Source organism: Ruegeria sp. AF1, from assembly GCF_056542125.1.
The window spans coordinates 511,752-913,653 of record NZ_JBQFZG010000001.1; the positions used below are offsets into that span (position 1 = coordinate 511,752).

Below are 401,902 nucleotides of genomic sequence, written 5' to 3' on the forward strand. Positions count from 1 at the left end.
GGCCACGACGGATATGTCGTTGATGGAGAAATCGTGAACGACCAGACCGTCGAGGCGCTGGTAAAGATGACGCTGGCACAGGCAGACGCCGGTGCGGATATCATCGGCCCGTCGGACATGATGGACGGCCGGATCGGGGAAATGCGTCGCGCGCTGGAACGTGCGGGCCATCACAACGTGATGATCCTCAGCTATGCTGCCAAATATGCCAGTGCGTTCTACGGACCCTTCCGCGACGCGGTCGGTGCATCGGGGGCCCTGACGGGCGACAAAAAGACCTACCAGATGGACCCCGCGAACTCGGACGAGGCCCTGCGCCTGATCGAACGCGATCTGACTGAAGGCGCCGATATGGTGATGATCAAGCCGGGCATGCCTTATCTGGATATCTGCCGCCGCGTGAAAGACAGTTTCGGTGCGCCGACATATGCCTATCAGGTATCGGGCGAATACGCGATGGTTCAGGCCGCAGCCCAGAACGGCTGGATCGATGGCGAGAAGGTGATGCTGGAAAGCCTTCTGGCCTTCAAACGCGCCGGATGCGATGGAATTCTGACCTATTTCTCTCCTCAGGTTGCGCGCATCCTGCAGGGATAAAGCCCGCAAGTTTCGCGATATTTCGCCGATAAGATTTCCCGATCGGGCAGCTTTCCCGTGACACATCGCCCTGATCGGCGTATCCTTGCCGCCAAGACCGGGATCACCCGGCATTTCAGGCACAGTTACAGAGATAAAAAACCATGAGCAGTTCCAATTCCCCCCGACTGAATCGTCGCGGCTTTGCCTTGGGCATGGCAGGTCTGAGCTTGACCGCCGCCTGTGGCAACGGCGTCGGCAATTCCAACGCAGCAACAATCGATGCCCGTGTCGACGCCACGCTGACCGAGATGTACAGCCGCTATCCCAACACGGTTGAAATTGCGAACAAGGCCAACGGCATGCTGGTCATGCCGCTGATTACCGAAGCCGGTTTCGTGTTCGGTGGCGGTTACGGCCGCGGCGCGCTGCGCATCAGCGGTGCAACAGTTGACTTCTACTCGGCGGTCAAGGGCACGGCCGGGCTACAGATCGGCGCGCAGCAATATGCGCATGTCCTGTTTTTCATGACCGAAGACGCCCTGAACGATTTCCGTCGTTCCAGTGGTTGGACAGCCGGAGCAGATATTGGCTATGTGGTCAGCGATCAGGGCGATTCCGTGTCGACAGACACAACGACATTGCGATCGCCCGTTCTGGCTGCCATCTTCGGACAGGCTGGGCTTCAGATCGGTGCGACCGTGGAAGGCACGAAATATACCCGAATTATCCCATAATTCGGGCTTCCCACTTCTTCTGACAAACCCCATCACAGCGGAATGCTGCGGTGGGGTGTTTGTTTTCATCCTTTCCGCGCAGGTTCTCGCCGCGTTCCTCTTTCGGTTGGACCCGCCATCCACTAATCTCCGCGCAACCTTCATGTACTAGAATTTGGGGCAGTAATGGGTCTTGTTTTCCGCTGGCTGGTGCGCATCGTGTCGGGTCTGATCATGCTGATCCTCGCCGCAATGGGCCTCGTCTATTTTCTGGCCAGTCAATCCCTGCCGGATTATGACCAGACGCTTGAAGTCAACGGGTTGACCGCTCCGGTTGAGATCGTGCGCGACACCGCCAATGTGCCGCACATTCTGGCCCAAAATGACCCGGATGTGTTTTTCGGTCTTGGATATGCCCACGCGCAGGATCGGTTGTGGCAGATGACAGTCATGCGCCGCACCGCGCAGGGCCGCTTGTCCGAGATCTTTGGCCCGCGCACCCTGCGCGTTGACAAGCTGTTGCGCCGGCTGGATCTGTACGGCCTTGCCCATCGCTCGGTCGAGGTACAGGACGATTATACCAAGGCTGCCCTTCGTGCTTATGCTGCCGGGGTCAACGCACGCCTAGCCGAGATCAACGACGAGGCATTGGGGCGCGGCGCGCCAGAGATGTTCCTGTTCAATGCCCCCGTCTCGCCTTGGCAACCGGGCGACAGTATTGCCGTGATCAAGCTCATGGCGCTGCAATTGTCCGGTCACCTGACCGACGAGGTTCTGCGGGCGCGGACGTCTTTGATGCTGAGCAATCCGGACAGACTGGCAGATATTCTGCCCGATGTTCCCGGCCCCGGCATCGCCGCGCTGCCTGAATATGCTTCGCTGTTTCCCAACCTTCCACGCTATGCCGCTGGTACGAGTTTTCCCGAAACACCTCTGTCACCCATTCCCAAACGCGGGTTGGCGGGCGCATCAAACGCGTGGACTGCTGCGCCTTCGCGCTCGGCAAGCGGTGGGACGTTGCTGGCCAACGACCCACATCTGGGCTTCACAGCCCCCGGTGTGTGGTATCTGGCACATCTTGGTCTGGCAAAGGGAAGCGTCATTGGGGCCTCGATCCCTGGTATTCCCGCAATCATGACCGGCCGTAGTGACCGGTTGGGTTGGGGGGTGACGTCATCTTATCTTGACGATCAGGACATTCACATTGAGCAGCTGAACCCGGACAACCCCGAAGAATACCTGACCCCGGACGGTTATCAGGAATTCAAGACCCGTCCTTCGATAATTGAAATCAAAGGGGAAGCTCCGGTTACACTGACGTTGCGCTGGACTGAAAACGGGCCGGTTTTGCCCGGTACGGATTACAAGCTGGAAACTATCACACCGCCAGGCCATGTTGCGTCTTTGTCCTGGACTGCGCTCAGCCCGCAAGACACTTCGATGTCGGCGTCCATGGCCCTGATGAACGCGGACAACGTGCAGGACGCCATAACCGTGGCGCGGCAATTCATTGCGCCTTCGCAGAACCTGTCACTGGTCGACAAAACGACGATAGGGATGAAACTGATTGGCGCCATGCCCCGGCGTGATCTGCAAAACCAGAGCCGCGGACGCATTCCGACACCCGGCTGGATTGAAGCAAACCGCTGGCAAGGTCGCCTACCCTACACCAAAAACCCGGAATTTGTGGCCCCTGCTGGCGGCGTTCTAGGCAACACGAATAACAAGATCATCAACCGCCCGTTCCCGGATCATGTGTCCTACGAATGGGGAGACACTCAGCGCGTGCATCGCTGGGAACGCCTGATGCAATCGCGTGAGGTGCATACCCGCGACAGTTTCATCGAAGCGCAACTGGATACCGTCAGTTTCACCGCGCGCTCTCTACTGCCACTGATCGGTGCTGACCTTTGGTATACCGGTGCCTCGGCCCCCGAAGGGACGCCCGAGCGCCAGCGCCAGATTGCGCTGTCGCTGCTGGCGGACTGGAATGGCGAGATGAACGAGCATCTGCCCGAACCGCTGATCTACGCAGCCTGGGTGCGGGCCCTTCAGATCCGCCTGATCTCGGACGAGCTGGGGCCGCTGGCCAGCGAATTCAAACATGTCGAGCCTTTGTTCATCGAGCGGGTCTATCGTGACATTGATGGCGCCGGTGTCTGGTGCGATGTACGACAAAGCGCGCCGATTGAAACCTGTACCGAAATGGCTCGACTTGCATTGGATGATGCGCTGATCTGGATCACCGAACGCTATGGTAGCACACTTGAATCCCTACGCTGGGGTGATGCGCATCAGGCAACCCACGATCACCCCGTTCTGGGAAACGTGCCAATACTTCGGTATTTTGTGAACATTCGACAATCGACCAGTGGCGGCGACAACACCTTGCTGCGCGGGCGCACGTCGGGCGAAGGGCTCGACCCGTTTCAGAACGTGCACGGAGCCGGGTATCGCGGTGTGTATGACTTTGCCGATCCCAACAGCTCGGTCTTTATCACGGCTACCGGCCAATCGGGCCATTTCCTGTCGCGTTATTACGACGATCAGGCGCAGCTGTGGCGGCGTGGCGAATATATTCCCATGTCGCTGGACCTTGACCTTGCCCGCGCCGCTGCTGTCGGAGTGACCAATCTGATCCCACGCTAAGCAACGGGGTTTCGGCGAGTCCCCGCCCCTTTTTGTCCGGACCGTGGACGCCACGCGGCAGTTTCGCCTACCATCACCGGGCGAACTGTTTCGGACCAGGGGGAAACTATGGCCAGCATTCGGGATACTCTGAACAACCTTGCCCGAGATTACGCGATCGCCTGGAGTTCAGGTGACGCCGATGCCGTTGCCAGTTTTTTCACGCAGGACGGTCGGATAACAACCAACCGGGGTGAGCCTGTCGAAGGGCGTGCCGCGATTGCCGAAATGGCCCGAGAGGTCTATGCCGATTTTCCGGACCTGGAAGTGCGGTGCGACATGATGCGATGGGCTGGCTCTCACGCCCTGTTTGTCTGGACACGTGAAGGGCATCATGCCCAGACCGGCAACTATGTTATCGCGCGCGGATGGGATGAATGGGAACTTGCACCTGACCATCTTGTACAATCGTCAGTCGGCTGGTTCGACACCGATGATATACAGCGGCAACTTTACGGCACATGACTTAGGTCGTCTTTTTACCCGCGGTTTCAATCGCATAAATCCGCGGTATTCCCTGTGTAATCAGAAACCACTCGGATGCCTTCGTCCGCTGCTGATGCGCATCAAAAGCCTGCTGATTCACAAAAACCTCTGATACAGTGAACCGTCCGGGTGTGATCTGATCCTCGACAACATCGAACGACAGGCAACCCTCTTCCGCCTTTGTGAGGGCGATATGCGTGGGCAGAGCGGCGCGCACATATTCAAGGCGATCCGCTGGGACATCAATAAATCCGGTCAGAAATACTCTTTGATCCAATGTGTCAGACAAGTTCCGCCACTTCGCCGTTTCTATAGTGTTTCGAATTGAGCAGCCTGTTTATCCGTCCAAAGGACAGTAATACAGAACCCTTTTTCGGTCTGCTCTTCGGATTGTACAACATCCTGCCGGAACAACCACGCCCGCTTGTTACCTTCAGCGAAGCTCAGGTTCAGAACATCCTCGTGCCGGGCCCCTTGCAGGATTGCTGCAATCTCGGAAAGCAAAGGGGTCACGCCTTCGCCGGTAACTGCCGAGATGGCAAATATGGCCGGATCGCGATCCGCCCTTGCCAATGCAGCGTCTTTTTCTTCGGCACTCAGTAAGTCAGTCTTGTTCCAAACCTCAAGCCGGGGGCGTTCTTCGTCGACACCAAGCGAGGTCAGGATTGCTTCGACATCCTGCGCCTGCGCTTCGGTTTCCTCATGGCTGATATCACGCACGTGAACAATCAGATCAGCGCCCAATACTTCTTCAAGCGTGGCCCGAAAAGACGCCACAAGCTCGGTCGGCAGGTTCGAGATAAAACCCACCGTATCCGACAGGATCACTTCCGGGCCATCGGGCAGTTGCACGCGGCGCATAGTTGGATCCAGCGTGGCAAACAGCATGTCCTTGGCCAACACTTCGGCCCCGGTCAGCCGATTGAACAGAGTAGATTTCCCGGCATTGGTATATCCAACCAATGCAACGATCGGATATGGCACCTTGGCCCGCGCAGCACGGTGCAACGTGCGGGTCTTGACTACTTTCTGCAACTGGCGACGCAGACGCACAAGTTGTTCGTCAATGGCGCGACGGTCGGCTTCGATCTGGGTCTCGCCAGGTCCGCCGACAAATCCCAAGCCGCCACGCTGACGTTCAAGGTGGGTCCAGGCCCGCACCAGCCGCGTCCGCTGATAGCTGAGCGCAGCCATTTCGACCTGCAACACCCCTTCGCGGGTACGCGCACGGTCGCTGAAAATCTCAAGGATTAGCCCGGTCCGGTCGAGGATCTTGACCTTCCATGCCTTTTCCAGATTGCGCTGCTGAACCGGGGTCACCGGCCCATCGATCAGAACCAGTTCAACCTCGTTTTCACGAAGCCGCTCGCCCAGTTCCTCGATCTTGCCACTGCCAAACAAATAGCCGGGCTGGGCGCGTTGCAGGCGAACGATTTCAGACCCGATCACGTCCAGATCGGGCAAAGCGGCGGCCAGCGCAACCGCCTCGGCCAGCGCCGGTTCGGGAACGCGGCGCTGTTCATCTGATTTGATTTCGGGATGCAGCACCCAGGCCCGGGTGCGCGTCCGGTCATGTTCCATCAAGAGGCGTCTTCGCCCTCATACAGGTTGATCGGCTGTGATGGCATGATGGTTGAAATCGCGTGCTTGTACACCAGCTGCGACTGTCCGTCGCGGCGCAACAATACACAGAAATTGTCGAACCAGGTGATCACACCCTGCAATTTCACGCCATTGATCAGGAAAATTGTAACCGGAACCTTAGCTTTCCGTACATTGTTCAGGAAGGCATCCTGAAGATTCTGTCTGTCCGAAGCCATATTTATATAATCTCGCCATTGTTCTTGCCACGCGTTGCGGACCAACACGCTCCCTCCGGTTCAGTATGGAGCGCCGCGTAAAGATATTCCAGACGAAAAATTAAGCAGAAAAAACGGCCGGACCCAACCGCTTCAATCCCGCCACAGCGAAGGAGTGATCAGGGCGATGATCGCAAGTGTCTCGAGCCGGCCAATGACCATCGCCGCGCACAGCGTCAGCTTGGCCCCTGCGGACAGGTCTATCAACCGGATCGGAACATCAGTGGCCAGTTCAATCAGCGGACCCGTCGTGCTGAGCGTTGCGACGCTGAGCACCATGGCCTGTTCGAACCCGGCCCCCATAGCGGCCAGCAAAAGGTTGAACACTGCCAATGTCAGCGCAAAGAGCATTAGAAAAATCCAGGCGATAAACGCGCCGTCCCTTTGAATGCGTCGGTTACCGCCTCCAACCCCGCTGACTGACGAGGGATAGATCAACCGGTCGATCTCGCGCGCACCATTCAGGTACAGGGCAAAAACGCGCAGCAGTTTGACACCGCCAGCCGTAGTGGCGACCCCGCCACCGATCAGCGCCAGCCCCATCAGCAACAATCCGGGCGTTCCCAGACCAGACAATTGCTGCGCATCATCCCAGTTTGCGCTTTCAAACCCGGCGGTTGTCAGAAAGGCCAGAACAGTGAACAGCATACCCCAGATGACCTGCAATGCCTGCAAAGGTTCGATTTGCCCGCCGATTTCCGTAACGCCTGCAATAACGCGAAAGAACAGTAACGCAGCAACGGCCAGCACAATCATCAGGCCAATGCGAAACTCCGGGTCCGTATCCAGTCGGGAATAACCGGATGTTGCCGTGTCGGTCGAAAATGTCAGGCGCGAAAGGGCGAAGAACAGGAACAGAAACAGGATCGCCTCGCCCGTGAATCCCGCTTGCGCGCCTTCCATACCACCCACCGGAGAAATTCCCGACGTCGCCATGACCGACATTGCGTGGCAAACGGCCGTCAGACCATTTTCGCCAGCGATCAGAAGAAGGATCCAGATCACTGCCGTCAGCCCGGCATAGACCGGGGTCAGTCCCTTTGCCACACGGAGCAGCCGGCCACGTGGATCAACGCGTTCGCTTTGCGCAACACCCGATACCGGGCGACCCGGCTGACCGCGTGCCGTGACCTCGAACCCACCTAGCGACAAAGGCGCAAGGATTGCCGCGGCGGCAATCCACATCAGCAAACCGCCCATCCATCCAACCAAGGCACGCCACAGGTGCAGCGGGGCCGTCAGGCGGTCTGGATCCGGAAACAGATCCGCCCCTGTGGTCGTAAGGGCACTTACCATGTCAAAGTAAGCGTTCAGGAATGTGGTCGTTCCCAGCGCGTCGTGAAATGGAATTGCAAGAAAGACGGGAAGAATGGTGAAACATGCGAGCATCACCGCCAATTGTCCCAAAGTCCCACGCCGTGGCACGCGATTGGACGAGGCCAATGCGATACTGGCGACCAGAAACAACCCTATGATACCGGAATACAGAAACGATCGGGATGTGTCGTGATCATCCAGCGCCAGCGCGTAAACTGCCGGAACCCACATTGCCAGTGACGCAATAGCCCAGATCAGAAGAAACAGCGGCAACCGCCGCAATAGCCCGATCTGTTGTATCCCCGCATGCGCCATCAGAAGAAATCGATTGAAACCTGCATCAGGCGTTCGACCTCAGGCACGTCCTTGGCCATGGCAAAAATCGCGACGACATCCTTTTCATCGATCCTGAGGCTGCCCGTCGGTCGCATCACCTCATCCCCTTTGCGCACGGCCCCAACCAGTACGCCCTCGGGAAAATCGATATCGCGCAGCTTTTGCCCCGCCATGGGAGAGGTTGACAGAACCTCGGCCTCGATCACTTCGGCCTCAGCATCTCCGATCGAGTAGACCTGTCGCACCCGGCCATGACGGATGTGGCGCAGGATAGAACTGACGGTGGTTGCCCGCGGATTGATATACGCGTCGATCCCCAAAGGTCCCATCAACGCCACCATGCTGGGATCATTGATCAAAGCAATCGCCAACGTGCAACCCTCGGCCTTGGCCCGCACAGCGGCCAGCATGTTGGTGCGGTCATCATCCGTAACCGCCAGCATTGCATCTGCCCTGTCGATACCGGCCTCGCTCAACAAACTGGCATCCAGACCATCACCGTGCAGCACAATCGTTCGTTCCAGCGCCTCGGCGGCGATCTCGGCGCATCGGCGATCCCGCTCGACGATTTTGGCGCGCACGCGGCTTTTTTGTTCTTCCAGAGTTCGCGCCACTTCAAGCCCGACATTGCCGCCGCCCACGATCACCACGCGATCCTGACGCTTTTGGGTCTTGCCAAACACCTCCATGGTGCGATCCACGTCTTTTACATTGGTAAAGACGTAGCATTCGTCGCCGACAAACAGCTGATCCTCGGATTCTGGTGCAAACAGCGTTCCATCGCGACGCACCCCCACTACGATCGAACTGAGCGTCGAGAACAAATCGGTCAGTTGCCGCAAGGGCGTGTTCACGATCGGGCACTCCTCATCAACGCGAATTCCCAAAAGCTGCGCCTTGCCGTCCATGAAAATCTCGGTGTCAAAGGCGGACGGGGCCGACAGGCGGCGCATCGCGGCTGCGGCCACTTCGCGTTCGGGGCTGATCACCACATCAATCGGCAGATGATCGCGCCGGTAAAGGTCCGAATGGATCGCTTCAAGATAGGATTTCGACCGCAGTCGCGCGATCTTGCGCTGGATCGAAAAGACCGAATGCGCCATTTGGCAAGTGACCATGTTCACCTCGTCCGAATGGGTCGCAGCGATGATCATGTCCGCATCGCGCGCGCCTGCCCTTTCAAGCACATCGGGGTAACTTGCAAACCCGGCGATCCCCTGCACATCCAGTGTTTCGGTCGCCCGCCGTACCAGATCGGGATTGTTGTCGACAACGGTGACATCGTTCAATTCGCCCGAAAGGTGCCGCGCAATCTGCCAGCCGACCTGACCCGCGCCGCAAATAATGACCTTCATGTTTCTGGCCCTTCTGCCTGAAAGGATTGAATGACAGATGCCCCCAAAGCGGTCAATTGAATTGTCATCGCTGATCAGCTGCGGCAAGATAAGCATATGAAAACGCTGTTTCCTATGCTCGTGCCCCTGATGGTGCTGTCCTCGTGTGGGCCACTCTCGCTTTACTATCGTGAGGGTGAAACCGTGTCACGTCTGCAAAAAGAGACCACCCAGTGCCAGCTTAGGGCGGTAAAAGAGGTGCCGGTTGCCAATCAGATCCGTCAAAGCCCGCCGACTTATTGGCCTGGGCGTACGTATTGTGATGGCATGGGTCGTTGCTATCAATCCCCAGGCTGGTGGCAACCCGGCAGGGTTTATACCGTCGATGTCAACCAGGGACTGCGAAACACGGTCGAGGCGCAATGCATGGCCGAGAAGGGATTTCGTCCGGTCAGCTTACCGCCCTGCAAGCAAAACGTGAAATCACGGGTGCCACTGGCGCGAACAACGACATTGCCGCCCCTCAACAGTGCCTCATGCTTTGTGAAATTCGATGACGGGTCGTTTCAGATCATCACACCGGGGCAATCCGGATAAGAAAAACCACTGTTCCGCATGTTTGATCAATCCAGCTCGGTCGAAGCGCGTTTGCGCCGCGCGGCTAGCCACAGATGCAGCGCCATGGCAACAGCATAGAACCCGACCACGGCAATCAACATGCCTGCTTCACTGGTCCGCCACAGAATTGCAAGCAAAACAGGTGTGCCCAAAAGGTTACCCGCATTCCCCATCTGCGCCATCGCACCATAGCTAAGCGCCTGGTTTTCGGGTGTCGAGTTCAACTGCGGTACCGCTGCAAAGCTGCCGCCCTGAACAAGCCCCAGCACCGCAAAAAGCGCAACGCAGACAACGGGCAACGGGGCACCAAGAAACAGGGCGCCTATCGTCAGGATAGACAGCCCGAAACCAAGGGTAACAACGAATACGCCAGAACAAACGTTCAGCAACACTGGGACGGTAAGCCAGGAAATCACGATCCCGGCCAACGGCATCAAACCTGCGATCATCGCACTGACATCTTCCGGCAATCTTCCCGGAAGAATGGCCAGCAGCGAGACAAAGGTCAGCGTGTAAAAGAACCATCCGAGCGCCGGAGCCGACACAAATGCAGAGCGATAGGTCTGTACGTGTATGTCAATCAGTGTTCGAACGCTCCAAAAAGGATTGTTCACCAAAGCCGATGCACTGTTGGGACGGAAAGATACGATCAGGACGGCGATCAGAAACATCAGAACGCCATGGGTAGCAAAATAAACCGGCAGCCCGACCTGAGCGATCAATGGAAGCCCAAGCCATGCGTTCAGGGCAAAGGCGACACCAAAGAAACTGCTCCACAAAACCATTGCCGCGTTGCGCCATTTTCCAATCGTGATTTGCGCAATCAGAGTCGGCGCGGCGACAACGATGGCCAGATGAGAGACCCCTTCGACAACGCGACTGACCAGCATCAGGCCTAAACCGGGGATACTGGCCTGAAACAGGGACACCGCCCCGCCAAGGATCAAGCCAAACATCAGCAACCGGACAGGCCCCACCCGCCCCGCTATCGCGCCGGACAATGCACCAAGAATTGCGCCAATCAGGCTGATGACTGACAAAAGCCAGCCAATCTTATCCGCGTGCGCAGGATAGAGGGCCGCGACCTGAACAAAAGGAACCGCTATCTTGGCGAATTGGGTCGCCGCACCTAGCCCGGCAAGCCAAAGCAACAAAACCTGTAACAAGATGCGTAATGGATGGGGCATAGCCCGGTTCTACTGCACCCGACCGCACAGGAATACGCATAAATTATGCGCGTCCCGACCGTGCCCCACTGACCAGCCTAACCGGCGTTCCATCCGACAGGTACAACCGTTCCCAGGTGATCTGTCCGGCGCTGATCCGGATACGGTCGTGCCGCGCTTCGGAAGTTACAAACGACTTGGGGTTGGGCGCTTGCAAATCCCACCACCCCTCGTCCTGTAGCTCGGCCTCAGCCTGCCGGATCTCTTCCGTTGCAAATTGCCAGAGGGACACGCCAAGCAGTGCCCGTTGGGTGGTTTTCCAGTCCCGCGCCCGCCGGCGGGAATAGGCCAGGCACATATGGCTGGCCTCCTCAACCAGATGGATGCAGTCGGCCGAGTTCACGACAAGCCGTCTTAACGCGTTGTCATCCGCCCTGAAAGGAGCCAGCGCAGCAAACACCGAGTGTTGCAGATCAGTTGTCGGAATCTGAATCCCGTTTTCCCATCTGGAAACCGTGGTCTGATCGACCTCCAGAACCTCTGCCAGCGCGGATTGTTTCAATCCGATCGACCGTCGAAGTCGCTTTAACCGCCTGCCAAAAGCCGGGTAGCCTTCGACGAACCGGCCAGACCGATCAGAGTTCACCGTTCTCGCCATCCCTTCCACACATCCATCTGCCCGTGAACTATGACCCCAGACTCATTCTGCTGGTTCGGGCTCGTCGATTTGCGCGACCCGCGCACCGGATTTGTTTGAGGTCACAACACCCAGCGACTTTAGCTTGCGATGCAGCGCACTGCGTTCCATCCCGACAAAGCTGGCGGTGCGGCTGATATTGCCGCCAAAGCGGTTGATCTGGGTCAGCAGATACTCACGCTCGAACGCTTCGCGGGCCTCGCGCAGCGGCAAAGTGGCCAGCGCCCCCGACAAGACAACGCGGCCCGACTCTTCGGCCTTGTCTTCTTCGCTTGGCAGCTCGCGCGCCTCAATTGGGCCGGTGCCGTCACCCAGAATCAAAACACGTTCGATCAAGTTTTTCAGCTGGCGCACGTTACCCGGCCACGTCATTGTCTGAAGCAAAGCGACCGCCTCGTCCGACAGCTCCCGCATAGGCAACCCTTGGGTTTCGTTGCACATTTCGATGAAATGCTGGGCCAGAACCGGAATATCCTCGCGCCGGTCCTCGAGTGATGGAACGGTGATCGGAACCACATTCAGACGGTGATACAGCTCTTCCCGGAACCGCTCGGCCGCGATTTCATCATCAAGATCTTTGTTGGTCGATGAGATCACCCGAAGATCCACGCGCACTTTGTCCGAGCCACCCACGCGCTGGAATTGCTGATCCACCAGCACACGCAGGATTTTGGACTGTGTACCCAAAGGCATGTCGGACACTTCATCAAAATAGACCACGCCGCCGTGGGCTTCTTCCAGCAATCCGGATTCCACACCACGTTCGGCCGATTCCCGGCCAAACAGAACTTCTTCCACACGCTCAGGCTCAATCCCGGCACAGTTGACGGTCACGAAGGGAGCGTTTGCGCGGTTGGAGTGGGCATGGATATAGCGCGCGGCAATTTCCTTTCCAGAACCCGCAGGCCCGCGCAGCATGACGCGACCGTTTGACTTGGTAACCTTGTCCAACTGCCCCTGCATCGCCCGGAACGACGCGGATTTGCCGATCATGTCGGAGTTGTTGACCTCTTTCCGCTTCAGCGACGCGTTCTCGCGCCGTAGACGAGACGTCTCCATCGCGCGGCGGATCACCACCATCAACTGGTCAATGTTAAAGGGCTTCTCGATAAAGTCGTAAGCACCCTGTTTGATAGCAGCAACAGCGATTTCGATGTTGCCGTGGCCCGAAATAATCACCACCGGCACATCCGGGTTATCGCGTTTTACCGACTTGAGGATATCAATCCCGTCCATACGGCTGTCCTTCAGCCAGATATCTAGGATCAACAGCCCCGGCGGTTCGGAATTGATCGACGCCATGCACTCGTCCGAGTTGGCTGCCAGCCGGGTTGAATAGCCTTCGTCCTCCAGAATGTCGGACACCAGCTCGCGAATATCGCGCTCGTCATCTACGATCAGAATGTCGCTCATCTTTGGCCTGCTTTCAGTTTGTTGGTTCTAATTGCCTGCTTCTGCGGCGCAACGGTTGGGGACATACCTGCCCCAGGCAAACGGATCACAGCCATTGCGCCAAAATGGTCCTGCCCGTCAAATACGGGCGCGTCCTCAAGGGTCAGCGCGCCGCCATGCTCTTCTATAATTTTCTTGACGATCGGAAGGCCCAGCCCGGTCCCTTCGTCGCGTGTCGTAACATAAGGTTCAAACAAACGCGCCCGGTCCTCCGGCAGACCGATTCCATTGTCTGCAATGGTAATGACCGTACCCGCACTGTCGCTTAATACCGCCACCTTGATCTGTGGCACCAGGTTGCTCGGGGCGCCCTTTTCTTGCAAGGTAACAATAGCTTCCCCAGCGTTCTTAATCAGGTTGGTCAATGCCTGGTTGAGCATGGTCGCATCTACATCCGCCATGATCGGCTGCTGCGGCAGATCGGCGTCAATCTGTACGTCCGGCTGTCCCGCCTGCTGCAAAAGAACGGCTTCGCGCACCAGTTCAACCAAGTCTTCCTCTCGTCGAACGGGTTCGGGCATCCGTGCGAACTTGGAAAACTCATCCACGATACGCCGCAGGTCGTTAGTCTGCCGCACGATGACGCCGGTCATCGACTCAAGGCTGCCGCTGTCTTCCTCATCCAGTTTGCGGGCGAACTTGCGCTTGATGCGCTCTGCGCTGAGCTGGATCGGCGTCAATGGGTTCTTGATTTCATGTGCAATGCGGCGGGCCACGTCCCCCCACGCCGCCATTCGCTGTGCGCTGACCAGATCGGTTACATCGTCAAAGGCAACCACATAGCCTTCCAGCCCGCCATCCTCTCCGCGACGGATGGCCATGCGAACCAGCAGGTTTTCCAGCCGCCCCTTGCGTGTGACCTTAACCTCACCCTGAACAGCCTCCTGCCCGCTGTCCTTGAGGCTTTCAAACAAGGGCAGAAACTCGGGAACTGCAATGCCGATAGCCAGGTGTTCTTCGCCTCGTGACCAGTCCAGCAAGCGCTCGGCCGAACGGTTGACGAAGGTAACGCATCCATCCGGGTCCACGCCGACAACACCGGATGTGACCGAACTGAGCACGGAATCAAACAGGCGACGCCTTCTTTCGATTTGCTGGGTGTTTTCCAGCAGCGTGTCCCGCTGTCCTTTTAGTTGTCGGGTCATCTGGTTGAAATATCGGCCCAACATCGCGATCTCGTCGTCGCTGGCCTCTTCGATGACCTGAACGCTCAAGTCTCCAGCACCGACCCGCTGTGCTGCCGTGGTCAATCGTCCGACCGGGCGCGACAGCCGTTCGGCAAACCACATCCCCAGTGACATCGCAGCCAGGATCAGGATCAGCGCAAAGCCGAGATAGAGCAGGCCGAATTCGAACAACACCCTGCCCCGTTCACTTTCCAGCTGCTGATAGAACTGCGCCGTTTCCTTGGTGTCATCCAGCAGCGTCAACAACTGCCCGTCCACTTCGCGGCTGACATACAGGTAACGGTCCAGATAGGCGGTAAGCGGGACCAGCGCGCGGAATTCACTGTTTGGCCAGTCAGCAATGATCAGCAGCCCCTTTTCTGCCGCTTCCGTCATTTGCTCGGCTGTTGGCGCCTCATAGTTGAACAGATAGGACCGATCCCCGCGCGACCGGATTTCGCCCGTGCCGTCGATGACATAGGCCTCGCGCAACCCGCGCTGAATCCGGGCCTGCCCCTGCGCCAGAACCTCGCGGAGTTCGGCATCAGAGATGTAAAAGTCCACCGAACGTGCGTTGTTCAGGAACCGCGCCAGAACGGTTGCGTCCTGCGTCAGACCACTGCGATGTTCCTGCTCATAAGCCTCTGCCGCCGTCAGGGAGGACCCGACAACCTGCCGTACGCGATCCGAAAACCAGCCTTCCAGACCGATATTCACGGTAAGGCCGGCAAAAATGGCGACCGTAACGGTCGGAACCAGCGCGAGCAGCGTAAACGCCCCGATGAGGCGCAAATGTAGGCGCGAGCCCGCCGACTTGGCCCGCCTGGCCGCAATCAGGCTACCCAACTGACTGAGCACCAAAGCCGCAACGACCAGAACATAGACTAGATCGGCTAGCAGAATCAGCCGCAATGTCGGCGCGGTCGCACCAAGATCAAAGGGACCAATGACAAGATATGTGGCAAGCGCCAGAACTGGCCCCAAGAGGACCAGCCCAAAGGTGCCGAAATTGCGCAGTTTCCGTGATTTACGCCATCGACCAATCGATAGGATCATCCCGCTCTGTGCTCGGGTTGCCACCGTCTGCCCTCATCCTGATGTGCCGCTTGTGCGGCTTACCGCCATATATCGTGATCTTTTCCTGACAGGTGCCAGGATGCCACGGTTTGTGTGGCGATATTACATCAGTTTGCGACGCCGTGTCACCTGAATATCGAGGTCAGTAATCTTTTTTCGCAGCGTATTTCGGTTAATCCCCAGTAAATCAGCACATTTTGCCTGATTCCCACCAGTTGCATCCAGTGCGATTTCGATTAGCGGAGCCTCAACCTCACGCAAAATCCGCTGATAAAGGCCCGGTGGCGGCAAAATGTTGCCGTGCAGATCGAAATACCGTCGCAGATGACGCTCGACCGAAGTTGAAAGCTTTTCACGTTCGCCACCGCTCAGAACCGGTGCGGCTTCGGGCTGGCTGCCCAACACCATTTCCACCTCGGCCTTTGAAATCTCATCTGCCCGGCTGGTCAGCCCCAAACGGCGAACAGCGTTTTCCAGTTGTCGCACATTCCCCGGCCATGAATAGCGCCGCACCAGTTCCACCGCATCAGAGCTGAGCCACCGCTTGTTTCCGTTTTCCTTCTCTTCCCGGGCCAGAAAATGTTCGGCCAGCAGCGGAATATCGTCGACCCTTTCGCGCAACGATGGCACGTGGATCGTCGCCCCGCACAAACGATAATACAGGTCCTGACGGATACGGCCGTTTTCCATCCCATCGGTCAAGTTTGTCTGGCTGGTAGCCATGAAACGCGGAGCATGATCGCCGGGCGTATCCATCATACGCACCACGCGGGCTTGAATTTCATCGCCGATATCTGCGATTTCATCTATCAGCAGCGTACCTCCACGCACCCGCGCCATCACGCGGGCCGGGCCCTCCAAATCGCTTAGGTCGGCTGCGGTGACTGTGACAAAGGGTAATGTACGCCGATCCGAAAAGTCGTGAATTGCCCGGGCAATCAGCGATTTACCCGTTCCGCTTTCACCCGAGATCATTACCGGCAGGTCGGTGTTCATCACGCGTGCGACCAACCGATACAAGGCCTGCATGACTGGCGTGCGGCCGACCAGAGGCAGCTCATCCGGACGCTCACCGCCTGCCTGTTTGGGTTCTGGCTGTGCGCGCTGCTTCTGATCCAGTGCCCGCGCCGTGCGTTTCATCAAATCCGGCAGGTCAAACGGTTTGGGCAGATAGTCATATGCGTCTGCCTCAGCCGCCTGAATCGCGGTCATGATCGTGTTTTGTGCGGAAATCACGATAACCGGCAATCCAGGGCGATCCTTTGCGATCTTCGGCAGCATCTCCAGACCATTGCCATCAGGCATGACAACGTCCGAGATCACCACGTCGCCTTTACCTTCGCCGACCCAACGCATCAGGGTGGTTAGCGAAGACGTTGCGTGCACCTTGCATCCGGCCCGCGTCAGCGCCTGAGTCAGAACGGTGCGGATTGTGCGGTCGTCATCCGCAACCAGTACGGTGCCATCCATCAGGTGCTCTCCTTCTTGTGTTCTGTTGCATCTCGCGGCGCGCGGCGCAGCGACAGTTTGAAAACGGTGCGGCCAGGCACGGAATCGGCGGAAATCCAGCCGTCATGGTCGGAAACGATCTTGCTGACCAGCGCCAGCCCGAGACCGGTGCCGTTTTCCTTGCCCGACACAAACGGGTCAAAAATGTCACCGCGGATATCCTCGGGCAGCCCTGGACCGTCATCGATGATCTCGATCTGCAACGGCAGCGAGTGACCCGACCCATCACTTCTGCGCAGCCGGAAGGAATGTTCGAAATACGTGCGCAGACGGATTGTTCCGCCCTGAGGCCCTGCGGCCTCGGATGCGTTTTTCAGCAGGTTCAGAACCACCTGAAGAAACTGGTCCGGATCGCCATAGGCCAGCGGCAATGACGGATCGTAATCCTCGATGATTGTCATATCCGCGCCAAATCCCAGCAGCGCGGACCGCCTTGCACGGTCCAGTACATCGTGGATATTGACCGGCCTGAGGTCCGGTTTCTGCAAGTTGCCGAATTGCTCGACCTGTTCCAGAAGCTTCACGATCCTTCGGCTTTCGGCCACAATAAGGTCTGTAAGTTCAAGATCCTGTGGCGAAATATTCATGCTCAGCAGTTGCGCTGCACCGGTAATCCCGGCCAGTGGGTTCTTAATTTCGTGCGCCAGCATCTCGGCCATGCCAATCGCCGACTGCGCCGCTGACTTGACCGTGTTGCCCAAGGTCATCCGGCCCGCCAGTTCACGAGGTGATATGATCATGATCATCGACCCCGGATGCCCAACCAGAGGCGCGATCTGCAACGCACATTGCAACGGCGCACGGTTCCCCGAACCAGCATCCACATCGTTTACGAACAGTGGCGTGCCTTGAGAACGGGCGCGCAGGAATGCTTCCTCCAGCGGTGCGTCAACGGCGATCTGGTCCCATACCGGATGCCCGATTACCGACCGGCGCGAGGCATTCAAAAACCCCTCGCCCGCCGAATTCACATCTGCGATGCGATCTTCTTCATCGATTATGAAGGCCGGAACCGGCAATGAGTTCCAGATGTTGGCGTTGGAATTCATGCCGCCACCTCGCCCGTATCGGCAAGTGCGTCCCCAAGCAGACGCAGGACTTCATCCGTGCTTCGCGACGTCAAAACTGCCCGGCGCAGCGGCGCAGGGGTTGCGGCCTGATCCATGTACCATCCCAGATGCTTGCGGGCGACACGCAGGCCCAGATCGGCACCGTAAAATCCCAGCATCGCCTGATAATGCGCGCGCACCATGTCGATCAGGACATTCCCGACCGGAATATCCGGCGCATCCTCCCCGTAGAGGTCGTGACTGATCTGCGCCAAAAGCCACGGTTTACCCTGCGCGCCACGCCCGACCATGACCCCATCTGCACCAGACTGAGTCAGCGACGTTCGCGCGGCGGCAGTATCCGTGATATCTCCGTTCGCAATGACCGGAATCGACACGGCTTGTTTCACGGCCCGGATCGCGCTCCAGTCAGCGCGCCCCTTGTAGAACTGGCATCGCGTGCGTCCGTGGATCGTAACCATCTGAACGCCTGCGTCTTGTGCACGGCGCGCGACCTCAGGGGCATTCAGCAGGGTGTCATCCCACCCCAGACGGGTTTTCAATGTCACCGGAACGTCAACTGCACTGACTACGGCCTCGATCAGCGTCAGCGCATGGTCTGGTGTTTTCAGCAGGGCCGAGCCGGAATACCCATTTGTAACCTTCTTGGCGGGACACCCCATGTTGATGTCGACCACCCGCGCCCCACGATCAGCAACCTGACGCGCCGCCTCGGCCATCCAGTGCGCCTCGCGCCCTGCCAGTTGCACAGCTGTATTTTCCACATCGGCAGACAATTCGGCGCGCTCCCGCACTCCGGGTTTGGCCTGCACCATTTCCTGACTGGCGACCATTTCACTGACGACCATGCCGGCGCCGAAGCGCATAACCAGATCCCGAAATGGGCGATCGGTGATTCCGGCCATCGGGGCCAGCAAAACCGGCGGTGTTACGAGTTTGTCAGCGAAGCGCAAAGTCAACGTGCTTAATCCTTGGGCAATTGCAGTTCTGATATCGAATTCTACGCATATGAACAACAAAACGACGCGCAACAAGCCTGTAGAACCATCAACTGCCTATTTTTTAATCACATGACCATAGGTGATTGCCTCTGCAATCACCGCCGCCTAAACAAACGCAACAAAATGGAGGGCGCGCGGCATGACCACAGCTGCCATCATAGTCGCCGCAGGCCGCGGCCTACGCGCCGGGGGCGATGTCCCAAAACAGTGGCGCAGCCTTGCAGGACGCCGCGTGGTAGACTGGACAATCGATCGGTTCCGTGGACAGGTTGCCCACATCGTTCTGGTCTTATCCGACGAAGACACTCTGGCCTGGGAGGAGTTTCGTGATACCGACCTTATCCTCGCCACAGGCGGTGCAGATCGCGCGGGTTCTGTGCGCAACGGTTTAAAGGCGTTGACACATCTCGACGTGAAGCGCGTCTTGATTCATGACGTTGCCAGACCTTGCGTTTCGTCTCGCACCATTCAGGACGTTTTGAACGCATTGGATGCACATCAGGCCGCCGCCCCCGGACTGGCGGTAACCGATGCCTTGTGGATAGGACAAGACGAGGCCGTGACGGGCACGCAAGACCGCAGCAACTTGTTTGCGGCACAGACACCGCAAGGCTTTCACTATGACACCATCACCGCCGCCCATGCGGCGCATGCAGGCGGTGCTGCCGATGATGTTGAGGTTGCACGCGGTGCGGGGGTCGATGTCTGCATCGTACCGGGCGATGCGGACAACCTGAAGATCACCCGCCCCGAGGATTTTGCCCGGGCGGAACGTATCATGGGAATGGATATGGATGTAAGACTTGGCAACGGCTATGACGTGCACCGATTTGGCGACGGGGATCATGTTGTCCTTTGCGGTGTAAAGGTTCCCCATGATCGCGGGTTGCAGGGGCACTCGGATGCAGATGTCGGGATGCATGCTGTAACCGACGCGATTTATGGCGCATTGGCGCAAGGCGATATCGGGCAGCACTTCCCGCCCTCGGATCCACAATGGAAAGGTGCCGCCAGCAAGATCTTTCTGCGTCACGCGGTCGAATTGGCCGGACAGATGGGATATCGCATCTCGAACGTGGATTGCACGCTGGTCTGTGAATATCCGAAGATTGGCCCTCACGCCGCTGCCATGCGAGAAGAAATGTCCAAAATCATGGGCTTGTGCGTCGATCAGATCTCGGTCAAGGCCACCACGTCCGAGCGTCTGGGCTTCACCGGTCGCAGTGAAGGCATCGCATCGCTTGCGACGGCCTGTCTGGTGAAATCATGAACGCGGCGCAGTTGATTGGCACCGTTGGCGGCGTCGGATATATACGCCCTGCCCCCGGCACCTGGGGTTCGCTGGCCGCGCTGCCTATGGCTTGGGTCCTGCACACGCTGGGCGGATTCCCATTGCTGGCAATCGCAACGCTCGTGGTGTTCGCAGGCGGCCTGTGGGCCACGCGCGTGATGACCGACGGTCAGGACGATCACGACCCGTCGGAAATCGTCATTGATGAGGTTGCGGGCCAGTTCATTGCACTCTGGGCGATCTCATATCCGTCCTGGGCGCATGGGATCGACATTACCGCCCTCTGGCCCGGCTGGGTTGCCGGGTTCGCCCTGTTTCGCCTGTTCGACATCACCAAACCCGGCCCCGTCGGTTGGGCAGATCGTCGCGGCGATCCTATTGGAGTGATGCTGGACGACGTGATTGCGGGTATTTTCGCAGCCGTTGGCGTGATGGTTCTGGCAGGCATCGCGCACGGGGTTCTGGGCCTATGAACGTGCCCGACCTGCTGAACCGCGCCAAGGCGCAGGGCGTTGTGATCGCGACAGCGGAAAGCTGCACCGGCGGTATGGTCGCTGCGGCCCTGACGGATATACCCGGTAGTTCGGCCGTCGTGGATCGGGGTTTTGTTACCTATACCAACAGGGCCAAACAGGACATGCTGGGTGTGCTGGCAGAAACCCTGCAGGCTTTCGGCGCAGTGTCCGAGCAGGTCGCTCGCGAAATGGCCGAAGGCGCATTGCGCAACTCACAAGCGCAGCTTGCCGTCGCGATTACCGGCATTGCCGGGCCGGGCGGGTCTGAGTTCAAACCCGAAGGGCGCGTATGTTTCGGACTGGCAAGAGAAGGCCGGGAAACCCAAACCGAAACGATTGAGTTTGGCGCGCAAGGGCGGGATGCGGTGCGCCGCGCCGCGCGGGATCATGCGCTGGCGTTGCTTCTGACTGGCCTTTCATAACGCGCACGATTTTTGGGCATTATCTGCCCATAGCCGCCAAAACTGTCATCACTTGAACAAAAGGCGACAAAATAGGCGACCAATTTGGGTGTTGCCTCTTTTTTCCTCACCTGCCCTCCGCTTCAAGGCTCTGCACATACACTCACTCGACCCCGGAGCGTTGTCAGATGACCTGCCCGGGAAACCATGCAGGGAAAAGGAGAGCGGCCCATGAATGGAGCCGATACAGCCTGGATCATAGTTGCTACAGCACTGGTCCTTTTCATGACATTGCCGGGGCTGGCCTTGTTTTATGGCGGGCTCGTACGTGCCCGAAACGTGCTCAGCGTTTTTATGCATTGCTTTGCCATTGCCTGTTTGATGAGCATTCTGTGGCTGGTGGCCGGGTACTCCATCGCCTTTGGGCCCGGTGAAAGTGGGCTTTGGGGTGGTTTGGGCAAGGCTTTCCTCAACGGTGTTGATGTGGACAGCCTTGCTGGCACTCTACCGGAAATCCTGTTCTTTGCCTTTCAGATGACCTTTGCCATCATCACCCCGGCCCTGATCGTGGGCGCATATGTCGAACGGGTAGGCTTTGGCTTTGTACTGACCTTCTCGGCGCTATGGATGCTGCTGTGCTATGCGCCGGTGGTTCACTGGATCTGGGGCGGTGGAATGCTGGCCGATGGTGGTATTTTGGGCGACATTGGCGTGCGTGATTTCGCAGGTGGTATCGTGGTGCACGAAACCGCTGGTCTGGCAGCCCTGATCATCGCCGTCATCCTTGGCCCGCGCCGCAACCGCACGACCCCGCCGCATAATCCCGGCTATGTCATGGTGGGCGCCGCGATGCTGTGGGTCGGCTGGTTCGGCTTTAATGGCGGCTCGCAACTGGCCGCGGACGGAGGTGCTGCGATGGCGATGACCGTTACCCACCTGTCCGCCGCTACTGCCTCGTTGACATGGGCGCTTTGGGAACGCATCCGATTTGGCAAAGCCTCGATGGTGGGTCTTGTTACCGGAACAATTGCAGGTCTGGCCTCGATCACGCCCGCTTCGGGTTTTGTGGGTCCGGTTCAGGCCCTCATCATCGGTGCTGTTGCGGGCATTCTGTGTCAGGAAGCCGTCAGTCTGGTGCGCAACAAGCTGAATATCGACGACACGCTGGACGTGTTCGCGGTACATGGCGTCGGAGGCATCTTCGGCACCATCATGATCGCCCTGTTTGGCCTTGGCACATGGACTGCCCAGTTGGGTGGGCTGGTTATCGTGGGTGCCTTCACGGCAGTTGTCACGTTTGTGTTGGTCAAACTGGTTGCACAGATCACACCACTTCGCGTAAACGCCGAGACCGAGACAAATGGCCTCGACCTCTCGGTACATGGTGAACGGGCCTACGACATGAGCAGCTAAGCCCACCTTGGCTGCCTGTCGCCCGCAAGGGCAAAAGCGGACCTGTCATGGGTCCGCTTTTCTTGTTTTCGCGTCTTGTCCACTTACGACACACCCAAACCACCCTGAACCTTCAGTGCAAAAAATCAGCCTGACGCAGAATGCGCGTTGGTTCCTTTTGGTATAACGATCCGGCATTCCAAACCGCCTAGAAAACCGGATGCCCCCAGTTCAATCCGGCAGTCATAAGCCTTCAGCAGATCAACCGCTATAGCCAGCCCAAGGCCGCTGCCCGAGACAGAAGTATCCAGCCTTCCCCCGGAACGTAGCGCCTCGCGGTGAGCGTCCTGAGGAATTCCCGGGCCATCGTCGTCAATCACAACTTCGATCCCGTTCTGGGTCCTCTTAGCCGTCAAACGGACCTTGTGTTTGCACCATTTGACAGCGTTATCCAGCAGGTTGCCCAAAACTTCTTCGATATCCTGCGCGTCCATACGCACCCAAAGACCCGGGTCGCGCTCAATTTTCAATGACTTTCCATCGCGCTCGGCCATGGTCGTGAACAGCCGCGCCAGTCGATCAATCGAATGAGACAGATCAGTACGAGAATGGGTCAAGTCTGCAGTGTTCAGCGCCCGCATTCTGGCCAAAGACCGGCCCAGTTGCGCGTCAATGCGGTCGAGAGCTTCCACAGCAGTATCCGTAGAACCTCCCGCTTCGGACAACAGCACCAGTTCATTGCGCATGATCGCAGTAGGTGTTTTCAGGGCATGAGCCAAATCTGCCGCCTGACGACGTGATCCTGATACGATTTCCCGATTTCGGCGCAAGAGCTGGTTCAAATCCTCGACCAGAGGAGACACCTCTTCTGGATAATCGCCTGGTCTAAGGTCTTCGTCCCGTTCCCAACGGTGCGCCACATCCGACCGCAGCTTTCTGAGTGGCGTCAGGATGATTGACGTCAGCAGTAGCGATCCAACGACACCGATCAGACCGACCAGCGCAAAAACCGGAAGCAGGTTTTGTTGTGCAGCGCGACGTTCCGCGACAAGCTGGGCCTGACTTTCGGCAACGCTTACCCCCCAGACCGTACCATCCTCATAAGTAATTTTCTGAAAGGCTCCTCGTAAAGCTTCGCTTTCCGGACCGGGCGTGTTCCAAAGCGTCGTTACATCAGGGTTACCGGGGGGTTCGGCAATGACTTCGTCGAACAGGGAAGCCGACGTAAAGATCTCGCCTTCGCTGTTGCTGACTTGCCAGTATCTGCCGGAATACGGTGTGCCATAGGCTGGATCGAACATCAGATCCCGCAGCGCATCCGGATCATGGGTCGTAACGCTCAACCCAACGACCAGTTGCGTGTGACGATCAAGTAGTGCGGTATCAAACCTGTCTGAAACGCGAGCATTAATGAACGAGAACACGGCCAGCGTACCGACACCCACTGAAAGGGCACCCGACGCGATCCCCCCCAGTAGAGCCCGTTGACGCAGGGATAACATCAGGCAGAGTCGATCATATATCCGCGGCCCCTAATCGTTGTGATCAGATCAGGGCCAAGTTTTTTGCGCAGACGGGTTATGAAGACGGCGATGGTGTTCGAGTCCCTGTCTCCATCGTATTCGTAGATATGCTCTGACAGTTCGGTCCTTGAGATCATACGCCCAATATTATGGGCCAGATACGTGAGAACAGCCAGCTCCTGGGCGGTCAGGTCGATGGGCACGCCATCCGCCGTCACACGCCCGTTGCGGGTATCCAGCACAACATTTCCCATTTCAACGACGGGATTCAACTGGCCGCTCTGCCGCCGCAGGATGGCACGGACCCGCGCTGCCAGTTCGGGCATATGGAACGGCTTGGTCATGTAGTCGTCCGCGCCTGCGTCCAACCCGTCGACCCTTTCGCTCCAGCCATCGCGGGCCGTGAGGATCAGCACAGGTGTCTTGATACCCGCACTGCGCCATTCCCGTAGAACTGAAATGCCATCACGTTCCGGCAATCCAATATCGAGGATGATCATGTCATAAGGTTCTGTTGCGCCCAGATGCAAAGCTTCCAGGCCGCTGTTCACAATGTCTACGACCCGACCTTCAGCGTTCAACAGTTTCTTGATCTGCTCGCAAAGGTGCGGTTCGTCTTCTGCCAGTAAGACTCTCATACTTAGGAATTATAGGCGTGCGTATGGCAGTTTAACCATTACTTTTTACCACCACCGTTTCCGCCAGAATTGCCGCCGCCATTTCCACCAGAGTTGCCACCACCGTTGCCTCCGGAATTGCCGCCACCGTTACCTCCGGAATTGCCTCCACCATTGCCGCCAGAATTGCCGTGACCGCCACCGCTGTTCCCACGGTTGCCGCTTTGACCCCCGTTTGCGTTGGCAGAAGACTTGCCTTGAGATTTCGCATTGGCCGAGTTTCCGGGCGCAGATTTCGCCGCTTCTGTGATTTGTTTGCCGATCGTGGACCTGTTGGAAACGACGACGCCGGTTTTTGCGTTAACAATAACACTAACAATCTTCCCGTTCGGTTTTTTGACCAGCACGCGGTAGTAAACTTTGTCGGCCTGAAAAGCACGCGCATCAATGGGCGTTCCGCCAAAGACCTGCTCGACGCCTTTGATGACGTCCTGAAGACGGATAGCGTTGCCAGTGGTTGTCGCTTTGCGCAGCTCCGCCTGCTTCAGCTCACGAACGGCTGCATCGCCTTCTCCGGGCTGGAGAACGGCAACAAGAAACAAGATGGTCAAGAGCTTCTTCATCTTCGGCACTCTTTACTGCGCAACCACCTTAACAATCTACCGATTTCAACATGAACTGGCGATGAACGACCAGTTTGGCGTGGGTTCAATGATGATCGGTTTAGATAGCACCTGTCAGATATTGATTCCGGCTAGCGGTTTTTCGTGTGTGCTGACCGCGAAATACTCTGCCGGCCCAAATGAAACTCGCGTTCGACCTACGAGGATCGCTATGAAAACCAATTTGACCGGCGTGCTGAAGGCCTCCGCTCTCGCAATCGCAATGTTGGGCTCCACTGCTATCGTGGCGGCAGTTGCCCTTCCAGATGTGGCCTACGCCAAAGACGGCAATGGCAACGGTGGAGGCAATGGTGGCGGTAAAGGAAACGGCGGCGGTAATGGAAACAGCGACAACGCCGGAAATGGCAAAGGCAACGGCGGTGGTAATGGGGCGACCAAAAGTGGTGGTTCAAAATCCGCCGGTAAGTCGGGGCGCACAACCTCTGGCGCAAAGGGTTCGAAGTCAAAATCCTCGAAGGGAAAATCGTTCTCTTTGAAAGAGCTGTTTACCGGTAAGAAGTCCAAGAAAACTCAGACCAAGACCGCACCGGCCGCGCACGCGACAAAATCCAAGGTTCAGGTCGAGGAAACGGACCTGACCGATTCCCATAAGAAGGGGAATAAACTGGCTGCCGTACTGGGTGTCCACCCTTCAGAACTGGGTGCACTGAACGCAGCCAACGCAAGTGAGAAGGCCCTTCAGAACGCTGCACCGAATTCGCGCGTCGGTCGCATTGCAACCTATCGCGATACGGTTCTGGCTGGCGACAGCATCCGAGCTGAACTTGCCGAAAAACAAGACCTTCTGGATGATATGACCCCGCCGGATCGCTCCAGCGCCGAAATCAATGACGACCTTGAGGAAGCGCTGGCCGATGTTCAGGAAAAGCAGGACATCGTCGATGATCTCGAACAGCAGCTGGCAGACGCGGGAGGCACCGATCCTGATATCGAGGACGCTCTTCAGGACGCAAACGATGATCTGCAGGCTTCCAAAGATACCGCTGACAGCCTGAATGCCGAAAAACAGGCAGCCTTGGAATATGAGGAAGCCGTGCAAGACGTCGAAGACCTGACTGACGCCGTTGAGCAGCAGTCACTCGATGAGCGCGCGGCATTGGAAGACGCTGCGAACAAACCCGTCACCGACGAGGTCGAGGCTGCTGTAAAGGCAATGCTCGGACTGGATAGCTAACAGCTTTTGCCTTCATTCTTATGAAGTGGGCAAAAGACCGGGCCAGCTAAGTGATTACCAGCCGTTTGGCTGGCCCGACTTTCTCGTAAAGATCCTGACCGCCAGGTTGTATTGCGCGCATGCCCTACGCAAGTTGGCAAAGGTTACTGAGAAAAAATATAGCCCGCTCCAATTCGGAGCGGGCTTTATCGTTCCCTGATCATGTTGATCTGGAAATCTATCGGACGTTCTGATCTTCAGAAGTCCCGGTTCGCCTCTTCAAGTCGCTTGTTATTTACGATTTCTGTCAGTGCATTTTCGATAGGAGGGAAGCGACTGCTGCTCGAATTTGTATTGCTTGAAACTTCGCCATTCATGACGGGATTATGGGGTTGCATTGTCGCACATGCATACGGCGCAACCTCAATAGCAGTCTTGATCATGCTGTTCCCCTTCCATTCAACCGGACGTGGTTTGCCCGGCCTGTGCGATTAGTATGCCCCGAACCAGTTGAACACTCAGAGAATACATTGTTCACATTATGTTAATGTTGTCGCGAAATCATGAACAAAGACTAAGCCGTTAACAAAAAAGAATAATTCCTTCTATTGTATCTGCGATCAAGTGGGACGAACAGAAAAATCAGGCGAACTCCCCCTACTCCGTAGGGTTGTTTCCCCGCACGAAAGTGGCAGATCGTCAAAGCGAACGAGTCAGATTCCCTACACCGCAATAGAGGGCAAAATTGCGGCCGAAAAAAAGAAACTTACAAAACAGCCGACGAAATTACGACACAGTTCAGCAGTTATTCGACCGGCGTGGCACGACAAAAGGCGAGACCATGACGGCGGATAGATCCAAAAAAGATCAAGGAAAGGTCTTCAGACCGTCCTGGTAGCAATCCATTCGGTTCGCTAACCCGCAATCTGAGCAAAACCCCTGTCAGCATCAACGCTTCGGTTTAACAGATGCAAAAGCTCGATCTGGCTCGTTGCCCCTGTCTTGGAAAATATGGAACTTAAGTGCGAACGAACCGTCGTCGGGCCAATGGACAAAGTCTCCGAGATTGTCTTCACTGTCATTCCCTCTTTCATCATCGCACATACCCGAAACTCGCATCTGCTGAGTTCGGCTGGGTTATTTGGATCAAGGATTGGAACGAAGCGATTGTTGCTGTCGTATCTGGACCGGTGACCCCGAAGAACTTCGGAATTGGCAGCAACCGTTCCGGGTAAGCGTTTACTCCAGCCAGATGAAAGTGTTGGAGCCAGCGCACTTATCAGATCAAGTTCGAAGGTCTGCGGGCGAATACTGTAATGAAGCTCGATGTAATCGACCTGCGCCCCGGCTACGTCCAGCGGAATCAGGATAACCTCCACCAGCCCTTCAGGCTTTTGAGGCCGATAATGGGACATTGGTGATGCGTCGGAAAACACCAGGTCTGATAGTTTCCAGACTGAACCCGCTCTTGCAGTTGATATACACTCCCCAATAACCAGTTCGGCCTGCGTTTGCGGCTGTGAAGGCCAGATTTTTCCCAGCTGAACACAACAGCGCGCAATGTGCTTTGCCTTCCAACCTTTTTTCTGCGTTCTGACTATTAGAACCGCATCAGCATTTACCAGGCGCATTAAACAATTTACGGATCGAGACAAGGAGCCATTACCGCACAGGGCCTGAGTCCACTCCACTACAAAGTCCAGACTCTCCCTCGCCTGAGCGCTCTTTAAAAAACTAACACTCATAACAATTAACCATTCAACCAAACAGACCGACCAAACAAACAGGTTCGGATTACAACAACTAACTTGTGCCCCTTACGCAGCCACAGCAACCGGAATTATCTGGCTTGTCTGCGCGGAAAGTATTCAAACAAATACTACTACAAAACTTTATCTATCTGTTTTTAATGTGTTTTTATGAACCATATCACCATCAATCGGCACGGGACCAATCCGCGATTGCCTGACCGTTCAGTAAAAATCAACAACCATCCTGCTCACAATTGCAACCCGACTCAATTCATTGTTTCGAAAAAAGGCGATTCGCCGTATGTTAATAGGTTGTTAATTCAGGGTTAAAAGTAATCTCCCATAGAAGTTATTACTTTAAAATCTTTCAATCTTTGATTGTATTTCAGTTACCTTTGAAGGAGGTCACGCATCTCCTGCGATTCTATTCTGATTCCCGAGCTAATGCATTTTCGCCTGGCTTGCGCTCAAGAATATGGAGCGCTGAAAACGTCTAACCTATTTGGGGGAAATAATGACTAAATTCATGAAGAAGTTTGTTAAGAATGAAAGCGGTGCAGCAATTGTCGAATATGGCCTGGCTCTTTTGGTCGTGGCGTCGATTGCAGTTGGCGCATTCTCGTACCTGGGCACCACCACCAACACAAACGTGACTGGTGCATGCGCTGCTCTGGGTAGCGCGACCTGCTGACCCAAACACACTTACCAAAATACTGAACTCTGCGCCGCCGTGCCACTGTTGCGGCGCAGAGTTCACCGCCAGGAATTTCGCGAAAGCAAGACGACCGAAGTTCCATATTTCAGAACGTAATTGTTGGAGAGAGTGATGCGTATCAGGCCAATCATTTCTACACTGTTTGGAATTGCGATAGCGTCCGGTTCCGTTTACCTGGCGAAAGATCACATTCAGTTTAAGACAAGCACTGCCGGTGTCTCGCCAGATGCCGATCTGGTTGAGATCTATGTGGCCCGATCAGAAATTGCTTTTGGTCAAACGATCGAAGCGCACGACGTCACAATTCATCCCTGGCCGCGCGAGGCGCTCCCGGCCGGAGTTTTCACGGATATTGATGTACTTGTTCCAAACAATCGCCGTCAGCTGCGGCGCGCCAAGGGCCGGTTCTATCCCGGCGAAGTAATGCTTCTTTCCAAGGTTTCGAACTTTGGTGAAAAAGTCACCCTAGTTCAAAAGTTGGGGGAAAACACACGCGCCATGGCAATCGAGGTCGATGCTGTAACGGCCGTGGGCGGTTTTGTTACCCCGGGCGATCACGTTGATATCGTCTTGACCCAAGGTGCCAAGCATGACCTGCGCGCGGTCACCATCTTGCAGAATATTCGCGTCATTGGCGTAGACCAGCAGTCGGAAGAATTAAGCGATCAGCCTGAGGTCGCCCGCACGATCACAGTGGAAGTGACCCCGCAGCAAGGTCAACGTCTGGCCCTGGCTCAAAAGGCCGGAACCCTGAGCCTTACACTGCGCACCCTGGACAGCGTCGAGGATGAGCCCATGGAGATGGTTCGCCTGCGCGATCTGCTGCAGGAGGAAGGACCTGCAGAAAAGGTTGATATTCAACCCACTGTAAAGCTGCGCCGGGGAACCGAGACCGAGGTTGTGACCATCCAGCGGCAACAGGAAGAAGCGGAACAGGAAACAGAAGCCGCGCCCGCCGCCAAATTGCAACCTGATACCCCAAAAGATGCGCACCTTGCGCCGGCGTCCGCGATGCCGCGCGTCAAACCCCGCATTCGCCCAATCACAGTCAGTCAGACACCTGGTCAATAAGTTCAGCCATGCGAGCACATGCAATCATATCCGCATTCGCCCAAGAGGAGAACGGCACCGTCGCGATCCTGTGGGGCACAGCTTTGGTCGCATTCCTCGGGTTCTTTGCGATCACGCTGGACGTTGGCCGGTTGAATTCGACACATGCAGAGCTGCAGTCATTTGCCGACAACGTGGCTTTGGCCGCAGCGGGAGAGTTGGACGGCCAACCAGACGCGATTACACGCGCCACAAATGCAGCAGCAAATCTTGTCAGCGACAGCCAGACCTTCGCGAACGGGGCAACCACGCTTTCAGGATCGTCGGATTATACCCTCTTGTTTCACTCGGCGCTTCCGGCATCGGATCTGACCCCGCTTGGCGCAGATATTACAACTGATCCACGGAAGGCCAGGTTCGCGCAAGTCGTGTTGACACCCAAATCCCTGACGATGAGCCTGGCTTCGGCGCTGGACAAAATGCTTGGTGGGGCTGGGTTTTCTGCTGCCAGCGTTTCAGCCGAGGCAGTGGCCGGATACTCGAAAGCGGCGTGCGATATCTCACCCCTGATGTTCTGCCTGCCCCCGAATTGGGAATCCACTTTGACTGTGGGCGACCAGATCCTGTTGCGCAGCGGCGGCAACGGAACGGCCTGGGGACCGGGTAACTTCGGCTTTATTGATCTGGCGAATTTCCAAGACAGCTCGGGTGTGTGTGCCGACGAAGGGGGCAATAAACTGGCCTGTCTGATCGCGGCGCAAAGCCAGATCACCCAATGTGTTCTGACCAATGGTCTGAACACCGAACCCGGCCAGAAAAACGGCATTACCAATGCTGCATTCAACGTCCGCTTTGACATCTACCGCTCGGTTCTCAACGGTGAGAAAAACAACATCGATTTCGCGCCCGCACCAAATGTGATCAAGGGGATTGAAAGCAACGGTGGCGGCGCTTGCATTCAGGGAAATGAACAGACGACCCCTGATACAACTGGTCTGGGGCGCGACCTGTGCATGACTGCGGGCACATGCGGCGGAAACAACCGTTTCGGCGACGGCAACTGGGATCGAACCGGATACCTTAATCGAAACCACGATCTGGCAGATGGGATTGCCGACGGCATAGGCAGCGACTCGCATCTGCCCGCGCTGTCCGGGTCGGATACCGTTTTCGCCGGGACGCGGTACGGAATGTATCTGAGGGAAATAGCCTACGGAAATACAAACCCTCACGCGCCGCCGAACGCAAACTCCATTCTGGACCCTTCGCTTGCTGAAACCGGACGCCCGATGTGTTCCAGCCAGATGTCCGAAGACCCGGCGCGGCGCGTTGTTACGGCTGCTGGTGTTGATTGCGCGCAAAACCCGGTTTCCGGTTCGACTACCGGAGTTCCAGTCACAAAATTTGTTGCCGTGTTCCTGACTGAACCGGTGGGTGATGACGGCGGCTCGCCCCCCAGTTTCGACATCCACGGAGAGGTCGTCGGTTTCCCCGATGTGACCGGTGTTGGCAGCGGCGGCAACGGGTTCGGCGGCATCTTTCGCGACGTCGTACAGTTGTATCGATAGGGGCAGAGTGTTCATGTGTATTCGCCTCAGATCCCCTTTCAAACGCTTCGCCAAAAACGAAGATGGTGCGATCCTTGTCGAGTTTGGCCTTGTCATGCCGATTATGCTGCTGCTGTTGGCAGTAACCCTGGAATCCGCACGCCTTATGTGGTCGTACCAGTCGGTCATTGCCGGGGTCCGGGATGCCAGCCGATACATGTCGCGCGTCACGCCCTCGGATATCTGTTCGTCTGGCGGAACAGTCGCGGGGCTCAGCACAACTCTGAAAGGGATTGTCGAGCGTGACATTCACGGCAACAGCCTGTTTCCGCCCAGCATAACCGTCAACTCGGTAACGCCCAGCCTGACCTGCGTGTCCGGTACGTATCGTATGAACCCGGCGCCTGTCGGTCAGGTAAGCGCCAATATCACCGTTCAGTTTCCGCTAGGGGGCATTCTGAAGCTTTTCGGCAGCGGTGCGTCATCGATAACCACCGACGTCGCTGACACATCGCGGATATTTGGCCAATGACATGGTTGCGGAATAATCGCGCCACCTGGCGCCAGGTCGCGGACAAGGTGCTGCGCGACCAAAATGGTGGGGTTCTTGTTGAATTTGCCGTGGTGGTGTCCCTGTTTTCCTTCCTGTTCCTGGCATTGCTGGACTTTGGTCGGCTATCATACAGCGGAGTGAACGCGCAGAAGGCGGCACAGCTGGCGGCGCGCATCGCTGTGGTGCGCCCTGCGGCGTGTCCGGGTGTGCCACAAACCCACACGCGGGGAACATCCGCGTTGTCCCCTCGCTTTGGCACCCCATGCAGTGCGTCGGCTGGCGTATGTGCCGACCCGGTAACGCCACCTTGTGTGGGTGACGCCGCCAACACCACAGCATCTGAAATCTGGGGGCGCATCAACCCGTTGCTGCCCCCCGGCACGACGATTGACGCCTTGCAGTTTTCCTATGATTTCAATTCTAATCTGGGCTTCCTGGGTGGTCCTTACACACCCATGGTCACGGTTGAGCTGAACCTGAATGATTTTCAGTTCGTGTCGCCGCTGGCCGCGCTTGCAAACGCCGCAGGCGCGACCAGCAGCACAATTCCTTCAACAGCCGGGTTTTCCAATTTCAGCGTTTCGCTGCCTGCCGAAGACCTAGCATCAGGAGAGTCAGGTTAATGGTTAAGAACGTTTCTAGTCTCAATTCACATTCCGTCATGCTTGTATCTGAAAGCGAAACCGTCGCTCAGGTGGTCGCCAATGCCTTTCCCGCCGGTCAAAACAACGAAATCTCCGAGAATGCGGGTTCGTTCAAAGCGTTGAACGGTACGGCGCGCAATCTGGCATTCAAGCATGACCTGGTTATTTTCGAAATCGACCCCTGCGACGCGGGCGAGGTTCTGGCCGTCAAAGACCTCCTGACCCATCGGCAAGATGACACCTTATTTGTCGCGCTGACGCAGAATGACGTTTCGATCTCGGTCGCCCGCGAGTTGCGGAAAATCGGCATCGACGAAGTTCTGCCCCTGTCCATTGATGAGGATGGGCTGAAAGCTGCGGTAGCAGAAAAAATCTCCTCCCGATCACTTCCGCAGGGATTCATTCAAAATGGTCCCTCTGCCCTTGGCACCGTCATTCCGGTTGCAAAATCCCGCGGTGGGATCGGAGCGTCAACGGTCGCGGTAAACCTTGCCTGCTCGCTGGTGGGCGGGAAAGGATCCTTCCTGAGGAAAAAGGCGAAAAACCGCGTCGCGCTTCTGGATTTTGATCTGCAATTCGGAAACGCGAACGTGTTTCTCGATCTTGAAGATAACGGGGGATGCCTCCAACTCATCGAAAATCAGGAAGAGCCGGATGATCATTTCCTGACGTCGATCCTTCAGAACCACGCGCTCGGTATTGATGTGTTGTGCGCGCCCGCGCCGTTGGTTCCGCTTCAGTCCATACGACCGGGCCTGATCGAAGGGATGCTCGACCTGCTTCAGCGCCGGTACGATTATGTTGTCATCGACCTGCCCTGTGCCGTTGTGGAATGGGTCGAACCCATTTTCAAACGCGCGAACCAACTGGCGCTGGTAACTGACACCACGGTTCCATGCGTTCGCCAGACCCGGCGCCTGATCGATTTCTATCGCGAGGCGAACGTGGCCCTGCCGGTCGAGGTTGTCGTGAACCGCGAGCGGAAGACGTTGATCAAACCTGCACATGTTCGCGAGGCTGAAAAGGTGCTGGAAACGAAACTGAAGCACTGGCTGCCGGACAATCCCAAGATTGCGCGAAACGCGGTCGATCTGGGACGACCGATTGTAGACATGAAGCCGCATTCGGACCTTGGCAAGGCCCTGACGAAACTGGCTGCGTCCATGTCCGAAGGCACCCGGCCAGCCGCACAAAAAACTGTATAATGGGAGATCGCCGTGTTTAACGAGTACAAATCACGCCGGGCCGCGTCCAAGTCGAATGTGTTGGTTCTGGAACGGCCAATCGAGGTACCAAAATCCAAGGCAACACCAGAACCGGTGGACGTTGACCTGCAAGCGCATCTGGAGCTTAAAAGTCGCCTGCACAGCGAGCTTCTCGACCGTCTGAACCTGTCCGTGATCGACAAGGTCGAACGATCCGAACTGAAACGTCAGATCGCTGCGCTGGTTACCGGGCTGATCGAGGCCGAACGCCTTCATTTACGGTCCGAGGCATTTACAGCCCTTGTTGATGAACTCATTCACGAAGTGATGGGTCTGGGCCCTCTGGAACCTCTTCTGGAAGACCCGACCATCAACGACATTCTCGTCAACTCTTATGATCAGGTCTACGTGGAACGCTTTGGCCTGCTCGAGCAATCGTCCGTGCGCTTTCGCGACGAGCGCCATCTGCTTCGGATCATTGACAAAATCGTCAGCCGGGTCGGCCGTCGTATCGATGAATCCCAGCCATGGGTCGATGCGCGTCTGGAGGACGGAAGCCGGGTCAACGCGATTATTCGCCCGTGTTCAGTTGATGGACCGGCGTTGTCGATCCGCAAATTCTCGCGCAATCCCCTGACCATCGACAAGCTGGTCCAACGGGACAGCATGAACGAACAGGCAGCCAAGCTACTGGCGGCACTGGTCGAAGCCAGGCTGAACATTCTGATTTCGGGCGGTACCGGTTCCGGCAAGACAACAATGCTGAACGCCGTTTCATCCTTTATCGACGGCAAGCAGCGTATCGTGACAATCGAAGATGCGGCCGAACTTCAGTTACAGCAAAGCCATGTCGTTCGCTTGGAAACCCGTCCCCCCAACTCGGAAGGTCAAGGGGTGATTACGCAGCGGGATCTGGTGCGCAACGCACTCAGGATGCGGCCTGACCGAATTATTGTCGGCGAAGTCCGTGGTGCCGAATGCTTTGACATGCTTCAGGCCATGAATACAGGACATGACGGCTCCATGACGACCGTACATGCGAACTCGGCCCGCGATGCACTCAGCCGGGTCGAACAGATGGTGACGATGCTGGGGGCGGATTTGCCCGTCAGAACCATCCGGTCTCAAATCGCCTCGGCCATTCAGATCGTCCTGCAACTCAGCCGTCTGAGCGACGGGACACGCAGGGTCGTCAGTATTTCCGAAATCACGGGCATGGAAGACGACACGATCACGATGCAGGACATCTTTGTCTTCAAACGCCGTGGCAAGTCTGAGAATGGCGACGTTCTGGGAGAATTCCTGCCAACCGGAATACGGCCAAAATGCTTCGACCAGCTGGTAGCGGCTGGTGTTGATGTGGACACCAACATGTTTATTCACGGGGCAACGGCATCATGATTGACTTTCAGCCCAATACACTGAACATCCTGATCTATATTTCGATTTTTCTGGGAATTCTGCTCGCCTACGAAGGCGTTCACCAGCTTCTGGCGCGCAAGGAAACGCATGGCGAGGCCAGAAACCGCCGTATGAAACTGATCCAGAACGGGGCTTCGACGGATCAGGTGTTGCAGCTGCTCCGCGATCCGGCGATGCTGGCTGCTGGTGAAAAAGCCGGGCTGATTACGCGGTTTCGCCGTCTGCTTGTGCAAGCTGGTGTGGCGGTCAACCCAATTTGGGTGGTTCTCGCCGTCTCCCTTCTGGTTTTGATGATCTTTTTCGGGGCCTCCCGGTTCCTTGCCCTGGAACTGGCGGTCATTCTGAGCGCAGTTTTCGGCCTCATCAGCCCGATCATCCTGCTGGTCGCCGTGAAAGACGCCCGCGCGAAGAAACTGACGAAACAACTGCCTGACGCGTTAGACCTGATGGCCCGGGGGCTGAAAGTGGGCCACCCCGTCGCGGTGACGGTTGGAAACGTTGCCTCTGATCTACCGGATCCGATCGGGTCAGAGTTTGGCATCATCAAAGACCAGATCAACTATGGTGATGACGTCGCGACCGCCTTTCACGACTTTGCGCAACGGGTCGGAACAGAGGATGCAAAATACCTTGCCGTAAGTATCGGCATTCAGCATGGAACCGGCGGCAACCTGTCTCGCGTTCTAAGCATTCTGTCCCAGACCATCCGGGACCGGCACACGATGCAAAAGAAGATCAAGGCAATCTCTGCCGAAGGTCGCCTGAGCAGCCTTATCCTCACGATTTTGCCGGTCATCATTTATCTTTCGATCGAGGTCTCCTCGCCAACATTTTACGGCGACGTACGCAGCGATCCGCTGTTTCCGTATTTCGCCCAGGTGATCATTGGCCTGACAGTTGCCCAGGGTTTCATCCTGAAGCGACTGGTTAAATTCAGATTCTAAAAGGAATTGGGATATGGATATTCTTCAGGACATTCTAAACGATCCGCGCGTCACACCGCAGTTGATCCTGTTGGTCGGAATCGCCCTTAGTGTTTTTTTTGTCGTCATGGGCCTTTCCGGATTTACCGCAAGTGAAAACACGGCAGCACGCCGCATGCGCGTTGGGACGGTATCACAAGGGCATGGGCAGGATTTTGACCTTATCCAGGGTGACAACAGCGACCCGCACGGGTTGCTGAAGGCCTTTGTCCCGTCGTCAAAACGCGAACGCTCCAAGATCGGCAAGCTTTTGAAACAAGCCGGAATTCGGCAGAAGCACGCCATTCGCACGTATTATACCTTTCGGGTCGTCCTGGGGTTTGTGTTGCCTGCCGCGTTCGTGGCAACCATGGCTTTGCCAATCGAAACGCAAGTTCAGTTAGGGATCGCCGACCTTTTGCAGGGTGTTACGTGGGTTAACACAATGCAGGTCGTGACGGCACTGATGGTCATGGGCTTTTATGGCCCGGCACTGTGGTTGCGACGTCGAATAAAGAAACGCCGCCGGGCCATCGAACACAGCCTGCCAAACGCGCTCGACCTGTTGCAAGTCGCTATCGAGGCCGGGCTGGGCTTTGACGCGGCGATGATCCGGGTCTCGCATGAATTGGCCAAAGCAGCTCCGGAAATCTCGCAGGAGTTTTCGGTTCTTCAACTGGAGTTGCAGGCAGGCAAAGAACGTCAGGCCGCCTTTCTGGATATGGCGAACCGGGTCGGTATCGACGAGATGAATTCGTTCGCGAACGCCTTTTTGCAATCCAACCAGTACGGAACCAGCATATCCGCGTCATTACGCCGGTTCGCCACTGACATGCGGCTTGACCGAGAGCTTCGCGCCCAGGAGAAGGCAAACCGTCTGCCTGTGCAGATGTCTGCCGTGATGGCCATATGCATGATGCCTGTCCTATTGCTGATTTGTCTGGCGCCAATGCTGATCCGGTGGGTCAACATGTTCGGGCAAGGGTAACGCAGCGACAATGGTGTTCGCATAGCTGAATGCCCGGGAAACAGCGGACCTTAGGGGGGTCCGCTTTTCTTTTGTTCCAACAGCTCTCGACTCCGGGCCAAGGGTCGGGCTATCAGCCCGAAACATCATTTCATCGCCGAGGTCCTGCCATGATCCCCAGTTCTTTTCCCGATAGCACTGAAATCGCTCGCCTGACGGCCCGGATGCTGCTGGAGATCAAGGCTGTCCACTTCAACGCGCGCGAGCCGTTCACGCTGGCGAGTGGCCTTCCCAGCCCGACCTATATCGATTGCCGCAAGCTGATCTCCTACCCGCGCATTCGTTCCACGCTGATGGATTTTCTGACCGTCACGGTAATGCGGGACGCGGGTTTTGAAGCCTTTGACAACATAGCGGGCGGCGAAACTGCGGGCATCCCCTTTGCCGCGATGGTGGCCGAACGTATGGCGCTGCCGATGACCTATGTGCGCAAGAAGCCCAAAGGTTATGGGCGCAACGCGCGTATTGAAGGCGCAATGAGCGAAGGCGAACGCGTGTTGCTGGTCGAGGACCTGACCACCGATGGTGGTTCGAAACTGTCCTTCGTCGATGCAATCCGCGAGACCGGTGCCACCTGCGGGCATACGGCTGTGATCTTTTACTACGGTATCTTCCCCGAAACCGAGAAGACGCTGAGCGACCATGGTGTGAAGCTGCATCACCTTTGCACGTGGTGGGATGTTCTGGCCGAGGCTAAGGCGCAAAAAGCCTTTGATCAGGAAACACTTGACGGGGTCGAGGCGTTTTTGAACGACCCGCGTGGCTGGCAGGACGCGAACAAAGACTGACGTTGCGCAAACCGTTTCTCATTCAGAAACATTACGAGTAAGCCCAACGCTCCATCCACAACATGTTGACGAGACCCTGCCCCATCCTGCAATATGATGGGGCGGGAAGATATGCACAGGCTATCCCCAGAAAACATACAATTTGCGCCGACTCAGGGCGCTGCGTTATGGCCTCTGTCCAAGGGGCAAGAGAACAGCAATGAACGAGATCAGCAGTATCGAGCAGGCAGCGGCAAAGATCCAGAACGCTGAAACCATGCCGCATTCCATTGAGGCTGAACAGCAGCTTCTGGGTGCCATTCTGACGAACAACGACCTTTACGACCGGGTCGCTTCGATCATTGGGTCCGAGCATTTCTATGACCCGGTTCATGCCCGCATTTATGAGGTCGCCGCTGCACGCATTGCAAAGAACACGCTGGCCTCGCCTGTGACGTTGAAATCCTTCATGGCTGAGGATGAGGGCCTGAAGGAACTGGGCGGACCCGCCTATCTTGTCAAACTGGCCGGCGCGTCGATCAGTGCCTTTGCGGTACATGATTACGCCCAGATGATCTATGACCTCGCCATCCGGCGCGAGTTGATCCGCTTGGGCCGCGACATCTCCGACAAGGCCGCGCGGGTTGATGTAGCCAGCGAACCGAAAGAACAAATCGTCGAGGCCGAGCAACAGCTTTATCAGCTTTCCGAGCAGGGCCAGACCGAACAGGGGTTCCAGTCCTTCCTCAAGGCGGTCACAGAAGCCGTCAATGTTACCAACGAAGCCTACCAGCGCGGTGGCGGCATGGCTGGAATCTCGACCGGTCTGGTCGATCTCGACAAACAACTGGGTGGTCTTCACCCCTCGGACCTGATCATTCTCGCGGGTCGTCCGTCGATGGGGAAAACCTCGCTGGCGACCAACGTGGCCTTCAACGTGGCTAAAGCATACAAACGCGGTCTGAAACCGGATGGTTCCGAAGGCGCGATTGACGGCGGGGTCGTCGGCTTTTTCTCACTTGAGATGAGCGCCGAACAGCTGGCCGGGCGCGTTCTGGCTGAGGCGTCCGAAATCTCCAGCCACAAAATCCGTCAGGGCGACATGACCGAGGCCGAATTCCGCCGTTTCGTGGATGCGGCCAAAGAACTTGAAGCCTGCCCGCTTTTTATCGACGACACGCCCGCCCTTCCGATTTCTCAGCTTGCCGCCCGCGCGCGCCGGTTGAAACGCACGCATGGGCTGGACCTGCTGGTGATCGACTATCTGCAACTGTGCCGCGGCATGTCCGACAATCGGGTTAACGAGATTGCCGAGATTTCGATGGGCATGAAAGCAATCGCCAAAGAACTGAACATTCCGGTGATTGCCCTGTCGCAGCTTTCCCGCCAAGTCGAAAACCGCGACGACAAACGTCCACAGCTGTCTGACCTGCGTGAATCAGGCTCGATCGAACAGGACGCCGATGTAGTGATGTTCGTGTTCCGCGAAGAATACTACAAAGAACGTGAAAAACCCGGCGATCACGAGCTTGAGAAGATGGAAGAATGGAAGCAGGCCATGGAACGCCTGCACGGCAAGGCCGAGATTATCGTTGGCAAACAGCGCCACGGTCCAATCGGCACGGTCGAGCTGTCATTCGAGGCGCAATTCACCCGGTTTGGCAATCTGGTCAAGCCCTGGCAGCAGGGTGGCGAGATCGAAGGTTATTGATCGCGAAATGACAGCCTTGCCTGGGTTTTCCTGACCTTCATTTGATTGCTGGCAAAGCAAAAAAGGTTCTCTGAACCTTTCGCGCCATTCAGGATCTGGTGCGCGAGCCGAGAATGGGTCCGCCCGCCTGTTTTCTGACAGATTGAACCCCGCACTCACCAAAGCGTCGGATTGTTCAACGCAGACACGCATTGCGACGGGCCGCCAAATGGCGCAAGGGCCTGACCATCCAGCGACTGCCCCAGCCAGCCATGCGGATGGCTCAGCTTCAGCGGCGGTTGTGCAGTGGCCTCAGAAATCTGTTCAAAACCTGTTTTTCGATAGTAAGCGGGATCACCGTAGGTGAGCGCCACGTTCACGCCTGTTGTCCGCAGGCAATCCAGACCAAACGCGATCAAAGCCTGTCCAATCCCGGCTTTTTGCTTGTCTGTTCTGACAGCCATTGGCGACAGGATAAAAACCCGGCGCGCATCCTGTGGAAACAGCATTCGGGAAAAGATGGCACAGCCGAGCAACACCTGATCGCGTCGCGCGGTGCACACCATCAGATCCTGTGGTGGGGTGGTATCGATCAACTCTTGCACGAAAGCTTCGATAACAGCCCCCTCGTCCGGGCTTTCCGACGCCGAAAAAACTTCTGAGAAAAACCGGGCTGTTTCGGACGGGTCCGGCGTTTGATCGGTATAAAAATCCATGATTTCCTCGGCATATGCCGCAGCACCGTTTATTGCCGCGATGGGACGATCTTGTTCACAAGATCACTTTAACACCTATGTGAAGACAATCCTGAAAACGGCTTAACACAGCAGTAAGTCGCCAAAATGTCTGCTTTTTTGGGTGTTTTCCGCCGTATCTGTCGCTTGGTGGGCGCAATCTGTCGCGGAAAAAGCCCTTTCCCTCTTGACCTTGGACGGCGCAATGTCATGAACAGTCCCATGAGTACTGCACGTTTGACGATCAATCTTCAGGCCCTCGCCAGAAACTGGCGGGCACTCGACGCGAAAACCGGGGTTGAAACCGGCGCCGTTGTCAAGGCGGATGCCTATGGGCTGGGCGCAGGACCTGTCAGCGACACGTTGGCAGAAGAAGGCGTTCGCAAGTTTTTCGTGGCTGCCGCAGAAGAAGGCACAACCGTTCGCGAGGCAGTTGGCCCCGGCCCGATGATTTTCGTTTTTTCTGGACATATGGAGGGCGATGCCGATCTGCTGCGCGGCAACGACCTGATACCGCTGATCAACTCGCCAGAACAGTTTCAACGCCACACAGAAGCCCTGCCCGACCATCCGTTTGGTATCCAACTGGACAGCGGCATGAACCGGCTTGGTCTTGAACCTGCCGACTGGGCAGAGTTGCGCTCCAAAGCCGAAGCCTTGAACCCAGCGCTCATCATGTCCCATCTGGCCTGCTCGGACGAGCCGGACCATCCGATGAACCAGCAACAACTGAAAACCTTTCGTGAGATGACTGATGGGGTCGCCGCGCCGCGCTCTCTGGCAGCGACGGGCGGGATGCTTTTGGGGCCTGAGTTTCATTTCGATTTCTGTCGCCCAGGCATCGGCCTTTACGGTGGCATGCCCTTTGCCGGTGCAAAACCGGTCGTAACCGTTGACCTTCCCGTCATTCAAGTGCGTAGGTTGGCCGAGGGCGAGACCGTGGGTTACGGAAACACCTGGGTGGCGCGACGGCCGTCCCGGATCGCCACTGTTGCTGCCGGCTATGCAGATGGCCTGCATCGCGCCATTGGCGGCGGAATCGACACATTTGCGGGCGACCAACCCTGCCCGGTTGTTGGACGTATCTCGATGGACCTGATCACCGTGGACGTCACAGACCTGCCAAAAGACCCGGAGCGTCTGCGCATTCTCAACGGTCATCAAACCGTTGATGATCTGGCCGAGGCCGCTGGTACGATCGGCTATGAAATCCTGACATCAATGGGCAATCGCTATTCGCGGGGCTACGTCGAATGAACCCAATCAGCGCGCTGGGGGGGCTGGGCCGCACCGTGCTGGGCCTGCTTGCGGCCTTTGGCCGGGTGGCCCTGTTCGCGCTTGATGCAGTGTCGCACATCTTGCGCCCGCCTTTCTATCCGCGTGAATTCGGGATGGCCCTGCTGAATATCGGCTGGTTGTCCCTGCCCGTCGTCGGCCTGACCGCCATTTTCACCGGCGGCGCGCTGGCCTTGCAAATCTATGCGGGCGGTGCGCGGTTCAACGCCGAAGCCGTCGTGCCCCAGATTGTCGCCATCGGCATGGTGCGAGAGCTTGGCCCGGTGCTGGTCGGCCTGATGATCGCCGCGCGCGTGACCTCGTCCATCGCGGCCGAGATCGCCACGATGAAAGTGACCGAACAGATTGACGCTCTGGTCACGCTCTCCACTCATCCGATGAAATACCTTACTTCTCCGCGTGTACTGGCCGCCCTGATCACCGTGCCTGCGCTGGTCGCCGTAGGTGACGTTATCGGGATTGCGGGCGGGTACACTGTCGCCACGCAGAACCTGGGCTTCAACCCGGCGGCGTATCTGAAAAACACCGTCGATTTCCTTGAGATGCGCGACATTGTATCGTCTCTGGTCAAAGGCGCGGCCTTTGGCGTGATCGCGGCTATCATGGGTTGCTATTACGGCATGAACTCGGGCCGCGGCGCACAGGGTGTCGGTCGCGCAACCAAAGGGTCGGTCGAGGCCGCAGCCGTGTTGATCCTCGCCGCAAACTTTGTTCTCACAGGGGTGTTTTTCTCACTATGATCCGGATGGAGAACGTAGAAAAAGCCTTTGGTGACAACCACGTATTGCGTGGAATGAATCTTGAGATTCCCAAAGGAACCTCGATGGTCATCATCGGCGGCTCGGGCACCGGAAAATCTGTTGCCCTGAAATGTATCCTGGGTCTGATCAAACCCGACAACGGCATGATCTATGTCGACGGCAAAGACGCGTCCAAAGGCGACCGCGACGCGTTTCTGGCGCGGTTTGGCATGCTGTTTCAGGGCGGTGCGCTGTTCGACTCGCTGACCGTCTGGCAGAACGTCGCCTTCCGCCTGCTGCGTGGATCCCTGAAACGCCCCACCGAAGAAGCGCGCGAGATCGCCATCGAAAAACTGCGTCGCGTGGGCCTGAAATCGGACGTGGCGGACCGCTTTCCGGCAGAACTGTCAGGTGGCATGCAAAAACGCGTGGGCCTTGCCCGCGCCATCGCCGCCGAGCCCGAGATCATCTTTTTTGATGAACCCACCACGGGCCTCGACCCGATTATGTCCGGCGTCATCAACGACCTGATCCGCGAAATCGTGACAGAGATGGGCGCCACCGCGATGACCATCACCCACGACATGAGTTCCGTCCGCGCCATTGCCGACAACGTGGCGATGCTGCACGGAGGCGTCATTCAGTGGACTGGACCAGTCGGTCAAATGGATGCCTCGGGTGATCCTTATGTGGAACAGTTTATCAGCGGGAGTGCCGAGGGGCCGATTGAGGCGGTGCGGTGATGGCAGTGATGCTGGACAAATAAATCAAAAAAACCATCGACGGAAATCTGACAGTTTCGCGTTAAACCAGAGCAACGTTATAGTTTGTCGGAGCTTCCCCATGCCCACTTCGTATTCTCGCGCGCAAATCGCCCTTCACTGGGTCATTTTCGTTCTGATCGCAATTCAGTTTCTCTTTCACGAGCCGATGTCTGATGCCTGGGATCAATTCGAACGCGGATTGCCTATCTCTATTCAAGCACCAGTTGCTCTCCATGTGCTCGGAGGGTTGCTTGTCCTTGCACTCGCGATTTGGCGGATTGCATTGCGCCTGACCCGCGGCGCGCCACCGCTTCCGGATAAAGAAACAGCCGCGATGAAGCTCGCCGCGCATGCCACGCACTTCTCACTCTATGCGTTGATGGTATTGGTGCCCGCCTCAGGTGCCCTGGCCTGGTTTGGTGGGATAGCAGCGTCCGCCGAAGTGCATGAGATCCTGAAAACGCTAATGCTCGTTCTGATTGTCTTGCATTTCCTGGCCGCCTTGTTCCATCAGTTCATTCTCAAAACCAATCTGATGGCTCGTATGAAGCGCGCAAGATAAACTACTGAACAAGCATCCTTGAACCCACGATCCAACACCGTAATGTCAGGCGGTCAAACATAATAGCGTTGGCCGCCATGATATTGCGTTTCGCAACCCTGTCACTTTTGGTTTTCTACCCCATCGCGTGGTTCGCCCCGCTGATGCGCGCAGGGTTTCTGCCGATCTTTGGTCTCAGCGAAATCAGCGTCATCACCGGCCTCCAGTCCCTGTGGAAATCTGACGTTTTCCTCGCGCTGATCGTCACCATCTTCGCCCTTTTCGCGCCCTACATCAAAACCATCGGCACCGCCCTGATCCAATGGAACCTGCTGGATGCCCGGGTGCAGCCTGCGCTCAACATCCTTGGCAAGCTGGCGATGGCGGATATCTTCCTGATCGCGCTATACATCACGCTGGCCAAAGGCATTTCTTACGCCACTGTTGAGACCGCATGGGGTCTTTACCTGTTCACCGCCTGCATCCTTGCCTCCATCGCTTTGGGCATTCTCACCGAACGCCAATGCAAAACCATCGCCCAGACATAGGGCGCTGACGACGAGGAAAGCCCTGCAAGGGCTTGAAGAACCGCCCGTCCTCGGGCACCAAGACGTCATGGCAAAACCAACCTTCTCCTGCTCCGCCTGCGGCGCATCCCATTCCCGCTGGTCGGGCCGCTGCGACGGGTGCGGCGAGTGGAACTCGATCATACAGGATGTACCCCTGTCGGCAGGCCCAGCCAAGAAATCGCTGGGCTCGAAACGCGGGCGGTCGATGACGCTCACCGACCTGTCGACCGAGGAAACCCCGCCGCCCCGCACGCTCTGCGGAGTGGAAGAGCTGGACCGAGTGCTTGGTGGCGGGCTTGTTCCTGCATCTGCCCTGTTGGTGGGCGGCGACCCCGGCATCGGTAAATCCACCCTGTTGCTGCAAGCTGCTGCCCGATTTGCCCGTGCCGGCGTCAAGACGATCTATATCTCGGGCGAAGAAGCCAGTGCTCAGGTTCGCATGCGGGCGCGCCGCCTTGGGCTGGAGAACGCGCCGGTGCAACTTGCAGCCGAAACCAACCTACGCGACATTCTCACCACGCTTGAAGCCGAAAAACCCGGTCTGGCGATCATCGACTCGATCCAGACCATGTGGGCCGACAATGTCGACAGCGCGCCGGGGTCCGTGTCGCAAGTCCGGGCGGCTGCTCATGAATTGACCGCCTTTGCGAAACGGCACGGCGTGTCGATCATCATGGTCGGACACGTGACCAAGGATGGCCAGATTGCGGGCCCCCGTGTTGTCGAACACATGGTCGATACGGTTCTGTATTTCGAGGGCGAGCGCGGCCATCAGTTTCGTATTTTGCGGGCGGTCAAGAACCGCTTTGGTCCCGCCGACGAAATTGGCGTGTTCGAGATGACGGGCAAAGGGCTCGCGCAGGTCACCAACCCCTCGGCCTTGTTCCTGTCGGAACGCGGTACGCCCAGCCCAGGCTCTGCCGTCTTTGCCGGGATTGAGGGCACACGGCCCGTTCTGGTCGAATTGCAGGCCCTTGTCGCCCCGTCCCCCCATTCACAGCCGCGCCGGACAGTGGTGGGATGGGACAGCGGGCGGTTGGCGATGATCCTTGCCGTTCTTGAAGCGCGTTGCGGCATTCCTTTTGCGGGTCTCGACGTCTATCTGAACGTGGCCGGTGGGTTGAAAGTCAGTGAACCCGCCGCCGATCTGGCCGTGGCTGCTGCATTGCTGAGCGCACGCGAAGACACAGCCCTGCCCGCAGACACCGTCGTTTTCGGGGAAATCTCGCTGTCAGGGGCACTTAGACCGGCTCCGCAGACAGAAAACAGGTTGAAAGAAGCACAAAAACTTGGTTTCACAGCGGCAATAGCTCCGGCAGGTGGCAAAACCGGTACTGTGGCAGGTCTGACACTCACCCGACCCTCTGATTTGGTGGGGTTTGTTGGCGAAACCTTCGGAGCAGGTTAAAGTCGCGCCTTGAGGGGCAGAAAAAGAACAGGCGAGGGCCATGGAAGGTTTTACAATAATCGACGGGGTAGTTGCCCTGATCATCGTGCTGTCAGGCTTGCTGGCCTACTCGCGTGGTTTCATGCGCGAAGTTCTGGCCATCGCGGGTTGGGTTGCGGCGGCCGTTCTGGCGTTCATCTTCGCCCCGCAGGCTGTACCTCTGGTCAAGGAAATCCCGGTCGTCGGAGATTTCTTGCGTGACAGTTGTGAATTGTCTGTGATCACCGGGTTTGCAGCGGTCTTTGCGGTGGCGCTGATCGTGGTCAGTATCTTCACACCGCTGTTTTCATCGCTGGTTCAGCGTTCGGCCCTTGGCGGCCTGGATCAGGCTTTGGGGCTGTTCTTCGGCATCGCTCGTGGCATCCTTCTGGTTGCGATTGCATTCTTCGTTTACGACACCGTCATGACCGGCCAGTCTTACACAATTGTTGATGAAAGCCGGTCGGCCAAGGTGTTTGAACAGTTCAGCGGCCAGATTGAGGAACAAAACCCCGAGGCGGCTTTGGGCTGGGTTACGACTCAGTATGAACAGCTGGTCGCCAGTTGCACGGCAGGAAACGCTGAACCGGCAACAACTGCGCCTTCCAACGGCTGATAGGCAGTTCACCAATTCATGAAAGCCCGGCGCTGCCGGGCTTTTTTGTTGCAGATCAGACAAACCCCTCTCCACCGCACACGGTGCAGCGGATTGTTTTCAAGCCAAAGCATCCGTCACATCGACTGAAAACCGGTTTTCCAAAGATATCTCTGCTTTTGGCGACCTCGCCTGCTCCGTTACAGATCTGGCACGACGCGCGCCCCAATCCCCTGCACCGATGGCACCGCTGCCTGATCCGTTCCTGGTTCTTGTGAGGAGGTTTATGTTGCCACATTCAGGTCCCCCCGAGGTGCTGAGATTTAGCAGTTATGTATGCAATCAAATGCATGACAGCACATATGTTTGCGCATGTCACCATCTTCGTTTTTCTACATCGACATGCGCAAACTTGGCCTGCGGCATTTGGCTATTGTGATCCTTTGATGACAGCCACGCCAATAGGCATTATGTGGGGGCCAACCCGCCACGGAATCGGAGCCACCGATCTTGTACTTTCTGTATGAATGCGCGCTGATCGCAGTGATGGTCGCCCTAACGGCGTCTTGTTCCTGCGTAGCGAACATTTCCGCGCTGAAGATGCAGAAAGTCCGGTGCCGAACTGCGGTCAATCCTCGAATGAAATCGTCATAGAAGTTGGAGCCCCTTAAATGTGTGGGATTTTAGGAATCGCAAGCCGGACACATGATGTCTTTGCTGAGATCTATGACGGGTTGCTGATGTTGCAGCACCGGGGTCAGGATGCCTCCGGGATCGTGACCTACAACGGCGAATTCTTCCGGGAAAAGAAAGCCAATGGGTTGGTCAAGGACGTGTTCAACGCCCAGGATGCTGAAACCCTTCTGGGTCATATCGGCATGGGTCATGTTCGTTATCCCACGGCCGGATCACTCAGCGCGGCCGAAGCGCAACCTTTCTTCGTGAACGCACCCTACGGTATCTATCTTGTTCACAACGGCAACATCACCAACACAGCGGAACAGCGCGAGAAAGTGACCGGGAAATATAGTCGCCACCTGCGCACCACATCGGATTCGGAAATCCTGCTGAACGTGCTGGCCGACAAAGTGGCTGACGCCATCAAGGTGAACGGCAATTCGGATCCGATCCGAAACATCTTTGCCGGTGTGAAGATGACGATGGAGCGGGTTCAAGGTGCCTACTCGGTAATCTGTCTGGTGGCTGGTGTTGGCATGCTGGCGTTCCGCGACCCATATGGCATTCGGCCCCTGTCGGTCGCAAAGCGCAATGTCGACGGTCAGGGGGACGATTATGCCTTTGCTTCGGAAGACGTGGCCTTTGGCATCAACAGTTTTGAGAAGCTGCGCGATCTGCGCCCGGGCGAGGCCATCCTGATCGACCTGAAAGGCAACATGCACGAGTTTCAGGCGGTCGAAGGCAAGCTGACGCCCTGTATCTTCGAGTATGTGTATCTGGCACGTCCGGATTCACTGCTGGACGGAGTCTCGGTTTATAAAACCCAGATGCGCATGGGACAGACGCTGGCGAAACAAATTCAGGACTCGGGCCTGGAAATCGACCGGATCATTCCCGTACCCGACAGCGCCCGCCCCGTGGCACTGGAAGCGGCTAAAATCACCGGCATCCCCTATCGCGAGGGGTTGGTGAAGAACCGCTATGTCGGGCGTACCTTCATCATGCCGGGTCAGGCCGAGCGACAGAAATCCGTGCGCCGCAAGCTGAATGCCGTTCCGCTGGAATTCGAAGGTCACAGCGTTCTGTTGATCGACGATTCCATCGTGCGGGGCAACACCATCAAAAAGATCGTTCAGATGTGCCGCGACGCTGGGGCAAAGAAGGTTTATGTGGCCAGCGCTTCGCCGCCGGTCAAATACCCCAATGTGTATGGCATCGACATGCCGACCAAGGCCGAGCTGATCGCAAATGGCAAAGAGATCGAAGAGATCCGTGAAGAGCTGGGCGCCGATGCGCTGTTCTATCAGCATTTGGAGGACCTGATCTGGGCCGCCCAGGAAGGCAACCCGGACATCCAAGGATTTGATTGTTCCTGCTTTGACGGCAATTACATTACCGGCAGCGTCAGCGCGGATTACCTGGACAGTCTGGAAAACAGCAGCCGTGTCAGCCAGAAACGCGCGGATATGCAGGTTCCGGGCGGGTCCTGGAATGCGGCCAAACTCGCCTCAGGCTGAAAGACCCCACCCATTTATGGCACGCCTGGATTCTGTTCAAACAGCGAATCAAACCGTTCGACATACAGATAGGACAGCCCTGTTAAGTATGGCTCGCATCTAAACTATTCCGCCGATGAGTGGAAATCTGCCACAACCCGGCGGTGAATCTTGCACGATCACAAGGGCTAACAAAAGGGTCGCTACGTCGTGAAGCGTCGTGTCTGTGAGGGTCTTTTGCTTACCTGATCGTTTTGTTATCGGACGGCAACCACTCACACAAATAAGGGGTTCGGAACTCACGCCGGGCCACGGACCATGTCAAACACCAATGTCAAAAGCGCGGCCACGCAGCAGGGCGCGTTAAACAAGAACTCTGTTTCTGTCCTGGGTGTGTTCGGGCCCAAAACCGATCTGCACGCCTTGGTACGCCTGTCATCGGGCCGCGTGAAAGAGGTTGAACCCGGAAGCCGTGTCGCCTCGGGCATGGTAGTTGCAATTGATGAACAGGGAATCATGCTGCGACAAAGCGGCCAGACCAAGCGGATCGCCATTCCCGGCAGCTAATCGCGACTTGACGCCCCTCGCGCAGGGGTTCAAACCGCAGCCATGACCGATCAGACAAAAATCGCCCTTATCACCGGGGCCTCTCGCGGGTTGGGCGCTGCGCTGGCCGAAGCGTTGGCACCTGAATACCATATCGTCGCCGTCGCCCGAACCACCGGCGGGCTGGAAGAGCTGGACGACCGAATCAAGGCGAAGGGCGGGTCAGCCACTCTGGCCCCCATGGACATCACCGATCCAAACGCCATGGCGACCCTGTGTCGTGGCATCCATGACCGTTGGGGTAAGGTCGACCTGTGGATGCACACAGCCATCCACACATCAGCACTGACACCGGTGCATTTTGTTGACCCCAAGGAATGGGCCAAGGCGATCAACACAAATGCAAACGCGACCTCGGTTCTGATTCCCTATGTCTCACCCCTTCTGGGCGAGAATGGCCATGCGGTGTTTTTTGACGATCCGAAGGCTGGCGAGAAATTTTATGGCATCTACGGTGCCACCAAGGCCGCGCAGATGGCTCTGGCCCGCAGCTGGGCCGTCGAGACTGAACGCACCGGTCCGCGGGTTTCGGTTGTCGAACCCGCGCCGATGCCCACGGCCGTCCGCGCGCGGTTTCATCCCGGGGAAGACCGGAGCGTTCTGAACAGCACCAAGGATGAAGCTGCGCGGATTCTGGCACTGCTTTAGGAAATGGCCCTGGCGGGCCATGCCTCTGGCGGGGATATTTGCAGCCAGGTGAAGCCGGGATCAGGCGATATGCACGCCGTTGCGCCCGGCCAGATCGACGAAGAATTGCCAGGCGACACGGCCAGAGCGCGACCCGCGCGTGGCTTGCCACTCAATTGCCTCGGCGCGCAGGGTCTGTGCATCAACGGAAACGCCATAGGCGGCGCAATAGCGGTCGATCATCGCCAGATACTCGTCCTGATCGCAGGGATGGAACCCAAGCCACAGGCCGAAGCGATCCGACAGCGAGACTTTTTCTTCGACCGCCTCGGAAGGATTGATGGCGCTGGACCGTTCGTTTTCGATCATATCCCGCGGCATCAGATGGCGGCGGTTCGAAGTGGCGTAGAAGACCACATTTTCCGGCCTGCCTTCAATGCCGCCATCCAGAACAGCCTTGAGAGATTTATAATGCTGGTCATCGTGGCTGAACGACAGGTCATCGCAAAACAGTATGAACCTGTAGGGTGCTGCGCGCAGATGGTTCAGCAACCGTGCGACCGTTCCCATATCCTCGCGCTGCAATTCGACCAGCTTTAGATCGGCGTAATCAGCGCTCAGTGAGCCGTGCACGGCCTTTACAAGGCTCGACTTTCCCATCCCCCGCGCCCCCCAGAGCAGCGCATTATTTGCCTTGTACCCTGCTGCAAACCGGCGCGTATTGTCCATCAACGTGTCGCGAGAGCGATTGATGCCGACCAGAAGATCCAGATCGACCCGGTTGACTTGCGTAACAGGTTCCAGTCGTTCCGGTTCGACATGCCACACAAATGCTGGAGCAACGGCAAAATCAGGCGCCACCAAAGGAGCCGGTGCCATGCGTTCCAACGCCTCGGCGATACGGTTCAGGGCTTGGTCATCCATGTGGGCCTCCGGTTTTGTCTTGAGGGGTTCAAAGCACGTTCCAATTGGCACAACAAGAGTTTCCAATGAAAAAGGCGCGCCATTGGATGGCGCGCCCTTTTGGTTTCGTCGGCAGACTTACTTGTCGTCTTCGAACTCCTGCATCAGGTCATCATCCGCTTCCGCTTCATCATCGTAGTAACCGTCAGCGCGTAACTGATCCTCGCGTTTCTTTTCAACTCGCGCGACCAGGAAGATCGAAATCTCGTACAGACCGTACACCACCACAAACAGAATGATCTGCGTAATGACATCCGGTGGTGTGACGACTGCGGCCAGAACCAGAATGCCGACCACCGCATATTTCCGAACAGCGCCCAGCCCCTCGGCACTGACCAGTCCTGCCTTCCCCATAAGAGTCAGGAGAACCGGCAACTGGAAACATAATCCAAAGGCCACGATGAACTTGATCGTCAGGTTCAGATATTCCTGGGCTGAGCCCTGAAACACCACACTCAGCGGTGCCGCGCTGACCCCATCGGCCACGGCTTCACCCTCAGCCCCGAATTGCTGGAACCCGAGGAAAAAGTCATAGGCCAGAGGCGTGACAACGTAGAAGGCAAAGCTTGCGCCCAGGAGGAACATAAAGGGCGAAGCAAGCATGAATGGCAGGAACGCGTTTTTCTCGGACTTGTAGAGGCCCGGTGCCACAAAGCGCCACATCTGCATCCCGATATAGGGAAATGCCAGAATGAACCCGCCCAAGAGGGAAACCTTGATTGCAACAAAAAACCCTTCCTGTGGCGAGATGAAGATCAGGCCACAATCCTGCCCGCGCTCGGCCAGAACGTCACACAGGGGATTGGTCAGGAAATTGAAGATCGGCGTCGCCACTGAAAAACAGATGATCATACCGATCAGAAACGCCACAACGCTGTGGATCAGCCGTGTGCGCAGTTCGGCCAGATGTTCGATCAACGGGGCCGAAGAATCGTCAATCTCGTCGGTTTTGCTCATGTCTTGCTTTCAGTATTCAGCGCGGCTTCGGCCTCTTCTGCCTTGGCCAGCGCATCGGCTGCATCCTTGGCTTTGCGCTCGGCGGTGGCACGGGCGGCTGACGCCTGAACCTTTTTGGCCTGCTCGGCCCGCTCGGCCGCCAGTTTACCCGTTTCGCTTTCAGGGTCGAACTTTGTGGGATCGATGCTTTTCGCCATCTCCTGCGCGGCTTGCTTGACACCGTCCATGGCCGATCCCACAGGGTTCACGGCAGCGTTGAGACCTTTCTTGATCTCGTTCACCCCAGCCTGATCGGCGGCCTCGTTCATGGCGCTGCTGAACTCGCGCGCCATTCCGCGCGCCTTGCCGACAAAACGTCCGACATTGCGGAACAGCACCGGCAGGTCCTTTGGCCCCACAACGATCAGGGCAACGATGCCGATGACTAGAAGCTCGGTCCAGCCCAGATCAAACATCCGCGCTTACGCCTTGTCTTTCTCGGTTTCAGGTGTGACGTCCTTGGCCAGCTCAGAAGCGTCCTTTTCCAGCTCTTCCGAACCGTCCTTTACGCCCTTCTTGAACGCGGTGATGCCTTTGCCAACTTCGCCCATGAGCGAACTGATCTTGCCGCGCCCGAACAGAACCAGAACCACAACGGCGATAAGCAGCAGGCCAGGAAGGCCGATATTGTTGAGCATGTCTTTTCTCCTTTTTCGTCGGCACGTTTGCGCGCCGGGAACATGATCTGACTCAGTCTTTACGCCTCGATCGCTGGTCTCAAAAGGGATCTGCTCCGATTTGCCGGCGAAAATTGTATCAATCGCGTGAAATCTAAGGGGTCGCAATTCTCAACTGACAGGTTTATGTCAGTTGCTATCCGTTAGGGATTTGGCATCGAAACAAGGTCAATGGAGAATTAAATGACCCACGTTGCTGAAATCGTCACCTTCACCCTGGCCAATGGCACCACGCCGGAAGAGTTCGTGAAACTCAGTCAGGCCTCTGAGGCCTTTGTGCGCAGCGCGCCGGGATTTGCCCATCGGCAGCTTAGCCAGGGCGAAGATGGTCGCTGGACCGATTATGTTGTCTGGACCGATTTGAAGGCGGCACAGGACGCAGCCGCACAGTTTCCTCAACAGGAATGTGCAGCAGGCATGATGGCGGTCATCAATCCGGATAGCATCCAGATGCGACACGAGAAAGTACTATGGAACATGACTGCCTAAACGCGGTCAGAACGGCGTGTCATGCGCCGCACTGACCGCCTGTTCGATATCATCCAGATCCTGCGCGACGGAAAACTGCACCGCGCGCAGGACATTGCGGACCGGCTTGAGGTGTCGGTTCGCACCATCTATCGCGACATGGATACGCTTGTTGCCTCGGGCGTTCCGGTCGAGGGCGAGCGCGGTGTCGGCTACATGGTGCGCGAGCAGATCACCCTGCCCCCGTTGAACCTGACTACAGCCGAGCTTGAGGCGCTGAATCTTGGCATGGCCATCGTGGCCGAGGCCGCGGATACTGACCTGAAGGCTGCCGCACAATCGCTTGCCGACAAGATCGACGCTGTTTTACCAACGCAGGTCCTGGCCGAGGCGGATAGCTGGAAATTCGCGGTCTACCCATTTGCCGATGCCGCAAGGGGCCTTGCCCATATGGCCCCGATCCGTGCAGCCATCAAATCACGTCAGAAACTTCACCTGTCCTATCGCCGCATTGACGGCGTTTTGACCGAACGCACCATCCGCCCGCTCCATATGGAATACTGGGGGCGGGTCTGGACCCTTACCGCCTGGTGCGAGCTGCGCAATGGATTTCGTGTCTTTCGCATCGACCTGATCGAAGCAGTTTCACCCCTTCCGGAAATCTTCGCCGACGAACCCGGAAAACGCCTGAGCGACTATGACCCATACGCCTGACAGGCTTCATCTTTTCAGAAATACTCTCGCCGAAGGCAGGCCCGGTACGGGCCATCCAGCCTCACTTCAGATAGGGTTCCGGGTCCACGGACTCGAACCCTTTGCGGACTTCGAAATGCACATAGGCATCGTCGCCGCCCCGCAATTGCGCCAGCTTCTGGCCACGGCGTACCTTATCGCCTTTCTTGACAGTGATCTTGTCGACATTTGCGTAGACAGTCAGAAGATCGTTGTTGTGCTTGACCACAATGATCGGCACCTGATCCGCGTCCGCGGTGATCGCCGCGACCGTACCGGCTTCGGCAGCTGTGACCGACGTACCCGGAGCGGCAGCGATGTCGATGCCCTCATTCTTGCCCTTGTCATAACCGCGAATGATAGTGCCGCCAACCGGCAGGGACAGCGCGGATGTGCGCGTATTGGTTGGCGCTTCGGCGGTCACGTCGGGGGCCTCGGCCAACGGCTCAACTTTCTCGTCCGGCAAGGGCTGCGTGGCGCTGGGTGGCGTCGGCGTCGGTGATCCCTGTCCCGGTTCCGTCACCTCCGTGGCGGGAACGGGCGCGGCACTAGCCGCATTTTGCCGGGGCGCGGGCTGGTTCTTGACCGGAATCAACAAGTATTGACCTTCACGCACGGTAAAATCTGATCCCAACCCGTTCCATTCCGCCAGAGATTCAACCGGCACCTGGTAGAGGCGCGAGATTGTATAGGCCGTCTCACCCCGCTTGACCTTGTGCCTGACCGGCTCCGGCCCAGTTGAAATCGGCGCAGGCGTTGATGCCGGTTTCGCGGGTTCCAGGGTTGTGGTCTGAACCGAACCCGACGCCGGCACTTGGTCAATTGCAGACCCGGCGACCGACGCGATGTCCACGCTGCTTCCAGCACCGACAGTGCGTGGCAGGGCAAGAACCTCACCCTCTCTCAGCGTGTCCGTTGTCTGAAGGCCGTTGAAACGCGAAAGCTCGCCCTCGGGCAGGCCAACCCGCGCGGCCACGTCCCGCACCGTATCGCCGCGGCGCGCCACGACCACCTGATAATTCGGATAGGTAATGACGCCCCGGCTGTCCGGTGTCGGGCGGGATGCCGTCGCGGATTGCGCTGCATTGGTGGTCGAAAATCCACCGATCTGCCCACGAAGGTCATAATCCAGAGGTCCCTCGCACCCGGCCAAAATGGCCAGAGCGGCCACCCCGGTCGCACAGCGGCGCATTGCTGATTTGGATACTGCTCTCATAATTCTGTCCTCAACGCCTGCCCCTGTTGCCCGGAGTTCCGGCGACCAATTCTTTAAGCCTATTACGCCTCATCCTTTCCAAGCCCCTCCAGAAGGGGAACGAAACGGACCGACGTTAATTCGTCATAATCCAGACCATTTTCGGTGCGCGTCACTTTGATCAACTGCTGCACCGCGTCCGACTGGCCCACGGGTAGAACCATAATACCCCCGATTTTCAGCTGCGCCAAGAGCGGGCCCGGAGGATCCTCGGCTGCGGCTGTGACAATGATCCGGTCAAAAGGGGCTTGTTCCGGCAGGCCAAATGACCCGTCAGACAACATAGAAGTGATATTCGTCAGGCCCAGATCGGCAAACAGCTTGCTTGTTTCGCTCACCAACCGCCTGTGGCGTTCCACTGTATAGACCCGGCGGGCCAGTTTGGACAGGATCGCCGCTTGATAACCTGAACCTGTCCCAATCTCGAGCACCGTGTCCCGTGGTCCAACGTTCAGGGCCTGCGTCATCAGACCTACGACCGACGGTTGACTGATCGTCTGACCGCAGGAAATCGGCAACGGCATGTCCTCGTAAGCGCGCCCTGCGAACAGGCCGGTGACAAAGCGACCGCGGTCCACCTGCTCCATCGCAGCCAGCACGCGCGCATCCGTGACCCCCCGTTTGCGCAGGGCAAACAGGAATTGCATTACGGTTTCAGGGTCCAGTCCGCTCATTCGACCGCCTTCAATGCCTCCAGCATGTCATGCGCAGTCAGGTCAGCGCGCATCGGCGTGACCGAGATATAGCCTTCCAGATTGACGGCCGCATCCGTTCCGGGTGCGGTCGGATTGTGTTGATAGCCACCCTTGATCCACAGGAACCGTCGCCCCGAAGGCGAACTGTGCGGTTCGACCGAAAAACGCGTGTCGCGCCGAAACCCCTGCGCCGCAATCCGCGTGCCCAGAACATCGTCTGCCGGAACCGGTGGGAAATTCACGTTGTAGAACAGCCGGTAATCATCTTGTTCTGCCGGAGTTGCGTCCAGAATCCGGCGCACCAGATCTGCACCATACCGGGCGGCTGCCTCAAACGGGTCGTCAAGGCCCAGGTTGCGGGGGCCAAAATATTGCGACAGGGCAATCGCTGGGACGCCCTGCAATGCCGCTTCCATCGCGCCGCCGATCGTACCGGAATACAACGTGTTTTCAGCCGAGTTATTGCCCCTGTTCACGCCCGATAGAACCAGATCGGGAGGGGTATCCAACATAACGTCGTGAAGCCCTGCCAAAACACAATCCGCAGGTGAACCTTCGGCTGCAAAGCGCCGCTCGCCCAGCTTGGCGACCATCATCGGGTGGGTATAGCTGATGCAATGTCCGACCCCGGACTGTTCAAACGCGGGTGCGACCACCCAGACCTCTCCATCCGGTCCGGCCAGTTCAGCTGCAATCGCCTCAAGCGTGATCAAGCCCGGGGCATTGATCCCGTCGTCATTGGTCAGAAGAATTCGCATGTGCCCGATTTACCCCCGCGTTTGGCTCTTGATAGACCCGGGCCTGCGTTGCGGCAAGCGACGCGGCCCCGCAATCTGAGGTTTTCGCGCACCACTCGGGTGGAAATCGATGGATCAGCGCCTTGTTTCGGGGAAAACGAAGCACTTGTCGCGGCGGATGGTCAGCCACATCACCCGGCCCGGACTGGGCACAAACACGTTTGGAACCGTAGCCCTGAGGATCGAGCCATCATAGTCCATGCGAAACTCTACCAGGCTTTCATTTCCCAGAAATCGCGCGCGTTCGACGACACCACGGGCCGCAACACCGTCTGTTGGTGTCGGCAATGGCCCCCTGCCGTTGCGGTCAAAGTCCAGCTTGATGTGCTGAGGGCGAAAGACGATCTCGACATCCGTACCATTCGGAATGCCCGGTGCCAGGAACTGACCAAAGGGCGTATCCGCCAATGCGCCATTCACTTGCGCCCGCAAAACGTTGACATCACTGAAAAATGCCACCGCCGCCTTATCCGCGGGACGCGTATAGACGTTATAGGGCGCGCCCTGTTGCACGATCTTGCCACGCCGCATCAGGGCGATCTCGTCGGCCATGCGCATCGCTTCTTCCGGCTCGTGCGTGACCAGCAGTACAGCGGCATCTTCTTCCTTGAGAATGGCCAGCGTTTCGTCACGGATACCATCACGTAAACGGTTATCGAGGCCCGAAAAGGGCTCGTCCATCAGCATGATGCGCGGGCGCGGCGCCAGGGCACGCGCCAACGCCACGCGTTGTTGCTCGCCACCCGATAGTTGATGCGGAAAACCATCGATGAATCGCATCAGGTCGACCTTCTGCAACAACTCCTCGACCCGGGCGCGTTTTTCGTCCTTGCTGCCCTTCAGACCAAAGGCCACATTTTTAGCCACACTCAGATGCGGGAACAGCGCAAAGTCCTGAAACATCAGACCGATCTCGCGCCGTTCCGGAGGCACCCGGAAGACGGTGTCGCAGATCAGCTTGCCATCAACATAAATCTCACCCGAGTCCTGCATTTCGACCCCGGCGATCATGCGCAACGTGGTGGATTTCCCGCAGCCCGACGGCCCCAGCAGACAGGTCACCTTGCCTGCCTGAACGGTCAGTGAAACATCATCCACAACAACCCGGCCTTCAAACCGACGGATAATGTTGCGAATTTCCAGACGCGGTGGAATTGCGTTACCTGTCACCGATGGACCCCGTTACCTTTCCCGATCAAATCCATCGGGCTTGAGCGGGGATAGCAACCCCGCCCCTCAGGTGCAAGGGATCAGCAACACCCGCCAGAAGCGACAGATGCACCCATGGCTTCAAACGGGCTTTCGCCACCACAGCCTTCGAAAATACCATAATGGGTCGAAAAATCGCCGATAAAGTCAAAATGACGGGCAAATCGCGTTTCTTTCAGCATCATCCAGGTATTGCCGCAAACCGGAAACACCTTGCCGGCTTCTATAACGTGGTGGTCATCCAGACCAAATTCATGCGGTGCGTTTGGCACGGTTCCCTTATAGATCACGGCTTGCCCATAATCTTCACAAGCCGGTTCCAATGCAGGTAGTTTGAACAGACGGTATGTCGCGGACAGGAACTTCAACGGCGCAACACGCTCTTCCAGTACGGGATTTTCGATCGTCAGCGGACGATGTGTCACGCGGCGCGGGTCGCCGAAACCGGCCGTTCGAGCCATTGACAGGAAATCATTCCAATAAAGCGCGCCGGACAGGCACTCGCCATAAAGAACTTCGTCTTCGGCCATCGCCTGCGGAATACGGCGGTCTGCATAGACATCCGAGAAATACATCTCGCCGCCCTCTTTCAACAACCTATGTGCTCCGCGCAGAACCGCATTCTTATCCGTGGCCAGGTTGATGACACAGTTCGAGACGATGATATCGAACGATCCGGGTTCCAGATCAAGCTCATCCAGTTTTTCTATATAGCCGTGATGGAATTCCACATTGCTGCGGGCATATCCAAATGCCTCGGCGTGATAATCCTGATGAGCGCGGGCGACGTCCAGTTGTTCGGGCGTCATGTCGACACCCACTACCCGGCCCGTCTTACCGACCATGACGGACAAGGCATATACATCCCGCCCGGCCCCACACCCCAGATCTAGGATCGACGTGCCTTCAAGGTCAAGTGGGGCAATCAGACCGCAGCCATAGTAGCGAGTCAGAACGTCGTCATGAATCTTTGAAAGGATCTTTTTGACATGGTCGGGCATGTCGTCAGGCGTGCAGCACGCATTGGTCTGCAAGTCAGCACTGCTTTGCAGGACTTCACCATAATAGTTCTGCACCGATTCATGTTTCATCGCGCTTTTCCCTCGCAAATGGTCATGTACGAGCTAATGCAGCCACCGGGGGTTCGCAATCCGGGGAAGGCGTTTTTGACGAAAGCGTGAGCGGTCCCGCGCGGTTTTACCCAAGCAGGTCGAAGTCCACGCCTGCACGAATTTTGCCATTTACCTGAACCTCCAGCCGGTGCGCGCCGGGAACCAACTTGAACGTTGTGGCATCACCCTTCAACTTGTGGCGTTTTTCCAGCGTCAGTTTCCCGTTCTTCAAAGCCGCCTGCTTCAACTTGTGCACCTTGGCTGAGATTTTCCCGCCAGGTCTTTGAAAATGAATGATATAGTCAACCAGAACTGGCAGCTCTCCGACCCCTTTCAAAGCGACGGAAAAGGCCAGAGCGTCACCAATCTGAGCTTCCGAATTAAGGTTGACCGCGACCTCGATGTCCGCGTCCGGGTCATAGCCTAACATCTTCATTGCTTCGGGATGCCCCGCTTTCACAAGCCCGCGCAGGGTGTGTGACGTCATCCAGTCCAGTTCGTCCTGAGTCTGATGACCCTGGTTGCGCCACGCCTTCAGACGATCCAATACCAGATCCGGGTCTTTCTTGGTGATGTCATTCAGGTGATTGGATACGGACCGGGTGACATATCGCGTCGCATCTATGTGCAAATTGTCCAGCAACGGCAGCGGGTCCTGCAAACCCAATCCAACCGCCTGCCCCCATGGCAATCGGGGGCGCGTGCCTTCGCTGACCAACCTGCGCACATGGTAACTGTCATGAGAACACCAGTCCTGCATCCGCCGCAATACCCGGTCCGGGTCGTGGTTAAGGAACGGTCGGATTGCCCATTCCATGGAAAACCTCTGTGTCAGTTCCTCCATCACGTCCAATGCCAGATCGGTATGCTCAAGTCCTATGGTCGCCACCCACTCACCGACCGGCGCAAAGATGAAATCGCCAAAGTCGTCATCCGTCTTCGTCGGGTCCAAAGGTGCAGGCAAGGCACGCAGGATCGTCGGGGCAACAGCAGGCAAATCACCGGGTACCGCCTGTTGCAGGCATGTGGCGATCCAGATGATCCGATCCTTCAGCTCTAACTCCAGCAATCGCGACATGACCGCAGATCGGAATGCCGGGGCATCAAATTCTGCATGAGAATCGGAAAACAAACCGCTGAGATAATTTACTTTCTCAGCGTTGAACATCTGATCTTTCAACGAAAACCCTTGTGCCATGGTCACATCGTCAAATTGGTTGCGCCACCATCCAGTAGAATGTTCTGACCAACGATGAACCCCGCATGATGAGAGCACAGGAACGCGCAGGCAGCCCCGAATTCCTGCCGTGTTCCATAGCGTCGCGCGGGAATGGTTGCCGAACGGTTTGCGCGTGCGTCTTCGATCGAGATGCCTTGCTGGGAAGCCACGCCGCTGTCCAGCGCATCCGCACGATCCGTAGCGTGAATGCCGGGCAGCAGGTTGTTGATGGTCACGCCATGCGGTGCAACCTGGCGTGAAGTTCCTGCGACATATCCGGTCAAACCCGTGCGGGCTGCATTCGAAAGCCCCAGCACCGCAATTGGCGCGCGCACGGATTGTGAGGTGACGTTCACCACCCGCCCCCAACCTTTGTCCATCATTCCGGGAAGCAGCGCTTTCATGAACGCAATGGGGGTCAACATATTGGCATCCAGCGCCTTGATGAAATCATCACGCTCCCAATCCGCCCATAACCCCGGCGGCGGTCCACCGGCATTTGTCACAAGAATATCAACGCCCTGCGCCGCTTCGATCACCTTCGCCTGCCCTTCCGCAGTCGTCACGTCACAAGCGACTGTTTGTGCCTCGACGCCATGCTCTGACCTGAGGCGTGCCGCCTCGCTCTCCAAAGCGTCCGAACCACGCGCATTCATCACAAGATTTACGCCAGCCTCAGCCAAAGCCTCGGCACAGCCCAAACCCAGCCCTTTGCTACTGGCACAGACCAGCGCGCGCTTTCCTTTTATACCAAGATCCATCGGATCCTCCCTGTCAGTCATTGCCGCATGTCTAGCATCGGCCAGACAGGGAAGACCAGAAATGGCTTGGGATCAGTAGAAGAACTCTTCCCGCACGATCTTACCATCTGCGACGTGATAGACACCCACTTCACGCATATCGAAGGATTCGCCGGTTTCCTTTACCTTGCCCTGCACTTCAAAAATCACCGCAAAACGGTCTTCGCCGTGTACAAACGGATCGCTGACCGAAGCGCCCGAAACCTCGTGGGCGCCTTCCCACCATTCATGTTTGCCTCGGATCGCATCACGCCCCTGTATTTCGCGCCCCATGCCTGAGTAATCGACCGCTTCAACAGAAACTGCGTCTGACGCATACAATTTCTCAAGATTTTCCTTGGCGCGGTCCTCGCGGCAGCCGGCCACCAACTCGTTGGCAATCTCTTTCAAATCCATTGGTCTTCTCCACAATTTGTTCACTATATGTTCTTATTGCCATAAGCCTGTGATTCGAACCAGCCCCTTTGTCTTGCTTCGGCAGGATTCCCCGCCTATACGCGCGGTCATGCTTGATACCTCGAACCAACCTACCCTGCCGCCCGAGATTGCCCGTCGCCGGACATTCGCCATCATCTCGCACCCGGATGCGGGCAAGACGACGCTGACGGAAAAGTTCCTGCTTTACGGGGGAGCCATTCAGATGGCTGGTCAGGTGCGCGCCAAGGGCGAGGCACGGCGGACACGCTCGGACTTCATGCAGATGGAGAAGGATCGCGGCATCTCGGTCTCGGCCTCGGCAATGTCCTTCGATTACGGGAATTTCCGGTTCAATCTGGTGGACACGCCCGGCCACAGCGATTTCTCGGAAGATACCTACCGCACACTGACGGCCGTGGATGCGGCCGTGATGGTGATCGACGGCGCGAAGGGTGTCGAAAGCCAGACGCAAAAATTGTTCGAGGTCTGCCGCCTGCGCGATCTGCCGATTCTGACCTTTTGCAACAAGATGGACCGAGAAAGCCGCGATACGTTCGAGATCATCGACGAAATTCAAGAGATGCTGGCCATCGACGTCACCCCCGCCGCGTGGCCGATTGGCGTGGGTCGCGATTTTATCGGCTGTTACGACATGCTGCGTGACCGGCTGGAGCTGATGGACCGCGCCGACCGCAACAAGGTGGCCGAGAGCATCGAAATTAACGGGCTTGATGACCCGAAACTGTCGGAACATGTTCCTGCACACCTGCTGGAAAAGCTGCTGGAAGAGGTTGAGATGGCGCGCGAGTTGCTGCCCGCGCTGAACCCGCAGGCGGTGCTTGAAGGGCATATGACCCCGATCTGGTTCGGCTCGGCCATCAACTCGTTCGGCGTCAAGGAACTGATGGAAGGCATCGGCGCATATGGACCACAGCCGCAGGTGCAATCAGCCGAACCCCGCCAGATCTCTCCGGATGAAAAGAAGGTCGCGGGCTTTGTTTTCAAAGTTCAGGCCAATATGGACCCCAAGCATCGCGACCGGGTGGCATTTGTCCGCATGGCATCAGGCCATTTCAAACGCGGTATGAAACTGACCCATGTGCGGTCGAAAAAACCGATGGCGATTTCAAACCCGGTGCTGTTTCTGGCATCTGACCGGGAACTGGCTGAAGAGGCCTGGGCCGGAGACATCATCGGCATTCCCAACCACGGCCAGCTGCGCATCGGTGACACGCTGACCGAAGGTGAGGCGCTGCGCGTCACCGGCATCCCCTCTTTCGCGCCGGAACTGCTGCAAGGCGTCCGTGCGGGTGATCCGATGAAGGCCAAGCATCTGGAAAAGGCCCTAATGCAGTTTGCCGAAGAAGGCGCGGCAAAGGTGTTCAAACCTTCAATTGGGTCAGGCTTTATCGTGGGTGTCGTCGGCGCGCTGCAATTCGAGGTGCTCGCCAGCCGGATCGAGATGGAATACGGCTTGCCTGTGCGTTTCGAGGCGTCTCAGTTCACCTCGGCCCGCTGGGTCAGCGGTGACAAGGCTGAGGTCGAAAAGTTTGTGAATGCAAATAAGCAGCACATCGCGCACGACCATGACGGCGACATTGTCTATCTGACCCGGCTGCAATGGGACATCGACCGGGTGGTTCGGGACTATCCCGCCCTGAATCTGACCGCCACCAAAGAGATGATGGTGTGATCCAACTGACTGATTGCACAGCCGAGTCAGCCTGTGCAATTCTGCGCGCATGAACAAGGATGAACTGACTTTCCCCGGCGGTCTTCCAGACATGCTGGACAGGTATGAAAACCGGCGCAGCCCGTTTCAGTTCGGCACCACCTCTTTGCCTGACCTTGACATTGACCTTATTGAACTGGCCGGTCGAACATTGCCCGAAAGTGCGACTGTGCCCCCGCCGAAGCCCAGTACAAGTTGGGATCGCAAGCGTGCTCAGATTGCGCGGGAATTTGTCGGAAACTCGGAACTTGCCTTCCTGAATGCCCAGTTGATCTCGAACCTGCGAAAGCGGTCCTTCCCGCGTCACGCCCCGCTTCTGTTTTGCCGCCTTTGGGACGAACAGTCTGACCACCTTCTGTCCACGCTTGATTTGCGATGGCTGGTCTCGTCGGTTCAGACCTTTGCGGACCACGGTCAAACTGCAACTCAGCGCGAGGTTGGTCACGCTTTGCGCATGTTGTTCGGCATGATGAAGCTATATGAGTTCGAAAGGCGCTTTTCGGGGCTGACCCCGGAAACACCGTTTCAACACCAGAATTTGAAAAGTGTCCCGCTGCCCTATCAGATGAAAGGGTTTTCCCTTGGAAGTGGCGGACTGGATGTCAATCTGATTGCTCCGGTCTGGACCAAGGCCCTAAGCGATACCACCATCGCGCCGCTGGTCGATCACTTGATGACCGAGCTCAACAGAGATCCCGGCGGTATCTTTCGGCGCCTGAAACGCATGCGCGAAGTGCGCGCGCAGCGCACATGACCACATGGGGTGTCGTGTCGATGGTCAGGGGCCCGACCGAAGATGTCCTTCGGTTCGTGGCCCATCACCTCGATCTGGGCGCCGAGACCATCTATATCTATCTGGATGAACCGAACCAGCGCACGTTCGAGGCGCTGAAGGCACATCCCGGTGTTTGCGTAAAGGTTTGCGATGACGCCTATTGGCAAAAGCTAAAACGCACGCGACCGGAAAAGCACCAAGTTCGCCAATCGGTCAACGCAACATACACCTATCGCGACACGCACCTGGATTGGCTGGCCCATATCGATGTTGACGAGTTCCTGTGGTCGCCGACCCCAATCTCGGATGTGTTGCGCGATATCCCGGCCAAGGTTCACGCCGCCCGTGTCCGCCCAATCGAGGCGCTGGCAGGCGGTGAAGACCTGTACAAGGCTCATGTGCCACAAAGCCCGGCCCGTACAGAGTTGATTGAGATGCTTTATCCCAACTATGGGGCTTTCGTCCTTGGCGGGTTCCTCAGCCATGTACAGGGCAAGTTGTTTGTGCGCACGGGATTGAAACGTCTGAGTTTTCGTATCCACAACCTGTTTCAGAACGGGAAATTGCGGCCGTGCAATTACGAGCTTGCACAGGTCGATCTATGCCACCGCCACGCGCCGGACTGGGATCACTGGATCGCACACTATCCGTTCCGCATGGATCGCGGCTCGTATCAGGCTGGTATGGCTCCGAATGCCCCTCGCGAGATGGGCGGGCTGAACAAGAATGAATTGCTCAGCTGGATTGAAAGCGAACACGGCGAGGATGGGCTGCGCGCGTTCTTCAACGAGATGAGCGGCGCTGACCCAGAAGTCCGCGCCCGGCTGGAGCAGAATGGGCTGATCCGCCACCGCGCATTGAATCTGGACGGGAAACTGGCGAAACACTTTCCCGGAAGCTGCTGAATTGTTGCGCAAAACTCGAACCTGTTTCAATCAAACCAAGATTCTGCGGTCTTCATTTGACCCCGACCCACGTATTTGTTATGTCCGCGTCCAAGCCGATATGCCGCATCACGGGCATGGCCATCCGGGCCCGGCACATCTTATACGCGCGGGCCAGGTCAAGTGTCCGCATTAAACCGGACTTACATGACAAAATTTAACGAACTGAACCTGAACCCGAAGGTCCTCAAAGCCATTGAGGAAGCCGGATACGAAACCCCAACTCCGATCCAGGCAGGTGCGATTCCACCCGCATTGGAAGGGCGCGATGTTTTGGGCATTGCCCAGACTGGTACTGGCAAAACCGCCAGCTTTGTTCTGCCGATGATCACACTGTTGGCCCGCGGTCGCGCACGTGCACGCATGCCACGTTCGTTGGTCTTATGCCCCACGCGTGAGCTGGCAGCGCAGGTAGCGGAGAACTTCGACACCTACACCAAGCACCTGAAACTGACCAAAGCACTGTTGATCGGCGGCGTCAGCTTCAAGGAACAGGATGCCCTGATCGACCGGGGCGTCGACGTTCTGATCGCCACGCCGGGCCGTCTTCTGGATCATTTCGAGCGCGGCAAACTGTTGCTGACCGGTGTTCAGATCATGGTGGTGGATGAGGCGGACCGGATGCTGGATATGGGGTTCATCCCCGATATCGAGCGCATCTTCTCACTGACACCATTCACCCGGCAGACCCTGTTCTTCTCGGCGACAATGGCATCCGAGATCGAGCGGATCACCGATACGTTCCTGTCGGCCCCTGCCCGGATCGAAGTGGCCCGGCAGGCCACCGCATCCGAAACCATTGAACAGAGCGTCGTCATGTTCAAAGGTGGGCGCCGTGACCGCGAGGCCAGCAACAAGCGCGGCCTTCTGCGCGCGCTGATCGATGCCGAAGGTGACAAATGCACCAACGCGATCATCTTCTGCAACCGCAAGACAGATGTCGACATCTGCGCCAAGTCGCTGAAGAAATACGGTTACGACGCCGCCGCCATCCATGGCGATCTGGACCAGTCGCAGCGGATGAAAACATTGGATGGATTCCGTGACGGGTCCTTGCGCCTGCTGGTCGCCTCAGACGTGGCGGCACGCGGTCTGGATGTTCCGGCTGTCAGCCATGTGTTCAACTTCGACGTCCCCAGCCACCCCGAGGATTATGTGCACCGCATTGGCCGCACCGGTCGCGCCGGGCGCGAAGGCAAGGCCATCACAATCTGCTCGGGACGCGACGAAAAAGCACTGGTTGCGATCGAAAAGCTGATCCAGAAAGACATCCCGCGCATAGACAACCCGGTTCAGGAAGAGCCCAAGCCCGAACAGCCGAAGCCCGAGAAAAAGGCTAAGGCCCCCGAAAGCATGAAAGAAGGTAAAAAATATCGCGAGCCGAAGGGGCACAGTCGTGGGCGCAAGGAAGGCACCGGCCAGACCGTCGTGGGCATGGGAGATCACCTGCCCAGCTTCATCGCGCTTAGCTTTGACGAGCGTCGCGCCAGCTAGATTGCCAGCACAAGCGCTAAAATCGAGAACCCAAGCAACATCATCCCGGCGATCTCGCGCCGGGTGATCGTTTCTCGGAAGAATAGGATCGAAGCCATGAGGCTAAAGATCAGCTCTACCTGCCCCAGAGCTTTGACGTAAGCCGCATTCTGCAAGGTGAAGGCCCAGAACCAGCAAAACGAGCCACCGAGGCTGGTCAGGCCGACGAACACTCCGGTATTCCGCGTCTGCCAGACTGCGTGCAGTTCTGCGCGGTCGCGCCACAGCAGCCATATCCCCATGCTGGTAAACTGGAATGTCACCACCACTGCCAGTGTTACCAGCGCCCGGAACCACGCATCGATATCGCCCAGTTGCAGTGAAGCCCCACGATAGCTGACGGCGGAAAACGCAAACAAAACACCTGATCCAAGCCCCAATTGCGAAGCCCGATTGGTCAGATGGCGCCACCAGGGTCCGTCCCCTCCGGGTGTTTTTGACAACAAAAGCACAGCCATCAACCCCAACAGGATCGCGATCAATGCGCCGCGCGATACACTGTCCCCCAAGACCAAAAAGCCAACAATCGCGGTCTGGATCACTTCGGTTTTCTTGAAGGTAATTCCAACGGCAAAATTGCGTTGTTTGAACAGCGCCACCACGCAGATCGTAGCAAGGATTTGCGCTGTCCCGCCGATAACCGCGTAAAGCCAGAACAAACTGCTGAGCTGGGGCATACTCGCCCCAGTTAACTGCAACGCAACACATAGCCCGATAACGGCCAACGGCATAGAATAGGCAAACCGCGCAAAAGTTGCACCTGCAGCAGACAGCTTCACGCTGGCCAGGGACTTTTGCAGCATGAAACGCACAGTCTGAAAACTGGCGGCGGCTATGGTGACAGGAATCCAGAGACTCATGCCACCCGTTGTGTCGATAAATCAAGGCTTTGGCCAGAGAGGATGTGGCACAGGGTCTTTTGCGCGAACGAAATACTGCCGGAAGATCTGTGTATAGGACCGGTAAACATAAGCCTCATTGCAAGCCAAGTACCTGTCCTTTCCGTCCCGGTACAATGCAGGTAGGCGATACCAAGGAGCGGCCGGATTCATATGATGAACGACGTGCAGGTTATTGTTCAGAAAAAGAAAAGCCAAAGGTCCGCGATCTTCGATGATTACCGTGCGGGCGCGGGATTTTTCATGTGCACGATGTTCAAGAAACGTGCGGATCTTCAAAAGCGACAACCCCAGATAGGCTGCGATCAGATAGGCCCAGGCCGGCATGGCCGATTGCGCAACCACCCACAGCACCGCCGCCGCACCGGGCAAATGCAAAGCCCATCCTAGCAGGATCGCCTTGTCCCCGCGCATAAATCCACGCCATTCGTCCCGCATAAACAGAACCTGACCAAGAGCAGGACCCAACACCATCCGCCCCAACAGCGTGTTGTTCAGGCTCAAGATCATCTGCGCCAGCCGCGGCAATCCCGACCAGATATGCGGATCCAGATAATTCGATTCCGGGTCGTCATAAGGGTCCGTCAGGGTGGCATCCTGATGATGCGCCAGATGCAGGTCCCGAAAGCGGCTATACGGAATGGCCAATGTCAACGGCAGTGCCATCAACGTCTCGTTCAGCCATTTGGCACGAAAGGGGTGCCCATGCAGGGCTTCATGCGTCAGTGACGAATGCAGAGCCGCAACGACACCCAGAGCCGGGACTGCCAACCACAAGGATGCAAGCGCCAACCAAAACAAACCGGCAAGCCATGCCGCATAACACAAGACAATCAGGAATAACGTGCCCCATTCGGGTGATTTGGGTGCAGTGGGATCAGCCATTTCGTCCCCACGAAATGTTCGCCCAGATTCTTTCGTAAATCACGTACATCGTCAGGCCGATGGCCGTGTTCACCAACGCCAGCGCCCCTCCTACAGCGGCCGAGCCTGTTGCCAACAAGCCCACCATTGTCATGATCGCCAACCCCATCGCATTCCAAACGATTGCTTTCACGACTGATCTTCGCCGCGTTTCCATTCCGAACCCCGTTCCTTTTTCTTACTCAAAAGCGTTACATCCGGACCCCAGTATTGGAAATTCTGAATATGATTAACAAAATTCAACAACAGTGATAAAAATCATGACATGCAGGTAAATATCGACAAGCGCGATCGCGCCTCCCAGTTTCGTCTCCGCCTAGCCCGCGCGATGGAAGAGCGCCATGTCAGCCAAAGTGCCCTTGCGCGCTATATTGGCGTTGACCGCTCGACCGTTTCCCAATTGCTGACAGATAATGGTGCTCGGTTGCCCAACGCACATGTTGTTGGCGGATGCGCAGCGGCGCTTGGTGTATCGGCCGACTGGTTGCTGAGCCTTTCCGACAGGCCGGAAAGCGCGGCTGAGCTTCTGGCAAGCTCGCTGACCTTTACCGAGGCCCCCCGCGCCCTTGTCGATGAACGTATCTTCGAGTGGCATCAGGAGGCCGCCGGGTACAAAATCCGCTATGTCCCGGCCACCTTGCCCGACATGCTCAAGACGCGTGCGATACTGGAATGGGAATACGCCCCGCATCTGGGCCGGACCGCTGATCAAGCCATCGGCGCGTCGGCGGATCGTCTGACTTGGATGCGCAGCGCCCAGTCGGACTATGAGATCGCCATGCCGTTATTCGAAATCGAAAGCTTTGCAAACGGCACCGGGTATTATCAAGATCTCAGCCCAGAGGTTCGGCTGGAACAGATCGATCACCTGTTGGCGCTGTGCGAACAGCTCTATCCGCGGATGCGCATCTATCTGTTTGACGCAAAACGGCTTTATTCGGCACCGGTAACGATTTTCGGCCCGCTACTCTGTGTATTCTACGCGGGAAGTCACTATATGGCCTTCCGCGACCGGGATCGGATCGAGACATTCTCACGCCATTTCGACACGCTGGTACGTGAGGCCGAAGTGGTCGCCCGGGATTTTCCAAACCACCTGCGTTGCCTCAGAACGGCGGTTTCCCGCGACGGGTGATGCAGCAGCGCTCAACCTGTGCTATTTTACTATGGCGCGAACCATAAGGCATTCCGAACACAGACGGAGGAGCACAGGAATGGACGCAATTCAAACCGCTCAATACGCACGTGCACTTTTTGCCGCCCATGGAGACCAAGCCGAGGCCGAAGCCGCGAAAAAAATGCGCGACTGCGAAGCTGCCGGGAATCGGCAAGAGGCCCAGGACTGGCAAGCGGTCCGTCGGACCATCCGCCAGATCCGTGGTCCAAACCAAGGCTGAGTTACAGTTTCGGGTCCGGGTTGACCGTGTGACCATCCACCGCGATCACCTGACCTGAAACCAGACGTGCCGCATCCGAGGCAAGGAATACTGCCATATTGGCGACATCCTGCGCTTCGATGAAGCGCCCCATTGAGGTGCCAGAGGCATAGCCCTGATAGACCTCGTCACGGGTCATGCCCTTGGCTGCGGCTTCACGGGTCAGGACGCCTTCCATCCGAGGGCCTTCAACTGCGCCCGGACAAATGGCATTGGCACGAATGCCATAGGGCCCCAACTCCATGGCCAGCGTCTTCATCAACCCAATGACGGCCCATTTTGCCGACGCATAGGGCGCACGGAACGGGTAGCCATACTGCCCGGCTGTCGACGAGGTCAGAATTATACTGCCCGCCCGCGCCGATTTCATCAGCGGCGCTGCATATTTTGCCGCCAGAAAAGCACCGTCCAGATTGACCGCGACACAAGCACGCCACGCGTCCAGATCAATTTCCTCAATAGCATTTGTCGGGCCGGCAATACCGGCATTGGCGCAGAGCACATCCAACCCGCCCGTCGACCTGATGGCGTTAAATACCGCGCGCATGTCAGCCTCGTCCGCAACATCCGCTCGGTGCCTGGTCCAATGTTCGGGCAAAGAATCCAACGCCGCCTGATCGATATCCGTGACCCGGACGTCATAGCCAACAGCGTCAAACGCCTCGGCCATGGCCCGGCCGACGCCTGACGCGCCAGCCGTCACCAGAACCCGGCGCGTCATGAAGGCTTCCTGATCGCCGCGCCTGCGCCTTCGGGGTAAGGCAACCCGGCCTGAGCCTCGGCAACCCGCGTCATAGCTACCTCAATTTCAGCAGATGGCGGGCTGGGGCGACGGGTTTCCAGACTGACATGCAGCAGAAAACTTTCGCCCGTGGCCAGCAGCTTGTCGCCCTCGTACATGCTGTGGAACACGTGCAGCTTCTTCCCCTGCCCCAACAGCATCTGCGTGCGCACGTCGATTTTGGCACCAGCATGAGCTTCATCCACATAACGGATATGGTTCTCCGCCGTGAAATAGCTGCCACCCGAGGCGATGTAATCCGCATCGCATCCAATGATTTCCATGAACCGATCGGTGGCGGCGGCAAAGGCTTCCAGATATTTCGCTTCGTTCATGTGGCCGTTGTAATCCGTCCAGTCCAGAGGAACAGCCCGCGACAGGGTCAGGATGGGCTGGCTCAGGTCCGCTTGATCCAGCGTCGGCAGCGCTCCGGGTTTCAACCGTGCATCATGTTGGTTCAGCACCGCACCCGCGCCGTAATTCTGCGCCTTGAGGGCCCGCATCATACCGACAAGGTTGTTATCGCGAATGCGCTCCAGCTCTCGGATCGAATGCATCCCGGATTGTGCGTCAGATTGATTGGCGATCAAATCGACCAGTTCGTCAGTGAACTCGGGAACATCCATCAACTTGGTCCAAGGCCATTTCAAGGCAGGCCCGAACTGCGCCATGAAATGCCGCATCCCCGCCTCGCCCCCGGCCACGCGGTAGGTTTCGAACAGACCCATCTGCGCCCAGCGGATGCCGAAACCCATACGGATGGCCTCGTCAATTTCTTCGGTTGTCGCGATGCCATCCTTGACCAGCCAAAGCGCCTCGCGCCAGACAGCTTCCAGGAACCGGTCGGCGATATGCGCATCGATCTCTTTTCGGACATGCAACGGGAAGAACCCAAGCGATTTCAACAGGTCCTGGGCCTGTTTGATCATCTCGGGCGGGTTCTTGTCCGTTGGTACAAGCTCGATCAAAGGTAGCAGGTAAACCGGGTTGAAGGGGTGCGTCACCACGATCTGCTCGGGGCGCAGCGCTCCGTCCTGAAGTTCGGACGGCTTGAACCCGCTTGTCGAGGATCCAATGATCGCGCCCGGATCGCAAGCCTCCTGCAAGCCTTTGTAAACCTTCAGTTTCAGATCCAGACGCTCCGGCACGCTCTCCTGTATCCAACGCGCACCCTTAACCGCTTCGGCCATGTCGCTGTGAAAGCTCAGCGCACCCTCGGCTGGCAACGGAACGTCACTCAGCCCCGGCAAGGACCGTCTTGCGTTGTCCAACACCTCGCCAATCTTGCGTTCCGCCTCGGGATCAGGGTCAAACACCCGCACATCCCAGCCATTGAGCAGGAACCGCGCAGCCCATCCGCCGCCGATAACTCCGCCCCCAATAATTGCCGCCGTTTTCATGATTCCCCACCTACTGGCTGCTCATGTTTCATCTTTTTAGAAATACTCCGGGGGCTTGGGGGCTGGCCCCCAAAAACCTGCGTGTCCATTATTTTGCAACAGGTGCCTGCTTGGTCAGCCCCAGCTTCGCACGGACTTCGTCAGGGCCGATCACGCGCGCGCCCATATTCTCGATGATGGATCCTGCACGTTCCACCAGTTGCCAGTTCTCGGCCATTACGCCCTTATCCAGCCACAGGTTGTCCTCAAGCCCAACGCGCACATTGCCGCCCGCCAGAACCGAAGCCGCGACAAACGGCATCTCGTTCCGTCCCAGCGAAAACGCGCTGAAGGTCCAGTCATCCGGCACGTTGTTCACCATCGCCATAAAGGTATTCAGATCATCCGGCGCGCCCCACGGTACCCCCATGCACAGCTGGACCAGAGCGTTGGGTGCCAGAATCCCTTCCTTCACCAGTTGCTTTGCAAACCACAGGTGGCCAGTGTCAAAGGCTTCGATCTCGGGCTTGACACCCAGATCGGTCATCATCTTGCCCATGGCGCGCAATGCTCCGGGCGTATTCGTCATAACATAATCTGCCTCGGCAAAGTTCATTGTGCCGCAGTCCAGGGTGCAAATTTCGGGCAAACATTCTGCAATATGCGCCACGCGTTCCGATGCTCCGACCATGTCCGTGCCCGCGGCCACTGGAAACGGGTTTTCAACACCGCCGAACACGATATCGCCGCCCATCCCGGCCGTCAGATTCAATACGACGTCCACATCAGCGTCGCGGATGCGGTCCGTTACCTCGCGATACAGATCCAGCCGGCGGCTTGGCACGCCGGTCTCAGGGTCACGCACGTGGCAGTGAACCACTGCCGCCCCGGCCTTGGCGGCGGCAATCGCGCTGTCGGCGATCTGCCGCGGTGACCGCGGCACATGCGGACTGCGGTCCTGCGTTCCGCCCGAGCCGGTTACGGCACAGGTAATGAAGACTTCGCGGTTCATTTCCAGAGGCATGGTGTTTTCCCCAAGTTATACCCGGTTCTGCCTTGGGTTTTCCCCAGGCTTTTCCCCGGATTCCGATTTGCGTTCTGACCCGACTCTGGCGCAGCTTTGGGAAACCCACTTGGCAATATGCGAATCAAACTTGATGAAATCCGCAAAAAACATACTGCAACCGGAACACCGCGCCCTAAAAACTGCGGTGCTTGTACTGGACGAATGCAACACGCTCAGCTTTGCCTCTGCGGTGGACCCGATGCGGGCCGCGAACCGTCTGGCGGACCGCCCGGCCTTTGACTGGGACTATGTGACCGCGACGCCAGAACCCGCGGTGCTTACCAGTGCGTTGCAAGTGCCCGGTATCCCACTGGCCCGGTTGCAATCCTGCGACCTGATGATCGTGGTCGCCGGTTTCCAACTGGCCCGCCACGCCACCCCCAGCCTGCTGGCTGGTCTGCGGCGCATCGCGGGCACAGGCGCAACGATGGCAGGCATTGATGGCGGCCCGTGGCTCCTGGCCGAGGCCGGGCTACTGGATGGCCATCTGGCAACAACCCATTGGGAAGACCTCGAAAATTTTGCCACCCGGTTTCCCGAAGTTGATGTGCGCACTGATCGCTTCACCGTTTCCGGCAACCGCCTGACTTCGGGTGGCGCAATTCCGGCTGTAGAAATGATGCTGCACATCATCGCCGCCCGTCACGGCGCAAGTTTCGCCGCGCGCGTTGCAGGCCTGTTCCTTTACGATGGCGCTCCGGACCCCGGAAAACCGCAAAGCCGCACAGGCGCGCCACATCGCCACACAGCGCTGACGGCCAAGGCCAACTCGATGATGCAGGCGTCACTGGATGATCCCCTGCCGCTGGCCTTTATCGCAGACCGCCTGGGCACCAGCCCACGGACGCTGCAACAACAGTTCCGCCTGCGCCTGAACACCACGCCGCAGGACCACTATCTGCAACTGCGCCTGGCCGAGGCCCGCCGTCTGGTCACCGACACCGACATGCCATTGATGGATGTGGCACTCGCCACCGGCTTCGCCTCACAATCCAGCTTTGCCCGCGCTTTCCGCACCGCCCACGGTCAATCGGCCCGCGACCTGAGACACGAACGCGCGCATCCCACCCATCACTGACCGGATCCCCCTTCATCTGGCCAAAAATATCCCGGGGGCGTCGCCAAAGGCGACGGGGCCAGAGCCCCTAAAACGGCATCGGGTGCGCCCGATGCGCCCTGCCGATCTCGGCCAACACATCCTTGGATAATTCTAGATCCACGCCCGCCAGAAGATGATCCAGCTGCGCGACGGTCGTGGCCCCGAAGATTGCCGACATCATGAAAGGGCGCGTCCGGCACCACGCCAGCGCCATATGCACCGGATCCAGACCATGCCGCGCGGCGATGTCCAGATAAGCTGCAACCGCCTCGAAAACACGACCGGATTTCCGGCCGCCCATCTCTGGCACAAATGACATACGCGATCCGTCGGGCACGCAGTCGTTTTGGTACTTTCCGGTCAAAAATCCTGCTGCCAAAGGGGAAAACGCCATCAGCCCAACATCTTCATGCACACTCAACTCACCCAGGTCGGTGTCGAAATGGCGGCACAGCAATGAATATTCGTTCTGCACAGATGCCACACGCGGCGCCCCCATCTGTTCGGCCAGCCGCAGCCATTGCGCGGTTCCCCAAGCACTTTCATTCGACAGGCCAAAGGCACGGATATTGCCCTTGTCCACCTGAGCCTGCAGTGCCTCAAGGCATTCCTGCATGTTGCTCAGCACTTCGTCTGTGTATTCGCCAGACGGCGCATAATCCCAATTCTGCCGAAACATATAGCTGCCCCGATTGGGCCAGTGGAACTGGTAGAGGTCGATGTACCCGGTCTGCAATCGTCGCAAAGACCCCTCAATCGCTTCGGGTATGGTGCGGGCGGTGATCGGCGCACCATCACGGACAAAGGACAGCCCCGCGCCGGAATGCTTGGTCGCCAGAACATAATCACCCCGGCGGGTAGGATTGGCGGCATTCCAGTTTCCCAAAATCTCTTCGGTGCGCCCGATCGTTTCCTTCGCGACAGGGTTCACCGGGTACATTTCGGCCGCGTCGACAAAGTTGATCCCCGCGTCCAGCGCCATATCCATCTGCCGGTGCGCATCCGTTTCAGATGTTTGAGAGCCAAATGTCATCGTGCCAAGGCACAGATCGCTCACCATAATTCCGGTACGGCCCAAAGGCTTCTTCTGCATCGTCGTATCTCCTGAAAATTGCGGGCCGGTCAGGCTTCGGCCTTTTTCTCCCACCGCCCGGACTCCTCCGACCAGTATTGTGCGGAACATCCGGCATCCGTCAGCGCTTTCCACTGCCCGCGCGCGTGTTGTACAGCCATGTCGTCATTGCCATCGAACAGGATACAAACCCGTTCCAGCGCGGCGACTTCTTCCGCCTCGACCGGCGCTCCATCCACGGCCATGATGCAGGTCGCGCCATTTCCCGCCACGGCGCTGGTGGTCAGCAGGATCGGCTGGTCCGCGTCATGCGGACCGCCTGCGCGACCATGGGGCAGGAACCCGTCCTCGGGTCCCAGCCAAAGTTTTTCATCCAGCCAGTCCATCCGTGCAGGGTCAGTACCCCGCACGGCTATCCGCCACCCGGATTGCCGCGCCTTGTCCAGCAGCGCAGGCAAGGTGTGCTCCAGCGGCTGGCGGGTCAGGTGGTAGAAATAGACAGCGCCCATATGCCTACTCGAAATTGTCCTGCACAAACCGGCTCAGTGCGCGTACGCCCCAGCCGGTGGCGCCTTTGGGCGCATAAGATGTCTCGTCGGCAACCGAGGCGACCCCCGCAATATCCAGGTGAATCCACGGCGTTTCCTCTTTCACGAAACGCTGCAGGAATTGCGCGGCGGTGACTGAACCCGCGGGACGACCGCCCACGTTTTTCATGTCGGCAATGCGCGATTTCAGCAATTTGTCATAGGCATCGCCCAATGGCATCCGCCAGGCGCCTTCATCCTCGGCCTTGGCTGATTTCAGAAAGGCATCGCAGAATGTGTCATTGTTCGAAAAGACACCAGCATTCTCATGGCCCAACCCGATAATGATCGCACCGGTCAAAGTTGCCAAGTCGATCATGCCGACCGGCTTGAACCGTTCCTGCGCGTACCACATCACGTCACACAGAACCAGGCGGCCCTCGGCGTCAGTGTTGATAATCTCGACCGTATCACCTTTCATAGACCTGACCACATCACCCGGACGGGTGGCGTTACCCGAGGGCATATTTTCGACCAGACCAACCAGCCCCACGACATTGGCTTTTGCCTTGCGCTTGGCCAGCGCGCGCATGGCGCCCGCAACAACTCCGGCTCCGCCCATGTCCATGGTCATCTCTTCCATGCCAGCAGCTGGTTTGAGCGAGATACCACCCGTGTCGAACACTACGCCTTTTCCGACCAAAGCCAGAGGCGCGTCGTCCTTGGCCCCGCCATTCCACTGCATCACCACCACTTTCGAAGGGCTGTCCGAGCCCTGCCCGACGCTTAGCAATGTGCGCATTCCCAACTCGGCCAGCTTGTCTTCGTCCAGCACTTCGACCTCAAGACCCAGCTCCTGCATCTCAACCAGACGGTCCGCGAATTCGGTAGTGGTCAAAACATTTGCCGGTTCATTGGTCAGATCGCGCGTCATCCGAACGCCATCAGCAATTGCATAGAGAGGTGCAAAATCTGCCTCGATCTCTGCAGGCTTTGCGTGGCTGATTGTCACTGTACCGGCCTTCTGGCTTTCCTTGGTTTTATGCGCGTCGAATTCATAGCTGCGCAGAACAATCCCCAGTGCCAGATCCTCGGCCCGCGCCTGATTGCCCACCATCACCAGCATGTCCTTGCCGCCTGCCAGCTTAGCCAGCGCCGCACCTGCCTTGCGGGCTTCGGCGGCCTCGGGGCGACGTGGCAGAACCAGAACATCCAGCGCCTCAGCCGCCATTCCGGCGGGCCATGCCATCGAGATGACATCACCTGTCTTGGACTTTCTGAAACTCTCGCTTTCAACAAGCCGCGCCAACCCGCCCTTTGTCAGACGGTTCGCCTTGCGGGCTGCCGGGCCCATCTTACCGTCATCCGGAATGATGATGGCGACGCGCCCTCCGGCCTGCGCCATAGCCTCCAGGTCAAACTCCTGAAAACGGATCGGTATCAGACTGCTCATTGTACACTCCTCGAATTCTGTTCCCCAAGACCTAGCCCGCAGGGCACGCGTTGACCAGATAGCAGTTTTCCCTGCCTTTCAATTGCATTAAGGTCCCGAAAAAATGACCGGCAGGCTCGGGGGAGAAAGACGTGGTACGAGAGGGCAGGCATACGCCATCGCGCACAGCATTGCGCAGGCGCGATATCGGCCCGAAGCCTCGCACTACAGGCACTGCGGGGTCGTGCCTATGATCCTGGACCGTTATTTCGCTCGCCGGTTCCTGCAAAGCTTCATGGTCATCGGAGGTATTTTCCTGACCTTGATGATTCTCATCGATCTGATCGAACAGATTCGCCGCTTTGACGATTTCGACCTGTCATTTGCCCAGTTGCTGCACCTTACGCTCCTGAATACACCAGCCGCCATCAGCGAAATGCTGCCTCTGCTGGTTATCCTGTCCACCATCGCCTTGTTCGTCGGGCTGGCACGCACATCAGAACTTGTGGTGACCCGTGCAACTGGCCGCTCGGGCATCCGCGCTTTGGTCGCCCCTGTCCTGTTGTCGCTAATCATTGGCGCGCTGGCCGTTGCATTGTTGAACCCCATCGCAGCGGCCACATCCGAAGAGTTCCGCCGCCTGTCGGATTCATACCGAAACAACGGCAGTTCGGCCCTTTCGATCAGCAGCGAGGGCCTGTGGCTGCGCCAGTCCGCCGAAAACGGACAGGCCGTTATCCACGCCCGGTCAACGTCGAACCAAGACAAGCTGCGGCTGGACGGTGTAACCGTCATCACCTTTGGGCGGGATGGCAAACCGACCCAGCAGATCGTTGCAAACCGGGCCGAGTTGGAAGATGGGAACTGGGTTCTGTATCAGGCAAAAACCTGGGCCTTGCAGGATGGGCAAAACCCCGAATCCAATTCAGTTGTACACGAGCGTCTGGAGCTGCCGACCTCGCTGACCCGACAGCGGATCATGGACACATTGGGACAACAGGATTCGGTTTCGGTTTATGACCTTCCCCAGTTGATCAGCGACCTGCGCGAGGCGGGATTTTCGACCAAACAATATGAGGTCTGGCTGCAAGTTCAGCTTGCCCGGCCTTTGTTTCTGATCTCGATGGTTCTGATCGGGGCCGCCTTCACCATGCGCCACGTTCGGTTCGGCGGCACAGGGATCGCCGTCCTGACAGCCGTCCTGCTTGGATTTGCCATCTATTTCGTGCGCAATTTTGCGCAAATCCTCGGGGAAAACGGACAATTGCCCATCTATATCGCTGCCTGGGCACCGCCCTTTGCCGCAATTCTGTTGTCTCTTGGTCTGCTTCTGCATGCGGAGGACGGCTGATGCGGCATATTATTCATGTGTTGCTTACCAGTGCGCTCGCTTTGTCCGTCCCGGCGGGACTTGCAGCACAGACCTCTCAAGGTCAACCACAGCCACAGGGCACACAAGCGCAGCAAGAGCCCGCCTTGCTGGTGGCCGACAAGGTTTTCATCACGCCTGAACATAAACTTGTGGCAGAAGGCAATGTCGAAGCCTTTCAGGGCGACACCAAATTGTCCGCTCATCGCATCACTTATGACCGCGAGACCGGCGAGCTGATACTGGAAGGCCCCATTCGTATCGATCAGGGTGGCCAGACCACGCTACTGGCGGATTCAGGGCAACTGGACAGCGGAATTCAGAACGGACTGCTGATCGGCGCACGCATGGTGTTCGAACAGCAGGTACAAATCGCCTCGGTTCAGGCGAAACGGACCGCAGGTCGCTATACGCAATTCAGCAAGGTTTCGGCCACATCTTGTCATGTCTGCACCGACGGCAGGCCGCCTCTGTGGCAGATCAGGGCGCGCAAAGTCACGCATGATCAACTGGAACGGCAACTATATTTCGAAGGCGCGCAGCTTCGGGTGCTGGATTATCCGGTATTCTACTTTCCCTATCTGCGCTTGCCCGACCCAACGCTAGAGAGGGCAACCGGATTTCTGGTTCCTTCGATCCGCAGCACGTCGCAATTGGGCACTGGAGTTCAGGTCCCTTATTTCTTTAAACTTGGCGATCACAAGGACCTGACACTTACTCCTTACGTCTCAGCCAAGACGACAACGCTGGGATACCGCTATCGTCAAGCCTTTGTGAACGGACGCATTCAGGTGGAAGGCGCTTATACACGGGATGATGTGCAACCCGATCAGGATCGCGGCTACCTTTTTGCCACCGGCTGGTTCAATCTGAAGAACGATTTTCGTCTGACCTTCAATCTGGAAACCACATCCGACGATGCGTACCTGGCCGACTATGGCTTGCCGGATCTGGACCGTTTGCGCAGTGAAATCGCGCTGGAGAGGATCAATCGCGACAGCGCGTTCAAAACCAGCCTGATCTATTACAAAACACTGCGGGACAGCGAAAATCAGGACGAGATCCCGTCCCGCGTCTTCGATCTCAACTATGAAAAACGCTATTTTCCCAACACACTGGGCGGCGAGGTTCGGCTGGCTTTCATCGGCCACGCGCACGAACGTACCAGCAACACAGATGTTGTTGGCCGGGATATTGCACGGGCCACCTTCGACGCCGAATGGTTACGCAGCTGGACGTTCGCGTCGGGGCTGCGGGTCGATACGACGCTGGGGGCGTCGGTTGACACTTTCAACGTCCGCCACGACAGCAACTATCCAGACAACGTGACCCGATCTACACCGCGTGCGGCTTTGACACTCCGTTATCCAATGACACGGCGCGAGGAGTCGGGGGCAGTTCAGTTCCTCGAACCGATCGCACAGTTTGGATGGACACATGTGTCGGACACCGATGTTCCGAATGATGAAAGTACCTTTCAGGAATTCGATCAGGGCAACCTTCTATCCCTGTCGCGTTTCCCGGCTGAAGATCAGCGCGAGAACAGCGCCACCGGCGTGGTTGGCCTGAACTGGGCTCGGTATAGCGCGGGTGGCTGGCAGGCCCAGGCGACCGTGGGTCAGGTGTTTCGTGCTGACGCCGATCCGAATTTCACGCTGACATCGGGGTTGCAGGGCACATCGTCGGATTTGCTGGTGGCCGGGCAGATCAGCACGGCCAATGGCTGGTCACTTGCCGGGCGCGGTTTGATCGACGGTGATTTCAGCTTTGTCAAAGCCGAGCTGCGCGGCGCATGGGCATCCAAATATGCCGGCCTGTCTGGCAGCTATATCTGGCAGGAACCGGACCCGGCGGAAAACATCACCGAAGAAATCTCGGAAATTCTGCTGCTCGGGCGTTACCAGGTCGATCAGAACTGGCTGACAAATGCCCTGGCGCGCTACGATCTGGCCGAGTCGGAACCGATCCGGCTGGGTCTGGGCGTGACCTACCAGAACGAATGTGTTCAGGTTAACATGTCCGTAAGTCGGCGCTTTACTTCAACATCCACTATTGAGCCTTCGACAGAATTCGGCTTTACCCTTTCTCTGACAGGGTACGCCCTTGAAGGCGGTGGCAAGACATACAAGAGAACATGCAGTTGATATTAGGTTTCTCCAGGTTTCTCGGTTCCGGTTGGCTTAAGCCGGTCACACCGGCACTAGTTGCCGCAGTTTTTGCAATCGCGCCTCTTCAGGGCGGCGCGCAAAGCCTGTTCTCACCCGCGATCCGCGTCAATCAGGACATTGTCACCTGGTATGAGCTTGAACAGCGCTTGCAATTCCTGAATGTTCTGGGCCTGCCCGGTGGTAGCGAAGCTGACGTCAGGGATGCCTTGATTGATGAAAAACTGCGCAGGCAGGTCATGCGTGACGCCGGCGTGCAAGCAACGCCCGAGGCCGTTCAACTGGGCATCGACGAATTCGCCTCGCGCGGACAATTGTCATCCGAACAATTCCTAAAACTTCTCGGCGACGCGGGCGTCGACCCGGAAACGGTCCGGGATTATGTCGCCGATCAACTGGCATGGCGCGACTATATCAGTTCGCGCTATCTGTCGCAGGCCCGCCCGACCGAGGATGAGATCGATCGCGCTCTGGGCCAGACGGGCGGTGGCGGATTGCAGGTCCTGCTGTCCGAAATCATCATCCCGGTAAACCCGCAAACGGTTGCCCAGACCGAGCTGTTGGCCGAAGAAATCTCGCGGCTGGAAGGGCAAGACGCTTTTTCTGCCGCCGCGGCTCAGTATTCCGCAGCCGCAACACGGGGTCAGGGTGGACGTCTGGACTGGTTGAATATCTCGAACCTGCCCCCGGCGCTTCAACCTGTCATCCTGGGGCTTCAGACCGGTGAGATTACCGACCCGATCACCTTGCCGAACGCTGTTGCCCTGTTTCAGATGCGTGGCTTGCGCGAAGTCGCAACCGGCGCTCCGCGCATTTCAAAGTTGGATTATGCCGCCTATTACCTGCCAGGCGGGCGCAGCGCCGAAACCCTTTCGCGGGCCGCGAAGCTGAAAGAAGAAATCGACACTTGTGATGATCTCTATGGCATTGCCAAGGATCAGCCCGCCGAAGTTCTGGACCGGGTCGAAGCCGCGCCTTCCGAGGTGCCCGGTGATATTGCCGTAGAATTGGCCAAGCTGGACCGGAACGAAGCATCGGCGAATCTGACTCGCAACAATGGTCAGACGCTTGTGTTCCTGATGCTGTGCAACCGCACGCGGGATCTGGGCGAAGACACCTCTCGGGGCGATGTCGCCAATGCGCTGGCGCAGCAACGTCTTCAGGCCTTTGCGGCCAGTCTGGTGGAACAGCTGCGGGCTGACGCTGTCATTACTCAGGAATGATACGCCCCGTCGCGCTCAGCTGCGGCGAACCGGCCGGTATCGGCCCGGAAATCACGGCCAAGGCGTGGGCTGAACTGCGCGATGCCTGCCCGTTTTTCTATATCGGGGACGCCAGCCACCTGCCCGCAGGCACTCCGGTTGCCAAAATCGAACATCCCAGTCAGGTCGCTGAAATCTGTGATCGGGCCCTGCCCGTTCTTCAGATGGACTTTCCCGCCCCTAACGTATTCGGCCAGCCAAACCCGGCCAACGCGCCGTCGGTGGTTGATGCCATCGAAACCGGCGCCGAACTGGTACAGACCGGTGAGGCCGCAGCGCTTTGCACTGCACCGATCAACAAGAAAGCCCTGATCGACGGCGCAGGCTTCACCTTTCCTGGCCATACCGAGTTTCTGGCAGCCCTTTCCGGAACCCGTCGGGTTGTCATGATGCTGGCCAGCGAGAGGTTGCGCGTCGTTCCCGCGACAATTCACATTCCATTGTCACAGGTTCCCGCGGCACTTACCCCTGATCTTCTGCGCGAGACGATTGAAATCACTGTACGCGGTTTGCGTGATCAGTTCGGGCTCACACATCCCCGCATCGCAGTTGCAGGTCTGAACCCACATGCAGGTGAAGGCGGCAAGATGGGCACAGAGGAACTCGACTGGATTGCTCCGATGCTGGCTGATCTGAACCCAGAGGGCGCAACCATCACCGGCCCCCATCCTGCGGATACTCTGTTTCACGCCGCTGCCCGCACCCGCTATGACGCCGCCATCGCCATGTATCATGATCAGGCTCTGATCCCGATCAAGACGCTGGATTTCGACCGGGGCGTGAATGTCACCCTTGGCTTGCCTTTCATCCGCACCTCACCCGACCACGGAACAGCACTGGACATCGCGGGGAAAGGCATCGCCACCCCCTCCAGCCTGATCGAAGCCCTGAAACTTGCCCGGCGCATGGTAAAAAGCTCTTGATCCTTCACCTGGCTGAAAATATCCCCGCCGGAGGCACAAAAATCTCGGGCGCAGCCCCTTTCACAGGCGCCAAGGTATTCCGATCATGAGCGCTATAGACACGCTTCCCCCTCTGCGCGAGGTCATCGCAACCCACCAGCTTTCAGCGCGCAAATCGCTGGGGCAGAACTTTCTGCTGGATCTGAACCTGACCGCTAAGATCGCCCGACAGGCTGGCGATTTGTCAGAATGCGATGTGCTTGAAATCGGCCCCGGTCCCGGTGGGTTGACGCGGGGCCTGCTGTCCGAAGGCGCGCGCAAGGTCGTGGCCGTTGAAAAAGACACCCGGTGCATTGCCGCCCTGAACGACATCGCGGCTGCGTATCCGGGGCGGCTCGAGGTGATCAACGGCGACGCCCTGGAAATAAACCCGCTTGAATACCTGTCACCGCCAATCCGCGTCGCAGCCAACCTGCCCTACAATGTCGGCACCGAGCTGCTGGTGCGTTGGCTGACACCGCCCGAATGGCCCCCATTCTGGCAGAGCCTGACGCTGATGTTCCAACGCGAAGTGGCCGAGCGTATCGTCGCCCAACCCGGCAGCAAGGCCTATGGACGCCTTGCCATCCTCGCTCAATGGCGGGCAGAGGCTCGTATCGCCATGTCGCTTCCCCCCGGGGCCTTCACCCCGCCGCCCAAGGTTTCAAGCGCCGTGGTCCACCTGACCGCCCTGCCCGAACCACGCTTTCCCGCCGATGCCGCCACCCTGTCACGTATCGTGGCCGCCGCCTTCAACCAACGTCGCAAGATGCTGCGCGCCTCACTCAAAGGCATTGCCTCGGATATCGAAGACCGTCTGCTGGCTGCTGGTATCAAGCCCACGGACCGTGCCGAACAAATCCCGCTTGAAGCGTTCTGCGCTTTGGCGCGCGAAGTTAAGAAAACCTGATCAAACAAAAAAGCCCCGAGTTTGACCTCGGGGCTTGGTTCATTGGGCGTCAGCTTTACTCAGCCGCCTCTGGAGCATCCCCGGTGTTGGCGGGTGCTTCCTCTTTTGCCTCGGGTGCAGCTTTGGGCTTCCGCGTGCGCGGCTTACGCGCGGGTTTTTCTTTGAGCGGTGCCTCTTCCGGTGCCTCAGCTACCGGGGTTTCTTTGTTTTCTGGTGTTTCTACCAAGCCGCTATCGGGCTCTGAAACTTGCTGAGACAGGTCCATCAAATCAGGCTGCGGTGCTTCGGCCGGATCAGCCTGACGGGTCGCTTCGCGTTCCTGACGTTCGGCACGTTCACGATCGCGCTCAGCCTGGCGTTCGCGGTTCTGGCGCTCCTGCTCTTCACGGCGCGCATCCATTTCGCGCTGCGCTTCGCTCAGCATCCGCAGATAATGTTCCGCGTGTTGCTGGAAGTTTTCTGCCGCCACGCGGTCATTCGACAGCTGAGCGTCACGAGCCAACTGGTTGTACTTGTCAATAATCTGCTGCGGCGTGCCACGTACCTTGCCTTCGGGACCCGAGCTGTCAAAAACCCGGTTTACGACGTTGCCGCCAGAAGGACGATTGCGGTTATTCTTGGCCCGCGAACGGGGTTTGGAAGATCTCATCTTACTTTACGTCAGCCTTATCAATGCGCTGTCGCTCAACCCGTGTTTTGCACTGCTCTAAGGCGTTTGCCGTGACGGGAAGTCGACTTTTTGGGCTTGGCGTCAGGGGTGCGCTGCAACAGCGTCAACCTCGCCGACTAATCCTGAGTAAACATGTCCTGACGGCGCAGACAAGAGGAATCTCGGGTTTTCACAAGCTTTTTTGTTCGGGTTGGCGTTTTTTGCCGCAAACCCGCCACTCAACCCGGCATTCTTGCGCCGACAACGCGGTCGCGACCGTCCAGATCAGGGATGATCCGAACATCCACCAACCCGGCAGCGTCGAACAGGGCTGATACTTTTGCCGCCTGCGTCGGACCGATTTCGACAAGAATTCGCCCGCCCGGCAACAGAAAATCCGGGGTCGCAGCCGCGATCCGACGATACGCTCCCAACCCGTCCCCCTCATCCGTCAGAGCCATGCGCGGCTCATGCTCGCGCACTTCGGGCGACAGCTCTTCCATCTCAGACACTGAGATATATGGAGGGTTGGAAACAATCAGGTCGAATTGACCATTAATGTCTTCAAACCAGTTTGATCGAAGAATCTCAATCCGCGCCTCTACCTGATGCTGAACCGCATTGGCACTGGCTTGCAGGCAGGCGGCTTCGCTCAGATCGACACCCACGCCCGTGGAACTGCTGCGTTCGGCCAGAAGGGTTATCAGGATACACCCCGAGCCCAGCCCCAGGTCGAGGACATGATCAAATGGTTCGCTCAACGCCGCTTCGATCAGGGTTTCTGTTTCCGGGCGCGGATCAAGGACATCCCGGCTGACGCGAAACCTGCGGCCGTAAAACTCCCGCTCACCCAACAGATGCGATACCGGAACCCGAACGGCACGCAAGGAGATCAGCTGGTCATAACGCTCGGCGATTTCGGGCTGCAATTCTTCCGGGGCAATCAGTGTCACCCGGCTGGCTTCAATCCGTGCAGCGTGGGCCAGCAACAGACGCGCGTCGCGCGCCGGATCGTCCACACCGGCCGCACGCAGGCGCGCTGTCGCTGCTACCATGGCCTGTGCCGCTGTTTGCAGACCCGTCATTGTGCCATCTCGGCCATCAGCCGGGCCTGATCGTCTGCCGTCAGCGCATCAATCACCTCGTCCAGATCGCCCTGCATCACCTGATCCAGCTTATATAGCGTCAGGTTGATCCGATGGTCGGTCATGCGCCCCTGCGGGAAGTTATAAGTACGAATGCGTTCCGAGCGATCCCCCGAGCCCACCTGACTGGCACGATCTGCCGAGCGTTCGCTGTCAATCCGCTGCCGTTCCAGATCGTACAAGCGCGTTTTCAGAACCTGCATGGCGATCTCGCGGTTGCGATGCTGGGACTTCTCGGAACTCGTCACCACCAATCCCGTCGGAAGATGCGTGATCCGCACTGCCGAGTCGGTCGTGTTCACGTGCTGTCCGCCCGCGCCCGAGCTTCGCATCGTATCGATTCGGATATCATTGGCGTCTATCTGGATGTCTACATCCTCGGCCTCGGGCAGAACCGCCACTGTCGCCGCCGAGGTGTGAATGCGCCCCCCGCTTTCGGTTTCGGGCACGCGTTGCACCCGATGGACGCCGGATTCGTACTTCAGGCGCGCAAAGACATTGTCGCCTTTGATATGGGCGACCACTTCCTTGATGCCGCCCAGATCCGAGGCCTGTTCTTCGATAATCTCGAATTTCCAGCCACGCGCCTCGGCGTAACGCTGATACATGCGCAACAGGTCGCTTGCGAACAAAGCGGCCTCGTCCCCGCCGGTGCCGGGGCGGATTTCCAGCATCGCCGGACGGGCATCCGCCGCGTCCTTTGGCAACAATGCCAGTTGGAGCGCGTTTTCCGCCTTGGGGATGCGGGCCTGCAACTCGGGGATCTCCTCCTCGGCAAGCTCTTTCATGTCCGGGTCAGTCAGCATCGCCTGCGCCTCGGCCAGATCTCCCACCAGCTGTCGCCAGGCCATGATCTGATCGACGACAGGCTTGAGGTCGGAATATTCTTTGGCCAGCGCCGCTATGTCACCACCCGACGCGCCATCGGCCATGGCTGCCTCGAGGTACTGGAAACGCTGGGTGATCTGTTCAAGACGTTCTTCGGGGATCATCCCGGCGGTGTCTCTCATCCGGGGGCTTTGGTCAAGGGCAACGTCATGCTAAGCTTGCGGCCATGAAACGGGTTTTAATTACTCTGCTGCTGACAACGACGCCTGCATTCGCCGATTACATCGGCCCTGATGGCAAGACGCGGGATTGCTATTGCACTGACACATCCGGGTCTCGCATCGAACTGGGTGAGATGATCTGCCTTCAGGTCGACGGACGCATGTTCACGGCGCAATGCCAGATGTCCCTGAACGTTCCCATGTGGCGTGAGGTTCAGGAGGGGTGTTTGTCGTCTGGGTTACACTCGGACTGGCCAAATTTGGATACACCGCCAGATGGTGACAACGCTCTCTGAGCGCTACAAGTCTTCCCACTTGCTCAAATTGTATGCCCTGCGTTGGAACAGTCTGAGTGCGACTGTTAGCAAAGTAAGTGGTACGGCGGCCAACGCTGCAAAGCCAAATATATTGGGAAGGCAAAAGTTCTCACCAAGTATGACAGTTACCCCGGCCTGAACCGAAGCAATTATCAAGGTCAGCAAGACAAACACAGCAACATTGGTTAACGGCGATGCCCAATACAGAAAGGGTCTTGGTTCAAAGCCAAGTGCTTTCAATCGTTCAAGATCAGAATCAATTCTTATGTGCTGCTTAATACCGGCCTGCTCAATTTCAGCCAATGCATTATGGAACTTTTGTTCATAGTCATTCATACGTCCAATTTAGGAACTTTCCCCTTGATTTCAATCTATTGAAGTGCAGTCAACCACCCATCGACTCGCGCTCTGTTAACCCCGAAATCCTTGCGGCCAAATCGCAGGCGCCCATGAATGCGCAGGGTGTCACCATCCTGCTGAACCGTGGTGTAGTCGGGAAAGCCGATCCATTTCGTGCGGGTGATATAGGTGATCATACCCTCACTGACCGAACCTGCCAAAACCGTGGTGCGCGACGTGGCTTGGGCAATCTCGTCAAGACGCTGCAACCCGTCGGAGCCGGTTTCGACAACGCGCACCACACCACCGGGCAAATCCTGATTTTCGGTTGCAACAAAAGCGACGTGCCACCGCGTAGGGTCGGACGGTGCCAGGCGGACATAGCCGCCCGCCCCAACCACAAGCGCAATCACTGCCCCCAAAGCCACCTTTTTCATCCCGTTCTATCCTTTTTGGTGAACCCTAAGCGGAACAAAACCGGCGGCAAGACATTCCACCGCGTCTTACCGCGACGTCACACCCGGCAGGATACACAGCATCTCGTAGATCAGGTTGGCTGCTGTCAGTGCAGTGTTGCCCGATGGATCATAAGGGGGTGAAACCTCAACCAGGTCACATCCCACCACGTTTACCCCATGCAGGGCATGGATCAGTTGCAGCGCTTGCGGTGTCGTCAGACCTGCGATTTCCGGCGTGCCGGTGCCCGGAGCAAACGCGGGATCAAGGCTGTCGATGTCATACGAGATGTAAACCGGGTGGTCCCCGATGATCTTGCGAACCTGCGATCCGATCTGGGTCAGGTTCTGCTGCCACAGCTCCCAGGCCGGGAACTGGCGGAAGCCCCAGTCCTTGGCTTCGGTGAAGTCCGAAGCGGCATAGCCCGAGCCCCGAATGCCGATCTGGAACGTCTTGTCGGGAACAATCAGCCCCTCTTCATAGGCGCGGCGGAAGACGGTACCGTGGGTTTCACGCTCACCGAACATCTCGTCATTCACATCGGCATGGGCGTCCACATGCACCAGCGCCACGGGCCCGTGTTTTGCCTTGATGGCTCGCAGGATCGGCAGGGTGATCGAATGATCGCCCCCCATCGCCACCGGGATCACGCCTTTCGCCAATATGGCGTCATAGCTTTCCTTGATGATCCTGAGGCTGTCTGCCAGCGAGAAGGTGTTGATCGCCAGATCCCCAATATCGGCTATCTGCAAACTGTCGAACGGGGCCGCTCTGGTGGCCATGTTATAGGGCCGGATCATCGCGCTTTCGCCGCGGATTTGCTTGGGGCCAAAGCGCGTGCCCGACCGCCACGACGTGCCGATATCCATCGGCACCCCCAGCACCGCCACATCCAGCCCCTCAAGCGAGGAGGCCTGCGGCAGGCGCATGAATGTGTTCGGCCCGGAAAACCGAGCCAGATCATTCCCGCTAATTGGTCGGTTGAATTCGGTCATGCGCGTAATAGTCCCGCCCCTGTTCGTCTTGTGATCCAGCACATACCTTAAGCATGGCTAACTGTTGGTTAACGTGAACCCATGCGGGTTTCCCCTTCTGCTTTTTCCAGCTTGTTCCACCCCAACAGGCAAATGATCTGCGTCGCCACATGAGCCCCAGCAATCGCTGTCGCACCTGAGGTGTCAAAGGGCGGCGATACTTCGACCACGTCCCCGCCCTTGATATTGATCCCGGCAATGTCGCGCAGGATGATTTGCGCCTGAATCGAGCTTAACCCACCCCAGACCGGCGTGCCCGTACCAGGGGCAAAGGCCGGGTCAAGACCGTCAATGTCGAAGCTGAGGTAAACGGGGCTGTCACCAAGAATGTCTTTGATCTTTTGCGCCACGGCAGCAGGTCCCGATTCATAAACCTCACGCGCATCGATGATGTTCACGCCCAGCGTATCCTCATTCGTCGTGCGAATACCCACCTGGACCGAGCGTTTCGGATCGACAATGCCCGACTTTACAGCCTTGTAGAACATTGTCCCGTGATCCACGCGGGACATATCGTCATCGACCCATGTGTCGGTATGCGCATCGAATTGCAGCAGGGACATTGGCCCGAATTTCTCGGCATAAGCCTTGAGGATCGGAAAGCTGATATAGTGGTCGCCACCCAACGCGACCGACGCTACGTCAGCGGTCAGAATGGTCCGGATGTGGTCGGTCAGCGTGTCGGGAAAGGCCGGTATATTGGCATAATCATAAGCCATATCGCCATAGTCCACGATCGCCAGTTCACTCAGCGCATCAAAGGGCCAGCCATAGGGCGCATCAGGCGACTGAAGCGCACTGGCCTCTCGGATCGCCCTAGGGCCAAGGCGCGTGCCGGGCCGGTTCGTAACCGCCTGATCAAACGGCACGCCGGTTACGGCGATGTCCACACCCTTCAGGTTCTTGGTGTAAAGCCGCCGAAGAAAAGACGTCGCGCCGCCGAACGTATTTTCATAAGACAACCCCTTGAGGTCCGGATTGGTGAATGCCTCATCCACTTGGTTTCTTGCGTCTTCCAGTGCCATGTCTTCCGTAGTCCCTTTCCCGAACCTTTATCAGCTCAACGGCTGCGCTTTTTCCACGATTCGCGCGAAAAACGACGCGCCTACCGGTGCGATTTCGTCGTTAAAGTTGTATTTCGGATGATGCAGCCCCGCGCCTTCACCCTGCCCGAGGAACAGATAAGCACCGGGGCGCTTTTGCAGCATGTACGAGAAATCCTCGGCCCCCATCTCGCGCCCGGTATTGCCGGTGACCCGGTCATCTCCGGATATTTCTCGCGCCACCTCGGTCGCAAAACCCGCCTTTTCGGCATCATTTATGGTGGCAGGGTAATCGACATTGTATTCCAAACGCGCCTCGACCCCATAGGATTTGGCCTGCCCCTCGACAATCTCGGCCATGCGTCGCATCACCATCTGCTGCACGTTCGGATCGAATGTTCGAACGGTGCCGTTGATATAGGCCGTATCCGGGATCACGTTGTTGACCGTGCCTGTGTGAATTTGCGTGACCGAAACGACAAGATCATCCAGCGCATAGTGGTTGCGACTGACAATGGTCTGAATGGCCTGCGCAATCCCACAGGCCGCCATAACCGGATCACGGGTTTCATGCGGCATCGCACCGTGGCCGCCGACACCCTGAATATGCACTTCGAACGTATCGACAGCCGCCATGATCGGCCCTGGCGTGGTATAGAATGTCCCTTCGGCAAATCCCGGCGCGTTGTGCAGCGCGTAGACCTGCGAGATGTCGAAACGGTCCATGATGCCTTCTTCGACCATCACGCCAGCACCACCGCCATCTTCCTCGGCGGGTTGAAAGATCAGCGCCACGCGACCGCTGAAATTTCGCGTCTCGGCCAGATAACGGGCCGCGCCCAGTAACATCGTGGTATGCCCGTCATGACCGCAGGCATGCATCTTTCCGGGGTTCTGAGAGGCGTAGTCAACGCCTGTTTCTTCGGTAATTGGCAACGCATCCATATCGGCGCGCAGGCCAATCGTCGGCCCGTCGCCCTGCCCGTTTATGATCGCGACCATCCCGGTCTTTGCGAGCCCCTCATGCAACTCATCGACCCCGAACTCACGCAGACGTTCCGCCACAAAGGCCGCAGTTTCATGGCATTCGAATTCCAACTCTGGGATGGTATGCAGATACTGGCGCCATCTGGTCATGTCGGCAGAGAAATCGGCAATTCGGTTGACGACGGGCATCTGGGGTGGACTCCTGATCGGGACTGCGGAATGGATGCATCTGACACCGGAATGAAAGGGTTCGCAATGGCTGAAAATCCTCTGATCCATGACAGCGATGCAGGTATCGAACGGCTGCTGGAAATCATGCGCCGCCTGCGCGATCCGCAATCCGGCTGCCCGTGGGATATCGAACAGGATTTCGCGACCATCGCCCCCTATACGATCGAAGAGGCCTATGAGGTCGCGGACGCCATCGAACGCGAAGCCTTTGACGAGCTTAAGGGCGAACTGGGAGATTTACTGTTTCAATCCGTGTTTCACGCCCAAATGGCAGAAGAAGCAGGACATTTCACCTTTCAGGACGTAGTGCGCACCATGTCGGACAAGATGGTCAGCCGCCATCCGCATGTGTTTGGCGATGAATCCCGCGACAAGTCGGCTAACCAGCAAATCAAAGATTGGGAGGCCATCAAAGCCGCCGAGCGGGCGGGCAAGGAACAGAAAGGTGCGCTGGACGGTGTGGCCGCAAACCTGCCCGCACTACTGCGCGCGCATAAGCTCCAAAAACGTGCCGCTCGGGTGGGGTTCGACTGGCCTGACGCCAGCCATGTTCTGGCCAAGATCACCGAAGAAGCCGCCGAACTGGAAGAGGCGCGTGACAAAATGGATGCTGACGCGCTGGAAGACGAATTCGGCGATCTGCTGTTCGTGATGGTCAATCTGGGTCGTCATCTTGGCATCGAACCCGAAGCCGCCCTGCGTCGCACCAATGCCAAGTTCACCCGTCGCTTTGAAAAGGTCGAAGCCCGGCTGGCCGAACGGGGCAAGACCCCCTCGCAAAGCGATCTGGCCGAGATGGATGCGCTGTGGGACGAAGTTAAAACGGAAGAGCATCGCGCGAATGGCAAACTCCCGCCGGTGGATACACTGGCCGCGACCAGAAACGGGTAGACAAGCGATCCGACACTTGCGAGTGTCCCACCTTCACGACCCCCGGAGACGCCTATGCCCCCTCGCAAGATCATCATCGACACCGATCCCGGACAGGACGACGCCGTCGCCATCCTGCTGGCGCTGGCCAGCCCGGACGAGATCGAGGTTCTGGGTATTACGGCCGTCGCGGGTAACGTGCCGCTCGCCCTTACGGCCAAGAACGCCCGAATCGTTTGTGAATTGGCCGGACGTACGGATGTGCCGGTTTATGCGGGCTGCGACAAACCGCTGAACCGCCCGCTTGTCACCGCAGAACATGTGCATGGAAAAACCGGGCTGGATGGTCCGGTCCTGCCGGATCCGCAGATGCCCCTGGCCGAAGGTCACGCTGTGGATTTCATCATCGACACCCTGCGTGCCGAAGAGCCGGGGACCGTGACCCTTTGTCCACTGGGTCCGCTGACAAACGTCGCGACTGCGTTTCGCAAGGCACCCGATATTATCGACCACGTGCAGGAAATCGTCTTGATGGGTGGGGCGTATTTCGAAGTCGGCAACATCACCCCCACCGCTGAATTCAACATCTACGTCGACCCAGAAGCTGCTGATATCGTTTTTAAATCCGGAATACCGATTGTTGTCATGCCATTGGATGTCACGCACAAAGCGCTGGTGACCAACCCGCGAAACGACGCGTTCCGCGCATTGGACAGCAAGGTTGGGCATGCCGTGGCCGAGATGACGGATTTCTTTGAACGCTTCGACAAAGAGAAATACGGCAGCGCGGGCGCTCCCCTGCACGACCCTTGCGTCACCGCCTATCTGATCCGCCCCGAGCTGTTTTCGGGCCGCCGCGTGAATGTCGAGATTGAAACAGGGTCCGACCTGACCTTGGGCATGACCGTTGCGGATTGGTGGGGTGTCACCAACCGCGCACCAAATGCGTTGTTCATGGGGGAAATCGACGCCGACGGCTTTTTCACCTTGCTGACAGAAAGGCTGGCCAGATTATGAGCGCTGCCCTCCGCCTAGCGCGTCCCGACGATCTGGATCGCCTGATGACGCTGGTCACCGCCTTTCATACCGAGGCCGGGCTCACACAGGACGCCGACAAGACACGCAATGCCCTCGCCCCCATGCTGGATGGTATCCCTCATGGCTGTGTCTATCTGATTGGGCCCGGGCGCGCGCCTTTGGGATATATCATCCTGACCTTTGGCTGGTCAGTCGAGTTTGGCGGCATGGACGGTTTCGTGGACGAAATCTATATACGCCCCGCCGTTCGGGGCCGCGGCATTGCCACCGAGGTTCTTTTGGATCTGCCCAAAGCTCTTGCCGGGGCAGGCCTGATGGCTCTTCATCTGGAAGTCGACCGAAACAATGAATCTGCCCATAAGCTCTATCTGCGTACCGGGTTTAGACAACGCGACAGGTATATGCTGATGAGCAAGGTACTTTAGCGCGACTCGCCGCGGAAGATATTTGCCGGATTCATATGCTGAACCGGGTCATTCGACGAAACCTCTTCTCCGGTTATCGGATACGTTCCCGGACCCGCGCAGGCGGACAATACTGTGATGGACGCTGTGACGATTATCAGAAGGAATTTGGATACAGACATCGTAGTCTCCTTTCTGCAATGAAGACAAACTACGGCATTCTGTGCGGGCGTGATAAGTAACAAGTTCACACATAAGAATAGATAAGCCACATTTTTTTATCAAACACCTCAACCGCAAACGAACATGTCCCTGAAAAATTTAACTTTTCTCTGGCCTGAGGGTGCCATTCTCAAATAGCGGCATCTCAAAAAAAAGCAGGTGGTCGCGTGCGATTTCAGGAGTTTCGTAATAGGCGTCGCGCAAGTGAAAGCCCAAAGACAGGTATAACCGAGTCGCCGCTTCCAGGGGTTTGCCGGTGTCCATTCGAATATAGTCGAACCCAATATCTCGGCACATTTCGATCAGCGAAAGCATGATGGCACGGCCTGCTCCGGTCCCCCTTGCTGCGTCAGTTACAAATACACGTTTGATTTCAGCTACACCGGGTTCGTACGTGTGAAACATACCGCAGCCGACCGGTTCCCCATGCAGCAATGCCAGTTTGATCCCACCGGTCGGCGGTGTGTGTTCCGTGTCGATGTTGTCCATCACGCGGGCGTATTTTTCGCTTGGGTAGAAAGCCTGCACAATCTGGGCGGTTCTTTCATCCAGTGCCAGCAGGAAATCCCTGTAATCCCAACACAAACGCCGAACCGCTTCAATCTGGTCCGGCGTTTCCGGTTCGATGATGTTCAGCACAACGCGACCCCCGGATTAAAACCAGGGGCCAGCCTAGCGCCAAGCGCGTTATTTACGAAGGATCAACGCGCCTGCGTATTCCGCAACCTCGCCCAGCGATTCCTCAATGCGGATCAACTGGTTGTATTTGGCCAACCGATCCGACCGCGCCAGCGAGCCGGTTTTGATCTGACCGCAATTGGTCGCCACCGCCAGATCGGCAATAGTGGCATCCTCGGTCTCGCCCGAACGGTGCGACATCACGTTGGTATAACGCGCACGGTGCGCCATATCGACGGCGCGCAGGGTTTCGGTCAGCGATCCGATCTGGTTCACCTTAACCAGCATCGAGTTCGCGCAGCCGCGCTTGATCCCTTCGGCCAAGCGCGCCGGATTGGTCACAAACAGGTCGTCGCCCACGAGCTGCACCTTGTCGCCGATGGCGTCGGTCAGGGCTTCCCAGCCGTCCCAGTCATCCTCGGACATGCCGTCTTCGATCGAGATGATTGGATAGTCATTGACCAGAGCCGCCAGATAGGCTGCGTTTTCTTCGGGTGTCAGGGTGATCCCCTCGCCCGCCAGAACGTATTTACCATCCTTGTAATACTCGGTCGCCGCGCAATCCAAGGCCAGGTGGATTTCTTCGCCGGGTTTGTAGCCCGCCTTTTCGATGGATTTCAGGATGAAATCCAGCGCCTCGCGGGTGCTGGCGATGTTGGGGGCAAAACCGCCCTCATCGCCCACGCCCGTGGCCAGCCCCGCGGAAGACAGTTCTTTCTTCAGCGTATGGAACACTTCGGACCCCATTCGCACGGCCTCGCGGATATTCGCGGCCGAGGTTGGCATGATCATGAATTCCTGAATGTCGATCGGGTTGTCGGCGTGTTCGCCGCCATTGATGATGTTCATCATCGGTACCGGCAGCACGCGAGCTGAGGTACCACCGACGTAACGATAAAGGGGCTGCGTCGTGAAATCGGCTGCCGCCTTTGCGGTGGCCAGCGACACACCCAGAATGGCGTTGGCGCCCAGACGGCCTTTGTTATTGGTTCCGTCCAGTTCGATCATCGCCTGGTCGATGGCCACTTGTTCTGTCGCGTCAAAGCCCACCAGTTCCTCGGCGATTTCACCATTCACGGCGGCCACGGCTTCCAGAACCCCTTTGCCCATATAGCGGGATTTGTCGCCGTCGCGTTTTTCTACGGCTTCATGTGCGCCGGTGGACGCACCGGACGGTACGGCGGCGCGGCCCATGGTGCCGTCTTCCAGAATCACGTCGACCTCGACCGTCGGGTTGCCCCGGCTGTCCAGAATTTCGCGCGCGTGGATGTCAATAATGGTGCTCATGAGGTCTGTCCCTATGGCTGCAGTCTGTTGCACGCGTCATAGCAGCAACCGGCCAAAAGTAAACCGGTTCCGTTATCGCTAACACGCATATTTACCGACCTTTAGGGCTAACAGTTTGCTGTTTGCGCCAACAGGATCAGGCCGGAACCAGATTGCGCGCCAGACGTCGCTCGCGGATAAAGGTATACAGGCCAGATCCGATGATGAGGCTCGCCCCAGCCATTGTCAGCGCGTCAGGGCGTTCACCGAACATCAACATTCCGGCAAGGATCGAAAACACCAGACGCGTGTAACGGAATGGCATCATGGCCGAAGCCTCGCCAACCCGCATGGCCGTTACGATGCCGTAATACCCCAAAACGCCGAAACCGATCGCGCCCAGATATGGCCCTGCCTGGCCGCTTTGCACCGGCACAAAGGGTGTTCCGGAAATGACCATCAACAGCAGCCCGGCCAGCGCCACTGCGATATACGCCTGCATCGCCACAACGGATGAGGCCACCCGAGCATCCAGCTTGCGCGTTATCAGATCACGCGCCGCAATCGCAAACACGGTCAGGACGACAAACAGCGAGTCTGGCTGAAACCCTTCCAATCCGGGGCGAATGATCATCAGAACACCGATAAAGCCGACACCAATGGCGCTCCAGCGGCGCCAGCCGACCTGCTCTCCCAGAAACAGGGCCGCGCCCATGGTCACGGCAAGCGGCATGGCCTGAAACACGGCGGCGACAGTGGACAGATCAATCAGCGACAACGCGGTGACAAAGGTTACGGCACCGAATCCTTCTGTCCCTGCACGTACCATCGGCAGCAGTTTCCACGCCACGGGATCGAAGATGCGTTTGCGGGTGACCACCGACATCACCGCAAAGACAAGCCCGCAGAACACACCCAGACACACCATGATCTGACCTGTCGGCACAGCGCCCGACAGGAACTTGATGAACATATCCTCAAGAGAAAAGGCCGCCATCGAGCCGATCAGCAAAAGGATGCCGTTTACGTTATTCATGCGCGCGTCCGTAGGAAAAGGGTACTTGGGGTGCAGTATGCGGGCACATGAACCGCAACCAGCGGCATCTGGCAAGCCAATTCCCGACACATTCAATGAATTAACGTGTTGGGGCCGTTCGTGATTTGTGATGGATCACTTCTGCTTGAGCGGCACGCCATACAGTTCCAGCCGATGCCCTTTCAGCTTGTACCCAAGCTTGGCGGCGATCTTTTCCTGCAGGGCTTCGATCTCGGGGTCGACAAATTCGATAACCTCCCCCGACTGCATGTCGATCAGGTGATCGTGGTGATCACGCTCGGCATCCTCGTAACGGGCCCGCCCATCGCCGAACTCCAGACGTTCCAGAATTCCGGCCTCTTCGAACAGTTTGACCGTACGATACACCGTCGCAATCGAGATGCCTGTGTCGATGGCAGAAGCACGCGCGTACAGTTCTTCGACATCCGGATGGTCGTCGCTTTGTTCCAATACCTGCGCGATGATCCTTCTTTGACCGGTCATGCGCAGACCCTTGGCCTCACAACGTCCAATAATCGTTTCCGACATGATGCCCCTCAGAATTGCTCGGGTGTCTGTCTTAGTATGTCTGTGCGATTTGCGCCACAGGGATTTCTTCTTTTCCAGTGAACTTAAGCCACGCGCGCCAAATCAGCCCAAACCGGCAGATGATCCGATGCGATATGTGCCGGGCGCGCGTCATGGACACCATGCGCAGTGGCCCTGACGCCCGCGCCCAGCGCGATCCGATCCAGCGCGCCCAGCGGCTGCGCGGCGGGAAAACTTGGCTTGGGGGGCAGGAAACGCATTTCCGGCGCAAGGTGATCCAGAACCGGCTGTCGGGACCATTCGTTGAAATCCCCCGCCCAGACTGTCGGCATCTGCTCCAGCTCTTTATCAAACCGCCTGATATGCGAGATCTGCTGACGTCGCGATGCAGGCAACAGCCCCAGATGCATTCCCATCACCCGCAACGGCCCGATATGGGTATCAAATTCGACACGGACCGCCCCGCGCGGTTCAAGCCCGGGCAATTCGTGATGTCCGGTCCGCCGGACCGAAAGGTGCTGGCCACGCCAGATCACCGCGTTGCCATGCCAACCCAGACTGCCGGCACCGCCCAGATCGACGATCTGCCACCCGGCTTCATCCAGCATGAAATGCGGCAGGGCCGCCGGGCGCGGCGGCAAACGTTTGTCGGCCTCCTGCAACACAACGATATCGGCCTGCATATGTTCGATGACCTGCAAAATGCGCTGCGGCTGGCGCCGGAAATCCAGCCCGAGGCATTTCTGAATGTTATAGCTGGCAATGCGAAGGGTGGAAGATGACTGCATATAGACCTGACCAGTGGGCTTGACCCAAAGTGACACGCCTGCCGCCGGACGCAACCCTTCAGTTTCACTTCGCAGCAACGGCAACCGGGGAAGTCGCTTTGGAATGGTATATCGCTTAAAAACCCGGCACGTGACGCGGCCGGAAACAAATGGGTTTCCCCTCATTTCATCCGGGAGCGGCAGAACGGAAGTGCCGCAGTTTCAGCGCATCCAACACCGATTTAGACCGGACAAAACAATTCGCCCCTCCCCGCGAAACCATACCGCACCGAGCGACTACCAGAGATGTTTGACCGTCACGTACCACAGAACGTGGCGTGCACGACCTCGTTATCGGTCGGGGGCCGTTTCAGATCCTCCGCATCTGCCTGATCGTCGTAGGGCCGCGCGAGGACGGCGTTCAGCCGATGGAACGGCTGGTAATCCCCCGCCACCGCTGATTGGATCATCTGCTCGACCCGGTGATTGCGCGGAATAAAGACCGGGTTCGCTGCGGTCATCACGTCATGCGGTGACGCCTCACGTGCCAAGCGAGCACGCCAGCCCTCTGCCCAGCTGTCAAAGGCCTGCGGGTCGATAAACTGATCGCGCGCGGTATCTTTGCCCAGCGCACCGAAGGTGTTGGTGAAATCAGCCTGCCCCTCGGCCATGCGTTTTAGCAGATCGGTGATCAGCGCCTGATCGCCTTCTTCAGCGGTCGTCAGTCCGACCTTTGCCCGGAACCGGGTCAACCAGTTCTGTTGCAGCAGATCCGGCATGGCATGCACGATCTCGGTCGCCTCCTCAACAGCGGCGTCCTTGTTGTCCATCTGCTGGATCAGTGAGGTTGCCAGCTGCGCCAGATTCCACACTGCAATATCTGGCTGGTTGGAATAGGCATAACGGCCCATCCGATCTATCGAGCTGTAGACCGTATTGGGATGATAAACGTCCATGAACGCACAGGGGCCATAATCGATGGTCTCACCCGCGATCGAGCAATTGTCGGTGTTCATGACCCCATGGATAAAGCCCACGCCCATCCACTGCGCGATCAGGCGGGCCTGCGCATCCCGAACGGCCCGCAACAGGCCCATTGGCCCTTGGGCTGCGGGATAGTGGCGCGCGTTGGCGTAGTCTGTCAGGCACCGCAGATTGTTCAACTGCCCCCGCGCAGCAAAGACCTGAAAGGTACCCACCCGCAAATGGCTGGTTGCAACCCGGGTTAGCACCCCACCGGGCATCGGACCCTCCCGGAACACGGTTTCACCGGTCTCTACCGCCGCCAGCGCGCGTGTTGTGGGGATGCCCAGCGCGTGCATCGCCTCGGACACCACGTATTCGCGCAGAACCGGACCCAGCCACGCCCTGCCGTCGCCCCTACGTGAAAACGGCGTCGGACCCGAACCTTTCAGCTGAACATCCCGCCGCACACCATCCGTTCCGACAGTTTCGCCCAACAGCACCGCGCGCCCGTCCCCAAGCTGCGGGTTGAACTGGCCAAACTGATGCCCGGAATAAAGCTGCGCGATGGGGTCCGCACCATCGGGGATGCGATTACCTGCAAAGGCTTCCGCCATCTCTTGCACGTCGCCCGGATGGACCTGCAACAGCCGTGCCAGATCATCATTGAACGCGATCAACTTGGGCGCGCGTACAGGCACCGGATTCTGTCGCGCAAAAAACGCGTCCGGCAGGCGGGCATATGAGTTATCGAATGGAATGGTCAGTGTCATGCGGCATACATATTCCCCGTGCGCACGAATACCATAGCGGATCACACCTTGCCGTGCATAATTGCGCCAAACACACGGGGGCCACATGACCGCACAAGAGATCATCGACCGCCTGAACCTGCAACCTCACCCCGAGGGCGGCTGGTACGCGGAAACCTGGCGCGCCGAGAACAAGGGCCGCCCGACCGGCACCTGCATCTACTTCCTGCTGCAAGCGGGGGAAAGCAGCCACTGGCACCGGGTCGACGCGACCGAGATCTGGCTCTACCACGCGGGCGCGCCACTGATCCTGTCCTTGAGCGCAACAGACAAGGGCCCGGCGGTTGACCATGTGCTGTCACCCGATTTGTCTCGGGGCGCACCGCAACTGATTGTTCCCACCGGCCATTGGCAGGCCGCGCGCAGCACCGGTGATTACACGCTGGTCAGTTGTACAGTGTCTCCCGGATTTCAATTCGATGGGTTCCAACTGGCAGAACCTGGGTTTGATATCCCTCGGGGATAGGTTGATCTGGGGATGCTCTGAAAAGGTGAGTTTACAGAAAGTTACGCATTTATCATTCTGTAAACGCAACCGCAGGTATCGGAGCATCGGGTGATTGTGAAACGCATCTTTCTGGTCCTTCTGCTTCTGTTCGCAAGTACCTGTCTTGCAAACGCTGAGCCCGCCTGTGCAGAATCCCGCCTTTCATCCGAACTGGCACTGCCCGATCTGCAGGAGGAAGTCACGACCGAACATATCGAACCTACCGGGACTGTCGAACCTGCGGTGCTGACCTCGAAACGCCCAGCGCTGCGCCCTTGCAAGTTTCGCCAGTTTGAAGTGGGTCGTCAGCGTATGCGTGACCGCGGGGCGGTCTGTGGTGACTGGACCATCTTGGGCGAAACCCGCACGTCTTTGGCTGGAAAAGCGCTGGGTTGCGGCATCGCCAACCCGGTCCGGATTTACAGAATTTCGGACATTGCGCTCAGCCAGTTCTCGCTGATGGACTGTCAGACAGCCGTCACGCTGAAAACATGGATCGAAAACGTCGCCAAACCCGCCTTTGCCGATCTCGGGGGTGGGCTAAAGGGTATGCGGGTTGTTGGCCACTATGCCTGCAAGACGCAGAACAACCAGCCCTATGCGCGCATTTCCGAACATGCGCGGGGTCGGGCCATCGATATCTCGACCTTCGTGTTGCAGGACGGAACGCAGATCACCGTTCAGGACGGGTGGAGCGACACCGATCAAAGCGTCGTGTTGCAAGAGTTGCACAGCGGAGCCTGTGGCCTGTTCGGAACTGTTCTTGGTCCTGACGCTGATCGCTATCACAAAGGGCATTTTCACTTCGACACAGCCCGTCGTAGTGGCAAGCCTGTGTGTCGATAACGCGATAGCCGATACCTGTATGCAGCCTCAACCCACCGGTTGAACGTTCACTGAACTGACCATACCGCCACCCACCAGCGCTTTCACCCCGGTTGTTCCGGGGCACGAGGTTGGCAATCCCCGCGCCACGCGCACAGCCAGATAGGCAAAGGCCTGCGCCTCGAGCATGTCGCCGTCCAGCCCCACCGCCTCGACCGGTTCGACCGGGCAGTCGAGAGATACGCGCAGCATCTCCATCAACACCGGATTGCGCCGTCCACCGCCTGTAACCAGCACGCAAGACGGCGGCTGCGGACAATGTTCCATCCCCTGCACCACACCCGCTGCGCACATCCCGGTCAGGGTTGCCACCGCGTCAGCGTCACCCAGTTCTTTCACTAGGTCGATCATCTCAGAGAAATCGTTCCGGTCTAGCGACTTGGGCGGCATACGTGCGAAGAAAGGCTCAGCCAGAAACAGCTCCAGCGCGCCCATTTCGACGGTGCCATTGCGCGCAACCGCACCATCCCGGTCCATCGGCTGCCCCAACCGGGCTTGCATGAGGTCATCGACCGGCGCGTTCGCCGGCCCCGTATCAAAGGCAAGCAGCGCCCCCGGTGCCTCGGGACCATCAAAGCTTGGGTCCACATAGGTCAGGTTGCCAACACCACCCAGGTTCAAAAAGCACAAGGGGCGGTCCGCGCCAAACCACTTGGCGCAGGCAAAGTGAAAAAACGGCGCCAACGGAGCGCCCTCGCCCCCCATAGCCACGTCATCGCTTCGGAAGTCCCAGACCACCGGGCGCCCCAGCGCCTGCGCCAACCCAAGACCATCGCCCACCTGCAATGTCCCGCGCCCGCGCGGTTCATGCGCCAAAGTCTGGCCGTGAAAGCCAATCAGGTCTATATCTTCGAACTCGGACAGCGCTTCGGCATGGGCAAAGGTCACCATCTCAGCCGCCGCGTCGACCTGTGGACCGTGCCATTGCCCCAAAGCCGCCCGCAGAATTTCGCGTTCGGCATCGGTATAGGCGCGATAGCCGCTTTTCCCGAATCCAGCGATGGAATGCCCGTCGGTTTCCACCACCGCAGCGTCCACCCCGTCCAGCGACGTACCGGACATTGCGCCCAATGCCCGAACCATTCCGTGTTTCTTGATGGTTTGGCCCACGCCTGCCTCCTGATCTGGCAATGTTTCCGCCGTGCCCGGGGTTCTGGACTTCACCTCTGGGTTGCAGCTTGGTCAAGGTGCTTTTGTTATGCCGCCTTGGCAAGCCTTCTGATTGGGGGCGTCGGTTTTTTTCCGACGTCGCGTTTCATGATCAACACCCCGGCCATCAAGTTGCGCGCGCATATCACGGCACGCGGTTTTAGAGTGAAAAGGTGGCTTTTCCTCATCCGCAGCGCCGCCTATACAGTGCCCCGCAACACAAACCCCGAGGGCACGATATGACCTACCACCCCAAATCGGATTTCATCGCCACGATGATCGAGCGCGGCTTCCTCGCCGACTGCACCGATTATCAGGGCCTTGACGACGCGCTGATCAGTGGGTGCAAGCCAGCTTATATCGGCTTTGATGCAACGGCCAAGTCGTTGCATGTGGGCAGTCTGATTCAGATCATGATGCTGCGCTGGTTCCAGAAGACCGGCCACCAGCCGATCACCCTTATGGGCGGCGGCACCACCAAGGTGGGCGATCCCTCGTTCCGCGCAGATGAACGCCCCCTGCTGGGTCCCGAACAGATCGACGAAAACATCGCGGGCATCAAGAAAGTGTTCGCGGCCTATATCGATTACGACACTGATGCCGAAAACAAGGCGCTGATGTTGAACAATGCCGAATGGCTGGATGATCTGAACTACCTCGATTTCCTGCGCGACATCGGGCGGCATTTCTCGGTCAATCGGATGCTCAGCTTTGAATCGGTGAAATCCCGGCTGGATCGCGAGCAATCGCTGTCGTTTCTCGAGTTCAACTACATGATCCTGCAAGCCTATGACTTTCTGGAGCTGAACCGCCGCTATGGCTGTGTTCTGCAAATGGGCGGTAGCGACCAGTGGGGCAACATCGTCAACGGTATCGACCTGACTCGCCGGGTGCTGGATCACGAAATCTACGGCCTGACCTCACCCCTGCTGACCACCAGCGACGGCAAGAAGATGGGCAAATCGCAGGATGGCGCGGTCTGGCTGAACGCCGAGATGCGCTCGCCCTATGAATTCTGGCAGTTCTGGCGCAACACCACCGATGCGGATGTCGGGCGGTTCCTGAAGCTCTATACCGAATTGCCCGTGGATGAATGTGACCGTCTTGGCGCGCTTGCCGGGTCCGAGATCAATGAGGCCAAAATCCGCCTCGCCAATGAGGTGACAGCCCTTCTCCACGGGGCGCAAGCTGCAGCAACGGCCGAAGCCACGGCCCGTGAAGTGTTCGAAAAAGGTGGGGTTGGAGACGATCTGCCCACCCTGACCCTCAGCGCGGACGAGCTGGGCGACGGCATGTCCATCGTCCAGATCATTGTCAAATCAGGCCTGGCCAAATCCGGCAAAGAGGCCAAGCGCCTGATTGCCGAAAACGGGGCCAAACTGGACGACGCTCCGCTGACGGATGCGGGCTTGATGATCGACGCGGGCGCATTGACGTCTCCGATCAAGCTGAGTGCAGGCAAGAAACGCCACGCATTGGTGCAACTGGGCTGACGCCCCTTTCACCTTGGAAAGCAAAACAGAAAACGGCCACCCGATTGGGTGGCCGTATCTATATTGGGGTGGACGAGACTACTGACGTCCCTTTCCGCGACCGGGCCGGTCGCTTTCGCCCTCGTCGTCATTGGCGTTGTTTCCGCGACCCGGACTGCTGCCCTCGCCGCCGTTGCCGCTGCCATTGTTACCCCTATCGCCACCTTTGCCGCCGCCGGCATTGCCTTTGCCACCGCCGGGCTCTCCACCGCCAGCACCGGGTTCTCCACCGCCATCGCCGGGTTCCCCACCGCCACCGCCGGGTTCTCCATCGCCACCGCCGGGCTCTCCACCGCCAGCACCGGGTTCTCCGCCACCGCCGCCGGGTTCTCCACCGCCACCGCCGGGTTCTTCGCCGCCGTTGTCAGGTTCTCCTCCACCACCGGGGCCGTCAGGACCAGCTGCATTCGCAAACCCTGCCCCGCCGGGTTCTGAACCGCGGCTTTCACCTCGATTCTCGGCCAGACCGGACAGGCTCGCCGTTGGCAAGTCTGTCAGCAAAGCGGCCAGACCCGGACATTGCGCCCCGGTAATGCTCAACGTTGTCTCGAAATCCGGTCTCTTCTGAAGTCTGTCCAGAAAGCTTGGGGTCACCTGAACACATTCGCAAAGCCCGGCATAGTCGCCTGCATTCGCAAGACTTCGAGCCGTTTGCCAATTACAGGTTTCCGGCGCTGCAAAAGCATTGCCGGCAACCACAACCCCAAAGACAGGCGCGGCCAGAACAGCGCCCAGTGTTAGTTTCTTACTATTTACCATATCGGAACCTCCTGACGAAAAAACACGCAATGGCTGTGATTACTTCGTTCACGAACAGGCGCGTTTTCGTGAAGCGCGGATTAAGATGCCTTAAAGATGCGTATTGACCCGGCAGCGGCTATTCCGCGCCGCCCCTTTGGGCGTTCGGGCTCAAAGATATGGACACAGCCCCTGCAAAGCAGTTATTGAACAATTGTTCATATCCTAGGGAGGAGTTCCGATGCACCTGTCCACCACAGCCGCTCTTGTCACCGGCGGCGCATCCGGTCTGGGCGAAGCCACCGCCCGTCACTTTGCCGCGCAGGGCGCACAAGTTACTATTCTAGACCGTGACGCGGACCGTGGCGCTCAAGTCGCCTCCGAAATCGGCGGGTATTTTGCGCTGACGGATGTAACAGACGAATCCTCGGTCGCAGCTGCCGTGCGCCACGGTATTGACAGGATGGGCAAGATTACCGCGACTGTGAACTGCGCCGGTATCGCTTATGGAATCAAAACGGTCGGCAAGGATGGCCCACACCCGCTGGACGCGTTCCAGCGCACGATCGACATCAATCTTGTCGGCACATTTAACGTCTCAAGGCTGGCTGCGGCCGAGATGGCAAAGAACGAACCCGAACCAGACGGGGCGCGCGGTGTGATCATCAACACTGCATCTATTGCTGCATTCGACGGCCAAAAGGGACAGGCGGCATATGCAGCATCTAAAGGCGGCGTGGTTGGCATGACCCTGCCGATGGCCCGCGACCTGGCCTCAACCGGGATTCGCGTCATGACCATTGCGCCGGGAATCTTTATGACCCCGATGCTGGCGGGCCTTCCTGAAGACGTGCAACAACAACTTGCCGCAGATGTCCCGAACCCGGCCCGCCTGGGTGACCCCAAGGAATACGGGCGACTGGCCGGTTTCATCGTTGAAATGGGCTACCTGAACGGCGAGGTCATCCGCATCGACGGCGCTCTGCGGATGCGGTAAGACAGCTCCATGTCGGAGCGCCAGAAAATGCAGTCCGGGCAGTGGTATTGCTGTCTCGATCCTGAGTTGGACGATCTGCGCGCGCAAGCACGACGGGCTGTTCACGCTCACAACACCTGTCCGCCCGATACACGCGGCGCGATGGCCCCGGAACTGCACGCGCTGCTGGGCCATGTCGGCGAGGACTGTTTTCTCGAAGCCCCTTTTCATTGCGCCTATGGAATGAACATCCATCTGGGCAGTCGGGTTTTCTTCAATGCCGGATGCGTTGTTCTGGACACGGCCCCCGTTCGGGTTGGCGACGACACGATGTTCGGCCCCAATGTTCAGATTTACTGCGCGCATCATGCCAAGGACCCTGCTGATCGGGCACAAGGGCTGGAAGTCGGCCTGCCCGTCAACATCGGCAGGCAGGTTTGGATTGGCGGCGGAGCGATCCTGTTGCCCGGCATAACCATAGGCGACTACGCCACAATCGGCGCAGGCAGCGTCGTCACCAAAGATGTCCCCGCCAGAGAAACCGTGGCAGGTAATCCAGCAAGACGTCTGGCCCTCTAAACGCTTTCAGCTTTCTCTTCGAGCGTCAGCCATTCCTCTTCAGCGGCCGAGAGTTTCTCCTGCCGCTCAACCAACGCCTCGGTCGCTTTTTGGAACTTCACCGGCTCACGCGTGAACAGCTCGGGATCGGACATCAACTCTTCCAGCTTGGCAATCTCGGCCTCTAGGCGCGCGATCTCGGCAGGCAGTTTCTCCAGCCGGTGCTTCTCCGAGAAGGACAAGCCGGATTTCGGCTTTTCTTCCTGCTTGACCTTTGGCTTTGAAAGCTTTGCTTTTTCTACACTTTTTTCGATCACATCACCGCGCTGTGCGATGTAATCCGACCAACCGCCAGCATAAACTGTCGCCTGTCCGTTACCCTCCATCGCGATGGTGGTTGTCGCCACGCGGTCCAGAAAATCCCGGTCATGGCTAACCAGCAGAACGGTGCCGTCGTAATCGTCCAAAAGCTCTTGCAGCAGGTCCAGCGTCTCGACATCCAGATCGTTGGTCGGTTCGTCCAGCACCAATAGGTTCGAGGGTTTCGCCATCAGCTTGGCCAGAAGCAATCGGGCTTTTTCCCCACCGGACAGGGACTTGACGGCTGCTCGGGCCTGCCGTTCGTCAAATAGAAATTCCTTGAGATACCCTACAACATGTTTGGGCTGCCCGCCCACCATCACCTGATCGGCCTTGCCCGACACCCGCATAGCCGGATCGCCGGTCAGACTGTCCCACAGGCTCATCTCAGGGTCTAGTTGGGCGCGGTTCTGATCGAATACCGCGATTTCAAGGTTCGTCCCCTGAGATACCGAGCCCGCGTCCGGCTCCACCTGCCCCAGCAGCATCTTCAGCAACGTTGTTTTTCCAACACCGTTCGGCCCGACAAAGGCCACCCGGTCACCGCGTTGTACCAGCAGATCAAAGTTCCGAACGATCTGAGTGGTATCAAACGCTTTGGCCAGCGCCCTGGCCTCAATCACTTTACGGCCTGATTTTGGCCCGGCCTCCAGTGCCATTGCAGCCGAACCCTGACGTTTGATCTGCGCCGCCTTTTCGGCCCGCAACGCCTGCAAGGCCCGCACCCGGCCTTGGTTACGTTTGCGTCGGGCGCTAATGCCCTCAACCGCCCATTTCGCTTCGGACTTAATCAGGCGGTTCAGCTTGTGGCGTTGCTGGTCTTCTTCCTCCCAGACCTTGTCCCGCCAGGCCTCAAAGGCTTCAAAGCCCTGCTCCTGTCGCCGAACAGCCCCCCGGTCGATCCAAAGTGTTGCCCGGGTCAGCGCCCTTAGAAAGGCCCGGTCATGCGAGATCAGCACAAAGGCCGCTCGGGTCGCGCCAAGTTCGCGTTCCAGCCACGCGATGGCTTCGATATCCAGATGGTTGGTCGGCTCGTCCAGCAACATCAGATCCGGAGCTTCTGCCATCAGCTTGGCCAGCGCAGCCCGCCGCCGCTCTCCGCCCGAAGCGGTCTCAACCGCCCGTGAAGGATCGAACTTCAACCCTTCACCGGCCCGTTCAACTTTGTAAAGTTCTCCCGGCTCCAACCCGCAGGATGCGTAATCTCCCAACGTGGCAAAGCCTTCCATCGTCGGATCTTGCTCCATATAGCCAACGGATTTCCCGGGCGGCACGACAATCTCGCCCCGATCCGCCTCGACCAGACCGGCCATCACTTTCATCAACGTGGACTTTCCGGACCCGTTTCGCCCCACCAGCGCAACACGATCACCGGGTTGAACCACCAGATCCAGTTCGGAAAACACCGGGTCACCCCCGAAAGTCAGGGAAATGCCGGACATCTGCAACAAAGGAATTCTCGCCATGTCCGCCAGCTAAACCGGCTGACACATTGCGTCAACGCCCCGTCTTCACCTTTTCAAAAATACTCAATCTACCCGGCCACCGCCCGCAACAGACGTTTGCGCGCCGGGGGGATCGCACCGATTTCCACCCCTGTGAAAACGTGCAGCGTGTTCATGTCGCGATCCACCACCGCATGATCGCTGACCCAACCGCCCATCATCAGATAGGTCCGCAACAAAGGCGGCATCCGCAGCATTGCCTTTTTAGAATCCGGTCTGCGCCGCAAACGCGCGGCAAAACGAAACACATCCGGAGCCTTCACGCGCGGCAACCAACGTTTCGGGCCCAGATGGCGATGTTTTAGCATCGCAAACGCATCCAGATACTGCTCTGTTTCGGTACCGGCAAAAGAGGAACATCCAAACAGCATCTCGACGTTGTTCCGATCAACGTAGGCCGTCATTGCACCCCAGGCGACACGCAGGATGTCGGGGTCGCTGTGATCAGGATGGATACAGAATCGTCCCATTTCGACCATCCGACCTTTGAAGCCTTCGAGCGAGGTCAGGTCATAGAACTGCGCCGAATAACTTCGCCCAATCTCGCCGCCACTATCCATGGTCAGCATCCGAAAGCAGCAGACCAGCCGTTCTGCCGAGCGCATATCCTCGACCAGGATATGGCTACAGCGTGCATCAAACTCGTCGCAGTCCGGTTGCTCTGTGCCAAAAGCCAAGGTCCGCAATGCCTGAGCTGTTCTGATATCCTCGGGCGACTGCGCCAGTCTGGCGCGATAGCGCCCCTTGCTTAACAAAACTGCCGTTGCCACGGTCGCGCCCTCCACGGTTGCCGACCCTCAGGCGTCGGTACGACACCATTAGCACAAGACATGTGACTGCCCTGTGACCACCGCAAGGTTTAGGCGCAAATTAGTTGGCGCCCGGAATGTTCGCCGGGTTGAAGTTGCCGATATTGCCTAGCAGCTGACGCAGGAAGCCTTTGTCCTGAACGTTGGAATCGGTAACGCGGCGCTCCAGAGCAATCACATTCCCGTCTTTAAGACCAAAGCGTTCGATGTTTCTGACGACACCGCGCTGATCAAAACTGATGGCAACCAGTTCGCGGGATACCACCTCGGGCCGTTTCGGACCGTAGTGACGCACGCGAGAGCGGACATAGTAATAGCCCGAATCCCGAACCACGCCGGATGCACCCGGCGCGCCGATAGCCTCTTGCACACTGTCCCGCGTGTCTACGCCTACTTTGATTTCCGCCAGTTCTTCGGCCGGTGGCACATAGCCGTGATTCTTGAAGATAGCCGTACAAGCCCCGGTCGCAGCCAGACAGGCAACAAACACAAGCGATTTCGCAGTTGGTTTCAACCGGTTCACTACCTTCAACATCTGCACCCTCTTGCCTTGGCCTTCTTCGGCTTCTATCCGATTACATAAACCGCTGCCACGGTTCAACACATAGAAAGGCTCACGAATGAGCAACACGACATCATTTCGGGTGTCTGACCTGCCGCAGAACGCCCCGACACCGTTCGATCTGCGCCCCGCAACCACCGCGCTCGAGCAGATCAGGCAAGACCTTGGGCTGCTGGGGCTGCGCAAACTCAGCTTTTCGGGCGAACTGAGGGCGCAGGGCAAACGGGACTGGGTTCTAAACGGGAAACTCGGTGCAACTGTCATCCAACCTTGCGTAGTGACGCTGGAACCGGTGACGACAAGGATCGACATACCAGTGCACCGGACTTTTCTTGCGGATTGGGCAGACCCAGATGATCCAGAGTTCGAAATCCAGGAAGATGACGAATCTGAACCTTTGGGGCCTGAAATTGATCCGGCCCTTGTCATGGTCGAGGCCCTGTCTCTGGCTTTGCCACAATATCCGCGTAAAGACGGCGCGGAACTGGGCCAAGCTGCCTACACAGAACCGGGCAAACAGGCGATGACGGATGACGATGCCAAACCCTTTGCAGGATTGGCAGGACTGCGCGATGTGCTAAAAAAAGACGAGTGACAGGTGCCAGATTTCCTGTCATAGCAGGCGGTCACAAAAATCGCTTGAACATGCCGAGAATCGCAGTATTTTCGCGCGCTCATCGGATTTTGGGTTGGACATTGCGGGGCCCGTCGCCTAAACGCGCGTCAAACCACGATAAACGAACTACGAAACCCGGGTCGGCAGCGAATCTGCGGCCCCCAGTCAGACAAAGGTTGAGACCATGGCCGTCCAACAGAACAAAGTTTCCAAGTCGCGTCGCAACAACCGCCGCGCACACGACGCTCTGGTTGCTGCAAACCCGAACGAATGCCCGAACTGCGGCGAGCTGAAACGCCCGCACCACGTTTGTGCCTCTTGCGGCCACTATGACGATCGCGAAGTCGTCGCACAGGCCGACGAAATCGATCTGGACGAAGACGCAGCCTAAGCCTGATTGAGCGCAGGCCAAGGCATGAACGATCAGCCCACGCACGCCGGACGGATCACCATCTCGGTTGACGCAATGGGAGGGGACGCAGGTCCCGCTGTCGTCGTTGCAGGTCTGGCAAAATCGGCTGGCAAGAACCCGAATATCGGGTTCCTGCTGCACGGGCCCGAACAGGTATTGCGCAAGCTGGTTGCCAAACGACGTGTCCTTGAAGGGCGCGTCGTTTTTCGTGATTGCCCCGACGTTGTCACGATGGAAGACAAGCCCAGCCAGGTCGTGCGCAACGGCAAGCAGACCTCGATGTGGTCCGCGCTGGAAGCGGTTCGTCAGGGTGAAGCCCATGGCGCGGTGTCCTGCGGGAACACCGGTGCCCTTATGGCCCTTTCGATGATGCGTCTGCGCAAATTGCCGGGCGTGAACCGCCCCGCAATCGCGATCCTGTGGCCTTCGCGCAACCCGCAGGGGTTCAATGTAATGCTGGACGTGGGTGCCGATGTGCGCGCAGACGCCAAGGATTTGCTGCAATTCGCCCTGATGGGCGCTTCTTATGCGCGCAACGGCATGGCCCTGAACCGCCCCCGGATCGGGTTGCTGAACGTTGGCACCGAAGAGCATAAGGGCCGGGCCGAACTGAAAGAAGCGCATGCCATGATTTCGGAATACGCCGAACAGGCGAATTTCGAGTTTGTTGGCTTTGTCGAAGGCAGCGACATTCCCGGCGACAAGGCAGATGTCATTGTTACAGATGGGTTTACGGGCAATGTTGCGATCAAAACGGGCGAAGGCACAGCCAGGCTGATCGGAGATCTTCTGCGTGAGGCGTTCAAATACTCTCCGTTGTCGCGATTGGCTTCGGTCCTGGCCATTACGTCACTACAGCGCCTGAAAAAGCGCATTGATCCGCGGCGTGTGAATGGTGGCGTGTTTCTGGGTCTGAACGGGACTGTTATTAAATCCCATGGCGGGGCAGATGCGACCGGAGTGTCGGCAGCGATCAAACTGGCCTTTACTCTGGCACGGTCCGGCTTTGCCGAAAAATTAGCTGCGCGGGTTGCATCCACGGCCCAGCTTGCACAAGATGCCGCGCAAGCTGCGCCGCAGACCGATAAATAACAAAAAAGGCAGTACCCCAAAAATGGCAGGCCGTTCAGTTGTAGTAGGTGTCGGGCATTATTTGCCGGAACGTATTGTTCCAAATTCCGAGTTTGAGAAAACGCTGGACACAACGGATGAGTGGATCAGAACCCGGTCGGGGATCGAACGCCGCCATTTTGCTGGCGATGACGAAACGACGTCGGACCTGGCCACCAAAGCTGCCGAGGCTGCCCTGGCCGATGCGGGCCTGACATCGGATGATATTGACGCGATCGTCGTGGCGACCTCGACCGCGGACCTGACCTTTCCTTCTGCCGCGACCATGGTTCAGGCCCGGCTGGGTATGACCAAGGGGTTTGCTTTCGACGTACAGGCCGTCTGCGCGGGATTCGTTTTCGCTCTCAGCAACGCAAATGCGTTGATCTTGTCCGGTCAGGCCAAACGCGTGCTGGTCATTGGTGCCGAAACCTTTTCCCGGATTATGGACTGGACCGACCGCTCGACCTGTGTTCTGTTCGGGGATGGTGCCGGCGCTTTGGTACTCGAAGCGCAGGATGGCGAAGGCACCGCTGCGGATCGCGGCATACTCGCAACCGATCTGAACTCGGACGGGCGCTACAAGGACCTGCTTTATGTCGATGGGGGTGTTTCGACCCAATCCACCGGGCATCTGCGCATGCAGGGCAATCAGGTTTTCCGACATGCCGTTGAAAAGCTTACCAAAACGGCTGAAACAGCCCTGAGCCGCGCGGGGCTGAGCAGTGCTGACGTCGACTGGATTGTTCCTCATCAGGCCAATATTCGCATCATTCAGGGCACGGCCAAAAAGATGGGCCTGCCGATGGAAAACGTGGTTGTGACCGTTCAGGATCACGGCAACACCTCGGCTGCATCCATCCCATTGGCACTGTCGGTTGGTAAACAACGCGGGCAGATCAAACCCGGCGACTTGATCGTGACCGAAGCAATTGGCGGCGGTCTGGCCTGGGGCGCGGTGGTTCTGCGCTGGTAACCGGCGCAATCCAGCTTACACAGCTGCTTGCAATTCATTGATATTGACAGCGAATTTGCCATACCCATATGCTTTGACAGCAACAGGGGAAATGACATGGGCGACAATACACTGACTCGAATGGATCTGAGCGAGGCCGTCTTTCGCGAAGTTGGGCTTTCGCGCAACGAAAGTGCGCAGCTGGTCGAAAGCGTTCTGAACCACATGTCCGACGCTCTGGTGCGTGGCGAGCAGGTGAAAATCTCGTCCTTCGGTACGTTCAGTGTTCGCGACAAGACCGCGCGAGTCGGACGCAACCCCAAAACCGGCGAAGAGGTTCCGATACAGCCCCGCCGCGTACTGACCTTTCGCCCGTCGCATCTTATGAAAGATCGCGTCGCCGTCGGGAATCGCAAGTAACCCCAGGGTCACGCGGATATGAGCAAATCCCGCGACGCGTTTCGCACGATCAGTGAAGTAGCGGATTGGCTTGGTGTTCAGGCCCATGTTTTGCGTTTCTGGGAAAGCCGCTTCACTCAGGTCAAACCGGTCAAACGCGCGGGCGGGCGTCGGTATTACCGCCCCAATGACATGCGTCTTCTGGGCGGCATCAAGAAACTGCTTCACGAGGACGGGATCACAATCAAAGGTGTGCAGCGCATCCTGCGCGAGCAAGGCGTCGCACATGTCGCAGCACTGTCTCCGCCTCTAAACGAACCGGGCCCTGCCCTGATTGAACCCGTTCAGGGCAAAGTGGTGCCGTTCGAACCGAAACCCGCTGCCGCCACCGAACAAATCCTTATGGATCTGGACGAACCGGCCGAGCAGTCGGTGAAGGAAGGCGTGCAGGCTGACGCACTTCCCGCGTCTGTGTCAGAACAAGAGCCAGAGCCAGACCTGAACACTGCGCCCCTGATGGGTGGGATCGCGTCGCTGGCGTGGAAGCGCGCCGAGTTTGACGACGAACTACTGCGCCGGATTGCACCAATTGCAAAAGACCTGCGCCGCTGGCTGGATCGTGTTGAAACACAGGCGACGGGTTAGGAAAAAAGGCAGTGTTTTCCTCTTGCCCCTGCCGGGAAAATCTTTATGAACGGCCCAACGTCGGGCTATGGCGCAGCCTGGTAGCGCGTCCGTCTGGGGGACGGAAGGTCGCAGGTTCGAGTCCTGCTAGCCCGACCAAATCACACCGACGTTTATGGCACAAAGGCCAGATCCCGCTCTGGCACATGAGGGGATCGAGATGACAGGTGTTTGCGCGAACCAGCAAATCGAAGCAATGATCGCGCGCGGAGAGATTGCCGCCAACCCCGATGTCCTGCCAGCGCAAATTCAGCCAGCCAGCCTTGATTTGCGTTTGGGAACAGTGGCCTACCGGGTGCGCGCCTCGTTCCTCGCGGGCGAAGGACGGACCGTTACGGATCGGTTGGCCGAGTTCGAAATGCACCGCATCGACATCTCGGACGGCGCTGTTCTGGAAAAGGGCTGCGTCTATCTGGTGCCCCTGATGGAATCACTTGCCCTACCCAGTGGCGTAACCGCCGTCGCCAATGCCAAAAGCTCGACCGGGCGGCTTGACCTTCTGACCCGTACCATCACCGATGGTGGCACAGAATTCGATCGCGTTCCTGCGGGCTATAAGGGCCCGCTGTATGCCGAGATCTGTCCACGTTCGTTTTCGGTTCTGGTCCGGCCCGGTATGCGTCTGAACCAGATTCGTTTCCGTCAGGGTCAGGCTGTCTTGTCTGACGCCGAACTGACCGCCCTGCACGCCGAATCGCCGTTGGTAGACGGCCCTGCTGTGATTCAGGACGGTCTTGGCTTTTCGGTCGATCTGCAACTGCCCGATACCGATCTGGTCGGTTATCGCGCCAAGCCCCATACCGGGGTAATCGATCTGGACCGAATTGGCGAATACGACCCCCAGGACTATTGGGAGGAAGTGCGCACCAAGGACGGCCGCATCATACTTGACCCCGGCGCATTCTATATCCTTGTCAGCCGCGAGGCGGTACACATCCCGCCGATGTATGCCGCCGAAATGGCACCTTATCTGGCCATGGTTGGTGAATTCCGGGTGCATTATGCCGGATTCTTCGATCCCGGCTTTGGCCATGCAGCCGCCGGGGGGGCCGGGTCGCGAGGCGTGCTTGAGGTGCGATGCCACGAAGCGCCTTTCGTGCTGGAGCACGGACAGGTGGTCGGGCGCCTTGTCTATGAGAAAATGGCTGAAATGCCCACGCAGCTATATGGTGCCGGGATTGCATCGAACTATCAGGGCCAAGGCCTGAAGCTGTCCAAGCACTTCAAAGCGGCCGGCTAATCCTCAGAATTTCTTGCAACGGTGCACGTGCCGGATAACCCACGTTGCCTGTCGCAGGTTCCGCGCCTGACCCGTAGTGACCTGTCCGGGTTATTATTCCTCAAACAATTCCGACTGGTCCTCGTCCACTTCGTCCTCGCGCCCCTCGCCCAGAGGGATAGCCCCCGGTGGAGGCCGGTTTTCCAACAGACCCGCAGCCCTCAATTCCTTGAGACCCGGCAGGTCGCGGGCGTTCTCCAGACCAAAATGATCCAGAAATTCGGACGTCACCACAAATGTCACCGGACGACCCGGTGTCATGCGACGACGGCCCAGCCTGATCCACTCCATCTCTAGCAATTGATCAATCGTCCCGCGAGAGACTGACACGCCGCGAATTTCCTCAATCTCGGCGCGGGTGCAGGGTTGGTGATAGGCAACGATGGCCAATGTCTCGATCGCGGCCCGGCTGAGTTTACGAGTTTCAACCGTTTCCTTTTGCATCAGAAAGCCCAGATCAGGGGCCGTACGGATCGCCCATGCCTCTCCAACACGCACCACGCGCACGCCGCGCCCTTCGTAACGTCTCTGAAGCAACTCAACGGCTTGTGCGGCGTCGCTTCCATGCGGCATCCGCGCCTCAAGGTCGGCAATCGTCACCGGATCGGCGCTGGCAAACAAAACGGCCTCGACCATACGCTCCTGTTCCGCCAATGGTGGCGCCTCGAACAGGGTGCCGGTTTCTTCTGGGGCGTCAGTCACGTGTCTGGGTCCTCTTGCGCAAATGGATCGGCGCGAATGTCTCGCTCTGCTTGATCTCCATATGTCCTTCTTTCACCAGTTCCAGCGAGGCCGCAAAGGTCGCAGCCGTCGCCGACCTGCGGCGCACCGGGTCAGTATCCCAACCATCGGGCAGATAGGTTTCCATATCGGTCCACGTCCCCGCAAAACCGATCAGCGGGCGCATCCGCTCCAGTGCCTGCTCCATCGTGAACACCGAGTCGCGGTCCATCACAAAGGGGCGGAACTCGTCACGGGTGCGAATACGGGCATATCCCTGCATCAGATCCAGCAGCGTGGCGGAATAGGTTACGGTGCGGATGCGGGTTACGTCCTCGCCCTGCCCGCGCTTGAAAAAATCACGACCCAGTTGGTCGCGGGCCATCAGCCGCGCAGCGACGTCGCGCATTGCCTGCAGGCGTTCAAGTTGAAACGCCAGATGCGCGGCCAGTTCTTCACCCGATGGCCCATCGTCATCCGGATCTGGCGGAAGCAACAGACGGGACTTGAGAAAGGCGAGCCACGCCGCCATGACCAGATAATCGGCGGCCAGTTCAATGCGCAGCGCACGCGCCTTTTCAACAAAGGCCAGATATTGCTGCGCCAGCGCAAGAACCGAGATCTTGCGCAGGTCCACTTTTTGCGTGCGTGATAGGGTCAGCAGAACGTCCAACGGGCCTTCGAACCCGTCGACATCAACAATCAGCGCTTCGGCCGCAAGACGATCCGCGACCGAGACAGGGTCTTCGCTAAAAAGATTATCGTTCATATACCTGCCCGCCCATTAGGGCAGATAGTTCCGCTTCGGCGGCTTGGATGTCAAGTTCCCGCGGGCGTTTGCGCATCGCCAGCGCCCGTTCTGCGCGGGCTTGTGCCACATCCGACATTTCTCCGGCAGTTTCCATTACAGCGGAACGTTCAGAAAAACTGCCATTGCAATGCAGGACTACATCGCAGCCCGCCTGCAAAGATTGGCGGGAGAGGTCCGTCAACGCCCCGCTGAGCGCCTTCATCGAGATATCGTCGGTCATGATCAGGCCGCCAAAGCCGATATTGTCTCGGATCAGACCCATCATGGCCGCGGAAATGGTGGCCGGCCGGGGATCTATCTGATCAAAGACCAGATGCGCGGTCATCCCCATCGGCAGGTCGTTCAAGGCACGGAACGGCGCGAAATCGCTGTATTCCAACTCTTCCAGCGGCAAATCAACGTGCGGCAGGTCATGGTGACTGTCCAGAGTGGCACGGCCATGGCCGGGAATGTGCTTTAGAACCGGAAGAACGCCCCCGTCCAATAGGCCCTGCGCCACGGCCCTGCCGATCCTGGAAATCTGCTCAGGATCAAAGGCATAACAGCGGTTTTTCAGAAACGCGTGGGTCTCGGGACGCGCCACATCGACCATAGGGGCACAATTGCTGTCGATGCCCAGACCAAACAGCTCATCCGCAATCAGGCGGTACCTGAGGTACATGGCGCGTTCCGCTTGGTCACCCGCCCTGGTCACATGATCCAGCGGGGGCAGCCATTCGCGGGCCAAGGGTGCGCGCAAACGCTGTACGCGCCCACCTTCCTGATCAATGGTAATGGGGCAGTTGCGCCCAACAGCCTCTCGGAAATCATCACACAAGGCGCGCACCTGATCGGCGCTTTCAATATTGCGGGCGAACAGAATGAACCCAAACGGGTTCATCTGGCGAAACAGATCTCTTTCCTCCTGCGTCAGGCGCAGTCCTTCAGCATCTGTGATCGCTGCTCCGAACTTCACCTCACGGCCACCGGGATACAGTCAGCGCCTTGCGCGACCAGAGCGGCGCAGAATTGGCGCGAGTCGCTCAGATCTTCAAACCCCAGAACACGCAGGCGGTAGAAGGCCCGCCCACCGCTTGAGGTTTTCTGAATAACGCGCTGTTTTCCCGACATATACTCACCAAACTGACCATTCAAACGGTCCCACTCGGCCTGTGCCACTTGCGTGCTGTCATAAGCCCCAAGCTGCGCCAGTCGGGTCCCCTTGGCCAGTGTATCCGGATCAACATCCACCCCAACCGCAGCTTTCACCGCTGCATTAATGGCGTCTTCGGAATTCTCGCTGGGTGCGACCTGACTGCGGGTCGACCGTGCCGGACGCGTCACAGGGCGCAACGATCGGCGCACACCCGGCAACTCTGCGAAACTTGGGTCTGGCAAAGCCGCAGCAAAATCTGCCGGGTCAATGGCGGGTTCTTCGTCGGGGGTGGTCAGCGATGCCAGTTGCACACCATCTTCGAATTCTTGCTGCGTTTCTGCTGCCGCACCCGCCAATTCCGCGACCAGCGCATCTACTGCGTTCTGGCGCAGGCGCGCGGCTTCCTGCGTGGTGATCGGTTCTTCGACCACATGCAGCGCAGGGGTCGGCTTCAGTTCTCCGGCGGGCAGGTCTTCTTCCGTAAGGGACACCGGGCGCGGCGCAAGGATCAACCGGTCAGCCGGTGCCGCGGCACTGCCTTCGGCGGCGACGGCATTCACGGCAAAGCCCTGATGATCGGCGGGTGTTCCACCCGGATTTTCCGGTTGCACACGCATCGGCCCTTCGGCGGCGCGGACAACCGGCACGCCACTGACATCGCGCATGATCAGTTGATAGCCCCAGACCCCGACACCGGCGACCAGCGCCAAGGATGCAACGGCCCCCAGGAAATTGACTGCCCTGCCCAGACCAAACGAGCCTCGCGGCGCGTCATCTTCCTGCGTGTCTTCGGGAAAATCATACACATCTTCAGAATGCGCTTGATTCGGGTAATTAATCTGCCCGGGGCTTTGATGCCCCGAGTAATCGTAACTCGCCATGTCCGCCTCACTGCCCGTTTCACGCCTGAAAATAAGGCCCGCGGGTCATTTCTTGCCTACCTCGTACCGGCGGTTCGGGCGATATTTGTTACCGCATCTCCTGCGCCGGAGTAACGCCAAGAATACCCAAGCCCGCTGAAATCACAACAGAAACGGCCCGGGCCAAAGCGATTTTTGACTGGCTTGTGGCAACATCGCCATCCTGGATGAAACGCAATTGCGTCTCGTCATTACCCTTGTTCCACAACGCATGAAAGTCGCCTGCAAGTTCATAAAGGTAAAATGCGACCCGGTGCGGTTCATTGGTCCGCGCCGCAATCTCGACCAGCCGCGGCCATTCTGCCAGCTTCTTGGCAACAACCAGTTCCGAGGCATGATCGTTTTTGCTCAGGTCGGCGCCTGCAAGGGTCGCATCATCAACCGCAATTCCAGCCTCGGCCGCGCGGCGCAGCACGCTCATGACACGGGCATGTGCGTATTGAACGTAGAATACAGGGTTCTCGCGACTTTGTTCCAGAACCTTGTCAAAATCGAAATCCAACGGCGCGTCGTTCTTGCGGGTCAGCATAACAAACCGCGTCACGTCCGGGCCCACCTGATCGACCACATCGCGCAGAGTGACAAAGTTCCCTGCACGCTTGGACATCTTGAACGGCTCGCCATTCTTCCACAGCTTCACCAGCTGCGTCAGCTTGATATCTAGCGGCACCTCACCGTCGGACAGTGCCGAAACAGCCGCCTTCATCCGCTTGACATACCCGCCATGGTCCGCGCCAAACACGTCGATCAGCGCGTCAAAACCACGGGACACCTTGTCATAGTGATAGGCAATATCCGGGGCAAAATAGGTCCAGCTGCCATCTGATTTCTTGACAGGGCGATCCACATCATCGCCATGTTCGGTCGATTTGAACAGCGTCTGTTCGCGTGGCTCCCAATCTTCGGGCTTTTTGCCCTTCGGCGGCTCGAGCACGCCTTCGTAAATCAGACCCTTGTCAGTCAGCGATTGCAATGCGGCCTCGATCCGACCGGTGCCATAGAGCGATTTTTCCGAGAAGAACACATCCATCTCAACGCCCAGCGCTTTTAAGTCAGCACGGATCAGATCCATCATCGCGTCGGTCGAGAACTCACGTACCTCTTCCAGCCAGTCACTTTCCGGCTTGTCGATCAGGCTGTCGCCGTATTTCTCTTTCAACGCTTCCCCAATTGGGATCAGGTAGTCGCCGGGATAAAGACCTTCGGCAATCTCCGGGCTCAGACCATTGGCCTCGCGATAGCGTTCGTAAGCCGAGCGCGCCAGCACATCCACCTGCGCGCCGCCGTCGTTGATGTAATACTCACGGGTCACGTCATGGCCGGAATAGGCCAGCAGGCTTGCCAGAGCGTCACCGAAAACCGCGCCCCGTGTATGACCCACGTGCAGCGGACCGGTTGGGTTGGCCGAAACATATTCAACGTTGACCTTTTGCCCATGGCCCATAGTCGAGCGGCCATAATCGGTGCCCTTCTCCAGCACAGCCGCCAGCACGCCTTGCCAGACCGACGGTGCCAGCCGCAAATTGAGAAAGCCCGGACCTGCCACATCGGCGCTGGTGATCCGGTCATCTGCCGCCAGCTTCCCCGCCAATACCTCGGCAATGTCACGCGGTTTCATCCTGGCCGGTTTTGCCAGCACCATCGCCGCGTTTGTCGCCATGTCGCCATGCGCTGCATCGCGCGGCGGTTCGACCGCCACGTTGTCAAAACTCAGCCCCTCGGGCAACGCGCCTTCGGACTGCATCTGCGCCAGCGCGTCCAGTACAAGGCCGCGGATCTCGGAAAACAGGTTCATTTCGGATGTCCTTTTGCTTGCCCGGCGGTTTACCACGCATCACGGCAAGGTCAATGGACGCCTAATGTTTGGACTTGGTTTGCGCCCAATGTCTGCCAATCTCGCCCGGATATCCACTGTCAGAGATTTCAAATACCCTGGGCGCTGTCTGTCGTACGGCTTCTGATCATCGCTTCCCGCCTGCGCAAGGCACCAATCAACCCACAAAAAAGGTCGCAAACATGGACCATTATCCGTGTCATTGCGGCCCAGTCAGCCAGTCAGCCGCGCGTGATCCTGCAAGGCAAAACGGTCGGTCATACCTGCGATATAGTCCGATACGATCCGGGCCAAAGCTGTCTCATCCGCCGCAGCTTCAATATCCTCGTGCCAACGTGCGGGCATCTGTTTCGGGTCGTTCAGGTAGATCGGGAACAGGTCTTCGACAACCGTTGCAACCTTGGCCCGTACCTTCATGACGCTGGGTGCGCGATACATCCGGGTGAACAGGAACGCCCTGATTTGTTTCAGATCCGCCCAAGTCCCGGTCGAGAATTGGATGACAGGATGCCCAAGATGGCGAATCTCTTCGACCGATTGCGCGCCCGAGGCTGCAATCAAGTCTCGTGACGTTGTGATGACATCTGCCACCATGACCCCAAATACCCGCCGCAGTGCTTCATGACGTCGTCGATACGGATCAAGACCGGGGTATTTAGCATCCACATCCGCGTAGCATCCCCCCACGATCGGAAGGTGACGCAGATCATCATCTTCAAACAACCCCGCGCGCAACCCATCCAGAAGGTCGTGATTGTTGTAAGCAATGTCATCAGACAAAGCCGCCACCTGCGCCTCGGCACTTGCATGGGTATGAAGTTCAAGATCAAAGCCCTGGTTGCATTCAGCCAGCGCCCACGGCAGATCGCCAACAACTGGACCGTTATGCTTGGCGATACCCTCCAGACATTCCCAGGTCAGGTTGCATCCGTCAAACCCGGCATAATGCCGCTCCAGCTTCGTTACGATCCGAATGGCCTGGGCATTGTGATCAAACCCCCCGTAAGGCACCATCAGCGCGTGGAGGGCGTCTTCACCCGTATGACCAAAGGGTGTATGACCCAGGTCGTGCGCCAGGGCTACAGCCTCGGTGAGTTCAGGATTCAGGCCCAACGCCCCTGAAATGGTTCGCGCGACCTGAGCAACTTCGATGGAATGGGTCAGCCGTGTTCGATAACTGTCACCTTCATGCTCGACAAAGACTTGCGTCTTGTGTTTGAGCCGCCGAAACGCACTGGCGTGAATGATCCGGTCGCGATCACGCTGAAAGCATGACCGGAAGCTGCTTTCTTCCTCTGGCACCAGCCGCCCCCTTGCACGGTCTGGGTCCGAAGCAAATCCCGCTCTGTCCAAAGGCCTTGTCCTTGTCGCCTGTCTTTTTGTTTCATATATTGTAGGACGCTTGGGAAATAAACCTTTGGAGACCGGCATGAATCTGCCCCCATCAGTCACCGAACGCGCCTTTGACCGCCTCGCCGAGATCGGCGCCGCGGAACAGGGGCAAGCCCTGCGTGTCGCAGTGGAGGGTGGTGGATGTTCCGGTTTTCAATATGAAATCGCTCTGGACACGCCAAACACCGATGACCTCATCCTTGAAGGCAAGGGGCAGAAAGTCATCGTCGACCCGGTCTCTCTGCCCTTTCTTGAAAACGCGGTGATTGATTTCACTCAGGAGCTTATTGGTGCAAGGTTTGTGATCGACAACCCCAACGCCACCTCTTCCTGTGGCTGCGGCACGTCGTTTTCGATGTAACCGGCGGGGGCTTTGCCCCCACACCCCCAGGATATTTTCAGCCAGATGAAGCAGGGATCCGCTCTCTGACCAAAACGACCAGAGAGCTTCACCTGGCGCGGTCATCGGCGTCCCCGCCTGTACCGCCCCTTCTAGTATCGAAAAAACGGTTAAGGGTTCGTTTCTTCATCTGGCTAAAAATATCCCGGAGCGCGAGGCAGAGCCTCGCTAATCCGATCTCCGACTTGCCGCTGGGCCCGTTCTGAGCGATAGGTTGCCACAAGGTTTCGGAGGATCGCGCATGAAAATCGCCACGTTCAACATCAATGGCATCAAGGCACGAACCGAGGCGCTGCCCCGCTGGCTGGACGACGCCCAACCCGACGTTGTTCTTCTTCAGGAAATCAAATCCGTCGACGAGAACTTCCCCCGCGAGATGTTTGAAGATCGCGGGTACAACGTGGAAACACATGGGCAAAAAAGCTTTAATGGTGTCGCGATCCTGTCGAAGCTTCCGCTGGAGGATGTATCTCGCGGCCTTCCCGGAGATGACAATGATGAACAGGCGCGCTGGATCGAGGCCACCGTCGTAGGCAAAAAGGCCCTGCGGCTCTGTGGGCTGTATCTGCCCAACGGGAATCCGGCACCCGGACCGAAATACGATTACAAGCTGGCCTGGATGGAACGGCTTTACGACCGCGCCCAGGCCCTGATGAAATCAGAGGAGCCTGCCCTGATGGCCGGAGACTATAACATCATCCCACAGGCCGAGGATGCCAAACGCCCCGATGCCTGGCGGGAAGACGCGTTGTTCCGCCCGGAAAGCCGGGCCGCCTTTCGAAAGATCCTGAACCTTGGCTTTACCGAGGCCTTTCGCGCCACAACGCAGGGCCCCGATCACTATTCTTTCTGGGATTATCAGGCTGGCGCGTGGAACCGGAATGACGGAATTCGAATTGATCATTTCCTGCTGACGCCACAAGCGGCCGACCTCATGCGGGATTGCCAGATTGATGCGGCTGTTCGGGGGCACGAAAAGCCATCCGATCACGTTCCCGTCTGGATTGACCTGGATCTTTGAGGCCCTAGGCGGCCGTGACGTCGTGACTGTAGATCCATTCATAGCGTTGTGACAACCGGGCACCGACGACCCTCAGCACACATTGCGCAGCCATACGGGCTGGACCGCGCAGATGAAAGTTCCGCGCATTTGACCCGGCCGCCGCGACAACGCGCTGCGCCCTTGGTTTGCGGGTTGTTTCATAGGCCGCCAGTGCGTTGGTGATACCCGATCGTTCGTCAAACGCACGCGCCAGAACCCAAGCGTCCTCGAGCGCCAGACATGCCCCTTGTGCCATGAATGGCAACGTCGGATGGGCCGCGTCCCCCACCAGAGCCAACCTACCATTCTGCCAGTTTTGCGCGACAGGCCGCAGAAACAATGCCCACAGATGCACATCCGAGACTTTCGACAGAATGTCGCGTACGGGGTCGCCGAAATCGGCGAAGCGCTTGCGCAATTCTTCAGGGTCGCCCATCTGACGCCATCCTTCTTCCCGCCAGTCCGAACGTTCTTCGACCGCGACAATGTTCATCATGCTTTCGTCACGCAACGGATAGGTTACCACATGCCGCCCAGGCCCCATCGTCAGGGATGCGGAAACCGGGTCGCGACCGGGCTGCCAGGGGATGGCGGCGCGCCACGCCACCTGATGCGTGAACTCCGGCACCTCTGCCCCGTTCAGAGCCGGGCGGAGCATGCTGCGGCCGCCATCGGCCGCAATGGCGCACTCGGCGCGAATTCGCTCGCCTGACGCCAAGATCACCTCGGCCTCGTTGGGATGCTTTTGCACATGCGAAACTCTGGCACCCAATCGGATATTCACGCCTGCGTCACAAGCCGCATCATGAAGAAGGTTCAGAAGGTCGGCACGGTGGTAGTAATAAGTCGGACCAGCTGCAGGGCCCGGCAGGTGACTGACCACGCGCCCTTTTCGGTAATCGCGCAAGACAGTTCCATGGGACTTCTGCCCGACAGAAAGACCTGTGACGCCAAGTGCATGAAGAACGCGCATCCCGTTCTCGCTGATCTGCAAACCAGCGCCGACTTCGGTCAGGGCCGGGGCTTGCTCCAGAAGCGTGACATGCGCCCCACGGTGTTTCAGTGCCAGAGCCGAGGCCAGGCCGCCGATTCCACCGCCAATGACACAGAATTTCAATTCATCCATCTTCATGGCATCCGCATAGCGCAAAAACGCCGGAGCCACAGGCCCCGGCGTTTGGATTTCTTACACATACCCGGCGATTAATCGTCGCGGTGGACCTTTTCGCGACGCTCATGGCGCTCTTGTGCTTCAAGTGTCATGGTTGCAATCGGTCGTGCGTCCAGACGCTTCAGCGAGATCGGATCGCCCGTCATTTCGCAATACCCGTATTCGCCATCATCAATCCGGCGCAGGGCCGAGTCGATCTTTGCGACCAGTTTTCGCTGACGATCACGGGTCCGCAGCTCCAGCGCACGGTCAGTTTCTTCACTGGCGCGATCCGCGACGTCCGGAATGTTACGGGTGTTGTCTTGCAGCCCTTCGATGGTGTCGCGGCTACCAGCCAGTAACTCTGTCTTCCAATCCAGCAGCTTGCGGCGAAAATACTCAAGCTGACGATCATTCATGAAAGGCTCATCTTCGGCCGGACGGTAATCTTCCGGCAGAAAAACTTCCTGCTTCATATTTGCTCCCTCGGTATGGCCAGTAACGTCGTTCGAGGCTGTTTCAGCTGACATTTGGCTCTCCCTTCTGCGCAGCGTTTAGCCGACGGGCGGTGGAATGTCACTACACAAACGTTGCGCAACAGTGCACCCCCGCGGATTTGTCTAACTATGAGACAAACATCAACAAAACCTTGTATTTCTATGAAATTTGACAGGCTTTTTTGGGGCGAGAGTTACAACGTCCGGGAATGGTCTACATCGGAATCAAGCAAAAGGGCTTGGAGTTGCAGCACAATTCCCGCCGGGCGACGCAGGGACGCGGGTTGTAAAAAACCTTGCCGCTCTGTAACCCGGAAACCACAACCTGCCCGTCCAACGCAATATACGCACGAGAGGCCCATGACCGCACGTTTCCAAGGTACAGCCGAATATGTCGCCACCGACGATCTGACCATTGCCGTGAACGCCGCTGTCACGCTTGAGCGCCCCCTGTTGGTGAAGGGCGAACCCGGTACCGGCAAGACCGAGTTGGCCAGACAGGTGGCCGGTGCGCTGGGGCTGAAAATGATCGAGTGGAATGTGAAATCCACCACCCGCGCGCAGCAGGGTCTTTACGAATATGATGCCGTCAGCCGCCTGCGTGACAGCCAACTAGGCGAAGAGCGTGTCCATGATGTGTCGAACTATATCCGCAAGGGCAAGCTGTGGCAGGCCTTCGACGCCGACGAAAAGGTTGTTCTGCTGATCGATGAAATCGACAAGGCGGATATCGAGTTCCCCAATGACCTGTTGCAGGAGCTCGATAAGATGGAGTTCCACGTCTACGAAACGGGCGAGACGATCCGGGCCAAGCACCGCCCTATCGTCATCATAACCTCGAACAACGAAAAAGAGCTGCCAGACGCTTTCCTGCGCCGCTGTTTTTTCCACTATATACGCTTTCCGGATGAGGCGACGATGCGCCGGATCGTTGATGTGCATCATCCCAGCATCAAGGACGCACTTCTGACCGCCGCGCTGACGCAATTCTATGAGATCCGAGAGACGCAAGGGCTCAAGAAAAAGCCCTCGACCTCGGAGGTGCTGGACTGGCTGAAGCTGTTGCTGGCCGAAGACCTGACGGCCGAAGACCTCAGGCGTGACGGGGCCAGCGCGCTGCCGAAGCTGCATGGCGCTTTGCTGAAAAATGAACAGGATGTGCATCTGTTCGAACGTCTTGCTTTCATGGCACGTGGCAAACGCTAGCCTGCGTGTGAACAATCAGTGATCACGGCTTGCCATTGCGTATCCCGGGTGTCAGCATCGAAATACCTGACGCAACCGCGTTTCAAAGCAGCAGTATTGGGGTCATCACTTGGCGAACGCTCTGACAATCCGGACCCTGCGGGCCGAGGACAAAGATCCGTGGGCCGAAATGTGGCGGGATTATCTGGCGTTTTATGAAACTACCCTGCCTGAAAACGTGTATGAAACGACCTTTTCCAGATTGTTGGGCGACGACCCACAGGATTTTTCCTGTTTTGTTGCGGAACAGGATGGCGTTTTGGTCGGGCTGACGCATTACCTGTTTCATCGCCACGCTTGGAAAGTGGAAAAGGTCTGTTACCTGCAAGACCTGTTCGCCCGACCTGAAACCCGAGGAACGGGCGTCGGTCGCGCCTTGATTCAGGCGGTTTATGAAGAGGCGGATCGCCAGGGCGCCCCATCCGTTTACTGGCTGACGCAAGAGTTCAACCACACGGCACGCCACCTTTATGATCGCATCGGCACCCTGACACCGTTCATCAAGTACGCCCGCCCATGATGCGTTTGGGCGCCCTTTTTCTGGCGCTGGTTATCGCTGGCTGCACGTCTGTCGAGACAATCGAACTCGGGAACGATGTATCATATGTCGAAGTGGCGTTGCCACCAGCCAAGTCTTTTGCGGCACCGCGTCCCTCGCCACCGGCACGGTCCAACACGAACATCGCGGCGGATTTCCTGTCCCTGCATTTCGAACTGGAAAGCGGGGCCGCCCTGCCCGTTTTCACCCGGTTCGAGATGCCGATCACCGTTCGCCTGACCGGATCGCCGACACAAAGTATGCAGCAGGATTTGACCCGCCTGCTGAACCGCCTGAAGCGCGAGGCGGGTATCAACATCCGACAAATCAACGACGGTCAGGCCAATATCACGATCGAAGCGGTCAGTCAGAAGGAAATTCTGCAAATTCTGCCAAACGCGGCCTGTTTCGTGGTGCCAAACGCGTCCAGCCTGGCTGAGTATCAGCGCGACCGCCGCAAGACCAAAAGCAGTTGGGTTGAGCTGCGCCAGCGCGAACGATTGGGGATATTCATCCCCTACGATGTCAGCCCGCAGGAAATGCGCGATTGTCTGCACGAAGAACTGGCGCAAGCCCTTGGTCCGCTGAACGACCTCTATCACCTGCCGGATTCCGTGTTCAACGACGACAATATTCATACGGTTTTGACCGGGTTCGACATGCTGATTCTGCGCGCGGCCTATGCGCCCGAACTGCACACCGGTATGACACGGGATCAGGTCGCCGCCGTCATCCCCGATGTTCTCAGCCGCCTGAATCCACGCGGTGACCGATTAGCCGCGCAACGGCCAACGGATACCCCCCGAGAGTGGATCAACGCGATCCAGAAATCACTGGGACCAGGGCCGGGTTCCCCCCGGCAGATACGCGCCGCGCAAAAGGCAGCCCGCATCGGGCAGCAATTGGGATGGACGGATCACCGCCGCGCCTATCCCCACTACCTGATGGGTCGGATGGAGCAGTTTCGTGACCCGGCGGAAGCCCAGCGGCAGTTCAAGATCGCGCAACAGTTTCTTCGCGCAACGCCCGGAACCGAGGTTCATCAGGCTTATGTCTCAACGCAAACCGCAGCCTTTGCGCTTGCGCAGGATCGCGGGCCAGAGGTCCTGCCCGAACTGGATCAGGCCATCGACGTGATGACCCGCGCGGAAAACGCTTCGCTTCTGGCAACCTTGCTGCTGTTGAAATCCGAGGCCTTGAAACAGGCCGGTCAATTACAAAAGGCACGTGCCGTCAGACTGGACAGCCTTGGATGGGCGCGATACGGGTTCGGTTCTGATTTGGTGGCTCAATCTCTGGCTCAAAACAGTGGCCGACGCCCCGCTGACAGCACGAAAGACGGATGAAACGCATATGTTGCTAGTACTGGGAATGGCGATACTGGGTGCAATCCTGGGTGCTTTGACCGCAAAAAAACGCAATGGAAACGGCGCTGACATGGCACAGTATGCCGCCGGATATGGGATCGCTTTTGCGCTTGTGGGGCTGGTGATCTCGCTGGTTCTGCTTCGCATGGTGGCATGACGCAATGTTCCTGCCCTTTTTCAAAAACCTCCGCAAAGCGGGCATCCCGGTATCACTCCGGGAGTATCTGACTTTTCTGGAAGGCATGAAAAAGGGTCTGGTCACCTATGATGTCGAAGCGTTTTATTACCTTGCCCGGGTGTCGATGGTGAAGGACGAGCGCAATATAGACAAATTCGACCGCGCCTTTGCCGCCAGCTTTGAGGGCTTGGGCGAGATCAGTTTCGATCAGGTGTTGGAAGCTGTCGATATCCCTGCCGATTGGCTCGCCAAGATGGCCGAGAAACACCTGTCGGAGGAGGAAAAAGCCGAGATCGAAGCGCTTGGCGGGTTCGACAAGCTGATGGAAACACTGCGCGAACGGCTCAAGGAACAACAGGGCCGTCATCAGGGCGGCAACAAGTGGATCGGCACCGCAGGAACCTCTCCGTTCGGGGCCTATGGGTACAACCCCGAAGGCGTCCGTATCGGTCAGAAAGAAAGCCGTCACCAGCGTGCGGTCAAGGTCTGGGACAAACGGGAATTCAGGAACCTCGACGATACGGTTGAACTGGGCACCCGCAACATCAAGGTCGCCCTGAAACGCCTGCGCCGCTGGGCGCGGGAGGGAGCAGCCGAAGAGCTGGATCTGGACGGCACCATCCGCGCCACGGCCGAGCATGGCTATCTGGATGTCAAAACCCGGCCCGAGCGCCACAACGCCGTCAAAGTACTGTTGTTTCTGGATGTCGGCGGCTCGATGGACCCGCATATCAAGGTGGTTGAAGAGCTGTTTTCCGCTGCAAGAACCGAGTTCAAGCATCTGGAATATTACTACTTTCACAATTGCCTGTATGAAGGGGTCTGGCGGGACAACCGCCGCCGCTGGAACCAACAGACCCCGACCCACGAAGTGCTGCGCACCTATGGGTCCGACTACAAGTGCATCTTTGTCGGCGACGCTTCGATGAGCCCCTATGAGATCGCCTATCCCGGCGGTGCCAATGAACATTGGAATCAGGAAGCTGGTCAGGTCTGGCTGCAACGCGCGCGCGAACAGTGGGCGTCAAACCTGTGGATCAACCCGGTGCCCGAGAAATACTGGGAATATACCCATTCCATCAGCATGATCCGCGACATCTTTGAAGATCGCATGGTGCCCATGACACTGGCTGGTCTTGAAAAGGGAATGCGCGAGCTGACGCGGTAGAGACTGATGGCAGGTTTGAGGCCATAGCGACCAATTTTCCAACTTACGAGCGTCCAGTCTTCGAACATCTTTGTTTTTTGCACCTAATCCGGCACACCAGCCTTTTTCAAACTCGCCAACCAGATTTTTCGGTTTTCTGGATGATTTTTCGATCCTGCGAACTGTCTCTTCATCGCCGAAATTGAAAGTTTCGGATTAATGCGCATAGCCGCCTCCACGGCCTCATGAGCTTCTTCCGGTCGATCCATTTCGGCAAGGTTTGCGGCGCGCAGTAGATGATGAAACAGACGCCAGGTGTTGCTTGTCGCGACAGTGCCCAGCTGCCTTGCAGTATCCAGCGCCTCTTCGTGGCGTCCAAGATGAAACAGGATATGCCCTTTATAAAAGTACATGTTCTGCAGCATCGGATCGCGCGGACTCAGTTTGATGGCCATTTCAATCTCCGGCAACGCACGGTCCTGCATACGAAACCAATCGAAAGTATGCGCCAGTTCCAAACGGATACGAGCGTCATTGGGATTGAGAGCGACCGCGCGTTCGAGGTTTGCGATGGCAGGATCCGCCTCGCCGGTAAACCGGTAAATATATCCCAATGCCGCGTGGGCCTGCGCTTCCTGACCGTCGAGTTCTATAGCTCGCGTAGCGGCTTCGGTAGCGGATATGAGCGTGTTCTGCGGGGTGTCTGCCCATTGGAAGAAGAAAGTCGTCCCAAGGGCACGAGCCAACAGGCTGTAGGCTGCGGCAAAACCAGGATCAGCCGCAATCGCTTCCCGCGCGTAGCTTGCGGCTTCCTCTTGTGCCTCCTTGGTAAACTCGGATTGACGCACCCGACCGCGAAGGTACAGATCCCACGCTCCCATGTCCTGGGTTGGCTTTCCCTGTGAGCGCGTCGCGTCCGACAGGTATATTTCCGGCAACAATTGCCCGGCGATTGCTTGGCTAATCTCGTCCTGAACCGCAAAGATACCCGTTGTTTGCCGTTCGAAACTCTCTGCCCAAATAGTTTCGCTGGCATCCACATCAATAAGTTCTCCGCTAACCCGCACCCGATCGCCAGCGCGTCGGACGCTGCCCCGGACGATGTAATCGACCCCCAGTTCGCGGGCGATTTCGATCGGGCTCGCCTCGCCACGCGCATAAGAAAACATCGTCGCGCTGGAAACGACGAACAAGTCACGGTTGCGTGACAGGTGAGTGGTCAGATCGTCTGTAAGACCATCGACAAAGTACTGCCCCGCGTTATCACCGCCCAGATTATCAAAACGAACAACAGCCAATGACGGGGTTTCGGTATCTGGCAATCCTTGCCGTTCAAAGGAGACAGAAAAAAAGACAATGGCAAGAGCACACGCCGAAACAATGCTCGCAGCAAGAGCAAGCCGTTTTGAAGGCCTGCCAGATTGCTGTTCCGAAGGCTCGTTTTGAACGACCGGCGCAACGAACTGAAACCCGCGCTTGGGAAGCGTCTTGATGTACTCCGAACTCGCCGCGCTATCGCCCAGTGCTTTTCGTACAGAGCGGATTCGCGTGTTCAGAGCTGCGTCCGTTATGGCCTTTCCGGCCCAGACTTCATCAACTATTTCATCCTTGGTGACGATTCGACTGCGGTTTCTAATCAGTAATTCAAGCAGTTGAAGTGCCTGAGGCTCCAATGCCACCGGATGTCCGCTGCGGCTCAAACCTTTTGCCGGGTCAAGTTCAAAATCCAAAAACCTGTACATAGTTCAACTTACATCCGGCTGTGTTTGTCGCTCAACGGATTTTGCCAATTGTCATCTAAATGTCAGGAAATATCAGCTTTCGATCAAGTGCCGCGGCCGGAATCCTTCTAACTTCCGTATGGCGGGAAATCATCCCGATACGTTTCCCCCATCATGAAAGGAGAAGGAACATGCCACGGTTGAGAACACTGCTCATGGCGGCCGCAATAACCTGTGCCGGCGGCTCGGTCTTCGCGCAAACTGACCTTGAAGCGGCATTGGCCAATGGCGGCAAAAAGCTGAATGCAGAACAGATAGCCGAGTTACTGATCGGAAACAGGGTCACAGCCAGTTCCGGAGAGAAGACGTTCCGTTTCTATTACGACCCGAACAATATCGTCAGTGGCGAATTAACCAACGGCGGTTGGACGGGTACGGGAGCATTTGCGATCACTGATACGGATCAGGTTTGTGTTTCCATGGTAGCAGATGAAGGCCGCTATCGTTGTCTGACGGTCGTTCGCGACGGTGACGTGGTTCAGAAATTCGACGTCAATGGAAAGAAGACTTTCGTCTTACTGGAAGTTGAGCCGTCTACAGGTCTTTGATTGCTACATCGCATCCTATAGATCAACAAAGCTGCCGCAGGATCGCAGAATTCTGGCGGTAGCTTTGTCCCAAAAGCGGCCCCTGAATTTTTCGTTTGCCCTAAAAGCCCAGTGCTACCATATCTAACCCATGCTTCGCCTGACCCCGATCCTGCTGGCCATTGCCTATGGAATTGTGATGTACCGGATTTCCGTCTGGCGCACCCATCGGGAACTGGATGCGAAATCGACGGAACTTGCCGATCCAGCGCTGAAACGCATGACCGACCGGCTGGCGGCGGCGCTCGGGATCGAACGGGTGCCGGTCTATATCTACGAGATCGACCCGGTGAACGGGCTGGCCGCGCCGGACGGGCGGATATTCATCACGCGAGGATTTTACCGCAAGTTTCACAACGGAGAGGTTTCTGCTGAGGAAATGGCCAGTGTAATCGCGCATGAGTTGGGGCACGTGGCGCTGGGTCACGCACGGCGGCGGATGATCGATTTTTCAGGGCAGAATGCGATGCGAACGGCGCTGATCATGGTTCTGAACAGGTTCATCCCCTTTGTCGGGGCGATGATTGCCAATGCGTTGACCGCACTGATCGCCTCGCGCCTGTCGCGGCAGGACGAGTATGAGGCGGATGAATACGCAGCCGCTTTGCTGACAAAAGCCGGGATTGGAATCGGACCACAGAAATCACTGTTTCACAAGCTGGAAGAGTTGACACAGCAGCGCGCCGGGGTGGTCCCGGCCTGGCTGATGAGCCATCCCAAGACAGATGAACGTGTTGCGGCGTTGGAAAAGCTTGAACAGCGTTGGGCACGCGGGTGATGCCTGTGCTGCGAGAGGCCAGCCTCTCGCGCTCTCCGGGATATTTTTGGCCAGATGAAGCTGGATCCCGCTCAGATGGCGAGCGCTTTGCCCAATCGCGGAAGCCGGGCTTTTTTCATGAGCGCGCGGAGAGTCCATTGTTCGCCTGAGAGGCGATCGGCTTCGGCAAGGACCTGTGTGGCAAGTGTGCTCATGCCTTCTGGGTTTGACTGCCAGAAGCTGTACAACAGGCTGTCGGGATCTTTCCGGTCAAGCCCTTCATAAGTCAGGATATTTCTGGGAAAATCCTTGGCATTTACCGTGACAATCAGATCAGCGGAAGCCGCGATTGCTGTGGCCAGCACGTGGATATCTGCGGCGTCCGGCAGCCACAGACGGTTTTGAAGACCCTCGTTCGCTGGACGTTCGGCATCCGGCCAGGCACCTTGCACCAGCGCGATTTCAGCACGCGCCTGCGCCTCCCCCGTCGGGCCCAGCTTGCGGGCGGCGCGGGCCCATTCTTCGAGGATGCGGGCGGACCAGATCGGGGTGAAGTGTCCCAATCGCGCGGCGCCCAATAGCATCTCGCGCATGACCGTGGGATAGAGGACGCAAGTGTCGAGAACAGCCTTCATAGGCAGTAAAACACCGCCTTGAGGTAGCCGCTTTCCGCCAGTTGCGGCAGTTGCGGGTGATCCGGCCCGGCAAATCCGGTGTGGATCAGTTGCGCCTGTCGACCCGCCCGGCCGATCCCGCGGGAGGAGGCGTCGCGGAACCGCCCCAGATCGGCGGCATGAGAACACGAGCACAGCCCCAGATAGCCGCCGGGTTTGACCAGAGGTGCGGCAAGCCGTGCGATACGCTCATAAGCGCGCAACCCCGCGTCCAGCGCTTGTTTTGAGGGGGCAAAGGCAGGTGGGTCACAGATAACCACGTCAAACGCCGCACCCTCGTCCCCCAATTGGGTCAGAACATCGAACGCGTCGCCCTGCCGTGTCTGGAACCTGTCGGCAAGGCCCGATGCCGCAGCGCCTTTGGTGGCCAGTTCCAGCGCGGCAGCAGACCCATCGACGGACAGGGCTTGTCCGGCACCTGCGGCCAGCATTGCCAGACCAAAGCCGCCGACATGGCTGAACACGTCCAGCACCTGCGCTCCGGGATGTACCAGCCGTGCGGCAAAGGCATGGTTGGGGCGTTGATCGTAAAACAGGCCGGTTTTCTGACCTCCGGTCAGGTCGGCCATATACGTGGCACCATTCATCGGCACAGGCAGGGGTGCGTCGGGTGCGGTGCCGTGCAAAGTCTGGTTCTCATCGTCCAGCCCTTCCAGCCCGCGCGTACGGCCCGAGGCGTTTTTCAGCACCGTCGTCACGCCTACGACCTTGATCAGCGCGTCGGTGAGCGTATCCAGATGCACCTCGGCCCAGGCCGCGTTGGGCTGGATGACACAGCTATCGCCAAACCTGTCGATGATCACACCGGGAAAGCCATCGGCCTCGGCGTGGACCAGACGATAGAAAGGCGCATCAAACAGACGTTCACGCAGTGCAACGGCGCGGCTGAGGCGGGTTTCGAACCAAATATTGTCCAACTGCGCGTTGGTGTCGCGATCCAGCACCCTGCACATGATTTTTGAGTCAGGATTGACGGCCACCAGCGCAAGCGCTGCACGGTTGTCATCCTCGAGAATCGCCAGAGCGCCTGTGGGGATCTTGCGCGTACGGCGGTCGGTGACGATGTCATTTGCATAGACCCAAGGGAAACCATGGCGCAGGCCGCGCGCGTTGGCTTTGGGTTTCAGGCGGATACGGGGGCGGTCGGCAGTTTGGGTCATGGCGCCCTCTTAGTCGCGAATATGCCGATGGAAAAGCCCTAGCGGTTCCGAGAGCGCCAGCCACCGCGCCGTTTCGGGGTTTGGGCCGCCTGAAGGCCCTCGGACAGAACCTGAGTCATGGGATGATCCGGGCTGTGCGGCGCGTATGCCGCGTGCAATTCGGTCAGCGCCGAGTTCTGGTCACGCTCTTCGGGCAGGCTGAGCGCCCAGTCGAGAAATATGCTGCGGCATTCCGGCAAGGTGATGCCTTCGATGCGATAGGCTTCCTGGATCAGACCTTTGTGGTCATTGGGATCAGTGCTGCGTGCCATCTTCGCCCTCTTGGATCACGCTGCCGATCAGGTCGGCTGCGGTTGTGTAACTCTTCTGCAATGCCCGTTGCAGTGCATCGACCTCTTCAAACCCGGTGGCGCGGCACAGGAAATCCACACCTCCTTCACCGATCTGTTCCGCCTCGATGACCTTGCCCGAAAGAAGCCGGGCCGCACATTGCACCGACCAGCATAGGCTGTAGCAGTCTTTCAGGGATTGCGCCTGCGCGACATCCAGCAACCCGGCAGCGACGGCACCATCGAGGCCCGAGGACACGTCGCGTGCCGTAGTCCCTGCCAGCAAGGCACCGGTTTCGGCCATCAGTTCGATATCCATCAGGCGGCCGGGCCCGTTTTTGGCATCCCAGATCCCGGCGGGTGCCTTGGCTGCGGCCAGACGCGTTCGCATCTCGGCGACTTCGCGCAAAACCTTGTCCCGCTCGCGTGGTCGCGACAGAAACCCGACGCGGAACGCTTCGATATCATTTGCCAAACCGGCATCACCCGCAACGACATGAGCACGGGTCAGGGCCAGATGTTCCCACACCCAGGCCTCATTCTGCTGATAATTGGTAAAGCTGGCCCAACTGGTGGCAACCGGCCCCTGATTGCCGGACGGGCGCAGGCGCATGTCGACCTCATACAGCCGCCCCTGTGACATCGGTGCCGAAAGTGCCGTGATCAGCGCCTGCGTGAACCGCGCGTAGTAAGTGCGCGTGGCCAGAGGACGCGGACCATCGGACATGTCCTGATCCTGCGGGTCATAGATCACAATCATGTCCAGATCGGATTGCGAATTGATCCGTCCTGCGCCCAGCGACCCCATGCCCAACACCGCCGCTCCGCGCCCCGGTGCGGGCCCGTGTTTGCGGGCGAAATTTTCGGCAACATATGGCAGGATGGCGGCAATCACCGATTGTGCAAGCTCTGCATATTGCCGGCCTGCCTGTGCCCCGTCGATCAGACCGCGCAAGTGGTGGACACCGACCCGGAAATGCCATTCCTTACACCAGCGCCGCGCAAGGTCGAGCCGGGTTTCATAGTCAGGCTCTTCCGCCAGCGCACGGGCCAGTTCGATTTGCAAAGCCTTCTGCCCCGGCCAATCGGCAAAGAAACTGCCGCCGATCACCGCATCGAAAACCAAGGCATTGTGCGACAGATGCGAGGCCAGAGCATGAGACGTGCCAACGATATCGACCAGTAGGTCAATCAGTTGCGGATTGGCCTCGAACAATGAAAACAGCTGCACCCCGGCAGGAAGGCCTGACAGAAACCCGTCCAGCGCCATCAACGCCTCGTCCGGTTTGGCGGTCTTGGCAAGACGCGACAGCAGCTCGGGCCGCAACCGTTCGAATATCCGCGACCCGCGCTGGGACCTTAAGGCCGGATAGGTCGTCCACCGGGCCAGAACACTCTGGTCAAACTCCACATCCTGCGCCGCCACAGGTGCAGGACCGGGCCCGGGCGCAAAAAAACCTTCGGTCAGTTCGTGTACTTCCGTCAGGCGGTTTTTCAGGTCCTGTTTCAGTTCGTCGCTGCCGATCCCCATCAGACAGGCGATGCGTTCGATGCCTTCCGGTGATTTCGGCACCTTATGCGTCTGTGCATCATGAACCATCTGAATGCGGTGTTCGACTTCGCGATGCGCCCGATAATGATCGGTCAGTTTGTCCGCGACATCCTGCGGCACCCAGCCTTTTGACGCCAACGCCGCCAACCCCGGGACCGTTCCGCGCACCCGTAAATCCGGATCGCGGCCACCTGCGATCAACTGACGGGTCTGGGTGAAGAACTCGATCTCGCGAATACCGCCCTGCCCCAGCTTCATGTCGTGGCCGGGGATCGACAAGGCCCCGCCCGTACCCTTGTTTTCGCGAATTCGAAGACGCATATCATGCGCGTCCTGAATGGCGGCAAAATCCAGATGGCGACGCCAGACAAAAGGGCGCAATGTGTCCAGAAACCGCTGCCCCGCGGCCAAGTCTCCGGCGCAGGGGCGGGCCTTAATATATGCTGCGCGCTCCCACGTGCGGCCAAGGCTTTCGTAGTACCGTTCAGCGGCCTCCATCGCCATGCAGACCGGTGTTACGGCGGGATCAGGTCTCAGCCTCAGATCTGTACGGAAAACATAGCCATCGGCAGTCTTGTCGCTAAGCGTCGCGCAGAAGTTCCGCGTTGCCCGCACCATACCCTGCCGGGCCTCGTAGAAGTCGTCGGGGTCAAACCGTGTCTCATCAAACAGCACAATCAGATCGATATCCGAGCTGTAGTTCAGCTCATGCGCGCCCATCTTGCCCATGGCCAGAATGACCATCCCGGCGGCAGTTTCGATATCGTCCTCGGTCATACCCGGCAGTTTGTTGCGCCGGATCAACGTCGCAATCTCGGCCTTGGCCGCAACATCTGCGGCCAGTGCCCCGTAATCGGTCAGTGCCGCGGTGACTTTCTCAAGCGGCCAGGCACCTGCGATGTCGGCAAGCGCGGTCAACAGCGCCACACGCCGCTTGGCCTGCCGCAAGCCGGATTTCAGCTGATCCGGCGGCAGCTCACGCGCATCCGCCATGACTTCAGTCAGCGCCTGGTCCGGGCGCACTAAGGCATCAGGCAACCATTCCCTTTCATGCTCTATCAGGCCTTTAAGATATGGGCTGGACCCGGCCGCTCCCGCCACCAGCTCTCCCATCTCCTGCGACAGATCAGGTATCAGAGCGCGGGCTTCATCGCCCAGGGACGGATCAAACGCACGCGGAAGGCGGGTAATGGCAAGAGCGTCAGTCATGCGCGCACCCTGCGCATTGCGGGACGTAATCGTCAATGGGGCATTCTGATCAGGTTTCCTGAACCGGCGTGTCCTGACTGAAGCTGTTGACCCAAACGTCGTTTCTTCGTTCCCACAAAGATGAAATCAGCATCGCCTCGCGCCGATCTGCACCCGGGCGCAGGTAATCGGCACGGTAGGACAGCAAGACGATATCCGGGGTCAGAACGCGTAACCGAGCGTCACTCAGATCAAACTCGGCCATCGTTGGCGCATCTGCAAATTGCCCGACGTGATCGTCCCGATTGGCAAATCCTGTGGGATAAACGCCCAGAAAATCCGCGCTCAGCAAGGCGCGGTCGGCGCTTGCATCACCTTCAACCAGCGCCACCCAGACCTGCGTTTCCAGTTCAAGAATGTCCTTTAGTGCAGGGGCAGCTTTGTTGTCCGTCTTATCCATACCCGGACCCTGCGAGCCAGATCCTGAAACGTCAACCGGATTGCATAATGTAAATCTTTTTCACATTACCCCTTGCACCCGTCCAAACGGTACCCCATCTATGCAATGTGAATAGAGTTTACATCAACCCTGGAGAGCTCAAATGACCGCATTGTCCGACCCCGCCGTCCCCGCGAATCCGGGATGGCTTTACCGAACCGAAGCTTGGCTGGATGACAAAGGCAAAGGGGCCTGGATCGCCGCCATGGTTCTTGGTTTCATCTTCTTCTGGCCCGTTGGCCTTGCCCTGCTGGCCTATATGATCTGGAGCAAACGCATGTTCAGCAAATCCTGCAACCGCCGCAAATCCTGGCACAGCCACATGAGTGCAATGAAGCCCTCAGGCAACAGCGCCTTTGACGCCTACAAAGCAGATACCCTGGCCCGCCTGGAACGCGAACAACAGGATTTCGAAGCCTTCTTGCGCCGCCTGCGTGACGCCAAGGACAAAGCCGAATTCGATCAATTCATGGATGAACGCGCCCGCGAAAGCCATGACGAAGACGGCAAGGGCGAGCCCGCCTGATTGACCTTGCCCTGCCCCGGTGTTTCGGGACAGGGTACCCCTACCCCAGTTTTTCGGACCTATCGAATGAACCATCTGCCCGACCCGGACACCCAACCTGATTTCTATCGTTCGGTGACAACCAAACGCTTCGTTGCCTGGCTGTTCGATATCGCCTTCATTTCGCTGCTTTGCACGGTGGCAATCCTTTTAACCGCCTTTCTGGGTCTGTTTTTTCTGGCCCTGATCTACGCGGTTGTTAGCTTCGTCTACCGGGTAGTGACAATCGCCAACGGCTCAGCCACGCTGGGAATGCGCTTTATGGGGATCGAGCTGCGCGATGCGTTCGGAGAACGAATGGATCTGGGCAAGGCGCTTGCCCACACAGCTGGTTATTTCGTCAGCATGGCCTTTCCCGTGGTCCAGATCATCTCGGTCATCATGATGATGACCAGCGCCCGTGGCCAGGGTCTGACCGACAGTTTTCTGGGCACCGTCATGATCAATCAACGGGCCTGACGCAAGGTTGCGTGAAACACTTGGCGGTCTCGGGAACGGTTGCTATCATCCCTCCCGAGGCTGGATGGGGATTTCATGCGACATACGCTGCCAATTGCGCCACAATTCTATGTCACGGCACCGCAGCCCTGCCCTTATCTTGGCGGCAGGATGGAACGTAAACTGTTCACCGCCCTGCAAGGCGAAGGGGCTGAACAGCTGAACAATTCCCTGTCTCAACAAGGATTTCGCCGGTCTCAGAATGTACTCTACCGGCCTTCGTGCACGGATTGCGCAGCCTGCCTGTCGGCCCGGATCGATGTTTCAGCCTTCCGTCCGACCAAAAGCCAGAAACGCACGGCAAAGCGGAACGGGTATCTGGAACGCCGCGCAACCTCGCCATGGGCCACGGATGAGCAATACGAGCTGTTTCGCCGCTATCTTGACACCCGTCACGCCGATGGTGGCATGGCTGACATGGACGTTTTCGAATTCGCCGCGATGATCGAGGAAACACCGATCCGCAGCCGCGTTGTGGAATATGCCGATCCTGAAACGGGCGAGTTGATCGCCGTCAGCCTGACCGATGTGCTCGATGACGGGCTAAGCATGGTCTATTCCTTCTACGACCCGGAACAGCCGCAGAACTCACTCGGCACCTACATGATCCTCGACCATATCGACATCGCACGTGAGGCGGGCCTGCCCTATATCTATCTGGGGTACTGGGTCCCCGGCAGTCCCAAGATGGGCTACAAAGCCAAGTTTTCTGGGCTTGAGGCGTATATTCAGGGGGGGTGGCAAAAGATCAGTGATCCGGATGCTTATTCCGGCACATCGCATCACCCCTTGTCGGCGCCGCCAATCGCCGAACAGGTCGCCAATATCCAGCTCCCTGACCGGCATCCGACCAAAGGCTGACCGCGCGATGAAACAAAGCCTGCATGCCGTCACCCTTGTTGTGCCGGATTGCGACGACGCCATCTTGTTTTATACAAAGACACTCAGCTTCCAACTCATCAAGGACATCGACCTCGGCCATGGCAAGCGCTGGGTTCTCATCGCGCCTCCAGGTTCGGACAGCGGATGCCTTCTATTGGCAAAGGCTGACGGACCTGAACAAACCGCCGCCATAGGCAACCAGACCGGCGGGCGCGTTGGGTTCTTCCTGCAAACCGATGACTTTTATCGTGACCACGCAGATATGCGCGCTGGGGATGTCCTCTTCGAAGAAGACCCACGCCACGAACCCTATGGCATCGTCGCTGTCTGGCGTGATCCCTTCGGCAATCGCTGGGACCTGATCCAGTTCACCTGATCCGCATCTTAATCTGGCTATAAATATCCCGGGGATGAATTGGCCGCAGGCCAAGAAGGGGCTGGCCCCTTGCCCGAAACAAACAGAAAAGGGGGCCAATCGGCCCCCTTTGCAATATTCTCTTCCGGATCGGATCAGTTTGGCATCAGGTCCGGAACGATCGTGACAATCGTCGGGAAGAACCACAAGATCGCGATCCCCATAACCTGGATCAGAACAAACGGAACGATCCCGCGATAGATATGACCAGTTGTGACCTCTTTCGGCGCAACCCCCCGAAGGTAGAACAACGCAAACCCGAAAGGTGGCGTCAGGAACGACGTCTGAAGGTTCACCGCCACCATGATCGTGACCCATTTCGGATCGAACGAGCCGCCATAGATCACCGGGCCCACGATGGGGATCACGATGTAGATGATCTCGAGGAAATCCAGCACGAACCCCAGAATGAACAGCACCAGCATCACGATCAGGAAAACCGTGAACTCGTTGTCAAAGCTCTTCAGGAATTGCTGGATATAATGCTCCCCTCCGAATGAAATCACCACGAGGTTCAGCAACTGCGATCCGATGAGGATGGTGAACACCATCGAGGTCACTTTGGCTGTCTCACGCACCACCGGGGTCAAAACACCGCTGGAATAGAGCACCCAGCATCCGTACAGCAGCCCGAACAGGGCGTAAAGGTAGGCCGCATAAGCAATGATGAAGGCGATCCAGGTTTCCACCGTCACACTGCCTTGATTGATACGCAGGTCAAAGTTGACCCCCATCAGCAGTGCAATGACAACGGCGAAGGTCGACCAGATGACCACTTTGCCCGAACGGCCCTGATCCTGCAGCTTGCGATAGGCGGCCAGCATGATCGCGCCACCCGCGCCCAGCGCAGCCGCCGGTGTCGGATTGGTGACACCTCCCAGGATCGAGCCCAGCACCGCGATGATCAGAACAAGCGGCGGGAAGACCACGCGGATCAGATCGTTTGTGGCACAGCGGGCCGCAGCCTCTTTGCAACCATACATGGCCAGCGCGAACGGCAGGGCGAGCAGCACGAAAGTCACGCCAGAGGATGTGGTAGGCGATATTATCAGGATATCGACCAACGCCATCAGCAGCAGCCCGATTGCGCCAAGTATCAGCGGTTGCGGTGACCGCGACGGTGCGATCCCTCGGCCCAGAACCAGGGTCAGACCCAGCAGGACGAGGGTAACCGCCACTCCGGTGCCGATCGGTGCCGCATCGGCAATCCTTTTTTGCTGTTCAGCAGCCAGTTCCTCTTCTGTCAGGCGATGCGCTTGGGTTGTGCCGCCCGCGGCATCAATGGCTTCCTGCTCGAAAACCGCCTGATCCCATGCAGCCTGCCCATGCAGGTCGATCATTGACGCCTTGCATTCTTCCGATACGTTGGTCCGCAGCGACGCACCCTCGCCGATATCCGAGAAGGCCGAGACCGAGATGTTCTGGCTTCCGATCACACCGACATTGCCCAAAAGGACCGCGCCGACGATCAGGGCTACAGGCGCACCCAGCAACCATGTCAGGCCTTCTGACCGCGTAATGGGTTCCCCGGAACCACCGGACACAGCCACAGCGGGCGCTTTGTGTGGATTCAGCAATGCATAACCAAAGGCATAGAGCGCATAGAGCAGCGCCAGCATGATCCCTGGCAACAGCGCAGCCTGGAACAATGTCCCGACCGAGACAACCGCAGGCTCACCCAGATAGGTCAGCGCGTCGGTGCAACCGGCCTCAACAGCCCTGGTTTCCTGGGCTGTCGAATACAGATCTCCTGCCAATGTGCCCAGTAGGACGATCACGATCGACGGCGGAATGATCTGCCCCAAGGTGCCCGATGCCGCGATCACACCGGTCGCCAGTTCCGGTGAATAGTTGTTGCGCAACATGGTTGGAAGCGCCAGCAGGCCCATCGTCACAACGGTCGCGCCAACGATACCGGTCGAAGCCGCCAGAAACGCCCCCACAACCACAATTGACACGGCCAGACCACCCGGAAGCGGGCCAAAAACACGTGCCATCGTCGTCAGCAGATCATTGGCAATCTTCGAACGTTCCAGCGTGATGCCCATCAGAACAAACATGAGCACGGCCAGAAGGGTCTCGATGGATTGTCCGGCCAGTACGCGCTCGTTCATGCGGTTCACGATGAACGAAACGTTGCGGTCCAGCGCGGTTTCCCAGCCCGAGGCAAAAACCGGTTCGGCGAGCCTTGGCAAATCCGGGTATCGGAACACCGATATGGTGTCCGGCTTGATCCCGGAATTCACAAGGTCCCGATAACTTTGCGATCCAACATCAATCGCCTGGTGGATCAGCAACCCCGCACTGTCCAGCGCGGCGATGATGCCAAAGGATATGATCCCCGCCCCGCCGATGGCAAAAGCCACCGGAAAGCCGGAAAGAATGCCCCCGAAAAGGCAAAAGAATACGATAATGAGGCCTATCTCGACGCCATCAAGTCCGAATAGCATTGTCTTTGTCTCCGCCCTTAATGCGCGCCTTCATAGGCTTCTTCGCCCTCACCAAGGCTGTCCTTGTCGAGGTATTTTCCGATGCTGTCCGGCCCTTCCACGTATTCCAGATACGACCGGTACAAAAACGCGATGGCGTGCAGGAACACCATGGCCGCAAACGCCACCAGAAGGATCTTGAACAGGAAGTAGGCATTGAACCCGTTGGGGCTGAACCCGATGGTTTCCACGTTCCAGCGCAAGGCACGGGACTTGGCTACCAGACGGTCCAGCGCGTCACTGGCCGAAGGGTTCGGCACGATCAGGTGACGCCACAGGAAGAACCAGCCGTACATCCAGGTCAGCACCGCCATTGGCATCATGAACAGTAACGCACCGCACATATCGACCACGCGCTTGGCGCGGTGGCTGATACCGGCATAGATCAGATCAACGCGCACATGCCCGCCCTGCACAAATGTGTATGTACAGCACAGACAGACGACCATGGCGTTATACAGTTTCAGCTCTTCCGCGAACCAGCTGATATCCATCTGGAACGGTATTCCCAGACCGAAGGACATATCGGGACGGGTAAAGACCCGTTGCATGAATACGATGACAATCTGCTGGATTACCATCAGCAGACCCGCCCAGGCAAAGAACCGCCCGGTGGTGTTTGCAAACCCTTCCAGGCCACGCACGATGGCCCACATGAAGTTTCTGTAATACAACCCGACGGCTGTCAGAACCAGAAAGAAGGTGAACACCACAAAGAAGAATTCGACCGAACCGCCGTAATAGACAAAGCGCATGATCGACGCCTTGTCAGACCAGTCCAGCCAGAGCTGCGGATGCGTGATCGCATATCCGAAATTATAGAAGGCTTCGGCAATGTTCTGAATGAACCAAACCAGTCCATTCCACAGGGCGCCGAAGAACGAGATACCGTTTTCGTCCTGCATGTTGTCCCCAGGTCGTCTCAGTTGCGCGCAGGCCTATTGTGGCTTGCCCAAGTCCTTTCGCGCAACGGGAAAGGTTTCCCCGCAAGGCGCGGGGAAACCGTTTTTCCTTTGATCAGGAAGATTTAGCCGCGAACACGGTCACGCTGTGCGGTGTAGACACCCGACGACAGGTTGTTCCATGCCGACGAAGCCGCCATCGACGGCATTGCGCTGTCGTAGATCTTCTTGAACAGCTCGTCGCCCATGTTCTCGTCCAGAACCTCTTGGCTGGCCTTGCCGAACGCATCCCAGACACTGTCGGGGAATTCCAAAACCTTGACGCCACCGGCCTGCAGGCGCTGCAGGGCGGCACCGTTGTTGGCCAGGAACTGCGCCAGGTTCCACTGGTGCGCTTCGGCGGCAGCGATCTCGATGATCTTCTGCTGGGCCGGGGTCAGTTCATTGAACACGTCGCGGTTGGTTGCCAGCGACAGACCTGCGCCCGGCTCGTGGAAGCCCGCGGTGTAGTAGGTCTTGGTGATTTCCTGGAAGCCTGCCTTTTCGTCGGCCCAGGGTCCGATCCACTCGGTTCCGTCAATCGCGCCGGACGACAGCGCCTGATACACTTCGGAACCGGGGATGTTCTGAACGGACGCGCCCAGTTTGCCCAGAGCTTTACCGCCCAGACCGGGCATACGGAACTTCAGACCATTGAAGTCTTCGGGGCTGTTGATCTCTTTCGAGAACCAGCCGCCCGCCTGCGCACCGGTGTTACCGGCCAGGAATGACTTCAGGCCAAAGATTTCGCCCAGCTCATCATGCAGCTCCATACCGCCGTCATGATAGTACCAGTTCACAAGTTCCTGTGCGGTCATGCCGAAAGGCACTGCCGTAAAGAACGCATAGCCCGGGTGCTGACCGACAAAGTAATAGTCAGCGGCGTGATACATGTCGGCCTGGCCGGACGACACCGCGTCAAACACCTCGAACGCGCCAACCAGTTCGCCTGCCGCCTTGATCTCAACATTCAGGCTGCCATCCGACATGGCGTTGATGCTGTCGGCACAACGCTGCGCGCTGTCAAACACGCCAGCCAGACCACGACCCCACGAGGTCACCATGGTCAGTGTGCGCTGTCCCTGTGCATAGGCCGGAGCCGCCAGAGCGGTTGCTGCGGCTGCCGAACCGCCCAGCGCGGATTTTTTCAGAAATGAACGACGATCCATATGAGTGTTCCTCCCCTTCATAGTCACGATCCGGCAGAACCGGACCTGTCGCATTCAGTGCGCGTCAGCCTAATGTGAGCGAAGCGAAAGGGAATACCTACTACTGCGTAGAGAATCGATTTCTTTGGGGGATGCGGTGAAATTTCCGATTGAAAACTCCAACAAATACGTCCCAAATACCGGAATTTCACCGACCAACGCCAATCTTTTTGCATTTTTGCCGCCGCTTGCGTATCGATTCGTCCATGCAAAGACTCCGACATCTGATTTCGCTGACCTATGCGCAGAAACTGTCGCTGGTGGCCGCAATCCCGCTGGTTGTGGCCGTGGCAGCAATCGCTGTGCTTGTCGCATATGAGGCGCGTGCGACCGCTGAGCGCGAGATCGAAGCCCTGGAGCGCAGCCTGATCGAGGCCAAGAAAGAAGAACTGCGCAACTACGTGACGCAGGCGCGCAATGGTTTTGCCTATATCTATGGCCGCGCTGAACCGGACGATGAGGTGTCGAAGAACCTTGTCTCGCAGATACTTTCGGCAATGATCTATGGGCAGGACGGGTTCTTTTTCGTTTACGATTATGATGGCAACAATCTGGTCAGCCCCCGTCAGACACAATTCATCAACCGCAACTGGGAAGGTCTGACCGACAGCGATGGCACACCTATCGTTGACGAGTTCATTCGCCTCGCCCGTCAGGGAGCCGGGTGGCACAGCTTCATGTGGGAAAAACCCTCGACCGGGGATGAGGCGCAGATGATCGCCTATGTCGTCGGGTTGCAGGACTGGCGCTGGGTCGTGGGTACCGGGGTCTTCATTGACGACATTGTCGCCACGGTCGCCAACGCAAGGGCCGAGGTTGAGACCCGCGTGCAGCGCACCTTCATGTATATCGGCGCCATTGTTGTTGCTGCGGTTCTGATTGTTTTTGCTTCGGGCATGTTGCTGAACATTCGCGAGAGACGGTTGGCGGATGCCAAGTTGAAAGAACTGACGCAGCGTGTCTTCGACGCGCAGGAAGAGGAACGCGGCCGGGTTGCCCGCGAACTGCATGATGGCATAAGCCAGATCCTTGTGGGTGTGCGCTATGCGCTGGACAATGCGCGCCGCCGGCTGTTGCGCGGCGATGATGCAGGCGCGCGCGATCCGCTGGACAAAGGCATTGACCATCTTCGCACCGCTATCACCGAGGTGCGCCGCATCAGCCGCGACCTGCGCCCCGGCGTGCTGGATGACCTTGGCCTTGGACCTGCGTTGAAGGCTCTGACCGACGATTTTCGCGAACGAACCGGGATCGAGACCGAGTTTTCCACCGTCGTATTCCGCAACCGGCTGGATCAGGACAGCAAGATCGCACTCTACCGCATCGCACAAGAGGCGCTGACAAATATCGAACGCCACGCGGATGCCTCTTATGTGACGATTGACCTGCGCGGCCACAAGAAAGGCGCAACCATGCGGATCACCGACAATGGCCGTGGGTTGCGCGCAGAATCCGGGACCCCGACCACCGGCATCGGTCTGCGCAACATGCAGGAGCGAATTGAGCAACTTGACGGATCGCTGCGTATTCTGTCATCACGCGGACCGCGCGGCGGTACGGTAATCGAGGCCAGCCTGCCGCTGAGCCACCTGTTGCCTCCGCAGGAAGACGCAACTCCGAACCGAAAGGCCGGTACATGAGCGCCAAAAACATCCGAGTTCTTATTGTCGACGATCATCCCATGGTGGCCGAGGGCATTCAGTCGATCCTTGAAAGCTACGACGATATCGAAGTGGTTGGAACACTCGGCAGCGGTCAGGCCGCGGTTGATCAGGCGGTTGGCCTCGCCCCGGATGTCATCCTGATGGACCTGAACATGCCTGGCCTCGGCGGACTCAGCGCCACGGAGATCATTCTGGAACGTCTGCCCGATACGCGCATCCTGATCCTGTCGATGCATGACAGCCCCGAATACATTTCGACCGCGCTCAGCCACGGCGCAAAAGGCTATGTTCTCAAAGATGTCCCAACCGAAGAGATCAAGCAGGCCATCGATGCGGTCATGCGGGGTGAGCAGTATCTGTGCACAGGTGCAAGTGGGTCCCTGAAACCCAAAGGCGACAACGCACGCGAGGCGCTGACTGGGCGCGAGCAAACAATTCTGCTGGAACTGGCTCAGGGCAAATCAAACAAAGAAGTTGCGCAAAAGCTGGATATCTCGGTGCGAACGGTTGAAACGCATCGCAAGAACATCAAGCGCAAACTGGGAATATCCTCGACCGCCGGGCTGACCCGCTATGCGCTGGAACATGGCATGCTGCAAGGCACCGGGGTCGGCTTCTGATCGATGCGCGGCCGCAGCGCGCAGCGCGCTACCCGGCCCAACCAGAGAAGACGCGCCACAGGCGCGTTGACGACGGGCGGGAGCCTTGACCTCCGGTAGTGCCCCTTCAATCCAGCAACTGATCTTTTCGCAAACCCGCACGCTCATAATGGTGTGGCAACACACGTCCATAGAGCTGCTGCGTCCGTTCGATCCCACCACACATGCCTTCGGCCTCGACAAATGAAAAGATACCCACATACCGCCGCCGCGTGCCCTTGACCGGGGCGACCCTGTGCAGGGAGTAGCGGCCTTTGAATATCTGCAAGTCCCCAGGTCGCAGCTCCAACCGATGAACGCGCTCACTGTTTCCGTCCAGAACCGACGCGACCTGATCGAAATTCTCATCCTCGGCTGTGCGCAGATTGGGTGCGTATTCGAATGCACCGCCCTGCTCGCCATTCTGGATCGCCAGTGTCACGGTGTAGTTGTTGGTGTCGAAATGCCAGGGAAAGCCCTGCCCCTCTTCCACGACATTGATGATCACATCTGCCAGAGGGTCATCGTAACGAAAGAAGCGGTCCTCAGGCTCATCCAGCGCATCCCGAATGAAGGGAAGAAATCCGCTAAACTCGTAAATCCTGCGCAAAGGACCGGAATGCGCAAAATTGTCGGCAGGAACAAACGCGTTCGACCGGTCATAGAACCGTCTGATCGGATGGGCGGCGTCGAACCGTGGGTCGTCTTTGGTGAAATAGGCATTTGTGCGATTGAAAGACCGGTGTGCATTGGGCGCCACCTCGTCGGCCTCCTGCACCAACAGCTCGATCCCTTGCGCATGTGCGAAACCCGGCAGAACCGCACAGCCGTCCTGTTCCAACTCGCGCCGCAAATCCCCGATCAATCGCCTGTAAGCTGGCGAATCCGGGCGATCGATCGGATATCGTCCCAGATCTACCAGGTCCTGTAACATGCTCCGCCTCCCTCGTTTGCGAACACAAGGTCAGCGTGACCCAGACAAATCACCGGATCATGCCAGTTTCAGACATCGGCCTGACGCATTCAGACTTTCATACCTGTCCCGCCCTCAGGAAAACGACTGCCCTTTTCCCGGAAATTCCCAGCATGCGGCAATCTGCGCAACAAAATTTCGCAAAATACCGCCATTGAGATAGAAAATTGGTGGATTTGCCTGTTGACGCTCCTCCCCACCGACCATAATGTCCCCTCCAAGCAAAAAGGAGCCTCTGGCGATGAGAACGCTAGTCGTAATCGTAGGAACCACGCGCATGGGCCGGTAACGGTAAACCATAATCGAACCCATGCGCCTCCGAAATTTCGGGGGCTTTTTTTTGTCAAACGCAAGACACATGTCGCGAACGGAGCAAAGCAGATGACACGTGAGATGACCGGCGCAAAGATGGTAGTTCAGGCCCTTAAGGATCAGGGCGTGGACACGGTATTCGGATACCCCGGTGGCGCCGTCCTACCGATCTATGACGAGATCTTTCTGCAAAACGACATTCGTCACATTCTGGTGCGTCACGAACAGGGTGCAATCCACGCCGCCGAAGGCTATGCGCGGTCGACCGGCAAGCCAGGTGTCGCGCTTGTAACCTCTGGTCCCGGTGCCACAAACGCAGTTACCGGCCTGACCGATGCGTTGCTGGATTCGATCCCGATTGTGGTTCTGACCGGACAAGTCCCGACCTTCATGATCGGATCGGATGCCTTTCAGGAGGCCGACACCGTTGGCATCACGCGCCCCTGCACCAAACATAACTGGCTGGTAAAGGACACGAATTCGCTGGCCGAGACGCTGCACGAGGCTTTCCATGTGGCCAAATCGGGTCGTCCCGGCCCGGTTCTGATCGACATTCCCAAGGATGTGCAGTTTGCCACGGGTGAATACAACAGTCCGAAACCTTCGACCTCGCACTACCAGCCTGTGCTGAAAGGCGATCTGGAGGAAATCAACGAGCTTGTTGCAGCCATTGAGAAAGCCAAGAAGCCGGTTTTCTATACGGGCGGTGGTGTCATCAACTCTGGCCCCGCAGCCAGCCAGTTGTTGCGCGAACTGGTGGATTCCACGGGCTTCCCGATCACCTCAACCCTGATGGGTCTGGGCGCTTACCCCGCCTCAGGCGAAAACTGGTTGGGTATGCTGGGGATGCACGGCCTCTACGAGGCGAACCTTGCGATGCACGGCTGTGACCTGATGATCAACATCGGTGCACGGTTCGACGACCGGATCACCGGGCGCATTGACGCGTTCTCTCCAAAGTCGAAGAAAGCCCATATCGACATTGATCCGTCTTCGATCAACAAGGTCATCCGTGTGGATATTCCAATTGTCGGCGACGTGGCGCATGTTCTGGAAGACATTCTGAAGGTGTGGAAGTCACGCGGGCGCAAGACCGATGCAGCGGCTGTCAAGAAATGGCAGGCACAGATCTCTGAGTGGCGTAAGATCAACTGTCTGTCCTACACCAACAGCGAAAAGTCGATCAAACCGCAATATGCGCTGCAACGGCTTGAAGAACTGACGAAAAAGTATGACCGCTATATCACCACCGAGGTCGGCCAGCACCAGATGTGGGCAGCACAGTATCTTGGGTTCGAAGATCCCAACCGCTGGATGACATCGGGCGGGTTGGGCACCATGGGCTACGGCTTCCCCGCTTCGATCGGCGTGCAGATGGCACATCCGGACGCGCTGGTGATCAACGTCGCCGGTGAAGCCTCGTGGCTGATGAACATGCAGGAGATGGGAACGGCCGTTCAGTACCGTCTTCCGGTCAAGCAGTTCATCCTGAACAACGAACGCCTCGGCATGGTCCGCCAGTGGCAAGAGCTACTGCATGGCGAGCGGTATTCGCATTCCTGGTCCGAAGCCCTGCCCGATTTCGTAAAACTCGCTGAAGCGTTCGGCGCCAAAGGCATCCAGTGTTCCGACCCCGCCGATCTGGACGACGCAATCATGGAAATGATCAACTACGACGGTCCGGTAATCTTCGACTGTCTGGTTGAAAAGCACGAGAATTGCTTCCCGATGATCCCGTCCGGCAAAGCGCATAACGAGATGCTTCTGGGTGAGGCCGAAACGCAGGGCGTGATCGACAGCAAAGGTTCGGTTCTAGTCTGATACCGTCCGAGGATTACCGCCGGGCGACCATTGCGCCCGGCAAACACAGGATGATGAAAGGGACATAAATGTCTGCCCTACATATCAAAAAAGGCTCCAACCGCCATTCGGCCTATAACCTACGGCCTACTTTTTCGGACGTGCAGGAACGCCACACCATTGCCGTGCTGGTCGAAAACGAACCCGGTGTCCTGGCCCGCGTGATTGGGCTGTTCTCGGGGCGTGGATATAACATCGAAAGCCTTACCGTGGCCGAGGTGGATCACACAGGACACCTGAGCCGCATCACCATTGTCACCACCGGCACGCCGCAGGTGATCGAGCAGATCAAGGCGCAGCTGGGCCGGATCGTGACTGTCCATGACGTGCATGACCTGACGGTCGAAGGCCCGTCGGTTGAACGCGAACTGGCCATCATAAAAGTCGTGGGAGAAGGCGACAAACGCGTCGAGGCGCTGCGCCTGGCTGACATCTTCCGCGCCAATGTGGTCGACAGCACTCTGAACTCTTTCATCTTCGAGATCACCGGCGCGCCGGACAAGATCGACGCTTTTGCTGACCTGATGCGCCCGCTGGGCCTGATGGAAATCGCCCGCACCGGCGTGGCGGCCCTACTGCGCGGCGACTGAACAACGTACCCGCCTTGGGACTTTTCTTGCACCCAAGGCGGGAACACTATTTGAGGTTGGTGGGCATTTTTAAAACCAACCCACGCGCCCTTCTATGCGCTAAATTTGCCATAGGGCCGGCTTTTCCGAATAAGGATCAGGTATTTTCACATAAAGCCTATTGCCATTGCACTTAATGGCATTAGCCTCGATGCCGCAACGCGACGTGGGGATACGTTGCTTGGGGTCAATCTGTACGATTTTTGAATGCGCGCCAGGGTCTGGCCCGGTGTTGCGATGGTTTTTCGGGAAACTCAGCAAGGCGTGGGCATCCATGACCGACGACATTCGCAGCCCGTCTGAACTTCGCGCGATGTTTGGTGCGAACCTGCGGCAACTGGCACGAAGGTATCGGTCAGTCTCAGCACTGTGCCGCAAGCTTGGCGTGAATCGGACGCAATTCAACAGGTATCTTTCGGGCGAAAGTGTTCCACGGCCGGATGTTCTGGATCGCATCTGCCGGTTTTTCGACGTGGATGCGCGCATTCTCCTGAAGCCTCTGGACGAAATTGAAAAGATCGAGGACCACCCCGCAGCGGCGGCCTTGACCGAGTTCCTGGGATCAGGTGTGGACATGATCGCCAGAACTGCGTTTTCTCCGGGGTTTTATGCCGTGATCGAAAGCGTCTCGGCCTCGCACCGTATGACCTTGCTGCACGCCCGACCACTGGCCCAATGCACGTTGATACGCGGATATGTGTCGCGCGCCGCGATGCCCGAAGCAACACCACAGGCGCGCGAAATACAGGGGATCGTCGCCTGCACCGGCAGTTCCGTCTATATGCTGACCTCTCAGCGAGCGGGTCAGAACAGTCGTGTTTATATGATTGCACCCGATCCGACGGGAACAGCAGTTCAGTGGCGCGGCACGGTCATAAGCCCGGCCAACCCTTCGACACCGGAACCCGTGGTTCTAAAATATCTCGGGCACGATGCAACGGCGATTTTCGCCGCTGCACGGTTGTCGACCAACAATCCGGCACAGTATCCCTGACCGGTTTTCTCAGGACGATGTGCCCTCGCCTTCGACTTGGGTGATTTGCCTATACAGGTGCCAACTGGCGTGGCCCAACAGTGGCAGGACCACCAGAAGGCCCAAAAACCAGGGCACCATGGCCAGAAACGTCAAAACAGCGATGATCACCCCCCAGGCAAGCATCACCGGAAAGTTCCCGGAGACATAGGTAAAGCTTGCAATCATTGCCGTGACAAAATCCAACTCGCGATCCAGCAGCAGTGGGATCGACAAAACGGTGATCATATACAGAACGGTTGCGAAAACCGCCCCGACCACCGTGCCCACAGCCAGCATTGTCAGGCCATTCGCCGTCAGAAAGACCTCAAGCGAGGATGACACGTTTGTCATCGTGGCCAGCCCAAGGAACAGGGCAAAGATCATGTGCCCCAGAAAAAACCAGAACAGAAACACCACGACGATGATGGCGCAGATCGACGGCAATTGCCTACGGCTTTGTTGCAGCACGACACCAAAGATTGCGCCAAGATCCAGCGGTTCACCCTGTTCCAGCCGGTGCGACACCTCGTAAAGGCCAACAGCGGCAAACGGGCCGATCAACGGAAAGCCAATGGCTGCCAGAACCAGCCAGAAGGTTGTACCGGTCTGGATGGTGACCCATGCCATCGCCCATCCCGCAAGCACGTAGAACCCGGCAAAGATCAACCCGAACTGCGGCGCACGCCGAAAGTCGGCCCAGGCGCGCCCCAACGCGGCGCGTAGCATGGCAGTATCTACCGGACGCATGTCCGGAACGCCAAATGGCTTTTCCATTAAGTCTCCTCCCTGATCGGCGTTATGACATCGCCGGCCTCTTGTTGGGCCAGTCGGTTTCGGCGTGATAGGCCGCCCCGACCGACAGTAATTTCTGATCCGACCCTCTTGGTCCAAACAGTTGAAAGCCCATGGGCAGGCCCTGCACACCAAATCCGGCAGGCGCAGCCAGACAAGGCAAGCCGATCAGGCTGACCGGTACCGTGACATGCATCCAGCGATGATATGTATCCATTGCGCAGTCCGCGATCCGTGTGGGGTATGGTGTTTCAATCCCAAACGGCCAAACCTGTGCGGATGGCAGGACAAGGGCATCAAACTGCTCGAACAGTTCAGCCGCGCGCCGGAACCAGTCTGACCGGATAACACTGGCGTGATGCACATCCATGGCACTCATCGTCAGACCCCGATCCAGCTCCCACTGTGCTGTGTCTTTCAGGTGGTCCCGTCGTTCAGCCAAGGGTTCAAGCCCTGCGGCAACGCTCCAGGACCGCAGGGTGATCCAACTGGTCCATAACCGTTCGGCATCAAAAGGCGGGGCGACATGTTCAACGCGCGCGCCGAGCATTTCGAACACCTTCAACGCATCCCGGCACAGCTCAAGAATTCCGACCTCTGTTGGAAAGGCCCCGCCCCAATCACCCAGCCAGCCAATGCGCAGCCCGCTCAGATCTGCTGCGACCACCGGTGACACCGGCGTACAATCTCTGGCCAGCGGCAGGCGTGGATCAGGCCCCGAGATCACATCGAGCAGGAGACCCAGATCCTCGGGGCTTCGCGCCATGGGCCCCAGCGTAGACAATTGATGTAGAAAACTATCACCCACAGGATCAGACGGCACCCTGCCCCAGCTTGGGCGAAAGCCATAGATGTTGTTCCATGCCGCCGGGTTGCGCAGGCTGCCCATCATGTCGGACCCGTCGGCCAATGCCACCATACCCGTCGCCAAAGCCACTGCTGCCCCACCGGATGAGCCACCGCAGGTGAAACTGGCATCATACGGGTTGCGCGTCGCACCATAGACCGGGTTGAACGTGTGCGAGCCCAGCCCGAATTCCGGCGTGTTGGTCTTGCCGATCAGGATGGCGCCCGCGGCCCGCATCCTAGCGGCAATCAGATCATCCCTGTCAGGGACGACATCCCTGAAAACAGGCGATCCATGCGAAGAGACAATACCTGCTACATTGACCAAATCCTTGACCGCAATTGGCAAGCCGTGCAGCGGGCCAGTGACGGGGCCGCTGTCGCGGGCCTGTGCTTCGGCCATCAGTTCACTCTTGTCCCGCAGCGCCACGATGGCGTTCACGTCACCGTTGACCTTGGCAATGCGATCCAGCGTGGCCTGCATGACTTCCGTGGCCAAAACCTGTCGTGTAGCCAGTTGGTTCAGAAGCTCTGTGGCAGATATCCGGGTCAGGTCCATAACACGCCAGTCTATTGTTGTCTTCAGCAGCCTAGCGAGCGGTTCACCTCATTTAAACCCACTGTTTAGATGTATATTTTCTTGTCTTACTAACAACAGCATCACAACGCTTTGCCGTGCAATGGCAGGTTGCTGTTCCGGCCCAGCCAATACCGTAGACAAAGGGCAATGGCGCCACCACTCAACACCAGCCAGACCCCACCCCACAGCATCGCGGTGCCGCCGAATTCCTCAGCCAGCAGGAACGCGTCCGAGCGCGCTCCGGATCGCCGGATAGTGTCATCAAAGATATCAAACGGCACGTAGATCATGCTGGTCAGCCCGATGACGCGCAGCACCAGATCACTGACCTCGTGGCTCAGAAACCACGCTGTCGCAATCATTGCCGTCCCGACCCCTGCGCAAAACAGCAAGGCGAAAGCATCGCGTATGTACAGCAGTGCGATCAGACACATGATTGCGCCGAAAACAGCCAGAACAGCTCGGTCAGCATTTGTCCGCAAGGCGATGATCAAAAGCGCAATGCCAAACACAAGCGAGCCGAGATACCCGGCGGACAGGCTGAGAAACCTGCTGCCGCCCCGGCCAATCACCATTCCGCCTTGCTGGGGTGAAATCGTGAAACTCTCGACCGAGCCGCCAGTCAGTAGGATTGTCCCGGCATGAGACAGCTCATGCAGAAAGACGACCAGAATTTTAAGCGGAACAACAACCGGCGTATTCCAGAGCGCAAAGACCAGACCGGTGATCAGGATAAGCTGCCAGTGCCCTTTCAGCAGGTCCAAAAAGGAACGCTGGCGTGTCACCTTAGCTGTCGCCCTGCGCCTCGGATCGGCTTTTGCCTGCCACGTTCAGGGCCAAGGTTGCCGCCATGAATCCGTCCAGATCGCCGTCCAGAACGCCTTTGGTATCCGAGGTTTCGTGATTGGTTCGCAGGTCCTTTACCATCTGATAGGGCTGCAACACGTAAGACCGGATCTGGTTGCCCCAGCCTGCGTCGCCCTTGGCCTCGTGCGCGGCGTTGATATCCGCGTTGCGGCGATCCAGTTCCTGCTGGTACAGACGCGACTTCAGGGCCTTCATGGCAATATCGCGGTTCTGGTGCTGCGACTTTTCCGAGCTGGTCACAACAATCCCGGTCGGGATGTGTGTAATCCGGACGGCCGAGTCGGTGGTGTTCACGTGCTGGCCACCAGCCCCCGAAGACCGGTAGGTGTCGATGCGGATATCGGCCGGGTTCACCTCGATCTCGATATTGTCGTCGACCACCGGATAGACCCAGACCGAGCTGAACGACGTGTGGCGCTTGGCCGCCGAGTCATAGGGCGAAATCCGCACCAGCCGATGCACGCCGCTTTCCGATTTCAGCCAGCCATAGGCGTTGTGACCAGAAATCTTGTAGGCTGCGGATTTGATCCCAGCTTCTTCGCCCGGTGTCTCGGATTGCAGCTCGACCGTGTAACCCTTTTTCTCGGCCCAGCGCACATACATGCGCGCCAGCATCGACGCCCAGTCGCAGCTTTCGGTTCCCCCCGCGCCCGAGTTGATTTCGAGGAAAGTATCATTGCTGTCAGCCTCACCGTCCAGCAGCGCCTCAAGCTCTTTTTTGGCGGCTCTGGCTTTCAGCGTCTTGATCGCCGCTTCGGCATCCTGAACGACTTCTTGGTCTTCCTCCATCTCGCCCAACTCAATCAGTTCGATATTGTCGCTGAGATCGGTCTTGATGGATTCATACGTCTCGATTGCATCGACCAGCATCTGCCGCTCGCGCATCAGTTTCTGCGCGTTTTCAGGGTTATCCCAAAGGTTGGGGTCTTCGACGCGCGCGTTGAATTCCTCAAGGCGATGCGGCGCGGTTTCATAGTCCATACGCTGCGCCAGCAGCTCCAGCGACTTTTTGATATCCGCCACGATGTTCTGGGTTTCGGCGCGCATGGTCTTGTCCCAACTTGCTCAATCAGGCCTGCGTGATAGCAAGAGGTGCGAGACACCACAAGACAGGCTTGACCTGAATGCAAAACACAGTCGAAGAGTTTCTGGGCAGATGGGATTTGCACTTGCCTGAACTGGTTGCGGACACCGGCCATGCAAGAGTGTGGAAAGTACAATCCAATTGCGGCCCGGCTGCCTTGAAGCTTTATCGCAGGCAAGATCGCGGGAACGAAAAACCGGGCACCAGCTTGTTGGTCGGGTGGCGCGACAGGGGCGCTGTTCGGATTTTGGAAGAGGCACGGAGCGCCGTGCTGATGGAGTGGTTGGATGGACCATCTCTGGGGGATATCGCCCGCGCGGGCAGGCCCGAAGACGCCGTCAAGACACTTGCAGAAACAGCAGCACGTTTGCACGCAGGGGGCCCGGTCAGCGCCACTGGCATGAAACCCTTGCAAAAGGTGTTCGCCCCTTTGGCTGAATGCACCTTTGCGGCCGAGTGCCCTGCCCAACTGCGTAACGCGGTGAAGTCAGCGATTGCACTAAGTGAAGACCTGTTAGACAGCCAACCATTACCCGTACCTCTTCACGGGGACTTTCACCCAGACAATGTCATTATGACACCATCAGGACCCCGGATCATCGATGCAAAAGGTTATCTAGGCGATCCCGCTTTTGAACTGGCCAACGCGTTGCGACACCCTAAGGGAATGCCGGATCTTGTGCGCCAGCCCCTGCAAATCGAAACCTGTCTGTCGGAGTATTCCAAAGCAATGAGTGTACCACGAATACGGCTGGCTCAATGGGCTGCCGCGAAATGCGCATTGTCCATCTACTGGCGATCTGACGGCCCGATCTGCGGTGACGCAGAAGCTGATCTACTAAACCTGTTTCTGAAAGCGGCCGGTCAGTAAAGCCCGCCGGTGCTCAGGTCCCCTTGGGAAGCTTTCGGTCCAACGGTCACGGTCTCGCCCGTTGACGTCTGAACCTGAACCCCCGCGCGCTGCACTTCTTCAAACAATGGCAGATCCGATCCGATGGCAAAACCACCATCATAGATACGGTCGATGAATCCATCGACACCGTCGCGGAAGAATTCGGCCACGACATAATCACCGGTGGCATCATCTGGCAGGCGGGCCCCGCTGAAACGGTCGATCTTGATGAAATGGCCGCCTTCGGGCACTTCAAACGGACCACCGCCGTATTTCTCGACCGCTTTTTCCATGAAGCTCTGGAAAACTGGGCCGCACAACGTGCCACCATAGGCCCCACGTCCCATCGGACGCGGTCGATCATAGCCGATGTAGCAACCCGCCACGATGTTCGACGTAAAGCCGATGAACCACGCATCCTTGGAGTCGTTGGTGGTTCCGGTTTTGCCTGCTGTTGGCACCGGCAGATTCACTACGCCGGATGCTGTCCCGCGATCCACCACGCCCTTCATCATCGATGTCAGCTGATAGGCGGTGATCGCATCCATGACCTGCGCGCGATCCGTGACAAGGGTCGGCGATTCATCTGGTTCCAGCCAGGTCGAGTTACAGTCCAGACACTGACGGTCATCGTGGCGATAGATGGTTTTTCCGAACCGGTCCTGAATGCGGTCGACTAGAGTCGGTTCCACACGTTGGCCGCCATTGGCGAACATCGCATAGGCCGCGACCATCTTGTAAAGCGTGGTTTCCTCGGCCCCCAGCGAATTGGCCAAAAACGCGCCCATCCGGTCATAGACACCGAACCGTTCCGCATAGCCGGCAACAACGGGCATTGTAACTTCCTGCGCCAGACGGATGGTCATCAGGTTCCGCGACTGTTCGATCCCTGTTCGCAAAGGTGTAGGGCCGTAGAACTTGTTGGAGGAGTTCTTGGGGCGCCACAGACCCTGCGGCGTGTTCACTTCGATTGGCGCATCGACAACGATGGTCGCGGGGCTGTATCCGCTGTCCAGCGCGGCAGCATAGACAAACGGCTTGAACGACGATCCCGGCTGGCGTTGTGCCTGTGTGGCCCGGTTGAACACGGTATCCTGATACGAGAACCCGCCCTGCATCGCCAGAACACGACCCGAGTTCACATCCATCGCGACAAAGCCGCCTTGTACCTCGGGCACCTGGCGCGCCGACCATTGCCCATCTTCACCCGCAACGACAAAAATGACATCACCACGCTTGAAGTTGGCCGCAAAATCACCCTGCATCCACTTGATGTCCGCGCGCGGGATAATCCCATCGGCAGGACCTTCTTCGACACCAACGGTCAGTTGCTGGTCGGTCACGCCCAGAACCACGGCGGGATACCAACGGGTTGGCAGAATAACGTCGCGCGGAATTTCCATGGTCGCCAGCGCCTCGCGCCATTGCGCCTCATCCGCCAGTTTTTCTTCCGGGATCACGTCACCTGTTCCGCGCCATTTGCCACGGGACCGGTCGTATTTCTCGAGCGCCTCGCGCAAGGCCCGTGCGGCCTCAACCTGCATTTCCTCGTCCACCGATGCACGCACGGTGAAGCCCCCGGTAAAGAACTCGCCCTCACCAAAATCTTCGCTCAGCTGGCGGCGGATTTCGTCGGTGAAATAGTCGCGGGGCGGCAGGGCCGTACGGAAGCTTTCAAAATCTCCGTTCTGGACCGAGCGCAGAGGCAGCTCGACCTCGGCCTCATAGGTCGCCTGATCAATGTAACCGTTCTGCCGCATCTCACGTAACACGTAGTTGCGCCGGGCCAGAAGGCGTTCTTTTTCCCAAACGGGGTGGTAATCTGACGGCGCTTTGGGCATGGCAGCCAGCATGGCGGCCTCATGCGGGGCCAGTTCCTGGAGAGTCTTGTTGAAATAGGTCTGCGCAGCGGCAGTCACACCGTACGAGTTCTGGCCCAGAAAGATCTCGTTCATATAAAGTTCGAGGATCTGTTCCTTGTCCAATGTATCCTCAAGCCGAGTCGCAAGAATGATTTCCTTGATCTTACGCTCGGCCCGGCGGTCACCGGACAGCAGAAAGTTCTTCATGACCTGCTGCGTGATGGTTGATGCACCGCGTACGGTTTCGCCCTTGGTCCGCACTGCCTCGACCCCGGCGGCAATGATGCCGCGCGGGTCATAGCCCTGATGGTTGTAGAAATTCTTGTCTTCCGCCGAAATAAACGCCTGCTTCACCAGATCCGGGATTTCCTCGGATGGCGTAAACAGGCGGCGTTCCTGCGCGAATTCATCAATCAGCTTGCCTTCACCCGAATAGATCCGGCTGATCGTGGGTGGTTTGTACTGTGCCAGTGACTCGTGGCTGGGCAGGTCGCGCCCATACATCCAGAACACCGCGCCGATCACCAGCGCGGCCATGAAAATACCCAATGTCACGAGGCTGAAAATCGCCCCGAAAATCGAAAGAATGAACCGGATCACGTTACTGCCTTTTTTTCGCGGTGCTGCATATATAGTGATGCGCCGCCCAAGGGTCAAAACACCGAGCGTATTCTAGCCGTTTTGCGCCGCAAGGTCACTGACCAATAAGGGATTTGCGGATCACATCCTGCTGGCGCCAATCCTCAAGCCCCCGATGAATTCCCAGCGCCATTCTTGCACGCCAATCAGGATCTTTGAGGTTCTTCAGGTCTCTGGGACTGGACAGAAATCCAAGCTCGACCAGAACCGACGGGATGTCCGCCGCCTTGAGTACTGAAAAAGATGCGGTACGCAAGGGTTTGCCGTTCATCGGCCCGCCTTGTTGTGCCAGGCCGTTTGCGATGGCCTTGGCCAGCGCGCTTGTGCGTGGCATCGTTTCCTGACGGGCCATGTCCAGCAGAACATCGGTGACCTGATCATCCGCCCCGTTCAGATCGATACCGGAAATCAAATCCCCGCGGTCGTGCCGTTCCGCCAGCTTCGCACTGGCCACATCCGAGGCATCGTTAGACAGGGTATAAACCACCGCGCCATGCGCCCGCCCCTCGGACAGGGAATCGGCATGAAGCGAGATGAACAGGTCCGCACCGGCCCGGTGCGCCAGCGCAATTCGACGCTCCAGCGAGACGAACTGATCGTCGACCCGCGTCAGAACCACCTCGTATCCGCCTGATCTTAGAAGAACTTCGCGCAGCTCACGCGCGAAAGTCAGCATAAGGGTCTTTTCATCAATCGCGTCAGTCTCGGCCCCCGGGTCAATGCCTCCGTGGCCCGGATCCAGCATGACACGCAAGGGTCGGTCGGCACCGCGCACCGCGGCTTGAGGCACATCCGCCGGTTCCGGCAAGTCCCAGCCCGGGTTTCGCGGCGCACCTGCCGAGGCGTTGAAGGCATCGAAATCCGTCCCCTTGAGGTCGAGCGACAGCAATGCAGCACCTGAATCCTCTGCCACCGACATTTCTGCTTTCGTCACTGCCATCGGCGCCCCCAGTTCCAGCACCAGACGTGACCAACCCGGAACATATGCGCCAAACTGCACGCCGCTGATGCGATCGGATTGCAGGAAATCTTCGCGGATCAGCCCGACCCAATCCACTTCGTTGAAGTCCAGAACCATACGGTAGGGATCCTGCAAGGTGAAAATCCTGTAGGGAACGCCCTGACTGAGGGCGATGTCCACCCGAACACCGGTACGCCCGACATCCGTAATACGGCTCTGGTCAGGCTGGACACGCGCCAACGCGCTGAAATCCTGCGCAATGGCACCACCAGCCAACGCCCAACACAGCGCAATGCTAAAGAAGATCCTGCTCATGGCCTCAAGTTTTCCCGAGATCGTTTGCCGGGCACCCTATACCACAAGCGGCCGCTTGTGAACGGCTCAGGCCGGTTCCCTGACAGCGCCGCGCCGCGCCATAAAAAGGCGCAAACGCTCAAGCCCTTCCTGAATGTCATCCGTCGCGCGCGCATAGGAAAAACGCAATGTGGTATGGCCGCGCTGCGGGTCGAAATCCAGCCCTGGCGTCACGGCCACACCGGCCAGTTCCAGAATCTCGGCCGCAAATGTGCGGCTGTCGTCGGTCAGGTCGGATACATCTGCATAAACATAAAACGCCCCGTCGGGCGGCGCTATGTTCGAAAACCCGGCCTTGGGCAGCCCGTCCAGCATCAGCGCGCGATTGCGGCGGTACACATCCAGATTGGCTTGTAATTCGTCGTCGCAATCCATCGCAGCCAGCGCTGCGACCTGGCTGGCATGAGGGGCGCAGATGAACATGTTCTGAGCAATCCGTTCGACCACGCGCACCTGATCCTCAGGCACCACCATCCAGCCAACGCGCCATCCGGTCATCGAAAAGTATTTCGAGAACGAGTTGATCACATAGCATTCATCAGTCAGCTCCAGCGCCGTCACGGCCTTGGCTTCGTATTCCAGCCCGTGGTAAATCTCATCACTGATGAACGACGCGCCCTGCCCGTGCGCCGCCTGGATCAGGGTGTTCATGGCGGCACGGTCCAGCATCGTACCGGTCGGATTTGCGGGCGAGGCAACCATCAGCCCTTTCAGGTCCATCCCCTGAATATCCGCCGCCACGGGCTGCAACCTGTTTTCCGGCGCGGTCGGCAGGTCGACCGGGACCAGCCCCAGCGCCTTCAGGATCTGGCGATAGGACGGATAGCCGGGCGCCCCGATACCGACACGGTCACCGCTGTCGAACAATGCGGTAAAGGTCAGCAGGAATCCGCCGGACGAGCCAGGTGTGATCACCACCCGCTCTGGGTTCAGATCGACATTGTACCAATCCCCGTAAAGCCGGGCGATCCGCTGCCTCAGGGCGGGCAGACCCAGGGCAACCGTATAGCCCAGCGGGCCTTGCTCCATCGCCGCGGCCAAAGCCTCGGTCGCGCCCTTTGGCGCGCCGGTTCCGGGTTGGCCGACTTCCATGTGGATCACGTGGCGACCCGCCTCTTCGGCCTTGCGTGCCGCCTCCATCACATCCATCACGATGAAGGGATCGACCCCGGACCGGGTTGAGTTTCTCATGCCCATCTCCCATGTTGCAGTCATGGCTTTTGAGCGCGTATCCCGGTTGGCGTCAATCCCGGCCCTGATGGTTGCCGTTGTCGTCTGGCTGGCGGCAGCGATGCAATCGCACGCGCAGAGCCTAATCCGCGACCCTGATATCGAACATGGCCTGCGTGAACTGGCCTTTCCGGTGTTGCGGGCTGCGGGGCTGAACACGAACCGGGTTCAGATTCTGGTCGTAAACGACAACACGTTCAACGCATTCGTCATCGACTACAACGCGATTTATGTGAACTACGGGCTGATTTTGACCGTCGAAAGCCCTGAGATGTTGCAGGCTGTCATCGCCCACGAGGCCGCCCATATCTCGAATGGTCATCTGGCGCGACGGGCTGAGAACCTGAAAGCCGCGCAGCGCAACGCCAGCCTCGGCACGGCTTTGGCCCTGCTGGCTGCAGCGGCGGGTGGGGGCGAGGCCGCCATCGGGATCGCTGCTGGCACCCAAGGCGCGGCAATCCGCGGTTTTCTGGGTCACACCCGCGCGGAAGAGGCATCCGCCGACCGCAGCGCCGCAAGTTACCTGCGATGGGCCGAAATCTCACCCAGCGGAATGGTGGAGTTGCACCGAAAGTTCGCCGGTCAGGAACTGCTGAGTGTCGCCAACCAGGACCCCTATATGCGATCACACCCGACAAGCCGTGATCGTCTGCGCGCCGCCGAGGCTTTCCTGGATGAGTTTGGCGACCGAGCCGTTCCAAACCCCAATGCGGATTACTGGTTTGCGCGGGTTAAAGGCAAGCTGTCGGCCTTTCTGCGGTCGCCCAGTTGGACCTTGCGGCGCGCCGGCGAAGAACCCTACCGCGACATCCGCCTGATGCGAGAGGCTTCGGCCTATCATCAGAATCGCGATCTGTCCCGCGCTCGTGCCGCGATAGACTCGGCGCTTGCCGAGCGTCCTGATGACCCGTTCTATTACGACCTGAAAGGGCAAATCCTGTTGGAAAACAGAAGGGTAAGCGAGGCTGTTAAAGCCTACGCAAGCGCTGTTGAAATGGCACCCAACAATGCGTTGATCCTTGCGGGCTATGGGCGCGCACTGTTGGCGCAAGGGGAAACAAAACAGGCATTGAATGCACTGGAACAGGCGCGTGCGCGCGACTTTCGTAATGCACGCCTGATGCAGGACCTGGGTGTGGCTTACGCGCAGGTCGGAAATAACGGCATGGCTTCGACCGTGACGGCAGAGCGCTATGCCCTGCAGGGTCGGATGGAGGATGCCGGAATTCACGCGAAACGGGCCGTGGCGCAATTGCCGGAAGGCTCTCCGGGTTGGCAAAGGGCACAAGACGTGTTGATTGCCTCAGAACGACTCAAGAAAGATAAAAGGAAACGGAAATGATCCTCAGACATGCTGCACCTGCCCTTCTGGGGCTTTCCATGGCGGCGACCTCAGCGCAGGCGCTGGACCTGAACGCGATGAATGATGCCGAAAAGGCAGAGTTTGGCGCTCAGGTACGCGAATACCTGCTGGAAAACCCCGAAGTCATTATCGAGGCAATCAATATCCTCGAACAGCGAAACGCAGTGGCCGAAGCGGCCGCAGACAAGGAACTGGTTGCCGCCAATGCGGCCGAACTGTTCGACGATGGCTTTAGCTGGGTTGGGGGCAACCCGGATGGCGATATCACACTGGTCGAGTTTATGGATTACCGCTGCGGCTATTGCCGCCGCGCGGTGCCCGAAGTGGCAAACCTGCTGGCCAGCGATGGCAATATCCGCTTTGTGATCAAAGAACTGCCAATTCTGGGCGACGCATCTGTTTTGTCCTCTCGCTTTGCGGTGGCAACCAAGCAAGTGGCGGGCAATGACGCCTATAAACAGGTTCACGATGCGCTGATGGAATTCAGCGGCGAACCCTCAGAAGTAACTCTTCGCCGCATCTCTGACGGGCTGGGTCTGGACAGTGACGCGATCATCGCCGCGATGGACAGCGACAGCGTCACGGATGAGATCAGCCGCACCCGCGCCCTGGCGCAACGGATGCAGATTTCGGGCACGCCCTCATTCGTGTTGGGAACCGAGTTGCTGCGCGGCTATCTGCCTGCCGATCAGATGCAGCAGATTGCAGATGGCGTTCGCGCAGAACAGGGTTGATAGGTATTGGGGGCGGCACAGCTGCCCCCAGACAAAAAGGCGGACTGATTGCTGACCTCAGCCGTCTACCGGTTCCACGGCCCGTTGATAGAGATGCCACGTGGTATGGCCAAGGATCGGCAAGGTAAAGATCAAGCCCATAAACGCCGGAACCATCGACAATAACATTGTGACCGAGATGATCGCTGCCCAGCCGAGCATGACCACAGGGCTTTCCGAGACGACGCGTAAAGACGTCAACATGGCTGAAACGAAATTTGTTTCCCGGTCCAGAAGCATGGGCATGGCGACGACAGTGACCGAAAACAAGACAGCCGACAGAAACGCCCCGACACAGGTGCCGATTGCTAGGAATGTCCAGCCCTGCGGGGTGAACAAGATGATGTTCAAGAATCCGTCAAAATCCGAAAAGGATGAATTCTGCAGGATGATCGCAAGCCAAAGCCGGACCTGGTAAACCCAAACCCAGAAAATGAACAGCGTAACAAAGGCCATCCAGCCCATTTCGCGCTTGCGTTGATCGGCCATGACTGTGAGGATTTCATACCAGCCAAATTTCTCTCCCTTCTGTAACCGCCGGGACATCTCATAAAGTCCTGCAGCGGCGAAAGGCGCGACCAGAGGAAACCCGACAATCGCTGGGATGATCATCCAGATCTTACCAAGCCAGACCAAGCTCCAGACCATCAGGATGCCGAAAGCCGCATAGAAAAACCCGAAGAAACCGCTCATGAAGGGGCGCGCCAGAAAATCGGAGAACCCAGCTTTTAGCGACGCCTTTATATCATCCGAAGTAACCCGATTGACCTTGGGCATGGCCTGCTGGTGTGGCGTCAGGTTCTCAGGTGGCGTAGGGCCTGCGGTCTTGGATGTCATGACACACTCCTCCCAAAGCATGGGTCCGCGCTGTTCTGTTTACCGACTGAACCGGCGGCGAAACAGGCATCGTTCGGTCACGAAACAAGTTTGCAACAGCTCAGGCATCAGGGCAAGGGATGAGTAAGGTCGCTATGTCTGCCTTACCGACACAGCCGACCCCACACTACTCCGCCGCTTCCGCAGCCGCGTCCAGTTCCGCGGCTTTCTTTTCGACCTGCTCCACGATGTGGTCGATCATCTGATCGTTGGACATCTTATGGCTGGCCTTGCCCGCCAGATAGACCATCCCGGATCCTGCCCCGCCACCGGTAAACCCGACATCGGTCATCAGCGCCTCGCCCGGTCCGTTGACCACGCAGCCGATGATTGACAGGCTCATCGGTGTCTTGATGTGTTCCAGACGACGTTCCAGCGCCTCGACGGTCTTGATAACGTCAAACCCCTGCCGCGCGCAGGACGGGCATGAGATGATGTTGACGCCACGGTGGCGCAGACCAAGGGATTTGAGGATTTCAAAGCCGACCTTCACCTCTTCCACCGGATCGGCAGACAGGCTGACGCGGATCGTGTCGCCGATCCCCATCCACAGCAGGTTGCCCAACCCGATGGCGGATTTGATGGTGCCGGACACCAGTCCGCCCGCCTCGGTGATACCCAGATGGATGGGCGCATCAGTGGCTTCGGCTATGCCCTGATACGCGGCGGCGGACAGGAATACGTCGCTGGCCTTCACACTGATCTTGAACTCGTGAAAATCATTGTCCTGAAGGATGCGGATATGTTCCAACCCGCTTTCGACCATCGCCTCGGGGCACGGTTCGCCATATTTCTCAAGCAGGTGCTTTTCCAGGCTGCCTGCATTTACGCCGATGCGAATCGAGCAATTGTGGTCGCGCGCGGCCTGAATGACTTCTTTCACCCGACTTTCATCGCCGATGTTGCCGGGATTGATACGCAGACAGGCAGCGCCTGCCTCGGCCGCTTCGATACCACGGCGATAGTGAAAATGGATGTCCGCAACGATGGGCACCGGGCTTTCGCGTACGATTTCTTTCAATGCCTTAGCCGACGCCTCATCTGGGACTGAAACGCGCACGATATCCGCGCCAGCCTCGGCTGCGGCCTGAACTTGCGCCACCGTTGCCGCCACATCGGTGGTCAGGGTGTTGGTCATGGTCTGAACGGCGATCGGGGCATCCCCCCCGACGGGAACGTTACCGACCATGATTTGACGGGATTTACGACGATATATGTCACGCCAGGGGCGCACGTGATTAAGGGACATAAGGACGGATCCGCGTCTGCCTGAGTTGCGACTGTAGATAGTCCGGCAAAGGGGTTACCGCAATGGCAAGATCACTCGGCGGGCGCTTCTGTCGCCTCGGTTTGCAGTTCAGCCACCAATTGCTTGAGAGCGCTGTTCTGTTCCGCCTCAAGATCGGCAACGGCATAAACTTCAGACACCGCGTCTTTCGAAAGGATCACCCCTTTGGCAACCGTGCCGGGTGCCCCTGCCGGGCCATAGTGCTCGCCGTTCATTGAGAAATAAACCGATCCCGACGCCCCTGCCCGCAACAGCGGTGGTTCTTCCGTTAGCGGAACCTCAAAGACACTGCCTTGCTCGACCGTTCCAAGGGTCCCTTCGAAAATAACACTGCCATCCGCCGCCGTCACCCGCATCCAAGAAGGATCGACAGCAACGATTTTCAGCATGGTATCAATCTGTTCCACGACCTGCGGCAAGGATGGTCGTTCAACCGTGTGCACTTCGGCGACTTCGAACTGCGGCAGGCTTGGCGGGCGGAAGGTTCCGACATCGCGTGGATCAAGGGTCGAAATTGGCGCATCGCGGGCAACCAGAACCGGAACATCCAAGGCCTGCGGACGATAGAGGCGGTCCAGTGCCTCGGTGTTCGCCGCAGCAACCGCATCATCGACAACGCCGCCGCGCACGGCATCCAGCGGATCAAGGTCGGAAAGCACCACAGGCGCTTGTTCAACCGGGCTGACCTGTACCTGCTGGATCTTGTTCAGAACCGCCCACCCGCCATAGCCGATGCCACCAATAACCGCCAAAAGCACCAGCGACGATCCGATGGCGCGCGGTTCAATCTGACTGACCAGAGATTCCTTGCCCGGAATGTACGGCGTATTGGGCGAGATGAAGGGATCGCGCCCCATTGGCCCACGCGCCGGAAGCGCACCGGTCGGCTTTCGCACCACCGAAGCCTCGGCCGACATGCCATGCGCGACCGAAAAACCGCTTTCCGCGCAGAAAGTCGAGAAGGTTTCATCCGGGTTCATCCCCAGATAACGCGCGTAAGAACGCACATACCCGGCGATAAAGCCGGGCGTGTCAAAGGCATCAGGATCTGCGTTTTCGATGGCAGCAATGTAGTTGGCTTTGATCCTCAGCTCGCGCTGAACATCCAACAGGGATTTGCCCATGGTTGCGCGTTCGCCGCGCATCTTGTCACCAAGGCGTACTTCGTAGTCGTCAAACCCTTTCGGTCTGACATCTACATCCTCATCAGATTCGCGCTGTGATCTGCGCCCAATCATTCCTGCTGCCCCATTCTGCCTGTCGCGTGTTTCGCGTTAGCGGCGAATCATCCCCAAAACGATTCGTCCGCCGATTTTGTTAGCGTAAGCTTAACACGCGGCAAATACGTTGCACACTTTGGCGTGAGGTTAACCGGCAAGTTCGGCGCGATTTAGCGCACAATGTGACCAAAGTTCGTCCATCGCCTGTACCAGACGGTTCATTTCGTCAGGCCCATGCACCGGAGAAGGGGTAAAGCGCAGACGCTCGGTTCCGCGCGGAACGGTCGGGAAATTGATCGGTTGCACATAAATGCCGTAATCATCCAACAGCATATCGCTGAGCTTCTTGGTATGGACCGGGTTTCCGACGATCACGGGCACGATATGGCTACCGTGGTCGATCAGCGGTAGCCCCATCCCCTTCAACCGCAGCTTGAGGATTTTGGCCTGCGTCTGATGCTGCTCGCGCAGTTCGGGTGCGGTTTTCAGGTAGGCAACAGATGCAGCAGCCCCGGCCGCAACCGCAGGTGGCAGGGACGTGGTAAAGATAAAGCCCGGCGCATATGACCGCACGGCGTCGCACATCTTGGCGCTGGCCGCGATATAGCCGCCCATCACGCCATAGGCTTTTGCCAGCGTGCCATTGATGATGTCGATCCGGTGGGCAAGGTTATCGCGCTCGGTCACACCGCCGCCGCGCGGGCCATACATGCCTACCGCGTGCACTTCGTCGATATAAGTCAGTGCGCCGAATTCATCTGCCAGATCGCAGATCTCTTCGATCGGACCAAAATCGCCGTCCATGGAATAAACCGACTCGAATACGATCAATTTGGGTGCGGCCGGATCGTCCGCCTCAAGCAGCTCGCGCAGATGCGCCACATCATTGTGCCGGAAGATGCGCTTGGCCCCGCCATTCCGGCGCACGCCTTCGATCATCGAGGCATGGTTCAGCGCGTCAGAGTAGATGATCAGGCCCGGGAACAGTTTAGGCAGCGTGCTGAGCGTTGCGTCATTGGCGATATAGGCGCTGGTAAAAAGCAGCGCGGCTTCCTTGCCGTGAAGATCGGCCAGTTCAGCCTCAAGCCTTTTATGATAAACCGTGGTGCCCGAGATATTGCGCGTACCGCCTGAACCTGCACCGGCTGCATCAACAGCTTCGTGCATTGCATTCAGAACGACCGGGTTTTGCCCCATGCCCAGATAATCGTTGCCGCACCATACGGTGATGTTCTGCTGTGACCCGTCCGGACGTGTGCGCACCGCGTGGGGAAAATGCCCATTGCGACGTTCGATATCGATGAAGGTCCGGTAACGACCTTCATCATGCAGCCTGGCAATCGCTGAATCGAGCTGAGCAGTATAGTCCAAAGGACCCTCCTTGAACGCCCGTATCCGGTTTCCCATTGGGCGATATTTTCGCCACCTCCCACAGCTTACCCTGTTTCGGTGGCTTTGTGTTCCCTTATTCAGCTGGTTACAGCCGAAAAGGTGAACCCAACTTTGATTTGCATCAAATATAAGTTTGCGCCCCATCCGACAAGTAAAGTTACGGCCATCGAACGCGTGGAAACGACGCAGGTCTCGCCTCCCTACCCAAAGCTTACGCTGCCGGGCCGCAATTCGTGTCAACAACTCTGGACGGCGCCGACAACGCTGCTAGGGTTCGCGGGAACAATAAACAGGCAGGAGCCCCCCATGTCGCTAGACGCCGTGTTGAACCGGATTGACGAAGATCTGCAAACCTCGATCGACCGCCTGATGGAACTGCTGCGCATCCCGTCGATCTCGACCGACCCCGCATACAAGGCCGAGGTCAGCCGCGCCGCGGACTGGCTGGTCGCCGATCTGAACAGCATCGGGATTGCGGCAGAGAAACGGGAAACACCGGGCCACCCGATGGTTGTTGGCCACGTGGGTGAGGACGCGACTGCGCCGCATTTCCTGTTTTATGGCCACTACGATGTGCAGCCGGTCGATCCGTTGAACCTGTGGAACCGGGATCCATTCGATCCCGCCATTGAGGACACCGAAACCGGACCGGTCATCCGCGGACGCGGAGCGTCAGACGACAAAGGCCAGCTAATGACTTTTGTCGAAGCCTGCCGCGCCTGGAAGGCCGTACACGGATCCTTGCCCTGCCGCATCACTTTCTTTTTCGAGGGCGAAGAAGAATCAGGCTCGCCCTCACTGGTTCCTTTCCTCAAGGAAAATGCCGCCGAACTCAAAGCGGATCTGGCGCTGGTCTGCGATACATCCATGGTGTCACGCGGCGTTCCGTCGATTGCGGCGCAGTTGAGGGGCATGCTGAAGGACGAGTTTACCATTGTGGGGCCGCGCATCGATCTGCATTCCGGCCACTATGGCGGCCCGGGCCTGAACCCGCTGCGCGAACTGTCGAAAATCGTGACCTCTTTTTATGACGACGAAACCGGGCGGGTAGCGGTCGACGGGTTCTACGAAGGCGTGCATGAAGTACCCGAAGACCAGTTGCGCCAATGGCAGAATTGCGGCTTCGACGAAGCGGATTATCTGAATTCGGTCGGCTACACCCAGCCGCATGGCGAAAAGGGTTACTCCACCTTGGAGCAACAATGGGCACGACCAACGCTCGAAGTGAACGGGCTGTGGGGTGGTTATAACGGTGCGGGCTCCAAAACCGTTATTCCGTCCAAGGCCCATTGCAAAATCACCTGCCGTCTTGTTGGTGACATGGACCCGGACGCGCTGCGCGCCAAAATCCGCAAACATGTCGAGGATCAGCTATCCCCGGACGCCAAAGTGGTCTGGGATAACGATATGGAAGGGTCTCCCGCTTCGGTCATGAATATCACCCGCCCCGAATTCGAAGCCGCGCGCGGCGCATTGTCGGATGAATGGGACCGCGAGGCGGTGTTCACTGGAATGGGGGGATCAATCCCTGTTGTCGGCTATTTCAACACCGTTCTGGGGCTCGACTCGATGCTGGTTGGCTATGCAAACGAAGATGATGCCATCCATTCGCCGAACGAGAAATATGACGTGAAAAGCTTCCACAAGGGCATCCGGTCATGGGCGCGCATTCTGGATGCTTTGAACAAATAGGTCTTATGCGAGGCTCTGCCTCGCGCTCCGGGATATTTGCAGCCAGATGAATAAAGGATCCCTGCTTCATCTGGCCTAAAATATCCCGGGGGAGGCGCGCGGCACGCGCGGCGGGGGCAGAGCCCCCAACCCTGACGGGGAACTACGCCGATCTTACATATGGATCACGCGACCATAGGCATCCAGCACACTTTCGTGCATCATCTCTGACAGTGTCGGGTGCGGGAAGACGGTGTTCATCAGGTCTTCTTCCGTTGTCTCCAGCTGGCGACCGACCACGTAACCCTGAATCAGTTCGGTAACTTCGGCACCGATCATGTGGGCGCCCAGCAACTCGCCTGTTTTCGCATCAAACACGGTTTTGATCAGCCCGTCCGGCTCACCCAAGGCTATGGCCTTGCCATTGCCGATAAAGGGAAAGCGGCCGACTTTGATGTCGTAACCCAGCTCTTTGGCCTTTGCTTCGGTATATCCAACCGAGGCAACCTGAGGCTGGCAATAGGTGCATCCCGCGATGCTTTCGGGTTTGACCGGGTGCGCATGTTGACCCGCGATGAGGTCCGCGACCATGACACCCTCGTGGCTTGCTTTATGTGCAAGCCAGGGCGCGCCTGCGATGTCACCGATCGCATAAAGGCCCTCAACGCCGGTGCGGCAATACTCGTCCGTAACCACATGTGTCCGGTCGATCTTGACGCCCAGAGCTTCCAGACCAAGGTTATCGATATTGCCAACGATCCCGACAGCCGAGATCACTGTGTCGAACTCTTGTTTCTCGACCTTGCCCTTTACCTCGATATGCGCGGTCACTTTCCCCTTGCCACGGTCCAGCTGCTTGACCATGGCTTTTTCCATGATGGTCATGCCCTGTTTGGTGAACGCCTTCTTGGCCAATGCGCTGATTTCGGCGTCTTCGACCGGCAACACCCGGTCCATCACCTCGACAACTGTGGTGTCTGCGCCCAGCGTATTGTAGAAGCTGGCAAACTCGATGCCGATCGCACCAGACCCGATGACGAGCAGTTTTTTCGGCATCCGCGGCGGTTGCAGTGCGTGCTTGTACGTCCAGACCAGATCGCCGTCAGCTTCAAGGCCCGGCAGTTCCCGCGCCCGTGCCCCGGTTGCGAGAATGATGTTCTTGGCGGTCAGTTCCTCGGTGCCTTTGTCGGTCTTGACGCTGACCTTGCCCTTTGCAGGGATCGTGGCCTGCCCCATTACAACGGCAACCTTGTTCTTCTTCAGCAGATGGCCAATGCCTCCTGACAGCTGCGCGGCCACGCCACGGGATCGTTTGACCACCGCGTCCAGATCATATCCGATCTTTTCGGCTTTCAGACCGAAATCCTTGGCGCGCTCCATCAGATGGAACACTTCGGACGACCGCAACAGCGCCTTGGTCGGAATACAGCCCCAGTTCAGGCAGATCCCCCCCAAATGCTCGCGCTCGACCACTGCGGTTTTCAGGCCCAGCTGGGCTGCGCGGATTGCAGCGACATAGCCGCCGGGGCCAGCCCCGATTACGATCAGATCATAGGATTGTGCAGCCATGTGTTCCTCTCGGCGCAGGAGTTGAAAATTTAGTTTACCATTAAACTATTATTCGGAACGCATCAACACACCGTTCCCGCGACAAATAGGACGCAGGGTAAGCGATGCCTGAACTTGCGGATTTCAGCCTATACCCCGGGCCATGCAATGGCTAGAAAAGAAACGCCGACACCGGTCGGACCTATTCTTTTCTCAACCCATTCAAGGGGCTGACCATGGCCAAAACTCTGAAAGATCTGCTGCTTGCCCTGCTCAATGCCACATTGATACTTGTTGCGCTGTGCCTGTTTCTGGGCTGGAAACTGGCGTCCAAAGCCGAAAACATCACTGCTGAAGTCTCGCAAACGGTTCAGGCCTTGGCCCCCATCCGGGATGAGGCGAAGGGCATTCGGGACGAGCTTGCGGCGTTGCGGACTGATTTGGCGGCGCTTTCACAGCAAGACACGTTTGCAGACAGCCAAGCCGCGCAAAACCTCCGGGCAACGCTGGGGCGCCTGAATGCAGCAGAACAGAAGCTGCAAACGGTTCAGGAGCGGATTTCGGAACTGGCTGACACGCCAGAAATGCTGATTGCGCAGGCGATCCAAACCGGCGCCGATATCGCAGCGGAACGCGTTTTGGCATTGCGGGGATGCACACCTGAGTCATAAAGCGCAGCCGTGACCAAAGAGCGGTTGCGGCTTCGCGTTCAGCCCGTAGCTTGTAGTTCGCGCACGGTCGTGCCGTACCCGCCCATATCGACATAGGCAGTTTCATGCGGAGTCGAGCTGCGGGACAGCGCCGCGTTCCGATACGGGAAACGACCGAACTTGCGGATCACCTCGCGATGCGCTCTGGCGTGCAGCAGGTTGCTTGCGTCGCTGCTCATGTTTTGGCAGATCAGACGCACACAGCGTTCCTGATCGCACAGGTTTTCCGAGTGCATCATCGGCAGGTAAAAGAACTGTCTGGCTGGTTCGTCGATCTTCTTGTCCCAGCCTTTGTCGACTGCGCATTTCGCCGCCGCCAATGCCGCACGATCGGTCGAGAAGGCACGCGCCTCACCTCGGAACATGTTACGCGGGAACTGATCTGTCAGGATGATATAGGCCAGCGCCCCGCTGGGATAAGTCAGCCAGAGCGAAAACCGACCCGCTGCCGCTGCTTCCCAAGTTGACTGAAACCGCGCCCGAATGTCTGCGTCCAGCGCCTCATTTTCAATATACCAGCCCTTAGGGCCAACTTCATCTAACCAAAAACTCAATACTTCTTCAGGCGTTACCATTGCCTCAAACTCCGTCAATTGCCCGCGCCCCAGACGTAACGTCATTTAAGTCCCTTTTACAGAACTGTTACAGTAACATATTGCAACACAACCGACATAATTTCGTGTCTCAAGCGGTTTCGCGCGCACCTTCTTCGAACTCTGCTTCTGCCGCCTCTATGGCAACTTCCTGTGCAACCTCGAATGCAACGGGCGATGCAGTGGGATAAAGCGTCGACATGGTGCCGGTTTCTTCAACAGGAACTGCTGCACGCTGGGTCATCCGGTAGACCGAATAGGCGGCCAATGCGACAAGCAACACGGCAATGATCAGGAAAAAGCCCGGCGGGCCAAAGACTGCGTCACCCATCAGCCAGCCTGTGATAACGGGTCCGGTAATTGCCCCAAGGCCGTTGATGAAGATCAGACCACCGGATGCCGCGGCCATATCCTCGTATTCCAGAAAATCGTTGGTGTGCGCAATCAGCAATGAATACAAAGGGTTGGTCATTCCGCCGATCACAAAAGCAGACGCCAGGAGGATTTCGAAGGAAAAGCCATAAAGCATACCACTGACGGCGCCAACTGCTCCGGTTGCCGCGACCAACAGGATCAGGAAACGCCTGTCCATCCGGTCGGAAAACCAGCCCAGCGGGTATTGCAGGACAATTGCCCCAACATAGAACGCCGCCACAAATGCCGAGATCTCAACCAAGGACAGACCGGCCTGGGCCCCGTAAACCGCAGACATCCCGAATTGCGCCGAGAACACGCCGCCTAGCAGGAACATGCCGACACACCCCAGCGGAGAGCTTTTCATCAATTCCCGCAACGTCATCGGCTTGGTAGTATCGAATGCCGGCGTTGGCGAAATTGACAGCAAAATCGGTGCGAAAGATACCGAAACAAGGATCGAGGCGATCACGAATGTTTCGTATCCGGCAGGGTCGCCCAACAGGAAAAGGCCCTGCGCGCCGATGATACCCAACATCTGAACGATCATGTAAAGCGACAGGGCCTGACCGCGGTTTTCATTATTGGCTGCGTTGTTGAGCCAGCTTTCCGCAGTGACGTAAACGCCCGAAAAACAGAACCCGATCACCACGCGTCCCAGAACCCAGGCGATCGGGTCTGCCAGCATCGGGTACATGATCATCACGGCAGAAATGAAAGACGCCAGCGCCGCAAAGACCCGCACATGACCAACACGCCGGATCATCTCGGGCGCAAGCCGTGAACCACCCAGAAAACCAACAAAATATGCTGACATTACAAAAGACATCTCAAGGGTCGAAAACCCCTCGAGTTGTCCGCGAACACCCAGGATCGTGCCCTGAAGGCCGTTTCCGACCATCAGCAACCCCATGCCGAGCAACAATGCCCATGCGCTGGACAGAACCTGAATCATTTGGGCCTCCGATAGGTGCCAAGCTGGTTTGAGTTTTGTTCTGCGATCAAAGACCGCTTCCATCGCGCTTGTCTACGACATTCCCTGTCGGTGATGCCGTATGCGCGCCTATCCGGGGATCAAAAGCGACGCATCGCCATAAGAAAAGAAACGGTATTTCTGCGCGATGGCATGGGCGTAAACCTCGCGCATCCGGTCCTGACCCATCAACGCCGAAACCAGCATCAACAACGTGGATTTCGGCAGATGAAAATTTGTCATCAGCGCATCGGTCACGTGAAACCGGAAACCGGGATAGATGAAGATATCGGTGTCACCTTCCCACGGTTCGATCGTGCCCGAACGCGCAGCACTTTCGATCAGGCGCAAGGCGGTGGTGCCCACCGGGATGACACGCCCGCCCGCAGCTTTTGTCGCCTGTATCTCGGCAACAGCCTCGGCGCTGACCTGCCCCCATTCGGCGTGCATCTTGTGGGTTGTCACATCCTCGACCTTGACCGGCAGGAAGGTTCCGGCGCCAACATGCAGGGTCACATGTGTGACGGCGACACCCCGTTTCGACAAAGCCTGCATCAGGGCATCGTCAAAATGCAACGAGGCGGTCGGGGCTGCCACCGCACCGGACCTGCGGGCCCAGATGGTCTGATAATCCGTCTTGTCCTGCTCGTCCGCCGGACGTTTGGCGGCGATATAGGGCGGCAGCGGCATCGCACCGGCCTGATCCAGCGCCTTGTCGAAATCCTGACCACTGAGATTGAAGCGCAAGTAGGCCTGCCCGTCTTCCACCCGATCCAGCGTCGCGCTCAGATCGGCCGAAAACACGATCTCTTCCCCCGGCTTCACTTTCTTCAATGGCTTGATCAGCGCAGACCAGGTGCCATCGGCCTGCGGGTCCAGCAGAGTGGCCTCGACCCCGGCGGAAACCGGGCCTTGCGCGCTGTCTCTGTGGCGCCGCCCGTTCAGGCGCGCCGGGATAACGCGCGTGTCGTTCAGCACCAGCCGGTCGCCCGGCCGCAGGAAATCGGGCAGGTCGAACACGTGGCTGTCCACTGTGGCACCCCCCCGCGCCACAAGAAGGCGCGCAGAGGATCGCGGGCTGGCAGGCCGCGTGGCAATCAGGTCGTCGGGCAGGTCGAAATCAAAATCGCTGAGCTTCATGACCGCGCCTTACAACCCCACAAAAGATTCGGCCATATCCCGTCAGCGGTCACTGGGAGGAGAACCAAATGTCGGTTTCGGCTCGTCAGGTTCCACCGGCGCAGCATTGGGGCCGTCCGAGACCTTTGGCGCAGGCTGACGCAACAGATCACGCAAAAACAAGGGCGCCAGACCGGACAGAGGGTTCACCGCGACTTTGGGCGAGGATATCGGCCCGGTCAGCGTGTAATTGAATCCGATGACACCTTCGCCCTTGCGGGTAAACACGCTGCCAACGGCATTGAGAAGGTAAATCGGTGAAATCGCCCCCCGCAGGTTCAGCAGGCTGTTCACGGTGTCGATTGTTCCATCAAACGAAAGCCCCATTGACGGGCCAACAGCGCTGCCACTCAGCACTTTGATGTCGGTGGGCGATATCCTCATGCGGCTGTCAATCGCCGAAAAGAAGATCCCCTGCCCGGCCATCTCGTCCAGCAGGCCAACAAGGCTGATCGCGTTCAGGATCGCGGCCATGGCCGGGGCATCGGTGATCCGGGTATTAACGATTTTCAGGATGACGTCGTAACTGCCGGGCTCAGCCACCGGTTCAAGCTTGAGGTCCAGATCACCGCCACGCGCCTGTGTCAGAACGCCGGCCGATCGCAAAACGGCCCCCGCGTCTTTCGACGTCAGGTCAACGGCGCTTCGATTTCCCCGTGGGGTCACTTGACCGGCAACAGCCGCACCGCCGTTCACCCGCGCTGTGAAGGTGCCATTTACGCCGCCGGTTGTCTGGAACGCCCCCCGGAAACCTGTCAGTGCAACAGTTTCGGTAACCTGAAGACGGTCCAGTGCCACGTCCAGTTTCGGCCCCGGGGCACCGCCGCCGCCCGATCCGCCGCTTTCCCCGAAGTTTGCAGACCCCATGTTCAGCACACCGCCAAGGACGCGGATATCCGGGACAGCGGCTCCCCGCCCGATCAGTTCCGCCGGAACCGCAAGCCAGTCCCCCAGATCGAACGAGCTGAACTGGACACGGTCATATTCACCGTTTTCGTGAAAGGAAATGGATGCGGTTGTGCGCAGTCCCGCTGCATTGATCCGCAGGTCGTCCACTTTCAGCTGCGCGCCCAACGTCGCGTCCGCAGTCAGTGATCCTGTGGTGTTTACCTCTTTGCGCCAACCGAGTTCAGGGATGGCTAGCGCCACGCCCTGAAGGTCCGAAACAACAGACAGTTTCGGAGGTGCCCCAGCGCCCAGACCCAGCGTAATATCAGCAACCCCTTTGCCCGTCAGCATCCCCGGCGGCAGGCCAGCCTTGATCTCATCCATCAGACGCGGGGACAGTTCGATCTGGCCGGTGAAGGTGCTGCGCTGTTCGGTTTCGCCGTCAATGGGCTGCTGCCAAAGCGCCTCAAGCGGAACATCGCCGAACTGTCCCAGCCCTTGAATCTGGACACCCGACTGATTGCCGGAAATATCCAGCATCGGGGCACTTATGGAAAATCCCGGCACCAGACGGTCACTGGACAGATTGGCCAGCGTTCCGATAAAGTGAAATTCGGTATCCTGAAACTTCAGCTCTTTTATCAACGGCAAGGACAGCGTTCCGGTCAACGCAACCGTGCCTTTGGCAACGTCAACGGGCAAACCGGCCTTGCTCAGCAATTCCAGCGGCGGCCGGTCCAGCAGCGACAACGCAGAAGTCACGCTGCCCTTTGCCTGAATACGGGCGATGCCGGGTGCGGATTTCTTGATATCCGTGTCAGGTATGATGAAGGACGTCCCCGCGGCATCCACACTCCCCCCGTCATCGGCGACCACCACCCCCTGCTGCGCGGTGACCGTAAACCGGCTGTCGATCAGACTGGCCTGACCTTGTGCATCTTCGATTGGCGGCAGGGTCTTTGCAAAGCGAACCTTGGCTTGCTCGAACCCGAAATCAAGATACAGATCCGGTTTGGAACCGGGCTCCAGACGCAGGGCGAAATCCATGTCCGACAAAACCCCCTGATAGAGGTTTTCCGTCACCCATTCCCGTGGCTTCGGCGCCAGACGCTCGGGCCAGTAACTCAGAACATTGTCCGAGCTCATCTGATCCAGATGGGCATCCAGCGCCACAGCCCAGCCATCGGGACGCCCGTGCAAAACCCCGAAGGCGCGCACGGTATGACCCGGATCCTCGATGGTCATCTGGCCAAGGCGCAACTGGAACGGGTTGAACGCCATCTTGAAATCCACGCTGGCACGCGACAGCTGAATCGGCTCCGGGAAAAGATTTGCCGGGTTCACATTGATCCCGGACAAGCGCAGTTGCGTCTCCAGACTGTCCAGCACACCATCTTCAGCCCCTTGCAGAAACGCCTTTCCATCGGCCTGAACTGTGCCCCAGGCCGACACCACCGACACCTCATTGAAGTCCAGCATCTGGGCGTTCGGGTCATAGGTGAAATATGTACGGGCAGATTCGAACGGGACAGGGCGTGTTTCCGGGTTGGGCTGCACCGCCCCGGCCCCCAGATTGAGGGTTGCGAACACGGTTCCTGTTGCCCCGTTTTCATCGACACTGCCCCGCAAAGCCCCTGAAATCGGTGCGCGCAGAACCTGCAACCAGGCAAGGGCCGGGCTTTGGCCTGCTATATCCTCGGCCGGAAGATCGGTGACCGAGATGCCAAAGCTGGCGGCAGGCGTGCCCAGTACGCTGGTATAGTTGGCCTCGATACTGCTGACATAGTCACGCCCCGACAGAACCGAAAACCCGGTTGCAAGCCGCACTTCGTTATCACTGCGGTTCGCCTGAATATGCCCACCGTCCAGAACCCACGACCGCCCCTGCCGCAGGTCGCGGTAATCCAGCGTAATCGCATCAAGTTCGACCGAGGTCAGCGCCGACAGTATCGGAGATTGAAAGACCTCGTCCGAGGTCTCGATCAGCTGTGCAAGGTCCGGCGCTTCCTGAACCGGCGCGCTGCCCGATCCCACGGTCAGGGTCAGCGCCCCGTCCTGATCGCGGGTCATGGCGATCTGCGCGCCACTCAGAATGATGCGCTTGGGCCGGACCTGACCGCGCAGCAAGGGGCGCATGGCCAGGCTGGCGCGCATATCGGATACCTGCGCAATCTGCTGGCCCGCCGCGTCACTGATGGCAACATCGGTCAGCCGCAGACGGGGTCGCCAGCCTTCGTGAATGATGAAACTGACGTCTCCAAACCGGATTTGCAGCCCGCCCAGCGCCCGTTCCAGCCGGGCTTCGACCCTATCGCGCAGCCAGACCGGCGCGTGCATTCTCTGTCCCACGACCATGAAACCGGTAAACATCGCCAGAAGCACCAGCACGATGGCCCCACGCATAGCCCACAGACCAGCGGTGCGGCGGCGCGACCGACGGCGCACAGGCTTGCCCGGCTTTGCTTCGTCGTCTTCGTGCTGCTTCAATTTGCTATCCACGCCTTCCAACCCGCACGCGTTGCCCTATGATGACGGGCAGCCTTTAAAAACCTTTAGCGGAGTTTCCAATGCCCGACGTTTCAGACATCGCCCCCGACTTCACTTTGCCGCGCGACGGCGGTGGCGAGGTGACGCTTTCGGCGTTGCGCGGTGGCACCGTGGTTTTGTTCTTCTATCCCCGTGATGATACGCCGGGCTGCACCAAGGAATCCATCGGTTTCTCAGAGCAGCTTCAGGCGTTTACCGATGCAGGGGCTCACGTTTTCGGCATTTCGCGGGACAGCGTCGCCAAGCATGACAAGTTTGTCGCCAAACACGGGCTGACCACTCCGCTGTTGTCGGACGAAGGCTCGACCGTCTGCGAGGACTATGGCGTATGGGTTGAAAAGAACATGTATGGCCGGAAATCGATGGGGATCGAGCGATCGACCTTTGTCATTGATAGCGAGGGACGCATTGCCAAGGTCTGGCGCAAGGTCAAGGTGCCCGGCCATGTGGAAGATGTGCTGGAAGCGGTGAAGGCGATCTAAGCCCCCCTCGACCTGCCGCGCCATCCGGTCTATCACCCGCGCTGACATGCCAAAGGCGGAGCGACCCGGTGCCCAAAACACTGACACAGATGGCGACAGAGGTTCTGACAACAGCGGACGGGCGGGCCAAAACCGCCCTGTCCAAAGCCCATGCCGCCGCGTGGTTTGCCTCCCGCAAGGCCGAGGGTGAACCCATCGAGATCGGCACCGCATCACCGCCCCTGTCCCCCGCGCGCCCGGACAAGCCCGAGCTGTTGTCCCCGCGTGAGGTACCCAAACGGAAACCGGGTACCGAGGCCGGGCGCATTGCCCTGCTACACGCGGTTGCCCATATCGAGCTGAACGCCGTCGATCTGCACTGGGACATCATCGCGCGCTTTGGCCATGTACCCATGCCCATCGGGTTCTACGATGACTGGGTGAAATGCGCCGAAGAAGAATCGCGCCATTTCGAGATGGTCTGCGATTGTCTGGAACAGATGGGCAGCCATTATGGTGCCCTACCCGCTCATGCCGGTATGTGGCGCGCTGCCGAAGATACTGCCGAAGATCTGATGGGGCGGCTGGCCGTTGTGCCCATGGTGCTTGAGGCGCGTGGGCTGGATGTCACTCCCGGCATGATCGAGATATTCCGCAAGGCCAAGGCCGCGCAGGCCATCGCCGCGCTCGAAGTGATATATGCCGAAGAAGTCGGCCACGTCGCTTACGGCTCAAAATGGTTCCACTTCCTGTGTGGCCGCGAAAACGCCGACCCCAAGGACGTGTTTCACGCGCTGGTCCGGCGGTACTTCCACGGTGTTCTCAAGCCCCCCTTCAACGAAGAAAAACGGGCCGAAGCCGGGTTGCCCCCCGATTTCTACTGGCCCCTGACCGAAGACCTGCCCGCGCCCGGAGACCTCTCGAACTGACACTTCTGCGTTATTTTCGGCAAAATCTCGCCGATCTTTGCGGGATTTCAGCGCCATTTGCACCTGATTGGTCAACAAACTTGCCCGAACGCCCCTGCCGCTTTATGCAATCGGCGCAAGGGACGGCAGGCACTCACGACCGGTTCCGATCTTGGGGATGAAAGGTAGGGCGCGTGCGAACACGTCTGGCAATAAAACTGCACTCACTGCTTGAGAGGCATTTCCCGGAACGCCGGGTCTTTCTGAAATCCGACACAGACACAAAATTTATCCGGCTCAGTTCGGAAACTCAGGTCGTCGCAGTGGCCGGCGTTGCCGTCATGGTCGGATGGACAGCGGTTGCGACAGCCATATTGTTGATGGACAGCATCGGGGCCGGGAATTTCCGGGAACAGGCAAAGCGCGATCAGGCCATCTATCAGGAACGCCTGAACACTCTGTCGGCAGAACGCGATGCCCGTGCGCATGAGGCGCTGGCCGCTCAGGACCGGTTCAATGCCGCGCTGGACCAGATTTCCGCGATGCAGTCGGAACTGCTGGCCTCGGAAAACCGTCGCCGCGAGCTTGAGACAGGTATCGATGTCATTCAGACGACATTGCGCACCACGATGAAACAGCGCGAAGAGGCGCGCTCAGAGCTGGCCCAATTGAAACAGGACACCAGCGGCTCCGATATGTATGCCGCGGTTTCCAGCGCCCCGGTACAGATGGCCTTTATGACCGACGCTTTGGCGCGGACCGCCAAAGAACGCGACCTGATCGCCACCAACGCCCTGGACGCGCTGGAACAGCGGGACGATCTGGAACTGGAAATCCGTCTGATGCAGGAACGCAGCGACGAGATTTTCCGCCAGCTGGAAGAGGCGATGGTCATTTCGGTCGAACCTCTGGACAAGATGTTCCGAGAGGCCGGAATGCCGACAGATCGCATCATCGAAGAGGTCCGGCGCGGATATAGCGGCATGGGCGGTCCGCTGACCCCTTTATCCCTTAGCACACGCGGCGAAGAAGACGAGCTTTCGCCCGAAGAAGTGCGCGCGAACACGTTGCTGCGCCAGATGGATCAGCTGAACCTGTACCGAATTGCAGCGGAAAAGGCCCCCTTCGCCAGCCCGGTCAAAAGCGCGTTTCGCTTTACCAGCGGATATGGTCGCCGCCGCGACCCAAAAACCGGCGGTAGCCGGATGCACAACGGCACGGATTTTGCCGCAGCAACGGGCACCGATATCTTTGCGACCGCTGATGGCGTGGTCACGCATGCCGGTTGGCAATCAGGCTTCGGACGCCTTGTGAAAATCAAGCACGCGTTCGGAATTGAGACACTTTATGCTCATAACACCAAGATCAACGTAAAGGTCGGCCAAAGGGTCTCGCGCGGGGATCATATTGCTGATATGGGTAACACCGGACGGTCCACCGGCACGCATCTGCACTACGAGGTGCGCGTGAACGGAAATCCCGTAAACCCAATGACTTACATCAAGGCTGCGAAAAATGTTTTCTAAAAGCAAAATCAACGAGCCCGCACCCAAAGCACCTGAGGCGGCCAAACCTGCCGCTCCGGCGACCCCAGCGGCTCCTGCTCCGGCTGACGCGAAACCTGCAATGGCACCCAAACCCAAGCCGCCGGCCTCGGTTCTGTCCTCGGATCTGCACATCACCGGCAACATCAAGACCAGCGGTGACATTCAGGTGGAAGGCACTGTCGAAGGCGACATCCGCGCCCATTTGCTGACCATTGGTGAATCGGCAACGATCAAGGGCGAAGTCACCGCAGATGACGTTGTGATCAACGGTCGCATCGTTGGCCGCGTACGTGGCCTCAAGGTTCGCCTGACCTCGACCGCCCGTGTCGAAGGCGACATCATCCACAAGACCATCGCCATTGAAAGCGGCGCGCATTTCGAAGGCTCGGTTCAGCGTCAGGACGATCCCCTGAACCCCGGCCGCAGCGCCAAAGCCGGATCGAACCCGGCGGCAGAAGTCAAACAGTAAGCAGACTGCACTTCATGTCAGGGCGCCGTGGGGAAACCCGTGGCGTCATTTCTTTTGAGTGTCCGGATGATCCGGGATTCCCGTTTTCGTCCCTTTCTGATCGCGCTACAGTCGATCCATGTTGCTTTTTCTGACGGTTGTCGCGCTGATCGCTGGCGCTGCGGCCTTTCACTTCTGGTCGAAACGACAAACCCGCCTGACCTTGCTGGCCAAGTCGCTGTCCCAGCACCAGCGCGATATTGTGAACGCTCAGGTGCCGATTATCCAGAAGCTGCCCAAAGACTTGCGCGGGGCGCTGGAAGGAAAGATCAACCTGTTTCTTGATCAGGTCGATTTCGTCGGCTGCGACGGGCTGGACGTCACCGAAGATATGCAGGTGTCGATTGCCGCGCAAGCCTGTCTGCTCGTGGTGAATACAGACCAGTGGTATGACAACCTGACGACCATTCTGGTTTACCCCGGTGCCTTCAAATCAAAACAGCGCCGCCACAGTGGCTATGTCGTCACCGAACAGGAAATCATCCGCAGCGGGGAAAGCTGGAACCGCGGCCCCGTGATCCTGTCCTGGGCCCATAGCCAGCGCGGTGCCCTGAATGATCACGATGGTCGGAACGTCGTCTTTCACGAGTTCGCGCACCAGCTTGATGACCTCTCGGGCGCAACCAATGGTGTTCCCGTGCTCAGCAATGACCAAAGCTTTGACGAGTGGGAAACCGCCTTTCTGAACGGTTACAAGACACATGTTCACGCCGTGGAAACCGGGAAACCCACAGTGATCGATCCCTACGGCGCGGAAGGGCACGAAGAATTCTTTGCCGTTTCGGTCGAGGTGTTCTTTGAACGACCACATGCGCTGAGATCCTCTGACCCGGCAATCTATGAACAGCTGTCAAAGCTTTTTCATCTTGATCCCGCTCAATGGCACAGCGGTCCGTTCTGACCCGATTGAGGAAGCTTCGAAAAAAAATTCCCCGTTCGCAACAATTTAACATAAGCTAATTCTTGAATTACGGTTAACCTCATTATTGGGCGGAGGATTTTCTATGTCATCGAAACTACTTGCCGAGTTCTTCGGCACGTTCTGGTTGGTTCTGGGGGGCTGCGGCAGTGCCGTTCTGGCGGCAGGCGTAGCTGATGTGGGCATCGGTTGGCTTGGTGTTTCCTTTGCCTTTGGCCTTACCGTTTTGACGATGGCTTACACAGTTGGCCCAATCTCGGGCGGGCATTTCAACCCGGCCGTCAGTTTGGGGCTGATGATTGGCGGACGGTTTCCGGCCAAAGACCTTCTGCCCTACTGGGTCGCACAGGTCGTTGGCGCAATCGCTGCCGCAGTGGTTCTGTACCTGATTTTCAGCGGGGCACCCGATTTCGCAGGTGTCGGAGGGTTCGCGTCAAACGGGTATGGTGAGGCCTCGCCGCAGGGATATTCGTTGATGTCGGCTTTGATCATCGAAGTCGTGATGACGGCTTTCTTCATTCTGATCATTCTGGGCGCGACGTCTGAAAAGGCACCCGCCGGGTTCGCTCCGATTGCCATCGGTCTAGCGCTGACCCTGATCCACCTGATCTCAATCCCGGTGACGAATACCTCCGTCAACCCGGCGCGCTCAACCGGCGTTGCCCTGTTTGCCGACGGCCCGGCTCTGGCTCAGCTCTGGCTGTTCTGGGTGGCCCCCCTGATTGGCGGCGCAATCGGCGCTTTGATATGGAAAGCAATGTCCTCGGATGACTGATCCGCGCGGGAAAGGTAGTTATCCCGTTTTCTGAAAAACACGGTATCCTTCCGCCCAACCTGGCTTGGTCACAGCCTTTAATTCAACGGGAGGATACAATGAAGACATTTTCCATAGCACTTTTCCTAAGCTGCGCTGCGACGGCAGGCTGGGCCGAAGACAAATGGCTGAGCATCCCGCAAGCCCCCCAGATGCCCGCCGCCACCGAAGCGGGCACGGCAGAGATCAACGGCATCGACATGTATTACGCCACGTATGGCGATGCGGGCGGCACTCCGGTTCTGATGATCCACGGCGGGCTTGCCCATGCCGATGTCTGGGCTGCGCAGGTTGCCGACCTGTCGCAGGACCACAGGGTGATTGTGGCGGATACGCGCGGGCATGGACGATCCACAAACGATGGCAGCCCTTATTCTTACGCGTTGTTGTCGCAGGATTATCTGGCGCTTCTGGATCATCTGGGGGTCGATCAGGTGCATCTGGTCGGCTGGTCCGATGGGGCAAATATCGGGTATTCAATCTCGACCACCAACCCGGATCGGCTGGCCAGTCACTTTGCCCATGCAGGCAATGTCACGCTGGACGGGATCGATCCTTCGGTGGAAACCAACGAGGTGTTTGGCACTTACGTGGGCATGATGGCCCAAGATTATGCGGCCATGTCCCCCACTCCTGACGGGTTCGAGGCATTTCTTGGTGGGGTTGCCGCCATGTGGGGCACCGAAAAACCCGGTGGGCTCGGGGCGCTGTCATCGATCACCGTCCCGACACTCGTGGTTCAAAGCGCACATGACGAGGCCATTCTGATGGCGCATTCACAAGCAATTGCTGACGTGATCCCCGAAGCCAAATTGCTTGTTCTGGAAGATGTCAGTCACTTCGCATCTTTTCAGGATCCAGTTGACTATACCCGTGCCATCCGTGATTTCATCGACCAATAGGCCAAAGAAAAAGCCCGGCGCTTGAGCCGGGCTAAATCATCTTATTCGGTAACGGTGACTTTTTTCATCATATCCGGTGCACCGATGATCGCACCATTCTGACCTTCGCCCCGCTTGATCGCGTCGACTACATCCATACCGTCGGTCACCTGACCAACCACGGTATACTGGCCGTCCAGAAACGGGCCGGGGGCGAACATGATGAAGAACTGCGAGTTGGCCGAATCCGGATCGCTGGACCGGGCCATGCCGACCACACCCCTGTCAAAACTCACGTCCGAGAACTCGGCCGGCAGGTCCGCGCGATCAGACCCGCCGCGCCCGGCATAACGCATGTCGAATCCGTCCGCGCCCGAGTTGCCGTATTGCACGTCGCCGGTCTGCGCCATGAAGCCATCGATCACGCGGTGAAACACGACGCCATCGTACTGACCTTCAGCAGCCAGAGCGGTGATCTGTTCCACATGCTGGGGCGCGACATCTTCGAACAGGTCGATCGAGATTGTGCCATTGGCCCCTTCCCCTTCGACCTCGATCTGCAAACCGCTGGCCAGCGCCGGGCTTGCCAGCAAGGCAAAAGCCGCAGCCAGTTTATGCATCTGCTGCCACCTTGACGCTGATCATGCGGTCCGGGCTCGCAGGCGGCTCACCGCGTACGATGGCGTCCACATGCTCCATCCCGTCGATGACCCGGCCATAGACCGTGTACTGACCGTTCAGGAAGTGATTGTCCTTGAAGTTGATGAAGAACTGCGAGTTGGCCGAATCCGGGTTCTGAGAGCGCGCCGCGCCCAGCGTGCCGCGATCATGGGGCAGCTTGGAAAATTCTGCCGGAACATTCGGCAGCGACGAACCGCCGGTGCCCGCCATGCGCAGGTTGAACCCGTCTTCCATATCGCCATGCTGCACGTCGCCGGTTTGCGCCATGAAACCGTCGATCACACGGTGAAACGCCACGTTGTCATATTCACCGCCACGGGCCAGTTCCTTCATCCGCGCACTGTGCAGAGGCGCTACATCCGGCAGCAGCTCGATGACGACATTGCCGCCTTTCAGCTCGATGATGATTGTGTTTTCGGGGTCTTTGATCTCGGCCATGAGGCCCTCCTGTCGTTTATCTTGCGCAAATACCTATGACGCACGCGTGCGAATGCCAAGTGACGCATTGACCTGAGGGCAAAATGCAGGAAAAGAACCGCCTAAATCGGTTGCCAATGACAAGGATCGCACAATGGGCTGGAAAACACTGGACGATATGGACCTGAACGGCAAACGCGTGCTGGTGCGTGTGGATATCAACGTGCCCGTGGTTGACGGTGTTGTGACCGACGCCACCCGTATCCAAAGGATCGTCCCTTCGGTGCGCGATATTCTGGCCGCTGGCGGCAAACCGATCCTTCTGGCCCATTTTGGCCGTCCCGGTGGCGAACGGCGTGAAAGCCTGTCACTGAAACAACTGGTCCCGACTTTGGAAAGCGCTTTTGGCGCAAAGGTTCTGTTTGCTGCCGATTGCGTCGGGGCCGAGGCGGAACTGGCCGCCAGTGCCTTGCAACCCGGCCAGGTCCTGTTGCTCGAAAACACGCGCTTTCACGCAGCCGAAACCAAGAATGACGCCGATCTGGCCGCTGGGATGGCCAAGCTGGGCGATGTCTATTGCAACGATGCGTTTTCAGCCGCGCACCGCGCCCACAGCTCGACCGAGGCCATCGCACGTCTGCTGCCGGCCTGTGCGGGCCGTCTGATGCAGGCCGAGTTGCAGGCGCTGGAAAGCGCGCTGGGTGCACCCAAGCGCCCGGTAACGGCGGTTGTCGGCGGCGCCAAGGTCTCGACCAAGTTGGAACTGCTGGGCAACCTGATCGACAAGGTCGATTATTTGGTGATCGGTGGCGGTATGGCGAACACATTCCTTGTCGCCCAAGGCATCAGCGTTGGCAAATCTCTGGCTGAAACCGCAATGAAGGACACCGCCGCCGAAATTCTGGCCAAGGCCGAAAGCTCGGGCTGCCAGATCGTCCTGCCGCTTGATGTTGTGGTGGCTGAAAAATTCGAGGCCAACGCACCCCACAAGGTTCTGCCCGCCGATCAATGCCCTGCGGATGGCATGATCCTGGACGCGGGCCCTGAAAGCGTCGCAGCGATTACCGCGATTTTCGACAAAAGCCAAACCCTGATCTGGAACGGCCCGCTGGGCGCGTTCGAGCTGGAGCCGTTCGACGCGGCCACCAATGCCGCGGCCTTGAAAGCCGCAGCCCTTAGCCGTTCGGGTCAGCTGATTTCGGTCGCGGGTGGCGGTGACACGGTTGCGGCGCTGAACGCGTCGGGTGCGGCCAAGGATTTCACCTATATCTCGACCGCAGGTGGTGCATTCCTTGAATGGATGGAAGGCAAAACCCTGCCCGGTGTCGCTGCGCTGGAACAATAGGCAGCACTGATCGCATTTGGCCGCTTGTCACGGTTCATGGTATTATCCCCTATTTGAACGGGGGATTATGTCATGAGGTCATTATACCTGCTCATCCTTCTCGCGATGCCGTGGCCTGCAACAGCACAATCCAGTTGCGGTGGCCAGACACAGCTTGACGCAAATTTCTGTGCCAAGGAGCAATGGGAAGCCGTTGACCGCAACCTCAACCGGTTATGGAAACAGATCAAGCCGGTCGCTGATGCGCGTGGCAACGGCGATGCCCTTCTGGCGGAACAACGTGCGTGGCTAAAGACACGGGACGCCACTTGCGACAAGGAACTGTCCGGCGGCGGCAGCGCTGCGCCCATGTTCTACTGGACCTGTATGAAAGAGCAGACGCTTGCAAGAAATCAGCAGCTTCAGTCCTGGCGCTGAGCTTTAACCGGGACGCACACGAAATACTGATAAAAAAGCCGAATCAGGGGATTCACAACCCGAATCGCCTGTGACATAGTGCGATCAGAGGCTCGGAAAGAGCCCGTTATTGAGGCAAGTTTTCATACGGCGGTAAACAGAGTGTCCCGTTCCCATCGGCCCGGTTTGGGTGCAGTTCTCTTCTTCTCGGTGGCTTTCATGCTGGGTGTGTATTTCACCTTCGCCGCCGTTCAGGGGGATTACGGCCTGTTTCGGCGGGTCGAAATTGCGGCGGAACGGGACGCTCTGTCACGCAGTCTGGAAAAACTGAATGTCGAAATCGCCGAGATGGAAAACCTGACACGGCGTCTGTCCGACACCTATCTGGATCTGGACCTGCTGGATCAGCAGGCGCGCTCGGTTCTGGGCATGATCCGGTCGGACGAAATTGTGATCCGCTGATCAACGACCCTTTTCAGAAAAGGCAACTCAGGCCCGGCGTTTCGGTCAGGATGCGCCGTGCCGAACGCTGCGTCACATTTCCCCTCGCCAGAAAGCCTCAAATGCTTTATGAGATAGTTTAACGCTAAACTATCTGTCCGAAAGGGGGAGATCGCCACGATGGCTGCGCGAAAAACCACAAAGAAACCAAATGTTTCTGCGGAAGAACTCCAGACATACTACCGCGAGATGCTGCTGATCCGCCGATTCGAGGAAAAGGCCGGTCAGCTTTATGGCATGGGCCTGATCGGCGGGTTCTGCCACCTTTATATCGGACAAGAGGCCGTTGTTGTCGGGCTTGAGGCCGCTGCAGAGGAAGGCGACAAGCGCATCACCTCGTATCGCGACCACGGTCACATGCTGGCCTGTGGCATGGATCCGGGCGGCGTGATGGCCGAACTGACCGGGCGCATCGGTGGCCTGTCCAAGGGCAAGGGCGGCTCGATGCACATGTTCTCGAAAGAAAAGCATTTCTACGGCGGGCATGGTATCGTCGGCGCGCAGGTTCCGCTGGGCGCGGGGCTGGCTTTTGCTGACAAGTACAAGGAAAACGGCCGCGTTACCTTCACCTATTTCGGGGACGGTGCCGCGAATCAGGGTCAGGTGTATGAGACCTTCAACATGGCGGCCATCTGGGGCTTGCCGGTGATTTTCGTGATCGAGAACAACCAATACGCCATGGGCACCGCTCAGTCCCGTTCGACCTCGACCAAAGACATCTTCCATCGCGGCGAAGCGTTCGGCATTCCGGGCGAGATCGTCAACGGCATGGATGTGCTGGCGGTCAAGGAAGCAGGCGAAAAGGCTGTCGCGCACTGCCGCGCGGGCAAAGGCCCCTATATCCTGGAAATCAAGACCTACCGCTATCGCGGCCACTCGATGTCCGACCCGGCCAAGTACCGGACCCGCGAAGAGGTTCAGAAGGTCCGCGAACAAAGCGACCCGATCGAACACGTGCGCGAGTTGCTGCTGACCGGAAAGCACGCGACCGAGGATGACCTGAAAGCGATCGACAAGGAAATCAAGGAGATCGTCAATCAGGCCGCCGAATTCTCGAAAGAAAGCCCCGAGCCTTCGGTCGAAGAGCTCTGGACTGACATTTACGCCTGAGAGGACGAATAAGACATGGCAACCGAAATTCTCATGCCCGCCCTTTCCCCCACGATGGAAGAGGGCACGCTGGCCAAATGGCTGGTCAAGGAAGGCGACACCGTATCCTCGGGCGACATCATGGCCGAGATTGAAACCGACAAGGCAACGATGGAGTTCGAAGCCGTCGATGAAGGCATCGTCGGCAAGATCCTGATCGCCGAGGGCACCGAAGGGGTCAAGGTGAACACCCCCATCGCGGTGCTGGTCGAAGAAGGCGAAGACGCCTCTGCCCTGCCCGCAGCAGCCCCCGCAGCGGCAGCGGCGCCCGAGGCCACCCCCGCAGCAGCCCCGGCCCCGGCTCCTGCCGCAGCAGCCCCCGCGGCTCCAGCGGTGGACCTGTCACCCGACTGGCCCGCGGATGCTGAAATGAAATCCGAAACCGTGCGCGAAGCCTTGCGTGATGCAATGGCCGAGGAAATGCGCGGCGATGAAAACGTCTATCTGATGGGCGAGGAAGTCGCTGAATATCAGGGGGCCTATAAAATCTCGCAAGGTCTGCTGGATGAATTTGGCTCCAAACGCGTGATCGACACCCCGATCACCGAACACGGGTTTGCCGGTATCGCGGTGGGTTCGGCCTTTGGCGGTCTGAAACCGATTGTCGAATTCATGACCTTCAACTTCGCCATGCAGGCGATTGACCAGATCATCAACTCTGCGGCCAAAACGCTCTATATGTCCGGTGGTCAGATGGGTTGCCCCATCGTGTTCCGGGGGCCCAACGGGGCCGCGGCCCGCGTGGCCGCACAGCACAGCCAGGACTATGCCGCGTGGTACATGCAGATCCCCGGTCTGAAGGTCGTCATGCCCTATTCAGCCGCTGATGCCAAAGGTCTGCTGAAATCGGCCATCCGCGATCCCAACCCGGTTGTGTTCCTGGAAAACGAAATCCTCTACGGCCGCTCTTTCGAAGTGCCGCAGGTGGATGACCTGACCATTCCGCTGGGCAAGGCCCGCATCTGGCGCGAGGGCTCGGACGTGACCATCGTCAGCTTTGGCATCGGCATGCAATACGCGCTGGAAGCTGCCGACAAGCTGGCCGAAGACGGCATCAGCGCCGAAGTGATCGACCTGCGCACCATCCGCCCGATGGACACTGGCGCCATCATCAACTCGGTGATGAAGACCAACCGTCTGGTGACAGTGGAAGAAGGCTGGCCGCAGGGGTCCGTCGGCAGCTACATCAGTTCGGTCGTGATGCAGGAGGCGTTTGATTACCTCGACGCACCGGTCATCAACTGCACCGGCAAGGACGTTCCGATGCCCTATGCCGCCAATCTCGAAAAGCTGGCCCTGATCACCACCGATGAGGTGATCGCCGCCGTCAAACAAGTGACCTACCGGTAAGGAGCGACAGACAGATGCCTACAGAAATTCTGATGCCCGCCCTGTCCCCGACGATGGAGGAAGGCACGCTCGCCAAATGGCTGGTCAAGGAAGGCGACACCGTCTCCTCCGGTGACCTGCTGGCCGAGATCGAAACCGACAAGGCCACGATGGAGTTCGAGGCCGTTGACGAAGGCACCATCGGCAAGATCCTGATCCCCGAGGGGACCGAAGGGGTCAAGGTCAACACCGCCATCGCGGTTCTGCTGGAAGATGGCGAAAGCGCCGATGACATTGGCACGGCCCCGGCTGCAGCCACGGCGGCTGCCCCCGCAGCCGTCGCGGGCAACGAGGCTGCCGCGCCAGCGGCACCCGAGGCGGCCGCCCCTGCCCCGGCCGCTCCGGCCAAGGCTGATGGTGGTCGGATTTTTGCCTCGCCTCTGGCCCGCCGGATTGCTGCGCAAAAAGGTCTCGACCTGACGCAGATTGCCGGTTCCGGCCCGCATGGTCGCATCGTCAAGGTTGATGTTGAAGGCGCAACTGCCACCGCTCCGGCAGCAGCTCCTGCCACTGCTCCCGCCGCCGCCGCGCCCGCAGCTGCCCCAGCAGCTCCGTCTGGTCCATCGGCGGATATGGTCGCGCGGATGTACGAAGGCCGCCCGTACGAGGAAATCAAGCTCGACGGTATGCGCAAAACCATCGCCGCACGTCTGGGCGAGGCCAAACAGACCATTCCGCATTTCTACCTGCGCCGCGATATCAAGCTTGATGCGCTGCTGAAATTCCGTGGTCAGTTGAACAAGCAACTCGAAGGTCGCGGCGTCAAGCTAAGCGTCAATGACTTCATCATCAAGGCTGTCGCCAACGCGTTGCAGCAGGTTCCGGCTTGTAATGCCGTCTGGGCAGGTGACCGGGTGCTGCAACTGAAACCGTCAGATGTGGCTGTTGCCGTCGCAATCGAAGGCGGGTTGTTCACGCCGGTCCTGCAAGATGCTGACATGAAATCCCTGTCAGCCCTTTCGACCGAGATGAAAGACCTTGCCGCCCGCGCACGCGAACGCAAGCTGGCTCCGCATGAATATCAGGGCGGCACCTTTGCCATCTCGAACCTGGGCATGTTCGGCATCGACAATTTCGACGCCATCGTGAACCCTCCCCATGCCGGTATTCTGGCCGTCGGCACCGGCGTCAAGAAACCGGTTGTCGGGGATGATGGCGAGCTGACCGTGGCAACGGTGATGTCTGTCACCATGTCCGTTGATCACCGGGTCATCGACGGCGCGCTGGGGGCCGAGCTGCTCAAGGCCATTGTCGACAATCTGGAAAACCCGATGGTCATGCTGGCGTAAGCCATACCGACCTCGCGAAAAAAAAGGCCGCCTCGAATATCGAGGCGGCCTTTTTTGTTAGTTCAAATCAACCTACTGATCTTTGCCCAGCATGTGATCCATCGAGATCGACGGCTGATCGCATCCGGCCTCGCCCACGATCTTGGCCGGGATACCGGCAACGGTCTTGCACGGCGGAACGTCCTGCAACACCACCGAACCGGCGGCGATACGGCTGCAATGGCCGACCTTGATGTTACCCAGAACCTTTGCCCCGGCCCCGATCAGAACACCATCTCCGATTTTGGGATGGCGGTCTTCCTCCTCCTTGCCGGTTCCGCCCAGCGTCACTGAATGCAGCATCGACACGTTGTCTCCGACCACGGCGGTTTCACCGATGACGATGGAATGGGCGTGGTCGATCATGATCCCCTTGCCGATCCTCGCGGCCGGGTGAATATCGATGCCGAATATCTCCGACGATCGCATCTGGAAGAAATAGGCCAGATCAAAACGCCCCTTGCGCCACAGCCAGTGCGCCACGCGATAGGCCTGCATGGCCTGATAGCCCTTGAAATACAGGATCGGCTGCAACAACCGATGGCAGGCCGGATCACGCTCATAAACCGCCATCAGATCGGCGCGGGCGGCTTCCAGCAATCCGGGATCGTTTGCATAGGCCTCGTCCACGATCTCACGCAGAACCATCATCGACATTTCGTTCGAACACAGCTTGGCCGCGATCCGATAGGACAGTGCACGCTCAAGGCTGCGGTGATGCAGAATACAGGCGTGTACAAGCCCGCCCATAAGCGGCTCCGTCTCGACGGCTGCTTGGGCTTCGGATGTGATACGGTTCCAGACCGGATCGACCGGTGTCACAGGGCTGCGTTTTTCAAACATAGCTTTTGATCCTTTGCTGCGCCTAGAATGCCATTTAGTGGCAAAAAGGCCAAACGCAAACCCGTGATCCGCGATACAACGAAAATGAATGAGTCCGAGCGCACATATTTTGAAACACGAATTCGCGAGCGTCTGGCCGAACTGGATCAATTGTCCGCATCAGGCCAGCAGGCTCAGGCCGTTGTTGAACTGGATCAGCAGGCGGTTGGTCGGCTCAGCCGCATGGATGCGCTGCAAAACCAGGCGATGGCAAAGGCGCAACAGGTGAATCGCAATGTTGAAACCCGCCGCCTTCAGGCCGCGCTTATGCGGCTGGACGAGGGGGAGTACGGGTATTGCGAGGATTGTGGCGACCGTATTCCCGATGGACGATTGTCTCTGGATCTGGCCGCCAGCAAATGTGTCAGCTGCGCGACCGGGTGATCAGAAACTCGGCAAGATGGTGCAAAACCGTCGAAGAACACCGACAATATTGCAAATCGTCAAACCCAGGCTCATCGGCCAGCACCCTGTTGCGCGCAACCGCCATCAACGATCCGTTGCCGTAAACCGGATGCAGCCGACCCGTGCGCGCGCGGTGATTGTCGGCCAGTTCCGCTTCATGGATCATCCGGGCGCATAAGCGGGTCCGCTCGGTCGGCGGCGCCGCCAACAAGGCGCGCGCCGCGGCGCTTACATCACCATGCAAAACCGGTCGCATCAGGCCGCTTATCCGACAACCAGACGCGCCATCGCACCGGGGCCGTAAATGGCCGACACCTGCGCAATCCCGACCTCATATGACCCGGTCAGACCATCTGCCGCCTTCATCGCTGCCGAATAGGACCAGCCCTGAAGGGATGTCATCTCTTCACGAACAAGGGTTCCCCCCGCAAAGACACGCACGAGATAGGATTCGCTTTCCTCGCCCAGTGGAACCTCCAGCCCTGACCAGTCATCCCCATCCAACCGGGTGCGCCGCACCCAGGTCAGGTGATCGCCGGTTGCGTCGGATCGCACCCGGAGGTGAACCGGGGAAAACGGGCGCAAACCATTGCCATCGAATGAGGCGATCAGGTGCTGGTAAGCCGGATCGTCGTAACCACGGGTCGCCGGGCCGATGCGATAGTGTTTGGCCAGCCCCCGCTCGTTGCGCAACAGGTTGATCTGCTGCACCTTATCGTTCAGCAACACGAAAAGGGACCCGTCCGGCCAGACATCCGGCATCAGGGCATCCGACCCCAACTGGCCCCTCAACCGCCCGGACAACGCGTAAACGCCGGGGGAGTCAAGCGTGGCATCCGAGAACTGGAACACCTCCCAGTTGCCGGGTGTTCCGTCGCCGATGGCCGCCAGATTGACACCGTTCAGAACCGCGCTGCGCGGGCGCGATTCCAGCTGACCGGCCAACAGTCGCACCTTCACCGCCAGGCCTTCGTCCCAGACGCCGATGCTGGCGCGCCTCAGCGGCGTTTCGGTCACGCCCACAATGGCCTGACCGGGGATCACATCACTCAGGCTGTACCCCTCATCGGTTGAGGAGGAATAAACCGTCGCGGCCCCCGGCCAGGGATCAGCGGTCACCGCAAGATAAGGTGCATGCGGGATCTCTGCCCCGGTGATCATCGGCAGGTCCAGAAATACCGGCAACACTGGAACGGGCGCGGCATAGGGCCTGACAACCGCCGGGTCGTCGCGCAGGTGCGATGCCTTGTACACACCTTGTTCAACCCGGACCGCTTCGACCAGTTGCAGATCGGCCGATTCCAGACGGTCAATCCGGTAAAGGGGGCTGTTTTCGGTTTCTGACAACCGCACCAAATCACCTGCGCCCAGATGCAGCAGCGATGGCGGCAAGGCAAACCGCACCGTATCGCGGGAAACACGGGCCTCGCTCAACCAGCGCTCAGCCGTTTGCCGGCCTTCGGTGCGTGTCATGGACAACGGCATCTCATTGACCGAGACCGAATGCGTGCTGTCCTCGGGCAGAACCGCCTCTTCCGCAACCAGATCGTGATCCGCATCCGACTGGACAAAACGCAGGCGCACGCGGCCCGTCATCTCGGCCTCGGCTTCTCGCCGGTGCTCAACCGTGCCATCCAGATCACCGCTGATCGCCAGATGATCGGGATTCAGGGCAATCGCGCCATAGCCATCGCGCATCTGAAAGCGCAAGATGCCGTTCCGTTCGATCGCGTCGAACCCATAGCGCAGCATCAGCGGCTGCAAAGCCGACCGCGCATTTGTCACATCTTCGATGACATATCCCCGAACCACGCCATAAAGCCCGGAAACATCGATATCCGTCACCCCTGCCGCGTGGCATATCTCAGTCACGACCGAGGCCAGCGTCCGCGAGCCGGACCGGCCGTTCAGCCAATGCCCCCGGTCATAGTTCGCCCCATCATCCCATTGGCTTCGCAGATTGGGAAAGGTCGGAAACGGGCGGGTATCCCACGCCCAGACATAGGCATTCGCCAAATCCAGCATTGGCCCGCCGTAGACTTGCGACACCGGGTTGACGTCCGGGTCGCTCCAATATCCAAGGGTCGCTGCAAGGTACTGGACCTGAATAAAATCGTCGCGCAGACCGTTTGAATATGCAGGCAGCAGCGACTCAGACGATTTCGGGTCCAGAAACTTGTTCGGCTGGTTCGTGCCCTTGTCGATTGCCGCACATCCCAACTCGGTAAACCAGATCGGCTTTGATCCGGGCACCCAGTCGGTCGGATTGGGTTGACGAACGCCACCGATCCGCTCGTGGTGCAGATTTGACCACCAGCCGCGCAGGTCCTTGTACCGCCAGACCCATGGCTCATCATGCTCCTGATCTTCGATGGGCGTTCTGATCTGTGCCTCGGCCTCTTCCGGCGAGGCATAATACCAGTCATACCCCTCGCCCCCCTCGATATTGCCGCGCAGATACCCAAGGTCGTAGACCGACGGCGCACCTTCCTCGGCGTCTACGTGACTTTCGCCATCACGCCAGTCAGACAACGGCATGTAATTGTCGATGCCAATGAAATCGATGTTGTCATCCGCCCATAACGGGTCGAGGTGAAAATACCTGTCTCCGCTTCCGTCGGGCTGGTATCCGAAATACTCGCTCCAATCCGCCGCATAGCCGATCTTGGTGTCCGGGCCCAGAATCTGGCGCACCTCTGCCGCCAGCGCACGCAGTTGCGCAACAGCGGGAAAGCCCGAGGCTCCGCGGATCTGGGTCAGGCCACGCATCTCGGACGAGATACAGAAGGACGACACTCCACCAGCCGCCTTGCACAACATGGCATAGTGCAGAATGAACCGGCGCAGGCCCCATTCCTGCGGACCAGAATATTTGACGATTTTCGTGGCCGGAACCGGACCATTGCCAAGCAAGCCGCCAAACGTGCCACCACCGTTTACCCATTGCAGATCGCCAGGCCCGCGATCATCCGGCCGCCCGCCAAGCACCGGGCCCGAGCCACTGCCGCCGCCGCCACCGCCCGAGTCCACCGGGTCGTCAAAGCCTTCGTTGATCGTAAAATCCGCAGCACTTGCTGTCCCAAAGAACGCGGCCACCTGCGCGTCCGCCGCAGCGGTCTGATCAGCAGACCCCGCGCGCCCCGGTGCCACATCCAGCGTGATCCGTCCCCGCCAAGGCAGATGGGGCTGGCTTGCGGCCTCCGACCAGGGATCAGGCAGCCCGTTTCCCGGCAATTGCTCCATCAGGATGAACGGGTAGAACATGACCCGCTTACCCGACTGGTTGAAGTGACGGATCGCCTCGACCACTGCCGGGTCTGCGGGTGTTCCGCCATAGACCGGGCGACCATCCTGCCGCGCGACCTGGCCCGCCGTGCTGCGGACCTGATCCGACACGATCCAGGGCATGTTGCGGCTGTCCGTGTCGCTCTGTTCGACCTTGGGCCGGATCGTGCATGTTCCGCATCTCAGATCGTCACCGAACCACGAAACCACCAACGAGGCCGCATCGCAATTTGGCAGCTCGGTCTCCAGCGCACGGGTCGAGCTCACAAGATCCGATACACCGGACGCAGAATGCGCATTGGCCGCCCAGCTTGTCCCGGATTGCGTATAATTCACCTGCGAACGGGCCAGCGCATACTCGCCCGTGCCCGGTATCATCGCCACCCCGCGCACGATTTGCGGCAAGGAGCTTGGGTAATCAGGCATGTCGCGCTGCGCGGGGCGCACCACCTCGAACGAGAACTGCGGCACCCGGTTGCCAAAACTCGCAAGCTGGAAATCCTCGATCACCACATAGGCTGTACCGCGATAAGCTGGTACCGTGCCCGCCCCTTCGATTGCTTCGATCAGGGGATCGGGCAACTGATCCTGCGTGCCGTGATAGATGCGCATGTTCAGCCCGGATCGGTCCTGTTCTTCCCCGTCTGCCCAGATGCGCCCGACATCGGCAATCTCGCCCGCACCAACGGCAATGGCCAGCGAAATCGAATAGCTGTAGCTGACGGTGGTCACTTCGGGGGCCTTGGGTTTGCCTTTACCCCCGCCTCCGCCGCCCTGCGTTTCCCGGGTCTCGGTCTCAAGAAAGTCCGACGCCCAGATGACCTGACCGCCAACGCGCATACGCCCAAAGACAGTGGTCACCGGCGCGCCCTCGCCGGTTTCCGTCAGCCTGAACCGGTCCATGCGGCCTGTTTCGACGACTTCGCTGCCACTGCCCATAACGGACTGGCTGAAGAACCTCTGATCGATGACCCGCCCGACCGTTGCGCCAATGGCCCGGCCTATGATCGCGGTGGACAGGCCCGCAACGGTGCCACCGATTGACCCGCCCAGCGCCGCCCCGGCTGCGGAAAGAAGAATAGTAGCCATCAGAGCACCTCCAACGGGAATTCGAAACAGGAAACAACCCTGCGACGCCATGGCCCGCTCAGCGCGTTCTCGACGACGCCATGACCGGAATAGGCGTGAATGAACCTCGGCTCAGAGCCTGCGACGCTGACGATGCCAAGATGTTTGGCCACGCTGCCATCGCGCATCCGGAACAGCAGCACATCTGCGACCGCGAAATCGGCGGCCGGTTTTTCGACCAGATGCCGCCGCGCCGCCGCCCACATGCGTTCCTCGCCCTGCGGTTCGGACCAGTCCAGACTGTAGACCGGAACCGCCTCGGGCTCCTGCCCGATCACGGCGCGCCAGACGCCGCGCAGCAGGCCCAGACAATCCGTGCCCGCCCCCTTGGTCGAGGCCTGATGCACATAAGGCGTCCCCAACCAGCTGCGCGCTTCTGCGACAATATCCTGCCTGTGTATCGTCACCTCAGGCTTCCTCCGCTGTTGGCTTTGCTCTGTTTGGGAACGGCCATCACCCAGTCTTCGCCCGGAAGATCTGGAAAGCCCTGAAAGTTCAGCAGGTTGTTGAACTTCAGGCGGCAGGTCTCCATGCGTTTGTCGCACCCCGCCCGCAGCCTGACCATGTCACCCGGCACCAGGCTTTCCCCGAAACCGGACCAGAGCGTGATCTGCCGCCCTTCCGCTACCTGCCCGTCATGCTTGATTGAAGACCAAAGCCCCTTCGCCGCTCCCGACACTACGTCGACCCTGCCGCGCTCGAACCACCCGTCATCGATGGTTCCCCCGCCTGCCACAAGCAGAACGGTTCCGCCATCGAAACCGGTGACGGCGCCCTCGATCCAATAGCCGGGCGTATCCATGTCGAACCGACAAGTCCGATCCCCCAATACGGCGGTACAGGGTTTCTGATACACGCGCCCCAACAGGCGGTTCAGCAAATCGGTCAGGCCACGCAGCTCGGCGTGAAACGCGCCGCCTGCGCGCCGCAATTCCCCGATTGAGCCCCGGAACTGAAGGATACGCTGATCCGGGTCGGCCCAGTTGACCAGCCACGCGCGCACCTCGGCCCCGTCGAACCGCCCCGCCTCGATATCCTCTTCGCGAATGGCCGCATCCGACAGCGCGCCCATGGCTTCGGTGTTGTCAATGGACAGGCCGGTGGCCTGTTCGATGGCCGCCGCCGTCAATCCGGTGCTGGCCCTGAACGTCAATCCGTCAAAGCCAAGTTCCAGATCATGATCGGTGAACCCGTATTCCTGACCATCCCGGCGTCTGATCGCCCAACACCGGCACACAGTGGTCATTCCGCTTTGCAGATGCGCGTGCAGGCCCTGTTCATCCACAGCCATCAGACACGCACCTCGACCACGGGAACGTTCGGCGCCTCTCCGGCCTGAAAACTGGCGACGCTGGTATGGATCTTGTCGGTGTCAAACCGTACTGGTACATCGAATTCGAACCCGGCGGTGATATCCACCTCTTCCGGTGGCGGGTCGGCAAAGGTGATCCGGCCGGTTGCCAGATCGACCTCGAATTCCACACCCTCCCGGATCTCATCCTGATCCAGCCCCAGACGCACCGTCCCCAGCACCGGCTTGACGATGGGGCGGGCATAGCTGACCCCGCCCGAGCTATAGGTCTTGATCAGCTGAAACTCAGTCCGCACACCGTCGCCGCGTGCGATAACCTGATCTCCGACATCGACATCCAGCGTGGCCTTGCCGGATTTGAAATCCGACCAGTCCTTCCAGCGAAACCCATACATCTGGCCCTGCCGCGCCTCGAAGAACGAAATCAGCGTCTCGATATCGTCCAGCGAGCGCATCCCCAGCCCCGCATCATACCTGCGCCGGGAATGGGCCCAGGGCGTGTTGCGTTCTTCGAACCCGTTGGCCAGCGTCACGATATCCGTGCGTCGCTCGGGCCCCCCGACCGAGCCAAAGCTCAGGCTGGCGGGAAATCTCACCTCGTGGAAAGTCATCACCTGCTCCTTGATTTACCTGTTGCGATTGCCGCGCCCCAACGCACGGCTCATCTGTGCTGCAATCTGCCCCTGCGAGCGGCGGAACCCCTGCACATCCGGGGTCGTGATGTTCATCACCACATTCACCGAACGCCCGCCGCCCTGCGTGCGCACGCCCAGCTTGCCGTCCGCGCCGCGCGCCAGCGGCATGATCGCCTCAGGGCCGGCCTCGCCCATCAGCCCGGTGCCGCCCCGCATTGGAAACATCGTCGGGCTGCTGACCACGCCGCCATTGGCAAACGGCATCACCCGGCCCTGGCTGAAACTGCCGCCATCGGCAAAGGGCAGAAGACCCTGCACCAACCCGCCGACCGAGTTTGCCAGCAATCCGCCAAAATGATCCGTCACCGGCTTGATCGCTGCTGCATAAGCCGTTTGGATCAGCGAGTTCTTCAGCACATCCAGCGCGCCTGACAGGCTCATCCCGTCCAGAACCACACCATCAAAGGCCTTGCGCAAACCGCTGGACATGCCCCGCTCCAGCGTGGCGACATCCTTGCCGGTTTCCTCGAACGCGGCGCTGATCCGCTTCATCTGGCTGTCAAACGCCGCGGCCATCGTCGCAGCATCACCCAGGGCATCGCCCAGCGCTGCACCCCGTTCCTGCAAGTCGTCAAACCCGTCACGATCCGTCATCACGCTCTCCTTGTTGCTTGTCCGGGAAGGCGGCCAGCAGCGCGTCAAGGCCTGCCCGGTTCATCGCGGGCATCACGGCGCCCTGCCCCAGCATCAGCCGCAGTTCCGCCGGGGTCAGACGCCAGAACTGCTCCGGCGTCAGCCGCAGCCCCAGAAACCCGGCCCGCATCAGGGCGGGCCAGTCGAACCCGCTCATGTCGTTTCCGGCACCATGAAGGCACGGGCCAGCAGTTCGGCCGCCGCTTTGGCCGCAGCCATCGGGCCGCCCTCGATCTCGGCATGAAACAGGTCGGCGCGGGTGGCATTCCGGCCTCCGCCCCGCAATCCGGCAACGATCAGCGCCAGCACGTCACCGCTGGAATACGCGCCACCCTCAAACCGCTGCACCAGCTCGACCAGGGATCCGGTGTTCAGCTCCTGCTCCAGTTCCGCCAAAGCGCCCAGCGTCAGCTTGAGCACCCGCCGCTCTCCATCGATGGTCAGTGCCACCTCGCCCGTCCACGGATTGGCCATGCGATTACAGCGCCGTAAAGCTCAGCGCACCGGCGCTTGCCATGCTCATCTCATAGGTCGCCTCACCGTTGTGTGAGCCCGCATACTCGATGCCCGTCACCTGAAAAGCCCCCTCGACAATGCCGAAATCGGGGATGATCACCTGAAACGCCGGGGTCTCGCCGTCAAAGAACAGCTGCCGCGCACGTTCGTCCGTACCAGCATCCTTGAACACGCCCGAACCCGAGATCGAGGCCGATTTGACCCCCGCCCCCGACAACAGCTCGCGCCAACCCCCCTGACTTTCCAGACTGGTGACGTCCACGCTTTCGGCGTTGAAACTGATCCGCGTGGCCCGCAGGCCCGCAATGGTCTGGAACAGGCCCGTGCCGTTCATATCCACTTTGACCAAAAGGTCTTTTCCGTTCTGGGCAGCCATGTGCTCTCTCCGTTGATTGCTTAGTCGTCTTCCACGCGGGCGCGGAATCTCAGGTCGATCTGGCGGATGCTGCCGCCGGTCCCGGTTCGCCGGGCCGAGGCGCGCTCGAACCACAGCCCGACCAGATGCCCGCGGCTCAGAACCAGCGGCGCATTGTCCAGCGCGTCACACACCGCCCCGGCCAACGCCTTTGCCGCGCCAAACCCGGCGGCTTCGGACACCACCGAAACCGTAAAGCGGTGGATCGCACCCGCGCCCGACCGGTCCGAGGCGTCGCGGACCTCTTCCGGGCCCAATGTCACATAGGTCTGCGGAACCGTTCCCGTGGGCACCGCGTCATAGATCGCGCCGCCGGACTGGCCGCTGACATCCGCATCCGCGGTCAGGTGCTGAAACACCGCCGCCTGCAGGGCGGCTGATACGCCATAGCTCATGCCGCCACCTCTTCATCCGCGAAACAGGTCAGGTACTGGCCGCGCGCGTCACGCTCTGCCACGGCGCGGATGACGAAACGGCGATTGCCCTCGCGAAACCGCTGATCCGGCGCCGGGCGCATGGTCGACCCTTCGGGGGCGCCCCGCACCACGATGCGATACCCCACGCGCGAGACGGAAACGCCAGCGATCTGCCGTTCCGCACCACTGCGCGCCGTGACCTCGGCCCACAGCGTTCCCAGCGCTGCCCAAGCCTCGGTATATCCCCCGGACCCGTCAGCGCTGCGCATCGGGGCCTCAAGCACCAGCTTGCGGTTCAGACGCGGGGTGTTCATTGCACCACCCCCGCACCAAAGCGCACCATCCGATAGCGCTGGATCAGGCTGGTGACACCAAACGGCATGCACCCCGCGCCCAGCGCGGTCTCGTCCCGGTATTCGTAATAATGCGCCGCCAGCAGCAGAACCGCCTGGCCCAGATCGGCAGGCAAACCGACCCAGCCCGTGGCCATCCCGGCCGTGAAGGCGATCTTCACCGCGCCCCCCGTTGCAATCGCAGGCAGGACCGACCCGACCGGACGCAACCGCGGGCGCTGGCCATCGCGTTCCAGCCGATACACCGCCGCATCCGCAACGGTTTCAGAACCTGCCGCATCGGTCAGCGTCACGGCCAGCACCGATGTCACCGGAGCAACCGGCAAAACCTCGCCCGACGGATCGCGCCAACCGCTCAGGCTCCATGAAAAGTCGCGCTCGATCAGAACCTTGCCGGTGCGCGCCTCAATCGCGGCCATGGCCGCCCACAGGAACCCCTTCAGCACCTCGTTCTGAACGTCATCTTCGGCAAAGCCCCTGCCCAGCCGCAGATGCGCCTTGAACTGATCCACCGGCAGCGCCGCATCCGCGATGGCGGTTTCTTCGATCAACATCATCCATTCACTCCGCAATCTCGGACCCCACCGGGGGCCTCAGTCAGGAAAATGACGGGCACGCGCCGCCCCACGTTGCTCGGACGGAGGGGAGCAGCTAGACAACGCGGGGGATCTCACCCCGGCCCGTGCCCGCCGCCCGAGGGGCTGATGGCCCCCCGGATTCGCCACCGCCTAGGCGATGCCGAATTTCACCAGCTTGATGGCTGCAAAGTCGCTCACATCACCGCCCACGCGCTTGGTCGCGTAGAACAGGACATGCGGCTTGGCGCTGAACGGATCGCGCAGCACGCGCAGATCGGGGCGTTCAGCGATGGTGTAACCGGATTTAAAGTCGCCAAACGCAATCGAGAAGCTGTCCGAGGCCGCATCCGGCATGTCCTCGGCAATCAGTACCGGATAGCCCATCAGGCGCGCGGGCTCACCAGCGGCCAGACCGTCCGACCACAGGAAGCGGCCATCGCTGTCCTTCAGCTTGCGGATCACACCCGCCGTTTTCGAGTTCATGACGAATGTGCCATTGACCCGGTATTGCGCGCCCAGCGCATAAACCACATCGACAATCGCATCCGCGTCGATACCGCCATCGATGCCGGTGGCAACATACCCCAGGCTGCCCCAGGACCAGGTGTCATCGGATACCGCGCGGTGGATCATCAGACCTTTGGGTTTGTCCACACCGTCACCCGCGATAAAGGCCGCCGCCTCGGCACGGGCGAACTTGTCGGCAATCCGACCGGCCAGCCAGCCCTCGACATCGAACGCGCTGTCATCCAGCAAACGTTGCGAGGCTTTGGGCAGCGCGCTCAACTCGTGCAGTGGGATCGAGATGCGGTCGATCGACGGGGTTCCGGTTTCGGAAGTGGACGAATTCTCATCGGCCCAGCCGGCACCGACATCGGTATGGTCGATCAGCACATCGAACGAATTCGCCTCGACATTCACCACCGACGCAATCGAGCGGATCGACGCGGTTGCGTTCAGAACCGACTTGATCGTCTCGGCGGTCTGCGGATCGACCAGATACCCGCCATCGCTGTTGACGGCGGTGGACAGCGATTTGCTCTCCATCTCCAGCCCGCGCAGCCCGTCATCCTCGCCCGAGCGTACATAGGCGTCGAACGCCTTCTGGTGCGGTGCACCGTCCAGGGTCGAGGCCGCAAGATGCGGGCGCGCCGCGATGGTTGATTTACGATCCAGCATGGTCAGTCGCTCTTCTGTCTGTTGCAGTTTTGTTTTAACTTCAGCCTTCAGGCCCTTGAATTCATTCACGAAGCCAGCCATCGCCTGCTTCACCTCCTGAACCAGGGGCGCACCCTCTCCGGTCAAGGCCGGGATCTCGGTCTTGCTCATCAGCATGTCCTGTTTTTGGGTGGGTTTGAGGCGCGCTAGGTCCGCGCCAGCTCCTGCCGGGCGTCGTTGAACACCTCGGCAATACTGCGCCAGGTATTCTCGGCATCGGGGTCGCTCCCCTTTGCCGCCACCCGCGCACTGGGCAGCATCGGGAAGGTCACCAGCGACACCTCCCAAAGCTCCAGTTCCGTCAGGACCCGCTGGCCCTTGTCATTCTTCACGGCCCGTTTGGTGCGATAGCCGATCGACAGGCCATCCATCGCACCCGCGCGGATCAGCCCGGCCGCTTCGCGGCCTTTCTGGGTGCTTTCCAGCAGACGTCCCTTGACCCACAGGCCCTTGTCGTCCTCGCGTACCTCGTCCCAGACGCCTATGGGTTGCGCCGGGTCGTGCTGCCACAGCATCTTGACCCGCTGACCCGCCTTGGCGAGCCCCTCTAGCGAGGCGCGATAGGCCCCGCGCTGCACCATGTCACTGCCATGATCGACTTGCCCGAAAAGGCTGGCATAGCCTTCGATCATCGCATCCTCGGTCACCGACAGGATGTCACCGAACCCTGCGAACTTATGCTCCAAATCCATGAACTTCTCCATGTAACCCACTGAACTTATGGCGTTACCACCAGGAATGACTGAAACGCCTGCGCCAGGATCACTGCGGCCACACCATAGACCGTCAGCCACAGCCGTTTCTCCAGCCGCTCCATCATCTCTTCGATCTGATCCAGCCGCCTGCACAGATGCGCGTGCTGGATCTCGGCCACCCGCTCATGCGCGGCCAGACGCAACCCCGGCGCGCATTCGAACGGAGGATACCCCTCAGCCATCTGCACGCTCCGGCAGCCCCAGCAACCTGCGTTTTTCCACATCGCTCAGGAATTCCGCCCGGTTGACCCGCGCCCATTGCGCATCCCGCTCGGCAGACAGGGCTGTTACCTGATCCAGATCCGGCTTCAGCATCAGATCCTCGCCGGTAAAGCCCGTCAGCCACTCCGACACCGCCGCCGCCACCCGCGTCACCAGGGGCAGCACTGTCAGGCGGTAAAACGCCCGGTTGGCCTCCTGATAGTTCGAATAGGTCGCGTCGCCCTGTATCCCCAGCAGCATCGGCGGGACCCCAAAGGCCAGCGCGATCTCGCGGGCGGCGGCTTCCTTGGTCTTCTGAAACTCCATGTCCGAGGGGGAAAAGCCCATCGGCTTCCAGTCCAGCCCCCCCTCCAGAACCATCGGCCGACCCGCATTGCGCGCCCCGCGATAGTTCTGCTCGATCTCGTCGGACAGGCGGCGGAACTGCTCCTCGGCCATCATTCCGTGCCCATCACCGCCCTTCCACACCAGCGCCCCCGAGGGCCGCGCGGCATTGTCCAGCAGCGATTTCGACCACCGCGAGGCGCTGTTATGCACATCAATCGCCGTCGCCGCCGCCTGCATCGGCGAGAACCCATAATGATCATCCTGCGGGTGGAACGTCTTGATATGGCAGATGGCCTCGGCCGCGAACCGGTGCGTCTTGCCACCGACACTGTAATCATAGGCCTTGGGCCACCCATCCGCCCCCGGCACCACGCTCATCCGGTCCGAGCGCAGAACATGCAGTTCAACCGGCAGCCCGTCCTCGGCCTGCACCGCCTCGACATAAGCATTGCCCGACAGCAGCAGCTGCCCGAACAGGGCCTCCAGCATCTCTGCCCGCCCCTGCGCCGCATTCGGGCGTCGCAACAGGGCCAGAATCGGATGCGCATCGAAACGCTGCCCCTGACCCTGCAAAACCAAGGGCAGAGCCGCCGCCGATTCAGCAATCAGCTTGACCGACCGAAACCCCACCGGATTGCCCGAAAACCCCGTCCGTGTCAGCGACACCGTGTCCCGCGGGCTCCACGCCACGCGCCCGCCGGTCTGCCATGCCACCACAGGCCCGGTCGCGCTCGCCTTCGCCTCGGGCGCGCTCCCAGCCGATCCACGACGCAAGAAATCGAATACCATCTGTGCTCCTTTCTGCCGCCGCTCTGCCCGGCTTGTTGAAAGGAGTTATGACGGAAAGAAGTTTAGGGCTTGGGAATGGGGCGTACGGGGGGTGCGCAACGGCTTAGCTCTTTAACCGATTGCACCGGAACCGCCGCTTAATAACAGTATTTGCGATGAACGAAGTTGCAGCTACACGGGCTGCCGTTAAATCAACTCTGAAAGACACTGACTGGCTTGATCAAAGTTGCCAAATAGTCCCGAGTTGCGCCATCCCAATCGTCTGGATTTTCATCGTGCGCAATCTGCGCGTGAAGTTCCATGAGCTTCCAAACTTCTTCCTTGGATTCCGCCACCATGCTCGCTGGACAAGCTTCCATTCCCTCACAATCTCTACAGGCATACGAATAAGCGTCTGACATCTATCCTCTCCCCCAAGTCCAAACTGAAGTATAACCGATGTGCGCAGATTCACCGAATCCGATTGCGAGAAAAGCTGTTGTCTCAGCGGTGAGATTACCTTTTCCCTCCCCCAAAAGAGGAAATTTGTATGATCGTTTGAACAACCTCTCACAACGCCCGCACCCTAGGTCGCCGATACACCCCCGCAGGCCCCACAACCAACTCATGCAGCGCCCAGACCAGCGCATCGAGGCGGTCGGGCGAGCCCTGCCCCTCGAACCCGCGCGCGGTCATCTGGCACATCTGCTCCTCCAACGCGTCCAACCCGGCCACATGGCGCACCCGCCCCTGTTCGTACAGCGCCGCCACAGGCTCGGCCCGCGCGACCTTGCCGCGTGACGCCCGCACCGCGCGATATGGGACCAGAGGGTCCACCTGCCGCACGACCTCTTCCACCAGTTGCCCGCCCTGATTGACCTCGGCCACCAGCCGTTCGGCCCCGAACTCATCCATCGCGTCAATCGCCGCCTGCGCCCAGCCCGCCGGGCCAACGCCCTGCGCCGTCCGGTCAGCCAGCACGAACGCCCGCCACGCCTCAGGCGGGCCTTGCACTTGCGCCCCAACCACCACGATCCCGCAGGCATCCGCGCCTGACCCGGATGTCACCGCCGGGTCCAGCGCCACCACGATGCGATCCAATTCGGGCACCTGCGTACAGCGCGCCGCCTCCAGCATCGAACCCGTCCACAGCGCTCCTTCCGCGTCTGACAGCAGCACCCCGTCCAGCTCCTGCCGCCCCAGCCGAGTACCCGCATAGCGCGCGCGCACTTCTTCCAGAAACGACGCCGCCAGATTGGCCCGGTTCGCTTCGGTCGGCGCATGGGTCTGCACGGTAGAGGGTGACGCCAGCAACTCCTTCAAAACCTTCACATTGCGCGGCGTTGTGGTCACGCAGACCCGAGGCCGCTCGCCCAAGCGCAGCGCAAATTGCAGCATGTCCCAGGTCTCACCCGCCTTCTTCCACTTGGCCAGCTCATCCACCCAGGCCGCATCAAATTGCGGCCCGCGCAACCCTTCGGGATCATGCGCTGAAAACGCCTGTGCCTCGGCCCCGTTGGGCCAGATAAGCTTGCGTTCCGATGCCTTCCACGTGGGCCGCCGATCCGGGGGCGAGCATTGCAATATCCCGCTATCGCCAAAGATCATCACGTCGCGCACCTGATCGAATGTTTCACCCACCAGCGCCACGCGGCACGCCTCGCCCTTGTCCAGCGGTTTCGGACCCTCGACCATCGATCGCACCCATTCGGCCCCTGCCCGCGTTTTGCCCGCGCCACGCCCGCCCATGATCACCCAGGACCGCCAGTCGCCCTCGGGCGGCAATTGATGCGGCAGCGCCCAGAATTCAAACAGGAAAGGGAGGGCACACAGCCCCCCCTCCCCGATCTCACTCAGAAATCTCTCCCGCACCGCAGCATCGGCGGAGGCGAGCCAGCCTGCACCCGATCTCAAATCGGGCCCGCTCAAGGTCGAGCGCATAGCCCCCTTGGGCAACTCCGGCTTGTCTGTAATGTTGTTCGACAAAGCTTGTCTCCACTTTCTGGCAACTTCGGATCAGCCCCTCCAGCTGACCGAGTTGCTTGGCTGAACCAGCAAGATCTGCATCCTCCCCGGCACCGATCTGTTTGCGCAGGTCTTCTGCCGCTTGCCGCAGATCGCGAATGGACCTTTCCAGGGACTGCAACAGTTCAGCCGTCTGGGAAATCCGCTCTTCCGGGGTAATCAAAGTCATGTTTGCCTGTGACCTCATGCGTGAGTGTTCTCCGCACGAGAGAAACGAAAAAACGGCCACCGGGTCGCCCCGAGGCCGTTCGCCCACTTCTTCTAGCATGACACAACCAATACGGGATAAAGCGCGTAAAGTCAAGGATTTACGCAACAGGCGCGCAACAGGGATCGTACGGTGCGGGTTAACGGACAGTGAATTTCCGGCCATGGTAACCCTCGGCCAAAACGCCGCCCCGCCCTTTAGCCTTCCAAGCTCTGACCGCCTCACCGACCAGAGGGATTAACACAGGGTTACCCCCTTGCCGCTTTCAGCGTGTACAAATTGCACACTCCCCACCTTGACGCGTGTACAAACCTGACATTTTCCGAAATCGCGCTCAAAATCGCCCGCATCACCCGATTTCGACGCGTCAAGGTCCTGCGCGCAACCTGCCCGCGGCAAAACCAGTCCTTGACATTCCCTCCCGAAACCCTCATGTGCCCTTAATCACGGCGCCACCGCGTGAGCATCGTCGGGCTTCAGGCCCCACAGCGCCAGCACATTACTCCCGGTTCCCCTTCACGCAGGGTTCTTTACGCGATGGCCGGATGGCGCTGGATTCGCTCGCGCATCCCGAGGTCTCGCACAACCCTGCCGGTCACATGAACGTGGCCAGTCACCACCTGCTCGTGGGGTTTAACCTGCGGGCCGTAAAGGAAAATTTTTTGTTCGACTTCGATATGCTCGGCCTCGCGCCGACACTGAACGACGCGTTGAAACGCGCCAATTTCACTCAACCCACCCCGATTCAGAACCAGGCCATTCCGCTGGCCCTGAACGGGCATGACATCCTCGGGCTGGCCCAAACCGGCACCGGCAAGACACTGGCCTTTGGCCTGCCCCTGATCGACCACCTGCTGGCGCAGCCCGGCAAGCCCGATCCCAAAACAGCCAAATCACTGATCCTCGCCCCCACCCGCGAGCTCGTGAACCAGATCGCCGACAGTTTGCGCACCCTCACCAAAGGAACAAAGCTGCGGGTCGCTACAGTTGTTGGTGGCCAGTCGATCAACAAACAAGTGATGTTCCTCGCACGCGGCACCGATATTCTGGTCGCCACCCCGGGCCGCCTGATTGACCTGATGGAACGGGGCGCTGTTGACCTTGGTTCGGTGCGCCATCTGATATTGGACGAAGCAGATCAGATGCTTGACCTGGGCTTCATTCACGCTCTGCGTCGCATCGCGCCTGCACTGGGCACGCCCCGCCAGACCATGCTGTTCTCGGCCACAATGCCGAAACAGATGGAGGAGCTCAGCCGTGCCTATCTGAACAATCCGCAGCGGGTGCAGGTTTCGCCCCCGGGCAAGGCCGCTGACAAGATCACCCAGTCCCTTCACTTTGTTTCGAAACCCGGAAAACCGTCTAAGTTGCGCGAAATCCTGTCGCAGGACGCGGATGCACTGACACTGGTCTTCACCCGCACAAAACACGGCGCTGAACGGCTGATGAAAGGGCTGGTGGACGACGGCTTTAACGCGGCGTCCATTCACGGGAACAAAAGCCAGGGCCAGCGCGACCGGGCGATCAAGGCCTTCCGCGCAGGTGAGGTGAACATACTGGTCGCCACCGACGTTGCCGCGCGTGGCATCGACATCCCTGGCGTCGCCTATGTCATCAACTTCGACCTGCCCGACGTGCCCGACAATTACGTCCACCGAATCGGGCGCACCGCCCGTGCCGGGCGCGAAGGCGAAGCGATTGCGTTCTGTGCACCGGAAGAAGTCGACCTGCTGCGTCAGATCCAGAAGCTGATGAAAATTGAAATCCCTGTCACAAGCGGCACCATGCCGGAAGGGGTCGAGGTTCAGCAACCTGCACGTCGTCAAAACAACCGCCGTCGCGGGTTCAAGCCCAAACCGGCCAACGGCGATGCGAAACCGTCCAGCGGCAGACGGCGCCGTCCCAACAAAAGACGCTCAGCCGCCTAAGGACTGAAGAGGCTGCCAAAGAAAACGCCGACGCCAGTTGCTATACCGGCGTCGGCGTTTTTTGTTAGCTAAACCAGCAACCCGCCGGGTTTAATTCCCCGAGCTCTGCTGTTCCTCGATCTCGCGCCATTTGGCAACGTTACGATTGTGCTCCTGCAGGGTTTCTGCAAACGCATGCCCGCCCGAGCCGTCGGCGACGAAGAACACATAGTTGGTGTCATCTGGCGCAACCGCAGCTTCAAGACTCGCCAGACCCGGATTTGCGATCGGCGTCGGGGGCAGCCCGTCAATCTGATAGGTGTTCCACGGTGTCGGACGGTTCAGTTCGCTGCGCCGCAACCCGCGGCCCAATGTGCCCTGCCCCTTTGTCACGCCATAGATGACGGTCGGATCTGTTTGCAGGCGCATCCCCTGTTTCAGGCGGTTTACGAACACACTGGCGACCTGGCCGCGCTCCTCCGGAACACCGGTTTCCTTTTCGATGATTGACGCAAGGATCAGCATCTCTTCAGGAGTGTCCAGCGGCAACCCGCCTTGGCGGCTTTCCCAAACCGCGTTGATCCGCAGTTGTTGCTTGTCCTGCATGGCCTGCAAAATCGCATTGCGATCCTGTCCGGCCACAACATCGTAACTGTCCGGGGCCAACATGCCCTCAGCCGGGATCTCGGTCACTTCACCTGACAGCGCTTCGAATGATTTCAGAGCTTCAACCACCTGCCACGAGGTCACACCTTCGGCCAGCGACACGCGATAGCGCGTGTCAGCTTCGTTACGTTTCTCGGTATAAGCTTCAGGCGTTTCTTCCTCTGCCGCATCAAATGAAGCAATCTCGACGAAATCCAATGTTGCCGGGTTCAATTCACGCACGCGGGTTTGGGTGCGTGTCACACCTATACGGTATTCGATTTCCGACCCACAAGTGCTGGCGCCGCTGCTGGTGATTTCTTCGATGATCTGCGCCATAGACGCGCCTTCGCGCACCAGAAAGCTGCCCGCTTTCAACCGCTGCGCCTGATCGGTATAGTCAGCGGCCATCCGAAACAGAATTGAACTGCGAATGGCACCCTGATCTTCCAGATCGCGACTGACACGTGTCATATTCGAACCGCTTTTGACCTGAAGGCAAATCGCAGTTTCAAGCGGGCCTTCGGCCTTGTACTGCGACTGTCCCCACAGGATCAGACCGCCCACCAGAAACAGGCCGACCACCAGGATGGTCAGCGCATTCGAAGCGATGGCCCGCCACATTTAACTGACCTTTCCGAAAATCACGCTGGCATTGGTTCCACCGAACCCGAACGAATTCGACAGCGCCACGTTAATCTCACGCTCGCGTTTGGCGTTGGGGGCAAGATCAATCGGGGTTTCAACTGCCGGGTTGTCCAGGTTAATTGTTGGCGGTGCGACCTGATCGCGGATTGCCAGAATTGAGAATATTGCCTCAATCGCGCCCGCAGCACCCAGCAAGTGACCGGTTGCCGACTTGGTCGAACTCATCGTCGCATTCCCGGCATGCTCGCCCAACAGGCGCTCGACAGCACCCAGTTCGATCGTGTCCGCCATGGTCGAGGTGCCATGCGCGTTGATGTAATCCAGGTCCTTCGGCTCCAGCCCGGCGCTGCGCAACGCCGCTCTCATAGAACGTTCGGCCCCGTCGCCATCCTCGGACGGCGCAGTGATGTGATAGGCGTCGCCCGACATACCATAGCCCAGAACCTCGGCGTAGATCTTAGCCCCACGCGCTTTGGCGTGTTCGTAATCTTCCAGAACCACGATGCCGGCGCCCTCGCCCATCACGAAACCGTCACGGTCCACGTCATAGGGTCGGCTGGCAGCCTTTGGATTATCTGCGTATTTGGTCGACAGCGCCTTACATGCGTTGAACCCGGCAATACCGATCTCGCAGATGCAGCCCTCGCCGCCACCTGCCACCATGACATCCGCGTCACCCGCCCGGATGATGCGGCTGGCGTCGCCGATTGCGTGCGCACCGGTTGAACATGCGGTCACGACCGAGTGGTTCGGCCCTTTGAACCCATGGCGAATTGATACCTGACCCGAGGCCAGGTTGATCAGTGCGCCCGGAATAAAGAACGGAGATACCCGACGCGGACCCTTGTCGCGGATCAGGTTCGCGGTATTGGAAATCGATCCCAGACCACCAATGCCCGAGCCGATCAGAACACCCGTACGCAGGCGCGATTCTTCGTCTTCCGGCAGCCAGCCTGCATCCTTACAGGCCATTTCGGCGGCCGCGATGGAATACAGGATAAAGTCTTCGATCTTGCGCTGCTCCTTCAGCGGCATCCAGTCATCGGGATTGAAGGTCCCGTTGGTTCCGTCGCCGCGCGGCACCTCGCAGGCGTAGGTCGTTGCGACCCCGCTTGCCTCTGCATCGAAATGCGTGATTGGGCCTGCACCGGACTCTCCGTCCAGCAGCCGCGACCAGGTTTCCTCGACCCCGCTGGCCAAAGGAGTGACCAATCCAAGACCGGTTACAACGACTCTGCGCATGAAGTGCCTCTTGCCTGCTTCCTCTTATGAGAACCGCTCATACCCCGGCCCGGGGTGCGGGGGCAAGAGCAACGGTTCTTTCCGTCCCGGCGTCCTGTCGCCGAATGCCCAAGGAAACCAGAAATTCGGCGCTTGTCAAAACCGCCCTTTCGCGCGTCCAGCCGAAAGGGCGGAGTTGCTTACTGAAACTGCGCGACCGGCTCGTGGGCCGATTTGGCAGTTTCAAGTGCTTTGGCCAAGTCCAGTGTCTTGCGGAACAACGCACGCCCGACAATCGCGCCCGAGATGTTGGGGATGTATGCCAGCCGTGAGATATCGTCTGCTGTGCGCACGACACCGCTGGCAATCACCGGAGTACGCGAATGGTTTGCCAATCGCGAGATCAGACCAAGCTTTGCCTCGACATCTTCGATGTCGCTGTCGATATCTGTTACCACGATGGCGGCAAAGGGCGTATCGCCGAATGCGTCGATAAAGGCTTCTGGCGTGAACGCACTTTGGCTGCGCCAGCCGTCAGTCATAACAAGGCCTTGCCAGACATCCACTGACAGCACGATCTGGTCAGGGTGCAGCTTGGCCAGATCCTTGACCAGGTTTGGTTCACGCGCAGCAAGCGTGCCAACCACGATGCGGCCCGCGCCCTTGTCGATCCAGCGCTCAATCTGCTCGCGCGAGCGCATGCCACCCGCCAACTGCACCGGAATCTCGGCCTTGCGAAGGATATCCTCGACCAGCTGCGCGTTGGTATCCTTACCCTCGATCGCGTCGAAATCCGTCAGGTGCATCCATTCGGCACCCGCCTCTGCCCAGCTCCGTGCGGTTTCTACCGGATTCACGTGCCAGATCATCGCTTCTTCCAGACGACCCTTGTCCAGCGAGACACACCGGCCGTTCTGCAGTTCCATCGTGGGGTAAATCCTCATGAGCTTGGTCCTCCGCTCAATCGCTCTGAAAATCCCCGGCAGCATACATCCAGAACGCCCGCCCGAAATCACCGGGATCGGCACAGCTTGGCCATTTTGCGGCATACTGTTTAAGTGGCGAATCTATGCGCGAGCTGGCGGTCCGTTGCGTCGTAACAAATGCACCGGGGTTTCATTATACACCCCTTCCCGCATCAGAACATAGCCTAGCTTCTTGGCGAGTTTCTGCGAAGACATGTTCGTCGCGTTTATCATCGCGACCAACGGTCCGGGAATCACCCGATCAAACCAGTCATGCGCAGCCTTGGCTGCCTCGTATCCCAATCCCTGCCCCTGTGCTTCGGGGACCAGCACCCACCCCGCCTCGGGGAAGCCGTCGAAATCGTCGCCCATGCATCGGTTGCTATAGAAGAATCCGGCCTGCCCGATCAGCTTGCGATTCGATTGTTGCATCACGCCCCACTGGCCAAAACCGGCCATCTGCCAATGCCCGGCATTACGCAGGAACGAATCCCACGCTTCGCCACGCGACCGGGGAGAGCCGCCGATATGCCGGACGACACAAGGGTCACGCCAAATTTCCGCAAACCGGTCAAAGTCTTCCGGGCGCATGGCGCACAGCGTCAAACGCGCGGTATTTATCATCGGAGTGGATCTTATCATGCCCTGTCCACTTTGAGTTTTGCCTCAGTGGAAACAGTGCGCAGGCCACAATAGCCACGCAAGTCCGAAATTCGGGCAGGCATAAAAAAACGGCGCCCCCGTTGCCCGGAAGCGCCGATTTTGATCAGAAAGAAACGCTTAGGACGCTTCGCTGATGAACTTGACGGCGTCGCCAAAGGTCTGGATGGTCTCGGCTGCGTCATCGGGGATCTCGATGCCGAACTCTTCTTCGAAGGCCATGACCAGCTCAACTGTGTCCAGGCTATCTGCGCCCAGATCGTCGATGAAGGACGCGTTTTCCACGACTTTATCTTCTTCAACACCCAGGTGCTCAACAACGATCTTCTTAACGCGATCTGCGACGTCGCTCATGTCAATTCCTCATTCCTTTACAGGGCGGTCCGCCCGATTCTGCCCTTGCCCGCACGGGTTGGCTTTGGTTTGCCCGTTTTGGGCGGTTTCGGTCCCGGCGAACCGGGAAATAGAAGGCCGACCTGAACGACCGGCCCCGCATAGATGCGCCGCCTATAGCATAGTCGACGCAAGAGGCAAACGCTTTCGCACTCGCCCCTGTCGCGCTCACAACATGGCCATACCACCGTTCACATGCAAGGTGCTTCCGGTAACATAGCCCGCTTCGGGGCTGGAAAGATACAGAACGGCAGCTGCAATTTCCTCGGGATCGCCCATGCGACCGGCCGGAACCTTGAGCAACAGACCCTTTTTCTGTTCCTCGGTCAGTTTCTCGGTCATTGCAGTTGTGATAAATCCAGGTGCCACGGAATTCACAGTAATTCCGCGTGTCGCAACTTCGTGGGCCAAAGCCTTGGAAAACCCGATCATACCGGCCTTGGACGCGGCATAGTTCGCCTGCCCCGGATTGCCGATTGCGGCCACCACGGACGAGATATTGACGATACGGCCCCAGCGCGCCTTCATCATGCCCCGGATCACCCCTTTGCACAGTTTCATGGTCGAAGTCATGTTCACGTCAATGACGCTTTGCCATTCTTCGTCGGACATGCGCATGAACAGGTTGTCGCGCGTGATTCCGGCGTTGTTTACAAGAATGTCCACCGATCCCATCGCCTCGGCCGCTTGCTTAGGCAACGCTTCAACGGCTTCCGGGTCACTTAAGTTGCAGGGCAGAACATGCGCGCGTTCGCCCAGTTCGTCGGCCAGAGCCTGAAGCGGCTCAACGCGTGTACCGGACAAACCAACCGTTGCACCTGCGCCATGCAACGCACGTGCGATGTCACCTCCGATACCGCCCGAAGCACCGGTGATCAGCGCATTCTTACCTGTTAAATCAAACATTCGGTTTCCCTCTTGCTGCGTCGCTTACAACGCGGATTGAGCTTACGATTCGACCTGAATGGTCTTCTGAACGTCTTCCGGTGTGCCCACGGCCTTGCCCGCGATTTCGCGATCGATCTTGCGGATCATACCGGACAGCGCCTTGCCAGCGCCGATTTCCCATGTTTCAGTCACGCCTCGAGCCGCCATATATTGCACGCTTTCCCGCCAGCGAACCGAACCGGTCACCTGCTCGACCAGCAATTGACGGATCAGATCCGGATCGCTGACAGCCTCGGCGCGAACATTGGCCACCAAAGGTACGGCTGGTGCCTTAATTTCGACGGCAGCAAGCGCTTCTGCCATTACATCTGCAGCAGGTTTCATCAGCGAACAGTGAAATGGAGCACTTACCGGCAACATAACGGCACGTTTTGCACCTTTTTCCTTGGCTATCTCGGCTGCGCGCTCGACAGCCGCTTTTGAACCCGACACGACGACCTGCGTGGGATCGTTGTCATTTGCGGCCTGACAGACCTCGCCCTGTGCGGCTTCTTCCGCCACGGCGCGTACGGCCTCCAGATCCAGCCCCAGAATGGCGGCCATGGCCCCCTCGCCCACGGGTACCGCGCTTTGCATAGCCTGACCACGGGTGCGCAGCAAACGCGCTGTATCTGCAACAGACAAGGCCCCCGCCGCGGCCAGAGCCGAGTATTCACCCAGTGAATGCCCCGCCACAAAAGCCGCCATGCTGACGGATACGCCCTCGGCTTCCAAAGCGCGCATGGCTGCCATCGATGTTGCCATCAAAGCAGGTTGAGCATTCTGGGTCAGTGTCAGGTCAGCAATATCACCATCCCAGATCAGGCTGCTCAACTTCTCGCCCAACGCGTCGTCCACCTCATCGAAAATGGCCTGAGCCGCCGGATAGGACTCTGCCAGAGCTTTGCCCATACCTATGGTCTGGGCGCCTTGTCCCGGAAAAACGAACGCGAGTGTCATTGCAACCTCATGGATGGTTTCAGGTTGCGGCGGGGTGTAAACTGACTGATCGTCTGGCACAAGCATTGCCTGCTTTCTGCATTGTGGCACCTTTTGTGTGCACCCGCGCTCACTTGTGTCTGTTTCATCCGGCTTTACCTTGGGCACAACCCAGAATCCCGGAGCGTCCGACACATGCAATCGACCAATTCCTTTTCAAGCTACGGCAGCATCGCAAAGACGTTTCATTGGCTAACCGCGTTGCTGATCTTCACGGCTTTGCCCCTCGGCTGGGTCGCGGACAATCTGGCACATGCGGTATTGCACTCGGCAGCGGCCCCGACCGAGTTGGAAATTGCCCGTGCAGCGCGCGTGTTCTCATTGCATAAAACCGTAGGGGTTACCGTGTTCTTCGTGGCATTGGCCCGCATTCTTTGGGCGTTCACGCAAACCAAGCCCGGCCTTCTGAATGCTGACAACAAACCCGAAGCCTTCGCCGCTGAAACCGTCCACTGGCTGCTTTACGGTTCGCTGGTCCTTGTGCCCCTGACCGGTTGGATTCACCACGCCGCGACCGAGGGCTTTGCCCCAATCCTTTGGCCCTTCGGCCAAAACCTGCCTTTTGTACCGAAATCCACCGCCGTGGCCGAGGTTACAGGAGTTCTGCACTGGCTCTTCATGTGGGTTCTGGTTGTTTCCCTTGTCCTGCACATTGCAGGTGCGCTGAAACATCACGTCATCGACAAGGACGGCACATTGCGTCGGATGTTACCGGGTCTGTCAGATGCGCCGGAACCACCACATCAAACCCATTCACTGATTCCAGCCGTCGCTGCACTGGCGGTCTGGGGTGTCGTCGTCACCGGAGGCTGGGCAACCGGGAAGCTGGCCCCTAACATAGGGGAAGCCCCGGATGTCCAATTGGCTGAGGTTCAATCGGAATGGCAAGTTCAGAGCGGCACGCTGTCGATTACAATTTCGCAATTGAACAGCCCCGTGACAGGTTCGTTTTCTGACTGGACTGCCGCAATTACCTTTGACGAGCCCACAGACCCGGGCCTGGCGGGATCTGTCGATGTCACGATATCCATTGGCTCGCTTCGTCTTGGAACCGTATCCGATCAGGCCATGGGGCCAGATTTCTTCGACAACGCCCGGTTCCCCACTGCTCAGTTCAAGGCCGATCTTTATAAAACCGAAAGTGGTTATGAGGCGCGCGGCCCGCTTACTATTCGCGACAAGTCGATCGATGTCGTTTTGCTTTTCTCGCTGGACCTGCAGGGCGACACTGCTACCATGGCGGGCACAATCGAGCTTAACCGGTTGGCGTTTGATGTAGGCACATCGCAGCCTACCGAAGACGCGCTGGGCTTTACCGTCGCAGTATCCGTAGAACTCACTGCGATACGCGGTCAGTAAGGCAAAAAAAACGCCGGTGATTAAATCACCGGCGTTTTTCTGTTCGTGATTCTGCGATTAATCGGCTTTTTGTGCCTCGACCGAAATCTGGATTTGCACTTCGTCGCTGACAAACGGTGCAAACTGACCCAGGTCGAATTCACTGCGGACCAGCGTTGTCGTGGCATTGAAACCAGCCCAGGGCTGGTTCGCCATCGGGTGGGTGTCAGCCTTGTTGAGCTTTGCGTCCAGAACAACTGATTTGGTCACACCGTTCATCGTCAGATCGCCAGTGATGTTCGCGGTGTTGTCACCGGTCACTTCGATTCCTGTCGATGTAAAGGTGATCAAATCTCCTTCGGCCGCGCCAAAGAAATCCTCGGTCATGAAGTGATCTTCACGGGGTTTCCAGCCGGTAAACATCTCCAATACGGGCATCGACACGCTCACGCTCGAAGCGGCGGGGTTTTCCTGATCAAACATGATCTCGCCTACAAAGCCGGAAAACATGCCAGTCGTGGTTGAGAACCCAAGATGGTCATAGCTGAAAATGACCTGACTGTGGCTGGGGTCCAATACGTATTTCTCGGCGCTGGCGAGTGCCGTAGTCGCTGACACGGCCAATGCAGCAGCAAGAAAGGTGGATTTCATATCAATCTCCGCGGTTTTGTGATTGCAATCCGTCAGGATTGCTTGAACGCAAAATGTGCTGCCCAGGGGCAGCACACAACCAATTTTGATTCACAACTTCTGTTCGTTTTTGAACAGAATAAAACTCAGCCGAAAATTGTTACGCTCTTGCTTAGTTGACCTTTCAGCGCCCGGCTGACATCCGCAGATTCAAGTGGCAGCTTCATCAAAAGGCTGCCATCCACGTCAAACAGATGAACTTCGTTTTCTTCGAAACGCGCCCCACCCAGCGAGTCATAGCTGCGGCGCAGGACAGTCTGAGGGCGCCCGTCTCCGTTTTTCTGCAACACCCGGACTTCGCGACGGATCGGGTCGAAATAGGCGTCAGGACGCGGGTCAAGAACCTCGATCGTCAGAAGGGCGACGCCAACGACCAGAAACAGCATGGACGCCGCCATCTTGATCGGCCAAACATCTGCGCCAACGACCGATCCGGGCATCAACCACATTGAAAACGCGGAAACGATCAGGAACGCCCCGACCATCCGCGCCAGGACCAGGCGGGCCTTCCAGTTCGGTGCAAACGTGATCATTACCGGCACTGAATTTTCAAATCGCGAGCCGGCAACGTTTTCCTGATATGCGTTTGTGTTAGTAGCGGTCATAACACGTCACCCTTTTAAGGTTACTTTCGAAATTCTGTTGATCCGGTTGATGTCCGGTATGCAAAACAACTTTGAGCCGAAAAGCGTCAGCAATTGGGCGGCCTAAAGGAATTTGGGCGGCGTCTCAGAGGCATATGTGGCAGGGCTTGCCCTTGCGGCTCAGACGTGTATACGGGGCCATCCTTCGCAGTCGTATGAATCGCGCAGCCTCTCGTGGCAGGGTCGCGAAGGAACGTTTGGCCCCGCCTATGAAATGCGCCTTGATATAAACAGGAGTGCACATGCCACTGTATGAGCATGTAATGATCGCGCGTCAGGATCTGTCCAACGCGCAGGCGGAAAGCCTCGTCGAACATTTCGGCACCGTTCTGGCTGACAACGGCGGCAAGCTGGTTGATAGCGAGTACTGGGGCGTCAAGACGATGGCCTACAAGATCAACAAAAACCGCAAGGGCCACTATGCCTTTCTGAAAACCGATGCCCCCTCGGGCGCGGTGCAGGAAATGGAACGCCTGATGCGTCTGCATGAAGATGTCATGCGCGTTCTGACCATCAAGGTCGACGGCCACGAAGATGGTCCGTCGGTTCAGATGCAGAAGCGTGACGAACGTGGCGAACGCCGCGAGCGCCGTTGATCAACGCCTGAGAAAAGGACTCTAAACCATGGCCGCAAAACCATTTTTCCGCCGCCGCAAGGTCTGCCCGTTCTCGGGTGAGAACGCGCCGAAGATCGACTACAAAGACACCCGTCTGCTGCAGCGCTACATCTCTGAGCGTGGCAAGATCGTTCCTTCGCGCATCACCGCCGTTTCGGCGAAGAAGCAGCGTGAACTGGCCCGTGCTATCAAGCGCGCCCGCTTCCTCGCCCTGCTGCCCTACGCTGTGAAGTAAGGAGAGACTGACATGCAAGTTATCCTGCTGGAACGCGTTGCGAAACTGGGTCAGATGGGCGACGTCGTTGACGTCAAGCCCGGCTACGCCCGCAACTTCCTGCTGCCCCAAGGCAAAGCCCTGAGCGCGTCCGACGCCAACATCGCGTCGTTCGAAGCCCAGAAAGCGCAGCTTGAGGCCCGCAACCTGGAAACCAAGAAAGAAGCTGAAGCACTGGCTGAAAAGCTGGACGGTCAGCAGTTCATCGTGATTCGCTCGGCATCGGATGCCGGCGCTCTGTACGGTTCGGTCACCCCGCGTGACGCCGCTGACGCCGCAACCGACGCAGGTTTCACCGTCGACAAGAAACAGATTGTCCTGATCGCCCCGATCAAGGAACTGGGTCTGCACACTGTCGCAGTCAAACTGCACCCCGAGGTTGAAGTCGAAATCAAAATGAACGTGGCCCGTTCGGCAGAAGAAGCCGAACTGCAGGCTTCGGGCAAATCGATTCAGGAACTGGCTGCTGAAGAAGAAGCCGCTGCTGAATTCGAGATCGCCGAACTGTTCGACGACATCGGCTCGGCCGCTTCGGACGACGACATGGTTGCCGACGCAGCACCGGTTGAAGAAGACGAAGCCAAAGCCTGATCCGGCTGCTTGTGAGCATTCCAAAGGCCGCGCCAAAGCGCGGCCTTTTCTTTTTTCCCTATGTGTTCACAAGTCGTACCGGCAAGTTTCAGCCCATTTTCCGGGGTAAGCTTGAAGGCTTATTGTCGATCCGTATCATTGCCGCCGAAATCCAGAGGACCGAAAAATGCTTGTTTATCTGCGCCAAAGTTTCCTGGCACTGTTTCTATTTGTGTCGTTGGTTGCCTGCGGGGCAGACCAGGTCTCCAAGGCGGGTACGCCACGTTTTGACCCGCCGCTTCACCCAAATGAAACGCCCGAGCTGAGAGCTTCGATCAACAGATGGGCGGATCATTATCAGGTTCCGCGAGAGCTGGTTCACAAGCTGGCCATACGTGAAAGCACGCACCGACCATGGGCCGTCAACCAGCCCTATTACGGCCTTCTACAGGTTCTACCCGCCACTGCGCGCTCGATGGGTTACACCGGTAAAGCCGAAGGTTTGCTGGACGCAGACACCAACCTTGAGTTTGCGGGAAAGTACCTGCGCGGTGCCTGGCTGCTGTCCGACGGGGATCAACGCAGGGCGATTTTCCTGTACGCCAAAGGTTACTATCCAGAGGCAAAAGCCAAGGGGATGCTGGTCGAAACCGGGTTGAGACCGGCGCCCTGACGTCCATTGACGTCAGAAATTGGCCGGATTTGGCACTTGAAACTGAATAGTGACAAAAATGTTCTATTGGTTGTCGCAATATGCGGTATTGCACAGACAATTAAGACCTCTCCTTGTCATGTTTAGAAAAGTATGATGTTCTGACGTGGTGAGGTAAACGGGTTCCACTCTGTGTAATACGCATGCTCGACGACACCATCGGGCGGCAAGATGGGCCACAGCTGGTAGGCGCCACATGGAAATTGTCGATCTGAGCACTCTGCCGGATTCTGAAGTTCGATATACCGAGTTTCTAAGGCAAATCTGTGAGAAGCATGACATGGATCATGCGGCCTACGCTGGTATGAATCCCGCGGCAGGAACAGTGGCTGGCTTTGTCACCTATGACGACGCCTGGACCGAGCACTACCAGAAACAGGGTCTGATCATGATCGACCCGACCATCCACATGGCCCGCCGCAGTATTGCGCCGGTGGATTGGAGCCGTCTTGAACGGAGTCCGGATTTTCAGCGTGTGTTCCGGGATGCTCATGATTTTGGCCTGCCCAGTCAGGGAGTTACGATCCCGGTACGTGGCCCTTACGGCGATATTGGCCTGCTGAGCGCAACCCGAAATTGCAGCAAGGAAGAGTGGCGTAAGCTCTATACAAACTTTATCGGCGATTTGCAGGCCATGGCCGTACACATCCACGACAATGTCGTGTCGTCGGATCAGCTGACCAACGCACTATATCATCCGACATTGTCCTCTCGCGAAGCGGAAATCCTGCAATGGGTCGCCGCAGGTAAGTCGCAGCAGGATATCGGCGATATTTTGTCTATTTCGCACCGAACCGTAGAAGTACACTTGCGTTCGAGCCGGGAAAAGCTTAGTGCGCTGACCACCCCTCAGGCCGTAGGGCGGGCGATAGCGATCGGGCTTATTACCCCGGGATAAACAAAAAAATCCCCAAATTTCGTCAAAATACGGGAATCCCCCAATAGAAAAATCTTTCGAGAGCGGTAACGTCAGTATTACCGAACAACCACTCGAAGGGGGAAGAAATGATCATCGTGGTAGATGGCCTGAACAGACATATGTTCAGCGAAGTTCTTGACGAAATGTTCGAGTTGAGAGCACGTGTTTTTGGCGGACGTCTTGGATGGGACGTAAAGATCGAAGACGGCAAGGAAATTGATGAATTCGATCATCTGGACCCGGCATATGTAATCGGACTCGACGACGGGGGGAATGTCGTCGCAGCCGTGCGTGCCCTACAGACCACAGGACCTCATATGTTGTCGGATGTGTTTTCGGCAATCCTTTGCGGGGAAGCACCACTTCGCAGCGCAACAATGTGGGAATCGACACGCTTCTGCGTGGACACGCAGCGCCTAACGCGTGGCAAGGAAAAGAATTCTGTCTCTTATGCTACCTGCGAGCTGATGATTGGTTCTCTGGAATATGCCAAGAACTCAGGCATTCAGGATATCATCACCGTAATCGATCCGGTCATGGACCGGGTTCTGAAACGGTCGAACTGCGCGCCATATGACTATGTCGGCGAAACGGTTCCCATGGGGAAAGTCTCGGCACTGGCCGCCCTGTTGGATTGTACCGATGAACGCATCTCGGGCCTGCGCGAATTTGCAGGCATCCATGAGAACGTCTTTATGGACGACGAAGAGGCACTGGCACTGTTTGCAGCCAAGAAGGCCGCAACCCAGAACCCGGCCAATCAGGATCACAAGCCACTGACTGATCTTGAGAAGTATTTTGTGGAACAGATGAGCGCCGCGAGGAACGAAGCTGAACGTCAGGACGTTCTGAAGCTGATCGAAGCGCTCTCGGATACGTTCACACCAGAGCAGAAGATCGCTTTGTTAGAAACCCCCCGTGCTTTTGCTCATGAGGCCTGACCCCCTCACCTCATAGATACAAAAGCCACCCATGCGGAGCCGTCTGTTTACAGGCGGCTCCGTTTTTTCCCCTCTCTGAACAAAGAGGGAAGGAAGAGGATTATTCCTCTTCCAATGCCTCAATGGCTTTTTGCAGGTCGTCCTTGCTGACTTCCTTGTCGCTGACCTGGGCCAGCTCGAACACATAGTCGACAACCTTGTCTTCGAAGATCGGCGCGCGCAGTTGCTGCTGCATCTGAGCGTTCTGCTGTACGAACTCGAAGAACTGGCGTTCCTGGCCCGGGTACTGACGGGCCTGATTCATGATCGCCTGGGTCATCTCGGCGTCGGTGACTTCCACCTCTGCCTTTTGGCCCAGTTCAGCCAGCAACAGACCCAGACGCACGCGGCGTTCGGCCAGCTTGTTGTGCTCATCGGTGGGTTCGATCTCACCGTGGTCATGGCCGGTTACCTCGGGGTTTTCCTCGTGCCACAGCTGATGTGCAATCTGCTTGGCTTCGGCTTCAACCAGCGACGGCGGCAGGTCGAACGACACTTTCTCATCCAGCGCGTCCAGCAGGGCCCGCTTCATGACAGCGCGCGATGCACCTGCGTATTCTGCTTCCAGACGTTCCGAAATCTGAGTTTTCAGGGCGGCCAGATCCTCGGCGCCAAACTTCATCGCCAACTCATCGTTGATCTCCGCTGCAACCGGCTCTTTCACTTCCTTGATCGTGCAGGTGAAGACCGCGTCTTTTCCGGCCAGGTGTTCGGCACCATATTCTTCCGGGAAAGTCACGTTGACGTCTTTTTCTTCCTCGGCCTTCACACCGACCAGCTGGTCTTCAAAACCGGGGATGAAGCTGTTCGAGCCCAGAACCAGCGGGTAATCTTCCGCCGATCCACCTTCGAATTCTTCACCATCAACCTTGCCGACGAAATCGAACACGATCTGGTCGCCTTCCTTGGCTTTCGAACCCTTGCGGCGGGCTTTGAAGTCCTGAGCGGTTTCAGCCAGGTTGTTCAGCGCTTCCTCGACGGCGGCGTCATCCGCCTTGACGATCAGCTTGTCCAGCGCGACCGATTTCAGATCGACGTCAGGGATCGCGGGCAGCGCTTCGTAGGACATCGCGACCTCGATATCATCGCCTTCTTTCCAGTCCTCGTTGGTCATCTTGACTTCGGGCTGCAGCGCGGGGCGGTCGCCGCTGTCCTCAAAATGCTTGTTCATCGCACCGTCGATGGATTCCTGCATCGCCTCGCCCAGCAGGCGCTGGCCAAACTGCTTTTTCAGCAGCGCCATCGGCACCTTGCCTTTGCGGAAGCCTTTCATTTCGATTTCCGGCTGTGCTTCGGTCAGCTTTTCATTGACCTTGTCGTCCAGTTCGGCTGCGGTCACAACGATGTTGTAGCCGCGTTTCAGACCTTCGTTCAGCGTCTCGGTAACCTGCATTTTGGTAGTCCCCATAGGATTCGGGGCGCGCAAAACGGGCGCGCCGGGCAAATTTGACGCCTTCTATTTGCCCTGCCGCCAACGTGCAAGGGGCAAAGGCTGAATCAACCTGGTTTTGGCAAAAAAGAACGCCCCGGTTTTCGGGGCGTTCGTGTTGGGTCGCTGGAAGGCAATTAAAACTTCCAGCGCGCGCCCAGAACCCATGCTTCGTTGTTGTCAAAGGATGAACCATCATCGAAGTCGTGGTTGCGATACTTCAGGTATACATCGGTATTGATCGCTTCGACCTTCTGCACGACAGCGATACCCCATGCCTTGGTGTCGGACCCGTTGGTCTCGAAATCCGCGCCGTCATAATAGTCGATGCCGACACCTGTCTTACCCCAGGAAACCCAGTTCCCTTCGTACGAGACCTTGCCGTACCAGTAATTCGGGTCCGTCTGGCCAGCCCGGTCATCGTCACGCGTGCCGCCGGCAATCGTGAAACCCAGACCGCTGGGCAACAACACCGAGGCCGAACCGATGGTATCTTTGCGATCCCCTGAATTGTCATCCCGGTCCCGCACCGAATACGCGACAGCTGCCGCAAACTCTACTCCGCCTGCAAAGGTGTTTTCATAGAACACACCGACGTCGTAGTAGTCATCATCGTCACTGCTGGACAGGATGTTCTGACCATATGCAAATGCGGCCGAGAACCCGTTAACCGTTGGTGTGTCATACCGCACACGCCCGCGACGTGAGCCGTCAAAGTTGCTGGAACTGTCACCAACCGTAATACCGCTCAACACACCGTTTGTGCCACGATAGAAAAAGCCCGAGTTTTCATCGTTTGTGAACGAATACAGCGCGGTGCCGACATAGGACAGGTCCACCTCGGCAGCACCATCTGCCACCATGCTGCCCTGACCAGCCGAGAATTTGCCGTAGCTGCCCTTCAAGGCAAAATCCACAAATCGGATATCGTCGCGAGTCCAGCCGCTGAAATTTGTACCGTTCTGGTTCCATTCAGTCGAGTTCGGCAAGCCCAACGCCGTTTCCAAGCGAAAGGTAAACTCGTTCTGGCCAAATGGCTGCATCAGGCGCAGGCCAACCCGGCTGTTCGACAGATCGTTGTCGAGGACCCGGGTCTCGGTATCTTGCCCGTCATCAACAGAAATCAAGGCTGGGTTAAACTGCCCGTACAACAGCACATAGCCGCCACTGTTATTTTCGTATTTCAGCTCTGCGGCTGCCGGAACAGCGACCGTGGCAGTCAGAAAGGCAGCAACCGATATCTTTTTGATATTTGGGGTCATTTCACTCACCATAATTGGTTCGGGGTTCAGATACTGCCCATTTGTTTACTGAATCCGAGCGTTCCAGTGGTCTGCCCCTTGTCTTACGCAAGAATTGTATTTTAGCAACAGAACACACAAAGAATTCTACCATTTTACATTATTTTTCATCAGCTTACAAGATACGACTCCAGCCCCCACTGGCAGCTTGCAAATGAATAGTGATGCCTACCTATGCACCTGACAAATATGCGGTATGCATCCGCGCACATCTTGACAGCGAAAACATGCGATTCAGACAGAGCCTGAACTGCTTTCTGCCCAAAACAACTAGACATTCAGCTGTTTGAAAACACCGGGCAATTGCTCAGGCAGATCCTCGGCGATCAATCCCGGCCCGAAACGCCGTGCGCATTCCACGTGCAGCCACGCTGCTGTCTCAGCCGCCGTCATCGGATCGACCCCCCGCGCCAATAGCCCGGCGATGTAACCGGCCAACGCATCGCCTGACCCGGCGGTTGCAAGCCAAGGGGCGGCGCGATCATAGCACGCGGCATTGATCGAACATCGCCCGTCCGGGGCCGCAATGACAGTATCCGGCCCTTTGAACAACACGACACATCCCGCACGTGCCGCTGCCTCTCGCGTTGCGTCCACCTTGGAATAGGCGGGGCCTCTGACCGGCGTTTCGCTCAGCTTTTCCGCCAGATCGGGGAACAGCCGCGCAAACTCTCCGCCATGTGGGGTCAGAACGCAGCGGTCATGCAGCATTTCGAACAGGTTTCCGGGATCACCAGCAAAAGCTGTCAGCGCATCCGCATCCAGAACCGTCGCACGTTTCGCAATCAGGGCGACCGGCACCAGGTCCCGCGCGCGCTCCAACCCCAAACCGGGGCCCAGACAAAGGGCGTTCATCCGCACGTCCTGCAATACGTCTGACAGCATTTGAGAACCATCAACGCACTGTAGCATGAGGGCAGTGATCCGGCTCGCCACCTCTGCCAACGCCAAGGATGGCACCCCCAGCGTCACCAACCCTGCCCCAATCCGCAAGGCCCCCCGCGCGGCCAGACGCGCCGCACCGGTCTTGCCGGGGCCACCCGAAAGGATCAGGGCATGGCCATGGGTGTATTTGTGCGCAACGACTGAAGGTAAATCGCTTTGCTTTGTCAAAAGCGTTCTTGCACGCCGCCCGCTATCGAGCTTTTGGTCGTCCAGAGTGACGCTGCGGACTGGACCCCGGCCTGCTCTTTCTCCTTGCAAAATAACCTGCCCCCAGTGCTGCTCCGACGTTTCATTCAGACCAATTTCGACGACGCTCACTTTCCGGCAATAGGCCGGACCGTCGCTCAACACATGCCCAAGTTTTCTTCGTTCGAAGGTTACTGTCAGATCCGCAGAAAGGGGTCTGGCATCGGTCAGTATTCCTGCTCGGGCACCAAGCACCTTTCCGCTGTCCATGCACAGCCCCGAAGGTGAATCGACTGCCACAAAGCGAACACGTGATGACAAGCTGCAAAAATACTCCAACAATTGCCCAAGCACAGGATCAATCGGACGTGTCAACCCCGTGCCGAAAATCGCGTCCACCAAAACGTTTGGTATTCCAAAATTGGCCAGGCGGTCATTCTTCAAGCCTTCTTTTGAAAGCGCGTTGATAACACCCAACTCACCCCATCGCTGATAATTCACCCGCGCGTCCGGCGGCAGCCTGCCAGGATCGCCATATAAGAATACCTCAACCTTCCAGCCCAGTTCCCGCAAAAGACGCGCCACGACAAACCCGTCACCGCCGTTGTTTCCGGGCCCGCACAGCACGACCGCGCGCAACGGATTATCTTCATCTTTTTCCAAATACTCCGGGGAGCGCGAGGGGTTGGCCCCTCGCCTGTCCAGATCTGGCCATTCCTCGAAGATCGCCTCGACAACGCCTTGCCCTGCCCGCTCCATCAGCTCCAGGCCCGTGACCTCACCGGACTCAATGGCCGCGTGCTCGATGGCTCTCATCTGCGCCGCTGTCAGCAATTCGGACATGTCACACCCTCGCGCGATTCAGTTTCGATTACTTTTTGTGCAAACCGCCCAAAAATTAGCACAGAGCCTGATTTCAACGGATACCGACCCGACCGATACCGCAATCACGTTGCTGCCCGATCTTAGACGTGATCACTGCGCCTGAGACAACCATTCAAGGTGAGCCGGAATGAAAAAGATCGAAGCGATCATCAAGCCGTTCAAACTGGACGAAGTGAAAGAGGCGTTGCAGGACGTAGGTGTTCAGGGTCTCAGCGTCGTCGAAGTCAAAGGTTTCGGCCGTCAGAAAGGCCATACCGAGCTGTATCGTGGCGCAGAATATGTTGTCGACTTTTTGCCCAAGGTAAAGGTCGAGGTCGTATTGGACGATGACCAGGTCGATGCGGCCATCGAGGCCATCGTGTCGGCAGCCAAGACCGACAAGATCGGCGACGGTAAGATCTTTGTCTCTCCGGTTGAACAAGCCATTCGCATCCGTACCGGCGAGACCGGCTCGGACGCGCTCTAACATACCAATCTTCAAGTCAGAGGAATTAAGAGAATGAGCAAGGACGCAGTTCTTCAGCTGATCAAGGAAGAGGGCGCCGAATATGTCGACGTCCGTTTCACCGACCCCCGCGGCAAGCTGCAGCACGTGACCCTGATGGCCGATCAGGTCGACGAAGACTTCCTGGACGAAGGCTTCATGTTCGATGGCTCGTCCATTGCAGGCTGGAAGTCGATCGAAGCATCGGACATGAAGCTGATGATCGACACCGAAAGCGCATATGTTGATCCGTTCTACGCTGAGAAAACCATTTGCGTACACTGCACGGTCGTCGAGCCCGATACAGGCGAAGCCTATGAGCGTGACCCGCGCGGCACAGCGCAGAAAGCCGAAGCCTACCTGAAGGCATCGGGGATCGGCGATGTTGCATACATGGGCCCCGAAGCCGAGTTTTTCCTGTTTGACGATGTCCGTTATTCGAACACGATCAACAAGGTATCCTACGAAGTTGATGCAACTGACGCATCATGGAACACCGACACCGAATACGAAATGGGCAATACGGGCCACCGTCCGGGCGTCAAGGGTGGCTACTTCCCGGTGAACCCGATCGACGAAGCGCAGGACCTGCGGTCGGAAATGCTGTCCACCATGAAGCGTCTGGGCATGAAGGTCGACAAGCACCATCACGAAGTTGCGTCATGCCAGCACGAACTGGGCCTGATCTTCGACAGCCTGACCAAGCAGGCGGATGAACTGCAAAAGTACAAATACGTCATCCACAACGTGGCTCATGCGTACGGCAAATCGGCAACCTTCATGCCGAAGCCTATCGCAGGTGACAACGGCACCGGCATGCACGTGAACATGTCGATCTGGAAAGACGGCAAGCCACTGTTCGCGGGTGACAAATACGCTGATCTTTCGGACGAAGCGCTGTACTTCATCGGTGGTATCCTGAAGCACGCCAAGACACTGAACGCCTTCACCAACCCCGCAACCAACAGCTACAAGCGCCTGATCCCCGGTTTCGAAGCCCCAGTTCTGCGCGCCTACTCGGCCCGCAACCGATCAGGTTGTGTCCGTATTCCGTGGACCGAGAGCCCTAAAGCAAAACGTGTCGAGGCTCGATTCCCCGATCCGGCAGCGAACCCCTACCTGGCGTTTGCCGCTCTGTTGATGGCTGGCCTAGACGGCATCAAAAACAAGATCGATCCGGGCGAAGCCATGGACAAGAACCTGTACGATCTACCTGCCGAGGAACTGGCCGGTATCCCGACTGTCTGCGGCAGCTTGCGTGAAGCTCTGGAAGCGCTGGCTTCCGATCACGACTTCCTGCTGCAAGGTGACGTGTTCACCAAGGACCAGATCGACGGCTACATCGCCCTGAAGATGGAAGAGGTCGAAACCTACGAGCACACACCACACCCGGTTGAGTACGGCATGTATTACAGCTGCTAAGCAGCACGGCATGGATTTACAGGGGCGCCCAAACGGGCGCCCCTGTTTCATTTGCGCCGGTCTGTCGCTGTTCAGCCTTTTCGAGCGCCATGACGCAAAATACACACTTTTTACCTTCGCCCTTGCTATCTGCCCGATGCTGAGGATCTGAAACCCTTCAAAGGCGCTCTGCAGACCAATCAACAGGCTTTTGCAGGAGCGGTTGGTGCTACTCCAACGAACTGCTTTGCCCAATTCAAAGCTCAAGGTAGGCTGGCCTCAGATTTTAACACAACCGGATTACCTGCATGTTTCGCCTTTACGTATTATTCGCCCTGCTTGTGTCCTCGCCCCTTCTGGCCGCGCCTTGTGGGAATACCAGCGCGGGGTTCGAGGCCTGGAAGGCCGATTTCGCCCAGCAGGCCCGCAAGGCTGGTGTGAAAAAAAAGGGCCTTCAGGCGCTTGCCCAAGCTCAATACGCCACGGGCACAATTGCGGCAGACCGCAATCAGAAAAGCTTCAAATACACACTGGACAAGTTCATGCGTGTCAGAGGCGCTGATGCAATCGTCGCGCAGGGGCGCAAACGCAAGGCTGCAAATCCCGATTTCTATGCTGCGCTTGAACGGCAATACGGTGTTCCGCCGGGCATTCTGATCGCCATTCACGGCATGGAAACCGGCTTTGGCAATTTTATGGGAGACAGTCAGGTTGTTTCCGCAATCACAACACTGGCCTATGATTGTCGCCGGTCCGAGTTCTTTGTTCCGCACGCAATCGGGGCACTTAAACTGGTCGATGCAGGAAGCATTACCGTGGCGACAAAAGGGGCAAAACATGGCGAGTTGGGCCACACTCAGTTCCTGCCGGGCAACGCCCTGACCTATGGCGTCGATGCCACCGGCGACCGTCGGGTGGACTTCTATGACATGACCGACGCGCTTGCCTCGACCGCCAATTATCTTCGCAAGAAAGGGTGGAAGCCGGGGCGTGGCTATCAGCCAGGGGAGCCGAATTTTCAAGTGCTGCAACAGTGGAACGCGGCCTCTGTTTATCAGCAATCCATAGCAATCATGGCCGCCCGAATCGACCAATAGGCGGTCGCACCAACAACACACTCCGCACCCGCTTTCGCCACATTTCCGCCACAGTGACAAACAAAAGCCTTTAGTTTCTTGGTTTCCAACGCGTAACCAATACCGGAGTAAAATCACCTTTTTTGCATTTTCCGCCAAATTCTCCACACGAATGGTTGTTACAGTGTTTGCTGAACAGTACGCAAAAAGGACAGTGCAGTGGCTCGGAAGCACAGCTACCATGGCGGCCTGCAATTTAACGGCGACGCGAATGGCGCGATCGAGCGTTTTGGCACAATTGTTGCCACGACGCTGGAAGATTACGGCCATCTGGTCGAACGCAAGGCGTTGCTGAGCAATTCTGAAGCCAGCATTGTTTCAAGTCAGTATCTTGTGCGACTGACCTTGGATACAGGCACCCCCGAGCAGGAAGACCGGTACGAGCGTATGGATCGCGCCGCGGGGCTAAAAACGATAACAAAACCCCGCGCCGCAAATCCGCAAAACAGATTGGTTCTTTCAATCACGCCGGTCTCACCCCTGCTGGATGACTCCGAGATTTCGGAACTGATGATGGTCGTCATTCTGTATCGCATGGTCGACATTTGTTCGACCCGGCGCGTTGAATGGCTGTCGCCACACACGGTTCTGACGGTCGAGCAGTTTATGAGCGCCTTTGACACTCTGGCCCCCAGCCGATCACGCGACAGAAAACAAATTTTTCAGTCGCTGACCGGGCAATTCTCGGCAGTGAAGGTGCCAGAGAACGGTGACACCTTAAGTGTACTTCATACTTCGACGTCCCGCCCGATCCAGCTGACAGATGAACAATTGCTCAGCATCGCGTTTCGCAGTGAAGATACAAACATGCCAGGTCAGGAAACGTTCGATGACGACGATGGTGTCGTAAAGCCAAGCGACGTTCTGCGTCTCAGCAGTTGGTGCATGACGGGTGTACTGGCAGGCGTTTCGACCCCGATTGCCCTGTCAATGGCTGCAGTGAATCTGATCCGGGGTGAAGATTTTCGCCTCAACACCCAGGTGCTTGTCTTTACCTTCGCGATAGTTGCCCTGAACGCAACAAACGCGTTTGCCGATGTTGCGGCCGCCTTGGGCCAATAAGAGAATTACAGAAGACCCTCCTTGGATGCCCCGCCTTCAGGCGGGGTTTTCCATTTTGGGAACCGCGTTCGCCGCCAGAACATAAGTGTGGATTGAAAAGACGACCGCATCCGTTTTCGGCAAGCGCAGCAGGGTTTGCCGCTCACTTCTCAGGTAAGACGTTTTACGTCGTTCTTTGACGCCCCGCCTGTCACTGGCGCTTCGGGGTTGAAACAGTTCGGGGTCTTCATACCAAAGCGCGTTAAAGCGCCAGAGCGGACGACCGGGCTGTATCCCGTCGAACAGGCGCTGCACCCGCTTGGCGATATTGTCGTCGTAACTTGCAACAGGCACATGGATGTCGATCAGTGGTCGCATGAATTTCTCGGACAAAAGCCAGCTGGCCGGGAAACACAGGATTGCGCCGGTCAATACATGTTCAGTTCCGCGCTTTTGAAGGATGCAAAAATCCTCCTGAACCAGCCTGCACAATGTATCAAGCGGCTGCGCCCGGTCGACTGCGACGGTCGCACCATCGGGTCTGACGACCTCCTCACCCGCATTGGGATAGACCTGCGACACCACAAGGTCGAGCAGTTCCCGAGCAGCGGATTCAGCCTGCGGATCAAGCGCCAGAACGTCATCGCGGCGTTCTGTCAGCAGCTTCTCCCGGCGTTGCATCTGACCGGCAAAAGCCTCGTCCCGATGCAACCAGTTTTCCATCGTTGCAGGCTGTATACCCGGTAAAGCACGCGGGTTGCCGACATCATATGGTATTTTTTCCTGCAGAACTTTATTCATACCAGCGACTTAGCATAGGTCGAAATTTTTGTCGGTCGAAAACGACAGGTTCGCCGTCGCATTTTTCCAAGACGATCCACATGGGCACCTTAGGTTTGACCGAACAAGCAACGAGGTCCGTCATGAACAAGCATTACCGAGACACGCGCAAGATTGACCCCAGCCGAGGCGCTACGCTGGGCGATGGCACGCCAAATGAGAATGACCGGATCGAGATCGGGCCGACACAGCTGGCTTTTGACGAATGGGCTGCGGCAGGTCTGGAATTGCCCAATCTTGCACGGATGCGGGAACACCGCTGGAAGCGACTAACGCAGGCCATCGTTGATCGCGGATATGGTGGTTTGCTGGTTTTTGACCCGCTGAACATCCGCTATGCGACCGACAGCACGAACATGCAGTTGTGGAATACGCATAACCCGTTTCGCGCGGTGCTATTATGTGCCGATGGCTATATGGTGATCTGGGACTACAAGAACTCGCCTTTCCTCAGCACGTTCAATCCGCTGGTGCGCGAGCAGCGTTCAGGCGCGGATCTGTTTTACTTCGACCGTGGCGACAAGGTGAATATAGCGGCAGATGTCTTCTCGAACGAGGTGCGCGTGCTGATCGATGCGCATGGCGGCGGCAATAAACGTTTGGCTGTCGACAAGATCATGTTGCACGGTCTGCGCGCGCTTGAGGCGCAGGGCTTTGAAGTCATGGAAGGCGAAGAGCTGACCGAAAAGACCCGTTCCGTGAAGGGGCCAGATGAGATTCTGGCCATGCGCTGTGCCAATCACGCCTGTGAAACCGCTGTAGCGGAAATGGAGAGCTTTGCGCGCGCCAATGTCGGCAATGGCAGGACAACCGAGGATGATATCTGGGCTGTTCTGCACGCGGAAAACATCCGGCGCGGTGGCGAGTGGATCGAGACCCGCCTGTTGGCGTCAGGCCAACGCACGAACCCCTGGTTCCAGGAATGCGGCCCGCGCATCACGCAGCAAAACGAAATCATCGCCTTCGACACCGACCTGATCGGGTCTTACGGGATTTGCATCGATATCTCGCGTACATGGTGGATTGGTGACCAAAAGCCCCGCCCTGACATGATCTATGCCATGCAGCACGCGCATGAACACATCATGACCAACATGCAAATGCTGAAGCCCGGTGTGATGATCCCGGAACTTACGGCCATGTCGCACAGGCTTGACGACAAGTTTCAGGCGCAGAAATACGGCTGCCTGATGCACGGAGTGGGATTGTGTGATGAATGGCCGCTGGTCGCGTATCCGGACAAAGCCGTCGAAGGCGCCTATGACTATCCGCTGGAGCCAGGCATGGTGTTGTGCGTCGAAGCCTGTGTCGGCGAAGTCGGTGGCGATTTCAGCATCAAGCTTGAGGATCAGGTTCTCATTACCGAAACCGGGTATGAGAACCTGTCCAGATATCCCTTTGACCCCCAATTGATGGGGATCGAATAAGGCCGGGCCTTCACTCCGACCAATGGGACCGGCGGACGTTTCCATGCCAGTCTTCCGTGGCAGGGCTGATCTGAACCTGTGAACCACCTTGGGGTGCGGGCCAGGATTGGCCGACCGCGAACCCGGCAACGCCGGCCAGAATAATGGCCAGGATCATACGTGAACGCAGGTCGGGTATCTGGGGCGCAATATCTGCATGTGACATCTGTGTCTCCTGTTTCAGCTTTCATGAACTACAGATGGGATGTGCAGAGACATAAGTGAAACGAATGTTTGTTCTGATTGTCATCATCGTTCTTGATATTAATAGAAAGTGAGAGTTCCGCCGCCGTGCAACACGAAAACGGCGGGGATCTTGTGCAGTCTGTGAAACACCCATTCGTTCTCACCTTCCCGTTACGCGTGTGACTTAAGGGTTGTGACCGAAGGGTCAAATACACAGTATTGGGCGTGTTCCCCCGTACCACTTAAGGAGCCGACATGCCCACGGAACGCATCACTTTTGCCGGACATGACGGCAGCCAATTGGCGGCGCGACTGGATTTGCCGGACGGACCAGTGCTGGCAACGGCCCTGTTCGCCCATTGCTTTACCTGTTCCAAGGATATCCCGGCCGCCCGGCGCATTTCTGCCCGTCTGGCTGCCATGGGTATCGCGGTGCTTCGGTTCGATTTCACCGGGCTGGGCCATTCAGAAGGCGAATTCGCCAACACGACCTTCACTTCGAATGTCGAGGACCTGATTTCAGCCGCGCAATATCTGGCCGGTCGAAACATGGCACCTGCACTGCTGATCGGCCACTCGCTTGGTGGCGCGGCGGTGCTGCGGGCGCGGGCTGGTATTCCGACTGTAAAAGCCCTCGTGACATTGGGTGCTCCGGCGGACCCCGCCCATGTATCGCATCACTTTGAGGCGGCGCTGCCTCAGATCGAAGAGGACGGCAGTGCCGAGGTCTCTCTGGGTGGTCGCCCCTTCCGAATTGGTAAGGCTTTTGTGGACGATATTGCCAAATCAGCCCTGTCATCTGCAATCGCCGACCTCAAAGCTGCCCTGTTGATCCTTCATGCTCCACGCGACGAAACGGTCAGCATCGACAATGCGAGCGCGATCTTTATGGCCGCGAAACACCCCAAAAGCTTTGTAACTCTCGACGATGCCGATCATCTGATCACGCGCGCCTCTGACGCCGAATATGCAGCAGATGTCATCGCCGCTTGGGTTTCGCGCTATGTGAAACTGTGCCCGCCCGCTCCGCCACCGGGTGCGCCAGAGGGCGTTGTGCGCATAACAGAAGCAGATCCGGGCGGGTTCATGCAGGATATTCAGGCCGGTCCAAACCACCATCTGGTCGCGGATGAGCCCGCATCCTATGGCGGTACGGACAAGGGCATGTCGCCTTATGGCTTTGTCTCGGCCGGTTTGGGGGCCTGCACATCGATGACAATACGCATGTACGCCAGGCGCAAAGGCTGGCCCCTGACAAATGTCAGCGTCGATGTGTGTCATGACAAAGTTCATGCGCAGGATGCCAGATTGGTGAATGACGGCAAGGTGGACCAGTTTCGCCGGAAAATCCGCCTGAGCGGCCCGCTGGATCAGGAGCAAAGGCAACGTTTGCTTGAGATTGCGGACAAGTGCCCGGTTCACCGGACGCTCGAAGGCTCGGCCCACATAACGACCGAGCTTCTTTCATAAGAAAGGCCGCCTGACAGGCGGCCTTTTGTTCCTTAGCGTCGCGGGCCCGGTCGATGAATGGGCGGGCGGGCAACCGGTGGGCGCGCCACAGGTGGGCGCGGGCGCGCGGGAGGTTTGGCCACAGGCGGTTTCGGACGCTCGGGGCGCACTGGTCGATCAGGCCGGTTGGGACGATCAACGTCAATATCCACATTAACGTCATGGTAATAGTCGTTCCACAGCATCGAGTCGTAAAACGGGTCATACCCGTACCCGACCCCGACCGTCACACCGTCACAGGCCGACAGCGTCAAAGTCGCGATCCCAAACCCCAGCGCAAGGGACATCCGTTTGATCAGTCTAACACTCATCGCTCCCTCCCTCACTGAAGTGCCCGGAACGACGCGAAAACGGCGTTAAGATCATCTGCATAACTCGGGTCCGCCCCGTCCCGCAGAATGGCAACTGCGATGGCAACCCGGCCTTGCGGAAGGTCAATGACGGTGGCGGAAAAGCTTACTCCCTTGCCGTCCCGGTGCCCGGTGCCCCGAAACACGCGGGCTGGCAACCCGCCAATACGGGTATCGCTGGTGCTGGTCGTCGTCGGGTCTTTGACCAGAAACTTGTCGATATCCTGCAAGTACCGGACGCCGCCCTGAATTGTTCCAACCCCCGAAGGTGATACGAAACCCATCCACACTGCGTCGTCTGTCACCGGCCGGAGCCCCATAACCCGCGCGACCGCGCGGGCATCGCCCAGTTCGGTATCCTCAATCTCGCGCGGGCCGCCGGTGCGAAGGATCCAGAAGTCGGGTACGTCAAACCGAAAAAGCGCTCGGCCTTCCTCGGTGTAGGTCACGGGTGTGTCAGCCAGTGCTGGTGCAGCTGCGCCGACGCAAAAAGCACCACAGAGGGCAAGTATCGAACGTGAAAACAAACGCATATCTCAATAACCTGATTATTTCCTTCCTTTCAGATTGAACAGTCAATGTGCTGTTTGTCCAGCATCGCTTGGCAGCAAGGTCAAGACGGGCATCAACCCCAACTGGCGGCATGATCCGGTGAGAACTAATGCGGGTACAAAACCTGCCTTGTAGCGGCACCCTGCCCGTCACTGCCACACCAAGTCCTTTGCAATACAGTTTCCCGAACCCGTCTGCTGCTGAAAAGCCCGAACAGACGGCAAGAATCAGGGCAAACCGTCTCATATGCGCTCTCGCATCTTGTTCCCTACCTCGCACGCAGCTAAACCCCGCGCCAACGCCTCATCCAATCTGCAAAAAGGTGCCGTCGCCTATGATTCCCCGTTATTCCCGCCCCGACATGGTCGCCATCTGGTCGCCTGAGACCAAGTTCCGCATCTGGTACGAGATCGAGGCGCACGCGTGCGACGCCATGGCGGATCTGGGCGTGATCCCGCGCGAAAATGCGGACGCTGTCTGGAAAGCCAAGGATGTGGAATTCGATGTCGCCCGCATCGACGAGATCGAGGCCGTCACCAAGCATGACGTTATCGCCTTCCTGACCCATCTTGCAGAGCATGTCGGCAGTGAAGAGGCGCGTTTTGTGCATCAGGGCATGACCAGCTCGGACGTGCTGGACACTTGTTTCAACGTACAGCTGACCCGCGCTGCCGACATCCTGATTGCCGATTTTGAAGGGCTTCTGGCCGCGCTCAAGCGCCGCGCGATGGAACATAAGAACACGGTTCGTATCGGACGCAGCCACGGCATCCACGCCGAACCGACAACCATGGGTTTGACCTTTGCCCGCTTCTACGCCGAGATGGACCGCAACCTGTCCCGGATGCGCGATGCGCGTGCGGAAATCGCCACCGGAGCGATCAGCGGCGCGGTTGGTACCTTTGCCAATATTGATCCCGCGGTCGAGGAACATGTCTGTGACAAGCTGGGGCTGGTGCCTGAGCCGATCAGCACGCAGGTCATTCCGCGCGACCGCCATGCGGCCTTCTTTGCCACGCTGGGCGTTATCGCCAGCAGCATCGAGAACATTGCCATCGAAATCCGCCACATGCAGCGGACCGAGGTGCTGGAGGGGGCTGAGTTCTTCTCGATGGGCCAGAAAGGCTCCTCGGCGATGCCGCACAAGAAAAATCCGGTGCTAACCGAAAACCTGACCGGTCTGGCGCGCATGGTCCGCGCCGCCGTAATACCGGCGATGGAGAATGTTGCGCTCTGGCACGAACGCGATATCTCGCATTCTTCGGTCGAGCGCATGATCGGTCCGGATGCCACGATCACGCTGGATTTTGCGCTGGCACGGCTAACAGGCGTGGTCGACAAGATGCTGATCTTCCCCGAGAACATGATCGAGAACATGAACAAGTTTCCCGGCCTTGTCATGAGTCAGCGGGTTCTGTTGGCACTGACACAAGCGGGCGTAAGCCGTGAGGACGCCTATGCCATGGTACAGCGCAACGCGTTGAAGGTTTGGGAACACCGCACCGACTTCAAGGAGGAACTGTTGGCGGATGCTGATGTAACTGCCGCACTCAGCCCTGCGGAGATCGAAGAGAAATTCGACCTCGGGTATCACACCAAGCATGTCGATACGATCTTTGCGCGCGTGTTTGGAGAATAACGGACATCTTTTCAGTCTGTTAGCCGGGGGTGCTCTGCCGCGTGCAGAGCACCCCCTTGCTTTTTGCCAGATCAACGGAAATGCGGTATCCTGCATGTGCTTTTTCCATACGAGGGAAACATCATGATCCGAACAATCCTAAGCGCATTGGCACTGGTTCTTGTGGCCTCGGCCGGGCTTGCCTGCGAGCAGCATTCCAAACAGACCCAATCCTGCGCTCCCGGTACGGCGTGGGATACTGAAACAAAAAGCTGCGCGAAATCTGTCAACAGCTGACAATTTTTGTCCAGTTCGTGAATAAAAGCGTCCGTTCCCCTGTTAGCTTTTTTGTAGATCGCACTATGATTTCAATAAGAGCCCCGAGAACGGAGTAAAGAAATGCGCCTTTTGTTAGCTTCTGCCCTTGCCTTGCAAGCCTTTGCCTTCGCGCCTGCTGTCCATGCTGCAGGTGGTGACAGCAGCAGCCCGCCGAAACCGACGAATACAACCAAGAAATGCCTGTTCGGCCGTGTATATGACGAAACCCGTGGAAAATGCGTCAAACCTGACAAGTCAAACCTGACAGATGATCAGCTGTATAATGCGGTCCGCGAACTGGCCTATGACGGGCAATACGGGCACGCTCAGGACATTCTGCGCATCATGGATCAGGACGACGATCGTGTCCTGACCTATTGGGGTTTCACCTATCGCAAGATGGGCGAGCTTGGACTGGCAAATGTCTTTTATCAAAACGCGATCAATGCCAACCCAGACAATCTTATGGCGCGCAGCTACATGGCGCAGGGGTTTGTGTCCGAAGGCCGAACCGATCTGGCGATCGAGCAATGGCGCGAAATAAAGGCCCGTGGCGGAGAAGGCACCTGGGCCGAGGCGTCGCTGCGTGAAGCGATCCGAACGGGTCTGACATACAGTTATTAAGGTTCAGGGTTATTTAACCCGACTCTCTCTAATCTGCCTGTGGTTCGAAAACTTTGGCTCCACAGGCAGATGCAAAACACCAACGCATTAATTCAAACGGTTCAAGGGGCTTCGGCTCCGTTTCCCGCAGGGGGTGGCGACAGCCCGCGCCTTGTTCCCCGGACTTTAACCAGCCGTCAGAAGGCGGCCGTCGTCGTGCGCCTGTTGTTGAACGAAGGCGCCGATCTTCCGTTGGAGGAGCTTCCCGACGACCTGCAAGAAAAACTGACACATCAATTGGGGGAAATGGGTCTTGTGGATCGCGTGACCCTGGGTGCCGTGGCACAGGAGTTCAGCGAAGCCCTGAACAATGTCGGTCTGGCCTTTCCACATGGGCTTGCCGGGGCCTTGGATGCCGTCAGTGGAAAAATCACACCCGCAACAGCGGCACGTTTGCGCAAAATTGCCGGAGTTCGTCAGATCGGTGATCCCTGGCAAAGGTTGCGCGACATTCCAGCCCATGACCTTGCGGCCATGGCACAGGCGGAAAGCACCGAAGTGGCCGCTGTGATGCTATCGAAAATGGATACGGCACAGGCGGCGCAGATGCTGGGCCACATGCCGGGTCCGGTGGCGAGGCGGATCACCTACGCAATCTCGAAAACAGCAAATGTCACACCCGAAGCGGTTGAGCGTATTGGCTGGTCACTGGCTGCTCAGCTGGATCAGCGGCCTGTTCAGGCCTTCAATGACGGTCCGGGCGCGCGGGTGGGTGCAATCCTGAACCAGTCTGCGTCCGCCACGCGCGACGACCTGCTGAACGCGCTGGATGAGGACGACGCTGATTTTGCCGATCTGGTGCGCCGGTCGATCTTTACCTTCGCCCATATCTCCAGCCGGATTTCGCCCCGTGATGTTCCAGCGATATTGCGGGAAGTCGATCAGCCTGTCCTGGTCGCGGCCCTAGCTGGTGCCGCCGCGGATGATGACAAGGCATCTGTCGAGTTTCTGCTGTCGAATATCTCCTCTCGTATGGCAGAAAACCTGCGCGAGGAAATCGCGGAACGCGGGCGGGTCAAGCAATCTGAGGCCGAAGATGCCATGACCCAGATTGTTGGGGCGGTTCGTGCCCTGTCTGACGCCGGAACAATTACGCTGATTGAAAAGGAAGAAGACGAAAGCACGGGTTGAGGCAGGAACAGGCGCTCCCACAAAATCGTTGGGGCGGCCATTTCGCTTGGGTGCTTGAGGTTACGGGTACCGGGTTGTATGTCTTAGGCAACATTTCGCAACACGCGGTGAGACACCTCCATGCCCGTCGAAAAGTCGGAGCTCAGCCGGTTTGAGCTTGGAAAATACTATGTCGCCAATCTGTTCCTGCAGGGAATCATCAGCGCTATGCGCCTGCTTCCTTATGAAAGGCGCATAGAGACCATGGGTGCAATCATGAAAACCCTTGCACCCGTCGTTGGATTTCGCACCCGCGTCCGCCGGAATCTAAAGCTCACCTGCCCTGAATTGTCTGACGTCGAGATCACAAAGATCTATCGTGACGTGTCGGATAATGCCGGTCGGGCAATAATGGAGCATTTCTCACCCGAAGGTTTTATCGAACGTCAGGTGAACGCCAAGATATCCGGGCCCGGTATTGCTGCATTTGACGCCGCGATCGCCGAAGGGCGCCCGGTGATGATGATCACGGCGCATTTCGGTCACTATCTGGCCGCACGCGTCGCCCTGCAGAAACACAGCGGCAAACCGATAGGATGCCTTTACCGGCGGATGGCCAATCCTTATTTCAACGACGCCTATGTCGAAGCTTTTTACAAAACCGGCGCGCCGATGTTCGAACAGGGGCGGCGCGGTATGGTCGAAATGGTCCGGTCACTCAAGAACGGTGGAATAATCGCTATCGTATCCGACCTGCATGCGTTGGGGGGCGAAGAGCTGACATTCTTTGGCAAGCCTGCCGTGACATCCGTGTTGAACGCAGAACTGGCCATCAAGTACAAGGCCGTACTTATACCGTGCTATGCCGTGCGCCAGCCTAATGGCATCGACTTTGAAATCATCCTGCATGATCCCGTTCCGCACACGGACCCAAAGACGATGACTCAGTTCACCAATGACGATCTGGAACAGATCGTGCGGCAGCATATGGGACAGTGGTTCTGGATCCATCGGCGCTGGAAAAGCTGGAACGGGCTTGGCGTCCAACCGGACAACCTGCCCTGATCACTTGGCCCATGTCGCGGCAACAATCGGCCCGTGACCGGCCCTTTGCACAAGCACGACGGCTGGCAAGTCTAGTTCCAGCTGCGCCGAGTAAGTCTGCGATGTTTGCCCATCCCACTGGCCCGCAATCTGCCAGGTTTCGACAACATTGGCATAATCCAACTCCCGCCCGGCTAACTCTCCACGACGGATCGAGGCATGGCGCAGGGGCGAATACTGAACGATACGCACGTCATAGGTCTCACCTTCGGGCAATTCCACAGGTGTCACACTCACGGTCACTTCGTCTGCGTCTCGGGTCGCGGTCACCGCTGCCTCGGGGGCGGCCGTTAGATGCGCATCAATCAGACGGTCGAGCTCCTGAGCCTGAGCGCCGACGATATCGTGCTGACCATTTATGATCATCTGGGGCGTATAGATCATGGATTTTCCGTTTTCGCGGGCATAAGCCCGTTGCCGGAACGTGTGATCAGGATCGGCATATTCGTCCTTCCAGCCGATGTAATCCCAATAGTCGACATGCAGTGCCAGCCCGATGACATCGTCGCGTTTCGCCAGCTCATGCATGATCCGGTCCGCCGGCGGGCAAGATGAACACCCCTGTGAGGTGAACAGCTCAACCACCACAGGATCCTCACCGGACATGGATTGGGTGGCGAACAGGCAGGATACGAGGGCGGTCAAAGCAGCGGATTTGAACATAAAAACTCTCGGATTGAACGGGTGTTCTCTGGGATAGCCGTTTTGCCGCTCAACCGCCAATCAACGTTTCTTGAGGGCGGCTTCTGCAATTCGCCGCCTAAATGTGTGCAATGGTATACAAAATTGCAAATCCAGTGCTATTGAACCTTGAACCAACGGCTTGGGTGATGCAGATAACACTCAGCGATGCCCGAAATCCAAGCCATTTGAGAAGGGAGGCCACCAGATGCCCATTAAAGTCGGACAGGATACCGCCAAGACACGCCGCAGCCTGAACGTGAATGGCAAATCCATTTCCTACTATTCGATCCCCGCCGCGCAGCAGGCCGGTTTGGGTGATTTCTCCAACCTTCCTGCCGCGTTGAAAGTCGTGCTGGAAAACATGCTCCGATTTGAAGACAGCGGCTTTTCGGTCTCGGTCGATGACATTAAGGCATTTGCCGAATGGGGTGCCAATGGCGGCAAGAACCCGCGCGAGATTGCATACCGCCCTGCCCGCGTGCTGATGCAGGACTTCACCGGTGTTCCCGCGGTGGTCGATCTGGCCGCCATGCGCGACGGAATCAAAGGCCTGGGCGGTGACGCACAGAAGATCAACCCGCTGAACCCGGTCGATCTGGTTATCGACCACTCGGTCATGATCGACGAGTTCGGGAACCCGCGTGCGTTCCAGATGAACGTCGACCGCGAATACGAGCGCAACATGGAGCGCTATCAGTTCCTGAAATGGGGTCAGAACGCGTTCAACAATTTCCGCGTAGTGCCTCCCGGCACCGGTATCTGCCATCAGGTGAACCTGGAATATCTGGCGCAGACAGTCTGGACGGACACCGATCAGAACGGCGAAGAAGTTGCCTATCCCGACACGCTGGTTGGCACCGACAGCCACACCACCATGGTCAACGGCATGGCCGTTTTGGGGTGGGGCGTTGGCGGAATCGAGGCGGAGGCTGCAATGCTGGGTCAGCCGATCTCGATGCTGATCCCTGAGGTGATCGGTTTTGAGTTGACCGGCTCGATGGTCGAAGGCACCACCGGTACGGACCTTGTTCTGAAGGTTGTCGAATTGTTGCGCGCCAAGGGCGTGGTGGGCAAGTTCGTCGAGTTCTATGGCGAGGGGCTGGACCGCCTGCCGCTGGCTGACCGTGCAACCATTGCCAACATGGCGCCGGAATACGGCGCAACATGCGGCTTCTTCCCGATCGACGGCGAAACCCTTCGCTACATGCGCAACACCGGCCGCGACGAAGACCGCATCACGCTGGTCGAAGCCTACGCCAAGGAAAACGGGTTCTGGAGAGGCCCGGATTATGCACCGATCTACACCGACACTCTGTCGCTGGACATGGGCACAATCGTTCCAGCAATTTCAGGCCCGAAACGCCCGCAGGACTACGTCGCGCTGACCAACGCCAAGGCCGCTTTCACCAAGGAAATGAAAGAGACCTTCAAGCGCCCGATGGGCAAGGAAGTCGCGGTCAAGGGCGAAGACTACACCATGGAGTCGGGCAAGGTTGTAATTGCTTCGATCACCTCCTGCACCAACACGTCGAACCCTTACGTGATGATCGGTGCAGGCCTTGTGGCCCGCAAAGCCGCAGCGCTGGGTCTGAACCGCAAGCCTTGGGTCAAAACCTCGCTGGCGCCCGGTTCGCAGGTTGTATCGGCCTATCTTGAGGCCGCTGGACTGCAAGAAGATCTGGACAAGGTCGGTTTCAACCTTGTTGGGTACGGCTGCACCACCTGCATCGGCAACTCGGGCCCGATCCAGAAAGAAATCTCTGAAGCCATTTCCGAGGGCGATCTGGTCGCCACGTCGGTTCTGTCCGGCAACCGTAATTTCGAAGGCCGTATCTCACCGGATGTCCGCGCCAACTATCTGGCTTCGCCGCCGTTGGTTGTTGTCTATGCGCTGGCAGGTACGCTCGACATCGATCTGACGTCCGAACCTATCGGTCAGGACAAGAACGGCAACAACGTCTTCATGAAGGACATTTGGCCGACCCAAAGCGAAATCGCGGAACTGGTTGAAGCGACCGTAACCCGCGAAGCGTTCCAGTCGAAATATGCGGACGTCTTCAAGGGGGATGAGAAATGGCAAAGCGTAGAGGTTCCGCAACAGGAAACCTATGACTGGCCGCCAACGTCGACCTACATCCAGAACCCGCCCTATTTCCAGGGTATGGGGGCGGAACCGGGCACGATCTCGAATATCGAAGGCGCCAAAGTTCTGGCCATTCTGGGCGACATGGTGACCACCGACCATATCTCACCCGCGGGGTCATTCGCGGCAACGACGCCGGCGGGCAAATACCTGACCGACCGTCAGGTTCAACCGCGCGAATTCAACTCTTACGGCTCGCGACGGGGCAACCACGAAGTCATGATGCGTGGCACCTTTGCCAATATCCGCATCAAGAACGAGATGTTGGACGGAGTTGAGGGAGGCTATACCAAAGGTCCGGATGGCGAACAGACATCGATCTACGACGCCTCGATGGCCTATCAGGCCAATGGCACCCCGCTGGTCGTGTTTGGTGGCGAACAATACGGCGCGGGCTCAAGCCGTGACTGGGCGGCCAAGGGCACCGCACTGCTGGGTGTCAAAGCCGTGATTGCGGAAAGCTTTGAGCGGATCCACCGGTCTAATCTGGTTGGCATGGGCGTTATCCCGTTCGAATTCACCGGTGGAGATACCCGCATAACCCTGGGTCTGAAGGGGAACGAAACCGTCTCGATCCACGGTCTGGATACGGTCGAGCCGTTGCAGATCGTGCCCTGCACCATCACCTATGCAGATGGGGCTGAGACGACCATCCAGTTGAAATGCCGGATCGATACCGCGCCTGAGATCGAATACATCGAAAACGGCGGCGTGCTGCATTACGTGCTGAGAAATCTGGCGAAGGCTGGCTGACGAACGCAGCGGATAAGAAAGTTTTGAGGGCGCCTTCGGGCGTCCTTTCTTTTGCAAGGCTCTGCCTCGCGCTCCGAAGTTTTATTCAGCAGAAGAAGTTGGATATACGCGGCACTCTGAAAACAGGAGGTGGTTATGGAAAAGGTGGCGTTGGTAACAGGCGGGGCGCGGGGTATTGGACACGCCATCGTAGAGGAGTTGAGCCGCGACCATAGGGTGGCGTTCACTTGGTTGTCCACCAACCCTCCGGCGAGGCTATTGCGGGGGGAAGCTTTGGCGATCCGTTCGGATCTGACGGCTCCTGATCAACCTGCGGCGGTGATTGCGCAAGTGATGGAGCGGTTTGGACGACTTGATGTGATCGTGAACAATGCTGGGTTGGTTCGATCGACGCCAAAAGAGGAGTTCCAAGCGGAGGAGCATCGCGCCATTCTGGATATGAATCTGCTAGCCCCCGCTGCTTTGCTGGCTGCAGCTTTGCCACATTTGGAACGGGGCGCCGCCATTGTCAGTATCTCGTCGATGAATGCAGTGTTGCCGCCCCGTGATGCTGTCACTTATGGTGCCAGCAAGGCGGCTCTGAACCTGTGGACCCGTGCCATGGCCAAAGAGTTGGGGCCAAACGGGATACGCGTCAATGCTGTGGCCCCCGGTGCGATCAACATTCCTGAAGCGCCTCGTTCGGAAGAACTGACAGAACTTTTCGTGAAGGATACTGCGTTGGGCCGGGCCGGACGGCCCGAGGATATAGCCAAAGTGATCAGGTTTCTGGCGTCGGACGCGGCCTCGTTCATCACAGGTGAAGTTTTGTCCGTAACGGGAGGCTATCGTTTATGAACCGCCCGCAGCTTTCTCAAGCGCAGGCCGGATGGTGCTTGCAATGACACGCTGCGTAATCGGGCCAGCAAAGCGCAGAATGATCGTTCCGTCACCGTCGATCACGTAGGTCTCGGGAACGCCGTACAGACCCCAGTCAATCGCCATTCGGCCCTGTTCGTCGCGGCCCATGGCGGTGTACGGATCACCAAGGTCATCCAGGAAAGCCTCGGCATTGCTCAGCTTGTCTTTGTAGTTGATGCCGTAAACCGGGATGCCTTCAGCCGCCAGAGCCTCGAGGTTGGGGTGCTCGGCGCGGCATGGCGCGCACCAACTGGCCCAATAGTTGACCAGCTTGACCTCTCCGTTGCGCAGCGTTTCATCGTCGAAAAGGGTCTTTCCCGGAAACTCGGTGAGAACCACGGGCGGCGCCGGTTGCCCTTCGCGGGCCGAGGGCAAGGCGTTGGGATCTTCGCGAAACATGCCGATGCCTGCGAGAACCGCGAATGCGCCAAAAATCAGAGGCGGCGCAATCATCAGGGGCGAGATTTTAGCCATTGCGCGACATCCTCTGTTCGACCTTCTCCATTTCCGCACGCACCTTGCGCCCGCGCATCACGCTGAACGCAACCAGTGCCACGATAAGGGCAATGGAAACGGCATAAGACGACAAAACGGCGTCTGCATATTTTCCAAGATCGGGGATCATCCGCCTACCCTTTCCCGTGCCTGTAGCGCCTTGATACGACGGGCGCGAATTTCCGTTCCGGTGCGGTACAACACCAAGGCGATGAACAGCAGAACAAATCCGATGATGCAGGCCAGCAGGGGGTAGAAAAAGACATTGCTGACCTTCTCTTCCGTATCCGCCCCGGTAACGGCCCCCGCCCGCATGACCGATGCGCCCTGATGCAGGCCCTGATTCCAGAAATTCACCGCATACCGGCTGAGGATCGCAAAGACCGACCCCACCAGACACAGAACCGAGGTCAGGTCGGCTGCGGTATCCGGATCTTCGATAGCTTCCCACAAGGCGACATAGCCAAGGTAGAACAGAAACAGGATCAGGAACGATGTCAGGCGCGGATCCCAGGCCCACCATGTGCCCCACATGGGCTGTCCCCAGATGGCCCCCGTCAGCAGCGCTATCAGGGTCATTACGATCCCGATCGGTGCAGCAGCGCGTGCCGCAAGCGCGCTGACATGGTGGCGACGCACCAGCCAAACCAATGAGGTGGCAAGCATCATCAGCCAGCAATTGATCGCCATCAGGGCCGCCGGAACATGCAGATAGATGATCTTGACGGTCGACCCCTGCTTGTAGTCGTCCGGTGTAAAGAAAAAGCCCCATGTCAGACCGACAACGATGCAGATGGTCGAGACAATCCAGAAAAACGGCAGGACCCGTTCGCTGGTTTCAAGAAACTTGCGAGGGTTGGCATATTCCCAGAGGGCGTTGGCTTTGGCTGCGATTGACATGGGCCCTATCTAGTCCGAGTTGGGGTGGTTCTCAATTGACATCCATCAAACTTGTCGCGGTTCACCGCAGATTGATACGTAGCACGGCAGCGCTGGCAAAGGGCAACAATGCAATGGTCGCCGCCGTGATCCCGGCCAGCATCAGCAGTGGTGTCTGCACCTCCATCCCTGTTGCTCCACGCCGGGCAACTTCGGCCCCGAATATCAGGGTGGGGACGTAAAGCGGCAACACAAGAAGCGACAGCAATAGCCCGCCACGTTTCAGACCAACGGTCAGCGCAGCACCAAATGTCCCGATGACGCTCATGGCCGGGGTACCTATCAACAGCGAGTTGACCAGCCAGAAGAACCCCGGCACCGGCAGGTTCAGAAGTACGCCCAGAAACGGCGCGGCCAGAACCAGCGGCAAACCAGTGGTCAGCCAATGGGCCAGCGCCTTGACTGTGACAACCGATTCAAGCGGCAGCGGTGCCGTGGCCAGCAGATCGAGCGAGCCGTCTTCCCAGTCCAGTGCCAGCAGGCGGTCAAGCGACAGAAGGCAAGCCAGCAAGGCCCCCAGCCAGAGCACACCGGGCGCAATCGTGGACAGCAGCGAGGATTGCGGCCCCACCGCAAATGGCACCATCACAGTCACGATCAGGAAAAAGGCCAGACCCAGCCCAAACCCGCCGCCCGCGCGGAAAGCCAGTTTCAGGTCGCGCAGCAACAGGGCGATCACAGGAAACCTCCGTCGAAATCGTCGATGGGTTTGGGTTTGGCCTTGTTCGGACCGACGTCCAGAACCTCGCCATCTAGGCCAAGGTCGATATGGGTGGCGATCAGGGCTGACCCACCCTGCCCCAGATGTGCCCGCACAGCGTCGGCAAACATTTGCACAGCGTTTCTGTCCAGCGAGACGGTCGGCTCGTCCAGCATCCAGATCGGCCGCCCTGTGACCAGCATCCGCGCCAGCCCCAGACGCCGTTTCTGACCTGCCGACAGGTTGCCGGCGTGACGGTCGGCGAGTTCGTTCAGGTCAAATGCGTCCAGCGCCGGCTGGATGTCATATGTGCCAAAGACCGAGGCCCAGAATGTCAGGTTTTCCGTCACTGACAGCGTCGGTTTGAGCCCGTCTGAATGGGACGCGTAGGCGATCTGGTCATCGGCCCCTTCGATCTTGCCTTCCAGCGGAGGCTGCAAGCCAGCCAACGTACGCAGTAGGGTCGTTTTGCCAATACCATTCGGGCCGCGCAGGATCAGAGCTTTGCCCGGCGGCAGCTGAAAGCTGAGGCCCTCAAGGACGGGAACACCGCCACGGGTGATCGACAGATCTGTTACAGTCAAAGTCATGAGACCCGCTTAACGGATTGTCAGCAGGGGCAAAAGGCGAGATTTGCCGCAGGATGCCAGCGCACCACCGCTGCCTCATGTCGGAGTGAGGGGCCAGCCCCTCACACTCCCCGGGATATTTTCGGCCAGATGAAGAGGATCCCGTCAGACAGGGATCAGCGCGAGTGCAATACGACGGCCTTCAGCGAGCAGCACGTTGTAGGTGCGACAGGCGGCAGGGGAGTTCATGATTTCGACACCAAGTCCGGCATTCTCCAGCTCAACCCTCAGGGATTGAGGGATGTGGGCCATGTCCGCGCCCGTACCGATGAGCAGGACGTCGATCCTGCCCACCAATTCCAGAAGGGGGTGTCGGTCGTCAAAACCGCCCCACTCTGCAGGGCCTGCCGGGCCTGTCAGGATAGCGCCGTGGAAGACATCACCGCCAATTCGGAAAAAACCGGGGCCATAACCGTCTACGGGTTTGGCATCTGTAAAAGTAATCTGATTCAGACGCATGATGTCCCTTCTTCAATCCAGAAGCGGCAGCCCGGAAATGACGGCGATCAGGATGACCGAATAGGCCGCAAGGCGGTAGATCCGTTCGAGTCTCGGGTCGAACAGTGCTTTGCCGATAAGCGTAGTGATCAGATAAGGCACGCACAGCAGCAGGACAATCCACAGGATCGACAAATCTGCGGCACCGCTGATGAGGATGTTGAAAACGATGACAACGTCCAGCAATGCCAGAAATATGATGGTGTTGGCGCGAATCTTGCGCACGTCGGTGGAACTGGCCAGATAGAACACGATGACAACCGGACCGGTCAGCCCGGTCATGCCGCCGATAATGCCTGCGCTGCCGCCGATGGCGAGACGTCCGGGTAGTCCCAGTTTCCCCTCCCATCGCCAGCCGGTAACCACGGCCAGCAGGGTCAGACCGGTGATGCCACAGACAACCCAGCGCAACGCAACCGAGTCCACCTGCACCATGATCCACAGCCCCAGCGGCACGGTTACGGTTGCAGCAAAGCCCAGAGTGCTGATTTCGACCTTGTCGCAATCCCGCCACGCCTGAGGCGCCAAGGCAAATGTTGATGCGATTCCGGTGGCGGCCATCAGAAAGACCACATCTGCAATAGGCAGGAACTGGGTCGCCACCGGCACAAAGATCATCGCGGTGCCAAAACCTGTGAAGCCGCGGACAAGTCCCGCGGCTCCGATAGTCAGGATCAGCCAAGTGAGGCCCGGCAGGGCCAGGGCCTGTTGCAGGGCCTCAGGCATCAATATTGGCAAACTGGTTGCCCGCCGTGTTCGACGGTTTGGACCAGTCGCGCTTGACCCCCAGCCAAAGCAGGATGGTCGAAGCCACGAAGACCGACGAATAGGTCCCGACGACGACACCCCAGATCATCGCGAAGACGAATCCGCGGATGACGTCCCCGCCCAGCAGATAAAGCGAGATCAGCGCCAGCAAAGTTGTGACCGAGGTCATCACCGTCCGGCTCAGGGTTTCGTTGATCGATAAGTTCAGAACCTCTTTCAGATCTTTCTGTTTATATTTCCGCAGGTTCTCGCGCACCCGGTCGAAGACGACCACGGTGTCGTTCAGCGAATAGCCGACGATGGTCAACAACGCCGCGATGATCGCCAGATCAAAGCGGATTTGCAGTTCCGAGAAGATGCCAATGGTCAGGATCACGTCGTGCACCAATGCGGCAACCGCCCCAAGTGCAAACTGCCATTCAAAACGCAGCCAGATGTAGACAAGAACGGCACCGATGGCCAAGACAACCGCGATAACGGCCGTCTGAATCAGCTCACCCGACACTTTTGGACCAACGGATTCGACACTTTCAAACGGCAGTTTGAGTCCGGGGTCTGCGGCAGCCAGCGCTTCGCCGACCTGGGTGATCACGTCTGCTGTGACCGCTTCGGCGTCTTCCTGAGCCTGAATACGGATCATTGCGACATTTTCATCGGGACCGAAGCTTGGATCAAAAATCTCGGTGATGGTGACGTCACCCAGTTGCAGCGGAGACAAAGCATCGCGGTAAACACCCACGTCGATTTCTTGTGCGCTTTGGGTCCGAATCGTGGTTCCACCGCGGAAATCGATGCCGAAGTTCAGCCCCTGCAGCAGAAATGAGGAGAACGCAATCACCATCATCAGGCCGGAGATTCCAAGCCAGATTTTCCAGCGATTGAAAAAGTCGAACGAGGTGCTTTGGGGTACGAGTTTCAGTCTCATGTCAAACCTCGATCGTTTTTGGTCGGCGGCGTTCGAACCACATGACAACCATCAGGCGCGTCACGAAGATCGCGGTGAAGACCGATGTCAGGATACCCAGGCCCAGAGTGATCGCGAACCCGCGCACAGGGCCGCTGCCCATGGCAAACAGGATAACGGCGGTAATGAAGGTGGTTATGTTGGCATCCAGAATAGCCGACAGCGCCTTTTCATAACCCAGATCGATGGCGCGGGCTGGACCTCTGGCGGATTTCAGTTCTTCGCGGATGCGTTCAAAGATCAGTACGTTGGCATCCACCGCCATACCGACCGTCAGAACGATCCCTGCAATCCCCGGCAGAGTCAGGGTTGCGCCGATCAGGGACAGCAAACCGAACAACAGGCCCACGTTTATGATCAGCGCGATGTTGGCGAAGACACCGAACAGGCCATAGCTGAGCGCCATGAATACCAGCACGGCGACAAAGGCCACGATTGTGGCAACTTTGCCTGCGTCGATACTATCTTGCCCCAGTTCGGGCCCGATGGTGCGTTCTTCCAGGAATTCCAGCCCTGCAGGCAAAGCACCTGCACGCAACAGGACGGCCAGATTGGTGCTTTCCTCAACGGTGAAATTACCGGTGATGATACCCGATCCGCCTGGGATATGGCTTTGGATCACGGGGGCCGAGATCACTTCGTCATCCAGAACGATTGCAAAGGGTGCGCCGATATTGTCACGGGTATAATCCCCGAACTTGCGTGCCCCGGATGTGTTGAATCGGAAGCTGACCGCAGGGCGGCCGTTCTGATCGAAGGATGGCTGCGCGTCGACCAGTTCCTCTCCTGTCACGACTGGAGCGGATTCGATGGTGTAATAAACGCCGTTTTCGTCAATCGACGGCACGATTTTTTCGCCGACGCCTGCAACGGCATCCGGATCGGTTCTGCGCCCGACAACCGGGTTGAAGGTCAACTGTGCTGTTGTTCCGATAATTTCCTTCAGTTCACCCGCACTGCCGATACCCGGCACCTGAATTAAGATACGATCCGTCCCCTGACGCTGAATTGTGGGCTCACGTGTACCGACTTCGTCGATCCGGCGGCGGATGATTTCCAACGCCTGACGCACCGTGCGGTCATCCGAGGCCAGTTTTTCTGCTTCGGACAGTTGAACAACAATTGTGTCACCATCCGCGCGGGCTTCGATATCTGTGGCTCCTACACCTGTCAGGGTCTGCACTTGCCGGGCCAGACCGCGGACAACCTCCAATGCCTGTGGCATTCCTTCGGGCTGGCTAATGCGCACGCGAATCTCATCCGCAGCCGAGTCCTGACGGCGGATGGTTCCCACCGTGGCACGTTCATCGCGCAGGGCGTCGCGGATTTCCGGCCACATCGCCTCCATCCGGGAGCCGTAGACGTCTTGTACTTGTACTTCGGCCAGCAAATGCGCGCCGCCGCGCAGGTCGAGGCCAAGATTGACCAGGGATGACGGCAACCAACTCGGCCATTGCGCGGCTTCAGCCTGCATCTGGGGTGTGTCGTTGCCCAACTCGATCGCGGCCTTGGCGTCGTTGGATTGTTCGACCCGCGTGTAAAATGCGTTTGGCAGGGCCATGAGCAGGCCGGTCACGCAGACCAGCCAGATCAGAACCCGCTTCCAGGTATCAAATTGCAGCATTACCCTGCCTTTTCAAGGAATTGTCGCGCGAAGTTACTTCGCCGGCTCAGTCTTGTTCAGAACCTGGGCGATGGTCGATTTGACCACGCGAATCTTGACGCCCTCGGCGATTTCGACCTCGATCTCGTTATCGCCTTCCTTGACCTTCGATACCTTGCCGATCACGCCCCCCTGAGTGATCACCTGATCACCGCGACGCACGGCATCAACCATGGCCTGATGTTCCTTCATCTTCTTTTGCTGCGGACGGATCAGCAGGAAATACATGATCGCAAAGATTAGGATCAGCGGGAGAAACTGGGCGATTGCGCCACCATCCATGGGACATTCCTTTGTTCTAGTCTTGCGGCACAGTTCCGCAAATTTGGGCGGAACCTATGCTTTGAAATGTCGGTTTGCAAGCAAAGGCGGTCATGTAACTCACCTGAAAACGGGCATGTCCCGGCAACGACGGGCAAAACGTTGCAGATATGTCCTAGGAACATAACCAATACCGGGTATAGTTTATCCGAAGGGGGACACATGACGCGGCCACTCAAACCTTTCCTTTCGTTGCTTTATTTACTGACTGCCCTGTCGGTGAGCGTGTGGCTGTCCAGTGCGGCCTTGTCGCAGGAAGCACCCGCGGAATCCCCCCTGTCCGAGACTGCGGGATCGGACACGTTCATGGCCCCGGTCTTAGTAGACGGGGACATTCTGTTTCAGGTGCGCGGATCAAGCGCCCTGCCTGCTCCGGAGCGCGCCGAGGGCGTAAAGGACAAGATCATTGCGGTTGCGGAAGCGTCGGAAGCACCTTTGGTCGAGATCACATATGAAGAGACCGAGTTTGGCATCTGGATTCTGGCCGATGGCCAAAGAATCTCGATCGTTACTAAAGCTGACGCTGAACTGGATCAGATGGAACTAAGTGTTCTGAGCGTTTTGCATGGCAATGCGATCAAACAATCCATTGAGGCGTACCGAGCCAACCGAACCGATCAGGCGCGCGTTTCCGGTGCTATTGAAGCGGCTGCCTGGACGTTGGGATTTGCCCTGTTTGTTGTCACTATCCTGTGGCTGCACCGTCGGATCAGGCGTCGCACATTGAAGCTGGTAAAACGCTACTTAAAGGATGTCGAAACGGCGACAGCCAAAAGCGTTCAGGCCGAAGCAATCGCGGCCCTTATCCGCTATGGTCTGAACTTCGTGCTGCTGATCATCTTCTTTCTCGGTTTCTACTATTACCTGTCCTTTGTTCTTTTGGCATTTGCGGAAACCAGATATTTCGCACAGCTTCTGCTGACCTATCTGACAGAGCCCGTGCTGCTTATCTTCCGGGGCATCCTCAGCTATATCCCCAATCTGATCATGCTGGGCCTGATCACATGGGTGACGTTGTACATCACAAAAGGGCTGCGCGTGTTCTTTGATGCGGTCGAAGCAGGTTCGTTCGAAATGGGTGATTTCGAAAAACACTGGGTCAACCCGACGTTCAACATCGCCCGTGTCGTCGTTATTTTGATCGCGCTGGTGTTTGCGGTTCCCTATATTCCGGGCTCAGATTCTGCCGCGTTCCAGGGGTTGACCATTCTGGTTGGCGCCATGCTGTCTTTAGGCGCGAATTCAGTCGTGTCCAACATGCTGGCCGGGCTGTTTGTGATTTACCGCAGGTCTACCTCAATCGGCGACCGTATCCAGATCGGGGACCACATCGGCGATGTGGTTCAGATAAAACTGATGGAGACCCACCTGAAGTCGATCAAGAACGAGCTGATCTCGATCCCCAATGCACAATTGATGAACTCAGATGTCGTTAACTTTTCAAAGAAAACCAATGGTGACGGACTATTATTGCACACGACCGTCGGCATCGGCTACGAAGAACCCCCTGAGAAGGTAGAGGCGATGCTGATCGAGGCCGCCAACCGCACCAAAGGTATCAAGGTCAATCCCGAACCTTTTGTGTTGTGGACCGCGTTGGCCGATTACTCGATCAATTATCAGATCAACGGCTACACCACCCGTGGCAGCATCATCCCCAAAATCCGCTCGGACCTGCATCGAAACATTGTCGCTGTATTTAACGAGAACAATGTGCAGATCATGACGCCTTCTTATGTGGCCGACCCGCCCGAGCCAAAAATACCGGCCGGGGCATGGGATGGCCACCTGACGCATGAAACCCACGAAGACGCTGATAAGTCGTAACCGGTGCTACACCCTGCCCTGCAGATGGTGCATAAGCGGGTTCAGTGATTCACGCATTCAAGGATCTGAGACATGCACGACATCCGCGCCATTCGCGAAAACCCTGCCGCCTTTGACGCCGCCCTAGCGCGCCGTGGGGACGCGCCGGTGTCGTCAGATCTGCTGAGGCTGGACGAAAGCCGGCGTGCCAAGATTCTGGCTGCCGAAACTGCACAGGCCGAACAAAACAAGGCCAGCAAGGAAGTCGGCGCTGCTAAGGGACGCGGCGACGAGGCTGAATTCGAACGCCTGCGCGCGCTTGTCGCCGAGAAAAAGGCCGAAGTCGCCCGGATGCAGACCGAGGCCAAGGATCTGGATGCCTTGCTGACCGATCAACTGGCCCGCATCGCCAACCTGCCCGCCGATGACGTGCCGCAAGGCGCGGACGAAAACGACAATGTCGAAGTCAACCGCTGGGGCACCCCGCGTGATTTCAGCTTTGCACCGAAAGAGCATTACGACATTCCCGCCGTCGCAGCCGCGATGGATTTCGAAACCGCCGCTAAAACAAGCGGCAGCCGGTTCGTGAATCTGTCCAAGGGGGTTGCCCGCATCCACCGCGCGCTGGCCCAGTTCATGTTGGACACGCATATCGACAAGAACGGTCTGACAGAAATGCAGACACCGGTTCTGGTCCGGGATGAGGCGATGTATGGCACGGATAAATTGCCTAAATTCGGCGACGACAGCTATCAGACGACCAATGGCTGGTGGCTGATCCCGACCTCCGAGGTTACACTGACCTATTCAGTGGCTGGTGACATTCTTGAAGAGTCTGCCCTGCCCATCCGTATGACCGCCCATACCGTCTGTTTCAGGTCCGAGGCCGGAAGTGCAGGCAAGGACACCGCAGGGATGCTGCGCCAGCACCAGTTCGAAAAGGTCGAGATGGTCTCGATCACCCATCCCGACGCGTCAGATGACGAGCAAAAGCGCATGTTGCGCTGCGCCGAGGATCTGCTGGAACAGTTGGGTATTCCCTATCGCACTGTTGTTTTGTGCACCGGTGATATGGGCTTTGGCGCGCGCCGCACTTATGACATCGAAGCTTGGCTGCCCGGACAGGACACCTATCGCGAGATCAGCTCGGTCTCGACCACAGGTGCGTTTCAGGCGCGTCGAATGAATGCCCGTTTCCGGCCAGAAAGTGGTGGCAAACCCGAATTCCTTCATACTCTGAACGGTTCCGGTCTGGCTGTCGGGCGTTGCCTGATCGCTGTTCTGGAGAATGGGCAGAATGAAGACGGAACTGTTTCGCTGCCCGAGGTACTTGGCCCCTATCTGGGCGGCAAGCTGACCCTGCAATCGGACGGTTCTTTGGCCTGACAAACATAACCGGCGCCGTCGGGCACCGGTAAGGACATCAGCAGAAGGCGAAGAAGTTTACTTCTTCGCTTTTTTCTTGTCCTTCTTCTTTCCGCCTTTCTTGCCGTCCTTCTTTTTCCCGTCCTTCTTGGACTTTTTGTCCTTGCTGGATTTGGCTTTCACTTTGTCCTTCGCCTTTGAAAAGGCGGCTTCCATCTCTTTACGCTTCTTCGCGGCTTTTTCAGCCTTGGCCTTGGCTTTGGCCTTTTTCTTTTCCGCAGCTTCGGCTTTTTCGGCCGCTGCTTTTTCTTCTGCCGCCTTGCGTGCGGCTTCCTCGACCCGTTTCTCGGCTGCGGCTGCGGCGATTGTTTTGCGGGACGCGGCTTTGCGTGCGGAAGGCCTGCGTACCGCCGGAGTCCGGGCCGCAGTTCGGCGTGTTGTTGGCTTCGCAGCAACCGGATTTGCAGCAACGGCTTCTTTGGCAGATGCAATCAAAACCAACGCGCGCGCCTCACCGATCCGAGGGACCTTGACCAAATCAGCAGGAGCGGCCTTGGCTATTGCCTCGGCGGTCTTGAAGCCATTGGCAACAAGGGCCTGGCCAAGCGCCTCCCCTACACCTTTTATTTCGGTCACTGCGGTCATTATGGGTCCTTTCTGTGTCGTTCTATAACTTCGTATATACACCGGATATACGAAGCAGCAAGCAGCGTAGTGATAACCCCTGTTCTGCCAGCTTAGTTATGGGCAAGACTAGCGGCTCGGTTGTCTCTCGGAAAGGGTACAAGGCGCTTGGCATCTTCGTCCCATAGCTTCAGGTTCAATGCGGCCACGGCCTCGGGAAACTTAATCCGGCGCGGGGTGTATTCCGGCGGCAGGTTATAATGGCAGGCACGCAGGCGATATGATGGGATACGCGCGTTGAAATGGTGGATGTCGTGCAACGTGATGCAGGCCACAGCCATATCGAACCACCATCCGAAATCCAGTGCGGATGATCCCTCAAGCGCTGCTGTCTGAGGGTTCAGATCGGGGCGGCGATCCCAATAGGTATCTTCGAAGTTGTGCTGAAGATAAACAAGGAAGACGCCCAGCATTCCACCCAAAAAGGAAAACACCAACCAGACCCAAATGCCGGTCATACCCGCAATCAGATACAACAATCCTAGAAACACGATGATCGACAGGTTGTGCAACACCACACCTTTAGCGCCAAAACGCACCGTGTTCTTGGGCCAACGGTATCGGATGAAGTAGGTGAACAACGCGCCGACCGGAACCAGGATGAACGGATTGCGATACAGCCTGTAAAACAAACGCGTTTTCCAATCAGCCGCATTCCACTCTCGCAGAGTCATCGTATGAATTTCACCTGTCTCGCGATGTTCAAGATTTCCGATGCCCGCATGGTGCAGATTGTGGTTCTGCTTCATCACCTCGAACGGGGCGAAAGTGAAGGGAGACAGGCCATGCCCTGCCCATTCGTTTTGAATCCGTGTTTCAAACAGAGAGTGATGCCCGCAATCATGTTGCAGCACATAAAGCCGTACTGCGGCAAAGGCGAACACGATCCCGGCGGGTATCATGATGTACCAGCGATCAACAAAGGTGATCGCAAGGGTCAGCGACGCAAAATACACCGCAAATGTGCCAAAATAACTTGCCGCGGCCAATCTGTTGTCCTGCACCGCGTAATGTCTTGTATATTCCCTCAAATCCATCCAGCCGTCTCCTTACGATGGCCGTTCAGTTTTCTGTTCAAATCTAGGTGCGGCTAGTCCGCATGCAAGCAGTGCGTGCCCAAACAAATGCACACGCATGAATGCTAGCGCGGAGAACAGAAACTGTCACGCCCCCGTGAGGTAAGATGCTGAAAATTGGCGCAGTTACGCGCGGCCCTTGAGATGCTTGGCCAGCGCGCCCGCATTTTTCTTGCGCCGACCCTTATATGGGTTCTTGTCGCCCTGCCCGCGCAGCGTCAGGCGGATTGGGGTGCCAGGCATGTCAAAGTCCTGACGCAACCCGTTGACCAGATAGCGGGTATAGCTTTCGGGCATCTTATCGGGATGAGAACACATCACAACAAAACCCGGCGGCCGCGTTTTCGCCTGGGTCATATAGCGCAGCTTGATGCGGCGGCCCTGTGGGGCTGGCGGCGGGTGTTGTTCCAGCATGGCAGTCAGCCACCGATTCAACGCCGCGGTTGGCACACGGCGGTTCCAGACGTCATGGGCGCGCAGGATGGCGGCGCGCAATCTCTCAAGCCCGCGACCCGTTTTCGCCGAGACGGTAACCAGAGGGGCCCCGCGCAGCTGCGGCAGCAAGCGATCAAAGGCATCTTTCAGTTCCCGCAGCTTTTCCTGCTTGTTTTCCTCGACGTCCCACTTGTTTACGGCAACAACAACAGCCCGGCCTTCGCGTTCGGCCAAATCGGCAATTCTCAGGTCCTGTTGTTCAAACGGAATGGCCGCGTCCAGAAGTACGACGACAACCTCGGCAAACTTCACCGCGCGCAGACCGTCTGACACCGAAAGCTTTTCCAGCTTTTCCTGTACTTTTGCTTTCTTGCGCATTCCTGCTGTGTCAAAGATCCGCATCGGAATGCTTTCTCCGTCCGGGTCGGCCCAATCGATCCGCAAGCTGATAGCGTCACGGGTGATCCCGGCCTCAGGCCCGGTCAACAGGCGGTCTTCGCCGATGATCTTGTTGATCAGCGTGGATTTGCCCGCATTCGGACGGCCAACCACGGCCACCTGCAACGGCTTGGCAGAGGTGATCAGGGGCATTTCGCCCTCACCGTCTTCATCCAGCTCAATATCAGTTTTTGGGGCTTCTTCGACCTGCTTTTCCTCGGCTGCATCGGCCAAAGGCATAAGCCGAGCATAAAGATCTGTCATCCCTTCGCCATGTTCACCAGAAAGACGCACAGGTTCACCCAGACCCAGATTGTATGCCTCGAGCACCCCGGCATCCGCTGCGCTGCCTTCGGCCTTGTTGGCCGCAAGGATTACATGCTTGGACCGTTTGCGCAGGATTTCTGCAAACATCTCATCCGTGGGCGTCAGCCCGACCCGCGCATCGATCATGAACAGGCAGACATCGGCCATGTCTACCGCGCGTTCGGTCAGACGGCGCATCCGGCCCTGCAAACTGTCATCTGTCGCGTCTTCAAGTCCGGCCGTATCGATCACGGTAAAGCGCAGATCGCCCAGACGCCCTTCGCCCTCGCGCAAGTCACGCGTCACACCGGGCTGATCGTCGACCAGCGCCAGACGTTTGCCTACGAGGCGGTTGAACAATGTGGATTTGCCCACGTTCGGGCGCCCCACGATGGCGAGGGTCAGCGACATGATACTCTACTTTCAAGACTCAAGTTGCGCCCTTTAACGCATCTTGCCGTCAACGGAAAGCGTGTAGATCACCTTTGGTCGAAACAACATACAGCGTCTGCCCGGCCACAACAGGGGATGCTGTCGCGCCTCCGGGAACCTCAGCCTGATGAACCAGTGTTCCGTCAACTGGATTGAAGAACCGCAGAAACCCGTCGTTGGACGCAACCACAATACGACCCCCGGCCAGAATTGGGCCGTAATGCGCAAAGATCGGTCCCCGGCGGCCACGCTTGTCCTTGACGAAGCCCGGCAGATCCTGCGCCCAGATGACAGACCCGTCCGCCGCGTTCAGACGCACCAGCTGGCTGCGATCACTGATCAGGAAGATGCTGTTGCCCGCAGGCCAGACCGTATCGACCGCACCTTCGTCTGCTGTCCACCGGCGCTCACCGGAAGCGGCATCAAATGCGACGGTCCGGCCCGAGTGATTGCCGATGTAGATACTGTTGCCGACAACCATCGGACCACCAGTCACATCGACGATTTGCGCCGCGGCGCGCCCGCGACGCCCCCCTGCAACAGACGCGTTCCAGCGGCGGATACCACCGCGGCGGAAAGTGGCCGCCACGTCACCCGAGCCAAAGGCAAATACCGCCAGATCAGATGCGATTGCAGGCGCAGGCGCACCCAGAACGTTCCCGACGCTGGGTGTTCCTTCGAATTGCCAGGCTATGCGTCCGTCCTTGGTGTTTACAGCCCAGCCGGTTTCGTCTCCGGCCACCACGTATAACAGGCCATCATTCACCAGCGGGGCGCCGCTGCCGGTCGCTTCCAGGCGTTTTTGCCAACGCACGGCACCCGATTTGGCGTCCAGCGCGGTCAACCGACCGAACCCTGACGACACATAAAGGACGCCGTCGGCATAAGCCAAACCACCCCCTGTTGCATCCGAGTCGCCATCACTTGGCGGGATCAGATCGGTTTCCCATGCCAACTGCCCCTGCTGGGTGACCGCTGAAACCGTCGCCCCTGAATCCAGTGTAAAGATCAATCCGCCCGCAACCACCGGCTCGGCAGTTATGCGTTGCTTGCGCGAGTCGCCCTGCCCGATCGAAACAGACCAGATCCGTTGTGGTGTTGCGCGCAAAGCAGCATGCGTGGTTCGGTATGCGGACGTTCCCGGACTTTGTGACCAGTTGGCGTTGACCTGTTGCGCCGGCAGGCTGATCGGTTGCGAGCCGCGCTTTTCGACCGTTTCCAGATCTGAAACAGGGCGAATATCCTCGCGTTCACCGGGCAGAATGGCTTCGGGCGGTTCACAGGCCGCAAGTGCTGTCAAGGCCAGAGCCGCAAAAGGCAATCCCGTACGGGAAAAAAATCTTGTTACCATGATATTCCGAACTCGCCTGTCGTTAAGTCTTTTGTCCCGCCTGGTCAGCCTTGCTGCGCCACCAATGGTTCAGGTTCCCCACCCAAAGCAATGATCATTTGCGCCGCGCGCTGTTGCAGATCGATCCCAACCTCTGCATCCTGCCGTAGCGCCTGCAATCGATCCAGCGCAGCATCGACATTCCCCTCGGCCACGTCAATCAGAGCCAACTGCTCTTCCGCCAGCAGCCGCAGCGGCGCTCCGGGGGCCGCCAACGCCTCGAACTGTTGCCGCCGGTCGGCGGCAGGCAAGGTATCGCCTTGCAACAGCAGCGACTTGAAGCTTGCAATCGCGCGGTAAATCTCGGGCAGGTCGCCCTGAACGGCAACCGCGTTCAGGCTGGTGACCGCGTCCTCTCGGGATCCGGATTCGACCTGTGACGCAGACAACAACATGTCCAGCACGGCTTTCCCGCCCGGTGACATCGCCTCTGCCTGTGCAAGACCAGCAGCCCTTGCCGCCGGGTCATTTTCGGACAATGCAGCAAGAATCGTGTCACCCAATAACTGAGCTTGCGCCGTGTCCCGCGCCTTGCGGTATTCATTGAAAGCGGCACCGCCGACGATCAACACGACGGCGACGACACCCACCCAGCCCCAGCGACGCAGCAACAGATAGATCCGGTCACGGCGCACCTCTTCGGTGACCTCATCAATGAAACTGTCTATATCGCTCATCCAAGCCCCCGGGCTGTCTATCTTGTATTAGTGCGCCATGTCATACCCCGGCACCAACGCCAAGCCAAGGGTCCGAATATGCGCATTTTCACCGCTTTGCTTCCCTCTTGCGAAAAAATGCAAACCGAACTATTCAGTTCAGTATGGAAAAGATGCCGAACAGACCCCATTTCATGGCGTGACAGCCCAAGTATTAATGGCGCAGATTCTTAGGAGAAACACTTTATGCGTTTGATTTCATTCATCAACGCCCTTCTCGTGATTGTTGCACTGTATTTTCTGGTGTTTGAACGTGACACCTTGTTCGCCTTTGCCGGACGCGGTGATGCCGTGGAAGCAACACAAGTCGAAGCCACGGAAACCGAAAACTCCGATATCTCTGCCGTGGGCGTTGTCGCCGTGCGCTCGCAAGCGCGCGAAATTGACAGCGCCGTGCTGCTGCGCGGGCAGACGAAGGCGAACCGGCAGGTCGAAGTGCTTGCGGAAACCACGTCCACCGTTGTCTCTGAGCCCAAACGCAAAGGTGCGTTTGTTGAGGCGGGCGATATATTATGCGAACTTGACCCCGGCACGCGCCCGGCACAACTGGCCGAGGCCATGGCGGGCAAGCTGGAAGCCCAAAGCCGCATTCCCGAAGCCGAAGCACGCCTGATTGAGGCACATGCGCTTGTGGCCGAGGCCGAGATCAATCTGACAGCCTCACGCAAGCTGGCTGAAACCGGATATGCGTCGGAAACCCGCCGGATATCCAGCGAAGCTGTGATGAGCTCTGCAAAAGCCGGTGTGAAATCCGCCGAAGCCGGGCTGGAGGCCACGCGCGCGGGCATCGAAGCCGCCGCAGCAGCAGTCGAGGCCGCACAGCGAGAGATTGGCCGCCTGACCATCAAAGCCCCCTTCAAAGGTTTGCTGGAAAGCGACACCGCGGAACTGGGCAGCCTAATGCAACCCGGATCGCTTTGCGCGACTGTCATTCAACTGGACCCGATCAAGCTGGTCGGCTTCGTTCCCGAGACCGAGGTCAACCGGGTGCTTGTCGGGTCCGAGGCTTCGGCAACGCTTGTGACCGGTCGGCAATTGGGCGGTCGGGTCACGTTCCTCAGCCGGTCAGCGGACGAGACAACACGTACATTCGAGGTGGAAATCACCGTTCCGAACCCCGACTTGACCATTCGCGACGGTCAGACAGCCACCATCCTCATCGCGGCTGAAGGTACGAAAGCCCACCTGCTGCCGCAATCGGCGCTGACACTCAGCAACGAAGGTCAATTGGGTGTGCGCACAGTTGGTGCAGGCAATGTGGTTGATTTCATGCCGGTCCGCATTTTGCGCGACACAGCCGAAGGAGTCTGGATCGATGGCTTGCCGGAAACGGTTGATATCATTGTGGTCGGGCAGGAATTCGTGATCCGCGGTGTTACCGTTGCACCAACTTATCGGGAAGCCTCGCAATGACGGGTATCGTCGCATGGGCCGCAGGCAGGGCCCGAATGGTAATGGCGTTCATCGCCATTTCGCTGGTCGTAGGCGGCTTTGCCTATGTCTCGCTTCCGAAAGAGGGTGAGCCGGATATCGAAATCCCTGCCCTTTTCGTTTCGGTGCAGTTTCCCGGGATTTCAGCGGAAGACTCAGAAAACCTTTTGGTCAAGCCGATGGAGACCGAACTGGCGGATCTCGACGGGCTCAAGGAAATGACGTCGACTGCGGCCGAAGGTTATGCCGGGGTCGCGCTGGAGTTTGAATTCGGCTGGGACAAGACCTCGATCATGGCGGACGTGCGCGATGCCATGAACACGGCCCAGGCTGATTTTCCCGAAGGTGCGGAACAATACTCGCTGACGGAAATCAACTTTTCCGAGTTCCCGATCGTCATCGTCAATCTGACCGGTGCCGTTCCGGAACGCACAATGGCCCGTGTCGCCAAGGATTTGCAGGACGAGCTTGAGGCGCTGGATTCCGTTCTCGAAGCGGGTATCGCGGGCAATCGTGACGAGTTGCTTGAGGTCGTTATCGACCCATTGCGGCTTGAAGCATACAACGTGACCGCAGACGAGCTGATCAATGTCGTGCGAAACAATAACCAGCTGATCGCGGCAGGCGAGGTCGAAACTGCCCAGGGTACATTCTCGGTCAAGATTCCATCGTCGTTCAAAACGGCGCAGGATGTTTATGGCTTGCCGATCAAGGTCAATGGCGACCGGGTTGTAACGCTGGGTGAGCTTGCGCAGATCAACTACACATTTGAAGATCGCGAAGGTACCGCCCGCTTCAACGGCGAGGCGACCGTCGCGCTGCAAGTTGTCAAACGCAAGGGCTATAACCTGATCGACACCGTTACGCAGGTGAAAGAAACCATAGCTCAGGCCAAGACCAAATGGCCGCCCGAGCTTCAGGCCGCGGTCGAGCTTGGAACGTCGAACGACCAGAGCCGCATTGTCGGTTCGATGGTCAGCCAGCTTGAAGGCTCGGTTCTGACCGCAATCGCTCTGGTGATGATCGTGGTTCTGGCCTCTTTGGGTACGCGGGCAGCGCTTTTGGTGGGCTTTGCAATTCCGACCTCATTCCTGCTGTGTTTTGCATTTCTGGCGGTCATGGGCATCAGTATCTCGAACATTGTGATGTTCGGCCTCATTCTGGCCGTAGGGATGTTGGTCGACGGTGCCATCGTGGTCGTGGAATATGCTGACAAGAGAATAAAGGAAGGCGTCGGCCCGATGCATGCCTATGTTGAGGCGGCCCAACGCATGTTCTGGCCCATCGTATCCTCGACCGCGACGACGCTATGTGCCTTCCTGCCCATGCTCTTCTGGCCCGGTGTTCCGGGCGAATTCATGGGGATGTTGCCCGTCACGCTGATCTTTGTTCTGTCGGCGTCGCTGATTGTGGCGCTGATCTACCTGCCGGTCATGGGCGGTGTTTCGGGGCGTCTGAGCCGCGTTTTCGACCGGTCTTCGAACTGGCTCCGTGCGCGTACCCGGTGGTGGGTTCGGGCAGTGATGGTGCCCCCGTCGCTTTATATGATCTTCCTGGGTGCGATGCAGGTTCTGAACCCTGACTATCTACTGCCCGGAGGAGTGGTCGCTGGTGCCCTGCTGTTCCTGTTCGGGGCCTTTGCCGGGTCTGTAACACTGAGCGCGGCCAAGTTCGAACGGGCGGAAGAAAACCACGTCCACACCGCTGACGAACACACACCTTTCGGGCATGTGATCCGGTTCCTTGTCGGAAACCCGATCATGCCGATCGTGTCGCTGGCGGCAGTTTTCTCTGCCGTGTATTTTGTGACCTTCGTCTGGTTCCCACAGGAATCAAGAGGAGTCGAATTTTTCGTTGAAAGCGAACCGGAACAGGCAACAGCTTACGTCCGTGCCCGTGGCAACCTGTCACTGGCTGAAAAAGACAAGATGGTCCTGCAGGCCGAACAGATCATTGGATCTCATCCGGCGGTAATCAACGTCTTTTCCTTTGCCGGCGAAGGCGGTCTTGACCAGAATACCGGCGGCGCGCAGGCACCGGCGGACACGGTGGGGCGGGTCCAGTTTGAAATTATCCCATGGGAAGATCGTCCGAACGTTTCGGAATCCGCTTTGTGGGGATTGTTTGAGCGCCACTTTGTGGCACCCGAATATGATGGCGATTACGTAATCGGCGATCTTAACGCCAAACTGGCGACAATACCCGGTATCGTTGTTGAAATCCTGGCATTGGAACAGGGCCCGGCCTCGGCCAAACCGGTTCACCTGCGTATCAAGGGGGACGGTTGGGACGAATTGAGATCGGCCACCGTCGCCGCGCGCCAGGTCTTTGACGAAACGCCGGGGCTGATCAAAACCGAAGATACCCTGCCCCTGCCTGGTATCGATTGGCAGATCGATGTCGACGTGGCCAAAGCTGGTCGGTTCGGCGCTGATGTAGCCACTGTTGGTGCCATGGTGCAGCTTGTGACACGCGGCATCCTGTTGGGTGAGATGCGCCCAGACAATACGGATGAAGAGATCGAGATCCGTGTCCGATTGCCGGAAGAGGATCGCGTGCTGTCGACTTTGGATACGCTCAAGGTCCGCACTCCGGACGGGTTGGTTCCGCTGTCGAACTTCGTGACCCGGGAACCCGTGGCCAAACTGGCCCAGATCAACCGTGTCGACCAGCAACGTTACTATGACGTCAAAGCGGATGTTGAACCGGGTCTGAGCAAGGTTGTGACCAAAGGGCCGGACGGGAAAGAAGAACGTCTAGCTGTAATGCGCGAAGTGACCGACGTCTACACTCCAACCGGCACCGTGTTGGACGGCGACGTAGGAAAGTCCTACGAACTGGTTCAACTGACCGGTGCAGAGAATATAGACCAGCTACGTAGCGTGATTGACGCGGGAGACGCGCAGTTCGCCCTGATCAACCCGAATGAGCGGATCGCAGTACTGACCGAATGGCTGGAAACCAGCCCCTTCGCCAACTCGATCAGCTGGCAATGGACCGGTGATCAGGAAGAACAGGAAGAATCCGGCGCATTTCTGGTGAATGCCTTCATGGGTGCTTTGGGGCTGATGTTCGTAATCCTGCTCGCCCAGTTCAACTCGTTCTACAATTCGGTGTTGGTGCTGTTGGCGGTTGTTCTTTCGACCACCGGGGTTCTGATCGGCATGATCGTGATGGAGCAACCCTTCTCGATCATCATGACCGGCACCGGTATCGTTGCTCTGGCAGGAATTGTTGTGAACAACAACATTGTTCTGATCGATACCTATCAGGAATACAGCGCCTATATGCCAAGGATCGAGGCAATCGTCCGCACCGCGGAATCGCGTATCCGCCCGGTTCTGCTGACTACGTTGACCACGATGGCAGGTCTGACCCCAATGATGTTTGGGCTTTCGCTGGACTTTATCAATGGCGGCTATTCCATCGACAGTCCCACCGCTCTGTGGTGGAAACAGCTGGCCACAGCGGTTGTCTTTGGTCTTGGCATCGCCACTGTTCTCACCCTGATCGTGACGCCGTCGCTTCTGGCGCTGCGTGTATGGGTAACGACTTACGCTGTCTGGCTCAGCCGCGGGCTTGCCCGTATGACCGCGGGGCGGTCCAGTAAGATCGCGCAGGACATGGCTATTGGTCGCTCGGCCCGCAAACTACAGGCGACCGAGATTGTGTGGGATGAGCCGCACCAATCCGAGACCGGTTTGCAAGACGAGCCCACGGATCAAATTCCTGGATCGCCGCTAAAAGCCGCAGAATAAGAATGAAAGGACCGGGATTTCCGGTCCTTTTCGTTTTCTGTCGTCACAGTCGGGACCAGGTCTGGTGCGCGCAAATCGAATGTTCACAGCCTTTGACCATGAGCTTGTCACCCTGCAACGTCATCTGCGGAACAGCATCAACGTCGATCAGGGGAACCCAGAACTCACCCCCACCATATTTTCCGCCGCCTTCGCTCGACACGTCCCAGAACAGCTTTTTCCCGATATTCGGCGTTTGAACTTCTTTGCCGGAAGAATCAAAAGCCGAAAGTATCGTGCCGCAGAACTTGTCCGCGCAGGCGGATATCTGGATATGCGAGATCAGGTTCTTTCGATCAGGTTCGGTCTTCCACACGCCCTCAATCGGGTCAGCCGCGACCATAGCCGGGAGAAGAACCACAACGGCTACAGATACTAATCGTCTTGCTAATCCATTGATCATGGCGTCCACCTACATGCACGGCGCATCCTAGCACATTCCGCAGGGCAAGATGAGCCCCTCAGGCGGCCTCACTGTCGGATTGCTGGCGGTTCCACAGTTGAGCATATCGCCCGGACCGCGCCAACAGCTCGTCATGGGTGCCCTGTTCGATGATCTCGCCAGCTTCCAGAACCACGATCCGATCAGCCTCGGCAATGGTGCTGAGGCGATGGGCAATCGTGATCACGGTCCGCCCTTCCCCAGCGCGCGCCAGCGCATCCTTGATATCCTGTTCCGTGTCGGTATCCAGGGCCGAGGTCGCCTCGTCCAGCAACAGGATCGGAGGGTTCTTCAGCAATGTCCGCGCGATGCCAACCCGTTGCTTTTCGCCGCCGGACAGTTTCAGGCCGCGCTCACCCACCATGGTGTCGTATCCGTCAGGCAGCGAAGTGATGAAGTCATGAATCTGGGCGGCACGGGCTGCGGCCTCGACATCCTCCGGGGTGGCATCGTCGCGCCCATACGCAATGTTGTAGCGAATGGTGTCGTTAAACAGCACCGTATCCTGTGGCACAACGCCGATCGCGGCATGCAGGCTGGTTTGGGTCACATCCCGAACATCCTGCCCGTCGATCTTCAGCGCGCCTTTGGTCACGTCATAAAACCGGAACAACAGCCGCCCGATGGTCGATTTTCCAGACCCCGTCGCCCCTACGATCGCGACCGTCTGTCCGGCCGGAACCGTCAAGGAAACACCCTTGAGGATTTCCCTTTCAGGGTCATAACCAAAATGCACATCTTCAAGTGTTACCTCGCCACCATTGACCGCAAGGTCGGGTGCATCGGGGTGATCGATGACTTCGGCGGGTTGTTCGAGCAGATCAAACATCTGCCCCATATCTACCAGCGATTGCCTGATCTCGCGATAGACCGTCCCCAGGAAGTTCAATGGAACGGTAATCTGGATCATATACGCGTTGACCATGACAAAATCGCCCACGGTCAGGTTTCCATTCTGAACGCCAATTGCGGCCAGAACCATGACTCCGATCAGGCCGCAGGTGATCAGGAAGGATTGGCCAAAATTCAAGAACGCCAGCGAATAGGCGGTTTTCAGCGCCGCCCCGGCATAGGCTTTCATCGACACGTCGTAACGTGCAGTTTCGCGGGATTCCGCGTTGAAATACTTGACGGTTTCGAAGTTCAGCAAACTGTCAATGGCGCGCTGATTGGCTTCAGTGTCCTGATCGTTCATCTCACGCCGCAGCTTTACCCGCCATTCGGTCACGGTAAAAGTGAACCAGATATATAGGCCTATGGTGACGGCGACGACCACCAGATACCAGACGTCGAACAACCACATCAGTATGATCGCAACCAGCAACAGCTCAAGGATCAGCGGCCCGATTGAGAACAGCAGGAAGCGCAGCAGGAATTCCACGCCTTTGACGCCCCTCTCGATGATACGGCTCAGCCCGCCGGTGCGGCGCGAGACGTGATAGCGCATGGACAGGTTATGGATATGTCGGAACGTCTCCAGCGCCAGCGCCCGCAAGGCCCGCTGTCCAACAGGGGCAAAGGCGGCGTCCCGCAATTGCTGGAACCCAACCGTCATCATGCGCGCCACGCCGTAGGCAACCGTCACACCCACTGCGCCCAGCGCTAGCGGCGGCACGCCTTCACCTGCCAATGAGTCAACGGCGCCTTTGTAAAGGATCGGTGTATAAACCGCGATCAGTTTGGCCAGAACCAGCATCGCCATGGCAATAACCACGCGGCGCTTTACCCAAACCTCGTCCTGCGGCCAGAGGTAGGGCGCAACCTTGCGGATTGTGCGCCAGCCTGAACTGCGCCCGCCGCTCTGCACCCCGTCATTCGAGGCCATCGGAGATGTTCGTCTCATCACGTACCTTGTCTGCGGTCAGAGAAAGGCTCTGGCCCGCGACGGGCCAGCGCGTTGATTATTCCGGTATCGTAAAGATTTGCCCCGGATAGATCAGATCCGGGTCGCGGATCAAGTCGCGGTTGGCTTCGAACAGGCGCACATACAGGATGCCATCGCCAAAGCGGTCACGCGAGATCGCCCACAGCGTGTCGCCCCGCTGCACAGTGACCGACCGGATTGCCGGGGTGTCCTGCGCCGCCGTTCCGTCACCGCCACCTGATGCTGCTTCCAAAACTTCAACAGGCTCGCGCTTGAAGGGGGTTTCGACCCGGCTGAGGACCTTCCCGTCCGTGTTCACCGCGTCAACACGCAACGTGTAAACACCGGGGTCGATGCCGTCCAGATCACTCCGCCAGGATCCATCCTGTTCCGGAGCGAGGTCGGCAACCAGACGATTGTCCAGATACACCCTGATGGCCGCGCCGTCCTGTACTCGCCCGGTCAACTGGACATCACCGGTTTCAGAATACCCGATGGTATCCAGCGCGACCTGTTCCGGCGGGGTATCCCGAACCACGGGCGGCTGCACGAGCTCAACGCCTTCTTCGCCCGACCGCAGTACCGCGATCTGCTGACCAGTTTCAGTTGTCTCTACTGCTTCGTCGGCAACCTGCGTTTCGCCGGTATCCGGCGCGGTCGCTACAGGGTCTGATGTTTCGGTCTCAGCAGGAGTTTCGGTCTCTGGGTCGACCACTGCAGCGGCTATTTGTTCATCACTCTCGGCTGTTTCGCCCTGATCGGCAGCATCAGTTTGCTGCGCAACCGGCTCTTCTTCGACCGGCTTGGGCAGGGCGGCGATCAGATAGTCATCAGACCGGGTTGTTTGCCCGCTGCTTTTGCTGTGCAGGACTAGCCCCCGTGCGGCATCGCTGAAGGGGATGGAGACGAACTCGGCGAATTGCCCGCTGCTGTCCACCGTGAATGTGTGCACGGTTTCACCGTTCAGCAGAACCTCAATCTGGCTGCCCGGCTCGGCGTCACCTGACAAAAGCGCCGTTCCGTCTGCTTCAACAAAAATCTGATCCAAAACCGGGGGGGCCACGGGTGCCGGTGCATTCTCTTCCGTCGGGGCCGCTGCAGGTTCTGTGTCTGGAACCACATCTGTCGCTGCAGCCGTATCTTCAGCGGGTTCAGCGGTTGGTGCCGCATCCGGTGTTACGGCGGCCTGCTCAGCTGGTTCTGTTGTGGTGGTTCCTGCGGGCGCTTCGGCCACTTGTTCCTGCGGCTGTGTGGCCGCAACAGATGCGGGTTCCTGCGGTGCGCCCGCCTCAGGCTCCGGCGCTTTGGTGAAAGCGCCGGACAGATACACACCCCCAACGCCCAGCACGGCAACCAGACCCGCAATCACACCCCAGACAAAATTGCCCGAGCTTCCGTTTCCCGATTTGGCGTCCATTGTTTTCCTTTCACCCCACCGTACAAAAGCTTTGTCTTCAAAAGCCTTCCAGCGGACAGTTGAGCCAATCTATCAATCCCGCTATCACGGGTCAAAACCTCTGACACAACCCCGGAGCCTCTCTTTCATGTCTCAGAAATCCGTCTGTGTGTATTGCGGGTCACGCAATGGGGCCGAGAAGGCTTATTCTGAAACCGCACGACAATTTGGAAACCTGCTTGCACAGGAAGGCTGGCGACTTGTTTATGGCGCTGGGGATGTCGGGCTGATGGGAGAAGTTGCCCGTGCCGCGCAACAGGCCGGTGGCGAGACCTTTGGCGTCATTCCGGTACACCTGGTCAAACGAGAGGTCGGCAAGACCGACCTGACCCATTTCGTGATCACCGAAACCATGCACGAGCGGAAAAAGGTCATGATCATGAATTCTGACGCCGTCGTGGTCCTGCCCGGTGGGCCAGGATCACTGGACGAGCTGTTTGAAGCGCTGACCTGGCGGCAGCTGGGCTTGCACGACAAACCCATCGTGATCGTCAATGTGAACGGCTATTGGGACGCGTTGAAAACCCTGTTGCACCAGGTGATCGGCCAAGGATTTGCAGATCGGTCACTGGGCGACTTTGTTATCTGGGCTGAGGATGCGGAGACAGCGATGACAGCCCTGCGCGACAAGCTGAGGTAAACCCGGCAGGTCGCGTAGGTGTTTGACCGAACGCTGCGGTGCATCGTTGCCGCACATATGCGGGTAAGAAATGGGGCTGGTCGATTTGGCGAAGCCTCAAGCCTTTAGGCAGACAGTTCGATGACCGTGATCTCGGGGGTCACACCAAAGCGAACCGGAAGGATGGAACATCCGATGCCGCCGGACACAACCAGATCACGCCCACCTTCGCGTACATGCCCATAGGCATATCTGTTGCCGTATTTAGAGGGCACGATCGGCGACCAGCCAAACAGGCGGATCTGACCGCCATGCGTATGACCGGACAGCGTCAAGGCCACCCTGTCGGGCACTTGAGGGAAGATGTCGGGTTCATGCGCCATCATCACAACCGGGGCGTCGTCGGTGATTTGTGCCAGTGTCCCCGACAGATCATCCAGCCCCTGCGGTTTACCGTTACGCCAGATCGCAAGCTGATCTTCAAGACCCGCCAACCAGATACCAAGAGCTTCTAGCTTGATGGCGGCATTCGACAAAACCGTAATTCCGCTCTGTTCCAGCGCATCGACATATCGGTTGGGGCCAGCACCACGGCGCTGCGCCTGCCGGTCATCCCACCAGTCGTGATTGCCAAGTACCGCAAAGACGCCGTTCTTGGCCTCAAGCTTAGCAAGAACCGGTGCCAGATCGTTCATTTCGACAGGACGTGAAACGCCTTTGTGGCTTGCGAAGAAATCACCCAGAAGCAGGATCATATCCGGCGCAAGCGCATTCGTGCGCCGTACCACCTGTTTTATTCGGTCCAGCCCGACCAAAGGCTCGCCCAGATGCAAATCGGCCAGCACGGCAATCCTGATCGGTGGCGCTGTCCAATCCTCTCGGCGGACGCGCCATTTTCGCACGCGCAGCCGTAGGGCGGGTTCGATGAAAAACCCGTAGACTGATGTGATTAGGCCTACCAGCGTCACCGCCAGCAGGCCCTTGATAAACCAGCGTCGGTTCAATTCATTACATCCGCGACGCGACGTTTTCCCAGTTCACCAGATTGTCGAGGAAGTTCGACAGGTAAGCCGGACGCTTGTTGCGGAAGTCGATGTAGTATGAGTGTTCCCAAACGTCACAACCCAGCAGAGCGGTTTGGCCAAAGCACAGCGGATTCACGCCGTTTTCGGTCTTTGTCACGGCCAGCGAACCGTCAGTATTCTTGACCAGCCACGCCCAGCCCGAGCCGAACTGACCGGCACCCGCCGCACTGAACTGCGATTTGAATTCGTCAACCGAACCAAAGCTTTCGGTCAGAGCTTTCTCAAGCTCACCGGGCATGGCGTTGTCGCCGGGGCCCATCATTTCCCAGAACTGGTTGTGGTTCCACAGCTGGCTGATGTTGTTAAAGATACCGTTCTGCGCGACGGCATTTGCGTCGTATGTGCCAACGATGATCTCTTCCAGCGACTTGCCGTCCCATTCGGTGCCGGCGATCAGCTTGTTGCCATTGTCGACATAGGCTTTGTGGTGCAGATCGTGGTGATATTCCAGTGTTTCCGCGGACATACCCTTGGCTGCCAGCGCGTCATGTGCATAAGGAAGATCAGGAAGTTCAAAAGCCATGTCGGCCCCCTGTTTAAATTTGAGTTGCGGTTCCCAAGGTTAAATGCTTTGGCAGCCGCCGCAGGTCAAGGGCCGAGACAAGAAAACCCGGAGGCAGGCGATGCTGACACAGGCGCGCAAGATGTTCTACCGCGCCCGCGGTTACTATGCGGGCAACCTGAACGGCGAGCCGTTTCGTCTGGACCCTTATCATTCAAAGTTCTGGCGTAAAGCCTCCACTGGCCAGTGGGAGCCTGAAACCTTTGCCGTGATGGACCAGTATCTCTCGCCTGAAAACGATTACTTGGATATCGGCGCATGGATCGGGCCCACAGTTCTTTATGGTGCGCGTAAGGCACGCCATGTCTGGTGCTTTGAGCCCGACCCCACAGCGTTCCGTCACCTGGCTTGGAACCTCGACCTGAATGACATTCATAACGTTTCCGCTTTGGGTGTCGCACTGTCGGATAAGTTCGGTGTCGCCCGCATGGCCTCGGTTCGTGGAGAGCCCGGAGATTCTACCAGCTCCCTTCTGCACGACGGCGCGCACGGAACCGATACCCTGACGATTGCCTGGGATCAGTTCGCCGCAGTGAACGATCTGTCCGCCGTGTCTTTGGTGAAGATGGATATCGAAGGTGCCGAATTTTCCGTGCTGCCGACGCTGGTGCCATGGCTGAAGGAACAGCGCCCAGCCCTTTATCTTTCAACACATGCGGGACTGTTGGATTCGAAGACGCGGTTGGATCGTATGGAGGAATTGGCAGAGCTTCTTACATTTTACCCAACCTGCCGAACCAGTGAAGCGACCGGAACCGGATCACAGTGCTTTACCGACGCCTCCGCACTCTCCGGGTTCAAAACTTTTTTGCTAACCGGTTGAAACCCTCGAACAGAGATTCAACCGATCTGCCTCTCAGTACAAACTCGGCGACGAGACGGGCTTACACGCCCCGCTGCCGCTTGGTCGGTTTGACGCGTTCGCTTGCGGGAAACTGGCGCGGAGCTTTAAGTTGCTGGTATTGGGATCGAATGTTGCCGTGTAAGCAACCCTGTAGCTACCCGACACTTTAGCCTGTAGGGTCAAGTGCCAAGACAAATGATATTCACCATTTCGCGTTACTTTGAATTTCGTGTTAGCCGGGGTTTCTGGGGAAATGCCTGCTAGTTCATTCGAAGCGCGTATTGCACCATCGAAAGCTCGGGCGCGTTTGTTTTCGCTATCCACACTCAGATAAACCTTGGGAGGAATCCATCCCCTTCCTTCAATGCTATGGAGATCACATGCGTAGTTCTTGACATCAGCCTGCGCAGTCGCCGCAAACATCCCGGCGATCAGAACAAAAACAGAAAGCTTCATCATACCAATCCCACGTTTCAAGAGGCCGGTACCACGATTACTTTGCATTTGCCTTTCGCAAAGCCGTCACGTGGCAGGTAGCTGGAAGTGGAGGTAGACTTAACAATGGCTTTCATTGTGTTCCGATTCAGATTCAGCGTAAATGTTAAATTTAGCAGGTCAATCGCATCGTATCGCGATTCATTCGTCGCGTATGTTCGCCCACTGGCTGTATAAACATAATTCTGTGCGCCCCATCCAATCAAAAGCACTTTTGGGGAGTCGCGTTTCACTTCACCAGTGCTGAACTTGGTGTCAATCTTGGGGATGTCTACTTCCTGCAACAACGCTGAACGGCCAAGCCTATCTATTGAGAAGACCACGCGCTCAGGGGTCGGGCGATTAGCAATACCTTTGCCAAAATTACATTCAAAGCTTTCTTTGTACGTTTCGGAAATAGCAACTGCGGGGAATGCAATAACGATCGAGGCGCAAAATGCGACTGCCTTGATAAAATTCATTAAACGTCAAACTCCTGTATACTTTTTTGATTAGCTTTAAAACACTTAGAGTTCAGGCTGTCCACATGCAGTACGCGAGTTTTAGTTAACTTTCTCTGATTATGAGTGTGACGCTCACAAATTCAACACTGAACCAACGGAAAGCACTAACTTACAGATTTTGTATGGTAGGCTGTAAGCGTGAAAAAACCGCCCGCATATCGCGAACGGTTCAATTCTAACGCGCAATAGTTTTGGTCAGTAAACGCCAACCTCACTGCCCGGTTGCGCCGCAACCTTCAGCAGTTTGAAAACGTAATCCGCAGCCGAACGGAAGCAGACCACGCGGAAGGTTTCGGCATCGTCCATCCAGAACGCACCTGCCACTTGCGCCAGGCGCGAGCGGCGGATTTGGCCGGGTTGGAAGGCCTCGGTCGACAGATCAACCGGGGTTACTTTGCCCAACACTTCTCGTGCGCTGGCGCCTGATATCGTGAAGACCGCGCGGGCATCCGAGACGTTGACGGCCAGTGCGTGAGTTTTTCCCAAAGCTTTGATCATTGCGGCCAGTTTGGCCTCGACCTCGGCATAAGGGACCAGCACCAGCAGCTCGTCCGGTGACATCCAGCATACGCCGGTATCGCCGCTGACCAGCGCCTCGCGCTGACCGGGCACATTCTGCCCAGTCGCGTCCTTGACGGCCTTGGCGAGGCTTTTGTCGGACAAGTCGCCGCGCAGAGTGATCATACCTTGCAGGCCACATTCCCTGATATTGGCGATGCCATCATAGCTGGCGTGGTTCAATGCGCTGATGGGTTCAGACATTCTGCTTCTCCCCGTCCTTATCGAAGAAGATCGGGTCCACGATCTTGGCTTTGTAGGTTTTGCCGTCGGTGCCCGGGAACTCGACCACGTCGCCCATCCGGTCCGGGCCGTGCTTGATCAGGCCCATAGCGATCCCTTTGCCGAGGTTCGCTGAGTAATAGGTCGAGGTGACACGCCCGATCATGTTGCGCTGACCATTGGCATTCACGCCCTCGCCCACTGCATATGCGCCATCAGGCAGAACAGAACCATCCACAGTCTCAAGCCCGACCAGTTTCCAGCGCTCGGGGTCCGCCATATGGCTGCGCAAATGGGCGCGTTTGCCAAGGTAGTCTTCTTTCTTTTTCGACAGCGCCCAGTGCAGCCCAAGATCCTGCGGGATCACGGTGCCGTCGGTCTCGTCGCCGATCATGATAAAGCCCTTCTCGGCCCGAAGAATGTGCAGACATTCGGTTCCGTAAGGCATCACACCGAATTCCTTGCCTGCTTCCATCAGGGCATCCCAGAACGCCTGACCCTGCGAGGCGGGAACGGCGATCTCGTAGGACAACTCGCCCGAGAACGAGATGCGATAGGCGCGGCAGTCGAACGCGCCGATCTTGCCATCGCGCCATTCCATGAAGGGCAGCGCCTCGCGGCTGACGTCCATGCCGCCCAGCTTTTCAAGAACCTTACGGGCATTGGGGCCGACTACAGCGACCTGAGCATATTGCTCGGTCACGTTGGCGACATAGACTTTCCAGTCCCACCATTCGGTTTGTAGCCATTCTTCCATGTGACCATGGATACGCTCGGCCCCGCCGGTGGTGGTGTGGCACAGCCAGGTGTCCTCATCGATGCGGGCGACAACACCGTCGTCGATCAGAAAGCCGTTTTCCGAACACATCAGGCCATAGCGGCATTTGCCGACCTTCAGCGTGGACATCATGTTGGTGTACAACATGTCCAGAAACTTGCCTGCGTCAGGGCCTTTGACGATCAGCTTGCCCAACGTCGAGGCGTCCAGCAGGCCAAGGTTTTCGCGGGTGTTCTTCACCTCACGGTTCACGGCGTCATGCACGGATTCACCGGGGCGGACATAGGCGTACGTCCGGCGCCAGTGGCCGACCGGCTCCCAATCGGCGCCGTTCTTGTCGTGCCAGTTGTGCATTGGTGTCTGTCGGATCGGCTGGAACACTTCACCCCGCGCTTCACCGCCGATTGCGCCCATCGAGATGGGTGTATAAGGCGGGCGGAAGGTCGTGGTGCCGACCTTCGGGATTTCGGACTCCAAAGCATCAGCAAGAATTGCCAAGCCATTGATGTTGCTCAACTTACCCTGATCCGTCGCCATACCAAGTGTGGTGTAACGCTTGGTGTGCTCAACGCTCTCATAGCCCTCGCGCGCAGCTAGTTGGACGTCCGAGACTTTGACGTCATTCTGGAAGTCGAGCCAGGATTTCATGCGCAGCTGGATTTCTGCGTTTGCTGGCATCAGCCAGACAGCCTCCATAGGAGCTTCTGCAGTGGTTTCGCCAACAGGAGCCTTGATGTTTTTCGGCTTGAAACCTGCGGCCTTGGCTGCGGCTTTTCCCGCCGTGTGGGCGTCGGTCAGAACATCGCCCAGCGCCAACGCACCATTCGATGCCCCGGCGGCCAGAACAAAGCCCTCACCGTTTGCGCCCAGCGGCGGGCGCGAGGGATCGGGGCGGAAAAAGGCATTCGCGTCATCCCAGGTCAGCTTGCCACCGCAATGAGACCACATATGAACGACCGGCGACCAGCCGCCCGACATGGCCACTGCATCTGCTTCAACCTCTTCACGTGCGCCGCCAACACCTTCCTGGTTGCAGATGGCGACTTTTTTGACGCGCTTGCCGCCCTTGACCTTGGCAATGGCCTTGCCCGGATCAACGCGGATCCCCAACTGGCGGGCTTCCTCTGCCAAAGGTCCAGCCGTTGCCCGTGCGTCAACAATACGCAAAACATCCACACCCGCTTGCTTCAGCGTAATCGCGGTGCGATAGGCGTCGTCATTGTTGGTGGCGACGATGACACGCTCGCCCGGGGTGACACCCCAGTTCACGGCATAATCGCGCATAGCAGAAGCCAGCATCACACCCGGAACATCGTTACCAGCAAAGGACAACGGGCGTTCAATTGCGCCGGTTGCAGTCACAATTTGCTTGGCACGGATACGCCAGAGGCGGTGGCGCGGGCCTTGCACGCCCGGCGTGTGGTCTGTCAGGCGTTCATAGCCCAGCACGTAACCATGGTCATATACGCCCGCACCCATGCAGCGGGAGCGCATGGTGACGTTGTCCATTGTTTCGAGTTCGGAAACCAATTGCTCCACGAACTTATCCACAGGCTCATCATTGACCGTGCCGCCGTCAACCGGAGCGCGACCGCCCCAATGTGCGCTCTGCTCAATCAGCAGAACCTTGGCACCCGAAGCTGCTGCCGCCTTTGCCGCCTGTAGGCCAGCCACGCCGCCACCGATGACCAGAACATCGGTGAAGGCATAGAAGTGCTCATAGGTATCGGCATCGCGGCTGTCCTTGTCGGGCGCTTTGCCCAGACCGGCAGACTGACGGATGAACGGTTCGTAGACATGCTTCCAGAACGGTTTGGGGTGGATGAACATCTTGTAGTAGAAGCCAGCCGGCAGGAACCGGGCAAAGGCTGTATTCACTGCCCCAATATCAAAGTCCAAGTTAGGCCAATGGTTTTGCGAAATCGCAGTCAGACCGTTGAACAACTCGGTCGTGGTGGCGCGCTGGTTCGGTTCAAACCGGTTGCCCTGCCCCAGCCCGACCAGGGCGTTCGGCTCTTCGGCGCCGCTTGCAACGACACCGCGGGGGCGGTGGTACTTGAACGACCGGCCCATCATCATCTGATCGTTGGCCAGCAGTGCCGAGGCAAGCGTGTCGCCCTCATAACCCTGCATCGAAGTTCCATTGAAGGTAAACGTGACCTTTTTCGACCGATCAATCAGCCGGCCTTGTTTTGCGAGACGGGTGCTCATTGTGCGGACCTTTCGCGGGTGGAGGCGTCGGAGCCTCCGGCGGGAGTATTTTTGAAAAGATGAAGCATCAGGAGAACTCTCTCCAGGTCCATCCAGGGCGCTTTGCGGCGATGGCCTCTTTGATGTCCTGCGGCGGCTCAGAGGTCTGAGCCGTGTAAGTGCCGAACACTTCCAGCGTGCTTGTGCAGCGTGCCGCATGAAACCACTTGCCGCAGCCATTGGCATGGCGCCAGCGTTCAAAGTGCACGCCCTTGGGGTTTTCGCGCATGAACAGGTAGTCGTGGAACTCGTCATCCGACGAGCCGGGACCAAAACGCTTCAGATGCGCCTCGCCACCGGCGGCCAGTTCGGTTTCTTCGGCATCAACGCCGCAGTAAGGGCAATTCAGGATCAGCATGTTGTCATCCTTTTGGCGGTTGGTTGGCGCAGCGGCCAACCGGAATTCTGTTATTTGGCAACCTCGGAACCACCTTCAGTGTGCCACCCCGGCGGCCACGCTTTCGTCGATGAAGCGGCCTTCCTTGAAGCGGTCCAGCGAGAAGGCCTCGGTCAACGGCGAATGACCTGTGGCCATCAGCTGTGCCATGCCCCAGCCGGACCCGGGAATCGCCTTGAAACCGCCGGTGCCCCAGCCGCAGTTGATAAAGCACCCGCCCAGCGGAGTTTTCGACAGGATAGGTGAGCGGTCACCGGTCATGTCGACGATACCGCCCCATTGGCGCAGCATCTTGAGGCGTGAAATCATCGGGAAGGTTTCGACGAGGGCGCGGACGGTTTCCTCGATATGATGGAAACTGCCGCGCTGGGTGAAGTTGTTGAACCCGTCGGTCCCCCCCCCGATCACCATCTCGCCCTTGTCGGACTGCGACATGTAGCCGTGCACGGTATTGGCCATGACAACCACATCCATGCAGGGTTTGATCGGCTCGGATACCAGCGCCTGCAATGCAATGGCTTCCAGCGGGAGGCGGAAGCCCGCCATCTCGGCCAGTTGACCGGAGTGGCCCGCAACGACGATACCCAGCTTGTCACAATCGATGGCACCCTTGGTGGTGTCTACGCCGACGACACGGCCATCCTGAGATCGGACACCCGTGACTTCGCATTGCTGGATGATGTCCATACCCATGGCTGAACAGGCGCGCGCATAGCCCCACGCGACGGCATCGTGACGGGCAGTACCGCCGCGTTCCTGCCACAGCGCCCCTAGAACCGGATAGCGGGGGCCGTCCAGGTTGATGATTGGCACCAGTTCCTTGACACGTTCGGGGGTGATCCATTCGGTCTTTACACCCTGCAGGGCGTTAGCGTGTGCGGTTCGCTGGTAACCGCGAATCTCGTGCTGGGTCTGCGCCAGCATCATCACGCCACGCGGGCTGAACATGATGTTGTAGTTCAGATCCTGGCTTAGATCCTCGTATAGGCCACGCGCCTTTTCATAGATCGCCGCCGAAGGGTCCTGCAGGTAATTCGAGCGGATGATCGTTGTGTTTCGACCTGTGTTGCCACCACCCAGCCAGCCTTTTTCGATCACCGCGACATTCTGAATGCCGTAGTTCTTGCCAAGGTAATACGCGGTCGCAAGACCATGCCCGCCAGCACCGATGATGATGACGTCATAACGTTTCTTTGGCTCGGGCGAACGCCAAGCGCGTTCCCATCCGGTGTGATAGCGCAGGGCCTCCCGCGCGACAGCAAAGGCTGAGTAGTGTTTCATAAGCGAATCCATCCGGTTCGGTGATTGCGCGCAGATATGCCGCGCGGCGACAGTTTAACCGCGCCGCGCAACGCCGCAATATCGCACTATTGCGACATGTCGTTCATTCGCGGCCATTTGTCCCTTTTGTTGGACGTCGCACAGGTCTAAGTCAGGACAGCATCTTCGGAGGGACCATGACGTTCTGGGTTCTGATTTTTCTTGTCGCGCTGTTGATCGCGGTGTTTTTGAGTTTCACACTGCTGCGCAAACGCCGTGGGGATGAACCTGCGGCGGCTTACGATCTGCGTGTGTATCGCGAACAGCTCTCCGGTGTGGACCGGGATCTGGCGCGCGGGGTGATTGGTGAGGCCGATGCGGAACGGGTCCGCACCGAAATCTCTCGACGAATTCTTGCCGCTGATGAGCAGATGAAAAAGGGTGGCTCGGGTGCTGGGCCATCGCGGACCGTCTCGATTGTGACGATCCCGGTTGTCATGCTGATCATCATTGGGGGCGCGATGGCGATGTATCATCGTATTGGTGCCGTCGGGTTGCCCGACATGCCCCTGACCGCGCGGCTGGAACTGGCCGAGGAGGTGCGCGCCAATCGTCCGTCCCAGAGCGCCGCAGAAGAGCTGGCGACCCCACCTCAAGCGGCGCAGCTTGACGAAAATTACGCGTCTCTTCTCAAGCAGTTGCGAGAGACCGTTGCGGCCCGCCCGGATGATTTGCAAGGGCAAATGCTTTTGGCGCAGCATGAGACCAATTCGGGGAACTTCAAGGATGGATATACCGCGCAACAAAGGGTGATCGAACTGTCAGGCGACGCAGCCACAGCCGAGCACTACGCGGATTTTGCCGAGATGATGATCCTGGCTGCGGGCGGATATGTGTCGCCCGAAGCTGAAAAGGCCCTTGCCGAAGCTTTGAATCGCGATCCCCATCACGGCCCGGCCCGATATTATTGGGGGCAAATGCTGGTTCAGACAGGTCGACCGGACCTTGCCTACCGCATTTGGGTCGAAACGCTGAGGGAAGCCCCGGCAGGCGCGCCGTGGGCGGGGGCGATCCGGGATCAGATTGATGAGTTGGCCTTTCGGGCAGGGGTTTTCAATCCACCGGACCTGAGCGCGCCGTCTGGTCCAAGTCGCGAAGACATGGCTGCAGCAGCGGAAATGAGCCCCGAGGAACGGCAACAGATGATTCAGGGAATGGTGGATCAGTTATCCGACCGCCTGGCGACGGAAGGCGGCGCGCCCGAAGAATGGGCTCGTCTGATCGCCGCTCTGGGTGTTCTGGGCCAGGGCCAACGGGCCATGGATATCCACAATGAGGCGCTGGAGGTGTTTGCCGGAAACACCGAGGCGTTGCAGATCATTGATGCCGCAGCCCTGCAAGCCGGGATTGCGCAATGATCCACGACGTTTTCGAAGACTTCGCCAATGCGCTTCCCCCGATGCAAGCGCTGATGGGGCTGGATCTGGGTGAAAAGACCATCGGGGTCGCGGTTTCCGACCGGATGCGGGGCGTGGCCAGCCCGTTGGAGACCGTAAGGCGCAAGAAATTCACACTAGATTCCGCCCGGTTGATCGAAATTGCTACGGATCGCGAGATTGGCGGCATTCTGTTGGGTCTTCCCAAAAACATGGACGGCACAGAGGGGCCGCGCTGCCAGTCTACGCGGGCATTTGCGCGAAACCTGTCCCGTCTGACGGATTTGCCAATCGGATTCTGGGATGAACGGCTGAGTACGGTTGCGGCAGAAAAAGCACTGCTTGAGGCGGATACGTCACGAAAACGTCGCGGACAGGTTATTGATCACGTTGCAGCAGGTTATATCTTGCAGGGAGCACTGGACAGGCTGCGCTTTTTGTAACAGGTCGGAGACCGATCGATGACGAATATGGTTTGGAAGCGCAATGAGGTCGAAAGCCCTTGTGTCCAGATTTGTGTTGTCCATCCGGCCGAGCGTATCTGCACCGGATGTTACCGCACGATTGACGAGATTTCTCGCTGGTCCAGGATGGACAGCAGCGAACGCGCTGAAATCATGAACGACCTGCCGTCTCGTAAACCGCGACTCAGCAAGCGGCGCGGCGGGCGTGCCGCTCGCATGAATGGCTCCTGACCGATCAGCGTAGACGTTTTGATGACATTTCTGCCGACTGTGCGGCCCTTTTCGGGATAGGTGCGTTCGGCGCGGTGCCACGCAGTTCTTTCTGAAACAGAAGCGCAATCTCGGATTGGCTGGTTTTGGGCCGCCGATCATCATTGCGCGCGCATTCCGATTGCAGCACGTCAGCCGCACGTTTGGTCTTTCTGGTATTAGTGAGTCTTCCGATCAAAGTCTTAAGTGGCATTGCGGACGTCCCGTTTCCAGTAACCGTGCCACTGCGGGTCGAGTTCGAGCTCCGAGGGGGTCTAGCTCTTGAACATTGAGGTTCAACGTGAGTGGTAACCCGCAGCGACAGGGTGTGGCTAAAGGTATTTCCCGTCACAAGTAGGGGGAAAACACGCGGCCTTTGATCGTTTTTGACGCCTCAATCAAGAAAAACTCTCAAAAGCACATAATTTCCTAACGTCACTATTCGACCCGACTTTGCCGGGACTGGGAAAGCTGGGGCCGAAGCTGCGGGAAAACCGCCGTCAGCAGTCGAATCATGCCTGACATCGCACGACCGGATTTGAGGCTGCATCACGACCTTGACCGATTGGGTGTTGCCTGCTCAGGCGTTCCACAGTCGAAGGTTTTATCCGGCGGCAAGCCAAGCCCTGGCGTTGTCGTACTCTTCGGACGGGAAAAACTGTGTCCGGGTCCCTAACACATGGCTGGCGACCTTCTGCGCCATGCGCTGCCAGCTTTTGTCCCCAACGATGGCGGCTCGGTCCAGTTGTCCGATATGTCGGCTGGCCAACCGAAAATGCGCCGCAAGCGCTGACAGCCCTTGCCAGCCGTCAAACTCCCTGAGGTCTATCAGCAGGCGAAACCCTAGCCGGTCCTGTAACACTGCATCCAGATCACGTTCTGCCTGTTTGTACCATTCAGGGTCCAGCTTGCCCAATAGGCTGATCTGAACACATGGACCGCTCAGGTCAGTCACGTGGATCGACCCAAGGGACTCGCGCATCCAGCGTCGGGCCGCCTCAAGCTCGGCCAGATCAAACACCTGAACCGGACAGGGCAGGATGGGGGCCGCCAGACGAACGCTTGTCTGCACCCAACCCTGATCAGCAACAACTGCGATCCGGTCGAAACCGCGCCAATGGCTTAACCCCAGCTTGGTGTCGGACCAGGCTGCGCCCAGATCATACCCCTGGAATTCAGGTTGTATTATCGCCAGTAGCCGAACCGTGTCGTGTTCCGTTAGCGCAGACTCGATGGCGGGAACCAGAGTATTGGTGTAATCGGCGCTGGTCACTTGCCCCGACAACTCGACTTCTATGAGTGCACCGTCAGAATTCGTATGAACCGTCATCATCGGTCAAAACCTCCAAAGCCAAATAATGACAGGACGTTAGGCGGATTCGATCCATTCGGCTACTCCACCGGCGCATTCGGGGCGGAAATAGGCGATCATTCGACCATCCTGCCCCGCCGTCGCCCCTTCGACCCAAGGAGCAACGCCGTGCAGGCAATGGCGGTGAAGCAAATAGGCCTCTCCCGGCTTTGCAGGCAACTCGATCCTTGGGCAGGTCGCAAACACCTCGCGACGGGCGGATTGGTAGATGTCGGTTATGTCTACTTCGTGCAGGACCTCAGGTGGCATCCCTTCAAGCGCCTGCCTGAACGCGGTCCGCAGAATGTCATGACTGCCGTCCCACACCACCATCGGAGACGCGTCTGAGCTGGCCTCAGTCAGTGGAATGCCCAGAATCCAGGCATGAGGTTCATCAACCCGGCGGCGGCGATCCTGCCCTGTCGGGCGCAAACCGTCCACATGGGCCGCATCCCTGTTTCGACGGTACCGGGTGGCCGCTTCATTCTCGCCCCGGCGCGGGCGCGGATAACCCGGATAAACAACCGAAACCTGCCCCTTGTGCAGCGGTAAATCTCCAAAGTGTTTGTCGATGAACGCCATGGCCTTTCCGGTCAGAGGCCCGGACTGCCCGACCCTGCCCTTCGTGTCATTGGATAGTGCGTCGACACCGATGAACCACGTACCTTCGCAATCCAACCATTCCGCGTGGGCCGGGTCCGTTGTCGACGCCCGTGCGGCAGGCAAAGCGTGGTTCACCCATTCGGCCAAAACCGGATCATACGGGAATTTCACCCAGCCCCGGGCAGAAAAATCGCTCATAAGCCCACGGCCTTGCGCAGCATGTTCAGCGCGACCAGCGTCAGGAACACGGCGAAGACACGTTTCAACGGTTTTGGGTCCATCGCATGGGCCAGCTTTACCCCCCAGGGCGCGGTGATCATTGTCATTGCGACAACGATCCCGAAGGCCACAAGATTAACCGCGCCAATGGTCAACGGGGGGCGATGCTCGGGCGCGATATCTACAAACAAGAACCCAATGACCGAGGGTACGGCGATGATCACGCCAAACCCGGCCGCGGTCGCGACCGCGCGGTGGATAGGGGTGTTATAGAGGCTCATCAGCGGCACACCGAAACTGCCTCCACCGATGCCCATCAGAACGGAAAGAAACCCGACCAGAGGGGACAGGACGGCTCGCTTGATTCCGCCGGGCATTGCGTCGCCCAACCGCCATTCTGCGCGACCCAACCCAAGATAGGCACCGATCACCATGCCCAGAATTCCGAACAGTGCCTGCAAGGCCTCGGTCCGCAGCGCCGATGCGACCAGCACTCCGACAATTGCGCCGACGACAATACCCGGACCCCAACCGCGCAGGATATCCCAATCCACGGCACCCTTCTTGTTGTGGGCTAGAACAGACCGCATCGACGTTACAATGATCGTGGCCAGCGACGTCGCCAGACAAAGCTGCATCAGTTGCGGGCCGCCATAGCCAAGCGTCTGAAACGCATAGAAGAACGCGGGGACCAAAACGATACCGCCGCCCACTCCCAACAGCCCGGCAAGCACACCGGCCAGCGCGCCGATCACAAGCAAAAGGCCCATCATCTGGGCCAGCAACACTGTCTCGGGCATCGTCCCTCCCTTGCCGTTTAAACCTCGACCATCGGCGCAATATGGTCCAGGGCCTGTAGCATGACTTCTGGCCCGGCCCCTTCATGCACGGCCCCTTCGGACAAGGCGCGCCGCCATGCCCGCGCACCGGGGCGCCCCGCGAAGAGACCCAGCATATGCCGCGTGATCTGGTGCAAACGCCCGCCATTGGCAAGGTGCCTTTCAATATAGGGCACCATTTCTTGAACAACCGTCAGCGGATCGCGAACGGTTCCAACGCCAAAGATGCGCCGGTCGGCATCTGCCAGGATATCACCGGGCTGATGATAGGCCGCCCGACCAATCATGACACCGTCAAGACCCGCGTCCAGATGTGCTGCTGCTTCATCCAAGCTGGCGATACCACCATTGATCGATATATGCAGATCCGCAAACGCGGCTTTCATCCGATGCACAAGGTCATAATCAAGCGGTGGAACATCGCGGTTTTCCTTAGGGCTCAGCCCCTGCAACCACGCCTTGCGCGCATGGATCGTTACTCTTTGACAGCCCGCCGCACTGATCTGCTCAAGAAACGCAGGCAGAACTTCTTCGGGCTCTTGGTCATCCACACCGATGCGGCATTTGACCGTGACATCTACATTCGCCGCTTCGCGCATTGCTGCGACGCATTCTGCAACCCGTGCCGGATCTTTCATCAGAACCGCCCCGAAAGTACCAGACTGCACCCTGTCCGACGGGCATCCACAGTTCAGATTGATCTCATCATATCCTGCATCAGCACCCAAACGCGCCGCTTGCGCCAGCTCCTCCGGATCGGACCCACCCAGCTGCAAAGCCACGGGATGTTCCTGCGGTGAATGATCCAACAGATGCAGCGCCCCTCCTCGGACAAGCGCCGGTGCCGTTACCATCTCGGTATACAGCAAGGTTTCCGTGCTAAGCAGCCGATGAAAATACCGACAGTGGCGGTCGGTCCAGTCCATCATGGGGGCAATGCTCAGAGTAGCATGGTGTTGAATGTTATCTCTTCCACGTGCAGTCAACTCAACCATCCTCAAGAATACGAAACCCGCAGCTATCATAGAAAAATCGCCAAAATAAGCCAATTCTTGAGGACTTGGCAAACGAAGCTGATTTGCGGGTTCGGACGTCGTATCAAATCCGATCGCCGCGCTTTCAACACTGGGAAAATCCAGCCGCTCTCTGACTTGCCGCAGACAACGCCATTGGAGAATATGATCAATGGCTTAACAGATGTTTCCGTGATGTTTTCACTGAAGGAAACGCAAGGCGCGAGCTTTGACAGCAAGACCAATTTCGTACTCGCCCAAAAACTATGCCGAGCAGTCACATCTGTCCCAAATATCAAAATTTGATCAAATTTGGTGACAAATCTGATCCATTGAAGTACATCACGGGGAAACAGAATTGACGGAGCCCCCAATGGACCTGAGCGCCTTGCACAGTTTTCGCGTGACTGCATGTGACCTGAACGGTCAGATGCGGGGCAAACGCGTGCCCCCTGAGTATGCGGGCAAGCTGGAGAAAGGCGCCGTGCGCATGCCGTTCTCGGCACTCAATGTCGATCTCTGGGGCGCGGACATTCACGGCAGCCCGCTGGTGTTTGAAACCGGCGATGCGGATGGCGTGCTGCGCCCAACCGACCGGGGCCCGGTGCCTGTGCCCTGGCTTCCGAAAGAAACGGCGCTGGTTCCGATGAGCTTGTATGACGATGCAGGTACCCCGTTTGCGGGTGATCCGCGCCACGCTCTGTCTGCCATTCTTGACCGTTATGCCAAACGCGGCTGGTCGGTCGTTGCGGCGACTGAGTTGGAATTCACACTAATCGATGCTTCGGGTGCGCAACCGCAACCTCCGTTGAACCCGATCACCGGGCGCCGCCTGCTGCATGAATCCGTTCTGTCGGTCGCTGAAATGGATGCGTTTGAGGATTTCTTCACAGATCTCTACGATGGCTGCGCCGCCATGGATATCCCCGCGCAAACCGCCATCTCGGAAAGTGGCGTTGGCCAATTCGAGATCAACCTGAATCATCAGGATGCCATGCGCTGTGCCGACGATACGTGGCTTTTCAAGGCGTTGACACGTGGCCTGGCGCGCAAACACGGGTTCGCCGCAACATTCATGTCGAAACCCTATGCAGATGATGCAGGCAATGGGATGCATGTGCATTTCTCGGTGCTGGACCATCGGGGGCGCAATGTGTTTGACAATGGCGGGCCTGAAGGGACCGGCATTCTGCATTCCGCCGTCGCGGGTTGTGTGGCGGCCATGCCAGGCAGCACGTTGATTTTTGCGCCCCACGGCAACTCTTACACCCGGCTTGTACCGGGTGCGCATGCCCCGACCGGGGCCTGCTGGGCCTATGAGAACAGAACTGCCGCAATTCGCATCCCGGGCGGGGCAACCGCAGCGCGGCGCATCGAACACCGCGTCGCAGGTGGCGACATCAACCCCTACCTGATGCTGACCGCGGTTTTGGGTGCAGCCCTTGCCGGGATCGAAGACGGTCTGCGGCCCCCTGCCCCGATCACAGGCAATGCCTACGATATCGAAGACCTGCCTCAACTGATGCCAGACTGGGCGGCCGCAATTGACAGATTTGAGACCGACCCCCTGGTCGCCCGGCTTTTCCCGGCGGATCTGATCCAGTACCTGATCATGACCAAGCGACAGGAAATTGAACGATTTGAGCGTATCGCTCCTGAAGATCACTGGCTGAGCTATCTCGAAGCGGTTTGACCCCCCTTGCCGCCTCATTCGGACTCAGCTAGAGTTAATTTGATCAAATTTGGTGACACATGAAAATCGGCATATTACAAACCGGCCACACACCAGATGCGTTGCATGGCGAATTCGGCGACTATGATGAGCTGTTTCCTGCACTTCTCGGTGGCAACGGATTTGAGTTCCAGACCTTCGCCGTGGTCGACGGCATATTCCCAAGCGGCGCGGATGACGCAGATGGCTGGGTCATAACCGGTTCGCGCCACGGCGCGTACGAAGACCTGCCGTGGATCGCCCCGCTGGAAGACTTGGTCAGAGAGATACAGCAAAGCGGAAAGCCACTGATCGGCGTATGCTTTGGGCATCAGATCATCGCGCAGGCACTGGGCGGCAAGGTCGAGAAGTTCAAGGGCGGATGGGCCGTCGGACGCACTGAATACGAGTTTGACGGCAACACAGTCTGGCTGAATGCCTGGCATCAGGATCAGGTTGTCGAGTTGCCCGAAGGCGCGCGCGTTCTTGGTCAGAACGCATTTTGCGAAAACGCGATGCTGGCTTATGGAGACACGATCTGGACGGTTCAGGCCCACCCTGAATTCACCAATGGTTTTGTCGCGGGCCTGATGCGCACACGGGGAAAAGGCGTCGTCCCCGAAGACCTGATGCGCGAGGCCGCAAATCGCGAAACCGCCCCGGATGACAACGCCAAAATCGCGCGCCATATGGCCGAGTTTTTAAAGAAAGAGAGAGCCTGATGGCTGATTGGACTGATAAACTGCCGGAAGCCGCCAAAGCCTATTTCCACGGACAGCGGCTGGACGAGGTTGAATGTATCATCTCGGACCTTCCCGGAATTGCACGTGGCAAGGCCGTGCCTGCCACGAAATTCGCCAAGCAATCCTATTTTCACCTGCCTGACAGCATATTCTTCCAGACCATCACGGGGGACTGGGGTGAAGCCGCAGGTGACGACGGGTTCATCGAAAAGGACATGATCCTGAAGCCCGACTATTCGACGGCTTCAGCCGCACCCTGGACAGGGGACTGGACGCTGCAAGTGATCCACGACGCCTATGACCGGGATGGTGATCCGATCCCTTATAGCCCCCGTAACGTGTTGAAACGCGTGGTCCAGCTGTATCACAACCGAGGCTGGAAACCGGTTGTTGCGCCAGAAATGGAGTTCTTTCTGGTCGCCCCCAACGTCGATCCCGCACAGGAAATCAAGCCGATGATGGGGCGTTCTGGCCGCCCAGCTGCGGCGCGGCAGGCGTATTCGATGACCGCGGTGGACGAGTTCGGCCCGGTCATCGACGATATCTATGACTTTGCCGAACATCAGGGGTTCGAAATCGATGGCATCACCCAGGAAGGCGGTGCGGGCCAGTTGGAGATCAACCTTCGCCACGGCAATCCAGTCAAACTTGCTGATGAGGTTTTCTACTTCAAGCGCCTGATCCGCGAGGCGGCGTTACGGCACAATTGTTTTGCAACCTTCATGGCCAAACCGATCGAGGAAGAGCCGGGCTCGGCCATGCATATCCATCATTCGATTATCGACATGGAGACCGGCCAGAATATCTTTTCGGGCCCGCAGGGCGGCGAAACGGACGCGTTCTATCACTTCATTGCCGGGTTGCAGAACCATCTGCCCTCCGGTCTGGCCGTGATGGCACCTTATGTAAACTCGTATCGTCGCTACGTGAAAGACCACGCCGCGCCGATCAATCTGGAATGGGCTCGCGACAACCGCACTACAGGCATTCGCGTTCCACTGTCCGGACCTGAATCGCGCCGTGTCGAAAACCGCATTGCCGGTATGGATTGCAACCCGTATCTGGGCATCGCCCTGTCGCTGGCGTGCGGCTATCTGGGTCTGGTTGAACAAGAACGCCCGCGTCGTCAATTCTATGGTGACGCCTATGAAGGCGAAGGGGATATCCCCCAGGTCATGGGCGATGCGCTGGATATGTTTGACGAAGCCACAGCCCTGCACGAAATCCTTGGCCCCGAGTTTGCCCGTGTCTATGGCATCGTGAAACGGGCCGAGTATGAAGAATTTCTGCAGGTCATCTCTCCGTGGGAACGGGAACATCTGCTGATCAACGTCTGAGACTTTTCGTGAATCTGCTCTATTCCAATGACCGCAAGGGCGAATACCCTGGTAGCTGGTATGCCGCGACGGCGAACCCAACGGAACGCTTTCCTGTTTTGGCCGAAGATATTACGGCGGATGTCTGCGTTGTGGGCGGTGGCTACACAGGCCTGTCCGCAGCATTGCATCTGGCCGAGGCGGGGTTCGATGTCGTTCTGCTTGAAGCCCACCGTGTCGGATTTGGAGCCTCGGGGCGCAATGGTGGCCAGCTGGGCAGCGCGCAGCGGATGGATCAGGAAGACCTCGAGCGTCTTGTTGGCGACCCCGATGCCGCAAAGCTGTGGGACCTGGCCGAAGACGCCAAGGATCTGGTCAAATCACTGATCGCCAAGCATCAGATCGCGTGCGACTTGCAACCCGGCGTCGCGGTTCTGGGTCTGTCAGCTTCGGAACGAAAAGAGCTGCACACCCATGCAGGCCATCTGTCCGACCGTTATCATTATGACCAGATCAAGCTGCTGGATGAAGACGAAGGCCACAAACTGTGCCCCTCACCCGCTTACAAGGGCGGGTATCTGGACATGGGGGCTGCTCATTTGCACCCATTGAACTTTGCGCTGGGGTTGGCGCAGGCGGCGGCCAAAGCGGGTGTTCGCATTTTTGAGGGCACCGAAGTCATCGATATTGACGAAACCCGGCCTGCACTGATCCGGACCGCCAGGGGGAACGTTAGGGCCGACCATGTTGTGCTGGCCTGCAATGGCTATCTTGGCAATCTCAACCGGACCGTCGCGGCCCGTGTCATGCCCATCAACAACTTCATCGCAGCGACTGAACCCCTTGGCAGCGAGGCCGCGCGGGTCCTGACTCAGGATGTCGCGGTCGCGGATACCAAGTTCGTGGTGAACTATTTCCGCCTCAGCGCCGATGGCCGGCTTTTGTTCGGTGGCGGCGAAAGCTATGGCTATCGTTTTCCTGCGGATGTCGCGGCGAAGGTCCGCAAGCCGATGACCGAAATCTTCCCACATCTGCGCGATGTCAAAATCGACTACGCATGGGGTGGGACGCTGGCCATTACCATGCGGCGGATGCCTTATCTGGTGCGTATCGCGCCCAATATTCTGTCTGCTTCCGGCTATTCCGGTCATGGTGTAGGCACCGCGACCCATGCAGGGCAATTGATGGCACTGGCCATTCAGGGCCAATCTGAAGGGTTCGATACAATGGCCCGCGTGCCAACCCTGCCCTTCCCCGGCGGGTCTGCCCTGCGCAACCCGCTGCTTGTGCTGGCAATGACATGGTTCGCCATGCGGGACCGGCTTGGGATCTGATCCATGTTACTTGTGACATATTGGTGAATTTCCGCTGGCGCGGCGATTGAGGGCTTGGATTGCCGCCTGAATAGCTTTATCTTTACCAAAGATAGAATTCGGGAATTCCAAATATGACGCTTCCACCAAACGTTCATGACGCCGAACCCATCCCAGAAGCAGCAAAAGAAGCCATCGACGCCCTGATGCAGTCGGGCGACTTGTTTCGCTATACCGCCCCGCAAGATGCCCCGGTGTCTTTGCTGGAGGCCGAGTTTGCCGAACTTCTGGGCACAAAATACGCTCTCGCTGTTTCATCCTGTTCTGCTGCGCTGTTTCTGTCGCTCAAGGCACTGAGTCTGCCGCGCGATGCGCGCGTCCTGATCCCCGGCTTCACATTTGCCGCGGTTCCCTCGTCGGTCATTCACGCGGACTGCATCCCGGTTCTGTGCGAAGTGGGTGAGAATTATCGCATCGACATGGCCGATTTCGAGGCCAAGCTCGACAGCGTTCAGGCGGTGATCATCAGTCACATGCGCGGCCACACATCTGATATGGACGCGATCATGGCGCTGTGCGACGCGCGTGACATCCCGGTAATCGAAGACGCTGCGCATTCGCTGGGCACGACCTGGCATGGCAGAAATATCGGCACCATCGGCAAGGTCGGCTGTTTCTCGTTTCAGTCCTACAAGATGATCAATGCGGGCGAAGGCGGTATTCTGATCTCAAACGATGCTGATCTGGTGGCCCGTGCCGTCATCATGTCGGGCGCGTACGAACATAACTGGAAGAAACATAAAGGACCGTACGGCGACAACTCGCCCGAATTGGAAGAGGCCTTCGCCCGCTGGCAGAACAAGTTGCCATTGTATAACCTGCGCTTGAACAACCTGAGCGCCGCTGTGATCCGCCCGCAGATCCCGGAACTGGCCCGTCGTGTCCGCGATGGTCTTGCGAATCACGACTACGTTGCCGGGCGCTTGAATACCTCACCCCATATCAATGTGCCCGCGCCCTTGCCCCCCGAGCAGCGCGCGCCGGATTCTATTCAATTCAATCTGGTTGGGTTGCAGGAACACGAGATTCGCGCATTTGCCGCCGCATCCGAGGCACGCGGTGTCAAAGTTCAGGTCTTTGGCCTGAGCCAGGACAATGCACGCGCCTTCTGGAACTGGCAATTTCTGCCGGAAACGTTCGAGCTGCCGCAAACACGTGACATGCTGATGAAAGCGTGTGACGTCCGACTGCCCGTACGCCTGACACGCGCAGAGCTGGACGTGATCGCCGATATTCTGCTGGCCGCGGTCGGCGAAGTGACCGGCCCAATGCCGGTCTACGGCACCTGAGATTAGAACTGACCCACTAAAATGGTGGGCCTTTTCCTCAGGCTCACCTTAATTCAGTTTTGAAAGCTTCTGTTGAAGTTCGGCCAACTGTTTCTTGATATCGTCAAGATCCTCTTTCGGCTCTGACTTTTCGCTTTCCTTCTCTGGCGAGGACCATCTGCCAGACAACCCACCAGTCATAGCCTTCAGAAAGGCCTGCTGCTGTGCTTTTAACGCTTCAAAACCCGGCATCTGGGACATCGGGTTCATGGCGTTCATGTTTTCCATCATCTTGCTTTGGCTTTCGCGCAGCATATCGAACGAGCTTTGCAGGAATTGCGGCATCATGCCCCCGCCCGGCAGCATGTAACTGCGCACCAGATCGTTCAGAACATTGACAGGCAGCACATTCTCGCCGCGGCTTTCATGTTCAGCAATGATTTGCAGCAGATACTGCCGCGTCAGGTCGTCGCCGGATTTCAGGTCGATGATTTGTACTTCGCGCCCGTCACGGATGAATCCCGCGATATCTTCGAGCGTCACGTAATCGCTGGTCTCGGTGTTATACAGCCGACGGCTGGCATAGCGCTTGATCAGCAGCGGTTTTTCTTGGTCCGACACCGGGTACCCTCCCCAAGGATGATGCGTTGCAGCACAGGTTATGCGAGTGCAGCACAAAAAGAAAGGGCAGGTCAATGGACCTGCCCAACGCGATTGCACCTATAGGGAGGGTCGGGTGCGTTTCGCTGACTTTTCTTACTTCGCAGCAGCAGCTTTTTTAGCGGCTGTGGTCACGTCGTTGGTTGCTTTTTTAACAGCGGCGGATGCTTCTTCCGCAGCTTCTTTACCAGCAGCCATCAGCAGTTCGACGGTTTCGGTCTGAACTTTTTTCGCGATTTCTGCGAAAGCGGCCATGTTCTCGGCTGCAACTTCAGCAGACGCGCTTGCGAAATCGGTTGCTGCTTTTGCGTAGTCGGCAGGCTCTGCCTTGGCTTTCGACATCTCGGTCAGTTTGGCCAGCGTGTCTTTGGTCCATTTGCTCGAGATTTCTGCCGATTTCTCTGCTGCTTCCAGAGCAACGCCCGACAGCTTTTCATTCAGCGAAGCGGTCGATTTGAATGCGCCTTCCATTGCGGTTGTGTCCACGGGGAATGCACCCATCATGTCTTTCATGATCGCGGTAAAGTCTTGGGTCTTAGCCATTGTCATAATCCTTTTAGCCAGTCCGGGCCCACCCCGGGTTTCATCAGCTTGAGGACAATATGATTGCTGCAGCGCAGCATTGCAAGTTTTTTCTTGCTGCGCTGCAGAAAAAATCAAGTTTCAGAATGAAATCAGGCGTTTGGTTTTGCCACTACATACGTTCCGGGTGCAGCACCCAGGCTCGGGTGCTTCGAATCGCCAGGTTCACGGGCCGGTACCTGCTTGCCCGACCGTTTCTTAAGCCAGGCATCCCACATGGGCCACCAAGACCCTTCATGAAAATCGGCTTCCTTTAACCAGGTGGCGGCGTCTGTTTTCAAATCCGGGTTGGTGTAATGCCCATACTTTTTCTTGCTGGGCGGGTTCACAATGCCCGCAATATGACCCGACTCGGAAACCACGAAAGTTTTTGATCTCGAGCCCATCTTTTGCACACCGCGATAGCAGTCTTTCCACGCCGCGATATGATCGGTTTCGCATGTGATGGCTATCAGGGGCACATCAACGTCACCGAGCTTCAGCTTATGCCCCAGTACCTCAAAGCCATCGGTCGCGAATTCATTGCGCTGGCATAGCCCACGCAAGTACTCCACCGCCATTTTCGCAGGCAGGTTGGCTCCGTCACCGTTCCAGTACAGCAAATCAAAGGCCGGGGGCACTTCCCCCATCATGTAACTGCGAATGGCCGGGCCATAGATAAGGTCACGTGATCTCAAGAATGACATTGTGCGCGCCATGATCCACGACCGCAGAACACCTTCCTTTTTCACTTCTTCTTCGATTCCGTCGATAAAATCGTTTTGTAGGAAAGGCGTGAACTCTCCCTGATCGGAAAAATCCGTCAATGCGGTGAACAGGGTCGCCGATTTGACCGACTTGTCTCCTCGCTGTTTCAGCAGAGACAGCGTCAGGCTCAGGGTGGTACCTGCAATGCAATACCCCACCGCGTTGACCTGTTTGACCTTGCAAATCTTCTTGGCCGCCTCGATCGCGGTCAGGAAACCGTCCTGAATGTAGTCTTCCATGCCGGTTTCGGCATAGCTTTCGTCCGGATTGACCCAGCTCACTACAAACAGGGTATATCCCTGCTCGGTGATCCATTTGATCATGCTGTTCTGGGCTTTCAGGTCCAGAATATAGAACTTGTTGATCCAGGGCGGGAACAGGACAATCGGTGTCTCATATACAGTTTCGGTCGCCGGCTTGTACTGGATCAGTTCCATCATCCGGTTACGATAAACCACCTCCCCCGGCGTCGTCGCCAGGTTACCGCCGACCTCAAAGGCACTCTCATCTGCCAGTTTGACGACCAGCTCGCCATTGTTGGCCTCAAGATCTGACACAAGGTTTTCCAACCCCTTGATCAGTGACTGGCCCTCGGTTTCGACCGCTTTTTGTAATGCATCCGGATTGGTCGCCAGGAAGTTTGTCGGCGCCATCATATCGACGATTTGCTGCGAGAAATATTGCAGCCGCCTTTTGTCCTTGGCATCCAGATCGTCCACGGACGCAACAGCCTGCGCGATCGCTTGCGCATTGGTCTGGTATTGCTGGCGGATCAGTCGGAAATAGGGATTGGTCTCCCAAAGGGGGTTCGAAAATCGCTTGTCTTCTGTTTTGGGGGCTTCGCCTTCCGCGTCAGACGCAGTCAGCGCTTTCTGCGCCTCGGCAAAGTTCAGCACTGACTTGCCCCAGAATTCTATCTGCTGTTCCAGTAGTTTGGCGGGATTTTGCCAAGCCTCCGCCCAGTAGGCACTTGCTGCTCGTGCGAAAAGCTCTTGATTCGGGCCGTCCAGCGCGGGTGTGTGCGGCCGTTTTACAGCCATGACCTCAATCAGGCGCTTGGACAGCTTCTCGACCTTTTCCATATTTTCTTTAAGGCGTTCAATATGTTCTTCGGATACGTCTGGCATGTGGTCTTCACTAGTTGTCATTTTAACAATTCCCCCCTAACCTCGCTGCTATGCAGAATAACGTCGTGGGTGCTGGGGGGCAAAGCGACGAATGGTCCGAACTCTCAGGCTGACACTCAGGAGGCCCCATTTATGCGCTACATGATGACCTACGACCTGATGGAAACTGCGCGAAACACCAACCAGTGGCTTGGTGCAACCGCCAGCGCGATGGCGTCTTATCCGATGTTTTCCATGGTGCCGAACCCCGCATTCAACTGGATGGCCGCCTGGGGTGAAGTGACCGAGCGTACGTTCCAGCGGATGGTTGCAAAGCCCGATTGGGGTATTCGCACGTTCACCTGCGAAGATGGCAAGGATCATCTGGTTGAAATCACGACCGTTCTGGAACGCCCTTTTGGTGATCTGGTACATTTCCGCATCAATGGCCGAAAAGAACAACCGCGCAAAGTGCTGTTGGTTGCCCCGATGTCCGGTCACTATGCAACGTTGCTGCGGTCGACAGTCAAAAGCCTTCTGGTCAATTGCGAAGTCTACATCACCGATTGGCATAATGCGCGCGATATCCCTGTGTCTGCAGGTAAATTCGATGTCGAAGACTACACGCTCTACCTTGTAGATTTTATGAAAGAGCTTGGACCGGACACCCATGTTGTTGCCGTTTGCCAGCCTGCGCCTCTGACCTTGGCCGCAACGGCATACCTGGCCGAGATTGAACCCAAAGCTCAACCAAGCACCCTGACGCTAATAGGTGGCCCCGTCGACCCGGACGCAACGCCGACCGATGTGACAGACTTCGGTCGTCGCGTCACCATGGGCCAGTTGGAAGAAACAATGATCCAGCGTGTTGGCTTCAAGTACAAGGGCGTTGGACGTATGGTCTATCCGGGTCTGCTGCAATTGGCCTCGTTCATGTCCATGAACGCAGATCGTCACTCCAAAGCGTTTTCCGACCAGATCCAGCGCGTCATGCGGGACGAGGCCTCGGACCAGGATGCCCATAACCGTTTCTATGACGAATACCTGGCCGTGATGGACATGACAGCCGAGTTCTATCTTTCGACGGTCGAGCGGGTCTTCAAAAATCGAGAGATTGCGAGAAACGAGTTCGTGGTCGCGGGTCACAAGGTGGACATCAGTAAGATTACCGATGTTGCGGTGAAGACTGTCGAAGGTGCAAATGATGACATCTCCGCACCCGGCCAGTGTATTGCCGCGCTGGATTTGTGCACCGGCCTGCCGGACAGCAAAAAGGCAAGCCACGTCGAACCCGGTGCCGGTCATTATGGTATCTTCGCAGGCCGCAGCTGGCGCGACAACATTCGCCCTCTTGTGATTGATTTCATGAACGAAAACGCGCGAAAACCAAACCGTCGCGCGGCCAACTCCAACAAGGTAGCCTAACCGACATGAGCGGGTCAGCGCAAAATGGCCTCGCCTTTTCCTGTCTATGCGGCAACTTGCAGGGACGTATTTCAACCCGCGGTGTTAGGCAAGGCACACATGTTGAGTGTTTCTGCAATGATTGCCGAGCCGCTCAACTGTATTTCAAGCAACCGGACCCCGCACCCGGACCTGTCGGGATTTTTCAGATCGCACCGGATGAGATCGAAATCAGCACAGGAAGTCAGTATCTTGCGGCGATGCAACTCAGCCCCAAGGGCATGCTGCGTTGGTACGCCAGTTGCTGTAACGCACCTTTGGCGGCAACGCCCAAAACCGCGAAACTCCCGTTTGCTGGCGTTATCGTCGGCCGGGTTGCGGGTGGTGCTTCGGCGCTAGGACCCGTCACGACACGCGGGTTTGTTCCCCGACCGGACGGAAAGCAAAAGCACGAAAATCCCGGCCCCGCCATTTTTGGCCTGTTGCGCAGGGCCGTCGGATCGCGCCTGTCCGGGCGATGGAAGAACACACCGTTTTTCGATCGAGAAACCGGTAAACCCGTGGTGACGCCAACTGTCATTTCAAAGACCGAACGCGCGATGCTTTACCAGTAATCAAACCGTTGCTGGGCGTCCAACCAGGTTTGCAGTGCCTCATTGACGATGTCGGGCGTCTCCAGTGTCGGCAAGTGACCGGCCTTTTCAATAACCAGCAGTTCCGCTCCGGGAATGAGTTCTGCCATGAAAGAATGCCGTTTGACGGGTGTCAGAGTGTCGTGCGCACCGCACAGAACCAACGTGGGCACCTTGATGCGACGCAACGCGGCCTGTTGATCCGGGCGGCGTTGCAGGGCACGCATTTGACGCACGAAAGTTTCAGCACCCAAATCCTGCGCCATTGCCAGCAAACCGTTCAGGATGGGAATACGCTGCGGGCCCGGTGCCAGCGCGTCGGAACTTACAAGTTTCCGCATGACCTCCTCCAACCGGCCACCTTGCGCGCCAATGATCAGGTCTTCGCGACTGGCCGCCATTTGAGGCGTGTCCGCCTGCGCATCAGTTGCCATCAGGCACAGGCGCGACACACGTTCCGGTGCTCGGCGGATCAGCTCCAACGCCACCACACCGCCCATGCTCAATCCAGCTAGTGCAAACCGATGTGGAAGTTGGTCCAACAGACCCGAGGCGATCTCTTCGATACGCTCACCTGCTGAGATTGGCGCAACGGTTACGGGTCGCGTCTGCGATAACACCTCGATCTGAGGGCGATACAGTCGGGCATCGCACATCAGTCCAGGTAGCAGTACCAGCGGCTCGATCACGCGGGGCCTCCATACGCTCGGTTTCCCGAGCCCTTGGGTTTGCAGTCAGGTTGAGAATTTATCACATTCAAACAAGCGGAACGTCACGGATAGGCGATTGCCCGAAAAGCCGGAAAGTCAGCATAGCGGGACCGTCGTGAAGCCGCACTTTCCTCGGGCTCAGCGCCCGGTTTCAGAAGGCATCCGCGTGGCGCAATGTAGCTGTCAATCCGCCGCTGCGGTTTAGGGCGCCACACCAGATTGAAAGCGCAGAGTTTCGGAAAAAACCAGATTTCGGAATAATCCAGGTGATCATGCATCCACCATGCCAGATCCCGCCAATCCCGGCCCTGCGCAAACTGATCCGCAAACCAGGGGATTACAATAGACGCCCCGGCAATCCGCGCATCCCCGTCCCCACGATCCCAGATGTGGCATTCCAACGGGTGATCATTTCGGGCACAGTTCAGTTTGTTTTCATTGCCAAACCTGTTTAGCGACGGTGAGCGATAGCCCGAGCGCACAGCGATCCTGCCAAAGGTCTCTTCCAGCGGGTCCAGCAGAGTTTCACAGAACGCACGTCCTGTCTCGATAGCCAGATCCGGATTGTCTGGAATGTTCTGTTTTTGGTGAAAGTTCCCGATCTCGGAATAGAGGAAATCGCGCATGAAGAAATACCGGGACAGACGAACGCGCCCTAAGGTCTCAAGGCTCCACATACTGCCCGGCTTACGCATCTTACCGCGACCCGAGGCCGCCATCATTCCACCCCCAGCCCTTTTAACCAATCCAGGATACCGGCCACAGCCGCGTCGGTCTGCCCTGGCGACATCAGGCGACCGGCAATAACATGAGATGACGGATCATCCTCGGGACCCATTGTCACCAGTTTGACGGATGCTGGCGCACCCCACGCTTCGGCGACCTCGTGTGTGCGGTCAGGGCGCACCACCTGATCGTTGTCCGAGAACCAGAACAGCACGGGCACCAGGGCGTTCGAGAAATCCAGCGCATAGACTTTTTCGACCAGAACGGACATCGGCACGACCGATTCCCACGGATAGACCGTAGACCAATATTTGTTCTTTTCCGGGTCTGGCCCCGATACATCGCGTTCGTCCCCCATCAGGACCGGTAACCAATCCCTCGCCCATGGCAAAGTGGGAATCCATGCCGCGGCCGTGTTGACCCCGAAATTCGGAGAGACAAAGACCATGCCGACAACATCTTCGCTGAGGCTGGCATCCAAAGCGGCGGCGGCTGCAAGCGTCGCACCGGTCGAAGTTGAGATTACGATCACCTTGTCCCCAACAGCACGCGCGGCCGCCAATCCCTCGGCGGTGTCCTGCATCCAGCCCGAGGCAGTGCCTTCCGCCATGGCTGATCCGGTTCGCCCATGACCTTGCAGGCGTGTGTAAACCAGATTGGCCCCCAGCGCGTCTGCCACAAGGTCCGGCACTGGCCGGATTTCCTCGGAACTTGCTGAAAAGCCATGGATGTAAAGAACGGAATACGGGGTGCGCCGTTCGTTAAAGCCATCCTGCCAGATCGCTCGTTTTTCGACACCCGGAACGATATCGTCAAACGCGGCTTCGGTGCTTTCGAAATAAACCTGTACGCCCTCACCGAACTTGCGCGGATCAAAGCTTGGGCTCAGGTTCACCTCTTCGCGCGGACCAAACCAGTAGATAAGGCCGCCGATGACAATAAACGCAAGGAACAAGCGCCCCAGAAGCCATCCCAAACGCCGCATCACGCGTCTCCCAACACATCCAGAACCGCCGCCTCGATCAAGCCAAGACATGCATCATCCGAGAACCTGTGATCGGCATCCTTGACCAAAAGAAGCTGCATGTCCGGCCCTGTTGCGTGGTCCAGCAACCTAACGGCCGTTTCAGTCGAAACGGCTGTATCCGCTGTTCCCTGTAGGAAACGAACCTTGAACGGCAGGTTCAACGTGTCGCGCAGTACAAGGCGCTGCCGCCCATCTTCGATCATCCGTTTGGTGACGATGTAAGGTTCCATGTAATCGGACGGCAACTCGACATGCCCGACAGTTTCCAGGGCGGCTTTCTGGTCATCGGTGAAGGATGCCCAATAGCCATCTTCCGTGAAATCCGGCGCGGCGGCGATCGTGACCATACCTGCAATCTGGTCCGGCAGGGCCTTGGCCAGCAAAAGCGCCTGCCACCCCCCCATGGACGAGCCGACAACGATCAGCGGCCCCTTGGTCAAGGCATCGACCGCAGCGACAGTGTCCTCATGCCAATCCCCAATGCAGCCATCCTTGAACGCGCCAGAGCTTTCGCCATGACCGGAATAATCAAACCGCAAAAAGGCCCGCCCCCGCGCCTGCGCCCAAGCTTCCAGATGGACTGCCTTGGTGCCTTCCATATCCGACATAAGCCCACCCAGAAAAACCAGGGTCGGCCCTGAGCCTTCGGTTTTGTGATAGGCCAGTTTTCGCCCCTGTGCTGTTTCCAGAAAATCCGTCGCCGCCATGAAACCCTCTTATGCTTTGGGGAACATCATGCACGGCAGCCCGTTGGTCGCAATTCCCGAATTCGGGGTGTCGTGGCGTCAGTGACCGTACCCTGCGACCCTTGACAGGAATTGCTGCACCTGCCACATCAGCCAGACGCAAATAACCCGCAACCGGGCGTTCAGTGGGCGCCAAACCGACGAGGAGAGCCGAAATGGCCCTGGATTCAAAATCCGTCTCTCTCACTTTCCCAGATGGCAATGCACGTTCCTATGACGCAGGGGTTACGCCCGCGCAGGTGGCTGCCGATATTTCAAGTTCGCTGGCCAAAAAGGCCATCTCGGCCACCGTTGACGGCAAACACTGGGACCTGCAATGGCCTATCGAAGCCGATGCACAGATTGCCATCCACACCATGAAGGATGACGCGCAGGCCAACGAACTGATCCGCCACGATCTGGCCCACATCATGGCCCGCGCCGTGCAGGAAATCTGGCCTGCGACCAAGGTCACCATCGGCCCCGTTATCGAAAACGGCTGGTATTATGACTTCGACCGGGAAGAACCGTTCACGCCCGAAGATCTTGGCCTCATCGAGAAAAAGATGAAAGAGATCATCAACAAGCGCGATCCTGTCACCACCGAGGTTTGGGATCGCGAGCGGGCCATCGAGTTCTACAAGGCCAATAACGAGCCCTACAAGGTTGAGCTGATCGAAGCCATTCCCGGGGACGAGCCGTTGCGCATGTACTGGCACGGCCACTGGCAGGATTTGTGCCGCGGTCCGCATCTGCAACATACCGGTCAGGTTCCCGGTGATGCGTTCAAGCTGATGTCCATCGCCGGTGCCTATTGGCGCGGCGACAGCAACCGCGCGATGCTGCAACGCATCTACGGCGTGGCCTTCACCGGCAAGGAAAAACTGAAAGACCACCTTCATATGCTGGAAGAGGCCGCAAAGCGCGACCACCGCAAACTAGGCCGCGAGATGGACCTGTTTCACATGCAGGAAGAAGCCCCCGGTCAGATTTTCTGGCACCCCAATGGCTGGACCATCTACACCCAGTTGCAGGACTACATGCGCCGTCAGCAGCGCAAGGGTGGGTATGTCGAGGTGAACACGCCGCAGGTCGTTGACCGCAAACTGTGGGAACGATCAGGCCACTGGGACAAATATCAGGAAAACATGTTCATCGTCGAAGTCGACGAGGAACATGCCCGCGAAAAGGCCGTCAACGCGCTCAAACCGATGAACTGCCCCTGCCATGTCGAGATTTTCAAGCAAGGCCTGAAATCCTATCGCGACCTGCCGCTGCGCATGGCCGAGTTCGGATCGTGCAACCGGTACGAACCCTCTGGTGCATTGCATGGCATCATGCGGGTGCGCGGGTTCACGCAGGATGACGCCCATATCTTTTCAACCGAAGAACAGATCGAGGCGGAGACCGCCGAATTCATCCGTTTCCTCAGCGTGATCTACAAGGATCTGGGGTTCGAGGATTTTTCGGTGAAATTCTCTGACCGTCCCGAAACCCGCGCCGGATCGGACGAGGTATGGGACAAGGCAGAAGCGGCACTTTTGTCCGCCACCCGTGCCGCCGGGATCGAACCGGAACTGAACCCGGGCGAAGGTGCATTCTATGGTCCGAAACTGGAATTCGTTCTGACGGACGCCATCGGGCGTGACTGGCAATGCGGCACCTTCCAGGTCGATTTCGTTCTGCCCGAACGGCTGGACGCCACCTATATCGGCGCCGACGGGGCCAAACACCGCCCCGTCATGTTGCATCGCGCCACGCTGGGATCCTTCGAACGCTTTATCGGTATCCTGATCGAGGAACACGCAGGCAAATTGCCGTTCTGGTTGGCCCCGCGTCAGGTCGTCGTCGCGTCCATCACATCCGACGCGGACGACTACGTCACCGAAGTGGTCGAAACTCTGCGCGCGGCCGGTGTGCGGGCCGAGGCTGACATCCGCAATGAAAAGATCAACTACAAGGTCCGTGAGCATTCGGTCGGCAAAGTGCCTGTAATTCTGGCCGTCGGTCACCGTGAAGTTGACGAGCGCACCGTAAGCGTGCGGCGACTGGGTGAAAAACAGACTCAGGTACAACCGCTTGATGTTGTAACAAAAGAGCTGGCACGCGCCGCCACCCCGCCAGATCTGCTGTAACAAACAGCACCATATCCAAAAAAATCCGACCCCTCTTATGGGGTCGGATTGTAACATTTCACCCTTTCTTCATCAAAAACAATGTATTACGCTACAAGGGGGCAGGCCGCCCCATGACGCGCTTGTGAGACACGGGCTCGTGAATTCAACTCTACCCACCAAGCCACTACCTTTGTCATTGTCACAAGCAGACATACCCAGTCATCAAGAGGATTACCGAGATGTCGAAAACAGCTAAATCCCTGGTTATCGCAACCGCAGTCGCAGCCGCCGTATCGGGTGCCGCAACCACAGCAAGCGCACAGGCAAAAGAAAAGTGCTACGGTGTATCGCTGGCCGGCCAGAACGACTGTGCCGCAGGCCCCGGCACCACCTGCGCAGGCACCTCGACCGTTGATTATCAGGGCAACGCCTGGACCCTGGTTGACGCAGGCACTTGCGCCGACATCGAACTTCCTGCGGAAGCAAACGGCACGCCGCGCAAAGGTTCATTGGAAGCGCTGGAACGCGACCTGCCGGCATAAGATTGGCCTGACGATTTCAAGGGGCGGGCACCATCGCCCGCCCTTTCCCTTTCGTGATCGAGGAACTGGCTCATGTTGGATGACACCCACCGGTCAAACCGCCTGCCTGCAGCGCCGGGCGTAGGTTACAAACCGCAACATTTTGCTCAGATACTTGAACACGCACAGCCTGTTGCATGGCTGGAAATCCATGCCGAGAACTATATGGGCGACGGCGGGCGGCCCTTGGCGCAGCTGCGCCACCTCTCCGAAAAGTTCCCAATCTCGGTCCATGGCGTTGGCCTTTCCATTGGCGGTGAAGGCGCGCTGGACCTTGATCATCTGGCCCGGCTAAAACACCTGGTAGGCTGGCTGAACCCTGCAAGCTTTTCCGAACATTTGGCCTGGTCCACCCATGACAGCCATTTTTACAACGACCTGCTGCCCCTTCCCTATACCGACGAAACTCTTGCGCGGGTTTGTGAACATATCGACCAGGTCCAGCACACGGTCGGGCGCCAGATGCTGCTGGAAAACCCGTCCAGCTATCTGGCCTTCGAGGAAAGCACCTGGTCCGAACCTGATTTCCTGAGGGAGATTGCCAGGCGCACCGGTTGCGGCTTGTTGCTGGACGTAAACAATGTCTTTGTCTCGGCCACCAATCTGGATTTCTCGCCGCAAGGTTATATTGACGCCTATCCGCTTGAAAAAGTGTCGGAAATCCACCTTGGCGGCCATGATGAGGATGAAGACGACCACGGTCATCCGCTGCTGATCGACAGTCACGGACGTGAAGTGGTCGATCCGGTGTGGACCCTGCTGGATTATGTGCTGGAGCGTTCGGGGCCAAAACCCATTCTGATCGAATGGGACACTGATGTGCCGGATTGGCCCGTTCTCCGAAATGAGGCCGTTCGCGCGCAATCCGCACTGGACCGGATACCGGTATGAGCGTTTCGCAATCTGAATTCCGCGCGGCCATGATGGATGCGTCAGCGCCCGTTCCCGGCGGATTGCTGGACGGTGGCGCGCGCCCCGCCGGTCGCCGGTTCAGCGTGTACCGCAACAATGTTGCGGTGTCGCTGACCGAAGCGATGCATCAGGCGTTTCCCGTGATTGCCAAATTGCTAGGGGCGCAGAACATGGATGGGCTGGCCGGGATTTTCCTGCGTCAACACCCGCCCTCCTCTCCTCTGATGATGTTTTATGGCGAGGCGTTTCCTGATTTTCTGGCCGGAATGCCCCAACTTGCCCATCTCGGATATCTGCCCGACGTGGCCCGGTTAGAGATTGCCTTGCGCAAGTCCTACCACGCCGCCGACAGCGAACCTGCACCGGCAGACGTTTTAGCGGTCGAGCCCGAGCAGGTCATGCAGGCCCGGTTGCAGTTTGCACCGGCCATGCAGGTGATCCGCTCGGACTGGCCCATTCACGCTATCTGGCGCTTCAACGTGGAAGCCGATGCCCCGAAACCAGATGCACGGGCCGAGGATGTGTTGATCACGCGCGCTGAGTTCGACCCGACACCCAATCCGCTTCCAGCGGGTGGTGCAGACTGGATCACCTATATGCAGAACGGCGACACAATCGGCGGGGCATTTGAAAAAACGACTGCTGAACTGCCTGAATTTGATCTTGGAACCACTCTGGCGCTGCTTCTGAAGGGTGGTTCAATAACCTCTGTGACTATCGAAAGGCCCAAGACATGACTGCTCTGATCTCAACCTACAATAACACCATGGGAAAACTGGACTTTGCGTCTGGCTGGTTGACCCCTACGCTGGCACGGCTGGTCTTTGTTGCGGTTCTTCTGGTCTATTACTGGAACTCAGCCATGCTAAAGATCGACGGGTCGATCTTTTCGCCTTCGGCAGGTGCCTTTGGTCAGATTTTCCCCAAAGCGGCAGAAGCTGTTCTTTATGACGTGTCCCAAATGACGTTCTTCCAACGCATCGTCATCTTCATGGGAACGGTTGCAGAATTTGTGCTTCCCACGCTTCTTCTGGTTGGACTGTTCTCGCGTCTGGCGGCTTTGGGCATGATCGGTTTTATCTGGGTGCAGACCCTTGTCGACGTCACCGGACATGGCGTGAAACTGGGCAGCCTGTTCGACGCGGCCCCGTCCCTGATGGATCAGCGCACGATGTGGACCTTCCTGATGCTGGTGATCGTCGTCAACGGCGCAGGCCCGATCTCACTCGACCGGATCCTGCGACTTAAGTAACTTAGAAATGCGCCTTGGGCTGGTCCGGTTTTCCTGCGGCCAGCCCAAGTACTCCGGCGACAGCAGCAAATGTGATCGGGAACATGGTGAAAACACCAAAGCCGAACGCGTAGTACATCGCGGCCGCCGACACCAGCAACAAGACCCCGGCAATCAACGCGCGCGCTGGCGCCATGGCCCCGCCCGCGATTGCCAAGAGGGGCGCGATAATCGAAATGGCTTGCACCAGATCAGGATTGTCGACCTGGCTTAGCATGCCTTCAATTTCACCGACATGGTCAACCACGACCACCTTCGCATAGCCGAAGAACCCGACGATCATGCCGATCAACCCGGCGATTACACCCAATAACATTGCGGCATTACGCATTGAAAATCCTCATTGTTGCTTTCAGGCAGATAGGCACTCGTTCAAGAAATGCCAAGCTGAGCACGGGTTTCAGCCGTCCAGCCCAACAACAGCCTGCCATCCGCTTCGATCAGTGGGCGTTTCATCAGGGCCGGATGCTCTCTCAAAAGCTCCAAAGGGGCCTTGGCACGCTGGGTTTCGTCCAATCCGCGCCATGTCGTCGATCTGGTATTAAGCAAGTCATTGCCGAACTCAGCAAAGGCCCGTGACAGCACCGAATCCGGCACACCGTCGCTGCGTACGTCAAAAAACTTGGCGTCTGGAAGTGATTTCAATGCCTTGCGACAGGTGTCACAGTTTTTCAATCCATAAAGCTGCATGTCTTTGACGCTCCTGCCCTTGCTTCCTTTTTAGGCAATCTTGCCCGTTTCTTGCGGTTATTCTTGATTTTTTACTTCACCGTGCAATGTTGAAAAAGGCGAAACGCACGAATTGGACTGTTCAGCATGCGCTACGCAGTTTTTTTGTGTGGTGACGCTGACCACAGCCCCCACCAATTTGTGGGACAATGCGTAAGTAGAAGGAGACACGGGACATGCCAACCGGCACCGTGAAATGGTTCAATACCACCAAAGGCTATGGATTTATTGCCCCTGACGAAGGGGGCAAAGATGTGTTTGTACATATCTCGGCCGTAGAACGGTCCGGCCTCACCGGACTCGCAGACAACCAAAAAGTTTCGTACGAGTTGCAGGACGGACGCGACGGCCGCCAAATGGCAGCTGATTTGAAACCACTGTAACGACTTCCCGCTAAACACGCGGTAGATCATTAAGGATGACGGCCAATTTCCGGCCGTTATCCATCCCCCACCGGTTTCGTTCCATTACCCTCGCGCGGGCTTGGCGTCGGCGTGGTTATTCCAGTTTTCGCCCGTAGCCACGATGCAAGATGTGCCTGTCGCGTAGGTGACAACCATTGTCCAGTCCCCGCGCTGACTTGCGCAGACTTCCATAACCTGTTCCGGCCCGCGAACACCCGATGCCACGCGCCGAACTGACTTTCCAGTTTCTGGTGCAGCCGGGGCGTCAGTTCGCACAGAACCTCAGCTATGGGGATTTGGTTCGCACAGGTAGGGCAAAACCAAAAACCAGACATAACAGAGCAAGGTTCAAAAAGCGGGCCATGGAACCAATGTAACAATTCCATGACGACACGTATAGACAAAAGCTATGCAGCTTGTCGGTTCTATCTGCGAATGATCGCCTCGAACTCACGCCATTCGCGCGCCGTCATCCCCGAGTTTTCCTGCGTGACCGCCTCTCCTGCCAGCATTCGTTGCAGGCTTTCGACCATCTGGGCAGACAGGTTTACCGCACCCAGCCGATAATCCTCGAACGCCTTATACGCAAACGGCACCCAATCAGCGACGATCTTGCACATCGCCTCGGCATAAACGCGGATTTCATACTGAGCATGTGGGTCGGCACGCAGGCGCAGGAAGTGGAACAGATTATGCAGGTCCACCTTCCAATACCACTGCGTATAAACGTTTGCGGGTAGGTTCATGCGGGCCAGTTCACGGGCAAGCCCCTGTTGCCCGTCCTGGCTGATCATGGACTCGTAGTTGTCATAGCACCGCGTGCTGTCCGCCTTGAGGGTTTCCAATACACGCGCGGCCTCTTCACCTTCCAACGTTGCCCCGCGGCCCTGATTGTTTACTTCGGACTGTGCCGCCACATGTTCAGGGGCAGGGATATAGAACTCGCGATCCAGAATTGAATACCGTGCCGAGTATTCATTCACGTTGGCGGTCCGGTGCCGGATCCACTGCCGCGCCACAAACACCGGCAATTTCACATGCAATTTGACTTCGCACATTTCGAAAGGCGTCGAATGCCAGTGCCGCATCAGATACCGGATCAACCCTTCATCATTCTGAACAGATTTGGTGCCTTTGCCGTATGAAACGCGCGCAGCCTGACAGATGGCGGCATCGTCCCCCATATAGTCGATCACGCGGACAAAGCCATGATCCAGAACCTGATGCGCTGTGTACAGGTGATCTTCCATTCCCGCCGAGACAACTCGACGCGTGGGATGCGATTGCGCGCGTTGCGCGTCGATCTCGGCCTGTTGATCAGGGGACAGCGGCATCGAATCTTCCTTTCTGGCAATGAGTCGCCTGCCACTATATATCGCCGATCCCGGCACAGGAACCGCGATATATGCCGCAGCGGACGCAAAAAACAAATTGCTGCCGAGGGCTCTATCGACACGTCGAGGAGGAGCGCTAAGCTCTTGGCAATGTGAGTCGAAAAAGGATGGCCGAAATGGCGTTGAAATATCTTCACACCATGGTCCGCGTGAAGGATCTTGAAAAATCCATGGCATTTTACGAGCTTCTGGGTCTGAAAGAAACACGTCGGTATGACAGTGAAGCCGGGCGATTTTCTCTGATCTTCATGGCCCCTCCGGGACAGGAAGACGCCCCGATCGAGCTGACGTACAATTGGGACGGTGATGACGAGTTGCCCGCCGACAGCCGTCACTTCGGCCATCTGGCCTACGGTGTCGACAATATCTACGAGGTTTGCCAACATCTTCAGAACAACGGTGTTACGATCAATCGCCCGCCAAGGGATGGTCGCATGGCTTTTGTTCGATCGCCCGACAATATCTCGGTTGAGCTTTTGCAGAATGGCGAAGCACTGGAACGAGCCGAACCCTGGGCCAGCATGGAGAGCAGTGGTCACTGGTGATCCGTTGGCTGATAGCGTTTGGGCTGGTCGTTCAGGCCAGCCCTGTCAAGGCCGAGCAATGCCGCTTGGCGCTGGCCTTGGCGATGGATATTTCCGTTTCAGTCGATCAGGCCGAAGATGTGTTACAGCGGCAGGGGTTAGCCGCCGCATTGATTGCGCCCGAAGTGCAAGAGGCCTTCTTTTCTTCACCTATGCCGGTTGCCCTGGCGGTATATGAGTGGAGTGGCCGCTCAACCCAAAATGTCGTCCTGAACTGGACAATGATCGATGATGTTGGTGATCTGCTGTTCGCATCCAGCCAGGTCAGCCAATCCGCCCGATCTGACAGCGGATCAGCAACAGCTATGGGCTATGCGTTGGCATACGGTGCAACCCTTATGGAGCAAGCGCCGCAATGCTTGTTTCAAACCATTGACCTGTCCGGCGATGGCACGAACAACGATGGCTATGGGCCGCAGATCGCCTATCGGCACTTTCCCTTTCAAAACACTGTCGTGAATGGGCTTGTGATCAACGCAGCCGATTTCGAGGGAGAGCTGTTCCTGATCCCTTTCTTCGAAAATAACGTCCTGCACGGGCCCGGCGCCTTTTTGGAAATTGCCACCGGGTTTGAAGATTTCGAGCGCGCCATGCGAAAGAAACTGAAACGGGAACTGAGCGGCTTGCAGATCGGTGCATTGCGGATTGAAGGCCCATGATACGTCGCGTGATCGTCTTACTGGCTTGCCTGATATCAGGACCTGCCTTTGGCGAATGCCGTCAGGCCCTTGCGCTGGGGCTGGATGTGTCGGGTTCGGTCGACAGCCGGGAATACAGGCTGCAACTGGACGGGCTGGCGGCGGCCCTGAGCCGCCCCGAAGTTGGCCAACTTATGTTGTCGGACGGCGCAACCGCCTTGCGTCTGGCGATCTTCGAATGGAGCGAGCGGGGACATGAACGGATGCTGCTGGAGTGGACAGAAGTACGGTCCCCCGCCGACCTGATCGCAATCAGTGATCGTTTGATCCGCACCTCGCGCAGCGCAGCGCCGCAGGGAACGGCGTTAGGGTCGGCCATGTTATTTGGCTCTTCCCTGCTTGATCAGCAAAGTGGGTGCTGGCGCCGTACGCTGGATTTGTCCGGTGATGGCAAACATAACCTCGGACCGCATCCACGTGATGTGAAAGCTAGTTTACGACATGACGGGATCACAATTAACGGGCTGGTGATCGGTGCCGACGATCCGAAAGAAGGTGATCGGAGATATGTTCAGGTCGGTGAACTATCAGCCTATTATTCAGCCTGGGTCATTTTGGGGCCAAACGCGTTCGTAGAAGTGGCGCTGGGCTTTGAGGCATATGAAGAGGCCATGACCCGCAAACTTCTTCGTGAGCTGGACAGCCTTGTTCTGTCTGACGCCCGCCACTGATCAATAGATATACCGTATCTGATCCGTCCAGTACCGTTCAACGCGACGCAGCGAACTGGTGATATCCTCAATACCGTCAAGCCCAAGCACCCCCCTGCCTTGCAGGCCTTCGGCGTGACGTGCAAACAGCTTGGACACGATATTGCGGATTTCTCTGCCCTGCGGCGTCAGGCGTACGCGAACTGAACGGCGATCAATCTCGCATCTTTGGTGGTGCATATAGCCCATCTCAACCAGTTTCTTGAGGTTATAGCTGACATTGCTGCCCTGATAGTATCCACGGCTTTTCAGTTCGCCTGCCGTAACTTCGTGATCACCGATATTGAACAGCAATAACGCCTGAACCGCATTGATTTCCAATACGCCGACGCGCTCAAACTCGTCCTTGATGACATCCAGCAACAACCGGTGCAGACGCTCCACCAGGACCAGTGCCTCAAGATAGCTGGTTATGAAGCCCTTAGTCTCTGGTGTGGAGACCTGCATTTCCATACTCATCCGACCCTCCGATTCCGTCGCGCTGTTTGACACACGATGAACCGAAAATCCGAAAAATCGGTTAAGCGGAACTTTGCCTTATTTCTGAAAGGTTTGCGCTATGTCTGCAACCAGGCTGGCAAATCGCGCCGGAGGCTGCACCTGCCCCGTAACCCATTGATAAAGGTCCTGATCGTTTTCGTGCAACAGCGCATCATAGATATCCAGACCGTCGGCATCCATGTCGGCCAGATTGCGCCCAGCATAGGCTGACAGGATAATGTCCATCTCTTTGATGCCGCGTCGCATCGACCGCATTTGCATGCGCTTGATGCGCACATCCCGGGGTTCGCTCAATTCTTCTGCTCCAGCATCTGACGCATTTTCTTTTCCAGACGTGCCGCGCGTTCGGAACATGCGCGCATCTCAGCGCGGATGGCGCGCAGTTCGGCCACGGCCGAGGACAGTTCCGTTCCACCTTCGCCCTCACCCACAGGTGCATCCATGCCGTCGCCCTCGCCGGTCAACAACCACATGATCGAGACATTGACCATGCCCGCCATCATCGACAGCCTGTTGGCCCGGGGTTCGGACAGATCGTTTTCCCAATCTGAAATTGTCGCCTTCTTGACCCCAAGACGCCGTGCCAGTTGCGCCTGTGTCATTCCCGCGGCTTCGCGTGCACCGGCCAGACGGTCTCCGAATGTCGCAGAATCCGGACCATACCAGTCGTTTTCATCATTCATTCGGGTCTCCAATTCACTTTATCTATACGGCTTGATCGTCACTCTGACGCACCCTATGACAGTCGGGCTGAACATACAAACCGAGGCCGAGCATGAGTTTTCTGTCTGCGACACTGTCACGCGTCAAACCTTCACCCACCATCGCTATGACAGCCAAGGCAGCCGAGCTGAAGGCCGCCGGGCGTGATGTCATCGGCCTGAGCGCCGGTGAGCCGGATTTTGACACGCCACAGAACATCAAAGACGCCGCTGTTGCGGCCATCGCAGCAGGCAAAACCAAATACACCGCGCCGGACGGCATCCCCGAACTGAAACAAGCGGCATGTGCCAAGATGAAACGCGATCATGGGCTGGACTATTCGCCGGCCCAGATCTCGGTCGGGACCGGTGGCAAGCAAACGCTGTACAATGCCCTGATGGCGACGATGAATGACGGTGACGAGGTAATCATCCCTGCGCCGTACTGGGTCAGTTATCCCGATATGGTGCTTTTGGCGGGGGGCACCCCTGTTGTGGTCGAAACGACGCTGGAAAACAGCTTCAAACTGACCGCAGAACAACTGGAAGCCGCCATCACGCCCAAAACAAAGTGGTTCATCTTTAACTCGCCCTCGAACCCGACGGGTGCAGGGTATAGTCGGGATGAACTGAAGGCGCTGACCGATGTACTGATGCGTCATCCGCATGTCTGGATCATGTCGGACGACATGTACGAACATCTGGCCTATGACGGGTTCGAGTTCTGCACCCCGGCCGAAGTTGAACCCGGTCTATTTGACCGGACCCTCACCTGCAACGGGGTTTCAAAAGCCTATGCCATGACAGGTTGGCGCATCGGTTATGCCGCCGGCCCGGTCGAGATCATCGCGGCCATGCGCAAGATCCAGTCGCAATCAACGTCGAACCCCTGTTCGGTCAGCCAATGGGCTGCTGTTGAGGCCCTGAACGGAACCCAGGATTTTCTGGCCCCGAATAACGAGACATTCAGGCGCCGACGCGATCTGGTGGTTCGGATGCTGAACGAGATCGACGGCGTCACCTGCCCAACGCCTGAAGGGGCCTTCTATGTCTATCCGTCTATCGCCGGATTGATCGGGAAAACGACGCCGGCAGGGACGGTCCTTGTAGACGATGAAGCCTTTGCAACCGCCCTGCTGGAAGAAGCCGACGTGGCCGTTGTGTTTGGTGCCGCCTTTGGCCTGTCGCCGAATTTCCGCGTCAGCTATGCTACGACCGACGCGGCACTGACCGAAGCTTGCAGCCGCATCCAGCGTTTTTGTGCTTCTCTGAGGTGACCATGTCCGCCGAACTGCCTGTGTATTACTTTCGCATACGTGAAAACGGTGCTGCGGTGTTTCGGATCGATACTGAAAACCGTCAGCGTCGGATCGAAATGGATCAGATTGCCGTCATCAATATCCGCAATGGTGAGGTCAAGCCGCACGGGCAGCGGACGCTGTCAGACCGGGATCAGGCCGAGATTGCCCAATGGATGGAAGAGCGCCGGGCCCTGCTGGCCCAGCGCGACATCGACGACATTCATCGCGCGGTCGACTATCTGAATCTGACCACGCAATGGGCTCAGTCCAAGGCAAGCGACACGCAGCTGGAGGATGTGACCGACAGGTTATTGATGGCCATGCACGACCTGCGTACGGTACTGGTGCGAAAAAAGGCAGATCGGCTGGACAACGACTAAGCGGGCTCGGCCGATATCTGTATCTGCTGTACCGAATACATCCAGAACCGGGTCATGAGAAGCACGGCCGCGAAGGCGAGACCAAGCACCAGGCCCAGCCAGACGCCGATGCCGTCCATATGACGGACAAAGCCGAAATAATACGACGCGGGAATCCCTACGACCCAATAGCTGAGCGCCGCCATGACCATTGGGATCTTGGCATCCTGCAACCCGCGCAGCAGGCCCAGCGCAATCACCTGCGCGCCGTCGACCAGCTGGAACAAAGCCGCCATGGCAAGCAAACCGGTACCGATGGTCAGGATTTGTCCCCGCTGCGGATCATCTGCTTCCATGAACAGGGAAATCAAAGGCTCGGCACAAGTCAGGAACAGGATGATGGTTGCCACCGACATGACCAGCGACATACCAGTCACGGAGATTGCGCCCTTTTCCAAATGCGCCCTATCCCGACGACCCAGCGCATTGCCAGCCCGGATGGTCGCTGCATTTGATAAGCCCAGGTGAACCATGAAGGTGGCCGAAGCCAGGTTCAAGGCGATCCCATGCGCAGCCAGCGGGACCTGACCCAGCCAGCCCATCATCACCGCAGAAGTCGCGAACAGTGAAACTTCGGCCAATGTGGTCAAGCCGATGGGCACACCCAGCTTCCATACGCTGGCAAACATTTCCCAATCCGGTCGCCAGAACCGTTGGAAGAGGCTGTGCTCCGGCAACGTCCGGACCACGTAGATAACGACCGCAATCAGCGAAACAACTTGTGTCGTAATCGAGGCGATTGCCGCCCCTGTCACGCCCAGTTCGGGGGCGCCCCAGTTGCCAAAGATCAACGCATAATTGGTCAGCCCGTTCACAGCCGCCGCCGCAATTGTGATCCATAAAACGATCTGCGTTCGCTCCAATGCCGCAAGATAGCTTTTCAACACCATCACAATGAGGGCCGGAAACAATCCCCAACCGGCGACTCTCAGGTATTCGGCTGCGGTTGCAGCGACTTGCGGTTCCTGCTTCATGGCGATCAGGATCGGATAGGACCACCACAGCAAGGGCATGACAACCACGGCATACAGCAACGACAACCACAGACCCATCCGGGTCGAGCGGCGAATGCTGGTTTCGTCCCCTTCCGCCGCTGCTGTGGCCACCATGGGCATGACTGCCCAGCCAAATCCCGCGCCAAACAAAAACAACACGAAGTAATAACTGTTGGCCAAGGTAACGGCCGCCAGCGCCTCGACCCCGTACCAACCCAGCATGATGGTGTCGGTCAAACCGATCGCGTATTGCGCCAGATGACCGCCAACCAGTGGCAGGCCAAGAACGGCAATAGCCCGAAAATGGGCCGGGTATGTCATCACCTTTGTCATCGCTCCAGCCATATGCGCGGCTTTGGCGCGGGACAAGAGCGGATCGGCAAAATTTCAGATTGAGACTTTGGTGCCCGTCCTTTCCCTGTGGCCGGGCATTTTGATGCTCAGCGGGCGTCGGGATGCAACGCGGTGCCCAGAATATGCTCGGATCGGTGAATAACGTGATGCGCCTGCCCTACGATCAGCGGATCAGGCTCGCACACGATATCGTGATCCTTGCCAGGGTAATCCAGCGAGGACAGGAAGTGAAGCATACAGTTCAGGCGCGCGCGTTTCTTGTCATTCGACTTGATAATCGTCCAGGGTGCATCAGCCGTATCCGTGTAAAAGAACATGGCCTCTTTCGCCTCGGTATAGTCATCCCACTTGCTGAGGCTCGCCTTGTCGATCGGTGACAGTTTCCATTGCTTCAGGGGGTCGGTTTCGCGGCTTTTGAAACGGCGCTGCTGCTCTTGCTGTGTAACCGAGAACCAGTATTTGTATAGCTGAATGCCCGAGCGCACCAGCATCCGTTCCAACTCGGGCGTTTGCCGCATGAACTCAAGATATTCGTTGGGCGTGCAGAACCCCATGACCCGCTCCACACCCGCGCGGTTGTACCAGGACCGGTCATAGAACACCATTTCGCCTACGGTCGGCATCTCCTGAATGTAGCGCTGGTAGTACCACTGGCCTTTCTCTTCCCAGGTGGGTTTGTTCAATGCAACGACACGGGCCTGACGCGGGTTCAGGTGCTCCATGAACCGCTTGATCGTACCCCCTTTGCCTGCGGCATCGCGCCCTTCGAACAACAACACAAACCGCTGCCCCGTTTCCTGCGCCCACAGTTGAACCTTCAAAAGCTCGGCCTGCAGATTGGCTTTTTGCGTCTCATACACCGACCGGGCCATTTTGCGGCCATAGGGGTATTTCCCACTTTCAAATGCCTGCCGGATTTTCTCGGGGCTGGGCGCTGAGGGGTCGGTGTCTTTGGCGAGCGTGGTCTTGATCTGGGTGGGTTCTGCGTTGGTCGTGGCAATGGCGTCCATACATCCTGTCCTTTTCTACTGTCCCGAACGGTGGCTAGCAGAAAGCTCGGAAATGCGCTTTGATTGGTATCAAATAGATGCCTCAAAAACCCATAGTTTCCAGCGCGGATCACTTGTTCCAATGCAAATTCCAATGCAAACGTCTTTTTTCAAGCTGAACGGCCATTCTTTCCACGTCAGGACATGGGGCGACAAAGCCGCGCCACCGTTAGTGATGCTGCATGGTTTCCCCGAATACAGCGGCGCCTGGGCCGATCTTGCGCCTCATCTGGCCGAACGCTTTTATTGTATTGCTCCGGACCAGCGCGGTTATGGCCAAAGCTGGTGTCCCGAAGGGGTGCAGAACTATACCCTGTCGCAACTGGTCACGGACATAGCGGCGCTGATAGAATCCTGCGGTGCGCCTGTTGCGCTGCTGGGTCACGACTGGGGCGCATCGGTAGGTTACGGCGTCGCCATGTTCCGCCCGGAACTCGTAGATCGGCTAATCATTGCAAACGGCGTACATCCGGTGCCGTTTCAACGCGCCATGGCCTTGGGTGGCGCACAATCCATAGCCTCGCAATATATCAATCTGCTGCGGGCACCTGATGCCGCACAAAAACTGTCCGAAAACAACTTTGCGATGCTGGAACAGTTCTTTCGCCATGGTATGGGACTGGACTGGTTGACCGAAGCTCGCATGGCCGACTACCGCACTGAATGGGCTCGACTTGGTCGGCTGCAGGCGATGCTGAATTGGTATCGTGCTTCTCCGCTCGTTGTCGCCAAACCCGGTGTCCCCGCGACAGACCTGCCCGACCTGCCGCTCGACCGGTTGCGTGTCAGGTGTCCGCACCTGTTGCTTTGGGGGCCGGATGACAAAGCCCTTTTACCCGAAGCCACTGAGAGGCTCGAGGCGTTTGCCACCAACCTCACCCGTGTCACGATCCCCGGCACCGATCATTGGCTGCATCATCAAAACCCGCAGGCCGTGGCGCAGGCCGTTCTGGAATGGACAGGCCAGACGTAACCAGGCCCTGCCCGTGTGCAACGGCCAGCCGGGCGGCCTTTGTCGCAGCGCCAACGACATCTTTAGCACCTTACCGGTGCCCCCAGTCGTCAGGGTTGTCAGAGTTGTTCGGCGACAACCCCAACTCATCACCATCGGTTGAGCACCCAAGCCCCAGAACCGTCCGGTTTGCATATGAAAAATAGGAGCAGACCTGATTGATCTCGAGGATTTCTCCATCATCCCAACCTGCGTCGCGCAGGGCGCTGACATCCGCCTCGACCAGATCGCCCGGCGCTTCGGTCAGCTTGCGGGCATAATCCATCGCAGCCATTTGCGCCGCATCCAGCGGTGCAGCCAAGGGATCGCGCGCCTCAATCGCTGCCCTGATCGCGTTGCCGCGCGCCGCGTCACCCAGCAAGCGTTGAAGACCCGCAAAGTGATGCTCGACGCAATAGCTGCACCGGTTCAGCGAGCTGACCCAAACCCCCAGCACTTCCAGAAACCATTTCGGTATCTTGTTGCCCGAATGATGCAGCACCGCCTTGTACATGGCCATATGGCCTTCCATTGAATGCGGGCGAAGGCTGTGTGCCATCATGATGTTGTCTACGTTATTGTTCGGCCCGGTCACGCGCTCGTAGAGTTTCTTCAACTTTCCAGTCGCTTCTTCGAACGGAACGGTTCTGATCCAGCTCATTTATTCACCTCCGCTTTACCGGGATCAAAGGACGGGTTGTCTGCACGGATTGCAAGCGGCTTGACAGAAAATCCACAACACCTCGCGTCCCTCTTCCCCCGGACCACATCACCTGCCATAATGACGGAAACCCAAAAACAAGAGCAGCACCCATGCCCGAAGATCTGTTGACGCCCAGCGCCACCTCTACCTATGACGCCTCCTCGATAGAGGTGCTCGAAGGGCTGGAACCGGTTCGCAAACGCCCCGGCATGTATATTGGCGGCACGGATGAGCGTGCGCTGCACCATATGTTGGCCGAGATCCTCGACAACTCGATGGACGAGGCTGTGGCAGGCTATGCCAACCGGATCGAGGTCGAGCTGCATTCCGACTACGCCCTGACCGTCCGTGACAACGGGCGCGGTATCCCGATCGACCCGCATCCGAAATTTCCGGGCAAGTCCGCGTTGGAGGTGATCCTGTGCACCCTGCACGCGGGTGGCAAGTTCTCGGGCAAGGCCTATCAGACCTCGGGCGGCTTGCACGGGGTCGGTGCGTCGGTGGTGAACGCGCTGTCTGATTCGATGGTCGTGCAGGTGGCGCGGGACAAAACTCTCTATGAACAACGTTTCTCGCGCGGTATCCCGCTTGGCCCGGTCGAAAAGGTTGGCGCGGCCCCGAACCGGCGCGGTACAACGGTGACCTTCCACGCCGACCCGGACATCTTTGGCCATCACAAGTTCAAGCCCGCGCGGCTGTTCAAATCCATCCGCTCCAAGGCTTATCTGTTCTCGGGCGTCGAAATCCGCTGGAAAACCGCCATCGATGACGGCGAAACCCCGCTTGAGGCCTCGTTCCACTTTCCCGGCGGCCTGTCGGATTACCTGAAAGAGACAATGAACGGCTCGTCCACCTATGCCGAGCAACCCTTTGCGGGCACCGTCGATTTCAACGAGAAATTCGGTACCCCCGGCAAGGTCGAATGGGCCATCAACTGGACACCGTCGCGTGACGGGTTCATCCAGTCCTATTGTAACACCGTTCCCACCCCCGAAGGTGGAACCCATGTGGCCGGTTTCTGGGCTGCGATCCTTAAGGGGATCAAGGCCTATGGCGAGTTGATCAACAACAAGAAAGCCGCGCAGATCACCCGCGACGACCTGCTGACGGGTGGCTGCGCGCTGGTGTCGTGCTTTATCTCTGAGCCGGAATTCGTGGGCCAGACCAAAGACCGTCTGGCCACGGTCGAGGCGCAGCGGCTGGTCGAAAACGCGGTCCGCGACCATTTCGACAATTGGCTGGCGGCTGGTACGAAATCCGCCGGCGCGATCCTCGACTTCCTCATCCTGCGGTCTGAGGAACGCCTGCGCCGTCGGGCCGAGAAGGAAACACAACGCAAGTCCGCCACTAAGAAACTTCGTCTTCCCGGCAAGCTGGTGGACTGTTCCAGTTCAACACGCGACGGCACGGAATTATTCATCGTCGAGGGCGATTCTGCGGGCGGCTCGGCCAAGATGGGCCGCGACCGCAAAACGCAAGCCCTGTTGCCCCTGCGCGGCAAGATCCTGAACGTGCTGGGCGCGGCCAGCTCGAAACTGGGCACCAATGCCGAGATCAGCGATCTGACACAGGCGCTGGGTGTCGGCCTTGGCACCAAGTTCAACGTCGACGACCTGCGCTATGACAAAATCATTATCATGACCGACGCGGATGTGGACGGGGCGCATATCGCCGCGCTGCTGATGACGTTCTTCTTTACCCAGATGCGCCCGATGATTGACGCGGGCCACCTGTATCTGGCCTGCCCGCCTTTGTACCGCCTGACCCAGGGCGCCAAACGCGTCTATTGTCTGGACGAAGCCGAGCGCGACGAATGGCTGAAAAAAGGTCTGGGCGGCAAGGGCAAGATCGACGTGTCCCGCTTTAAGGGTCTGGGCGAGATGGACGCCAAGGACCTGAAAGAGACCACGATGGACCCCAAATCCCGGAAATTGATCCGGGTCACCATTGACGAGGACGAACCCGGCGAGACCGGCGATCTGGTCGAGCGTCTGATGGGCAAGAAGCCCGAACTGCGGTTCCAGTACATTCAGGAGAACGCGCGGTTTGTGGAGGAGTTGGATGTTTGATTTTGCAATTGAAAAAAATTCCCACTCCAACGTTGGAAATTGATCAACACCGTCTGCCACATTTTGCATTTGTCGATGCTGACAATATGGAAAAAAAGCTTTGAGAAGAAGTTGACAGAGTTTGACGCAGCCTGCGAACAGATTCCAAAGTTTAGCTTTGTGAAACTTTTCCAGCTATTATCTCATGACAGGGTCTACTTTTACTCCGCGACAGAAGATCCGGAGAAACTACCTGATTGGTTGAAAGAGATACAAGCGCAGCGAGGTTTTGTTCTTAAGCTTGGCGTACTTACCCAAAAAGGAAGATCCAAGAAACAAGAAGGGGTGGATGTAAAGTTGGCGATAGATGCCACAAGGTTAGCTTTCACTTCGACAATGAAAACGTGCACACTATATGGTGCTGACGGAGATTTCATTCCATTAGTTGAAGCGCTAAGCGATGCAGGATGTATTGTTAACATAGTTTCGTTTAACGACCCCTCACAAGGTAGAGTTGCACCAAGATTGCAAGCTGAAGCAGACAGCTATACGCGGATAGATGGCCCGTGGCTCTACACTACAGGTGGGTTTAGTTTGCCAGTTGCGCAATCAGGACAAATAATACATGGGCAAATGGGTGGCGAAACCATCGATATTCATGGAGAACCTGTGATTATACAGGAACGAAATGGCAGGTTTCTCGCGTTAATCAATGAGCGACACGCGCCTTCTGTTTTTGCTTGTTCTGATCGTGATCAGCTCATCTTATGGCTCAAGATGCATACAGAAAAACTACCAATTTAGTGTACTTCAACTTCATTGCTCTTAACTTGGTCTTCGAACTAAGTCCGAGAGGTGCGCGTTCAACCTGCCTCGCATCAAGCATTGACTGGGCGGAAGACACCACAACACCACACGCGCCCTCAAAAAACCAAAATCTACTGCAATTCAAATTCCTTCGGTTTACTAATCAAACAAAGATCCGGCTTCCCTGTGACAAGCCGGCTCGCATTTAACGATTAAGGATTTGCAATGGCCCGCCTTTATGACAGTCGAAAACGTGTTCTCGTAACCGGTGGGGCCGGGTTTTTAGGCTCGCATCTGTGCGACCGGCTTCTGGATCAGGGGCATGAGGTTTTGTGCGTCGACAACCTGTTCACCGGCACCAAGCGCAATATCGACCATCTGCACAGCAACCCGCGGTTCGAGTTTATGCGCCACGACGTGACCTTCCCTCTGTTCGTGGAAGTGGACGAGATCTATAACCTCGCCTGCCCCGCCTCACCCGTGCATTATCAGCACGATCCGGTGCAGACGACCAAGACCAGCGTGCATGGCGCGATCAACATGCTGGGTCTGGCGAAACGTCTGAAATGCAAGATCTTTCAGGCCTCAACGTCTGAGGTTTACGGCGACCCGACGATCCATCCGCAGACCGAAGACTATTGGGGCAACGTCAACCCGGTTGGTCCGCGCTCCTGTTACGACGAGGGCAAGCGGTGTGCCGAGACGTTGTTCTTCGACTATCACCGTCAGATGGGGCTCGAGATCAAGGTCGCCCGCATCTTCAACACTTACGGGCCCCGAATGCACCCCGCCGACGGGCGCGTCGTGTCGAATTTCATCATGCAGGCCCTGACCGGCGAGGCGATCACGATCTTTGGCGACGGCACGCAGACCCGGTCATTCTGTTACGTGGATGATCTGATCGAAGGCTTCATCCGCCTGATGGATACCGGCAAGGAGGTCACCGGCCCGGTCAATCTGGGCAATCCCAACGAGTTCTCGATGAACGAGCTGGCCAGCGAAGTGCAGGCGCTTGTTGGCGCGGAAACCCCTATAAGTTTCAGGGAGTTACCTGAGGACGACCCGAAACAACGTCAGCCCGATATCACGCTGGCGCGGACCCTGCTGAACTGGGAGCCTACGGTGCAGCTGAAGGAAGGGTTGGACGCAACGATCCGGTATTTCCGGACGCTTCAGTCAGAAGGCGCAGCCGGATAACGCGTCTCGCTATGGCTCGGGGACCGGATCAAACCGCCGTGCCGATCAGCGCGACGCCAATGGCCATGAGGACAGCGGCACCCAGGCGTCGCATCCAGTTGCCTTCCTTCAGGAAAATGAACCCGATAAGCGCCGCAAAGATGACCGAGGTTTCCCGCAGAGCCGAAACCGCCCCCAGCGGCGCAAAGTTCTTGGCGTAAAGCACCAGACCATACGCCGTCATCGAAACCAGCCCGCCCAAAAGGCCCGTCATCCATATTCTGACGGGCAGGTCTTTCAGGGTGGCGCGTTTCCTGACCCCGATAAACCCTGCAATGAACAGGTGCAGAAAGGCCCCCCACGCCCAATAGCTGAGCGTATTGCCGGACAGCCGCACCCCGACCCCGTCAACAACCGAATAGATCGAAATGCAGAACCCGGTGCCCAGCGCAAATCCCAGCGCGCTGCGCCCGACGCCCGAACGCAGCGCGGCCCAGCTGCTCAGCTGAATGCCAACCGCGATCAGGGCGATCCCGCCCCAGGCCTGCCAGGGCAGAACTTCGCCCACCAGCACCATCGCCCAAAGCGAGGCCAGTGCCGGAACAATCCCGCGTGCAATCGGGTAAACCACACTCAGGTCGCCATGCTGGTAGGCCTTGCTCAGCATGAAGTAATAGCCGAAATGCACGACGGTCGAGAGCAGGATATAGACAAAGCTCTGCGTGTTCGGCAGGGGCAGGACCATCACCATTACCGCCGCTGGCAAGACCTGACCCAACGCGACCAGACCCAGCATCGTGGTGCGGTCCGTCGCCGTTTTCACGATGGCGTTCCATACGGCATGCAGCAACGCCGCCGACAGAATAATCAGAGTGACGAACAGGGTCATGCCCGACCTTTCCCGCAGAATACGCGCAACAAGGGTCTTGGGCCCTATTCACTTGGGCGTGGTGTCTGCCAAAACCGGGATTTTTGTCAAGCCGGATTCCAGTGGTCAAAATACCGCCACCGTTGGGAATGTGTCCGCAAGCCGTTTCCGGTCTCGTCCTGCGCCTTTGTGCCCGGTAAGAAGTTACAACTGCACGTGATCCCGGTTGCAGGACGCGCATCAGGTTCTAAGATCGGGCACATGAGTTTTGTGACAGACAACCAATTGCCCCTGCTTATCCTGTTTTTTCTGTCAGGATCGATCGGCACCGCCTTTTTGTTCCGCAAACCAGCGGGGCACCGGGCGTGGAAACTGGCCGATCTGGTCTGGGTCGTGCTGGGTGGCATCGGCGCATTGGTGGCTGTTCTGGCAGGGCTTTATACGTCGGACAGTTCGCGACTGGATCGTCAGATTGATGTGGCCTACGCGGCAACATTGGCGTTCGACAGGGATGCCGCACGGTTTCGTCTGCGTTTCTGCGACCCTGCTTACGATCCTGACACGGCAGTGCTGTGCGACAAGGTTGAATTTCTGTCGGCTTCAACTGCCAGCAACTCGGAATTGCCCCTGTTCATCGCCGTTACCAACGAAGTAGCCCCCCTGCAGGGCCTGCACTTCCTGTTCGGAAGTCAGGCCAAGGATGATATGGACGAGCTACGGGATATGACGGCCAAAGCCGATGCTTTCGATATCGACCAGTTCCTCGTATTCACGTCCCTGGACGACAAAACTCAGGTAGCCATCGACAACATGCGCCGTAAGGTGCCCGCGATTGCCGGAGATTATCAGATCCTGGCACAAAGCTATGACGACCTGATCGAGCAGGTCGGCAAGTTGAAAAACGAATGGGAATACCTGCAGGCCAACGCCCATATTCTGGTGCTGCAAATCGTGGCGCTTTGTCTTGTTAGCTTTGCGGCCCCATTTCGATTGGGAAAATCTTTGGTCGAGTTACGTACGAAGCTCAACGCCGATAGCCCCGCGCCAACACCTGTGGATCAACTCCCAGAAAATAGCGCAGAAGTGTCCACAAGTTCCGCGTGCCCCGCCGAAACCAACCTGCCTGTTCGTAGCGCTCCGCGCTCGTAAAGGCGCGCGACTCGAGTATTGCGATCCGTGGCAATACGCGCACCAGCGCCACATCTTCCATCAAGGGTTGGTCCGGATACCCGCCAGCCGCCAGATAGACATTACGCTGAACCAGCAACCCCTGATCTCCGTACGGTAAACCGAACAGCCTGCTGCGCAAATTGGCCCATCCGGCCACCCAGGCTGGCGCAAGCCCACGCGCGCGAAAAGCCAACCGAAACGCCGCTGGTGCGTTGGATGGCAGATGGGCGCTTACGCTCTTGGCCCATCCCTCTTGCAACACGGTATCTGCATGAAGGATCAGAAGCCAGTCTCCATCAGCATGCGCGCACCCCCGGCGCAATTGACCGCCGCGCGATGGCTCACCTCTAATGACATGCGCGCCAACATCTTCTGCTATTCTCAACGTCTGGTCAGTTGAGCCTGCATCGCTGACGATCAGGTCCCGGATCAGCCCGGAATGCACCCCTTCCATCAGGGCTTCAAGGCACGCAGGCAAGGAATCGGCGGCATTCAAGGTTGGAATCACTACAGTGACGGGTGCGGGCACGTCCGATAACCTCTGGTCTTGGCTGCGAGACTTCCTATATCACGAGGCCAAAGGCAATGACGAGGACCAAGCCATGCCCACCCGCCGCATCCTGCGCCTGACTGGCTCGGACACCGAAAACTTTTTGCAGGATCTTGTAACCAATGACGTTCAGGGATTGGGCAATGGGTTGGTCTATGCCGCACTGCTTACACCACAGGGCAAGTATCTGGCAGATTTCTTTCTGAAACGCGATGACGTTGGGGTACTGCTGGACGTGGCCGAGCCACTTGCAGATGACCTGATCAAGCGCCTGAACATGTACAAACTCCGTGCGGATGTGGTGATCGAAGGCACGGATCTGCATCTGCAGCGCGGCACAGGTCCAGCACCGGACACCGCCCTGCCCGACCCCCGTCACGCGGATATGGGTTGGCGTGACTATTCGACAGCCCCAGATGGCGATGACGGAACCGACTGGGACGCGCTGCGCGTTCGACACTGCATCCCCGAGGCTGGGGTCGAACTTACGCCAGACAGCTATATCCTCGAATCCGGGTTCGAGGCGCTGAATGGTGTGGATTTCAAAAAGGGTTGCTATGTCGGTCAGGAAGTGACTGCGCGCATGAAACACAAGACCGAGTTGCGCAAAGGCTTGCGGCGGGTCTTTGTCGAAGGATCGGTTCCGGCGGGGACTGAGATTACCGCAAACGGCAAACCCGTCGGCACCCTGTTCACGCAATCAGGCGGCCAAGGAATCGCGTATCTGCGCTTTGACCGTGCGAATGCAGACATGATGGCCGGAGACGTCGTGGTTCGCCTGACGGACCAAGCGTAACTTGTTGCCAAATCGGCACGGCCTTATCCGCCGTATGTTTCATAAAGTTTGAACCCGTTACCCAGCCCTGCCAATGTGTCGTCACAGGGGCAACACGGATACCCGCATGTTTCAGCTTTATTCCGCGATTTGGCGCGCCAGCGCCGGGCGGCAGATTATCCTCATCCTGTTATCCATTGCCATTGCGGCGCTTGCCGCTGTTCCGCTTGAATTTCAGCGCGATATCGTCAACCACCTTACGTCCAATGATCTTCACGTCGAAAAGCTGGTTCTGCTGGGCATCGGCATGATGATTGTCATCCTGCTGAGCCTCGCCCTGAAATGGGTTCTGGGTTTTCGCGCAGGGATATTGGGCGAAGACATGATCCGGCTGATCCGGCAACGCTTGCTCTGGCGCGCTACTGACCTGAAAGAAAAGGGTGAAAACCTGCGCAAGGGCACCATGACGACCGCCATCTCGGCCGAAGCCGAGGAGTTGGGCAAGTTTGCCGGGGGCGCATTCTCGGACCCGGTGGTTCAGGTCGGAACGCTGATCAGCGTGATCGGGTACATATCCTCAACGCAGCCAGGCCTTGGCCTTATCGCGTTTTCCATGATTGTTCCGCAGATCATTATCGTTCTGGTGTCGCAACGCAAAGTGAACACGTTCGTCGCCGAACGCGTCCGCCTTTTGCGCAGCGCCACTGATAGGCTGACCACCGAGGATATCGATGCCGTCGAGCGGGATATCAATGCCCTGTTCGACGACATCTATGACACACGACGGCGCATGTTTCTTTGGAAGCTTTCGGCCAAGTTCCTGTTGAGCGTGATCAATGGCGCCGGAACCGTCGGTATTCTGATGTTGGGCGGTTATCTGGTGCTGCACGGCAAAACCGATGTCGGCACAGTGGTGGCCGCGACCAGCGGGCTTGGTCGGATACAGGGCCCGACCGCGTTCCTGATCGCCTTTTACAGACAAGTCAGTGCCAACCGCATCAAATACGAACTTATGTTGGAACTATTCGGCCCGGACCCCGCGCATTACCGGTACCGCAACAGTGCATAAAAAAGACCGCGCAGCGGCTGTCTGCGCGGTCTGATATTAAAAGCGACGAAACGTCACGCGCGTTCGGAATATTCCATGGTTTCGGTGTTCACGATGATCATTTCATCCTGACCGATGAACGGCGGCACCATGACTTTCACGCCATTGTCCAGAATTGCAGGCTTGAACGAGTTCGCGGCGGTCTGACCTTTTACGACCGGCTCAGTTTCGACGATCTTGCAGGTCACTTTCTGCGGCAGCGTCGCGTTCAGCGCTTCACTTTCGTAGAATTCGACAACAATCGTCATGCCATCTTGAAGGAACGGACGACGCTCGCCCAGCAAATCCGCTGGCAATTCAATCTGTTCGTATGTTTCGGCATCCATGAAGACCAGCATGCCATCGGTTTCATACAGGAACTGCTGATCCTTCTGCTCAAGGCGCACACGCTCAACCTTGTCAGCTGAGCGGAACCGTTCGTTCAGTTTTGAACCATTGCGCAGGTTGCGCAGTTCGACCTGCGCGAAAGCGCCGCCCTTGCCGGGCTTCACATGGTCAACCTTGACCGCGGCCCAAAGGCCGTCGTTATGCTCAAGCACATTGCCGGGGCGAATTTCGTTCCCATTTATCTTGGGCATTACATAAATCCTTCACAAACGGTTGATGCGTCAGTTGCGCCTCCTATATCTGGCGGGAACATACCTGACAAGACAACCAAACCTAGTGCTGCAGGTGCAGCGAGATATGCAAGTGACGCAACGCAACTATGCATATTAGCTGTATCCGAATCGCACTTTATCGGTCATAAGGACCGTCACGCCGAAAATTGCAAGAGCAAGAAAAACAAGGAAGACGAGATGAGAGATTTCGTTGACGGCACTGCCTTTAACAACGAACAAGGCAATCGTGCTCGCAAACTTTTCGCGGCCGTTGTGTTGGCTGCACTCGATGACGCTATTGCCGATGACAAGAAATATGGCAATGGCCCGGAACAAATCGCCCGTTGGGCGCGCTCGCGCGATGGACGCGAAGTGCTGTCTTGCGCGGGAATCGACCCGAACGAACGGGTTGTCAGCGGACTGATGGAGTTCGTTGGCCGTGGCGTGCGGACCTCGGTCGCGCTGTCGCGTGAAGAAAGCGAGCGTCGCAATGCCGCTCAGCAGGCTGAAGCTGCCTGATCCAAGGTTGTTTCAACTCAGAAAAAACGCGCTCTGCCATCAGAGCGCGTTTTTCTATGCGTATACCGCCACGATCCCGATCCCGGGCGTCAAGGTGTGTTCGGGGCTTCCCCTGCCCGCCCAAATCAGGTCATCTGCGCCTTGACAGGTAGGAGACAATCCATGGTTCGCGCCATCATGATTCAAGGCACCGGCAGCAATGTCGGAAAATCCGTTCTGGTGGCGGGGCTTGCGCGAGCTTTTACACGGAGAGGTCTTCGGGTTGCGCCCTTCAAGCCGCAGAACATGTCGAACAATGCTGCTGTTACGGAAAACGGTGGGGAAATCGGTCGCGCACAGGCCCTTCAGGCACGGGCGGCAAGGCGGGCGACGCATACGGATATGAACCCTGTATTGCTGAAACCTGAAACAGATACCGGCGCACAGATCATCGTTCAGGGGCAGCGCGCGGGCACCATGAAAGCCGGTGATTATCGCAAGGATAAATCCAGGCTGCTAAGCGCCGCACTGGAAAGCTTTGACCGACTGTGCAGCAATGCGGATCTGGTTCTGATCGAAGGTGCGGGCAGCCCGGCCGAAACCAACCTGCGCAAGGGTGACATCGCCAATATGGGCTTTGCCTGCGCTGCGAATATACCTGTTATACTTGTCGGCGACATTCACCGCGGCGGTGTGATCGCACAGATCGTTGGCACTCAGGCGGTTCTGGATGAGGGTGATCTTGCGCGAATTCGGGGCTTCGCCGTCAATCGGTTCAAGGGTGATGTGTCCCTTTTTGACGAAGGGCGCGATGACATCGCCTCTCTTACCGGGTGGCCCTGTCTGGGGGTTGTGCCATGGTTTCACGACGCCTGGAAGCTTCCGGCCGAAGATATGATGGACATCCGCTCTCACACAGGCGGCACATGCAAGGTTGTTGTGCCACAGCTTGAACGGATGGCGAATTTCGACGACCTTGACCCCTTGTCTGCCGAACCCGGAGTGAGCGTCGAGATCATTCCGGCCGGACGCCCATTGCCGGGCGATGCCGATCTGGTTTTGCTACCGGGCAGCAAGTCCACCATCGGAGATCTGGCCTATTTCCGCGCACAAGGCTGGGACATCGACCTGTTTGGCCATGTCCGGCGCGGCGGGCATGTTCTGGGTCTCTGTGGCGGCTTTCAAATGCTGGGCAAGACCATCTCCGACCCCGATGGCGTGGACGGTCGACCGGGTAAGGTCGAAGGGTTGGGATTGCTGGATGTAGACACGGTCATGGGAGGACAAAAGCAAGTTGTCCTGCGTAAGGCCCATGCCTTGCCGGACCGCGAGCCAGTCACCGGATACGAAATCCACATGGGCCATACAGACGGGCCGGATTGCGCCAATGCATGGCTTGAGGTCGAAGGCCGCCCCGAGGGCGCGGCCAGCGCAAACGGGCGGATCAAGGGAAGCTATCTGCACGGTATCTTTTCGTCCGACGCATTCCGGGCGCGGTATTTGTCAGCGTTAGGCGTGACCTCGGACCTGTCCTATGAAGATGGCGTCGAGCAGGCGCTGGACGATCTGGCCGATCATCTGGAGCGCCACATGGACCTTGACCTGCTGCTCAGCCTCGCGCAGCCCCCGCACCGCAGCTGAGAGTTACTCCAGATCCTGAGCCGCAAGAGCGCGGGCGATCTCTCGTCTGACCATCTTGCGCACATTTCTTGTAATTCGCTCGCCCATCGTTCCTTGCAGCTCGGTGCGGACAACCTCTGCGATCAGGGTGCGCAGAGCGTCCTCGTCCATGTCGATCGTCCTGACGTTTTCGTCGGAATCAGGTTCTTCGGCATCGACATCAGACACAACAGCCTGAGACGACCGGATGAATTCCGCCTGATAAGGTGCACCTTCGTCCTGCTGAGCCGCCTCTGGTTCATCGTCTCCAGCAGCATCAATCGACATCGCAGCGGCAAATTCTTCTTCGACATCCCATGGCAGCGCATGTGACGGTGTGCCCGAATATGCATCCTGGCTGTCACCGTCCGGTTCCCACTGGTCTTCTGTTTGTGCAATGGCCGCTTCCAACGCTTCGATCTTTGCACTCAGGCTGATTGCAGCATCATCCGACGGGGCGTGTTTCGTCTCGGCTGCTTCTGGCTTGTCCTCGTCGGCGTTCGCGGGTTGACCCGTCTGAATGATGTCACAGGTTCGCAGCAACATCGGCTTGGCGGCATCTGTAACTTCGGCTTTGGATACAGCTTTAGCGGGAATCACTCCTAACTGATCTGGTGTGCTGATCCGCAAAGCATCGGTAAGCACCAGCCGCCCCGGCTTGCGTGCCTTAGTCGTTTGATCCGAGACGGATTTATCACGACTGTCTTCACTGACCAGACGTTTGACCGAAGACAGAACGTCTTCGATCCCTGCTTTCACGACATTATCAGACATTGTTCTCTACCGCTCTATCCTTGGATCAAGTGTAGCCAAACAATCCGTGCCTCACAACAAATAGTATTGGCGATCAGTCCCGGCGCAACGCTTTGAGAACACGATCCAGATCCTTGCTTTGCTTGCTGACCTGTGCAGGTGCATTCTTGACCAGGTTGTAATACAAAGTCGGATCATAGATTTGCACCGCCAGCCCAAGACGCTCGGCTGTCAGAAGGCCCTGCGCCTGCAATAACTGATAGGCAGCCCGCGACCGTTCGGTGCGCGAAGCAACTTCCGCCAGCTGTGCATCCAGCAAATCCTGCTGTGCATTCAATACATCCAGAGTTGTTCGCGCGCCCAGAGTCGCCTCTTCCCGGATGCCATCAAATGCCACCTGCGAGGCGTTAACGCGCTCGGTTGACGCCCTCAAACTGGCGCTGGCCGCCTGAAACGCCGCATACCGGTCGGTCACACCCTGCGTGATGTTCTTTTGAACGTTCAGAAGATTCGCACGCGAGGCATCGCGGCTGGCCATCGCGCGGCGCACATTTGCCGCCAACCGGCCACCTGCGTAGATGGGTTGACTGAAGTTCAGCGACACGGTCGCGTCGTTCACATAGTCATTATTGTCATAGCGCTCGGACACGCCAGCATCGGCATTCAGGCTGACATTCGGCCCAAGGTTGGCCCGCTGTTGCTGCACGACCAGATCGAACGCCCTGACCTGATGCTGTGCCGACAGAATGGCCGGGTGGTTGCGTTGCGCCAGGTTCACAGCTTCAGCTTCGGAACGCGGCAGATTGGGCAGGCTCGGCTGGCCAGCCGTTCGCCCCGGTGCCTTTCCGACCGCGTTCACGTATTCGGCCTGGGCAATGCTCAATTCACCGCGTGCCACAGCCAGATCCGCCTGAGAGCTTGCCAGCTGCGCTTCGGACAATGCGACGTCCGTCCGGGTTACTTCGCCCACTTCGAAGCGGTCATTCGACGCCCTAAGTTCCTCTGCCGACACATCCACGTTGTTCTGGCGGATCGCCACGGTCTCTTCCTGCAACAGGACGCCCAGATAGGCATTTGCTGCGCGGATAAGAACCTGTTGTTCGATATCGATCAGGGTTTGCCGGGTCGATAGCACCGTTTCCTGCGCCGACTGCTTGCCCAGCACCGACGCGCCGCCATCATACAAAAGCTGGCTCAACGTCAGGCCCGAAAAGAACCGCGACGGCTCGTTTGTCGTCACGACGTTATTGACCCGCGAACGGGTGTAATCCTGGCTGACCTGCACGGTCCAGTTGATGATTGGCCGCAACGCAGAAAGCGCAATGGCCACATCTTCATCCGCCGCGCGCAGCAACGCCCGGTTCTGCTCAAGCAAACCACTGGTGTTATACGCGCCGATGAACGCATCCGTTATGTTGTCTGCCCACGCTGCACGCCCTGGCATCACGCTTATGGCAAGTCCTGCGGTCACAGCAAACGCCCTGACCAGCTTACCTGTCGCCGAACCACGCATACCAAAATCCTCTCAAACGAAATTACACTGCCCTACAGGCAGTTTGCGGCCTTCTTTTCAACTAATCAAGGCGATAGAAAAATCTATCGGCGGACTATAGCGAAAATGCACACTCTGCCGAAAAACCTTCCAGAACCGGCGCATTGGCATTGAACACATCACGCCAACTGACGCGACCACCGGTTTTTCGACCGATCCGCACGGTACCCAGGTTGCCGTTGACAAACAGACACACGATCCGACCGTGGTCCTTGAGTTGATCCAACAGGGCATCGGGCACCTGCTCGACACCGCCCTGCACCATGATCGCATCATAGGGGCCGTGTTCCGCCACACCCTGTTCCAGCGCGCCAACGTGGATAATGGCGTTGTGCACGCCAGCTTCGGCCAAGAGGTTTTGCGCCTCGGCTGCAAGGGTTTCGTCGCATTCAACACCCACAACCAACTCAGCCATCCGTGCGGTGACAGCCGTGGAATATCCCATTGCCGGAGCGATATCGAGGACCATCTCATCCTTGGATATGTTCAGCACGTCCAGCATTTTAGCCAGGGTCCGCGGCTCCAGCATGCTGCGCCCGCCACCCAGATCAATCAGGCCGTCCACATAGGCCGCTTCACGTTGAGAATCGGGTACGAAGCTCTCCCGCGGAACACTCAGCATAGCCTCAATGATCGGGAACTTGGTGACGTCAGAGGGGCGGATCTGTGTATCAACCATTGTGCGGCGCCGGGCTGCGAAGTCAGTCATTGGATATCTCGTCTCATTCCCAAAGATGTCGGGCTTGTGCCATATCCTGAACCTTCCAGCAACGCCCCTGTTGCCGCAACCTGAATCGTGATCACCTTCTTGGGCATGGACTTCGGCAAATTTCAGTCTTGCCGGCAAATTCGCACGCAATCCACTGGACGCCCCCGAGGAAAGCTGTTAAAAACCCAGTTACACCACAGCAAGTATTTGATTTTACTTGAAAAGGCGAGTTGGCGGAGTGGTGACGCAGCGGATTGCAAATCCGTGTACACCGGTTCGATTCCGGTACTCGCCTCCAACAACATCCAAATCGCTGACTTAACCCCGCAGTACACGCGTGCGACGCTCGGTATTTCAAGACGTTCAAGGCCCGCGATTCTGTCGAATTGCGGGCCAGATATGGCGTGTTTTTCGGAACTCCTGCCTACCCCTGCTCGTTCAAGGGGCGCGATTTTGTCTGGTATGTGCTTTACGTTCAGGCGCGCCCTTGTGGCACAACCTCGTATCCCGGCTCCTCCGGCTCATCATCCGTCATTTCGGCAGGGAAGCCCGGGGCGGTGATATCCAGGCCGGTTGCCTCTTCCAGCCGCTTGATAATATTTGGTGAAAGCTCGCGTTCGCCATAGCGTGCGATACCATCGTTAAAGATGTTGATCATCACCGGGTTTATTTCCAGCGGCACCCCGGCGCGGTCGGCGACCTCCTGAAACAGACCGATATCCTTCTTCACCAGATCCATGGTGAAGGAAATATCGCGCGACCCGTTCAAGATGACCTGACTTTCGGTTTCGTGCACGAAGGACGTGCCGGACGAGATTTTGATCGCCTCATAGGTCGTGTTCAGATCCATCCCCGCAGCCTTTGCCGTAACCAGTGCTTCGGCGCAGGTGATCAGGTTGGCGGTGGCAAGATAATTGGTCATCACTTTCAGCACCGAGGCCGAGCCCAGTTCGCCGGTGTGCAAAACCCGACGACCCATTGTCGTCAGGAACGGCAGAATTCGTTCAAACGTTTCCCGGTCACAGCCCGCAAAGATCGAGATATTGCCCGTCGCGGCACGGTGGCACCCGCCAGAAACCGGGCAATCGACGGCCGCACCGCCGCGCGATATGACTTCGGCTCCCAGGCGTTTGACTTCGGCCTCGTCCGTGGTCGACATCTCCATCCAGATCTTGCCGGGGCCCACTTCGGGCAACATCTCCTGCATCACTGCATCCGATGCTGCCGGAGACGGCAGACAGGTGATCACCGCATCGCAATCGCGCATCAACTGGGCGGGCCCCTCAGCCGCCTTTGCACCTTTGGCGACAAACTCGGCCACCAGATCCGCGTTCAGGTCATGCACAGTCAGATCAATGCCGTTGCGCAAAAGGGATCCCGAAAGCTTGCCGCCTACGTTACCCAGACCGATAAATCCCACTTTCATATGACGCATCTCCAAGTTCGTCGTTTTCCCGTCATGCGACCACATACCGAACACATTCTTCATGCCGCCGAACGACGCCTACAGGTCGCTTTTTTCTCCTTGGCTTATTTGTTGCGCGCGAACCGCTTGACAAGCGGGTCAGCGGTGCCGCATGTCCCTGTCGTTGGTGTCGGCGACAGCCGATGAAAAGGGAATGCGTCAACGGTTCATCCGCCAAACGCAGCCGCCCCCGCGACCGTGACCGGAGAGGATGCCCAATGCCACTGGCCTGTGCCGGGAAGGCGGGACATCCGACAGAGCGACCGCTCTGGCATCCGCAAGCCGGGAGACCTGCCAACACCCGAAGTTGAAACCGGGCGGGGTGTTCCGGTGTCGGGTCCATGTGCAGACGTGGTGCCCGCATGAAACCCCGTCCCCCGCGAAGAGGATTTGGGGGGATGAGAGACATGAGCGAGAACGCACCGGTAGAGCTACTGGTCTGCACGACTTGCCGCCGGGGTCTGCCCGTCGAGGATGACGCTGAGCGACCCGGCACATTGTTGCACAAGGCCCTGGAACAGGCTGTCCTGCCGGATGGCATCATTCTGAAACCGGTCGAATGCCTTTCGAACTGTGATCAGGGCTGTTCCATCGTGCTTCGGGGCGGGCCGGATCGCTGGACCTTTGTTTACGAGAATCTGAACGAAATCGATCACGTCGATGTCATCATCGATGGCGCGACTAAGTATCTGGCCACAGGCGATGGTCTGGTGAAATGGCGCGACCGTCCTGAACATTTCCGCAAAAACTGCGCCTCGCGCATTCCCCCGATTGGAGCCTGAGATCATGTCGAACCTTGAAAAACTCCCCGTCACTGTGATCACCGGCTTTCTGGGCTCGGGCAAAACCACGCTGGTGCGCCATCTGATGCAGAACCCGCAGGGCAAGCGCCTTGCGATTGTTGTTAACGAGTTTGGCGATGTGGGTGTTGATGGCGACATCCTGAAGTCCTGCGCGATTCCGGAATGCCCTGCGGAAAACATCATGGAACTGGCAAACGGCTGCATCTGCTGCACCGTGGCCGACGATTTCATCCCGACCATCGAGGCGCTGATGGCGCTGGAACCGCGCCCGGATCACATTTTGATCGAAACATCCGGCCTTGCACTGCCCAAACCGCTGCTGAAAGCGTTTGATTGGCCTGATATCCGTTCGAAAATTACCGTTGATGGCGTTATTGCGCTGGCCGATGCGGAGGCCGTGGCCGCCGGTCGCTTTGCTCCGAACGTTGAAGCGGTGGATGCCCAACGGCTGGCTGATGACTCGATCGACCACGAAACACCCTTGTCCGAGGTGTTCGAGGATCAGATCTCGTGCGCGGATATCATCCTGCTGACCAAGCCCGATCTGGCAGGTCCCGAAGGTGTCGCGAAAGCTAAACAGATCATCGCCGCTGAGGCGCCGCGCCCGCTTCCCGTCGTCGAGGTTGCCGAGGGTGTCGTCGACGTACGCGTCGTGCTTGGCCTTGAGGCTGCCGCCGAAAATGACATGGACGCGCGCCCGTCACATCACGATGGCCATCACGATCATGAGCATGACGATTTCGAAAGCATCATCGTCGAGTTGCCGGAACAGACCGACCCGGCGGAACTGGTTGCCAGGATTGAACGTCTGGCAACTGAGCTGAATATCCTGCGCGTCAAAGGCTATGCCGCCGTCACTGGCAAACCGATGCGCCTGCTGGTTCAGGCTGTCGGCGCACGGGTTCGTCACCAATACGACCGCCCGTGGGAGCCCGGTGAAGAGCGCCGCTCGCGCCTGGTCGTCATTGCCGAACATGACGACATCAAAGAGGCTGAGATCCGTGATATCCTAGTGGGTGTGACCGAGGTTGCCGAGTAAGTCATGCACGTCGTCTTTCGCGAAAGCCACGGGCTCGAGGAAACCGAGACCCCAACCGATCTGGGCCAAAGCCCAGCCGATCTGGTTGTGCTGTCCTTTTCCGACAGTGACCTGGGCGCTTTCGCGGCGGGCTGGCATCGCGGCGGCGGACCTGAGGGGCGGATGCCAACCTTGCGACTGGCCAATCTTGCAGCATTGAAACACCCACTGTCCGTCGACACCTATGTTGAACAGACACTTGAAGGCGCAAAGGGCATCCTGATCCGTCTGATCGGTGGCGTGCCCTATTGGTCTTACGGGTTGCAACAGGTTCTGGCACTGGCACAGGCCAAAGGCATCGCGCTGGCCGTTTTACCGGCGGATGGGCGCGAAGACACTCGGTTGGATGAGTATTCGACCCTGCCCCTCTCGACCCTGCGGCGGCTGGCACATCTTTGTGATACCGGCGGAGAAGTCGCCGCGCAGGCCGCATTGGCCCAGATGGCGTTAGCAGCAGGGCTTTATGCCGGCCCGGTGATGGGCGCGAAAACCGTGCCCGAATGCGGTGCGTGGTGCCCGGAACAAGGTGTCATCCCGGTGGATTCCGCGTTCGAGAACGATGCTAAACGCATTCTCGTAACCTTCTACCGCGCTTATCTGACATCAGCAGACACAGCCCCGGTCGCGGCCCTGATCCGCAGCTTGCGCGCCCGCGGGCTCCAGGCGGTGGGTTTGTTCGCCCCGTCGCTCAAGGCCCCGGCCGCTGCCAACTGGCTCAGGGAACAGGTCGTTGCCCTGAGACCATCGGCCATCATCAACGCCACTTCATTCTCGGGAAAGGGCGCGTCTGGCACGTCGCCTTTGGACGCGGCGGATGTGCCGGTGTTTCAGGTCGCCCTCGCCACCTCGCGACGCAAGGCTTGGGCCGAGGCCGAACGCGGCCTGTCGCCTGCCGACCTCGCCATGCATGTGGTATTACCCGAAGTGGACGGGCGAATATCAGCAGGCATTGCCTCCTTCAAAGAGCCGGGCAAGCGCGATCCGCATCTGGAATACTCGCGTTTTGCGCATCGGGCCGAGCCGGACCGGATCGAGGCGATCATCGACCGGGTATCGGGCTGGCTCGCCCTGAATGACAAACCCAAGGCAGACCAGATCCCCGCGTTGGTACTGTCCACATATCCAGGCAAAGACTGGCAGATGGCCCATGCGGTCGGTCTCGACGCGTTGGCCTCAGCCGAAGCGATGCTGTCTGATCTTCACGGTGAAGGCTACGACATCACGGCTGCCGAACCGATTGCCGACACACTCTTGGACGCCCGGGTATCGTGGCCGCTTGAGGATTATCTGAGTGCACTCGCTGAATTGCCCGAGACCCTGCGCACCGATCTGCACACCGTATGGGGCGATCCCGAGCAAGACCCAATTTTCGCTCATGACGCGTTTCACTTCACGGCTTTGCGACGCGGCAAGGCACTGGTCGCACTGCAACCAGAACGCGGAACACCCGAGCTGCGCGATGACGACTATCACGACCTTTCGCGCACCCCGCGCCATAGCTATGTCGCCTTCTATTTGTGGCTGCGCAAAGGTCTTGGAGCGGATGCGCTGATCCATATCGGTGCGCATGGCACGCTGGAATGGCTGCCCGGCAAATCAGTCGCCCTATCGGCAAACTGTTGGCCCGAGGCACTGATCCGTGACCTGCCGGTGATCTACCCGTTCATCGTCAACGACCCGGGCGAGGCCGCGCAGGCCAAACGCCGGATCGGCGCGGTGACCCTGGGCCACATCCCGCCTCCCATGAAAGAAAGCGGAACGCCTGACCGGATGGTGCGGCTGGAAGCCCTGCTGGACGAATTTTCAAACGCGGACGGTCTTGACCCCAGACGCCGCGACCGGCTGCAGGAAGATATCCGGGAAGAAGCACAGGCCATTGGACTGGAGAACGATCTGGGTCTGGATCAGGCCACCAGCACCGCCGAAGCAATCACGCGCATTGACCGCTTTGTCTGCGATATCAAAGAAAGTCAGTTCGGCGACGGGCTGCACGTCTATGGGCGTGTACCGGACGTGACCGGCAGTTTCGACCCAGCCCCATCCGCCCATGCCGAACGCAAGGCCCTGATCAATGCGCTGGCCGGCAAGAGGATCGAGGCTGGCCCGTCCGGCTCGCCCTATCGGGGCCGCTTTGACGTGCTGCCGACCGGGCGAAACCTTTACACCACCGATCCGCGATCTGTGCCCACCCGCGCAGCTTACACGCAAGGCGTGAAACTGGCCGAGGAACTGGTACGGCGGCACTTGCAGGAGGAAGGTGATTACCCGAAAGGGCTGATTGTCGATCTGTGGGGATCGGCCACCATGCGCACTGCGGGCGAAGAATTCGCCATGGCCCTGCACCTGCTGGGTGTAAAGCCGGTTTGGGACAAGGGATCCGAGCGGGTTTCGGGTATCGAAGTTTTACCCATCACCGACCTGAGCCGCCCGCGTCTGGACGTCACCCTGCGGGTTTCGGGCTTGTTTCGCGATGTGTTCCCCACATTGTCAGCCCTTTATGGTCAGGCGGTTCGGGCTTTGTCAGAGCGTGATGAAGCGACCGACTGGAACCCCTATGCCGGTCACGCCCCGGCTACGCGGGTGTTTGGCCCGGCACCCGGCAGTTACGGCCTGAACATGACCCATCTGTCCGAGACCTATACGGACGAGGCGCGCGCCCAAGCCGGGGAGGCATGGCTTGAGGCCAGCTCGTACGCGCTGGAAGGTGAACACATCGCGCAGGACAAAGCGGGAATCACGGATCGTGTCGCCAATGCCGACAGTTTTGTTCACCTCCAGGATCTGACGGAAACTGACCTGCTGCTGGCCAACGACTATGCCACGCATGAAGCCGGTTTTGCCGCCGCCAAAAAGGTCGCTGGGGGCACCGCTCAGCTTTACCATCTGGACAACACCAACCCAGATAATCCGCGCGCCCGGACTCTGCCGGAAGAAATCAGCCGCGTCGTTCATGCCCGCGCTGCCAACCCCGGCTGGATTGCGGGGATGCAGCGCCATGGTTTTCGCGGCGCCGCCGAGATTGCTGCGACGCTGGATCACATGGCCTCTTTCGCGCATCTGTCCGGCACTGTCGCTCCGCATCTGTTTGATCTCTATCACGAAGCCACATTGGGTAATGAGGCCGTTGATACCTTTCTGCAAGAGACCAACCCGAAGGCCCATCAGGCCATGCAAGACAGGTTCCGTGCATTGCTGGAAGCGGGGCTTTGGAACACGCGCCGGAATTCGATCCGGGCCGATTTGGAGGGTTTGAGATGAGTGCACCTATCGTTCAAGGCTGGTGTCCCGGCGCGCATCGCCCGATGATGTCAGGCGACGGGCTGGTCGTGCGGGTCCGTCCGCGTCTGGCGCGACTGAATGCCAGGCAGGCTATTGGCTTGTGCGAACTGGCCGAACAGTTCGGCAACGGCACCATTGACCTGACCAATCGTGCCAACCTGCAGCTGCGCGGCGTGGATGAGCGCGACCACCAGCCGTTGCTTGTGGAGCTTGCGGCGCTGGACTTGCTTGATGCGGAACCCGGCATCGAAGTACGCCGCAATATTCTGGTCACTCCGCTCTATCAGGCGGGCGATTTGACCGCGCGGCTGACGCAGGAATTGATCGATCGACTGGCGGAACTGCCTGCTCTGCCCGCTAAGTTCGGTTTTGCCATAGATACAGGCCCGACGCGCCTGTTGGCCTCGGATTCCGCAGATATTCGTCTGGAACTGGGTGCTGACGGTCTGATCCTGCGCGCCGACGGCTGCAAAACCGGGCGGTGTGTGGCCGAAGGCGACGCCATCGACCACGTGATCGCGCTGGCCCGTTGGTTTGCCCAGACCTATACGGCCGAGACACGCCGCATGGCGCGGGTCGCCTACGCGCTGCCACAGGATTGGCAGGGATTTGCCCCCGGTCCTATCGGTGAAAAACTGCAACCCGGCCCCTGTGAACTGGGTTCTCTCTACGGCGCGGCATTCGGCTCGCTGCCTGCGCGCAAGCTTTGTGAACTGGTTGAAGCCGGCGGCGCTTCTGCCCTGCGTGTCACCCCGTGGCGGCTGATCCTGCTGGAAGGCGGGGCGGCGATACCCTCCCCGGATTTCGTCATGGACGGAGCCGATCCGATGATGACAACCGACGCCTGCCCCGGCGCGCCGTTCTGCCCGCAAGCGCAGGTGGAAACCCGCGACATCGCCCGTGCATTGGCTCGGCGCATTCACGGTCGTCTGCATGTCTCGGGCTGCGCCAAGGGGTGCGCCCATATGGGCCCGGCCGAGATCACAGTGGTCGGCAACAACGGGCGATTTGATCTTGTCAAACAGGGCTGCGCAGGGGATGAGCCCTGCCAACGCGGCCTCGACTCCGAAACACTCATGACCATGGACTTCACCTGATGCCCTACACTTACGAAACTGATGGCGCGGCGATCTACAAGGAAAGCTTTGCCACCATCCGGTCCGAGGCTGATCTGGCCCGCTTTGATACCGATGAAGAGCAGGTCGCCGTTCGGATGATCCACGCCGCCGGCATGGTCGGGCTGGAGGAGTTTGTACATTTCTCACCCGGATTTGTGCAGGCCGCACGCACGGCGCTGGAAAACGGCGCGGCGATCCTGTGTGACGCGCGCATGGTCAGCGAAGGTGTGACCCGCTTCCGTCTGCCTGCCGACAACCAGGTGATCTGCACCCTCCATGACGAACGCGTGCGCCCTCTGGCCACCAAGATGAGCAACACCCGTTCTGCCGCTGCGCTGGAATTCTGGCGTCCGCATCTGGAAGGTGCTCTGGTCGCCATTGGAAACGCGCCCACCGCGCTGTTTCACTTGCTGAACATGCTGGAAGACCCGGATTGCCCGCGCCCTGCTGCGATCATCGGCTGCCCGGTCGGATTTGTCGGAGCGGTGGAATCCAAAGACGCGTTGTGGCAGGCGCAACCCGTCCCCTCCTGCATTGTCAAAGGCCGTCTGGGTGGCAGCGCCATCACCGTTGCAGCCATCAACGCCATCGCAAGCCGGGCGGAATGAAAATGGGTACCATATACGGCGTGGGCCTTGGCCCCGGTGACCCTGATCTGATGAGTGTCCGGGCCGATCGCCTTCTACGCAACGCCAAACACGTGGCATTCTTTCGCAAACCGGGTCGCAGCGGTCAGGCCCGCAAAATCGTCAACGGGATGATCCCCGAAGGCGCGATTGAATTCCCGATGGAATACCCGGTGACCACCGAAATCCCGGTCACTGATCCGCGTTATAACGAGTTGCTGGCCGCGTTCTATGAAGAGTGCACAGCACACCTGAAGACGCTGTCGGAACAGGGTGAGGATGTGGTGGTACTGTGTGAGGGCGATCCGTTTTTCTACGGCTCGTTCATGCATCTTTACAATCGGTTGCGTGACGAAGCTCCGGTCGAGGTTGTACCAGCCATCACCGGTATGTCCGGTGCATGGACGGCCACCGGCGATCCGATCACCTGGGGGGATGATGTGCTGACCGTTCTGGTCGGCACCCTGCCCGAGGAGGTTCTAGCTGAACGCATGGCGAAGACAGATGCTTTGGTCGTGATGAAGATCGGGCGGAACATCGACAAGGTGAAACGCGCACTGAAAACCTCCGGGTTGTACGACCGCGCATGGATTGTCGAATACGCGCAAATGCCGAACCAGACGGTGACAAAACTGTCTGAGGCCTGCGAGAAGATCACCCCGTATTTCTCGATCATCGTTGTTCATGGTCAGGGACGCCGACCATGAGCGGCTGGGTCAAGATCGCAGGCCTTGGTCCGGGCAACGAAGCGCTGGTCACCCCCGAAGTTACAGCGGCTTTGGCCGACGCCACTGATGTGGTGGGCTATATCCCTTATGTGGCCCGCGTGGCCGACCGCCCCGGCCTGACCCTGCACGCCAGTGACAACCGGGTTGAAATCGACCGCTCGCAACACGCGCTGCAAATGGCCGCCGACGGCAGGCGGGTGGTTGTTGTGTCCTCGGGCGATCCCGGTGTGTTTGCTATGGCTGCAGCTGTGTTCGAAGCGTTGGAGAATGGCCCAACAGAATGGCGTGACATTCAGATAGATGTGCTGCCGGGGATCACCGCGATGCTGGCCGCATCTGCCCGCGCAGGCGCTCCGATGGGGCATGATTTCTGCGCCATCAACCTTAGCGACAACCTAAAGCCCTGGTCGCTGATCGAAAAACGCCTGCGCTTGGCTGCGCAGGCCGATTTCTCGATGGCATTCTACAACCCCCGCTCGAAGTCTCGCCCGGAAGGTCTTGTAAAGACATTGGAAATCCTGCGCGAAGAATGCGAGCCCGAGCGGGTGATCCTGTTTGCGCGCGCCGTGTCACGAGCGGATGAGGCGATCCGGATTTCCACACTGGCCGAGGCCACGCCCGAGATGGCGGATATGCAGACCGTGGTAATTGTCGGCTCGTCGCGCACTCGCGTCATCGAACGCAATGGCACGCCGATCGTCTATACGCCACGCTTCACCCCGGTCGAGGATCAGGGATGAGACAGCCAGTCCAGAACCTGTGCGACAGTCGAAAGCTCGGTCCGCTTGGGAAGCACCGGGCGGTCGATCATAAGCACTGGCAGGCCCAGCGCCCGCGCTGCGTCCAGCTTGGCGCGCGCGCCCGAGCCGCCCGCGTTCTTGGACACCACAAGTTGCGTCCTATGTTGCTGCATCAGTGCGCGGTCTTCGGCTTCTGCAAAAGGACCCCGGGCCACGACAATCTGCGCCAGAGGCAAGGGCAAGCTGTCGGGTTCGTCCACCAGACGCAGCAGGTAGTGGTGCTGGGGCTGGGCAGCAAAGTCTTCAAGATGCATACGTCCGACAGCCAGGAACACACGCTGAGGATCACCTGCAAGCGCATCGACGGCGGCAGGGATATCGGGCACGCGGTGCCAGACATCGCCGGGTTGCGGCTTCCACGCCGCGCGGGTCAAGGCGGCCAGTGGAACCTGAGTTGTGTGACACGCCTCAATCGCGTTCCGGCTCATCTGCGCCGCAAATGGATGGGTCGCATCCACGACATGGGTGATCGCGTTTTCACGGATGTAGTGGGCCAGACCTTCCGGGCCGCCAAACCCGCCAACTCGCACCGGCAACGGCTGCGGACGCGGGGTTTCCACCCGTCCCGCGTAAGAATACACAGCCGTAATCCCTTGTTCCGCAACAGCTTTGGCCAAAGCGTTGGCCTCGGTCGTGCCGCCAAGAATCAGGAGGTTGGGCATGTCTGAGTCTCCGTGGCTGACCGTTTTGGGATTGGGCGAAGATGGGCTTGATGGCCTGTCGCCTGCAAGCCGTCAAGTGCTGGACCGGGCCGAAGTGATCATGGGGCCGCCTCGTCACCTGTCGCTGCTGCCGGAAAACGAGGCTGAACGGGTCGAATGGCCGGTGCCGTTCTCGGACGGATTGCCGATCCTGAAAGGCCTGCGCGGACGGCAGACGGTGGTTCTGGCGTCAGGTGATCCGTTCTGGTTTGGCGCAGGGTCCGTCATCGCGCGTAACTTCGATGCCAAAGAGTGGACCGCCCTGCCCGGCCAGTCCACGTTTTCGCTGGCCGCCGCGCGGCTGGGCTGGCCTTTGGAAAGCACGCCGACGTTCGGCCTGCACGCTGCGCCTTTGACCCGATTGCGGCCGCATCTGGCCCCGGATCTTCATGCCATTGTGCTTTTGCGTGACGGCAAGGCGGTTGCTGAACTGGCGACATATCTGAGCGAAACCGGTTTTGCCGACAGCGCGTTGCATGTGATGCAGGCCCTCGGCGGCCCGCGGGAAAGCATCCAGACAGTGAGCCTGACCGAAGCTCTGCTGGGAACCTTCGATCATCCTGTCTGCGTCGGGTTGGAAGTGACCGGCACTGGGCAGGGACTGTCCAAGGCCTCGGGCAAGCCGGATGATCTATTTGAAACCGACGGCCAGATCACCAAACGCCCGATCCGGGCACTGACCCTGTCCGCACTGGCACCGCAGCGGGGCGAACATCTGTGGGACATTGGCGGTGGCACCGGCTCGATCAGTATTGAATGGCTGATGTGCGACCCGACCCTGACCGCCGCCAGTATCGAACCCCGCGCCGACAGGGCCGAACGCATTCGCCGCAATGCCGACGCGCTGGGGCAGGATCGGTTACAGGTTGTCCGCGGCACTGCACCCGAAGCGCTGGCCGGTTTGCCCCTGCCGGATGTGGTTTTCATCGGCGGTGGGCTAAGCGCCAGCCTGCTGGCGTGGCTTCGCGACGCCCTGCCCGCTGGCACACGGATGGTCGCCAACGCGGTAACGCTGGAGAGCGAAGCCTTGTTGGCGCGTTGGCACCAAGATCTGGGCGGAGACCTGTTGCGGATCGAACTGGCTCATTCTGCACCCCTCGGACCGCGGCGCGGCTGGAAATCTGCCTATCCGGTTGTCCAGTGGAGCGTGACGTTATGATCGTGGCAGGCTTGGGCTTCTCATCAGACGCGACGGCAGACAGTTTGCGCGCCGCCTATGACGCGGCAGCGGCCAGCCATGATGTCCAAGCTCTGGCGACGGTCGCTGACAAAAACGGCCACTCTGCGCTGGTGGCCTTTGCGGAAAGCCTTGCTCTTCCGCTGCATTTCGTGGCGGCTGCCGATTTGGCCGGACAACGAACCCTGACATGCTCGAACCGAAGCCGTGCCGCTTATGGCACCGGCAGCGTTGCCGAAGCATCGGCCCTTGCCGCCGCCGGGTCCGGCGCGCGACTGCTTTCACCCAGACATATTTCGGACGACCGGCTGGCCACCTGCGCCATCGCCATCGGAGGACAAACATGACCGTTCATTTCATCGGCGCCGGACCGGGCGCTGCAGACCTGTTGACATTGCGTGGGCGCGACATCATAGCCTCGTGCCCCGTGTGCCTTTATGCCGGATCGCTGGTGCCAGCGGAAATTCTGAGCCACTGCCCCAAAGACGCAAAAATCATCAACACTGCGCCCATGGATCTGGACCAGATCATGGCCGAGATCGAAGTCGCGCATAAAGCGGGTCAGGACGTGGCACGGCTGCATTCGGGCGATTTGTCAGTCTGGTCAGCGATGGGCGAACAAATCCGGCGCCTGAAAGAAGTGGGCATTCCGGTCAGCGTCACCCCTGGCGTACCATCCTTTGCCGCCGCCGCAGCGGCCCTGGGCACCGAACTAACCCTGCCGGGACTGGCGCAGTCGGTGGTTCTGACCAGAACGCCGGGGCGCGCGTCATCCATGCCCGAAGGTGAAACCCTGGTTAATTTTGCCCGTACCGGCGCGACACTGGCCATTCATCTGTCAATCGGCAATCTGGACAAGGTTATCGCAGACCTGACCCCGGCTTATGGTGCCGATTGCCCGGTGGCCGTTGTATATCGCGCAAGCTGGCCGGATGAACAGATCATCCGCGCAACGCTGGAAACCCTGAAAGGGTCGCTGGATGAAAGCATCTCGCGCACGGCTTTGATCATGGTTGGCCCTGCGTTGGCCGGTGAGGGTTTTGACGAAAGCTGTCTTTATTCCAGAGATTACGACCGCCGCTATCGCCCGCAAAGCGCCGACAGCCCTTGGTCAAGCTGGAGACATGGTGATGACTAACCCTCCGGGTATTCTGATTTCAGCACCCTCTTCGGGTACTGGCAAGACGACGGTCATGCTGGGCCTTTTGCGCGCGCTGGCCGAAGATGGCCTGACCGTGCAACCCTTTAAAAGCGGGCCGGATTATATCGATCCCGCCTTTCACCGGGCAGCTGCCGGGCGGGCTTCGTTCAATCTGGACAGCTGGGCGATGGCAGATCCCCTGCTCAGTGCAATTTCTGCTCAGGCCGAAGGCGCTGACATTGTGGTGGCCGAGGGCTCGATGGGTTTGTTCGACGGTGTCGCAAAGCCTGGCGAAGTTGGGCACGGTTCGAGCGCCGAGACCGCCCTGCACATGGGCTGGTCCGTTGTGCTTGTGCTGGATGTGGGCGGGCAGGCACAATCAGCGGCGGCAACGGCGCTGGGGTTCAGGATGTACAATCCCGATCTGCCCTTTGCCGGAGTGATCCTGAACCGATGCGCCAGCCCCCGCCACGAACGCCTGACCCGTCTGGGAATGGAGCGCGCGGGCCTGCCTGTTCTGGGCGTGCTGCCCCGCCGTGGTGATTTGACCCTGCCAGAGCGGCATCTGGGACTTATTCAGGCGGTCGAACACCCCGATCTGGAAAGCGCCATTGTAGGCTATGCTGCGTTTTTACGAGAACATGTGGACCTTGACGCAATCAAGCGGGCAGCTTCCTCAGGCCCCAGCGGACCTTCGTCAGCCGCACTGCCGCGGCCCCCGGCCCAGCGGATCGCGCTGGCCCGTGATGCCGCCTTTTCCTTTACCTATCCCCACCTTTTGCAAGGGTGGCACGATGCGGGTGCCGAGATCTTGCCTTTTTCACCCTTGGCAGACGAACCTCCGGCGGCGGATGCCGATCTGGTCTGGTTGCCCGGCGGGTATCCCGAATTGCACGCCGGAACATTGGCAGCGGCCACCACCTTTCTGAGTGGTTTGCGTAAACACGCGGAAACAAAACCGGTGCACGGAGAATGCGGCGGCTACATGGCGCTTGGTCAGGCGCTGATCGACAAGGACGGCTTACACCATGAAATGGCTGGTTTGCTGGGCCTTGTCACATCTTATCAGAAGCGCAAGTTCAACCTTGGTTATAGAAAGGCCGCCCTTCTGGCCCCTATGCCCGGCTTTGCCAAAGGATCGGCATTGCGCGGACACGAGTTCCATTATTCCTCGATCGTGGACCAACCGGACGCCCCATTGGCACGCGTGTTTGACGCCGAAGGGGAAGAAGGCCCGCAAACCGGATCACTGCGTGGCAATGTCACTGGCACGTTCTTTCACCTGATTGCGGAGGCGTCGGCATGAGCGGCTTTGTCTCTTTCGTCGGCTCTGGCCCCGGCGATCCGGAACTGCTGACGCTCAAGGCGGTGGACCGGATGCAAAAGGCCGACGCGATCTTGTTCGACGATCTCAGCAGCGGCCCGATCCTGAGCCATGCGCGCGACGATGCGGATCTGGTTGGTGTCGGAAAGCGGGCCGGTCGTCCGTCACCCAAGCAGGACCATGTCAGCCGGTTGCTGGTGGATTACGCGCAGTCCGGTCAGCATGTGGTGCGCCTAAAATCCGGCGACGGCGGTATGTTCGGACGGCTTGAGGAAGAGCTTGTCGCCCTGCGCGCAGCCGGTATCGCCTATGAGATCATTCCCGGCGTCCCCTCAGCAGTGGCAGCGGCAGCGGCCGCAGGCATTCCATTGACGCGCAGGCTTACGGCCCGACGGGTTCAGTTCGTGACCGGCCATGACGTCAGTGGTGAGCTGCCCGACGACCTGAACCTGAAGGCGCTGGCCGATCCACAGGCCACCACCGTCGTTTTCATGGGCAAACGCACCTTCCCCTTGCTCGTCGAAGCCCTGCACACTCAAGGATTGCCGTTGGATACTCCGGCGCTTATGGCCGAATCCGTCTCAACCCCCGACCAAAAACTGCAACGCGCCACGATTGGCGCGCTTGCAGAGCAGCTGAAAACCGAGATCGGCAAAGCACCGGCACTGATTCTTTACGGCCCGCTGGCGGAGTTCGACGATGATTGATCTGAGCCTGATCGGCATCGGCACCGGCAATCCGGATCATGTAACATTTCAGGGCGCGCAGACGATCCAGGCGGCAGATTTGATCCTGATTCCGCGCAAAGGGGAAAACAAGGCTGACCTGGCCGGGCTGCGTGAAGCGATCATCGAACGCGTCGCCGAAACACCGCCGCAAATCGCCTATTTCGATATTCCCCAACGCCGGGCCGACGATGGTTACCTGCGCGGTGTCGATGAATGGCACGACGCCATCGCCCTGCGCTGGCAAGCGGCCATTGCCGCTCATCCAGAGGCGCAGAATGTCGCGTTGCTGATCTGGGGGGATCCGTCCCTCTATGACAGCTCATTGCGCATCGCTGCCCGGTTGAACCCGCAACCCAATACCAATGTTATCCCCGGCATCACCGCGTTGCAGGCGCTGACCGCTGCCCATGCGATTCCGATCAATGATCTAGGCGCACCTTACGTTGTTACAACCGGTCGTCGTATCCGGGATGAAGGCTGGCCCGATGCGGCCTCGAACGTCGCGGTGATGCTGGACGGCGAATGCTCGTTCCAAACCCTTGATTTGGCAGATTATGACATCTGGTGGGGCGCCTATGTAGGTATGAAAGAAGAGGTTCTGATTAGTGGCCCGCTGGATGAGGTTGCGCAAAATATCCTTGAGACCCGGGCGAGGGCCCGCGCCGAACATGGCTGGATCATGGATATCTACCTGTTAAAGACGCGCCGGAAAAACCGCACGGGCACATGAACACGGGTTTGTGATGTCGCGGGACGGTAAGGTCTGGCACACAGGTTGCACCTCAATACAGGAGACGTGACAATGAAAGCCCTCATTCCCTTGCTCTGCCTGATCACTTTACCCGTTTGGGCACAAGACGGCCCAACCGGTTGGGCCGTGTTTCCTGCGGACAAGACCTACTCGGAACTGGTCGACGCAACCAAGGCTGCGATCAAGGACAACGGGCTGATTGTGGTTACGCAGGCTGGACCCACCAAGGCAGCTGCGGCGCGCGGAATCACCATTCCGGGCAATCTGGTTATTGGCGCGTTCAACAACGATTACGCGGTAAGGGTGCTGGAAACCTCTACCAATGCGATGATCGAAGCACCGATCCGTTTCTATGTCACCGAGAATGAGGACGGAACCGCAACCCTGTCTTACAAGACCCCCAGTTTCGTGTTTGACCCTTACATTGCGGAAGGCGGGCAAGCCTTGCAGGACATTGCCGCAGAACTTGATAAAACCTTTCAATCCGTTGCCGAAGACGCAGTCAAATAGTCACACTGACGTGATCCGCCTTGCGTCTGGTGGCGTCCTCCGCAATCTGCTTCGAAACGGTTATCTCGGAGCATGACTGATGCAGGACCCCACGCCGCGCGCCGCCGATCTTCTGGCCCAACGCCTGTATGAAGCGGGGTGCCGCCACGCCTTTGGAATGCCGGGGGGTGAGGTGCTGACACTGGTGGATGCGCTTGAAAAGGCGGGCATCACCTTTCATCTGACAAAACATGAAAACTCGGCCGGATTCATGGCCGAGGCCGTGCATCACCGCGACGGCGCGCCTGCGATTCTGGTCGCCACTTTGGGTCCGGGCGCGATGAACGGCATCAATGTGGTGGCCAATGCGTTGCAGGACCGTGTTCCGATGATCGTTCTGACCGGTTGCGTCGATGCGGACGAGGCGCTGACCTATACTCATCAGGTCATGGATCACAGCCAGGTTTACCGTTCCATCACCAAGGGCACGTTCACACTGACGGCCAAGGGCGCGGATATCGTCGCAGACAAGGCTGTGTCGCTTGCCACACAGCCGCGACCGGGCCCGGTCCATATCGATGTTCCGATCTCGGTCGCCGATACGCCAGTGACGGGTGTGAAACGCCGCCGTCTGGCCAAGGTCGCGCCTGTCAGTCCCAATGGTGAATGCCTTGAAAAAGCCCGGCGCTGGGTGGCTGAGGCCGAGCGCCCAATCGCCATTATTGGTCTCGATGTCCTCTATGACGACTCGCGCAGTGTGGTGCAGGCGTTTTTGGAACATTTCGGAATTCCATTTGTGACCACCTACAAGGCCAAGGGTGTTGTTCCCGAAGATCACCCATTGTGTTTGGGCGGCGCTGGCCTGTCGCCTTTGGCAGACAAGCACCTTGTCCCATTGGTCGAACAAGCCGATCTGGTGCTGTGTCTGGGGTATGACCCGATCGAAATGCGCCCCGGCTGGCGCGAAATCTGGGACCCCGAAGAAAAGCGCGTCATCGACATATCAGCGGTGATCAATGACCACTACATGCATCAGGCGGGTCTTAATCTGGTGGCCGACACGGGCGAGACGCTTGAGGCCATTGCCAAGGGAAACCCCGCCCGCACGACATGGCCGGGTGGTGAGCCCGCGCAGGTCAAAACCGCACTGGCATTGGCCTTTCCCACCGATGAGGACTGGGGACCCGCCGCTGTCATCGCCGAAACGCGCACGACCCTGCCCCCCGAAACACTCGCAACCGCTGACAGCGGCGCGCATCGCATTCTGCTGAGCCAGATGTGGGAATGCAGCGAAGAACGTGGGCTGATCCAATCCTCGGCGCTCTGCACCATGGGCTGTGCTGTCCCAATGGCCATTGGTCTGAAACTGGCCGAGCCCGACCGCCCGGTGATCAGCTTTTCGGGTGATGCCGGGCTTCTGATGGTCGCCGGGGAATTGTCGACGGCAGCTGAAATGGGCGGCAATCCGATCTTTCTTGTCTTCGTAGATGCCAGCCTTGCCCTTATCGAGTTGAAACAGCGGCAGCGGCAGATGGGCAAGAATGGCGTGGATTTCGGCCACCATGACTTCGCCGCCATGGGCCGTGCATTTGGTGGGAACGGCCACACTGTCCGCAACCGGGCAGAGTTGCGTGCAGCACTTGAAGCTGCTGTAAAGGCCGAGACATTTACCGTCATCGCCGCTGAAATCGACCGTGGAGGATACGATGGCCGCATCTGAGGGCCCGCTGAAGGGCGTCAAAGTTCTGGACCTCAGCCGAATTCTGGCCGGGCCAACCTGCACGCAGTTGCTGGGTGATCTGGGCGCAAGTGTCATCAAGATCGAGAACCCTGCCACCGGGGGCGACGACACGCGGCAATGGGGTCCGCCCTATGTCACCGATGCCGATGGCAACCGTTCGGACCTGAGCGCCTATTTCATGTCAGCGAACCGAAACAAGAAATCTGTGGCCCTGGATATCGCAACCGAGAAAGGTCAGGCGGAAGTACGGCGGCTGGCCTCACACGCGGATATTCTGATTGAGAATTTCAAACCCGGCGGTCTCGCGAAATACGGGCTGGACTATGCCACCCTGTCGCAGGAATTCCCTAGCCTCGTTTACTGCTCGATCTCGGGCTACGGCCAAACCGGGCCAAATGCCAGCAAACCCGGCTATGACCTGATGGCACAGGGCTATGGCGGGATCATGTCCCTGACCGGCGACCCGGAAGGCGCGCCGATGAAAGTGGGGGTCGGCATCGCTGATGTGATGTGCGGAATGTATGCAAGCGTTGGCATTCTGGCCGCGCTGCGCCACCGCGACCTGACCGGTGAAGGTCAGCAGGTCGATCTGGCACTTGTTGATTCTCAGATCGCATGGCTGATCAACGAGGGCGTCAATTACCTGACTTCTGGCAACGTTCCGCAGCGCCGTGGAAACGGGCACCCCAACATCGTGCCTTATGACGTTTACGAGACATCCGATGGGCATGTCATTCTGGCGGTTGGAAATGATGGCCAGTTCAGAAAGCTGTGCGGTTTCCTGGGACAACCCGAACTTGCCGACAACCCCAGATTCGTGACCAACCCGGCGCGACTGGAACACCGTGATGCGCTAAACGCCATTCTACGGCCCGCTGTCCAAGGTCTGGATACACGATCAGTAATTTCCGGTCTTGAAGCCGTGAAAGTGCCCGTAGGACCGGTCCAGACGCTGGATCAGGTTTTTGATACGGAACAGGTGGCAGCACGAAAAATGCAGATTTCGATGCAGGCCCAGCCCGGTATCGTGAACCTGATCGGGAATCCCCTGAACTTGTCACGCACGCCTGTAACATATCGCAGCGCGCCACCCACCTGCGGGGCCGATACTGACTGGGTGTTAAGCGCTGAAAACCCGTTCGACGATTGAAACACTTGCACAACTAGGCGGCAAGTTGCTGAAACATGCCTTTGAATCGGCGGATTTTTTCGACTTTCTTACACACGACATTTCACCAATTCGAGAGCGGGGTCGATACTGATACGCCGCTCTCGCACACTCTGTTACATCAAACAGTGTCAAATACCGCAATCAGATTGGACCCAAGTATGAAACAAGACGTTTTTGGACAGATGAACACCTTGGCGCAGCCGGAAGCTGTCGAAGCCTGGAATGGTGTTCTGCTTGGGTTTATGGCGCATGCCGCGGCTACACCCCAACATCTGGGCAAAGTGTTGGAGCTTGAGCCCGATTTTGCTTTGGGTCATGCCGTGAAAGGCCTGTTCATGGCCCTTCTCGGTCGGCGTGAGATGATGGCGGTTGCAGTCGAGGCTTTGGCGGCTGCCAATGCTGCGATGAGCCGGCAGCCCGTCTCGGCGCGCGAGCGGCTGTTTGTCGATGCATTGGGGCTGTATCTGGCGGGACACCTGACACAGGCGGTGCAAAAGTTCGAAGCGGTTCTGCGCGATCACCCACAGGATACGTTGGCGATGAAACTCAGCCATGCGACCCGTTTCGTTCTGGGGGATCCGGATGGAATGCGCCGTTCGATCGAACGGGTAATGCCAGCATATGAACCCGATCACCCCGGTCGCGGCTATCTGCTGGGCTGCCATTCCTTCGCGCTAGAAGAAACCGGAGCCTACGAAAAGGCCGAAATTGCAGGACGTCAGGCGCTTTGGATGGTGTCCGACGATGCCTGGGGTCTGCACGCGGTGGCCCATGTCCATGAAATGACCGGCAACGCGCAGCTGGGCCTTGACTGGCTGGCCGGACGCGAGGCGGCCTGGGCCCATTGCAACAACTTCCGCTATCACGTCTGGTGGCATAAGGCTCTGATGCATCTGGATCTGGGTCAGATTGATCAGGTGATGGATCTGTATGACAACCACGTCCGCAAGGACAAAACCGACGATTACCGCGACATCTCGAACGGAACTTCGCTGCTGATGCGGCTTGAACTTGAAGGCGTAAATGTCGGAAATCGCTGGGAAGAACTGGCTGACCTGAGTGCTGCGCGCACCGAAGACGGCTGCCTGATCTTCGCCGATCTGCACTATCTACTGGCGCTGACCGGTGACAACCGCGCCGACGCCACCGCCAAGATGCTGACCCGCATGAACAAGGATGCAGCGCGTGCCAATGACGACACCACCCGCCGTATGGCCGATCCCGGTGTCGCGGCCGCCATGGGCCTTGAAGCCTTTGGTGACGGCCATTATGGCACGGCATTTGATCACCTGTTGGCGGCGCGCGGTTCAATGCAACTGGCCGGTGGAAGCCATGCACAACGTGATGTATTTGAACGCATTACCATCGACTCGGGTCTGCGTGCCGGGCGTCTGGATGCCGTCGAACGTATTCTGGATGACCGCCGTGCTAAACGCGCCGGCGGTGAAGACAATTATGCCATTGCGCGCCGCGCCCTGATTGATGCGGCGCGCGACGGCGGAGACATGCAAAGCGTCCCCGCCGAGTAACAAGACGACCAAGAAGGACAGAGACCGTATGGCGACCATATCGCCCGCTGCTGATTTTGCACCCGTCGCGGCCTCGGCTGCGACCCCCGCCCGCACGCGTGACCCGCGACTGGATTTCTATCGCGGCATCGCGATGTTCATCATCCTGATTGCCCACATTCCCAATGATCCCTGGGCGAATTGGATCCCGGCGCGCTTTGGGTACTCAGATGCAACCGAGATCTTCGTGTTCTGTTCGGGCATGGCCTCGGCCATCGCCTTTGGCGGGGCGTTCCTGTACAAGGGCTGGTGGATGGGCACAGCCCGTGTGGCCTATCGCATCTGGCAGGTTTATTGGGCCCATATTGCCCTGTTCTTCTTTGTTGCCATGACAATGGCAGCGCTGGACCTGACCGGCGCGTTCGAGAAAACCTATGTCTCGTCGCTGAACCTTCAGCATTTCTTCGATGATCCCGCCCCGCAGATGGTGGGGCTCTTCACGCTGACTTATGTACCGAACTACTTTGACATCTTGCCGATGTATCTGGTGGTACTGGCGCTGATGCCGCTCTACATCGCGCTATACCGTATCAGTTTCTGGCTGATGGCTGCTGCATCTGTGGCGATCTGGTGTGTCACCCAGACCGGCGCGCTGGCCCTTCCGGCCGAGCCGTGGTCGGATCGGCAATGGTTTTTCAACCCGTTTGGCTGGCAATTGCTGTTCTTCACCGGATTTGCCTTGATGCGCGGCTGGATTCCCGCTCCACCGGTATCGAAATCTCTGGTCTGGGCGGCTGCCTTGTTCCTGATCCTGTCAGCTCCGTTTGGATCTTGGAAGGTCTTCCTCTGGGTCAATACCGCTGCGCCTGAGTTGGGCGCTGCGATCCGAAAGATCTGGCCACTGACTGACGAATTGCGCGACAAAACCGAGTTTGGCGCGCTGCGATATGTCCATTTTCTGTCATTGGCCTATCTGGGTTGGGCTGCGGCAGGCGAACATGGTCACCGCCTGATTGCGACGGGTCACAGCATGGGCGCGCGCGTCTGGCAGTTCCTGTTGACAGTCATCACCAAAGTCGGTCAGCAATCCCTTGCAGTCTTTGTATTTTCCATGGCGGCAGCACGACTTATCGGCGTTGCCCTTGATCAGACTGGGCGGGATGTTGCCACCGTCTTTGTCGCCAACATGATTGGCTTTGCCATGATCATTGGCGTGGCTTATCTGGCATCTTGGTTCAAGTCTCAACCCTGGAAATTGAAGAGATGAATTTAACCCGTCGCGCATTCCTCGTCTCGACGACAGCCTTGGCCTTTGCCCCATCGGCCTATGCATCCGGGGGCGCAGTCCCCTTTGACCGCGACCACGTGGTCGAATTGGCCCGCGACCTGGCCAACCGCCCTTATGCGGAACGTGAAATGGTTCCTCAGGAATGGCAGAATCTGACTTACGAACAGTATCGCTCGATCCGATTCCGACTGGACCGGGCTTTGTGGTACGAGACCGAAACACCATTCAACGTCGATTTCTTCACACCGGGCCTGTATTTCCCCCGGACCGTCAAGGTGGAAACGGTCGAAAATGGCATGACCACACCGGTCGTTTTCGATCTGGGGATGTTCGAGAAATCTGAAGATGTGCCGCAATTGCCCATCGACGAGACTCTGGGCTTTTCAGGCCTGCGCCTTCGGACCGAGATGCACCGCCCCGGCAAGACGGATGAATTCTGCGTCTGGCAGGGTGCCAGCTATTTCCGCGCTATCGGTCTGGACGAGGTCTACGGTTTGTCAGCACGCGGTCTGGCCCTGAAAACAGGCGAACCGGATGGTGAGGAATTTCCTGAATTCATCCGTTTCTGGCTGGAACGCCCCAAACCCGGCCATCGCAATATGGTCGTCCATGCGTTGATGGACAGTCCCAGCGTGACTGGCGCCTATCGCTTCAATGTCACGGCGGGGGCAGATTGCGTTATCGATGTCGAGGCCACGCTGTTTCCCCGCGAAGACCTGCCTCATGTGGGTATCGCGCCGGGCACCTCGATGTTCCTGTTCGACCAGACCAACCAAAGCCGGTTTGACGATTTCCGCCCTGCCGTCCATGACAGCGACGGGCTGTTGATCCGCAATGGCGCGGGCGAGGTGTTGTGGCGTCCGCTGGCCAACCCGACCCGCCTGCAAATATCTTCCTTCGTTGACGAGAACCCACGCGGCTTCGGGCTGATGCAGCGCAAGCGCGAGTTTTCGGACTATGCCGACCTTGAGGCGAATTATCACAAACGCCCGGGCCTGTGGGTCGAGCCTCAGAATGACTGGGGCAAAGGCACCGTTACTTTGGTCGAAATACCGGCAGATCAGGAAATCTACGACAACATCGTCGCCTATTGGCGCCCGGCAGAACCCTATGCAGCAGGCAGTCGGGTTGACCTGTCCTATCGTCTGATCTGGGGTGAGGAGCCTCAGCGCACTCCGATGCCACGGGTGACCAACACTGCCATGGGCGAGAACACCTTCGGTGAAGGGCGTTTGGCTGTCATCGATTTCGAAGGCAGCGATTTGTTCGATGATATCGAGGCGATCAGTGTCTTCGTGGATTCCCCTCATGCAGAAACCTCGGACGGTGTTCTGCAACGCAACCCGGATACGGGTGGATTGCGTCTTGCGTTTTCATTCCAGCCAGATGGGCGCGATCATGTCGAGTTGCGCGCGCAACTGCTGAAAGACAAACAGCCTGCCTCTGAGGTGTGGCTTTACCGATGGACCATATGAACCGCGATCTGCATATCATGCCGCCCGAGGCACCTCTGGCGATGCCCACGCAGAATTTCAGCGTTGGGTTCCACGATGCCGATGCCCCGTCGGGCACAGACATGGGCGCGACTGGATTTTGGCGCGCGCTTGCGTTTTCACCGGCGATGGTAGCGACATTGGGCCTGCTGTGGATCATGAGCGACTGGTTCAGCGCCCAGGGGATCAATCTGATCGAGGGCATCCTGTTGGCGCTTATCTCGTTCAACTTCTTCTGGATTTCGTTCACGGTCTGCACCGTTCTGCTGGGTATGGTTTCGCTGTCGAGACAGGATCGTCCGCAGCGCAAACGCACAGCACAGCCCCTGCGCGTTGCCCTTTTGACACCGGTATACAACGAAGTGCCATGGAACGTGCTGGGCAACGCCCGCACCATGCTCGAAGATTTGCAGGCACGCGGTGGGCAGCATCACTATGCCATGTTCATCCTGTCCGACACGCGCGATCCTGAAATCGCGGCACAGGAACAGGCCAGCGTCGAAGCCCTGCGCACCACGCTCGCCCCAGGACTGGAGTTGTATTACCGCCGTCGCGAGCAAAACACCGACCGCAAGGTGGGAAACATCGCCGACTGGGTCAGTCGCTGGGGCGCAGACTGGGACGCGATGCTGGTTCTGGATGCGGACAGCCTGATGACCGGCCGCGCTATACACCGGCTGACCGATGCGCTGGCGCGTGATCCCGGTGCCGGGCTGATTCAGAGCTATCCGCAACTGATCGGCGCGCAATCGGTTTTTGCCCGAATGCAACAATTTGCCAATGGAGTCTATGGCATCGCCTTTGCCGAAGGGTTGGCGCGTTGGTGCGGGCAAGAGGGTAATTATTGGGGTCACAACGCAATTATCCGCACCAAGGCTTTCGCTACCAGTGCCGGACTGCCCAAGATGCGTGCGATCAACGGTCAGGATAAGCTGATCATGAGCCACGATTTCGTCGAGGCTGGATTGCTGCGCCGTGCCGGATGGGCGGTGCGGTTCCTGCCGCGCATTCGGGGATCTTACGAGGAAACGCCCCCCACACTGATCGATCATGCGTTGCGGGATCGGCGTTGGTGCCAGGGCAATCTGCAACACCTGAAACTGTTGGGCTCAACTGGATTCCGGGCCGTCTCGCGTTTTCACATGTTCCACGGTGCCGTTGGCTATTTGATGTCACCTTTGTGGTTTGCGCTGCTTTTGATGTGGGCACTGATCGGTCAGGGCAAAGACGCTTCTGTCCTGCATTACTTCAGCCCCGATAATCCGCTGTTCCCGCAATGGCCGGAAATGTCGGAAACCCGGCACGTTCTGATCATTCTTGTGATGTATGCAATGCTGCTGGCACCCAAGGTGCTGGGAGTTCTGGCTTTGCCGCTAAGCGGTGTACGCTATTCCGAATTCGGAGGCGGCCTCAAGTTCCTGACCTCGTTTCTGGCCGAGGTCATTCTGTCGATCCTGTATGCGCCGATCCTGATGGTGCAACAGATGATCGCCGTTTTCCGGACGGCGCTTGGCATTCAGCGGGGCTGGTCGCCGCAAGCACGCGACGGTGGCAGTTACGGATTACGCACACTGCTTCTGTGTCATGCATTGGAAACAGTCAGTGGCATCGCCTTGAGTGTTGGTATCCTGTCCGGGCTGGTCTCGATCTGGTTGGCTCCGATTGCCATCAGTCTCGCCCTGGCCATCCCGCTATCGGCACTCAGCGGTGTTTCGGCCGGTGCCGCACGCCGGATGGTCGGGATGCGCGAGGATTTCCGCGAACCTGCCATCACCCGGTCGGCCCGCCGTTACCGGGCCGAGCTGAAGCAACTGGTTGAAGGCAAGATCAAGATGGCGCCGGCAGAGTGATCAACTGCCGGGAAGCCCTTCGTACCAATCCACGACCATATCGGCCCAACCGGCTGGAACTGTATGACCCCCCGGGAACAAGGCGAACTCCAGCGCGCTGCCTTTGGCACAGGTGGTCCAGCGGCGGCGCATGAAATTCTCCGTTGTGCTAAAGCCGGCCGGTTTGTGATCGACGCAGCCATTTGCCTCGCGCCAGATTTCGAGCCCGGCATAGATATCGCCCTGCTGAAACCGGCCACCGCCCAGTACGCGCCCCTCAAGCGGAACTACGTTGTCCGTCCAGCCATGGGTATGCAGCATCCGGATTGGACCCTTGCAGGTTTCTGGGTGTGGCCGCCAGAATCCTCCGGACACCGGAACATATGCTGAAAATGTCTCGGGCGCCTTGCAGGCGAGATAGTTGACCATAAAGCCACCAGCCGAAAACCCGCCCAGCATGACCCGGTCCACATTGATTCCGAACCGGTTTTCCGCGTCCTGAACCACTTCGGACAGAAAGGCGGTTTCATCCCGTTCGCCAAATCCAGGGATAAAATTCCAGCTTTTTCTGCCGCCCCGGTTGGGCCTTTCCGAACCTTCAGGCGCCATCACTGCATAACCGCGCGCCAACAGAGGTTCGACCATCCCGCGATTTCGCATCGTTCCCGATCCACTGCCGCCATATCCGTGCAGAAACACCACCAATGGCGGGTTTTCCGCATCGGGCAGTTCGATATGGTACGCGCCCAAGGAGGTTTCGCAAATATCCCCCTGATCAGCGCATCCCGCCAGGGCCAACTGCGCGGTGAAGGCAAATACTGCTGCCAAGCCGATTTCCCTGATCATCCCGCATCCTCATTGTATTTGCGAACCGGTAAACCGGCTCTTACCCATCCCGGCCCGGCCGCCGAGCCCAACATACCCTCGGGTACGTCGATGATATTTGTGAATCCGGCTTCAATCAAACGATTGCTGAGGCGCGCGGACCGCACCCCTCGGGCGCAAATCAGCGCCACGGGCGCAGCCTGATCACCGCCGGTCATTTGTGTCAGAACGTCGACGAAATCCTCGCGGCGCAAGTCCAGCGGTACCGCGCCCTCGCCAATTCCCGAGGCGCGCCACTCGCGCGGTGTGCGGATATCAACCAGCAGAACGCGCCCGTCCACTGCCTGCTCATGAGCGTCGGCCACACTGATCCGGCCACCGCTGTGATCTTCGGGGATCAGCCTGTATTGCCTAATCGCAAACCCGGCAGCAATCGCGGCACCGACGCCAATCACTACCCACCGTCGGGATCGGTTCATTTTTTCGGCCACACCTCAGCCTCCTGTTCGCTGGTGCTGTTTCTATCACAACCAAACAGCAGGTTGCGCGGTGAAAGACAGCTCGCAGATCAAGATCGCGTCATTAATGCGCTGCGCCGCCAATACCTTGGTGATCCATTTCAGCTCGTTAAAAAGTTGCCATCTCTGGACAGTCGGCAAAATATCCTTACAAAATTGACCTCACCCTGACCGCCCAGACCGGAGTATCGCACTTGTCCCTATTCCTTATCGCGGCCCTTCCCTTCCTTGGTGCTGTATTTCCCGCACTGCTGATCCGCGCGGGCCGAAACGCTGCCGCATCCGCAGCCGGGTTGACCACATTTCTGGCCCTGATGGGGCTGCTGATCCACATCCCTTCGGTCATGCGCGGAGACGTCGTGACTGCCCGGTTTGACTGGATACCGAGGTTGGGCCTGAACGCGAATTTCATGCTGGACGGGCTGGGATTTCTTTTCGCCTTGCTGATCCTCGGCATTGGATTGCTCATCATTCTCTACGCACGGTTTTACCTGTCGCGCGAAGACCCGATGGGGCAGTTCTATACCTACCTGCTGCTATTTCAGGGGGCGATGGTTGGTATTGTCCTGTCCGACAATATCCTACTTTTGATTGTTTTCTGGGAACTTACATCGCTCAGCTCATTCCTGCTAATCGGCTATTGGAAACATCTGCCCGATGGCCGACAGGGCGCGCGCATGGCTTTGGCCGTCACCGGCTCGGGTGGGTTGGCGATGATCGCCGGGATGCTGATCCTCGGCAATATCGTTGGGTCCTATGACCTGAGTGTCATTTTGCAGAGCAAGGAACTGATTCAGGCGTCCTCCTACTACCTGCCGGCGTTGATCCTGATCCTGTTGGGCGCTTTCACCAAGTCGGCACAGTTCCCGTTTCACTTCTGGCTGCCGCATGCGATGGCCGCACCGACACCGGTTTCCGCCTATTTGCACTCGGCCACCATGGTGAAAGCCGGTCTGTTCCTGATGGCGCGGATGTGGCCGGTTCTGGCAGGAACAGATGCCTGGTTCTACATCGTGGCCACGACTGGTCTGATCACCATGCTGCTGGGTGCGGTCATCGCGCTGTTCAAGGATGATCTAAAGGCGCTGCTGGCCTTTTCGACCGTATCCCATCTGGGCCTGATCACCATGCTGCTGGGCTTTGGCACCAAAATTGCCGCCGTGGCCGCCATTTTCCACATCATCAACCATGCGACCTTCAAGGCTGCCCTGTTCATGACCGCCGGGATCGTGGATCACGAGACCGGTACGCGGAACCTGAAACGGTTGGGCGGTCTGCGCCACCTGATGCCGATCACCTTTACCATCGGCACCATCGCGGCCCTGTCCATGGCGGGTCTGCCGCCGCTGAACGGCTTTTTGTCGAAAGAGATGATGCTGGAAGAGACCGTCCATACCACCTGGTTGCATTCACATTATCTGGTTCCGGGACTGGCACTTTTGGCAGCGCTGTTTTCGGCCGCTTATTCTTTCCGATTCGTCAGCCATGTTTTCCTTGGACCCCAGCGAGACGATTATCCCGCCCATCCGCATGACCCGCCTGTCGGGCTGTGGCTGGCACCCGCATTGCTGGTGGTGCTGGTCGTCCTGATCGGTCTGAATTCCGCAGTAATCGTTGGCCCCCTGATCGCCGTGGTTTCCAGCGCGGTAATTGGCGGAGAGAAGCTGCCGTATTACTCGCTCAAACTGTGGCATGGCTTCACGCCTGCACTTTACATGTCGGTTGTTGCGACGTTGGGCGGCCTGTTCCTGCTGGCAATGCACAAACGCGGCGAGCAGGTCTGGAATGCCCTGCCCCGACCCGAGGCCAAGGTGATCTTTGAGGCAATCATCGACGCGCTGACCAGGTTAAGCCGCTGGATAACCGATGAAATGCATAACGGTGTTCTCAGCCGCTATGCGGTCATCTTCGTCGCCTTCACTGTAGGCCTTGGTTATTACGCCTATTCGACAGGCACCATCGGTGTGGAAACACGCGTTCCGCTGCCAGCGCAGATCATTCCGATCATCGGCTGGATCTGTTTGGTGGGCGCGACGCTTGGTATCATGTGGTTCCACCGGAACCGCCTGTTGTCGCTGGTTTTGATCGGTGTCGTGGGCCTGATCGTTTCCATCGCGTTCAACTATCTTTCAGCTCCTGACCTTGCCTTGACGCAAATCTCGGTCGAGGTGGTAACGATGATCTTGTTGCTGCTGTCGCTGAACTTCCTGCCGACCGAGACGCCATGGGACAGCAGCGCGGCGCGGCGATGGCGGGATGCCGCGATTTCCGTCGTTGCCGGTCTTGGCACCGGCGCGCTGGTCTACGCGATGATGATGCGCGATTTTGCATTTCCAACGATTTCAGAATTCCATCTGGCCAATTCCTATAAGGGTGGTGGCGGCACCAATGTTGTCAACGTGATCCTGGTCGACTTCCGGGGTTTTGATACGTTTGGCGAGATCATCGTGCTGGGCATTGCCGCGCTGATTATCTTTGCGCTGACGGAATCCGTGCTAAGCACCAATGTCCGCAGTTACCTGCTGAATCGCAAACCGCATTGGCCTCAATCCGGTGATTCACATCCGCTGATGATGGTTGTGGCGACCCGCGTGATGATGCCAATTGCGCTGATGGTCGGGGCTTATATTTTCTTCCGTGGGCACAACCAGCCAGGCGGCGGTTTTATCGCCGGGCTGATCGTCGCCATCGCCTATCTGATGCAATACATGGCCAGCGGCTATACCTGGGCGATTGAGCGGCAGCGGTTTTATTACCATGGCACCATTGGCTGGGGCGTCCTGATCGCCGCAGCCACGGGTCTGGGGGCCTGGTTTAATGAACGCCCCTTCTTGACCAGTGATTTCGGCTATCTCCACTGGCCGCCACTTGAGGAATTCGAATGGGCCACCGCCATGCTGTTTGACACGGGCGTGTTCCTTGCGGTTCTGGGCGCGGTAATGTTGGCGCTCGACAGCCTGTCCCGCTTTGCATGGCAACCCGGAATGGCACAGGAATTTCCGATGGATATCAACCCTCTGCGGGACTCTCCACCGGAACAAGAACAAGAGAAGGAGCAGGCCTGATGGAAGCGCTCGTAGCCTCTGCCGTCGGTATCTTGACCGCTGCCGGAATATTCCTGATCCTGCGCCGCCGGACGTTCCCTGTCATTCTGGGCCTGTCGCTGATTACTTACGCGGTCAACGTGTTCCTGTTCGCGACCGGGCGCCTTGCGCTGAACGCCCCCCCGGTTCTGAACAAATACAAGGACGTCGCTTATACCGATCCTCTGCCACAGGCGCTGGTGCTGACCGCAATTGTGATTTCCTTTGGGATGACCGCGGTGATCGTGATGATATCGCTCAGCGCGTACCTGTCCTCCAAGGATGACCATATCGACATGACAGCGCAGGACAGCGTAGATGCAGCAGGAGAAGACGCATGAACCACTGGATCGTTGCGCCGATCGTCCTGCCCGCGATCCTGGCTCCGTTTAACATCATGGTCCTGCGATACCATCTGGATTTGCAGCGCATCTTTTCGGTTGCCGGTGTTGTAGCCCTGTTGGGTATCGCCCTGACGATCACGGCACAGGCCTCGGGCGGAGATATTCAGGTATACGAGCTTGGCAACTGGCCTGCCCCGTTTGGCATTGTCATGGTTCTGGATCGTATGTCAGCTATGATGGTTTTGCTGACAGCTCTGCTTGCCCTGCCGATTGTGCTTTACGCCATTGCAACAGGCTGGGACAACCGGGGCAAGCATTTCCACGCCCTGTTCCATTTTCAGCTTATGGGTGTCTGCGGCGCTTTCCTGACCGGAGATGCCTTTAACCTTTTCGTGTTTTTCGAAGTTCTGCTGATCGCCTCTTATGGCCTGATGACCCATGGTGGCGGTGCGGTGCGGTTGAAGGCGGGTGTGCAATATGTCGCTTACAACCTGTTGGGATCGACTTTGTTCCTGTTTGCTTTGGGCACGATCTATGGCGTGACCGGGACACTGAACATGGCAGATATCGCCTTACGGGTAGCAGAAATCCCGGCCGAGGATACGGCATTGCTGCGGGTTGGCGCGGTTCTTTTGCTGCTGGTCTTTTGCATCAAGGCCGCCGTTCTGCCCCTGCATTTCTGGCTACCTGCCAGCTACGCCAATGCGCCAATGCCCGTCGCGGCCCTGTTTGCAATCATGACCAAGGTCGGGGCTTATTCGATTCTGCGGATGTTCACACTGGCCTTTGGCCCCGATGTCGCCGCAACGCAGGGACTGGTGGGAGCGTGGTTGCAACCTGCTGCACTTGTCACATTGGCCGTCGGGGCTATCGGCATTCTGGGGTCAAAACATATCGCCCGCATGGTGGCGTTCTGCGCGATTGCATCCATGGGCACCCTGTTGATCGCAATCTCACAATTCACGCCTGATGCAACAGCCGCGGCACTGTACTATGTGTTCCATTCGACACTGGCGACAGCCCTGCTATTCCTGGTTGCCGATCTGGTGATGGCGCGGCGCGGCGGGGCCATCGCACCAACGCCACCCATGCCGCAAAGCGGGCTGGTGTCCGCGCTGTTCTTCGTGGGGGCGATTGCGATGGCGGGGATGCCGCCCTTGTCCGGCTTTATTGGCAAGCTGCTTGTGCTGGACGCCTCGCGCGATGCTTCGGATGCCACGACGGTCTGGGCCGTGATTCTGATCAGCTCGTTCGTCACAATAATCGGGTTGGCCCGAGCCGGAACGTTGATTTTCTGGAAAAGTTACGACACTCAGGCTGTTCCGATAGCAGAGCCAGCGGAAAATGAAGCTGCCCCTGCACCGGTCGCACCGGAACCGCAACCCGGTCTGGCCTTTACTGCCGTTTTTGGCGCCGTAGCCGGCCTGATCCTGCTAACATTGTTCGCGGGTCCTGCGCTGGAATATACAAGCCAAACTGCAGGGCAGCTGTTTACGCCTGAAAACTACATTTCTGCCGTATTGGGAGGGGCCGAGTGATGAAACTGCTACACCGGATATTTCCGCACCCGCACCTGACCATTTTGTTGACGATCGTCTGGATTCTGCTGGCCAACAGCCCGTCACTGAATTCTCTGGTCTTTGGCCTGATCCTTGGAATCATCATTCCCTTCGTCACACAACCTTACTGGCCCGACAGGCCCAAGCTGCGCAACTGGCCCATGGTCGCCGAATACATGATCGTGGTGCTGTGGGATATTGTCGTTGCAAATATGACGGTGGCCCGGATCGTCCTCTTCAAACGCAATGAAGACCGGCGGCCCAACTGGGTTAGCATTCCGCTGGAGCTTCGGACACCCGAGGCCATAACCGTGCTGGCCGGAACCATCACGATGACGCCCGGCACCGTCAGTTGCGACTTGTCGGCACAGGGGCACAATCTGCTGGTTCATTGCCTGGACGCGCCGAACCCGGATCAGGTGCGCGACGAAATCAAGCAACGCTATGAACGTCGCCTGAAGGAGATTTTCGAATGATCGAATACGCAATCTACTTTGCATTTGCCTGTTTCGGCGCGGCGATCATGATGTGTCTGTGGCGGATCATTACCGCGGACGGCGTTGGGACACGGGTTCTGGCTCTGGATACGATGGTCATCAATACGATTGCCCTGATGATCCTTTATGGCCTGTCGAAAGGAACCGAAATTTTCTTTGAAGCGGCCATGATCATCGCGATGCTGGGCTTCGTCTCAACCGTGGCTTATGCACGATTCATGCTGCGCGGCAACATCATCGAATGAGGGCGATATGACATTCCTTGCAGAACTGCTGATCGCCGTTTTCTTGATAGTCTCGGGTATCTTCGGGTTTGTCGGGTCCTTCGGCATGATCAAGTTGAATGACCCTATGTCGCGCCTTCACGCGCCGACCAAAGCGACAACTTTGGGTGTGGGCGGGGTGTTGCTGGCTTCGATCACCCATTCCGTTCTGCTGGAAGGCAAACTGTCGCTACACGAGCTTCTGATAACGCTGTTTCTATTCCTGACGGCTCCGATCACGGCCCTGTTCATTGCAAAATGGCACATTCACCGTCATGAACTGCCCAGCGACCTGCCCGATGCTGGCGAGGATGAGCTCTGGGCCACCCACGCGGTCGAGCAGGTCGAGGATGTTCCAGACCACAGCGCGAATTAACACAAATGCACACATCTCCGCTGCCCCTGACCCGTGATCTGGTTTTAATTGGCGGCGGCCACACCCATGCCCTGCTGCTGCGCAAATGGGGAATGAACCCTTTGCCCGGCGCGCGGGTAACCGTGATCAACCCCGGCCCCACTGCCCCCTACTCAGGAATGTTGCCCGGATATGTCGCCGGTCATTACGACCGGTGGGAGTTGGATATCGATCTTGTCAGATTGGCCCGTTTCGCAGGTGCACGTGTGATCTTGGGTGCGGTCAGTGGCATCGACACCGAAACACATGAAGTGCACGTCCCCGGGCATCCTCCGGTAGGCTTCGATGTGGCTTCGGTCAATGTAGGGATCACGTCGGACATGCCCGCCCTGCCGGGCTTTGCGGAACATGCAGTGCCAGCCAAGCCGTTGGGACCTTTTGCTGCGAAATGGGCCGAGTATCTAAAGGGTCAAGGGCCGGCCTCGGTCGCTGTGATTGGCGGCGGCGTCGCCGGCGTCGAACTGGTCATGGCGATGGCGCACGCGTTAAAGGCCAGGGGGCGGGCGGCACAGATTACCCTGATCGATAGTGCCTCGGCCCTGACTGCAACCAAACCCAAGGCGGCGGCAACAATCCGGATTGCAATGCATGATCTTGGCGTGGAGGTGATCGAAAACACGGTGATCACCCGGATCGGGCAGGATCACGTGGAACTACAGGACGGGCGCACAATTCCGGTTGATTTCGTGACCGGTGCCGCCGGAGCCCGCGCCTATGACTGGATCGCAAATACAGGGCTTGACCTTCAGGACGGATACATCCGCGTGAACAGCTACCTGCAATCCAGTGATCCGGCTGTGTTTGCCGCCGGGGATTGCGCCCATCTTTCGGAAAACCCCAGACCGAAGGCTGGCGTCTATGCGGTGCGCGAAGCGCCGGTTTTGTTCGATAATCTGCGCGCAGCGCTCGGCGCGGGACGGATGCGAAAATACACACCGCAAAAAGACTATCTCAAACTGATCTCACTAGGTGGCAAGTCTGCACTGGCCGAGCGTTTGGGAACATCGTTCAGCGGCCCGTTGATGTGGGCCTGGAAGAACCATATCGACCAGAGTTTCATGAAAAAGTTTCGCGACCTGCCGCGAATGACACCGCCCGCCCTGCCACGCGACCGGGCCGCTGGGCTTGATGGGGTTTTGGGTGAAAAGCCCATGTGCGGAGGATGTGGAGCAAAGGTCGGGCACGACGCATTGCAAATCGCCCTGAAATCCCTCCCCGCCCCTACTCGTACCGACGTCACTACCTTGCCCGGCGACGATGCCGCGCTATTGCAAACAGGCGGGGCGCAGCAAGTCATGACGTCCGACCATCTGCGGGCTTTCACCAACGATCCCGCACTGATGACGCGTGTTGCCGCGGTTCACGCCCTAGGGGATATCTGGGCCATGGGGGCCGCGCCTCAGGCGGCCACGGCAACGATCATCCTGCCGCGCATGTCCGCCCCCCTGCAAAGCCGCACAATGTCCGAAGTCATGTCAGTCGCGAGTGACGTCATGCGCGCTGCGGGTGCAGAAATCGTGGGCGGGCACAGTTCAATGGGCGATGAGATGACTGTTGGTTTCACGCTGACTGGCCTGTGTGAGGCTACCCCGATTACATTGGCGGGCGGGCAGCCGGGAGATCGCCTGATCCTGACCAAACCCTTGGGAAGCGGAGTTCTGATGGCAGCGGAAATGGCCGGTCTTGCCGAAGGGGCCTGGGTCGCGGCAGCCTACAAACATATGACACAGCCCCAGGGCGATGCAGCCCGCATTTTGGCCAACGCCCATGCGATGACCGACGTGACCGGGTTTGGTCTGGCCGGGCATCTGCAAGGCATCTGCGACGCATCGCATTGCGGCGCCATGCTTGATCTGAACGCTGTAAAGGTGATGGACGGTGCTCTTGCGCTGACGGATCAGGGGGTCCGGTCAACGATTTTTGCTGACAACAGCGCGATTGCGCCCAATCTTCCGTCCGGGGGCAAGGCGGCGCTGCTTTTTGATCCGCAATCAGCCGGGGGCCTGCTGGCCGCCGTGAATGCGAAGGACGCCGATACTCTTCTGCAAGATCTTCTGGACGCGGGATATCCGGCAATGATCATTGGCCAACTGACCAGCACACCCGGCTTGCGCATTCACAGCTGATCCAGCAGGCTTTCAATTTGCGCGGCCGCGTTGCTCAGCCCCGCATTGTCCAAAGTTGCGATATTGAGATTGGCCAACACCTGTACCGGGCGGGATTGCCGGGACTTGGTGTATGCGGGATCATAATGCTGTTCCATCAACGCCTGTGTCAGCGCCTGTTTTTCATCCGCATCAATCAAGCGCAGCCACCCGTCCACGACCTCATGCCCGCGATGGAACCGCAGCGGTGATAACCGGTCCCGCAATCGGTCACTGTCAGACAGAATGTCGTCATAAGCCCGCACCAGATAGGCCGAACGTGCTTCAATCGAAGCCGTAATGCTCACGCGCGGAGCCTCACACAACGCGTTCCAAAGGCTGGGTGGCAGAATCAAGCTGCCAATTTTGGAGGATTCCGCTTCGACCACGACTGGACGCGCCGGGTTCATTGCGCACAGCGCAGCGGACAGAGCAGATTCAAACCCCTTTTGGCTGGGCTGCCCCCCAGGCCTTTCGCCCAGCAAGGACCCGCGATGGTTGGCCAGCGCTTCAAGGTCCAGAACCTGTACACCTCGTGCGTGCAACAGAGCCAAAAGATCGGTTTTTGCGGTGCCCGTGTAGCCATCCAGCGCGATCAGCCGATGTGGCAAGGGATCATCGTACAAATAAGCGTTCACCAATCGACGGTAGGTACGATAGCCGCCCTCAACAACTTCCGCGCGCCAACCGATTTGCTGCAACATCCATGTGAATGATCCGGAACGCTGTCCACCGCGCCAGCAATAGACCAAGGGGCGCCACGCTCCGTCATGATGGCTGAGGTGGTGTTCGATGTGATTAGCTGCATTGCGGAACACCAAAGCAGCGCCCAGCTTGCGCGCCAGAAAGGGGCTGTCCTGTACATAAATGGTTCCGACCCGGGCGCGTTCCTCGTTGTTCAGCACAGGCAGGTTTATTGCACCCGGTAGATGATCTTCGGCAAACTCGGCAGGGCTGCGAACGTCGATCACGGTATCATACCCGTGCGCGTAAAGTTGGGTCAGGTCAGGAAATTTCAGAGCCATGCCGAAGGTTTAGCTTGCTGCGTTTCTAAAGAAAAGGTCACGCGTCATAAGGTTCGATCAGCTCTGGCCCGCTGGCCCGGTTCGAGTTCACCACAGGACTGACCCGGTGGAAGGTCAGCACATCCTCGTGCCCCGGCTGCATCAGCCGCGCGGCCCCTTTTCCGGCTTCACCCAACCACAATGGCCAGTCTTCGGGTTCTACGATCAAGGGCATTCGCTGATGAATGACCTCAAGCCTTTTGTTGGCGGCCGTCGTCACGATTGCACAGGTGCCCTGCCGTTCACCTTCAGGACCCCAGTCCTGCCAGACCCCGGCAAAAGCAATCGGAGCTTTGTCCTGACGGTGGATATACCAGGACAGGCGCGTTCCCTGTTTCGTTTTTGTCCATTCATAGAACCCGGTCGCTAAGATCAGACAGCGGCGTGTCCGGCAAGCATCGCGAAAGGCGGGCTTGTCCGCCAGGGTCTCGGCCCGGGCGTTGATCAGCAACGGCCCCGCTGTTTCGGTCTTGTACCAATGCGGCAGGAATCCCCACCGCAGCGCGTCCAGATGGCGCCCTGTTTCGCCACTACGCACGACATGTACCTGATTTGTCGGACAAACATTGAAATTCGGCACCGCAGGCAGAGCGTTTGCCGGGCGAGCCGAAAACAGCTGCGCCATTGCGTCGTTGGGAAGAGTTATTGCAAACCGTCCGCACATGGGTAATGAACCACCGATACTTTCTTGATACAGGCACAGGATTTCACGGGGTCACATGGAAAACCAGACAACGCAATCCCTTAAGAGCAAAGCACTGGCCCTTCTGGAAGCAGGCAAGCTGCCGCAAGCTTTGAAAAAGGCCCAGTTGGGTGTCAAGAAATTCCCAAAAGACTCAGATTATCATGCCATCGCCGGCTTTGTCTTGACCGAGATGAAGCAATACAAGAAATCAATTCCGCATTTTGTTGAAGCCTCGCGGATGAAACCGGACGACCTGCAGTTTGTCGAAAACCTGGCGAATGCATTGATGCAGACCGGGCAAATTCCCAAGGCCCTGGAATATACCGAACAAAAGCTGGAGCAATTCCCCAACAACCAGGAATTGAACCGCGTGCTGGATGAAATTCACCTCAAAGGCACCAACTGGCGCATGATGATCGAACATGCGAGCAGGAAGCTGGAGAGCGATCCAGACAATGTGGACCTACTTGCTAAACGTGCCAGAGCTTACGCCAATATCGGCTTTGACGATGAAAACTCGCGGGATGTCGCCCGCGCCTACGAGCTGGACCCCGAGAACACAAAAATTGCCCTTATAAAATCTGTAGACCTTCACCAAACCGGCGAAAAGAACGAGTCCAAAGCAATACTGAGGCGCATTCTTCAAAACGAACCCGAGCATGTGTCGGCTTTGCTGCAATTATCGGCAATGGCAACTACAGAGGAAGCTCCGGAGCTGCTGGAAGCCGTAAATAAAGCCATCTCCGAAAAGGGAGATGATAAGCTGGAACTCCAGTTCGCCAAGGCGCATTTGATTTCAAAGTTAGACGGTTTGAATGCCGCCATGCCGCATTACGCGCGGGCCAATGATATTCAGCACCAAGGCAACCCTTATGTCTCGGCCGATGAAGAGGAAAAGCTGTTCCGGATCACCAGCTTGTTTCCCGTTGATGTCGAAGCACCAGAGTCCGGCTTTGCCGAGGGGCCGAAACCGATCTTCGTATTGGGTCAACCCCGCTCGGGCACGACATTGATGGAAATGATGTTGAGTTCAGCCCCCGGAATATCCGGTTGCGGTGAACTGACTTTGGGGGCGGACCTGTCGCGTGAATATGAGAAAAAAGGCATGAAGTACGACGTTGCCAAAGCGTCCGAACTCGCGCGGGAATTCCTCGAATTGATGCCGCCCATTCCAGGCGACTCTGTCGCCTTTGTCGACAAGATGCCGCACAATTATCAACGTATCGGCTTCCTTCTGTCTGCCTTCCCAAGGGCAAAGATTATTAACATGCTGCGCGATCCGCGTGATGTTGGATTGTCCAAATGGATCAGGTGTTTTCCTGCCGGTGGAATGCGCTATGCCTCGAATATGCAGGCCATCGCCCATTCGGCAAATATGTATCGTCGCTACATGGCACATTGGGATGCCGTGTTCGGCAATCGTATTCTGACGGTGCCTTACGAAGAACTGGTGGCAGACCCGAAAACTTACAGCCAGCAGGTCGCCGCGTTCTGCGATTTGGAGTGGAACGAAACGATGATGCACCCTGAAAAGAACACGAAACAGGTGCGCACGGCCAGCATTGATCAGGTGCGCAGCAAGATCTCGACCAAGTCTATCGGAGGCTGGCGCGAGGTTGCCGAGCATATCAAGCCGATGCTCGACGGGATCGACCCCGAGCTCTGGCCCGAGTACGATTTCAGCTGAACGGTTACAAAACAAAAAAAGCCGCATCACAGGAATGCGGCTTTTGTCTTTGTCGTAAACCCAGTTATTTCTGTTTGATACGCCCGTCGACATAGGGCTGATAGGGCGCATTTTCCGCCAGGTATTCTGCGGTTACATCCGCAAGGTCCGGGCCGAAGTCATAGGCGTTCTTGTCGTCGCCTTCGAACATCTCGTACCCGTCACCGCCGTTGCGGACAAAGTTGTTGGTGACGACAAGGTAAGTCTTGTTCGGGTCGATCGGTATAAAACCGTCACCCTCGGCAACCATCACCTCGCTGACGCGTCCTTCGTTCGGCGCAACGCTTGGGTCCCAGGTAAAGCTAAGACCAGCGACCTGCGGGAAACGACCTTTCACTTCTTCCACCTGACTAACGCCATTCTCCAGCGCGTCAATGACACCCTGTCCGCTGATTTCGAAGGTCGACAATGTGTTCTGGAAAGGTAGTACAGCCAGAACTTCGCCCATGGTTACATCGCCAGGGTCGATGGACGCCCGCAACCCACCCGAGTTGGCAATGGCGATCTGAACGCCCTGATCCGCCACGCGCGCCAGCATCGCATCGGCGACCAGGTTGCCCATCTGGCATTCCTGCACGCGGCAAATAGAGCGATCCCCTTCAACAGCTTCCGCAGCGCTTGCAACGACCTTGTTACGGATTTCATCCAAAGGCACCGCCAGTTCCGCAATCCTGTCCAGCGCGGCCTGATCCTCGGTTACTGCGTTGTCCATGATCAAAGGCTCGCCAACTGCCTCGACCACTTTGCCGTCGTCATCGAAAGTGACGTTCAACTCGCCCAGAAACTTGCCATAGGCATAGGCCTGAACGATCTGTACGCCGTTTACCACCGTTGGGTACGGACCTGCCGCCTTATCCGACACATTCGAAAGATACGTATTTGAATGTCCGCCGACGATCACATCAACGCCGGTCGTCTCTTGCGCGACGCGCTGATCGACGCCATAGCCGGAGTGGCTGAGAACGATGATCTTGTTAACGCCCTCACCCGTCAGTTTATCGACTTCGGCCTGCACGGCTGGCACCGGGTCCGAGAACGTGACGTTGGGGCCGGGCGAGGCAAGCTCATCCGTGTCGATTGGGGTCAGACCGATCAGGCCGATCTTTTCGCCGCCCACCTCGATAACAGTCGATTTCTTGATCCTGTCCGTCAAAAGCTCTTCGTCGCGAATATCAGCGTTGGACATCAGGACCGGGAAGTCGACCGAGTCGATGAACCCCCGCAACACTTCGGGGCCGTCATCAAACTCGTGGTTGCCAACGGTCATGGCGTTATAGCCCAGCTTGTTCATGAACTCGGCCGCGACCTTGCCCTTGTAGTAGGTATAGAAAAGGGACCCCTGGAACTGGTCACCTCCATCCACCAGAATCGAGTTTTCTGCGCGCTCGCGCGCATCGGCAACTGCCGTAACAAGGCGCGCCGAGCCGCCAAAGCACTTACCTTCCGCATTGTCTTCCGCACCGCATCCGCTGTCGTATTTGTTGATCGGCTCAAAGCGCGAATGGAAATCGTTGGTGTGCAGAATTGTCAGCTTGTAGTCGGCTGCTGCGACGCCCGCAGTCAGGCCCACCACCGCAACCGAAGTTAAAAATCGGGTCAACATCTTGGAACTCCCTAATTATTATTGCCGGGGATCGTGCGCTTATGTCGACTGAGAGTCAAAGGAGAAATCCAGCTTGATTCCAAGCGCCGTGCGGGGCATCAGGTCATCATGCTGATCTACAAGATTTTCCGAACCGACGAATGGGCTGAACTGCAAAGTCTGGGCGCCACAGACGGAGCACCCATTGACGTGTCAGACGGGTTTGTTCACTTTTCCACCGCTGAACAAGCGGCTGAAACCGCCGCCAAGCATTTTGCCGGCGTTGAAGGGCTTACACTGTTGGCATGTGATGCCGACGCCATGGGCGATGACCTGAAATGGGAAATGTCGCGAGGAAACGCCCTGTTTCCGCATCTGTATCGTCAGATCAGGTTAAGCGATGTTGTCTGGGCGCGTCCGCTGCCTTTTGTCGGTACGGCACATCGGTTTCCCGAGGACATGGCATGACATCCTATGTCGATCCGGATCGCGCCCAGTTCGAGGCGTTCAAGGCCCTGGACCGCGACCAGCCGATCGAGATGCTCAATCTAGTGAAGTTCCGCGCCGAGGCGCAGTATCCCAGTTCGCATGAATTGGCCGGCGCAGGGCTGACCGGGGCGCAGGCCTATCAGAAATACGGGACTGAAACCGCCGCAATCATTGGCCGTATCGGGGCAAGCATCCTGTGGCGGGGTGTATTTGAAACGACTCTGATCGGACCGGCTGATGAGGTATGGGATGCCGTCTTTATCGCACGCTATCCGACTGCATATGCGTTTCTGGAAATGGTGACTGACCCGGTGTACCGGGCAGCGGTGGTCCATCGGCAGGCTGCGGTAGAAACCTCGCGCCTGATCCGGTGCGGATCAAGCAAAAGCGGGAAAGCGTTTGGATGAAACTGACCGAGAAGTTCGGGCTTGCGGCCCTGCATTGCATGGACCCCGAGACCGCCCACGGAATGTCGATCAGGGCTTTGAAGGCGGGGCTTGCGCCTGCGCCGGGGCCGGTGGCAACGCCGCGCCTGAAAACCAGCCTTGCAGGTTTGGACCTGCCTAACCCGGTAGGATTGGCCGCGGGCTTCGACAAGAACGGTGAGGTTCTGACGCCGCTGTCACGCGCAGGATTCGGCTTCATCGAAGTCGGCGCCGTCACACCGCGCCCCCAACCGGGAAACCCCAAACCCCGCCTGTTTCGCCTGACCGAGGACAAAGCGGCGATCAACCGTTTTGGCTTCAACAACGAAGGCATGGAGGTGATGGCAAAACGGCTTGCTGATCGCCCCAAGAATGCGGTGATCGGCCTGAATCTGGGTGCCAACAAGGACAGCGAGGATCGCGCGGGTGATTTCGTCAAGGTGCTGGCGCATTGTGCCGCGCATCTGGATTTTGCCACGGTCAACGTGTCATCCCCGAATACGGAAAAGCTGCGGGATTTGCAGGGCAAGGCGGCGCTAAGCGCGCTTTTGAACGGTGTGATTGAAACCCGGGATGCGCTGCCTCGCCCGCTGCCCATCTTCCTGAAAATCGCGCCGGACCTGACCGATGCCGAGTTGCAGGACATTGCCGAGGTTGCGCGCGAGACCCGTGTGGATGCCGTGATCGCCACCAACACCACCCTGTCACGCGACGGGCTGCGCAGTTCGCACAAAGGTGAAACCGGCGGGCTGTCCGGCGCACCGCTGTTCGAGAAATCAACACGTGTTCTGGCGCGGCTCAGCCAGTTGACCGGGGGTGACATTCCCCTGATCGGCGTCGGTGGCATCAGCAATGCGGAACAGGCCTATGCAAAGATTGGCGCCGGGGCATCTGCTGTGCAGTTTTATACGGCGATGGTGTATGGCGGCATTTCTCTGGCGGCGGACATTGCGAAAGGGCTGGATGAACTGCTGGCCCGCGACGGCTTTGAAAATGTAGCTCAGGCCGTCGGCAGCAAACGAGAAGACTGGCTATGATCGAATATTGGCACAACCCGCGCTGTTCAAAATCCCGCGCCGGTCTTGCATTGCTGGAAGAAAATGGCGCGCGGGTCACGGTGCGCAAATATCTTGAGGATGCACCATCAATCAATGAGCTGCGAGCGGCACAATCCGCCTTGGGGCTTTCGCCCGTTGAGATGATTCGTACCGGAGAATCTCGGTTCAAGGAACTGGGGCTGACAAAGGCTTCGCCAGACGAGGCCCTGATCCGGGCCATGGCCGAAAACCCGATCCTGATTGAGCGTCCGCTTGCCATTGCGGGGGATAAGGCCGCTATCGGGCGTCCACCGGAAAACCTTCTTACGCTGCTCTAGGCCACCTGCGCCTCGAGCTTGGGATAGCGCCATCCCAAAGTCACGCCACGTGCTATATTAAGCACCATCAACGCGGCCCACAGGCCGTGGTTTTCGAAACTTGGCACCAGAATGAACAGCGCAACCAGATAGATAGCGACCGATTGGAACATCGCGCTACGCATGGCGCGGGTCCATGTAGCACCTATGTAGATGCCGTCAAACATCCAGCTTGCCACGCCTATAACGGGTGCCAACGCGGCCCAGATAAGAAACTCGCGCCCGGCCTCGCGCACCTGCGGCGATGTTGACATGAGGTCGATCAACGCCGGTCCGGCGACAAAGAAAACCACACCCAGTAACAGGGCACCGCCAACACCCCATTGCGATGTCATGACAGACGCGCGGCGCACCTGATACCTGTCTCTGGCACCCACCGCGCTTCCGACTAGCGCCTCGGCGGAAAAGGCAAACCCGTCCAGCGCAAAAGCTGTGATTTCTAGAAACTGAAGCAAGACCTGATTGGCCGCCAGATTGACATCACCCAGATCGGAACCGACGAAAAGAAAGGTCGTGAAGGATCCGGTTAGCAAAACCGACCGGATCATGATATCGCCGTTGACCTGCAACATCCGTTGCAGCCGAACGGCATCAAATATGCGGGCCCAGTCACGCCAGGTTCCGTCTTCGAACCCATCCCGACACAGCCAAAGGCCCAGCGCCAGACCTGTCCATTCCGCAATCAAAGTGGCAATGGCAACCCCTTCGACACCCCAGCCGAGACCAAGCACGAACCATAGATCCAGAACGATGTTCAATCCGTTCATCCAGACCTGAAGAACAAAAACCCCGCGCGTGCGTTCAACCGCAATCAACCATCCGGTAACCGCATAAAGCGCGATAGTGGCAGGCGCGCCCCAAATTCGAATCTCAAGATAGGCGTGGGCCAGCGTTTCGACCTCGGGACTTGCCGGAGATAAAGCGAACGCACCCGCGAACACAGCCACTTGGGTGAGGATAAAGAACAACCCGGCCGCGCCGCCAAGCATCAGACCACGCATCAGCAAAGCGCGGGTTTCAACAGCGTCGCCTGCCCCGCGTGCCTGCGCCGCCATCCCGGTGGTTCCCATCCGCAAGAAGCCGAAGATCCAGTAGATCGTTGACAGGATAACTGCGCCGATCCCGACCGCCCCGATAGGCGCAGCCTGCCCTAACTGACCGACAACGCCGGTATCCACTGCCCCCAGAATCGGGACCGTGGCGTTCGACAGGACAATCGGCACCGCGATCTTCAGCACCCGTCCATGCGTGATGGGCGCCGAGGCGTCCTGCATGGTCAGCTCTTGTCTCTGGCAGGTTGCGGCATCAAGAAATGCCCGGAGGCCTGCGCAAACAGTTTCGCATGATTGTCCTGCCAGGCTTCAACCCGTACCGAGGCGTAACGCCGCCCGGACCGGCTGATAAACGCCCTCGCATAGGCGTCTCGCGGCAAGCCGGAACGCAGATAGTCAACGGTAAAGTCGATCGTCTTCGGAAACCGGATGCTTTCGTCTGACACGATGGCATCTGCATCGATCTCACCGTTTTCTATACTTGGGAATATGTGTTCCCAGCTCAGAGTGATAACGGCTGTCACCTCCAAAAAGGCAGCGGTTACGCCGCCATGAATTGCAGGCAGAAACGGATTGCCGATCAGCTTGTCATCGAAATTCAAAACGCCGGTCAGCTCATCCCCGCGCCTGTCGAAACTGATGTTCAGAAAACGGATATACGGTACGCCGTCAACAAGCGCGCGTAGGGCTGCATCGCGGCGCTGCTTGACCACCTGCATCGGCTCGGGACGAGGTCTTGGCATATTACTTCCCTTCAACCGTAAAAGAGCCCGAGGCAGTCGCCACAGGCAGATCCGTGTCGTTGTCCATTGCGGTGGCCCGCACGAAGGCAACGTTTCGCGTGATATGATGACAGACGGCATGCGCAGTAATCGTCTGACCTGGCGTCGCCGCGCGCATATAGTCTATCCGCAGATCGATTGTTGCGGTTCCTCCGGGGGCCGACGGGTGGCTCATCACCGCAGCACCACAACAGGTGTCCAGGATCGTGGATATCGCCCCCCCATGAATCACCCCTGTACGCGGATCCCCGATCAGGTCTTCGTTGTAGGGCAAGGTTATCTCAGCCTCACCTTCGCCGATCTGCGTGAGCGTAAGGTTCAATGCCCGCGCATGGGGGATCGCCTCGATAAACTGGCGGGCTAAAACTGTCTTATCGACCATGGGTATGCGTCCTGTTCTCTGCACCGCCTTTATGAGCCGGTGTTCCGGAAAAGAGCAAGCCTGCCTGTTGCGCTTGGGATCGGGACCGCCTAGGTTGCTGACGAGGAGACCGGGAATGTCCAACAACCGTTTGTCATTCAAAGAAATGTGCGCCAAGTTCGACGTGACACCGCGCACCCTGCGCTACTACGAATATATCGAGCTTTTGCAACCGGACCGCGAAGGGCGTTCGCGCTTTTATGGGGCCCGGGAATGCGCGCGGATGAAACTTATCATGCGCGGCCGAAAGTTTGGTTTTCCTCTAGAAGAGATTCGCCAATGGCTACTGATCTATGAAGATCAGGGAAACGAGGCCCAGATGGCCACCTTTGTCGAAATGGCGGACCGCCAGATGAGTGAGCTTCAGCAGCAGCGACAGCAGCTGGATGAGGCAATGGACGAACTCAAAAGCCTGCGCGACCAAACGGCCAAGTCGCTGGAATAACCTTTTCCGATATTTCATAGCCAAGCATTGCAGGTGGCAGAACCTGTCAAAGCCGGTGCGCATCCCCTTCCCCGCACCCGTTTGTTCATGCCGGAAATCAGTTGACGCGACGGTAACAAAATTACGTCGGAAACCGCTTACGTGCACGGATGTTACGTCAACTAAAAAGTGACGCAGCGTCTGGATTACGTAAACGTCACTCACATGTTGTAAAGCACCCACCAACTGCGCAACTCATGTCTCATGACGCCAGTGACGAGAGTATGACGAATGACCGAAGATGTGATGACCATTCGCGAGATGTGCGAGACCTATGATGTCACACCACGCACCTTGCGGTTCTATGAGGCAAAGGAACTACTGTTCCCGATCCGCGAAGGCCAAAAACGTCTGTTCACCAAACGTGACCGGGCGCGGCTGAAGCTGATCCTGCGCGGAAAAAGATTTGGGTTCAGCCTCGAGGAAATTCGACAGCTGCTGGATCTCTACCATGTGGGCGATCAACAGGTCACCCAGATGAATCGCACTTATGAAATCGCGTGCGAACGTCTGGCTGACATGGAATCGCGCCGCGAAGAGCTGACGCAGGCCATCGACGATCTGAAAGAGCAGTTGCGCTGGGGCGAGAAAGTCATCGCCTCAATGAAACAGGAAAAGAAGGCGGCCGAGTAACCTCGCCCTGCTTTCCGGACATATGAATTAAGGGAGCTTCACATGCCCGTTTACAACGCGCCAACCAAAGACATGCAGTTCATTCTGCACGATGTTCTGAAAGTCTCGCAGTCGGACATCCCCGGCTATGATGAACTGGAGGCCGAATTCACCGGCGCAGTTCTGGAAGAAGCAGGCAAGGTTGCCGCCAACGTCCTGCATCCTTTGAACGTTGTTGGTGACACCGAAGGGTGCCGGTTGGAAAACGGCATTGTGTACACACCTACCGGGTTCAAAGACGCGTTCGAGCAGATGAAGGAAGGTGGCTGGACTGGCCTCGACATGCCGGAAGAGTATGGTGGCCAGAACATGCCCTACGTGATCGGCACAGCCGTAGGAGAGATGTTCTCGGGCTCCAACCAGGCTTTCACCATGTATCAGGGCCTGACCCATGGCGCAGCCTCGGCCATTCTGGCGCACGGGACAGACGAGCAGAAGAACAAATACCTGCCCAACATGGTCAGCTGTGAATGGACCGGCACCATGAACCTGACCGAACCGCATTGTGGCACCGATCTGGGCCTGATGCGTACCAAGGCAGAACCGCAGGGTGATGGCAGCTATAAGATTTCCGGCCAGAAGATCTTTATCTCGGCCGGCGACCACGACATGGCAAACAACATCATCCACCTGGTGCTGGCCAAGATCCCAGGTGGCCCCGAGGGCATCAAAGGCGTGTCGCTGTTTATTGTGCCCAAATTCATTGTGAACGAAGACGGCAGCCTGGGCGAACGCAACGGCGTATCGGTCGGAAAGATCGAAGAGAAAATGGGCATCCACGGCAACTCGACCTGCGTCATGAACTATGACGAAGCCACCGGCTGGCTGCTGGGCGAAGAGCACAAGGGCATGCGCGCCATGTTCACCATGATGAACGAAGCGCGTCTGGGTGTGGGCATGCAGGGCCTGTCGCAAGCCGAAGCGGCCTATCAGAACGCTCTGGAATACGCCAAAGACCGTTTGCAGGGTCGCGATGTGACCGGTGTCAAAAATCCGGATGGTCCGGCCGATCCTCTGATCGTGCATCCTGACATCCGTCGCAACCTGATGGATCAGAAAAGCTTTACCGAAGGCGCACGCGCGTTCATCCTTTGGGGCGCGACAATGATCGACAAGGCGCACCGCGCGGGAGACAAGGATGCAGACGGGCTGATCTCGTTGCTGACTCCGGTCATCAAAGGCTTCCTGACCGACGAAGGTTACGACATGACCGTTCAGGCGCAGCAGGTCTATGGTGGCCATGGCTACATCGAAGAATGGGGTATGTCACAATACACCCGCGACGCCCGCATCGCGATGATCTACGAAGGCGCAAATGGCGTTCAGGCGCTTGACCTTGTGGGTCGCAAACTGGCGCAGGATGGCGGCAAGCACGTCATGGCCTTCTTCGAGATGGTCAAAAGCTTCTGCAAAGAAAACGGCGGCAAGGACGAAGCTTACGATAAAGCCTTCATCGAACCGCTGAAGGCCGCGTCCAAGGATCTTCAGGCCGCAGGCATGTATTTCATGCAGGAAGGCATGAAGAACCCGAATAACGCACTGTCCGGGTCCTATGACTTCATGCACATGTTCGGCCATGTTTGCCTGGGTCTGATGTGGGCGCAGATGGCCAAGGCCGCGCAGAACGCTCTGGACAATGATGCGTCGGACAAAGAGTTCTACGAGACCAAGATCAACACCGGTCGCTTCTACATGGCGCGCCGCCTGCCAGCGACAGCGATGCATCTTGCGCGCATTCAGACCGGTGCGGACACGGTAATGGCACTAGACGCGGCGAACTTCTGAACTCAGTCTGGGTCCGGGCAACACCGCCCGGACCCAGCTTACCGGAGGAGACCAAATGCCAAAACGTTTTCGCCTGACCCGCCGCTTTCCGGTTGCGATGACTGAAGATGGGTATCGCAAACTCAAAGCGTTCGCGCGGGATGCTGGTCTGGACGAAGGCGAGGCGCTGTCTTTCTTGTTCGAGAATTTCAACAGCGTGATTGATGAGGAGAACCTGACCCACCGCCTACGCATCTTCAATTCCGAACTTGAGGCACGGAAGAGGTGAACTGCTGCGGAGAAAACTCAACTGCGACTTTAATTTGAATGCCGGACGCCTCCGGCGGGAGTATTTGTGAAAAGATGAAGCGGCGATGCGTCCCTGCCACCGGGCGCACTCGCCATCAGGACAGGAACGACTTCACCTTTTGCGGTCATCAGCTCTCCAGCCTGTACCGCACGACCACTGAATACGAAGATGGTTGATGAAACGTTACCTACTGCCCTTCATCTTTTCAAAAATACTCAAATCCGGCCTAGCCAAATGCGCCTTGGGAGGGGCGAGCACATGACCATCAAACTTCATTGCTTCGGAGAAAGTGGAAACAGCTACAAAGCTGCTTTGGCTCTGGAAATGTCCGGATTGGAGTGGGAACCGGTCTTTGTCGATTTCTTCAAAGGTGTAACCCGCACGCCGGAATATCGTGCTGACGTAAACGAGTTGGGTGAGGCACCTGTTCTGGTCGATGGAGATTTTCGCACCAGCCAATCCGGTGCGATTCAGGCCTATGTCACAGAGAAATCCGGCAAGTTCGGTGGCAAGGACCGGGAAGAAAACTACGATATTCTGCGTTGGGTTTTGTGGGACAATCACAAACTCAGCTCCATGGCTGGTTTGACGCGGTTCCTGATCAATTTCCTACCCGAGCAGCACCGCAACCCCGATGTCATTGCATTCAACAAAGGACGTTTGAAGGCGGCTTATGAGATCCTGAACAACCACCTGGACGGCCGCGACTGGATCGTTGGCGATGGCGTGACCAACGCCGACCTTAGCTGCTGCGGCTATATGTATTACCCTGAACCATTCGGTTTTGACCGTGCCGACTGGCCCCATATCGACGCCTGGCTGACCCGCTTGTCCGAACAGCCCGGCTGGAAACACCCCTATGACCTGATGCCCGGCAACCCGTCGGATCGAGCTTGAGGAGAAGACCCATGACCGAAGCCTATATCTATGACGCCCTGCGCACGCCGCGCGGCAAGGGCCGCAAGGATGGCAGCCTGCACGAGGTAACCTCGGTGCGCCTGTCCGCCCTGACCCTGAACGCGATGAAAGAGCGCAACAACCTGGAAGGCCACGCCGTCGAAGACGTGATCTGGGGAAACGTCACGCAAGTGATGGAGCAAGGCGGCTGTCTGGCGCGCTCGGCCGTTCTGGCGTCCGACCTCGACCAGTCGATCCCAGGTCTGGCGATCAACCGTTTCTGCGCCTCGGGCATGGAAGCCGTGAACTTGGCCGCTAACCAGGTGAAAGGTGGCGCGGGCGATGCCTATATTGCAGGCGGTGTCGAGATGATGGGTCGCGTGGCCATGGGCAGCGACGGTGCAGCAATCGCTGTTGACCCCTCGCTGGCGATGGAGACCTATTTCGTACCTCAGGGCATCTCGGCCGACATCATCGCGACCGAATATGGGTTTACCCGTGATGACGCGGATGCGCTGGCGGTTGAATCGCAAAGGCGTGCTGCGGAAGCATGGGCCGACAACCGGTTTGAAAAATCCGTGATCACCGTCAAGGATCAGAACGGGCTGACCATTCTGGACCGCGACGAATACATGCGCCCCAGTACCGATATGCAGAGCCTCGGCGCACTGAACCCGTCCTTCCAGATGATGGGCGAACAGATGCCGGGCTTCGACAAGGTGGCCATGTTGAAATACCCGCATCTTGAGCGCGTGAACCACATCCACCATGCCGGCAACAGCTCGGGCATCGTCGACGGAGCCGCTGCTGTTCTGATCGGCAACAAGGAATTTGGCGAGAAATACGGCCTCAAGCCGCGTGCCCGCATCAAAGCGACCGCCAAGATCGGCACAGATCCGACCATCATGCTGACTGGTCCGGTTCCGGTGACCGAGAAGATTTTGGCCGACAATGGCATGAAGATCAGCGATCTGGACCTGTTTGAAGTGAACGAGGCCTTTGCCTCGGTCGTGCTGCGTTTCCAGCAGGCATTTGATGTCGACCCTGCACTGGTCAACGTCAACGGCGGTTCGATCGCGATGGGTCACCCGCTGGGTGCCACGGGTGCGATGATCATCGGTACGCTGCTGGATGAGCTTGAGCGTCAGGACAAGGAAACCGGTCTTGCCACGCTTTGCATTGCATCCGGCATGGGTGCGGCAACCATTATCGAGCGCGTCTGATGCCCAAGCTGGATCTTTCTCAGATCCCGTTTCAGGGCGGCTCGGCCTATCCCGGCAAGCTGGCCGAAGCGACCGCAGGTCGCTTCGCGCAGCGGGTGGGCGATGCAGGCGGGCTGACCCAATACGGGGTCAACATCGTGCGGCTGGAACCGCAGGGCCTGTCCTCGCTGCGCCATTACCACATGAAGCAGGACGAGTTTGCCATCATCCTCACCGGCTCGTGCACGCTGGTCGATGATGATGGCGAGCACGAGATGCAGCCCGGCGATTGCGCTGCCTGGCCCGCAGGTGAGGCCAACGGCCATCATCTTGTGAACAAGACCGATGCGCCCATGACCTTTCTGGTGGTGGGCACACGGACCCCGACCGAAACCGGCTATTACAGCGACATGGACATGATGGTGAAGGTTGATGAGAACGGATTCTCCTTCACACGCAAGGATGGCAGCCCGCTGACGGCTGACCAGATTGGAGATGACAATGACTGATTTCACTCTGAGCAAAGACGCAGACGGCGTCGCCACGATCACCTGGGACGTGCCCGGGAAGACCATGAACGTGATGTCCTTTGATGGGCTAGCAGAATTGAGCGATTGCATCGATCAGGCGCTGGCCGACGATGAGGTGAAAGGCATCATCGTTACTTCGGGCAAGGAAGGGTCATTTGCGGGCGGCATGGATCTGAACCTGCTGGCGGTGATGAAAGAACAGGCGGGCGACAATCCGGCCAAGGGTCTGTTCGAGGGAACGATGAAAATGCACGCCCTGTTGCGCAAGATCGAACTGGCTGGCATGGACCCCAAGACCAAGAAAGGTGGCAAGCCGATTGCTACAGTTCTGCCGGGGACCGCTGCGGGCATCGGAATGGAACTGCCCCTGTCCACCCATCGTATCTTTGCGGCTGAAAACCCAAAGGCGAAGTACGGCCTGCCCGAGATCATGGTCGGCATCTTCCCCGGTGCGGGCGGCACCACCCGCATGGTCCGCAAAGTTGGCGCCATTGCCGCGGCTCCGCTGTTGCTGGAAGGCAAGATGCTGGACGTCAAGAAAGCCAAGGGCGCAGGCTATATCGACGAGATTGCAGCCGATCCAATGGCAGCAGCCAAGGAATGGGTGCTGAACGCCAAGGACGCCGATCTGGTCAAGCCATGGGACGCGAAGGGTTATAAGATGCCCGGTGGCGCCCCCTATCATCCTGCAGGCTTCATGAACTTCGTTGGCGCGTCGGCGATGGTGAACGGCAAGACCCAAGGGGCTTTCCCGGCAGCCAAGGCTCTGCTGAGCGCGGTTTACGAAGGCGCTCTGGTGGATTTCGACACCGCGCTGAAAATCGAAGCGCGCTGGTTCACGTCCGTGCTGATGAACCCTTCGTCAGGTGCGATGATCCGGTCGCTGTTCCTGAACAAGGAAGCGCTGGAAAAAGGCGCCGTGCGCCCCGCCGGTGTCCCGGATCAGTCGGTCAAGAAGATCGGTGTTCTGGGCGCGGGCATGATGGGGGCTGGTATCGCTCTGGTATCGGCGCAGGCCGGTATGGAAGTGGTTCTGATCGACCGCGACCAGGAGGCTGCGGACAAAGGCAAAGCCTATACCGATACCTATCTCGACAAAGGCATGAAGCGCGGCAAGGTCACGGCTGAGAAAAAAGAGGCCATGCTGGGTCGCATCACCGCGACGCCGGATCTGGACAACCTGAAAGGGTGTGACCTGATTATCGAAGCCGTCTTTGAAGACATGGGCGTCAAGGCTGAGATGACCAAGAAGGTCGAGGCGATTATCCCCGAGGACTGCATCTTTGCATCGAACACCTCGACCCTGCCGATCAGCGATCTGGCCAAAGCCTCGGTGCGGGCTGACCAGTTCATCGGCATCCACTTCTTCTCACCGGTCGAAAAGATGTTCCTGGTCGAGATTATCAAGGGCAAGGAAACCGGGGATCGTGCGGTGGCCAAGGCGCTGGACTATGTGCGCCAGATCCGCAAGACCCCGATCGTGGTCAACGATGCGCGTTTCTTCTACGCAAACCGCTGCATCATTCCATATATCAACGAAGGCGCGCGCATGGTCACTGAAGGCGTCAGCCCCATTTTGATCGACAATGCCGCGCGGCAGTTGGGTTTCCCGGTCGGTCCGATCCAGTTGACCGACGAAACCTCGATTGATCTGGGTGCCAAGATCGCCCGCGCGACAAAGGCGGCGATGGGCGATGCCTATCCGGAAAGCCCCTCGGACGATTTGATCTTCTGGATGGAGGAACAGGGCCGTCTGGGTCGCAAGGCGAACGCGGGTTTCTTCGACTATGACGAAAAGGGCAAGCGCGTCGAATACTGGAAGGGCCTGCAAGAGAAGTATCCGCTTGCCGATGACCAGCCTGACCTGATCGAAGTGCAGGAACGTCTGATGTTTGCTCAGGTTCTGGAAGCGGTCCGCGCACTGGAAGAAGGTGTTCTGGAAGACATCCGCGAGGGCGATGTCGGTGCAATTCTGGGCTGGGGGTTTGCCCCGTGGTCGGGTGGTCCGTTCAGCTGGCTGGACATCATCGGCACGCCCTATGCGGCCGAGCGTTGTGATCAATTGGCCGAGACATACGGCGAACGCTTTGCCTGCCCGCCGCTGCTGCGCGAGATGGCAGAAAAAGGTCAGAGCTTCTACGGTCGCTTCAACCCCGAAGCAAAAGCCGCTTAATCCAATGACGCGGGCGCATGTCATCATGCGCCCGCATCGTTCTTGTCAGTGTTTGGTTAGATCTGCCATTCGGGCCGCAGGAACAGAACCGGCGCGCTTGGGCGTCCCGGTCGACCCGGTCGCCTGACCCCAAATGGCGGGCGGATCGGAAATATCGGTTCCTGGGGAATGGGTGCAGGCAGCGCACCCAATGGGTTAGCAAGAGCCGACATATCGCCTCTGCTTATAAGCGAATGGATCAGGTCGGAGGCAACCTCTTCGGTCGCGACTTCATACCGTGTTCCCGTAGTTGCGCCGCGCATGTTGAAGCGACCGGACGGGCAATAGGCCTGCAATCCGCCTTCGACAAAGATCACCTGATCATCATCAAAGAACAAGGAAAACACTTCAAAAGACGACCCCGGTGCCTGTGACGTCAGGCGACCGGCTCCGTTCAGCAAACGCGCGGGCAACACCGAAGGTCCATCGGCCTTGGCGTTGATCCGGGACAGGTTCAGCGCCATGCCCTGTTCGGGCATCAACCAGACAGCTCGCCCGTTATATGCGGCGTGGGCAGGCACGAGGATCGGCAGGTACTCGACCCGGCGCTCATCGGCCGGAATGACCACAACGCTTATTGAGATGCGCCGAACCTCTTTAAACCCATGATCGAGGGTTCGAACCAGATCACCTACCGCGATCCGTTCGACCGGCTTCCACCCTGCAGTCGTGGCGATCCTGGTGCCGTGCAAAAACCCGCCACGGCGCGCATTTACCGCCTGTTTTTTGTTGGTTCGATCAACTTCTGGCAGCTGATCCAGATAAACAGAAATACTTGTTACTTCGGACACGTGCCTTACCCCCTTTTGGCACAAAACGGTTATGCCAATGAGCTAACACCAAAAATTCTGCCCGTCACATTTCAGACATATTTGCGCCCATTTTTGACCAATTCCGCGTAATTCCCGAGGGTTTTCGTGAACACTCCAGAAAGCTCACCGAGCATTTTTGCCATTTCTGAAACGAATGCCATTTGTCGATCCTCCGAATCCACGGCGTTTCACTGGATACGGAAATAACAAAACGGTCTGGCTTAGACGTACATACGACCCAATCGCGTCAGGCAACTTTTTGCTGGTCAGATGATCGGCTGGCGCGCCACCCCAGCAACAGACCCGCTGACGCAATCATAAGGATGCCCGAAATCTGAAAGACGCCAATGGTTTGTCCAAAGGCCACAAAAGCGAAAAGCGGGCCGAAAATCATGACAGAATACTCGAACACCGCCACATAAGACGGCTCGCCCACCTGATACGCCTTGATCAGCATGAAAACCGCGATTGTAGAACCGATAGCCTGAGTAACCAGCCACGGTATGGCAGGCCCCATATCCCAGACCCATCCACGCGTAACAAACCCCTCGGCACCGTCTGCCGTAACGACCGGCGAGATTGTCAGAAACGTGAGCCCCATCGCACCGGCCAAACCCAGCGTAATGACCATGACGGCCAGCATGGCCACAGTGCTTTCCTGAGAACAATGTGTACGTGTGAGGATCGAACTGAGGGCATAGAAAAACCCGGCCGCCACGGGCACCAACGTGCGCAGGTCAAAATCGCCGGGGTTTGGCTGAAGCACCAGAAGGATGCCAGTAAATCCAATCAGTACTGCCAGTATGCGCCACGGCCCTATTGGTTGCCTGAGCACCAGAGCGGAGATCAACAGCACAAAAATCGGTGAGGTGAACAACCCTGCCAGCGCCTGTGCAATAGGCATCATGGCAAGGGATGCAAAATAGAACAGCATTGCCGTGGTAATCAGAACGCTGCGCAAAATGACGGGACCCCACCGCACGGGCCTCAACCCGCCCAGCCCCAGAAACGACAGGCCAACTATCAGCGGCAGCATCAACAGTGCACGGGTCAGATGGAACTGCCACAGCCCGACGGTTTCGGCCAAAAGGATCACAACATTGTCGATGACGCCGATAATTGCCATGGCACTGACCATCAGGGCCGAAGCCAGCACAGCAGAAGATGAGGAATGCGCCTGCATGAAGTCGTGTCCTGATTGTGATCGTGGGCCGACAGTCTCGATCCTTTCGGGTATCCAGCACAATTCGCAATGACTGCGCAACAGGTTTGCGCCCTGCGATTTCACCATGCTAAGCTGCGGCAAAACAAATTCGAGCAGACCCACCCAGATGACGGCCCTGAAACAGTACCAGCGGATCGAAGCCACCGGTCTGTGGCGCCCCTCGCCCGATGAACAGCGGCGCGAGGTTGTGGTGTCTATCGGCGAAGCCACCCTGACCATTTCCGATTTCAATGACAGGGCACTGACCCACTGGTCGCTGGCAGCACTTGAACGCCAGAACCCCGGTTCCTTTCCGGCCATATTCAACCCGGACGGTGATCCGGATGAAACGCTTGAGCTGGCCGAATCCGAAACCACGATGCTTGAAGCGATCGACCGATTGCAGCGCGCTATAGATCGGTCCCGCCCCCACCCGGGGCGTTTGCGCTGGCTGAGTGTCGGAGGCGTCGTGGCCGCTGTGCTGGCGCTGTTGCTGTTCTGGCTGCCCGGTGCGCTGCAAAACCATGTTGTCTCGGTCGTGCCCCAAGTTAAACGGCAAGAAATCGGCGATATGATCTTGCATCGGATCGAGCGCGTCTCGGGCCGGGCCTGTACGTCGCGGGATGCTCGGGATTCACTGGAACAATTGGCCCGGCGCACCGGCGCACGGCAGATCATCATTCTGCCCGCAGGCGTTCAGGACAGCTTCAGCCTGCCTGGCGGCACAGTCCTGCTAAGCCGTGCTTTGGTAGAGGATTACGAAGACCCTGCGGTCGCAGCGGGCTATGTGATTGCTGAACGGGCGCGGACCGCGCACAAAGACCCGCTGGATGACTTGCTGGACAGAACCGGCGCAACCTCTGCCTTTAGACTGCTGACAACCGGCGGACTGACGTCCGAGATTATCGACAAATATACCGAGCAGGTCCTGTCACAGCCCCGCCCGGCCATTTCTGATGACGATTTGCTGGCGATGTTCTCGCAAAGCGCGCTTCCCTCAACCCCCTACGCCTATGCCCGTGATGTGACCGGCGAAACCGTTCTTGGCCTGATCGAAGCGGATCCAATGGCGGGAAGGGCGCTGGAACAGGTGCTGCCGGACCGCGACTGGGTCCGGCTACAGAATATTTGCGGCGAATAAACCGGGTTACTTGGTTCCGAACATCCGGTCACCGGCATCCCCCAGACCGGGCATGATGTAGCCTTTCGAGTTCAACTCGCGGTCCAGCGCTGCTGTGACGATACGCACGTCAGGGTGCGCTTCTTTCATCCGCGCGACACCTTCGGGTGCCGCCAACAGGCACAGAAAGCGAATATCCGTCGCCCCGGCCTCTTTCAGTAGGTCAATGGCCGCGGCCGAGCTGTTGCCGGTGGCCAGCATTGGATCCACCGCAATGACCAAACGGTCCTTCAGGCTTTCGGGGGCCTTGAAATAATACTGTACGGGTTTCAGCGTTTCTTCGTCGCGATACAGCCCCACGAAACCGACGCGTGCTGAAGGCACAAGTTCAAGCACCCCATCCAGCATCCCGTTTCCGGCGCGCAGGATTGACACCAGCGCCATTTTCTTACCTGCCAGAATGGGGGCGTCCATCTCTTCCATCGGCGTTTCGATATTGCGCGTGGTCAAGGGAATGTCGCGCGTGACCTCGTAGGCCAGCAGCAATGTGATTTCGCGCAACAACTGCCGGAACCCGGCGGTCGAGGTGCCCTTGTCCCGCATGAGCGTCAGCTTGTGTTGCACCAGCGGGTGATCGACGACGGTCAGATGTTCGCTCATGTGTTCTCCAGTCTTTTCTTGACCCGCGCGCGGGTGTCTTCATCGCAGAAGGCCGCATTCAGGGCCATCTCATTCAATGCCGCAAAATCCCCGGCCTCCCAACCGAAAGCCGCGTTCAACATCTCATATTCCCGCCGCATGGTCGTGTGAAAAAACGGAGGATCGTCGGTGGAAACCGTAACCTTTACGCCCGCATCGCGCAGTTTCGCGATGGGGTGGGCAGCAAAATCTGGGAAAAGGCCCAGAACCACATTCGAACCCGGACACACTTCAAGCGTGATATCCCGGTCAACCAGTTCATGAACAAGATCAAGGTCTTCGATGGCGCGGACGCCATGCCCGATACGCTCAACCCCCAGATCGCGCACAGCGTCGCGCACACTGTCCGGACCGCCAAACTCACCTGCATGCGTGGTCAGGCGCAGCCCGGCTTCGCGGGCACAATCGAAAGACCATTTAAAATCGCCCTGCGTGCCGATGGATTCGTTGCCGCCCATGCCGAAACCGGTGATCCAGTTTCCGGCGGTCTCGGCCGCACAATGGGCACTTCGCCTGGCTTGTTCTGCGCCAAAATGGCGGACACAGGTAACGACACCGCGCAAGGTGATAGCAAATTTACGCTCGGCTTCGTCTGCCGCATCCTGAATGGCGTTCAGATAATCCCGCCACGCATGCAGGTCGCCACCGCCGCAAAAATCAGGGCTGAGGAAGGTCTCGGAATAAACCACGCCATTTTCAGCGCTTTCCTCAAGAATGGCCAATGTCAGCCGCCGGAAGTCTTCGGGCGTTTTCAGAACCTCGCAAGCGGCTTCGTACACGCTCAGGAAATGCGCGAAATCACGAAAATCATACGACCCGTCCGCCTTGAAGATACCGCTCAGATCCACACGTTTTTCATGCGCAAGCTGGCGGATGAAGGCCGGAGGCGCTGCACCTTCGTGGTGAAGATGCAGTTCAATTTTGGGCAGGTCTGCAACGCTCATAAAAAGTTCCTTCCCGGCCCTTGCGCCGGAATGTTCAGATGATGGGCAATGCTGGCCGCGATATCGGCAAAATCCACTTGCCCGATCTGTCCCGCACCCTGCCCCGCAATCAGAACCGGAACCTGTTCACGGGTGTGATCTGTTCCGGTCCAGCTTGGGTCATTGCCATGATCGGCAGTCAACAGCAACAGGTCGCCCGGGTGAAGCTTCTTAAGGACTTCTCCGATCTCGCGGTCGAACCATTCCAACGCACGCGCATATCCGCTGATGTCCCGGCGATGTCCGTACAGGCTGTCGAACTCGACAAGGTTGGCGAAGGTCAGACTGCCCTCTTCCGCCTCGTCCACAAGGTCAGACAGGTGCTGCATTAGCTGGGCATCCGACCCTTTGCGCAGCGTGTTGATCCCTTGCATCGAGAAGATATCGCCGATCTTACCTACAGCATGAACCCGCCGCCCTGCATCCTGCACCCAATTGGTCAGCACCGGTGCCGGGGGCAGAATGGCGAAATCCTTGCGATTGGTCGTCCGATCAAACCCCGCCTCAGGCGTTCCAACAAAGGGGCGCGCAATGACACGCCCGACTTTCATCTGATGCAAACGCGGTGCAAGCGCGCGGCACATGTCCAGCAACCGTTCCAGCCCAAAGCTTTCCTCATGAGCCGCGATCTGAAATACACTGTCAGCGGATGTGTAGCAGATCGGCCAGCCGGTGCGCATATGCACGGCGCCCAGCTCGGCAATGATCGCTGTTCCGGACGCGTGGCAGTCGCCAAGAATGCCTTCGGTCCCGGCAGCTTCGGCTGCCGCGCGGCTCAGTTCCGTTGGAAAAGCCGGAACCGTGTTTGGAAAGTAATGCCAATCCCAGGGCACCGGCAGGCCAGCCAGTTCCCAGTGGCCTGAGGGCGTGTCCTTACCGGGCGAATGCTCACGCGCGCAGCCCCATAGTCCAGCGGGTTCGGCATCGAAGCCCGGAGTGGCCTCTCCAGACGCCAGCCGCACAGCCGCGCCCAAACCCAGCGCGTCTAGGTTGGGCAGGTGCAATGGGCCGGTGCGCCCCTCTTCTGCACGGCCTTCCGCGCAGGCTTGGGCGATATGGGCCAGCGTGTTTGCCCCGGTATCCGGGACATCACCGTTGAAAAACTGATCTGCGTCGGGTGCCCCACCTATTCCGACGGAATCCATAACCACAAGGAATGCACGGCTCATACGCTGATCCTTTCGTGGATCAGATCGGGCAGCTTTGGAACTGTATCGCTGATTGTCATTGCACTCAGCACAGTTTCCGCCGCGCGCCGTGCGGCGTCTTCCCGCGCAGCGTGGACCACGGCAATTGGTGAACCTTTGGACACACGATCCCCCAGCCTGAGGATGTTGGATATTCCTACTGCCGGATCGATCTCATCGCTTTCGACCTGGCGGCCGCCACCCAGCGCGACGACCGCAAGGCCCAGAGCCTCTCCGTTGATGGAGGAGATGTAACCGTCTTCGGAGGCAGGAACCTCCTGAATAACGCTCGCCTCAGGCAGGAAACGGGTCCAGGTATCGACAAATTTCACAGGACCACCAACCGCAGCCAACATGCGACCAAACCGTTCGGCGGCGCGACCGTCACGGATAATCTCGGCGATCTGCTCGCGCCCCTCCTCGACCGATTTGCACATGCCTGCATCGGCCAACAGGACGCCGCCCAACTCGGCAGAAATATCCACCAGAGGCGAAGCATCCGGACCGGTCAGAACCTTCATCACTTCCGCGACCTCCAGTGCATTGCCCAGCGCCGATGCCAAAGGCTGGTTCATGTCGGTGATCACCGCCGAAGTCCGGCACCCGGCCGCGTTTGCGGTCTCGGTCAATGCTGTGGCCAGCTTACGGGCATCCTCAATTGTTTTCATAAAGGCACCGCTGCCGACCTTGACGTCAAGAACCAACGCATCCGGGCTGGCCGCCAGCTTTTTGGACAGGATCGATGCTGTGATCAGATCCAGACTTTCAACCGTCGCCGTCACGTCCCGAACCGCATAAAGCCGCTTGTCCGCCGGTGCAATCTGGCCCGTCGCGCCGACGATAGCCGCGCCCGTTTCGCGCAATATCTGCGCAAGTCGGTCCTGACTGATCTGAGTGCTGACACCCGGAATCGCCTCGAGCTTGTCAAGCGTTCCACCCGTGTGCCCCAAACCCCGGCCCGAGATCATCGGAACAAACGCACCGCATTCCGCCAGCGCCGGAGCAAGCACAAGGCTGACACAGTCCCCGACCCCACCGGTCGAGTGCTTGTCGATCACCGGCCCGTCCACATCCCAACTGACAACATCGCCGCTATCGCGCATCGCAATCGTCAAGTCCGCACGCCCCTGAGGGCCCAGCCCGCCCATACAGACGGCCATGGCAAACGCCCCGGCCTGCGCATCGCTGACACTGCCGTCTGCCAACCCTTGCGCGAACCAGATCAGCTCGTCGCGGCCTGGAACTTCGTGCCTGCGCAGTTTGGCTATGATTGAACGGGCGTCCATGCGTTCAGACATCTTCCATGTGCGACGCGTCAAACGCACCCGGCAGCAAATCTCCGATGGTTGTCTCAAACTCCGCACCATCGACGGTTGCCAGAGTGACCTTTACATCGCGCTTGCCAAACTCGGCCAGCTTCTGACGGCATCCACCGCAAGGCGGCACAGGCTGAGGGCTGGAGGCAACCACGTAGACTTCGGTCAGTTCCTGCTCACCCGCGGCCACCATTGCGGCAATTGCACCTGCTTCCGCGCAGGTGCCCTCGGGATAGGCCACATTTTCGACGTTGCACCCGGAAAAGACATGACCCGAAGAAGACCGGAGCGCTGCGCCAACTTTGAAGTTCGAATATGGCGCGTAGGCGTTTTCCCGGACAGACAAGGCGGCGTCTTTCAGCGACATGGCGATTCCCCATTTTTTTGATCATCTGGTCAGAAATTTGCACGCTAACGTATTAAAGCGGGGAATTTGAAGCCCCCGACCCGTGTTTTTCGCTTAACCCAGCGTTGTGTTGAAGGTACCGGGTAAGGTGACTTCCAACAATTCGATATTGTCTGTTGGGTCGGACAGCCGTGTGCGCATCCCAGGTGGGATGACGAACGCATCCCCTTGCTCCAGCCGGTAGGGATCGCGCCCCTCTCCTTCCAGGGTGACCTCTCCGTCCATCACAAAGGTAAAGTGAATGTCGGTGTCATGGATGGCCCATTCCGGATCACCCGATCCTTTGCGCACAACCTGCACCCCAGCGACGCCCTTGGTTTTCTCGGCAATCGTGGTGTCGCGGCAGATGTAACCCGGAAGACGGAAGGGCATCCACTCGGCACCCTTGGCCTGATTATAGACAAAACGTTGCCCCTGCCATTCGCGGTCCGGGCGGATGTGCGGAGTGGGAAGTATCATGTCATGGTCGATTTCTGTGACATGCTCAGCCGGCACTCCAATCTCGATGACCTGAACATTATCAGAGGCTTCAAGAACACGGTGCCGGATTTCCGGTGGTTGAATAAAGCAGTCCCCCGCTGTCAGGCGCATTTTCTCGCCCTGATCCTCATAGACCACATCCACCCATCCATGGATGCAAAAGATCAGCTGAAACCCAACTTTGTGAAAATGCACCATGTCCGGAACCGGCCCGCCATCGGGGATGCGGATATGACTGGCGATGATCGACCCGCCCAGCCGATCCGGCACCAGATCGCGATAGTGCATCCCGGCCCGACCGATGATCCAAGGGGCCTGATCCTTGAGCCTGCGCACGACAAAGGAATGCACGGTCTCTGGCATCACCAGTGGCGGATTTCGTTCTTCAATTTCGATCCGGGTGCCATTTGGGGCCACCAGAACGCGTTCACCACCCGCGAAATCAGACGGATTATCCGTCAGAATACGCAAGGTACCAGGGCTTTCCGGTGCGTCTTTTTCAATGCGCAACCGCACGCCATGCCCCGAAAACACCGCGACGCGCGGATCGTCAGCGGGATAGATCATGTCCATCTTCATCCCCAGTTTTTTCGTGTAAAAGGGGATGTCGTCGCGAATTTCCCGCGTGGGCAGGCGAATCTCAGCGTGCGTTTTCGCCAGATCGGATGTCTTGGTCATCAGTATTCTCTTCGAATTGCAACTTTGGCCATCCGATCAGAACAGACGCCAAAATGCCAACCGAAAAGAACATCCCTGGCATTTCTTCCACAGCGAAGAACCGCATTTCAATGATCACGGATAAAGCGCCGCCGTTCAGCGCGGTGAACTCGACCAAAATCTGGGCGACAACAACTGCCCAGCATCGCTGCAACCAACATCCAACCTACTGATCCCTCGTTGGTTACCAGCCACGTCATCAGTCCTGAATGTCACGACGGCCTTGCCAGAGTGATCTTGGACGTCGCAATGTGAAAAGATGCAAAAGAACTCAGACAATACCAATCCGGATTCTGGTTGCGACATCACGGCAGAGTTACGTAGCGTAGCCAAGTTCAAATAAATAGTTTAAGGCTAAATCAAATTCTCAATGGGAGCTGAATCGCCGATGTCTGACACCCCCAGCCTGCGACAAGCTGCGCTCGAATATCATGAATTCCCCAAACCCGGAAAGCTTGAGATCAAGGCCACCAAACCGATGGCCAACGGTCGCGATCTGGCCCGCGCCTATTCGCCCGGCGTGGCGGAGGCCAGCCTTGAAATCAAGGCCGATGCAGCCAATGCCGAGCGGTACACCGCGCGCGGTAACCTTGTTGCTGTGGTGTCAAACGGCACCGCCGTGCTCGGCCTGGGGAATATCGGGGCACTCGCCTCGAAGCCGGTCATGGAAGGCAAGGCTGTTCTGTTCAAAAAGTTCGCGGGCATCGACTGTTTTGATATCGAGGTAGATCAGCCCGATCCCGAAAAGCTGGCGGATATCGTCTGTGCCCTTGAACCGACATTTGGCGCCATTAACCTTGAAGACATCAAGGCCCCCGATTGCTTTATCGTCGAAAAGCTCTGCCGTGAACGTATGAACATCCCGGTTTTCCATGATGACCAGCACGGAACTGCCATTGTGGTCGGGGCTGCGGCCAAGAATGCGCTACATGTGGCCGGAAAGTCTTTTGAGGACATCAAGGTCGTGTCAACCGGTGGCGGGGCCGCCGGGATCGCGTGCCTGACCATGCTGGTCAAGCTGGGCGTGAAACGTGAAAACATTTGGCTGTGCGACATTCACGGGCTTGTCTACGAAGGACGGGCCGAGGACATGAACCCGCACAAGTCACAGTTCGAGCAGAAGTCGGACTTGCGGACGCTGGACGATGTGATCGGTGGGGCTGACCTGTTTTTAGGTCTCAGCGGACCAAATGTTCTGAAGCCTGATATGGTCCGGAAAATGGCAAGCCGCCCGATCATCTTCGCCCTGGCCAACCCGACGCCGGAAATCCTGCCAGAGGACGCGCGCGCAGTGGCACCAGACGCAATCATCGCCACGGGTCGCAGCGATTTTCCCAATCAAGTCAACAACGTGTTGTGTTTTCCGTTTATCTTCAGGGGTGCATTGGACGTCGGCGCGACCGAGATCAACGACGCGATGCAGATTGCCTGCGTGGATGGTATCGCTGAGATGGCGCGCGCAACCACAAGCGCCGAAGCCGCGGCTGCCTATAAGGGCGAGCAACTGACCTTTGGCCCGGATTACCTGATCCCAAAACCATTTGACCCGCGTCTTGTGGGCGTGGTGTCATCGGCGGTCGCCAAAGCCGCCATGGAAAGCGGTGTTGCAAAACGCCCTATCGACGACTTTGACGCCTATAAGGAAAAGCTCAACCAGACTGTCTTCAAATCTGCCCTTCTGATGCGTCCTGTGTTCGAGGCTGCGGCCGTCGCATCCCGTCGCATCGTTTTTGCCGAAGGTGAAGATGAAAGGGTTCTGAGAGCCGCGCAGGCCATTCTCGAAGAGACGACGGAAACGCCAATTCTGATCGGGCGACCCGATGTGATCGAAACCCGGTGTGAAAAGCTGGGGCTGACCATTCGTCCGGGCAAGGACTGTCAGATCGTTAACCCGGAGAACGACCCGCGCTACTACGATTATTGGACTTCCTACCACCAGATTATGCAGCGCCGTGGGGTGACGCCGGATCTGGCCAAGGCGATTATGCGCACCAACACAACAGCCATCGGTGCGATCATGGTGCATCGTGGCGAAGCGGACAGCATGATCTGCGGCACGTTCGGCGAATATCGCTGGCATCTGAACTATGTTGAGCAGGTGCTTGACGAGGGCAACCTGCGCCCGCATGGTGCCTTGTCCCTGATGATCCTGGAAGATGGCCCCCTGTTCATCGCCGACACGCATGTCCGGCAATTGCCGTCGCCGGAAGAACTGGCAGAAACCACCATTGGTGCTGCGCGACATGTTCGCCGGTTCGGGATCGAGCCCAAGATCGCCTTCTGTTCGCAATCGCAATTTGGCAATCAGGCTGAAGGATCAGGCAAACGGCTGCGGGCGGCGCTGGAAATCCTTGATCGGCAGCCGCGCGATTTTGTCTACGAAGGCGAAATGAACGTAGATGCGGCTTTGGATGCAGACCTGCGGGCGCGCATCTTCCCGGCGTCGCGATTGGAGGGAGCGGCCAACGTTCTGATATTCGCCCACGCAGATGCGGCCAGCGGCGTGCGCAATATTCTGAAGATGAAGGCGGACGGGATTGAAGTTGGCCCGATCCTGATGGGAATGGGCAACAAGGCCCATATTGTTACTCCATCCATCACCGCGCGCGGTCTGCTGAACATGGCGGCGATTGCAGGAACACCCGTGGCGCATTACGGTTAACCTGGGGCGGCCTGGCTGGCGCCCCTGTCAACAGGGGGGAAGCGCATGAAAGGACATTGCCACTGCAACGCCGTGCATTGGGAAAGCGATGCCCAAGCCGCATGGAGCTGTTATTGCCACTGTTCAGATTGCAGGCGAAACTGCGCCGCGCCGGTCACGGCTTTTTTCGGACTGCCGCATGAAGCAGTCAGATGGCTGGGTCAGGCACCAAAGATCTATCGTTCATCTGAAGGGGTCGAACGTCTTTTTTGTGGCAATTGCGGAACCCAGATGGCCTATCGCACAGCGCGCGATAGGGTGAACATACATCTTTACACCGCAACGCTGGACGAACCGGAAACCCTGCCACCACAGTTTCACGTGTTCCACGCCGATCACCTGCCCTGGCTGAACCTTCAGGACAAGCTGCCACGTTACGCCAAAACGGCTGGTTGAGATGATTCCCGGAGGAGCCCAAGATTTGCATGTAAAAGTTTGCAACTTTGCAAATCTTCGCACTGCGGCGATGAAAACTCTGCTACACCTGCGATTTTGCAAAAATTTGCAAGTCATATTCCGCTGATCTGCAAATTTTTTGCGATAAACTGACGCGTCGTCATGCGTCGCGCTTGCCCGGATGTTTTCTGCAACCTAACACAATGTCCAGGCCGTTGTGAGGAGGACGAGATGGCGTATCAGGACGTTTATGACAGCTGGAAGACTGACCCCGAAGCGTTCTGGATGAACGCCGCAAAAGGGATCGATTGGGTCAAGGCCCCCAGCAAGGCACTGTTCGACGACAATGCGCCCTTGTACGAATGGTTCAGCGACGCGCGGGTCAATACCTGTTGGAATGCCGTAGACCGTCATGTGGAAAACGGGCGCGGTGAACAAACCGCCATCATCTATGACAGCCCCATCACCCACACCAAGCGCGAGATATCCTATGTTGAGCTTCGCAACCGCGTGGCCACTCTGGCCGGCGCGCTTCGCGCAAAGGGTGTCGAGAAAGGTGACCGTGTCATTATCTACATGCCGATGATCCCCGAAGCGCTTGAGGCAATGCTGGCCTGTGCCCGCCTCGGCGCCGTGCATTCAGTTGTGTTCGGCGGGTTTGCCAGCAACGAACTGGCTGTGCGCATCGACGACGCCAAACCCAAAGCAATCATCGCCGCGTCCTGCGGGATGGAGCCGGGCCGCGTGGTTCATTATAAGCCCCTGCTTGACGGCGCGATCGACCTGGCTAACCACAAGCCTGATTTTTGTGTGATCTTCCAGCGGGAACAGGAAGTCGCTCAGTTGATTGAAGGGCGCGACTTCAACTGGCATGGCTTCCAATACGGTGTCGAACCGGCTGAATGCGTACCGGTCGATGGCAATGACCCGGCTTATATCCTGTACACCTCTGGCACTACGGGTGCACCCAAAGGGGTCGTGCGCCCCACTGCCGGACACCTTGTGGCACTGAACTGGACGATGAAGAATATCTATAACGTCGATCCGGGTGACGTATTCTGGGCAGCCTCCGACGTGGGCTGGGTCGTGGGACACTCCTATATCTGCTACGCGCCCCTGATCCATGGAAACACCACAATTGTGTTCGAGGGCAAGCCAGTCGGCACCCCGGACGCGGGCACCTTCTGGCGCGTGATCTCGGAACATAAGGTCAAAAGCTTCTTCACCGCACCTACAGCCATCCGCGCCGTCAAACGAGAAGACCCAAAAGGCGAATTGATCGCCAAATACGATCTGTCTCATCTACAGGCCCTCTATCTGGCAGGCGAACGGGCTGACCCTGACACAATTATCTGGGCACAAAACGCGCTGAAGGTTCCGGTGATCGACCATTGGTGGCAAACCGAAACCGGCTGGGCCATTGCCGGAAACCCGCTGGGTATCGAAGAGCTTCCGGTCAAGCTGGGCTCGCCCGCAAAACCGATGCCGGGTTATGACGTGCAAATTCTGGATGAAGGCGGTCACCCGATGAAGGCCGGTGAACTGGGTGCCATCGCGGTTAAACTGCCCTTGCCCCCAGGCACCTTGCCAACACTGTGGAATGCCGAAGCACGGTTCAAGAAATCTTATCTTGAACACTTCCCCGGATATTACGAAACCGGCGATGCCGGGATGATTGACGAAGACGGGTACCTCTACATAATGGCGCGCACCGATGACGTCATCAACGTAGCGGGCCATCGCCTGTCGACGGGTGGGATGGAAGAAGTGTTGGCCGCCCACCCCGATGTGGCAGAATGCGCGGTAATCGGTGTTTCGGACCAACTGAAGGGGCAGATGCCGGTCGGCTTCCTGTGCCTGAATGCTGGTGCCACACGGGATCATGGCGATGTGGTTCAGGAAGTCGTCAAAATGGTTCGGGAAAAGATCGGGCCGGTGGCCGCCTTCAAACTGGCTGTTGTTGTCGACAGGTTACCCAAGACCCGTTCCGGTAAGATCCTGCGCGGCACGATGGTGTCGATTGCAGACAGTCAAGATTACAAAATGCCTGCAACAATTGACGATCCTGCCATCCTTGATGAGATCAAGGTGGCGTTGCAGACAATTGGTTACGCAAAGTAACCATCGGGCGGCATCGGCCGCCCATACCATGTCCGCCCTTGCAACCTGAATCTGGGCCCCTACTGTCGCTGTAAGACAGTGAGGGCCCATGACACATACCAATATCTGGCGTCTCAGCGCCACAGAGCTGACCACCCTGACCCGACGCGGCGATCTGAGTGCAACCGAGGCGGTTCAGGCCTCGATTGATCGCATGGACGCGGTGAACCCCGCGCTGAACGCAGTCGTCGAAGATTTGCGCACCGAGGCCCTGGAACGCGCGCAGTCGCTAGATGCTGCACGGGAGCGTGGTCAGCCGACCGGCCCGCTGCATGGAGTTCCGGTAACAATCAAGGTGAATGTCGATCAAAAAGGCCACGCGACCACCAACGGTGTCATTGCGCTGAAGGATGTGATTGCACCGGATGACGCGCCGGTGGTCAGCAACTTGCAAAAAGCGGGGGCCATTGTGATCGGGCGAACGAATACGCCCGAGTTTTCCTTCAGGGCCGACACCGACAACCCCCTGCATGGGCGCACGTTCAACCCGTGGGGACGGCACATTTCACCCGGGGGATCATCCGGTGGCGCTGCTGCCGCCGTGATGGCGGGTGTCGGTGCTCTGGCCCATGGCAACGATATTGGCGGCAGCCTGCGCTTTCCGGCTGCCGCCATCGGTGCCGTGACGGTCAAACCGGGGTTGGGACGCGTTCCCGCGTGGAACCCAAGTCAGAAGGCCGAACGCGGATTGCTGGCGCAGTCAATGTCGGTTCAGGGCCTGATCACCCGGTCGGCTGCGGATCTGCACCTGTCCATGCCCAGCCTGATCGCCACCGATGCGCGGGACCCATTCCACGTTCCAATGCCCTGGCACGGCGAGAGTTTTGACCAGCCGATCAAGGTGGCATTCACCAAGAACACCTTCGGCTATGCTCTGCACCCCGAGGTCGAAAAAGCCCTCGACACTGCGCGCGATGCGCTGGTCGATGCAGGGTACATCGTTGAAGAGGTCGATCCGCCCGATGTCTTTGAATGTGGCCGGATCGGGTATCGGACCTTGATGGGCGAAGTGCTGACCCTGATGAAATCTGACATTGAAGCCGCTGGTTCCAGAACCATCCGCGACATCTTTGACGTCTACTTTCAGGAGTTCCCGCCCATCGTTGAAACAGAATTGGTTCGGATGCTGGCCAAGCGCAGCCATTATGCACGCGAATGGTCCCTGTTTATGCAGGACTACCCGCTGGTTTTGTCCCCTTTCCTGCCACAGCCATTTTTCAAACCTGACCGGGACACCGAAGGCGCGGAAGGCGTGCATGATGTTTTGGGATGCGCTGTCTATTCCTATGCGATGAACTTTCTAGGACTGCCAGCAGCTTGCGTTCCATCGCGGCTGGCCAATCTTCCCAAAGGGCCTCAACCTATCAACGTACAGATCGCGGCACAGCGCTGGCGCGAGGATCTGGCCGTGGATGCCGCCGCCGCGATAGAAGCCCGCGTGGGACAGATGTGTTTGCCGCTTTGGGATCATATGTAGCAAAAATAGACCCCGGGTCATTGTGCCCGGGGTCCAGCTGCTAAAATAAGCCCGGATTTCTGATGACGAGCGTAGCACCACCCACCCTCGCCAGCGCAAAATCTGCGCAACCATTCGAAAACACCGTTCAGGTGGCCACTCACTCCCACCTTGGCGCGTTCTCCGGGCAAGTTCACATTAGCCAATCGTTAAGGGAATTCCTGTGAACTGCTTCACACAGGCGTGAGAAAAATTTGGGGAATCCTAATTTTATGTGAATTGTTCGGATATTAGGCGTTCTTCCAACCCATGGCCGGGATCGAAAAGGATACGGTGCGCAATGGCTGGTTCCGACCTGATCTCGACCCAGTCTATATCCGGGAAAGAAACGGAATCGGCGGCCGCGATGACCGGGCGCTTGTCAGCTTCGACCACATCGAACCTGACTTTCGCCATTTTCGGCAATAAGGCACCGCGCCACCGCCGTGGGCGAAACGCCGCGATGGGTGTCAGGGCCAGAACGTCAGCGCCAATCGGAACAATCGGCCCATGCGCGGAATAGTTGTAGGCGGTCGATCCCGCAGGCGTGGCAAGCAACGCCCCGTCACAGACCAGTTCGGCCATGCGCACCCGACCGTCTACGCTGATCTTGAGCCTTGCTGCCTGAGGACCGGCACGCAGCAATGACACTTCGTTGATCGCCAGCGCCTCGTGCAGTTTTCCAGATTGATCCATCGCCTGCATGGCCAACGGGTTGATAACCTCTTCCTCGGCATCCTCCAGCCGCGCCATCAGGTCGTCTTCGTGATACTCATTCATCAGAAAGCCGATCGTGCCGCGATTCATCCCGTAGACCGGAGTATCAAGATGCTGCATGTTGTGCAGGGTGTGCAACATGAAGCCGTCCCCACCTAATGCAACCACAATATCTGCGTCCCGAGGTGCCACGTTACCATGTTTGGCCACCAGGATGTCGCGCGCCGTTTGCGCCACTTTGACCTCACTGGCGAGAAAGGCGATTCTCTTTTTCATGTTTTGTGGTTTCCGGTGTTGCACATTTGGTTCCGAAACAAACATACCTTTCCCCAATAGGCCAGTCTTGACGCCGCAGCAGGCCAAATCGTCGCTTTAAGCCTTTTGCGAAAGTGGCGTTTCCGATAGGAAATCCGCAAGATTTTACCCAGCCATGTGGAGCGCCAATGAACGCCAATCTTCGTGACACCGGATTTTTCACCCAGTCCTTGTCGGACCGCGATCCTGAGCTTTTTGGCTCGATCCGGTCTGAGCTGGGTCGTCAGCGCGACGAGATCGAGCTGATTGCGTCCGAGAACAT

General features: G+C 58.1%; 405 protein-coding genes, 2 tRNA genes, 1 pseudogene and 1 riboswitch (1 of these 409 running past the window's edge). Of the genes and pseudogenes, 203 read left to right on the forward strand and 205 right to left on the reverse strand.

Going from position 1 to position 401,902, the window contains the following annotated elements:
* The 4 genes from hemB to ACR0BK_RS02495 all read left to right on the forward strand — a co-directional run.
* Positions 1-597, forward strand: the 3' portion of a protein-coding gene (hemB, locus tag ACR0BK_RS02480; RefSeq protein ID WP_480553669.1) for a porphobilinogen synthase. 402 nt of this gene lie to the left of the window's left edge; 597 of the gene's 999 nt are visible here — the last part of the coding sequence; the start codon falls outside the window, past its left edge; its stop codon occupies positions 595-597.
* A gap of 143 nt (positions 598-740) precedes the next feature.
* Complete coding sequence (locus tag ACR0BK_RS02485; RefSeq protein ID WP_480473050.1) at positions 741-1,313, forward strand: lipid-binding SYLF domain-containing protein; 573 nt, start codon at positions 741-743, stop codon at positions 1,311-1,313.
* A gap of 165 nt (positions 1,314-1,478) precedes the next feature.
* On the forward strand, positions 1,479-3,941 hold the full coding sequence (locus tag ACR0BK_RS02490) for a penicillin acylase family protein (protein WP_480553671.1): 2,463 nt from the start codon (positions 1,479-1,481) through the stop codon (positions 3,939-3,941).
* A 108-nt stretch (positions 3,942-4,049) separates the two neighbouring features.
* A complete protein-coding gene (locus ACR0BK_RS02495) occupies positions 4,050-4,445 on the forward strand; it encodes a nuclear transport factor 2 family protein (protein WP_480553673.1) in 396 nt (131 codons plus the stop codon).
* 1 nt (position 4,446) lies between these two features.
* Here the strand turns inward: ACR0BK_RS02495 and ACR0BK_RS02500 are convergent, their stop codons facing one another.
* From ACR0BK_RS02500 to trkA, 5 genes are all read right to left on the reverse strand, one after another.
* Positions 4,447-4,755, reverse strand: a complete 309-nt coding sequence (locus tag ACR0BK_RS02500; RefSeq protein ID WP_480553675.1) for a putative quinol monooxygenase — start codon at positions 4,753-4,755, stop codon at positions 4,447-4,449.
* 20 nt (positions 4,756-4,775) lie between these two features.
* On the reverse strand, positions 4,776-6,047 hold the full coding sequence (gene hflX / locus ACR0BK_RS02505; RefSeq protein ID WP_480553677.1) for a GTPase HflX: 1,272 nt from the start codon (positions 6,045-6,047) through the stop codon (positions 4,776-4,778).
* Positions 6,047-6,286 (reverse strand): RNA chaperone Hfq, encoded by a 240-nt coding sequence (hfq, locus tag ACR0BK_RS02510; protein ID WP_005982826.1) that lies wholly within the window; start codon positions 6,284-6,286, stop codon positions 6,047-6,049. Before hfq ends, hflX begins: the two co-directional genes overlap by 1 nt.
* Positions 6,287-6,418: 132 nt before the next feature.
* Complete coding sequence (locus ACR0BK_RS02515) at positions 6,419-7,957, reverse strand: TrkH family potassium uptake protein (RefSeq protein ID WP_480553679.1); 1,539 nt, start codon at positions 7,955-7,957, stop codon at positions 6,419-6,421.
* Positions 7,957-9,333, reverse strand: coding sequence for a Trk system potassium transporter TrkA (trkA, locus tag ACR0BK_RS02520; RefSeq protein ID WP_480553681.1), 1,377 nt, complete (start codon positions 9,331-9,333; stop codon positions 7,957-7,959). The genes ACR0BK_RS02515 and trkA overlap by 1 nt, the downstream gene beginning before the upstream one ends.
* A 96-nt stretch (positions 9,334-9,429) precedes the next feature.
* Here trkA and ACR0BK_RS02525 point away from each other — a divergent pair, with 96 nt between their 5' ends.
* Positions 9,430-9,909 (forward strand): hypothetical protein, encoded by a 480-nt coding sequence (locus tag ACR0BK_RS02525; RefSeq protein ID WP_480473064.1) that lies wholly within the window; start codon positions 9,430-9,432, stop codon positions 9,907-9,909.
* A gap of 26 nt (positions 9,910-9,935) precedes the next feature.
* Here the strand turns inward: ACR0BK_RS02525 and ACR0BK_RS02530 are convergent, their stop codons facing one another.
* The 7 genes from ACR0BK_RS02530 to dusB form a co-directional block, all read right to left on the reverse strand.
* A complete protein-coding gene (locus tag ACR0BK_RS02530) occupies positions 9,936-11,117 on the reverse strand; it encodes an MFS transporter (RefSeq protein ID WP_480517235.1) in 1,182 nt (393 codons plus the stop codon).
* A gap of 43 nt (positions 11,118-11,160) precedes the next feature.
* Entirely contained in the window at positions 11,161-11,742 is a 582-nt protein-coding gene (locus tag ACR0BK_RS02535; protein WP_480553683.1) for a helix-turn-helix transcriptional regulator, read from the reverse strand.
* A 54-nt stretch (positions 11,743-11,796) separates the two neighbouring features.
* Positions 11,797-13,206, reverse strand: a complete 1,410-nt coding sequence (gene ntrX / locus ACR0BK_RS02540) for a nitrogen assimilation response regulator NtrX (protein ID WP_480473070.1) — start codon at positions 13,204-13,206, stop codon at positions 11,797-11,799.
* A complete protein-coding gene (locus ACR0BK_RS02545; protein ID WP_480553886.1) occupies positions 13,203-15,467 on the reverse strand; it encodes a sensor histidine kinase NtrY-like in 2,265 nt (754 codons plus the stop codon). The genes ntrX and ACR0BK_RS02545 overlap by 4 nt, the downstream gene beginning before the upstream one ends.
* A gap of 123 nt (positions 15,468-15,590) precedes the next feature.
* A complete protein-coding gene (locus ACR0BK_RS02550; protein ID WP_480473072.1) occupies positions 15,591-16,958 on the reverse strand; it encodes a response regulator in 1,368 nt (455 codons plus the stop codon).
* The gene (locus ACR0BK_RS02555; RefSeq protein ID WP_480473074.1) at positions 16,958-18,046 is read right to left on the reverse strand and encodes a two-component system sensor histidine kinase NtrB; all 1,089 of its coding nucleotides are present in this window, start codon (positions 18,044-18,046) and stop codon (positions 16,958-16,960) included. The genes ACR0BK_RS02550 and ACR0BK_RS02555 overlap by 1 nt, the downstream gene beginning before the upstream one ends.
* Entirely contained in the window at positions 18,043-19,026 is a 984-nt protein-coding gene (dusB, locus tag ACR0BK_RS02560; protein WP_480493060.1) for a tRNA dihydrouridine synthase DusB, read from the reverse strand. Before dusB ends, ACR0BK_RS02555 begins: the two co-directional genes overlap by 4 nt.
* A gap of 181 nt (positions 19,027-19,207) precedes the next feature.
* On the opposite strand from dusB, the gene ACR0BK_RS02565 reads away from it, so the two are divergent.
* From ACR0BK_RS02565 to ACR0BK_RS02580, 4 genes are all read left to right on the forward strand, one after another.
* The gene (locus ACR0BK_RS02565; RefSeq protein ID WP_480553685.1) at positions 19,208-20,338 is read left to right on the forward strand and encodes a bifunctional 2-C-methyl-D-erythritol 4-phosphate cytidylyltransferase/2-C-methyl-D-erythritol 2,4-cyclodiphosphate synthase; all 1,131 of its coding nucleotides are present in this window, start codon (positions 19,208-19,210) and stop codon (positions 20,336-20,338) included.
* Positions 20,335-20,832: a phosphatidylglycerophosphatase A family protein gene (locus tag ACR0BK_RS02570; protein ID WP_480553687.1), complete on the forward strand. Its 498-nt coding sequence runs from the start codon at positions 20,335-20,337 to the stop codon at positions 20,830-20,832. Before ACR0BK_RS02565 ends, ACR0BK_RS02570 begins: the two co-directional genes overlap by 4 nt.
* A complete protein-coding gene (locus tag ACR0BK_RS02575) occupies positions 20,829-21,296 on the forward strand; it encodes a CinA family protein (RefSeq protein WP_480517247.1) in 468 nt (155 codons plus the stop codon). The genes ACR0BK_RS02570 and ACR0BK_RS02575 overlap by 4 nt, the downstream gene beginning before the upstream one ends.
* A 210-nt stretch (positions 21,297-21,506) precedes the next feature.
* Entirely contained in the window at positions 21,507-22,688 is a 1,182-nt protein-coding gene (locus tag ACR0BK_RS02580) for an ammonium transporter (protein ID WP_480473082.1), read from the forward strand.
* A 125-nt stretch (positions 22,689-22,813) separates the two neighbouring features.
* Here the strand turns inward: ACR0BK_RS02580 and ACR0BK_RS02585 are convergent, their stop codons facing one another.
* From ACR0BK_RS02585 to ACR0BK_RS02595, 3 genes are read right to left on the reverse strand one after another with little or no spacing between them, the layout of a single operon-like run.
* The gene (locus ACR0BK_RS02585; RefSeq protein ID WP_480553689.1) at positions 22,814-24,169 is read right to left on the reverse strand and encodes an ATP-binding protein; all 1,356 of its coding nucleotides are present in this window, start codon (positions 24,167-24,169) and stop codon (positions 22,814-22,816) included.
* Positions 24,169-24,828 carry a response regulator transcription factor gene (locus tag ACR0BK_RS02590; RefSeq protein ID WP_480473086.1) on the reverse strand — a complete coding sequence of 220 codons (660 nt, stop codon included), beginning with the start codon at positions 24,826-24,828 and terminating at the stop codon, positions 24,169-24,171. The genes ACR0BK_RS02585 and ACR0BK_RS02590 overlap by 1 nt, the downstream gene beginning before the upstream one ends.
* Positions 24,829-24,866: 38 nt before the next feature.
* Positions 24,867-25,430, reverse strand: coding sequence for a PepSY domain-containing protein (locus ACR0BK_RS02595; RefSeq protein WP_480553691.1), 564 nt, complete (start codon positions 25,428-25,430; stop codon positions 24,867-24,869).
* Here ACR0BK_RS02595 and ACR0BK_RS02600 point away from each other — a divergent pair.
* Positions 25,411-26,664, forward strand: a complete 1,254-nt coding sequence (locus ACR0BK_RS02600; protein ID WP_480553693.1) for a hypothetical protein — start codon at positions 25,411-25,413, stop codon at positions 26,662-26,664. The two genes, ACR0BK_RS02595 and ACR0BK_RS02600, sit on opposite strands and share 20 nt — an antisense overlap.
* A gap of 236 nt (positions 26,665-26,900) precedes the next feature.
* On the opposite strand, the gene ACR0BK_RS02605 is transcribed toward ACR0BK_RS02600, so the two are convergent.
* On the reverse strand, positions 26,901-27,086 hold the full coding sequence (locus ACR0BK_RS02605) for a hypothetical protein (RefSeq protein ID WP_480473092.1): 186 nt from the start codon (positions 27,084-27,086) through the stop codon (positions 26,901-26,903).
* Positions 27,087-27,557: 471 nt separating this feature from the next.
* Positions 27,558-28,388 (reverse strand): helix-turn-helix transcriptional regulator, encoded by an 831-nt coding sequence (locus ACR0BK_RS02610; RefSeq protein WP_480553695.1) that lies wholly within the window; start codon positions 28,386-28,388, stop codon positions 27,558-27,560.
* A 532-nt stretch (positions 28,389-28,920) separates the two neighbouring features.
* On the opposite strand from ACR0BK_RS02610, the gene ACR0BK_RS02615 reads away from it, so the two are divergent.
* From ACR0BK_RS02615 to ACR0BK_RS02665, 11 genes are all read left to right on the forward strand, one after another.
* On the forward strand, positions 28,921-29,085 hold the full coding sequence (locus ACR0BK_RS02615; protein ID WP_267367933.1) for a Flp family type IVb pilin: 165 nt from the start codon (positions 28,921-28,923) through the stop codon (positions 29,083-29,085).
* 135 nt (positions 29,086-29,220) lie between these two features.
* Positions 29,221-30,180 (forward strand): Flp pilus assembly protein CpaB, encoded by a 960-nt coding sequence (gene cpaB, locus ACR0BK_RS02620; protein WP_480553697.1) that lies wholly within the window; start codon positions 29,221-29,223, stop codon positions 30,178-30,180.
* 8 nt (positions 30,181-30,188) lie between these two features.
* Positions 30,189-31,727 carry a pilus assembly protein TadG-related protein gene (locus ACR0BK_RS02625; protein ID WP_480493051.1) on the forward strand — a complete coding sequence of 513 codons (1,539 nt, stop codon included), beginning with the start codon at positions 30,189-30,191 and terminating at the stop codon, positions 31,725-31,727.
* 13 nt (positions 31,728-31,740) lie between these two features.
* The gene (locus ACR0BK_RS02630; protein ID WP_480473102.1) at positions 31,741-32,238 is read left to right on the forward strand and encodes a TadE/TadG family type IV pilus assembly protein; all 498 of its coding nucleotides are present in this window, start codon (positions 31,741-31,743) and stop codon (positions 32,236-32,238) included.
* Positions 32,235-32,882, forward strand: coding sequence for a TadE/TadG family type IV pilus assembly protein (locus tag ACR0BK_RS02635; protein WP_480553699.1), 648 nt, complete (start codon positions 32,235-32,237; stop codon positions 32,880-32,882). The genes ACR0BK_RS02630 and ACR0BK_RS02635 overlap by 4 nt, the downstream gene beginning before the upstream one ends.
* 38 nt (positions 32,883-32,920) lie before the next feature.
* Complete coding sequence (locus ACR0BK_RS02640; protein WP_480517261.1) at positions 32,921-34,108, forward strand: CpaE/TadZ family protein; 1,188 nt, start codon at positions 32,921-32,923, stop codon at positions 34,106-34,108.
* 12 nt (positions 34,109-34,120) lie between these two features.
* Positions 34,121-35,509: a TadA family conjugal transfer-associated ATPase gene (locus ACR0BK_RS02645; RefSeq protein WP_480473108.1), complete on the forward strand. Its 1,389-nt coding sequence runs from the start codon at positions 34,121-34,123 to the stop codon at positions 35,507-35,509.
* Complete coding sequence (locus tag ACR0BK_RS02650; protein ID WP_480473110.1) at positions 35,506-36,474, forward strand: type II secretion system F family protein; 969 nt, start codon at positions 35,506-35,508, stop codon at positions 36,472-36,474. The genes ACR0BK_RS02645 and ACR0BK_RS02650 overlap by 4 nt, the downstream gene beginning before the upstream one ends.
* Before the next feature lie 13 nt (positions 36,475-36,487).
* Positions 36,488-37,480 carry a type II secretion system F family protein gene (locus ACR0BK_RS02655; protein ID WP_480553700.1) on the forward strand — a complete coding sequence of 331 codons (993 nt, stop codon included), beginning with the start codon at positions 36,488-36,490 and terminating at the stop codon, positions 37,478-37,480.
* 149 nt (positions 37,481-37,629) lie between these two features.
* Positions 37,630-38,307 carry an orotate phosphoribosyltransferase gene (locus ACR0BK_RS02660; protein WP_480473114.1) on the forward strand — a complete coding sequence of 226 codons (678 nt, stop codon included), beginning with the start codon at positions 37,630-37,632 and terminating at the stop codon, positions 38,305-38,307.
* Positions 38,308-38,506: 199 nt separating this feature from the next.
* Complete coding sequence (locus ACR0BK_RS02665; RefSeq protein ID WP_480473116.1) at positions 38,507-39,997, forward strand: replicative DNA helicase; 1,491 nt, start codon at positions 38,507-38,509, stop codon at positions 39,995-39,997.
* Between the two features lie 155 nt (positions 39,998-40,152).
* Here the strand turns inward: ACR0BK_RS02665 and ACR0BK_RS02670 are convergent, their stop codons facing one another.
* The gene (locus tag ACR0BK_RS02670; RefSeq protein WP_480553701.1) at positions 40,153-40,692 is read right to left on the reverse strand and encodes a GNAT family N-acetyltransferase; all 540 of its coding nucleotides are present in this window, start codon (positions 40,690-40,692) and stop codon (positions 40,153-40,155) included.
* A gap of 240 nt (positions 40,693-40,932) precedes the next feature.
* Here ACR0BK_RS02670 and alr point away from each other — a divergent pair, with 240 nt between their 5' ends.
* The 10 genes from alr to ACR0BK_RS02720 all read left to right on the forward strand — a co-directional run bounded on the left by alr (position 40,933) and on the right by ACR0BK_RS02720 (position 50,069).
* The gene (alr, locus tag ACR0BK_RS02675) at positions 40,933-41,967 is read left to right on the forward strand and encodes an alanine racemase (protein WP_480553702.1); all 1,035 of its coding nucleotides are present in this window, start codon (positions 40,933-40,935) and stop codon (positions 41,965-41,967) included.
* Positions 41,964-42,746 (forward strand): MlaE family ABC transporter permease, encoded by a 783-nt coding sequence (locus ACR0BK_RS02680; protein WP_480473122.1) that lies wholly within the window; start codon positions 41,964-41,966, stop codon positions 42,744-42,746. The genes alr and ACR0BK_RS02680 overlap by 4 nt, the downstream gene beginning before the upstream one ends.
* A complete protein-coding gene (locus ACR0BK_RS02685) occupies positions 42,743-43,489 on the forward strand; it encodes an ABC transporter ATP-binding protein (RefSeq protein WP_480473124.1) in 747 nt (248 codons plus the stop codon). Before ACR0BK_RS02680 ends, ACR0BK_RS02685 begins: the two co-directional genes overlap by 4 nt.
* Positions 43,490-43,589: 100 nt before the next feature.
* Complete coding sequence (locus ACR0BK_RS02690; RefSeq protein ID WP_480473126.1) at positions 43,590-44,072, forward strand: cytochrome b; 483 nt, start codon at positions 43,590-43,592, stop codon at positions 44,070-44,072.
* Between the two features lie 77 nt (positions 44,073-44,149).
* Complete coding sequence (locus ACR0BK_RS02695; RefSeq protein ID WP_480553703.1) at positions 44,150-44,599, forward strand: paraquat-inducible protein A; 450 nt, start codon at positions 44,150-44,152, stop codon at positions 44,597-44,599.
* Positions 44,600-44,666: 67 nt separating this feature from the next.
* Entirely contained in the window at positions 44,667-46,028 is a 1,362-nt protein-coding gene (gene radA, locus ACR0BK_RS02700) for a DNA repair protein RadA (RefSeq protein ID WP_480473130.1), read from the forward strand.
* A 40-nt stretch (positions 46,029-46,068) separates the two neighbouring features.
* Positions 46,069-46,662: a CvpA family protein gene (locus ACR0BK_RS02705; protein WP_267364181.1), complete on the forward strand. Its 594-nt coding sequence runs from the start codon at positions 46,069-46,071 to the stop codon at positions 46,660-46,662.
* Between the two features lie 650 nt (positions 46,663-47,312).
* Positions 47,313-48,836, forward strand: coding sequence for an amidophosphoribosyltransferase (purF, locus tag ACR0BK_RS02710; protein ID WP_480493046.1), 1,524 nt, complete (start codon positions 47,313-47,315; stop codon positions 48,834-48,836).
* A 297-nt stretch (positions 48,837-49,133) separates the two neighbouring features.
* The gene (locus ACR0BK_RS02715) at positions 49,134-49,382 is read left to right on the forward strand and encodes a hypothetical protein (protein WP_480473134.1); all 249 of its coding nucleotides are present in this window, start codon (positions 49,134-49,136) and stop codon (positions 49,380-49,382) included.
* Positions 49,383-49,424: 42 nt separating this feature from the next.
* Positions 49,425-50,069 carry an SDR family NAD(P)-dependent oxidoreductase gene (locus ACR0BK_RS02720; RefSeq protein WP_480517279.1) on the forward strand — a complete coding sequence of 215 codons (645 nt, stop codon included), beginning with the start codon at positions 49,425-49,427 and terminating at the stop codon, positions 50,067-50,069.
* A 60-nt stretch (positions 50,070-50,129) separates the two neighbouring features.
* On the opposite strand, the gene ACR0BK_RS02725 is transcribed toward ACR0BK_RS02720, so the two are convergent.
* From ACR0BK_RS02725 to ACR0BK_RS02740, 4 genes are all read right to left on the reverse strand, one after another.
* Entirely contained in the window at positions 50,130-50,972 is an 843-nt protein-coding gene (locus tag ACR0BK_RS02725) for an ATP-binding protein (protein WP_480553704.1), read from the reverse strand.
* Between the two features lie 117 nt (positions 50,973-51,089).
* On the reverse strand, positions 51,090-51,968 hold the full coding sequence (gene tatC, locus ACR0BK_RS02730) for a twin-arginine translocase subunit TatC (RefSeq protein WP_480473140.1): 879 nt from the start codon (positions 51,966-51,968) through the stop codon (positions 51,090-51,092).
* Positions 51,965-52,423, reverse strand: a complete 459-nt coding sequence (gene tatB / locus ACR0BK_RS02735; protein WP_480553705.1) for a Sec-independent protein translocase protein TatB — start codon at positions 52,421-52,423, stop codon at positions 51,965-51,967. Before tatB ends, tatC begins: the two co-directional genes overlap by 4 nt.
* Positions 52,424-52,429: 6 nt before the next feature.
* Positions 52,430-52,645, reverse strand: coding sequence for a twin-arginine translocase TatA/TatE family subunit (locus ACR0BK_RS02740; RefSeq protein ID WP_209503727.1), 216 nt, complete (start codon positions 52,643-52,645; stop codon positions 52,430-52,432).
* Positions 52,646-52,867: 222 nt separating this feature from the next.
* On the opposite strand from ACR0BK_RS02740, the gene ACR0BK_RS02745 reads away from it, so the two are divergent.
* The gene (locus tag ACR0BK_RS02745) at positions 52,868-53,173 is read left to right on the forward strand and encodes a hypothetical protein (protein ID WP_209503726.1); all 306 of its coding nucleotides are present in this window, start codon (positions 52,868-52,870) and stop codon (positions 53,171-53,173) included.
* 21 nt (positions 53,174-53,194) lie between these two features.
* The gene (locus ACR0BK_RS02750) at positions 53,195-53,866 is read left to right on the forward strand and encodes a helix-turn-helix transcriptional regulator (RefSeq protein WP_480553706.1); all 672 of its coding nucleotides are present in this window, start codon (positions 53,195-53,197) and stop codon (positions 53,864-53,866) included.
* Positions 53,867-53,927: 61 nt separating this feature from the next.
* Here ACR0BK_RS02750 and ACR0BK_RS02755 read toward each other — a convergent pair whose 3' ends face one another.
* From ACR0BK_RS02755 to ACR0BK_RS02790, 8 genes are all read right to left on the reverse strand, one after another.
* Complete coding sequence (locus tag ACR0BK_RS02755; protein ID WP_480553707.1) at positions 53,928-55,100, reverse strand: peptidoglycan DD-metalloendopeptidase family protein; 1,173 nt, start codon at positions 55,098-55,100, stop codon at positions 53,928-53,930.
* A 62-nt stretch (positions 55,101-55,162) separates the two neighbouring features.
* A complete protein-coding gene (locus ACR0BK_RS02760) occupies positions 55,163-55,813 on the reverse strand; it encodes a protein-L-isoaspartate(D-aspartate) O-methyltransferase (RefSeq protein ID WP_480517287.1) in 651 nt (216 codons plus the stop codon).
* Positions 55,810-56,592, reverse strand: a complete 783-nt coding sequence (gene surE / locus ACR0BK_RS02765; RefSeq protein WP_480473150.1) for a 5'/3'-nucleotidase SurE — start codon at positions 56,590-56,592, stop codon at positions 55,810-55,812. Before surE ends, ACR0BK_RS02760 begins: the two co-directional genes overlap by 4 nt.
* A gap of 114 nt (positions 56,593-56,706) precedes the next feature.
* Positions 56,707-57,774: an ABC transporter ATP-binding protein gene (locus ACR0BK_RS02770; protein ID WP_480517756.1), complete on the reverse strand. Its 1,068-nt coding sequence runs from the start codon at positions 57,772-57,774 to the stop codon at positions 56,707-56,709.
* A 107-nt stretch (positions 57,775-57,881) separates the two neighbouring features.
* On the reverse strand, positions 57,882-58,931 hold the full coding sequence (locus ACR0BK_RS02775; RefSeq protein ID WP_480553708.1) for a methyltransferase domain-containing protein: 1,050 nt from the start codon (positions 58,929-58,931) through the stop codon (positions 57,882-57,884).
* Positions 58,932-59,037: 106 nt separating this feature from the next.
* Positions 59,038-60,150, reverse strand: a complete 1,113-nt coding sequence (locus tag ACR0BK_RS02780; RefSeq protein ID WP_480476759.1) for a hypothetical protein — start codon at positions 60,148-60,150, stop codon at positions 59,038-59,040.
* A gap of 2 nt (positions 60,151-60,152) precedes the next feature.
* Positions 60,153-60,932, reverse strand: a complete 780-nt coding sequence (locus ACR0BK_RS02785; protein WP_480553887.1) for an SDR family oxidoreductase — start codon at positions 60,930-60,932, stop codon at positions 60,153-60,155.
* 72 nt (positions 60,933-61,004) lie between these two features.
* Positions 61,005-61,367 carry a SnoaL-like domain-containing protein gene (locus tag ACR0BK_RS02790; RefSeq protein ID WP_480517297.1) on the reverse strand — a complete coding sequence of 121 codons (363 nt, stop codon included), beginning with the start codon at positions 61,365-61,367 and terminating at the stop codon, positions 61,005-61,007.
* 109 nt (positions 61,368-61,476) lie between these two features.
* On the opposite strand from ACR0BK_RS02790, the gene ACR0BK_RS02795 reads away from it, so the two are divergent.
* From ACR0BK_RS02795 to ACR0BK_RS02810, 4 genes are all read left to right on the forward strand, one after another.
* Positions 61,477-63,081, forward strand: a complete 1,605-nt coding sequence (locus tag ACR0BK_RS02795) for a peptide chain release factor 3 (protein ID WP_480517299.1) — start codon at positions 61,477-61,479, stop codon at positions 63,079-63,081.
* Between the two features lie 49 nt (positions 63,082-63,130).
* The gene (locus ACR0BK_RS02800) at positions 63,131-63,874 is read left to right on the forward strand and encodes a hypothetical protein (RefSeq protein ID WP_480553709.1); all 744 of its coding nucleotides are present in this window, start codon (positions 63,131-63,133) and stop codon (positions 63,872-63,874) included.
* A complete protein-coding gene (locus ACR0BK_RS02805) occupies positions 63,871-64,800 on the forward strand; it encodes a glycosyltransferase family 2 protein (RefSeq protein WP_480553710.1) in 930 nt (309 codons plus the stop codon). Before ACR0BK_RS02800 ends, ACR0BK_RS02805 begins: the two co-directional genes overlap by 4 nt.
* A gap of 186 nt (positions 64,801-64,986) precedes the next feature.
* Positions 64,987-66,333, forward strand: a complete 1,347-nt coding sequence (locus ACR0BK_RS02810) for a DEAD/DEAH box helicase (protein WP_480553711.1) — start codon at positions 64,987-64,989, stop codon at positions 66,331-66,333.
* On the opposite strand, the gene ACR0BK_RS02815 is transcribed toward ACR0BK_RS02810, so the two are convergent.
* From ACR0BK_RS02815 to ACR0BK_RS02825, 3 genes are read right to left on the reverse strand one after another with little or no spacing between them, the layout of a single operon-like run.
* On the reverse strand, positions 66,330-67,232 hold the full coding sequence (locus ACR0BK_RS02815) for an EamA family transporter (protein ID WP_480553712.1): 903 nt from the start codon (positions 67,230-67,232) through the stop codon (positions 66,330-66,332). The two genes, ACR0BK_RS02810 and ACR0BK_RS02815, sit on opposite strands and share 4 nt — an antisense overlap.
* Positions 67,233-67,253: 21 nt before the next feature.
* Positions 67,254-68,156, reverse strand: coding sequence for a fatty acid desaturase (locus tag ACR0BK_RS02820; protein WP_480553713.1), 903 nt, complete (start codon positions 68,154-68,156; stop codon positions 67,254-67,256).
* Positions 68,149-68,352, reverse strand: a complete 204-nt coding sequence (locus ACR0BK_RS02825; RefSeq protein ID WP_267366130.1) for a DUF2061 domain-containing protein — start codon at positions 68,350-68,352, stop codon at positions 68,149-68,151. Before ACR0BK_RS02825 ends, ACR0BK_RS02820 begins: the two co-directional genes overlap by 8 nt.
* A 108-nt stretch (positions 68,353-68,460) precedes the next feature.
* Here ACR0BK_RS02825 and ACR0BK_RS02830 point away from each other — a divergent pair, with 108 nt between their 5' ends.
* The gene (locus ACR0BK_RS02830; RefSeq protein ID WP_480553714.1) at positions 68,461-69,330 is read left to right on the forward strand and encodes a helix-turn-helix domain-containing protein; all 870 of its coding nucleotides are present in this window, start codon (positions 68,461-68,463) and stop codon (positions 69,328-69,330) included.
* A 79-nt stretch (positions 69,331-69,409) separates the two neighbouring features.
* On the forward strand, positions 69,410-69,592 hold the full coding sequence (locus ACR0BK_RS02835) for a hypothetical protein (RefSeq protein WP_480493037.1): 183 nt from the start codon (positions 69,410-69,412) through the stop codon (positions 69,590-69,592).
* A gap of 1 nt (position 69,593) precedes the next feature.
* On the opposite strand, the gene ACR0BK_RS02840 is transcribed toward ACR0BK_RS02835, so the two are convergent.
* The 3 genes from ACR0BK_RS02840 to bcoG form a co-directional block, all read right to left on the reverse strand.
* Complete coding sequence (locus ACR0BK_RS02840) at positions 69,594-70,352, reverse strand: SDR family oxidoreductase (RefSeq protein WP_480553715.1); 759 nt, start codon at positions 70,350-70,352, stop codon at positions 69,594-69,596.
* Positions 70,349-71,815, reverse strand: a complete 1,467-nt coding sequence (locus tag ACR0BK_RS02845; protein ID WP_480553888.1) for a carnitine 3-dehydrogenase — start codon at positions 71,813-71,815, stop codon at positions 70,349-70,351. The genes ACR0BK_RS02840 and ACR0BK_RS02845 overlap by 4 nt, the downstream gene beginning before the upstream one ends.
* 85 nt (positions 71,816-71,900) lie before the next feature.
* Complete coding sequence (gene bcoG / locus ACR0BK_RS02850) at positions 71,901-72,815, reverse strand: 3-dehydrocarnitine:acetyl-CoA trimethylamine transferase BcoG (RefSeq protein ID WP_480517312.1); 915 nt, start codon at positions 72,813-72,815, stop codon at positions 71,901-71,903.
* 133 nt (positions 72,816-72,948) lie between these two features.
* Between bcoG and ACR0BK_RS02855 the strand changes: the two genes are divergently transcribed.
* The gene (locus ACR0BK_RS02855; RefSeq protein ID WP_480517314.1) at positions 72,949-73,935 is read left to right on the forward strand and encodes a GlxA family transcriptional regulator; all 987 of its coding nucleotides are present in this window, start codon (positions 72,949-72,951) and stop codon (positions 73,933-73,935) included.
* A 67-nt stretch (positions 73,936-74,002) separates the two neighbouring features.
* Here ACR0BK_RS02855 and ACR0BK_RS02860 read toward each other — a convergent pair whose 3' ends face one another.
* From ACR0BK_RS02860 to ACR0BK_RS02870, 3 genes are read right to left on the reverse strand one after another with little or no spacing between them, the layout of a single operon-like run.
* Positions 74,003-75,049, reverse strand: coding sequence for an aldo/keto reductase (locus tag ACR0BK_RS02860; protein WP_480517316.1), 1,047 nt, complete (start codon positions 75,047-75,049; stop codon positions 74,003-74,005).
* A 29-nt stretch (positions 75,050-75,078) separates the two neighbouring features.
* Positions 75,079-75,537 (reverse strand): DNA polymerase III subunit chi, encoded by a 459-nt coding sequence (locus ACR0BK_RS02865; protein ID WP_480553716.1) that lies wholly within the window; start codon positions 75,535-75,537, stop codon positions 75,079-75,081.
* Positions 75,538-75,541: 4 nt separating this feature from the next.
* Positions 75,542-77,008 carry a leucyl aminopeptidase gene (locus tag ACR0BK_RS02870; RefSeq protein WP_480517317.1) on the reverse strand — a complete coding sequence of 489 codons (1,467 nt, stop codon included), beginning with the start codon at positions 77,006-77,008 and terminating at the stop codon, positions 75,542-75,544.
* Between the two features lie 229 nt (positions 77,009-77,237).
* On the opposite strand from ACR0BK_RS02870, the gene lptG reads away from it, so the two are divergent.
* The 5 genes from lptG to rsmA all read left to right on the forward strand — a co-directional run bounded on the left by lptG (position 77,238) and on the right by rsmA (position 83,634).
* Complete coding sequence (gene lptG, locus ACR0BK_RS02875) at positions 77,238-78,338, forward strand: LPS export ABC transporter permease LptG (RefSeq protein WP_480517319.1); 1,101 nt, start codon at positions 77,238-77,240, stop codon at positions 78,336-78,338.
* Positions 78,338-80,500 (forward strand): LPS-assembly protein LptD, encoded by a 2,163-nt coding sequence (locus tag ACR0BK_RS02880; protein WP_480553717.1) that lies wholly within the window; start codon positions 78,338-78,340, stop codon positions 80,498-80,500. The genes lptG and ACR0BK_RS02880 overlap by 1 nt, the downstream gene beginning before the upstream one ends.
* Positions 80,491-81,744 (forward strand): peptidylprolyl isomerase, encoded by a 1,254-nt coding sequence (locus ACR0BK_RS02885; protein WP_480553718.1) that lies wholly within the window; start codon positions 80,491-80,493, stop codon positions 81,742-81,744. The genes ACR0BK_RS02880 and ACR0BK_RS02885 overlap by 10 nt, the downstream gene beginning before the upstream one ends.
* Positions 81,741-82,706: a 4-hydroxythreonine-4-phosphate dehydrogenase PdxA gene (gene pdxA / locus ACR0BK_RS02890; RefSeq protein WP_480553719.1), complete on the forward strand. Its 966-nt coding sequence runs from the start codon at positions 81,741-81,743 to the stop codon at positions 82,704-82,706. Before ACR0BK_RS02885 ends, pdxA begins: the two co-directional genes overlap by 4 nt.
* Positions 82,707-82,791: 85 nt before the next feature.
* Positions 82,792-83,634 (forward strand): 16S rRNA (adenine(1518)-N(6)/adenine(1519)-N(6))-dimethyltransferase RsmA, encoded by an 843-nt coding sequence (gene rsmA, locus ACR0BK_RS02895; protein WP_480553720.1) that lies wholly within the window; start codon positions 82,792-82,794, stop codon positions 83,632-83,634.
* 55 nt (positions 83,635-83,689) lie between these two features.
* On the opposite strand, the gene ACR0BK_RS02900 is transcribed toward rsmA, so the two are convergent.
* The 3 genes from ACR0BK_RS02900 to prfA form a co-directional block, all read right to left on the reverse strand.
* Positions 83,690-84,283: a DUF4167 domain-containing protein gene (locus tag ACR0BK_RS02900; protein ID WP_480473192.1), complete on the reverse strand. Its 594-nt coding sequence runs from the start codon at positions 84,281-84,283 to the stop codon at positions 83,690-83,692.
* Positions 84,284-84,522: 239 nt separating this feature from the next.
* On the reverse strand, positions 84,523-85,368 hold the full coding sequence (gene prmC / locus ACR0BK_RS02905; protein WP_480473195.1) for a peptide chain release factor N(5)-glutamine methyltransferase: 846 nt from the start codon (positions 85,366-85,368) through the stop codon (positions 84,523-84,525).
* Entirely contained in the window at positions 85,365-86,420 is a 1,056-nt protein-coding gene (gene prfA, locus ACR0BK_RS02910; RefSeq protein ID WP_480476765.1) for a peptide chain release factor 1, read from the reverse strand. Before prfA ends, prmC begins: the two co-directional genes overlap by 4 nt.
* A gap of 62 nt (positions 86,421-86,482) precedes the next feature.
* On the opposite strand from prfA, the gene ACR0BK_RS02915 reads away from it, so the two are divergent.
* Positions 86,483-86,773, forward strand: a complete 291-nt coding sequence (locus ACR0BK_RS02915; RefSeq protein WP_480473197.1) for a hypothetical protein — start codon at positions 86,483-86,485, stop codon at positions 86,771-86,773.
* Between the two features lie 3 nt (positions 86,774-86,776).
* Here the strand turns inward: ACR0BK_RS02915 and ACR0BK_RS02920 are convergent, their stop codons facing one another.
* The 5 genes from ACR0BK_RS02920 to ACR0BK_RS02940 all read right to left on the reverse strand — a co-directional run bounded on the left by ACR0BK_RS02920 (position 86,777) and on the right by ACR0BK_RS02940 (position 90,842).
* On the reverse strand, positions 86,777-87,130 hold the full coding sequence (locus ACR0BK_RS02920) for a DUF6404 family protein (protein ID WP_480553721.1): 354 nt from the start codon (positions 87,128-87,130) through the stop codon (positions 86,777-86,779).
* Positions 87,131-87,165: 35 nt separating this feature from the next.
* Positions 87,166-87,570, reverse strand: coding sequence for a DUF1499 domain-containing protein (locus ACR0BK_RS02925; RefSeq protein WP_480473201.1), 405 nt, complete (start codon positions 87,568-87,570; stop codon positions 87,166-87,168).
* Between the two features lie 66 nt (positions 87,571-87,636).
* Complete coding sequence (gene speB / locus ACR0BK_RS02930) at positions 87,637-88,584, reverse strand: agmatinase (RefSeq protein ID WP_480553722.1); 948 nt, start codon at positions 88,582-88,584, stop codon at positions 87,637-87,639.
* A 68-nt stretch (positions 88,585-88,652) separates the two neighbouring features.
* A complete protein-coding gene (gene speB / locus ACR0BK_RS02935) occupies positions 88,653-89,648 on the reverse strand; it encodes an agmatinase (RefSeq protein WP_480553723.1) in 996 nt (331 codons plus the stop codon).
* 30 nt (positions 89,649-89,678) lie between these two features.
* The gene (locus ACR0BK_RS02940; RefSeq protein WP_480473207.1) at positions 89,679-90,842 is read right to left on the reverse strand and encodes a M20 aminoacylase family protein; all 1,164 of its coding nucleotides are present in this window, start codon (positions 90,840-90,842) and stop codon (positions 89,679-89,681) included.
* A 66-nt stretch (positions 90,843-90,908) separates the two neighbouring features.
* Here ACR0BK_RS02940 and mazG point away from each other — a divergent pair, with 66 nt between their 5' ends.
* From mazG to ACR0BK_RS02955, 3 genes are read left to right on the forward strand one after another with little or no spacing between them, the layout of a single operon-like run.
* On the forward strand, positions 90,909-91,775 hold the full coding sequence (gene mazG / locus ACR0BK_RS02945; RefSeq protein WP_480476767.1) for a nucleoside triphosphate pyrophosphohydrolase: 867 nt from the start codon (positions 90,909-90,911) through the stop codon (positions 91,773-91,775).
* Between the two features lie 54 nt (positions 91,776-91,829).
* The gene (locus ACR0BK_RS02950; RefSeq protein ID WP_480553724.1) at positions 91,830-92,771 is read left to right on the forward strand and encodes a nucleoside hydrolase; all 942 of its coding nucleotides are present in this window, start codon (positions 91,830-91,832) and stop codon (positions 92,769-92,771) included.
* Positions 92,768-93,217: a GNAT family N-acetyltransferase gene (locus ACR0BK_RS02955; protein ID WP_480517339.1), complete on the forward strand. Its 450-nt coding sequence runs from the start codon at positions 92,768-92,770 to the stop codon at positions 93,215-93,217. The genes ACR0BK_RS02950 and ACR0BK_RS02955 overlap by 4 nt, the downstream gene beginning before the upstream one ends.
* Here the strand turns inward: ACR0BK_RS02955 and ACR0BK_RS02960 are convergent.
* The 7 genes from ACR0BK_RS02960 to ACR0BK_RS02990 form a co-directional block, all read right to left on the reverse strand.
* A complete protein-coding gene (locus tag ACR0BK_RS02960; RefSeq protein WP_480517341.1) occupies positions 93,214-93,378 on the reverse strand; it encodes a hypothetical protein in 165 nt (54 codons plus the stop codon). The genes ACR0BK_RS02955 and ACR0BK_RS02960 overlap by 4 nt on opposite strands.
* A 139-nt stretch (positions 93,379-93,517) precedes the next feature.
* Positions 93,518-94,057 (reverse strand): GNAT family N-acetyltransferase, encoded by a 540-nt coding sequence (locus tag ACR0BK_RS02965; RefSeq protein ID WP_480517343.1) that lies wholly within the window; start codon positions 94,055-94,057, stop codon positions 93,518-93,520.
* Between the two features lie 48 nt (positions 94,058-94,105).
* A complete protein-coding gene (gene eno / locus ACR0BK_RS02970; RefSeq protein ID WP_480553725.1) occupies positions 94,106-95,383 on the reverse strand; it encodes a phosphopyruvate hydratase in 1,278 nt (425 codons plus the stop codon).
* A gap of 136 nt (positions 95,384-95,519) precedes the next feature.
* Positions 95,520-96,398, reverse strand: coding sequence for a DMT family transporter (locus ACR0BK_RS02975; protein ID WP_480473219.1), 879 nt, complete (start codon positions 96,396-96,398; stop codon positions 95,520-95,522).
* A gap of 135 nt (positions 96,399-96,533) precedes the next feature.
* Positions 96,534-96,947, reverse strand: a complete 414-nt coding sequence (locus ACR0BK_RS02980; RefSeq protein ID WP_480473221.1) for a Fur family transcriptional regulator — start codon at positions 96,945-96,947, stop codon at positions 96,534-96,536.
* Between the two features lie 83 nt (positions 96,948-97,030).
* The gene (locus ACR0BK_RS02985; protein ID WP_480486458.1) at positions 97,031-97,735 is read right to left on the reverse strand and encodes an endonuclease/exonuclease/phosphatase family protein; all 705 of its coding nucleotides are present in this window, start codon (positions 97,733-97,735) and stop codon (positions 97,031-97,033) included.
* Positions 97,736-98,031: 296 nt separating this feature from the next.
* Entirely contained in the window at positions 98,032-99,450 is a 1,419-nt protein-coding gene (locus ACR0BK_RS02990) for a protein adenylyltransferase SelO (RefSeq protein WP_480553726.1), read from the reverse strand.
* A gap of 85 nt (positions 99,451-99,535) precedes the next feature.
* Between ACR0BK_RS02990 and ACR0BK_RS02995 the strand changes: the two genes are divergently transcribed.
* Together ACR0BK_RS02995 and ACR0BK_RS03000 are read left to right on the forward strand one after the other, a co-directional pair.
* Positions 99,536-99,955 carry a cupin domain-containing protein gene (locus ACR0BK_RS02995; protein ID WP_480485391.1) on the forward strand — a complete coding sequence of 140 codons (420 nt, stop codon included), beginning with the start codon at positions 99,536-99,538 and terminating at the stop codon, positions 99,953-99,955.
* Between the two features lie 90 nt (positions 99,956-100,045).
* On the forward strand, positions 100,046-100,822 hold the full coding sequence (locus ACR0BK_RS03000) for an extensin-like domain-containing protein (protein WP_480517349.1): 777 nt from the start codon (positions 100,046-100,048) through the stop codon (positions 100,820-100,822).
* 27 nt (positions 100,823-100,849) lie between these two features.
* Here ACR0BK_RS03000 and ACR0BK_RS03005 read toward each other — a convergent pair whose 3' ends face one another.
* Positions 100,850-101,944, reverse strand: coding sequence for an anhydro-N-acetylmuramic acid kinase (locus tag ACR0BK_RS03005; RefSeq protein ID WP_480553889.1), 1,095 nt, complete (start codon positions 101,942-101,944; stop codon positions 100,850-100,852).
* A gap of 305 nt (positions 101,945-102,249) precedes the next feature.
* On the opposite strand from ACR0BK_RS03005, the gene tyrS reads away from it, so the two are divergent.
* Positions 102,250-103,503 carry a tyrosine--tRNA ligase gene (gene tyrS, locus ACR0BK_RS03010; RefSeq protein ID WP_480473227.1) on the forward strand — a complete coding sequence of 418 codons (1,254 nt, stop codon included), beginning with the start codon at positions 102,250-102,252 and terminating at the stop codon, positions 103,501-103,503.
* A 78-nt stretch (positions 103,504-103,581) separates the two neighbouring features.
* Here the strand turns inward: tyrS and ACR0BK_RS03015 are convergent, their stop codons facing one another.
* Entirely contained in the window at positions 103,582-104,301 is a 720-nt protein-coding gene (locus ACR0BK_RS03015) for a hypothetical protein (RefSeq protein WP_480553727.1), read from the reverse strand.
* A 220-nt stretch (positions 104,302-104,521) separates the two neighbouring features.
* Here ACR0BK_RS03015 and ACR0BK_RS03020 point away from each other — a divergent pair, with 220 nt between their 5' ends.
* Positions 104,522-105,277, forward strand: coding sequence for a 3-hydroxyacyl-CoA dehydrogenase (locus tag ACR0BK_RS03020; RefSeq protein ID WP_480553728.1), 756 nt, complete (start codon positions 104,522-104,524; stop codon positions 105,275-105,277).
* Between the two features lie 9 nt (positions 105,278-105,286).
* Entirely contained in the window at positions 105,287-105,835 is a 549-nt protein-coding gene (locus ACR0BK_RS03025) for a sugar O-acetyltransferase (RefSeq protein ID WP_480553729.1), read from the forward strand.
* Here ACR0BK_RS03025 and ACR0BK_RS03030 read toward each other — a convergent pair.
* The 3 genes from ACR0BK_RS03030 to ACR0BK_RS03040 form a co-directional block, all read right to left on the reverse strand.
* A complete protein-coding gene (locus ACR0BK_RS03030; RefSeq protein WP_480553730.1) occupies positions 105,832-107,640 on the reverse strand; it encodes an ABC-F family ATP-binding cassette domain-containing protein in 1,809 nt (602 codons plus the stop codon). The genes ACR0BK_RS03025 and ACR0BK_RS03030 overlap by 4 nt on opposite strands.
* 68 nt (positions 107,641-107,708) lie before the next feature.
* Complete coding sequence (locus ACR0BK_RS03035; RefSeq protein ID WP_480473237.1) at positions 107,709-108,449, reverse strand: GNAT family N-acetyltransferase; 741 nt, start codon at positions 108,447-108,449, stop codon at positions 107,709-107,711.
* 100 nt (positions 108,450-108,549) lie between these two features.
* The gene (locus tag ACR0BK_RS03040) at positions 108,550-109,023 is read right to left on the reverse strand and encodes an outer membrane protein assembly factor BamE (protein WP_480553731.1); all 474 of its coding nucleotides are present in this window, start codon (positions 109,021-109,023) and stop codon (positions 108,550-108,552) included.
* A gap of 85 nt (positions 109,024-109,108) precedes the next feature.
* On the opposite strand from ACR0BK_RS03040, the gene ACR0BK_RS03045 reads away from it, so the two are divergent.
* From ACR0BK_RS03045 to ACR0BK_RS03080, 8 genes are all read left to right on the forward strand, one after another.
* Entirely contained in the window at positions 109,109-109,645 is a 537-nt protein-coding gene (locus ACR0BK_RS03045; RefSeq protein WP_480517364.1) for a YceD family protein, read from the forward strand.
* A 205-nt stretch (positions 109,646-109,850) separates the two neighbouring features.
* Positions 109,851-110,057, forward strand: coding sequence for a 50S ribosomal protein L32 (rpmF, locus tag ACR0BK_RS03050; RefSeq protein WP_008756996.1), 207 nt, complete (start codon positions 109,851-109,853; stop codon positions 110,055-110,057).
* Positions 110,058-110,081: 24 nt separating this feature from the next.
* Positions 110,082-111,170, forward strand: a complete 1,089-nt coding sequence (gene plsX, locus ACR0BK_RS03055) for a phosphate acyltransferase PlsX (RefSeq protein ID WP_480473243.1) — start codon at positions 110,082-110,084, stop codon at positions 111,168-111,170.
* Positions 111,171-111,192: 22 nt separating this feature from the next.
* Complete coding sequence (locus ACR0BK_RS03060) at positions 111,193-112,164, forward strand: beta-ketoacyl-ACP synthase III (protein ID WP_480553732.1); 972 nt, start codon at positions 111,193-111,195, stop codon at positions 112,162-112,164.
* A 96-nt stretch (positions 112,165-112,260) separates the two neighbouring features.
* Positions 112,261-112,563, forward strand: coding sequence for an integration host factor subunit alpha (gene ihfA / locus ACR0BK_RS03065; protein WP_209503673.1), 303 nt, complete (start codon positions 112,261-112,263; stop codon positions 112,561-112,563).
* A gap of 18 nt (positions 112,564-112,581) precedes the next feature.
* Positions 112,582-113,187 (forward strand): MerR family transcriptional regulator, encoded by a 606-nt coding sequence (locus ACR0BK_RS03070; RefSeq protein ID WP_480553733.1) that lies wholly within the window; start codon positions 112,582-112,584, stop codon positions 113,185-113,187.
* 61 nt (positions 113,188-113,248) lie between these two features.
* A tRNA-Pro gene (locus ACR0BK_RS03075) sits at positions 113,249-113,325 on the forward strand.
* A gap of 61 nt (positions 113,326-113,386) precedes the next feature.
* The gene (locus ACR0BK_RS03080) at positions 113,387-114,466 is read left to right on the forward strand and encodes a 2'-deoxycytidine 5'-triphosphate deaminase (RefSeq protein WP_480553890.1); all 1,080 of its coding nucleotides are present in this window, start codon (positions 113,387-113,389) and stop codon (positions 114,464-114,466) included.
* Positions 114,467-114,559: 93 nt separating this feature from the next.
* Here ACR0BK_RS03080 and scpB read toward each other — a convergent pair whose 3' ends face one another.
* The 6 genes from scpB to ACR0BK_RS03110 form a co-directional block, all read right to left on the reverse strand.
* Positions 114,560-115,207 carry an SMC-Scp complex subunit ScpB gene (gene scpB / locus ACR0BK_RS03085; RefSeq protein ID WP_267363960.1) on the reverse strand — a complete coding sequence of 216 codons (648 nt, stop codon included), beginning with the start codon at positions 115,205-115,207 and terminating at the stop codon, positions 114,560-114,562.
* Positions 115,200-115,994 (reverse strand): segregation and condensation protein A, encoded by a 795-nt coding sequence (locus ACR0BK_RS03090; RefSeq protein ID WP_480517368.1) that lies wholly within the window; start codon positions 115,992-115,994, stop codon positions 115,200-115,202. Before ACR0BK_RS03090 ends, scpB begins: the two co-directional genes overlap by 8 nt.
* On the reverse strand, positions 115,984-116,991 hold the full coding sequence (nagZ, locus tag ACR0BK_RS03095; protein ID WP_480553734.1) for a beta-N-acetylhexosaminidase: 1,008 nt from the start codon (positions 116,989-116,991) through the stop codon (positions 115,984-115,986). Before nagZ ends, ACR0BK_RS03090 begins: the two co-directional genes overlap by 11 nt.
* On the reverse strand, positions 116,988-118,052 hold the full coding sequence (locus tag ACR0BK_RS03100) for an SPOR domain-containing protein (RefSeq protein ID WP_480553735.1): 1,065 nt from the start codon (positions 118,050-118,052) through the stop codon (positions 116,988-116,990). Before ACR0BK_RS03100 ends, nagZ begins: the two co-directional genes overlap by 4 nt.
* Before the next feature lie 88 nt (positions 118,053-118,140).
* On the reverse strand, positions 118,141-119,886 hold the full coding sequence (gene argS, locus ACR0BK_RS03105) for an arginine--tRNA ligase (RefSeq protein WP_480517374.1): 1,746 nt from the start codon (positions 119,884-119,886) through the stop codon (positions 118,141-118,143).
* 252 nt (positions 119,887-120,138) lie between these two features.
* Entirely contained in the window at positions 120,139-121,278 is a 1,140-nt protein-coding gene (locus ACR0BK_RS03110) for a deoxyguanosinetriphosphate triphosphohydrolase (protein WP_480553736.1), read from the reverse strand.
* Between the two features lie 76 nt (positions 121,279-121,354).
* Here ACR0BK_RS03110 and ACR0BK_RS03115 point away from each other — a divergent pair, with 76 nt between their 5' ends.
* Together ACR0BK_RS03115 and xth are read left to right on the forward strand one after the other, a co-directional pair.
* Positions 121,355-121,678 carry a HesB/IscA family protein gene (locus ACR0BK_RS03115; protein ID WP_267363969.1) on the forward strand — a complete coding sequence of 108 codons (324 nt, stop codon included), beginning with the start codon at positions 121,355-121,357 and terminating at the stop codon, positions 121,676-121,678.
* Between the two features lie 280 nt (positions 121,679-121,958).
* Positions 121,959-122,738, forward strand: coding sequence for an exodeoxyribonuclease III (xth, locus tag ACR0BK_RS03120; protein ID WP_480473261.1), 780 nt, complete (start codon positions 121,959-121,961; stop codon positions 122,736-122,738).
* A gap of 4 nt (positions 122,739-122,742) precedes the next feature.
* Here the strand turns inward: xth and ACR0BK_RS03125 are convergent, their stop codons facing one another.
* Together ACR0BK_RS03125 and dksA are read right to left on the reverse strand one after the other, a co-directional pair.
* A complete protein-coding gene (locus ACR0BK_RS03125; RefSeq protein ID WP_480553737.1) occupies positions 122,743-123,885 on the reverse strand; it encodes an FAD-dependent monooxygenase in 1,143 nt (380 codons plus the stop codon).
* A gap of 77 nt (positions 123,886-123,962) precedes the next feature.
* Complete coding sequence (gene dksA, locus ACR0BK_RS03130; protein WP_209504868.1) at positions 123,963-124,385, reverse strand: RNA polymerase-binding protein DksA; 423 nt, start codon at positions 124,383-124,385, stop codon at positions 123,963-123,965.
* A gap of 381 nt (positions 124,386-124,766) precedes the next feature.
* Between dksA and ACR0BK_RS03135 the strand changes: the two genes are divergently transcribed.
* The 5 genes from ACR0BK_RS03135 (at position 124,767) to ACR0BK_RS03155 (ending at position 128,902) form a co-directional block, all read left to right on the forward strand.
* Positions 124,767-125,612 carry an AAA family ATPase gene (locus tag ACR0BK_RS03135; RefSeq protein ID WP_480553738.1) on the forward strand — a complete coding sequence of 282 codons (846 nt, stop codon included), beginning with the start codon at positions 124,767-124,769 and terminating at the stop codon, positions 125,610-125,612.
* 109 nt (positions 125,613-125,721) lie between these two features.
* The gene (locus ACR0BK_RS03140) at positions 125,722-126,171 is read left to right on the forward strand and encodes an N-acetyltransferase family protein (RefSeq protein ID WP_480553739.1); all 450 of its coding nucleotides are present in this window, start codon (positions 125,722-125,724) and stop codon (positions 126,169-126,171) included.
* On the forward strand, positions 126,168-127,535 hold the full coding sequence (locus ACR0BK_RS03145; RefSeq protein ID WP_480553740.1) for a DUF2927 domain-containing protein: 1,368 nt from the start codon (positions 126,168-126,170) through the stop codon (positions 127,533-127,535). Before ACR0BK_RS03140 ends, ACR0BK_RS03145 begins: the two co-directional genes overlap by 4 nt.
* Positions 127,536-127,542: 7 nt before the next feature.
* Positions 127,543-127,713: a hypothetical protein gene (locus ACR0BK_RS03150; protein WP_209503658.1), complete on the forward strand. Its 171-nt coding sequence runs from the start codon at positions 127,543-127,545 to the stop codon at positions 127,711-127,713.
* A gap of 4 nt (positions 127,714-127,717) precedes the next feature.
* A complete protein-coding gene (locus ACR0BK_RS03155) occupies positions 127,718-128,902 on the forward strand; it encodes a vWA domain-containing protein (protein ID WP_480517381.1) in 1,185 nt (394 codons plus the stop codon).
* Positions 128,903-128,985: 83 nt separating this feature from the next.
* Here the strand turns inward: ACR0BK_RS03155 and ACR0BK_RS03160 are convergent, their stop codons facing one another.
* Complete coding sequence (locus ACR0BK_RS03160; protein WP_480553741.1) at positions 128,986-130,611, reverse strand: winged helix-turn-helix domain-containing tetratricopeptide repeat protein; 1,626 nt, start codon at positions 130,609-130,611, stop codon at positions 128,986-128,988.
* Positions 130,612-130,793: 182 nt separating this feature from the next.
* Between ACR0BK_RS03160 and ACR0BK_RS03165 the strand changes: the two genes are divergently transcribed.
* Complete coding sequence (locus tag ACR0BK_RS03165) at positions 130,794-131,210, forward strand: hypothetical protein (protein WP_480553742.1); 417 nt, start codon at positions 130,794-130,796, stop codon at positions 131,208-131,210.
* A gap of 130 nt (positions 131,211-131,340) precedes the next feature.
* On the forward strand, positions 131,341-132,027 hold the full coding sequence (locus ACR0BK_RS03170; protein ID WP_480473277.1) for a M48 family metallopeptidase: 687 nt from the start codon (positions 131,341-131,343) through the stop codon (positions 132,025-132,027).
* Positions 132,028-132,098: 71 nt separating this feature from the next.
* On the opposite strand, the gene ACR0BK_RS03175 is transcribed toward ACR0BK_RS03170, so the two are convergent.
* Genes ACR0BK_RS03175 through ACR0BK_RS03195 form a run of 5 tightly spaced genes read right to left on the reverse strand, consistent with a single transcriptional unit; the run spans position 132,099 to position 137,369 of the window.
* A complete protein-coding gene (locus ACR0BK_RS03175; RefSeq protein ID WP_480553743.1) occupies positions 132,099-132,641 on the reverse strand; it encodes an RSP_2648 family PIN domain-containing protein in 543 nt (180 codons plus the stop codon).
* A complete protein-coding gene (locus tag ACR0BK_RS03180) occupies positions 132,638-133,840 on the reverse strand; it encodes an RSP_2647 family RNA methyltransferase (RefSeq protein WP_480553744.1) in 1,203 nt (400 codons plus the stop codon). The genes ACR0BK_RS03175 and ACR0BK_RS03180 overlap by 4 nt, the downstream gene beginning before the upstream one ends.
* A gap of 38 nt (positions 133,841-133,878) precedes the next feature.
* Positions 133,879-134,151, reverse strand: a complete 273-nt coding sequence (locus ACR0BK_RS03185; RefSeq protein WP_267363859.1) for a hypothetical protein — start codon at positions 134,149-134,151, stop codon at positions 133,879-133,881.
* Positions 134,135-136,930 carry a [protein-PII] uridylyltransferase family protein gene (locus ACR0BK_RS03190; protein WP_480553745.1) on the reverse strand — a complete coding sequence of 932 codons (2,796 nt, stop codon included), beginning with the start codon at positions 136,928-136,930 and terminating at the stop codon, positions 134,135-134,137. Before ACR0BK_RS03190 ends, ACR0BK_RS03185 begins: the two co-directional genes overlap by 17 nt.
* 49 nt (positions 136,931-136,979) lie before the next feature.
* The gene (locus ACR0BK_RS03195; RefSeq protein WP_480553746.1) at positions 136,980-137,369 is read right to left on the reverse strand and encodes a DUF4440 domain-containing protein; all 390 of its coding nucleotides are present in this window, start codon (positions 137,367-137,369) and stop codon (positions 136,980-136,982) included.
* Positions 137,370-137,511: 142 nt separating this feature from the next.
* Between ACR0BK_RS03195 and ACR0BK_RS03200 the strand changes: the two genes are divergently transcribed.
* The 4 genes from ACR0BK_RS03200 to ACR0BK_RS03215 all read left to right on the forward strand — a co-directional run bounded on the left by ACR0BK_RS03200 (position 137,512) and on the right by ACR0BK_RS03215 (position 139,729).
* Entirely contained in the window at positions 137,512-137,934 is a 423-nt protein-coding gene (locus tag ACR0BK_RS03200; protein ID WP_480473289.1) for a DUF2852 domain-containing protein, read from the forward strand.
* A gap of 66 nt (positions 137,935-138,000) precedes the next feature.
* Positions 138,001-138,432, forward strand: a complete 432-nt coding sequence (locus ACR0BK_RS03205) for an RDD family protein (RefSeq protein ID WP_480473291.1) — start codon at positions 138,001-138,003, stop codon at positions 138,430-138,432.
* Between the two features lie 75 nt (positions 138,433-138,507).
* The gene (locus tag ACR0BK_RS03210) at positions 138,508-139,332 is read left to right on the forward strand and encodes an arginyltransferase (RefSeq protein WP_480493009.1); all 825 of its coding nucleotides are present in this window, start codon (positions 138,508-138,510) and stop codon (positions 139,330-139,332) included.
* Between the two features lie 7 nt (positions 139,333-139,339).
* Positions 139,340-139,729: a VOC family protein gene (locus tag ACR0BK_RS03215; protein WP_480553747.1), complete on the forward strand. Its 390-nt coding sequence runs from the start codon at positions 139,340-139,342 to the stop codon at positions 139,727-139,729.
* Positions 139,730-139,863: 134 nt separating this feature from the next.
* Here the strand turns inward: ACR0BK_RS03215 and ACR0BK_RS03220 are convergent, their stop codons facing one another.
* From ACR0BK_RS03220 to ACR0BK_RS03230, 3 genes are all read right to left on the reverse strand, one after another.
* Positions 139,864-142,218 (reverse strand): TRAP transporter large permease, encoded by a 2,355-nt coding sequence (locus ACR0BK_RS03220; protein ID WP_480553748.1) that lies wholly within the window; start codon positions 142,216-142,218, stop codon positions 139,864-139,866.
* Between the two features lie 17 nt (positions 142,219-142,235).
* Positions 142,236-143,162 carry a TRAP transporter small permease subunit gene (locus ACR0BK_RS03225; protein WP_480553749.1) on the reverse strand — a complete coding sequence of 309 codons (927 nt, stop codon included), beginning with the start codon at positions 143,160-143,162 and terminating at the stop codon, positions 142,236-142,238.
* Between the two features lie 122 nt (positions 143,163-143,284).
* A complete protein-coding gene (locus ACR0BK_RS03230) occupies positions 143,285-144,367 on the reverse strand; it encodes a TRAP transporter substrate-binding protein (RefSeq protein ID WP_480473301.1) in 1,083 nt (360 codons plus the stop codon).
* A 245-nt stretch (positions 144,368-144,612) separates the two neighbouring features.
* Here ACR0BK_RS03230 and ACR0BK_RS03235 point away from each other — a divergent pair, with 245 nt between their 5' ends.
* Together ACR0BK_RS03235 and ACR0BK_RS03240 are read left to right on the forward strand one after the other, a co-directional pair.
* Positions 144,613-146,046 (forward strand): cache domain-containing protein, encoded by a 1,434-nt coding sequence (locus ACR0BK_RS03235; RefSeq protein WP_480473303.1) that lies wholly within the window; start codon positions 144,613-144,615, stop codon positions 146,044-146,046.
* Entirely contained in the window at positions 146,043-146,690 is a 648-nt protein-coding gene (locus ACR0BK_RS03240) for a response regulator transcription factor (protein ID WP_267363844.1), read from the forward strand. Before ACR0BK_RS03235 ends, ACR0BK_RS03240 begins: the two co-directional genes overlap by 4 nt.
* Before the next feature lie 106 nt (positions 146,691-146,796).
* On the opposite strand, the gene ACR0BK_RS03245 is transcribed toward ACR0BK_RS03240, so the two are convergent.
* Together ACR0BK_RS03245 and ACR0BK_RS03250 are read right to left on the reverse strand one after the other, a co-directional pair.
* Positions 146,797-147,642, reverse strand: coding sequence for a HalD/BesD family halogenase (locus tag ACR0BK_RS03245; protein WP_480473307.1), 846 nt, complete (start codon positions 147,640-147,642; stop codon positions 146,797-146,799).
* A 114-nt stretch (positions 147,643-147,756) separates the two neighbouring features.
* On the reverse strand, positions 147,757-147,993 hold the full coding sequence (locus ACR0BK_RS03250; protein WP_480473309.1) for a hypothetical protein: 237 nt from the start codon (positions 147,991-147,993) through the stop codon (positions 147,757-147,759).
* Positions 147,994-148,062: 69 nt separating this feature from the next.
* Between ACR0BK_RS03250 and ACR0BK_RS03255 the strand changes: the two genes are divergently transcribed.
* The 3 genes from ACR0BK_RS03255 (at position 148,063) to ACR0BK_RS03265 (ending at position 151,476) form a co-directional block, all read left to right on the forward strand.
* Complete coding sequence (locus ACR0BK_RS03255; RefSeq protein ID WP_480473311.1) at positions 148,063-149,814, forward strand: acetolactate synthase 3 large subunit; 1,752 nt, start codon at positions 148,063-148,065, stop codon at positions 149,812-149,814.
* 68 nt (positions 149,815-149,882) lie between these two features.
* Positions 149,883-150,443: an acetolactate synthase small subunit gene (gene ilvN / locus ACR0BK_RS03260; protein ID WP_209503637.1), complete on the forward strand. Its 561-nt coding sequence runs from the start codon at positions 149,883-149,885 to the stop codon at positions 150,441-150,443.
* Positions 150,444-150,756: 313 nt separating this feature from the next.
* Positions 150,757-151,476 carry a helix-turn-helix domain-containing protein gene (locus tag ACR0BK_RS03265; RefSeq protein WP_480553750.1) on the forward strand — a complete coding sequence of 240 codons (720 nt, stop codon included), beginning with the start codon at positions 150,757-150,759 and terminating at the stop codon, positions 151,474-151,476.
* Between the two features lie 9 nt (positions 151,477-151,485).
* Here ACR0BK_RS03265 and ACR0BK_RS03270 read toward each other — a convergent pair whose 3' ends face one another.
* The 4 genes from ACR0BK_RS03270 to prfB form a co-directional block, all read right to left on the reverse strand.
* Complete coding sequence (locus ACR0BK_RS03270) at positions 151,486-152,271, reverse strand: DUF2189 domain-containing protein (RefSeq protein ID WP_480553751.1); 786 nt, start codon at positions 152,269-152,271, stop codon at positions 151,486-151,488.
* 22 nt (positions 152,272-152,293) lie between these two features.
* Positions 152,294-153,694, reverse strand: a complete 1,401-nt coding sequence (locus ACR0BK_RS03275; protein WP_480553752.1) for an amidase — start codon at positions 153,692-153,694, stop codon at positions 152,294-152,296.
* 101 nt (positions 153,695-153,795) lie between these two features.
* Entirely contained in the window at positions 153,796-154,500 is a 705-nt protein-coding gene (locus tag ACR0BK_RS03280; RefSeq protein WP_480553753.1) for a M50 family metallopeptidase, read from the reverse strand.
* A 1-nt stretch (position 154,501) separates the two neighbouring features.
* Entirely contained in the window at positions 154,502-155,629 is a 1,128-nt protein-coding gene (gene prfB, locus ACR0BK_RS03285; RefSeq protein WP_480473323.1) for a peptide chain release factor 2, read from the reverse strand.
* Positions 155,630-155,706: 77 nt separating this feature from the next.
* On the opposite strand from prfB, the gene ACR0BK_RS03290 reads away from it, so the two are divergent.
* A complete protein-coding gene (locus ACR0BK_RS03290) occupies positions 155,707-156,537 on the forward strand; it encodes an aminoglycoside phosphotransferase family protein (protein ID WP_480553754.1) in 831 nt (276 codons plus the stop codon).
* On the opposite strand, the gene ACR0BK_RS03295 is transcribed toward ACR0BK_RS03290, so the two are convergent.
* From ACR0BK_RS03295 to ACR0BK_RS03305, 3 genes are all read right to left on the reverse strand, one after another.
* The gene (locus ACR0BK_RS03295) at positions 156,531-159,020 is read right to left on the reverse strand and encodes a penicillin-binding protein 1A (RefSeq protein WP_480553755.1); all 2,490 of its coding nucleotides are present in this window, start codon (positions 159,018-159,020) and stop codon (positions 156,531-156,533) included. The genes ACR0BK_RS03290 and ACR0BK_RS03295 overlap by 7 nt on opposite strands.
* Before the next feature lie 94 nt (positions 159,021-159,114).
* Positions 159,115-160,335 carry an N-acetylmuramoyl-L-alanine amidase gene (locus tag ACR0BK_RS03300; protein WP_480553756.1) on the reverse strand — a complete coding sequence of 407 codons (1,221 nt, stop codon included), beginning with the start codon at positions 160,333-160,335 and terminating at the stop codon, positions 159,115-159,117.
* Between the two features lie 66 nt (positions 160,336-160,401).
* Positions 160,402-161,565, reverse strand: a complete 1,164-nt coding sequence (locus tag ACR0BK_RS03305; protein ID WP_480553757.1) for a pyridoxal phosphate-dependent aminotransferase — start codon at positions 161,563-161,565, stop codon at positions 160,402-160,404.
* Between ACR0BK_RS03305 and ACR0BK_RS03310 the strand changes: the two genes are divergently transcribed.
* A complete protein-coding gene (locus tag ACR0BK_RS03310; protein WP_480553758.1) occupies positions 161,564-162,946 on the forward strand; it encodes a M48 family metalloprotease in 1,383 nt (460 codons plus the stop codon). The two genes, ACR0BK_RS03305 and ACR0BK_RS03310, sit on opposite strands and share 2 nt — an antisense overlap.
* A complete protein-coding gene (locus ACR0BK_RS03315) occupies positions 162,943-163,701 on the forward strand; it encodes a DsbA family protein (protein ID WP_480553759.1) in 759 nt (252 codons plus the stop codon). Before ACR0BK_RS03310 ends, ACR0BK_RS03315 begins: the two co-directional genes overlap by 4 nt.
* Before the next feature lie 57 nt (positions 163,702-163,758).
* On the opposite strand, the gene ACR0BK_RS03320 is transcribed toward ACR0BK_RS03315, so the two are convergent.
* The 4 genes from ACR0BK_RS03320 to hemA all read right to left on the reverse strand — a co-directional run bounded on the left by ACR0BK_RS03320 (position 163,759) and on the right by hemA (position 168,495).
* Positions 163,759-164,577 (reverse strand): DUF2189 domain-containing protein, encoded by an 819-nt coding sequence (locus tag ACR0BK_RS03320; RefSeq protein ID WP_480473337.1) that lies wholly within the window; start codon positions 164,575-164,577, stop codon positions 163,759-163,761.
* Between the two features lie 166 nt (positions 164,578-164,743).
* A complete protein-coding gene (gene ispG / locus ACR0BK_RS03325; RefSeq protein ID WP_480473338.1) occupies positions 164,744-165,865 on the reverse strand; it encodes a flavodoxin-dependent (E)-4-hydroxy-3-methylbut-2-enyl-diphosphate synthase in 1,122 nt (373 codons plus the stop codon).
* Positions 165,866-165,936: 71 nt separating this feature from the next.
* Positions 165,937-167,142, reverse strand: a complete 1,206-nt coding sequence (locus ACR0BK_RS03330) for a helix-turn-helix domain-containing protein (protein WP_480553760.1) — start codon at positions 167,140-167,142, stop codon at positions 165,937-165,939.
* Positions 167,143-167,271: 129 nt separating this feature from the next.
* Complete coding sequence (gene hemA, locus ACR0BK_RS03335; protein ID WP_267364005.1) at positions 167,272-168,495, reverse strand: 5-aminolevulinate synthase; 1,224 nt, start codon at positions 168,493-168,495, stop codon at positions 167,272-167,274.
* 327 nt (positions 168,496-168,822) lie between these two features.
* Between hemA and ACR0BK_RS03340 the strand changes: the two genes are divergently transcribed.
* A complete protein-coding gene (locus ACR0BK_RS03340; protein WP_480553761.1) occupies positions 168,823-170,208 on the forward strand; it encodes a M20/M25/M40 family metallo-hydrolase in 1,386 nt (461 codons plus the stop codon).
* 153 nt (positions 170,209-170,361) lie between these two features.
* Here ACR0BK_RS03340 and lpdA read toward each other — a convergent pair whose 3' ends face one another.
* Positions 170,362-171,756 carry a dihydrolipoyl dehydrogenase gene (gene lpdA, locus ACR0BK_RS03345; protein WP_480553762.1) on the reverse strand — a complete coding sequence of 465 codons (1,395 nt, stop codon included), beginning with the start codon at positions 171,754-171,756 and terminating at the stop codon, positions 170,362-170,364.
* 215 nt (positions 171,757-171,971) lie between these two features.
* On the opposite strand from lpdA, the gene ACR0BK_RS03350 reads away from it, so the two are divergent.
* A complete protein-coding gene (locus ACR0BK_RS03350; RefSeq protein ID WP_480517426.1) occupies positions 171,972-172,406 on the forward strand; it encodes a hypothetical protein in 435 nt (144 codons plus the stop codon).
* 38 nt (positions 172,407-172,444) lie between these two features.
* Here ACR0BK_RS03350 and ACR0BK_RS03355 read toward each other — a convergent pair whose 3' ends face one another.
* From ACR0BK_RS03355 to ACR0BK_RS03370, 4 genes are all read right to left on the reverse strand, one after another.
* Positions 172,445-173,020 (reverse strand): DUF924 family protein, encoded by a 576-nt coding sequence (locus tag ACR0BK_RS03355; RefSeq protein WP_480476775.1) that lies wholly within the window; start codon positions 173,018-173,020, stop codon positions 172,445-172,447.
* Between the two features lie 109 nt (positions 173,021-173,129).
* On the reverse strand, positions 173,130-174,407 hold the full coding sequence (locus tag ACR0BK_RS03360; RefSeq protein ID WP_480553763.1) for an MFS transporter: 1,278 nt from the start codon (positions 174,405-174,407) through the stop codon (positions 173,130-173,132).
* A gap of 108 nt (positions 174,408-174,515) precedes the next feature.
* On the reverse strand, positions 174,516-175,565 hold the full coding sequence (gene queA, locus ACR0BK_RS03365; protein WP_480473350.1) for a tRNA preQ1(34) S-adenosylmethionine ribosyltransferase-isomerase QueA: 1,050 nt from the start codon (positions 175,563-175,565) through the stop codon (positions 174,516-174,518).
* Positions 175,566-175,607: 42 nt separating this feature from the next.
* Positions 175,608-178,991: a YhdP family protein gene (locus tag ACR0BK_RS03370; RefSeq protein ID WP_480553764.1), complete on the reverse strand. Its 3,384-nt coding sequence runs from the start codon at positions 178,989-178,991 to the stop codon at positions 175,608-175,610.
* Positions 178,992-179,059: 68 nt separating this feature from the next.
* Here ACR0BK_RS03370 and ACR0BK_RS03375 point away from each other — a divergent pair, with 68 nt between their 5' ends.
* From ACR0BK_RS03375 to ACR0BK_RS03405, 7 genes are all read left to right on the forward strand, one after another.
* Positions 179,060-179,521 (forward strand): peroxiredoxin, encoded by a 462-nt coding sequence (locus tag ACR0BK_RS03375; RefSeq protein ID WP_480553765.1) that lies wholly within the window; start codon positions 179,060-179,062, stop codon positions 179,519-179,521.
* A gap of 89 nt (positions 179,522-179,610) precedes the next feature.
* Positions 179,611-180,429 (forward strand): ferritin-like domain-containing protein, encoded by an 819-nt coding sequence (locus ACR0BK_RS03380; protein WP_480476777.1) that lies wholly within the window; start codon positions 179,611-179,613, stop codon positions 180,427-180,429.
* Positions 180,430-180,602: 173 nt separating this feature from the next.
* Positions 180,603-181,934 carry a DUF5930 domain-containing protein gene (locus ACR0BK_RS03385; RefSeq protein ID WP_480553766.1) on the forward strand — a complete coding sequence of 444 codons (1,332 nt, stop codon included), beginning with the start codon at positions 180,603-180,605 and terminating at the stop codon, positions 181,932-181,934.
* Positions 181,924-182,424, forward strand: coding sequence for a bactofilin family protein (locus ACR0BK_RS03390; RefSeq protein WP_209596778.1), 501 nt, complete (start codon positions 181,924-181,926; stop codon positions 182,422-182,424). Before ACR0BK_RS03385 ends, ACR0BK_RS03390 begins: the two co-directional genes overlap by 11 nt.
* A gap of 118 nt (positions 182,425-182,542) precedes the next feature.
* A complete protein-coding gene (locus ACR0BK_RS03395) occupies positions 182,543-183,364 on the forward strand; it encodes a M90 family metallopeptidase (RefSeq protein WP_480553767.1) in 822 nt (273 codons plus the stop codon).
* 103 nt (positions 183,365-183,467) lie between these two features.
* Positions 183,468-184,157, forward strand: coding sequence for an aquaporin Z (aqpZ, locus tag ACR0BK_RS03400; protein ID WP_480553768.1), 690 nt, complete (start codon positions 183,468-183,470; stop codon positions 184,155-184,157).
* A gap of 98 nt (positions 184,158-184,255) precedes the next feature.
* A complete protein-coding gene (locus tag ACR0BK_RS03405; RefSeq protein WP_480553769.1) occupies positions 184,256-185,098 on the forward strand; it encodes an alpha/beta fold hydrolase in 843 nt (280 codons plus the stop codon).
* A 41-nt stretch (positions 185,099-185,139) separates the two neighbouring features.
* Here ACR0BK_RS03405 and ACR0BK_RS03410 read toward each other — a convergent pair whose 3' ends face one another.
* Positions 185,140-185,697 (reverse strand): peptidylprolyl isomerase, encoded by a 558-nt coding sequence (locus tag ACR0BK_RS03410; protein ID WP_480473357.1) that lies wholly within the window; start codon positions 185,695-185,697, stop codon positions 185,140-185,142.
* Positions 185,690-186,196 (reverse strand): peptidylprolyl isomerase, encoded by a 507-nt coding sequence (locus ACR0BK_RS03415; protein ID WP_209503601.1) that lies wholly within the window; start codon positions 186,194-186,196, stop codon positions 185,690-185,692. The genes ACR0BK_RS03410 and ACR0BK_RS03415 overlap by 8 nt, the downstream gene beginning before the upstream one ends.
* Before the next feature lie 133 nt (positions 186,197-186,329).
* Between ACR0BK_RS03415 and ACR0BK_RS03420 the strand changes: the two genes are divergently transcribed.
* The 6 genes from ACR0BK_RS03420 to ACR0BK_RS03445 all read left to right on the forward strand — a co-directional run bounded on the left by ACR0BK_RS03420 (position 186,330) and on the right by ACR0BK_RS03445 (position 192,244).
* The gene (locus ACR0BK_RS03420) at positions 186,330-187,520 is read left to right on the forward strand and encodes a phosphoglycerate kinase (RefSeq protein WP_480553770.1); all 1,191 of its coding nucleotides are present in this window, start codon (positions 186,330-186,332) and stop codon (positions 187,518-187,520) included.
* Between the two features lie 72 nt (positions 187,521-187,592).
* Positions 187,593-187,937, forward strand: coding sequence for a lysozyme inhibitor LprI family protein (locus ACR0BK_RS03425; protein WP_480553771.1), 345 nt, complete (start codon positions 187,593-187,595; stop codon positions 187,935-187,937).
* Positions 187,938-188,078: 141 nt separating this feature from the next.
* Positions 188,079-188,378 (forward strand): FtsB family cell division protein, encoded by a 300-nt coding sequence (locus ACR0BK_RS03430; RefSeq protein ID WP_209503595.1) that lies wholly within the window; start codon positions 188,079-188,081, stop codon positions 188,376-188,378.
* Between the two features lie 159 nt (positions 188,379-188,537).
* Complete coding sequence (gene pdhA, locus ACR0BK_RS03435; protein WP_209503593.1) at positions 188,538-189,527, forward strand: pyruvate dehydrogenase (acetyl-transferring) E1 component subunit alpha; 990 nt, start codon at positions 188,538-188,540, stop codon at positions 189,525-189,527.
* Between the two features lie 15 nt (positions 189,528-189,542).
* Positions 189,543-190,916, forward strand: a complete 1,374-nt coding sequence (locus ACR0BK_RS03440; protein ID WP_480553772.1) for a pyruvate dehydrogenase complex E1 component subunit beta — start codon at positions 189,543-189,545, stop codon at positions 190,914-190,916.
* Positions 190,917-190,930: 14 nt separating this feature from the next.
* On the forward strand, positions 190,931-192,244 hold the full coding sequence (locus ACR0BK_RS03445; RefSeq protein ID WP_480553773.1) for a pyruvate dehydrogenase complex dihydrolipoamide acetyltransferase: 1,314 nt from the start codon (positions 190,931-190,933) through the stop codon (positions 192,242-192,244).
* Between the two features lie 72 nt (positions 192,245-192,316).
* Here the strand turns inward: ACR0BK_RS03445 and cysE are convergent, their stop codons facing one another.
* The gene (gene cysE / locus ACR0BK_RS03450) at positions 192,317-193,126 is read right to left on the reverse strand and encodes a serine O-acetyltransferase (RefSeq protein WP_480473363.1); all 810 of its coding nucleotides are present in this window, start codon (positions 193,124-193,126) and stop codon (positions 192,317-192,319) included.
* Between the two features lie 27 nt (positions 193,127-193,153).
* Between cysE and ACR0BK_RS03455 the strand changes: the two genes are divergently transcribed.
* On the forward strand, positions 193,154-193,549 hold the full coding sequence (locus ACR0BK_RS03455) for a TraR/DksA family transcriptional regulator (protein WP_348540309.1): 396 nt from the start codon (positions 193,154-193,156) through the stop codon (positions 193,547-193,549).
* Here ACR0BK_RS03455 and ACR0BK_RS03460 read toward each other — a convergent pair.
* From ACR0BK_RS03460 to ACR0BK_RS03550, 19 genes are all read right to left on the reverse strand, one after another.
* Positions 193,530-193,826: a DUF7742 family protein gene (locus ACR0BK_RS03460; protein ID WP_480553774.1), complete on the reverse strand. Its 297-nt coding sequence runs from the start codon at positions 193,824-193,826 to the stop codon at positions 193,530-193,532. The two genes, ACR0BK_RS03455 and ACR0BK_RS03460, sit on opposite strands and share 20 nt — an antisense overlap.
* Before the next feature lie 8 nt (positions 193,827-193,834).
* Positions 193,835-197,944: a baseplate multidomain protein megatron gene (locus ACR0BK_RS03465; RefSeq protein WP_480553775.1), complete on the reverse strand. Its 4,110-nt coding sequence runs from the start codon at positions 197,942-197,944 to the stop codon at positions 193,835-193,837.
* On the reverse strand, positions 197,944-198,390 hold the full coding sequence (locus ACR0BK_RS03470) for a C40 family peptidase (RefSeq protein ID WP_480485302.1): 447 nt from the start codon (positions 198,388-198,390) through the stop codon (positions 197,944-197,946). The genes ACR0BK_RS03465 and ACR0BK_RS03470 overlap by 1 nt, the downstream gene beginning before the upstream one ends.
* Positions 198,387-199,274 (reverse strand): DUF2163 domain-containing protein, encoded by an 888-nt coding sequence (locus tag ACR0BK_RS03475; protein ID WP_480553776.1) that lies wholly within the window; start codon positions 199,272-199,274, stop codon positions 198,387-198,389. The genes ACR0BK_RS03470 and ACR0BK_RS03475 overlap by 4 nt, the downstream gene beginning before the upstream one ends.
* Positions 199,274-199,906, reverse strand: a complete 633-nt coding sequence (locus ACR0BK_RS03480) for a DUF2460 domain-containing protein (RefSeq protein WP_267364987.1) — start codon at positions 199,904-199,906, stop codon at positions 199,274-199,276. The genes ACR0BK_RS03475 and ACR0BK_RS03480 overlap by 1 nt, the downstream gene beginning before the upstream one ends.
* A gap of 15 nt (positions 199,907-199,921) precedes the next feature.
* The gene (locus ACR0BK_RS03485) at positions 199,922-200,584 is read right to left on the reverse strand and encodes a phage tail tape measure protein (protein ID WP_480480413.1); all 663 of its coding nucleotides are present in this window, start codon (positions 200,582-200,584) and stop codon (positions 199,922-199,924) included.
* Positions 200,571-200,780 (reverse strand): rcc01693 family protein, encoded by a 210-nt coding sequence (locus tag ACR0BK_RS03490; RefSeq protein WP_480553777.1) that lies wholly within the window; start codon positions 200,778-200,780, stop codon positions 200,571-200,573. Before ACR0BK_RS03490 ends, ACR0BK_RS03485 begins: the two co-directional genes overlap by 14 nt.
* Complete coding sequence (locus ACR0BK_RS03495; RefSeq protein ID WP_480473372.1) at positions 200,777-201,097, reverse strand: gene transfer agent family protein; 321 nt, start codon at positions 201,095-201,097, stop codon at positions 200,777-200,779. The genes ACR0BK_RS03490 and ACR0BK_RS03495 overlap by 4 nt, the downstream gene beginning before the upstream one ends.
* Before the next feature lie 4 nt (positions 201,098-201,101).
* Positions 201,102-201,515: a phage major tail protein, TP901-1 family gene (locus ACR0BK_RS03500; RefSeq protein ID WP_267364994.1), complete on the reverse strand. Its 414-nt coding sequence runs from the start codon at positions 201,513-201,515 to the stop codon at positions 201,102-201,104.
* Positions 201,516-201,535: 20 nt separating this feature from the next.
* Positions 201,536-201,949 (reverse strand): DUF3168 domain-containing protein, encoded by a 414-nt coding sequence (locus tag ACR0BK_RS03505; protein WP_480553778.1) that lies wholly within the window; start codon positions 201,947-201,949, stop codon positions 201,536-201,538.
* Positions 201,946-202,284, reverse strand: coding sequence for a phage head closure protein (locus ACR0BK_RS03510; RefSeq protein WP_480485293.1), 339 nt, complete (start codon positions 202,282-202,284; stop codon positions 201,946-201,948). The genes ACR0BK_RS03505 and ACR0BK_RS03510 overlap by 4 nt, the downstream gene beginning before the upstream one ends.
* Entirely contained in the window at positions 202,281-202,880 is a 600-nt protein-coding gene (locus ACR0BK_RS03515; RefSeq protein WP_480553779.1) for a head-tail connector protein, read from the reverse strand. The genes ACR0BK_RS03510 and ACR0BK_RS03515 overlap by 4 nt, the downstream gene beginning before the upstream one ends.
* Before the next feature lie 171 nt (positions 202,881-203,051).
* Complete coding sequence (locus ACR0BK_RS03520; protein WP_480492976.1) at positions 203,052-204,230, reverse strand: phage major capsid protein; 1,179 nt, start codon at positions 204,228-204,230, stop codon at positions 203,052-203,054.
* Between the two features lie 35 nt (positions 204,231-204,265).
* A complete protein-coding gene (locus ACR0BK_RS03525) occupies positions 204,266-204,823 on the reverse strand; it encodes an HK97 family phage prohead protease (RefSeq protein WP_480553780.1) in 558 nt (185 codons plus the stop codon).
* A gap of 14 nt (positions 204,824-204,837) precedes the next feature.
* Positions 204,838-205,056, reverse strand: a complete 219-nt coding sequence (locus ACR0BK_RS03530; RefSeq protein WP_267365006.1) for a GTA head formation protein, RCAP_rcc01685 family — start codon at positions 205,054-205,056, stop codon at positions 204,838-204,840.
* Positions 205,049-206,212 (reverse strand): phage portal protein, encoded by a 1,164-nt coding sequence (locus tag ACR0BK_RS03535; protein ID WP_480553781.1) that lies wholly within the window; start codon positions 206,210-206,212, stop codon positions 205,049-205,051. The genes ACR0BK_RS03530 and ACR0BK_RS03535 overlap by 8 nt, the downstream gene beginning before the upstream one ends.
* Before the next feature lie 191 nt (positions 206,213-206,403).
* Positions 206,404-206,613, reverse strand: coding sequence for a DUF1059 domain-containing protein (locus ACR0BK_RS03540; protein WP_480553782.1), 210 nt, complete (start codon positions 206,611-206,613; stop codon positions 206,404-206,406).
* Between the two features lie 148 nt (positions 206,614-206,761).
* On the reverse strand, positions 206,762-208,132 hold the full coding sequence (locus tag ACR0BK_RS03545) for a DNA-packaging protein (protein WP_480553783.1): 1,371 nt from the start codon (positions 208,130-208,132) through the stop codon (positions 206,762-206,764).
* Positions 208,041-208,385 (reverse strand): hypothetical protein, encoded by a 345-nt coding sequence (locus tag ACR0BK_RS03550; RefSeq protein ID WP_480553784.1) that lies wholly within the window; start codon positions 208,383-208,385, stop codon positions 208,041-208,043. Before ACR0BK_RS03550 ends, ACR0BK_RS03545 begins: the two co-directional genes overlap by 92 nt.
* Positions 208,386-209,086: 701 nt before the next feature.
* Here ACR0BK_RS03550 and ACR0BK_RS03555 point away from each other — a divergent pair.
* A complete protein-coding gene (locus ACR0BK_RS03555) occupies positions 209,087-210,352 on the forward strand; it encodes a DEAD/DEAH box helicase (RefSeq protein WP_480553891.1) in 1,266 nt (421 codons plus the stop codon).
* A 90-nt stretch (positions 210,353-210,442) separates the two neighbouring features.
* Here the strand turns inward: ACR0BK_RS03555 and mltG are convergent, their stop codons facing one another.
* From mltG to fabD, 7 genes are all read right to left on the reverse strand, one after another.
* Positions 210,443-211,600, reverse strand: a complete 1,158-nt coding sequence (gene mltG / locus ACR0BK_RS03560; RefSeq protein WP_480553785.1) for an endolytic transglycosylase MltG — start codon at positions 211,598-211,600, stop codon at positions 210,443-210,445.
* A complete protein-coding gene (fabF, locus tag ACR0BK_RS03565) occupies positions 211,601-212,866 on the reverse strand; it encodes a beta-ketoacyl-ACP synthase II (RefSeq protein WP_480553786.1) in 1,266 nt (421 codons plus the stop codon).
* Positions 212,867-213,045: 179 nt separating this feature from the next.
* Entirely contained in the window at positions 213,046-213,789 is a 744-nt protein-coding gene (locus tag ACR0BK_RS03570; RefSeq protein WP_480473384.1) for a 1-(5-phosphoribosyl)-5-[(5-phosphoribosylamino)methylideneamino]imidazole-4-carboxamide isomerase, read from the reverse strand.
* A 123-nt stretch (positions 213,790-213,912) separates the two neighbouring features.
* On the reverse strand, positions 213,913-214,452 hold the full coding sequence (locus ACR0BK_RS03575) for a GNAT family N-acetyltransferase (RefSeq protein ID WP_480473385.1): 540 nt from the start codon (positions 214,450-214,452) through the stop codon (positions 213,913-213,915).
* A gap of 138 nt (positions 214,453-214,590) precedes the next feature.
* Entirely contained in the window at positions 214,591-214,824 is a 234-nt protein-coding gene (locus ACR0BK_RS03580; RefSeq protein WP_050602116.1) for an acyl carrier protein, read from the reverse strand.
* A gap of 207 nt (positions 214,825-215,031) precedes the next feature.
* Positions 215,032-215,769 (reverse strand): 3-oxoacyl-[acyl-carrier-protein] reductase, encoded by a 738-nt coding sequence (gene fabG / locus ACR0BK_RS03585; protein ID WP_480473386.1) that lies wholly within the window; start codon positions 215,767-215,769, stop codon positions 215,032-215,034.
* A 42-nt stretch (positions 215,770-215,811) separates the two neighbouring features.
* Positions 215,812-216,750: an ACP S-malonyltransferase gene (gene fabD / locus ACR0BK_RS03590; RefSeq protein WP_480517472.1), complete on the reverse strand. Its 939-nt coding sequence runs from the start codon at positions 216,748-216,750 to the stop codon at positions 215,812-215,814.
* A 174-nt stretch (positions 216,751-216,924) separates the two neighbouring features.
* On the opposite strand from fabD, the gene ACR0BK_RS03595 reads away from it, so the two are divergent.
* Positions 216,925-218,148 (forward strand): cytochrome b/b6 domain-containing protein, encoded by a 1,224-nt coding sequence (locus ACR0BK_RS03595; protein ID WP_480553787.1) that lies wholly within the window; start codon positions 216,925-216,927, stop codon positions 218,146-218,148.
* Between the two features lie 57 nt (positions 218,149-218,205).
* On the opposite strand, the gene ACR0BK_RS03600 is transcribed toward ACR0BK_RS03595, so the two are convergent.
* On the reverse strand, positions 218,206-218,778 hold the full coding sequence (locus ACR0BK_RS03600) for a YceI family protein (RefSeq protein WP_480553788.1): 573 nt from the start codon (positions 218,776-218,778) through the stop codon (positions 218,206-218,208).
* A 125-nt stretch (positions 218,779-218,903) separates the two neighbouring features.
* Entirely contained in the window at positions 218,904-219,350 is a 447-nt protein-coding gene (locus ACR0BK_RS03605; protein ID WP_480553789.1) for a hypothetical protein, read from the reverse strand.
* Positions 219,351-219,703: 353 nt separating this feature from the next.
* On the opposite strand from ACR0BK_RS03605, the gene rpsF reads away from it, so the two are divergent.
* The 6 genes from rpsF (at position 219,704) to ACR0BK_RS03635 (ending at position 223,494) form a co-directional block, all read left to right on the forward strand.
* Positions 219,704-220,057: a 30S ribosomal protein S6 gene (gene rpsF, locus ACR0BK_RS03610; protein WP_209503558.1), complete on the forward strand. Its 354-nt coding sequence runs from the start codon at positions 219,704-219,706 to the stop codon at positions 220,055-220,057.
* Between the two features lie 28 nt (positions 220,058-220,085).
* A complete protein-coding gene (gene rpsR, locus ACR0BK_RS03615; protein ID WP_005608650.1) occupies positions 220,086-220,313 on the forward strand; it encodes a 30S ribosomal protein S18 in 228 nt (75 codons plus the stop codon).
* A 12-nt stretch (positions 220,314-220,325) separates the two neighbouring features.
* Positions 220,326-220,943, forward strand: a complete 618-nt coding sequence (gene rplI / locus ACR0BK_RS03620; protein WP_480517478.1) for a 50S ribosomal protein L9 — start codon at positions 220,326-220,328, stop codon at positions 220,941-220,943.
* Positions 220,944-221,109: 166 nt separating this feature from the next.
* Positions 221,110-221,595, forward strand: a complete 486-nt coding sequence (locus tag ACR0BK_RS03625; RefSeq protein ID WP_480517480.1) for a transglycosylase SLT domain-containing protein — start codon at positions 221,110-221,112, stop codon at positions 221,593-221,595.
* A 235-nt stretch (positions 221,596-221,830) separates the two neighbouring features.
* Positions 221,831-222,532, forward strand: coding sequence for an autoinducer binding domain-containing protein (locus tag ACR0BK_RS03630; protein ID WP_480473391.1), 702 nt, complete (start codon positions 221,831-221,833; stop codon positions 222,530-222,532).
* Positions 222,533-222,639: 107 nt separating this feature from the next.
* A complete protein-coding gene (locus tag ACR0BK_RS03635; RefSeq protein ID WP_480517482.1) occupies positions 222,640-223,494 on the forward strand; it encodes an acyl-homoserine-lactone synthase in 855 nt (284 codons plus the stop codon).
* A gap of 100 nt (positions 223,495-223,594) precedes the next feature.
* Here the strand turns inward: ACR0BK_RS03635 and tig are convergent, their stop codons facing one another.
* The 3 genes from tig to ACR0BK_RS03650 all read right to left on the reverse strand — a co-directional run bounded on the left by tig (position 223,595) and on the right by ACR0BK_RS03650 (position 228,237).
* The gene (gene tig / locus ACR0BK_RS03640; protein WP_480553892.1) at positions 223,595-224,926 is read right to left on the reverse strand and encodes a trigger factor; all 1,332 of its coding nucleotides are present in this window, start codon (positions 224,924-224,926) and stop codon (positions 223,595-223,597) included.
* Positions 224,927-225,099: 173 nt separating this feature from the next.
* Entirely contained in the window at positions 225,100-226,224 is a 1,125-nt protein-coding gene (locus tag ACR0BK_RS03645; RefSeq protein WP_480492966.1) for a porin, read from the reverse strand.
* A 309-nt stretch (positions 226,225-226,533) separates the two neighbouring features.
* Positions 226,534-228,237 carry an NAD(P)H-hydrate dehydratase gene (locus ACR0BK_RS03650; protein WP_480553790.1) on the reverse strand — a complete coding sequence of 568 codons (1,704 nt, stop codon included), beginning with the start codon at positions 228,235-228,237 and terminating at the stop codon, positions 226,534-226,536.
* Between the two features lie 169 nt (positions 228,238-228,406).
* Between ACR0BK_RS03650 and ACR0BK_RS03655 the strand changes: the two genes are divergently transcribed.
* The 4 genes from ACR0BK_RS03655 to ACR0BK_RS03670 all read left to right on the forward strand — a co-directional run bounded on the left by ACR0BK_RS03655 (position 228,407) and on the right by ACR0BK_RS03670 (position 232,362).
* Complete coding sequence (locus ACR0BK_RS03655) at positions 228,407-228,745, forward strand: P-II family nitrogen regulator (protein WP_209503542.1); 339 nt, start codon at positions 228,407-228,409, stop codon at positions 228,743-228,745.
* 33 nt (positions 228,746-228,778) lie between these two features.
* Positions 228,779-230,185 carry a type I glutamate--ammonia ligase gene (gene glnA, locus ACR0BK_RS03660; RefSeq protein WP_480473395.1) on the forward strand — a complete coding sequence of 469 codons (1,407 nt, stop codon included), beginning with the start codon at positions 228,779-228,781 and terminating at the stop codon, positions 230,183-230,185.
* Between the two features lie 287 nt (positions 230,186-230,472).
* A complete protein-coding gene (locus ACR0BK_RS03665; RefSeq protein ID WP_480473396.1) occupies positions 230,473-231,261 on the forward strand; it encodes a lytic murein transglycosylase in 789 nt (262 codons plus the stop codon).
* A 198-nt stretch (positions 231,262-231,459) separates the two neighbouring features.
* Positions 231,460-232,362 carry a hypothetical protein gene (locus ACR0BK_RS03670; protein ID WP_480553791.1) on the forward strand — a complete coding sequence of 301 codons (903 nt, stop codon included), beginning with the start codon at positions 231,460-231,462 and terminating at the stop codon, positions 232,360-232,362.
* A 36-nt stretch (positions 232,363-232,398) separates the two neighbouring features.
* Here the strand turns inward: ACR0BK_RS03670 and ACR0BK_RS03675 are convergent, their stop codons facing one another.
* Positions 232,399-233,142, reverse strand: a complete 744-nt coding sequence (locus tag ACR0BK_RS03675) for a heme-dependent oxidative N-demethylase family protein (protein ID WP_480553792.1) — start codon at positions 233,140-233,142, stop codon at positions 232,399-232,401.
* 122 nt (positions 233,143-233,264) lie between these two features.
* On the opposite strand from ACR0BK_RS03675, the gene dddP reads away from it, so the two are divergent.
* Positions 233,265-234,608, forward strand: coding sequence for a dimethylsulfonioproprionate lyase DddP (gene dddP / locus ACR0BK_RS03680; protein WP_480553793.1), 1,344 nt, complete (start codon positions 233,265-233,267; stop codon positions 234,606-234,608).
* A 10-nt stretch (positions 234,609-234,618) separates the two neighbouring features.
* Here dddP and ACR0BK_RS03685 read toward each other — a convergent pair whose 3' ends face one another.
* A complete protein-coding gene (locus tag ACR0BK_RS03685; RefSeq protein ID WP_480473400.1) occupies positions 234,619-234,813 on the reverse strand; it encodes a hypothetical protein in 195 nt (64 codons plus the stop codon).
* A 275-nt stretch (positions 234,814-235,088) separates the two neighbouring features.
* Between ACR0BK_RS03685 and ACR0BK_RS03690 the strand changes: the two genes are divergently transcribed.
* Positions 235,089-236,303 (forward strand): bifunctional alpha/beta hydrolase/OsmC family protein, encoded by a 1,215-nt coding sequence (locus ACR0BK_RS03690; RefSeq protein ID WP_480553794.1) that lies wholly within the window; start codon positions 235,089-235,091, stop codon positions 236,301-236,303.
* A gap of 32 nt (positions 236,304-236,335) precedes the next feature.
* On the opposite strand, the gene ACR0BK_RS03695 is transcribed toward ACR0BK_RS03690, so the two are convergent.
* A complete protein-coding gene (locus tag ACR0BK_RS03695; RefSeq protein ID WP_480473402.1) occupies positions 236,336-236,653 on the reverse strand; it encodes a hypothetical protein in 318 nt (105 codons plus the stop codon).
* An 11-nt stretch (positions 236,654-236,664) separates the two neighbouring features.
* Entirely contained in the window at positions 236,665-237,225 is a 561-nt protein-coding gene (locus ACR0BK_RS03700; protein WP_480517493.1) for a hypothetical protein, read from the reverse strand.
* Between the two features lie 353 nt (positions 237,226-237,578).
* Between ACR0BK_RS03700 and purB the strand changes: the two genes are divergently transcribed.
* The 5 genes from purB (at position 237,579) to ACR0BK_RS03725 (ending at position 242,018) form a co-directional block, all read left to right on the forward strand.
* A complete protein-coding gene (gene purB / locus ACR0BK_RS03705; RefSeq protein ID WP_480553795.1) occupies positions 237,579-238,883 on the forward strand; it encodes an adenylosuccinate lyase in 1,305 nt (434 codons plus the stop codon).
* 123 nt (positions 238,884-239,006) lie between these two features.
* Positions 239,007-239,159: a hypothetical protein gene (locus tag ACR0BK_RS03710; protein ID WP_480517497.1), complete on the forward strand. Its 153-nt coding sequence runs from the start codon at positions 239,007-239,009 to the stop codon at positions 239,157-239,159.
* A gap of 102 nt (positions 239,160-239,261) precedes the next feature.
* Positions 239,262-239,804 (forward strand): tetratricopeptide repeat protein, encoded by a 543-nt coding sequence (locus ACR0BK_RS03715; RefSeq protein ID WP_480517499.1) that lies wholly within the window; start codon positions 239,262-239,264, stop codon positions 239,802-239,804.
* Between the two features lie 69 nt (positions 239,805-239,873).
* A complete protein-coding gene (locus tag ACR0BK_RS03720) occupies positions 239,874-240,974 on the forward strand; it encodes a flagellar motor switch protein FliG (RefSeq protein WP_480553796.1) in 1,101 nt (366 codons plus the stop codon).
* Positions 240,975-241,094: 120 nt separating this feature from the next.
* Positions 241,095-242,018, forward strand: a complete 924-nt coding sequence (locus ACR0BK_RS03725; protein WP_480517503.1) for a lysophospholipid acyltransferase family protein — start codon at positions 241,095-241,097, stop codon at positions 242,016-242,018.
* Here ACR0BK_RS03725 and ACR0BK_RS03730 read toward each other — a convergent pair whose 3' ends face one another.
* Entirely contained in the window at positions 242,019-242,720 is a 702-nt protein-coding gene (locus ACR0BK_RS03730; RefSeq protein WP_480553797.1) for a DUF1223 domain-containing protein, read from the reverse strand.
* A gap of 226 nt (positions 242,721-242,946) precedes the next feature.
* Between ACR0BK_RS03730 and acnA the strand changes: the two genes are divergently transcribed.
* The gene (gene acnA / locus ACR0BK_RS03735) at positions 242,947-245,637 is read left to right on the forward strand and encodes an aconitate hydratase AcnA (RefSeq protein WP_480553798.1); all 2,691 of its coding nucleotides are present in this window, start codon (positions 242,947-242,949) and stop codon (positions 245,635-245,637) included.
* Positions 245,638-245,772: 135 nt separating this feature from the next.
* Positions 245,773-246,474, forward strand: a complete 702-nt coding sequence (locus ACR0BK_RS03740; protein ID WP_480517509.1) for an SDR family NAD(P)-dependent oxidoreductase — start codon at positions 245,773-245,775, stop codon at positions 246,472-246,474.
* On the opposite strand, the gene ACR0BK_RS03745 is transcribed toward ACR0BK_RS03740, so the two are convergent.
* From ACR0BK_RS03745 to yajC, 10 genes are all read right to left on the reverse strand, one after another.
* Complete coding sequence (locus ACR0BK_RS03745) at positions 246,469-247,011, reverse strand: DsbE family thiol:disulfide interchange protein (RefSeq protein ID WP_480492951.1); 543 nt, start codon at positions 247,009-247,011, stop codon at positions 246,469-246,471. The two genes, ACR0BK_RS03740 and ACR0BK_RS03745, sit on opposite strands and share 6 nt — an antisense overlap.
* Positions 247,004-247,162 (reverse strand): heme exporter protein CcmD, encoded by a 159-nt coding sequence (gene ccmD / locus ACR0BK_RS03750; protein WP_209503508.1) that lies wholly within the window; start codon positions 247,160-247,162, stop codon positions 247,004-247,006. Before ccmD ends, ACR0BK_RS03745 begins: the two co-directional genes overlap by 8 nt.
* Complete coding sequence (locus ACR0BK_RS03755) at positions 247,159-247,932, reverse strand: heme ABC transporter permease (RefSeq protein ID WP_480473412.1); 774 nt, start codon at positions 247,930-247,932, stop codon at positions 247,159-247,161. Before ACR0BK_RS03755 ends, ccmD begins: the two co-directional genes overlap by 4 nt.
* 61 nt (positions 247,933-247,993) lie before the next feature.
* A complete protein-coding gene (gene ccmB / locus ACR0BK_RS03760) occupies positions 247,994-248,650 on the reverse strand; it encodes a heme exporter protein CcmB (protein WP_480553799.1) in 657 nt (218 codons plus the stop codon).
* The gene (gene ccmA / locus ACR0BK_RS03765; protein ID WP_480517511.1) at positions 248,647-249,261 is read right to left on the reverse strand and encodes a heme ABC exporter ATP-binding protein CcmA; all 615 of its coding nucleotides are present in this window, start codon (positions 249,259-249,261) and stop codon (positions 248,647-248,649) included. The genes ccmB and ccmA overlap by 4 nt, the downstream gene beginning before the upstream one ends.
* A gap of 144 nt (positions 249,262-249,405) precedes the next feature.
* Positions 249,406-249,759: an Mth938-like domain-containing protein gene (locus ACR0BK_RS03770; protein WP_480517513.1), complete on the reverse strand. Its 354-nt coding sequence runs from the start codon at positions 249,757-249,759 to the stop codon at positions 249,406-249,408.
* Positions 249,760-249,771: 12 nt separating this feature from the next.
* Positions 249,772-250,524 (reverse strand): sulfite exporter TauE/SafE family protein, encoded by a 753-nt coding sequence (locus ACR0BK_RS03775; RefSeq protein WP_480553800.1) that lies wholly within the window; start codon positions 250,522-250,524, stop codon positions 249,772-249,774.
* On the reverse strand, positions 250,517-251,491 hold the full coding sequence (gene secF, locus ACR0BK_RS03780; RefSeq protein ID WP_480473417.1) for a protein translocase subunit SecF: 975 nt from the start codon (positions 251,489-251,491) through the stop codon (positions 250,517-250,519). The genes ACR0BK_RS03775 and secF overlap by 8 nt, the downstream gene beginning before the upstream one ends.
* A gap of 1 nt (position 251,492) precedes the next feature.
* A complete protein-coding gene (gene secD / locus ACR0BK_RS03785) occupies positions 251,493-253,154 on the reverse strand; it encodes a protein translocase subunit SecD (RefSeq protein WP_480553801.1) in 1,662 nt (553 codons plus the stop codon).
* A gap of 33 nt (positions 253,155-253,187) precedes the next feature.
* Entirely contained in the window at positions 253,188-253,475 is a 288-nt protein-coding gene (gene yajC, locus ACR0BK_RS03790) for a preprotein translocase subunit YajC (protein ID WP_209503494.1), read from the reverse strand.
* 201 nt (positions 253,476-253,676) lie between these two features.
* Here yajC and ACR0BK_RS03795 point away from each other — a divergent pair, with 201 nt between their 5' ends.
* On the forward strand, positions 253,677-255,341 hold the full coding sequence (locus ACR0BK_RS03795; protein WP_480553802.1) for a mechanosensitive ion channel family protein: 1,665 nt from the start codon (positions 253,677-253,679) through the stop codon (positions 255,339-255,341).
* Positions 255,342-255,413: 72 nt separating this feature from the next.
* Entirely contained in the window at positions 255,414-256,706 is a 1,293-nt protein-coding gene (gene serS, locus ACR0BK_RS03800; RefSeq protein WP_480553803.1) for a serine--tRNA ligase, read from the forward strand.
* 57 nt (positions 256,707-256,763) lie between these two features.
* Here the strand turns inward: serS and ACR0BK_RS03805 are convergent, their stop codons facing one another.
* The 5 genes from ACR0BK_RS03805 to ACR0BK_RS03825 form a co-directional block, all read right to left on the reverse strand.
* A complete protein-coding gene (locus ACR0BK_RS03805) occupies positions 256,764-257,330 on the reverse strand; it encodes a helix-hairpin-helix domain-containing protein (RefSeq protein WP_480473421.1) in 567 nt (188 codons plus the stop codon).
* Between the two features lie 92 nt (positions 257,331-257,422).
* Positions 257,423-258,406, reverse strand: coding sequence for a fatty acid desaturase (locus tag ACR0BK_RS03810; protein ID WP_480473422.1), 984 nt, complete (start codon positions 258,404-258,406; stop codon positions 257,423-257,425).
* Positions 258,407-258,571: 165 nt separating this feature from the next.
* Complete coding sequence (der, locus tag ACR0BK_RS03815) at positions 258,572-260,035, reverse strand: ribosome biogenesis GTPase Der (protein WP_480517523.1); 1,464 nt, start codon at positions 260,033-260,035, stop codon at positions 258,572-258,574.
* Positions 260,036-260,084: 49 nt separating this feature from the next.
* On the reverse strand, positions 260,085-261,407 hold the full coding sequence (locus tag ACR0BK_RS03820; protein ID WP_480473424.1) for a PQQ-like beta-propeller repeat protein: 1,323 nt from the start codon (positions 261,405-261,407) through the stop codon (positions 260,085-260,087).
* Between the two features lie 44 nt (positions 261,408-261,451).
* Entirely contained in the window at positions 261,452-262,123 is a 672-nt protein-coding gene (locus tag ACR0BK_RS03825; protein ID WP_480473425.1) for a hypothetical protein, read from the reverse strand.
* 225 nt (positions 262,124-262,348) lie between these two features.
* On the opposite strand from ACR0BK_RS03825, the gene ACR0BK_RS03830 reads away from it, so the two are divergent.
* Both ACR0BK_RS03830 and ACR0BK_RS03835 read left to right on the forward strand, forming a co-directional pair.
* Complete coding sequence (locus tag ACR0BK_RS03830; protein WP_480553804.1) at positions 262,349-263,575, forward strand: efflux RND transporter periplasmic adaptor subunit; 1,227 nt, start codon at positions 262,349-262,351, stop codon at positions 263,573-263,575.
* Positions 263,572-267,351, forward strand: coding sequence for an efflux RND transporter permease subunit (locus ACR0BK_RS03835; RefSeq protein WP_480553805.1), 3,780 nt, complete (start codon positions 263,572-263,574; stop codon positions 267,349-267,351). The genes ACR0BK_RS03830 and ACR0BK_RS03835 overlap by 4 nt, the downstream gene beginning before the upstream one ends.
* A gap of 43 nt (positions 267,352-267,394) precedes the next feature.
* Here the strand turns inward: ACR0BK_RS03835 and ACR0BK_RS03840 are convergent, their stop codons facing one another.
* From ACR0BK_RS03840 to ACR0BK_RS03850, 3 genes are read right to left on the reverse strand one after another with little or no spacing between them, the layout of a single operon-like run.
* Positions 267,395-267,793 (reverse strand): DUF2147 domain-containing protein, encoded by a 399-nt coding sequence (locus ACR0BK_RS03840; protein ID WP_480473428.1) that lies wholly within the window; start codon positions 267,791-267,793, stop codon positions 267,395-267,397.
* A 58-nt stretch (positions 267,794-267,851) separates the two neighbouring features.
* Positions 267,852-269,675, reverse strand: coding sequence for an ABCB family ABC transporter ATP-binding protein/permease (locus tag ACR0BK_RS03845; protein ID WP_480553806.1), 1,824 nt, complete (start codon positions 269,673-269,675; stop codon positions 267,852-267,854).
* A 58-nt stretch (positions 269,676-269,733) separates the two neighbouring features.
* Positions 269,734-271,113, reverse strand: coding sequence for a LysM peptidoglycan-binding domain-containing protein (locus tag ACR0BK_RS03850; RefSeq protein WP_480553807.1), 1,380 nt, complete (start codon positions 271,111-271,113; stop codon positions 269,734-269,736).
* A gap of 127 nt (positions 271,114-271,240) precedes the next feature.
* Between ACR0BK_RS03850 and ACR0BK_RS03855 the strand changes: the two genes are divergently transcribed.
* A complete protein-coding gene (locus tag ACR0BK_RS03855) occupies positions 271,241-271,792 on the forward strand; it encodes an LOG family protein (RefSeq protein ID WP_480553808.1) in 552 nt (183 codons plus the stop codon).
* Between the two features lie 104 nt (positions 271,793-271,896).
* On the opposite strand, the gene ACR0BK_RS03860 is transcribed toward ACR0BK_RS03855, so the two are convergent.
* Complete coding sequence (locus ACR0BK_RS03860; protein ID WP_480553809.1) at positions 271,897-272,775, reverse strand: metallophosphoesterase; 879 nt, start codon at positions 272,773-272,775, stop codon at positions 271,897-271,899.
* Between the two features lie 4 nt (positions 272,776-272,779).
* A complete protein-coding gene (locus tag ACR0BK_RS03865) occupies positions 272,780-273,379 on the reverse strand; it encodes a superoxide dismutase (RefSeq protein ID WP_480553810.1) in 600 nt (199 codons plus the stop codon).
* A gap of 100 nt (positions 273,380-273,479) precedes the next feature.
* Here ACR0BK_RS03865 and ACR0BK_RS03870 point away from each other — a divergent pair, with 100 nt between their 5' ends.
* Positions 273,480-274,241 carry an FkbM family methyltransferase gene (locus ACR0BK_RS03870; RefSeq protein ID WP_480517537.1) on the forward strand — a complete coding sequence of 254 codons (762 nt, stop codon included), beginning with the start codon at positions 273,480-273,482 and terminating at the stop codon, positions 274,239-274,241.
* 33 nt (positions 274,242-274,274) lie between these two features.
* Here ACR0BK_RS03870 and ACR0BK_RS03875 read toward each other — a convergent pair whose 3' ends face one another.
* The 6 genes from ACR0BK_RS03875 to ACR0BK_RS03900 form a co-directional block, all read right to left on the reverse strand.
* The gene (locus tag ACR0BK_RS03875) at positions 274,275-274,721 is read right to left on the reverse strand and encodes a hypothetical protein (protein WP_480517539.1); all 447 of its coding nucleotides are present in this window, start codon (positions 274,719-274,721) and stop codon (positions 274,275-274,277) included.
* Positions 274,722-274,735: 14 nt separating this feature from the next.
* Positions 274,736-275,218, reverse strand: a complete 483-nt coding sequence (locus ACR0BK_RS03880) for a hypothetical protein (protein ID WP_480517541.1) — start codon at positions 275,216-275,218, stop codon at positions 274,736-274,738.
* A 237-nt stretch (positions 275,219-275,455) separates the two neighbouring features.
* Positions 275,456-276,022 (reverse strand): sarcosine oxidase subunit gamma, encoded by a 567-nt coding sequence (locus ACR0BK_RS03885; RefSeq protein ID WP_480553811.1) that lies wholly within the window; start codon positions 276,020-276,022, stop codon positions 275,456-275,458.
* Positions 276,015-279,029: a sarcosine oxidase subunit alpha family protein gene (locus tag ACR0BK_RS03890; RefSeq protein ID WP_480553812.1), complete on the reverse strand. Its 3,015-nt coding sequence runs from the start codon at positions 279,027-279,029 to the stop codon at positions 276,015-276,017. Before ACR0BK_RS03890 ends, ACR0BK_RS03885 begins: the two co-directional genes overlap by 8 nt.
* A gap of 67 nt (positions 279,030-279,096) precedes the next feature.
* Positions 279,097-279,426 (reverse strand): sarcosine oxidase subunit delta, encoded by a 330-nt coding sequence (locus ACR0BK_RS03895; protein ID WP_480473438.1) that lies wholly within the window; start codon positions 279,424-279,426, stop codon positions 279,097-279,099.
* 75 nt (positions 279,427-279,501) lie between these two features.
* A complete protein-coding gene (locus ACR0BK_RS03900) occupies positions 279,502-280,746 on the reverse strand; it encodes a sarcosine oxidase subunit beta family protein (protein ID WP_480517547.1) in 1,245 nt (414 codons plus the stop codon).
* A gap of 176 nt (positions 280,747-280,922) precedes the next feature.
* Between ACR0BK_RS03900 and ccmI the strand changes: the two genes are divergently transcribed.
* From ccmI to ACR0BK_RS03915, 3 genes are read left to right on the forward strand one after another with little or no spacing between them, the layout of a single operon-like run.
* Positions 280,923-282,143 carry a c-type cytochrome biogenesis protein CcmI gene (ccmI, locus tag ACR0BK_RS03905; RefSeq protein ID WP_480553813.1) on the forward strand — a complete coding sequence of 407 codons (1,221 nt, stop codon included), beginning with the start codon at positions 280,923-280,925 and terminating at the stop codon, positions 282,141-282,143.
* Positions 282,140-282,604: a Holliday junction resolvase RuvX gene (ruvX, locus tag ACR0BK_RS03910; protein WP_480553814.1), complete on the forward strand. Its 465-nt coding sequence runs from the start codon at positions 282,140-282,142 to the stop codon at positions 282,602-282,604. The genes ccmI and ruvX overlap by 4 nt, the downstream gene beginning before the upstream one ends.
* A gap of 18 nt (positions 282,605-282,622) precedes the next feature.
* Positions 282,623-282,856: a DUF1289 domain-containing protein gene (locus ACR0BK_RS03915; RefSeq protein WP_209503450.1), complete on the forward strand. Its 234-nt coding sequence runs from the start codon at positions 282,623-282,625 to the stop codon at positions 282,854-282,856.
* A 622-nt stretch (positions 282,857-283,478) separates the two neighbouring features.
* On the opposite strand, the gene ACR0BK_RS03920 is transcribed toward ACR0BK_RS03915, so the two are convergent.
* From ACR0BK_RS03920 to dusA, 4 genes are read right to left on the reverse strand one after another with little or no spacing between them, the layout of a single operon-like run.
* Positions 283,479-284,207, reverse strand: a complete 729-nt coding sequence (locus ACR0BK_RS03920) for a SpoIIAA family protein (RefSeq protein ID WP_480492931.1) — start codon at positions 284,205-284,207, stop codon at positions 283,479-283,481.
* Positions 284,208-284,243: 36 nt separating this feature from the next.
* Positions 284,244-285,026, reverse strand: coding sequence for a hypothetical protein (locus tag ACR0BK_RS03925; protein ID WP_480553815.1), 783 nt, complete (start codon positions 285,024-285,026; stop codon positions 284,244-284,246).
* Positions 285,023-285,847, reverse strand: a complete 825-nt coding sequence (locus tag ACR0BK_RS03930) for a sulfite exporter TauE/SafE family protein (RefSeq protein WP_480545360.1) — start codon at positions 285,845-285,847, stop codon at positions 285,023-285,025. The genes ACR0BK_RS03925 and ACR0BK_RS03930 overlap by 4 nt, the downstream gene beginning before the upstream one ends.
* A 17-nt stretch (positions 285,848-285,864) precedes the next feature.
* Positions 285,865-286,815, reverse strand: a complete 951-nt coding sequence (gene dusA / locus ACR0BK_RS03935; protein ID WP_480517561.1) for a tRNA dihydrouridine(20/20a) synthase DusA — start codon at positions 286,813-286,815, stop codon at positions 285,865-285,867.
* Between the two features lie 24 nt (positions 286,816-286,839).
* Between dusA and ACR0BK_RS03940 the strand changes: the two genes are divergently transcribed.
* The 6 genes from ACR0BK_RS03940 to ACR0BK_RS03965 all read left to right on the forward strand — a co-directional run bounded on the left by ACR0BK_RS03940 (position 286,840) and on the right by ACR0BK_RS03965 (position 293,331).
* Positions 286,840-287,205, forward strand: a complete 366-nt coding sequence (locus ACR0BK_RS03940) for a hypothetical protein (protein ID WP_480517563.1) — start codon at positions 286,840-286,842, stop codon at positions 287,203-287,205.
* Positions 287,206-287,272: 67 nt separating this feature from the next.
* Positions 287,273-288,592: a glutamine synthetase family protein gene (locus ACR0BK_RS03945; protein ID WP_480517565.1), complete on the forward strand. Its 1,320-nt coding sequence runs from the start codon at positions 287,273-287,275 to the stop codon at positions 288,590-288,592.
* A 59-nt stretch (positions 288,593-288,651) separates the two neighbouring features.
* Positions 288,652-289,332: a type 1 glutamine amidotransferase gene (locus ACR0BK_RS03950; RefSeq protein WP_480553816.1), complete on the forward strand. Its 681-nt coding sequence runs from the start codon at positions 288,652-288,654 to the stop codon at positions 289,330-289,332.
* Positions 289,332-290,690, forward strand: a complete 1,359-nt coding sequence (locus tag ACR0BK_RS03955; RefSeq protein WP_480473449.1) for a glutamine synthetase family protein — start codon at positions 289,332-289,334, stop codon at positions 290,688-290,690. The genes ACR0BK_RS03950 and ACR0BK_RS03955 overlap by 1 nt, the downstream gene beginning before the upstream one ends.
* 8 nt (positions 290,691-290,698) lie before the next feature.
* Positions 290,699-292,003: an NAD(P)/FAD-dependent oxidoreductase gene (locus ACR0BK_RS03960; RefSeq protein ID WP_480553817.1), complete on the forward strand. Its 1,305-nt coding sequence runs from the start codon at positions 290,699-290,701 to the stop codon at positions 292,001-292,003.
* Positions 292,004-292,116: 113 nt separating this feature from the next.
* Positions 292,117-293,331 (forward strand): DegT/DnrJ/EryC1/StrS family aminotransferase, encoded by a 1,215-nt coding sequence (locus ACR0BK_RS03965; RefSeq protein ID WP_480553818.1) that lies wholly within the window; start codon positions 292,117-292,119, stop codon positions 293,329-293,331.
* A gap of 48 nt (positions 293,332-293,379) precedes the next feature.
* On the opposite strand, the gene phaR is transcribed toward ACR0BK_RS03965, so the two are convergent.
* The 3 genes from phaR to ACR0BK_RS03980 form a co-directional block, all read right to left on the reverse strand.
* Entirely contained in the window at positions 293,380-293,931 is a 552-nt protein-coding gene (phaR, locus tag ACR0BK_RS03970) for a polyhydroxyalkanoate synthesis repressor PhaR (protein ID WP_480473452.1), read from the reverse strand.
* 135 nt (positions 293,932-294,066) lie between these two features.
* On the reverse strand, positions 294,067-294,513 hold the full coding sequence (locus ACR0BK_RS03975; protein WP_209503426.1) for a phasin family protein: 447 nt from the start codon (positions 294,511-294,513) through the stop codon (positions 294,067-294,069).
* Between the two features lie 131 nt (positions 294,514-294,644).
* The gene (locus ACR0BK_RS03980) at positions 294,645-296,447 is read right to left on the reverse strand and encodes a PHA/PHB synthase family protein (protein WP_480553819.1); all 1,803 of its coding nucleotides are present in this window, start codon (positions 296,445-296,447) and stop codon (positions 294,645-294,647) included.
* A gap of 111 nt (positions 296,448-296,558) precedes the next feature.
* Here ACR0BK_RS03980 and phaZ point away from each other — a divergent pair, with 111 nt between their 5' ends.
* Positions 296,559-297,830 carry a polyhydroxyalkanoate depolymerase gene (gene phaZ, locus ACR0BK_RS03985; protein ID WP_480553820.1) on the forward strand — a complete coding sequence of 424 codons (1,272 nt, stop codon included), beginning with the start codon at positions 296,559-296,561 and terminating at the stop codon, positions 297,828-297,830.
* Between the two features lie 5 nt (positions 297,831-297,835).
* Positions 297,836-298,423 (forward strand): DUF6151 family protein, encoded by a 588-nt coding sequence (locus tag ACR0BK_RS03990; protein ID WP_480553821.1) that lies wholly within the window; start codon positions 297,836-297,838, stop codon positions 298,421-298,423.
* Here the strand turns inward: ACR0BK_RS03990 and ACR0BK_RS03995 are convergent.
* The 4 genes from ACR0BK_RS03995 to ACR0BK_RS04010 form a co-directional block, all read right to left on the reverse strand.
* Positions 298,414-299,130, reverse strand: a complete 717-nt coding sequence (locus ACR0BK_RS03995) for an alpha/beta fold hydrolase (RefSeq protein WP_480553822.1) — start codon at positions 299,128-299,130, stop codon at positions 298,414-298,416. The genes ACR0BK_RS03990 and ACR0BK_RS03995 overlap by 10 nt on opposite strands.
* Positions 299,131-299,213: 83 nt before the next feature.
* On the reverse strand, positions 299,214-299,828 hold the full coding sequence (locus ACR0BK_RS04000) for a hypothetical protein (RefSeq protein WP_480553893.1): 615 nt from the start codon (positions 299,826-299,828) through the stop codon (positions 299,214-299,216).
* Positions 299,829-299,869: 41 nt separating this feature from the next.
* A complete protein-coding gene (locus ACR0BK_RS04005) occupies positions 299,870-300,862 on the reverse strand; it encodes an alpha/beta hydrolase (protein ID WP_480553823.1) in 993 nt (330 codons plus the stop codon).
* Positions 300,862-301,611, reverse strand: coding sequence for an alpha/beta hydrolase (locus tag ACR0BK_RS04010; RefSeq protein ID WP_480553824.1), 750 nt, complete (start codon positions 301,609-301,611; stop codon positions 300,862-300,864). The genes ACR0BK_RS04005 and ACR0BK_RS04010 overlap by 1 nt, the downstream gene beginning before the upstream one ends.
* Before the next feature lie 194 nt (positions 301,612-301,805).
* Between ACR0BK_RS04010 and thrS the strand changes: the two genes are divergently transcribed.
* The 5 genes from thrS (at position 301,806) to ACR0BK_RS04035 (ending at position 306,491) form a co-directional block, all read left to right on the forward strand.
* Positions 301,806-303,764, forward strand: a complete 1,959-nt coding sequence (gene thrS / locus ACR0BK_RS04015) for a threonine--tRNA ligase (protein ID WP_480553825.1) — start codon at positions 301,806-301,808, stop codon at positions 303,762-303,764.
* Between the two features lie 221 nt (positions 303,765-303,985).
* A complete protein-coding gene (locus tag ACR0BK_RS04020; RefSeq protein WP_267365389.1) occupies positions 303,986-304,288 on the forward strand; it encodes a BufA1 family periplasmic bufferin-type metallophore in 303 nt (100 codons plus the stop codon).
* A gap of 72 nt (positions 304,289-304,360) precedes the next feature.
* A complete protein-coding gene (bufB, locus tag ACR0BK_RS04025; protein WP_480553826.1) occupies positions 304,361-305,218 on the forward strand; it encodes an MNIO family bufferin maturase in 858 nt (285 codons plus the stop codon).
* Entirely contained in the window at positions 305,215-305,976 is a 762-nt protein-coding gene (locus ACR0BK_RS04030) for an HvfC/BufC family peptide modification chaperone (protein ID WP_480553827.1), read from the forward strand. The genes bufB and ACR0BK_RS04030 overlap by 4 nt, the downstream gene beginning before the upstream one ends.
* Positions 305,973-306,491, forward strand: coding sequence for a DoxX family protein (locus ACR0BK_RS04035; RefSeq protein ID WP_480473462.1), 519 nt, complete (start codon positions 305,973-305,975; stop codon positions 306,489-306,491). The genes ACR0BK_RS04030 and ACR0BK_RS04035 overlap by 4 nt, the downstream gene beginning before the upstream one ends.
* 1 nt (position 306,492) lies before the next feature.
* Here the strand turns inward: ACR0BK_RS04035 and ACR0BK_RS04040 are convergent, their stop codons facing one another.
* Positions 306,493-306,861: a hypothetical protein gene (locus tag ACR0BK_RS04040; protein ID WP_480473463.1), complete on the reverse strand. Its 369-nt coding sequence runs from the start codon at positions 306,859-306,861 to the stop codon at positions 306,493-306,495.
* Positions 306,862-306,902: 41 nt separating this feature from the next.
* Entirely contained in the window at positions 306,903-307,220 is a 318-nt protein-coding gene (locus tag ACR0BK_RS04045) for an ArsC/Spx/MgsR family protein (protein WP_480473464.1), read from the reverse strand.
* A gap of 215 nt (positions 307,221-307,435) precedes the next feature.
* Here ACR0BK_RS04045 and ACR0BK_RS04050 point away from each other — a divergent pair, with 215 nt between their 5' ends.
* The gene (locus ACR0BK_RS04050; protein ID WP_008758035.1) at positions 307,436-307,642 is read left to right on the forward strand and encodes a cold-shock protein; all 207 of its coding nucleotides are present in this window, start codon (positions 307,436-307,438) and stop codon (positions 307,640-307,642) included.
* 446 nt (positions 307,643-308,088) lie between these two features.
* On the opposite strand, the gene thyX is transcribed toward ACR0BK_RS04050, so the two are convergent.
* On the reverse strand, positions 308,089-308,997 hold the full coding sequence (gene thyX, locus ACR0BK_RS04055) for an FAD-dependent thymidylate synthase (RefSeq protein WP_480517585.1): 909 nt from the start codon (positions 308,995-308,997) through the stop codon (positions 308,089-308,091).
* A gap of 176 nt (positions 308,998-309,173) precedes the next feature.
* Here thyX and ACR0BK_RS04060 point away from each other — a divergent pair, with 176 nt between their 5' ends.
* From ACR0BK_RS04060 to ACR0BK_RS04070, 3 genes are read left to right on the forward strand one after another with little or no spacing between them, the layout of a single operon-like run.
* The gene (locus ACR0BK_RS04060) at positions 309,174-309,602 is read left to right on the forward strand and encodes a VOC family protein (RefSeq protein ID WP_480553828.1); all 429 of its coding nucleotides are present in this window, start codon (positions 309,174-309,176) and stop codon (positions 309,600-309,602) included.
* Positions 309,599-310,300, forward strand: a complete 702-nt coding sequence (locus ACR0BK_RS04065; protein ID WP_480553829.1) for a DUF1194 domain-containing protein — start codon at positions 309,599-309,601, stop codon at positions 310,298-310,300. The genes ACR0BK_RS04060 and ACR0BK_RS04065 overlap by 4 nt, the downstream gene beginning before the upstream one ends.
* Positions 310,297-311,010, forward strand: coding sequence for a DUF1194 domain-containing protein (locus ACR0BK_RS04070; protein WP_480517590.1), 714 nt, complete (start codon positions 310,297-310,299; stop codon positions 311,008-311,010). Before ACR0BK_RS04065 ends, ACR0BK_RS04070 begins: the two co-directional genes overlap by 4 nt.
* On the opposite strand, the gene ACR0BK_RS04075 is transcribed toward ACR0BK_RS04070, so the two are convergent.
* The 3 genes from ACR0BK_RS04075 to ACR0BK_RS04085 all read right to left on the reverse strand — a co-directional run bounded on the left by ACR0BK_RS04075 (position 311,011) and on the right by ACR0BK_RS04085 (position 312,233).
* The gene (locus tag ACR0BK_RS04075; protein WP_480473469.1) at positions 311,011-311,508 is read right to left on the reverse strand and encodes a MarR family winged helix-turn-helix transcriptional regulator; all 498 of its coding nucleotides are present in this window, start codon (positions 311,506-311,508) and stop codon (positions 311,011-311,013) included.
* 78 nt (positions 311,509-311,586) lie between these two features.
* On the reverse strand, positions 311,587-311,811 hold the full coding sequence (locus ACR0BK_RS04080) for a succinate dehydrogenase assembly factor 2 (protein WP_480476785.1): 225 nt from the start codon (positions 311,809-311,811) through the stop codon (positions 311,587-311,589).
* A 29-nt stretch (positions 311,812-311,840) separates the two neighbouring features.
* On the reverse strand, positions 311,841-312,233 hold the full coding sequence (locus tag ACR0BK_RS04085) for a helix-turn-helix domain-containing protein (protein ID WP_480473470.1): 393 nt from the start codon (positions 312,231-312,233) through the stop codon (positions 311,841-311,843).
* Between the two features lie 92 nt (positions 312,234-312,325).
* Between ACR0BK_RS04085 and ACR0BK_RS04090 the strand changes: the two genes are divergently transcribed.
* Entirely contained in the window at positions 312,326-313,528 is a 1,203-nt protein-coding gene (locus tag ACR0BK_RS04090; protein ID WP_480553830.1) for a pyridoxal phosphate-dependent aminotransferase, read from the forward strand.
* A 2-nt stretch (positions 313,529-313,530) separates the two neighbouring features.
* The gene (locus ACR0BK_RS04095; RefSeq protein ID WP_480553831.1) at positions 313,531-313,932 is read left to right on the forward strand and encodes a hypothetical protein; all 402 of its coding nucleotides are present in this window, start codon (positions 313,531-313,533) and stop codon (positions 313,930-313,932) included.
* Here ACR0BK_RS04095 and ACR0BK_RS04100 read toward each other — a convergent pair.
* Together ACR0BK_RS04100 and ppk2 are read right to left on the reverse strand one after the other, a co-directional pair.
* On the reverse strand, positions 313,929-315,299 hold the full coding sequence (locus ACR0BK_RS04100) for an MATE family efflux transporter (protein WP_480476787.1): 1,371 nt from the start codon (positions 315,297-315,299) through the stop codon (positions 313,929-313,931). The two genes, ACR0BK_RS04095 and ACR0BK_RS04100, sit on opposite strands and share 4 nt — an antisense overlap.
* A 107-nt stretch (positions 315,300-315,406) precedes the next feature.
* Positions 315,407-316,330, reverse strand: a complete 924-nt coding sequence (gene ppk2 / locus ACR0BK_RS04105; protein ID WP_480553832.1) for a polyphosphate kinase 2 — start codon at positions 316,328-316,330, stop codon at positions 315,407-315,409.
* Positions 316,331-316,463: 133 nt separating this feature from the next.
* Between ppk2 and ACR0BK_RS04110 the strand changes: the two genes are divergently transcribed.
* A complete protein-coding gene (locus ACR0BK_RS04110) occupies positions 316,464-317,342 on the forward strand; it encodes an alpha/beta fold hydrolase (protein WP_480553833.1) in 879 nt (292 codons plus the stop codon).
* A 70-nt stretch (positions 317,343-317,412) separates the two neighbouring features.
* Here the strand turns inward: ACR0BK_RS04110 and ACR0BK_RS04115 are convergent, their stop codons facing one another.
* On the reverse strand, positions 317,413-318,021 hold the full coding sequence (locus tag ACR0BK_RS04115) for a carboxymuconolactone decarboxylase family protein (RefSeq protein ID WP_480517598.1): 609 nt from the start codon (positions 318,019-318,021) through the stop codon (positions 317,413-317,415).
* 152 nt (positions 318,022-318,173) lie between these two features.
* On the opposite strand from ACR0BK_RS04115, the gene parE reads away from it, so the two are divergent.
* From parE to ACR0BK_RS04130, 3 genes are all read left to right on the forward strand, one after another.
* Entirely contained in the window at positions 318,174-320,132 is a 1,959-nt protein-coding gene (gene parE / locus ACR0BK_RS04120; RefSeq protein ID WP_480553834.1) for a DNA topoisomerase IV subunit B, read from the forward strand.
* A 39-nt stretch (positions 320,133-320,171) separates the two neighbouring features.
* A complete protein-coding gene (locus tag ACR0BK_RS04125) occupies positions 320,172-320,915 on the forward strand; it encodes an NYN domain-containing protein (protein ID WP_480553835.1) in 744 nt (247 codons plus the stop codon).
* 228 nt (positions 320,916-321,143) lie between these two features.
* Positions 321,144-322,115, forward strand: a complete 972-nt coding sequence (locus ACR0BK_RS04130; RefSeq protein WP_480553836.1) for a UDP-glucuronic acid decarboxylase family protein — start codon at positions 321,144-321,146, stop codon at positions 322,113-322,115.
* A 28-nt stretch (positions 322,116-322,143) separates the two neighbouring features.
* Here ACR0BK_RS04130 and ACR0BK_RS04135 read toward each other — a convergent pair whose 3' ends face one another.
* A complete protein-coding gene (locus tag ACR0BK_RS04135; RefSeq protein WP_480553837.1) occupies positions 322,144-322,983 on the reverse strand; it encodes an EamA family transporter in 840 nt (279 codons plus the stop codon).
* A 1,003-nt stretch (positions 322,984-323,986) separates the two neighbouring features.
* Positions 323,987-324,661 carry a TIGR04283 family arsenosugar biosynthesis glycosyltransferase gene (locus tag ACR0BK_RS04140; protein WP_480484216.1) on the reverse strand — a complete coding sequence of 225 codons (675 nt, stop codon included), beginning with the start codon at positions 324,659-324,661 and terminating at the stop codon, positions 323,987-323,989.
* Positions 324,662-324,734: 73 nt separating this feature from the next.
* Here ACR0BK_RS04140 and ygfZ point away from each other — a divergent pair, with 73 nt between their 5' ends.
* Positions 324,735-325,478, forward strand: a complete 744-nt coding sequence (ygfZ, locus tag ACR0BK_RS04145; protein ID WP_480484217.1) for a CAF17-like 4Fe-4S cluster assembly/insertion protein YgfZ — start codon at positions 324,735-324,737, stop codon at positions 325,476-325,478.
* A 73-nt stretch (positions 325,479-325,551) separates the two neighbouring features.
* The gene (locus ACR0BK_RS04150; protein WP_480553838.1) at positions 325,552-326,526 is read left to right on the forward strand and encodes an ABC transporter transmembrane domain-containing protein; all 975 of its coding nucleotides are present in this window, start codon (positions 325,552-325,554) and stop codon (positions 326,524-326,526) included.
* Positions 326,527-326,579: 53 nt separating this feature from the next.
* On the opposite strand, the gene efp is transcribed toward ACR0BK_RS04150, so the two are convergent.
* Positions 326,580-327,143 (reverse strand): elongation factor P, encoded by a 564-nt coding sequence (gene efp, locus ACR0BK_RS04155; protein ID WP_209503361.1) that lies wholly within the window; start codon positions 327,141-327,143, stop codon positions 326,580-326,582.
* Positions 327,144-327,362: 219 nt separating this feature from the next.
* Between efp and ACR0BK_RS04160 the strand changes: the two genes are divergently transcribed.
* Together ACR0BK_RS04160 and ACR0BK_RS04165 are read left to right on the forward strand one after the other, a co-directional pair.
* Entirely contained in the window at positions 327,363-327,683 is a 321-nt protein-coding gene (locus ACR0BK_RS04160; RefSeq protein WP_037310273.1) for a DUF6280 family protein, read from the forward strand.
* Positions 327,684-327,845: 162 nt separating this feature from the next.
* Entirely contained in the window at positions 327,846-329,303 is a 1,458-nt protein-coding gene (locus tag ACR0BK_RS04165; protein ID WP_480553839.1) for a cobyric acid synthase, read from the forward strand.
* Between the two features lie 3 nt (positions 329,304-329,306).
* Here ACR0BK_RS04165 and ACR0BK_RS04170 read toward each other — a convergent pair whose 3' ends face one another.
* The 3 genes from ACR0BK_RS04170 to ACR0BK_RS04180 all read right to left on the reverse strand — a co-directional run bounded on the left by ACR0BK_RS04170 (position 329,307) and on the right by ACR0BK_RS04180 (position 332,335).
* Positions 329,307-330,095, reverse strand: a complete 789-nt coding sequence (locus tag ACR0BK_RS04170; RefSeq protein ID WP_480553840.1) for a hypothetical protein — start codon at positions 330,093-330,095, stop codon at positions 329,307-329,309.
* Between the two features lie 73 nt (positions 330,096-330,168).
* Positions 330,169-331,587: a TolC family outer membrane protein gene (locus ACR0BK_RS04175; RefSeq protein ID WP_480553841.1), complete on the reverse strand. Its 1,419-nt coding sequence runs from the start codon at positions 331,585-331,587 to the stop codon at positions 330,169-330,171.
* Positions 331,588-331,681: 94 nt separating this feature from the next.
* Entirely contained in the window at positions 331,682-332,335 is a 654-nt protein-coding gene (locus tag ACR0BK_RS04180; protein WP_480553842.1) for a protein-L-isoaspartate O-methyltransferase family protein, read from the reverse strand.
* Positions 332,336-332,559: 224 nt separating this feature from the next.
* Here ACR0BK_RS04180 and ACR0BK_RS04185 point away from each other — a divergent pair.
* Positions 332,560-332,633 (forward strand) — tRNA-Cys (locus tag ACR0BK_RS04185).
* A 177-nt stretch (positions 332,634-332,810) separates the two neighbouring features.
* Here the strand turns inward: ACR0BK_RS04185 and ACR0BK_RS04190 are convergent.
* Positions 332,811-333,806 (reverse strand): NAD(P)-dependent oxidoreductase, encoded by a 996-nt coding sequence (locus ACR0BK_RS04190; RefSeq protein WP_480517776.1) that lies wholly within the window; start codon positions 333,804-333,806, stop codon positions 332,811-332,813.
* A gap of 102 nt (positions 333,807-333,908) precedes the next feature.
* A riboswitch (cobalamin riboswitch) is annotated at positions 333,909-334,113 on the forward strand.
* Between the two features lie 94 nt (positions 334,114-334,207).
* Here ACR0BK_RS04190 and ACR0BK_RS04195 point away from each other — a divergent pair.
* The 7 genes from ACR0BK_RS04195 to cobJ are packed head-to-tail and all read left to right on the forward strand — an operon-like array spanning position 334,208 to position 342,172.
* Positions 334,208-334,582 carry a DUF1636 family protein gene (locus tag ACR0BK_RS04195; protein ID WP_480504576.1) on the forward strand — a complete coding sequence of 125 codons (375 nt, stop codon included), beginning with the start codon at positions 334,208-334,210 and terminating at the stop codon, positions 334,580-334,582.
* 4 nt (positions 334,583-334,586) lie between these two features.
* A complete protein-coding gene (cobW, locus tag ACR0BK_RS04200) occupies positions 334,587-335,642 on the forward strand; it encodes a cobalamin biosynthesis protein CobW (RefSeq protein ID WP_480553843.1) in 1,056 nt (351 codons plus the stop codon).
* Between the two features lie 3 nt (positions 335,643-335,645).
* Entirely contained in the window at positions 335,646-338,939 is a 3,294-nt protein-coding gene (cobN, locus tag ACR0BK_RS04205) for a cobaltochelatase subunit CobN (RefSeq protein ID WP_480553844.1), read from the forward strand.
* Positions 338,936-340,057: a cobalamin biosynthesis protein CobG gene (locus tag ACR0BK_RS04210; protein ID WP_480553845.1), complete on the forward strand. Its 1,122-nt coding sequence runs from the start codon at positions 338,936-338,938 to the stop codon at positions 340,055-340,057. The genes cobN and ACR0BK_RS04210 overlap by 4 nt, the downstream gene beginning before the upstream one ends.
* Entirely contained in the window at positions 340,057-340,686 is a 630-nt protein-coding gene (locus ACR0BK_RS04215; protein ID WP_480473498.1) for a precorrin-8X methylmutase, read from the forward strand. The genes ACR0BK_RS04210 and ACR0BK_RS04215 overlap by 1 nt, the downstream gene beginning before the upstream one ends.
* On the forward strand, positions 340,683-341,411 hold the full coding sequence (locus ACR0BK_RS04220) for a precorrin-2 C(20)-methyltransferase (protein ID WP_480473500.1): 729 nt from the start codon (positions 340,683-340,685) through the stop codon (positions 341,409-341,411). Before ACR0BK_RS04215 ends, ACR0BK_RS04220 begins: the two co-directional genes overlap by 4 nt.
* Positions 341,408-342,172 (forward strand): precorrin-3B C(17)-methyltransferase, encoded by a 765-nt coding sequence (gene cobJ, locus ACR0BK_RS04225; RefSeq protein ID WP_480553846.1) that lies wholly within the window; start codon positions 341,408-341,410, stop codon positions 342,170-342,172. The genes ACR0BK_RS04220 and cobJ overlap by 4 nt, the downstream gene beginning before the upstream one ends.
* Here cobJ and ACR0BK_RS04230 read toward each other — a convergent pair.
* Complete coding sequence (locus tag ACR0BK_RS04230; RefSeq protein WP_480553847.1) at positions 342,163-342,894, reverse strand: cobalt-precorrin-6A reductase; 732 nt, start codon at positions 342,892-342,894, stop codon at positions 342,163-342,165. The genes cobJ and ACR0BK_RS04230 overlap by 10 nt on opposite strands.
* On the opposite strand from ACR0BK_RS04230, the gene cbiE reads away from it, so the two are divergent.
* From cbiE to mdoH, 13 genes are all read left to right on the forward strand, one after another.
* Entirely contained in the window at positions 342,893-344,092 is a 1,200-nt protein-coding gene (cbiE, locus tag ACR0BK_RS04235; RefSeq protein WP_480553848.1) for a precorrin-6y C5,15-methyltransferase (decarboxylating) subunit CbiE, read from the forward strand. The two genes, ACR0BK_RS04230 and cbiE, sit on opposite strands and share 2 nt — an antisense overlap.
* Entirely contained in the window at positions 344,089-344,457 is a 369-nt protein-coding gene (locus ACR0BK_RS04240; protein WP_480476793.1) for a cobalamin biosynthesis protein, read from the forward strand. Before cbiE ends, ACR0BK_RS04240 begins: the two co-directional genes overlap by 4 nt.
* The gene (gene cobM, locus ACR0BK_RS04245) at positions 344,454-345,248 is read left to right on the forward strand and encodes a precorrin-4 C(11)-methyltransferase (protein ID WP_480517632.1); all 795 of its coding nucleotides are present in this window, start codon (positions 344,454-344,456) and stop codon (positions 345,246-345,248) included. Before ACR0BK_RS04240 ends, cobM begins: the two co-directional genes overlap by 4 nt.
* Complete coding sequence (locus tag ACR0BK_RS04250; protein ID WP_480553849.1) at positions 345,235-346,557, forward strand: cobyrinic acid a,c-diamide synthase CobB; 1,323 nt, start codon at positions 345,235-345,237, stop codon at positions 346,555-346,557. Before cobM ends, ACR0BK_RS04250 begins: the two co-directional genes overlap by 14 nt.
* Positions 346,554-347,282, forward strand: coding sequence for a uroporphyrinogen-III C-methyltransferase (gene cobA, locus ACR0BK_RS04255; RefSeq protein ID WP_480553850.1), 729 nt, complete (start codon positions 346,554-346,556; stop codon positions 347,280-347,282). Before ACR0BK_RS04250 ends, cobA begins: the two co-directional genes overlap by 4 nt.
* Complete coding sequence (gene cobF, locus ACR0BK_RS04260) at positions 347,275-348,033, forward strand: precorrin-6A synthase (deacetylating) (protein ID WP_480553851.1); 759 nt, start codon at positions 347,275-347,277, stop codon at positions 348,031-348,033. Before cobA ends, cobF begins: the two co-directional genes overlap by 8 nt.
* A 72-nt stretch (positions 348,034-348,105) precedes the next feature.
* The gene (locus ACR0BK_RS04265) at positions 348,106-348,564 is read left to right on the forward strand and encodes a DUF302 domain-containing protein (RefSeq protein WP_480553852.1); all 459 of its coding nucleotides are present in this window, start codon (positions 348,106-348,108) and stop codon (positions 348,562-348,564) included.
* A 79-nt stretch (positions 348,565-348,643) separates the two neighbouring features.
* Entirely contained in the window at positions 348,644-350,263 is a 1,620-nt protein-coding gene (locus ACR0BK_RS04270; protein WP_480553853.1) for a thiamine pyrophosphate-binding protein, read from the forward strand.
* On the forward strand, positions 350,250-351,434 hold the full coding sequence (locus tag ACR0BK_RS04275) for a CaiB/BaiF CoA transferase family protein (RefSeq protein ID WP_480517644.1): 1,185 nt from the start codon (positions 350,250-350,252) through the stop codon (positions 351,432-351,434). Before ACR0BK_RS04270 ends, ACR0BK_RS04275 begins: the two co-directional genes overlap by 14 nt.
* A gap of 179 nt (positions 351,435-351,613) precedes the next feature.
* Positions 351,614-352,984: a tetratricopeptide repeat protein gene (locus tag ACR0BK_RS04280; RefSeq protein WP_480517646.1), complete on the forward strand. Its 1,371-nt coding sequence runs from the start codon at positions 351,614-351,616 to the stop codon at positions 352,982-352,984.
* 28 nt (positions 352,985-353,012) lie between these two features.
* Entirely contained in the window at positions 353,013-354,230 is a 1,218-nt protein-coding gene (locus ACR0BK_RS04285; protein ID WP_480517648.1) for an OpgC family protein, read from the forward strand.
* A complete protein-coding gene (locus ACR0BK_RS04290; protein ID WP_480553854.1) occupies positions 354,227-355,726 on the forward strand; it encodes an OpgD/OpgG family glucan biosynthesis protein in 1,500 nt (499 codons plus the stop codon). The genes ACR0BK_RS04285 and ACR0BK_RS04290 overlap by 4 nt, the downstream gene beginning before the upstream one ends.
* Positions 355,723-357,594: a glucans biosynthesis glucosyltransferase MdoH gene (mdoH, locus tag ACR0BK_RS04295; RefSeq protein WP_480553855.1), complete on the forward strand. Its 1,872-nt coding sequence runs from the start codon at positions 355,723-355,725 to the stop codon at positions 357,592-357,594. The genes ACR0BK_RS04290 and mdoH overlap by 4 nt, the downstream gene beginning before the upstream one ends.
* Here the strand turns inward: mdoH and ACR0BK_RS04300 are convergent, their stop codons facing one another.
* Positions 357,595-358,419 (reverse strand): CE1 family esterase, encoded by an 825-nt coding sequence (locus ACR0BK_RS04300; RefSeq protein WP_480553856.1) that lies wholly within the window; start codon positions 358,417-358,419, stop codon positions 357,595-357,597. It abuts the gene before it with no gap.
* Entirely contained in the window at positions 358,416-358,877 is a 462-nt protein-coding gene (locus ACR0BK_RS04305) for a rhodanese-like domain-containing protein (RefSeq protein WP_480553894.1), read from the reverse strand. The genes ACR0BK_RS04300 and ACR0BK_RS04305 overlap by 4 nt, the downstream gene beginning before the upstream one ends.
* A gap of 233 nt (positions 358,878-359,110) precedes the next feature.
* Here ACR0BK_RS04305 and ACR0BK_RS04310 point away from each other — a divergent pair, with 233 nt between their 5' ends.
* Genes ACR0BK_RS04310 through selD form a run of 7 tightly spaced genes read left to right on the forward strand, consistent with a single transcriptional unit; the run spans position 359,111 to position 367,203 of the window.
* Entirely contained in the window at positions 359,111-361,981 is a 2,871-nt protein-coding gene (locus tag ACR0BK_RS04310; RefSeq protein WP_480553857.1) for a monovalent cation/H+ antiporter subunit A, read from the forward strand.
* Positions 361,981-362,340, forward strand: a complete 360-nt coding sequence (locus ACR0BK_RS04315; RefSeq protein ID WP_209503290.1) for a Na+/H+ antiporter subunit C — start codon at positions 361,981-361,983, stop codon at positions 362,338-362,340. The genes ACR0BK_RS04310 and ACR0BK_RS04315 overlap by 1 nt, the downstream gene beginning before the upstream one ends.
* On the forward strand, positions 362,337-363,881 hold the full coding sequence (locus ACR0BK_RS04320) for a monovalent cation/H+ antiporter subunit D (RefSeq protein ID WP_480553858.1): 1,545 nt from the start codon (positions 362,337-362,339) through the stop codon (positions 363,879-363,881). Before ACR0BK_RS04315 ends, ACR0BK_RS04320 begins: the two co-directional genes overlap by 4 nt.
* Positions 363,881-364,378, forward strand: coding sequence for a Na+/H+ antiporter subunit E (locus tag ACR0BK_RS04325; protein WP_480473523.1), 498 nt, complete (start codon positions 363,881-363,883; stop codon positions 364,376-364,378). The genes ACR0BK_RS04320 and ACR0BK_RS04325 overlap by 1 nt, the downstream gene beginning before the upstream one ends.
* Positions 364,375-364,644, forward strand: coding sequence for a K+/H+ antiporter subunit F (locus ACR0BK_RS04330; protein WP_209503286.1), 270 nt, complete (start codon positions 364,375-364,377; stop codon positions 364,642-364,644). Before ACR0BK_RS04325 ends, ACR0BK_RS04330 begins: the two co-directional genes overlap by 4 nt.
* A 7-nt stretch (positions 364,645-364,651) precedes the next feature.
* On the forward strand, positions 364,652-365,038 hold the full coding sequence (locus ACR0BK_RS04335; protein ID WP_480473524.1) for a Na+/H+ antiporter subunit G: 387 nt from the start codon (positions 364,652-364,654) through the stop codon (positions 365,036-365,038).
* 5 nt (positions 365,039-365,043) lie between these two features.
* Positions 365,044-367,203: a selenide, water dikinase SelD gene (selD, locus tag ACR0BK_RS04340; RefSeq protein WP_480553859.1), complete on the forward strand. Its 2,160-nt coding sequence runs from the start codon at positions 365,044-365,046 to the stop codon at positions 367,201-367,203.
* Here selD and mnmH read toward each other — a convergent pair.
* On the reverse strand, positions 367,194-368,246 hold the full coding sequence (gene mnmH / locus ACR0BK_RS04345; protein ID WP_480517663.1) for a tRNA 2-selenouridine(34) synthase MnmH: 1,053 nt from the start codon (positions 368,244-368,246) through the stop codon (positions 367,194-367,196). The genes selD and mnmH overlap by 10 nt on opposite strands.
* Before the next feature lie 37 nt (positions 368,247-368,283).
* Entirely contained in the window at positions 368,284-368,949 is a 666-nt protein-coding gene (locus ACR0BK_RS04350) for an SOS response-associated peptidase (RefSeq protein ID WP_480473527.1), read from the reverse strand.
* Positions 368,950-369,004: 55 nt separating this feature from the next.
* On the opposite strand from ACR0BK_RS04350, the gene ACR0BK_RS04355 reads away from it, so the two are divergent.
* Positions 369,005-370,657, forward strand: coding sequence for a tetratricopeptide repeat-containing sulfotransferase family protein (locus ACR0BK_RS04355; RefSeq protein ID WP_480553860.1), 1,653 nt, complete (start codon positions 369,005-369,007; stop codon positions 370,655-370,657).
* A gap of 64 nt (positions 370,658-370,721) precedes the next feature.
* Here ACR0BK_RS04355 and ACR0BK_RS04360 read toward each other — a convergent pair whose 3' ends face one another.
* Positions 370,722-372,299, reverse strand: a complete 1,578-nt coding sequence (locus ACR0BK_RS04360) for a bifunctional metallophosphatase/5'-nucleotidase (RefSeq protein ID WP_480553861.1) — start codon at positions 372,297-372,299, stop codon at positions 370,722-370,724.
* Between the two features lie 108 nt (positions 372,300-372,407).
* Between ACR0BK_RS04360 and ACR0BK_RS04365 the strand changes: the two genes are divergently transcribed.
* From ACR0BK_RS04365 to arsC, 4 genes are read left to right on the forward strand one after another with little or no spacing between them, the layout of a single operon-like run.
* A complete protein-coding gene (locus ACR0BK_RS04365) occupies positions 372,408-372,746 on the forward strand; it encodes a DUF952 domain-containing protein (RefSeq protein WP_480553862.1) in 339 nt (112 codons plus the stop codon).
* A complete protein-coding gene (locus ACR0BK_RS04370; RefSeq protein ID WP_480492875.1) occupies positions 372,743-373,174 on the forward strand; it encodes a DUF1330 domain-containing protein in 432 nt (143 codons plus the stop codon). Before ACR0BK_RS04365 ends, ACR0BK_RS04370 begins: the two co-directional genes overlap by 4 nt.
* Positions 373,171-374,229 (forward strand): quinone-dependent dihydroorotate dehydrogenase, encoded by a 1,059-nt coding sequence (locus ACR0BK_RS04375; RefSeq protein WP_480553863.1) that lies wholly within the window; start codon positions 373,171-373,173, stop codon positions 374,227-374,229. Before ACR0BK_RS04370 ends, ACR0BK_RS04375 begins: the two co-directional genes overlap by 4 nt.
* Positions 374,226-374,567 carry an arsenate reductase (glutaredoxin) gene (gene arsC, locus ACR0BK_RS04380; protein ID WP_480517677.1) on the forward strand — a complete coding sequence of 114 codons (342 nt, stop codon included), beginning with the start codon at positions 374,226-374,228 and terminating at the stop codon, positions 374,565-374,567. The genes ACR0BK_RS04375 and arsC overlap by 4 nt, the downstream gene beginning before the upstream one ends.
* Here arsC and ACR0BK_RS04385 read toward each other — a convergent pair.
* The 3 genes from ACR0BK_RS04385 to ACR0BK_RS04395 are packed head-to-tail and all read right to left on the reverse strand — an operon-like array spanning position 374,564 to position 376,822.
* Positions 374,564-375,880 carry an MATE family efflux transporter gene (locus tag ACR0BK_RS04385; RefSeq protein ID WP_480553864.1) on the reverse strand — a complete coding sequence of 439 codons (1,317 nt, stop codon included), beginning with the start codon at positions 375,878-375,880 and terminating at the stop codon, positions 374,564-374,566. The two genes, arsC and ACR0BK_RS04385, sit on opposite strands and share 4 nt — an antisense overlap.
* Positions 375,881-375,882: 2 nt before the next feature.
* Positions 375,883-376,401, reverse strand: coding sequence for a PaaI family thioesterase (locus tag ACR0BK_RS04390; RefSeq protein WP_480473536.1), 519 nt, complete (start codon positions 376,399-376,401; stop codon positions 375,883-375,885).
* Position 376,402: 1 nt separating this feature from the next.
* Entirely contained in the window at positions 376,403-376,822 is a 420-nt protein-coding gene (locus tag ACR0BK_RS04395; protein ID WP_480473537.1) for a PaaI family thioesterase, read from the reverse strand.
* Positions 376,823-376,937: 115 nt separating this feature from the next.
* Between ACR0BK_RS04395 and ACR0BK_RS04400 the strand changes: the two genes are divergently transcribed.
* From ACR0BK_RS04400 to ACR0BK_RS04435, 8 genes are all read left to right on the forward strand, one after another.
* On the forward strand, positions 376,938-377,306 hold the full coding sequence (locus ACR0BK_RS04400) for a MerR family transcriptional regulator (RefSeq protein WP_480553865.1): 369 nt from the start codon (positions 376,938-376,940) through the stop codon (positions 377,304-377,306).
* 270 nt (positions 377,307-377,576) lie between these two features.
* Positions 377,577-377,978 carry a MerR family transcriptional regulator gene (locus ACR0BK_RS04405; protein ID WP_209503256.1) on the forward strand — a complete coding sequence of 134 codons (402 nt, stop codon included), beginning with the start codon at positions 377,577-377,579 and terminating at the stop codon, positions 377,976-377,978.
* Between the two features lie 42 nt (positions 377,979-378,020).
* Positions 378,021-379,802, forward strand: coding sequence for an acyl-CoA dehydrogenase C-terminal domain-containing protein (locus ACR0BK_RS04410; RefSeq protein ID WP_480553866.1), 1,782 nt, complete (start codon positions 378,021-378,023; stop codon positions 379,800-379,802).
* Positions 379,803-379,857: 55 nt separating this feature from the next.
* Positions 379,858-380,070: a hypothetical protein gene (locus ACR0BK_RS04415; RefSeq protein WP_209503252.1), complete on the forward strand. Its 213-nt coding sequence runs from the start codon at positions 379,858-379,860 to the stop codon at positions 380,068-380,070.
* Between the two features lie 279 nt (positions 380,071-380,349).
* Complete coding sequence (locus ACR0BK_RS04420) at positions 380,350-380,988, forward strand: glutathione S-transferase family protein (RefSeq protein WP_480553867.1); 639 nt, start codon at positions 380,350-380,352, stop codon at positions 380,986-380,988.
* Between the two features lie 11 nt (positions 380,989-380,999).
* Positions 381,000-382,211: an acetyl-CoA C-acetyltransferase gene (locus ACR0BK_RS04425; RefSeq protein WP_480553868.1), complete on the forward strand. Its 1,212-nt coding sequence runs from the start codon at positions 381,000-381,002 to the stop codon at positions 382,209-382,211.
* Positions 382,211-382,699 (forward strand): cupin domain-containing protein, encoded by a 489-nt coding sequence (locus ACR0BK_RS04430; protein ID WP_480492872.1) that lies wholly within the window; start codon positions 382,211-382,213, stop codon positions 382,697-382,699. Before ACR0BK_RS04425 ends, ACR0BK_RS04430 begins: the two co-directional genes overlap by 1 nt.
* On the forward strand, positions 382,692-384,893 hold the full coding sequence (locus ACR0BK_RS04435) for a 3-hydroxyacyl-CoA dehydrogenase NAD-binding domain-containing protein (RefSeq protein WP_480553869.1): 2,202 nt from the start codon (positions 382,692-382,694) through the stop codon (positions 384,891-384,893). The genes ACR0BK_RS04430 and ACR0BK_RS04435 overlap by 8 nt, the downstream gene beginning before the upstream one ends.
* Before the next feature lie 56 nt (positions 384,894-384,949).
* Here the strand turns inward: ACR0BK_RS04435 and ACR0BK_RS04440 are convergent, their stop codons facing one another.
* Complete coding sequence (locus ACR0BK_RS04440) at positions 384,950-385,723, reverse strand: Hint domain-containing protein (RefSeq protein WP_480553870.1); 774 nt, start codon at positions 385,721-385,723, stop codon at positions 384,950-384,952.
* Positions 385,724-385,991: 268 nt separating this feature from the next.
* On the reverse strand, positions 385,992-386,927 hold the full coding sequence (locus tag ACR0BK_RS04445; protein ID WP_480473545.1) for a DMT family transporter: 936 nt from the start codon (positions 386,925-386,927) through the stop codon (positions 385,992-385,994).
* A 148-nt stretch (positions 386,928-387,075) separates the two neighbouring features.
* Here ACR0BK_RS04445 and ACR0BK_RS04450 point away from each other — a divergent pair, with 148 nt between their 5' ends.
* Positions 387,076-388,089 carry a hypothetical protein gene (locus tag ACR0BK_RS04450; protein WP_480553871.1) on the forward strand — a complete coding sequence of 338 codons (1,014 nt, stop codon included), beginning with the start codon at positions 387,076-387,078 and terminating at the stop codon, positions 388,087-388,089.
* A 6-nt stretch (positions 388,090-388,095) separates the two neighbouring features.
* On the opposite strand, the gene upp is transcribed toward ACR0BK_RS04450, so the two are convergent.
* The 7 genes from upp to ACR0BK_RS04485 form a co-directional block, all read right to left on the reverse strand.
* Positions 388,096-388,728, reverse strand: coding sequence for a uracil phosphoribosyltransferase (gene upp / locus ACR0BK_RS04455; protein WP_480473547.1), 633 nt, complete (start codon positions 388,726-388,728; stop codon positions 388,096-388,098).
* A complete protein-coding gene (locus ACR0BK_RS04460) occupies positions 388,725-389,711 on the reverse strand; it encodes an adenosine deaminase (protein ID WP_480553872.1) in 987 nt (328 codons plus the stop codon). Before ACR0BK_RS04460 ends, upp begins: the two co-directional genes overlap by 4 nt.
* A complete protein-coding gene (locus ACR0BK_RS04465) occupies positions 389,708-390,919 on the reverse strand; it encodes a phosphopentomutase (protein WP_480553873.1) in 1,212 nt (403 codons plus the stop codon). Before ACR0BK_RS04465 ends, ACR0BK_RS04460 begins: the two co-directional genes overlap by 4 nt.
* Entirely contained in the window at positions 390,916-392,223 is a 1,308-nt protein-coding gene (locus ACR0BK_RS04470; RefSeq protein ID WP_480553895.1) for a thymidine phosphorylase, read from the reverse strand. Before ACR0BK_RS04470 ends, ACR0BK_RS04465 begins: the two co-directional genes overlap by 4 nt.
* 4 nt (positions 392,224-392,227) lie before the next feature.
* Positions 392,228-392,620: a cytidine deaminase gene (locus ACR0BK_RS04475; protein WP_267365809.1), complete on the reverse strand. Its 393-nt coding sequence runs from the start codon at positions 392,618-392,620 to the stop codon at positions 392,228-392,230.
* 93 nt (positions 392,621-392,713) lie between these two features.
* Positions 392,714-393,817, reverse strand: coding sequence for a cupin domain-containing protein (locus ACR0BK_RS04480; protein ID WP_480553874.1), 1,104 nt, complete (start codon positions 393,815-393,817; stop codon positions 392,714-392,716).
* On the reverse strand, positions 393,780-393,974 hold the full coding sequence (locus ACR0BK_RS04485) for a hypothetical protein (RefSeq protein ID WP_480553875.1): 195 nt from the start codon (positions 393,972-393,974) through the stop codon (positions 393,780-393,782). Before ACR0BK_RS04485 ends, ACR0BK_RS04480 begins: the two co-directional genes overlap by 38 nt.
* 270 nt (positions 393,975-394,244) lie before the next feature.
* Between ACR0BK_RS04485 and ACR0BK_RS04490 the strand changes: the two genes are divergently transcribed.
* From ACR0BK_RS04490 to ACR0BK_RS04505, 4 genes are all read left to right on the forward strand, one after another.
* Complete coding sequence (locus ACR0BK_RS04490; RefSeq protein ID WP_480504506.1) at positions 394,245-396,518, forward strand: NADP-dependent malic enzyme; 2,274 nt, start codon at positions 394,245-394,247, stop codon at positions 396,516-396,518.
* Between the two features lie 45 nt (positions 396,519-396,563).
* Positions 396,564-396,953 (forward strand): GFA family protein, encoded by a 390-nt coding sequence (locus tag ACR0BK_RS04495; protein ID WP_480504505.1) that lies wholly within the window; start codon positions 396,564-396,566, stop codon positions 396,951-396,953.
* Positions 396,954-397,184: 231 nt separating this feature from the next.
* Positions 397,185-399,074 carry a propionate-CoA ligase PrpE gene (gene prpE / locus ACR0BK_RS04500; RefSeq protein ID WP_480473554.1) on the forward strand — a complete coding sequence of 630 codons (1,890 nt, stop codon included), beginning with the start codon at positions 397,185-397,187 and terminating at the stop codon, positions 399,072-399,074.
* An 88-nt stretch (positions 399,075-399,162) separates the two neighbouring features.
* Positions 399,163-400,590: an amidase family protein gene (locus ACR0BK_RS04505; RefSeq protein ID WP_480473555.1), complete on the forward strand. Its 1,428-nt coding sequence runs from the start codon at positions 399,163-399,165 to the stop codon at positions 400,588-400,590.
* Between the two features lie 249 nt (positions 400,591-400,839).
* On the opposite strand, the gene ACR0BK_RS04510 is transcribed toward ACR0BK_RS04505, so the two are convergent.
* Positions 400,840-401,646, reverse strand: coding sequence for an NAD kinase (locus ACR0BK_RS04510; RefSeq protein WP_480553876.1), 807 nt, complete (start codon positions 401,644-401,646; stop codon positions 400,840-400,842).
* A gap of 122 nt (positions 401,647-401,768) precedes the next feature.
* On the opposite strand from ACR0BK_RS04510, the pseudogene glyA reads away from it, so the two are divergent.
* Positions 401,769-401,902 (forward strand): annotated as a pseudogene (gene glyA / locus ACR0BK_RS04515) (serine hydroxymethyltransferase); the annotation flags it as partial.

Coding starts and splice junctions, on each gene's coding strand:
- ACR0BK_RS04080 (WP_480476785.1), bottom strand. CDS start 311,811: ATGCAAATGCGGTCGATGCGACGCGGCATCAAAGAGATGGACATTATC.
- prmC (WP_480473195.1), bottom strand. CDS start 85,368: ATGACGGGTCTGCAAACAGCGGCACAGGCCATGGTAGCAGCGACAGCG.
- cobN (WP_480553844.1), top strand. CDS start 335,646: ATGCACGTCGTCTTTCGCGAAAGCCACGGGCTCGAGGAAACCGAGACC.
- ACR0BK_RS03805 (WP_480473421.1), bottom strand. CDS start 257,330: ATGACCGCAGTGACCGAAATAAAAGGTGTAGGGGAGGCGCTTGGCCAG.
- ACR0BK_RS03315 (WP_480553759.1), top strand. CDS start 162,943: ATGATCCTCAGACATGCTGCACCTGCCCTTCTGGGGCTTTCCATGGCG.
- ACR0BK_RS02990 (WP_480553726.1), bottom strand. CDS start 99,450: ATGACACTGACCATTCCATTCGATAACTCATATGCCCGCCTGCCGGAC.
- ACR0BK_RS03550 (WP_480553784.1), bottom strand. CDS start 208,385: ATGACTTTGATTACCCCGGAAGAGCGGATTTCCCAGACGGCTGAACTG.
- cobW (WP_480553843.1), top strand. CDS start 334,587: ATGTCGAACCTTGAAAAACTCCCCGTCACTGTGATCACCGGCTTTCTG.
- ACR0BK_RS02885 (WP_480553718.1), top strand. CDS start 80,491: ATGCAGTTGATATTAGGTTTCTCCAGGTTTCTCGGTTCCGGTTGGCTT.
- ACR0BK_RS02740 (WP_209503727.1), bottom strand. CDS start 52,645: ATGCTCAACAATATCGGCCTTCCTGGCCTGCTGCTTATCGCCGTTGTG.
- ACR0BK_RS02680 (WP_480473122.1), top strand. CDS start 41,964: ATGAACCCAATCAGCGCGCTGGGGGGGCTGGGCCGCACCGTGCTGGGC.
- ACR0BK_RS04350 (WP_480473527.1), bottom strand. CDS start 368,949: ATGTGCGGACGGTTTGCAATAACTCTTCCCAACGACGCAATGGCGCAG.
- prpE (WP_480473554.1), top strand. CDS start 397,185: ATGGCGTATCAGGACGTTTATGACAGCTGGAAGACTGACCCCGAAGCG.
- ACR0BK_RS02720 (WP_480517279.1), top strand. CDS start 49,425: ATGACCGATCAGACAAAAATCGCCCTTATCACCGGGGCCTCTCGCGGG.
- ACR0BK_RS03185 (WP_267363859.1), bottom strand. CDS start 134,151: ATGGCACGCAGCACTGATCCCAATGACCACAAAGGTCTGATCCAGGAA.
- ACR0BK_RS03210 (WP_480493009.1), top strand. CDS start 138,508: ATGCGACATACGCTGCCAATTGCGCCACAATTCTATGTCACGGCACCG.
- secF (WP_480473417.1), bottom strand. CDS start 251,491: ATGAGACTGAAACTCGTACCCCAAAGCACCTCGTTCGACTTTTTCAAT.
- ACR0BK_RS04190 (WP_480517776.1), bottom strand. CDS start 333,806: ATGTGGTCGCATGACGGGAAAACGACGAACTTGGAGATGCGTCATATG.
- ACR0BK_RS02975 (WP_480473219.1), bottom strand. CDS start 96,398: ATGAATAACGTAAACGGCATCCTTTTGCTGATCGGCTCGATGGCGGCC.
- arsC (WP_480517677.1), top strand. CDS start 374,226: ATGATCGAATATTGGCACAACCCGCGCTGTTCAAAATCCCGCGCCGGT.
- ACR0BK_RS03405 (WP_480553769.1), top strand. CDS start 184,256: ATGAAGACATTTTCCATAGCACTTTTCCTAAGCTGCGCTGCGACGGCA.
- ACR0BK_RS03350 (WP_480517426.1), top strand. CDS start 171,972: ATGGCCAAAACTCTGAAAGATCTGCTGCTTGCCCTGCTCAATGCCACA.
- ACR0BK_RS03630 (WP_480473391.1), top strand. CDS start 221,831: ATGGAAATTGTCGATCTGAGCACTCTGCCGGATTCTGAAGTTCGATAT.
- ACR0BK_RS02815 (WP_480553712.1), bottom strand. CDS start 67,232: ATGAGTCTCTGGATTCCTGTCACCATAGCCGCCGCCAGTTTTCAGACT.
- thyX (WP_480517585.1), bottom strand. CDS start 308,997: ATGCCGCTGTCCCCTGATCAACAGGCCGAGATCGACGCGCAACGCGCG.
- ntrX (WP_480473070.1), bottom strand. CDS start 13,206: ATGAGCGACATTCTGATCGTAGATGACGAGCGCGATATTCGCGAGCTG.
- ACR0BK_RS03520 (WP_480492976.1), bottom strand. CDS start 204,230: ATGAGCAAGACCGAGATCCCGGCCTTGACCGGAGAGGGTGCGCCCCTG.
- ACR0BK_RS03855 (WP_480553808.1), top strand. CDS start 271,241: ATGTCTCAGAAATCCGTCTGTGTGTATTGCGGGTCACGCAATGGGGCC.
- ACR0BK_RS02825 (WP_267366130.1), bottom strand. CDS start 68,352: ATGGAAACGCGGCGAAGATCAGTCGTGAAAGCAATCGTTTGGAATGCG.
- ACR0BK_RS03155 (WP_480517381.1), top strand. CDS start 127,718: ATGTTCCTGCCCTTTTTCAAAAACCTCCGCAAAGCGGGCATCCCGGTA.
- ACR0BK_RS03595 (WP_480553787.1), top strand. CDS start 216,925: ATGCAATCGACCAATTCCTTTTCAAGCTACGGCAGCATCGCAAAGACG.
- ACR0BK_RS04475 (WP_267365809.1), bottom strand. CDS start 392,620: ATGTCGCTGAAAGACGCCGCCTTGTCTGTCCGGGAAAACGCCTACGCG.
- ACR0BK_RS02755 (WP_480553707.1), bottom strand. CDS start 55,100: ATGAGAGCAGTATCCAAATCAGCAATGCGCCGCTGTGCGACCGGGGTG.
- ruvX (WP_480553814.1), top strand. CDS start 282,140: ATGATCCACGACGTTTTCGAAGACTTCGCCAATGCGCTTCCCCCGATG.
- ACR0BK_RS03340 (WP_480553761.1), top strand. CDS start 168,823: ATGTCGCTAGACGCCGTGTTGAACCGGATTGACGAAGATCTGCAAACC.
- ACR0BK_RS04130 (WP_480553836.1), top strand. CDS start 321,144: ATGGCCCGCCTTTATGACAGTCGAAAACGTGTTCTCGTAACCGGTGGG.
- ACR0BK_RS04365 (WP_480553862.1), top strand. CDS start 372,408: ATGCTGATCTACAAGATTTTCCGAACCGACGAATGGGCTGAACTGCAA.
- ACR0BK_RS03330 (WP_480553760.1), bottom strand. CDS start 167,142: ATGATTGGGCGCAGATCACAGCGCGAATCTGATGAGGATGTAGATGTC.
- ACR0BK_RS02915 (WP_480473197.1), top strand. CDS start 86,483: ATGAAACGGGTTTTAATTACTCTGCTGCTGACAACGACGCCTGCATTC.
- ACR0BK_RS03525 (WP_480553780.1), bottom strand. CDS start 204,823: ATGGAGAAGTTCATGGATTTGGAGCATAAGTTCGCAGGGTTCGGTGAC.
- selD (WP_480553859.1), top strand. CDS start 365,044: ATGCACACATCTCCGCTGCCCCTGACCCGTGATCTGGTTTTAATTGGC.
- parE (WP_480553834.1), top strand. CDS start 318,174: ATGCCCGAAGATCTGTTGACGCCCAGCGCCACCTCTACCTATGACGCC.
- surE (WP_480473150.1), bottom strand. CDS start 56,592: ATGCGAATTCTTCTGACCAATGACGACGGGATCAATGCCCCGGGCTTG.
- ACR0BK_RS03710 (WP_480517497.1), top strand. CDS start 239,007: ATGATCCGAACAATCCTAAGCGCATTGGCACTGGTTCTTGTGGCCTCG.
- radA (WP_480473130.1), top strand. CDS start 44,667: ATGGCAAAACCAACCTTCTCCTGCTCCGCCTGCGGCGCATCCCATTCC.
- ACR0BK_RS02725 (WP_480553704.1), bottom strand. CDS start 50,972: ATGGATGACCAAGCCCTGAACCGTATCGCCGAGGCGTTGGAACGCATG.
- ACR0BK_RS04445 (WP_480473545.1), bottom strand. CDS start 386,927: ATGCAGGCGCATTCCTCATCTTCTGCTGTGCTGGCTTCGGCCCTGATG.
- ACR0BK_RS02630 (WP_480473102.1), top strand. CDS start 31,741: ATGTGTATTCGCCTCAGATCCCCTTTCAAACGCTTCGCCAAAAACGAA.
- ACR0BK_RS03665 (WP_480473396.1), top strand. CDS start 230,473: ATGTTTCGCCTTTACGTATTATTCGCCCTGCTTGTGTCCTCGCCCCTT.
- ACR0BK_RS02785 (WP_480553887.1), bottom strand. CDS start 60,932: ATGGATCTTGGTATAAAAGGAAAGCGCGCGCTGGTCTGTGCCAGTAGC.
- ACR0BK_RS02495 (WP_480553673.1), top strand. CDS start 4,050: ATGGCCAGCATTCGGGATACTCTGAACAACCTTGCCCGAGATTACGCG.
- ACR0BK_RS02925 (WP_480473201.1), bottom strand. CDS start 87,570: ATGAAAAAGGTGGCTTTGGGGGCAGTGATTGCGCTTGTGGTTGGGGCG.
- ACR0BK_RS04265 (WP_480553852.1), top strand. CDS start 348,106: ATGAAAGCCCTCATTCCCTTGCTCTGCCTGATCACTTTACCCGTTTGG.
- ACR0BK_RS04250 (WP_480553849.1), top strand. CDS start 345,235: ATGGTGATGACTAACCCTCCGGGTATTCTGATTTCAGCACCCTCTTCG.
- ACR0BK_RS02870 (WP_480517317.1), bottom strand. CDS start 77,008: ATGAGCAGTCTGATACCGATCCGTTTTCAGGAGTTTGACCTGGAGGCT.
- cobM (WP_480517632.1), top strand. CDS start 344,454: ATGACCGTTCATTTCATCGGCGCCGGACCGGGCGCTGCAGACCTGTTG.
- ACR0BK_RS03100 (WP_480553735.1), bottom strand. CDS start 118,052: ATGGCGAGTTACGATTACTCGGGGCATCAAAGCCCCGGGCAGATTAAT.
- ACR0BK_RS04290 (WP_480553854.1), top strand. CDS start 354,227: ATGAATTTAACCCGTCGCGCATTCCTCGTCTCGACGACAGCCTTGGCC.
- ACR0BK_RS04405 (WP_209503256.1), top strand. CDS start 377,577: ATGACCGAAGATGTGATGACCATTCGCGAGATGTGCGAGACCTATGAT.
- ACR0BK_RS03505 (WP_480553778.1), bottom strand. CDS start 201,949: ATGAGCTATGGCGTATCAGCCGCCCTGCAGGCGGCGGTGTTTCAGCAC.
- speB (WP_480553722.1), bottom strand. CDS start 88,584: ATGACCGAATTCAACCGACCAATTAGCGGGAATGATCTGGCTCGGTTT.
- ACR0BK_RS03440 (WP_480553772.1), top strand. CDS start 189,543: ATGGCAACCGAAATTCTCATGCCCGCCCTTTCCCCCACGATGGAAGAG.
- ACR0BK_RS03025 (WP_480553729.1), top strand. CDS start 105,287: ATGTCGGAGCGCCAGAAAATGCAGTCCGGGCAGTGGTATTGCTGTCTC.
- ACR0BK_RS04220 (WP_480473500.1), top strand. CDS start 340,683: ATGAAAATGGGTACCATATACGGCGTGGGCCTTGGCCCCGGTGACCCT.
- ACR0BK_RS02745 (WP_209503726.1), top strand. CDS start 52,868: ATGACCCACGTTGCTGAAATCGTCACCTTCACCCTGGCCAATGGCACC.
- ilvN (WP_209503637.1), top strand. CDS start 149,883: ATGTCTGCCCTACATATCAAAAAAGGCTCCAACCGCCATTCGGCCTAT.
- ACR0BK_RS02980 (WP_480473221.1), bottom strand. CDS start 96,947: ATGTCGGAAACGATTATTGGACGTTGTGAGGCCAAGGGTCTGCGCATG.
- ACR0BK_RS03600 (WP_480553788.1), bottom strand. CDS start 218,778: ATGAAATCCACCTTTCTTGCTGCTGCATTGGCCGTGTCAGCGACTACG.
- ACR0BK_RS02640 (WP_480517261.1), top strand. CDS start 32,921: ATGCTTGTATCTGAAAGCGAAACCGTCGCTCAGGTGGTCGCCAATGCC.
- ACR0BK_RS03475 (WP_480553776.1), bottom strand. CDS start 199,274: ATGGCTGTGGATGAACAGGGCCTGCACGCGCATCTGCAAAGCGGAATG.
- ACR0BK_RS04010 (WP_480553824.1), bottom strand. CDS start 301,611: ATGGCGGCGACGGATTTTCTGGAAACAGCACAGGGGCGAAAACTGGCC.
- ACR0BK_RS04510 (WP_480553876.1), bottom strand. CDS start 401,646: ATGTTTGTTTCGGAACCAAATGTGCAACACCGGAAACCACAAAACATG.
- ACR0BK_RS02580 (WP_480473082.1), top strand. CDS start 21,507: ATGAATGGAGCCGATACAGCCTGGATCATAGTTGCTACAGCACTGGTC.
- cobJ (WP_480553846.1), top strand. CDS start 341,408: ATGAGCGGCTGGGTCAAGATCGCAGGCCTTGGTCCGGGCAACGAAGCG.
- ACR0BK_RS03770 (WP_480517513.1), bottom strand. CDS start 249,759: ATGCGTCTGAATCAGATTACTTTTACAGATGCCAAACCCGTAGACGGT.
- ACR0BK_RS02610 (WP_480553695.1), bottom strand. CDS start 28,388: ATGAGTGTTAGTTTTTTAAAGAGCGCTCAGGCGAGGGAGAGTCTGGAC.
- ACR0BK_RS03015 (WP_480553727.1), bottom strand. CDS start 104,301: ATGGTAAATAGTAAGAAACTAACACTGGGCGCTGTTCTGGCCGCGCCT.
- ACR0BK_RS04420 (WP_480553867.1), top strand. CDS start 380,350: ATGACCATCAAACTTCATTGCTTCGGAGAAAGTGGAAACAGCTACAAA.
- fabF (WP_480553786.1), bottom strand. CDS start 212,866: ATGCGCAGAGTCGTTGTAACCGGTCTTGGATTGGTCACTCCTTTGGCC.
- ACR0BK_RS03020 (WP_480553728.1), top strand. CDS start 104,522: ATGCACCTGTCCACCACAGCCGCTCTTGTCACCGGCGGCGCATCCGGT.
- cobF (WP_480553851.1), top strand. CDS start 347,275: ATGATTGATCTGAGCCTGATCGGCATCGGCACCGGCAATCCGGATCAT.
- ACR0BK_RS03685 (WP_480473400.1), bottom strand. CDS start 234,813: ATGTCACATGCAGATATTGCGCCCCAGATACCCGACCTGCGTTCACGT.
- prfB (WP_480473323.1), bottom strand. CDS start 155,629: ATGCGCGCCGAAACCCAGAACATCGTGGCGGATATCAAAAAGTCGCTG.
- ACR0BK_RS03930 (WP_480545360.1), bottom strand. CDS start 285,847: ATGCCCGAGACAGTGTTGCTGGCCCAGATGATGGGCCTTTTGCTTGTG.
- ACR0BK_RS02920 (WP_480553721.1), bottom strand. CDS start 87,130: ATGAATGACTATGAACAAAAGTTCCATAATGCATTGGCTGAAATTGAG.
- ACR0BK_RS03500 (WP_267364994.1), bottom strand. CDS start 201,515: ATGGCTGCCCAGAACGGAAAAGACCTTTTGGTCAAAGTGGATATGAAC.
- ACR0BK_RS03755 (WP_480473412.1), bottom strand. CDS start 247,932: ATGTCAATCGCAGCCAAAGCCAACGCCCTCTGGGAATATGCCAACCCT.
- ACR0BK_RS04315 (WP_209503290.1), top strand. CDS start 361,981: ATGGAAGCGCTCGTAGCCTCTGCCGTCGGTATCTTGACCGCTGCCGGA.
- ACR0BK_RS04135 (WP_480553837.1), bottom strand. CDS start 322,983: ATGACCCTGTTCGTCACTCTGATTATTCTGTCGGCGGCGTTGCTGCAT.
- ACR0BK_RS03495 (WP_480473372.1), bottom strand. CDS start 201,097: ATGGCCAATCCGTGGACGGGCGAGGTGGCACTGACCATCGATGGAGAG.
- ACR0BK_RS02705 (WP_267364181.1), top strand. CDS start 46,069: ATGGAAGGTTTTACAATAATCGACGGGGTAGTTGCCCTGATCATCGTG.
- cbiE (WP_480553848.1), top strand. CDS start 342,893: ATGTCTGAGTCTCCGTGGCTGACCGTTTTGGGATTGGGCGAAGATGGG.
- ACR0BK_RS04075 (WP_480473469.1), bottom strand. CDS start 311,508: ATGAGTATGGAAATGCAGGTCTCCACACCAGAGACTAAGGGCTTCATA.
- ACR0BK_RS04215 (WP_480473498.1), top strand. CDS start 340,057: ATGCCCTACACTTACGAAACTGATGGCGCGGCGATCTACAAGGAAAGC.
- ACR0BK_RS02665 (WP_480473116.1), top strand. CDS start 38,507: ATGAACGAGATCAGCAGTATCGAGCAGGCAGCGGCAAAGATCCAGAAC.
- ACR0BK_RS03955 (WP_480473449.1), top strand. CDS start 289,332: ATGGCTGATTGGACTGATAAACTGCCGGAAGCCGCCAAAGCCTATTTC.
- ACR0BK_RS02530 (WP_480517235.1), bottom strand. CDS start 11,117: ATGCCCCATCCATTACGCATCTTGTTACAGGTTTTGTTGCTTTGGCTT.
- ccmD (WP_209503508.1), bottom strand. CDS start 247,162: ATGATCCCCGATCTTGGAAAATATGCAGACGCCGTTTTGTCGTCTTAT.
- ACR0BK_RS04430 (WP_480492872.1), top strand. CDS start 382,211: ATGCCCAAGCTGGATCTTTCTCAGATCCCGTTTCAGGGCGGCTCGGCC.
- ACR0BK_RS02615 (WP_267367933.1), top strand. CDS start 28,921: ATGAAGAAGTTTGTTAAGAATGAAAGCGGTGCAGCAATTGTCGAATAT.
- ACR0BK_RS03915 (WP_209503450.1), top strand. CDS start 282,623: ATGACGAATATGGTTTGGAAGCGCAATGAGGTCGAAAGCCCTTGTGTC.
- ACR0BK_RS04480 (WP_480553874.1), bottom strand. CDS start 393,817: ATGACCAAGACATCCGATCTGGCGAAAACGCACGCTGAGATTCGCCTG.
- ACR0BK_RS03245 (WP_480473307.1), bottom strand. CDS start 147,642: ATGTTACAGGACCTGGTAGATCTGGGACGATATCCGATCGATCGCCCG.
- ACR0BK_RS02790 (WP_480517297.1), bottom strand. CDS start 61,367: ATGGATTTGAAAGAGATTGCCAACGAGTTGGTGGCCGGCTGCCGCGAG.
- ACR0BK_RS02860 (WP_480517316.1), bottom strand. CDS start 75,049: ATGCAGAAGAAGCCTTTGGGCCGTACCGGAATTATGGTGAGCGATCTG.
- ACR0BK_RS02780 (WP_480476759.1), bottom strand. CDS start 60,150: ATGGCACAAGGGTTTTCGTTGAAAGATCAGATGTTCAACGCTGAGAAA.
- ACR0BK_RS03740 (WP_480517509.1), top strand. CDS start 245,773: ATGGAAAAGGTGGCGTTGGTAACAGGCGGGGCGCGGGGTATTGGACAC.
- ACR0BK_RS04275 (WP_480517644.1), top strand. CDS start 350,250: ATGGCCGCATCTGAGGGCCCGCTGAAGGGCGTCAAAGTTCTGGACCTC.
- ACR0BK_RS03715 (WP_480517499.1), top strand. CDS start 239,262: ATGCGCCTTTTGTTAGCTTCTGCCCTTGCCTTGCAAGCCTTTGCCTTC.
- tig (WP_480553892.1), bottom strand. CDS start 224,926: ATGCAGGTTACCGAGACGCTGAACGAAGGTCTGAAACGCGGCTACAAC.
- ACR0BK_RS03390 (WP_209596778.1), top strand. CDS start 181,924: ATGTTTTCTAAAAGCAAAATCAACGAGCCCGCACCCAAAGCACCTGAG.
- ACR0BK_RS03605 (WP_480553789.1), bottom strand. CDS start 219,350: ATGATCACGTTTGCACCGAACTGGAAGGCCCGCCTGGTCCTGGCGCGG.
- ACR0BK_RS03205 (WP_480473291.1), top strand. CDS start 138,001: ATGAACCATCTGCCCGACCCGGACACCCAACCTGATTTCTATCGTTCG.
- ACR0BK_RS04390 (WP_480473536.1), bottom strand. CDS start 376,401: ATGCCAAGACCTCGTCCCGAGCCGATGCAGGTGGTCAAGCAGCGCCGC.
- ACR0BK_RS03135 (WP_480553738.1), top strand. CDS start 124,767: ATGACCGCACGTTTCCAAGGTACAGCCGAATATGTCGCCACCGACGAT.
- tatC (WP_480473140.1), bottom strand. CDS start 51,968: ATGAGCAAAACCGACGAGATTGACGATTCTTCGGCCCCGTTGATCGAA.
- ACR0BK_RS03090 (WP_480517368.1), bottom strand. CDS start 115,994: ATGAACGATAATCTTTTTAGCGAAGACCCTGTCTCGGTCGCGGATCGT.
- ACR0BK_RS04150 (WP_480553838.1), top strand. CDS start 325,552: ATGTGTCGTCACAGGGGCAACACGGATACCCGCATGTTTCAGCTTTAT.
- ACR0BK_RS02545 (WP_480553886.1), bottom strand. CDS start 15,467: ATGATCCTATCGATTGGTCGATGGCGTAAATCACGGAAACTGCGCAAT.
- ACR0BK_RS02600 (WP_480553693.1), top strand. CDS start 25,411: ATGGTCAAGAGCTTCTTCATCTTCGGCACTCTTTACTGCGCAACCACC.
- rpmF (WP_008756996.1), top strand. CDS start 109,851: ATGGCCGTCCAACAGAACAAAGTTTCCAAGTCGCGTCGCAACAACCGC.
- ACR0BK_RS03650 (WP_480553790.1), bottom strand. CDS start 228,237: ATGTCCGAATTGCTGACAGCGGCGCAGATGAGAGCCATCGAGCACGCG.
- pdhA (WP_209503593.1), top strand. CDS start 188,538: ATGGCTGCGCGAAAAACCACAAAGAAACCAAATGTTTCTGCGGAAGAA.
- ACR0BK_RS03975 (WP_209503426.1), bottom strand. CDS start 294,513: ATGGCTAAGACCCAAGACTTTACCGCGATCATGAAAGACATGATGGGT.
- ACR0BK_RS03460 (WP_480553774.1), bottom strand. CDS start 193,826: ATGCGACCGGTTTTGCATGGTGATGTAAGCGCCGCGGCGCGCGCCTTG.
- ACR0BK_RS04050 (WP_008758035.1), top strand. CDS start 307,436: ATGCCAACCGGCACCGTGAAATGGTTCAATACCACCAAAGGCTATGGA.
- trkA (WP_480553681.1), bottom strand. CDS start 9,333: ATGAAGGTCATTATTTGCGGCGCGGGTCAGGTCGGCTGGCAGATTGCG.
- ACR0BK_RS02800 (WP_480553709.1), top strand. CDS start 63,131: ATGAACAAGGATGAACTGACTTTCCCCGGCGGTCTTCCAGACATGCTG.
- ACR0BK_RS02570 (WP_480553687.1), top strand. CDS start 20,335: ATGAACGCGGCGCAGTTGATTGGCACCGTTGGCGGCGTCGGATATATA.
- ACR0BK_RS02995 (WP_480485391.1), top strand. CDS start 99,536: ATGACCGCACAAGAGATCATCGACCGCCTGAACCTGCAACCTCACCCC.
- ccmA (WP_480517511.1), bottom strand. CDS start 249,261: ATGACTTTGACTGTAACAGATCTGTCGATCACCCGTGGCGGTGTTCCC.
- ACR0BK_RS02575 (WP_480517247.1), top strand. CDS start 20,829: ATGAACGTGCCCGACCTGCTGAACCGCGCCAAGGCGCAGGGCGTTGTG.
- ACR0BK_RS02550 (WP_480473072.1), bottom strand. CDS start 16,958: ATGGATGGCACCGTACTGGTTGCGGATGACGACCGCACAATCCGCACC.
- ACR0BK_RS04030 (WP_480553827.1), top strand. CDS start 305,215: ATGAGCGTTTCGCAATCTGAATTCCGCGCGGCCATGATGGATGCGTCA.
- ACR0BK_RS03415 (WP_209503601.1), bottom strand. CDS start 186,196: ATGGCCGAGATCAAAGACCCCGAAAACACAATCATCATCGAGCTGAAA.
- ACR0BK_RS04040 (WP_480473463.1), bottom strand. CDS start 306,861: ATGCGTAATGCCGCAATGTTATTGGGTGTAATCGCCGGGTTGATCGGC.
- ACR0BK_RS02525 (WP_480473064.1), top strand. CDS start 9,430: ATGAAAACGCTGTTTCCTATGCTCGTGCCCCTGATGGTGCTGTCCTCG.
- ACR0BK_RS03195 (WP_480553746.1), bottom strand. CDS start 137,369: ATGGATAAGACGGACAACAAAGCTGCCCCTGCACTAAAGGACATTCTT.
- ACR0BK_RS04325 (WP_480473523.1), top strand. CDS start 363,881: ATGAAACTGCTACACCGGATATTTCCGCACCCGCACCTGACCATTTTG.
- ACR0BK_RS02760 (WP_480517287.1), bottom strand. CDS start 55,813: ATGAGCGGACTGGACCCTGAAACCGTAATGCAATTCCTGTTTGCCCTG.
- ACR0BK_RS03490 (WP_480553777.1), bottom strand. CDS start 200,780: ATGAGCGGGTTCGACTGGCCCGCCCTGATGCGGGCCGGGTTTCTGGGG.
- ACR0BK_RS03145 (WP_480553740.1), top strand. CDS start 126,168: ATGATGCGTTTGGGCGCCCTTTTTCTGGCGCTGGTTATCGCTGGCTGC.
- ACR0BK_RS03300 (WP_480553756.1), bottom strand. CDS start 160,335: ATGAGCAGGATCTTCTTTAGCATTGCGCTGTGTTGGGCGTTGGCTGGT.
- ACR0BK_RS02660 (WP_480473114.1), top strand. CDS start 37,630: ATGATCCCCAGTTCTTTTCCCGATAGCACTGAAATCGCTCGCCTGACG.
- ACR0BK_RS03455 (WP_348540309.1), top strand. CDS start 193,154: ATGCCATTTAGTGGCAAAAAGGCCAAACGCAAACCCGTGATCCGCGAT.
- ACR0BK_RS03290 (WP_480553754.1), top strand. CDS start 155,707: ATGCAAAACACAGTCGAAGAGTTTCTGGGCAGATGGGATTTGCACTTG.
- ACR0BK_RS04465 (WP_480553873.1), bottom strand. CDS start 390,919: ATGAGCCGTGCATTCCTTGTGGTTATGGATTCCGTCGGAATAGGTGGG.
- ACR0BK_RS03820 (WP_480473424.1), bottom strand. CDS start 261,407: ATGGTAACAAGATTTTTTTCCCGTACGGGATTGCCTTTTGCGGCTCTG.
- ygfZ (WP_480484217.1), top strand. CDS start 324,735: ATGCCCACCCGCCGCATCCTGCGCCTGACTGGCTCGGACACCGAAAAC.
- ACR0BK_RS03355 (WP_480476775.1), bottom strand. CDS start 173,020: ATGGTAACGCCTGAAGAAGTATTGAGTTTTTGGTTAGATGAAGTTGGC.
- ACR0BK_RS03265 (WP_480553750.1), top strand. CDS start 150,757: ATGACCGACGACATTCGCAGCCCGTCTGAACTTCGCGCGATGTTTGGT.
- ACR0BK_RS04320 (WP_480553858.1), top strand. CDS start 362,337: ATGAACCACTGGATCGTTGCGCCGATCGTCCTGCCCGCGATCCTGGCT.
- ACR0BK_RS04385 (WP_480553864.1), bottom strand. CDS start 375,880: ATGCAGGACGCCTCGGCGCCCATCACGCATGGACGGGTGCTGAAGATC.
- ACR0BK_RS03005 (WP_480553889.1), bottom strand. CDS start 101,944: ATGGTTCGGGCATTGGGCGCAATGTCCGGTACGTCGCTGGACGGGGTG.
- ACR0BK_RS04370 (WP_480492875.1), top strand. CDS start 372,743: ATGACATCCTATGTCGATCCGGATCGCGCCCAGTTCGAGGCGTTCAAG.
- ACR0BK_RS03275 (WP_480553752.1), bottom strand. CDS start 153,694: ATGGACCTGACCCGGATATCTGCCACAGAGCTTCTGAACCAACTGGCT.
- ACR0BK_RS03175 (WP_480553743.1), bottom strand. CDS start 132,641: ATGAAGGCTGTTCTCGACACTTGCGTCCTCTATCCCACGGTCATGCGC.
- ACR0BK_RS03305 (WP_480553757.1), bottom strand. CDS start 161,565: ATGAGAAACTCAACCCGGTCCGGGGTCGATCCCTTCATCGTGATGGAT.
- ACR0BK_RS04375 (WP_480553863.1), top strand. CDS start 373,171: ATGAAACTGACCGAGAAGTTCGGGCTTGCGGCCCTGCATTGCATGGAC.
- tyrS (WP_480473227.1), top strand. CDS start 102,250: ATGACCTACCACCCCAAATCGGATTTCATCGCCACGATGATCGAGCGC.
- ACR0BK_RS02655 (WP_480553700.1), top strand. CDS start 36,488: ATGGATATTCTTCAGGACATTCTAAACGATCCGCGCGTCACACCGCAG.
- hflX (WP_480553677.1), bottom strand. CDS start 6,047: ATGGAACATGACCGGACGCGCACCCGGGCCTGGGTGCTGCATCCCGAA.
- ACR0BK_RS02940 (WP_480473207.1), bottom strand. CDS start 90,842: ATGCCCGTCGTCAACCGAATTGCCGATTTCTCTGCCGACATGACCAGA.
- plsX (WP_480473243.1), top strand. CDS start 110,082: ATGAACGATCAGCCCACGCACGCCGGACGGATCACCATCTCGGTTGAC.
- ACR0BK_RS03920 (WP_480492931.1), bottom strand. CDS start 284,207: ATGATGACGGTTCATACGAATTCTGACGGTGCACTCATAGAAGTCGAG.
- ACR0BK_RS03030 (WP_480553730.1), bottom strand. CDS start 107,640: ATGGCGAGAATTCCTTTGTTGCAGATGTCCGGCATTTCCCTGACTTTC.
- ACR0BK_RS03675 (WP_480553792.1), bottom strand. CDS start 233,142: ATGAATAAAGTTCTGCAGGAAAAAATACCATATGATGTCGGCAACCCG.
- ACR0BK_RS02750 (WP_480553706.1), top strand. CDS start 53,195: ATGCGCCGCACTGACCGCCTGTTCGATATCATCCAGATCCTGCGCGAC.
- ispG (WP_480473338.1), bottom strand. CDS start 165,865: ATGTCCCTTAATCACGTGCGCCCCTGGCGTGACATATATCGTCGTAAA.
- tatB (WP_480553705.1), bottom strand. CDS start 52,423: ATGTTTGATCTGGGCTGGACCGAGCTTCTAGTCATCGGCATCGTTGCC.
- speB (WP_480553723.1), bottom strand. CDS start 89,648: ATGGCACTGGAAGACGCAAGAAACCAAGTGGATGAGGCATTCACCAAT.
- ACR0BK_RS02685 (WP_480473124.1), top strand. CDS start 42,743: ATGATCCGGATGGAGAACGTAGAAAAAGCCTTTGGTGACAACCACGTA.
- ACR0BK_RS02635 (WP_480553699.1), top strand. CDS start 32,235: ATGACATGGTTGCGGAATAATCGCGCCACCTGGCGCCAGGTCGCGGAC.
- ACR0BK_RS03535 (WP_480553781.1), bottom strand. CDS start 206,212: ATGGTATTCGATTTCTTGCGTCGTGGATCGGCTGGGAGCGCGCCCGAG.
- ACR0BK_RS03080 (WP_480553890.1), top strand. CDS start 113,387: ATGACAGGTGTTTGCGCGAACCAGCAAATCGAAGCAATGATCGCGCGC.
- argS (WP_480517374.1), bottom strand. CDS start 119,886: ATGAACCTGTTTTCCGAGATCCGCGGCCTTGTACTGGACGCGCTGGCG.
- ACR0BK_RS03310 (WP_480553758.1), top strand. CDS start 161,564: ATGCCCATCTCCCATGTTGCAGTCATGGCTTTTGAGCGCGTATCCCGG.
- ACR0BK_RS02690 (WP_480473126.1), top strand. CDS start 43,590: ATGCCCACTTCGTATTCTCGCGCGCAAATCGCCCTTCACTGGGTCATT.
- ACR0BK_RS04060 (WP_480553828.1), top strand. CDS start 309,174: ATGGCGTTGAAATATCTTCACACCATGGTCCGCGTGAAGGATCTTGAA.
- ACR0BK_RS03835 (WP_480553805.1), top strand. CDS start 263,572: ATGACGGGTATCGTCGCATGGGCCGCAGGCAGGGCCCGAATGGTAATG.
- ACR0BK_RS03825 (WP_480473425.1), bottom strand. CDS start 262,123: ATGAGCGATATAGACAGTTTCATTGATGAGGTCACCGAAGAGGTGCGC.
- ACR0BK_RS04490 (WP_480504506.1), top strand. CDS start 394,245: ATGTCTGACACCCCCAGCCTGCGACAAGCTGCGCTCGAATATCATGAA.
- ACR0BK_RS02555 (WP_480473074.1), bottom strand. CDS start 18,046: ATGAATTCCAACGCCAACATCTGGAACTCATTGCCGGTTCCGGCCTTC.
- ACR0BK_RS03965 (WP_480553818.1), top strand. CDS start 292,117: ATGACGCTTCCACCAAACGTTCATGACGCCGAACCCATCCCAGAAGCA.
- ACR0BK_RS03420 (WP_480553770.1), top strand. CDS start 186,330: ATGGGCTGGAAAACACTGGACGATATGGACCTGAACGGCAAACGCGTG.
- ACR0BK_RS03060 (WP_480553732.1), top strand. CDS start 111,193: ATGGCAGGCCGTTCAGTTGTAGTAGGTGTCGGGCATTATTTGCCGGAA.
- rplI (WP_480517478.1), top strand. CDS start 220,326: ATGCAAGTTATCCTGCTGGAACGCGTTGCGAAACTGGGTCAGATGGGC.
- ACR0BK_RS02625 (WP_480493051.1), top strand. CDS start 30,189: ATGCGAGCACATGCAATCATATCCGCATTCGCCCAAGAGGAGAACGGC.
- ACR0BK_RS04195 (WP_480504576.1), top strand. CDS start 334,208: ATGAGCGAGAACGCACCGGTAGAGCTACTGGTCTGCACGACTTGCCGC.
- ACR0BK_RS03895 (WP_480473438.1), bottom strand. CDS start 279,426: ATGCTGATCCTGAATTGCCCTTACTGCGGCGTTGATGCCGAAGAAACC.
- ACR0BK_RS04285 (WP_480517648.1), top strand. CDS start 353,013: ATGGCGACCATATCGCCCGCTGCTGATTTTGCACCCGTCGCGGCCTCG.
- ACR0BK_RS03580 (WP_050602116.1), bottom strand. CDS start 214,824: ATGAGCGACGTCGCAGATCGCGTTAAGAAGATCGTTGTTGAGCACCTG.
- ACR0BK_RS03270 (WP_480553751.1), bottom strand. CDS start 152,271: ATGGAAAAGCCATTTGGCGTTCCGGACATGCGTCCGGTAGATACTGCC.
- ACR0BK_RS04070 (WP_480517590.1), top strand. CDS start 310,297: ATGATACGTCGCGTGATCGTCTTACTGGCTTGCCTGATATCAGGACCT.
- rpsF (WP_209503558.1), top strand. CDS start 219,704: ATGCCACTGTATGAGCATGTAATGATCGCGCGTCAGGATCTGTCCAAC.
- ACR0BK_RS02595 (WP_480553691.1), bottom strand. CDS start 25,430: ATGAAGAAGCTCTTGACCATCTTGTTTCTTGTTGCCGTTCTCCAGCCC.
- ACR0BK_RS04360 (WP_480553861.1), bottom strand. CDS start 372,299: ATGTTGACCCGATTTTTAACTTCGGTTGCGGTGGTGGGCCTGACTGCG.
- ACR0BK_RS04210 (WP_480553845.1), top strand. CDS start 338,936: ATGAGTGCACCTATCGTTCAAGGCTGGTGTCCCGGCGCGCATCGCCCG.
- ACR0BK_RS03890 (WP_480553812.1), bottom strand. CDS start 279,029: ATGAGCACCCGTCTCGCAAAACAAGGCCGGCTGATTGATCGGTCGAAA.
- ACR0BK_RS03485 (WP_480480413.1), bottom strand. CDS start 200,584: ATGACGGATCGTGACGGGTTTGACGACTTGCAGGAACGGGGTGCAGCG.
- ACR0BK_RS03070 (WP_480553733.1), top strand. CDS start 112,582: ATGAGCAAATCCCGCGACGCGTTTCGCACGATCAGTGAAGTAGCGGAT.
- eno (WP_480553725.1), bottom strand. CDS start 95,383: ATGAGCACCATTATTGACATCCACGCGCGCGAAATTCTGGACAGCCGG.
- mdoH (WP_480553855.1), top strand. CDS start 355,723: ATGAACCGCGATCTGCATATCATGCCGCCCGAGGCACCTCTGGCGATG.
- purF (WP_480493046.1), top strand. CDS start 47,313: ATGTGTGGGATTTTAGGAATCGCAAGCCGGACACATGATGTCTTTGCT.
- ACR0BK_RS03230 (WP_480473301.1), bottom strand. CDS start 144,367: ATGGATCGTCGTTCATTTCTGAAAAAATCCGCGCTGGGCGGTTCGGCA.
- phaZ (WP_480553820.1), top strand. CDS start 296,559: ATGCGCTACATGATGACCTACGACCTGATGGAAACTGCGCGAAACACC.
- ACR0BK_RS03840 (WP_480473428.1), bottom strand. CDS start 267,793: ATGATCAATGGATTAGCAAGACGATTAGTATCTGTAGCCGTTGTGGTT.
- ACR0BK_RS04505 (WP_480473555.1), top strand. CDS start 399,163: ATGACACATACCAATATCTGGCGTCTCAGCGCCACAGAGCTGACCACC.
- ACR0BK_RS03220 (WP_480553748.1), bottom strand. CDS start 142,218: ATGCTATTCGGACTTGATGGCGTCGAGATAGGCCTCATTATCGTATTC.
- ACR0BK_RS03235 (WP_480473303.1), top strand. CDS start 144,613: ATGCAAAGACTCCGACATCTGATTTCGCTGACCTATGCGCAGAAACTG.
- dusA (WP_480517561.1), bottom strand. CDS start 286,815: ATGATGGACTGGACCGACCGCCACTGTCGGTATTTTCATCGGCTGCTT.
- ACR0BK_RS04305 (WP_480553894.1), bottom strand. CDS start 358,877: ATGAACCGATCCCGACGGTGGGTAGTGATTGGCGTCGGTGCCGCGATT.
- acnA (WP_480553798.1), top strand. CDS start 242,947: ATGCCCATTAAAGTCGGACAGGATACCGCCAAGACACGCCGCAGCCTG.
- ACR0BK_RS03215 (WP_480553747.1), top strand. CDS start 139,340: ATGAAACAAAGCCTGCATGCCGTCACCCTTGTTGTGCCGGATTGCGAC.
- ACR0BK_RS03830 (WP_480553804.1), top strand. CDS start 262,349: ATGCGTTTGATTTCATTCATCAACGCCCTTCTCGTGATTGTTGCACTG.
- ACR0BK_RS04330 (WP_209503286.1), top strand. CDS start 364,375: ATGATCGAATACGCAATCTACTTTGCATTTGCCTGTTTCGGCGCGGCG.
- ACR0BK_RS02950 (WP_480553724.1), top strand. CDS start 91,830: ATGCCCCCTCGCAAGATCATCATCGACACCGATCCCGGACAGGACGAC.
- dksA (WP_209504868.1), bottom strand. CDS start 124,385: ATGAAGCAGGAAGTTTTTCTGCCGGAAGATTACCGTCCGGCCGAAGAT.
- ACR0BK_RS04410 (WP_480553866.1), top strand. CDS start 378,021: ATGCCCGTTTACAACGCGCCAACCAAAGACATGCAGTTCATTCTGCAC.
- ACR0BK_RS03570 (WP_480473384.1), bottom strand. CDS start 213,789: ATGAGGATTTACCCCACGATGGAACTGCAGAACGGCCGGTGTGTCTCG.
- ACR0BK_RS02835 (WP_480493037.1), top strand. CDS start 69,410: ATGGACGCAATTCAAACCGCTCAATACGCACGTGCACTTTTTGCCGCC.
- purB (WP_480553795.1), top strand. CDS start 237,579: ATGATTCCCCGTTATTCCCGCCCCGACATGGTCGCCATCTGGTCGCCT.
- ACR0BK_RS04495 (WP_480504505.1), top strand. CDS start 396,564: ATGAAAGGACATTGCCACTGCAACGCCGTGCATTGGGAAAGCGATGCC.
- ACR0BK_RS03655 (WP_209503542.1), top strand. CDS start 228,407: ATGAAAAAGATCGAAGCGATCATCAAGCCGTTCAAACTGGACGAAGTG.
- ACR0BK_RS03990 (WP_480553821.1), top strand. CDS start 297,836: ATGAGCGGGTCAGCGCAAAATGGCCTCGCCTTTTCCTGTCTATGCGGC.
- ACR0BK_RS04090 (WP_480553830.1), top strand. CDS start 312,326: ATGAGTTTTCTGTCTGCGACACTGTCACGCGTCAAACCTTCACCCACC.
- ACR0BK_RS03395 (WP_480553767.1), top strand. CDS start 182,543: ATGTTGCTTTTTCTGACGGTTGTCGCGCTGATCGCTGGCGCTGCGGCC.
- ACR0BK_RS02820 (WP_480553713.1), bottom strand. CDS start 68,156: ATGGCTGATCCCACTGCACCCAAATCACCCGAATGGGGCACGTTATTC.
- aqpZ (WP_480553768.1), top strand. CDS start 183,468: ATGTCATCGAAACTACTTGCCGAGTTCTTCGGCACGTTCTGGTTGGTT.
- ACR0BK_RS02490 (WP_480553671.1), top strand. CDS start 1,479: ATGGGTCTTGTTTTCCGCTGGCTGGTGCGCATCGTGTCGGGTCTGATC.
- ACR0BK_RS02485 (WP_480473050.1), top strand. CDS start 741: ATGAGCAGTTCCAATTCCCCCCGACTGAATCGTCGCGGCTTTGCCTTG.
- fabD (WP_480517472.1), bottom strand. CDS start 216,750: ATGACACTCGCGTTCGTTTTTCCGGGACAAGGCGCCCAGACCATAGGT.
- efp (WP_209503361.1), bottom strand. CDS start 327,143: ATGCCCAAGATAAATGGGAACGAAATTCGCCCCGGCAATGTGCTTGAG.
- ACR0BK_RS04470 (WP_480553895.1), bottom strand. CDS start 392,223: ATGGACGCCCGTTCAATCATAGCCAAACTGCGCAGGCACGAAGTTCCA.
- ACR0BK_RS03845 (WP_480553806.1), bottom strand. CDS start 269,675: ATGAGACGAACATCTCCGATGGCCTCGAATGACGGGGTGCAGAGCGGC.
- ACR0BK_RS03775 (WP_480553800.1), bottom strand. CDS start 250,524: ATGCCTGAGGCCCTGCAACAGGCCCTGGCCCTGCCGGGCCTCACTTGG.
- dddP (WP_480553793.1), top strand. CDS start 233,265: ATGAACAAGCATTACCGAGACACGCGCAAGATTGACCCCAGCCGAGGC.
- ACR0BK_RS03225 (WP_480553749.1), bottom strand. CDS start 143,162: ATGCAGGACGAAAACGGTATCTCGTTCTTCGGCGCCCTGTGGAATGGA.
- ACR0BK_RS03900 (WP_480517547.1), bottom strand. CDS start 280,746: ATGAAACACTACTCAGCCTTTGCTGTCGCGCGGGAGGCCCTGCGCTAT.
- ACR0BK_RS03700 (WP_480517493.1), bottom strand. CDS start 237,225: ATGCGTTTGTTTTCACGTTCGATACTTGCCCTCTGTGGTGCTTTTTGC.
- ACR0BK_RS02650 (WP_480473110.1), top strand. CDS start 35,506: ATGATTGACTTTCAGCCCAATACACTGAACATCCTGATCTATATTTCG.
- ACR0BK_RS04180 (WP_480553842.1), bottom strand. CDS start 332,335: ATGACTGACTTCGCAGCCCGGCGCCGCACAATGGTTGATACACAGATC.
- ACR0BK_RS03690 (WP_480553794.1), top strand. CDS start 235,089: ATGCCCACGGAACGCATCACTTTTGCCGGACATGACGGCAGCCAATTG.
- queA (WP_480473350.1), bottom strand. CDS start 175,565: ATGAAGCTCAGCGATTTTGATTTCGACCTGCCCGACGACCTGATTGCC.
- ACR0BK_RS03180 (WP_480553744.1), bottom strand. CDS start 133,840: ATGACCCAAACTGCCGACCGCCCCCGTATCCGCCTGAAACCCAAAGCC.
- ACR0BK_RS03635 (WP_480517482.1), top strand. CDS start 222,640: ATGATCATCGTGGTAGATGGCCTGAACAGACATATGTTCAGCGAAGTT.
- ACR0BK_RS04095 (WP_480553831.1), top strand. CDS start 313,531: ATGTCCGCCGAACTGCCTGTGTATTACTTTCGCATACGTGAAAACGGT.
- ACR0BK_RS03645 (WP_480492966.1), bottom strand. CDS start 226,224: ATGACCCCAAATATCAAAAAGATATCGGTTGCTGCCTTTCTGACTGCC.
- ACR0BK_RS02830 (WP_480553714.1), top strand. CDS start 68,461: ATGCAGGTAAATATCGACAAGCGCGATCGCGCCTCCCAGTTTCGTCTC.
- ACR0BK_RS03515 (WP_480553779.1), bottom strand. CDS start 202,880: ATGATGTTGATCGAAGAAACCGCCATCGCGGATGCGGCGCTGCCGGTG.
- ACR0BK_RS03240 (WP_267363844.1), top strand. CDS start 146,043: ATGAGCGCCAAAAACATCCGAGTTCTTATTGTCGACGATCATCCCATG.
- ACR0BK_RS04175 (WP_480553841.1), bottom strand. CDS start 331,587: ATGCGTGGTTCGGCGACAGGTAAGCTGGTCAGGGCGTTTGCTGTGACC.
- ACR0BK_RS02855 (WP_480517314.1), top strand. CDS start 72,949: ATGAAATCCGCAAAAAACATACTGCAACCGGAACACCGCGCCCTAAAA.
- ACR0BK_RS03925 (WP_480553815.1), bottom strand. CDS start 285,026: ATGAGCGATTTTTCTGCCCGGGGCTGGGTGAAATTCCCGTATGATCCG.
- ACR0BK_RS03950 (WP_480553816.1), top strand. CDS start 288,652: ATGAAAATCGGCATATTACAAACCGGCCACACACCAGATGCGTTGCAT.
- ACR0BK_RS02590 (WP_480473086.1), bottom strand. CDS start 24,828: ATGAGAGTCTTACTGGCAGAAGACGAACCGCACCTTTGCGAGCAGATC.
- ACR0BK_RS03530 (WP_267365006.1), bottom strand. CDS start 205,056: ATGGCTGAGGGGTATCCTCCGTTCGAATGCGCGCCGGGGTTGCGTCTG.
- ACR0BK_RS04415 (WP_209503252.1), top strand. CDS start 379,858: ATGCCAAAACGTTTTCGCCTGACCCGCCGCTTTCCGGTTGCGATGACT.
- ACR0BK_RS03170 (WP_480473277.1), top strand. CDS start 131,341: ATGCTTCGCCTGACCCCGATCCTGCTGGCCATTGCCTATGGAATTGTG.
- alr (WP_480553702.1), top strand. CDS start 40,933: ATGAGTACTGCACGTTTGACGATCAATCTTCAGGCCCTCGCCAGAAAC.
- ACR0BK_RS04230 (WP_480553847.1), bottom strand. CDS start 342,894: ATGCCCAACCTCCTGATTCTTGGCGGCACGACCGAGGCCAACGCTTTG.
- ACR0BK_RS03445 (WP_480553773.1), top strand. CDS start 190,931: ATGCCTACAGAAATTCTGATGCCCGCCCTGTCCCCGACGATGGAGGAA.
- ACR0BK_RS02715 (WP_480473134.1), top strand. CDS start 49,134: ATGTCAAACACCAATGTCAAAAGCGCGGCCACGCAGCAGGGCGCGTTA.
- glnA (WP_480473395.1), top strand. CDS start 228,779: ATGAGCAAGGACGCAGTTCTTCAGCTGATCAAGGAAGAGGGCGCCGAA.
- serS (WP_480553803.1), top strand. CDS start 255,414: ATGCACGACATCCGCGCCATTCGCGAAAACCCTGCCGCCTTTGACGCC.
- yajC (WP_209503494.1), bottom strand. CDS start 253,475: ATGGATGGTGGCGCAATCGCCCAGTTTCTCCCGCTGATCCTAATCTTT.
- ACR0BK_RS02960 (WP_480517341.1), bottom strand. CDS start 93,378: ATGTCTGTATCCAAATTCCTTCTGATAATCGTCACAGCGTCCATCACA.
- ACR0BK_RS03695 (WP_480473402.1), bottom strand. CDS start 236,653: ATGAGTGTTAGACTGATCAAACGGATGTCCCTTGCGCTGGGGTTTGGG.
- ACR0BK_RS02880 (WP_480553717.1), top strand. CDS start 78,338: ATGCGGCATATTATTCATGTGTTGCTTACCAGTGCGCTCGCTTTGTCC.
- ACR0BK_RS03375 (WP_480553765.1), top strand. CDS start 179,060: ATGCCCGACGTTTCAGACATCGCCCCCGACTTCACTTTGCCGCGCGAC.
- ACR0BK_RS03865 (WP_480553810.1), bottom strand. CDS start 273,379: ATGGCTTTTGAACTTCCTGATCTTCCTTATGCACATGACGCGCTGGCA.
- ACR0BK_RS03575 (WP_480473385.1), bottom strand. CDS start 214,452: ATGATAAGATCCACTCCGATGATAAATACCGCGCGTTTGACGCTGTGC.
- ACR0BK_RS04435 (WP_480553869.1), top strand. CDS start 382,692: ATGACTGATTTCACTCTGAGCAAAGACGCAGACGGCGTCGCCACGATC.
- ACR0BK_RS03480 (WP_267364987.1), bottom strand. CDS start 199,906: ATGACTTTCCACGAGGTGAGATTTCCCGCCAGCCTGAGCTTTGGCTCG.
- der (WP_480517523.1), bottom strand. CDS start 260,035: ATGTCGCTGACCCTCGCCATCGTGGGGCGCCCGAACGTGGGCAAATCC.
- ACR0BK_RS03850 (WP_480553807.1), bottom strand. CDS start 271,113: ATGGACGCCAAATCGGGAAACGGAAGCTCGGGCAATTTTGTCTGGGGT.
- ACR0BK_RS04045 (WP_480473464.1), bottom strand. CDS start 307,220: ATGCAGCTTTATGGATTGAAAAACTGTGACACCTGTCGCAAGGCATTG.
- ccmI (WP_480553813.1), top strand. CDS start 280,923: ATGACGTTCTGGGTTCTGATTTTTCTTGTCGCGCTGTTGATCGCGGTG.
- ACR0BK_RS03125 (WP_480553737.1), bottom strand. CDS start 123,885: ATGGATGAATTGAAATTCTGTGTCATTGGCGGTGGAATCGGCGGCCTG.
- ACR0BK_RS03250 (WP_480473309.1), bottom strand. CDS start 147,993: ATGGGTTCGATTATGGTTTACCGTTACCGGCCCATGCGCGTGGTTCCT.
- ACR0BK_RS04165 (WP_480553839.1), top strand. CDS start 327,846: ATGGTTCGCGCCATCATGATTCAAGGCACCGGCAGCAATGTCGGAAAA.
- ACR0BK_RS04395 (WP_480473537.1), bottom strand. CDS start 376,822: ATGGTCGATAAGACAGTTTTAGCCCGCCAGTTTATCGAGGCGATCCCC.
- ACR0BK_RS04035 (WP_480473462.1), top strand. CDS start 305,973: ATGACTGCTCTGATCTCAACCTACAATAACACCATGGGAAAACTGGAC.
- xth (WP_480473261.1), top strand. CDS start 121,959: ATGAAAATCGCCACGTTCAACATCAATGGCATCAAGGCACGAACCGAG.
- ACR0BK_RS04005 (WP_480553823.1), bottom strand. CDS start 300,862: ATGCGGCGTTTGGGATGGCTTCTGGGGCGCTTGTTCCTTGCGTTTATT.
- rpsR (WP_005608650.1), top strand. CDS start 220,086: ATGGCCGCAAAACCATTTTTCCGCCGCCGCAAGGTCTGCCCGTTCTCG.
- ACR0BK_RS04425 (WP_480553868.1), top strand. CDS start 381,000: ATGACCGAAGCCTATATCTATGACGCCCTGCGCACGCCGCGCGGCAAG.
- lpdA (WP_480553762.1), bottom strand. CDS start 171,756: ATGGCTGCACAATCCTATGATCTGATCGTAATCGGGGCTGGCCCCGGC.
- ACR0BK_RS04460 (WP_480553872.1), bottom strand. CDS start 389,711: ATGAGCGTTGCAGACCTGCCCAAAATTGAACTGCATCTTCACCACGAA.
- ACR0BK_RS02865 (WP_480553716.1), bottom strand. CDS start 75,537: ATGGGCGCTGTCTATTTCTACCACCTGACCCGCCAGCCGCTGGAGCAC.
- ACR0BK_RS03725 (WP_480517503.1), top strand. CDS start 241,095: ATGCCCGTCGAAAAGTCGGAGCTCAGCCGGTTTGAGCTTGGAAAATAC.
- upp (WP_480473547.1), bottom strand. CDS start 388,728: ATGAGCGAACATCTGACCGTCGTCGATCACCCGCTGGTGCAACACAAG.
- ACR0BK_RS03115 (WP_267363969.1), top strand. CDS start 121,355: ATGAATCTGCCCCCATCAGTCACCGAACGCGCCTTTGACCGCCTCGCC.
- ACR0BK_RS03465 (WP_480553775.1), bottom strand. CDS start 197,944: ATGGCTACTATTCTTCTTTCCGCAGCCGGGGCGGCGCTGGGCGGGTCA.
- ACR0BK_RS03545 (WP_480553783.1), bottom strand. CDS start 208,132: ATGCGCTCGACCTTGAGCGGGCCCGATTTGAGATCGGGTGCAGGCTGG.
- ACR0BK_RS03540 (WP_480553782.1), bottom strand. CDS start 206,613: ATGTCAGACGCTTATTCGTATGCCTGTAGAGATTGTGAGGGAATGGAA.
- ACR0BK_RS02605 (WP_480473092.1), bottom strand. CDS start 27,086: ATGATCAAGACTGCTATTGAGGTTGCGCCGTATGCATGTGCGACAATG.
- secD (WP_480553801.1), bottom strand. CDS start 253,154: ATGCTGCAATTTGATACCTGGAAGCGGGTTCTGATCTGGCTGGTCTGC.
- mnmH (WP_480517663.1), bottom strand. CDS start 368,246: ATGGCTCTGAAATTTCCTGACCTGACCCAACTTTACGCGCACGGGTAT.
- ACR0BK_RS04115 (WP_480517598.1), bottom strand. CDS start 318,021: ATGAGCTGGATCAGAACCGTTCCGTTCGAAGAAGCGACTGGAAAGTTG.
- prfA (WP_480476765.1), bottom strand. CDS start 86,420: ATGATCCCCGAAGAACGTCTTGAACAGATCACCCAGCGTTTCCAGTAC.
- ACR0BK_RS03360 (WP_480553763.1), bottom strand. CDS start 174,407: ATGATTCAGGTTCTGTCCAGCGCATGGGCATTGTTGCTCGGCATGGGG.
- ACR0BK_RS02955 (WP_480517339.1), top strand. CDS start 92,768: ATGAGCGCTGCCCTCCGCCTAGCGCGTCCCGACGATCTGGATCGCCTG.
- ACR0BK_RS03045 (WP_480517364.1), top strand. CDS start 109,109: ATGAGCAACACGACATCATTTCGGGTGTCTGACCTGCCGCAGAACGCC.
- ACR0BK_RS03875 (WP_480517539.1), bottom strand. CDS start 274,721: ATGATGAAGCTTTCTGTTTTTGTTCTGATCGCCGGGATGTTTGCGGCG.
- ACR0BK_RS02585 (WP_480553689.1), bottom strand. CDS start 24,169: ATGTTATCCCTGCGTCAACGGGCTCTACTGGGGGGGATCGCGTCGGGT.
- ACR0BK_RS03745 (WP_480492951.1), bottom strand. CDS start 247,011: ATGGCTAAAATCTCGCCCCTGATGATTGCGCCGCCTCTGATTTTTGGC.
- mltG (WP_480553785.1), bottom strand. CDS start 211,600: ATGTGGCGGGCCATCGCTTCGAATGCGCTGACCATCCTGGTGGTCGGC.
- ACR0BK_RS03625 (WP_480517480.1), top strand. CDS start 221,110: ATGCTTGTTTATCTGCGCCAAAGTTTCCTGGCACTGTTTCTATTTGTG.
- ACR0BK_RS02795 (WP_480517299.1), top strand. CDS start 61,477: ATGCTTGATACCTCGAACCAACCTACCCTGCCGCCCGAGATTGCCCGT.
- bcoG (WP_480517312.1), bottom strand. CDS start 72,815: ATGCCTCTGGAAATGAACCGCGAAGTCTTCATTACCTGTGCCGTAACC.
- hfq (WP_005982826.1), bottom strand. CDS start 6,286: ATGGCTTCGGACAGACAGAATCTTCAGGATGCCTTCCTGAACAATGTA.
- ACR0BK_RS04100 (WP_480476787.1), bottom strand. CDS start 315,299: ATGACAAAGGTGATGACATACCCGGCCCATTTTCGGGCTATTGCCGTT.
- ACR0BK_RS04000 (WP_480553893.1), bottom strand. CDS start 299,828: ATGTGGAGCCTTGAGACCTTAGGGCGCGTTCGTCTGTCCCGGTATTTC.
- ACR0BK_RS04170 (WP_480553840.1), bottom strand. CDS start 330,095: ATGTCTGATAATGTCGTGAAAGCAGGGATCGAAGACGTTCTGTCTTCG.
- ACR0BK_RS03190 (WP_480553745.1), bottom strand. CDS start 136,930: ATGACTGACGCTCTTGCCATTACCCGCCTTCCGCGTGCGTTTGATCCG.
- ihfA (WP_209503673.1), top strand. CDS start 112,261: ATGGGCGACAATACACTGACTCGAATGGATCTGAGCGAGGCCGTCTTT.
- ACR0BK_RS02695 (WP_480553703.1), top strand. CDS start 44,150: ATGATATTGCGTTTCGCAACCCTGTCACTTTTGGTTTTCTACCCCATC.
- ACR0BK_RS03795 (WP_480553802.1), top strand. CDS start 253,677: ATGACGCGGCCACTCAAACCTTTCCTTTCGTTGCTTTATTTACTGACT.
- ACR0BK_RS03945 (WP_480517565.1), top strand. CDS start 287,273: ATGGACCTGAGCGCCTTGCACAGTTTTCGCGTGACTGCATGTGACCTG.
- cobA (WP_480553850.1), top strand. CDS start 346,554: ATGAGCGGCTTTGTCTCTTTCGTCGGCTCTGGCCCCGGCGATCCGGAA.
- lptG (WP_480517319.1), top strand. CDS start 77,238: ATGATCCTGGACCGTTATTTCGCTCGCCGGTTCCTGCAAAGCTTCATG.
- ACR0BK_RS02985 (WP_480486458.1), bottom strand. CDS start 97,735: ATGCAGTCATCTTCCACCCTTCGCATTGCCAGCTATAACATTCAGAAA.
- ACR0BK_RS04085 (WP_480473470.1), bottom strand. CDS start 312,233: ATGAATGATGAAAACGACTGGTATGGTCCGGATTCTGCGACATTCGGA.
- ACR0BK_RS02805 (WP_480553710.1), top strand. CDS start 63,871: ATGACCACATGGGGTGTCGTGTCGATGGTCAGGGGCCCGACCGAAGAT.
- ACR0BK_RS04355 (WP_480553860.1), top strand. CDS start 369,005: ATGGAAAACCAGACAACGCAATCCCTTAAGAGCAAAGCACTGGCCCTT.
- bufB (WP_480553826.1), top strand. CDS start 304,361: ATGTTGGATGACACCCACCGGTCAAACCGCCTGCCTGCAGCGCCGGGC.
- ACR0BK_RS04280 (WP_480517646.1), top strand. CDS start 351,614: ATGAAACAAGACGTTTTTGGACAGATGAACACCTTGGCGCAGCCGGAA.
- ACR0BK_RS04450 (WP_480553871.1), top strand. CDS start 387,076: ATGACGGCCCTGAAACAGTACCAGCGGATCGAAGCCACCGGTCTGTGG.
- ACR0BK_RS02515 (WP_480553679.1), bottom strand. CDS start 7,957: ATGGCGCATGCGGGGATACAACAGATCGGGCTATTGCGGCGGTTGCCG.
- ACR0BK_RS03410 (WP_480473357.1), bottom strand. CDS start 185,697: ATGCATAAACTGGCTGCGGCTTTTGCCTTGCTGGCAAGCCCGGCGCTG.
- ACR0BK_RS03200 (WP_480473289.1), top strand. CDS start 137,512: ATGACCGCATTGTCCGACCCCGCCGTCCCCGCGAATCCGGGATGGCTT.
- ACR0BK_RS03040 (WP_480553731.1), bottom strand. CDS start 109,023: ATGTTGAAGGTAGTGAACCGGTTGAAACCAACTGCGAAATCGCTTGTG.
- ACR0BK_RS03380 (WP_480476777.1), top strand. CDS start 179,611: ATGGCGACAGAGGTTCTGACAACAGCGGACGGGCGGGCCAAAACCGCC.
- ACR0BK_RS03980 (WP_480553819.1), bottom strand. CDS start 296,447: ATGACAACTAGTGAAGACCACATGCCAGACGTATCCGAAGAACATATT.
- ACR0BK_RS02810 (WP_480553711.1), top strand. CDS start 64,987: ATGACAAAATTTAACGAACTGAACCTGAACCCGAAGGTCCTCAAAGCC.
- ACR0BK_RS04020 (WP_267365389.1), top strand. CDS start 303,986: ATGTCGAAAACAGCTAAATCCCTGGTTATCGCAACCGCAGTCGCAGCC.
- cpaB (WP_480553697.1), top strand. CDS start 29,221: ATGCGTATCAGGCCAATCATTTCTACACTGTTTGGAATTGCGATAGCG.
- ACR0BK_RS03730 (WP_480553797.1), bottom strand. CDS start 242,720: ATGTTCAAATCCGCTGCTTTGACCGCCCTCGTATCCTGCCTGTTCGCC.
- ACR0BK_RS02775 (WP_480553708.1), bottom strand. CDS start 58,931: ATGAAACATGAATCGGTGCAGAACTATTATGGTGAAGTCCTGCAAAGC.
- ACR0BK_RS04240 (WP_480476793.1), top strand. CDS start 344,089: ATGATCGTGGCAGGCTTGGGCTTCTCATCAGACGCGACGGCAGACAGT.
- fabG (WP_480473386.1), bottom strand. CDS start 215,769: ATGTTTGATTTAACAGGTAAGAATGCGCTGATCACCGGTGCTTCGGGC.
- ACR0BK_RS03510 (WP_480485293.1), bottom strand. CDS start 202,284: ATGAACACCCCGCGTCTGAACCGCAAGCTGGTGCTTGAGGCCCCGATG.
- ACR0BK_RS03425 (WP_480553771.1), top strand. CDS start 187,593: ATGAGGTCATTATACCTGCTCATCCTTCTCGCGATGCCGTGGCCTGCA.
- ACR0BK_RS02670 (WP_480553701.1), bottom strand. CDS start 40,692: ATGGATTTTTATACCGATCAAACGCCGGACCCGTCCGAAACAGCCCGG.
- ACR0BK_RS04160 (WP_037310273.1), top strand. CDS start 327,363: ATGAGAGATTTCGTTGACGGCACTGCCTTTAACAACGAACAAGGCAAT.
- ACR0BK_RS04270 (WP_480553853.1), top strand. CDS start 348,644: ATGCAGGACCCCACGCCGCGCGCCGCCGATCTTCTGGCCCAACGCCTG.
- ACR0BK_RS04400 (WP_480553865.1), top strand. CDS start 376,938: ATGTCCAACAACCGTTTGTCATTCAAAGAAATGTGCGCCAAGTTCGAC.
- ACR0BK_RS04335 (WP_480473524.1), top strand. CDS start 364,652: ATGACATTCCTTGCAGAACTGCTGATCGCCGTTTTCTTGATAGTCTCG.
- ACR0BK_RS03720 (WP_480553796.1), top strand. CDS start 239,874: ATGCAAAACACCAACGCATTAATTCAAACGGTTCAAGGGGCTTCGGCT.
- mazG (WP_480476767.1), top strand. CDS start 90,909: ATGGCTGAAAATCCTCTGATCCATGACAGCGATGCAGGTATCGAACGG.
- ACR0BK_RS03880 (WP_480517541.1), bottom strand. CDS start 275,218: ATGAATTTTATCAAGGCAGTCGCATTTTGCGCCTCGATCGTTATTGCA.
- ACR0BK_RS02565 (WP_480553685.1), top strand. CDS start 19,208: ATGACCACAGCTGCCATCATAGTCGCCGCAGGCCGCGGCCTACGCGCC.
- ACR0BK_RS04110 (WP_480553833.1), top strand. CDS start 316,464: ATGCAAACGTCTTTTTTCAAGCTGAACGGCCATTCTTTCCACGTCAGG.
- cysE (WP_480473363.1), bottom strand. CDS start 193,126: ATGTTTGAAAAACGCAGCCCTGTGACACCGGTCGATCCGGTCTGGAAC.
- ACR0BK_RS03870 (WP_480517537.1), top strand. CDS start 273,480: ATGCTGACACAGGCGCGCAAGATGTTCTACCGCGCCCGCGGTTACTAT.
- ACR0BK_RS03810 (WP_480473422.1), bottom strand. CDS start 258,406: ATGGATTTGAGGGAATATACAAGACATTACGCGGTGCAGGACAACAGA.
- ACR0BK_RS02900 (WP_480473192.1), bottom strand. CDS start 84,283: ATGAGATCTTCCAAACCCCGTTCGCGGGCCAAGAATAACCGCAATCGT.
- ACR0BK_RS03150 (WP_209503658.1), top strand. CDS start 127,543: ATGTTGCTAGTACTGGGAATGGCGATACTGGGTGCAATCCTGGGTGCT.
- ACR0BK_RS03320 (WP_480473337.1), bottom strand. CDS start 164,577: ATGACATCCAAGACCGCAGGCCCTACGCCACCTGAGAACCTGACGCCA.
- ACR0BK_RS03255 (WP_480473311.1), top strand. CDS start 148,063: ATGACACGTGAGATGACCGGCGCAAAGATGGTAGTTCAGGCCCTTAAG.
- thrS (WP_480553825.1), top strand. CDS start 301,806: ATGGCCCTGGATTCAAAATCCGTCTCTCTCACTTTCCCAGATGGCAAT.
- rsmA (WP_480553720.1), top strand. CDS start 82,792: ATGAGCGCTATAGACACGCTTCCCCCTCTGCGCGAGGTCATCGCAACC.
- ACR0BK_RS04300 (WP_480553856.1), bottom strand. CDS start 358,419: ATGATCAGGGAAATCGGCTTGGCAGCAGTATTTGCCTTCACCGCGCAG.
- pdxA (WP_480553719.1), top strand. CDS start 81,741: ATGATACGCCCCGTCGCGCTCAGCTGCGGCGAACCGGCCGGTATCGGC.
- ACR0BK_RS03885 (WP_480553811.1), bottom strand. CDS start 276,022: ATGTCTGAACCCATCAGCGCATTGAACCACGCCAGCTATGATGGCATC.
- ACR0BK_RS02840 (WP_480553715.1), bottom strand. CDS start 70,352: ATGACGCGCCGGGTTCTGGTGACGGCTGGCGCGTCAGGCGTCGGCCGG.
- ppk2 (WP_480553832.1), bottom strand. CDS start 316,330: ATGGACGCCATTGCCACGACCAACGCAGAACCCACCCAGATCAAGACC.
- ACR0BK_RS03165 (WP_480553742.1), top strand. CDS start 130,794: ATGCCACGGTTGAGAACACTGCTCATGGCGGCCGCAATAACCTGTGCC.